This is a genomic window from Rhodococcus sp. AQ5-07 (genome assembly GCF_009707305.1).
GTDB classification, from domain to species: domain Bacteria; phylum Actinomycetota; class Actinomycetes; order Mycobacteriales; family Mycobacteriaceae; genus Rhodococcus_F; species Rhodococcus_F erythropolis.
The window spans coordinates 5,480,057-5,941,429 of the sequence record NZ_CP046099.1; the positions used below are offsets into that span (position 1 = coordinate 5,480,057).

Genomic DNA, 461,373 nt, shown 5'->3' on the forward strand with positions numbered 1-461,373 from the left:
ACGTCGGCGGCGTGAAGCAGGCGTCCGGCAATCTGGGTGCGTGGGTCCGAGGTGGCGGCGATCTGGAGTTGATCACCGAGTTGACGTATCTGCGGCCAGAAGCTGTGCTGATCGAGTGAGTCGATGTTCGGTGGTGTCACCGCTGCGCGCAGCGCGTCCATTCCGGCTTCCACGGCGCGCTCGAACAGTGTCGTCTTGTCCCCGAAGTAGTGGTAGAAGGAGCTCTTCGGGAATCGCGCCTCGGCCAGGATCGAGTTGAGCGAGGCCCGCTCGAAACCGTGTGTTGCGAATGCGACGCCGGCGGCATCGAGTAGCGCGCGAGAGCGCGCCGGGTCCAACGGTCGTGCGGGACGCGCCATCACGTTTCCTCCATCTCATTGTTGCCGGCTATCCGAGGTGGCCCGACGTTCCCATTGTCCAGGTGGGCCGACAGGACCTCCTTTGGCGTGTCGAAGTCATCGCATGGCAGTACTGTATTCTTGGACTAGGCAGTACATGAATGGAAGGGGTGCACGTGGAAGCGCAGACCGTACTAGTTGCCGGGGCGACGGGGTATATGGGTAGGTACCTGGTGCGTGAGCTCCATCAACGCGGCTATCGGGTGAGAGCGCTGGTGCGTTCACGCGATCGGGCGGAGGGCTCGGGGGCGTTCGGAGCTCCATCTCTAAGCGGCCTGGTAGACGAGTGGGTGATCGGAGACATCGGCGATCGCAGTACGATTCCAGATTTGTGTCACGGTGTGCACCGGGTGGTTTCAGCGTTGGGTGTGACGAGGCAACACGCTGACCCCTGGGACATCGATTTTCAAGCAAACTTGCGTCTGCTGCAGTTGGCGGAGCTGGACTCGGTGTCGTCGTTTCTGTTTGTCAACGTCATGCATGTCCACGAGGGCACCTCGATGGTGATGCGGTCGAAGGCGGCGTTCGTGGAGGCGCTGCGGCGGAGCGAGGCGGCTTCGCAGATCGTCAATCCCTCGGGGTACTTCTCGGACGCTTCCGAGTTCCTCGACATGGCCCGTCGCGGCCTTGCGTTCGGCCTCGGTGCCGGAACTGCGCGACTGAACCCGATCCACGGCGCCGACCTCGCAGCCTTCTGTGTCGACCGACTCGGGGACGAGTCCGGTGAGTGGAATGTCGGTGGCCCGGACATCTACAGGTATCGCGACATCGTGGACTTGGCGTTCGCCGCGGTGGACAAGCGGCCCCGAATGGTCTCGGTCCCTGCCGGATTCGTCCGGCCTGTCATCTGGACCGCGGATCGCCTGGGGCCGCGCCCGTCGTCGCTGGCTCGATTCTTCATCGAAGGGCTCCAACGTGAGTCGGTGGGCGAGCGGACTGGCACTCACCGTCTCTCCGACTACTTCCGCGACCTCGTGTCAGCGGATCAGGAATCGTAAGTGACCCTTCGCGCAGCGCATGACACTGCCAAGCCCTCACTCTGAGTAGTGCTGAGCCGTGCCTCGGGTGGTGAGGCACTATCGCCTTCACACGATTGGAGCTGCGGAACAGGACATTTTCGCGGAGAAACTTTCGCGGGGATAAACGAATCGATCCTGGTCGAACCCATGAGGGGAAACATGACTATCTTCTTCGACATCATGCTCGTACTCTGCGTCGTCTCCATAATAGTGTTTTCTGGATACGTCCTTTATCGCTTGGTGACAGACGAATCGAACCTGCGATAGCCAGTCGCTTCGACGTGTGGGTGCAGCGGGGGCCGATCGTCCTATAGATCCGCACCATCGCAATGGATTTCAGGGCGAGCCTCGCACGCAAGATGTGATATTCGCGAGTTTCGCCTGAATATAGGCACGCAGCACTTCTTTCTGTGCGATCTTCCCTGTCTTTGGTCGAATTCTATGAAGCGGCTCGGTTGTTGGCATCGTGCGGGCGGCACGCGGCCGGTCTCCGGATGCGCGTTCCTGCGCAATTCACGGTCGATCGGCGATGATCATACGATCACTCTCGTTCAAGTAGGGTCGTGACTTTCAGGACCGAGCGAACATCAGTTCATCCGTAGCGGAGGATCGATTTTTCGTCCGGCCTGGTCAGGCAGTGCGTTTTCGCCACGGGATAGAGCTCGGCGGACAGGACGGTGGTGAACGCGGCCGCCGATGCGCTGTGCCCTTCGAGACGCGATTTGACGGTGTTCTTGCCTTCGGTCATCAGCGCATGAAGATCAGCGGACTCGCTACGAGGGACGTTGATTGCGCCCATCAACTTCGGGGACGCCAACGGCTCGAGCAACCGGCACATGCGATGACCAGTCGTCGGAGGAGTCGGACTTCGAGTCCGACGCCTGGCCGTTCGGCGTGCCAGTCCGGCAGATCCCATTGCAAGACGGTGCGCACCAGTTTGACGTTGCCGGAGGACGCCCAGATCCGCAGGTCCATCAAGTCCTTGTCCTTGACGGCCGCGGAGTAGGGGTAACCGCGCATGAGCATTGCGGTTTTCCGTTCCAGTAGCCGGCGCTGCTGGTGTCGTCCATCGGCATGGCCCGGACCATCCCTCTGCTCGTCGTTTGCCGCGTCAACCGACGTGGACGTGTGGCCGTCGGGACTGGTCGGGTTCGGCTCGGCGGAGAACCTCTCGGGTCACGGGAGCGGTTTCGCCCTCACCGATGAAGAGGAATCGGAGCAGGTACATGATCGGGTTTCCCTCGGTCCACTCGAAGTAGACGTCGGGAATCACGCCGGTGATGTCTCTCGTCCGCAGGAGAACCGCCGCAATGGTGTTGGGGACGGCAGGGCTGTCGACCCAGAGGATCCGGTGCTCACCGCGCTGTCGTCCGTGGACGAGAAGATCGGTGCTGAATTCGGAGGAGTCTGTGACGTTGACTTCGATGAAGATGATCGACTCCGCCTCCGGGATGTTGCTTTCGGCGCGCTGCTGCGATTCCTTCTGCCGATACTCGTCCTCGTCGAGACGATCGACGTCGTGCGCCACCATCGCGAGGTAACCCTTCTCGGCTGCCTCGGCGATGAATCGCAGTGCAGTCTCGTCGAATTCGACGGAGGTTGCCCGTAGTTCGAAGGCTCGCGAGATCCGGGAAAGGAAGGACACCACCATGATCGCGGCGATGAAAAACGACGCCACTTTCACACCGTCTGGACGTTCGAAGATGTTCGCGATCGTCGTGTAGACGAACAAAACTGCGACAAAACTGAACCCTACGAACAGTTTTCGCTGACCGTGCTTGCGAGCGGACAGGGCAACGGCGACGGTCGCCGACGAGATGAGCACGAGGACACCGGTTGCGTACGCGGAACTCTGAGCGTCGACACCGGCGTCGAAGTAGATCGTGACGGTGATGGCGATGACGCTGAACACGAGGACCAGCGGACGCACGGCGCGGGCCCACGACGGCGCCATGCCGTAGCGGGGGAGATACCTCGGAACAAGATTGAGCAACCCTGCCATTGCCGACGCACCGGCAAACCAAAGGATCAGGATCGTGCTGAGATCGTAGACGGTTCCGAAGATCTCACCCAGATAGTCGTGCGCGAGGAAGGCAAGCGCGCGACCGTTGGCAGCGCCTCCGGGTTGGAACTCGTTTTCTGGGATCAGGATGGTGGTGACCAGGCTCGACGTCAGCAGGAATCCACTCATGATCAGCGCCGCAGTGGTGAGCAGGCGCCGTGCGCCTTTGATGCGGCCACGTGGATTCTGTTCGGTGTCGTGCGGATCGCCCTTGATCTGCGGCATGACCGCGACGCCGGTTTCGAAGCCGGACAGACCGAGAGCCAACTTCGGGAAGACGATCAGCGCGATCAGGATCATCATCGCCGGGTTTCCGTGCTCGGTGGTCATGGCGCGCGTCCAGTCGGTGACCAACGACGGCGCGGTCGCGATGTGCCACAAACCTACGGAGATGACCACCACGTTCAAGGCGAGGTAGACGGCGACCAATCCGACAGCGATACCGATAGCTTCGGTGAATCCGCGGAGGAATACCGCGGCGAGGAGCGCGAGCAGAACAAGGGTGACGGCGACGGTGTGTCCGGAGAGAAAGGTTGGAGCAAAAGGATTCTCGACGAGGTGCGCCGTGGCATCGGCGGCCGAGAGCGTCATAGTGATGAGGAAATCGGTGGCCGCGAATCCGAGAAGCACGAGAACGAAGATCTTGCCGCGCCACTTGGGTAGCAGCTTCTCGAGCATGGCGATCGACCCCTCGCCATGCGGACTCTCGCGAGCCACTCGCCGGTAGACCGGGAGCGCACCGAACAGCGTCAGCAGAATCAACACGACTGTCGCGATGGGAGCCAACGTGCCGGCCGCCAGTGCCGCGATACCGGGTTGGTAACCGAGAGTGGAGAAGTAATCGACACCCGTCAGGCACATCACCTTCCACCACGGGTGGCGCTTCTCCTTCTTCGGCGCCATCCGGTGTGGCCCCAGATGTCCGGCGGGTTCCTCGGTGATGTCCGCGAGCAGCCAGGCCTCGGTGCGTTGTTTCACAGACGGAGCCCTGTTGTCGGCCGGAACCTCGTTGTCGGCTGCGGTCACCACGGCGTCACGGCTTCAGATAGACATCGTTGAGCGTGACCGTCCGCAGGTTCCGGCTTCGGATGATGTCCACCAGTTGCGGATACACGTGGGTCACGGGCAGATAGTTGAGGTGTCCGATCACTATGGCCCCCGGATTGAAGTACTGGTTCGCCATCTGCAGGATGTACTCCTCGGTGATCAACGAAGAATCCGACAGCGACCCGTACCAGAGGGTGGGTACGGTGTAGCCGACGCTCGCGGCCACGGAATCGACTGTCGCGTTGTGCCTTCCATACGGCGGCCGAAAGTACGGCGCCGCATCCACGCCGTAGGTGTTGCGCAGGAACGTGCCGTTCTTCGTCAGCTCGTCGGCGATCTGCTGCTTCGACACTGACGTCAGATCCGGGTGCGAGTAGGTGTGATTGCCGAGCTGAATTTGTCCGCTCTCGACAAGAGGTCTTAGAAGTCCGGCGTTTTCGGTCCACGAGTTGTATTGCCCGTTGACGAAGTACGTCAAACGGATGCCGGTGTCTTTTGCGAACTGTGTGTAGAGGCGCACGACTTCGGAGCTGGCCCCGTCGTCAACCGTCAGGGCCAACAGATCCCCGCCGCCGGGCAGGGCGGTCAACGATCCGCCGGCGGGCAGCGGCACCCGGGCAGACTGCGGTGGAGGCGGCAGCAAGGCAGGCGGGAGATTCGGAACAGCGGCAGGGTCTGCTGGCTCGTCGGCTGCGGCGACCGCCGTCCCGACCGAACGTGACGAACAAGCGGTTCCCATGGTCACTGCGGCGGTTCCGGTCAGAGTTGCTGCTGCGAGGGCACTGAGGAAGCGTCGGCGGTCCACAGGGCGGAGCCTAGAGCAGATTCGCCCAATTCGGACTTCATTCTCAGCGTTCTTTCAGCGAATGACCAGCCGTGTCCGGTATCGACAGGTTCTACTCAGGAACGGTGGATAGCGTGTCGGCCGTGGAACCGCGACCTCGACACTCGGCAACCAGGCACAGGCGTAGGCGTCAACCGCAGCGGTCGACGCTCTCGGTGGGGCGCAAGCTGGCGGCGGCGTCCCTGTCGACGACGATTCTGGTGGGCGTCGGAATCGGCTGGTACGTGCAGTCGGATCTCACGTCGGGGCTGTACCGATCGGACGCGCTCTCCGTCCTCGGCGACGACGCCGGAAGTTCACTCGACGGGGATACCAACATCTTGTTGATCGGGCTCGACAGTCGCAAGGCGATGGACGGCAGCGATCTGCCGGCAGAGTTCGTCACCGACAAGTTACATGCAGGGGACAGTGATGTGGGTGGGTACAACACGAACACGCTTATCCTGCTCCATGTTCCGGGCGATGGTGGCAAGGCCAGTGCAGTGGCGATTCCACGCGACGATTACGTCTCTGTACCCGGCTATGGAATGGCCAAGATCAAGGAAGCCTACGGAATGGCGAAGGCTGATGCGGACGCCAAACTCGTAGCGGACGGTGTGACGGATCCTGCTGCACGAGAACAACAAGCGCGTGAAGTCGGTAGGCGGTCGACACTGACCACCGTGCAGAATCTGCTCAAGGTTCCGATCGATCACTTTGCCGAAGTTAACCTGATGGGCTTCTATGACGTCGTCTCGGCTATCGGTCCTGTTCAGGTGTGCCTCAACAATCCGGTGCAGGATGACTTCTCGGGCGCCAACTTCCCGGCGGGGGTTCAGACTCTCGATGCGTCACAGGCACTTTCGTTTGTCCGTCAACGCCACGGCCTGGACAACGGGGACTTGGATCGCACCCACCGGCAGCAGGCTTTCATCAGCGCGGTGATCGCCAACTTGAAGGGCTCCGGCGTCATCGGAAACATTCCGAAGATGACGGCACTGGCCGACGTGGTGAAGAAGGACGTGGTGATCGATTCCGCCATGGATCCCGTCCGATTCGCTTCTCAGGCAAGCGCTCTCGCGGGTGGGAACATCGACTTCTACACCCTGCCCATCGAGGGATACGAGACCGTCGACGGCCAGGACGTCAACATGGTCGATCCGGCGCGTCTGCGTAGCGAAGTGTCGCGGATCTTCGCGGGAGGTGACTCGGCATCTGCACCTGCGATGGACACCGCGATCTCGACCGGGAACGAAGTTGTGGACATCCGCAACGGAACCGCGACGGACGGGTTGGGCGCCGCGTTGGCAGCGGCGATGAAAGCGTCGGGAGTCGAAGTCGGAGAGGTGAGCACCGCAGCTGCGACGGCAAAGTCGGTGGTCAGCTATGGAGTCGGCGCCAAAGTCGTCGCAGAGGCGCTGGCCGAGCAGTTGGGCGTGGCCGCAGTGCCGAACGAGCAGGCAGCGGCCGAATCAGTGTCTGTACTGATCGGTGAGGACAATGCGCAGACCGTGTTCTCGGCCGCTCCGGCGCAGTCGGACTCCTCGGTATCCGCCGGCACAGTTCCCGACACGGGAGCGCAGGGATCACCTATCCGAGCGGACGCGAATGGCGGCATTCCCTGTGTGGACTAACTCTCAGGTAATTCGCACGAAACTCACGCTGACTTCTTCGATCTGCGGGTCTACATTGGAGAAGTCGAACTCAGTCGGGTACTTCACCTTTGGGGTACCTGACTGAGATTGCGTAGTTGAAAGGATCACCGACATGGCTACAACAGCAGCGGTACAGAATCCGACACGCTCACGTGCCAGGACCATGTCCTTGTCCGAGTACGTGGCAGAGCATCCGGCGCAGCGCGTTTTCCCGCCCACGAGTGAGCGGGCGGCCAGGATGGCGATGCTCATCATGTTCGCCCTGATGGCCGTCACCCTCGTCGTACTGGTACTTGACGAGGCAGGAATCTTCGGATGAAGGCAGCGGTCTTCGGCTGAGCCCGACCTTTAGTTACTCTTGAGTAATGACTGAACAGAAGAGCTGGAATGCGTTCACCGTCGAGCGCGAAGACAACTTTGCCCAGGTGACGCTGATCGGGCCGAGCAAGGGCAACGCGATGGGGCCGGATTTCTGGAATGAACTCCCCGAAATCTTCGCCGACCTCGACGCCGATCCCGAGGTGCGTGCAATCGTCATCGCCGGTTCCGGCAAGCACTTCTCGTTCGGCCTGGACCTGCCGGCGATGAGCGGTGAATTCGGTGCCGTCCTCGCGGACAAGGCTCAGGCAGGCCCGCGCACCAAGTTCCACGACATGATCAAGCGCATGCAGTCGGGCATCAATGCCGTCGCAGACTGCCGCAAGCCCGTCGTTGCAGCTGTTCAGGGCTGGTGCATCGGCGGCGGCGTCGACCTCATCACGGCGGCGGACATCCGCTACGCAAGTGCCGATGCCAAGTTCAGCATCCGCGAGGTCAAGGTCGCGATCGTCGCAGACATGGGCAGCCTCGCGCGTCTGCCCGCGATCATCGGTGACGGACACCTGCGTGAATTGGCTCTGACCGGCAAGGACATCGACGCAGCGCGCGCCGAGAAGATCGGTCTCGTCAACGACGTTTTCGAAGATGCCGACGCGGTACTGGCCGCGGCGCGCGCGACCGCCAAGGAGATTGCGCTCAATCCGCCGCTCGTGGTCCACGGGATCAAGGACGTGCTCGATCACACCCGCAGCGCGAGCGTGAACGACAGCCTTCGCTACGTCGCAGCCTGGAACGCGGCGTTCCTGCCGTCGCAGGATCTGACCGAGGCCATCACCGCCGTCTTCCAGAAGCGCCCGCCGGTCTTCCAGGGTGAGTAGAAACTGCAAGGGTGAGTAAAAACAGCACAAAAATCCCCGCACATCTTCCGATGTGCGGGGATTTTCGTAAGGCCTGAGAACTCGAGCTCAGTGACCGCCGTTGGCAGCGAGACGCTTGATCGAAGCCTCGATCTCGGCCTCTGCCTCGGCGCGGCCGACCCAGTTGGCTGCCTCGACGTGCTTGTTCGGCTCGAGGTCCTTGTAGTGGACGAAGAAGTGCTTGATCGCATCGAGCTCGAACTGTGAGATGTCACCCAGATCCTGGATGTGATCCCAGCGGGGGTCACCGGCCGGAACGCAGAGGACCTTGTCGTCTCCGCCGGCCTCGTCGACCATCTTGAACATCGCGACTGCGCGAGCCTCGACGATGACGCCGGGGAAGACCGACTCGGGGAGCAGGACCATGGCGTCGAGCGGATCGCCGTCCTCACCCAGGGTGTTTTCGATGAAGCCGTAGTCGGCCGGGTAGCCGAAAGCTGTGTAGAGGTAGCGATCGAGTTTGACGCGACCGGTTACGTGGTCGACCTCGTACTTGTTGCGCTGACCCTTGGGGATCTCGATGGTGACGTCGAACTCCACGCCGATTCCTCGCTGTCGTGTCGGTAATGATTCGTCGGAAGGATATCGGGTCAAGGATAAGGTTGCCTGACCACCCAGTAGGCAGAGCACAGACGGAGGGGCGTTGGCGGGCCAAGGAAAGAAGAAGATCGGCTCGTTGGAAGAGAGTCGACGGCGTAACTTCCGCATCCTTCTGGCGGTCGGTGCAGTGGTTGTACTGGCCGTCGCCGGAGTTGTCGTCGTGAAACTCGGTACGTCGAACGACACAGCCGGCAGCGCGACTGTGACTACGTCGCCGCAGCCTGCGCTCGTGACGCCGTCACCTCAGGTGGTGCCCGTCCCGACGGACGCACCGATCCCGAGCGCGTCGGGAATCGCAGCGGCGATCGGCCCGGCTGTGGCCAACCCGGATCTGGGGAAGTTCACCGGAGTAGTCGCTGATGCGCTCACCGGAAACATTCTGTGGAGCGCAGACCCGTCGACGCCGATGACGCCTGCGTCCACGACGAAGGTGCTCACCGCATCGGCGGCATTGCTGAAGTTGCCGCTCGACCACAGGCTGTCCACGACAGTGGTGCCTGGAACGAGCCCCGGGCAGGTCGTTCTGGTCGGCGGCGGTGACCCGACGCTGACGGCGACGCCGAAGGGGCAGAGCGGGTACTACGCCAACGCAGCGCACATCGCGGATCTCGTCGACCAGATCAAGGCTGCCGGTACGCCGGTGACCAGCGTCGTGGTGGACTCGAGCTTGTTCAAGGGCGACAACATGGCCACCGGATGGTTCCCCGCTGACATCGCGGCCGGTTACATCACCCCGATCGAATCGGTGATGATCGAAGGCGGTCGGTACGACGGCACTCAAGACGAGTCGCCGCGTTCGGAAACGCCCGCGTTGGACGCGGGCAAGGTGCTCGCTCAGGCCCTCGGTGTCGATCCCGCCAACGTGAGTCTCGGCGCGGCGCCTGCCGGTGCCAAGCCGATCGCCACCGTGCAGTCGGCGCCGCTGAGCGACCGGCTGCTGCAGATGATGGAACATTCCGACAACGTGCTCGCCGAGACCATCGGGCGTGAGGTCGCGATTGCCTCCGGAATCGAAGCCTCGTTCACCGGAGCCGTCGACGCGACCGGCAAGACCTTGCAGGCCGCCGGGTTCGACTACACCGGGGTTTCGCTGCACGATTCCAGCGGACTTTCCGTCGACGATCTCATTCCCGCTCAGGTACTCGATCGCGTCATGACGGCGGCGGCCGGTGACGGTGATCCGAAACTGCGTCCGCTGCTGGACTACCTTCCGGTGGCCGGCGGAACAGGAAGTTTGTCCGACCGCTACGCGTCCGGAAACCGAACCGGTGCGGGTTGGGTACGGGCCAAGACGGGAACTCTCTCGACGGCCAGCGCGTTGTCAGGGTTCGTGGTCGATCAGAACGGGCGAGTGCTCACCTTCGCACTGATGTCCAATGACCGGCCGCCAGAAGTGAGCCGTCCTGCCCTGGACGCGATTGCCGGAGCATTGAGGAATTGCGGGTGCCAATAGTGGCCGAAAAGACTCCACAAGATGATGAAGCCTCGGCTCCGCTCGGTGGTGCCGTCGACTGGAGTCTTGCCGCCAAAGCCGGGATAAAACTGGCGCGCGGCGGCCCCGCGATGTCTCGCTACACGGCCGAGACGGCAACCGCAGAACTCGCCGAAGCGTCCAAGCGCGCAGAACTGCCAGTTCGTGAAGTGACCGGTTTGGCCGACGGTCTACCGGTCCCGGCCGCTGACGTGCTGGACCGGGCCGGGTGGATCACGGCGGCCTCGCGGTCGATGGCGCATCTCACCGGCGCCGACCCTGACGGCAGTGGCAATCTCATCGTCGGAAAGCCGGCGGGCTTGCAGGCCGGCGCCATGCTGGCGTACCTGTCTTCGGCGATCCTCGGGCAGTACGACCCGTTCACCGGCGAGCACGGCACCCTGCTTCTGGTCACACCGAACATCGTCTCCGTCGAACGGTCCCTTCGGCTGAACCCGAGTGACTTCCGGTTGTGGGTCTGCCTGCACGAGGTCACTCACCGGGTTCAGTTCTCGTCCTCACCGTGGCTAGCGGAGTACATGAAGGAATCCGTCGAAACGCTCGGAGCGACGGTGGACGAGTCGATGACCGACGTTGTCGGGCGCCTTGCTGCAGAGCTGCGCTCGCGGAAGGAACCCGACTCCAGTGACGGTGCGACGGCGGGCGGGATCATCGGCCTGCTGCGTGCTTCGCAGGCGGAACCCCAGCGTGACGCGCTGGATCGGATGCTCGTACTCGGCACTCTCCTCGAAGGGCATGCAGACCACGTGATGGACGCCGTCGGCCCCGCCGTGGTGCCGTCGGTGGCAACTATCCGCGCGGCCTTCGACAAGCGTCGGCAGCGCAAGTCCAACCCCGTGCAGCGGATCATCAAGATGCTTCTCGGCATGGACGCCAAGATGGCGCAGTACGTACGCGGCAAGGCCTTCGTCGACGCGGTAGTTCTCAAGGTCGGCATGGAGCAGTTCAACACCATCTGGACCGGGCCCGAGACCTTGCCGTTGCTCGACGAGATCGACAATCCCGACGCGTGGGTAAAGCGCGTTCTCGGCTAGATGCTGCTGCCTGAGACGCCTGCCCTCCTGGCGCTGCGACAGGCCGTGCGGGCGTGGACGGTCGTATTCGAGCCACGACGCCGTGTGGTCGTCGCACTGTCCGGGGGAGCCGATTCGTTGGCGCTGACCGCAGCAGCCGTGGCGGAAACCGATTCCGTCGACGCGTTGATCGTGGACCATCGGTTACAAGATGGTTCTGATGCCGTCGCACGCTCGGCCGCAGACCAGGCGCTGGCGCTGGGTTGCCGGACCGCGACGGTGCTGACCGTCGACGTAGCCGAAGGTGGGAGTCTCGAAGCCGCCGCGCGTGAGGCTCGGTACAGCGCTCTGCGCGACACCAGGACTGACCTCCCGGTTCTGCTCGGACACACGCTCGACGATCAAGCAGAGACCGTCCTTCTCGGACTGTCCCGCGGGTCCGGTGGGCGATCGATTCAGGGTATGGCTGCATTCGACGCCCCCTGGGGACGGCCGCTACTCGGCATCCGTCGATCGGTGACCAGGGCGGCCTGCGTCGACCTGGGCTTCACGCCGTGGGAGGACCCGCACAACAACAATCCCGAGTTCACTCGCGTGCGTCTGCGGCACGAGGCGTTGCCGCTGCTCGAAGAAATTCTCGGCGGGGGAGTTGCCGAGGCGTTGGCCCGAACCGCGACGCAGTTGCGTGAGGACGGCGAGGCGCTCGACGAGTACGCCGAGGCCCTACTTCTACGGGCTGTCGTCGACGGGAAAGTGGAAGTGGACACACTTGCCGAAGCGCCCACCGCAATCCGCCGACGCGCTCTGCGAGCCTGGCTGCTTCAGGGCGGCGCAAAAGCATTGACGGACAAACAGTTACGGGCGGTCGACGCCCTGGTGATCGACTGGCGGGGGCAAGGCGGCGTCGCGATCGGGGGCGGAACACCGGAGGCGAGGTTGGTGGCGGCCCGGCGACGTGGCAGGCTGATCCTCGGATTCGAAGACCGACGAAGGGTTTGACGCGTGTACGAGGGCGACATCGCATCGGTACTGATCTCCGAAGAACAGATCCGTGCACGAACGGCGGAACTGGCTGAGGAAATCGCCAAGCGTTACCCGGCAGGCGCCCCCGAAGGGGATCTCCTGCTGATCGGCGTCCTCAAGGGAGCGGTCTTCTTCATGACCGACTTCGCCCGCGCCCTGCCGATCCCGTCGCAGATGGAATTCATGGCCGTGAGCTCCTACGGATCCTCGACCTCGTCTTCGGGCGTCGTCCGCATCCTCAAGGACCTCGACAAGGACATCGCCGGTCGCCACGTGCTGATCGTCGAGGACATCATCGACTCGGGCCTGACGTTGTCGTGGTTGATGCGCAACCTCAAGACGCGCAATCCCGCTTCGCTCGAGGTCGTCACCCTGCTCCGCAAGCCGGACGCCGTCAAGATCGACGTCGACGTCCGCGACGTGGGCTTCGACATCCCCAACGAGTTCGTCGTCGGTTACGGCCTCGACTACGCCGAGCGGTACCGCGATCTGCCGTACATCGGCACCCTGGACCCTGAGGTCTACGGCGGCTGAGCCTGCTCGCGCCTGGAGTGCGGCTCAGGCGCGGACCCTGGGCAAGACATCGTCGTGCTCCAAATGGTTTCGTGTCGGGGCGCTGAGCGGTTCGTTCCAGTTTTGTGTTGGGATCGGGATGGATTTGATTTCCGAGTTGTGAACTGACGTGGATAACGCAGCTGCATCCCTGCGTGGCATACCAAATTGCTGTGAAGTGGTTCAATTCGCAGATCAGCGAATGGTGTCCCGGCGATTTCCGTTGAGGCATCTCGAAGTTCCTGCTGACGTGTCCACGGCTACGGCTACGGCCACAGACTCGAAGCATGGCGATGTCACGTGTCTCCGACAAGTAGCCGCGATGCTTGAACGTACCCATAAAACACGCAAATTCCGCGTCGACGGATTGATCTCTCGATCAATCGCCGATGGTAGGCGTAGCGATGCGCTTTCGACGGCTCCTCATATTTTGGCCGTGCTGGCAAGTTCATCGACGGCGTACGGCTGAAGTCGGGGTACTCGCCGACTAGGTGCTGCGGTTAGGTGAGTTTCGTTCTGGAAAAGGCGAGGTAGTAGGTCCAAGGCTCGTCCTTTGTTCCGATAGGGTGGCGCTCGATCTCCAAAACTGGACGGTTTGTCGGTATCACTCTCTATTCTGATTGAACTAACGAAATCCGTTTCAGCGGACCGGTCCCGAACGCGTTGCATTCAAGATTTATGGATGGGACAGATTCGCTAATTTTGGCAATTTCCAACCACACCCACCAGTGTGATCGGTTCTATCCAGGAATGAAGGAGCACGACGATGTCCGAGCCATCTGACCAGATACCCGCGGGCTGGTACCCAGATCCAGCGGGCGGTCAACGTTACTGGGATGGGACAAAGTGGCTACCCCTGCCTGCGCCGGATTCGAAGGACTCGCCCACATCGCGAAAGCGGCCACCGAAGAAGGTTTTGATAGCGGCGCTGGCGATTGTTCTTCTCGCGGCGGTCGGCGGGACAGTCTGGAAACTGTCCCATGATTCCAACGTGAAGGCTGAGCGGGATGCAGCGGCAGCGGCGGTTCAGTTGGCGGCCGATGAAGAAGCTGCCCGCGTTGCCGCCGAAAAATCCGCTCAGGAGAGTAAGGATGCTAGCGAACGCGCCCGACGTATCTTGGCGGTGACCAATATTGAAAGCAGCGTCAAGACAATGGCTGAGGATCACGTTACGAAAGGGTTTATGGACGGTCCGATTATTTCGGTGTCCTGTTCCCCTGTCGGGGGTGGTTCGACTGATGACCTATCTGAAAAAACCACGGTCTTTGAGTGCTTCGCAGCCAACGAGAATAAGGGCGACGGCATGATGAGTGGATACAAGTACCACGCGACGATGAACTGGAGTTCTGGAGAGTTCACCTACGGACTTGGGAAGCCCTGATTCGTAAGGCATCGAATCCCTTGGACGCTTACCGTCGAAGAGATGCTGCAATCGAGTTCACGGGCGGTAGGTAGTTATCTAGCTCAGCTTCGTTTGGTTTCAAGGTTGATGGCTGACTTTGACCTACGCAGGGAGCTGGCAAGGTAACCATCCTCGTAGAGGGTGCGATCGGGTCCTCGGCGATTCGTGAAAACGAAAAGACTTCCGCGAGTGACGGGGCAGCCTGGCGGCAAACTGTGCGAGTGCGAGTGAGAACCTTGAGGCGCATCGGTGCTGTACCGCCGTCTCGATGCTGGTATCGGGTGCGGTCGTGCAGAACTCACGACCGCACCGCGTCGATTGCGCAAGCGAGTTGCCTTCAGAGCGTCAGCAGCTTCTTCTGGACTTTGCCCATAGCGTTGCGGGGCAAGCTGTCCACCAGACAAACCTGACGAGGGCGCTTGTGGATCGACAGCGATTCGGCGACGAAGTCCGAAACCACCGCGCAGTCGGCTACATCTCCGACGATGAATGCGACTATGCGCTGGCCGAGATCGTCGTCCGGCACACCGACGACGGCGGCCTCGCGAACACCGGGGTATGCCAGAAGTGCCTGTTCCACCTCGCCTGCACCGATGCGGTATCCACCGGACTTGATCATGTCGACCGACTCGCGGCCGACGATGCGGTGGAATCCGCTGTCGTCGATCACCGCGATGTCGCCGGTGCGGAACCAGCCGTCCTCGGTTATGGATTCCGCTGTCTTCGAGGGGTTCCCGAGGTACTCGTCGAAGAGCACGGCTCCCGCAACTTCCAGTTGCCCAAGCTGCTCTCCGTCGTGCGCCGACAATTCGCCGTTCTCGCCGCGCAACCTCGTCCTGACTCCGGGAACAGCGTGCCCGACCCAACCCGGGCGACGTTCGCCGTCGTGCGTCGTGCTGACGGTGATGAGGGTTTCACTCATGCCGTAGCGCTCGACGGGAGCCAATCCGGTCAGCGATTTCATCCGCTCGAACAATGGAACCGGAAGTGGTGCACTTCCGGACACGAGCAAGCGCGCGGATCGCAATGCTGCTGCCGCCGAGGGCTCACCGCACACGCGTGACCAGACGGTCGGAACACCGAAGTACAACGAGCCACCCGCTGCGGCATACGAATCCGGAGTTGGTCTGACGGTATGAATCAGCGGTGAACCGACGCGCAATGCGCCCAACACGCCGAGAATCAACCCATGGACGTGGAAGAGGGGCAGTCCGTGGACGAGTGTGTCCTCCGGAGTCCAATTCCACACGTGGGCAAGTGCGTCGAGATCTACTGCGATCGCTGCTCGCGAGAGGACGACGCCTTTCGGCGCTCCGGTGGTTCCTGAGGTGTACATGATCAGTGCGGTAGCTGCCGCGCTCGGTTCGGGATAGGACGTCGCAGATCGCGCGTGGATATCGATGGGAATCAACGGGATACTCGAATCCGACGGTCCGTCTCCGAGTATCAGTTCGGCCTGGGAATCGGCGATGATGTGCTGACGTTCGAGCGGGCCGGAGTCCGGTGGGATCGGGACCACGGCAACACCGGCGATCAGCGCGCCAGCGACGGCGACCACTGTCTCGAGGCCGGCGGCGGCTTGTACTGCCACTCGCTGTGCACCGTGGATTCGATCGGCGACCGCGGTGGCGGCGGCCAACAAGTCGGCGCGAGAGAGGGTCGCGCCTTCGCCGAAACTGACCGCCGCTCCGTGATCGTCGAAGATGCGGGGGTCGAGGGAGCGCAGAAGTGTGGATTCGCTGTTCATCGCGAGTTCCCTTTCTTTGAGCGAAGATTCAGACGGACCAGGGAACAACGAACAGCAACCAGGCGAGAATCGGCGTCACCACCATGATGGTCATGCCCCACCGCATCGTCAGCCCGAACACCACGTCGCGTTCTTCCGGAGCGGCGTTCGCCACCACCAGCGCGCCGTTGGTCGAGAACGGACTGCAATCGACCAGAGACGAGGAGATTGCCAGTGCGATAACCAGGCCGGTTGCATTGACCTGGCCGGTCATGAGGAAGGGAATTGCCAAAGGGATTAGTGCGCCGAGGATTCCCGTGGTGGATGCAAACGCCGACACGATCGCGCCGATCAAGCAGATCAAGAAGGCCGCGAGAAGTGGAATGCCCACGTGTGCAACCGAATCCCCGAGCCACTGGACGGTGTTTTGGTTCTGCAATAGGGCCACGTATGTGACGATTCCGCCGATGAGGAGGACGGTGCCCCAGCTGATCTTGTCGACGGCTCCGCGGGCGGAGGCCGGGAAGATCAGGGTGAGAAGTACCGCGACGGTCAGTGCGGTGAATCCGACGTCGAGGTCGAAGACCAAGGCGCCGAGTGCAAGTGATGCCAGCCCGAGCAGGGTGAGTCGCCGCTCGAGATTGAGTGCTCCCTCGTGCGGAGCGGTCCCACCCGAGGACTTGCCGCCACCCTTCGAGCTGTCGCCGGAACCCGAACCGGTGATGGTGTCGCCACCGCCCGACGCGTTGCCGACTGCGCTGACGAGCACGCGCTCCGAGGCGCCGCGTGCAATCAATGCGCGACCGCCGAACGAGACGTACGCGATTGCGGCAACAACGGCCGCGGCTGCGAAGGTCGAGACGAACAGCAAGGCCGGGCTGGACGGGAGGCCGTTCTGGCGCATGACGTCGTTGGTGATCACACCGAAGATTCCGATAGGGGAGAAGCTGCCCGCCGTTGCGCCTTGGACGACCATGAAGCCCATCAGCATGGGGTGGATCCGGTAGCGGGTGGCGAAGCCCATCGCCACGGGCGCGATGATGGCAACGGCAGCGGGACTGACCGCGCCCATGGCGGTGACGGCCGCGCACACCGCGAACATCGCCCACGGCACGAGGGCCACTCGTCCTCTGACCGCACGGACCGCCGCGTGAATGATCCAATCGACCGTGCCGTTGTTTCTGGCCAGCGCGAACAGGTAGGTGACGCCGACCAGGATGACGAAGAGGCTGGCCGGGAAGCCGTCGAGGATCTCGCTGGTATCGACAGTGAAGACCAGTGTTCCGACGACGAAGGCAGCCACCAGGGCAAGCGCACCCATGTTCACCGACCTCACGGTGGATATGACGAACACCAGGACAAGTACTGACAGGGCTATGACATTTGCCATCGAACTCTCAATCCGTTCGCGACCAGCTTGTGGTCTGCATCACTTGGAATTGGCCTAGCCTCTCTGCCACTGCTCCATTTGTCAAGTACACTCCGAGGCATGAATTCGACGTCATCGCCCGGCTCGCGCTCGGGCCTGCCCGGACGATTGAAGCGTCCGCGTCTGTATGAGCAGTTGGCCGAGCACATTTCGAATTTCATCGAGGCTCAAGGCCTTTCACCCGGCGATCGGCTTCCTCCCGAACGCAGCCTGGCTGCCGAACTCGGCGTGAGTCGAGCGTCGCTGGCTCAAGCGCTCGTGGCCCTCGAGATTCGGGGCAGAGTCGAAATCCAGCACGGTAACGGTGCGGTGATTCGCGAAGCTCCGACGCCCGACGCGGGTAGGTCTGCAGACTCGGGAGTGCGGTTGCAAGACCGAACCGTCGACGAACTGACTGCTGCCAGGGAAGCGATCATGGCCGGCCTGGCTCGGGCGGCGGCGTCGAATCCCAACGCTGCGCTTCGGGTCGCGATGTTGACCGACGACGGGACCGCGAGAAACTTCGCCGAGACATGGCGCTGCGTCAGGCACCTGGCCGGCGGCGGCTTATTGGCTGATCTCGACGACACCATCGCCAAGCAGGCGGACGTGCCCGAGTCCTCGGCGCGACTGTCTGCGCGACTCGATCAGCTCGCCCACCGGATCATCGACGGTGACCAATCGGGCGCCGCTGACGCTGTTGCGGGAATCCTCTCCGAAACGGCCTGACGAATAACGACGGACGAGCGTCGGAAAAGCGCACGATAACCACTATGAGCATGTTCGCTCACAGGAAACTGTGCTGCGACGTAGCCCGGGAACCTGATCGGCAATGCGCACGTTGAACACAGTGACGACCGTTCCAACCAAGCGGCACGGCCGCTGGCGGGCATCGATGGGGCCGATCGCGGTAACCTGCAGGTGTCCGGTTGGCAGCCGGAAGGCGACCTGGCAGACCCGCACTCTCGAAAGGACCGGCCACATCGGCCGACCTGTATGAACCGTAAGACTGTGTTCCGTAACGTGCTACTCGTAGCCGTCGTGCTGTTGGTGATCTATGCCTTCAGCTACTTCAGCAACGACACCCGCGACTTCAAGACCGTCGACACCTCGGTCGCGATATCCCAACTCGACGCCAAGAACGTTGAGTCGGCGCAGATCGACGACCGTGAGCAGCAGGTTCGTCTGTGGCTCAAGAACGGCAACGACGCCACCGACGGTAAGACGCAGATCCTGGCGAAGTACCCCGCGAGTGCGTCGGAGCAGATCTTCGACAAGGTCGAAGGCGCCGGAGCGGACAAGTTCAACACGACGGTCACTCAGGAGAGTTGGCTGACGTCGATCCTTCTGTTCGTGCTGCCGATGATCATTCTGTTCGGCATCTTCTTCTTCGTCATGAACCGGATGCAGGGCGGCGGTGGGCGCGGCGGAGTCATGGGATTCGGTAAGTCGAAGGCCAAGCAGCTCACCAAGGACATGCCGAAAACCACGTTCGCCGACGTCGCCGGTGCGGACGAGGCTGTCGAAGAGCTGTACGAGATCAAGGACTTCCTGCAGAACCCGGCTCGCTACCAGGCGCTCGGCGCCAAGATTCCGCGCGGTGTGCTGCTGTACGGCCCTCCCGGAACCGGTAAGACGCTGCTCGCTCGCGCTGTCGCAGGCGAAGCCGGCGTCCCGTTCTTCACTATCTCCGGTTCGGACTTCGTCGAGATGTTCGTCGGTGTCGGTGCTTCGCGTGTTCGCGACATGTTCGAGCAGGCCAAGCAGAACAGCCCCTGCATCATCTTCGTCGACGAGATCGACGCCGTCGGTCGTCAGCGCGGCGCAGGACTGGGCGGCGGGCACGACGAGCGCGAGCAGACGCTCAACCAGTTGCTCGTCGAGATGGACGGCTTCGGTGATCGCACCGGCATCATCTTGATCGCCGCAACCAACCGCCCCGACATCCTCGACCCAGCACTGCTGCGTCCGGGACGCTTCGATCGCCAGATTCCGGTCGGCGCCCCCGACCTCGCCGGCCGCCGCGCGATCCTGCGCGTGCACTCGCAGGGCAAGCCGATCGATCCCAACGCCGATCTCGAAGGCCTCGCCAAGCGGACCGTCGGAATGTCGGGTGCCGATCTTGCGAACGTCATCAACGAGGCTGCGTTGCTCACCGCACGCGAAAACGGGACCGTCATCACCGAAGCCTCGCTCGAGGAATCGGTGGACCGTGTTGTCGGTGGACCGCGGCGTAAGAGTCGCATCATCAGCGAGCACGAGAAGAAGATCACGGCGTACCACGAGGGCGGTCACACGCTGGCTGCTTGGGCAATGCCTGACATCGAGCCGGTCTACAAGGTCACGATCCTCGCTCGCGGTCGCACCGGCGGTCACGCGATGACCGTGCCCGAGGACGACAAGGGTTTGATGACGCGTTCCGAGATGATCGCTCGTCTCGTCATGGCAATGGGTGGACGCGCCGCCGAGGAGCTGGTGTTCCACGAGCCCACCACCGGAGCGTCGTCCGATATCGACATGGCGACCAAGATCGCACGCGCGATGGTCACCGAATACGGCATGAGTGCCAAGCTCGGCGCGGTTCGCTACGGACAGGAGGGCGGGGATCCGTTCCTCGGCCGTTCGATGGGCGTTCAGTCCGACTACTCGCACGAGATCGCCCGCGAAATCGACGAGGAGGTGCGCAACCTGATCGAGGCGGCGCACACCGAAGCGTGGGCAATCCTCAACGAGTACCGCGATGCGCTCGACCTCATCGCTACCGAACTGCTCGAGCGCGAGACGTTGACTCGCAAGGACCTCGAGAAGATCCTTGCCGGCGTCGAAAAGCGTCCGCGTATCACGGCTTTCAACGATTTCGGTGGGCGCACGCCTTCGGATCGTCCGCCGGTGAAGACTCCTCGTGAACTCGCGATCGAGCGTGGCGAAACGTGGCCGGAGCCCGCTGCTGCACCTGTTCTCGTCAAGGCAGGCGCACCCAACAGCGGTGCACCCAACGGCGGTGTCCCCAACAACGGTGGTCTCCCCAACAACGGCAACCAGGGACCCTCGAACGGCTACGCACAGCCCTCGTACCCGCAGCCGAGTGCTCCGCAGCAGACTCCGCAACCGGGAACACCCGACTACGGAGCGCCCGCCGGATGGTCGGCACCGGGTTGGCCTCCGCGTGAGAACCCGTCGCCGACGTACCCCGGGCAGCAGTCGGGTGGGTACACCGGTGGACAGAATCCGACCCCGCCGAACCTGTCGCAGGGCCAGTACGGTCAGCCCCAACACGGTCAGCCCCAGCCCGATCAGGGGCAGTACGGTCAGCCGCACCCGGGACAGCAGGCGTACCCCGAGCAGCCGCACCCCGGCCGCCGTTACCCCGCGCAGCCCGATTACCCGGTGCAGTACCCGGACGGTGGACCCTTCGCCGATCCGAACCGGGGAAACCCGACCGGCGAAAACCAGTGGCAGAGCCCCGCACCGGAACAGCCGCAGACTCCGCCGCCGCATCATTCGGCTGAGGACGACGGCCCGAGCACCGCTCGCTGGGACGGACCGGACGGATCCCGCTGACCTTGCGCCACTAGGCTCTGCGGCGGGGGACCTGTGAACAATTCTCGAGGAGAGTTCGGTTGTCGGTGAATGATGTGGCCAGTGAACTGGTGTCGCTCGGAACGGGCCGCCCGTTCGATCAGGCGCGGGCAGAGGCTGCCGTACGGGAATTGTTGATCGCGGTCGGTGAAGATCCGGAGCGCCCAGGCCTGCTCGATACGCCGGCCAGGGTTGCGCGCTCGTACAAGGAGATCTTCGCGGGTCTGTACTCCGAGCCCGACGACGCGTTGAACACAACTTTCGACGAGGGTCACCAGGAATTGGTGCTCGTGCGAGACATTCCGATGTTCTCGACGTGCGAGCACCACCTGGTGTCTTTCCATGGTGTTGCTCACGTTGGCTACATCCCGGGTAAGTCGGGCAAGGTCACCGGTTTGTCGAAGCTCGCGCGCGTCGTCGATCTGTACGCCAAGCGTCCGCAGGTTCAAGAACGCCTGACCAGTCAGATCGCGGATGCTTTGATGCGCAAGCTCGATCCGCGTGGAGCCATCGTCGTCATCGAAGCCGAGCACCTCTGCATGGCGATGCGCGGTATCCGCAAGCCTGGAGCCAGCACGACCACGTCTGCGGTTCGTGGGCTCCTGCAATCCAGCGCGGCCTCACGGTCCGAAGCGCTGGACCTCATCCTTCGTAAGTGAGCGAGATGTCCGCGGCTCCCGTTGCAGGTAGCGATCCGGCCCGGATGGTCGTGATGGGGATTCTGAACGTCACCGCCGATTCGTTTTCCGACGGCGGTCAATTTCTCGATCGTGACGCGGCGATCGCTCGCGGGCTCGAACTGCAACGCATAGGCGTCGACATCGTCGACGTCGGCGGCGAGTCGACGCGCCCCGGAGCCACCCGCGTCGATCCGAAACTCGAGGCGGACCGTATTGCCCCGGTGATCGAAGAACTCGTGGCAGCCGGAATTCGCGTCAGCGTCGACACGATGCGTGCTTCCGTGGCCGCCGCCGCGATCGAAGCGGGCGCAGGCATCGTCAACGACGTATCGGGCGGTCGCGCAGACCCCGACATGGCATCCGTTGTGGCTGACGCCGGAGTGCCCTGGATCCTCATGCATTGGCGCTCGGCCGGCGACTACGTCCATCGTGGCAGCGCCGATCACTACGACGACGTGGTCCGCGACGTCCGTGACGAACTGCTGTCGCAGGTCGATCTGGCGTTGAAAGCAGGGGTCGATTCGTCGTCGATCATCCTCGACCCCGGCCTCGGGTTCGCGAAGAACGCCGACCACAACTGGGCCCTGTTGCGTGCACTACCCGAGTTCAACGCGACCGGATTCCCGATACTGGTCGGCGCTTCCCGCAAGCGGTTCCTGGGGTCTCTGCTCAGCGATCCCGACGGCAATCCCCGTCCGCCTGGTGGCCGCGAGACTGCGACGGCCGTGGTCTCGGCCCTTGCAGCACGTGAGGGCGCCTGGGGAGTTCGGGTGCACGACGCACAAGCCTCGCTCGACGCCATTGCCGTGGTCGACGCCTGGAACCGTGGACGAGAAAGGGCCTGACATGGGGGACCGAATCGAATTGCGCGGGCTGAAGGTTCGCGGCAATCACGGAGTGTTCGACCACGAGAAGCGTGACGGTCAGGACTTCTTCATCGACATCACCGTGTGGATGGACTTGGCTCCCGCCGCGGCGTCGGACGATCTGACCCAGACCCTGCACTACGGCGAGTTGGCGGAAGCCGCCGCAGCCATCGTCGCCGGCCCGTCGCGCGATCTCATCGAGACTGTCGCCGCTGAGATCGCCGACGACGTCATGAAAGATTCGCGAGTCGAGAGCGTCGAGGTCGTGGTCCACAAACCGTCGGCACCGATTCCGCTGGTTTTTGCGGACGTCGCCGTCGTCGCACATCGGACCAGATCGGCATGACGCGCGCTGTTCTGTCGATCGGTTCCAACATCGGCGACAGCGTGGCTCACCTGCAGTCCGTTGTCGACGGGTTGGGCAGCGCCGTCGTTGCTGTCTCACCGGTCTACTCGACGGCGCCGTGGGGTGGCGTCGAGCAGCAGGATTTCTTCAACGCGGTGGTGGTGGTCGACGATCCCGAGGCCGACGCCGCTGAGTGGCTTCGCCGGTCGCAAGCTCTCGAGGAAGCTGCAGACCGGGTGCGCGAACAGCGTTGGGGACCCCGGAGCCTGGACGTGGACGTGGTCGACTGCGAAGGCGTCGTCAGTTCCGATCCCGTGCTCACCCTTCCGCATCCGCGAGCGCATCTACGGGCATTCGTGCTCGTTCCCTGGCTGGACGTCGAGCCTGGCGCGACGCTGATCGTCGACGGCCAGAAGTTGTCGGTGGCACAAATTCTCGACGGCCTCGATCGCACTGAGCGTGAAGGTGTGCGCACTACCGATGTGGTGCTTGCGCGGTGACCGAAGAAGGTAAGGGTTTGAAGCCGACCCGGATCAGTGAACTCGCGGTTCTGGCTGCGGTTGCCGCTGTGGCCACCTGGATTCTGATTCGCGTGTTCTACGGTTCGATGCCGCCGATCCCTGTTTATGCGGGAGCGTCGCTGTACTTCGTGGCCGTTGCCGAGGCCGTCTTCGCTTTTGTCATTCGTTCGCGCGTCAAGAATCGTCAGGTGGGTGACGGGCTCAGACAGCTTCATCCCATCACTGCCGCCCGAGCGCTGGCATTGGCCAAAGCATCCGCTTTGGTCGGTTCAGCTACCGTCGGTGTATGGGTCGGAGTGCTGGTGTATCTCATCCCACAACGCTCGGTTCTGCAGGCCGCAGCCTCCGACACGCCGGGCGCGTGGGTGGGGTTGGGCGCCGCAATTGCGCTGGTAGCGGCAGCTCTGTGGCTCGAACATTGTTGCAAGACGCCGGAAGATACACCTGACGAGCCCGCGCACTGACAGCCTGGTCGGCAAATCACCCACCGAGGTACGTGGCGACCCCGGTCTCGGCAAGTACCCTGGCAACCATGACAAATTCTGGTCGATCGAAGTCTGCGCGCCGAAGCAAGCGCAGCGCGAGCCAGATGATCATTGCTGCTCTTCTGGCACTTGCTGTCATTGCTTCGCTGTTTCTGATCTTCAGCAACAGCGTTCAGCTTCTTCGGGTGGGACTGGTCGTCGCTCTGTGGGCAGCCACCCTCGGCGCTATCGCCATGACCAAGTATCGGCGTGAGTCGGCACTGGACAAAGCCAAGGTTGCCGATCTGCAGACCGTGTACGAACTGCAGCTCGAACGTGAAATTTCGGCTCGACGTGAGTACGAACTGAGCGTCGAAGGTCGCGTGCGACGTGAGGTGACCGCGGACGCGGAGGAACTGGCCGGGCTGCGCGCCGAATTGGTGGCGCTGCGCCGAAACCTCGAAGCACTGTTCGAAGGTGGACTGCTGCCCGAACAGACCGCGCTCAAGACCGATTCGACGCGAGTACCGGAACTTGGCGGTAGTTCGTACGGCGCGTACCAGCCGGCACCGTCGGGGTTGTACGTTCCCGGCGCCGGCCAGAACGGACCCAGCCAACCGGCACCGAACGTCGGCGGCTTGGCATCGCCCAACGACGATCCGGTGACTGCTGAGACGACCGTCGTGTTCGCTGAGACGTCGTGGCGCGACAGCAGCTTCGTGGCGCCGCGCGTCATACCGACGCAGAAGCCACAAGAGACGCAGAAGCCACAGAATCAGAGCGGGAACCAGGCACCGAAGAGTTCCCCAGCGAGTTCCCCGGCGAGTTCCACTGTGAGTTCCTCGCCGACACGAACGGTGAAAGACGTTCCAGTGAAGGATGATCCGGAGCCGGTCGCGCCGGTCGAGCCTGAAATCAAGGCTCCCGCCCAGGCCCCGAACATCGAAGACGCCGTCATCGAAGACGCTGTCGTCGAAGAGGCGCCCGAGGTTGTTCCCGAGATTGTCGCGGAAGCTGAACCCGCTGCGGAGCCTGACGCAGAGCCGCGCCGTCGTCGCCGTGCCGCTCCGGAAGATGCCGCGAGCGGTGCTCATTCCAACGGATTGACCGTCGCCGAAATAATGGCGAACCTGAGTTCGAACAACCCGTCCGAAGGCTCCGGTCGACGTCGTCGCCGAGAGGACTGAGTCGCAGATCACTCGCCCGGCCATGGCATGACGGTTCGGGCGAAGGTTATCCTCGGACGCAGAACGTCTGGTACCCGCCGAGCGGGACTGGAACGAACGAGAGGAATCCGGTGACTTCCTTCGGGATCACTAATGGGCCTGCACCTGCGCGATTGACGGTAGGAATTGTCTCAGCAGGACGGGTCGGAACAGCTGTCGGTGCCGCATTGGAGCGAGCCGGTCATGTTGTCAGCGCTTGCTCCGCCGTCTCCAGTGCCTCGGTCGCCCGCGCTGTGAAGCGGCTTCCCGATACCGAAATTCTTCCGGCTGCCGACGTCGCAGCTCGCTCCGAACTGCTGATTCTTGCCGTTCCTGACGACCAGCTTGCGGATCTTGTGCGAGGTCTCGCGGCCACCCAAGCCGTCAAGCCGGGCACGCTCGTCGCCCACACGTCCGGTGCCAACGGCATCGCGATCCTGACTCCGCTCACCGAACTCGGCGCGCTGCCCTTGGCTATCCATCCGGCGATGACGTTCACCGGTCACGACGAGGACACCGCACGGCTGTCGTCGGCATGCTTCGGAATCACTGCTGCCGACGACATCGGTTACGCGATCGCGCAGTCACTGGTCCTCGAGATCGGCGGCGAGCCCGTCCGAGTGCGCGAGGAGAACCGCGCGCTCTACCACGCGGCACTGGCTCACGGCAGTAATCACCTGGTCACGCTCGTGGTCGACGCCGTCGAGGCGCTGCGAGCGTCGTTGCAAGGTGACGAGCTGCTCGGTCAACAGTTGGTCGACGGAGATCCGGGTGGAGTGGCCGAGCGTGTCCTGCAGCCGCTGCTGTCGGCGGCCTTGGACAACGCGCTACGACGCGGTCCCTCGGCGTTGACCGGCCCGGTGGCACGCGGCGACGCTGCTGCTGTCGACACACATTTGCGCGTACTGACAGAACTGGATCCGGAGCTCGCTGCCGGCTATCGGGCGATGTCCTTGCGATCGGCCCAGCGGGTGGGCGCCCCCACCGAATTGTTCGACATCTTGACTGAAACGGGAGGTGACCGTCGTGAGTGATCTGCAGGGCGGATACAAGCGCGGCGAACTGACGGTGCACCACGATCCGGACAAGCTTCGGCGCGTCTCGCGGGCACTGCGAGGTGTCGGGCGTCAGGTGGCGCTCGTTCCGACGATGGGTGCGCTGCATGCCGGCCACATCGAATTGGTTCGTCAGGCCAAGGTCACCGGCGCCGTCGTGATCGTTTCCATCTTCGTGAACCCGCTCCAGTTCGGTGCGGGCGAAGACCTGGACGCGTACCCGCGCACTCTCGATGCGGATCTCGACCTGCTTCGCGCCGAGGGCGTCGAATTGGTGTTCGCGCCGAGCGCCAAGACGATGTACCCGCGGGGCCAGCGCACCACCATCGTGCCGGGCCCGTTGGGTAGCGAACTCGAAGGCGGAGCGCGCCCCACTCACTTCGCCGGAATGCTGACGGTTGTGGCGAAGCTGCTGCAGATCGCGGCACCCAATCACGCCTACTTCGGTGAGAAGGACTACCAGCAGCTGACGCTCATCCGTCAGATGGTGTGGGATCTCAACTTCGATGTACAGATCATCGGAGTTCCGACAGTCCGCGAGTTCGACGGCCTCGCGTTGTCCTCTCGCAATCGCTACCTCGACGAGGGCCAGCGCGCTGCAGCGGTCGCGCTTTCCGCTGCTCTGATCGCCGGTGCACACGCGGCGTCCGGGGGAGCGGAAGCAATTCTGGAAACCGCACGCGCTGTTCTGGCAGCTGTTCCGGAAATCGAGGTCGACTACCTCGAGGTTCGGGGCGTCGATCTGGGCCCCGCGCCCGAGCGAGGTGACGGCCGACTGTTGGTGGCCGCCAAGCTCGGAACCACCCGTTTGATCGACAACGTCGGTGTCGCGGTGGGAACCGGGTTCCTCGAGCGTGACACCGACCCATCCGCCGACGCCATCGACGACCTGCTGTCTCACTGAGCACTTTTCACGAGTAAGGACCTGGATATGTTTCGCACAATGATGAAGTCGAAGATCCACCGCGCCACCGTGACTCACGCCGACCTGCATTACGTCGGCTCCGTCACCGTCGACCAGGATCTGATGGACGCCGCAGACCTCCTCGAAGGCGAACAGGTGTGCATCGTCGACATCGACAACGGTGCGCGTCTCGAGACGTACGTCATCGCCGGCGAGCGCGGAACTGGTGTCATCGGAATCAACGGTGCGGCAGCGCATCTGGTCAAGCCGGGCGATCTGGTCATCCTCATCGCCTACGGCGTGATGAACGAGCAGGAAGTCAAGGAATACTCCCCGCGCGTCGTCTTCGTCGATGCCGACAACAAGCAGATCGAACTCGGCTCCGACCCGGCTCACGCGCCGGAGGGTTCGGGTCTGATCACCCCGCGCATGCTGTCGACACTCGAGGCCTCGCGCGAATCCAGCCTGGTGTAATCCATGCTGCTCACGGTCGACGTGCGGAACACCAATATCGTTCTGGGATTGTTCTCTGGGACTGGTGAGTATTCGAAGCTGTTGCAGGACTGGCGAATGCGAACCGACCCTCGGATGACTGCCGACGAGTTGGCGTTGACCTTCCGTGGGCTGTTGGGTACTCATGTCGATGAGATCACCGGCGTTGCGGCGCTGTCGACAGTGCCGTCCGTCTTGCGTGAAATCCGCGTGATGCTGGAGCGGTACTGGGGTCACGTTCCCCACGTGGTGGTCGAACCGGGTATTCGCACCGGTGTGCCACTGCTGGTGGACAACCCCAAAGAGGTGGGAGCCGACCGGATCGTCAACAGTCTTGCCGCTCACCATCTTTACGAGGGTCCGTGCATTGTCGTGGACTTCGGTACGTCGACCTGTGTCGACGTCGTTTCCGCCAAGGGTGAGTTTCTGGGCGGCTGCATCGCGCCCGGACTCGAGATCTCGACCGATGCCTTGGCGTCGCAGTCCGCTGCGCTGCGCAAGGTCGAATTGGTGCGCCCGCGTTCGGTGGTCGGCAAGAACACCGTCGAATGCATGCAGTCCGGTGCGGTATTCGGCTTTGCCGGCCTCGTCGACGGATTGGTCAACCGCGTACGCGACGAACTGCCGGAGTTCGGTGGTGACGACGTCTCCGTGATCGCAACCGGGGACAGCGCACCGCTGATCATTCCCGAATCCGACACTATCGACCACCTCGAACGGGACCTCACTCTCGAGGGGCTGAGGTTGGTCTTCGAGCGCAATCAGGCGCGTCGTGGATCCGGTCGACGACCGGTCGCCTGATCGATGGTTTCGTTCCAGCAGTTTCGCGATTGCAAAAGTTATGCCACAATGGTGCTCGTGAATCGCTGCATGGGTGCTCAGGAGTGTTGTCGAGGCTGACCGCTGCCTTGACCAATTCACATTCCTTGGAGCTAGCTCGTGCTATCCACATATTCTGCAGATCTCTCTGTTTTGACCCCTACTCTCGCTGCTGATCGTGCTGTTTCCGCAGGTCGTAGCGCTAATCGTGGGGCGTCCGGACGCCGTCCGAGTGGTGCGTCGTTGCCTACCCGCCTTCGCCCGGCCGATTTGCTGCGACTGACCGACGAGGGAGCGAACGGCGTGCTCGACGGCCGTTTCGACCACCTCATTCCCGACGCCTTCCCGACGCTCGATCGTTGGTCCACTCGCCTACATGCGGACGACGACGTCGATGTGTGGCTCATCAGCTGGGTACCCGAACGCAACACCGAATTGCACGACCACGCAGGTTCGTTCGGCGCATTGACCGTCCTCAGTGGTTCTCTCACCGAATTCCGTTGGGCCGGTGACGCCCTGGTGGAACGCCAGCTCGACGCCGGCGATCAGGCTTCTTTCCCGCTCGGCTGGGTTCACGATGTCGTGCGTTCGACGGATGTGCCTGGTGCTCCGATCGAAATCAGCTCTGATGCACCGACTCTGAGTGTTCACGCCTACTCACCGCCGCTGACGGCAATGTCCTTCTACGAAGTGACGGATCACCGGACTCTTCGTCGCACCCGTACCGAGCTGACCGACCTGCCCGAGGGGGGCACCAAATGACCATCGACCAAATGCTCGACGACGCTCGCGCACAGATCGATCGTATGTACGTCTTCCAGCTCACCGAAGCCTTCCATCGCGGGGCGATCTTCGTCGACATTCGCCCGCAGGCGCAGCGCGCCATCGAGGGAACTCTCCCCGGTGCACTCGCGATCGAGCGAAACGTTCTCGAGTGGCGACTCGACCCCACCAGCAGCGCACACCTCGCGTTGGCCACCGACCACGACGTCGAGTGGGTAATCGTCTGCTCCGAGGGCTACACCTCGAGCCTGGCCGCAGCGTCGTTGCAGCAGTTGGGTCTGCACAAGGCAACCGATCTCGTGGGCGGGTACCAGGCGATCAAGGCCGCCGGACTGCTGGGTGCGCTCAGCGGAGTGCGTCATTGCTCCCGCGAGTTGGCGGCGGTTTCGGCTCATTGAGGTATTTGCTGTGCGCCTTTATTAACCGCGGGCGGTTAATAAAGGCGCACAGCGGGTCTGGCGGTAAATCTTCGGGCTCATTCCGTGATGGCGGGTGAAGGCCGTTGTGAGCGCAAAGGGGCTCGAGTAGCCCACTTCTCGCGCGATCGAGGACACCGTTCGTGCCGGGTCTGCGAGTAGATCTGCCGCCACCGACAAGCGCCACTCGGTCAGGTAGCCGACGGGTCCGATCCCCATGAGACCGGTGAACCGGCGCGCGAAGGCCGCTCGTGAGCTGCCGGACTCCTGGGCCAGGCTCGCGACCGTCCAGGGGTGTTTCGGCCGATTGTGTATGAGCCGCAAGGCATGCCCGATGACAGGATCCTCGTAGGCCTTGATCCATCGCGGTGATCGATTCGGGATTTCGGCGAACCACGTACGGACCGCCGAGATCAGGACCAGGTCCAGGAGCCTGTCCAACAACACTTCTTGTCCTGGCCCGTCGGCGGCGATCTGTTGTTCCAGAAGGTTTGTCATCGGCGCGGTTTCGATGCTGCGTCGCATTACCGCGACGGGTGTCAGGCTGTCGAGGATCTGACGGCTGACATAGGAGTCAAAACGGTATGTGCCCGTGAGCATGACGGTCTGGCCGCTGGTCGAGTTGCCCCACGTGCGAACGCCGAGAACCGACATGTCCTCGAGTGGCGATCCGTCGACTGCGGCGCAGTTTTGTGCCTCGTCGATGAGTACGTGGACTGGCGTGCCCGGGTGATCGGCGACCGTATAGGGGTCGGGGCCGCGCAGGAGTGCAATGTCGCCGGCCTCGAGATCTTCTGTCTGTCCGGTGTCGGAGACGACGACTGCGCTTCCGCGAACCAGAACCAGCACGGTGATCGGTGCGTGGTCTTCGATACGTAATGACCACGGTGGATCGAGCAGCGAGCGCAGCAGAAAAGCGCCCTCCGCCCGCGATCCGGCCAGCATCATCGACAATGCATCCATGTTTCGACGGTAGACGCTGACGTATGTTTTTGCGACCTTCAGCTATGGATCGTATTGCCGCCGCGCGATCGAATGAGTTCATGACGACAACAAGCGACATTCAATCGGCAGTAGTGATCGGTGGTACCGGCAAGACCGGTGCGCGCGTTGCGCAGAGGCTGACGGCGGTGGGAATCCGTACCCGAATCGCGTCGAGAACATCCGGGACGCGTTTCGACTGGAACGATCAGACGACGTGGCAGCCCGCGATGTCCGGTGTCGAAGCGGCATACGTGACCTATGCGCCGGACCTCGCAGTGCCGGAATCGAGCACCCACATCGAGGAACTCGCTGAGCTTGCGTACCGCGAAGGGGTTCGTCGCATGGTGCTCCTGTCCGGGCGCGGTGAACCGGCGGCGCAGAAAGCCGAGCAGGTTCTGGCCGACACCGGTCTGGAATGGGCTGTGGTGCGGGCCAGTTGGTTTGCCCAGAACTTCAGTGAGGGGTATCTACTCGATCCGATTCGGGAAGGCCACCTGGCACTTCCGGTCGGTGAAGTGGGGGAGCCGTTCATCGACGTCGACGATCTCGCTGACGTGGCGGTTGCCGCATTGACTCGAACCGACCTCCTCGGCCGAGTTCTCGAGGTGACGGGTCCGGAGTTGCTCACCTTCGCGGAGGCGGTTGAGGCGATTTCGGCGGCGTCGGGGCGTGCGATGTCATTCGAAAGAATTGGACTGCAACAGTTTTCCGACGGCATGGCAGAAGTTGGCGTCCCGAGTGATGTCGTGGAGTTGCTCACTTACTTGTTTGCCGAGGTTCTCGACGGACGAAATCAAAGTGTGACCGGCGTCGTCGAAGAGGTCCTGGAACGACCCGCTCGAGATTTCACCACTTTTGCCGCCGAGGCTGCTCGAACGGGGGTCTGGTCGTGAAGAAATCCGAGATCTTCTTGGAGTTGCTCGTCGGCGTGACTGCGCTCGGCGCGCTCGTTGCCGGTGGTGCGTTGTTCGCGTTCTCGTCCTTCGTAATGCCCGCTCTGCGGTCGGTCGATGCACACGCCGCGATCACGTCGATGCAGGCGATCAACGTCGAAGCACCGCGGAGCGCCTTGATGCTGCCCCTCGTCGGATCGGCGCTCACCGCGATCGCCGCCGGAATCTGGGCAGCGATCTCCAGACCGGACGGCTGGGTCCTTGCCGTTGTCGGTTGCATCGGGGTGCTCGCGTCCTTCGCGGTGACAGCGATCTACCACGTCCCCCGCAACGACGCCTTTGCCTCGGTCAGCGCTACCGATGCAGCCGCATGGGCGTCGTACGAGGCGGGTTGGACGGTGTGGAATCACGTCAGGGTTGCGCTGTACTTCCTGTCGGGAAGCGTGCTCGCGGTTGCCGCGGTGCTACCAGCAACAAACGCGGTGGACACGGCCCAGTAGTCTTGTACCCCGTGAGTGATGTAGAAGCCCAGCCAGTCGACGACACCCCCGAGCAGCTCCGTATCCGGCGCGAGAAGCGTGAACGGATCCTCGCGCAGGGGCAGGAGGCGTACCCGGTTTCGGTCGATCGCACCCACACGCTCGCGCAGATCCGCGCGGAGTACCCGGAACTCGAGCCGGACACGGCGACTGGCGTGCTGGTCGGCGTCGTCGGCCGCGTCATCTTCATGCGCAACACCGGCAAGTTGTGCTTCGCGACTCTGCAGGAAGGCGACGGTACCCAGCTGCAGGCCATGATCAGCCTCGCCGGCGTCGGCGAAGAGGCACTGGCTGCCTGGAAGTCCGACGTGGACCTCGGCGACTTCGTCTTCATCCACGGTGAGGTCATCAGCTCCCGTCGCGGCGAGCTCAGCGTGATGGCCGACGCCTGGCAGATCGCATCCAAGTCGCTGCGCCCCCTGCCGGTTGCTCACAAGGAGATGAGCGAAGAGTCCCGGGTGCGTCAGCGCTACGCGGATCTGATCGTTCGCCCCGAGGCTCGCGACAACGCCCGCAAGCGCGTCGCTGTTGTCCGTGCGCTGCGTAATGCGCTCGAGAGCCGCGGCTTCCTCGAGGTCGAGACGCCGATGCTGCAGACGCTGCACGGCGGCGCGGCAGCTCGCCCGTTCGTCACGCACTCCAACGCCCTCGACATCGACCTGTACCTGCGTATCGCGCCGGAACTGTTCCTCAAGCGTTGCGTCGTCGGCGGTATCGAGAAGGTCTTCGAGATCAACCGCAACTTCCGCAACGAGGGCGTCGACTCCACTCACTCGCCCGAGTTCGCGATGCTCGAGACGTACGAGGCCTACGGCACGTACGACGATTCCGCGAAGATGATTCGTGAGCTCGTCCAGGAAGTTGCGCAGGAAGCATTCGGCACGCAGGTCCTCACCCTCGCCGACGGTTCCGAGTACGACGTCAGTGGCGAGTGGCAGGTTCTCGAGATGTACCCGTCGCTGTCGGCTGCCATCGGCACCGAGGTCACGCCGGATACAACGGTCGACGAGCTTCTCGCTCTGGCGGAGAAGGTAGGCCTCGAGGTTCCCAAGGACAAGGGCTACGGCCACGGCAAGCTCGTCGAGGAGTTGTGGGAGCACCAGTGCGGCGATCAGCTGTACGTGCCGACGTTCGTCCGTGACTTCCCGGTCGAGACGTCGCCCCTGACCCGTGATCACCGAAGCAAGAAGGGTGTCACCGAGAAGTGGGACCTGTACATCCGCGGATTCGAGTTGGCGACCGGCTACTCCGAACTTGTCGACCCGGTCATCCAGCGTGAGCGCTTTGTCGACCAGGCGCGCCTCGCGTCGGCAGGCGACGACGAAGCGATGGTGCTGGACGAGGAGTTCCTCGCCGCGATGGAACAGGGCATGCCGCCGACCACCGGCACCGGCATGGGAATCGATCGACTGCTGATGGCTTTGACGGGTCTCGGTATTCGCGAGACGATCCTCTTCCCGATCGTTCGCCCGTCCGCTCGCTAGCTTTACTTCGATCAAGGTTCGGCCGCACATGTTGCGGCCGAACCTTTTTCAGTTGGGGCACTCCCAAGGTATTCGATACGGTTCACAGTCGGCGTCGTCGTCGGCTATCGGCGGTGCCGAAAACCAGATGAATCTGGGTGAATTCTTCAGCTCGATCAGCTCAGCGGGGAGCGCTCGTAGTTGGGATTCGATTTGTTCCCAACGACATTCGCCTGCGGCAAAGGATTCATCCATGCGTGGTCGCCTGAGTTTCGGACTTTCGAATTGTTGCGATGATTTGGTCGATCGTGCCCTGGTTGAGTGCGTCAGGTAGTCCCTGATCCGACTGGACAAGGAAGACCATGACCTCGGCTGTGGAGTATCCGGGTGTGGTGACGACATCGAATTGTGCTGAGGGCGGATCGCATTCGTTGTCCGCCGGGATATTTGTGACGGTTGCGGTGTACCGGATCGCAGGGCGTCCGGAGATGGTGAAATTCGTGGGTCCGCTGTACGCGATGCTGGCGAGAGTGCCGTTCTTGGAGGCGAAGATTGCGCTCGGTAGAGGTCTTTTCTCGAGTCGTCGTCTGTCATGATTCCCCCGTCTGGATGCATCCCCCGACGCGCCGCAAGGAATGTATCGGCACTGTCTTTGTCGCAAGACAAGTCGACTGGCATACCCGGCGGAGATCAGTCCCAATCATCCGGACGAGCCAAGACAGGACGTTTGTCCAGGTGCTATTGTCGCTGCTTATCGAAGGATCTGGGGAGGAATGGTCGTGGTGAAAAAGGTTGTTGTCACGATGGTTGACGATCTGGACAAAAAATCGCCCGCGGACGAAACTGTGGAGTTTTCCGTCGACGGAGTTGCTTACGAAATCGATCTGACCGCCGCCCACGCCGCGGAACTGCGCGATGCACTGAAAAAGTGGATTCCGCATGCGAGAAAGTCGAATTCCGCCAAATCGGTCAACGGAGCGGTGACCAAATCCCGTCCCGTTGCGGACCGCGATCAGAGTGCCGCCATCCGCGAATGGGCCAAGGGTGCGGGCTTCGAGATTTCGGCCCGCGGTCGTATTTCCACGGAGGTGCGCCGAGCCTACGAAAAGGCCGTCTGAAATGGATCGCGAATGGATTCGGGCGCATTTTGCCGAAACGGATTGATAACGCGTTCTAGTTTGTTAGCGTCTGCACGGTTCGCATCTCTCGTAGAGGAGTCGGTCGTGCACAGAATCGGGTTGTTCGGGGGCGTGGTTCTTGCCGCTCTGATGCTTGTCGGGTTCACCTCCGTGGCTTCGGCTCAGGCCCCGTTGCCCGTGCCCAATGCCTTCCTTGCCGGTGTTCCTCAGGAGTTGGGAAATCCTGGCGGTTCAGCTCCGGGATCCAATGACTTTTCGTGTAAACCTACTGCCGAACATCCCAATCCGGTTGTGCTCGTTCACGGAACGGGTGGAAACAGGCAGACCAACTGGGCCACCTATGCGCCGTTGCTCGCCAACGAGGGCTACTGCGTCTTCGCGCTGACGTACGGCAACTTCCCCGAGCAGCCGTGGCCGTTGTCGGCCATCGGTGGAATGCAGGAAATTCCTTCCAGCGCAGCACAATTGTCGAATTTCGTCGATCAAGTTCTGGGCGCTACGGGCGCAACGTCGGTGGATCTCGTCGGGCATTCGCAAGGCACGATCATCAACGGGTACTACGCGAAGTTCCTCGGCGGTGCCGACAAAGTGGACAACATCGTCTCGGTGGCATCGCTGTGGAAGGGAACCCTCGGAAACGAGCAGGCAAGTATCGGCCGCAGCCTACGCGAACTCGGGGTATCCGAGGCGGCACAGGCAGGATTCCCGATCTGCAAGGCGTGCCTGAACATGGGGGCCGGTTCGGAGTTCATCGAAAATCTCCGTGCGGGAGGCGTTTACGCGCCGGGCGTTCACTACACGAACATCACGACGCGCTACGACGAACTGGTGCTGCCGTATACAAATGGGCTGGAGCCCGGGCCGAACGCAACCAACATCGTCGTCCAGGACGGTTGTGAGCAAGACATCTCCGATCATCTCGCCATCGCGGCGTCGCTGCGCGCGGCGACTTTTGCTCTCAATGCACTCGATCCCGCGCATCAGCGGCCGGTACCGTGCAACTCGGTATTACCCGTCGTGGGTTGATCAACATGTGGAGGCCTTCGGTGGGGATTCGAACATCGTGGGTGCGCTCGCTCTGGCGGGTGCCGTGGCCGCGACCGCCGCACCTCTTGCGTCGGCGAACGAACCTCTTCCCGTTCCGTCCGGTTTCTTCAGCGGAATCGCCCTCGAAGCGACCAACCCGGGCGGATCGGCCCCTGGCACCAACGACTTCTCGTGCACGCCTTCCGCTGCTCATCCTGATCCAGTCGTCCTGGTGCACGGGACGGCGGCCAACCGTCAGACCAATTGGGGCGTACTCGCACCCGTACTGGCCAACGACGGGTACTGCGTTTTCGCGCTCACCTTCGGGAATCGAACGGACCAGCCGTGGCCGATTTCCGCAGCCGGCGGTCTCGCACCACTCGGAGACAGCGCAGGGCAGCTGTCGGACTTCGTCGATGACGTTCTCTCTGCGACGGGTGCCTCGAAGGTCGACCTGATCGGACACTCTCAGGGGACGACGGTCAGTGCGTACTACGCCAAGTTTCTCGGCGGCGACGCGAAGGTTTCCAAGATCGTCTCCATCGCTCCGTTGTGGGACGGCTCGGAGGTCGGGCCGCCGGAAGGCGTCGGGGGACCGGATTTCGACAACGCCACCTTCGTGACCGAACTGCGCGACGCGGGCGTCTACTCCGATGACGTGAAGTACACCAACATCGTGACTCGGTTCGATCAAGTGGTCGTTCCGTACAGCAGCGGAATACTGGCCGCGTCGAACGCGTCGAACATAGTTGTTCAGGACGGTTGCGAGCAGGACCTGTCGGATCACATCGCGTTGGTGGCGTCGCAGCGAACGGCGACTCTGACGCTCAACGCGCTTGATCCGTCGAATCCGCGTGAGGTGCCGTGCACTCGGGTACTCCCGATATTCGGCTGATCAGGCGTCGAAAATCGCTGTTCGCTTCAGGCGTACAGGAACCGGGAAACGATTCCCTCAGCTGCGACGTTGTGAACGGTAAGCAGTCCGGCTTCCGCCGCCAATCGGGTGGAGGAGCAGCAGGTGGACTTCGCGCCCTCTAGAGTAATAAGTGGGGTCGTGCAACCTTTGTCGATTCGTGGACGTCAGTCCGCTGACCGGCGAGGCGATCAGTCTGTAGTGCCGGAGCGAAACGCGGCGACCAGGGACGAGACATCCGGTCTCGAACCTGCCCGCCGGAGAGTGTGAGGGAGAGCGATGTTCGAGAGGTTCACCGATCGCGCGCGGCGCGTTGTTGTCCTGGCTCAAGAAGAAGCCAGGATGCTCAACCACAACTACATCGGCACGGAGCACATCCTTCTCGGCCTCATTCACGAGGGCGAAGGTGTTGCAGCCAAGTCGTTGGAGTCGTTGGGTATCTCCCTCGAGGGAGTCCGCAGCCAGGTCGAGGAGATCATCGGCCAGGGCCAGCAGGCTCCGTCCGGTCACATCCCCTTCACACCGCGCGCCAAGAAAGTCCTCGAGCTGAGTCTGCGCGAAGCGCTGCAGCTCGGACACAACTACATCGGTACGGAGCACATTCTGCTCGGTCTCATCCGTGAGGGTGAGGGCGTAGCAGCCCAGGTTCTGGTCAAGCTCGGTGCCGATCTCAACCGTGTCCGCCAGCAGGTCATCCAGCTGCTGTCGGGCTACCAGGGCAAGGAGCCCACCGAAACCGGTGGCACCCGCGGAGAGGCCGGCACGCCGTCCACCTCGCTCGTGCTCGACCAGTTCGGTCGCAATCTGACGCAAGCTGCCCTCGAAGGCAAGCTGGACCCGGTCATCGGCCGCTCGAAGGAAATCGAGCGCGTCATGCAGGTTCTCTCGCGTCGTACCAAGAACAACCCGGTTCTCATCGGTGAACCCGGTGTCGGTAAGACCGCTGTGGTCGAGGGCCTGGCTCAGGCAATCGTCAACGGTGAGGTCCCCGAGACCCTCAAGGACAAGCAGCTGTACACGCTCGACCTCGGGTCGCTCGTGGCCGGCAGCCGTTACCGCGGTGACTTCGAAGAGCGCCTGAAGAAGGTTCTCAAGGAGATCAACACCCGCGGAGACATCATCCTGTTCATCGACGAGCTGCACACCCTCGTTGGTGCGGGCGCGGCCGAGGGCGCTATCGACGCGGCCTCCATCCTCAAGCCCAAGCTTGCCCGCGGTGAGCTGCAGACCATCGGTGCTACCACTCTCGACGAGTACCGCAAGTACATCGAGAAGGATGCCGCTCTCGAGCGTCGTTTCCAGCCCGTTCAGGTGGGCGAGCCGACCGTCGAGCACACCATCGAGATCCTCAAGGGTCTTCGTGACCGCTACGAGGCTCACCACCGTGTCTCCATCACGGACGGTGCTCTCGTGGCAGCGGCGACGCTGGCCGACCGCTACATCAACGACCGCTTCTTGCCGGACAAGGCGATCGACCTCATCGACGAGGCGGGCGCGCGAATGCGCATCCGTCGGATGACTGCACCGCCGGACCTGCGCGAATTCGACGATCGCATCGCCGACGCGCGTCGCGAGAAGGAGTCCGCGATCGACGCGCAGGACTTCGAGAAGGCTGCGAACCTGCGTGACAAGGAGAAGACCCTCGTTGCTCAGCGCGCTGAGCGTGAGAAGCAGTGGCGTGCGGGCGACCTGGACGTCATCGCCGAGGTCGACGACGAGCAGATCGCCGAGGTTCTGGGCAACTGGACCGGTATCCCCGTCTTCAAGCTCACCGAGGAGGAGACCACTCGTCTGCTCCGCATGGAAGAGGAACTGCACAAGCGGATCATCGGCCAGGAAGAGGCAGTCAAGTCCGTCTCGAAGGCGATCCGTCGTACGCGTGCAGGTCTGAAGGATCCCAAGCGTCCCTCGGGCTCGTTCATCTTCGCCGGCCCGTCCGGTGTCGGTAAGACGGAGCTCGCGAAGTCGCTCGCCAACTTCCTGTTCGGCGACGACGACGCTCTGATCCAGATCGACATGGGCGAGTTCCACGACCGCTTCACCGCTTCGCGTCTGTTCGGTGCCCCTCCCGGGTACGTCGGATACGAAGAGGGTGGCCAGCTCACCGAGAAGGTGCGCCGCAAGCCGTTCAGCGTTGTGCTGTTCGACGAGATCGAGAAGGCACACCAGGAGATCTACAACACCCTCCTGCAGGTGCTCGAGGACGGCCGTCTCACCGACGGTCAGGGACGTACCGTCGACTTCAAGAACACGGTGCTGATCTTCACGTCCAACCTCGGTACGTCGGACATCTCCAAGGCAGTCGGCCTGGGCTTCAGCTCGGGAACGGGCACGGAGTCGAACTACGAGCGCATGAAGCTCAAGGTGCACGACGAGCTGAAGAAGCACTTCCGTCCCGAGTTCTTGAACCGTATCGACGACATCGTCGTCTTCCATCAGCTCACGAACGAGCAGATCGTTCAGATGGTCGACCTGATGCTCGCTCGCGTCGAGGCGGCACTCAAGAACAAGGACATGGCCATGGAGGTCACCGACAAGGCCAAGTCGCTTCTGGCCAAGCGCGGATTCGATCCGGTACTGGGTGCACGACCGCTGCGTCGCACCATCCAGCGCGAGATCGAGGACCAGATGTCCGAGAAGATCCTCTTCGGAGAGATCGGACCCGGCCACATCGTGCTCGTCGACGTCGAGAACTGGGACGGCGAAGGCTCGGGCGAGGACGCGAAGTTCACGTTCACGCCTACCAAGAAGCCGATCGACGTGCCGGACGCACCGCCGATCGAGCTGACCAAGGCCGGCGAAAGCGAAAGCGCAGCAGAGTAGTACAGCAGAGTAAGTAACGAACGGGCGGCACCTCACCGGTGCCGCCCGTTTCGTGTATCACGGGAGAGGGCGTACACATGAACGACATCGAACTGGGTCACCTGCGCCGTTGCGTCGAATTGGCAACGGAAGCGTTGGATGCCGGCGACGAACCTTTCGGTTCCGTCCTGGCAGCGGCCGACGGAACATTTCTGGCGGAAGATCGAAACAGGATCGCGGGCGGCGACAACACTCGCCACCCCGAGTTCGAGCTGGCTCGGTGGGCGGCTCAGTATCTGACGCCGGAAGAGCGTTCGACGGCAACGGTATTCACCTCGGGAGAGCACTGCGCGATGTGTTCGGCTGCGCACGCATGGGTGGGCCTCGGACGTATCGTCTACATCTGCTCTTCGGCTCAACTCGGCGACTGGCTCGCGGAGTGGGGTGCGGCCCCGGCGCCGGTGAAGTCTCTGTCCGTCAACGAGGTTGCGCCGAACGTCCCGGTCGAAGGTCCGGTGCCGGAGTTGGTTCCGCTGGTGCGAGAACTGCATCGGAAGTTGCATTCGCAGAGCGCTTGACGGGCACACGCAAACGGGCGGCACCCCGCTGGAGGTGCCGCCCGTTTGCGTGTGGAGTCAGGAAACTGCGTCGACCGCTCGGACCTTCTCTCGCAGTTCGCCCTTGACGACCTTGCCGCTTGCATTGCGCGGCAGAGCTTCCACGACGACGATGTCCTTCGGGTGCTTGTAGCGCGCGAGACGATCATTGAGGAAGCTGCTCAGTTCCTCGATGGTCAAGTCCACGGCTGAACCTGGCGCCATCGCGACGATCGCTACCGGCACCTCACCCCACTTGGCGTCGGGGCGACCGACGACGGCCGCTTCGACGATCAATTCGTGTTCGTAGAGAACGTTTTCCACCTCGGCGCAGTAGATGTTCTCTCCGCCGGAGATGATCATGTCCTTCTTGCGATCGACGACGTAGACAAAGCCTTCGTCGTCGACTCGAACGAGATCGCCGGAGTGGAACCATCCACCGTGGAAGGCGTCAGCGGTGGCGGTGGGGTTGTTCCAGTACTCGCTCATCATCGTGGGCCCGCGGTAGACGATTTCACCGATTTCACCGGGCGCCACGTCGTCCATGTTCTCGTCGACGACCCTGGCCGAAATGGTCGGGATGACCCGACCGACGGATCCGAGCTTGCGAATCGCATCCTCACCGTCGAGAACGCAAGTGATGGGCGACATCTCGGTCTGACCGAAGACTGCGACATTGAACGCGTCCGGGAAGATTTCGGCCATTGCCCGCAGGATGGTATCGGACGATGGTGCGGCGCCCCACGAGATGTTCTTCAGCGACAGTGCTCGAGGTTGCGCCTTCTGCACTGCGCACACGGCCTGCCATTGCACGGGCACGAGGAACAAGCTGGTGACCTTCTCGGCTTCGAGAATGTCGAGTAGTTGACCAGGGTCGAATGCGCCGACCGGATGGATCACCGTGGTCGTGCCGAGTTGCAGGCTCGGCGCGATGGAACCGAGGGCCGCGATGTGGAACATGGGCGACGCGCAGAAGCCGATGGAATCGGCATTGAACAGGTGGAAGGCCCTGATACAGGTCAATGCTTGCGAAGACAGGTTGGAGTGGGAGAGCACCGAACCCTTGGGGCGACCGGTGGTTCCCGAGGTGTACATGATGAGTGCAGGAGTGTCGTCCGGGATGTCGACGAACGCGTGCGGCTCGCCCGCCTCGCTGATCAGGTCCTCGTAGTTCAGGCTGTCACCCTCGGCGGGGGCGCCTACGGTGATGGAGATGTCGATACCCTCTGACGCGGCACGCGCCGCTCCGGCCAGTGGAGCCAATGGTCCCTCGGCGACAATGACTTTGGAGCCGGAGTCGTTGACCAGGTACGCGATCTCGGGTGGCGTGAGACGGAAGTTCACCGGAACAGCTATCGCGCCCAATGCGTTGGTCGCGAGCACGATCTCGAGGTATTCGGGGCGATTGAGCATCAGGATGAGCACGCGGTCGCCGAAGCTGACGCCGCGTCGGGCTAGAGCGTCTGCCAGCTTCTCGACGCGTGCGTCGAGGGTGCTCCAGGTGATGGAATCGCCCAAGAATCGCAGCGCGGTGCGATCGGGAATCATCTGCGCATGCCTGGCGATCTGATTGTTCCAGTTGGTGCGGCGTGAACGCTGCGCCTCGGAGACTGCATCGGTGGAGGCCATCGATGGGTTCCTCTCATGCGTGGGTGATTGTGTGACTCAGGCTACAGTGAGCCGTCGATTCTCACAGTGGTTTTGTTAACGAAAATTCGCAATGACTACTTGAAGTGCGGTGCGCGCTTCTGCAGCATCGCCATCGCGCCTTCTTTGAAGTCGTCACCGGTGAGAAGTTCTGCCTGACCGGTATTTTCGAGCTCCAACGCGGCATCGAGGCGGTCCAGCGTCGCTGCATTGAGTGCGCGCTTGGTGAGTTCGAGTGCGCGTCGGGGAGCCTTCGACGTGCGATCGACGACCGAGTCGACGAGTACGTCGAACGCGTCGTCTGCGACGGTGCGGGACACGAGCCCGAAACGCTCTGCGTCCTCGGCGGAAACCCGCTCGCCCAGCAACGCCATCTCGGCCGCTCTGGCACGTCCGATCGCTGCCGGCACCAGCGCACTGGCGCCGCCGTCGGGCATCAGGCCGATGTTGACGAACGAGAGGAGGAAATAGGCGCTCGATGCTGCGTACGTCAGGTCCGCGGCCAGGGCGATGGACACTCCGACGCCGGCTGCCGGGCCGTTGACCGCGGCGATCACCGGGACCGGGGCGCTGGTGATGGCGCGAATCAGAGAAGTCGCGGCATCCATGACAACTTTCGGGTCTGCGGGGTTGAGGGCCGCTGCCGCAAGATCGGCTCCGGTGCAGAACGCTCGACCGGATCCGGTGATCACGATGGTACGAACTCTCGGGTCTGCGCCGCCCTCTCTGACGGCGGCTGCGAAAGCAGTCATCGTGGGTAGATCGATCGCGTTCATCCGCTTCGGGCGGTCGAAGGTCAATCGCAGTACACCGTCGGTGTTTTCGGAGCGAAAGCCCGTCTCGGCGGTGGCGGTCATGCCGCGCTCACAGCGGTGACGAATCCGGAAAGCCGTGAGGTGATGAGGTGTTCGGCCTCCGAGACCATGCGGTCGATCATGTCGGCGACGGTCGGGATGTCGTTGATCAACCCTTGGCTTTGCCCGGCGGACCAGATGCCTGCATCGAGATCGCCGTCTTCGAAGACCTTGCGCCCGCGTGCCCCGGCGACCAGATGCTGGATGTCGCTGAACTGCGCGTCGCCGCGCGCCTCGATGTCGACGACTTCGGCGCTGATCGCATTCGCTGCTACGCGTGCGGTGTTGTGCAGAGTCCGGAAAATCAGCTTGGTGTCACGCTCGGTGTTGGCGACTATCTGCTCTTTAACCGATTGTGCTACAGGAGATTCCACGGTGCACATGAATCGAGTTCCCATGTTGACGCCGTCTGCTCCGAGCGCAAGCGCCGCGACGAGTCCGCGGGAATCTGCGATTCCGCCTGACGCGATCACCGGAATCGTGAGTTGCTGCGTGGCCGCCGGAATCAGAATCAGCCCTGGTATGTCGTCTTCACCTGGGTGTCCGGCGCATTCGAAGCCGTCGATGCTGACGGCGTCGACGCCCAGTCTCTCGGCCTTGACCGCGTGACGAACTGCAGTGCACTTGTGGATCACCTTCACGCCCGCGTCCTTGAAATGCGGAAGATGATCGATCGGATTGGAACCGGCCGTCTCGACGATCTTGATCCCGGATTCGATGATCGCCTGGCGATATTCGGCGTACGGCGGCGGCGTGATCGACGGCAGAATCGTGAGATTGACGCCGAACGGCTTGTCGGTGAGATCGCGGGTCCGAGCAATTTCCTTGACGAGATCTTCCGGAGTGGGTTGGGTAAGGCCGGTCAGGAACCCCAGGGCACCGGAATTTGCCGTGGCCGCAACAAGTTCTGCGCGTCCTACCCACATCATGCCGCCCTGCACGATCGGATGGTCTACGCCGAACATCTCGGTGAAGCGAGTGCGAATCATCTGCTCACAACTACTTTCTTACGATCGGTCAATCGGCATCGAACCCTATTGCAGGCGAATAAAAATCCTGTGCTGCATGGAACGAGCCCGCCAGCGGACTGCGTGCAAGTTTGTGCGAATCATCACTAACATAACACCGGTGTGAGAGCGGGTGTCAAGACTCTTTTTCCGGAATCCGTCCGCCGTGACAGCCGCGTTGTAGGGTTTCGGGTGAAGCCATACCGGGCGCGAATTGCGACCTTCGCGACGGTTAACATGGTCCGTTCGGACTCGCGCCCGTAGAAGTGCGGTGCAGCGGACGAAGGCAGTGGAAGAAAGCAACGGAAGTGGAGGGTCAGGTGCCCGGACAGACACGCGTCTCCGTGAGCGGCAGTGGCTCTGCACCACGAACGCGTCCGAAGAATCGGAAGGCCCAAATCGCGGCCGCTGCCGCGGAGGCATTCAGTGAACGTGGCTACCACGCGGTCGGCATCGACGAGATCGCAGCGAAGGTCGGAATCTCCGGGCCGGCCCTCTATCGTCATTTCCCCACGAAATACGCGCTGTTCGTCTACACCGTGAACAACCTGACCCAGGCGTTGCTGGATGCCAGCGATCCCGCGGTACACGGAAACGACGATCCACGCGAGCAGTTGAACTCCACCATGGTGGGGGTCATCCGCGCGACGATCGAGAATCGGCGTAGGGGAGGGCTCTACCGTTGGGAGGGCCGGTACCTGGTCGACGAGGATCGTGAGCAATTGCGGGAGGGAATGCGCACGCTCAATCTTCGGATTGCCGAGCCGTTGGCCGCAGTGCGCCCGGAACTGGACCCGGCCGACGTCGAGCTGATCGCACCGGCTGTGCTCAGCGTGATCGCCAGTATCACCGGTCATCGATCGGCGTTGTCCGCCAAGCAGATCGAATCGTTGATTCTCGCAGCTTGTTGGTCGGTCATCGGCGTCGAGTTGCCCGTTGGTGCGAAGGGCGGCGGCAAGAAACAGGCGCCCGAACGCAAACCCGGCCTTGCCCGGACGTCGAAACGTGAAGTGCTGCTTCAGGAAGCCGTATTGCTGTTCTATCAGCGCGGCTATCACGACGTGAGTATCGAGGAGATCGGCGCCGCAGCGGGTATCAACGCGTCGAGCGTGTACCGGCACTTCGCGAGCAAGGCCGATCTACTCGCCGCGGCTTTCCACCGGGCGTCCGATCGCCTGACGATGACGTTGGGTTCGGCGTTGGCGGAGTCGGAGACACCACTCGCGGCCGTAGAGACATTGGCCAAGATGTACGTCGAGGTGTCGTTCGGCAGAAGCGAACTGTTGGCGGTGTATTTCGCCGAGATCGGCAGCTTGCCGGACCGGTCGCGGACAGAGTTGCGGAACATCCAGCGGCTCAACGTGGAGGAGTGGGCGCACTTGTGCGTCGAGGCGCGGCCGGAGTTGACGATCGTCCAAGCGCGGTTCCTCGTCCACGCGGCGCTTGGTCTGGTGTTCGACATCGGCAGGATCGTGCACTTTTCCTCGGAGAACTCCGCGCAAGTACGCGTCGAGAAATTGCTGACCGCGACTCTCCTGGGGTAGCGCAGTCCGAAACAGTAGGTGTGACTTCACGTATCGCGGGTAGGTTCGTGATCGCAAGGCGTTCACCGAATCATGTGAAGACGGAAGTAGGGACAGCAATGCCAACTCGTACCGCACGCACCGCCTGGAACGGCACCCTCGAAGCCGGGTCGGGACAGGTCGAACTCACCAGCTCGGGTGTCGCGACCTTCGATGTGTCGTTCCCCAAGCGCGCAGCTGAGGAAGCCGGCGGAACCACCAGCCCCGAAGAACTGATCGCCGCGGCACATTCGTCCTGCTACGCGATGCAGTTGTCGGCACTGATCGCCGAGGCCGGCGGAACCCCGCAGAGCCTCGACATCACCGCAGACGTGTCGCTGGGCCCCGACACGGTCGGCTTCAAGCTCACCGGAATCAAGCTCACCGTTCGCGCCGAGGTCGACGGCCTCGACGCCGACGGTTTTGCCAAGGTTGCCCAGGCGGCCAAGGAAACGTGCCCGATCAGCAAGGCACTGACCGGCGTCGACATCACGTTGGATGCGGCACTGGACTGATCACCTCGTGCTCGGGCGCCCCCTCCGGCGCCCGAGTGCGGTTGTGTGTGACGACCAGGTAGCTTGCGAACAATATCGGGAGCACCCACAGATCCGAGGGATCACGAAAGACCACGATCGGCAAGAGCTCGCCGCGGAATCCTCCTGCGGTCCAGCGGAAAAACCCGATCACCCACTCGTACGCGTCGCCGATCGGCGAGACCGTCTTCACCGCGGCGAAGCCGATGCCCGTGACCGCGATGGACCAGGCGATCGCTGCTCGCCCCGCCAGCTTTCGTCTGAGCACCTCGAGAACCGAGAGCAGAAGCAAGGGAAACAGGAACACGCCGGCGACGTCGGACAGCTTGCCCGTCATCGTGTTCCCGAATGCCCCTTTGAGTACGTGGTCGTTGACCAAGATGACGGACACCGAGACCAGCGCCCACGGACTCAGCAGCAGATCGCCCGGGCGGTTCACGACAGGTTGATGGTTGCCGAGCCGGACGAGAACAGGTCGCACTTGAACTGAAGGCGAAGACCGGTGGCGGCTTCGGGGACCTCGTACGCCAATTCGCCTCGCTTGGCTGCACCCGGCGCAAGCTCTCCGTCGACGCTCGACGTGCTGCTGTCGGTGAACGTGATGTTGTACGACTTGTTGGTCGAGTCCTGCAGTTCGAAGCACATCATCGATGACACGGTCGACGGCTTGTCGCTGTTGTTGGTGACCTCGGTGTCGACCACGACGTAGCGGTTTCCGGGATCCGCGGTGATGAACTGATTGGTCGAGACATAGGGATCGACAACGCCGTGTACCTGGACGCGCCAGTCGCCCAGTTCGACGACGTCACCGATGCCGAAGGCAGCCGCGGGTGCGGCGGAAGAACCGTTGTCGTCGACCTTCTTCGCTTCGTCGGTCTCGCCCGAGGCGATGGTTGCGAACAGGGCTGCGCCGACGGCGAGGAGGGCGAGGGGAGTACGGAGTGATCGCATGATGTGCGCCTTTCGAGAGTTGGTATGGCACAAGTCAACGATGTGGGGACCGCTCACCGCTTCGGTCGAAAGATCGGGGAGCCTCATCCTTTCGGTCGGAGCTTGACGGTTCGTCCACCCGTTCGGCTGATTCGAGGCGTCGGTGGCGGTGGATACGCTTGCTCGGTGATCACCACCAAAGGAACCGTTGTGCGACGACGCGTATGGACTACCGCCGCCGTCGCATTCAGCCTTTTCTGTTCCTTCATGACGGTGGGCATCGCAGGCGCGTCGGGAAATATGCCACCGGCATTGGTCGGGATCGGGTTCGTCCTGGGCGTGGCCGGTGGGATATCGCTTGTCTGGCGCCATCAACATCCCTGGGTGGTTCTGGCGATCACGCTGGTCGGCCCGCTGTTCTTCCCCACCGATGCGACGGCGGCGCTCATCGCGTTGTTCGCCGTTGCTCGGATCGCGCGTGGGCCTCGGCTTGCAGCATCCGCGGCAGCTGTCTTCGTCGTGTGCGGAATTTCGTTGACCTACGACGCTTTTCGAAATCGTGAGTACTCCGTTCTCACGATGGGCACCGCGAAACCCAAAGACGGTTCGGTGGTTGTTCAATACGACGTCGCCATCTGGATCCCGTGGCTCGTCGCTGCCGTCATGGTCGGCATTGTCGTGGCGCTCTCGCTCCTGATTCGGACCAGAACCGAACTCGTCGAGGCAGAGCACGTACGGGATCTGGCCACCGAGAAAACCGACGTGATGCGCGACGAGATGATTCGCACCGAGGAACGAACGCGGATCGCTCGCGACATGCACGACACGATCGCGGCCAGTTTGAGCCGGATCTCGTTGTTCGCCGGCGGGTTGCAGGTCAGCGCGGCAGACAATCCCGAGAAGGTCGTCAACACCGCAGCGATGATCAGAACCACCGCCCACGAGGCTTTGGACGAATTGAAGGGAATCGTCGGAGTGCTCAGGGGAAGCGGTGATCGCCGCGAACACGGTGGGCACCAGGGGATCGACGCGATCGGTAACCTGGTCAACAGTGCACGCGCGGCAGGCATCCACTGCCGTCTCGAATCCGAGTTGCTCCCGGGTGATGTCGGAATGTTGGCGGGGCATGTCTGTTATCGCGTCGTTCAGGAATCGTTGACCAACGTCCAGAAGTACGCGAGCGACCAGATGCTCGTCATTTCCGTGACCGGGTCGCCGCACGACGGAATCCGCATCCTCGCACGCAACAAGCTGAGCGAGCTTGCACCCATGACGTCGATCGGTTCTCGATCCGGCCTACGCGGGTTGGCCGAACAGGCGCGAGAGATCGGCGGCAAGGTGGAGGCAGGCGCGTTGGGGGACGATTTCCTCGTCAGTTGCTGGGTGCCCTGGTCGTCGTAGCCCTCCCACCCTCTAACTGTCGGGGGCTCTGGGTAATCTGAGCGCACTATGGACGCTGACTCGCGCATCACAGTTTTGATCGTCGACAACGACGCGTGGGTTCGGCGCGGGATGAAGGACATCCTGGAAGCAGCGCCGGACATCGTGGTGGTTGCCGAGGCCGAGGACGGCGATCAGGTCGCAGCCAAGGTCACTCGTTTTCGTCCCCACGTGGTGCTGATGGATCTGAAGATGGCACGGGTCGGTGGCTTGGAGGCCACGCGTGAATTGATGACCATGAGTAATCCGCCGAAGGTCATTGCCATGACCGCCTTCGACGTCGACGACATGGTTGTGCAGGCAGTCGAGGCGGGCGCGCACAGTTTCCTGAGCAAGGACGCAGCTCCGCAGGCGTTCCAGCAGGCAGTGCGGGTAGTGGCGTCGGACCACTCGTTGTTCAGTTGCGATTCTCTGCGCGCCATCGTGGCCTCGTCGCCGCGGCGGCAAGCGCCCGATCAGACTCCGCTCGCTTCGCTCACCGAGCGCGAGCGCGAAGTGCTGACAATCCTGGCGACAGGCGCGGCCAACAGCGTCATCGCGGAGCGGTTGTACCTCGGTGAGACCACCGTCAAGACGCATATCTCTTCGCTGTTCGCCAAGCTGGGTGTGCCCAACCGCGTGAGTGCATCGTTGATCGCGTTCCGGTGTGGCCTTGTGACGTGACTCGGGACTAATCCCTACCCTGTTCGTTGTTGCACCTTCGGTGACTGATCAAATCGTGATTGACCAAGACGTGACCATCGAAGTGTGGTCGGACGTCGCTTGTCCGTGGTGCTACATCGGAAAGACCAGGTTCCTCTCGGCGCTGGATCGTTTCGAGAACAAGGACCGCGTCAACGTCATCTGGCGCTCGTACCAGCTCGCGCCGGAGACGCCGGTGGGAGAGGGCCGAACCGAACTCGACGCCTTGGTCGAAATGAAGGGGATGGCGCCTGATCAGGTACGTCAGATGTTCGCCCACGTCAGCGCGACGGCCGCCGAGGTCGGGTTGACCTTGGACTTCGAAACCGTGATCGCCGCCAATACGTTTGATGCGCACAGGTTGCTGCATCTCGCGGGTGAGCGGCAGAACGAACTCCTCGAAGCGCTGTTCAAAGCGCACTTCAGCGACGGCTTGGTGATCGACGACCGTGAGGTGCTGGTCGAGTTGGCCGTGAGCGTCGGCCTCGACGCCGATGTCGTGCGCGAGCAACTCGATTCCGATGCCGCAGCGGAGGCTGTCCGCGAAGATCTGTCCATGGCCCGCCAACTGCAGGTCAGCGGCGTTCCGTTCTTTGTCGCCAACCGTGCGGTTGCCGTGTCGGGCGCTCAGCCCGAAGAGGTGTTTCTGCAGTTGCTTACTCAGGCCTCCGAACCGGCCTGAGAAAGGCGAGCGGCACGCACCGCCGGGGCGTTCGAAAACGGCAACAGATGTGCGCCGTTCACGGGGCAGGACAACGTCACGTGCGCTGCATCGACGAACCGGTACGGCTGCGCTGCAACAACTCCGGCGAGGTTCTTTCGCAGACGCGACATCTCGGCCCGCGCGGTCACCGTGCGGGCCGGGTCGCCGAACAGATCTTGCGCCAACCGAGATGCAGTCAGTCCCCGTCTCTCGGATCCGAGGAGGAACAGAATCTCCGCGTGTCGTTGGGTGGGGGCGTATGCCCATTCGCCGAAACCCGACGTGACGGTCACCGACATGTTCTCGGAATCGCGCAGATCGATATGTACCGTGGGCGCGCTGATTCTCTCGCCGGTGGTGATCGGTCTAACCAGCCACCCGCCGGGAAGCGGATCCAGTTCGCACAGGCCCAGTGCCGGGAACCATGCCCTGCCGGGAGCCAAAGCTGCGGGGAGCAGCACGCGCGAGCGATGAGGTAACGCGTCGACCGCTGCGACCCATCCGTGGGTGTCGATCACCAATGCGGGTGATCCGCTTCGTGCAAGCATCGGCCCTGCAACAGAACGTAGTTGATCGAGGTTGTCCCGATGCTTGTCGCGCAGGTGTGATTGAGCGAGGCGTGCGACGGCGTCGACCAGAGCGAGCGTCGTGGGATGGACGGTCTTGGCAGGACCACTGATGTCGACGACGCCGATGACACGGTCGTCCCGCGGATCGCGGATGGGTGCCCCTGCACACGTCCACGGATGATGGCTGCGCGCATAGTGTTCCGCCGAGAAGATCTGAACCGCCTGTCGTGACACCAATGCCGTTCCGATGGCGTTGGTGCCGACGCTGTCCTCCGCCCAGTTCGCCCCTTCGACAAATCCCAGACGCGCAGCTTGGTCCAGTACGCGATGGGACCCGCTGCGCCACAGTACAGTTCCGCGAAGGTCTGCGACGACCATGATGTTCTCACCGCTCGCGGTGACCGATTCGAGTCCGCGTGTCACGTCGTCGAGCACGTCGTACAGTCCGGACTCACGACGACGGAGATCGAGTTCGGCGACGTCCATCGACGGTTCGACCCGGCTGTGCTCGGGATCGATACCGAGTTCGCGCAGGCGCTGCCACGATTGGCGAACCACGTCCCTTGGGCGGGCTGGTGCGCGGTCTCCGGCCATCGTCGCGTCGTACACCGCGGCGAGGGTCCTCGCGTAGTCGCGAGGATCCTCGCCGGGCGGCATCGCAGGCTCTGGCAACCGCTTTTTCAGTGAAGACACCGCTTTCAGCGAAGACACCTCGGTCAGCGGTAGACGAGACCGCCGTCGATGAGACCGGCCTGCCCGGTCATGTAGTCGGAATCGGGCCCAGCGAGGTAAGAGACGAAACCGGCTACGTCGTCGGGGGTTTCAGCTCGACCCAGCGCAATTCCGCCGACGAACTTCTCGTAGGTGGCGCCCTCTGGCGCACCGGTCAACTCGGCGAACCTCTTGTCGATCGTCACCCACATGTCGGTGCCCACGACGCCGGGGCAGTACGCGTTGACGGTGATTCCGTCGGACGCGTATTCCTTGGCCGCAGCCTGAGTGAGGGCCCTGACCGCGAATTTTGTTGCGCTGTAAACACCTAACATGGCGAACCCGTCGTGACCGGCAATGGACGACGCGTTGATGATCTTTCCGCGCTGACCGAGCGCCTGGAACTTTGCCGCTGCAGCTTGAATTCCCCACAGGACACCGTCGACGTTGACGCTCCAGATCTTGGAGACCTCTTCCGGCGTCGCATCGGAGATCGGGCCGACGAGAGCGATTCCCGCGTTGTTGACGATGACGTCGAATCCGCTCAACTCACTGTGCGCGTGTTCGACTGCGGCGTGAACCTGCGCGCGATCGCTGACATCGGCGATAAACGTCGTCGCACGACGACCGATCTGTCTGATCTCGTCGGCAACCGCATCCAGCTTGGTCTGGTCGAGGTCGACCAACGCGATGTCGGCGCCGTCGTGGGCGAGGCGGAGAGCGATTCCGCGTCCGATTCCTTGGCCGGCGCCGGTGACCAGTACTACCTTGCCCGTGATGCTCATGCAGATCTCCTCGTAAGCAGTGAACCAGTCGGTTGTGAACCGGTGAGTGATTTGTATGTGACGGCGACCACAATGCGGAAGGGTTGCACCGTGTTGCAATTCCGGAAAATCGGACAGCAGTTGCAACCCTCGGCAACCCTCCCGGTACCCCGCGCGACGGTTCCATAGTTGCGCCACCACTTCGCGAATCATCTTGCGAGACAATCTGGGAGAGGGCACATGACCGCTACAGTCGACACACCCACGGAACCGGCCACGCCGAGCCGACAACCGTCACGCCGCTGGATCGGGTTCGGGATCGCGAACCTCGTGATCGTTCTCGTGCTGGCCGTGGCGAGTTGGTACCTTCTGGCCGATCCGACCACCAGTCCCTGGAGTTTCTATCCTCTGCCGTTCAACGCGGCGCTTTTCTGGGCAATCCTTTTTGTTGTGTTCATCGGCTTCAATTGCGAGTTCGCCGGCTTCGATCGACTCCCACAGCCGGCGAAAGGCTTGGCGATCATGGTCGCGACCGCGGCCTTCGCCGTCGTGGTGACGTGGCTCCTGGCAAACGGCTTGGGGAGTTTGTACCCGGATTTCGCGGCCGATCGTGAGGGCGGCCTCGGATATTTCGCGGGTGCGCTGTTCGTGCTCTTCGGCTTCGGGACCTGGGTGATGGTGGTCCTGAACTGGCAGCATTGGCCGTGGACTTCCCTAGGGATGAAGCAGCCGTTGGTGGGTTTGTGTGAGATCGCGTTTGTCGCCGTTCCGACGCTGGCGCTGTACTTCGTGTTCGGTCTGCCGTCCGTGTCGCTGTCCGCCACGGATCCGTTGATGACCGTCGACACCGTACTCGGGTGGTTCTACTGCGTCGTGGTGGTCGTGATCCTGACTGGCCAGACGCTCGACAACTGGCCGTGGCGACTGTTCGGCGGCGGCGGTAAGACGGCGCTCGCAGCCACGATCGGTAACTTCGCCGTCGGAACCGGCTTGTACTTCGTGGCACTTCCGGTCGTGAAGGTGTTGGTGGGAAGCGATGCCGTTGCCGAGTTGGGTGGTGTGGTCCATCAGTTCCCGGCGCAGCTCGGTGTGTGCTGGGCCTTCTGGATGATCTTCTGGGCCAACGCCTTCGGTAACAAGCCCACGGGCTTTGCGGACGGGGTCAACCTGGCGATCCGCGCGCTGCTCACGTTTGCGCTCGCGGTGGTCACATTCTTGTTCTATTACCGCTTTGCGGCAGAGCACATTCTTCACGAGCCGGCAGTTGTCGACGGATTACACGGCAATGCACTGGGTTTCGTGGACTGGGCCGTGTTGTGGACGCTGTTCTACGTCGTGGGATTTCAGTCGCTGGGACTCGGCAAATTCAAGCCTACTGAGGGGTGAGTCGGTTGCCCGCACATCGGTGCGGGTAACCGGTATCGGGCGGCGGCACCGCGCCCGCTGATTGCAACAGACTGCAACGCTTGTGACCGGGGCCACTTATGGGATGTGCTGTGTGTCACATTCACAAACAAGGAGAAGTGATGACGCAAACCATCGATTCCGCAGTCACCCCCGAGGTGAAGTTGACGGCGGTGACACCTCAGGAACGCGTCGACGCCTGGCTGGCGGATTTCGAGTCGGCCCTCGCGGCTCGTGACATCGAGCGTGTGGCAGGCAAATTTGCACTCGACAGCTTCTGGCGAGACTTGGTGTCGTTCACCTGGAACATCAAGACCGTCGAAGGTCGCGAGCAGATTGCCGACATGCTCTCCGAGCGTCTCGACGACACCGATCCTTCGGGATTCCGGACCACCGAGACACCCGACGAAGCCGACGGCGTCACGTCGGCCTGGATCGAATTCGAGACTGCAACCGGTCGCGCGCACGGGCACCTTCGTTTGAAAGGAGATGAAGGTTGGACCCTGCTGACGTCGTTGCAGGAATTGAAGGGACACGAAGAAGGTAAGGGCACTCGCCGGCCTCGTGGAGCCAAGCACGGAGCAGGCCCGAACCGCATCACGTGGGCCGAGCAGAAGGAGATCGAGGATCGCGAACTCGGTTACACCACACAGCCTTACGTCGTGATCGTCGGCGGCGGACAGGGAGGCATCGCCCTCGGTGCCCGGATGCGCCAACTCGGAGTTCCGGCCATCGTGATCGACAGCCACGAGCGACCCGGCGACCAGTGGCGCGGACGCTACAAGTCCCTGTGCCTGCACGATCCGGTTTGGTACGACCACCTGCCATACATGCCGTTCCCCGACAACTGGCCGGTGTTCGCGCCCAAGGACAAGATCGGCGACTGGCTCGAGATGTACACCAAGGTCATGGAGGTTCCGTACTGGAGTTCCACGACCTGCACCTCCGCGTCGTTCGACGAGAAGACCCAGGAATGGACCGTCGAGGTCAACCGCAACGGCGAGAAGCTGACGTTGCGTCCCAAGCAGTTGGTGATGGCGACGGGTATGTCCGGCAAGGCCAACGTTCCGACGTTCCCCGGGCAGGACAAGTTCCTCGGCGATCAGCACCACTCGAGCAAGCACCCCGGCCCGGATCAGTACGTGGGCAAGAAGGTCGTCGTGGTCGGGGCCAATAACTCCTCGCACGACATCTGCGGTGCACTGTGGGAGAACGGCATCGACGTCACGATGGTGCAGCGCAGCTCGACGCACATCGTGAAGTCGGATTCGCTGATGGATTTGGGCTTGGGCGATCTGTACTCGGAGCGTGCACTGGCCGCAGGCATGACGACGCACAAGGCGGACCTCACGTTCGGTTCGCTGCCGTACCGGATCATGCACGAGTTCCAGATCCCGGTGTACGACGCAATCCGTGAGCGCGACAAGGATTTCTACGATCGCCTCGAGAAGGCGGGCTTCGAGCACGACTGGGGCGACGACGGTTCAGGTCTGTTCATGAAGTACCTACGCCGCGGCTCGGGGTACTACATCGACGTCGGCGCGGCCGAACTGGTCGCGAACGGGGACATCAAGCTCGCGCACGGCAACATTCGTGAGCTGACCGAGAACAGCGTGATCCTCGAAGACGGTACGGAATTGCCTGCCGACGTGGTGGTCTACGCGACCGGCTACGGCTCGATGAACGGCTGGGTGGCGGATCTGATCGGTCAGGACACCGCCGACAAGGTCGGCAAGGTGTGGGGCCTGGGGTCGAACACCACCAAGGATCCGGGACCGTGGGAAGGCGAGCAGCGCAACATGTGGAAGCCGACGCAGCAGGAAGCGCTGTGGTTCCACGGAGGCAATCTGCACCAGTCGCGCCACTACTCGCTGTACTTGGCGTTGCAGTTGAAGGCGCGTTACGAGGGCATCCCGACGCCGGTGTACGGACTGCAGGAAGTGCATCATCTGAGCTGAAATAGAACTGCTGTGCGCCTTTATTAACCGCCCGCGGTTAATAAAGGCGCACAGCAGGTTCAGCGAAGGGCGTACTTCTTTGCTACTTCGGTGTTCTTGGTCGCGCGCTCGGTGAGGAAGGCGAATGCCAACCCGAGTACGAGCCAGAGCGTCGCCTGCGTAGCGAGCGAGGAAAGTCGGAACTCCCACAGCAGAGTTGCCGGGAAGTCCTCGCCCACCTCGTTGATGCCGGGAAGCGAGACGTAACCGATCGTGGCGATCACCAGGAACGCAGCCACCGGAGCAGCGATGCGCACGCTGAGGAACTCGTGCCCGGAAACTGCCTTTGCCGCCGCTGCTGCCGCGGTGACGGACAGTAGCCCGAGAATCACGGCGGCCAGCCACAGCAGTGTGCGCTGGTTGATGGTGTCGGGATCTCCGACGGCCGGCGGATTGGCCGGGTACTTGAAGAAGGGCACGGCCTCGATGGCCAGCCAACCACCGACGGCGATGGTGATCGCCAACAACGGCCCGGACATTCCGGTGAGTCGTCGAGCGTAATTGGCAACGACCGAGAAGATCGCCCCGAGTGCCAGTCCGGCCAGCGCTGTGGCCAGGAACAGCCCGGCGCGCTGCCCGTCGCGGCTCACCAGTGGTTCTTCTTCGTCACCGTGCGAATGCCCAGCGGCTTCGCCGGCAACCTCACCGGTGGCGCTGTTGGCTTCTTCGATCGCAATGGCGGCATTGACGTGCGGTTCACCCAGCACGAATGCAACTCCGCCGGCAAGGATGCCTGCGATCAAACCAGCCAACAAACCACGAATGAGAAGCTTCGTGAAATTGTCGACTAGTGGCACGGCAGGCCCATCAAGTGTCGACCGTCGTGCATCAATTCATGCATGTACATGCCGGTGCGAGAGATAGCGCCCTGGTCGAATCCGACCAGGTAGAGAGCGAGCATCGCGAACAGAACTACTGCAGCGGCGAGGAAAGCAAGACGAGTCGAATCGATCGACGTATCGGGAGAATAGGCGAGAGCCATCGAAGCCTCCTGGGATTTTCGCGTCCCCTAGGTCCATGCGATGGCCGAAGTGTCTGGCTGTCGAAATAGTCGTGCCGAAAAAGGCACTTCACCTCGAATTACAGTGGCGCGACCGCTCCGGGCTTTCACCGGATTCCTGTCGGACCATCGCGTTTACATGCGAACTTTTGCACTACTGCCCGCACCGTGTCAACGCGTAAGCCGAGATGACCGTCGATTGTGCCCGCCAAGGCGGGCACAATCGTTCTAGATCAGCTCTTTGCGGCGACGTCCAGGACAACTTCGAACTCGAGCAACGACGCACCCGAAGCGACGGGCTTCGCACGCTCGCCGGAATGGGCTTCGCGGGCAGGGCCGTCACGCCAATCGGCGAACGCCTGCTCGGACTCCCACTGCGTCACCACGAAGTAACGGCTCTCACCTGCGGTGGGGCGGAGGAGTTGGAATCCGAGAAAGCCCGGGGAGTTCTCGACTGCATGAGCGCGTGCTGCGAAGCGCTTCTCCAGTTCGGGGCCGGCGCCCTCTGGGACCTCGATTGCATTGATCTTCACGACTGCCATGCAAGCGACATTACCCGCGCACCTTCACCGCGTACCGTGACACTCGTGTTGCATGACGAAGGTGGAACAGGACAACCGATTCTGTTGTTGCACGGCCTCATGGGCAGGTCGAGGACGTGGCGACGCCAGGTGCCGTGGATCCGCGAGTTCGGCCACGTCTACACGTTCGACGCCGCCGGTCACGGCCGGCCCGCGCCGTCAGAGCTGACCACCGAGGCATTCGTCGACGACCTGGCATCTGCCGTTGCGTCCATCGAGGAGCCGATGATCGTGATCGGCCATTCGATGGGGGCTCTGCACGCGTGGTGCTTCGCCGCATCGCATCCCGAAAAGGTTTGTGCACTGGTCCTCGAAGACATGGCTCCGGATTTTCGCGGACGCACCGCCGCGGATTGGGCTCAGATGATCTCGGCGTGGCCGCAGCCGTTTGCTTCCGAGGACGCGATGAAGGAATTCTTCGGGCCCGTCGCCGGCCAGTACTTTCTCGACTCTTTCGACCGCCGCGACGACGGGTGGTACCTGCACGGCGAGGTGTCGACCTTCCGCGACATCTCGGAGGAGTGGGGCACGAGGCATTTCTGGGATCAGTGGAAGGCGATCGACGTGCCGACCTTGCTGATCGAGGGAGAGTTCACCATCACCCCCGAGGGACAGATGCGAGAGATGGCCGAGAGGCCGGGAACTCGGTACGTACGTATTGCCGACGCAGGCCACCTGGTTCACGACGATCAACCGCAGCGCTATCGCGAAGTGGTGACGGAATTCCTTCAGACGGTGAGCTGACTGCGGATCGACGCGCCCACCTGCTCCAGTTCGACGGCTCGCCTGGCCAGGAGTCCGGCAGCGAACTTCGCCTTGTCGCCGCGATGGCGGGGGACGACGTGGAGGTGCGAGTGGAACACGGTTTGCCCCGCGGCACGCCCGTCGTTGACCAGAAAGTTGACTCCGTCAGCGGCGATGTCGCAGCGGCGTAGAGCTCCGGCGATGAGCGTGCCGACGCGGAACATCTCTGCGCCCTCGTGGCTTTCGAGAGCATCGAGGTTTTCTGCATGACGCTTGGGGACCACCAGGGTGTGTCCGCGACTCACCGGTCGGGCGTCGAGAAATGCAAGAGTCGTCTCGCTCTCGTGGACGAGAATCGCCGGCTCGGTCAGCGCGACGATCTTGCAGAAGACACAGGTATCGGTGCTCATGCCTACAGAATGTAGTCCGAATCAGATCCGACCCGGGACTACAGCAGGCGCAGCTGACGTGCCTTCGTGATCGCTTCGTTTCGATTGTGTACGTCGAGCTTCTTGTAGAGAGTGCGCAGTTGAGTCTTGACGGTGTTGACGGACACGTACAGTTTGTCGGCCATCGCGGCCGATCCCATGCCGAGCGCCAGGAGTGAGAGGACCTTCTGTTCGCGTTCGGTCAGCTCCACGATACGTACGGATCCCGGAAATGATTCCGCAGGAGCACTTTTCGAGAACTCGGCGAGTGCACGCGATTTTGTTACTGCCATCGATTCGAGTTTCTCGACGTCCGCCGATCCGATGGTCGCGAACGGACGCAGAAGTCCGGTTTGGTCCGCGATACTGCACGCTCTGGACCACTCCTGAGAGGCGAGGCGTGGCTCACCCAGCTCGGAGTGTGCAACCGCTTGCACCAGAAGCGATTCCATCTGTGCCCGCGGATAGGATTCGCCAGACCAGTCGAACTGATGACACAGCGCCACAGCGGCCTCGTTCTGGCCGATTCGCTGACGTAAACGCGCCACCGACGCGAGCGTCCACGGGTTGGCTGCAGGATCGGCGATTTCCTTGGCCAGAGCCGTCGCCTTGTTTCCCTCGCCGAGTGCGAGCAGGAGATCGATTTCTGCGGATTGCAGCAGAGGAAGCGCGAAAGACGTGGCCGTGTACTGCTTGGAATGCACTCCAATCGCGTTGTGGAGCAAGGGCAGAGCGGAAGATGCACTGCTCTGAGTCAGGGCGAATTGGCTGTGCGCATAGACGACGAACGCCCATAGCTCCTCGGTGTCGGACGGAACGCCGAGTTCGGTCAGTGCGATACGTGCGTCACCGAAGTCGAGTGTGTCGAGAGCGGCGAGAGCCCGTGCCGTCAAGCCGGCGATTTTGACTACAGGTTCGAGCCAGCCCCCAGGGTCAGGATGCTTCTGTTCGAGTTCGAACCAGTGTCTGGCCTGCCGCGGCTCACCTGCCAAAGCCCAATTCAGGGCGGCACTACCCGCAGAGTTGCGAGCGATGAAGTCGACTCCGTGAGACAGGGCGCCGTGGTATGCCATTCGAGCCTTGATCGTGGATTCGGTGAACCTGCCGCTCAATTGAAAATTGATCGCCCATTGAAGTCGCATCAGGGGGAGTTGTGCGCTGACCGCTTCCGGATTGTTTTCCAGCGCACTGCGGCTGAGGTGAGACAGCCGCCTGGTGGTCTCTGCCGAGAGCCCGTATTCACCGGCCATCCTGAGCATGATCGATTGAACGCAGGCGATGCTCAAGGCGTCCTTCGCGCTGGGTTGGGCGCCGAGTTCCCACAGTTCGGCCGGCGATTCGGGTAGCAAGTCGATTGCCGTGGATCGCTTGCTCGGATGCATCGTGAACAAGGCACGCCCGGCCTCAACGGCCGAGTGCTTGTCGGCAGCTTCCGCCGGAATCCGTTGGAGGGCGGAGCGAACCGAGTCCAGGTTATGCACGATCATCGTCACCCAATGTTGTTCGACGATGTCTACTGCCAGGGTCCAGTTCTGTGCCTCGACCGCGTAGTCCAGCGCCGACGCGTGATGACCGTTGTCGAGTCGATTGTGAGCGAGGAATGAAAGACGTTGCGACGGATCGATTCCCACGCGAGTGTGGTGCGCGAGTATCGATCGTCGAATGGCGGGAGGCAATTCCCATGTTTCGTCGGCTTCGGCCTCGACGCGCGACAACAAGCCGGCTGTCTCCAGCGTCACGAGCCGCGAGCGGATCTCATGAACGGTTTCGGCAGTGTCAGGGCGCTGGGACTCGAACAGCATTGTGGCGACGCCGACGGTGATCGATCGACCAAAGGCGGTCGCGAGTAGGAACTCATGTTGCTTTAGGCGCTCAGCGGTGGCGAGAACGGAATCAGTCACGTAATCGTCTATCGCTTGCGCGGTGTTCGTTTTGATCTCCCGCTCATGGTTGCTGTTACGTGAGTCCCTGACGGCGGCGACTGCGGCGCGAACCAATGCGGGCAGCCCACCCGTCAGGGATGTGATTTGTTCTGCATCACCCTCAGCCGTGCGCACCCCCGCCTGTTCCAGCAATTGGGCGGTATCGGATGTCGTGAACAACAGCTCATCGGCGCCGATGACCTCGTGATCCGTGTCGAGAAGGTATGGCTCGGCGAACATGCCGAATCCCGAGAGCGTGACCACGAGGTCCAGGTTGTGGCAGAGGGTGAGGAGATCGATCAACTGATCGTCCAACTCTGGTTCCGATATCAGATCCGGCCTGATCAGCACGAGCAGTACGGGGCGGCTGAGGGCGTTCAGGGATTTGGCGGCAGCGGTGAAAGGATCGGCGAGATCGTCGACGTCGGGCAGTGCGATTCCGGCAGCGTGGATTCGATCGAGGACAACGGCCCAGAAATCTTCGAGTGTCGACGAGGGCTGTGGGGCCGAGACCCAGACGAGTATTCGTTCGGATGCCAGATGGGCGCGCAGCCACGATGCGATCAACGACGATTTCCCGTGGCCGTTCGGTGCACGGACGACGGTCAGAGCGGCGCGTCGATCCAGTTTCGCGAACAGTGCTTGCCGAGGAATCGACTCGGTGAGAGTGCGCCTTTCGGGAATAGCTGCCCAGTCGTGGCCGTCCCTCCCGAACATCAACGCGGACCCTTTCTGCTTTCACGCCCCACGCTAATTGGCGGATTTGGGCGGATTGTCTCGATCCATCTATCTACATGGAGGAGCGTAGCTGGTGCGAATCCAGAGCGTGTCATCCCGGGCAATTCACCCGCGACTTCACCCCGGGTGAGAGAAGTTCACCCACATAATCATGCCGTCACCATTGGCTTTCGAGTCCCTCGAGCGACTTCTATTGAACGTAGCTCGGGATTCGCCAAATCTGGTCGAGAGTGCCCGACCGGGCCCCGAGGGTCGGCCATCGAAGGAGTGTCGTGAGAACTCGTCTGTCAGTGGTGTGGTCGAAGGCGGTTACGGTCCGACTCCGACCGAGAGCGTGCGCCCGAAGAGTGCGAGGCGTAGTCGTGGTGACAGGAGTGTTACTTGTCGGCGCAGCTGCGCTCGGTGCGCTACCGATGCAGTCGGATGTTCGATTGGCAGCCGAGGGAGAGTCCGCTTCTCCCTTCACCGTCGAGTTGACGGCGATTGACGGTGCGCCGCCCTTCGACCCCGGTGACGGTCCAGGGCTCGATACCGGACCGTCCAACGGCATTGTCCGAGAGGGTGATCCGGTGACGTATGTCGTAGACATCGGCGTCCGGGGCAACCCGCTCTCGGACGTGGTCGTGCAGCTTCCGGTGCCTCGAGGTTTCGTTCTACCGTCCGTGCCTGACTACTGCGGAGACGGCTCGGGTGTCGACGAGTTCGGGTTACATTGCCTGATAGGCAATCTGGAAGCGGACCGGTACTTCACCCGGACAGCGACGATGACTGCGGGAAAGCGGGAAGACGCCGACGGTCTATCGATTGCTGCACTGGTCACCGCAGATCGAGGGGCGGCTCGCGTACGGTCGGGCGATGTCACCGTGCGGGTGGCGACCACCCCGGGAGTGTGTGATCCACAAGGGAATTCTGTTGGTGGTCGGAGAGACCAGGGGACAGCTGTCTCGGCAGATGGTCGGATCTCAGGTCTGGTGACGTCGGGCATCTCGGAGGCGGTGGTGATCAACGGCGTCGATCAATGCGGGCACGCGATAGCGCGGACGGTGAAACCGTTCGAGGGTCGCTTCTCGTTTGTCGGACTCCTGCCGGGGACGTATCGCGTCACGGTCGACGGCCGAGCGCCGGTGGACGTGGTGTTGGAACCAGGCGCAATGGCGGTCGGTGGCCTGACGTTCTGATACAGCTCCACAGTGATAGCAACACCTGAAACAGTTCAGAACCAGTTGGAAACAGTCAATGGAGGATCCAGTGCGTGAAAGCCTGGGCGTGGTATTCGAAAACAATTCCATTTCAACAGCTCTCGTAGATGCGGACACACCCCTTCTGGGGTCGATCGACGAGTTCCGTCATCCGTGGGGCGCGAACGGGACTGTTCCCTCTGCGCAAGCGTCGGCACGCGCGCTCGCCTCCGCTGCCGAGGTCGCCACCGGTCGGGCCCTGCGCTCGAACCTGTGCCCCACCGTCCTCGGAGTGCTGTGCGAGCGCGCGGACGTGCGCGAATTTGTACCGGATTCATTGTCCTCCAGCACTTTCGAGAACATCGAGTTGGTCAACGGTCTGGACGCTCGCATTGCCTACTTGCGGACGGTCGACGCCCTGAATGGTATTTCGCCGATTCTCGCATTCTGGCCGGACGGCGGTGAGACTGTGATCGCTGCCATCGATCCGAGCGCCGGCGTCGTGGACTCGGCGCACCGTTACGCAACCGCCGAGTTGCTTACAGACAGCTCGACATTTGCTGCGACATTGGACCTGCTCGTCGCTGAACGAGACCCCGTGCCCAAGATGCTCGTCGCGATGCTGGTGAAGGAAGAGTCTCGGCAGCTGTCCGCCGAAGCCGCCGAATCGGCAGGGCTCGGCTTCCTGTATCTCGGCGAGCGCGCCCAACTGGCGATAGGCGCTGCGCTGGTAGCGGCCGGTCGGGGGAGTGAGGTCAGGTCCGCTGGCGGCGCGGCTGTTCAGCCCGTCAACAGAATCCGGTGGGCGGCGGCAATAGTGCTGCCGCTCCTGCTCATGCTGACGGGATTGCTGATCGCTCTGTCGCCGGACGGGTCGCGAGCGGTGTCCACTGATCGCCCGAACGTCGGCGCCGAGCCGGCGAACCCGACGAGCGGGCCACCGTCCGGAGCGGCCCTACCGATCCTGACGCTCCCGCCTTGCGACCCGGTGGTACCCGTCGTTCCCGCTGCGTTTCGGCGTTCGGATCCTGATGTCACACCACCCCAGACCGTCGAACCAGCAGAAGCATGCGACCCGATGCGAGTGGGCTAGGGCGTACCTTCTCCAGCCAGTGCAAACAGGCCGTCATCGGTCTGCTCGACCAGTCCGTCGACCAACAAGGAATGTAGTGCGCGGTCACGCTGACCAGGATCGGTCGGCCAGACGATGTCGAGTTGCGCGCGTTCGACCGGACGGTGGCTCTCGCGCAGAACGGCCATCAATTTTCCGCGAACTTGGCGATCGGTGCCCGCGAACTTCTGCACCTTCTTGGGCGGTCCGGTGTGTGCCGGTTTGCCCGAAGCGACCCACGCGCAGTTCGGCAAAGGGCAGTTCTCGCAGTTCGGCGTCCGCGCAGTGCAGATCAGTGCACCGAGTTCCATGAGAGCGGCGCTGTAGGTGGCGGCGCGCGCTCGTGTCCGTGGCAGCAGCGCCGCGACGTCGGCGAGGTCTCGCGTGTTGGACGGATTGCCTGGTTCCGCATTGCCGTGGACGGCTCGCGCAACTACGCGTCGTACGTTGGTGTCCACCACCGGCACTCGCTGTCCGTAGGCGAAGCACGCCACGGCGCGGGCGGTGTACGAACCGATTCCCGGTAGCGAGAGCAGGGTGTCGACGTCTTCCGGTACCACGTCACCGTGCTCGGCGGCCAGGACGCCCGCGCATTCGTGTAACCGAAGCGCGCGTCGTGGGTAACCAAGTTTGCCCCACGCGCGAAGTACTTCTGCCTGACTCGACGCTGCCATCGCGGACGGTACCGGCCAGCGCTCCACCCACTCTTCCCAGATGGGCGCAACGCGCACCACCGGCGTCTGCTGGAGCATGATCTCGCTCATCAGGATCTGCCAGGCACTGACGCCCTCGCGTCGCCACGGCAGGTCACGAGCCGTCTCGGAGTACCACTTCAGTAGCACCGAAGATTCCACTGCCACTGCTACCGACACACTCCTCGAACCTGTGCTCCTGGTCGACGAAGGACACGTCGACTTGTGGGGGCCACTTTATCGGCAGTCGCCGACAGTCATTTCTCGTACCCGAAAACCTGGGGTGAGTGGCATCGAGACCACTCACCCCAGGTTGATCATGATGCGTACTGAGCGTTCGCGGTCTCCACACGGGTGCTTGCGACGGTCGGCGAGGTTCCGGAGTATCGGCGAATGATCACGTAGAGGCAGATCAATCCGATAGCACCGGCAGCGGCGAGGAAGGAACCGACCTTCCATGCGTTGTCCGGATTTCCGTTGATCAGCATCACCATGATCATCGGCGCGAAACCTCCGATGATTGCGGAGATCTGATAACCGAGTGAAGCGCCGGAGAATCGAATCTCCGGTGGGAACAGTTCAGCGAAGAGTGTTCCCTGCGTACCGGTTTGGAGGGACATTGCTACTACGCCGACGATAACCGCGACGGCAAACGGCCAGATCGTGTCCGGGCTGGATCCACCGATCATCAGCCACATCGGGATACCCCAGAGCATCATGGCTGCGGTGCCGAGGCCGAAGACTAGTTTGCGACCGTAGAGGTCGGACAGATATCCCGCCAGCGGAACCAGGGGAATCTGTATTGCACATGCGATCAGGATGTAGGTGAGGACCGTCGACCGCGGTATCTCCAGGTAGGTGGTCGCGAACTGAACCGAACCGGTGATCATCGTGTAGAAGAAGATCACGCCGATGGCATTGGCGCCTGCTGCTGCGAGGACTGTGCCTGGATTCTTCTTGAGCACTTCGAGAATGGGGGACTTCCGAACGACCGGCGATTCGGCGAGTTTTTCTGCGAGTGCCTTGAACTCGGGGGTTTCTTCGAGATAGCGATGGATGAGGAATGCCACTGGAAGCATGACCAAGCTGATCCAGAACGGGATCCTCCATCCCCAGGAGAGGAACGAATCAGCCGCAAGAGTTGCTGTCAGGACCAGGAACACGATATTGCCCAGCACCACACCGATCGGAACACCGAGTTGGGCGAAGCTGCCGAAGAGCCCGCGGCGGTCCGCCGGTGCGTTCTCGGTGGCCAGCAATACGGCCCCGCCCCACTGTGCTCCCACGGCCAAGCCCTGGCAGATTCGCAGCGTCACGAGAATGGCCGGGGCAAGCCACACGACATTGGTGTTGGGGACGAAACCAACCAAGGAGGTTGCCACAGCCATGAGGACCACGGCGGCAACGAGCACCGGCTTTCGGCCGTACCGGTCACCGAAATGACCGGCGAGCACACCACCGATAGGACGGGCGATGAATCCGACTGCGACGGTGGCAAACGAACTCATTGCAGCGACCACCTCGCTGTCGGTGGCGAAGAACGTCGAGTTGAACACGAGCGCGGCGGCAGTCGCGTAGATGAAGAAGTCGTACCACTCCAGGGAAGTGGAGATAGCGGCTGCAAAGGACGCGCGCCGAGATCTGCCCGGGCGCTCCACCGCAGATTCGGTGTTGTTGGTCATCGCGATTCGCTCTCTGTGGGGTCGTTCAGTTGAGTTCGGTCAGGACGTGAGTTGCGGCAAGTTCGGTGTGCGGCCGTCGACGAGCTTGTCCCGAGCGCCGGCACCAGACGGAATCGTGCTCGCCGGGTATGGGGTCGAAAGGTGGTGACGCAATATCCAAGTGCGAGTGGGTTCTTCGATACGAGAAGTCATATCTCGCCGCCATTGCCGTACCGGAGGCGCTCGCAAATTCGGGTGGCGAAGGTGACCACGTCGAGGCCGCCGGCGACGTGTGCAGCGTCATCTCGTGGCAATGCGGAGGTGGTCACGTGGCCCGCACTCCTTCGTTCCGAATTTGCCAAACGATCGTTCGGCTGCGAGTCATCATTGACCTAACGATCGTTAAATGTCAATAGTCGGGAAAAGTGCGCTTTTGCAGCGACTTTCTCCGCAGGGATGGTGTGATTCGGAATCTGTTGCCAAACGATCGTTCGCCTGAGATGATGATTAGTCAGTGATGCAGGTCTCAGGAATGGAGATACCGATTCGAGCGGCGGGGTGCGGACGAAAGTCGAGGCACGCTGGTCTCGCACATCGACGGCGTTATGTGGCTTCTGTCCTGGAGCCCTTCAGGTCTTCGGGCCTTCAGATCTTCTTTGGCGGAGGTGTCGCCCAGCTCAGCTTGATTCGATCATCGCGGTCGCCAATGCGCAGTACCGAGACGCGATATCTTCCGCATTCATCGGTCCGTCGACGCGCCACCACACACAGACTTGCTGCCCCATGTTGATAATGGCGCGCACGGCATCTCGGGGAAATGGAGTGTGGAAAGCACCTTCTTCAATGCCGCGTTCGACGACGTCGCGAAACATGCTTTCCTGCTCGTCGCGCAGGGCTACGACCAGACGGTGACCCGATTCGTCCAAGCTGCGCAATTCTGTCGCGCCTACGAGGGCGTCTTCGCGCCTGGTCGTATGGAACATGACCCAAGCGCGGACGATTGCTTGCAGTTGGTCTTTCGGGTCGCCGCCGGAGCGCAGCAGTGCACTGCGGGTCATGCTGATGGCGTCGTGGAGCGCCCGAATCATGATTTCCTGAAGGATTTCCTGCTTGGATTTGAAGTGGTGGTAGATGGACGCGACAGTGAGATCGGCGCCGGCGGAGATATCACGCATGGACGTCCCGTGATAGCCGCGCTCGTTCATGTTTCGGACAGCGGAATCGAGTATGAGTTGCCGGACAACGACTGTCTTCGACCCACTCATTGTTCGGTTTCCTTCTCATTTCTTCGGTGCCTGCGTCTTGCCCAGCTTAGAGCCGAACAGTCGCGGGACACACCTGATGGAAAGGAACCGTCTTGAACTGCCGATATGGGCAGAATACCGATTATCGTTCGCTAATCGCCACCCGGAGAAAGAGGTACCTGTGGAACACATATCGATGAGTATCGAAGACGGTATCGCCGTGATCACCCTTGATCGACCGGACAAGCTGAACGCATTCACCACGACGATGGAAAACGAGCTCATCGAAGCGTTCGACTCCACCGACGCGAACGACGCTGTGCGCGCGGTGATCCTGACAGGAGCGGGCCGCGCGTTTTGCGCGGGGGCAGATCTGTCCTCGGGGGCAGAGACGTTCTCCGAATGGAGCGCCGAGTCGAACGGAACTGACGCGGACGGTGACGATCTACGTCGGGACGGTGACGATCTACGTCGGGACGGCGGCGGACGTGTCGTCCTGCGAATGTTCGATTCATTGAAGCCGATCATTGCGGCCATCAACGGACCGGCGGTCGGCGTGGGTATCACCATGACTCTTGCGGCCGACTTTCGCTTGGCCGCCGACGACGCCAGGATGGGTTTCGTCTTCAATCGGCGAGGACTCGTGCCCGAGTCGTGTTCGTCGTGGTTGCTGCCGAAACTGGTTCCGCTCCAGCGAGCCCTCGACTGGATCTACTCCGGACGGATCTTCACTGCTACGGAAGCATTTTCGGCCGGGTTGGTCTACCGACTGCATTCGCGCGAAGATCTTCTAGGGGAGGCGACGGCGCTCGCGCATAGCCTGACCCGTGACAGCGCGCCGGTATCGGTTGCCCTGTCGCGTCAGATGATCTGGCGCATGCTGGGAGTCGAACATCCCATGGTCGCGCATCGCGTCGAGAGCATCGGAATTAATGCTCGCGGTGCTCAGGCTGACGTTCGTGAAGGTGTTGCGGCGTTTCTGGAAAAGCGAGAGGCGGTGTTTCCTGACCGTTGCAGTGACGCAATGCCAGATCTGTTCTCATCCCATCTCCCACGCCCCCGGTGGTGAGCCGCTACGACCTTCGAACCGTCGGCGTCGTAGCTCATGCGGTCAACCAGCGCGGCGGGTAAGTGCCCTCCGCTTCTCCAGGGGCGTTGTGGAGAACCAACGCCTACAGCTTCGAGTGAGGGTGCTCGGTTCGGAATAGCCGAGTTGGCGTGACACTTCGGAGAGGGACACGTCTCTGTTCGAGAGAAGACCGAGAGCGAGTTCGCGTCGTGAATCGTCGACGAGCGATTCGAACGCCTTGCCTTCCAACGCCAATCGTCTCTGCAATGTTCGCGGGTGCAGCATCATCAATGTCGCGACTTGCTTCAGTGTGGCTGCCCCTGCAGGCAGGGAACGCACGATCAAAGCCGACACCGCGTCGTGGAACGCCACATCCGGATCTCGACCTGCCATGAAACGCACGGCGAAGTCGTAGGCCAACGGATCCACCCGGGGCAGGTGGCGATGCATGACTCCGCGCGGAAAGGTCAACAGATTCCGATCCGAGCTGAACTCGACGGAACAACCGAAATACTCGATGTACCTCCGTATTTCGGAGATCCGTGGATGTTGAAACGAGATTTGCGTCGGATGGAAATCCGGGCCGGCCATCATCCGGAACGTCTGAAGCGTTACGCCCATCGCCAGTTCCACGACGTGGGACCGATACGGAAGTCGATGCAGCACGGTGTCGAGTCCGTAGGACACCTCGGTGTCGCCGACTGTCAGATCGACCGCCAACGCCGGACTGTACACGTGCGCGTATCGGGCGACGTCGTGCAACGCATCTCCGATTGTCTCGGAACTGCGGGCCGCGATGGCAACCGGACCGAGAATGTCCGGGTCCTGTCTGCCTGCGAGCCTGAGTGCGAAGTCGGGCGACTCCAATTCATCCGCACAGAGTCCGAGCAGCGTGGACAGGGCGCTGAACGGCAAGAAGTGGTCGTACGTGCCGATGATGGCCGGATCGATGCCCACACGGTCGAGGAATTCGTACGGATCTCCGCCGAGTTCGGAGATCAACTCGGGCAGTCGCGTCAGCGACGAGGCACTGATCAGATCTGCCATGTGTCGAAATGTAAATAAATTGGCGCATGATGTCAATTTTCTCATCCTCTGAGCAGTGATGATCAACACAGGTTGGCTGGTTCAACGTCGAGCGCCATCCCTGGAGGAGCCAGAAATGACAACACTCACCGACCGCACTGCACTGTTCATCGATGGACTGTGGAGAGCGCCGGATACTTCCGAAATCATCCGAGCCGTATCACCTTTCACGGAGCAGCAGATAGGCTCGTTCCCCGCCTCCGTATCGACGGATGTCGACGCAGCTGTATCAGCGGCTCGAAAAGCGTTGCGACGGAATGACTGGGCCGATCTTTCCCCCGCCGAACGTGCGCGTGTCATCCGCAGGTTCGCCGACGAACTCGAGAAACGATCCGAAGACCGCGCATCGGCGGTCACTCACCAGAACGGCATGCCTATCGAGCTCGCCCGTTTCGCCGAGGGGGCCGCACCCGTCCAGCTTTTGCGCTATTACGCAGGCCTCGCCGAGTCGATGCCTACCGAAGAGCGACGGGCCAGCCAACCGATGCCGGGTACGACAATCGTGCGACGCGAGCCGATCGGTGTCGTTGCTGCCATCGCGCCCTGGAACTTCCCGGCTGTGCTTTCGATGTTCAAGATCGCCCCGGCTCTTGCTGCGGGATGCACCGTCGTGCTGAAACCCTCTCCCGAAACCACCTTGGACTCCTATATATTGGCCGAGGCCGCCATTGCGGCAGAACTTCCCGCGGGCGTCATCAACATCGTGACTGGCGGACCGGAGATCGGTCAGTATCTCGTGGCGCATCCCGGGATCGACAAGGTAGCCTTCACCGGATCCACTGCGGCCGGTCGACACATCGGCACGGTGTGTGGCGGTATGCTTCGCCCCGTTACCTTGGAGTTGGGTGGCAAGTCGGCGGCACTGGTCCTCGACGACGCGGATGTCGAGGAGACGGTAACCGGTCTGGCAACTGCATCCCTGCTCAACAGTGGGCAGACGTGCTATATGTCGACTCGAATCTTGGTTCCCCGCAGCCATAGTCGAACGTACGTCGACGCCATTACCGCAATGGCCGAGGGTCTGCAGGTCGGCGACCCGATGGAACCGTCGACGTTCGTCGGCCCGATGGTGAGCGCAAGGCAACAGGAACGTGTGCTGTCCTTGATCGACCAGGGACGCTCGGAGGGCGGAACTGTCACCACGGGTGGCGGACGCCCCGCCGACCTCGACACCGGATTCTTCGTGCAGCCCACGGTGTTCGCCGATATCGACAACGACAGCACCATCGTACGGCAGGAAGTATTCGGGCCGGTGCTGTCAGTCATTTCATACGACGACGTCGATGAGGCTGTCGCGCTTGCCAACAACTCCGAGTACGGCCTCGGTGGGACTGTATGGACCTCCGACGAGGAACGCGGTATCGCAATTGCTCGACGTGTCGAGACCGGCTCGTTCGGTGTCAACACCTTCAACCTCGACTGGGGTTCACCGTTCGGTGGAGTCAAAGCCAGCGGCCTGGGTCGTGAACTCGGTCCCGAAGGGCTCGCGGCGTACCAGCAGCTCAAATCCATTTTCCTCGCATCCTCGTAAGAATTGAGCCACCATGTCCGACGCAGGACTCGCCGGCGCTCGTGCGCTGGCAGAAAACACACTGAAAATCGCCGAGCAGTTCGGCACCACCGAGTGGGAATCAGACAGTGCGTGCCACGGTTGGCGCGTCCACGATCTCATCGGTCACATGGCGTTCTTCTTCAACTTCATCGCCGATCCGGATCTGGTGTTCCCGCCGAACCCCAGTGGAAAGTCCGAGCGGCTCAACGACGCTGCCGTCCGCGAGCGTGCCGATCTACCGCACGAGCAGATCCTGGACTACTACCGGGAACAATCCGAAGCGGGACTCGCGACGTTGGCCGCGCTGCAGACAGAGGAGCTTCGCAACAACACACTCGAGATGCTCGACCTCGGGACTTATCGCCTTCATCAGCTCAGTGACGCAGTGTCGTTCGACCATCTCGTCCATTTGACGTCGGATCTTCTGTCGCCGTTCGGACCGTTTCCTCACGGTGAGATCGACGTGGCGGCCGCTGTCGATCCGGCGATCGACTGGATGGTTGCGGGGCTCCCGCAGATGTGCGGCGAAGCTGTCGCCGCCGCCTTGACATCGCCTGTGGCACTGCGCCTCAACGGCGCCACCGAGCGCACTTTCGTCATCTCTCATGGCGATGGGGGAGTGACCGTCACCGAAGCTGGCGACGTGCCGGAGAACGTCGCGACCACCCAGGCCACCGAATTCCTGCGGTGGGGGACCACCCGATCTGCATGGCGGTCTGCCGTCGAGGTTTCCGGCGACCGCAAGACCGTCGCCGCAGTCCTCGATGCCATCGACATCGTCTGACCCACAACGAACCCGAGATCCAGAAAAAGAGGAAACAGCTATGTCTCAGTACTTGCAGGACAAGGTCATTCTCATCACCGGTGCAGGCGGTGGGTTCGGTCAACTCATCGCCGAGAAGGTGGCAGCGCAGGGCGCCAAAGTCGTCGGCGTGGACATCAACGAGGCGGGCCTGAAGACTGTATTCGACGGTATCGCGGCCGCGGGATTCACCGGTACCTACAAGATTGCCGACGTCACCGACATGGATCAGGTCATCGCTGCGGCGCAGCACGGCATTTCGGAGTACGGAGCGCTGGACGTACTCGTCAACAACGCAGGCGTCATGCCTCTCGCGTATTTCGCCGATCACGAACGTGCGTGGCAGAAGTGGCACAAGGCAATCGACATCAACATCAAGGGCGTCGTGAACGGAATCTCGGCCGTATACGACCAGATGATCGAGCAGGGACGCGGTCAAGTCGTCAACATCTCGTCGATCTTCGGAAACGCAGGCATCGACGGTTCCGGCGTCTACAGCGCGACCAAAGCTGCAGTCACCACGATCTCGGATTCACTGCGAATCGAAGCCAAGGGCAAGATCAAGGTGACGACGGTCAAGCCCACAGGCGTGACAGGAACAAACTTGGCGAGCTGGATCGTCAACGAGAACGCGATCCTCGGTCTCACCGGTCAACGTGCGGGTACCTACATGGAGAACGTCGGGCATCTAACCGACGGCACCCTCAGCCCCGGGCAGAAGGACGTCGACTCCATCGAATACTGGCTGATCAAGCCCGACGACCTGGCTGACGCTGTTGTTCACATCATCGATCAACCATGGGGTATCAGCATCAGTGACATAACCGTGCGCGCCAGCGGCGAGGATTACCTGTACTGACGACCTGATCGAAAACCGCTCTCTGCCAGTGTGGCTTCGCGAACATCGTCGAGGACTACGGCCGGGGGCATCCCGCGGTCAGACGTCATTGCCATGGTCTGCCTGTCGCCGTAGAGTCCTACTTAACGATCGTTAAACTGTTGCTACGGCGGATTCCGTTTGTCAACGAAGTCGCCGGGACCAGTCCGAGGAGTTTGAATGAAAGCAGTCCACTTGGTGGAGGCGACGGGGCCCGGAGGTCTGTCGTTGGTCGATGTCGACGAACCTGTCGATCCGGCACTGGTGGTAATTGATCTGCACACCGCCGGAGTGAGTTTCCCCGATCTTCTCCAGACCACGGGCAGCTACCAAACGGTGCGCGAATTACCTTGCGCGCTAGGCGTTGAGGGCGCCGGTACCGTTCGGAGCGCGCCGCCAGGGTCCGGCTTCACACCCGGGCGGCGCGTGGCCGTGCTTACGACCGGGGAAGGCGCGTGGCAGCAGACCGTTGCGGTCGCGCCGTCCAATGTCTTTGCTCTGCCTGATGCGGTCTCGCTCTCGGCCGGCTCGGGATTTCTCCTGAATTATCTGACCGCGCATTTCGCCCTCGACGAACGCGCGCGATACCGTGCCGGCGAGACCGTCCTGATTCACGGCGCGGCCGGTGGGTTGGGTACGGCCGCGTTGCATGTCGCGTCAGCGCTGGGTCTGGAGACCGTCGCTGTCGTGAGTACAGGCGAGAAGGAGAAAATCGCCGCGGAGTCCGGGGCAACGCACGTCGTGTCGGTCGACGGGTGGAAGGAACGCGTCCAACGGATTACGAATGGGCGCGGTGTCGACATCATTCTCGATCCGGTCGGTGGTGACCGCTTCACCGACAGCCTGCGCAGCCTTGCGCCGAACGGTCGCCTGGTCGTTTTGGGATTCACCGGCGGTGATATTCCCACGGTCAAAGTCAATCGACTTCTCCTGAAGAATATTTCGGTTACCGGTGCAGGATGGGGTGAATATCTGAAAACCGATCCCCAATATCTGGCGCGTCAATGGCAGGAGCTCTACCCCCTGCTCGAGTCCGGAGCTCTGAGGGTGCCCGAGCCCACCCTCTACCCCTTGGCGCGTGCCGCCGATGCATTGAAGTCGTTGAGTGAGCGTACGGCGGTAGGAAAAGTCGCGCTGTCTCTCGAATGATCTCTACACGAACAACTTTGTGAACAAATGACCTTAGCGAACGAACCTTGGAGTAAACCATGTATCCCGGAGCGTATGTTGCGACAAACCCGGATAAGGCCGCGGTAATCGTTGCCGAGACCGGTGAAGCGGTGACGTTCGCGCAACTGGAATCGAATTCGATTCGGATTGCGCGAGTGCTCCACGGACTCGGGTTGCGGCGAGGCGACAACCTGGCCGTGCTCGCCACCAATAACGTTCAGGTCTTCGACATCTACTGGGCGGCTATGCGATCCGGTGTCTACCTGACGATGGTCAACTGGCACCTGACCGCTCCGGAAGGTGCATACATCGTTGAGGACTGCGAGGCAAAGGTAGTCATCGTCGATGCTGCTCTGGGCGAACTGGCAGAGACGCTGTCCGACCTCGTTCCCCGGCAGGTGACCAGGCTTTCCTTCGGCGGTCAACTAGACGGATACGACTCCCTCGACCAGGCGGCTGACATGGAGTCGGACATACCGCTCCCGGATCAACCGCGCGGCGCCGACATGTTGTACTCGTCGGGAACAACCGGCCGTCCCAAGGGCATCAAGCCGGCTCTACCGAATCGCCGGATACAGGATCCCGGCGATCAGATGACGACAATGAACCAAAGTGTTTGGGGTGTAACCGAAGACGACATCTATCTGTCCCCGGCGCCGCTCTATCATGCCGCTCCGCTCCGGACGTGCGCGTCGGTCCAGGCGCTGGGCGGCACCGTAGTGATGATGAATCGGTTCGATCCGGAAAAGGCCCTGGAATACATCGAGCGTTATCGCGTCACGTACAGCCAGTGGGTGCCGACAATGTTCGTGCGCATGCTCAAACTGCCACAGGAAACCCGAGACCGTTACGACATATCGTCTCTGCGACTTGCCGTCCACGCAGCCGCACCGTGCCCCGTCGATGTGAAGCGAAAGATGATCGATTGGTGGGGAACCATTCTGGATGAATATTACTCCTCGACGGAACTCAACGGCATGACCATTGTTCACTCGGACGAGTGGCTGCGAAAGCCGGGCACAGTGGGGCGAGCCGCCCTGGGAGTGCTCCACGTATGTGGGGAGAACGGCGAAGATCTACCCTCCGGCGAGGTGGGTACGCTGTACTTCGAACGTGACGAGTTGCCCTTCAATTATCACAATGCGCCCGAAAAGACCCAGGAAGCACAGCATCCCGCCCACCCGACCTGGACGACTACGGGTGATGTCGGCTTCATGGATGAGGAGGGTTATCTGTTTCTGACCGACCGTAAGTCCTTCATGATCATCTCGGGTGGTGTGAACATATACCCGCAGGAGATCGAGAACGTGCTGATCGAGCATTCCTCGGTATTGGACGCGGCGGTGATCGGGTTGCCCGACGACGAGATGGGGGAGATAGTGATGGCTGTCGTCGAGCCAGTCCCCGAAGCCGAAGCCGGCGATGCGCTTCGCGACGAACTGCTTTCTCATTTGCGCGGACAGATCGCCAAGTACAAGTTGCCGAGGCGACTCGTGTTCAGTACGGATCTACCTCGAACTCCGACCGGGAAACTAGTCAAAGGGAAACTGCGCGAGCGCTATTCAGGGAAGGTGTCCGTCGGATGAGCGGCCCGTTGCACGGTGTTCGAGTGCTGGAACTCGCCGGGTTGGGGCCGGGGCCACACGCTGCGATGATGCTTGCAGATCTCGGAGCGGACGTAGTTCGAGTCGAGCGTCCGTCTGGTGGACTCGAGATCTCGCCACGGGAGCAGGACCAACTTTTGCGGGGGAGACGGTCGGTGGAAGCCGACCTCAAGACCGAGTCAGGCCGAGAGCTGGTGAGGGCCCTCGTCTCGAAAGCCGATGTGCTCCTGGAAGGTTTTCGGCCCGGCGTGACCGAGCGGCTGGGTTTCGGTCCCGACGTGTGCACCGAACTCAACAGCCGGCTGATCTACGCACGTATGACCGGATGGGGCCAAGACGGCCCACTCGCGCAGCGGGCGGGGCATGACATTACTTACCTGGCGCTGACCGGAGTCCTGCACGCCATCGGTCCGGCCGAGAAACCCACGGTTCCGCTGAACCTCGTCGGGGACTTCGGCGGTGGCTCCATGTTCTTGATCGTCGGAATCGTCTCTGCCTTGTACGAGCGAGAGAGTTCGGGCAAAGGACAAGTGGTCGATGCCGCAATTGTCGACGGAACTTCGGTGTTGGCGCAGATGATGTGGTCGTTGCGAGGGAGCGGACAGTGGAGTGACTCACGTGCAACCAACCTCCTGGACGGTTCCACGCCGTTCTACGACACCTACGAATGTTCGGACGGTAAGTTCGTAGCAGTCGGTGCCCTCGAACCGCAGTTCTACGCGGCGCTCCTCCAAGGCCTGGATATCGCGCCGGAATCGTTGCCTGAACAGATGGATCGAAGGGGCTGGCCCACAATCCGAGAACGGTTCACGGAGGCGTTTTCGTCGCGCACGCGAGACGCCTGGGCAGCGCTGTTCGAATCGACGGACGCTTGTGTTGCTCCTGTCCTGAGTCCCGCCGAAGCCGCGCTGCACCCGCATCTTGCCCAGCGGGGAACTCTTGTCGAGGCCGACGGAATAGTGCAGGCGGCACCCGCGCCGCGGTTCTCCCGTTCCAGGACTGCACAGCCGTCAGGTGCTCGGCCACCCGGGGCCGACACCACCGTCGTGACGAAGGATTGGCTGGGCGGCTGAGGGGAAGAAGTACAGGCGAGGAATGTCGCGACAGCCTCTCTCGATCGTTCTTACGTTGCCCCCTACTCATCGTCGATGGATCGCGAAGATCAACTTTTGTAGCACAACTCGATCGAGTCTGACTGACAAGGAATTTCAATGACCGAAACGCGACCGGATGTCTACGCGAGCCGAAACGGCGGGGTGCTCCGCATAGTTGTCAACAGGCCAGCGCGAATGAACGCGTTGACTACCGAAACCCTGGAGAGACTTGCCACGATCTTCGTCGAGCACGCACAATCCTCGGATGTGCGGGTGGCGGTTCTCGAAGGAGAGGGCAAGGCCTTTTGCACGGGCGCGGACCTCGCGGACGTGACGTTGTCCGGTCCGCCGTCGGCGGACACGATCGATGCCGCCAATGCCTTGGTGCAGGCCATTCGAGAGTTTCCGTTTCCGGTGGTCGCTGCGGTACGAGGCCCTGCTGCAGGTGTGGGTGTTTCGCTGGCTTTGGCGTGCGACCTCGTGCTCGCGGCGGAGTCGAGTTACTTTCTGCTCGCGTTCACCAAGGTGGGATTGATGCCGGACGGTGGAGCTACCGCACTGGTGGCAGCGTCGATCGGTCGCGCGCGCGCGATGCGCATGGCGCTGCTGGCCGAAAGATTATCCGCTCGAGATGCTTTCGACTGCGGCCTGGTCTCACACGTGTGCGAGGACGACGCCTTCGCGGTGGAATTGGCAGACCTGACGCACCGATTGGTCGCCGGGTCGTCCCCTGCTTTTCGGTTTACCAAGAAGGCGATCAACGACGCTACGCTCACCGAACTCGGTGATGCGTTCACACGCGAGCGCATAGGCCAGATCGACCTGTTGGGTAGTGGTGATTTTGCCGAAGGTGTTGCGGCGTTTCAGGAAAAGCGCGCAGCAGTTTTCGGATAGACGAAGCGAGAACGGCGCTTACAACGACCGTGGTCCCGAACACAGGATGTTCGGGACCACGGTCGTTCTCGGTGCTGATCAACTCTTTGCGATGTCGCGACCGATTATCTCCTTCATGATTTCGGTGGTTCCGCCGTAGATGGTCTGGATTCGGCTGTCTACGTACGCCCGGGCGATCGGGTACTCCATCATGTAGCCGTATCCACCGTGTAGTTGTACGCATCGATCCACGACGCGCTTCTGAAGTTCGCTGGCCCACCACTTCGCCTGTGCCGCTTCGACTGCTGACAGCTGGTCGTCGTTGATGGCCAGGACTGCGTTGTCGACGTATGCCTGTGTCACGTCGATCTCGGTCAGCATCTCGGCGAGGGCGAATCGAGTGTTCTGGAAGTCGCCGATCGGCTTGCCGAAGGCGGTGCGGTCGAACGCGTAGTCTTTGGTCCATTCGTATGCCGCACGCGCGGAACTGATTGCGCTCGCGGCGATCGACAGACGCTCACGGGGAAGACGCTCCATGAGATGAATGAGGCCTCCGCCCTCCTCGCCCAGGAGGTTGCCTACCGGGACTCTTACGTTGTCGAACGACAGCTCGGCTGTGTCTTGACCCGCCAACCCCACCTTGTGGAGTTTGCGACCGCGGGTGAATCCGTCCATCCCACGTTCGACCACGAGGAGGCTGAATCCCCGCGACCCCGCTTTGAGATCGGTGCGGGCCGCAACGATGACCATGTCGGCGTGAATTCCGCTGGTGATGAACGTCTTCTGCCCGTTCAAGATCCAGTCGTCGCCATCTCGAACGGCGGAGGTCTTGATGCCTTGCAGATCACTGCCGGTACCCGGTTCGGTCATCGCGATGGCGCAGATGAGTTCACCGGCAGCCATACCCGGTAGCCAACGTGCTTTCTGCTCGTCTGTGCCGAGGTCGGCGATGTACGGAATGACGATGTCGTCCTGAAGGCCGAGTCCGGCGCCGAACGAGGTGGTACCGGTACGGGCGATCTCTTCGGCGACCACGTACCGGTACCGGTAGTCGAGTTCACCCGAGCCTCCGTATTGTTCGGGGACGGCCAGGCCGACGATACCCATCTTGCCGGCCGCGAGCCACGCTGATCGGTCGACGAGCCTGGCTTCTTCCCAGCTGTCGTAGTGAGGCGTGATCTCGCGGGCAATGAACTCGCGCACAGTCTCTCGGTAGGCCTCGTGGTCGGCTGTGAACAGTGTTCGACGCATGGGTTGCTCTCCTGTCCTAGACGGAAACGCGTTCGGTCATCGAACGCAAGCGTGCCCCGATGATGACCTCTGCTTCGGACACCATGCGCTGGACCAACTCGTCGACGGTGGGGATGTCGTGGATCAGCCCCTGTGATGTGCCGACCGTCCAGATGCCGGCGTCGGGATCACCGGTTTCGTAGACGCTTCGCCCACGCGCTCCTGCTACCAGGTCGCGCACATCCTCGAATTGTCCGCCGCGGGAGAGTATGTCGACAACCTCTCGGCTGACGATGTTGCTTGCCACGCGTGCAGTATTGCGGAGTGGTCGGAAGATCAGTTCGGTCTGTGTTTCGTCTGCAGCGACGATGGCTTCTTTGATGTTCTGGTGGATCGGAGACTCGGTGGTGCACATGAATCGCGTACCCATGTTGATGCCGTCTGCTCCGAGCGCCAGCGCGGCGACCAGACCACGTGCATCAGCGAAGCCGCCGGAAGCGATCATGGGTATCGAAATCTTGTCTGCGGCCGCTGGAATCAAGACCAAGCCTGCGACATCGTCTTCCCCTGGATGGCCGGCGCACTCGAATCCGTCGATACTGATTCCGTCGACACCGAGATCCTGTGCCTTGACCGCATGCCGGACTGTTGTGCACTTGTGGAGCACTTTGATTCCGGCGTCATGGAAGATCGGCAGGTGAGGACCGGGATTGGAACCTGCGGTCTCGACGATCTTCACGCCTGAGTCGACGATCACCTGGCGGTACTCGTCGTACGGCGGTGGCGTGATCGACGGCAGAATTGTGAGGTTGACGCCGAACGGTTGGTCGGTCAGGTCGCGGCATCGGGCGATTTCGTTCGCCAGGTCGGCCGGCGTCGGCTGCGTGAGTGCAGTGATGAATCCCAATGCGCCGGCATTGGCAACGGCTGCGACGAGTTCTGCTCTGCCGACCCACTGCATTCCACCTTGGACGATGGGGTGGCGAACGCCGAACGTTTCCGTGAATGCTGTCGAGATCATGAAAATCCTTGTTGTTCTCTCGGGACGAATGGTCAGAGGTGGGATATTCCGGCGAGGTCACTGACGTATTCGCGTGCCCTCATCGGATCGAAGGAGCGTGAGATCTGCAGTTTCTCGGCCTCGAGTGATCCTTCTGCGTGCGTGGCCAGGACTGACTGATATCCGCCGTAGTCGCGGGCGGTCAGATCCGCAATGAAGTTCAGCAGACGGAGACGCTTTTCGGCAGGAACTGCTGCAGCGTAGTATTTTTCGAGAACTACACGAATTTCGGGATTGTCCCAGTCTTCACCGCCGGGGCCGGTGGCGAGGAGGCCACCTGAGAGATCGGTGAGGATGGCGACCGCGTTGTGGAATCCATGTGCGAAGTGGTATTTGGCCATGTTGACGGCAAGCGGATCTGGTTGCCTGACACCGTGTGCTCCTGGCTTTGATCGAACGGCGGCGAGTTGAGCCAGTCCGCGCACGGTCTCGCTCCAGGTGATCAGTTCGGTGATCTTGCCCTTCACATGGCCTGCCTTGCTGATGCCGTTGGCCTCGGCGATCAGTGAAGCTGCTCCGACCATGATGTCGAGTAGGGGCAACTTGTAGTTGATGGCGGTGAACCGGTGGTAATCGACAAACGCCAACGCGAGTGGTCCGGCAAGTTCGGGTTGACGGTTGAGGAAGACTCGATTCTTCGGTACTCGGACATCGTTGAAGACGGTGAGCGATTCGAGGAGTTTGTGTTTCGTGGAGATCGGAAATTCGAAGGAGTTGCGTTCTCCGGATGCGTAGGGAGAGACGTACAGCTCGAGACCCGGTGTGTCGATCGGGATGGCGAAGGACACTGCGTAATCGGCGTCTTCGGGGCCCATCGCGCGGGTGGGCAGCACGATCAACTCGTCGGCGTTCGCCGAGAACGAAGTGTGGCACTTCGCACCGCGCACGGTGATGGAGTCGGCGTCCTCGTCGACGATGTGCAGGTAGAGGTCTGGGTCTGCCTGTTGGCGCGGTCCAAGTGACCGGTCACCCTTGACGTCGGTTTGCGCGACGGCGAGTGCGAGATCGCCGTCGCAGACCCGCTTGTAGAAAGCGCGCGCATTCTCGAGACCTTCACCGCTGGTTGCACGAAGAAGGGCGAACAGCGCATCGCTGCCCACCTCTTTGAGGACGATGGTTCCGCCGCCGCGCCGCGATACTTCCTCGATCAGGGCGCCGCGACGAATCAGATCGTCCGCAGATGTCGGCGCCACGTAGAACGCGCTGACTGGGTCACCGTCGACATCGGTGACCGCGAGGTCGGGTCGATCGTCGGCGATGTCGTAGCACAGTGCCGAATGGTTCACTGCGAGAGTCAGTTCGGGTTCGGCGTAGACATCGGAAATCTTCTTGCCTCGGTAGAAGACTCGGCGATCGTCGCTGAGCCCTTTTCGGTACTGGTCACTGGATCGCACGGCCACTGGATACTTCCTTGATCTTCTGTAGCGGTTACTGCATTGAACCTAGCTTAACGATCGTTAAGTAAGTGTGCAATCATCATGTGCTCGACGATTTCCGGCCACTCATGGCGCAGGTGACGAGTCAGGCCGTGGTGAAGATCGATTTGGTCTGGAAGTATGCGGCCAGGCCTTCCGGTCCAAGCTCGCGACCGATGCCGCTCGCCTTGGTGCCTCCGAACGGTGCTCCGAAATCGAGTGTGTAGCCGTTGATCCCGAACGAACCGGTATCGACTGAGCGGGCTATTTCCATCCCGCGGTCGCAGTCGGCAGTCCACACGGTTCCACCGAGGCCGTACTCGGAATCGTTGGCGATTGCGATGGCCTGTGCCTCGTCGGTGTATGGAATGACAGAGAGTACGGGGCCGAAGATCTCTTCGGTTGCAATCGTGTGGTTTGCGGAGACGTTACCGAAAACGGTTGGCTCCAGGAACCATCCGCGCTCGAGTGTGCGCGGTCGTGATCCGCCGGTCGTGATCCGTGCGCCTTCCGCAGTGCCTGCGGCGATGAAGGACTCGACGCGTTCGCGCTGCCCGGCGCTCACGAGAGGGCCGATGAAGGTGGTGGGATCCAACGGGTCGCCCACCGGCAGCGAATCGACCATTGCGGTGACGGCATCGAGCACTTCCTCATAGCGTCCGACGGGCGCGAGAATTCTTGTCGAGGCGTAGCAGGTTTGTCCGGTGTTGATCAACGATGCCGTCGCCAAACCTGCCATCGTCGCGTCGAGGTCCGCATCGTCGAGAATGACTGCGGCGGACTTACCGCCGAGTTCGAGCGATACCGGACGCAGAAGTTGTCCGCAGGTTGCTCCGATGTGTCGGCCTGCCGGTGTAGAGCCAGTGAACGCGACCTTGTGTACACCCGGATGAGCGACGAGGTATTTGCCGATTTCGGGTCCGCCGGTGATGATGTTGAGAACACCGGCAGGAAGACCGGCCTCCATTGCGGCCTCTGCCAGGACGAACGCGTCGAGCAAGGTCTCGGGTGACGGCTTCAGTACGACAGTGCATCCCGATGCGAGCGCGGGGGCGATTTTCATCATTGCGAGAAGAGATGGGAAGTTCCACGGTGCAATCGCGGCAACAACACCGATCGGTTCTTTCCGAACGATGGTGGTTCCCGTTCCGGCCAGCGCGTGACGGGGTTCTTCGAGCTCGGTCGTGCGGGCAAGCGCGGCGTAATAGCTCAAAAGCCCTGAAGGTCCCTGTCCTTCAGCGACAGTGGAGATCGATACGGGCATTCCGTTCTGCTGGCTGACCAATCGGGCTGTGAGGTCGGCGCGACGCCCCAAGGCTGCGGCAAATCGATCCAAGGCGTCGGCTCGGTCGGCAGGCTCGAGTCGCGACCACGTCCGGAAGGCCCGGCCCGCCGCCGCGACGGCAGAATCGACGTCGTTTGGTGCGCTGCCCGGCACGCTGCCGATCTTCTCTTCTGTGCTGGCCGAGTGCACCGAGATGGCGTCCGAAGTCGTCGGTGATTGCCAGGTTCCGTCTATGTAAAGTGCGGAGTGAGTGAGAATCATGCAAGCTCCTTGCGGTGGGTGGGTGTGCGGGGATCGGTGCGCTCACGTGGACGTAGGCAAACCGCCACACTCATTGACTTAGCGATCGTTATATAAGTCACTTGACTCACAAGCTATGTTGCTCCGCCTGTGGATGTCAATGGTCGAGGTGTCCGGCCGTGCATGAGAGTGGTGACCTGATCGGCGGCTTCACGCACAAGTTTGCCCAGTGCGGCGATCCGCTCCCCGGTCAGTGAGGACGGGGCATCGACCAAGCAGAGGATCAGCGCCGGTGTCGAGTCCTGGGCGAAGGCGACGGCATTGACGGACAGCAATTGATAATTGGCGTCGAGGTCGAGTGTTCCGACCGCGACATCCGCGGACAGAAGACGTCGCGCTTCTCTCAGTGCGAGTGCTGCCCTCTGGCCGCCGACTCCCGGGCCGCGCATCTCGGCGACGGCGTCGGAAATTGAACGTTCTTGTTGGCGAAGGCATTCCACGGCGAACCCGCGCTCTCGAATGGCCGTGAGGATTGGCTCGTACTCCGACCGTAGAAGTGCGGCCTCCGTGTCCAATGCCTCCTTGCCGAGGAGAAACCATTCGTGAAGGTCGTTCTCGTCGAACCATGCGGCAAGGCCTGCACCCAGTGGAGGTGCCATCAGCACATTGTCGCCGATGCGCAAGCCGAGAGTTCCGCTGCGCTTGGAGATCGGTTGAATTGCCTCGGCGACAACGAGGTCGGCGCCGGATCGGATGAATCCGAGACAGGCCAGTTCGGATGTGTCGGCCAGTTCTTGCATGACGGTGCGTGAAAGATCGACGACATCGATTGCGCGGGAAGCGGCTTGGCCGATGGGGACTAGCGCCGGGCCGAGTTGGTAGGTCTTGCGGATCGGGTGACGGACGAGCCAGCCGGCCTCGGCGAGAGCGACGACCATGGGGTAGCAGGTCGCCTTTGCGACGCCGAGGTGTCGTGCGATGTCGGCGAGGCTCCGCCCCGCCGTGGGGTCGGATGCCAGCAGTTCGGTCAGCATGACGATTCGATCGGTTTGAGGGGAATTTCGTGCCATGTGTTCGCATAATGCCACTCTGGCGTCGCACTGTGACCCACGATACAGTGAAATGACTTAGCGATCGTTAATCAAGCGGCAAACTCCGGAAGGAAATACATGATTGTCAACGGTGGCGAATTACTTGCCAGGGCACTAGCTGAAGCGGGCACAACCGAGGTCTTCACCCTGCACGGAGGGCACTTGGATGCTTTCCTCGTAGCCTGTCGACGTCACGGCATCCGGCTCACCGACACCCGACATGAAGCCACTGCGGGACACGCTGCGGATGCGTACGCGCGAGTGACGGGCAATTACGGCGTTTGTGTGGTCACCTCCGGCCCGGGCTTCACCAATGTCTACACCGCGCTGACCAATGCACTCCTCGATCGCACGCCGACTATCTTCGTCGTCGGTGCTCCGCCGATGCGTGAGACCGAGACGAATCCGCTTCAGGGTGGTTTCGATCAGATTGCCGCAGCTGTTCCGGTGACCAAGTGGGCATACCGCATCACCGATCCGGCACGCGTCCCCGAGATAGTTGCCCTGGCAATTCGTAAGGCGACGACCGGAATTCCGGGGCCGGTGCTGCTCGAAGTGCCGATCGACGTGATGTTCGGTGAAGCCGACGAAGACACCGTGAGATTTCCGGTGAACTACACAGTGAGTGCGAGGTCGGGTCCGACTGCTGCAGCGGTCGAGGCCGCTCTCGATCTGCTCGGTGAAGCGACGAACCCCGCCATTGTGATCGGAGGCGGCGTCACTTTCTCCCATGCGAGCGCGGCGCTGGTGGCGTTCGCGGAAACGGTGGACGTGCCGGTGTTCTACCCCGGGAAGTCCGATGGAGCGGTACCCGCAAGCCATCGACTGGCCGGCGGCGGACTGTTGGCGATCGGCTCGTTGCCTGCCCTTGGGTATCCGACCCCCGACGTGGTGTTCGTTGTCGGTGCCCGAGCCGGGATGTTCACCGGCGGACGCACCAGCTTGTTCCCCGGTGCGCGGTTGGTGCAGATCGACGTCGACGCGTCCGAAATCGGGCGTATGCAGGACGTGGACGTTCCGATACTTGCCGACTGTCGAGAAGCGCTCATCGCTTTGAAAACTGCTGCTGATCAACGTCAATGGCCCGATTGGAGTGCCTGGGTCGATGCCGCCACCAGTGCGAAACATGCGCACCGGCATGGTTTCGAGGACGAAGCGACGGAAAGCGGTAAGGCGCATCCGTACTTTGCAGCGTGCGCGATCGTCGAAGCCTGCCCGCCCGGTACTACTTTCGTGATGGACGGTGCCGAGGCCCCGTCGTGGGGCGAGTTCTTCACTACCGCCGAAGAGGTTGGTGGTGTCTTGAGGCTCGGCTACCTCGGATGTCTGGGTGTGGGGCCCGGTTTCGCAATCGGCGCACATCGAGCACGACCGGAATCACCCGTCGTGCTCATTACCGGTGACGGCGCGGCAGGATTCCACATCCAGGAATTCGACACGATGGCCCGTCATGGAATACCTGTTGTGACAGTGATATTCAACAATGCAGTGTGGGGGATGTCGATCCACGGCCAGGAAGCGGTGTACGGGGACGAAGGAATTGTCGTATCCGAACTCGCAGACAGCGCATACGAGAAGGTTGCCGAGGCCTTCGGTGGATACGGAGAGCGTGTTAAGGATGTCGCCTCCATCGCCGACGCTATGAAACGCGCGTTCGACGCGGGGGTTCCCGCATGTATCAACGTCGAGGTGGACCCGCACGTAGTCCACCCCATCACGACGATGATGCTCGGTGACGTCACGAGTACGGACGAAATCGTTGTCCCGTACTACGAGAACATTCCTCGCTGATGCCGGGGCGAATGGAAGGTGCAGTAGCCGTCGTGATCGGCGGAGCATCCGGTATCGGTTGGGCAACAGTGCAATTGCTGGCTGCCGAAGGTGTGAGCGTCGTGATAGGCGACATCGACATCGAAGGCGGGCGGAAACGCGCCGTAGAACTCGGTGGGCGAGCTGAAGCAGTCCGGGTCGACGTCGTCGACGAAGAATCGGTCAAGGGGATATTCGAGGGGGCCGAGGCGCAGCATGGTCGGTTGGATATCGCGGTCAATTGTGCCGGGGTGAATCTGCCGGGCTACATAACGGATTTGGAGGCGCAGACTTGGCGGCGCACCGTTGACATCTGTCTCACCGGAGGTTTCTTCGTGATCAAGCACGCGGCGCGTGCCATGACTGCCGGTGGATCGATCGTCTCGATCACCTCATTGAACGCACGGCAAGCGGCTGCAGGTTTTGCAGGATACTGCTCCGCCAAAGCTGGCCTCGCCATGCTCACCGAGGTTGCGGCACTCGAACTCGGAGACCGGGGGATACGCGTCAACGCGGTTTCGCCAGGTCTTGTCGAAACGCCACTTGTCGAGGGTCTCACCGGTGTGCCGGCTATTCAGGCGGACTTCACCGAGAACACTCCGCTCGGACGTAATGGGTTGCCACGCGACGTTGCCGAAGCGGTGTTCTTCCTCGCTTCCGATGCTTCTTCGTGGATCACGGGCGAGGTTCTCGATGTCAACGGGGGTGCCCACTTACGTCGGTACCCGGACGTGATGAAACACATCGGGGCGATGCAATAGCTCGTCGAGAGTTCGTCGGTTCTGATAGCGCCCGGGTGTCGTCCACGCGCCCGGGCCGGAAGTTACGTCCAATCCAGAAAGGGCTTTTCACGATGTGCTCGCAATATCGCCTTGCCGATGAGTCTCGACGCCACGCTGCTGCACGACCAGACGCCCTCGCGTTGACAGGTCGAGACGGGTCGATGACGTTTGCCGAGCTCGACCTCCGCACCAGTCGGCTGGCCAACGTTCTTCTCGACCTGGGTTGTAGATCTGGAACCAGGGTGGCCGTGGTGGACAGAGGCTCGACTCAAGTCGTCGAGATCGTACTTGCGGCAGCGAAGATCGGGGCAGTGGCAATCCCGATCAATTGGAGGTTGTCCGGCGCCGAGGTTGCCGAGGTGCTCGCCGACGCGGACGCTCGTGTGTTGTTCTTCCACAGTGAATTCGAGGGTGTGGTCTCGGCGGTGCAGGCATCGGGAGGGACGAAGCTGCGTGTCGTGAGGATCGACGGTTCCGAGGAGTTCGACTACGAAGCGCGATCGGCAGGCGCAAGTTCGGTCGATCCGGGATGGAGCGGGAGCCTGGACGACGTTGTACTGCAACTGTATACATCTGGAACGACGGCAAAACCCAAAGGCGTTCTCACGTCCAACAGGAACCTGGAGGCATGCACGCGAACCGGCGGGCCATGGGGATTCGACGAATCCTCGGTCAGCTTGTGTGCGATGCCACTGTTCCACATCGGTGGATTGGGTTGGGCGCTCGTGGGGCTTGCGAATGGCGCCCATAACGTCGTTCTCCCAGAATTCACACCTGCCGGTCTGTTGGAAGTACTGGAAGGGATGAGTATCACCAATACCTTTCTCGTGCCTTCCGTCATCGGGATGCTGGTCGACGTACCAGGCGCGCGAGAGCGCAATTTCGCAACTCTCCGATCCATCGCTTACGGTTCCTCCCCGATCACACCATGGGTCTTGAAGCGAGCTCTCGAGACGTTCCGCAAGCCCCTGTTCCAGGTCTACGGGCTGACCGAAACGCATGGAGCAGTAACACAACTTGATTCTTGTGACCATGCGGTGGACGGCGAGAAGGTCGGACTGCTGCGCTCGGTCGGAAAACCCTACCCCTGGGTGGACTTGAAGGTGATGTCACCGGAAGGCGAGGAAGTTGCGGTCGGCGAGGCCGGCGAGATCTATGTCAGGTCTCCGCAAACGACCGAAGGTTACTACCGACGGCCGGAAGAGACTGCCGCTGCGATAGATACCGACGGGTGGTTTCATACCGGCGACGTGGGACGGGTCGACAGCGAGGGCTACGTCTACATCACCGATCGGATGAAGGACATGATCATCACGGGTGGAGAGAACGTCTATCCCATCGAAGTCGAATCGGTCATCGCCGATTATCCGGGAGTATCCCAAGTTGCCGTCATTGGAGTGGAGGATCCACTGTGGGGCGAGGCGGTCAAAGCCGTCGTAGTTGCTGCTGCAGGGCATCAACTCGATACCGACTCGATTTCAGGTTTCGTTCGAAGCCGACTTGCCGGCTACAAGTGCCCCAAGTCCATCGAGATAGTCACGGAACTTCCGTTGGGTGCTACGGGCAAGATCCTCAAGCGCGAACTTCGGGCGCGATACAGGACAGTATGAGAATCAACGTGCACGCTTGCGGCCGGGTTTGCATCCAACCGTATTCAGTGCGATCACGGCGTACTTCTGAGCTACCTCTTCCGGGGTGAGTTCTCCCTCGGCGTGATACCAGCGCGGAATCGACTGGCACATCGCGAGAAGTGCGCGGGTGGTCTCGGGCACGTCTGCTACTGAGAAGAGACCTCGTTCCGAACCCTCGGTGACTATACCGAGCACCAATTCTTCGACGCCCTTGCGTACGACACGATATCGCTGTCGGTGTTCGGGACTGAGGTAGCGCACTTCCCCCTCGAGGGCTGCCAACCGAGAGCGGGTCGTCATACGAAGCACGATCGCTTCGACGACGTTGGTGAGCTGTTGTCGAGGGTCGTCTCCGCCGTCGGAGTACGCGCTGTGGGCACGAGCGAGGACGTCACTGGTCGAAATCTCCAGCAGAGCAAGGAGGATCCCCTCTTTGCTCTGGTGGTGGTAGTAGAGGGCGGGGATCGTCACGCCGACGCGGCGTGCGATCTCGCGTATCGAAGTACCGTGGAACCCGTTGTCGTAGAATCCTTCGAGGGCGGCTTCCAGGATAGGAGTCAGCTCGAGCGGCTCGATCCGTCGCCAACTGGCTGTGGCGTCCTTCGCCGAACCTTTCGTGGCCATACGTGGTCCCCTAGCTATCGCTCGATAATGCTCGGGGAGATACTACGCCGCGACGAAGTCACAACAACTGCACGTTGCTCAGTTTCCAATCGCCGTCCTCGCGGACCAGAGAAAGTTGCATGCGGTTACGGTCGATCCTCGGATCGGGGGAGTTGGTATTGGTGATCGTCTGATCGAGGAACACGAGCACCTCGGCGTTGTCGCGATCACTGCTCGCCAGCCCGGCTGAAATGATCTGAGCGGACGAGGTCGCCTGATACTGCACGATCATGTTCTGCAGGTTGGCTGCCACCTGGGCGTACTGACCGGCGAACTCGCCGACAGAGTTGTCACGCACCACGGAAAGATTCTGATCGAGGTTCTGGAAGTTGTACGTCGCAAGATCAGTGGCGAATTGCCGTCCGCTGTCCAGTGCGCTGGTACGCGCGTCTTCGTCGGCCGATTTCTGCCAGGTCGCGAATGCGCCCCATCCGAGCGCCGCGACCACGACCAGGACGCCGGCAACGATCAACAAGGTCTGCTTGCGAAGCCGCTTGGGCTTTTCGGCGATTGTGGGTGTCGGACTCTCGGGAGTCTGGGGTTGGGGTGTCTCGGACTGGGGTGTCTCGGTCATTGCGTTCCTTGTACTAGTAGTGCGGCAAACGAGTTGTCACCGAGAACGGTGTTCTGACCACCGTTGAGGCCCAGACGAATCGACGTTCCGTCACCGGTCGCAACGGTGCCGAGGGCAGGATCGTATTCGGCAACCCCGTCGATCGTTCCAGTCCCGGTGGGGACGTTCTGCGAACCGCGATTCTGGATCCGGCCCGACTGGTCCGCGCAGTGTTGGTTCTTGTCGAGCGTGGTCGGTGAGGTGTCCTGTACCGATCGTCGGGGCGTGTCGTAGATACAGACCGGGCCGAGTGCTGTGATCAGATCAAGCTGTGCGCGTCCGTCTTTGACGATACTTCCGAACTTCTCGAATCCTTTGGGCACCACCACCAACAAGGCATCGACGGCGGGCATCCGTGCAGTGACGATCTGAGTGGAGACGAGAGAATTGGCCAACAGCAGACTGAACGGCTCACGACTCTGTTCGATGAGAGGCAGTATCTGATTGTCGAGAACACTCGGGCTTCGATCGAGGAGTGTGCGCAGTTGCGGATCGGAGTTTCGTACCTGATCTGTCAATTGGCGAAGTGTGAGTGCAACTTCGGGAAGAGCGTCAATATTTTCCTCGTTCGCAGTGAACAGTGAGCGCGAGTTCTCGACGAGTGTGTTGACACGCGGTTGATCGGCTTGGACAGTGCGCGCGAGCACGTCGAAGTTGTCGACGAGCGCCTGCAGATCCGGACCCAATCCGTTCAATCCATCACCGAGTTCGTGCGAGAGGGTACGCAGATCTGCCGGATCGACGGTATCGGCAGCAGCGTTGAAATTCGCAATCACGGTTCCCAACGCGACCGGGATCGAAGTGCGCTCAGTCGGAACAACCGAACCTTCAACCAGATACGGGCCGCCGTCGGTCTGCGAGGACAACTGAACTTTCAATACGGGAACGGCGGTGTCCTGGCTGATGGCCACATGCGAATCGTTGGGTATCTGTTTGTCGGCGGCGATGCTCAACGTCATCACGACGAGGTCCTGGGCAGAGTCCACCTCCACCGACTCGACGTCGCCGACGGTGACTCCGCGATAGGCCACTTCCGAACCCGGAGCGATTCCGGCCGCGTTCTCCAATTCGACGGTGACCGAGAACGTTCCGGTGAAGGGATCTCCAGCACCTACTTGTCGGAGCACATACGTCGTGCTGACCACCGCGATGAGGAGAAAGGCGACGATCTCGAAATAGACGGTTCGGTTCTTCATCGCGTTCCTCCTTGCAGGGGTGTCGTGATCGGCAGTTCCCGATCGGAGGCGGGCAGAGGTGGCAGTGGCGGTGCGGCGCCCGGAATTATCTCGTTGAGCACCCCGGTCACGGTGCCCTCGACATTGACGTCGAGGTCGATGTTCACGTAATCACCTGGGCTGGCGCGCTCGAGGAGCGCTCTTGCGTTGTCCAGGTTGGACATGGTCTCACTCAGAGTCGGGCCCATTGCCGAGAACTGGTCGAGGATGGGTGACAGTCGTCCGGTGATCTCGGAGATCTGGTCGGCCGACTGGTCGAGCACGGAATTGGTTGCGGTACTGAGCCGATCGGTTTCGTCGAGAAGATCGAGGAGCGGTTGTCGTTGGTCGGCGATCACGCCCAATGCGGGTGTGAGTGTTCGCAAGCCTTCGTCGATGGTGGCGCTCTCGTCACCGATCAGAGCGCTGAGCCGGTTCAGGGAATTCAGTGCCGAATTGATCGATTCCTTTCGGTCGTCAAGTGTTCCGAGAAAAGTGTCAAGGCGCGCAAGCAGATCGCGGATCGTCTCCTCCCTGCCGTCGAGAATCTGATCAGCCTCACTGACGATGTTCTTGACCTGCGCCAACCCACTGCCGTTCAACAGAGTTCCGACGGCGCCGAGCAGTTGTGCGACATCGGGTCCGCGCACGGTCTCCGATCGCGCGATGGTGGAACCTGGTTCGAGCCTGGGGCCCGTTGGATCGACCGGAACTTCGAGGTTGACAAATGCGTCGCCGATCGGGGTGGACAGCTCGATCCGAGCGCGAGTGCCGACGGGTAGTTCGATGTCCGATTCAATTTCTGTATGTACCACGGCTGCAAATGTTTCCGCGCTCATCGACGTGACTCTGCCGACCACTGCCTGGCCGATCCGCACCTCGCCGCCGACGGGGAGTAATGACGCATCGACGAATTCCATGTTCAGCGGGTACGACTCTCCTGGCAGACTGCGCCCGAGGGGGAGGTGCTGGAAGTTGAGACTGCAGCCGGTCAACGGCGCCGCGATGACAAGTGCCACGACAACGCTCACCACGGACTTGTTCGACGCCATCAGTTGCCCCCACCGAGGATGCGTGCTAGGTCGGAGCTGCCTGCCGAAGGAAATTCGATGGGATTGACGATCCCAGGCCCGGTGCACAGCGGAATCGGCATCTTCTCGCACAGTTCTCGCGTCGTGTCGAACTGTGAGAGATCGGTGGCGACGTTCAATCGCGCTCTGGCTCGGCCTTCTTCGGTGACGAGGTTGGCGACGTTCTCGAATCCCGTTGGTGCCGTTTCGATGATCTCGCGCAGTTGGTCCTGTTTGGTCGCGACTGCACCGGCCAACTGTGCGAGCGCACCCAGATCGGCGGTGACCGCCTCGCCGTGTTCGGCGAGTAGCGCTGAGACCTGTCCGAGCAACGTGGTCAGGGAATCGAGCGCCCCGCTGATGTCTTCTCGCTGGGTACTGAACGCGCGGGCGGTGACTGTCACCGAATTCGACAGCGAGTCGACCTTGGTCTGGTTGTCCGCGATCAACTGCACGAGGGTGTTCAGGTTCTTCACGAGTTCGGAGATGTCGGGACTTGCACCCGCCAGTACCGAACTAGCCTGTGAGATGGACCGAACGGCATCGTTGAATGCTTGCCCGTTGCCGTCCGACGCGTGGGCGCCTTCTCCGATGAGGTCACCGATCCCACCGCCGTCCGCGCCAGGGCCGAGCGCCACCGTCAGTTCGTTCACCGATGCGGTGAGCTGGTCCCATGTCAGAGGGGAGTGAGTTCGTTCGAGTGGGATCACTGCGCCGTCCGCGAGGAACTCACCGTCCTCGTAGCCGGGGCCGAGTTCGATCGTGCGGTCGCTGATGACCGAAGGAGACAGGACCCAGGCCTGCGCGTCGGCCGGTATGCGTGTTCCGGATGGCAGGCTCATCGCCACTCGTACCCGGGACCCTTCCGGCGTGACGCTCTCGACCCTCCCGCTGGGAACTCCCAGAATAGTCACCGTGTTGCCGGTGAAGATGGCGTCGGTCGAGGTGAATTCGGCAGTGAGAGTGAGTTGGTGTTCGTCACGCGTGACGAACAGGACCGCACCGATCGCGCAGATCATTATCGCTGCCAGCACGGCGAGCTTCTTGACGGTCGTGGTCATCGACACCCCTGAACGAGCCCGACGACGCACAACCAGTTGTCCGGGATGAGGGTGGAGGGCGAGTTGAGGTCGAGCCAGTTGCCGTTACCGGTCGCATTGGTGACGTACCGAACGCTGGGGGCGAAGTTGTCGAGCAACGTGGTCAGTGATTGTTCGTTCTCGGAAAGAACTCCCGTCACCTCGTGGATGTCTCCCATGACCGAGTCGACCAATGCCTGGTTGTCACCCAGGAACTGGGCAAGTGTGGGGCTCAACTGATTGAGGTCTTGTACAAGCGCATTCAGCACATCTCGCCGGTCGGCGATCGTGGCCATCACCAGGTCCGCATTTCCCAGAAGGGTTTCCAGAGTGTCCTTCTGCTCGATCAGTGTTGCGGTCGTCTGCTGCGCTCCGGTGAGAAGGGAACGGAGCGCAACGTCGTTGTCGTTGACTACTCCGGAGAGTGCGTCGATTCCCTCGAGCGAGCGGCGAATGAGCTCGGGATCGTCCGGTGAGTTGTCGGACACCACGGTCAGCATGTTTCGCAGTTGTTGCAGATCAAGGTTTTCCGAAGTGGATTGTGCTCCTCGTCCGAGATCGTCGAGGGTGAACGGAACACTCGTGTTCTCGATGGGAATGGTCGAACCTCCGGGTAACGAGCGCGATCCGTTCGGAGTGATGTCGAGCGAGCGTCGGCCGAGCAGAGTCGAGATCTTGATGTCCGCGCGCGAGTTTTCGCCGAGAGTGACGCCGTCGTCGAGTCGGAAGGTGACTTCAACGGAGTTGCCGCTGACCGCCAACGAGGTGACCACCCCGCTCGGGACTCCCGCGACGTTGACCGGATCGTCCTGCGTCAATCCGGTGGCGTTGGCAAACACGGCGTTGTACTCGTTGGTCTTGACCTTCAAGATCAGTTGAGGGACAACGAGTGCGGCCAGAACGACACAGACTCCGACGAGAATGCAGATCATTCCGTTGCGGACGGGGTTCTTGACGGTGAGCCAGTTCATCGGCACACCGCCGAACGCTCGGGGCCGCCGAGAGTCACCGATTGGTCCAGCGCGCTGAGTCGGAAGTTACAGATGTAGATGTTCGCCCAACTGCCGTAGCTCATTGCGATTCCCAATTGGGTGAACAGTTGATCGAAAGCGGTGATACCGGTCGCCAGCGACTCACGATTGTCGACGACGACGCTGGCCGACTGATCGATCGAAGTCAGCGCGCCAGCCAAGTCCGGTTCCACGCGCGTCACCAAGTCCTGAAGGGAAGAAGTCAGGGAACCTGCGGAATCAACTGCGGCCGAGATCTGTTGGCGGTCCTGTGCCAAACCACCGACCAGTGTGTCGAGCGTGTTGATCATCTCGACGAAGTTGGGTCGATTCGTCGTCGTGACGGTGAGTACCCGGTCGAGGTTGGTCAGTAGTTGGTCCAAGATCGCGTCTCGGGACGTCAAGTTCTCGGTGACGGCAACTGTGCGCTCCAGCAGGCTTTCGATGGTGGAACCTTGTCCTTGGAATACCTGGACGACTTGTGCGGCAAGCTCGTTGACTTCTGCGGGGTCAAGTGCGTCGAACAGGGGACGGAAACCGCCGAGGATGTCGGTGAGGTCGATCGCCGGCTGAGTCTGTTCCACGGGAATTGTGGCTCCGGGGGAGAGGTAGTTGCCGGCTACGAGTTCGCCCTGTCCGGGTTCGATCGAGATCGTCCGTGCCCCCAGCAGATCTGCATACCTCACCACAGCCCGACCGTCGGTCGGAATACGTTGTGTAGATTCGAGTTCGAAGCCGACGACGGCTTGGTTGTTCACCAACTCGACGCTGTCGACGCGCCCTACTCGCACCCCGGCGATCTGAACATCGCTGCCGGTGACCAGGCCGGAGGCATTGACGAAGACGGCCCGGTACTGCGAACTAGACCCGGAGACTGGGTTGATCAGAGTGCTCACCACGACCACGGTGGCGAGAATCGACAGCGCGGCAAACAGTCCGAACCTGATCAGCGATTTCTTCACGCTCATCCGCCCACCACCGTCGTGCCGCGAAATACCGGCCCCGCCACGAGAGTGTCCAAAGCTGTACCGCCCTGGGTGATAGCTGAGATCAGGGATTGTTCGGCAGGGCTGCCGACCGGGCCGACGGTTCCGCCGAACGCGGTCGCGGCGGCAGGGCAGTTGGGGCCGCGGGTCCCGTCGTATTGTGGGCAGTCGGTCTTTCCGTACGGATACAGATCTGTGACAGACAGACGCAAGTCAGTGCTGAGCCAGGGACCGTGCGCCAATGCGGGCGGGAGTTTGATCGTGAGATTGCGCAGGCCGTTGTAGAAGGTGGTGATGTGGTCCGGCCGCGAAGTGATTGCACCGGTGAGGGAATCGGCGTCGTCGACCAAGGTGATCAGGCGGTCGCGATTGTCGCCGATCAGACTCGTGGCAGCAGATCCAGTGCTGGTGCCTGCTCGCAGAAGCCCCGCCAATCCGTCGGATTTCTCGACGACGGTCTTGGATGTGGTGATGGAGTTCTCGAATGCGGCGAGCATGTCGGGCGCACTCGTCGAGAGACTGTCGGCGAGCGTGGCTATGTCGTCGAGATCGTCACCGAGTCCGTCGATGACGGGCTGCGCACCGACCAACGCTTGGTGGACTGAATCGAGAGACTCACCGATCTGGTTTCCCTTGCCGCTCATCGCATCCGAGACTGCCGTGAGTGCCACGTTGATGTCGGCGGGGTCGAGGGAAGAAACGAGCGAGTAGATCCGTGAGATCGATTGGTAGAGCTGGACCGCGACTTCGGACTGATCTGATGCCAACTCGGTACCCGGCGCGAGAGCAGGACCGCGCGAGAGACCGTCAGGTTGAATCAGGTCCACGAAGAAGTCGCCGAAGATGTTGCGGGGCATCAGCCGCACCTGACTTGTCGACGGTATGTCCTCGAATGCACCCTCGTCGATTGCGAGTGAGATGGTGGAAGCGGTGGTGCCAGGCTCGATGTCGGCGACCGAACCGACGACGACGCCGCGGTACTGAACCGAGGATCCGACTCGCAGCGCACCGGCGCTGGCAGGGACGACAGCACTGACCTGCGGTGTGGAACTGAACGTGTCCGTGCCCCTGCTGAACAAGAAGACGTAGGCGACGATCAGCAGGACTATCGCAAGTAAACCACGCAGTGCCAGTGCAATTCGACTGGTACCCGTGACGATCATCCGGTCAACCCGGGCACCTGAGGTTTGAGTCCCCAGAGCGCGATGGTCATGGCGACGTCGGTGAAGGCCAGGAAGACGATGCTGGTGCGCAGCGCTCGCCCGGCTGCTCGCCCGACGCCTTCAGGTCCGCCCGTCGCGGTATAACCGTAGTAGCAGTGCACGAGGGTCACGACGACCGCGAACACCATGACTTTTATCAAGGACAACCAGATGTCGTTGGGAGAGAGGAAAAGACTGAAGTAGTAGCCGTATGTTCCCTCCGACTGGCCTTTGACCCGGATCACCGCGAGCGCCGTTGCCATGTACGAAGCAAACAGGCCGACCAGGTACAGCGGGACCACCGCGATGAGCGCCGCGATCATTCGGGTGGTGACCAGGTATCGCAGCGAGGGAATCGCCATGACTTCGAGTGCGTCGATTTCCTCGGAGATCCGCATGGCTCCGAGCTGCGCGGTGAATCCAGTTCCGACCTTGGCAGCCAAGGTGATTGCGGCAACGAGTGGTGCGACCTCACGAGTATTCGCGATGGCGGACATCACGCCGGACAGCGGTGCGAGGCCGACGAGGTTGAGTCCGCGGTAGCCCTCGAGTCCGATCTGGGAACCTGCGAAGAACGAGATCGCGAAGATCACGACGACGCTGCCGCCGCCGGCGAGCAGGGTGCCCGAACCGAATGCCACCTGGGCGACGAGACGGGCGACTTCACGCCAATATCGCTTGAGGGTTGCCGGAATCGAGATGATGACGCGCGCGTGGAACGTGAACTGATCGCCGAGTCGACTCAGACCGTCGACGGTGCGCGAACTGGCCCGCTTGGCACGAATTGCGATGGGCAGGTGCATCAGTAGGCACCCTTCACCGAGACGAACAGCGGGTAGAACTGGGTAATTGCGAGGTTGGCGACGAACACGAGGACAAACGAGAGCACGACGGTCTCGTTGACTGCGTCGCCGACGCCTTGAGCTCCGCGCTTGACGGTCAGGCCCTTGTAGCAGGCCACGATTCCCGAGATGAGAGCAAAGGCAACGGCTTTGATACCGGAGACGACGAAGTCGCTCGGTTGACTGAATTGAACGAGATTGCGCAGGAAGCTCTGTGCGTTGCCGTCGAGTATCAGGACGTGAACGAAGAGGCTTGCGCCCAAACCGATCACGAGAACTATCGAATTCAGCAGGAGGCAGACGACGGCAATTGCGATCATCCGCGGCACGACCAGGCGTTCCAACACCGGCAGGCCCAGTACTTCGAGCGCATCGATCTCTTCGCGGATCGTGCGCGCTCCCAAATCTGCGCAGATTGCGGAACCGCCGACGCCGGCGATGATCAGGGCGCAGACCAGCGGTCCGGCCTGTCCGATGATGAGGAACGCGACGACTGCACCGCTGTATGAACCCGCGCCGATTTGGTCTGCGAGCGAACCGATCTGGAGAGCTACGCCCACGCCGAGGGGAATCATCACCAGTGCCGAAGCGACCGAGGTGACGTGGGCGAGAAACCACATCTGGTCGAGCGCTTCACGCCAGGCGAGGCGCTTGTGTCGCAGAGTTGTGAAAGCGGCGACGCATACGCGAACGGTGAAGGTGAACAGCAGTCCGATCTCGGACAGCAGGTTCGAGAACATGTTCGTCTTGGCGGGGGAGGCAGGCGTTGCGTCCCCGGTTGTTCCAACTTCAGTGCTCACGCCATCCCCCTTTCCGTCCGAATCGTTCTGGTCGGGTTTCTTCGATCACACTCGGAAGGTCGAAGTGCTCCAGGTCACGTTCGGAGACGGTATCAGGAAACTGACTCTGAAGTAAGTTCCAATTCGGGCACGCCATCACAAGGCGTGAATGTGGACGCGGAGCTTCCGTTTGCGTCTACGCAACCTTCCCGGCGAGAGTCCGAAATGCGACGGGTGCACAATGAGTGAATGCCACGATCAAGCCCCATTTCCGCTTGGAAGTCCCTTCGCGAAGGCAACGAGCGATTTGTCAACGACGCGTCCATTCACCCCAGCCAGGGAATCGCCGATCGCGCGAAGCTCGTCGATGGGCAGCACCCCACCGCGGTGCTGTTCGGTTGCGGTGATTCGCGCGTAGCCGCCGAGATCATCTTCGATCAGGGCCTCGGCGACATGTTCGTCGTGCGTACGGCAGGTCACGTGCTCGACGATTCGGTGCTCGGTTCGATCGAGTACGCCGTTCACGTGCTCAACGTGCCGCTCATCGTCGTCCTCGGTCACGACGGTTGCGGTGCCGTGAAGGCAACGCTCGACGCCCTGGACAAGGGTGCGGTTCCCGACGGCTTCATTCGCAGCGTGGTCGAGCGCGTTGCTCCCTCCATCCTGATGGGTCGCAACGAGGGCTTGTCCACCGTCGACGAACTCGAAGGTCGACACGTCGTGGAGACCGGCTCGTTGATCATGCAGAGGTCGCGGATCATCGCAGACAAGGTGGACAACGGTGCGTGCGCGATCGTCGGCGTCACGTACACATTGTCCGACGGTCACATGCGAGTTCAGGGCGCGGTCGGCGACATCGGCGAGAGCGTCGAGACCGTCGAGGGTTAGATCTTCCGGGGCAGTGATACCCGGTAGCAGACAATGGGTACCGACACGCCGCCTCAGCTGACGGTTAGTGGACCCTGCGCCAACTACCGTTGAGTCCGTGTTGGAACCGAATGGACCACTGCCCCCCGAGATCTACTGGCGTCGCCGGGCGCTGGCCATTGGTGCCGCCGTCATTGCACTGGCGTTGATCATCTGGGCGGCGTCCGCCCTCTTCGGCGGTGGAAGCGATACTCCTGAGGCCAATTCGGCCGCTGCGAGTTCCTCGCTGACGACGGACGTCTCCTTCACCCCCAACCCTTCCGGCTCCAACGCGCCGGACGGTAACGGTGGTTCGGGTGGCGGTGCTGCGGGTGGATCAGGTGGCTCGGGCACGCAGGCTTCGGGATCGTCGACGTCGGCATCGTCCTCGTCGACCACCGGCGCTCCGGTCCCGGCTGGTCAGTGCGCGGACTCGTCGTTGGCAGTCAAGGCGACCGCAGACAAGGCGACCTTCGCTCCCGGTGAAGAGCCGTCCTTCACGATCGTCATCACCAACATCGGTTCGGCACCCTGTGATCGAGATCTGGCGGGCGGCCTGCAGCAGGTGCTCGTCTACAGCATCGACGGCAAGACCCGTTTGTGGTCCAACGTCGACTGCTATCCCCAGCCCGCAGCCGACGTACGCAATCTCGCTCCCGGCGAGCAAGCTGCGTTCAAGGTCGCCTGGTCGGCCACGACGTCGACCCCCGAGTGCGCGACCGCGCAGAACCCCGAGCGCAATCCGGTGGGCGCAGGCGCGTACACGGTTGTCGGTCAGCTCGGTGCACTGCGAAGCTCCCCGGAGCCGTTCAACATCGCGTGAGAGCGGGCAAGCCCGAACAGGCCCGCTAGTTGAACGATCCGGTGATCGACGTCTCCGCGAGCCGGGAAAGTCCCTCACGGATGTGACGGGCCCACAGCCCGCCGATGCCCTCGACCGACTGCAGATCGGCAGCCGTAGCGGCCAGCAGCGACTGGAGAGTGCCGAAGGATCCGACCAACCGGTGGATCTGATGGAACTGCAATCGAGGTACACGCATCAATACGCGATATCCGCGAGGAGTCATCGGAGTGTCGAGGGCTTCGATCGTGCCCGGATAACCGAGAACACGCGCAAGAGTCGTGAGATCGAGTAGGTCGGCGTCGGTGACACGATCGAGTGCGACGAGGACGTTGTCCATCGCCGCGGTGCCGATGGGTTCGGGGCCGGCAAGATAATCCCGAACGATCAGTTGACGTGCAATGTCGTTGTCGCCGACCAGTTCTTCGAGCTGCAGTGCCAGCTGGCGACCGTCGGTGCCGAGCTCGAGGACATCCTGCTCGATTTCGATCGACACACGGCGAACCATTTCGAGTCGCTGTACGACGGTCAACGCGTCGCGCAGAGTCACGAAATCCTCGATCTCGACCACCGACAGTTGCCGTGTCACTTCGTCGAGTCGCGCTTTGTATCGTTCGAGCGTCGCGACGGCCTGGTTGGCGCGCGAAAGTATGGTGGCCGAGCCGTCGATGACGTGCCGGATACCACCGACGTACACACTGACGATCGACATCGACTGACTGACCGATACCACGGGATAGCCGGTTTGAATTGCCGTGCGCTCGGCGGCACGGTGCCTGGTGCCGGATTCGACGGTGGGAATCTTGTGATCGGGAACCAGCTGGACGTTGGCGCGCACGATGCGTGTGCCGTCCGTCGAGAGGACTACCGCGCCGTCCATCTTCGAGAGCTCGCGCAATCGGGTCGGTGCGAACTCCACGTCGAGGTTGAATCCGCCGTCACACAGCGCTTCCATCTCCTCGTCGTATCCGAGGACGATCAGCGCGCCGGTACGGCCGCGCAGAATTCGTTCGAGCCCGTCTCGCAAAGCGGTACCCGGCGCCAACCTGGCGATGGTCTCTCGCAATGCCGACGACGACTGTGTGTCCGCCATCGCACTGATCATTGAGAAACTCCCTGCTGAGGTCGATGTCACTTCGGTCGGGTCCGATGCCTGCGCCGGACTGATCCCCGTTTAGATTACCTATCCATGAGTAGTACCTGGACCCTGCCTGATGACCTGACTGTCCCGGAGCCGGTCGAATTCTTTCCGGCCGCCGGCGAGAAGTTGCCTCAGCACTGGTCGAAATGCTTCGGCTGCGGCGACGACCAGCCTGCGGGAATGGCGATGAGTTTCAGGGCTGGTGACGGGTTGGAAGTGACGGGCCGTCTGGAGGTCGCCAAGAAGTATCAGGGCGGTCCGGGGGTCATTCACGGCGGTATTTTGTCGACGGCTTTCGACGAGGCGCAAGGCATGGCATGCATGGCTCTCGGCTCGCCGGTGGTGACCGGGCACCTCGAGATCGACTTCGCCCGGCCCATCCCGTTGGGATCGGTGCTCGAATTTCGGGCTCGCATCGACGGCGTTGTGCGCCGCAAGGTCTACACCAGCGCGGAAGCGGTGATCGTCGAAGGTCCGACAGCGGATCCGGACACGGTGGTGGGAACGTCCCGCGGACTGTTCCTGACCATCACGTCGGAACACTTCGCCAAGACCAAGGAGTTCGTGGACGGCGAACCGACTTCCCCGTTCGGCACCTCGTCGGTCTGACGCGGTAGTCGGCCGCAGGCCGGTCACTTCACCGGAGTGAGCTTGGGGCGAGACGGGGCTTGTTTGCCGCCCATCAATCCGGCATAGGCGAGTGCCTCGGCCAGGTTCGCTACTTCGTTGACGCGCATGCCGGGAATGTTCGGGCCGGAATCGACCGGCACGATGGCGCTGGTGAATCCCAATCTGGCAGCTTCGATCAGCCGTCGGTTCACGCCGGCAACTCGTCGAACCTCTCCGGCGAGTCCGACCTCGCCGAGGATGACGAGCCCCTTGGGGACAGGTTTGGCTTTCACAGCGGAAGCGACCGCTATGGCAAGAGCCAGATCGGCACCCGGCTCGGTCATCCGCATACCGCCGACGGTCGCGGCGTAGACGTCGGCCTTCGAGATCGACACCCCGACGCGGCGCTCCAACACGGCCAGAACCATGGCCACACGGGCGGTGTCGAGCCCGCTGACGGCTCGACGAGGTGTCGGTAGAGGCGTGGCGGCGACGAGGGCCTGAACTTCACCGAGTAGAGGTCGCTTACCGTCCATCATCACGGTGACAGCCGTGCCTTCCACGGCTTCTTCGCGGTGATGCAGGAACAGGCCGGACGGATCGCTGATCTCGTTGATGCCCTGCTCGCTCAGCTCGAAGCATCCCACCTCGTCAGCCGCACCGAATCTGTTCTTGACGCCGCGGACCATGCGCAGCGTGGAGTGCTTGTCACCCTCGAAGTGCAGAACCACGTCCACGAGATGCTCGAGCGAGCGCGGTCCGGCGACGGCGCCGTCCTTGGTGACGTGGCCGATCAGAAGCACCGGGATTCCACTGGCCTTCGCCAGGGAGGTCAGGGCACTGGTGACGGCCTTGACCTGAGTCACGCCGCCGACGACTCCGTCGACGTCGGCAGCAAGCATGGTCTGCACCGAGTCGACGATGACCAGGGTCGGCTTGACCTGCTCGATGTGGCCGAGGATGGTCGCGAGATCGGATTCGGCCGCCAGATACATCCGTTCGTGGACAGAGTTGGTGCGATCTGCCCGAAGTCGGACCTGACCGGCGGACTCCTCGCCCGTGACGTACAACGCTCGATCATCCGCGCTGCGCATCGCCCAGCGGTAGACGACCTCGAGAAGTAGCGTCGATTTTCCGACTCCGGGCTCGCCCGCGAGCAGCACCACCGAACCAGGTACGACGCCACCGCCGAGGACGCGGTCCAACTCGCCGATCCCGGTGGGCTTGGCCTGCGTCGAGGTGCTGTCGATCTGTGTCAGCGGCGTGGCCGGCGTCGTAGGGAGTACGGCGCTCGATCCTGCTTTGGCGAGTGAGGCGCCGGCGCGACTGGCGACGGGTGCCACTACCGCGACCTCGGTCATCGAGCCCCACGAATCGCAGTCCGGACATCTACCGACCCACTTGGGCACTACCGACTGGCATTCGGAGCATCGGTAGTTCGATTTCACTTTGGCCACCGGGACAGACTAGAGGCGGGGTCCGACATGGACCCCGCCTCTAGTGTGATTCTGAAGTTGTTCTGCGAAGCGCAGTGTGCGCCTTGGTGATTCGGGGCTCAGTGCCCGGCTTCGGCAACGTCGGGCGACTTGTCCGACTCGTTGCGCTCGAGCTGCGGGCCTGCGTCGACCGGCACGTCGACGGTGACCGAGCCGGCCTTCTCGAACTTGAAGGTGATCGGGACGGTCAAGCCGGGGCGAACGCCTGCCTTGATGTCCTGCAGAACGACGAGAGTGAGCGCAGCGGGTGCGTCGTCGTTCTCTTCGTTGTTCTTGATCTGGGTCTCTGCCTCGGTCGCGGCACCTTCGCCTGCGGGCAACTGGCCGGCCTGCAGCGACGTCTGCGGCTTGATCGTCAAGCCACCTACCTCTTCACCCGCGATGACGCGTGCTGCGTAATCGGTGGTGATGCTGACGAGCTTGTCCGTGGTCTCGGCGCTGTCGTTCACGACGGTGAACGCGAGCACGGCGTTGCCGCCCGGCTCGATGCTGTATTCCTCGGACGAGGGGTAGGCGATGTGCACGTTGCGCAGTGCGATCTCACCGAGGTTGGCGCTGTTGCCGTTCACGGCGGCCTGCTGGACGGCGGTCTGGCTCACCTGTCCGGAACCGCAAGCGGACAGCGCGATGGCTGCGCCTGCAGCCAGTGCAATGGCGGTAGCGACTCGACGAGTCGGCTTACGGATAGCAGTCACGATTTGTCCTCCACGGCGTCAGGTTCGCACTCCACTAGGCAGAGTAGTAGATAAGGTCCCGCGGGCTGGCCGTCGGGTCGCCACAACGGTTGTCTGCGTGGGCTTTCAGTCGGTTATGCAGGGGTGCTCCAGACCAGTGGAATGCACGTACAACAAGCCCTGTCAACCCCTACGCTCGAGCAAGGATGCCCCTGACCTGCACAGTTGATGAGTGGTCGGTTCTTTCACGTGTTAAACTAGTGGAATCGAAAGGGGCACGGGACACATGATTTTCAAGGTCGGAGACACCGTCGTATACCCCCATCACGGTGCGGCGCTGATCGAAGCTATCGAAACCCGCACCATCAAGGGTGAGCAGAAGGAGTACCTGGTTCTGAAGGTCGCTCAAGGCGATCTCACAGTACGGGTTCCTGCAGACAACGCAGAGTACGTCGGAGTTCGTGACGTGGTCGGCCAAGAAGGCCTCGACAAGGTTTTCCAGGTTCTGCGAGCACCGCACACCGAGGAGCCAACCAACTGGTCTCGTCGATACAAGGCAAATCTCGAGAAGCTTGCCTCAGGTGACGTGAACAAGGTTGCAGAAGTTGTTCGTGACCTGTGGCGTCGTGAGCAGGACCGCGGGCTTTCCGCCGGTGAGAAGCGCATGCTCGCCAAGGCTCGTCAGATTCTCGTCGGAGAGCTCGCGCTCGCCGAGGGCACTGACACCGAGAAGGCAGAGACCATTCTCGACGAGGTCCTCGCGGCCGCGTCCTGACTGCAACACAACAAAGCTGACAGTGGCAGTAGTAGCCCTGGTACCTGCCGCAGGTCGGGGAGTGCGATTGGGCGAGAAATTGCCCAAGGCATTTGTCGAACTCGGTGGGTGCACCATGCTTGCACGCGCGGTCGATGGACTCCGGAAATCCGGAGCGATCGACCGCGTTGTTGTCATTGTGCCGCCTGAACTGGTCGAATCCGTCGTGGCCGACCTCGGTCGTGCATCGGACGTCGACGTCGTCGGTGGTGGTGCCGAAAGAACCGATTCGGTTCGAGCCGGTCTCAGTGCTGCCGGCGACGCAGATTTTGTACTCGTGCACGACGCCGCGCGGGCATTGACACCACCGGCGTTGATCGCGCGCGTCGTCGACGCTCTCCGAGCCGGCAGCTCCGCTGTCATCCCGGTACTCCCGGTTACCGACACGATCAAGTCGGTCGACGTACTCGGCGCAGTCACCGGAACGCCTCTGCGTTCGGAGTTGCGTGCGGTTCAAACTCCTCAAGGCTTCTCCACCGACGTCCTGCGCAGTGCGTACGACGCCGGTGATGTCGCCGCGACCGACGACGCCGCTCTGGTGGAGCGTCTCGGTGTTTCGGTGCAGACGATTCCCGGCGACGCTCTCGCCTTCAAGATCACCACTCCGCTCGACCTCGTCCTTGCACGGGCGCTCCTGATCTCGGAGACAGAGTTGAGCGCGGACTCACAGGACGGAAAATAGATGCGCGTCGGTCTCGGCACGGATGTTCATCCCATCGAGGGCGGCCGACCTTGCTGGATGGCCGGGTTGCTGTTCGAGGAAGCAGACGGGTGCTCGGGGCATTCGGACGGCGACGTCGCCGTCCACGCGCTCTGTGACGCGTTGCTCTCCGCCGCAGGTCTTGGCGACCTCGGTTCGGTTTTCGGCACCGGCAGGCCCGAATGGGACGGCGTGAGCGGCGCTCGAATGCTTGCCGAGGTTCGTCGACTGCTCGAAGAGAACCAGTTCACCGTCGGCAACGCCGCGGTGCAGGTCATCGGCAACCGACCGAAGATCGGGCCGCGACGCGACGAGGCACAGAAGGTGCTCTCGGACATTCTCGGCGCGCCTGTTTCGGTGTCCGCGACCACCACGGACGGGCTCGGCTTGACCGGTCGCGGCGAGGGGATCGCCGCCATGGCCACCGCGTTGGTCATGACAACCGAACACGACAGGTAAGATCGCTGGTCGTGACCCTGCGCCTATACGACACCGGTACGCGGGCCCTTCGGGATTTTGTTCCGTTGGCCCCCGGACATGCATCGGTGTACCTGTGTGGGGCGACAGTTCAGGGCGATCCTCACATCGGACACGTTCGTAGCGGCGTCGCTTTCGACGTGCTGCGACGCTGGCTGTTGGCGCACGGCAACGACGTTGCCTTCGTGCGAAACGTGACGGACATCGACGACAAGATTCTCAACAAGGCCGCCGGCGCCGGTCGACCTTGGTGGGAGTGGGCGGCGACGTTCGAGCGGTCGTTCACGTGGGCCTACGACCAACTGGGTGTGCTGCCGCCGTCCATCGAGCCGCGGGCCACCGGTCACGTGACGCAGATGGTCGAGATGATGGAACGCCTGATCGAGAACGGCCACGCGTACGCGGCGGGCGGCGACGTCTACTTCGACGTGCAGAGCTACCCCGAGTACGGCGCACTGTCCGGCCACAAACTCGACGACGTTCATCAGGGCGAGAGTGCGGCCGAGGGCAAGCGCGATCCTCGCGACTTCACCCTCTGGAAGGCCGTCAAGCCCGGTGAGCCCTCGTGGCCGACGCCGTGGGGACCTGGCCGTCCGGGCTGGCACCTCGAGTGCTCGGCTATGGCGGAGTTCTACCTCGGGGCCGCATTCGACATCCATTGTGGTGGACGCGATCTCGTCTTCCCACACCACGAGAACGAAATTGCGCAGGCCAAGTGCGCCGGCGACGATTTCGCTCAGTACTGGTTGCACAACGGCTGGGTCACGATGAGTGGCGAGAAGATGTCCAAGTCGTTGGGCAACGTTCTCTCGGTGCCGAACGTGCTCAAGAAGGTTCGTCCGCAAGAACTTCGGTACTACCTCGGTAGTGCGCACTACCGTTCCAATCTCGAGTACTCGGACGAGGCGTTGGACGAAAGCGCGAAGTCCTACCAGGGGCTCGAGTCGTTCGTCCTGCGCACACACAAGCGTGCGGGCGGCGTCGAACTCGGTACGTGGACCGAAGGTTTCGCGGCGGCTCTCGACAACGACTTGTCGGTGCCGATCGCGTTGGCCGAGATTCACGGCAAGGCGAGCGAGGGTAATTCCGCGCTCGCTGCCGGTGATCTCGACGCGGCTCGGGTGGCTGCCGGTCAGGTGCGGGCCATGCTCGCGATCCTGGGCGTCGACCCACTCGACGAGCATTGGACGCAGTCCGGTGGCGACACCGAGACGGCAATGGAAGCTTTGGACGTGTTGGTGCGGGCCGATCTCGATCGTCGGCAGCAGGCACGTACGGAAAAGAACTGGGCGGTGGCGGACGAGGTCCGCGATCGCCTCATCAAGGCGGGTATCGAAGTAACCGATACTCCCGACGGACCCGAATGGTCCCTTAAGGCAGGGCAGTAACAATGGCTGGAAACTCGAGCAGGCGCGGCGCAGTCCGTAAGGGCGGCACCAAGAAGGGCCAGGTTGCCGGTTCCGGTGGCCAGCACAAGCGTGGTCTCGCCGGCCGCGGTGCTACGCCTCCCGCCGAGGCACGCACCAAGCACCCAGCGGCAAAGCGTGCAGCGCGCGCCGCCCGGGCCGACGAGAAGCAGAACCAGGGCCGCGGTGGCCGTCCGGGGCCGGGCCGCAAGGTTCTCGACGGTCCCGAGACCGTGCTCGGTCGCAACCCGGTAGTGGAGTGTCTGCGCGCGGGTGTTCCGGCGACGGCGCTGTGGGTGGCTGTCGGTACCGAGAGCGACGACCGGTTGAAGGAATCCGTTCAGCGGGCTGCCGACGCCGGTATCTCCATTCTCGAGGTGCCGCGCTCGGATCTGGATCGCCTCAGCGCCAACGGCCTTCACCAGGGCATCGCCCTGCAGGTTCCGCCGTACCGCTACGCGCACCCGGACGATCTTCTGTCCGAGGCACGTAAGCACGCCGAGCCCCCTCTGCTCGTCGCGCTGGACAACATCACCGATCCCCGCAACCTGGGTGCCGTTGTGCGCTCGGTCGCAGCTTTCGGTGGACACGGCGTCGTGATTCCGGAGCGTCGTAGCGCGAGCGTGAGTGCTGTCGCTTGGCGTACCAGCGCCGGTGCTGCCGCTCGTCTGCCGATTGCTCGGGCAACCAACCTCACTCGCACGCTCAAGGACTGGGCGTCGAAGGGTGTTCAGGTCGTCGGTCTCGACGCCGAAGGTGACACCACTCTCGACGATTTCGACGGCAGCGGTCCCGTGGTGATCGTGGTCGGTTCCGAGGGCAAGGGCCTTTCGCGCCTCGTCCGCGAGAACTGCGACGCGATCCTGTCGATTCCGATGGCCGGTCCGGTCGAGTCGCTCAACGCCTCGGTTGCCGCCGGAGTCGTCCTGGCGGACATCGCCCGCAGGCGTCGTAGCAGCTGAGTTGTAACGGCTTTCAGGTGAGCCTGGCGGGGTTCTAGCTCCGTACACCGACCAGGCTTCCCACAGTGCAGCGTAGGAACCGTCCGCGCCGATCAGTTCGTCATGTGTCCCGCTCTCGACCACGCGGCCACCGCTCATGACGAGTATGCGATCGGCGCGGACTGCTTGGCTCAGGCGGTGTGCGATCACCACGGCAGTCCTGCCGGTGACTGCGAGCTCGGCTGCCTGATCGAGTAGACCGGCTGCAGTGGTTCCGGCTTCGGCAGTCGCCTCGTCGAGGATGACGACGGGCGGGTCGAGCAGAGCCAGCCGGACGAGGGCTATGTGCTGTGCCTGTGCCGCCGTCAACTGGTACCCGCCCGCCCCGACCCTGGTCTCGAGCCCGTCCGGAAGCTCATGGATCCATTGAGCTTTCATCGTTTCGACGGCTTCGGTGATCTTCGCATCGTCCGAATCTGGTGCGCACAACCGGAGATCGTCGGCGATCGTCCCGACGAACACGTGAACTTCCTGGCTGACCAGGACGACTTTGTGCCGAAGTTCGGCATCACTCAGGTCGTCAATCGGTGTGCCGTCGACGGTGATTCGCCCGTCCCCGACGGGAATGATGCCGGCAATCAGTTTGGCGAGTGTGGTCTTTCCTGCACCACTGCTGCCGACGACGGCGATTCGTTCCCCCGGTGCGATCGAGATCGAGATCGAATCGATCACCGGGGTGGAGTTGTCGTACGAGTAAGAAACCCGCTCCACGTCGACTCCGATGGGTGCGGACCGAGCCGAGGCAGGAATGCTCGCGGGACGCCCGGGCATCGCGGTGACACCGATCAGGCGAGCCAGGCTGGCACCCGCATCCTGCAATTCGTCGATGTTCGAGAGAAATACCGCGATGGGGCTGAACAGACTGTGGAAGTAGAGCGCAGCGGCGGTAGCGGCCCCGATGGACACCGATCCCGTGGCCACGAGCCAGTAGCCGACGCTCAGGACCGCGGCCAGTCCGAGCAGTTCGGCGCCGTTGAGTTGAGCGAAGAAGTTGGTGCGCAGTCGAACTGCCTGCATGTCGAAGCTGATGGCATGCTCGGAGGTCTCGGCGATTCGGCCGATGTGCTCGTCGGTTCGACGTAGGGCAGTGACAGTACCTGCACCACCCAGGGTTTCGATGAGCTGCTGTCCCCGCCTGGCCTGCGCAGCGCGAGAGCGTCGGTAGACGGGTCCGGAGCTTCGGAGGAAATGGCGAAGAGCGAAATAGTGAATTGGTGCAACGGCAACGATCGCCACGGTGAATCGCCAATCGATCACTCCCACACCGACAAGCGTCAGTGAAATCATGAACAGGGCGGACACCGTTGCGGGCAGCACCCGTGCGATAACGGTGTTGACCGCTTCGACGTCACCCGAGACCCGGGAAATCAGATCACCGGTTCCGGCATCCTCGACCAGTGACGACGGCTGCGCGAGCGTGGCGGCGAACACGTCCTCACGAAGATCGGCCAGCACGTTCTGCGCGACATTCGCGAGAAGCTGTGTGCTCCACCAAGTCAGCGCAACTCCTGCTGCCGCTGCACCGAGCATGAATGCGGTGATACGCAGAAGTGAGACAAACGGTTTGCCCTCCGTGACCGCATCGACCATGAGCCCGAGCAGCGCCGGGGTGGACAGGCCGCAGGCCGTAGCGGAGAGAAGTACGACGGTCGTGAGTGCGAGCGCTCGCCCCCGTGGCCGAAGCAGTGCGATCAATGCGCGGACCGTCTGTGTGGTCGACGCGATCGGCAAGGCAGATGTAGCCGGAACAGCAGATGCATCCGGAAGGGTGTCGGTCACAGTGAGTCTCCGTCCCGAGCGGCGTGGTCGATCGTGACGACACGGTCACACGAATGGAGCAAGGTCGGACTCGAGGTGATCACCACAATGGCCTTGTCGGGAAAGTTTCTCAGTGAGTGTGCAATTCGATGTTCGGTGACAGAGTCCACGGAAGTGGTGGGTTCGTGGAGGACCAGGATCGGCTGGGGTTGATGCAAAGCGCGGGCGAGGAGAAGGCGTTGGCGCTGACCTCCGGAGAGTTTCTTTCCTTGCTCACCTACCTCGGAGAGGTGGCCGTCGGGCAGATGCGTCAACACGTCGTCGAGCGCAGATGACGTCATTGCCGACGAGTCGACGTTCGGTGCAGCCAGATTGTCGAAGACGGTGCCGGTGAACACGGTTCCTTCATGAGCGGACACGAACACCTGATCGCGAACTCCGTCCGGACCGAGTTCGGTTGCATCGGTGCCGAATACGAAGTAGCAGTCGGGGTCCAGCGGAGTCTGAAAGGCGAGTTGGCGTGCCAGTCGGTGAGCGGAATCGTCCGCGCGCACGCCCACCACCTCGCCGCGGCGAGCTGAGACGACGGTTCCGTTGTCCGTCGAAATCAGCAGGGCGTCTTCACTTCTGACAGCGCTGATCGGGGCGGTGGAGGGCGGCGATTCGATCAGGTGCGGCTCGGCCAGGAGTTCGGACAGCCTGCGTGCGGAGCCTCGCTTGGCAGCGAGTTCTGCACCGAAGAACCCCAGAGTTTCCATCGGACCGGCAATGACCCTGCTCAAGCCGACAACGGTGACGAAGTTGCCCACGGTGATCGTGCCTTGATGCGCCATCCACGCGGCTCCAAGTGCGACCGACGCCAGCACCAACGCGGAGACCCCGGAATTGAGCGCGGTCAGACTGGACATTGCTCTGACCGTCCGGATCGCTGCTTTCATCGACGCCCGGCTCGCCTTGACGTATCGCGACAGGGCAGTGGGCTCAGCCCCGAAACCCTTCAGTACTCGCAGGCCCAGCGTGAAATCAGTTGCAAGCATGCCTGCCTCGGCTGCCTTCTTCTGCTCTGCATACACACGCTCGTCCAGTGGACCGCTGATCTTGTGAATGAATACGAGCTGCGCAGCAGTGATGAGTACGACGATCAGTGCGAGCGGCCACGAGACGAAGGCAAGCGAAATCACTGCCGCGGCGAGCCCCGCAAAAGCTGAACCCTGTTCGGCGACAACCCAGGAGAAGCCCGAGACGTGTGAGGCGTCCGAGGTGGAGATGGTGAGAACTTCACCCGTCGAGCGCTGAGCTTGCATGCCTCTGGCATCGAGTACCCGTCTGGCAGCGTTCAATCGTAGGTCGTGTTCGCCGTAGACGAAGACCTGCGTGTTCAGGCGAACCGCGATGCGCCACGACAGAGCAAGTCCCACGAACAGAGCACACAACACAGCAAGCCAGATGAGAAGTGCTGTGCTGTCGGACTTTCCGATTGCACGGTCGACGACGGTACCGATCAGCACCGGAATGAGGGCTTGAGCTACCTGATACGACGCCTGGCCGCTGACGGCTGCAACCAGTCGCGGGCCGCGTCCGGAGGAGAACGATCCGACTCTGATCATCTCCATCGGACCGGAACGAGTTTCGGGCAGCGCTGACACTCGTGAAACTCCTCGCCCAGATCTGAACACTCGTTGTGCAGTTCTACGGTAGAGCCGGAGCGAGTGCAGAAAGTGCTCGCAGATGCCAAGGGCTACGCGGCAGCGGACAGATGGAGTATCGACACCCCATTACCGGGATCAGGTCTCGATATACCTGCCTGGTCGAAACAAGTACGTTTGCGAAGAGAGCTGACAGAAGATGAAAAGCACTACCCGAATAGTGGCTGCGTTGGCCGCGATTGCCCTGCTCGCAGGCTGCCAGAGCAGCACCGAGTCAACAGCGTCGGAGGACACGACGCAGTTGGCCGAGGCCGGCGCTCTGCCGGCGACCATCGACCATGCGTACGGCTCGACCACCATCGAGACCGAACCTCAGCGGATCGTGACCATCGGCTGGAACAGCCAGGATTCGGTTCTCGCACTGGGCAAGACGCCTGTCGCCATGGAGTCGTTCAGTGGGGCAGGCTTGGAAAACGGAATCCTGCCGTGGGACGAAGAATTGTTGGGCGACGTCGAACCCACGTTGCTCGACAGCACTTCCGGTGTGCCGTTCGAGCAGATCCTGGCGTTGGAGCCGGACGTGATCATCGCGGTGGTCTCGGGAATCACCGAAGACGACTATGCACGTCTTTCTCAGATCGCACCCACGATTCCGTTCAAGGAGACCGCATGGGCGACTACGTGGCAAGAGCAGATGTCGACCATCGGTTCAGTACTCGGACAACCGAAGCGGGCGGCTGAGCTGATCGAGGAAACTGACGATTCCATAGCCGACCTGGCTGCTGGGTCCCCGAATCTGAACGGGAAAACCTTGACCTTCCTGTCGGGAAACATCGACGGCCTCACCAATTACTGCGCCGACGACGGCAGAGTCATCCTGATGTCCCAGCTCGGACTGAAGCAGTCGGCCGGAAGCGCAGAGCTGTGCGGGGACACCCAGGGGTCGGTGACTGCATCGCGCGAACAGTACAACGAACTGGACGCGGACGTCATCGTGCTCAACGACGCGAGTGGTCAGGGGCTCCCCGGATTGATGGGGGACAAGTTGTTTGCCGACCTGCCGGCGGTCAAGGACCGCAGGCTGATTCAGCAGCTCGGTCTGGCCCGAGTCATGGCACTGGCTTCGCCCACGTCGCTGAGCGTCAAATATGCCTTCGCCGAACTGGTCTCGAAGATGAACGGCTTCTGACCAGCTAGGCTGACAATTCGCACGCGTCCGAGTAATAGTTCTTCGGTGTTCGTCCGGTGACCTTGCGGAACACGCTGGTGAAGGCGCTGGGGGTTTCGTATCCGACGCGACGGCTAACCGTCGAAACAGGAACGCCCGCAGCGAGATAGGACATCGCGGCGCGGACGCGGACTTGAATCCTCCACTCGGTGAAGGACATCCCCGTTCCCTGAGAGAACACGCGGCTCAGGGTACGGGGGCTTCCACCGACCACATAGGCCCAATCGGCAAGCCCGCGTTGATCGGCGGGGTCGGCGATCAAGCGGCGTGCAACGGCGAGGGCCCGGGGATCGGCGGGCATCGGCACTGCGACATCAGCCGCCTCGATGGGCGCGAGCGTGTCGAAGACTACGGATTCCGCCCGCAAGCGAGCCTCGGTAGGCATGTTTCGCTGGTGCAGATGGATGAGCATCGTCTTGACCACGTCGTCGATACCGATGATCGCGGGTTTTGTCCACGGGTGGGGGAACGACTCGGGCCGGAAATAGGTGAAGCGAGCCTCGGTGGATGCGCCGAGCGTGATGCGCCGTGGAGTTCCAGCCGGAATCCACATGCCGACCGTCGGTGGGATCTGCCAACGAACGTCGTCGATGTACGCGCTCATCTCGCCGGAAGCGCCCCACAGGAGTTCGTGCTCGGGATGGCGGATCTCACGCCACACGCGCTTCTGATCGCGCCCGATGGTGGACGTCGTCATGGCGAAGGGGAGCGGAACGTACCGGCCTGCCGGCACAGCCCAGTACGGAAATCCTGTGGAACTCATCGGTGGATCATACCGCGAATGACTTAGGTAATGCTTTCCTATTTGGTTCTTTGACGCAGGGCACGAGGGAGTGCGGTCGCGACAAAAGACCGAGGGTGGCACCGAGTCCGAAGACTCGATGCCACCCTCGATCACATTCCCCGACGGAGTGTTTACAGGTGGAGCAGGTGAATCAGCTGCCGTTGGCCAGGACACCGCTGATGATGTCGGAGATGAAGCCGGCCGGGTTGTCGAGGATGGACGAGCCGGCCGAACCGGTTCCGCCCTCGCCGTCAGAAGAGCCGAAGCCCAGATCTGCCGAGCCCGATGCGGCAGCCTCACCGGGGTTCTTGGCGCGGATCTTGGCGTAGACATCGCCGATGTTCTGATCACTGCCCCACAGCGAGATGCCGATGGAACTGGGGAGCTCGACGTAAGTTCCCGGCTGTGCGTTGTCCGGAACCAAGTAGCTCACTTCGAAAGTGACTGTCTTGCTGCCGGTGATCGAGACATTCCAACCCGCATCGGGAATTGTGACGGTGCGCGCCGCATTGTCGACGGTGGGGGAGACCTTCTCGGTTTTCTGAGTCAGTCCGAGAAAGTGCCATGAATCGATCGAGGCGCTGTCCTTGATATAGGTGTATCCGGCCGGGAAACGGTCGACGAACTTGTTGACGAAGAAGTCCGGATGGCCGTTGGCCGAAACCGTGGTGCGGACGGTCAGTTTTCCGCCGGGCGCCACTTCTCCGTCGCCTACGACGCTCTTGGTGATCGTGACTTGGTTCGAAGTCACGGTGTTGGTCTTCGGGTGCGCGGCATCTGCGTGCGCAGCTCCGGTGCCGATGAGAAGTCCGCTGGTTGCAAGCGCAGCGATTGCTACTCCGGTGAGTGTTTTGCGCATTGAGAAACGTGACATGAAATTCTCCGTTCGAGGGGTTCACGCTGACGGCGATGGGGATGACTCTTCAAAGGTTGCGCCGTGGTAACCATTGAAACCTATCGGACGCTTGCCTATGTGTCAGTTCGGCAGAATTTACGGAAAAGTCCGAATTGAGAGGACTTTTTCGACCTCGATTGCCTGTTGTTAACTGATTGGCGACCAAGTCGGCGAAAAGCTGGGCGAATGTCCAGGTTGACTGTATCGTACTTCGAGAGTCGGGTTGCAACAAGTTTCAGTAATCAACGAATTCGGTTGTCCTGGAACCTCACAGAGTGGAGATTGTTCATGGCAAAGTTTGAATCCAGGAATCGAAGACTGTCCACCGTTGGAGCTGGTTTGGGGGCGGTCGCTCTCGCTGTGGGTGCAAGCGCGCTGGGTGCGGGAGTCGCGACTGCCGAGACGGCAACTTCTGGTGCCTACACATTTACTCGCACCGTGGACAATGCGTCCCCGAAGATCGGTGACACGATCACCTACACGACAGTGTCGAAGAAGAGCGGAATCGACGGATATATCAGCAGGTTCACCGAGACGCATGCCGCATGCTTGACCTTTGTCCCGGGCTCGGCGAAGGTCACGAAGTTTCACGTTGGCGGGACGATGACCGAAACCACTGAAACGCCGGAACTGACAGCCACGACGCTCGAGGTGACCAGTGCCGGCTGGATCAACAACGGCAGCAAACCGGTGACCATGAAGACCAGCTACACGGTCACTGCTTCGTGTGCGCCGGGAACCGTGTACGGAAGTGGATTGGCGGTAGGTGCCACGGTGATGGGCAACGGATTCCAGTCGAGTGCGAATTTCGCCAACTTGGGCCCGTCCATCACTGTCCGCGCCGCGGATGTGGTCGATCCCGTTGACCCGGTTGATCCCGTTGATCCGGTTGATCCCACTGGCCCCGGAACCGGTGGCGGAACCGGATCGCTCGGCTCGTTGAGTGGTGGCCTCGGTTCCCTCAGCGGCCTGTTCGGCTCCAGCTAGGCGAGAGTTGTGAAACGGCGGGCCGAGACTGTCGAAGTCTCGGCCCGCCGCGGTTGTTCGGTGATCACGTGCTCAAACCATCAGGTGCTCAGCCGAATTCGATCGAGGTGTTGATTTCTTCCACCTGGTTGGAGGTCTGCATGTTCGTCGTGTCGGTGAACTGATTCGCAAAGCTGACCAGGTAGACCGGCGAGTTGTCGTCGGCTTGGTAAGCGACGACCGTCATGACGGCGTAGAGCGGAACGTCCAGGTTTGGGGCGGTCCAGGTTCCGGAGAGGCGGAACCCCTGCTGTCCGTCGACGTCGATCTCGGTGTACTTCACCTCGGTCCATCCGTCGAGGGTGGCGATCGTTTCACGCGCAGCGGCAAGAACCTCGTCTTTTGTTGCGGTGCCTTGGTTTTCGACCGTCACGGTGGTGTTCGGCATGAAACCGCTGGGTTCCTGGCTGTTGCTGGACAACGCATCCGTAACGCCGGCAGGGATGTTCTCGCCGTGAGTCCAGCTCGGCGGGAGGCTGACGCTGATGCTCGGCGCTTCGGGGTCGTCGCCGGTTTCGATCGTCGTCCGCTCACCGATGAACGGTGTTCCGTCCCTCAAGGTCGGCGTCGCGGCAGCGGCAGACGACGAGGATGCAGAACTTTCGGAAGCAGTGGTCTCACTGGTGCTGGTATCACTGGAGACAGCGTCGCCGCTTTCCGAACTGCTGCATCCGGACAGGACGAGTGCAGCAGTGATCATTGACGCTATTCCGAGAGCAAGTGTGCTGCTCTTAGGGCTCATAGTGTGAAAGTCCTTCAGGTTCTGGCGACGGCCGAGCGCCGCCGGCAGCATTGCTGGCGCGGCTGAGACTATCAGCGCTAGGACGGCCTGGTAGTGGCCTTCAAGGTAATGGTGCTGCCGGGCCGCAGCTGTGCCAGCGATGCAATCCCTGCGTCGGAAACGACGGCGATGACCGGGTATCCGCCGGTCACGGGATGGTCTGCCAGAAACACGACGGGCTGGCCGCCTGGCGGCACTTGGATGGATCCCATCACGACGCCTTCGCTCGGCAATTCCTCGGTGCGTGAGCGATGTAAAGGCCCTTGGCCCTGTAACCGGACCCCGACTCGGTTGGTGTGTTCGGTGACTTTCCACGTGGTGTGAAGGAGCGCGTGAACGGATGCGGCGGTGAACCAGGAATTTCGGGGGCCGAGCGTGATCTCGATCGGAACCGCGCCGAGTGCAGGTGCGGGCGGTGGAATCAACTCTTCGGTGGGCCACGTCCCTTCCTCTGCCCCGAGGAGGAGTAGATCGCCGGCGGCGAGCGGCGGCGGCCCGAGCCCGGAGAGTGTGTCGGTGGATCTGCTGCCGAGTACCTGTGGGACGTCGACGCCACCGCGTGCAGAGATATACGTTCTCAACCCGGTTGTGCTGTAACCCAATTCGATAATGCTGCCACCGCCCAGGTGGATGCTCGCGTAGTCAGGTGCCGGCCGTCCGTCGACGACCAGCGGCACCCGCGCGCCTGTCACTGTCACCGTCATCGAACCGACGGCCCGCATCGCAAAACCCCCAGTGGTGACTTCGATGGTTGCTGCTCGAAAAGTGTTGCCTACGAGTCTGTTCGCGCTGTCGTGCGAGATCATGTCGACGGCGCCGGATCTGCCGACCCCGAGAGCGCCGTAGCCTCTCCGCCCGCGGTCCTGAACTGTGGCGAGCGGGCCGGTACGCACTACCTCGAGCCAGGCCATGAATCCATTGTCCCGCAACAACGCGGTGAAGACACCAAAATCATCCTTGCACCTAAATCATGCACGGACAAAGGTGACTGTGGTGCCGGGTAGAAGCAGCGCCGGCGGGCGGCGCTCGGCATCCCACACCGACAGTTCCGTCGTTCCGATCAACTGCCAGCCGCCCGGGGAGCTACGCGGGTCGACGCCCGAGAACAGTCCGGCCAACCCGACTGCACCGGCAGGGACCTGCCTGCGCGGGTCCGATCGACGTGGAACTTCGAGCTTTCTCTCGTTGCTGGTCAGATACGCGAAGCCGGGGGCGAAACCGATGAACGCGACGGTCCACGACGCAGACGTGTGAGCCTCGATGACACCGTCGACCCCGAGTCCGGTCAGCTTGCCCACTTCGACGAGATCGTCGCCGTCGTAGCGGACCGGAATCGCGACAGCAGGCCAGCTCTCATCTGCTGTGAGTTCGATCGGTACGGCCCCACGTACCCATTTCTCCACGAGTTTGCGTCCGGTAATCGTGTTGTCGTACTCGATCAGGATGGTTCGCGCCGCGGGAATCAGATCGATCACTCCGGGGATCCGACTGGCGTCGAGAGCCCTGAAGTTGCCCAGCACGCTCGGCAGTTCGTCGTACTCGACGAGGACTGCGGATTCACCGGCGGGCAGGATCGTGATCATGTGAACGGTGTGATCTCGACGTCGGAGGATTCGAGGAGATCGCGGATCGCTGCGGCCATGTCGACGGCTGCCGGACTGTCACCGTGTACGCACACCGACTCCGCGGTGATTTTGAGGGTGCTCCCGTCGACCGCATCCAACTCGCCGTCGACGACCATTCGCCGAACCCGTTCTGCAACAAGCGCCGGGTCGTTCAGAACGGCGCCCGACTCGGTGCGGGGGACCAAGGTGCCTTCTGCCGTGTACGCGCGATCGGCAAAAGCCTCGGCGACCACGTCGAGGCCGGCTTCGCGCGCCTCTTCCAGAAACACCGAACCAGGTAGTCCGAGAACAGGTAGCGAACTGTCGTAGGCAACGACGGCGGCGACCACAGCCCGCGCCTGCCGTCGGTGATGGACTATTGCGTTGTAAAGCGCGCCGTGGGGTTTGACGTACGTGACCCGCGATCCGGCGACACGAGCCAAACCGTCGAGTGCCCCTATTTGATAAATGACGTCGGCGGTGAGGTCTTTCGGGGACATGTCGATGAAGCGTCGGCCGAAACCGGCGAGGTCTCGGTAACCCACCTGCGCGCCGATCCGCACGCCGCGGGTGGCTGCGGATTCGCAAGTCGCCAACAGCGTCGTCGGGTCGCCGGCATGGAATCCGCAGGCGATGTTCGCGCTGGTGACAAGTTCGAGCATGGCGTCGTCGTCGCCCAGGGTCCAGGCTCCGAAGCCCTCGCCGAGGTCGCTGTTCAGATCAACGCTGTAGCCCATACCTCGATTCTAGGTAGGTATGGGCTCTCGGTGTTCAGGCGTGCGCCGGAATCCGTCCCGCATTCTTGCGACGTGCGGATCCGAAGAGTCGGCATATCAGGTAGATCACGAACGAGACCGAGGTGACGAAACTCGAGACGGGAACGCCGGGTGCCAGCGAGAGAAGGATGCCGCCGACGGCTGCCAGTTCGGCGAACACGACGGAGAGAATTGTCGCCTTGAGTGGGCTTGCCGTGACGTACGCGGCGGCCGCTGCGGGGGTGATCAGCAGCGACATCACCAGCAGCGCACCGACGATCTGTACGCCGAGTGCTGCGGTGATGCCGACCAACACTGCGAACACGATCGACAGTGCCCGAACCGGAACACCGCGAGCTGCAGCAACTTCGGGGTCGGTGCTTGCGAACAGCAAAGGGCGGTAGATGAATCCGAGTGTGCCGATCACGATGACCGCGCACAGCAGCAGAAGTTCGAGACCGCTGTTTCCCGGCGCCACGATCTGTCCGACCAACAGTGAGAAGCTGGTTCCCGTGCGACCGTCGTACGCCCAGAGGAACAACACCGACAGGCCGAGACCGAAAGCCATGATCACGCCGATCACCGAATCTCGGTCCCGCGCTTTGGCTCCGAGCAGCCCGAACAGCACTGCTGCGACCACGGATCCGACGATGGCACCGAAGCCGACGCCCACACCGACGAGAAGTGCGGCGGATGCGCCCGTCAGTGACAGCTCGCTCGTTCCGTGCACCGAGAACGACATCTGACGGCTCACGATCAGCGGCCCGATGATGCCTGCCAATAATCCGAGGATGGCACCGGCAATCAACGCCTGTTGGACGAAGTCGTACTGCAGCAGGTCGACGGTGGCGGACACGTCGAACATCCGCGACATCGCGTCGGTGAACTTGTTACTCACTGGTGGTGATCCTCATCAGAATGGTGAACGCCTTCTCCCGGGCGTAGTCCGCCTGCGCTGCCGAGTGCGTCGATGGCGTCTCCGGTGCCGATCACGACGAGGCGGCCACGAACCTGCAACACTTCGACGTCGGTGTTGTACAGATCCGAGAGAACCTCGGACGTCATCACTTCGGCCGGGGTCCCGATCCGGAATTTGCCGTCCACCAGATAGAGCACTCGATCGACCAACGGCAGGATCGGATTGATCTCGTGCGTCACGAACAGCACTGCGGTGTCATGGCTGCGCCGACGCTTGTCGATCAGCGTCGAGACCAGGTGCTGGTTGGCGAGGTCGAGGCTGAGCAGCGGCTCGTCGCACAGCAGGATCCGCGGGTCGCCGACCAAAGCCTGCGCGATCCGCAGTCGCTGCTGCTCACCGCCGGACATGGAACCGATGGGAGCGTCGGCAAACGACTGGGCGCTGACCTGTGCGATGGCGTCGTCGACGATCTTGCGGCGACGACCCCGACGCAGTAGGCCAGTACCCCACTGGTGACCGTCGACGCCGAGGCCGACCAGGTCGCGGCCGCGGAGCGGGAGGCCGTCGTCGATGGATTTCTGCTGCGGGATGTACCCGACGTGTGAGTTCCCGGCCCGTGCCGGCGTGCCGACGATCTGTGCGCTACCGCCGCTGAGTTGTAGTTGGCCCAGCAGAATCTTCAGGAGCGAGGTCTTGCCCGACCCGTTCGGTCCGAGTACGGCGATGAACTCACCTGGCTGTACCTCGAGGTCGAGTCCGTCCCAGAGGGTGCGGGCACCGAAGGACAATCGAGCGTCCTTCAGCGTCACAGCGGGCACGGTGTTACCAGGAGGCACGGTGTTACCAGGGGGCACAGGAGTATTCGCGGAAGTTTCTGTCACAAGCCGATCGGTTCTTCTCGGAAATCGTGGGGCAAATAATTACTGGGCAGAGAGGGCGTTTGCGAGCGACTCCGCGGTCTGCGTCTGCCACTGAATGTAGTCCAGGCCCTCGGGGAGAGTCTCCGTAACCTCGACGACGGGCACTCCGGCGGTTTCGGCTGTGGTGCGCATGTCCTGGGTCACTTTGTCCTGCGTCTGGATGTTGTAGACCAGTGCGCGGGCCTGCTTCTCCGAGAGGAGCTGGCGCGTTGCGGCGATTGCGGCCGGTGAAGGATCGTTGCCGTCTTCGATGGCACTGGTGAACTCTTCGGGAGTTGCGTCCTTCAGTTCAGCTGCGACCAGGAGGTAGTGCGCGATCGGCTCGGTCTGCGCCACCGGTGCGCCCGCGTGGGCAGCGGCGATGGAATCGGTGATCGCTGTGACGCCGGCGAGCTTCTGGCTGTATGCCTTCGCGTTGTCCTCGTAGGTCGCCGCGTTGTCCGGATCGAGAGCGCTCAGCTGATCGGCAACCGAATGTGCGACGGCGTCGACGGTCGGAATGTCGAACCAGACGTGTTCGTTGACTGCGCCGTGGGTGTGACCGTCATGCGATTCGCCCGCGGTTTCGCCGGCGTGGATGCCGCCGTCGAGCAGGTTGTAGGCGTTGACCGTCTTCTGCTCACCCTTGCCCGCGTCGAGGACGTCGGTGATGAACTGGTCGTAGCCGCCGCCGTTGTAGACGACAAGCGATGCGTCGGTGATCTTGGCGGCATCGGCTGGAGTCGCCTCGAACGAGTGCGGGTCCGCGGACGGCTCGTTGATGATCGACGTCACGGTCAGCTTGTCGCCGGCGACGGCCTGCGCGACGTCGCCCCACACGTTCGTCGATGCGACGACGGTGATGCCTTCGTCTTTCGACGAGCTGGAGCTGCACGCGGTGAGCGCGAATGCTGCGGCGACCGAGACGGCCGCGAGGGCGGTGGCGGTGCGGAATTTCGACGACGAACGCACGTGCTTTTCTCCTGAACAAAGGCTGGGCTAAATGCTATTGGAAACCGTTACCGTTACACATTAGCGCATAGTCGCTGGTAGTTCACCTTCGGTTCAGCCCCAACGCGCCGTCTGCGGGCACTACGGCTAACGTCCGTTTATGCCCCGGTCCCGTCAGCCACGCCGTCAAGCCACTTTGGCGTCGCTTGCCGCCGAGCTCAATGTGTCGAGAACTACAGTCTCGAACGCGTACAACCGACCCGATCAGCTCTCCGTCGAGCTGCGGGATCGAGTGCTCCAAGCGGCCAAGCGACGTGGATATCCCGGACCCGATCCGGTCGCCCGCTCCTTGCGAACTCGCAAAGCCGGTGCCGTCGGTCTCCTGCTCACCGAAGCACTCAGTTATTCGTTCCGCGACCCGGCCGCCATGAGCTTCCTCGCCGGTCTCTCGGAATCGTGTGAGGACGCCGGCCAGGGCTTGCTGCTCATCCCGGCCGGGCCCGGGCGCGACGAGGTGGATGCTGCGGCCGTGGTCCAGCAGGCGGGCGTCGACGGCTTTGTCGTCTACTCGGTGGCCGACGACGATCCGTATCTCGCTGCCGTGCTCGAGCGTCACATTCCGATCGTCGTGTGCGACCAGCCTCGCGAGATCCCCGGTGCGTCTCTCGTGGGCATCGACGACCGCGCTGCCATGCGCAAGGTCGCCGATTACCTCATCGGGCTGGGCCACCGTGACATCGGCGTGCTCTGCATGAGGCTGGGGCGCGACCGGATGGACGGCGTGGTCAGCCAGGAACGACTCAAGTCCCCGCACTTCCACGTCCAGCGTGAGCGCATCGAAGGAGTGCGCGACGCGATGGTGGCGTCCGACATGGACCCACTCTCACTCACGGTGATCGAGCGGTACGTCCACACATCGCAGTCCGGGCACTCGGCGGCGGCGGAAGCTCTCGCGACCAACCCGGAGATCACCGCACTGGTCTGCACCACCGACGTGCTGGCTCTCGGCGCCTTGGACTGGGCGCGCTGGCAGGGCATCGATGTACCTGGCCAACTGTCGATCACCGGATTCGACGGCGTCGACGAGGCGCTGCGCGAATCACTGACAACGGTGCGCCAGCCCCAGGAAGAGAAGGGCCGGCGCGCCGGTGCGCTCCTGATGTCGCCGTCTGGATCCGGCGTTCCGATAGTCGAGATGCTCGACACCGAACTACTGGCCGGGCGAACATCAGGTCGGATCAAGGGGTAGCGCTCACGCCAGGAGTTGGGCGCAGCGCAACAATCCCAGATGGCTGTACGCCTGGGGATGGTTGCCCAGCGAGCGTTCCGCGATGGGGTCGTACTCCTCCGCGAGTAGTCCGGTAGGACCCGCTGCCGCGACCAACTGATCGAACAGTGCCTCTGCTTGCAGGCGTTGTCCGATCAGCAGGTAGGCCTCGACGAGCCAGGCGGCGCAGAGGTGGAACCCGCCTTCGATGCCGGGCAGACCGTCGTCGTGATGGTATCGGTATACCGTTGAGCCGCTGCGTAGTTCAGCCTCGGTGGCTACGACGGTCGCTGCAAAGCGCGGATCCGTCGGATCGATCAGTCCCGACAGTCCGATGTGCAGAGTAGCGGCGTCGAGATCGGTACCGTCGTAGGCCGCGGTGTACGACTGGACGTCGTCCTTCCAGCCTTTGTGTCGTACTTCGTCGGCGATCTGGTCACGCAGTTCCGCCCACTCGGGCAGAGCCTCGCGAGAAAAGCGAGTAGCAAGATCGACGGCGCGGTCGACGGTGACCCAACCCATCACCTTGGAATAGACGTGGTGGCGCGGGTTGTCGCGAATTTCCCAGATGCCGTGGTCCGGTTCGAACCAGCGCCGCTGCACTGCTTCGACCATGGCGCACACCAGTTCCCAGTTGCGGTCACTCAAAGGATCGGGGGCACCGGCCTTTTCGCGTGCATTCGCCAGTTCGACGATCAATTCGACGATCGGGCCGAACACGTCCAGTTGAACCTGCTGATTCGCGGCGTTTCCGACGCGGACCGGCCTGGAGCCGGCGTATCCGGGAAGTGAATCGATGACGGCCTCTGGCGGTAGCGAGGTCCCGTAGAGCGTGTAGAGGGGGTGCAGGCGCTCGGGTCCCGGCAGCGTTTCGAGCACGCGGTGGACCCAGTCGAGGTAGTTCTCGGCTTCGTCGGTGGATCCGACGCTCACGAGAGCTGTTGCGGTGAGGGCGGCGTCGCGCAACCAGCAGTAGCGGTAGTCCCAGTTGCGGACTCCGCCGATCTCTTCCGGCAGGGATGTTGTGGCGGCGGCCATGATGGAACCGGAATCGGCATGAACCAGCCCGCGCAAGGTCAACGCAGAGCGTTTCATCAAGTCCGGCTTCAGCTTCGGCAGTTCGAGCGTCTTGGCCCAATCGGACCAGTACGCCTCCGAAGTCGCTCGACGCTCGAGTTCCGGAACTTCGGAAGGGCCGAGTTCTTCTGTTCCGCAGCGCAATTCGAGTACGACGTCACCCTTGGACGGCTCGACGATGGCGTGGGCAGTCTGCTGGTTTCCGTCGGTGGCGATGTTCCACATAACGCCGGGGGAGCGGAGCACGTACGGCTCGTTGGTGCCGAGGACCCGAATGCCCTCGTCGACGACCTCGAGCGTGACCTGTCCCTGGCCGAACTCGGGGCGGGGTGCAAACGAGACGATCGCGTCTGCCTGACCGGAAATGATGCGGGTCAGGTCGGTTCGCCCCTGCGGGACGTCGTGGGGGAGGTAGTCGGTGACGGACAGGCTCGCCCAGCGGGTCTGAACGGTCATCGTGCTGTCGATGTACTTCTGGCTCAGTGGCAAGGCTGTGCGGCGAGGCCCGACCGAGAAGTGCCCTGCCCCGGTTCCGCCGAGAAGGTGCGCGAAGACCGCCGCGGAATCCGGTTCCGGGTGGCACAACCAGGTCAGCGTCGCATCCGGGGTCACCAAAGCGACGGTGCGCGGACTGGCGAGCATCGAGAGTCGCTCGATGGGCGGAGCGTCGGCACCGGAAAGCCACGTACGACGCTCGTCGAGCAGGAACGCCAGAGCAGCAGCGACATCCTCGGTGCTGTCGACGCGATAGTCGGCGACGGTGTCCCCGCTGCCGACCTTGATTCCGATATCCGGCCCCTGCAGCCTGCTGAACGCCTTTTCGTCGGTCACGTCGTCCCCGATGAAGACGGCAGCGGTAGCGCCGTCCTGATGGCGGATCAAGTCGAGTGCGTGGCCCTTGTCGGTGGCGATGACCGCCAACTCGACCACCGACTTACCCTCGGTGACCTGAACACCCGGCCAGAGGGCCGATTCGGTGCGAACGGCGATGAGCGCCTTCTCGGCGTCGTCGGCGCTGGTGTTGCGTACGTGCAAGGCGACGCTGGCGGGCTTCTTCTCCACAGTTGCGCCGGGGGTATCGGCGGCAATTCGGCCTAACTCGGTGACGATCTCGTCGAGCAGTTTCCTGGCGTCGGCGTCGATCGCGTGAACGAATCCGATGTCGAACTCGGAGCCGTGGCTGCCGACCAATTGCACTTCGGCGGGAAGCCGGGACAGCGCCGCCAGATCCTTGAGGGCGCGGCCCGAGATCACGGCAGCAGTCGTCGACGCCAGGCTGGCGAGGGAGCGGAGCGCACGCACCGTTTCCGCGCGGGGATACGCCTTGTCCGGGTTGGCGACTATGGGTGCCATCGTCCCGTCGTAGTCGGAGGCTACGAGCAGACGCGGCGTGCGTGCCACGCCCGACAGCGCTCGGCGGAGTTCGATGGACAGATCTTGTGCGCTCACCTCTTCAAATCTAGGTGATGCAGCGACTCCTGGCTCGATACGTTTCTGCCAGATCAGTGCAAAAATGACAGATGCGACAAAGGATGTCTATTCGGGTTTCCGAGTTCCGTCACCGAGCAGCAGTTCAACCGTCAATTCCAGTCGATTGGCGACATCGGTAGCCGAAGAACGTCGCGTGAGCCAGGCCACCAAATTGGACAGCCACACATCGGAGATCACGCGCGCGATTGCCAACTGCTCTTCGGTCGGCTCCTCTTCGGTCATCGCTCGTGCGAAGAGGCGGTCCATCAACTGGCCCACCTGATCGACCTCTGCCGCTGCGGAGGCGTCGGCGAACATGAACGCGCGAGTCATGGCTTCGGTGAGGAGCGGATCGCGCTGCATCGCTCGGGTGATGAGGCTGAGGATCAGCTGCATCCGCTCGAGCGGGCTGGTTCCAGGTGGGATCTTGCCCTTGGAATCGATCTTCTCGAATTCGCGTGCCAGAGCGGACACCAACAGGTGAACCTTGGAGGGGAAGTAGCGATAGAGCGTTCCGACTGCGACATCGGCGCGCTCGGCCACGGCGCGCATTTGAACAGCCTCGTAGCCACCCTTGGACGCCAGGGCGAGGGTTGCGTCGAGAATCCGCTTGCGGCGTTCACGTTGCGCGTTGGAGCTGAGATCGTCGTCCCCGAGCGTTGCAGAAGCAACCGCGTTGGAGCGGGATCGGGATGTTGTGGTCATCGACAAATTCCTTCGCGCCTTGACTCTTGGCCAGGTGTCATATTAGAACACGTTCTAAACAATTGTGTCACTTATCGAGAGGCGGGAACCAGTTGTGACAATCGCCACGACCGATGAACAGCGGGCGGTCCAGGAATCGATAGAGGCCTGGGCTCGCTCGGCCACGCCGATGGACATGGTACGCCGTGGACCAGCAGTTTCGTGGCGGGAGAAATGGTCCGAGTTCGCGTCTCTCGGGATATTTTCGGTCGCCGTTCCTGAATCGGTAGGCGGAGCCGGAGCCGAAATCGTCGATCTCGCAGCAATGCTCGAGCAGGCGGCAATCGAACTCGTGCCGGGTCCTGTTCTCACGACTGCACTTGCAGCTCTGGTGGTTGGGCGTAGTTCGTCGCCCGCTGCCAAGCGCTGGTCCGAAATGCTCGCCGACGGTGCGTTGCCGTGTGCCGTCGTATTGGACGAAAGTCCAGTTGCGGCAACGGCGAATGCGTCCGGCGGCATCGAGCTTCATGGCGAAGGAGGTTACGCCTGGGGTGGAGACTCGGGCGTATCGGTCCTCGTGTCGGCGGGCGTGGTGTCGGAAGGTGAAGGCTCGCGTGTCGTCTGGGCTCTCGTCGACGGAGACAGCGAAGGTGTGACCTACGAAGCGGTCGACACGATCGACAAGTCGCGACCACTGGCGCGAGTCTCCTTCGACCGAGTGACGGTCGACGCCGACCGAATCCTCGATGACATTGCGCCAGGATCGGTTTCCGATCTAGCGGCGGTACTTGGGGCTGCCGAAGCTGCCGGAATTGCGGCGTGGAGTCTGCGTACTGCGGTGGAGTACGCGAAGATTCGCGAACAATTCGGAAAACCCATCGGTTCGTTCCAGGCGATCAAACATATCTGTGCCGAAATGCTGTGCCGAGTGGAAAATGCCGGAGCTGTCGCCTGGGATGGTGCGGTCGCTGCAGAGTCGGGCGACGAACTTCCGATCGCGGCGGCGGTGGCGGCCGCGGTGTCTCTGGACGCCGCTGTCGACACGGCAAAAGACTGCATTCAAGTGCTCGGCGGCATCGGATTCACCTGGGAGCACGAGGCGCACTTCTACCTTCGTCGAGCACTGTCGCTCCGGCAGATTCTGGGTGGATCGTCCCGCTGGCGCGCACGCGTCGCTGAATTGACGATCGGCGGTGCACGGCGTCACCTTCAGATCGACTTGAGTGAGCTGGAATCCGACCGGTCCGACATTCGCGAAGAGGTAGCGCAATTGGTGGCGCTGCCCGAATCCGAACAGCGCAACGCTTTGGCCGAATCGGGCTACCTTGCACCGCACTGGCCGAAGCCGTACGGCCGGGGCGCCAAGGCCGCGCAACAGATTTTGATCGAGGAAGAGTTGGCTGCCGTCGGTATCGGCCGACCCGATCTCGTGATCGGGTGGTGGGCAGTTCCCACCATCCTCGAGCACGGCAGTGCGGAGCAGATCGAAAGATTTGCGACACCGACGCTCAAGGGTGAGATCACCTGGTGTCAGCTTTTCAGTGAACCTGGCGCAGGTTCGGATCTTGCCGCGCTGCGTACGACCGCGGAGAAGGTCGACGGCGGTTGGAAGCTGAACGGCCAGAAAGTCTGGACTTCGCTTGCGCGTGAAGCTGACTGGGCTATCTGCCTCGCCAGAACCGATCGCGAGGTTCCCAAGCACAAGGGCATCACGTACTTCCTTCTCGACATGAAGACGGCCGGGATTCGGATCTCGCCGCTGCGTGAGATCACCGGCGATGCTCTGTTCAACGAAGTCTTCCTCGACGACGTCTTCGTGCCGGACGACTGCGTCGTCGGCCAGCTCGGCGGAGGCTGGAAACTGGCCCGAACAACCCTCGCCAACGAGCGAGTCGCGATGAGCGGGGGCTCTTCGCTCGGCGGTGCGATGGAGGAATTGCTCGAGCTGGCGGGCGATCCCGATCCTGTGGTTGCAGACAAGCTCGGTGGGCTGATCGGAACCGCCATGGTGGGCTCGTTGCTGGAATTGCGCACGACACTGCGGCAATTGGATGGTCAGGATCCGGGCCCGGCGTCGAGCGTCCGCAAGCTGGTGGGCGTGCGCCAGCGTCAGAATGTCGCAGAGTTCGCCATGGAATTGGGTGGCCCAGCCGGATGGGTGGAGGGTCCGCTCTCGCGTGAGTTCCTCAACACGCGATGCCTGTCGATTGCCGGCGGAACCACGCAGATTCTGTTGACCGTCGCCGCGGAGAGAATTCTGGGCCTGCCCCGTGACTAGACGGCGTGAGTAGAGGCCTTTAGAAATGTCCACGTTGGTGATACAACTAGAACACGTTCTACATCAGAGACAGGATTGCCAGCGTGGACTTCACTCCCGATGAAACCCAGGAAGCGGTAGCCGAGGTGGCTACCGCGCTCCTTGCCCGCGAACTGGAGCCGGACGCGCTCTGGGCGGCATTCGCCGAAGCCGACCTGCTCACGTTGGCACTGCCCGAGCGTCTGGGCGGCGAGGGCCTCTCGGTCACCGACGTCGGTTCTCTTCTCGTCGACGTCGGCCGGGCCGCCGCTCCCATTCCGGCTCTCGCAACCCTCGGCTTCGGCGTACTTCCCATCGTTGCTCTGGGGACCGACGCTCAGCAGGACGAATTGCTCACCGGAGTCAGCGCCGGACGGGTGTTCACCGCGGCGCTCGGTGAGCCGGGTCAGCAGTTCCCGGCGCAGCCGTCGACCACCGCCCATCAGTCGGGCGACTGGTATCGCGTCAGCGGGACGGTGCTTGCCGTGCCTTTCGCGGCGAGCGCACACAGAATTCTTGTGCCAACCGACGCCGGAGTCGTGCTCGTCGATCCGACCGCCGCCGGCGTCGCATTGACGCCGACACCCAGTGCGTCCGGCAGTCCGGAGTTCGCAGTCACGATGGACGAGGCAGTCGGTGAACTTCTCGGTGCCGGCGAGGAAGCCGTCCAGACGCTGTACCGGATCGCTACGGCGAGTATCGGAGCCGTTGCAGACGGTTTAGTGTCCGGTGCCGTCGATCTCACTGCGGCACATGTCGGCTCACGCGAGCAATTCGGCAAGCCGCTCGCAACGTTCCAGGCGGTCTCACAGCAGATCGCCGACGCCTATGTCACCTCGCGGACTCTTCACGTCGCGGCGTTGTCGGCGTCCTGGCGCGTGTCGGAGGGCCTGGATGCTCAGTCGGACCTCGACGTCATGGCGTACTGGATCGCCCAGGAAGTACCCGCCACAATGCAGGTGCTTCACCACCTGCACGGCGGTCTGGGCGTCGACGTCACGTATCCGCTTCATCGTTACTACTCGACTGCAAAAGACTTGGCGCGCCTGCTCGGCGGCGCTTCGCAGCGACTCGACCTCGTGGGGGCCCGGTGTTCATCGATCTGACCGACAGTCAGCGCGCATTGCAAGCTGAACTTCGACGCTACTTCTCGACGCTGATCTCGCCCGAGGAGGCCAAGATCATGCGTGTGGAGCGGCATGGCCCTACCTATCGTGAGGTCATCCGTCGTATGGGCAAGGACGGTTGGCTCGGCGTCGGCTGGCCGGTGGAGTACGGCGGACGTGGGTTCGGTGAAGTCGAGCAGCAGATTTTTGTCAACGAGGCTGTGCGGGCGGATGTCCCACTGCCTTCGGTGACGTTGCAGACCGTCGGTCCGACTCTGCAGAAGTACGGCAGCGAGGAGCAGAAGCAGAAATTCCTGCCCGCGATCCTCGCCGGTGAAGTGCACTTCGCGATCGGCTACACCGAACCGGAAGCCGGCACCGACCTTGCAGCCCTGCGTACTTCGGCGGCACGCAATGGTGACGAGTACGTCGTCAACGGCCAGAAGATTTTCACCACCGGCGGGCATGACGCCGATTACGTGTGGCTCGCCGTGCGGACCGGATCTGCCGATTCACGGCACCGCGGCATCTCGATCCTGATCATGGATACCAAAGATCCCGGCTACACCTGGACCCCGATCATCACTTGCGACGGTGCGCATCACGTCAATGCCACCTACTACGAGGACGTTCGCGTTCCGGCGAACATGCTTGTGGGTGAAGAGAATCAGGGTTGGCGCCTGATCACGACGCAGCTCAACCACGAACGCGTCATGCTCGGTCCGGCAGGTCGTGTCGCAGGGATTTACGACCACGTCTTCGATTGGGCCAAGCGTGAAAACCTGCTTGATCACGTTGACGTACGACGCGCGCTCGGTGAGATTCACGCGACGTATCGCCTCAACGAACTGCTCAACTGGCAAGTGGCATCGAGTGATTCGGAGTCGGTGGACATTGCCGACGCTTCGGCAACCAAAGTATTTGCGACCGAACGCATCCAGCGAGTCGGTCGACTCGCGGAAGAGATCGTCGGACGGTACGGAAATCCGATCGATCCCGAAACGGCTGATCTCATGGAGTGGCTGGACATGCAGATCAAGCGCAACCTGGTGATCACCTTCGGCGGTGGAGTCAACGAGGTGATGCGCGAATTGATCGCTACCGCCGGCCTGAAGCTTCCCCGCGTTCCGAGATAGGAAACAAATCGTGTCAGATCCCATTCTCACTGCTGCCGAGCGGGTTCGAGAGGACGGGCCAAGCGCTCCTCGCGCCGGCCGTGACCCCGTGAACTTGCCGATGATCCGCAACTGGGTCGAGGCGATCGGTGACGAGAACCCGATCTACGTCGACGAATCGGCCGCCCGCGCCGCCGGACACGACGGAATAGTCGCGCCGCCGGCGATGGCGCAGGTATGGACGATGCGCGGTCTGGGGGCAATTCGAGAAGCCGACGATCCGTTGGGCCGGATGACGGACATTCTCGACGAGGCCGGATTCACGTCCGTCGTCGCGACCAACTGCGATCAGATCTACCACCGCTATTTGAAGCCGGGTGAAGAAGTCACCATCTCCTCGGTGTTGGAAGACGTAGTGGGACCGAAGAAGACAGGTCTTGGTGAAGGGTGGTTCTTCACTACCCGCAGCTTCTGGCGGGTCGGCGAAGAACTGGTCTCGGAGATGATGTTCCGGATCTTGAAGTTCGCGCCGCCGGTAAGTGAGCGTCCCTCCACTGACGTGCCTGCGGACCTGGACGCATCTCGGATGCTGCGCCCGACGGCGTCTCTCGACACACAGTTCTTCTGGGACGGTGTCGCCGCACACGAGTTGCGTATTCAACTGCGTGCGGATGGTTTGGTGCAGCACCCACCCGTGCCCGCGATCTGGAAGGACAAGTCGGAGCAGACCGACTACGTGGTCGCGTCAGGGCGGGGAACGGTCTTCAGTTTCGTCGTTCACCACGCGCCCAAGGTTCCTGGTCGGTCATTGCCGTTCGTCGTTGCCCTGGTCGAACTGCCTGAGGGTGTGCGGATGCTCGGCGAATTGCGCGGCGTCGATCCCTCGAGTGTGTCGATCGGAATGGAGGTGGAGGCGATCTACCTCGACTTCCCCGGAGACGACGAGACCGGGGGAACTCCCTGGACTTTGTACGCCTGGCAGCCGGTTGGGGTTTCTGCGGTTTCTGCGGGGAAGGAGTGACGATGACTTTGACGACGGATATCACTGTGGGAGAAGTTCTTCCGCAGCTCTCGATTTACGGCGACCCGACGTTTGTGGTCTCGGCAGCACTAGCTACCCGCGACTTTCAGGATGTTCACCACGACCGTGATCTCGCACAGAAACGCGGCTCGAAAGACATTTTTGTCAACATCCTCACCGACACCGGCCTGGTGCAGCGATTCGTGACCGACTGGGCAGGACCGCGGGCAGTACTCACGTCGATCAAGCTGCGCCTCGGGGTCCCGTGGTACGCCTACGACACTTTGACGCTCTCCGGCACGGTGACCTCCTACGACGAGGATCTCGTTTCTCTCGCGGTGGTCGGCAAGAACAGTCTGGGAGATCACATCACTGCGCAGGTCACACTGGCATTTCCGGCGTCGGGCTCGAATGGAGACATTGAAAACGGAGACATTGAATGAGCGCATTGTCCGGCAAGGCCGCGATCGTCGGAATCGGAGCCACGGATTTCTCGAAGGACTCCGGTCGCAGTGAACTGCGACTGGCCGCCGAGGCTGTTCAAGCCGCGTTGGACGACGCCGGTCTGACACCCGCCGACGTCGACGGTCTTACCTCGTTCACCATGGACACCAACACCGAAGTGGCAGTGGCTCGTTCGGTGGGTATCCCGAACCTCAAATTCTTCAGTCGTATTCACTACGGTGGCGGTGCCGCTGCGGCGACGATTCAGCAGGCGGCCATGGCGGTTGCCACTGGCGTCGCGGACGTCGTCGTGGCCTATCGCGCATTCAACGAGCGATCGGGTGCGCGTTTCGGGCAGGTGAACTCCGGCCTTGTGGCGCAGGTCAATTCGTCGGGAACGGACAACGCCTTTTCCTATCCTCACGGATTGGGTACTCCCGCATCGTTTGTCGCGATGGTCGCGCAGCGATACATGCACGTATACGGAGCGTCCAGCGAGGACTTCGGTCGAATCGCCGTCGCGGACCGTAAGCATGCAGCCACCAATCCGAAGGCGTTCTTCTACGGAAAACCGATCACCCTCGAGGACCATCAGAACTCGCGATTCATCGCTGAACCTTTGCATCTCCTCGATTGCTGCCAGGAATCCGACGGCGGCATCGCCATCGTCGTCACCTCGCCAGAACGAGCCAAAGATCTGAAGAACACACCCGCCGTTATCGCTGCCGCCGCACAGGGCAGCGGGGCAGATCAATACATCATGACCAGCTATTACCGCGACGGTTTGACCGGCCTACCGGAGATGGGCCTTGTCGGTGATCAACTCTGGTCACAAAGTGGGCTGCGCCCGTCGGACATGCAGACGGCGATCTTCTACGACCACTTCACGCCCTATGTTCTGATGCAGCTCGAGGAACTCGGTTTCTGCGGTAGGGGAGAGGCCAAGGACTTCATCGCCGGTGGCGCAATCGAACTCGGAGGCAAGCTTCCGATCAACACCCATGGTGGACAGCTCGGCGAGGCATACATCCACGGGATGAACGGTATCGCCGAGGGAGTTCGGCAGATCCGTGGTACTTCGGTCAACCAGGTCGACTCCGTCGAGAATGTACTGGTGACTGCGGGAACGGGCGTTCCGACATCGGGGCTTGTGCTGACTCGCTGATTATCGTGGGCACAGCTTCATCAGGCGTCACGGCCTGTTGGCACCGCATCGAGGTCTCCTTCGATGCGGTGCTGGCCCGTGTTCTGTTGTGCCCGAGGAGTACTACCTCAGGTTTTGAAGGTGGTGTTCGCCGGCCGCGGGTGCTGGCCGGGGTCGATCGAGGGCGGCGGGATGAACCACGGTTTGTTGTCGGCGCCGATGCGGATTTCCCATTTCCCGACGAATCCGGTTTTTCGGTGCATCAACCTGTGATGTGAACGGCACAGTAGGACAAGGTTGTTCATCAACGTCGGGCCACCGTTGGCCCAGTGCCGGATATGGTGTGCATCGGTCCAGGCGGGCACGCATGTGCAACCCGGGAAGGCGCAGCCTTTGTCTCGGGCGATCAGCGCCACTCGCTGTTCGGCGGACACTAATCGCTTTCCGGGTTTCGCATCGAGCGGCGCGCCGTGACCGTCGAGCAGCACCGTGGACAGGAAACAATCACACCCGAGAAGCCTTGTCTGCGACACCGACAGTGGCCCCAGCCAGGGCATGTGCCCGACATCGAGATCCGACACAGCCATTCCGTCATCAGAAGTGGAGGGTGTTGCGGCGCAGTCCCGGTGCTCAGCGAGATCACGCGCGTTGATGTGCACGTTCACGTGCGGACGCTGGCCACCATCGACACCGGTTTTGGCGCAGTCGAGGTAACGGCGGATCAGTTCGGTGAACCCGTCCGCGGTCTGCTTCGCTGCCGACCGAGAATCCGGGGTTCCATCGGGTGCCGGGGTGGGCATCGTCAGATTCGACAGGGCGGAGAGCAGCATTTCACCGGTGAGGGCGTCGAAATCTCCGCGCACCACCACCCGACCGTTCAACGTCGACGCGATCCGGAGCTCGTTGCGGTCGATATCTTCGGCGGGCGGAATCTCATCGGATTCGAACACTCGCTCCAAGGTCGCGATCACGTTCCGTACCTTCGTGGTCGTGGCCTCCACTCCGGAAGCGGCAGCCAACAACAAGTCGATACAGCGAGGGAGCGCTTCGTCCGGCATGCCCTTTGGTGGTGATTCGCAGAACGCCACGATCAAGACGGCGTGCTCGAAGGAGCAGTCCCCGACATCGAACCGGGCAGCCACCGCCGGAAGCGGGCGTAGCGCTGCACCGAGGGCGGCGATCTTCTTCCCGTCCCGAACCTGCAGCATCGTGTTTGCCGCCAACCAGGACCCGACGCCGCGGCTGGCGATCAGCTGATCATCGGGCCGCATCGAGAGTTCGCCGACCACCGCCACCCGAACGGCCTCGAGACGCAGAATCTCCGCGCTCGCCGACACCGCAGCGGCACGTAACTCAGAAGCAGACAACCGCCACAGTCGTCCGCGCAACCCCACCGCAGAACCCGAAACCACGTCCGACAGATAGACACTCATTGAATCCCCCGATCCCCTACTCAGAGAATACTCGAACATGCGTTCGAGTCAAGGGGTGCTTTCGGGCTCGCTCTAGGATCGCTGGATGTTCACGTTGACTACGGAACGCCTTGTTCTTCGAGATTTCACTGCCGCGGATGAAGATGCCGTCCATCAGTACGCGTCCGACCCTGCCGTCTGTAGATATGTTGATTGGGGGCCGAACACCCCCGCGGTGACCAGGGCATTCCTGGCTGACGCGGCACTCGAAGCTGAGCTCGTCGAACGTCGCACGTTCACCCTGGCCATCACGTCGAAGGCTGATGGAACGGTCATCGGTTCCGTAGCTGTGTGGGAAGTATCCGCCGCGCACCGGCGGGCGGAACTCGGTTTTGTCGTGAACCCGAAGTCCCACGGACGAGGTTATGCATCCGAGGCAGGGAGCGCGGTCCTGGGACTCGCCTTCGCTCGCCTTGGAGCACAGCGCGTGCAGGCAACGTGTCGTCCGGAGAACTCGGCGTCGGCGTCGGTGCTCACCAAAATCGGAATGGTGGAGGAGGGGCGGATGAGGGCACACATGGTGATCCGGGGGACCGCGGTGGATTCGCTGCTTTTTGCTGCAACACGATCTGCCGCCGTACAGCCATAGACCGCGTCGGCTCACTTTTCGTGACCTTCCCGGGTCCTGGTGCGATACTCGAACCATGTTCGAGGATGCCTTGCTCATCGACGCGGCCGGCCGGCCCACCATGCAGCATCACCAGGCCTTTTCTCGGGACTGGGACCGCATCAAGGAATGGTCCGACAACATCTACATGCCGTATACGGTCACGCCGATAGGAAGTCGGTTGAAGCCGGCTTCGGACATGTACTCGGCGGCGGTGGGCAAGATCGACGTCACCCGATTCTGCTACGGCATTCCGGTCTCTGTCGGTGAATGTTCTCCTGAGGCCGGAAACATTCTGGTTCTGACGACGATCAGAGGCAACGGCCGACATGCCCTTGGCCGGGGAGCTGCGGCAAATACTGCCGTGGGGGAGACTTTTGTCGCCGACTGTAGTCGGACCGACTATTTCGTCGAATTCGACGAGGATCATCTGCAGCTGAATCTCACTGTGCCGCATCAGCTTGTCGCCGACCACGCCCGGCAGTGGTACGGGGCGGTTCCCGACGATCGTCTGTGGCGGCACAAGTGCACCATCGGCGGCCGTGGCTCGAGTTGGCTCGCATTGATGGACTACGTCGTTCGCGCGATTGCAGAGTCGCCTGACGCGATGTCGGGTGAAAGGCTGGGCGCCAGGGTTCAAGAACTCATCACGGCTCAGCTTCTCGACGAGTGGGCGACGCAGGCCGGGTTGCAACTCGGCGCCGACGTCGCCTCCGCCGAACCGGCATACGTGCGATCGGCGGAGGAGTACATCGATACCTTCGCGCGCTCGGTACCGACGGCGTCCGAGATCGCGGCTGCGGTGGGTGTCAGTGTTCGGGCGCTCACTGCGGGATTTCGACGGTACCGAGACACCACGCCGGGGCAACGATTGCGCGCGCGTCGACTGGAGGGGGTACGCAGCGAATTGTTGCGTTCCGATGGGAGAACCGTCTCCGAAATCGCAAACGCCTGGGGCTACGTCAATCTGGGCATGTTTGCGGCCGCCTACCGGAAACGGTTCGGAGAGTTGCCTTCCGAGACTCGGAACCCACTCTGAGGATAGTTGTTTGAACGGTCATGACGATCGGTTTACGCACTCGATGAACTGCGATGATCCGTTGTTTCGTGTCGGAGCGTTCTGCAAGGATTGAAATCGAACGTGACAGCAATCCCACGAGCTAGGAGTACGTCATGGCAACTCGACTCAATCCGTACATCAGTTTCAACGGTAACGCGCGTGAAGCGTTGGAGTTCTACAAGGGCATTTTCGGTGGCACGCTGGCGCTGAGCACGTTCGGTGAATTCGGCAATCCCGGCGAAGGCGGGGACAAGATCATGCACGGAATGCTCGAGACCGATCAGGGATACACCCTGATGGGTGCTGACAATCCGCCAGGCATGCCGTACAACCCCGGCGACAACATCACGGTCAGCCTCAGCGGCGACGACGGCGATGTGCTGCGCGGGTACTGGGAGCAACTGTCGGGAACAGGTACGGTCAGCGTTCCGCTCGAGAAGCAGATGTGGGGCGACGAATTCGGCGCCTGTACAGACAAATTCGGTATTTCCTGGCTGGTGAATATCGGAGCGCCCCAGAGCTGACTCCAGACTCTGCCCGGTTCTGCCGAAACGAGACAGTTTTCCTGCCGTTTCGAGGCAGAGCCGGGTGTGTGATCGCCGTTACATTCTGTTCGACAAGACAAGTTGCAAGTCGGATGGAGAAATGCAGTGACGATCGAAGATATTGCGCGGAAGCCCCTTTCGAAGCAGCGCCTCGACGACGTGCTGGCGCGAGCAACTCAGGGGGCTGATCGCGTCCCGGGTGTGGTCGCGATGATCACGGATCGAGAAGGCAACATCTACGAGGGTGCTGCGGGTGAGCGGACTCTCGGTTCCGGCGTTCCGATGACCCTCGATACAACCTTTGCGCTCTTCTCCACCACCAAGGCGATCACCGGTACCGCTGTCTTGCAATGTGTGGAGGAGGGGTTGCTCGATCTCGATGCACCTGCAGCGACCTATGTTCCCGACATCGGTGAGCTGAAGGTCCTGGACGGTTTCGACGCCGGCGGAAACCCCGTTCTTCGGGAACCCAAGCGTGACATCACCACTCGCATGCTGCTCCTTCACACTGCAGGGTTCGGCTACGACTTCTTCAACGAGTCGTACAACCGGCTCTCGCAGGAACATGGGCAACCCAGCGTGATCACGTGTAGCAAAGCGGCGCTCACGACACCGCTGCTCTTCGACCCGGGTGAGAAGTGGGAGTACGGCACCAACATCGACTGGGCCGGCCAGGTCGTCGAGTCGATTCGAGGTCAGCGACTCGGCGATGTCATGCGTGAGCGCATCTTCGAACCTCTCGAGATGGCCGATACGGCATTCACGATGAGCCCGTCGATGAAGGCTCGACTTGCGCCGATCCATCAGCGCGAGAGCGACGGAAGCCTCACTCCGCTCATCGGATTCGAGCTTCCGGCCGAACCCGAGGTGCACATGGGTGGCCACGGTTTGCACGGCACTGTCGGCGACTACACGAAGTTCATTCGTATGTGGCTCAACGACGGCGCGGGCACATCCGGTCGCGTGTTGTCGCCGGAGACGGTAGCTGCAGCCGTTCAGAACGGGCTCGAAGGCCAGCACGTGGGGTTGTTGCCCGGAGTTCTCCCGACGCTGTCCAACGATGCGGAATTCTTCCCCGGTGTACCCAAGGGATGGGCATACTCCTTCATGACAAATGAAGAGGTGGCACCCACCGGTAGGCCGGCCGGATCGCTGGCTTGGGCGGGTCTTGCCAACCTTTATTACTGGATCGACCGGCAGACCGGCGTCGGCGGGTTCTGGGCAACGCAGATTCTGCCGTTCGCGGACGCTGGATCCATCAACGGATACCTGGAATTCGAGACCGCCGTTTACCAGTGATCGGCTGGATTCCCGCTGTCCGGGATCGACTGTTTCTTTCGGGCGCGTTCGGAGTACGCATGCAGTACAGCGCACGCTTGCATACGACGAACTAGGAGACGGCATGAACAGCCTCGAAGGCAGCTTCGAAGGAAAAGTTGCACTGATCACCGGCGCCGCACGCGGTCAGGGGCGCGCCCACGCTGTCGCATTCGCGGAGCGTGGCGCGGACATCGTGATCTGCGACCGGTGCGAGAACAGTGATGTCGTCGCCTACCCCCTCGCAAACGAGGAGGATCTGAAGGAAACTGTTCGTTTGGTGGAAGCCACCGGTCGTCGGTGCATTGCCGTCAAGGCAGACACCGCTGATCGCGACGCAATGGACGCGCTCGTTGCCCGCGCTGAAGCCGAGTTCGGCCGTGTCGACATCGCCGTCGCGAATGCCGGTGTGTCCGTGCCCGCTCCGATCACGTCGATGACGTCGGCACAGTGGAACGAAGTCATCTCGTCGAACCTGACCGGTGTGTTCAACACCGTTGCGGCCGTGTCAGGTGGAATGGCGGAACGTGGTTACGGTCGCATCATCACGATTTCCTCGATGATGGGTCGATCAGGTGGCACCCAGATGGCGGCGTACGGCGCCTCCAAATGGGGCGTCATCGGCTTGACGAAGAGTGTGTCGCTCGAACTGGCCAACTCGGGTGTGACCGTGAATGCTATTGCACCGGGAAATATCTCGACGCCGATGATTCACAACGACATGATGTACGCAATGATGCGGCCTGACCTCGAATCGCCGACGGCAGACGACGTCGAACCCGTGTACGCGACTCTGCATGCGCAGCCGGTCGGTTGGCTGGATCCCTTCGAGATCACGCGAGTAGTCCTGTTCCTCGCCGCCGACGCGAGTGCCCACATGAGTGGCATCGTGGTTCCTGTCGACGCCGGAGTAGCCGCTCGCTCGAACGCTTGACGGACAAGACTGTTCGCGCGAAAGCGCGGACCGGGTGGGTCGTCGGCGTCCTGAGTCTGAGCGGTGTGGTGGTCGCGCTGCAACAGACCTTGGTGGTGCCGGTCCTGCCTGCGTTCGCGACGGCATCGGGAGTATCATCGTCCACCGCTTCCTGGCTGGTGACCTCGACGTTGCTGACCGGTGCCGTCGCAACCCCTCTCATCGGCAGACTCGCCGACATGTTCGGCAAGCGCGCGATGATGCTCGTCTGTCTTGCCGTGATGATCGTAGGCTGCATGGTTGCTGCGCTCAGCCAGAGTTTCTGGTTACTGATCCTCGGGCGCTCGTTGCAGGGGTTCGCGACGGCACTTCTGCCCGTCGGAATCAGTATCATGCGCGATGTCCTTCCTCCGGAAAAGCTCAGTGGTGCAGTAGCTCTCATGAGTGCGACGTTGGGGATCGGTGGCATGTTCGGTATGCCGATGGCTGGGGTGATCTCGGCGCACTGGGGACTACCCGCGCTTTTCTGGGTCACCGGTGGATTCGGGGTAGTACTGATAGTCGTCTTGCCGCTGGTGGTGCCGGAATCGGCGGTGAAGAGTCGCGGACGCTTCGACTTTCTGGGGGCCACGGTCCTCACACTCGCTATGACTGCGCTGCTGCTGGCCGTTTCGAAAGGAACCGAATGGGGCTGGGCAAGCCCCGAGGTTCTGGTTCTGATCGCGTCCGGCGTGGTCTTGCTCTGTGGATGGATTCCGTGGGAACTGCACACGCCGGCACCGCTGGTCGATCTGCGGACTTCCCTTCGCGCTCCGATTCTGGTTTCGAACGTCTGCGCAGTATTACTCGGTTTTGCCATGTTCATCAGCGCGTTGGCGGCAACGCAGGAACTTCAGTTGCCCCTGGCGTCGGCGGACGGTCTCGGACTCTCGGCTGCCGAAGCCGGACTGGCGATGATGCCGGGCGGAGTCCTGATGATCGGATTGGCGCCGGTGTCGTCGAAAGTGACGAGGCGATGGGGAGCGAAGGCTACGTTGGCGTCGGGTGCGATCGTCATTGCAATCGGATATGTCTTGCGTGTGCTGTTGGCGCCGACGTTGGTCAATATCGTGATCGGCGCTGCCGTGGTATCGGCCGGTGTGGCATTTTCCCTGGCAGCCATGCCGACTCTGATCACCGAATCTGCGCCGATCCATCAGACTGCCTCGGCCAACGGATTCAACAGCCTGCTCCGTTCGGTCGGTACCTCCACCGGAAGCGCCGTTGCGGCAGCGGTATTGGCCAGTTCAACGGTGGTGATCGGTGCGAGCGCTGTGCCGACCCTGCATTCGTTCGCGGTTTTGTACTGGATCGGAGCGGGCGTATCAGCACTGGCCGCCGCGGTGACGTTGGCAGTGAAGGTGGAGCGGACGGGGGCGGTATCGCTGCCCGAGTTACCAATTGCAGCCGAAACCGATGGCGCAACGAAGATCGGGTGAGTCGACGGACTCACCCTATCTTCGTCGTCACCGCTATCTTCGACTGGAATCAACCAGGTACTCGAGATTCTGGTTGTACGGGGTGGCCGTTACCGCAGCGTGCGAACTCACCCGGGACACCTCGGTAGTGCCGCGAACGACAGAAGCCTTGATGGAACCTACTTTCAACGGTGCTATGCAGCTGCTCATCCCGGCCGGGGCATTGCAGGTGGTTGTCGTGGTTCCCACCGTCACTTTGACGACCGCCGGCGCCGTCAAGAAGGAAAGGACTTCGACGGTATCGCGAGCGGGGGACGACCATTGGCGCAGTGTCATAGGGGCAGCAGAGCGATTGACGGGGACCGCGGAGACCGACTGATTGCGGTAGATGAGATACGCGGTGTCGCGAACAATCGCGGGTGAGGCGCCGGTGCGGAAGCTGTACAACCCGTAGGAACTCATGTCGAGCAACGCACGCCCATGGCCGACGCTGGGCGCGAACGACGTTCCCTCGCTGTAGTCGTTCCAGGTGACGAGCTGTACCCATTCGCTGTTGGATGCAATCGCAATCTGCCACATGTTCTGCAGATTCTGTGAATTCTGTGCCTCGTCGTAGATCGACTGACTTGGACGAACATCTTGGAAGGCGACTGGTTGCATCCATATCTTTCCCAAGGAGTGAGCGGCAGCGGCAAGTCCCATCGGAGAGTTCGGGTTCGATCCCGAGAGCGGATTTCCTGCCGGATTTCGATTACCCCAATTCGACATCCCGTAGCTGATCGATGCAAAAGAATTCCGGTTGGCTGCAGCGTCGAGGAAAACCGGAACAAATGCCACATTTATGCCGTAAGAATTCTTCATAAGAGTGATGAACTCCGACCACCAGCCCGCAGTCTTGTTTTCGGCAAGGAATGGAGATATCACGAGCCGTCCGTCGTTCAATTTGAACGATGATGCCATGGTCGAATACGGTTTCATCTCTGCTGCCATTTGAGCTGCGGTCATGTTTTTGAACGCGCCGTTCATATCAGGCATGAGCATGATCTTGAAATTCGGATCGACTGCTGCGGCCGCTTTGATCAGGGCGGTGGGCACGGTGGAACCCCACCAACTGGTGTCGGTTGCCTTGGCGATGATGTCGACGGAGAATCCGTCGATGCCCGCGGCGATTGCCGAACGAACTTCGTTTTCGAGGTCGCGTTGGCGCCACTGCGTATCGGCGATGGGTTGCCGCGGTGTCGGCCGATCGCGGAGGAATCCTCCGTAGCGAACGTGTTTGTTGTTCTCGCCGTTGACCGTAAGATATTGTGTCGCATAGTAATCGCCAGACGGATTCGCATTGTCGATCGAAACCGGATAGGGCGGGAAGTAGTGAGCGAAAACCAACTTTCCGTTCAGTGCTGACTTGGGTGGAATGTCGAAGGGCAGCGCTGCAGATTCAGGATTCGCCGAGAACGAGGCCGGCGTGTACGTCGGCGCGGAGCGCGGTTGTGTGTTGTACGCGGCGATCAGTGCGGCCGCGACAATCACGGCCAGGGTGAAGCAGATGGTCTCGAAGGAATATTTCGCCGTTTTTCGGATCCACGGAGTTCGGATGTATCGAGTTCTGATACTCATGGCACAGTCAGCCTTTCTCGATCCCCCGAAGTGTGAGTCTTCCCCGCGTGCACTGAATCGGTGATTCAATTCTTTTCGGCCTCTGTCTGATTTGTAATTCGAGATTCGACACCATAAGTCAACTGTCACCGGCCCGAGTGTCACTTGCTGTACGAGTGTAACGCTGCCGCGTTCATCATGAATACCTGAAAGCGGTCTTTGTTCAAGAATTTCGGGTTTTTCTTTCCGGTATATATCCGTCGAAAGGTCGGTGAAATTTATCGGCTGTATTGGACAGGACTGGGACGTGTGGTCTGTTCCGTACCTCGTGGCCGAAAGGCACCGGCGAAACCAGGGAGGTGATTGCAGCCGGGCAACTGACGAAATTTCCTGGAATGTGTCGGCCTCCTGGGTCACACTGGGGAACGGACTACCGACGGATTACCGATGCGGGAGGGCTCATGACCGAAGCGATTGTGGCCGAGGGGCTGGTCAAGAAGTACGGCGACGTCACGGCATTGGACGGCATCGACCTGGAAGTGCGCGAGGGTTCGGTGATGGCTCTGTTGGGTCCCAACGGCGCCGGAAAAACCACTGCGGTAAGGATATTCACGACGCTGCTCATTCCGGACGGTGGACGCGCCAAGGTTGCCGGGCTGGACGTGGTCGAGGATGCGCGGGCGTTGCGGTCCAAGATCGGTGCTTCGGGTCAGTATGCCGCGGTCGACGAGTACCTGACGGGCTACGAGAACTTGGACATGGTCGGGAGGCTGTATCACCTCGGCGCCCGAAGCAGTAAGGCCCGAGCGCGTGAATTGCTCGAGCAGTTCGATCTCGTCGAGGCTGGAGATCGGCCGGTCAAGGGCTATTCCGGCGGAATGCGGCGCCGACTCGATCTGGCCGGCGCATTGGTTGCTCGGCCGCAGGTGTTGTTTCTGGACGAGCCGACCACCGGCCTCGATCCTCGTGCGCGACTCGGTCTCTGGGATGTCATCGAAGGGTTGGTGGCGCAGGGGACAACGCTGTTGCTCACGACGCAATACATGGAGGAAGCAGAGAGGTTGGCCGACCAGATCGCCGTCATCGACCGCGGCTCGGTCATCGCGCGCGGTACTGCAGATCAACTGAAGGCGCGGGTCGGGGGTGAGCGCATCGAACTGAGTGTGCACGAGGTCGAACATCTCGACATCGTCCGAGAAGAATTGCGCTCGCTTGCCGTGGGGGACATTCAGGTTCAAGAGAATGTCCGTCGCGTCACCGTTCCTGTCGACGACGGTACCGATGCGTTGGTCGCGGCGCTGAATCTCCTGTCGGCAAGAGGCATTCGGGTGTTCGACGTCGGTCTGCGCCGGCCCACTCTCGACGATGTCTTTCTCACACTGACCGGGCACCAGGCTGAACTGGAGGATCAGAAATGACCGTGCAGATGGCGCTCGAAGACGGTTTGACCATCGCCAGGCGAAACTTGATCAAGATCAAACGCGTTCCGGATCTGCTGGTGTTCACCACTTTGTCGCCGATCATGTTCGTGCTCTTGTTCGCATACGTGTTCGGCAGCGCGATCTCCGTCCCGGGCACGTCGTATCGAGAGTTCCTGATCGCCGGAATCTTCACGCAGACGGTCATATTCGGTGCTACCTGGACTGGTTTGGGGATGGTCGAAGACATTCAGAAAGGAATCATCGACAGATTTCGATCGCTGCCCATGGCTCCGTCTGCCGTGCTGACCGGCCGAACATCGAGTGACGTGTTGATCAACGTCATCAGCTTGGTGGTCATGTCGTTGACCGGTCTTCTGGTGGGGTGGCGCATCCATTCCAGCTTCCTCGAGGCGGTGGCCGGGTATGCGCTGCTTCTGTTCTTCGCGTACGCATTGTCATGGGTCATGGCTGTTGTCGGGCTTTGGATCCGCACGCCGGAAGTGTTCAACAACGCGAGTTTCATCGTCATCTTTCCGCTGTCGTTCATCGCGAACACTTTTGTCGAGACCACCAATCTTCCCGGCCCGCTCAAAGTGATCGCCGAATGGAATCCGGTGTCGGCGGTGACTCAGGCGGTGCGTGAATTGTTCGGCAATACCAATCCTGCGATGACGGTTCCGGATGCGTGGCCACTGCAGAATCCGGTCATCGCGTCGCTGTTGTGGACTTTCGGTTTGCTGATCGTCTTCGTGCCGTTCGCTATTCGTCGGTATCAGAAGGCAGTCAGCCGCTGACCTGGTGATTCCGGCCGGTAGGGTGGGTATGTGCCGGAGCCCGAACGCATCGACAAACGCAGCCTGAGATACGCCGGGCGACGTGAGGAGTTGCTCGACGCGCTGACCCGCTATGTCATCGACAACGGTGTCGGGGAACTGACGGTGAGGCAGCTCGCCCAGGCCGTAGGTGTGTCGCATGCGTCGTTGCTCAACCATTTCGAGAGCAAGGAGAACCTGCTCTCCGAGGTCATCGAGAACATGCGTGGTGAGTCCATTCCGATTGCGGTTCCGATGAAACCGGGGGTCGATCCGGCGACAGTGCTGACCGCGTGGTGGACCGAACGTACGACGCCGGAGGTCTTGCCGCGGTTCCGAGTGATGGTCGAGATTTACGCCCTCGCGCTCGGCGACCGCGAACGCTACGGACGGTTCCTGGACCGTTTTGTAGGCGATTGGATCGAGGCACTGGAAGCCGGTCTACGACAAGCGGGTTGCCCCGAGGACGATGTTGCCTCTGTCGCTACTCTGTTGCTCTCGCAAATGCGGGGTCTGTCGATGGATCTTCTGGCCACTGGGGACCGGGCCCGCGTCGATCGTGCGTTCGGGCTTTTTGTCGACGGCTTTGCCGCCCGCGCTCGGGAGTGGTCCACGCCAGGATCCGATCGCCTTCAACACTGACCGATCACCACGGTCGACGCGGTCTCACTGTAGGTTGCCACTCGAGTGAGAAACCCTCCTCGAGTGAATGTTTCAACAGTCATTTCGACCTGCTCCGTACTCGTCTCGACGAGAAGACAGCCACCCGGTCGTAGCCACGGCGCAGCGTCCGCGATGATGCGTCGCTGCAGGTCCAGTCCGTCGGTGCCGCCGTCCAACGAGACCAGCGGTTCGTGAAGACGGGCTTCGGGCGGCATCAGCCTGATCGAATCGGTGGGGACGTAAGGTGCATTGGCAACGACGACATCCACGCGACCGAGTAATTCCGTTGGTAGTGGTTCGAAGAGATCGCCTTCGAGTACGCGCTCGGGCGGTGTGATGTTTCGGCGAGCGCACCGCACCGCGGCTGGTTCCACATCTACCGCGTACAAATCGATGGCATCGAGCGTCGACTGCAGGACGGTACCGACAGCTCCTGAGCCACAACACATGTCGACGACGACGCTTCCCGAGTCGACGAGTGAGCAGGCCTGCCGGGCGAGGAACTCGGTGCGCCGGCGTGGGACGAAGACTCCAGAGTCGATGTGAATGCGCAAGCCGCAGAACTCGACCCATCCGAGGACAGGTTCGAGTGGTTCGCCGGCAACTCGTCGGTCGACCATCGCGTCGAGTTCATCGAGAGAGCGTGCGGTGTGAAGAAGTAGGCGAGCCTCGTCTTCGGCGAATACGCATCCTGCTGCTCGGAGAATCGCGGCCACCGACTTCTGCTGCGAAGCAGGGAAGGTCGGGAGATCAGGTGCTGACATGAGAGAGCCTTTCGGCCTCCTGATCTCGCTGGGACCTGCACGTATCGAACACCGCCACCCTACCCGAGCAGGCGTGTCACGACGGTAGATGCGGAGTAGGAATCTAGGTTGACCAATTGGTAAGGCTGTTCTATGGTCTGAACTCGATCGGCTGATGTGGGGCCGATCACCACAGATGCACCGTCACCGCAATCGTAGGAGAAGTACGTGAGTAAGCGACTGGGTAGGACGCTCGTCGGGCTGAGTGCGAGTGCTTTGGTGGCGTTGACAGTTGCGGCGCCGGCCGGAGCGGAACCGAATGATGCTCCGGGTGCTGTCGTGAGTCGGGAGTTACTCGGTCCCGATCGGGTGATCCCGGGTGCCGTGAGCGCAACAAAGGTGACGTACTGGTCGACGGGCCCGAAGGACGCGCCGATGACGAGCACCGGTGTGGTGTATCGCCCAGAGGGAGCTCCGCCCGAGGGTGGTTGGCCGGTCATCTCCTATGCGCACGGAACGGTGGGTGTGGCGGATCAGTGTGCGCCGAGCAGCAGTGTTCCGCTCGAACGGACCGCGACGCATCTGGGTCACTGGCTGGAGCAGGGATACGCGGTGGTGACGACCGACTACGTGGGGCTCGGAACACCTGGTGTTCACCCGTATCTCGACGGTCGTTCCGCTGCACACAGCGTTGTGGACATGGTGCGCGCCGCTCGTGCGGTCGACGACGACCTGTCGAGCGAATGGGTTGCGATGGGACAGTCGCAGGGCGGGCAGGCGACTATGTTCACCGCTTCGCTTGCCACTGATTACGCGCCGGAGTTGGACTACCGCGGCGCTGTCGCCACTGGTGTCCCCTCGAACATCGAAAATCTTCTACCGCTCGGTGGTCCGGCTTTCCCGGCGCTTCCGCTCAAGGGTACGACGGTCTACATCGCGAACGTTCTTGACGGACTGCGTGCTTCGCGGCCGGACATCGACATCGACTCGTATCTGACCCCGCTCGGCAAGACCATCCTCGACGACGTCGAGAACAACATGTGCTACACGGAGGCTCGCACGAAGTACGGAACCGTCACACTCGGGCAGGCGCTGACGAAGTCGCTGGACAATCCAGTATTCATGGAGGCTGCGCGTGAACTGCTCACTGTGCCGACCGCAGGATACGACCGCCCGTTCTTCATTGGTCAGGGGTTGTCGGACATCGATGTTCCGGCACCGCTGACACTGAAGTTCGCGGCCGACCTCGCTGCAAACGGTGTGGATTTTGCATTCCATACCTATCCCACTGATCATCTGGGAACCGTCCCGGCTTCGGTTCCAGACAGCACTCCCTTTGTTGCGGCGCTGTTCTCTGGTCGACAACCCTGTACCGGAAGCCTCTGCTGACCAAGGTCTTTCAGATGACCCCCACTCCGCGAAGGTAGATGTCGATCGGGATCCGAAGTTGCCGAACGGTTTCGCTGGAGTGAGGGTCCCGGCTACGTGATCCCAGGCAATAGTCGAAGATCAAGCCCTCCAGCAGGCTCAGGAAATTTGCGGCAGAGACATCAGGGTCACCAACACCAGCGGTTTCGAAGACGGGTTTTGCCTTCTCCAGCGAAAACAGACTGCCTTCGAGGAGTGGGTGCAATGCCGAATCTCGGGGAGATTCCACGAGTAGTGCATAGCGCGCGATCAATTCGTGTCTGCGGTGCGAGAGAAGATCGTCGAGATACTCGGCCGTGAGGGCAGCAGGATCGCTGGGCCTCTCGTGGAGTTCGTCGAAAGTCGAACGTGACCGGTGCACGATGTGCAATGCGGTTGCTTCGAGAAGTGACTCGCGAGTGCGGAAATAGTACGACGTCGAACCGGCAGGAAGTTCCAGGGACTGATCAACCGCCCGGTGGGTGAGTGCACGCGTGCCCTGCTCGGCGATGATCGTGACGGCGGACGCCGCAATGAGGGCTCTGCGATCGGGCTTCATGTCGTTCCTTGCTGTCGATGTTGCATGCTCCCGGAGTTGCATGCTGCAGATGGTGCGTCGTGAGGGTCACATTGACTCGATTTGCCCTCGGTCACTAGCCTCGACTCTACAGATGTAGAGGAGCCTCATGTTACTGGACGAAGAGCAGTTGGCGGCACGTGAAGCTCTCGATGCACTGCGGGCCCGAATCTCGGGCGGTGAGGTCGGCGGAGGGATCTACCTCTGGGGTAGCGTCGGCCGCGGTAAGACGATGCTCATGGACGAGTTCTACGAGAGCATCCGAGTCGGCAAGCAGCGCATTCACTTTCATCGGTTCTTTGCAGATCTGCACTCTCGGGCGCACGAACTCGGGTCGATGGGCGCGGCGCTGGACCACGTCGTCGACGGAATCCGCGTGCTCTGTTTCGACGAGTTCCACATCGACGACGTCGCCGACGCCATGTTCATGGCAAGGGTTCTCGACACAATCGTCGCGAAAGGTGTGACTGTTGTTGTCACGTCCAATGTCCCGCCGACCGATCTTCTTCCGAATCCGCTTTTTCACGAGCAGTTCGTTCCGTCGATCGAGTTGATCGAGCGGACTCTCGAGGTGATCGAATTGGGTGGCTCCGTCGACTATCGGACGGCGGGTCAGCCAGGTGCCGGGGACTACCGTTTTGCGACAGGGGCATTCCTCGTCGGCTCGGGAATTGCGTGGCCTTCGGGCGAAAGTGTCGAATTGACGATAGGCACACGCACATTGGAGTGCTCGGCGATTCGAGACGGTGTTGTCTGGTTCGACTTCGAGGTGCTGTGCGCTGGTTCGACCTCGGCTGCCGACTATCTCGAGCTTGCCTCCCGCTTCGACGACTGGGTGATCTTCGGAGTACCGGTGCTCGCCGAAGCTTCGGAATTTGCCCTTCGCCGTTTCGGAAATGTCGTCGATGTTCTCTACGACGTCGATGCGCGACTGACGGTGTATGCCGCTGCCGGTGTGGAGGACGTTGCGGGCAGTCTTCGGGACGTTCCCGGATTGGCGCGCCTCTACAGTCGTCTGTCGTTGCTCGCGAGGACGGAGATGGACAGCGTCAGCTGAGGGGCAGCGTCAATTCCAGGTGAGGCCGCCGGTCGCGGCGCTGGGCGTGAGCCCGAACATGCTGTGGCAGATACGGTTGAGATGGGCGCTGTCGGTGAAACCGGCCTCGTGTGCACTGGTTGTCAGGGTTGCGCCACTGCTCATCACTTCCATGGCACGTCGTAACCGTAACCAGCGGATGTAGGTCGAAAAGCTCATCTGCAGTTGATCGTTGAAGATTCTTCCCAGCCGTCCGGGCGAGATGGAGACCAGGGCGGCGATGTCCGTCAGTGTGACCTGCCCCGAGATTCTCTCGGGAAGTAGCGTCAGGGCATGCTCGAGGGCCGGGTGAAGAGCGCCTAAGTTCGACGCCTTTTCGCGTTCGGATAGTGAATCGATCAGCCTCGCTGCGTATTCCAGATCCGAATCAGCGCCGCGGTCCGTCATCGCTACTGCGGTCTGCCCACGGTCCGACCAGTCGGCCACACAACCGCGGCCCGGCTCCGGTGGCCTGATGCGCAGACCCATCCCGGTGGTGGAGTCAATGTAGATCGCCCGTCCCCGCGCATCCTCGGAGGCGGACAACGCGTGGACCGCCCCGGATGGAATGACCACGGACCGCACGACTTCACTGTGGCCGTCCCCGTCCGTGACCGTGACGTCCCCGTCGTCGATGATCATGATCTGAACAGCGGCGTGCGAATGCATGTGCGCGGATCCCACTGCGCCGATGAACATGAGAATTCCGGGCTGCATGTGGACGGCGCCGGACCAGGTCATGTCGGAAATCATAGTGACGACCCTGACAGAGCTCGGGGTCCGGTCATCCTCCGGTAGGACCGAGCTCAGTCCGAAGATCGTGCGCTGGGCCGATGTGTTCGCGAAGGGTTCACGAGAAGGTGGAATCATGAACAACGCACAAGCACCCGCAGTCCTGTCGGTCCACGCGCTGGGCAAGTCGTACGGCGACGTTCCGGTGCTCCGAGGTGTATCGCTGGAAGTGCGCGCCGGTACTGCTACGGCCATCATGGGTCCTTCAGGATCGGGGAAGTCGACACTGCTGCATTGCATGTCAGGAATCGTCAAGCCCGACTCGGGAGCAATCTTGCTGAGCGGCCGGCATATCGAGAACCTCGGTGAGAACGACCGCAGCCGGCTCCGACGGGAGTCGTACGGGTTCGTTTTTCAATCGGGCCAACTGTTGCCGGAGCTTCCGGCGATCGAGAACGTCGCTTTGCCCTTGGTGCTCAACGGGTTGTCCATCGCAGAAGCCAAGCGGACGGCGCACGGCTTCTTCGCGCCCTTGGGGCTGGACGGGTTGCAGGATCGTCGCCCGGGTCAGATGTCGGGTGGGCAGTCGCAACGTGTCGCGATTGCGCGAGCGTTGGTGACCAAACCCGCCGTTCTCTTCGCGGACGAGCCGACCGGTGCCCTCGACGCGCAGACGAGTTGGGAAGTGATGAGGGTGTTGCGTGATTCGGCTCAACAGATCGGTTCTGCGTTGGTCGTCGTCACTCACGATGCCGAAGTCGCTCGGTGGTGTGATCGCGCGATGATGATGCAGGCCGGTTCGCTTGTCGGGACACAGGTGGCGGCATGAAGGCCACAGCGCGCGTTGCATTGATGACGGTGCGAGGTGAAGGGCGAAAGGCCTTGAGTACCTTCGCGCTCCCAGTGTCCGCATTTGCCGCCTCGACGACGTTGTTGCTGACGGTGCTCGGCGGCTACGGTGCATTCGCGGGCAGATCGAGCGAACCCGAAGCCGAGGCGTACCTAGCGCTCGCAGGGGTTGCTTCGGTGTTGATGATCGTTCCAGCCGTCACTCTCGGTCTGGCGGCGGCCCGCTTGGGCGCGCGCCGTCGCGACGAACGACTTGCCTCGCTGCGACTCATCGGATCCACCCCTCGCCAGATCGTTGCGCTGTGCGCTGCGGAATCGGGTATCCAGGGCTTGGCCGGTGCGTTGATCGGTGTGGTGGGATACCTCCTCGCGTTGCCGCTCGTAGCTCTCTTGAGATTTCAAGGTCGGACATTCGATTGGAGTGAGCTTTGGGTAGGCGCACTTCCGCTGGTGGGCATCGTATTCGGAATGACCATCCTGGCTGCTTTGACGTCGATGCTCGGGATGCGCCAGGTGTTCGTGAGCCCGTTGGGCGTCACGGCGGGCAATCCCAGCGCCGCACCGAAGATGATCTTCGCTGTGGCTGGGGTGGGGGTTCTTGTGGGATGGAGTGCATTCGGGGGCTCCGCGGCAAGCATCGCGGCAATCCTGGTGGGCCTTGGTCTCTGCTTCGGCGTTGTTGCGTTGGTCGGTCCGTTCGTCATTTCGCTGCTTGGACGGATCATGCTCAAATGCGCCAAAGACGGTGCTTCGCTGATTGCGGCGCGTCGGGTCTTGGATAATCCGAAGGCTGTGTGGCGCACGGTCAGCGGTGTGACGATGGCCAGCTTCGTTGCCGCAGGCACATCTCTCCTCGCCGCGATAGGCAACGGGGAGGGGCAGGATTTGCAGCCAGGGCAGGAGTTCCTGTTCGCGGACATGAGAACCGGGGTGTTGTTCACTCTCGGAGCAACATTCACGTTGGCTGCCATCTCGTCTGCGCTCACCCAGGTATCCGGGATCCTCGACAACCGTGAGCTGTATCGGAGTCTGACTTTGGCCGGCACACCTGTCGAGGTGATGGACAGCGCCCGCATGAGGCACGTTCGCACTCCCGTGGTGGTGATGGCACTGGCCGGCGCCGGCGCTGCACTGCTGTTCCTCTTCCCGCTGGCAGGGGCAGCCGTATTGACCACTCCGATGGCGCTGGTTCAGTTGGGTGTCACCCTGGCTGTGGGGATCGCGTTGGTGTTGGCCAGTGCGTTTGCAGCCAAGCCCGTCATGCGACGGGTACTCGCGGGCTGAATCTCCACCGATCGTCCCTCAGTTCTGTCTCCGGAACGGTTCGGTCAACTGGCCGAGGTAGTCGTCCGGGTAGTCGGGCTTGGCCGCCATTCCGAGATCGTCACTGCTGAAGCGCTTTTCCGGATCGAAAGAATAAGTGCGGAACAGGTGATCCCAGATCAGAGTGAACAAGCCGAAGTTGACGTCACCGATTCCAGCCCACTTCAGGTGATGGAATCGGTGGCCGGCGTTGAGGGCGAGTATCGGACGCAGGGGGCCGATGCGGTAATCGGCATTCGAATGCTGAAGCAGGAGTTGGACAGCGACACAAACCGCGAGCGCCGAGGCAACTGGAACGGGCATCCCGAGGAGGATCAGTGGCAGGACGCCGCCGGCGGTTTCGAAAGTCTGATGCACGGGGTGCTTCATCAGTCCGTTCATACCGTAGAACCGTTCGAGGCTGTGATGAACCGCGTGGAAACGCCACAACCATCCAACCTTGTGGCTGATCAAATGCACCACGGTGATGCCGAAATCGGCAACCAACACTGCGAAGACGACCTGAAGGACAAACGGAAGACCGCTCGGCCACAGCCCGTCGAACGGAATCACCGCGGCCATCAACGGGATTACCGCGACGCTGACCAAGATGAGGGATTCGTTGACAAACGCATGGACAGCGTCGCGAAACCTGTCCGGTCCCGGGGCATTCCACGAGGATTCGTAGGGAAGCGCCCGTTCGGCCGCGAAAGAGCAGGCCACTGCGAAGAGAATCAATGCCACCAGTGACCATTTCGGCGCGCCGGATGCCGCGAGCGCGATTGCGGCTCCGTTGATTCCCAAGAGCATGAACGGGACGTACCCGTATCTGACGATGAAGGTGAGCATGTGATCGATGGTGCTTGATAGCGGTTGCTCTCGACTTGTACGAATCGGTCGACTTTCAGTCAGTCGAAACTGCCAGACGTACGTTTGACATGCACATCTGCCGCAGTGCGTTCTTCGCGGTGAGCGCACACGCACCGTGGTTCCGGTCGATCCGTACGAACGGCGTGCACTGACCGGGCTAGCAGGCGGAGTCGATCTTTGCCTGTTGCAAAGTGTTCGTTGGTGCAGCTGGTCGTCCAGAATTAGAAGCTTGTTGAGGGGAAGCGGTTCTGAGGCTGCCCCTCAACAGCAGTTAGTGGGCGAAAGCAGTCCTTTGGGGTCGATCGGCGTTGCTCTTACGAAGTTGCTCGACGACTTCGTTGAGGGCGGTGGCGAGTTTGTACGCGAGATCTTGGCTGAAACCTTCTCGTAGCACGATCCGCAGGACGGCGACATCTTCGGCGTCGGCGGGCATGGTGTACGCGGGCACTTGGAATCCGCGTGCCCGGAGTTCGTGGGAGATGTCGAAGACAGTGAAGCCTGGGTCGTCGACGACTTCGAAGGACAAGACCGGTATAGCGGTGCCGTCGGTGATGATCGCCATGTTGTCGATCTTGGAGATTGCGGCGGAAAGCATAAGCGCGGTGTCGCGCAGCGATTCCATGATCTGGGTGTATCCGGCGACGCCGAGGCGGATGAAGTTGTAGTACTGCCCGACGACCTGGTTGCCAGATCGAGAGAAGTTGAGGGTGAAGGTCGGCATGTCGCCGCCGAGATAGTTGACCCGGAACACCAAGTCTTCCGGTAGGTGTTCTTTCGAGCGCCAGACGACGAAACCGATGCCAGGATATGTCATGCCGTACTTGTGGCCACTGACGTTGATCGAGACCACACGCGGAACCTTGAAGTCCCACATCAGCTCGGGGTGCAGGAACGGGACGACGAAACCTCCACTGGCAGCGTCGACGTGGAGGGGGACGTCGGGACCACCGTTTGAGGCGATCTCGTCGAGGGCTTCGGCGATCTCGGCGACGGGTTCGAGCTCGCCGGTGAATGTAGTGCCCAGGATGGCGACCACGCCGATGGTGTTCTCGTCGACGGCGTCACGGACCTGTTCGGGAGTGATGACGTAGCGGCCCCTTTCCATGGGGAGGTATTTTGGTTCGACGTCGAAGTAGCGGCAGAACTTTTCCCAGACGACCTGGACGTTGCTGCCGAGGATGAGATTGGGCTTCGTGGTGTCTTTACCTTCTTGTTCGCGGCGCTGGCGCCAGCGCCATTTGAGTGCGAGGCCGCCGAGCATCACAGCTTCGGAGGACCCTACCGTTGAGACCCCCGTTGCGGACGCAGGGTCGGAGGTCAGCCCTTCTGCGTGGAAGAGGTCGGCAACCATGTTGACGCAACGAGTTTCGATCTCCGCTGTCGCGGGATACTCGTCTTTGTCGATCATGTTCTTGTCGAATGTCTCGGCCATCAGCTTGTCTGCCTGAGGATCCATCCAAGTGGTGACGAAGGTTGCCAGGTTCAGTCGGGAACTGCCGTCGAGCATCAGTTCGTCGTGGATGAATCGGTACGCCGCTTCGGGATCCGACTCGGCCTTGGGCATTTTCAGAGCTGGAATCGGATCGGTGCCGAGCCGTCCTGTGTACGCCGGTGCGAGGGTTTCGGTGGGAGCTGCGAAGCTGTCTGACATTTTTTTCTCCTCCAGTATGCGAGCGTGCGGGGTACGACTTGGACGGTGATTCAAATGTGGTCGACTGTGAAGATGTTGCTGTGCAGTGCTTTACACCTCGATGGACGGGTACAGGCGTTCCATGGTGTAACGCCGGTTGCGGCGCACGGAGAGTGCGCTGATAGTCATCGAGACGAGCAGAATGCCGGTCAGGACGGCGATTGCTGTCCAGAGTCGAGAGTCGACGTGTTCGGCGGTGATGAGTTGCCGGAGGCCATTGACGGTGTATGTCATCGGGTCGAACGGATGAATGTATTGGAAGGGCGTCGCTGTCGTGGGCACTGGGTAGATGCCGCCGGCGGAGACCAGTTGCAGCATCAGGAAGGCCAATGTCACCACTCGGCCGACTGCGACGCCGAAGAGAGCATTGAACATCTGGATCATCGCCAAATACGTCGCCGAGACCAGCATCAGGAACAGGATAGTTCCGGGAACGTGTTTGACGTCCAGGCCGACCCCGATGTGGACCACGGCGTACATCGTGATCACTTGGAGGATGCCGATGAGCAGTGCCGGCCAGTAGGAAGCCAGAACTGTGCGATAGAGGCCGAGGTTACTGACAGTTGCGCGGGATTGTAGCGGGGTCAGCAGCATCCAGGTGATGATGCAGCCGACGAACAGGGCCAAGGAGAGGAAGAACGGCGCGAATCCGGTACCGAATGTGGGTGCCTCGTTGGTGTAGTCCTGCTTGAGTGCGACTGGGGTGGACAGGGTGTCCGCGGTAGCGTTGCGTTGCGCGTCGGTCCAGCTGGGTACTTGCCCAGCGCCCTGTGCGAGTGCGTCTGCCAGTTCGCCTGAGCCTGATTGCAGCTCGACCATCCCCGAAGCTAACTGATCGGCTCCGCTCGCGAGCTGGGTGCTGCCGTCGGTCAACTGGATCAGTCCGGAGTTCAAAGTCGTGGCTCCGGAACTGAGCTGGTCGGCGCCGTCGCGTAGTTGCCGGACGTCGGAGGCGAGCCCGCCGTTTTGCAGCAGCGCGAGTCCGGATTGCAGGGGACTGGATGGATCCGTCAACTGGTATTCGAGCGCGCGCGCATCACCGCTGAGGCGCGCTATCTCCGCTTGTATTGCGGCAGTGTCACTTTGGGGTTGTGCTGCCACGAGAGGTGTGAGAGCTGCAACGGCCTGTTGTGCGAGCGGATCGGTGCTGGGTCCGAGAAGGTCGAGCACCCGCTGGATTGCCGGGGAGACGGTAACCTGTGGCGGCTTGGGGAGGCGATCCCCGAGGGTGGTGAGGGATTGCCGCAGTTGCGCAGCTTGCGCACCGACGTCGGAGACGGCAGTGGAGTCGAGGGCGTTGAGCAGTGGGTCGGCGACGCCGTCGATGGCTGTGGCGAGTTGCCCGGCGCCGGCTGCGAGCTGCGCGGAACCATCGCGTGCGGTGACCATGTTGGTGGCGAGTTCGCCTGCACCGGAGTTCAGTTGATCGGCCCCACCTTTGGCGGTGTCGATCCCGGCCGCGAGGGTCTTCGCTCCGTCGGCAGCCTGGCCCAGGCCCGAACCGGCGGTCTGTAGGCCCGTCAGGACTTGGCCGACGCCTTGGGCGCCGATGGTCGAGTTGACCTGATTGATGACCTGTTCGGACGCGTCCTGCCCGATGATGGTGGCTAGATAATTATTGGCGTCGTTGAAGGTGAAGGTGAGATCGGCCTTCTCGGGGTTGTCACCGTTGGGTGACTCGACAGCGTCGCTGAAGTTCTCCGGCAAGGTGATGGTGAAATAGTACTTGCCGCTCGAGAGTCCGGCTTGGGCTTCTTGATCCGAGACCTCCGCCAAATCAAGTTGCCCGGAGGCGATGAGCGACTTGACGACCTGATCGCCGGCATCGACTTGTTGGCCTGTCGATGTTCGCCCCGAGTCGTTATTGACAATCGCTGCGGGGATCTTGTTCACCTCGCCGAACGGGTTCCAGAAAGCCCACAAGTACATGGCGCCGTAGAGCAACGGCAACAAGATGATGGTGACGATCGCGATTCGTGGCAGGGTGCCGCGGGAGTAGCGTTTGATATCACTGCCCAGAGATATACCTGCGAGCATCGCTCACCGTCCTTCGGTCATGACGCCGATGTCACCGGCGCCCAGCAGGCCGTGCATGTTCACCACGGCATGGACGCCGCTGTCCGGCGGAAGGTCGTTGACATCGGCGGTGATCACCGACTGGTGCTCTCCCAATGCGACCAGTCGGCGTAACAACATTGTCCGCTCGTCGTCGTCGGCGATCTTGTCGACTCGACCCACCACCAGTAGCGGTGGTCTTTTGGTGTTCGCGACGGCGATCCGCAGCAACAGCTGTTGGATCTCCGGGAGATCGTCGACGAAGGCATTGAGCGGGGGGAGGTCTACGCCGCCAAATGTGTACGCACACATATCTGCTACTTGATCTTCGCTCACCCGGGGCACGAACTTGTACCACGGTGAATTCCATCGCAACTGTTCGGTCACCATGTCCCGCACCGTCACCGATGGGCGAACTTCGTCGAGTTCGTTCAGACATGCGATCGCCGAGACAGCCAGAATTCTCGAGGGTTTCTCGTAGCCCAGCACAGTCAATGACCCGGACGACAATCGCATCCGTCCGCATAGTGCCATCAGCAGGGCTGTGCGCGCGGCACCCGATTGCGCGGCCAGGACGGTCACACCGCCAGCCTCGATGTCGATGTCGAGTGGACCGAACACATGCCCCCACGGCCCGTGGAGCTCGATACCGCGGGCGGACACCAACGACCCTTCGACTCGGTCCTCAGGTAATTCCCAACGCTCGAAACGTGTTTCAACCAACTTGGACTCCCGACTCGGTGGAGCACGAGGACACATCGACCCGCTCAGGTGTTCAGCTTGAATTGGCTGCACGTCAGACGGATCAACGCGATGAAGACGTTGTCACAGTATGTTTTTGACGACCTGACCATTTTTGACAATGACGGAGAGATGTTTGGCCGGATCGGCGAGCAGGCTCAGATCCTCGAGTGGATTGCCGTCGACGAGAAGAACATCTGCCCACGCATCCTTGGCGATCACTCCGAGTGGTGCTTGCCGGTACGGATCGCGTTCGCCGGCAAGACGGAAGAGTTCGGCATTTCCCGACGTGAGCATCCGAAGTGCTTCGGCATTGCTGTAGTGATCACCGAGTCGCGCCGCCATTTCACTCTGCCGCGGCGCAAGCTGCGGCTCGAGCAAAAGATCCGTACCCCACGCTGTTTTGACACCGTGCTTGCGTGCCCAGCTGTACACATCGTCAGTGCCGGTGCAGATTTCGCGATCCTTTTCTGCGCGGCCCGGATCCGGATAGTGGTGATCGCCCAGCGCGAAGGGCTGCATCGAAAGCCAGATGTCCTTCTCAGCCATCAGAGCGATCGTCGCCTCGTCAGCGAGATGACCGTGCTCGATGGATTTCACGCCAGCTTCGATGGCGCGGCGAATGCCGGTGACGTTGTAAACGTGGGTGGCGACGTAGGTGCCGTAGTCGGTGGCCGCGTGCACTGCTGCACGAAGCTCGGGATCGGTGAACTGGACCGTGTAGAGCGGGTCGTACATCGACGCAGCGCCGCCGCCGACCATCATCTTGATCTGAGATGCGCCCTTCTTCAGCTGTTCGCGAACAGCTGCCAGTACCCGGTCAGGGCCATCTGCGACGCGCATGAAACCAATTTCTTCGGCGCGAGACTGCTTGCCTCCCAACGCGGTCGGGCATTCGTAGACAAACCCGAAGTCGCCGTGTCCGCTGGTTTGGGAGATGGCAGCCTGGGAAGGGTAGATGCGCGGCCCCTCGAACAGGCCTCGATCGATCACGGACTTGATGCTGCTTGTGTCACCCGCCATGTCCCGGACCGTGGTGAACCCGCGGTGCAGCATGTTCTTTGCTTCAGCGAGGCCGTTGAGTGCGATGTGCGCTTCACTGCCGGTCACCATGTCGACGTATGAATTCGCGTTACCGACCAGGTGAACGTGGGCATCGCTCATGCCGGGCATGAGTACTCGATTACCACCGTCCACGACAGTGGTCTCGCGGCTCGGATCATCCCCGACAGGCGACTCCGACACCGCGGCGATCGTGGTGCCGTCGATCAGAACGTCCCCGGCAACAAGGGTCGAGGAGGTGCCGTCGAAAACACGGACATTGCGAAACAGCAAACGATTTCCAGCTGGAGGAGTGGCTGTCATAAATCGGACATTAGCACCCAAAGTGGAGTCATGCTTCGGTAAAGTAAAAAACAAGCAGATGGTTTTAATTTGTTTCCGCGTACCCGCGGCGGGCGGATCGAAATCAGTGCCTGATGACCAAGGTCCCGAATGGAGGACTTTTCATATCGAGTCCAAGTACACTGCAGCGCATGCTGATTCACCCGACCATTCGAATGCAGTCGTGGGGATTCGTGATCGGATCCGCACTCTTCGCGCTCGGGTCGGCACCCTTCCTGTCGGTCTTCTTCGGTGCCGCACTCGCCAACAGCTTCTTCTTCGCGGGCTCCTGGTTCTTTACCTGCGCGGCTTTCGTTCAGTTGGTGCTGGCCGGGCCAGCAACCACAACCGACTCGGGGCGTCCCGCGATCCGGGCCGTCTGGCTGTCTGCTGCCATGCAGTTACTCGGGACGATCTTGTTCAACGTCAGCACCGGGGCTGCGCTGCACGCGCTTACGCTACGAGGCGAGATGCACTTGGTCTGGAATCCGAACGCGGAGGGCTCGATAGCCTTCCTCGTCTCGAGCGGACTGGCTGTCCTCATCCTGCTGAGGGAAGGCGCTTACTGGGCACCGCAATCGAAGGAATGGCAAAGCGTGTGGCTGAATACCTTGGGATCCATCGCATTCGGAGTCTCCGCGATCGGATCGTTCGTCTTGCGAGACGGGAACACGTTGGACCCGAACATGGCCAATATCGGAACCTTTGTCGGCGCAATATTCTTCCTGCTGGCATCCGCAGTATTCCTCGGAAGGAGCAGCCGTCCGGCTACTTCTATGGCCGAAGCAGTCTGAACGCGCCACGTCGCGCCCGCAATATCGAGGAATTCGCTGAGGTGGGGGAGATCGCCGACCTGCGCTGCTACGCCCACTCGATCAAGTTCTCAAACTATTGCGGGATGGTTTCGTAAAAGTTCGGCAACGGTATGGGATGTGTTCACTCTGGGATCGATGTTTTGCTTCCATCCTTCTGTGAAGCGCGCGTAGCCGTCGTGAACAGTTCGTTTTCGAGAGGGAAGCAGACCCGTATTTCAGGACAAGAGCCGAACCGTTCGATGATAGTTTCCCGGCTAGATTATCCTCTGATGAAAGGGTCAACGATCGGATACTAAATTGCTATTTTCACTTGCTTTATCGTATTTGACGAGGTGACAAGCGGTCATTCGCCGCTCTGGGGAGTCCGTGTTTCGAACATGCTGTCGATGCGTCAGGAATCTATTTCGGGCAAGCGTTCGCCGGGAGTCGATTTCACCGGTCGTACGCCGCTTCAACAGCGCGCGAACTGCACCTCATTGACACCACGATCCGAGAGTCAGGAGCAGGGCAACGATGAGCGCGGTAGCCGCCGGCAACTACGAGTCGATCCGCTTTCCATCGCTGACCAGCGCACGGATCTCCCGACCTTCCGTATGGCTCAGGCGATGAGAACGTCGAGTCCATATCCGGTGACGAGGCAGATGCCGGTGTCTACTCTAGGCAGGTTCCGCACGCACAGTAACGCATCTGGACTGAATAGAAAGCCTCAGGTTCAAGCGAAATGCCAGAGAGACAGTGTGTGAAGGCGAATTGCTTACGCAATCTAAAGCCGACATTTCGGCGCCACTCGTGTTATGTTTCGATTAGCCACGTAATCCCAGTTGGTTCCGCTCCAGATTTCAGCCATTACCGGGATCTCGGGTAGGAAACCTCGGCACGCCGAGACACAAAATCTCAGATCCTCGCCGCCAGACGTGAACAGAACTGGATCGGTACGGGAGAGTCCGGTATCTCCTTCGAAAAAGCATTCGATCGATATCACTCGACATAGAATGGGGTACCTCCCATGAGTTCGGAAACCCGGCAGGCATCCGCCCGATCAGTACTCGCATCACGTAACACCCTCGCCTTTGCTGTTGGTGGTGCAGGCGGTGACCTTTATCCTCCAGAACCGGGCCGCGACCACGATCCAACTGTTTTGGGTCTCAGTGCAGTCCCCACTCTGGCTCACCCTCGTCGTGATACTCGTCCTCGGATGGATCGCCGGCTTGCTGACCAACCGCCGTGCGAAAACTGCCGACTGAACCTCGAGGACGAAATAATGATCGCAATCCGGAAAACCAAAGTCCTCGGTACATGCGTTCGGGGATCACCGATCGCGTTCCAGACGGCCTTCAAGGGGTTCGACGTCACGGCGTACGGCATCAGCGAGACGCCATTCGCCGCATGTAGACGGGATTTCGAGTCATCGGAGACGTCCAAACGCGACGTCTCCGAGCGGCTGACAGCTCGGTCGCCGTCGTATCCGAAAGATTCTAGTTTACAGCAGATCTCGCTGTCGCTGTCGCGACGTTCTCCTGTCGTCGAGGCGGCCGCTGTATTCCCTACAACATCTTGGCTCCCGGTGTCGCTGTAATGCAAATACTTTCGGCGTGGCCGAAGGAAAACTACATCACCAAGAGAAAACTCGACATCCATTCCGTGAAGGGTCCTGTCGCCAAACCTCTAAATGAGATGGGGAACAATGTATTACAGCAGTGGAAACTACGAAGCGTTCGCGCGGCCACGCAAGCCTGACGGGGTGGACGGCAAGACTGCATGGTTCGTCGGTTCGGGGCTTGCATCGCTTGCCGGTGCGGCATTCATGATCCGCGACGGCCAGATGGCAGGAAACAACATCACCGTCCTGGAGCGGTTGAAATTGCCCGGCGGTGCACTCGACGGAATCAAGGAACCGGAGAAGGGCTTCGTCATTCGCGGTGGCCGCGAGATGGAAGATCACTTCGAATGTCTCTGGGACCTGTTCCGCTCTGTCCCCTCGATCGAGGTCGAAGACGCCAGCGTGCTCGACGAATTCTACTGGCTCAACAAAGACGACCCGAACTATTCGCTGCAGCGCGTCACCGAACGTCAGGGTGAGGACGCGCACACAGACTTCAAGTTCAATCTGAACTCGAAGGCGCAGAAGGACATCATGAAGGTCTTTCTCACTCCGCGTAGCGAACTCGAGAACAAGCGCATCAACGAGGTGTTCGGCAAGGAATTCCTCGCAAGCAATTTCTGGCTGTACTGGCGCACAATGTTCGCGTTCGAGGAATGGCACAGTGCTCTCGAAATCAAGCTGTACCTGCATCGATTCATCCATCACATCAAAGGCCTGCCGGACCTGAGTACCCTCAAGTTCACCAAATACAACCAGTACGAGTCTCTCGTGCTGCCGCTGTACACGTGGCTGCTCGATCAGGGAGTGAATTTTCGGTTCGATACCGAAGTCACCGACATTGACTTCGATATCACGGGTGAAGTCAAGCGGGCCAAACGCATTCACTGGAAATCCGAGGGTGTTTTGGGTGGGGTCGACCTCGATGACGGCGACCTGGTGTTGACTACCATCGGCTCGCTCACCGAGAACTCGAACAACGGAGACCATCACACGCCGGCGAAACTCGACGAGGGCCCCGCTCCAGCGTGGGATTTGTGGCGTCGTATAGCAACAAAAGACCCCGCATTCGGACGACCAGACGTCTTCGGTGGGCACGTCGCAGAAACCAAGTGGGAATCAGCGACAGTGACCACGTTGGATGCCCGAATCCCAGAATACATCGAAAAGATATGCAAGCGTGACCCATTCAGTGGACGAGTAGTCACCGGCGGCATCGTGACAGCACGAGATTCGAAGTGGTTGATGAGCTGGACCGTAAACCGGCAACCGCACTTCAAACAACAACCCAAGGATCAGATCGTCGTCTGGGTCTACTCACTATTCGTCGACGTCCCCGGTGACTACGTCGACAAGCCGATGCAGGAATGCACCGGCGAGGAAATCACCCAAGAGTGGCTCTATCACATGGGCGTTCCAGTCGAGGACATCCCGGAACTCGCGGCCAATGCGGCGAAGACCGTTCCAGTGATGATGCCCTATGTCACTTCCTTTTTCATGCCCCGTCAGGCCGGTGACCGGCCTGCGGTTGTACCGGATGGTGCCGTCAACTTCGCCTTCCTCGGCCAGTTCGCGGAAACAACACGCGACTGCATCTTCACGACGGAGTACTCGGTCCGCACCGGGATGGAGGCCGCGTACAGCCTGCTCGGGATCGAACGCGGAGTGCCGGAAGTTTTCGGCTCCACCTACGACATCCGCAAACTTCTCCAAGCAACCTACTTCCTCAATGACAAGAAGGAGGAGAGCGTGCCGTTGCCGAAGCTACTTCGCCGCAGACTGGACAAGAAGCTCGACGAGAACGAGATCGGACAGCTGCTGCACCAATACCACATTCTCCCCCGAGAATGACGCTGGTTTCTGAATGTCTCTGTCAATGAGGGCTTCTGAGAGAAAATGCCCGTTCGGCTGTGGTCGAAGGGGCGTCTCGTAGCTGAATCTCGGTCTGGACCTCGGGGCTGAACATCGGGCAATTATGAAGTTCTCGAAGAACTACGGAAGGCAAAATCAATGTGTACCAGGGTGATGTGGCCTGATGCGGCCGGATCTGTTCTTGTCGGACGAAATATGGATTACCATCGGGACACCGGTACGAACCTGTGGTCGCTTCCGCGTGGGATCAAACGCGACGACGGCGTAGGCGGTTCTCTGAGTTGGACTGCCGAATACGGCAGTGTCGTGGCCGGCGCTTTCGACATGATGTCGGTCGACGGTATGAACGAAGCGGGATTAGCAGGTCATGTTCTGTGGCTAGCGGAATCGGATTACGGTACTCACGATACGTCGAGACCGGCTCTGAGCATGGCGGTCTGGCTGCAGTACTTCCTGGACAACTTCTCCACCGTTGCCGATGCCGCCGCGTGGATCAGCGACGTCGACGTTCAGGTTGTCCCACTGGGCGATCCGGCGACCGGCGAAGTGCCTGCAGTTCATCTCGCGTTGGACGATGCGACCGGTGATTCGGCGATCATCGAATACCTGGATGGCAAGGCCACCGTCTGGCACAGCCGCGAACACCTAGTGATGACCAATTCCCCGGCCTACGACAAGCAGATCGAACTTCTCAAAGAGGTCGACGGCTTCGGGGGCGCCAATCCTCTGCCCGGCACCACACTCGCAGCCGACCGGTTCGCCCGCGCCGCATACTACGTAGGCCGACTGCCTCAACCTAAGAGTGAAGTCGAGGCTGTCGCGGGAATGTTCAGTGTGATCCGCAATGCGGCGCAACCTTTCCGCATCCCCGACCCGGACAAACCCTATGCATCGCAGACGATCTGGCAGACGGTGGCAGACTTGACCAACAAGCGGTACGTCTTCGACTCGACCACGCGACCTAATGTCGTCTGGGTGGATCTGGACAAGTTGAACTTCAATGAAGGTGCGCCTGCGGGCAAACTCGATCTGATGGGCGATACATCCCTCGAAGGAGGGCTTGCCGGCAACGTCTCTCGCCGATTCGAGAAGACAGCCGCGATGAAATTCCTGACCCTGCCGACCTGATCGAAGCCAGCAGTTCGCAGGGAGGGGGGCCACCCAGTCAGGTGGCCGCCCTCGGCGTCGCTGCTCGTGACCGATATGCCACCGTCGAGACAACTCCGATCCTCCTAGGGGCGCATCATGGATACCGCGGACCCGTTGCCTTCCTCTCCCGTTACAAAAGCGCTTACGAGTGACGCCCACCCGAGGGTGAGTTGGCTACCGCTGGTACTAGTGTGTTTCACAGGGTTGGTATCTGTGTTCAACGTGACGGCGCTGCCGATGGCGATCAGCGGCATCGTCGACGGCCTGGACACCACCATCTCGAACGTGCAATTGGCGATCGTCGCTTACGGGGTATTCGTCGCAGCCTTCACGATCACGGGCGGCAAGATCAGCGGCGTGCTCGGTGCCAAGAATGCTCAGCTGCTCGGGCTGGGCATCTATGCGTTCGGTATGCTGTGTTGCTTTCTGGCACAGAATATTTCAATGCTGATTGCCGGCGAGGCGATCGCTGGACTCGGGGGCGCGCTTCTCGTGCCCAACGCGTTGGCGATTCTGGGGCAGGCGTATTCCGGTCCACAACGAACCGTTGCGGTATCGGTCCTGGCGGGTACGACCGGTATCGGTGCCGCGTTTGCTTTGTTGGTTGGTGGTCTGCTCGTCCAAGCCTGGGGATGGAGGGCGCCCTTCGCGCTCTTGCTCGCCATCACGGCAGGAACAATCGTCATCGCATCACGTGTGGCCCTTATCCGGATTCCATTCCGTGGGTCCGTCGACAAGACGAGTATCGCGCTGTCTGCCGTCGGGGTGCTGTTGTTGGTCGCCGCCATCAATCAGATCGGATCATGGGGGCTCGTTCTCGCCGCCGAGTCCGCACCGGTGAGTGTGCTCGGACTCTCGCCTGTGCTCGCATTGCTGGTGATCGGCGGCCTCGTCCTGCACACGTTCGCCGCCCGCCAGCACTTGTTGCTCCGGGGAGAAAGAACACCGCTACTCGAACCTTCGGTGTTCGAGTCTGGTCTCAACCGAGCGTGTTTGAGTGGGTTGGTTGCGATAAACCTGTTGATGGCCGGTGTGAGCTACCTGCTACCGCTGTACACCCAGATGGTATTGGGCAAGAGCCCTCTGGGCACGGCAATGATACTGATACCTATCTCTTTGGCCGCACTCGTCTCCGCGGCTGCAACACCTGCACTGATGCGACTGCTTGCGTGCCGATGGCTCCTGACAGGGGCGCATGTACTGGCCGCCGCGTCGGCGATTCTGTTGGCACTGACCATCTCGAACCAATGGTCCGGTGCATGGACATTGATCAGCGAAGTGTGCTTGGGTCTCGGCATCGGAGTCGGATTGAGTGCGGGCAGTGCGCTTCTCATGGAGACCAACCCTCCTGCTATCGCGGGTGAGATCGGCAGCGCTCGAGGAATGGCGAACTTTCTCGGCCTGTGCACCGGCACCGCCGTTGCCGGGGCGGTCCTGATGTCCGTGCTCGCGCAGTCTGCCTCGGTCCGTATCACGAACAGCCCAGATCTACTGTCCAGCGGCAGTATCGAGGTAACGGCCAGTTCGGTCAGTTTCGTCGCCAACGATGACCTCCGCGCCAGTCTCACTGGGCTGGAACTGACCTCGGCGCAACTCGATCAGGCGGTGGAGATCAACGTCGAATCCAGGCTGATTGCGCTGCGGGCGAGCCTCTCTGTGCTCGGGTTAGCGGCGCTCCTCCCGATCGTGACGTTCCGCCACCTGCCGACTCGCCGCCAGGAAGCGGACTGATGCGACTTCGGCCGCCTGCGGCGCCATGCCGGTGGAGAGCGACTGCGCGTCACGATCTTGAATAGTTTTGTAGAGCAATAGACGTAACGCGGAGTAGTGCATCCCGACCTGCGGCAGGATGCACTCAACTTCTCGACGTCTGCATCGTCGGCGTGTAGTGGGCGTTCCAGCCGGGTGGTTCCTGCGGAGGTGGTGGAGATGAAGCGATGGTGCCCTAGCCAGCCGTCCGGCTACTTCGTTAGTACGGTCGCGAGTGCAGCGCTCAGATACGGAGTGATGTTCTCGACGACCCGCGTCACGATCGCAGTGGCAACGTCGGCGGGTTGCAGTGGCACCGACGGCGTCTGCGGCAGTGCCGGGGGAGCAGGCGGAGCGGGCTCGGACATCATCGGCGTATAGGTGTTGTGCTTCGTGAAGTAGCCGAAGACCGAATCCACGAACACCTCGGGCGCATCACGCGGCTTGGGCATGTTGCAGATGCCGTCACCCTCGATGCAGACTTCCTGCACTGCGATGTCTCCGAATCCGCCGCGTGCTCCGGACATCGTCGCTCCCGGAACGACATTGGGTACTACGGTTTCGATGCCCCCGGCCGAGTTGCGAGGGTCGGCGTAGAGGACGCCTTCGACTTGCGACTGCGGAATGGATCCGTCGCGTGCGATGTCACCGAGAACGTCGCCGGCAATACGCGCTCCCTGTGAGTATCCGGTGACGACGATCTCGCTGCCCGGGCACTGAGCGTGGAAAGCGTTGACTTCAGTGCGAAGCGTCTGGGCGCCGGCGGCAACGCTCTGGTCGTACGTCTGATCGCCGAGCGGCCAGAAGCTGGCGGGGTAGGTCACCGGCTTGGAGGCGTAACCCTGGGCCACGTAGCGGTCGGTGACGGGTTGCGTCGTTTGTCCCGTCGGATCCCACGTTCCGCCGACCGCGAATACCGCACCGGCAGGGCACGACCCACTGTCATTCGGGTCCGCTCCGGCAGGCACCGACATCACAAGAGTCACCCCCGCTGTGACTGCAACCGTGCATGCCACTGACATCGCGTATTTCCTCATCGGGCCTGTCCCCATCTATCTACGTTCTCGTTCACTGGCGAGACAACCCGCGGTCCGACGCGTTTCGTTCGGTACTGAAGAGAATGGTGATGGGGCGATAAGTCCTGGAGGTAATCCGTGCGTAAACAGGAAGTTGCCGACCGACGCTGTTTGCTACCAGCGTGTGTGGCGCGTCACGGCGTCGGGACCTGCGGTGGGTGATCCGGTTCGAGGAGGGTTCCGATCGCCTTGCCCATCGGCACGGCGTTGTTGAGGTCCGCGTTGGTTGTCGGCCCGAGTGTCGCGTAGACGACGATCGTCGTCTTCGAGTCGGGGTAATAGAGCGCAAGCCCGTTGTAGCCGCCGTACGACGGGTTCATCACAAGCCAACCGTCGAGGTGCCCGGTCCCGAAGGAAAAGAACTTGTCCGCCGTCATACTTCCCAAGCCCGCAGTCGTCGGCGCCATCTGCTGCTCGAAAGCCTTGTCGGAGAGCAACTCTCCCGTTCCGAGCGCGCGCACCCACTTTCCGACGTCGGCGACAGGCGCGTTCATGTTTCCGCTGTGCAGGAAAGCCGTCGGATTCCAGAAAGTGGAGTCTTCGAATACTCCGCGTTCATTGGTGTAGCCGTGCAGGATCGGCTCGTCCATCTGCGACGTGAGCACAACGCCGCTGTGATCCATCCCGAGCGGATCGAAGACGCGTTGCTGAAGTAGTTCGCCCAGCGGCTTTCCGGTCGCCTTCTCCATGACGTCGCCGAGCAGCGTCAGGTCGCTGTGCGCATACGCCCAACCGGTGCCGGGTTCGAACAGCGGTGGGCGGGAGTTGGCAAGATTCAGGATCTCCTGAGCAGTCCAGCCCTTCATCGGGTTGTCCGTGAAGAGTTTCAGGAACTGCGGATCGGTCACGTAGTCGGAGATACCCGACGTGCTGTTGGCCAGCATTCGCGGAGTGATCGTATCTGCGCGCGGAAAGTTCGGTTCCCACTCCGCGATCGGTTGATCGAGTGGCAGCGTGCCCTCTTCGTCGAGTTGCAGCAGGACGGTCGAGAGCATCGGCTCCATCGGCTGGCCGACGCGCAACTGCATGTCGGTTGTCGCCGGAACTCCGACAGGGGACTCTCCGACGGCGCCGAGAGCAACTTCGTCGTCGCCTCGCCACACCCCGAACACAGCGGCACTGAGGCCCAAGTCGGCCACCTGACGGCGGACGATATCCGCGATCTCGGTGGATTCCCGACTGCTCGAGGTGCTGGGAGAGGCGCTGCCCGTGTTTGTGGCGGAATCCTCGTCGGAACTGCACGCAGCGGTTGCGACCGCAACAGCCAAGGCGATCGACAGAGCAACTAGCCGCACCCGAGTGCGGTGGTGGGAGGAATTCACGCCTGCGATCCCTTCGACGTGGAAATCGAGCAACCGACGCCTAGCAATGTCCCAATTGGCCGAATTTACCGCAGGTGGAAGAAGGGGGGATCAGATCGACCGTATAGGCGCAACTGCTATTTCCAGCGCAGCCCTCATTCGGGTGCCGCGTCCGGTTCCTCCCGCAGGTCCTGCGCTTGCTGAAGCTCGGCGTTGATGCGACGGGCTTCGGTGAGTTGGTCTTCGAGGATGATGATGCGGCAAGCCGCGTCGAGCGCCGTGCCGTTGGCTACGAGTTCGTGCGCGCGGGCCGCGATGCGCAGCTGGTACCGGGAGTAGCGGCGATGTCCGCCCTCAGAGCGTTGTGGGGTAAGCAGTTTCGCGGCATCGAGGCTACGAAGGAAAGCTTGCCTGACACCGAGGATCTCGGCCGCATGTCCCATGCTGTACGCAGGATAGTTCTCGTCGTCGAATCTGCCGGAGGGGTCCCCCGGTGGTGTATCTGCCGGAATGGCTCGCTTCTTTCGCTGAACGGACGGGGCCCCCGGCGCGAGGTGCGCCGGGGGCCGGATGGGGTTGAACTTACTTACATAACTGCATTCTTTCGAACTTCCGGACTCGCACAAAACATCCGGTAGCCGCTTTGAAGGGGGGTGCCGGGTCCGACTACACACTCACACACGAATTCGGCCCCGGCACATCCCTGCCCTGCGGTACTGCTTGCGGGTAGTTCATCTCTCCCGCATCTCTTGACTCGTTCCTTGCTACGAGAAAAAAGATACAACAGCCTTGCAAGAATGTCTACCCTGACTGCTGTAGATATTTTGTTGCGAACTTTCTAGGTATCGATGTTCAGGAACGGCCTGGTCACCGGGGGTGAGAGCGCTCCATGTGAGTCATGGGAGATGAATCTGGGACAATGCTCCGATGCGAAATACCCCGAAGTCCGAGTCGTTGTTGCGCGCCCGCGCGGAGAGGGAAGAGCGCACCGGCTCCTCCGAGCATCCCGCTGGTGGCGCGTCGAACCCCGGAGAGGACTCGTCGTCGTCCGAGCCGGGGGCGCGCAGCGACAGCGCCACGATTCGGTCGGCTCGGTCCGAGCTCTCAACTCATGCCAGGGCCGTGGAAAGTATGCACGAGGCGATCCATCCTGATCGCGATTGATTCAGTTACCTGGTCGGGATGCGGGGGACTCCTTCATCCCGCTCACTGCAACGCACGACGGCCGCCGCACTCCCGAAAGTAGGGGAGTGGCGACGACCGTCGAGTTGTCAGAGTGTGCGCTCAGTACTTGAACCTCAAGGCAGCAACTGGTCCAGGAAGGTGTTGCTGAAGACCTTGTGCGGATCCAACGCGTTGTAGGCGGCGTTGGCGGTGTCCCAGTTGTCGCTCGATGGAACGCCGTCGCGGTAGGTCTGGGGGAGGCCCTGATTGATGATCGGGGTGTCGGTGTACGGCTTGTCTGGGCCGAACGCCCAGCCCTTGGACCACTCGGGGCGGAAGGTGGCGTCGTTGTTGTTGTAGTGATTACGCATCCACTGTTCCATTTCGCGGTAGAACGCGAACATGCCGGGGGTTCCGGGGACGCCGAGGACGTTGAGCCAGATGGCGGTGTCCCATTCCGGATGGTCGGGGCGCGGGCGCATGGCCGAGATGGTGGGGGCGCCTGCCGAGTCGACCTCGACGTCCGAGGGTTGATCGAGGCCGCAGCAACGGATTTCGACGGGGCCGTTGAGGGGGAACTGTCCGATAGAGCGGTAGTACTCCATGCGACCGTTGAACCACTGGGTGAAGTCGTGGATGACCTGGCCGATGTTGGCGCGCGAGGTGATGACGGCTCCGCCGCCCTCGGTCAGACGAAGGGTGGTGGCCCGGATGTAGAACTGGACGTCCTTGGACCATCCCCACAGGTCGTTGGAGAAGGTCGCGGCGAGTCCGGCAACGGTGGTGGCGTACATGATCTGCCCGAATGCCGGTGCGATGCCCGGGTTTCCGGCGTTGATCTGCCCGATCATGTCGGTGACCGGCTCCGGGAGGTTGTCGGAGAAGATGTAGTTGTAGGGCCCGGTCACCTCACGCGAGAACGGCGGCTTGGTGGGGGCAAGTGACCACACCTTCATCCACGGGCGTTCGGTGAAGGGGTACCAGATTGCTTCTGCGCGACCGTTTTCGCGGACGAACTTCTCGAAGGTGCGTCCGGACGCTCCGCGGGCACCGAAGAGTTCCTGCCAACCGATGTCGGTGTGGCTGACGCAGCGCATGCGGTAGTTGGGAGCGGCCTGCAAGGTCACGGAGGTGAGGAAGGTGCGTCCGAGGTGAGTCAGCAGCGGCTTGATCGCTGCATCGCTACGCGCGTACGTCTCGAGCGCGTACTCGCTGCCGTTCCAGACCACTGCGGTCAGGGAGGTGACGAGGTTGGAGAGTGAGCCGAAAGTCTGTCCGGGAACGTGTGCTTCGCCTTCGGCGGGGAGCGCTGCACCGTGAGCGTCGACGGCGAGGCAGCCGGCGATGGTCAACACACCGGGCGCCGGCAGGTTCGCGAACCCGAGGCCCTGTGCCTGCAGTGCGGTGGTGATGGCGTCGAGGGTCGCGCCGGGTCCTGCGGTGACGGTGGCCGGGCTGCCACCGGCGTTGACGGAGACGCCGGTGAGGTGGACCGTGGTGTCGGCGAGGATGACCTTGTCGACCGGCGCACCGTTGACGATGGTCAGCGGCGTCCAGCCGTGCATGGCACCGCGGGGACGAATGGTGTAGCCGTTGGCATGGCCCCAGTTGGCGAGGCGGACTACGTCTTCGGGCGTCTTGGGTGAACAGGTCCAGATCGCGTCGAGCATGATCTCTTTGGACCAGTTCTGATATGCCTGCTGGTACAGCGCGATGCCTTCGGGGAAGGCAGGCGGCGGTGTGAGGGTGGAGACAGGACCACCCGCGGAGCCGGAGGAGCCGGCGGGGACGGCGTAGGCCGGCGTCCAGCCGGCGAATGCGGTCGCTGCCACGGCGCCGGCTCCAGCGGCCATGAAACCTCGTCGGGACAGTCGGAACTTTTCGTCTTGTGCCGTCATCTTCGGGCTACTCCATCGGGTTCGAGAACTACGGTGAGTTCTAACAGGTGGGTATCAGACAGGTTGGTATCAGACAAGAGTGAGAACTACGTCAGCCAGGGCAGGAGCTTCGCGCTCCAGTACGGAAGCTGAGATCAGGAGTCGCCCATTGTCTTTCCAGATCTGGATACTCAAGTTCTCGCCGGGAAATACGACCCCGGCAAAGCGGGCCCGAAATCCGGCTACCCGACTGCTGTCGCCGTCGAGCATGGTATCCACTGCGGTCTTGCAGACCATTCCGTAAGTACACAGTCCATGCAGGATAGGCGCTGGAAAGCCTGCCGCGGAGGCGAATTGCGGATCCGAGTGCAACGGATTCCGATCACCACACATCCGGTACAGCAAAGCCTGCTGTGGGAGCACAGGCGTCACCACTGTCTCATCTGCTTCGCGATCCGGAAGCGTAATCGACTCCGACGGACCACGTTCACCCCCGAAACCACCCTCGCCGCGGGCGAAAATGGACGAGCGAGCTGTCCACAGCGGGTTGCCTTCGGCGTCGACCGTGACGGATTCCTGCACGATCACCGCGGCCTTGCCCTTGTCCCAGACCTCGGCGATTCGAGTTGTGGTGCGGCCACTTCCACTTGCCGGGATCGGCTGATGGACAGTGACTTCCTGGCTCCCGTGGACTACCTTCGCCAGATCGATTTCGACGCCGGGGAACGAGACCTTCGGCACTTCGGTGGCGTGGAAGTTGACGGCGACGGTGGCAAAGGTGGGTAGTACCTGAGGCTTTTCGTCGTCGAGGTATCGAAGCTCGTTCGGATCGAGCGGACGAGCACCTGCCCCTAGCGCCAAGTGGTAGTGCTGCACGTCCGACGGGGTCCATGAGAACTCTTGTGGCGCAAGCTCGGCGCCGAGTGCGATCTTCGGATCAATTGGCATGGTCGACCGCCGTCTTTTCAGCTGCCGGTGCCTCGGTGCTCTCAGCCTTCTTCGCACGCTCGACGATGTCGAGTACGGCCAGGTAACCGAAAGTCATTGCGGGACCGATGGTCGCGCCTGGTCCGGCGTAGGTGTGGCCCATGACCGGAGCGCTCGCGTTGCCAGCGGCGTAGAGACCGTCGATGACGCTTCCGTCTTCGCGTAGTGCTCGGCCGTTGACGTCGGTGCAGATACCACCCTTGGTGCCGAGGTCACCCGGAACCATCTTGATGGCGTAGAACGGAGCCTTGCTGATTTCGGCGAGGCTGGGGTTCTTCAGTCGGGGATCGCCGTAGTACGCGTCGTAACCACTGTCACCGCGTCCGAAGTCCTCGTCCTTGCCGTTGCGTGCGAAGCCGTTGAACCGGTCGACGGTTTCGGTCAGCGATGCGACGGGAAGCCCTGTCTTCTCGGCCAATTCGGCGATGGTTCCCGCCTTGACCACGATGCCGGCCTTGAGCCAGCGGCCGGGGAAGGGGGAGCGGGGAGTGATACCGGCAAACGTGTAGCGGTTGCGGTAGCGCTGATCGAGAATCATCCACGTCGGGATGTTCTCGCCGGCGCCTTCGCCCTGACCGTACTCACCGCCGTACATCGCATGGGTTGCCTCGACGTACGGAGCAGCCTCGTTGCCGAAGCGCTTGCCCGACATGTTGACCATCATGCAGCCCGGGAGGGTGCGCTCGGAGAGAGCGAACCACGGTCCGCCGGTCAGCGGAATGGACGGGCCCCACCAGGCGTCGTCCATGAAATCGACTGCAGCGCCCACTTCTTGGCCTGCGCGGATACCGTCGCCGGTGTTTGCCTTCGCGCCGACGGTCCATTCGGTGCCGATGGGTGCGCGCTGGTACTTCTCACGCATTTCCTTGTTGTGCTCGAATCCGCCGGAACCCAACACAACTCCGTGGCGAGCGCGGATGACCTGCTCTTCGCCGTCGACGATGACGTTGACGCCGCGAACTGCGCCGTCTTCGGTGTACAGGGATGTCAGGGGGGTGTTCAGCAGGATGGGTACTCCGGCGGACTGAAGTCCGAGTCGAATACCGGCGACCAGTGCCTGGCCGCGAACCAGCAGATCCTTCTTTGTGGCCTTGGCTGCGAGGAATCGCATGCCGACCTTCATGGCGCGCAGGGGTCCGCGAGGATTGCGCATCAGCAGGTTGAGCCACTTGTAGTCGGCCTGGGTGATGACGAAGTTCTTGGGGGCCTTGACGTAGTCGGGCTCGAGGTTCTTGCGGTCGGCGCCCAACTTGTTGCCGTCGAACGGGGTGGGCTCGACACTGCGGCCACCGAGGCGTCCGCCGGGAGCTTCCGGGTAGTAGTCGGAGTAGCCGGGCACCCACTGCAGTTCGAGAGGGCTGTTCTTCAACACGAACGAGAGCATCTCGGGACCGCGCTCGAGATAGGTGTCGATGCGTTCGGGAGCGACGACGTCGCCGATGATGCTGTGCAGGTAGGAACGTGCGGCCTCCGGGGTATCGGTGACACCGTCCGCTTGAAGTGCCTCGTTGTTGGGGATCCAGACCCCACCACCGGAACGGGCGGTCGATCCGCCGTAGTGGGCGGCTTTCTCCACGATGACCACACTCAAGCCCTGGTGGGCTGCGGTCAAGGCCGCTGTCATACCTGCGGCACCACTGCCGACGACGACGATGTCGTATTCCTGCTTGCTCATGTAGAACACGTTATAGAATGATGGGGGTGTCAGTCCATGCTTTCTGCCAGGAAGTATTTCCGGACGTTGTCATTGATAACGAAACACGTTGCAGTGAGATTGAGGATGGTGCGGTGTGACCTGGGATACTTCGGTTGACGTCCTTGTGGTCGGGTTCGGTGTGGCGGGCGCCAGCGCGGCGCTCGAAGCGGTAGCGGCCGGTTCGTCGGTTTTGGCGATCGACCGAGCGCTCGGCGGTGGGGCCAGCACGATTTCCGGAGGAATCTACTACGCCGGCGGCGGCACCGTGATTCAAAAGGAAGCCGGTGTCGATGACAGTCCCGAAGCCATGCTCGCCTACCTGAACCGCGAGGTCGGTGACGCGGTGACGCCGCAGACTCTGCGCCGGTTCGTCGACGAGAGCCCGGCGTCGATCGACTGGCTGCGCAGTCACGGCGTGCCGTTCGAAGCCTCACTCTGTCCGTACAAGACGTCGTACCCGAGCAACAAGCACTACCTCTACTTCTCGGGCAGCGAATCTGCCGGCGGGTTCCGTGACATCGCAAAACCTGCACCGCGCGGCCATCGCGCCAAGGGGCGTGGCACGTCGGGAAAGATGCTCTACGGCCCGCTCGCGAAGTCCGCGGAGGCCAAGGGCGTCCAGTTGCTCGGCCAGACGAGAGCGGACCGGCTGATCATCGAGGACGGCCGGGTGATCGGCGTCGAAGTACTGACGCTTCGTGACGCACCTGCCGGAGTTCGTCGCCGTCACGCGACGCTCGGGTCCCTGTCCTCCAAGCCCGGCGTCTACGCGCCGCAGTTGCGCACGATTCTCGACGCACTCATCGCGAAGATCGAGAAGAAGCACGCCAAGCGGATTCGCATCCAGGCACGCGGCGGCGTGATCCTCAGCGCCGGCGGCTTCGTGTCCAATCGCGAGATGATGCGCACCCATGCCCCCGCCTACAAGGGCGGTATCCCGCTCGGCACCTCCGGGGACGACGGCAAAGGCATCAACCTCGGTATCGAAGCCGGGGGAGCCACCGACAAGCTCGGCAATGTTTCCGCCTGGCGATTCATCGTCCCGCCGAGTGCTTTTCTCGGTTCCATTTTGGTGGGTGAATCCGGTGCGCGAATCGTCGACGAGTCACGTTACGGTGCCGCTCTCGGTCAGGCGATGGCAGAGAAGAGCAACGGAATCGGTTGGCTGCTGGCAGATTCCGAACTCGTTCGCGAAGCGAAATCGCAGATCAGTGACCAGTCGATGTGGTTCCAGCGGGTACAGACCACCGGCATGATGCGTACCGCAGTGCGTGGCAACACCATTGCCGAGGTCGCCCGTAAAGCGGGGATAGACGTCGCCGGCCTTCAAGCCACCGTCGACGCGCACAACTCCGCTGCCGCTGCCGGACAACCTGATCCGATGGGCAAACCGTCGGACTTCGTCAGGCCGATACTGTCTGCGCCGTTCACGATGTACGACGTCTCGATCAAGCCCAACATGATGAATCCGTGCCCGATGCTCACGCTCGGTGGATTGGTGGTCGACGAATCGTCCGGCATGGTGAAAAACGAGGCCGGGGAGGGTATCCCTGGCCTGTATGCCGCCGGCCGTACCGCCGTCGGTATCTGTTCCAACTCGTATGTGAGCGGCTTGTCGCTCGCCGACTGCGTGTTCTCCGGACGACGAGCCGGTCAGCATGCAGCCGCATTCTCCACAGTCGGAAAGGCCTGAACGATGCTCTCGACGCAGATCCGCGGCGAACTTGCCGACCATCTTGATTCGGCGGAACGGGATCGCGCTCCGATCAGCCCGCTGATCGCCACGTATCCGGACATCGACGTCGTCGACGCCTACGAGATCCAGCTCATCAACATCAGGCGTCGCGTTGCCGGCGGCGCAAAGGTGGTCGGACACAAGGTCGGACTCTCGTCACTGGCGATGCAGCAGATGATGGGCGTCGACGAGCCAGATTACGGTCACCTGCTCGCCGAGATGGAAGAGTTCGAGGACCGTCCGGTCGACACGTCACGCTTCTGCTTCCCCCGCGTCGAGGTGGAGGTCGCCTTCATTCTGGGAGCAGATCTGCCGGGCGCGGGGTGCACCGAACAAGACGTCATCGACGCCACTGTCGCCTATGCGCCGTCCATCGAGTTGATCGACAGCCGGATCAAGGACTGGAAGATCGGCCTCTCGGACACCATCGCGGACAACGCCTCATCCGCCGGGTTCATTCTCGGCAAGGAACGAGTTCGCCCGTCGGACATCGACATCAAGGCGATCGATGCGGTGCTGACCTGCAACGGCGAGCGGATTGCGGAGGGGCGCAGCGATGCGGTTCTCGGTAACCCGGTCACCGCTGTCGCGTGGTTGGCGCAGAAGGTCGACACGTTCGGAGTTCGGCTCAAGGCCGGCGACATCGTTCTGCCGGGTTCGTGCACGCGAGCGATCGACGCTCATCCAGGCGACAACTTCCGAGCCGAGTTCAGCGGCCTCGGTTCCGTCTCTCTTCAGTTCACGTAGGAGTAGTCATGACCAAGGCAAGTGTGGCGATCGTCGGATCGGGAAACATCAGTACCGATCTGTTGTACAAACTGCAGCGTTCCGAGTGGCTCGAACCGCGATGGATGATCGGAATCGATCCCGAGAGTGAAGGATTGGCGCGCGCCCGCAAGATGGGACTCGAGACCTCCGCCGAGGGCGTCGACTGGTTGCTGAACCAGGCGGAGAAACCGGACCTGGTCTTCGAGGCAACGTCGGCATACGTGCACCGCGAGGCAGCACCACGCTACGAGGCCGCCGGTATCCGTGCCATCGACCTGACTCCGGCCGCGGTCGGCCCGGCTGTGGTTCCGCCCGCGAACCTGCGTGAGCACCTGGACGCACCCAACGTCAACATGATCACCTGCGGTGGGCAGGCAACCATCCCGATCGTCTATGCGGTATCGCGAGTCGTCGACGTGGCGTACGCCGAGATCGTCGCCTCCGTTGCATCGTTGTCCGCCGGCCCGGGAACTCGCGCGAACATCGACGAGTTCACCAAGACCACGAGCCGCGGTATCGAGACCATCGGCGGCGCACAGCGCGGTAAGGCGATCATCATCCTCAACCCCGCAGACCCGCCGATGATCATGCGCGACACCATCTTCTGCGCTATCCCCGAAGACGCCGATCAGGCCGCGATCACCGACTCCATTCACCGTGTCGTCAAGGACATCCAGCAGTACGTGCCCGGCTACCGGTTGCTCAACGAACCGCAGTTCGACAAACCGAGCGTCGTTTCCGGTGGCTATGCAACGGTCACCACGTTCGTCGAGGTCGAAGGCGCAGGCGATTTCCTGCCGCCGTACGCGGGCAACCTCGACATCATGACGGCAGCAGCCACCAAGGTGGGCGAGGAAATCGCCCAGAAGCTTCTGAGTGTGAAGGCATGAGCGACATGATTCATTTCGATTCGAGCTGGGACATCCGCGTCACCGACACGTCACTGCGCGACGGCTCCCACCACAAGCGTCATCAGTTCACCGTCGAAGAAGTACGAGCCATCGTCGGTGCCCTCGACGGAGCCGGAGTGCCGGTCATCGAGGTCACTCACGGCGACGGCCTCGGCGGGTCCTCCTTCAACTACGGCTTCTCGAAGACTCCCGAGCAGGAACTGATCAAAGCTGCAGTCGAGACGGCGACCAACGCGAAGATCGCCTTCCTGATGCTGCCCGGGTTGGGCATCAAGGACGACATCGTCATCGCGCAGGACAATGGTGCGTCCATCTGCCGCATCGCAACTCACTGCACCGAGGCCGACGTATCCATCCAGCACTTCGGCCTCGCGCGTGAGCGTGGACTCGAAACAGTCGGATTCCTCATGATGGCTCACTCGATTCCGCCGGAGAAGCTGGCCAAGCAGGCTCGCATCATGGCCGACGCGGGTTGCCAGTGTGTGTACGTGGTCGACTCGGCCGGCGCGCTGGTACTCGAGCAGGTATCCGATCGCGTCGAGGCGCTGGTTCAGGAACTCGGCAACGACGCTCAGGTCGGCTTCCACGGCCACGAGAACCTGGGCCTGGGCGTCGCCAATTCCATTGCGGCAGTTCGTGCGGGAGCCAAGCAGATCGACGGTAGTACCCGTCGGTTCGGTGCCGGCGCCGGCAACGCCCCGGTCGAGGCCTTCGTCGGTGTTTGCGACAAGATCGGCATCAAGACCGGTATCGACTTCTTCGCCATCGCCGATGCAGCCGAAGATGTTGTGCGCCCGGCAATGCCGCAGGAATGCCTGCTCGATCGTCAAGCACTGATGATGGGCTACGCCGGCGTGTACTCGAGCTTCCTCAAGCATGCCGAGCGTCAGGCCGAGCGGTACGGAGTGTCGTCCGCGGAGCTGTTGGTGCGCGCAGGTAAGCGCAAGTTGGTCGGCGGACAGGAAGATCAGTTGATCGACATCGCGCTGGAACTCCAGCGCGAAGCAGCGGCTTCCTAGGTCATGGCAGACGTACTGGCCGGAAAAGTGGCCTTGGTGACCGGCGCGTCCTCAGGGTTGGGGCGCGCGGTGGCCGAGATACTCCACCGCAGGGGCGCACAGGTTTTCGGTATCGCCCGCGACAAGGAAAAGCTGCGACAGTCGATGGTCGAGGTGGTCGGCGCGGATGGAGAGCGTCGTTTCGCGGCGACGGACGTCTCGGATTCCGCTCAGTGTGATGCGGCCGTGCAGGCGTGCGTCGACGAACTCGGTGGTATCGACATCCTCGTCAACGTGGCGGGATCGCACTCGCTTCGTCATACGGCGGATATTGCGGATTCCGAATGGGCACATGACCTTGCGGTCAATCTGAACGGACCGTTCTTCCTTTCCCGAGCAGCACTGCCGCACTTGCTGGAACGGGGCGGCAACATCGTCAACGTCTCCTCGATCGCGGGACTGGAAGGGCAGGCGTACTCGGCTGGATACTGTGCTGCCAAGCACGGACTCATCGGACTGACCCGAGCGATGGCGATGGAGTTCACCGGAAAGTCTCTGCGTGTCAACGCAATCTGCCCCGGCGGCATGATGACTCCTCAAGTCACCGGATTCACCTTCCCCGACGGAGTCGACTTCGACCTCGTCATGAAGGTTGCCTCGCCGCGTGGCTTGATGGAAGCCGAGGACGTTGCGAAGATGGTGGCTTTCGTCGCCTCCGACGACGCCTCGGCGATACACGGGGCCGTCTACTCGGTGGACAACGGAAAAATGGCATGACCCCGTTGGTCTCGGGACCGATCTTCCAGATCTGCTGGGTGGTCGAGGAGATCGAGGCCGCCGAACAGGAGTTCACTCGGCAGTGGGGAGTGGAGCGATGGCTACGTATGCCAGACATCGCCTTTGGTCCCGAGACCACAACGTATCGAGGTGAGCCCGCGGACTATGTCGTTCACGTGTCGATCGGATATGCGGGCAGCCAACAGCTCGAGTTGATCCAACCAGTGTCCGGACGCAACCTGTACACGGAGTTCCTGGAGACTCACGGCGTCGGAGTTCATCACATGGCTTGGGTTCCTGACGATTACGAGGCGACGTTGCTCGAGGCCGAGCGTCGCGGAATGTCGGTGGTGCAACAAGGTCGGGTAGAGGGCGCCGGCATGGAGTTCTCCTACCTCGATGCCGGGCCGTTGGGTGGATACGTCGAGTTGATGAAGCTCTCGCCCGAGATTCGGTTGATGTTCGCTTCGCTCATTCCTGATTGACGGCAAACACTTTCGTGAAGTAATCGGAAACGTTCTCCGGGTGACCACGGAATCCGAGGTAGCCGTCGGGGCGAATGACCAGCGCCGCCGTACCTTCGACCCCATACGCGGCGCACAGTTGCGAGGCGTTGTCCTCGATGATCGGCACCAGCGAGTCGACGGTCACGGTTCCCGGTGGCACTATCGCGTAGACGTCCAGCAAGCCGTGCGCTGATCGAATTGCGGCGTCGGCGACCTTCTCCAAGCTGTTGATGCTCTCCGCGGATCCGTCCGAAGTCAGCAGTAACGTGTGGTCGACTCCTGACAGCAAGTCGAACAACCGAATTGGATACTGCACACCGTCTCGGCGCATTCCGCGTGCATCGGGTGCACGCTCGCCCGGTTGAACGTGTGGACTCGAAGAATTACGCCCGGTGTTCAGCGGACTCTCCGAGTAGTCGATCAACAATTGAGCCTGGCGCCGCATTGCCGTGTCGATGGAAGACTCTCCCGAACCGATTCCTTCTCGAGCATTTCGGACGGTCATCCCGACGACTTCTTCACCGACCGGCCGTCTTTCGGCATCGTAGGTCTCGAGAAGATCTGCTGTTGCAACGCCTTTGACGGCGAGCGCTATCTTCCACGCAAGATTGTGGGCGTCCTGGATCCCGGTGTTCATGCCCTGCGCGCCAGTCGGGGGATGGATGTGCGCGGCGTCGCCGGCGACAAAAACCCGTCCGCGACCGTAAGCGTCGACGATGCGGTGGCTGATGCGGAAGACCGAGGACCATCGCAGCATCGAGGCGGTTGTCGGTTCTGGGGACAGTCTGTCGAGCACGGCCTGGATGTGATGGAGTTCCGGTGTCTTGCCGGTTGAAAAACCGTGTTGTACAGCGGCTTTGTTCGACGATTCGTCCGGCATCAACTCGTCCGGAACGAGCATCGACATGCGGTACCGCTTGTGTCCGGGAAGTGGGATGCAGACGAGTAGATCGTCGGTGGTTCCGTCGTCGCTGGTGTGGTTGGCGCGGACGGAGTAGCCGCTGGGTATCGACCAGTCGACTTCGACGTCACCGAGCATGTAGCTCTCGGCAAATGCGCCGCCCTCGAAGCTCAGGCCCAGCCCTTTGCGGACCACGCTGTGCGCGCCGTCGGAACCCACCAGGTACTGAGCCGTCACGGTACTGCCGTCGCTGAGGGTGCAGGTGACGGCGTCGTCGGACTGTTCGAATGCAGTGAGGCCGACTCCGCGTTCGACGGTTGTTCCCAACTCGGTGAGGCGCTCGGTGAGGATGCGCTCCGTCGAGTACTGAGGCAGACAGAGAAACCAGTAAGGAACGTCCTCGGGGAGGGTGAGGTCGACGCGGCCGACCTCGACGCCGTTCGTGTACATGATCTGACCGCGCATCAATGTCGAGGCGTCGAGTGCCTGGCGGAGCACCCCCATGTTCTCGAAGAGTTCGAGAGTGCGTGGCTGAATCCCGACGGCTTTCGCGTATTGCCGCGGTTCGTCGAGCGGGTCGACTATTCGACAGGAGATACCGCGTCTGCGCAGCTCGATCGCGGTGGTCAAGCCGATCGGGCCGGCGCCCGCTACCAATACGTCGGTATCCATGAGGACCCACTCACGTCGGGGACAGTCGGTCATTTCAGTATGGGTAAGCGAACTTTCGTTTTGGGGAAATTCGCGCAAATCGGACATCGAGAGGTTGCGTCTCGCGCCGACTGTCCGTCCGCGCACCGACTGTTTTGCGCTATTGCTCGTCTTCGAAGCCGAGCGCGATTCTCCTGCACAGAAGCGTGAGCTCGACCTCGTCGACGCGTGGCGCGTCGTCCCATGAATCGACGTCGTTCCAACTCACTGAACTCGGAGCGCCGAAAGGTCTGACGAAAACGTGCTGATGAAAGTGGGGGACGCTTAGCCCAGCGATCGCGGAGAACACGAATTCCGGAGTCAATTCCGAGTCGAGGGCACGTGAGACGCACCAGACCGCGTGTGCGATGGCGAGTGCTTCAGGTTCGGATAGTGAAGGCAACCCGGACACGTGTCGACGGGTCTCGACGAACACATATCCAGGAACCGAACGTCCGTGTGGTGGAGGGGGCCGAGGGGAGACAACGACGAAGTCGTCCTCGAATATTCGAGGGCTGACGAGCGGGCCTGTTCCTCGGTGTTTGGCGCATATTGCGCACGTTGACGTCCCCATTCCACTTTTGTAGCGAGTGTGGCGCGGTGGCGGAAGATTTGCGATCAGCCCGAACGGAGGGTTCATCTAGATGTACAAATTGACATGTTTGTAAAAGTTTTACCTTGAAAATCGTTGACAAAACGCCATCATTTGTCCACTCTCTATACATAGGTGTTGTTCGTGTCGCGGATTACCGCGCAGGACGCACTCACTGATCCGAACGAGAACTGGAGAATTCGATGGCGGCGTTGGTGTACACCGAGCCAGATGGTCGGCTCGCAACTTGGAGAGACCGGAAACGCTACTTGTGGCTGTTGGCGCTGATTCCGTCATCGGCAACTTTCATCGCCGTGGGGCTTGTTACCGCCACCGGATGGAATGTCTTCTGGTGGACCGGCCCACTGATCGCGTTTGCTCTCATTCCCGTCATCGACATCCTGGCGGGTGAGGACGGGAAGAATCCGCCCGACGAGGTGATCGACGAACTCGAGAACGACCGCTTCTACCGGTGGTGCACCTACGCCTATCTGCCGCTGCAGTACACGGCCTTCTTCCTGTCCTGCTACATCTGGGCGCGTTGGGATTTGAGCGTTCTCTCCAATATCGGACTCGCAGTGACGATCGGTGTGACGGCCGGAATCGGCATCAACACAGCCCACGAACTCGGGCACAAGAAGGAGAGCGTCGAGCGCTGGTTGTCCAAAATCGTTCTCGCACAAAGTGCTTACGGTCACTTCTACCTCGAACACAACCGTGGCCACCATGTGCGAGTGTCGACTCCGGAAGATCCGGCGACCTCGCGCTTCGGTGAGACCCTCTACGGTTTCTGGCCGCGCAGCGTCGGCGGGGGATTGAAGTCGGCGTGGCATCTCGAGAAGACCCGCTTCGAGCGTTTGGGCACCACGCACTGGAGCATCAAGAACGACGTGCTCAACGCCTGGCTCATGTCGGTTGTTCTGTTCGGTGTCGCGCTTGCAGTGTTCGGGATCGGCATCGCGCCGTACCTCGTGATCCAGGCGTTCATCGGGTTTTCGCTGCTCGAAGCGATCAACTACCTCGAGCACTACGGACTCCTACGTCAGAAAACCGCAAGCGGACGGTACGAGCGATGCACGCCAGCACACAGCTGGAACAGTGATCGCATCTGCACTAACGTCTTCCTTTATCACTTGCAGCGGCACAGCGATCATCATGCGAATCCGACACGTCGTTACCAGGCGCTTCGCAGTATGGAAGAGGCCCCTCAGCTCCCGAGCGGCTACGCCAGCATGATTATGCTCGCAACAGTCCCGCCCCTGTGGCGCAAGGTGATGGACCACCGCGTTCTCGAGCACTACCGAGGTGACATCACCCAGGTCAACATCGCGCCGAAGAAGCGGGCCAAGATCCTCGCAGCCTACGGGGTGAATGCATGAACGCCTACATCTGCCCGATCTGCGACTACACGTACACCGAATCGACAGGTGCTGCGCGAGAGGGCTTTCCGCCAGGTACGCCGTGGTCGAGTATCCCGGACGACTGGTGCTGCCCCGACTGCGGCGTCCGCGAGAAGGTCGACTTCACGCTCGTCACGCAATCCTGATCGAACTACCCACCGGTGAAAGGGAAACCGATGTCCGAGACTGCCACTGCTTACAAATTGTTCCGCTGCCTCCAGTGCGGGTTCGAGTACGACGAAGCGATCGGCTGGCCCGACGACGGTATCGAGCCGGGTACTCGCTGGGACGAGATTCCCGAAGACTGGTCTTGCCCTGATTGTGGTGCTGCCAAAGTCGATTTCGAAATGGTGGAGGTGGACCGCTGATGACAGCGGTCCGCGAGTCCGACACACGCACCGTGGTGATCGTGGGCACGGGCATCGCCGGTGCCGGTGCGGCGCAGGCCCTGCGCAAGGAAGGGTTCGGCGGCAGCATCATCCTGATCGGCAGCGAACCTGAGGAGCCGTACCGCCGCCCAGCGCTGTCGAAGGAGCTACTGTCCGGGAAAGCGTCGATCGATCGGGCTCGGTTGCGGCCGTCGACTTTCTGGACCGAGCAGGGTATCGATCTTCGGATCGGCGCAACTGTCACGAGTATCGACACAGATTCCCGCACAGTACTTTTAGCCGACGGTGACAGCATCCACTACGACGTTCTGATTCTTGCCACGGGTGGACGGTCCCGACGGTTGGAGAACGAAGATTCCGAGCGCGTTCACTATCTTCGGGATATCGCAGACATGCGACGCTTGCAATCCCAGCTGATCGAAGGATCCTCGCTTTTGGTGGTCGGCGGTGGCTTGATCGGATCGGAGGTGGCGTCAACGGCACGCGACTTGGGTTGCAGTGTGCAGGTTCTCGAAGCGCAACCGGTGCCCCTGTCCAGGCTGCTTCCACCGTCGATAGCGGAGAAGATCGCCGCGCTGCACGCCTCGGCGGGCGTCGCCTTGCAGACGGGAGTCGACCTCGAGACGCTCACGACGGGTGCCGACGGCGTCACTGCACGTGCGCGTGACGGACGCGAGTGGACAGCGGACTTGGCCGTGGTTGCAATCGGATCCTTGCCCGATACCGATGTGGCTGCTGCTGCGGGTATTGCGGTGGACAACGGGATTTCGGTAGACCGATACCTCCGGACCTCCGTCGATAATGTGTACGCGATCGGCGATGTGGCCAACGTGCCCAACGGTTTTCTCGGCGGCATGCACCGTGGTGAGCACTGGAACACCGCGCAGGACCACGCAGTTGCAGTTGCCAAGACCATCGTCGGGAAGGAAGAACCCTTCGAATCCGTCCCTTGGAGTTGGTCGAACCAATTCGGCCGCAACATTCAAGTAGCTGGTTGGCCAGGCGCGGACGACACCGTGATAGTTCGAGGAGACTTGGACTCCTATGACTTCACTGCGATCTGCATGCGCGACGGAAATATCGTCGGTGCTGTGAGCGTGGGCCGGCCGAAGGACATTCGTGCCGTCCGAACCCTTATCGAACGCTCCCCGGACATCAGCGCCGACGTACTCGCCGATACAAACAGGGATCTGACCGAACTTGCGGCGGGTCTTGTCGCCTCACCGGTGCTCTGAGTGCACTCGTGACTTCTGTGGCTTGCGTGTCCACCGTTTTGACACCGAGCACGGGCGATGGAAATCTTACCGATATGTCCACCGCTCGTGCCCGTGTCCCGTACCACGAGGCAGCTCGTCAACTCCTCCGTGCGTCAGCGCTCGACGCCACACGCGAACTCTTGACCGAGAAATCGTGGAACGACATCACGATGGCGCATATCGCGGAAGCTGCGGGCATGAGCCGGCAGACGTTGTACAAGGAGTTCACGTCCCGCCAGGGATTGGCGTCCGGATACCTCATCCGTTTCGTTGACGAGTTCCTCGAAGAGGTGGAACGCGAAGTAACGCTGCATCATTCGGATCCCCGCGGCGCGGTTTCCGCTGCATTTCGTGCCTTCTTCGACGCCGGTGCCCGGGATCCGATGGTGGTGAGCATTGTCGGTCCACGCCCGCAGCACGACTTGCTGAGCTTGGTCACCACCGACGGGACTCCGCTGCTCGAACATGCGAGCGCGAGGTTGGCCGAGATCTTCATGACAAGTTGGGCGAACGTCGACCGCATCCATGCCGAGATGTTCGGCAGCACGATAGTGCGTCTGGCGATCAGTCACGTGACGTTGTCCTTCGGTGCTCCCGATCAGATCGCCGAGAACCTGGGGGAGATGTTCGGGCCGTTCCTCGATCAGGTCATCGGTTCGGGCACAGCCTGAAACGGATACCGGGATGCGGAGTATCCAGACCTTCGCGGCTTGTGCCTTGGCAATTTCGTTGTTCGCCAACGCAATTACGCTCGCGCTGCAGGCGTACGACGGCACCGATATGCAGCTCTTGGGGGGGTGTTGCGGTCGTTTCGTCGCCGGGATCTGTGTGGCGGCATCTTTGGTGCTTAGCACGTGGTTTGTCCGGCGACGAATTACGCTGAAGGCGAGCGGTGACGGGCGGCAACCAAACTATCCGATGGGAAGCCCGCCACGACAACCCTTCGATCGGTCAACACGACATCACCGCGGCTCCGTGCGGCACTACCGTGAAAACTGTAAGACTCGGTCGCCGTCCACACTAAAGTTGACAAACGCAGAAAATGCGGCATCAACAACTACTTGGACGGCGTATTTCAGTCACTGCATTTCGATTTGCGTTCAGCCTCCCCCCATCCAGTTGGCGAGGCCGAACCAACCTCTCTCCCGATTGACTTTTTCATTTTCATAGAGCCTTGATGCGTCCCGGAGTCGACCGTAAATAGATCAGTGACCTTAATTTAATTGTGACGCGATAGTGCACATAGCAAGATTTTTTAGATGCCAATTATATCAACATTCCTCATTTCGCATGTCCCTCAAAAGTATGAACTCTTCGAACCTCCAAACGGTGGAGTAACAAGTACAGGGTGGGCAGGTCTTCTATTTGGCTGGCGACTGGCCGTGTGGTCGGGAATTAACTTAACCTAACGAAGCTTTACAACGTCCGTTACTTGAAGTTTCCTCCTCGGGGATGCGCGATCGTGGATTCTCCTTCCGAGCCCTCAACCGAAATGGTGAATCACCGGAGGTCGTCGATGTCACCGCTCTGGCGCCAACTCCGCCGCACCATGGAGTCATGAAAGCGCTGTTCACTCCCGTTGCAGACGCAGGCATGGCAGCTCGGCAGTGGACGCAGGAATGCAAACGAACGAGTTCCTGTCGAGCGCCAAAGCGAACCGCAGGCCGCTGCATCGCTGGCGTCTACCCTCGTCGAAAGCCAGTCGGCACCCAATGGTCAATCGTTCCTGATCGCCCAGCAAGCCAAGAACGAACGCGGCATTCTTCGTGACCGAGGCTTGGCAAATTTCAAACTTTTCGCAAACTTTGACGAAATCACTCAAAAAGTAGAACACGTTGTATATGGTGACGTAGTCGGGACAGCGATTCATAGGTTGACTACGAGTTCAGGTTCCGATACCACTCTCCACGGTTACGGAAGTTGGGGAGAGGAATGGGTTCTCCTATCTAATTCTCGGCACGCTTTCGCCCTGCGCAGAGAAGGTAATAGGAGGCCTGTGTGGCGAGTGATTGTTTGTATGAGGGTGCAAACCGGAGTTTCTCCGATCCGCACATCGCAAAACAAAATAACCGTGTCCATCTGGACCTGAAAGGTTCACTTGACGATGAGCATTACACGAAACCTTGTCGGAGCGGCAGCAGTCGCCTCCGCCTCTGCCCTCCTGTTTACCGGCGTCGCCCAGGCCGCCCCCGCGGTCAACAAGGTGCCGAGCGCCGACTACCAAGTCTGCGGCAACGTATACAAGTCCGCCGCATGGGCGGAGACCGGAGCACCGCCGGCTGCTGCAGTGGCGGTTGAGAACGTACAGGTGACAGGAAAGCTCTACGCTTCCGGCGGCACGACGCCGATCCTGAACCAAACGGTATCGACAGGAGCAGATGGCGGGTACTGCATCGCGGGTGACTCGACACTGGTTCCGACGATCATCGGCGGCGGCTACGTCACCTTGGAGGTCACGAGCCTGGCTACGTCCAGCCCCGCAGCCACCAGCGTGACGAGCTCCAATCCATGGAAGGGTGGACTGATCACCAAGTCGACCCAGATCAAGACGGGAACCTTCTTGCAGCACAAGGTATCTGGTCTCGATTCGGCTAACTCGTTCCACTTCACAGTTTCATAGGAGAAGGTCTTGATCGCACAGTTCGTCAGGCTGTTGAGTGGCCTGGTCTACGGAATGACACCGGTACTCGCCGGTTCCCTCGACGGCCTCAACACGATGTCCATGACCAGCTATTCAAGTGATGGAGGAAGCTAGATGGGATCCATAGCCGAGTCCACAGCGTCACTCGGGCAAACAGTGCAGCAGATGGTGCCTGTGCTCTTTGAGCTCCTGTTCGTCGCTCCACTGCAGCTGTCAATCGGGTTTGAATAACACGGAAGGGAAACGATGTCACTTCAAAATATTTTCGTCGACCTTTTGGCGGTCATGACGGGATCGTGGGATGGCTCGAGCGCTGCGGTCATGCCATTCCTTATCGGACTATCCTGACAGGAGGTACACCAATGTCATCCGACTTCTGGACCGGCGTCGTCAATCTTACGAATGTCGTCGGAATCCTCATACTGTCCGGACTGAGCACCGCGTCAAGCGCAGGCGCAGGGTGGTCGAGTCTTGAGTCAATGAGCAGTAACTAACCCTCGTCCCCGGCTCTAACAGGGCCGACAAGACGGCGGTAACACCGGTGGGCTCCATGCAGAAATCCCGCATGGAGCCCACCGGCGTGCATGTGTACCAGCGCTCACGGAGTGCTGGGCCCGCAGGAACGGCCTACGGACTAGAGTCGGGACCACCACGCTCGTAGGGGATTACGTGAACGACGCTTGGGATTCCGGAAAGTCTGCTGTGGGAGAGTTTCCGGACGAATCGAAAAGCGATGCTGATTGCTTAACAAGCCCACGGCACGCAACCCGCCTCGCCCGCCGGAAACTTCGATGCCGATCTAACGCGTGCTTCTTCCCATTGCCACACAGCTTGAGAATCAGCATTCGAACGATTCGAGTGAGGCACCGTAACGGCCGCCAACGCGCCGTGTGTGGAATTCCGCCACCCGCACGCGCGCACATCGACATTCCACTCTGCGCGCGAGGCGATTCCGTCACTTGGGAAGGCGTCTTTCCTGGAGCATCGCCGCGGCGACCAAGGTGGCCCGCGCGTGTAGCCCGATCGGCAGATTCGCATAACGCCGATCTCGAACGAGACTCATCGCGATGGGCGGTCAGATCGTGCCCCTGGACGATCTGGCTACGCTCCAAAAGTTTATGAAAGACTTTGTTGCACAGTACGAATGTCACCTTGCGATCGAGACCTCCGCAGGCGAGTTAACGCTATAGGAATGGGCAGGCATGATCGTGGCGGACGGAGTGCACTCGACTTGTCGAACGCACACCAACACGCATGAGCGCTCTCTCACCGAACGCGGCGTGGGCGAGCAGCGCGGCGCCAGAACGCCCAGATGCACACAGGTAGGTGCGTCGCACGTTCCGATGGACTGGACTTGGCAGACTGGATTCATCAGGCATAACCGCGGAAACCTCGCCGTTCAGAACGAGGGCCGACCCAGTACGGATCGGCCCTCGTTGGTTGGTTTCGGTCAGCTGACCTCGGGATCACGCACTGTGATGGTGCCGTCCCTAACCGCGTCGGCGATGCTGTCGTGCAGTTTCGGGCATCCGTCTTTCAATGCCGACGACTGCCCGGAAGCAATTGCCTCTTTGAAGGTGTGGCAACGCAGCGCCGGGTCGGAAGTCCACTGAACGCTGGTGTGTTTGTACGTGTTCTTGCGAACCAGTACGCACGCGCCGCATGCCTTGCAGTCGACTTCCTGCAGACCCGAGTCGAGGTATTCGTGCTTGTCCTCGATCGTCTGGGCCGCGATCGCCTCGAGCCGTTCCGTTTGCCCGGCAAAGTCCGGTGCCTTGGCCCAACGAGCCCACCGTGCGTCGGTTCCGATCGAGGCGCTCACGACTAGACCTCTGCTTCCTTCTTTGCCGCTTCTGCTGCAGCTTCCTTCTCGGCCTTCTGGCGTGCGAGGTTTTCCTCGACCTCGGCGTGCCAGGCTTCGTTTGCCTTGGTGGTGTCCACCTCGAACTCGAAGCGCTGCGTCATCTTCTCGGTGACGTCGGCCTTGTCCACGTAGAACTGCTCGTACCAGCGTCGTAGCTGGTAGACGGGGCCGTCTTCTTCGCAGAGAAGGGGATTCTCGATCTTGGTCTTGTTCTTCCAGATCGCGACGTCCTGCAGGAATCCCTCGCTGATGCCCTCGGTGAACTTGCCGGCCAACTTGTCGGCCATCTCGTCGGAGACACCCGTCGGCTTCTTCACCGTCACGCCCCACTGCAGCACGAACGAGTCCGGGCTGATCGGGTAGTGGCAGTTGATCAGAACACTCTCGACCTCGTATCCGCTGTAGCTGTTCCACAGGGGATTGACCATGTACGACGGTCCGTAATACGCAGCTTCGGAGCGAAGCAGCGTGTCGCCGCCGTACTGGGAGGCCATTCCGATGTCGGGACGGCCCGTGGTGTTGAGGTACTGAGTGGCGATCTCACCTTCGAAGACGTTCTTGAAGTACGTCGGGAAGGCGTAGTGGATGTAGTAGAAGTGCGCCATGTCGACCACGTTGTCGATGATCTCGCGGCAGTTGGACCCCTCGATGACCATGGAGTTCCAGGTCCAGTCGGTCCATTCGTCGCTGTACGCGCCCTCGATACGAGGAATCACGATCTCTTCGGGCGGCGGATTGCCCTCGGGGTCGTTCCAGACGAAGAGCTGACCGTTCTGCTCGAGGGTCGTCCACGCGCGGGTGCGTGCGAGCGGAGGCACGCGGCGGGCATAAGGAATGCCGGTGCACTTGCCGTTGCCGCCCCAGCGCCAGTCGTGGAAGGGGCAGGCGATGGAATCGCCCTTGACCTCGCCTTGTGTGAGGTCACCACCCATATGACGGCAGTATCCGTCGAGAACTTTGATGTCGCCCTTGCTGTCGGCGAACACCACGAGCTTCGTACCGAAAGCCTCGATCGCGTGCGGTTTGCCGTCCTTGAAGGTCTTCAGTAGACCCAGGCAGTGCCAACCGCGGGCGAAACGAGTTTGCACCGTTCCGACGTCGATCTCGCGAATCTGCGCCATTGTGACCTCACATCCCTTCTAGCTGTTAGTAGAACACGTTATAGAACTCGATCCGGTTCCGCCAGATTTTGGGGGCACTTGTTACAGCATTGCGGCCACAAACGGGACCTTTGTCAGCGTCTCGACAGAAAAGAGAACGTGTTCTAGTCTCAAGTGTAAGTGAACCAACCGATCGAGGAAGACGGGAGCGTCGAAGTGGGTAACCATGACAGCCACGAGGTGATGCAGAGGCTCGACGCACTACTGCCGGCACTGCGCGAGCGCGCACAGGAGACCGAGGATCTGCGTCGTATCCCCGACGAGTCCATCAAGGCTCTCCAGGAAACAGGCTTCTTCCGCTTGCTGCAGCCGAAGCAGTGGGGCGGATACGAAGCCGATCCGGTGCTGTTCTACTCCGCGGTCAAGAAGATCGCCAGCGCGTGTGGTTCCACAGGGTGGGTCTCCTCGATCATCGGGGTACACAACTGGCACCTCGCCCTCTTCTCTCAGCAGGCGCAGGAAGACGTGTGGGGCAACGACACTGACGTTCGCATCTCGTCCTCTTACGCCCCGATGGGTATGGGTGAAGTAGTCGAGGGCGGATACAAGGTCAACGGTGCGTGGGCGTGGTCCTCGGGTTGTGACCATGCCAGCTGGGCCGTTCTCGGTGGTCCGGTGTTCAAAGACGGCCGCGCGGTCGACTTCGTGAGCTACCTGATTCCTCGCGAGGACTACCAGATCGACGACGTGTGGAATGTGGTCGGCCTGCGTGGAACCGGCTCCAATACCGTTGTGGTCAAGGATGTTTTTGTTCCCAAGCATCGCGTGCTGAGCTTCCGGGCGATGAGCGAACTGACCGCCCCGGGCCTCGAGAACAACACCGCGCCGGTCTACAAGATGCCGTGGGGAACCATTCACCCCACCACGATCTCGGCGCCGATCGTCGGAATGGCTTACGGAGCTTACGAAGCGCACGTCGAGCACCAGGGCAAGCGTGTTCGCGCTGCGTTCGCCGGCGAGAAGTCGAAGGACGATCCGTTTGCCAAGGTGCGCATCGCCGAGGCATCCAGCGACATCGACGCCGCGTGGCGTCAGCTCTCCGGCAACGTCGCCGACGAGTACGCGTTGATCCTTGCGGGCGAAGAGGTTCCGATGGAACTGCGGCTGCGCGCTCGACGTGACCAGGTGCGCGCCACGGGCCGCGCGATCGCCTCGATCGACAAGCTCTTCGAGAACTCCGGCGCCACGGCGCTGCAGAACGGCACTCCTATTCAGCGTTTCTGGCGCGATGCTCACGCTGGTCGCGTCCACGCCGCCAACGATCCCGAACGCGCGTACGTCATGTTCGGAACCGGCGAATTCGGTCTGCCGATCACCGACACGATGGTCTAGAGGAGGCTCAGTGACAACCACCGAAGAAGCCCTCACCTACGAGTCCACTTCACGGTTCGCGCAAGTGCGCCCCGATCTGAAACTGCACTTCCACGAGGCGGGCGTCGGAAACGACAAGACCATCGTGCTGCTGCACGGCGGTGGCCCAGGCGCGTCGTCGTGGTCTAACTTCGCCCGCAACATTCCGGTGTTGGCGAAGAGCTTTCACGTCATCGCGGTCGATCAGCCCGGTTACGGGCAGTCCGACAAGCCGACGGAGCATCCGCAGTACTTCGTGCACAGTGCGTCGGCGCTCAACGATCTCCTGGACACGCTCGAGATCACCGGTCGCGTTGATCTGCTGGGCAATTCGCTCGGTGGTGGCGCTGCTGTTCGCTTTGCGCTCGACTACCCGGACCGTGCGGGTCGCCTCGTTCTGATGGGCCCCGGCGGTCTGAGTGTCAACCTGTTTGCGCCGGACCCCACCGAGGGCGTCAAGAACCTCGGAAAGTTCAGCTACCAGCCCACCCGAGAAAACCTCGAAGCATTCCTGCGGATCATGGTCTTCGATCAGAAGCTGATCACGCCGGAACTCGTCGACGAACGTTTTGCTGCCGCCAGCACTCCCGAGTCGCTGGCTGCGGCCAAGGCGATGGGTAAGTCCTTCTCCAGCGGTGACTTCGAGCTCGGCATGCTCTGGCGCGAGGCGTACAAGCTTCGTCAGCGTGTGTTGCTGATCTGGGGCCGTGAGGATCGGGTCAACCCTCTCGACGGCGCACTGGTCGCGCTCAAGATGATCCCGCGCGCGCAGCTCCACGTCTTCGGCGGTTGCGGTCACTGGGCGCAGCTCGAGAAGTTCGACGAATTCAACCGGCTCGCAACCGACTTCCTGCTCGACGGAGGTAAATGATGGGTATTCGATCTCTGGCGTACATGCGCATCGGGGCCACCGACATGGCTGCGTGGCGCGAATACGGACTCAAGATCCTCGGAATGATCGAGGGCAAGGGCGTCGACGCGGAATCGCTGTATCTGCGTATGGACGACTTCCCGGCGCGTCTTGTCATCGTTCCGAACGACACGGACCGTCTGCTCGTCTCGGGTTGGGAAACCGCGAATGCCGCTGAGCTGCAGGATATCCGTGACAGGTTGTCGGCAGCCGGTGTTCCGTTCAAGGAAGGCACGGCGGAGCAGCTCAAGGACCGTCGCGTCGTCGAGATGATCGCGTTCGAGGACACCTCGGGCAACTCCCTCGAGGTGTTCCACGGAGCTGCTCTCGAACACCGCCGGATCGTGAGCCCGTACGGGCACAGGTTCGTGACGGGCGAGCAGGGCCTCGGCCACGTCGTGCTCACCACCGATGACGACGATGCTTCGCTGCGGTTCTACCGCGACGTACTCGGATTCAAGCTTCGCGACTCGATGCGTCTGCCTCCGCAGATGGTCGGCCGGCCCGCGGACGGCGACCCGGCGTGGCTGAGGTTCCTCGGCTGCAACCCGCGTCACCACAGCTTGGCGTTCCTGCCGTTGCCCAACCCGACGGGCATCGTGCACCTGATGCTCGAAGTGGAGAACTCCGACGACGTCGGACTGTGCCTCGACCGGGCACTGCGCAAGAAGGTCAAGATGTCGGCGACTCTCGGTCGCCACGTCAACGACGAGATGCTCTCGTTCTACATGAAGACTCCAGGCGGGTTCGACATCGAATTCGGTTGTGAGGGGCTAGAGGTCGAGGACGAAAACTGGATCGCGAGGGAAAGCACGGCCGTGAGCCTGTGGGGTCACGACTTCACGGTGGGAATGAAGCCGTGAGTTCGCCCGACGCGTCGGTGAGTGCGGAGCAGGCGATCGATCCACGCCAGTTCCGCACGGTTCTCGGGCAATTCTGCACGGGTATCACCATCATCACGACAGTCGACGACGGTGAGCCGGTCGGGTTCGCGTGTCAGTCTTTCGCTGCCCTGTCACTCGACCCGCCTTTGGTGTTGTTCTGCCCCACCAAGGGTTCTCGGTCGTGGGCGGCAATCGAGCGGACCGGGAAGTTCGCCGTCAACGTGTTGGCGGAGGAACAGCAGGCGGTGTGTGCTCGTTTCGGGTCGCGTGAGCCGGACAAGTTCGCGGGTATCGATTGGACGCCATCACCGTTGGGGTCACCAATCATCGACAAGTCGCTCGCCCACATCGACTGCACGGTGGAAACCGTCCACGACGGCGGTGATCACTACGTCGTCTTCGGACGTGTGTCGTCGATGAGTGAGATCAAGACCGAACGCCCGCTGCTGTTCTATCGCGGGCAGTACACGGGCATCGAGCCGGACAAGACTGTTCCGGCTACCTGGCGTGACGATCTGGAAGCGTTCCTGACGACCACGACAGAAGATACCTGGCTGTAGTGGCAACCCCGTGAGTGGTTAAGGAGTCCAGGGGCTCCTTAACCACTCACGGGGCCGGAGGCCCTACAGAGAAAAACAGGTATGACAGAAGTCGTCACCGAACGGCGTCAGCAGGATGCTACGACGCACTATCTTGTTGGATCGTCCGGCTCGCTTGACCGCCTCGATCACCGACGGCTGGACCTCGACCACCTGGTACCGGTCGGCCTCGACGGGCTCTCGTGAGAACGCCACCAAACCGAGCCGATGCAGGTTGTTCAGGTACGCGCTGATGCGGTCCAGATGGCGACATCCCGCCAGTTCTCCGATCATCGACAGCCCCTCGTCGATCATCTCCGAGCCGACGCCGAACGGCCGCGCCGTACGTACGTCCACGCTCGGTTGCGCACCTGAAGTGGCCAGCAACCGAAGAATTCGAGCTTCGTCCGGCGCGATCTCGTCGAGGATCCGGTCGTAGGCCGGGTGCAGATCGTCGCGATCGGTCACGTCCGCGGAACGGTCCAGCAACCTGTCGCCGCGTGCCCGCAGCGCCGCGAGAGTGGCCTCGACGCTCTGTTTGCGATTGGTACGAGTTGCCATTGCTGCCCGTAGGTTCTCGGTCCGCGAGCCGTCTCCGTTGGAGTTCTCGGCCCGACGTTCGGATTGAACATTGGCCGATTCAGCGGCCTCTGCCGCGGCTTCGGCGGCAGCCTGAACGATCTGCCGCGTCGCCTCCTTCGCCGTTCCGAAAGCCCAACCCGTCAGCTTGATCGACGTGAGCGTTGTCGTGGCAGTCAGCCCGACAAGGCTGCGGATCAGACGCTTTTCGACGGATTCGACCGGCGCGATGTCCGCAGCCCAGTCGTACGATTCCGCTTCGACGATCAGGCGATGGTCGTGCTCACTCATACTCATACTCCGACTCATACTCCGAATATTGCGAGGTGCAGGAAACCGGCAAACGAGCCCAGCACGGCCCCGTGTACGAACAACAGCCACTCGTCCTGTTTGACGGCTGAGCGTAGTAGTTCACTGAAATCTTCCGGTGAAAGGATGCTCATGCGTTCGGTGACGAAGACACGAATCTTCTCCGACTGGCTCTCGGCGAACTCCGCGTCCTCGAAGACCCTTGGGTACAGATCGAGCACTTCGGTGGTGGCCAGGCCGGGCAGACGCTTGTAGCTCTGCGAACCGACGGTCATCTTGACCACCGACTTTGCCCAGCCGGCGGCGTCGTCGACGGATTCGCGCAGTACCTGATCGAGCATCCGCCGCGTTCGGTCCGAGCGGGGACCTTCGAGGAGTTCGGTGCCGATGTTCTCGAGCGTCACGACGTGATCGGCCAGGGTTTTTGCGTACCCGGCGATGATCTCGGTGCGGCGTTTCAGGAAAAGTCCCTGCCGCCACGGCACCCAACGGCTGGGGGTGATCGGTTCGAAGATCATCGTGATGCCGAGGTAGTTCACGATGTACCCGATGATCACGCCACCGATGGGAAGCACCCACCACTGCGGAACCAGATGGAGGATTCCGACGAGCACGAAGCCCATCGGGAACCCGAAGTAGAAGCCGAAGTTCTGCATGAACCTGAGCTCTTTGTTGCCCATCGTGCGGAAGATGTCGTTGAGCAGTTTGGGGTGCGAGGAGAGGTAGCGGATCACCATCAGCTTCGCGTCGATGAACTCGTCGATGTCCTCTTCGATGCGGTCGGTGATCATGCGCACGCTGGCTGGCAGATCGTCCTCCACCTTGCGGAAGACGGCCTCCTTCACCGACGTCGGAAGGTTGTGCCAGAGCTGAGGATTCTCGGCAGTCATGATTCTGGTGACCACGCCGCGCACTTCACTGCGGGAGATGTTCACCAAGTGCTCGGCGATGCTGTCCGGGTCCAGGACGCGATAGAAATCGGCGATGCTGCCGACTTTCGCGAGGGATTTGTCGACGGCGATCGACGCCATCTTCTCCGCCCGCGAGGGGACGATGCCTTGCCAACCGAATCTGCCGTCGCTGGTGATCGCGGGGATCACCTGGACGCGTCGGGGGAGGAACGGGAAGAGCAGTTTGAGGCCGGGCACTTTGATCCCGTGGAAGTTGATCGGCGCAAACAGCATCAGGACGCCCGACCAATTGGTGATGTACCCGATGATTCCGGTGAACAAAGGAATGGTGATCAACTGTTCGAGCAAGTGGTCCGGCACCGTCGCACATCCTCCTCATATCCGAGAACCTCACGTTCGGACATGATTGCCGAAACTTCGCTCTTCGTGGGTGTTTCGTTGGCTACTGCTGCGCCTTCCCAGTTGCGTCAGCATAGAGGCCCGACAATTCGGGCTGTAGGTGGGTAGGAAGTTGATGTAACCTCACGTACATGGTCAGTATTGCGCACAACACGACGACGCCGGTTCTCTTCCGGCGCATCGTTTAGCAACTGCTGACCGAACCCTTTCAGCCCCGGGAGTTATCGCCCCGGGGCTTTCCTGTTTCGTCGCTCCGCGTGCGTCTCCCCTTGAACGATTTGGAGAGCTCTCATGAGCGTTGACCACCGCGAACTCGGGCGCGACCTGGAGTTTTTCGCCACCACCCCCATAGTCGGAGCCGGCCTTCCACTCTGGTTGCCGGACGGCGCCGTCATCAGGAACGAACTCGAAAAGTTCGTCGCCGAACAAGCAGCGCGCTCCGGTTGTCAGGGTGTCTATACCCCGGTTATGGCGAAGAAAGAGTTGTACGAGAGATCTGGTCATTGGTCCAAGTTCTCGGAAGACATGTTCCCTGAAATGAAGATAGGCGGAGAGTCATTTCTCCTTCGTCCGGCTAACTGTCCTCATCACGCTCAGGTATTCGCCGCTCGCGGTCGTAGTTATCGCGAGCTACCTTTCCGCGTTCGTGAACTCGGCCCGATGTTCCGTAGTGAACTCTCCGGAGTTCTCAGCGGATTGAGTCGAGTCCGACAGATCAATCTCGACGACGCACATGTCTTCTGTAGTCGTGAACAAGTGCAAGCGGAAGTGATCGTCGCGCTCGACGCGATCGAGCGCTGCTACTCGACTCTGGGGATTGCCGAACGGGGGTACCGACTCTCGATCAGAGGGGGAGAGGGGCAGTACCTCGGCACCGACGAGCAGTGGGTGGACGCCGAGGATCACCTTCGCGGGGCGCTGAATGCACGCTCGATCGAGTACGTGGAAGCGAAGGGGGAGGCAGCGTTCTACGGTCCCAAGATCGACGTCCAGGTGCGAGATGCGCACGGCCGCGAGGAAACACTTTCGACCGTGCAACTCGACTTCAATCAACCGGCGCGGTTCGACCTCGAGTACACCGCTGAGGACGGATCCAAGGCTCGCCCCGTCATGATCCATCGGGGCTTGCTCGGGTCGATGGAACGCATGACTGCGCTTTTGATCGAAAGGTTCGAAGGGCGGATGCCGCCGTGGCTGGCACCCAACCAAGTCTCGATTCTGCCCGTCGGCGACCGGCACCAGGTTGAGGCCGAGCGTTTGCGGGCCGATCTCGAGGCTCGCGATGTTCGAGTGGCGATCGCGCCTGACGGATCGTTGGGACGTCGCATCCGCGAGGCACGCACTCACCGTGACCCGTACATCGCGGTGATCGGGGATAACGAGGTGCACGGCGGCACCGTCGACGTTCTGGTCCCCGCGCGTGGTGGGCGGGCGGTCGTCGATGCGAGTGTGTTTGTCGCTCAGGTGGTCTCGGGCATCGAAGAGCGTGCCCTGCTTCCGGCAGGCTTCTAGCCGACGGGTAGTTCGTGGAGCGCGCGCACCAGTGGCGCGAGTTCGGGCGTTTTGCACGCCTCGTCGAGTGCGGCCTCGAGGGTGGCGTCGTGCGTCGGCCGTGCGCTTTCGAGAAGCTCGCGGCCGGCCGGCGTCAGTTCGGTGTAGATGCCTCGACGGTCGTCGGCGCACAGGATGCGCGTCAGTAGTCCTCGATCTTCGAGTCGATTGACCAAGCGCGTCGTGGCGCTGCTGCTCAGTGCGGCAGCGCGAGCCAACTGGGCCATACGCATGTGCCAGCCGTCCTGGCGGCTCAAAGCGTCGAGCACGGTGTATTCGACGACGGACAGTTTGTGCTCACGCTGGAGCGCGCGTTCCAGTTCGGTGTCGAGGGCGCCGTGCAGTGCTGCGAGCGTGCGCCACCCTTGCGAACGGATTTCGACTGCGTCGTCGGCGATCCCCATGTGATTCTCCTTGTCCGTTTCCTGCGACTCCAGGTTACCAGCTTGCGCATGTAGCGCGCGCGTGCAACTATTTATAGCGCGCCTGCAACTACTGCACACGCCCGCTAACGGCTTACGCGTAAATCTGTGAAAGGAACATCGAGATGCCATTGGGTCTCATTGCCCTCGCTATGGGCGGGTTCGGGATCGGCCTCACCGAATTTGTCATCATGGGCCTCCTGCCCGAGGTCTCGGCTGATTTCGAGGTCACCGAGTCCGTCGCGGGCTACCTGATCTCGGGCTACGCACTGTCGGTGGCGATCGGCGCGATCCTCCTGACCGCTGCCGTCACCCGCTTCGAGCGCAAGAAGGTCCTTCTCTCGCTCATGGTGCTGTTCATCATCGGCAACCTGATGTCTGCGCTCGCGCCCTCCTACGAGGTCATGATGGGCGGACGCATCGTCGCGGCACTGTGCCACGGTGCGTTCTTCGGGATCGGTTCGGTGGTTGCCGCCGACATGGTCGCGCCCAACAAGCGTGCCGGCGCCATCGCGATGATGTTCGCGGGCCTGACCATCGCCAACGTTCTCGGCGTTCCGTTCGGCACTCTGCTGGGCCAGCAACTCGGATGGCGCTCGACCTTCTGGGCCATCACCGTCATCGGCGTCATCGCCCTGATCGGAATTGCAGCACTCGTCCCGACGACGCCCGCCAGCACGACCGGTGGCGGATTGCGCGGAGAGTTGGGGGCATTCCGCAACAAGCAGGTATGGCTCTCGATCGTCATCACCATCCTCGGCTACGGCGGAATGTTCGGAGCGTTCACCTACATCGCCTTCACCCTCACCGAGGTGACCGGCTTCGCGACGTCCAGCGTTCCGTGGCTGCTCATCCTCTTCGGCTCGGGCCTGTTCGTCGGCAACTTCCTCGGCGCCAAGGCGGCCGACCGCTCGTTGACGAAGTCGCTGGTCTGGATTCTCGCGATCCTGACCGTCGTTCTGATCGTGTTCGCCGCCACCGCCGAGAGCAAGGTCATGACCGTGATCTCGCTGTTCTTCATGGGTGCCTTCGGTTTTGCGACGGTCCCTGGCCTGCAGATGCGGATCATGAACTACGCGTCGGCCGCACCGACCATGGCGTCGGGGGCAAATATTGCCGCCTTCAACGTCGGCAACGCGCTCGGTGCATGGCTGGGCGGAATCACCATCGCCGCGGGACTCGGCTTCACCTCCCCGATCTGGATGGGGGCGGCGGTCACCGTCGCCGGTCTGCTGGTCCTGATCGTCGCGGCGAAGATCGACCGCCCGGCAGCGTCAGAGCAGTCGACGACGAGCACCTCGCTGCACCCGACCGCCGCCTGAACCTGACCACTGCGCTCTGATCCCATCGCGTGAACGTATCGCTCCCCTTGTCCAACAAGGGGAGCGATACGTTCACGCGGGTCAGGTGAGGCGGAATTCGGCGGTCACCCCGGAGAACGGCGAAATCGCGCCGCTACCCCGAGCCTTCGACGCACCGAAGTGTTGGACTCGATACGTACCCGCCGGAGTATCGGCCGGAACATCCCACGTGATGCGAACGACGGAACCGTTGCTCCCGACCCGGCGCCAGTGCAGTTTGGTGGACCAGTCGTTGTCGTCGGCGACCCGTGTCCAGGATCCGCCGGTATTTCGCTGGATCTCGTAGAAGGTCCCGTTTCGGTGAGTGTCGTTCTTGGGGTGGCCGGTGACGAACTCGACGGCAACCTGCGCACCCGGTGAGCCGTTGCCGGGCTGGACGGTCGCATCGCCGAATTGTGTTCCCGGCAAGGGCTCGTCGAAGTCGACGCCAGGTCCGAAGCTGGGTTGGAACCCGGACAGGTCGGCCGGCGCGGGGCCGCGAGGAGGTTCGGTGCCGTCGCGCATCGCGGCTGCGAGAGCGGCGTACCCCTGTTGATAGGCCGGCAGTGTGTAACGGCCGAACATCGTCGAGCCGCCCTCGTACTGCTGCGAATCGTATTCCTGTGGCGTGGTGCAGTAGCTCGAGTACGAGTTCGCGTAGCCCTGGAAGATGACGTTCTCGAGCGGAACTCCAAGCTCCTCGGCGACGGTTCGACGCACTCGTAATCCGGAGACGATGGTGAATTCCGCAGGGCCACCGACGATGTAGAACTGGCCGATCCGCAGGATCTGGATCTTCAGTACGTTCGGCACCCATCCGCCCGGTGGCAACAGGCCGACCGGAACGACTACGAGCTTGGGGGCCTGTGCATCCTGAAGCCATTGAGGCACAGGAGCATCCATGCCGCCCAAGGCGTCGATCATGGGGTTTCGGGTGCCCTCGGGGAAGATCGGAATTGCCGGCCCGTCCTCGACGCTTCCGGCGCTCATTGCCGCACCGATCGCTGCCGGTGCAGTGCGGTGCTCGCGCCCGTCCGGGGTGAATCTTCCGCTCACCACCTGATTTGCCATGTCCAGGTACATGATCCGACTGTCGACACCACCAGTGACGGTTTCGGAGGCCGAGCCGAAGGCAGTTTGAGCCGCCGCAACCTGGCGCAGCCCGATGATGCGTGCATTCTCGAATTCGTCCTCGGTCGGTCCGCGTCCGGGCTCGAGGAAGAGGTTCGGTGACATGTCGCCGCTGTTGGTCTGCGGAAAAGCGGCAATGAAGCTGGTGTCGCCGTCGAGGTAACGCACACCCCGGTCGTCGTGCTCCCAGAAGTACGCCGCGGCGCCCTTGTTGTCCCCGGAGATGAGATGGTTCTCGTTCGTGAGCGAGGCGCAGTGGGTAGCGAACCAGTTGATCGCCCCGATGTCCTTGCTGCCCCGACTGATCCGCATGACACGCATGTGGTGATCGTTGCCACCGGGGTAGTAGGCCTTGTCCTCTTCGGGATTGAGGTCGAACGCCACTCGCGATCGGTTGACGCTGGCATCGGTGAGATCGGACCGCCCGAAACGGGCGGAGCCCGGCGCCAGGTTCTCGTGGGCAGCGCTGATCGCCTCGACCATGCCGTTGACCTCGGCTTCGAACACCTGCAGTTCGAAGCCGAGAACTGCGAGGTTGTACGCGTAGTTGTGCGAGGCCCCACCACATGCCGCGTGTGAATGGATGGCCGTCAACATGACGTTGCGTTCGGTGTAGATATCGCCGAATTTCCCAGCCAGCCGGCGTAGGACCTCGTCGTGAACGGACTGGAAGATCATGCAGTTGTCGACGCACACGTAGGCGACCCGTGACCCGCCGGACTCGAAGATGAAGGCGCGTGCGCGCATTCGCTGGTGCAGGCCTTCGGCGCGTTGGTCGAAGCTCGAGTAGCCCATCATGCCGACCTCGGCGACCGGTCCGGTCACATCGGAGATCCCGACACCCACCTGCAACGACGACGACTTGTCGGTACGTGCGGGTGAAACGGTGCGTGCCGGCGAAGCTGCGACGGCCTGGTTCGTCGACAGAGCGGCGAGCGCAGGTGCGGCGGCAGCGCCTGCCAGTACGGTGCGTCGGGTGATCTGCACGAGTGTCCTTTCGGGCGGTCTGACGCGAGTTGGTCAACCGTCCAGGAGTGTAGCCCGAGTCACACGTGACCGAAAGGGGTGCCGTCGGCTGACACTCAGATCGTTGTCGCCTCCCCGAACGTCATCGCCAGGTTTTTGATGGTCGTGGTCATCAGGGCCCGGCGGGGGAGTCCCAGTTTCCGAAGCTCCGCCGCCATCGGGTGACTACCCAGCTGAACCTCTGCTCCACCAGGGCGCGATTTGACGCCGGTCGGCGCCATGTCCCACGACGTGCACCTGGTTGCGCCGTCGAGATGCGAGTACGCGGCCAACGACATGTTGGCTCCGCCGCCAGGCACGCTGACGCCGGACTTCACACTCAACTGTGTGATGAGTTTGCCGTCGCGCGAGACGGATCCGCGCTTGACCGAGCCGACGTGCTCGGTGTCGAACTCGGCGAGCACCTTCGGGAATCCCCAGATTTCCCGGCCGGCGGCCTTGGTGAACTCTCCGTCCACCGGCAACTCGTGAATGAGTGCCCCTGCAGTTCCGGCAGCGAGCGAACGTAGATCTCCCAGCACCGAGGTTTCGGGAGGCGCAGTGTGGCTACGCACCATGTACGTCACCCCGAATTCGTTGTACGGCCCCAGATCCCCATCGATGTAGTCGACAAAAACCAGGCCGCACAGCGCCCGGCCGGGACGGTACTGGAGCGCGGTCAAGCCGGTGTAATCGATGATCGACTGCGCCGTTGCGCTGGGTACCGAGTACAACGCCATGAAGGCCGACGCGGTGCGAACTTCGACGGGCATCTCGACCTTCTTGCCCAGAATCGTGTAGCTCATGGCGCGACCACCCCGCGGAGTCCGTCGGATCCGTAGACGGGTTCGAGCATCGAGCGGAAATCCGGTCCGCGGCGCAGCATTTGGCCTCCGTCGACGTTGATGATCTGCCCGGTGATCCAGGTGGATTGCGGTCCGAGTAGGAAGGAAGCGAGTCCGGCGACGTCCTCGACCTCGCCGACGCGTTCGAGCGGAGTGTTGGCCAGGTAGTCGTCCAGGATCGGGCCACCGTCGGTGATGAGCGCGACCAGATCCGTTCGGGTCAGACCCGGCCGGATCGCATTGACACGAATGTTGCTGGCGCCCAGTTCGTCTGCCGCCAATTGCACCAGGTGGTCGACGCCGGACTTCGAGACGCCGTACGCGCCGAACCAGCGATGTGTGTTGCTGCTGGCGATCGACGAGATCGCGACGATGGATCCACCGCCTCCTGCCACCAGCGCCCGGGCGCCGTGCTTGATCGTCAGCATGGTCCCCGTGACGTTGAGGTCGACGGTGCGGCGCCACGCGTCGACGTCGAGTTGCGTGACCGGTGCGATGGTTTCGTTCCCGCCGGCGCAGGCCACGACTCCGTCGAGCTTTCCGGTGACGGAGACCGCCGCGGCAACAGCGGCGACGACGTCTGCCTCGATCGTGACGTCGGTAGGGGAGACGCTGACCGATCCTTCCGGACTCGACTGCCGGATCGATTCGGCGGCAGCTTCGAGTTTCTCCTTGTTGCGTCCGCAGATCGTGACGTGAGCGCCAGACGCAACCAGCGAACGAGCGATGCCCAGACCGATGCCACTACCGCCGCCGGTCACCAGTATCGATGTGCCGGTGAAAGTGGGTATGCCCGCTGAGGCGGTGTCGTCGTCCATGTGTGTCTCCTGGTCGTTGCTCCGGCGGGCTCGCGTGCTGATTCTGGAGGTTTTCCGGTTCGGCTTCGGTGAAAACGCCCCACGCTATATAGGAACAGGTTCTACTTATTGTGGCAAGGGTTGTGCGAGAGGTGGAGTGATGGCTACCAGACCGACCTTCGATTTGATCGACGGACGCTTCTACAGCGGAGACCTCGGGAATGTGCGCGACGCATACGCCTGGATGCGTGATCACGAGCCCGTGTACCGAGACGACGCCAACGGAATCACCGCGGCCGCGAGCTACGACGCCGTCGTCGCAGCCGAGCGGGATCCCGAACTGTTCTCCAACGCCGGCGGCATCCGCCCCGAAACGGGTCCGTTGCCGCAGATGATCGACATGGACGACCCGCAGCACCTCACGCGTCGACGCTTGGTCAACGCGGGTTTCACACGTAAGAAGGTCGAAGCCAAGGCCGGCCGTATCCGGGAGATCTGCGATCAACTGATCGACGCCGTCTGTGAGAAAGGAGAAGCCGACTTCGTCGCAGACCTGGCCGCACCACTTCCCATGGCCGTCATCGGCGACATGTTGGGTGTCCGTCCCGAGGAACGCGCGTTGTTTCTGCGGTGGTCGGATGATCTGGTGAAGGCATTGGGAAGCAACGCTTCCCAGGAGCAACTGCAGGCCATGATGGCTGCGTATGTCGACTTCACCGCGTACATGATGCGAACCATTGCCGAGCGGAGGAGCGAGCCGGCCGACGATTTGGTGAGCACATTGATTCACAGTGCGGTCGACGGCGAGGCCCTCTCCGATCAGGAAATCGTCAACGAGTCCCTACTGATACTCATCGGCGGTGACGAGACCACACGGCACGTCCTGAGCGGCGGCATGGAGCAGCTGCTGCGCCATCCGGACCAGCATCGAGCGCTGGCCGACGATCCCGATGCCATTCCCTTGGCAATGGAGGAGATGTTGCGGTGGTCCTCGCCGATCAAGAACATGGCTCGAACTCTGACCCGTGATACCGATTTCTTCGGTGCGCAACTGAAGGCGGGTGAGAAGATGCTGCTGCTCTTCGAATCGGCAAATTTCGACGAGTCCGTGTTCCTGAACGCCGAACGGTTCGATATCGGCCGCACACCGAATCCACACGTGGCCTTCGGCTTCGGAACGCATTTCTGTCTGGGTAATCAGCTGGCCAGGCTCGAGGGACGGATCATGTTCGAGCAACTCTTCGCCAGGCTGCCGGGAATGGCACTTGCCACCGACGCGCCGTTGCAGCAGCGTGCCGCCAACTTCGTGTCCGGTCTCGAATCGATGCCGGTGCGGTTTACCGCTTCGGCGCCGTCAGCCGGGTAGTTGGCAGTTGGGAGGCGCAGCATCTTCGGAGAGGGCGCTGCCCGCCGGATTGACGTAGACGACCTCGAGTACCAATGGTGTTGTCTGCGAGTTGTTTCCGATGTGCACATGATCTGAACCGCTCGGTTCGATCAAAGTATTTCCGGCGCTGTAGATCCCGTCGACGGAGCAATCGGATCGGTAGTGGCTCAACGTGCCCTGCGCGATCAGTGCGTAGAGCGTCCCGTCGTGGAAGTGCCAACCGGTGGAACCGCCGGGGTCGATGGTGATCTGACGCAGGATGTAGTCCTTGCCGTCGAAAGTCACCTGCCCGAGGATTTCACCGTGTACTCCCGTGCTCGGTGTTGCCGACGCATTGATCGGCGTCAGAGACAGCCCGATCGCTGCGGACACTGCAAGCAGAACCTGATGGCGTTTACGCATGAGCGGCCCTCCCAGACGGATGTGCTCCTGAGTGTCCTCCGACAGTGTCCGATTTATCCCGGTTTTCGTGGATCTTGCAGGGTGAAGGCAGAGGTATGCCCTTGAGAGGCGGTTACGCTCGTGTCATGCAGCAAGTCGCGACGAGGCGCCGGAGCCAGCCGCCGCCTGCGCGCTTCATGTTCGAGGCATTGATCGATCCGTACCGCCAGCCCGCCCGGCACTGGCTGGAACTTCTCGAGAGCGAGATCGCACCGGAGATCGTCAGGGCTGAAGAACCGGGGCTGGTGATCTGGTCGTCGATCTGGCCGGACCGCCCCGACGCCGTCATCCGATTCGACATCGAGGCGGTCGGAAACGGCACGATGCTGCGTTGGACGCTTTTCCTCGAAGATCCGATACCGTCCGAGGCGGAGGTCGTGCGGATGCGAAAGCGGCTCAACACCTTGATAAATGCGAATCTCAGGTTCAACTTCGGCCAATAGTTCGCCAAAAGCGGGAACTCTGTGGGCGCCCGTCCCGCCTACCTGCAATTGCGATACGGCATGGACAAAGCCGCCGGCACCGAAAAGGTGTCCAGCGGCTTCACAGCGTCGGTGCTCGTCTTGCGCCTCTCGGCAAGTGGCCGCTCGAATCGGCATTTCTTTCGGTGGTATCCGGGGCAAAGAACTTCAGCACCGATGGCCTGTCGAGATGCAGCGAAGATTGGCGGGACGTGCGCCGCCACTTTGGTGGGCTTCGGGCGAGTCTCCGAAGCCCGCCAAAGTAGTTGCTTCGGCTCCAATAGCTTCTGAAAACTCAGACCGCAGGATCGGAGCGGCGCCGGTGAGGATTCGCGGTGTGAGCAGAGTAAGTAACGATGCGCTGGCCGACCCGTGCGGCCATGAGAGTGGAGACGCCGCTGGGCAGTAGCGGGTCATAGCCGGTGAGTTCGGCGATGCGGGAGAGCCGGTAGGTAACTGTGTTGCGATGGATGAACAGTGCCTGGGCGGAGACGTTGTGGTTGAACTCGCTGTCGATGAACGCATCGAGCGTCTCCAGCAGCGCAGGATGATCGGCAAGGGGATCGAGTAACGCTGCCAGAGCCGTCAGCGTGGGTCCGCCCGCAGCCACGGAATACTCGAATATCATGCGATTTCGGGTGCAGACCGTTTCAGCCCGGCCGAGGGCGCGGGCGGTCTCGGCGACGGTCCGTGCTTCGGCATAGGCCCCGGGGATGTCCGCCCGCGTAAGTGCGGTCGCGACCCCAATCCAGAATTCAGACTGAATGGCACTGTTGGACAGTACGATTCGGCTGGCTAACGCCGACGCCGGATCGCGTTCGTCGCCCGGGCGCAGGGGGACGAGCGCGATCCAACCGCCGTTGTCGCGGTAGAGGAAGGTGCCCGGGAGCAGCCCGAGCCGGTCGCGGAGGGCGGTGAGGGTGCCGGGCGCCGGTTGACCGAGTCGTACCGCGGCAACGATGAACGATTCCGCGATGGGGATCTCGGGTGCGCCCGTCCATCCGCTGACCTCGCGTCCAGCGAGCAGGTCGGCGGCGATCTCGCCTTGGCGTTCCAGGATGTCCCAGCGTGGCTGCCGGCTGTCCTCGATCAGGGTGGTGGCGATGTGTGTGACCACCAGATTGAGGTAGTTGGTCAGGCACAGCCCGAGTTTGGGCAATAGCGGGTACTCATCTGGTTCGAGGGCCAGGATGGACTCGCTCCATAGGAATGCGGTGCCGACCCGGTAGTTGGTCAGAATCTCCTCGAGGGACATGCCGTCACGGATCAGTCGCAACGCTCGTTCGACGATCGGGCGGGTGTCTTCCCTGGTCAGTTCGTGTTCCATGACGAGTGACCGGAAGAACAATGCGATGTTGAGCTGCACGCTGGGCACGAAGTCTGCGTCCAGCATGGAGTGCGGCAGCAGGTCGTCGGTCTTTAGAGTGGTGGCCAAGCCGGCCGCCCGGGCGTGCGCCCGGGCGATCACGTGCTGCCATTGCTCGTCGTGCGCGGGCCCGGGTTCGGGGGAATGCGCCATATTGCCTCCTCAGTCACTGGTACCCACGACCAATTCGCTCAAGCTCCTGGGAAGCCTGCGGGCAGAGGGGCGGGGGACCCGAGATTGAACTTCGGACCTGGGGACAAGCCGCGCAGTACGGCGCTGGTCCACGCTACCGCCGGAGCCCAACCGGTGACGGCATTGAGTCCGTGCTCGGGCAACGGTACGGTGATGAACCGCATGTCGGCACCGCTGTCCCAGTACTTGTTCACTGTCGGCAGCACTGTCGAGGGTGGCACGATCTCGTCCCAGATGCCGTGCCACCACAGGATCGGGCTGTCCGGGATGTGCTTGCCGAGACTGTTTTCTTCGAGCACTTGCATGACCGCAGGTTCGGTGTCCAACGATTTACCTGGCTTGAAATATGCGCTGAGTGGGCGGTAAGCCCCTGAGGGCGCGATGGTGATGACACAGCGAGATTGGAAATCGCGCAGCAATTGCTGGCCTTCCTCGGTGAGCAATTCCTCAGGCCGGAACACGTCCGGGTATTCCCGTGCCAAGGCTACGAACCCGAGCCACATGGTGAAATTTCCGGCTCCCGCGAGTCCGGGGTGCGGCTGCACTGCATATCGTGCGATGCCGGTGAGGCTGCCTGGGGTGGCGCCCGCGGCCGTGCCCAGCAGCCGTACGTCGGGCGCGTAGGTCGCACGCAGTTCGGCAGCGCGCATCGATCCCGAGCCGCCACCGGAGTATCCGTACAACGCGATGCCGGGATCGGCCAGGCCCAGCCCCTCATCGTTCTTCACCGCGCGCAGGCTGTCCAGCACCATCTTGCCCTCGGCATAGGTGTTGAACGTGTTGAACTTGCCGTCGAAGTCGGGGACGTTGATGGCGAAGCCCTGCGCCAGCCAACCGGCCACGAGCGGGGACTCCTTCATCGTGCCGACCTGCAAGGTGTGCGACGGATTGCAGGACGAATCGGTGGAGTCGATGGCCTCCTGGAACGAGACCACCGGCCGGGTACTTCCCTGCCACGGAATGCCTGGCACGATGACCGTCGTGGCTGTCACGATCGGATTGTCGTGGACATCGTTGGATCGGAAGAGTAGTTGCTTGGTGTAGACGGGAACCGGAATACCGACCAACCGGGTCTGCACCTCCCGAGTGCGCACAATCTGACCAGGTGCATAGGACGCGAGGTCCTCCGGATCGTTGTACCAGGGGTCTTCCGAGGGGGTCGGAATCGGCAGCTGATCGTAGAGTTGCGGTTCGGACGGCAGTTGTGGGAGCTGGTTCTGGTCCGGAGGAAATACGATATCGGTGGGATCACCCGCCGCAGTATTCGCACCGACCAGCACAGCTACCGCGGATATCATTGCCACAGTCGAGTGTCGCAACCACGTCTTACTCATTTAGCCTCCAGCGTCATCGCCATGAGGTGAAAGCCTCCAGGCGTCTGGAACAAGAACACCGCATGACGCGGTGTGAAATCTTCGGCACGATCCCAGCGGTGATTGCAATTATTAGTGCATGTGCACAATCGAATCGGCTGCGCTTCATCTGACTGGACAGGAATTGCTGGCGGGACGCTCCAGGAAGGACGCGATGCGCGTAGGCCCCGGTATCGAGTAGGGCAATCTACGGTCCCCTGGGGGGAAATGCTGGGAACCGATGTTCTATTCGTAGCCACATCGTTTCCCTCTTCGCAGCGAATACTTTCGGTGAAAACGTATGCCGGTGGGAACTTTCCCGGCAGGGTAAACGTAGAGTAAAGAACAAGGCTTCTTTCGCATCGACAGAGAGACCCATGGACAGCCACAGACCCAGGCCGGACACACCCCACTACGTGAACGCATGTGATGGCGAGGTGTCCGGCTCATGATGATCGCCCTGACACTGCTGCTCGGTGTGCTGGTCGTTCTGCTGATCACCGCAGTGACCGGCTACTTCGTTGCCCAAGAGTTCGCCTACATGGCCGTGGACCGATCCCGGCTCAATTCACTCGCCCAGGCCGGCGATTTGGGGGCGCAGCGGGCTCTGGCGGTGACGCGACGCACCTCGTTCATGCTTTCCGGCGCCCAGCTGGGCATCACCGTCACCGGTCTGCTCGTCGGTTACGTCGCCGAACCTCTCATCGGTGAATCGCTGGGAACGATCTTCGGTGGCATCGGCATTCCCACCGCCGTCGGGCTCGCGATCGGTGCCGTGCTGGCTTTGCTGTTCTCCACTCTGGTCCAGATGCTCTTCGGTGAGCTCTTTCCGAAGAACCTGGCCATCGCCCGTCCCGAACCGGTGGCCCGGTGGCTAGCTCGCTCGACCACCCTCTATCTGAAACTGTTCGGCTGGCTGATCTGGATCTTCGACCAAGCGTCGAACCTGCTACTTCGTGCCCTGAAGATCGAGCCGGTGCACGACGTCGAACACTCCGCCTCCGCCCGCGACCTCGAGCACATCGTCGCCGAATCCCGCGAAACTGGGACTCTGCCGCCCGAGTTGTCGACGATGCTCGATCGTATTCTCGATTTCCCCACTCGTCCGGTGGAGCACGCGATGATCCCGCGCACCCATGTCGACACCGTCCGCGCTGACGACTCCCTCGACCACGTCATCACTCTCATGGGGCGAGGGCACTCCAGATATCCCGTCGTGGGAGCAGATTCCGAGGACATCGTCGGCGTCATCCACCTCCAGGATGTTCTCGGCCTGACACCGACCACTGATCTGACCGTGCGCGCACTCACCCGCTCCGCCCTGATCTTCCCGACCACACTTCCCCTGCCGAAGGCCCTGGCCGAACTCACCGACAGCAAGAACCAACTCGCTTGCGTCATCGACGAATACGGTGGATTCGCCGGAATTATCACCCTCGAGGACATCGCCGAAGAACTCGTCGGCGAAATCACCGACGAACACGACCCCGATCTGCCACTCGAACTACCCAGCGAGGACGGATCGTGGACCGTCGACGGTGGCGTGCACCTCGACGAGATCGAACGCACCATCGGACACGACCTCCCGAGCGGTGACTACGAGACGATCGCCGGCTTCACCATCGCTCATCATGGCGAACTTCCGGCCGAAGGGACCCGAATCCGCGTCGAATTGCCACCTGATCCCGCCGACCTGATTTCCGACGGCGAACAACCCCGACATTCACTGGTCATCGATGTCCTGTCCGTCGAGCGGCACGTCCCGGCATCACTACGACTACGCCTCGACCCCACCGAGATGGCCGGGACTGAAGCCGCGGAGGAGAACCGATGAGCAATCCCTGGATCGTCATTGCGATCACCGTCGGCCTCATCGCATTGAGCGCCTTCTTCGTCGCCGTCGAATTCGCCCTCATTTCCGCCAAACGGCACCGCCTCGAAGACGCCGCCCCCAACAGCCGCTCCGCCCGAGCCGCTCTGCGCAGCGCCTCCGAGCTGACCGTGCTCCTCGCCGGCTCCCAACTCGGCATCACCGTCTGCACCCTCGCACTCGGCGCGATCACCAAACCCGCCGTCCACCACTGGCTCACCCCTGCCTTCTCGAATTGGGGTATGCCGCTGTGGATCGCCGACGTCGCCGGTTTCGTTCTCGCGCTGATCATCGTGACTTTCCTGCATCTGGTCGTCGGTGAAATGGCACCGAAATCCTGGGCGATCGCCCACCCCGAGAAATCCGCCACACTGCTCGCCATCCCGATGCGCGGATTCATGTGGATCACCCGGCCTCTACTGCAATCGCTGAACTCGATGGCCAACTGGCTTCTGGTCAAAGTCGGTGTGCAACCGGTCGATCACGTCGGCAGCGGCCAGGACCCCGACGCCTTGCGGCACCTGGTCGAGCACTCCACCAACGTCGGAGCCCTCGACGCCGGATACTCCGCGCAACTCTCCGGCGCCCTCGACATGCAGACCCTGACCGTCCGCGATCTGCTTCCGAGCAACAAAGCTCCGACCTCCGTCACCACATCCGCGACCATGAACCACGTTCGATCGGTATCGAAACAATCAGGGCACCTACGAATCCTCGTTCGCGACAACGGTGTTCCTCTCGGGATCGTGCACGTTCGCGACACCCTGCTCCAACCCGACCACACCCGCGCCGAGGACATCATGCGACCGGCGTTCACCCTTGCGCCCGATACCCCCGTCCACCTCGCACTCGCCTCGATGAGGGAGAGCCGAAATCACCTCGCCGTAGTCACAGACGAACGAACAACGGTCGGCATCATCACTCTCTCCGATGTTCTCTCGCGATTGTTCCCGCGGTCCGAACCAGCAATCTGACCCGGGCTTGGGCACGACGATCAGATCTCAGGTTGCTCGAAGCGATGCTCGAAAGGAACGACCAGATCGTCGTGCCCAACGACCGGTGTTCAGATCAACTCCGGATTCTCGGCGTACACCTCTTCGAGGATCGACATGTCGAACAGTTGGTCCGCCGTAATCTCCAGCCCCGCTTTCGACAGTGCCGCGATGTTCTGTTCGATCAGTTGGGGTGTCATCGTGAACAACCCGTTGGCTTTGGTATCTGCCGACACCACAAGATCGTTCTGTGCGGTGGCTTCCTTGATCTGCTCTTCGAGTTCCAGGTTCTGGTCCTTGCCGTAGACCTCGACGGCAAGCCGCGCCGACTCTGCCGGATCAGCGACCGCGTCCTTCCAACCCTGGATCTCGGCCTTCAGGAATGCCTTGAGCTTGTCCCTCTCGTTGTCGATGGTGGACTGGAGAACCGTGAACGATTCGGCGACCAACGGCAGGTTGTAGTCCGCGAAGAGGAAGTGGGCGTTGGGGAAACCTTTGGCGGCCAGTGTGATCGGCTCGTTGGTCACGTAGGAGACCCAGCCGTCCACCTCGCCGTTTGCCAGGGGGCTCGGATCGAACTGCGCGGGCACGATCGTCATCTGGCTTTCGGTCAGGCCGTTTGCTGCCAGGAGAGCTCCGAAGACGAGCTGATTGGAATCCTGGACGCCGATCTTCTTGCCGATCATGTCCTGCGGTGAGTTGATCGGTGCCGCAGCGGAACTGACAATCGCAAACGGATTCTTCTGGAACGTGGCCCCGACGATCTTTGCCTCCAGTCCGTCGAGCACAGCGGGGGCTGTGAGCTGCGGTGCGGACATTCCGATCCACACCTTGCCTGTGTCCAAGCCGGCTTCGACGCCGGTGCCGGCTGCGCCACCTGCCACCAGGTCTACATTCCCGAACCCGGCATCCTTGTAGTACCCCTTGTCGAGAGCGAAGTACTCGCCGGCGAACTCGATGTTCTTGATCCAGGACAGCTGCACTGCAACTGTTCCGAATTCGGAACCGTCGTCCGCGGTTCCGCCACTCGAACTGCTGGAATCACTGCTACACGCGAGCAATGACGCACTACCGGCGACTGCAATGCCGGTCAGCGCGGAGTAGCGGAAGAAGGCCCTGCGGTCCAGTTGGCGGACGGGCTTGAATGGCGTCATGAATCGGAACACTAGGGCCAGTCGGTTTCGTTCAGTTTGCTTGGGAGAGAGAGTTTGTTGAGGTCGTGTTAACAGATGTCACGACTTGCCCGCCGAAGGACCGAAACGAGACAGAGCGATGCTTTCGAAGATCCCGACGACGGCGTAGAGGACGATCGACACCACGGTGATCACCACGATAGATGCCCACAATTCGTTGTACTGGTAGCGCGGTATGGCTTTGATCATGCTCGAACCCAAACCTTGACCGCTACCGAGCCATTCGCCGATCAGTGCTCCGATCAAAGCGCCGGGCACTGACACCCTAGCGGCGGCGAACACCGCCGGAAGTGCGGACGGTACGGACACCATTCGCAATGCGGTCCAACGACTCCCGCCGTACGCAGCGATGAGGTCTTGTGCCTGAGTTGGAGCGGCGCGCAGACCGACCATGATCATGACGAGGGCCGGGAAGAACACCACTATCGCAACCATGACCGTCACACCCACGATTCCGCGGCCGAATATCAGGACGATGATCGGGGTCATCGCAACGAGAGGAACAGATCGTAGAAGCATTGCAACGGGCATGAAAGTCTGTTCGACAGTGCGGGAAACGACGAAGATCGATGCCACCACGAGCGCGGCAGTCATTCCGACGGCAAAGCCGACACCGGCGTCGCGCAGAGTGATGAACAGGTTGTCGATGATGCCCGAACGAGCGTCGGCGGACTTAGGGCCGGAGAACAGGTACTCCCAGACGTCGGCCGGCGTCTTTCCCACACGCGGGCCGACCTGGGGGAAGGCGTTGAGGAAGACCACCCAGATGACAAGCAACAGCGCCGAGGCGATGGCAATCGGAGCGAGGAATCTCAATGTTCCTCGTACCGCGGTCATTTCTGTGCTCCCGGAGCGCTCGTCCACGGGGTGACGAGCCGGGCGATCGCTGCGACGACGGCGTATCCCAGGCCGGCGAGCAAGGCGGCGGCGATGGCCATTCCCCACGTTCGCGGGACGTTGTACGACGTCTGAGCGGCCGTGAGTGCGACGCCGATCCCGCTGTCCACCCCGCCGAGATACTCTCCGAGGATGGCACCGAGTACAGCCGAGGGTGCAGCAATCTTGAGGGCGGCAAAGGTACTCGGAAGTGCGCTCACCAGTTGAACTTTGGTGAACTTCTGCCAACGCCCACCGCCGTAGGCGGCAACGAGATCGAGGCTCGTCTTGTCTGCCGATCTCAGGCCAGCGAGTGTGCCGACCATCGTGGTGAAGAAGCAGTACATCGCGGCGAGAAAGATCGTGGGGGTCCGGCCGCCGAAGACGACCAGGATGATTGGGCCAAGCGCCAACAGCGGTGTGCAGTAGCTCAGGATCGCCAATTGTGTGGCCAATCCCTCGATGGGCGGAATGAGGACGACAAGCACGGCAAGCGTGATCGCCAGCAGATTTCCCCAGAGAAAGCCCTGCAGCGCACCGGAAGCCGTGACGGTGAAATTGGGTCCGTACAGCGACCAACCGTCGTCGAACATCGTCGAGACAACCACCCACGGCGTCGGAATCGTGGCTCCCGCAACACCGGCCGCCGCCAGAATCCACCAGAGAACGATCAGTCCGCAGATGCCGACTGCACCGCCGAACCACGTTGGACGCTTCAATCGGATCCGGCGCGGTACAGATTGCTGCGCCGCCGCGGTCGCGACGTTCTCGATATCGGTAATTGTCATGCGACGCCTGCTTTTCCGAAGAGCAGTCCGGAGAGGTAGTCGTGGATCTCGTGGAACTCGGGTGTACGCATCATCTCGGGAGTACGCGGGCGCGGCAGGTCGATCGGCACGACTTCGAGGACGCGTCCGGGCCTCGGCGTCATGACGGCAACGACGTCGGAGAGGAACACGGCTTCGGCGATTCCGTGAGTCACCATCAACGTGGTCGCCGGTTTCTCGGTCCAGATCCTGAGCAATTCGATGTTGAGCCGTTGGCGGGTCATGTCGTCCAGTGCGCCGAAGGGTTCGTCGAGTAGCAGGACACTCGGCTTGACCACGAGCGATCGTGCGATCGACACGCGCTGACGCATACCGCCGGACAATTGAGCGGGCTTGGCCTTCTCGAATCCTTCGAGGCCGACGAGAGCGATCAGGTCGGCGATCTGGTCGGGGTCGGGATCGATGCCGGCAACCTGAAGCGGCAGTTTGATGTTGGAGGTCACCGTCCGCCACGGCAGCAAAGCCGAATCCTGGAAGGCGATTCCGAGTTCGCGGCGCTTGCGTAACTCGGCGGGCGACTGTCCGTTGACAAGTGCTGTTCCCGACGTCGGAGTGTCGAGGCCCGCAAGGATGCGGAGAACGGTGGACTTCCCGCATCCGGACGGCCCGAGCAGAGACAGAAAGGAGCCTTCGCTGGTTTGAAGGGACACGTCGGTCAGCGCGGTCACCGACCGACGACCCATCTCGAAGGTCTTGCCGAGGCCGGAGATGTCGAGACCGGTTCCAGCGGGGCGAGGTGTGGTGACGGGACTGGTCATTCCCGCACAGTACGAACGTCCGGTTGCGGTCATGTTGCCTGCGCGTCACCGCTGCGTGAGGCTGGTTCGGCGTCTCCTGTCACAGCGCCGTGGTGAGATGGACGTCTGGACGGAGTGAGGGGAGCGAAGATTGCTGAAGTTGTACCGGGCCGAGCGTTCGGACACCTTGGTCTCGGCGTTGGCCACGCTCCTCCGTACACCGCTGTCGGATCCATTCGCCCGGGAAACTGTTGCGGTGCCGGCCAAGGGCGTCGAGCGTTGGCTCAATCAGCGGCTGTCCTCCCAGCTAGGCACGTCCGGACCGTCAGCAGTGGACGGAATTTCTGCGAACATCGCGTTTCCTTCACCCGCACGCCTGGTCGCGGAGTCCGTGGCCGCGGTCAGTGGAATCACGGCTGACGACGACCCATGGTCGCCGACGCGATTGGTGTGGACGGTTCTCGACGTGATCGACGAGTCCCTCGGCGAGCCCTGGTGCGGAGTCCTGGCGAAACATCTCGAAGGCCATCGTGAAGGTCGACGGTTTGCCTCCGCCACACATGTCACCGAACTCTTCCGCAGTTATGCCGCGCAACGACCACAGATGCTGATCGACTGGGCCGCCGGGCGGTTGACCGACGGACACGGATTGGCGCTGTCGGAGGATTTCGAATGGCAGGCACGTCTGTGGTGCATCGTCGCGGACAAGATCGACGTTCCGGGGCCCGCAGAGCGACTGGGGCAAGTGAGCCGCGCGCTGGTCGAGGACCCGGCCTTGGTCGACCTACCGGAACGTCTGTCGGTCTTCGGGCCGACCCGGCTGCCGGTCGATCAGCGAATGATCTTGAGCGCACTCAGTGCGAATCGGGACGTGCACATCTGGCTCCCGCATCCCAGCCCCGCGCTGTGGACCAAGATGAGCTCGCGCATACCGCCTCGAAGTGAGAGCACGATCCGACGTTCGGAAGACGGGTCAGCGCTGATATCCGCCAATCCGTTGCTGTCGAGTCTTGCTCGCGACGTTCGTGAACTTCAGATCAGCCTCGGTGCCGCCGAGTTCGAGTCGGTGCATCTTCCCGAACCAGCCGGCCCGAAATCCCTCCTGGCGACGGTCAAAGCCGATGTCATCGCAGATCGTGCTCCCAGCGTCTCAGCGGAACCGGATGGGACAGTTCAGGTCCACGCTTGCCACGGGCCGGCACGGCAGGTCGAGGTGCTCCGCGAATGCCTGCTCCGATTGTTCGAGGACGACCCGACATTGCAGCCGCGCGACGTACTCGTGATGTGCCCGGACGTCGAAACGTACGCACCCTTGGTTCGTGCTGCATTCGGGCAAGGCGTCCATGGCCACCCGGGGCATCTTCTTCGAGTAAGGCTGGCAGACCGCGGATTACGTCAGACCAATCCTGTCCTGGCCGTTCTCGGCTCTCTCCTCGACTTGGCCGACGGCCGGGCCACAGCCAGTGAGGTTCTCGACCTGGCAGCGGCCGAGCCTGTCCGCACACGTTTTTCGTGGGGCGATGACGAATTGGAAAGACTGCGGGAATGGACGACGGAAGCGGGTGCTCGCTGGGGAATCGGTAGTCGGCAGCGTGCCACGTTCGGTCTCGACGCATTTCCGCAGAACACCTTCAACACCGCCATGGACCGAATCTTGTTGGGGGTCAGCGCGGACGAATCGGAAAATGCCTGGCTGGATCTCGCGCTACCACTCGATGACGTGGACGGCACAGACATCGACCTGACTGGACGTTTCGCAGAGTTCGTCGATCGCCTGGCCGTCTCGCTTCGCGATCTTGCCGGCCCACATTCGCCGGCCGAATGGCTTCGTGTGCTGATGCGGGCCCTGGATCTGCTGACCGACACTGCGCCCGCCGATTCCTGGCAGAGTGCGGGGGCCCACCGCGAACTGGTAGCTGCTGTCGAATTCGGCGGAGAGACGGTGTTACGTCTGGCCGATGTTCGCGCGATGCTCTCGCGCAGCCTCGCTGGCAGACCTACGCGGGCCAACTTCCGAACCGGCGAACTGACGGTGTGCACGATGGTTCCGATGCGTTCGGTGCCGCATCGCGTGGTCGTGCTGATCGGGCTCGACGACGAGGTGTTCCCTCGAACCGGTGGAGTCGACGGCGACGACATCTTGTCCCGTGATCCCGTTGTGGGGGAGCGTGATCTGCGCAGTGAAGACCGGCAACTGCTTCTCGATGCCGCGATGTCTGCGGGTGAGCATCTGATTCTGTTGTATACCGGTGCCGATCCGGTCACCGGTGTCGTCAGACCACCGGCGATCCCCCTCAGTGGCCTCCTCGACGTACTCAGTGCGACGGTGGGCCCGGAAGCGATCAACGGGGTGCTGACTCGACACCCGTTGCAGTCGTTCGACAATCGAAACTTCTCGCCGGATCAGCCGTTCAGCTTCGACACGGCAGCGCTGGCCGGTGCCAGGGCTGCTGCCGGAACACCGATCGAATTGCCGACAGTCTTGTCGGCCAAGCTACTCGAGGTGCATCCGAAGGAAGTGAACCTTGCCGACCTGGTGAACTTCCTCGTACACCCCGCCCGTGGTTTTCTGCGCCAACGCCTCGGCGTCCGGGTACCGGAACTCGACGACGACATCGCGGATTCGCTGGCAACCGAGCTCGATCCACTGTCCACCTGGGCTCTGGGTGACCGAATGCTTCTCTCGCGCTTGGCTGGACGCAGCTCGGCGGATTTCCGTGCAGCCGAGTGGCGCCGTGGTACTTTGCCGCCCTACAACCTGGGCGCCTCGGTTCTGGGCAACGTCGAGTGGGTGGTAGACCAACTTGCCGGTCTTGCATTGCCACACCTCGAGGGCGACTCCGAGGCTGTCGACGTCGACATCGACCTCGGTGACGGGCATCGTCTCACCGGAACGGTAACCGGTGTGCACGGCAATTCAGTGGTGCGGGCGTCGTATTCCTCACTGGCGCCTAAACATCGGATGACGGCCTGGATCAACCTGCTCGCCTTGAAAGCACACGGCCGACCCGGTGCGCTCGATGCAGTCTCCATCGGACGGGGCCGGGGAAAGATAGCAGCGGCACGGTCGGTGCTCGATGCGCCAGGCAATGCGGCCGAGATCCTGCAGCAACTGGTGGACCTACGCGAGCGGGGGCTGCAGCGTCCGTTGCCGATGTGGGCCGCTACTTCAGCCGAATACGCGCGTCGACGCTTTGGTGGCGAGTCGGTCGACGATGCGACAAACGGTGCGGACACCCAGTGGACCGGGCAGTACGGCGAGATGATCGATCCGAGCAACGCTTACGTTTTCGGAGAAGCTCGAACACTGGCGGAGTTGGCTGCGGATCCGCCGTCGGACGACGAATTCGTCTGGGCCGAGGAACCGACTCGATTCGGAGTTCTCGCCCGACGACTGTGGGATCCGTTGCTGACCAACGAAAGAGCGGAGTAACCCGTGGACTTCGACCTTTTGGGGCCACTACCGACCGGCACCACGGTGTTGGAAGCGAGCGCCGGAACTGGCAAGACCTACGCGATCGTCGGACTCGCAACCCGTTGTGTTGCCGAAGGTCTCGCTGACATTTCGCAAGTTCTGCTGGTGACATTCAGCCGGGCCGCCACTCAGGAACTTCGTGAGCGTGCCAGGGAGAGGTTCGCCGGAGTGTCCGCCGCTCTGGTCGACCCGGAGGCGGCGAGGCGGTCGGATGATGATCTGGTGGCGTACCTCGCCACAGCTGACGACGAGGAGATCGGCGTGCGGCGTCGTCGACTCCTGCGCGCTCTCGCGGAGTTCGACGCCGGCACCATCACGACCACCCACAGTTTCTGTCAGAGGATGCTCGACGGACTCGGCATCGCCGGGGAACGCGAACCGGACACAACTTTTGTGGAGTCGGTCGACGACCTGATCAGTGAGGTCGTCTCGGATTTGTACGTCAGCCGCTACAGCCGGACGGACTCGTCTCCACCGTTTTCCACGAAGGACGCGCTGGCCATTGCCCGAATCGCAGTCGGCGATGGCCAGGCAATTCTCGAACCCGACGGCGAGGAGGAGACCGCTCCCGGTCAGCGCGTCCTGTTCGCGGCGGCTGCTCGTCTCGAGGTCGAACGACGTAAGCGGACCAAAGGAATTCGCGACTTCAACGATCTGCTGACGCTGTTGCACGGTGTATTGACGGATCCGGAATACGGCCCCGTCGCGTGCCGTCGGGTGCGCGAAAAGTTCAAGGTCGTGCTGATCGACGAGTTCCAGGACACCGATCCGTTGCAGTGGGACATTCTGCGGTTGGCCTTCCACGGTCACACCACCCTGGTCCTGGTCGGTGATCCCAAACAAGCCATCTATGCGTTCCGCGGGGCAGAAGTCCTGAGTTATCTCGATGCGGTCAATCAGGCGGATGCGCACCAGGAGTTGACCACCAATTGGCGCAGCGATCCAGGGTTGTTGGCGGCACTCGAACACCTCTACGGCGGCGCCGCACTGGGTAACGAGGGCATCGTCGCGCATCCAGTAGAGGCTTCGCACAAGAAGTCTCGGTTGTCCGGCCCGGTGCCGATGCGTGTACGCCATCTGCCGCGTACCGGAGCCGGACCGCTCAATCGTTCGGGATTTCCGGCCGTAGGCAGACTTCGCAGTCGCGTCGCGGACGATGTAGCAGCAGACGTGGTCGGACTGCTGGGCAGCGATGCACGCTTGGCAGTCGACGGTGATCCGCGCCCGGTCGAGCCGGGAGACGTCGCGGTATTGGTGCGCACCCACAAACAGGTGGCGATGATTCGCGACGCCCTCGATGCCGTCGGTGTACCGTCCGTATTGACCGGCGGTTCCAGTGTTTTCGCGACACCCAGCGCAACACAGTGGCTGTGGCTGCTGCAGGCGATCGAGCAGCCACACCGGTCCGATCGCGTCCAGTTGACCGCCCTCTCTCCGATTTTCGGGCGCACCGCCGAAGAATTGGACCTCGACGGCGACAACGTCGTCGCGGAACTCGCGGGTCAACTGCGCTCATACTCCGGGTTGTTCGCACGCGTCGGGTTCGCGGCCGTGTTCGAAAGAATCTCCGCCGAAACGAATCTGGAGAAGCGTGTACTCGCGGCCCCGTCCGGCGAACGAGATTTCACCGATCTGCGACACGTCGCACAACTTCTCGGCCGCGTCGCCACCGAGGAAGCGTTCGGGTTGAGCGCACTGGTTCGCTGGCTTTCCGACCGGATCAAGGACCCGACGTCCGGGAGTGCCACCGACAGAAGCCGTCGCCTCGACAGTGATGCTGCCGCTGTACAAATCGCAACCGTGCACGCCACCAAAGGGCTCGAATTCCCGATCGTCTACGTCCCGTTCAGTTGGGAGAGCGTGGGCGGCTTCAACTCTCCGACGCAGTTGTTGCACGATCCGGATGGGCGCCGCATCCTCGACGTCGGTGGGCAGGAAGGCCCGGGGCACAACGCCAGAAAGACTGTTGCGGAGGCTGAAGAAGCGGGCGAAGAACTGCGGCTGCTGTACGTGGCGCTGACCCGAGCGCAGTGCCAACTCGTGCTCTGGTGGGCGCCAAGCTACGGGACCTCACGCTCGCCACTGCACCGGTTGATGCTCGGACGTGCACCCGGAATCGCCGAACCTGCTCGGGTAGTGAAGGTGCTCGACGACGGTACAACCGCAGCACGACTCGCGACGTGGCCGGCAGCAGCTTCCGACGTGATCTCGGTGGAACCAGTAGGTCCACATCCACCGTCGCCCGTCCAGTGGTCCGGTGCGGCCGCAGACGTGACCGAACTGGCCGCGGCGCGTTTCGATCGAGACCTGGACACTCTCTGGCGTCGTACGTCGTACTCGGCACTGACCGCCGGAGCGCACCACGCGGTCACGAGCACCGACAGTGAGGTAGAGGATCCCGAAAAGGACGACGAGCCGGAGGATTCCGTAGACGTCGGGACCGTCACCCCCTCGCCGCTGGAGGCGTTGCCTTCACCGATGAACGGTCTTCCGGCGGGCGCCGCATTCGGCACGCTGGTGCATGAAGTGCTCGAGGTGGTGGACACTGCTGCTTCAGACCTGAGAGCGGAACTCCGTATACGCTGCGCGGAGGCGGTCTCGGTTCGGGCGGCCGAGGTCGACTCCGAAGCACTCGCGGATGCGTTGTTGCTGGTGATGCAGACTCCACTGGGATTCGGAACCTTGGCCACGATCGCGCCGAAAGATCGTCTTCCCGAACTCGATTTCGAACTCCCGCTGGCCGGTGGCGACGATCCGGTGTCGATGAGTGTCACACTTCGCGGAGTGTCGGAACTGTTGAGGCGCCACCTTCTCCCGGAGGACATTCTGGCGTCGTACGCCGACCATCTTGACCGTGTCGAGACGTCACCGATGCGCGGGTTCCTGACGGGCAGTATCGACGCCGTCTTGCGGATCCCGGGCCCGTCGTTCGTGATCGTCGACTACAAGACAAATCGGCTGGGCCGCGGTGATCTGACGGCTGCCAACTACACGCGTGAACTCATGGCGACGGAGATGATGCGCTCGCACTATCCCTTGCAGGCACTGCTGTATTCGGTTGCGCTGCATAGGTATCTGCGGTGGCGACTGCCCGACTACGATCCGCATCGCCATCTCGGAGGTGCGCAGTATCAATTCGTGCGTGGGATGCTCGGCCCGGACAGTCCGCCGGAATGTGGTGTATTCGAATGGAAACCGCCTGCTCAGCTGACGGTTGAACTATCGGATCTGCTGGCCGGTCTTGATGCGTCCCACACAGTAGGGGAGAAGATTCGATGACCGAGGCGCAATTGGCGCAGCGCGCCAAAGGGATCGTGCGAATCTTCAACGAAGCCGGGGTTCTGGTTGCCGCCGATGTTCATGTCGCGACGAGAGTGTGCAGCCTGGGCGGTGAACCCTCGGAAGAAGTGATGCTGGCCGCAGCGTTGGCAGTTCGGGCCGTGCGATCAGGTTCGGTGTGCCTCGATCTACGACGGATGCGTGATGTGAGCGTCGACAATGCGACGGAAGACGAACTCACGTCGTTGCCGTGGCCCGAACCGTCGGAGATCGTTGCCGCCCTTCGGCTGAGCCCTCTGGTGATCGGCGGCAACGCCGGACCACTCAGACCACTCCGGTTGGTCGACACGGACGACGGTGAGCTTCTCTACCTCGATCGGTACTTTCTGCAGGAGCAGACGATTCGGCGAGTGCTCGACGAGCGTGCGTCCACGTGGCCGCCCGCCGACCTGAAAGCGGTCCGAACGCGCCTGGATTCGCTGTTCGTAGACGAGAACGGGCCGACCACCAGCCCTGATCGTCAACGGATAGCCGCTGCTCTCGCCGCGACACAGTGGACGACGGTCATCGCCGGTGGGCCCGGAACCGGCAAAACCCATACGGTCGCACGTATTCTCGCTCTCCTGTCGGAGGAACTGGGTTCGAATGCTCGCATCGGGCTGGCCGCACCGACGGGTAAGGCCGCAGCACGGCTGCAAGAGTCCGTACGTGAGCAGACGGCGAGCCTTGGCCTTCCCGAAGAACTCGCGGCGATGACCCTGCACCGGCTACTCGGTTGGCAGCGGGGGAGTTCGAGCCGCTTCAAATACAATGCGACCAACAGACTTCCCTACGATGTTGTCGTCGTCGACGAGACGTCGATGGTCTCCCTCACCTTGATGGCGCGCCTGCTCGAGGCCGTTCGCCCCGATGCCCGTCTGCTGCTCGTCGGCGATCCCGATCAGTTGACCTCCGTCGACGCCGGCGCTGTTCTTGCTGACCTTGTCGCCCGCCCGGTAGAAGTCAGTGGAAATCCGGCGCTGACACAGTTGGTGGGTGACGATCTCACGGCCACTGGTTCCGAAGAGGCGCTGAGTGCGGATGAGCAGGATCGTCTGCGGGGCGGGATCATTCAACTCTCACGTGGGCGCCGCTTCGACGGAACCATTGCATCTTTGGCCAGAGCAGTACGCGCTGGAGATTCCGCTGAGGTTCTGCGTATCCTGCGTAGTGGCGATCCCGCCGTCTCCTTCCATTCTCCCGAGGATGTTGACGCATTACGCGCCGATATCGTTGCGAGTTCAGAGGTGGTGACGGCGTCGGCCGAGGAGGGTGATGCGATCGGCGCCCTGAAAGGCCTGGAATCGCACCGCCTTCTGTGCGCGCACCGTGACGGACCGTACGGTGTCGGGCGGTGGGCGCAGCAGGCGATGGAGTGGGTCGGAACGGCATCAGGGCAATTCCTGGACCCGACGAGGTGGTATCCGGGCCAACCCCTGTTGGTGACGGCCAACGACTACGAGGCCAAGATCTACAACGGGGACGCCGGGGTGATCGTGCAGCGTGAGGATGGCGTTCCTATTGCCGCATTCCAGCGGGGGAGTGATGCGTTTCTGATTCACCCGAGCCAACTCTCGTCGGTGCAGACCGTTTACGCGATGACGATTCACCGGAGCCAGGGCAGCCAGTACGACACGGTATCGGTGATGCTGCCGGCCGAAGCGTCGTCACTACTGACCCGGGAGTTGTTGTACACGGCGATCACTCGCGCCAGAAACCATGTGAGGGTAATCGGCACGGAGGATTCCGTGAGGGCGGGAGTTCAGCGACAGGTGCTCAGGGCAAGTGGGCTGCGTCGGGAGATCCGTCCGTATGACGGGCCGTGAAAGTCGGATGTTGCGGATTCTCTTGGTCATTCGTTGTATACGACGAACACCTTGCGCACGGTCTCGGTGACCGTCCACGTACCCTTCCATCCGATTGGGAAGATTGCACTCGTCCCGGCAATGAGATGTACGGGATCGCCGTCGTCCTCCTCGACGGTCATGGCGCCGGAGACGATGGTGATGATCTCGCCGCGGGTGAGGAACTCCCACCGCGACTTTCCCGGTTCGCTCTCCCAGACTCCGGATTGAATGCGGCCGTCGTCACTGGTGAACTCGACATCTGCACGAGTGATGATGTCTCCGGCGAGTGGCTCTGCACTGGGTTGGCCGAGCAGTGCTTGCTGGAAGATCCCACTTGCGCTGTTCAACTCTGCGGCACGGAAGGTAATGGTCACAATTCAATCCTGACTTTCGAAACTCATGTGAATCATCGGACTTGTCGATGATGTCGTGTGTCTGCTGGGTCGGGATAGGTTCACTTGTCGCATCTTTCGGCACTTCGCTCGTACAGATGTTGAAAGTGCGATTACCCACCACTTGGCCGGGGTTGAGGGGCCCAGCTGACGCCGAAACAGGCCCGAGCCCATGACAAAACCGCCCCCGTCCGTGATTTCGAACGAGGGTGATCGGTTGTCGGGCCTTAGGTGATGGTCGTGGTCAGCGAGGTGATGAAGCGCTCGGCTGCGGCGTCGACCTCGGCGTCGGGGGTGAGCAACCTCTGCAGCAACAGTCCTCGCAGACATGCGGTTGCGATGATGCTCTGCTGCTTTGCATCCACCACTGTGAATCCTTCGCGAAGTGCTGCCGCTTCGAGGAGGTGAGCCAAGTCGTCGAGGTCGGCGGCGAAATCTTGAAATGCTTTGTGCTCGTACACCGCAAGTCCGGCCAGGTGAAAAAAGGTGCGGCTTCGATCTTCATGCTCGGCGTTCGAGTAGAAACTCCAGATCGCCCTGCACAGGGCCGCGAACCCGAGATCTTTGCCCATCGCGGCGATGACGAGGTTGTCACGGCGGCGCGCTTCCGACAGTACGGCGCTGAGGAGACCAGGTCGTGATCCGAAGTGATAGGTCAGAAGCGTGTGGTGCACGCCGAGTCGCTCCGCTACTTGGCGCATCGACAGCTTCGGACTTGGGCCGGTTTCACCGAACTCGTCGAACAGTGCCTGTAACAGTCGCTCTCGACCCTCCCCAACCGGCGATCTCACGCTACCTCCATTGACGGGTTCACCACTGTTGAGTACGGTACCGCATATCGAATTCACCAGTGTTTAGGAGAGTGGTTTCTAATGCTCGGGAGGTCCCTTTGACTGACGTATGGTTTGCCGGCGGCATGGTCGCGGATGGATCGGGTACCGACCCGGTCGAAGTCGACGTGTGCGTGAGCGGCGGCATTGTCACAGCGATCGGACAGGCGCCGTCGGGTTCGACGACAGTTGACTTGGACGGCATGCTTCTGACTCCGGGGCTGATCGATGCTCATGTCCACCTGGGTATTTCGAGTCCGATCCGAAGGCAATTCGGGTTTGAGCTCTCGGCAGCCGAACTGGCTGCGGGCATCTTCGCCACCGCGGGCCATGCCCTCGACGCGGGCTTCACCACGGTGCGAGACGTCGGTGGCATCGACGGCGGAGTCGTCGACGTTATTGCGAGCGGCAAGGTGCGTGGTCCGCGTGTCCTCTCGTGTGGTCCTGTGCAGTGCCAGACCGGTGGACACGGCTACTACGGGGCCGCATGGGAGCCGACCGAGCTGTGGAACATGCACCACATTCCAGGGCTCTGCGCCTTGTCCTTGATGTCGGGTAATGCCGACGAGCTACGACGCAACGTGCGCGAATCGTTCCGCCGAGGCGCAACATTTCTGAAACTGTGCGTCACCGGCGGTGTCGTCGGAGGCCATGACAGCCTCACCGACACACAGTTCACCGTCGAGGAAATCTCCGTGGCAGTGGAAGAAGCAGCGTCGCGCGGCACCTACGTCACGGTCCACGCGCACAACAATGCGGGCATTCGCAACGCAGTGCGGGCGGGAGTGCGGTGCGTGGAACACGGCACCGACATCGACGCGGAGACTGCCCAGTTGATGCGCGAGCACGACGTGGCTCTGGTCCCCACCTTCGCCGTGGTGGAGCAGTTGACGGACACCGAAAGCATGGACCTGGACCCGGCAATACGAGAGCGTGCAGCCGGAGTGCGTCAACGCATGGCCAGAGCGCTCGAGGCCTCTCGCGCAGCAGGCCTGAGGATCGGCCTGGGCTCGGACCTCATCGGGCCGCACCAAAAGCGCCGAGGTGAGGAGTTGCGCTTGCGCGCGGAGTTGGAGTCGCCGATGCATGCACTCGTTTCGGCCACCAGCGTCAATGCCGACATTCTCGGTATCGGGGAAACCGTCGGGACTATCCGCGTCGGTATGCAGGCGGACATGGTTGCCTGGCAGCAAGACCCACTCCGAGACGCAAAGGTGTTCGCCGATCCGGACATGGCTGCTCTCGTCGTGAAGTCCGGCAATATCGTCAAGGGAGGCGTTCGATGAGCGCAATGCTGCACGGATGTTTTGCAGACACGGAGTACTTCGAAATAACGGCGAAGTCGGGGCACATCTACGGCGTCTGGGTGACCACACCCCCCGGCTACGCGGACTCCACGGATCCCTTACCGCTGATCTACGTGATGGACGGCAACTGGGCTGTAGGTCTTACCGCCCCGCTCATCGTCACGCAGGCAGACCCGTACCTGACGGTCGCCCCGTACATCCAGGTCAGTGTCGGATATGCCGGTGAGGAAGCCGCCAACTGGGCACGGCTCCGCAACCGCGATCTCGTGCCGCCTGGGGAACCGGTAGGCGAAGAAATGATGGCTACTCTTGCCGCTGCTCGCGACTCGGGTGCAATGACCCAGGAGTACGTGGACGCCTACCTCGAGGAGCTGGCAGACACCCACGGGGACGTCTTCCTCGACTTCCTGACCAACGAACTCCACCCTCGCCTGTACTCGTCGGAGCTACGTGTCAGCGAGTCCGGGCACGGACTCTTCGGGTACTCGTACGGAGGCCTTTTCGCCCTCTACGCATGGCTGCGCGACGCGCCCCCATTCGCGACCTTCGGTGCGGGTAGTCCCGGAGTTGTGAACGCCGACAGCCAGATCCACACACTGGTCGAGGCACTGCCCGAGCGTGGCGTGGGCTCAGTTGTTCCGCAGCTGCACGTCACGCTGAACGAAGCCGAACTGACTGGACCCATTCCGATCTATCGCGGACTGTCACGCAACGTTCTCGCCGTCGTGGAGCAGTTGCATGGCAAGGGACGGTCGCAGGATGTTTCGACCGCGTTGTTGCACGAGACGCACGTAACCGGGCTGCAGGCATCGTTCCTGAGCTACTTGAAGACCTGCCATGCACGTTAGCTCTCCGTCCCGGAGGCGATGTGCCGCTGACACGTTCTAGGGCGATTTTCCGCAGACGCCGTTGAAGGAGAAGTCGGCTGTGGGTGTCCACCACGTGGTGGACACCCACAGCCGTGTCTATTCAGTTGTCGCGGCTATCGATTCTCCAAGCCGGACAAGACTTCTAACCCATGACCGTCCCGGTCGACTCGGCATTGGGTGCCCGAAGGCGGGAGAATGCGCCGAGGTCGATTTCGAGCCCGGTGTGCATCCCGACATAGGTCAGGGGATCAGCGTCGTGATCGTGTCCAGCTTCCACTTCGTCGATGATCCTGGACATGAGGCGCCCAGCGATGGGCGCATTTTTGAATTGGTTCCCGCTGGTGCCCATGGCGACGTAGAAACCTTGTCTGTCTGTCTTGTCGTAGATCGGGGTCCAGTCAGACGCTGCGTCGTACACGCCGGCAATACCTTTCGGTTGTGAAGGGACCTCCAGGGTGGGGAAACGCCTGGCGGCGCGGAAAACCTGCGCTTCGAATCGGGCAACAGTGCGATTCGGGTTTGCGGTATCAGGATCGTCGATCCACTCGAGCGGATCGCAATCCGGTTCGGTTCCGCCGACGAGGAAACCGTTTCCAGGTTCGGCTCGCATGTAGGTTCCGAGATCCAAATCGGCGATCATCGGGCCGAGGATCTCGTCGTCGTTGTACTCAGTGGGTGCGGTGATGTGATGGACTTCCTGACGCAAGGGCCGAACCGAAACCTTGAAGTCGGACCCGACATTCGAGAGCTTGTTGAACGCTCCTGACCAGGGGCCGGCGGCGTTGACGACAATCTTGGATTTCACACTTTCCCCGTCGTCGAGCCCTAGCTGCCAGGTGCCGTCAGGCAACTGCTCGACTGCCACCACACGCGTGTTGTATGCGAAAACCGCACCGTGCGAACGTGCTGCCGCAGCAAGATTCGCGGCTGCCAGTTGCGGGTCGTCGACGAACCCCGCCTGCGGTGTGTACAGCGCGCCGAGCGTGGTTTCCGCATCTGCGAAGAAGGACTCCGAGTCGACTGGCTTCGGTGGATAGAATTTACCTGCGTCGATACCGGGAATCTCTTCGACGAGTGTCGTTGCGTCCCAAAGTTGGTAGTCGATTCCGATCTTCTCGAACAGTCCAATCGTGCGCGCGTGGGGTGCGACGTCGACATCGAGCAGTGCCATCCCGCATTGCCGAAACTTCGCAAGCGCGCCGTCGACTGTCGCGTTGAGATGCTCGTTCCAGTTTTGCCAGCAATGCAGCGACTCCCAAGCCGCAGCCATGCCGTCGAATGTGGAGTAGTTGAACCGGATGACCGCACTGGATGCACTGGTCGAGCCGTAGCCCGGACCACCAGACTTGTCGATGACCAGGACTTCGTAGCCTCGAGCGGCCAGTTCGTAGGCGATGGAGCTGCCGATCACTCCAGCTCCGACCACAACTGCATCGGTCTTGTCGGTAGGCACTTTCGGCCCCTCTTTCTACTGATGGCTTCGCCGGATCGAAGCGCAGCTATTCGATCCGGCGAGCTTGGGTTCTGGTAATTCCGACGCCGTCGACTTCCTCTGGAGACCCGCATCCCGACTTCTCGGATTCGGCTCTGCCTTAATGGATTTGGTACCTGAAAGTCCAGAGGTGTCCGTCGTCCTCAACTCTCTCGTGGCGGCCATCGGAACGCTATCGACAGCTGCTCAAAAAATCACAGCCGTGACGCGTCCGTTGTCAGAAATGTTTCGTCGAGCTGCCCCGCGTGGCAGACCAGTCTTTCGATTCCGGAATCCCTCGCCACAGAATGGGAAGTGCGATCAAAGCGATGGCGGTCGCGTAGAAGGAAGGCGACAGATCGCTTCCAGTGGCGTTGACCAGTGCTGCGCACACCAGCGGCGCAGTTCCTGCAAAGAGCGCATATGCGATGTTGTAGGGGATTGCCGTGCCGGTGAATCGAGCATGCGTCGGCATCATTTCGAGGATTACGAGCAAAGCGGACGCGAGTAGGGAAAGCGCGATGACCAGAGCAGCCAGTGCAATGGCAATCGCGAAAATGTTTCCGGTGCCGATGAGCATGTAGCTGGGCACCGAAACGAAAACTGACATCACCATGCCGATTCTGACGAGAGGTCTCCGGCCGATTCGGTCGACCGTGGCGCCGAAGAAGATGAACAGCGGGACTGCGAGAACCAAAGCGCCGGTTGTCATCAGCAGCGCCACCGTGCTCGAAACGTCGGCTGAAAGAATCAGAAATGTCGGCATGTAGCCGAGCAGCATATGAGTAACGACACCGAGCGAGGCGAAATACACGAATGACGTGAGCAGAGTCCGCCAGTGATTGCGGAACAGATCTGTGAGAGGGCGGGTTGGAAGGGAATCGTTTTCTTTCATTTCCTTGAAAGCTGGAGTTTCCTCGACCGCAAGCCTCATGAACAGTCCCACCATGGCGACAACGCCTCCGATGATGAATGGCCAACGCCATCCCCCGTCGGCAAAGGACTCAGTGCCGACCAAGCTGAATGACAAGACTGTGACCGTGGCCAAGATACTGCCGACGAACGACGAAGAGCTGATAATCCCTGCGTACAAGCCTCGGCGGTGAGACGGCGCATGCTCGACGACGAAGGTTGCCGCTCCGGTGTATTCGCCGCCGGCCGAGAATCCTTGAACCAAGCGACAGAGCAGCAGCAACAGCGGTGCTGCAACACCGATCGAAGCGTAGGTCGGTAAGAGGCCGATAGCCGCTGTCGAGCAGCCCATGAGCGTAATAGCCAGGGACAGTGACCTCCGTCGGCCGAGGCGGTCACCCAGTCTTCCGAAGAATATGCCGCCGGCAGGTCTGGCCAAGAATGCGACTCCGTAAAGAGCGAAGGTGGCAAGCAGTGCGCCACTGCCGAACTCCGGAGGGAAGAACACTGTCGCGAGAACTGCGGCAGTGAAACCGTAGATCGTGAAATCGAACCATTCGACGATGTTGCCTGTCGCGCCGGCAATCAGGGCCCTACGGCGCGCCGATCGACGTCCGGGTGACGTCTCGGTTTGATGCTCTACAGGAGCATTTGCTGTGCCGGTCATGATGATTCCTCTCGGGATATGCTGAATAGCAACGGTTTTGCGACGTCACGGTGGTCGATGTCGTTCGGAGGCATGCGAAATTGAAAGAGGCCGACCGGACCCACGTTGATCTGGCGAACGGAGGTTGCGATCGATTCCGGATCAGGGACAACGCTTTCTCACGCGAGAGCGTGTCGGCTGGCTTCGGCCCACAATGCAAATCTCACGGCTGCAACGAATCTCGTCGCTGTCGTGCAACCTGTCGTTGCTGGGTATGCCTGGTCGCGGGCCGAGCGAACACGTTCCGGGTCTCATGTGCTTCGGCATGTAGCGAGCTTATGGCGCGAAAGTTAGTTGCATCACTGTCATTCGTTCAAATTGTCGCGGACGAATTTAGTCATATGTTGCAAAACGGCGAGCGTGGCTCGTACAGTTCGACCATGGCCGGAGAACTACAGCATTTGGTGGATACTACCGGGCGCCGACTGGACCGTTCCGTTGCGATCGACGATGCACAGATCCGTCTACTCGCGTACAACTCGCATGACAGTGCCGTCGATTCAGTCAGAATGAATTCCGTTCTACAGCGGAATGTTTCACGCGAGATTGTGGACTTCATCTACGCGAGTGGAGGCCGTGAAGCCCTCGATCTCTTCACTGTTCCCGTCAACGAAGAACTAGGGCTGACCCTTGGCCGGGTCGGGATGCCGATCCGGTACCGCAATGCGCTGCTGGGCTTCGTCTGGCTGTTGACTTCAGAGGGCGAAGTTGACGAGGATCAAGCCGAGGTCTTGAGGCGCACGGCTGATGCGGCGGCGATGATCCTCCACCGCGAACAGTTGCTGGACGAGTTGTCCCGAAGTCGGGAGCGGGAACTTACTCGAGACGTACTGTCTGGCGAGCGGTCGCTGCGCGAGGACGCGGCAAGCAGATTGGCTGATGAGGGCTTGATGGCTGCGGGTCCAGCAGTCGCGGTCACTATGTTGCTTCGTCCCGTGCACCGGTCGACATTGACCGAAAGAGATCGTCTGAGTGTTGCCGTCGGCGTCGATCAGCTTCGGCGGAGGCTCCCGCGGAACAGTGCAATCCAACTCGACCGCCCCGACCACAGTCTGTTGATCGTATCGGTGGCCGAACGCTCGACTCAAACCCATCTGGACTCGTTGATCGTGGCAGCCCGGGAGCGAGTCTTGTCTGAAAGTGGGCGCCAGAACATCGAATGTTGGGTTGGTATCGGTGAACCGCGAACCTCGGTTGCAGACGTGCGCGAATCCTACGAAGAGTCCAGACGCTCCGCAGATGTAGCCCAGGTCGTCAAGGTGCTCGGAAATGTTGTGCATTATCGGGATCTCGGCGTCTACGGACTTCTGGCCGAACTGTCGGAGGATCGACTCGCGAACAGTATTCACTCAGGTTTGCAGTCCTTGCTCAGCCATGAGGACTCAAAAAGTGAGGCTCTTCTCGCGACGCTGGAGAGCTTTTTGGACAATGCCGGTGACGTAAAGCGAACGTCCGAGGCGCTCTGTGTGCATCGAGGGAGCTTGTACTATCGTTTGCGGCGAATTCAGGAGATAACACGCGCAGACTTGGCAAACGGCGACGACCGGTTGGCATTGCATTTAAGTCTGAAAGTCGCGCGGTTGTTAGATCTCCGATGATCCCAACCGAGAAGGGGGGACTGCGGAAGAATCCAGCGGCTCAACGTAGTTCGGGGCTTCGATCGTCAAGCATGATGGTTCTGGGGTGGGAAAGGAAGCGCGTCGTACATCGGCCGGGGTGGGTTGGCTTGACCTACTGAGACGTTCATACGTTTGATCGGGCATCTTCTATCCTCCTGTCGGCAGATGCGGCGGAGTGCAACTTTTTCGGGCATTGAAAGTGCAGAATCGTCCAGATGAGTGTCGAGCTGCGTGAAGAACGCGCGTTTTTGCAAACCGAAATGACGACGAATTTGGTCTGAGTTCGGTCCCCCGGTACGCAGATGTTTGCGCGCAAACTGGACTATTTGTTGCCGACTGCACACAGGGGATTTCGCGTCCATCCCGTTGGCTCCCTTTACGGTTGGAGTGGATCAGATACCTGAGTCGGTGCGATTTTTACGCACCCCTTCACTGCAGGTCTGGTCTGATCTTTCCGAAATTGGAGTCGCGGAGATATATGCAGTTGTTCGAGATCGTTCCCCCGAAATTGAACAAACGCGCCAGACTGGATTGTGGCCATTGATGCTGCACGTCTAGCCATTTGCTTGCTGCTGAACTGGCTGGTCAGTACGACACGGTATCGGTGATGTTGCCGGCCTAACGCCAAACGGTGAAATGGTTCTGCCAGGAGAACGACACGTTTTTGCCGGCATTCGAGACGACGACTCCGCGTGGATCAACTTCTGGGGGAAGGGGAACCGACCACATCATCTTTCCGTCGCGAGCCCGGATCGCGTGCATGCCGGTGTAGTCGCTGAAGACGAAGTGGTCGCCATCGGTTACCCCGCTGCGAACCCAGTACGCGTCTTGCCAGGGCGTTTGCCACAACTGTCGGCCACTCTCGATGTCGAGACCCGAGATTGTGCGAGTCTCGGGAGACGTGACCAGGATTGTTTTTCCTACCACTGCGGCGATGGCGCTTCCCGTCCCGGCCATCGCGGTGTTGACGATTTGTGAACTGCGCCAAAGTTCGTCACCGGAATTCGGGTCGTAGGCGCCGTCGCCGAGAAACATCGGCAGGCCCGTCGAGGACTTACTTGGGTAGGACGACGATGAGTACGAGGGAATCGGTATCGCACGAATCGTGGATCCATTTGATGCCAAGAGGTTTTGGGTTCCTACATAACCTGATCTGCCTCCGACACTGGTGAGGAACAATCCGTTCCCGGCCGGGGCAAGCGAATCACCCTCGAATCTGAATCGTTCTGCGCCGGAATCCAGATCGTAGATTCGATAGCGGTACTGTGGGTGCCCGCCATCGCCCTGTTCCATCGCAATGACAGTGTCGGTGTGAGGGACCGTGTAGACGGCCCCGAACTTCTCACTTGGTTCGAAGGTGCGAACGAAGTTGGCCGTTAAGTTGGTTGTGTTGCCGCTGGCGAGAATTCGTGTTCGAATCGTTCCGTCCATCCTTTCGCCGGACGTGTACACGGTGTCTCCGGTGATGACGGCGCCATTGAGATCGAAGTCGGTTCCGAGGTCGGACATAAGAGTTCCGGTCGCGGTATCTACAAAGATCATCCGTCGATCGCCCCAGCACGCGATGATCGTGGATTCGTTCTGCTGACTGCACTGGCCGATGACTCCGCCGATTCGCGTTTTCCACAGCGGACTTCCGTCGTCGGGATTCACACCGACCAGTGTGACGGCACCGACTCCCTGACTCGACGAAGACTCGTCGGTCTTGGGAAGGGGATAAGCAGTCGCGGCCACCAGCACGTCACCGACTTGGTACGTGTTGCCGTAGCCGTAGTAGCTATCGAGGCCGGAAGGCATCGACAGCAGTACGTCGCCGGAGTTGTCCGTGAGCGTTCGAACATCGAGTTCCCAAGCTTGTTGCGGAGGATCGGAGAGGTCCACGTCGACAACGCCCTGCTCGACGATCGGACCGCCTATCTTCTGCTTCGGCGAGGCCGCCTCACTGGAGTCGGAGAGTGCCGATACGACGATGAACGCGATCGCCACGATCAACGCCAGTCCGAGGGCGACCAGTTTCCAGTGTTCCTTCAACCGAAGCTGCATCGAAAGACCGTAACCGATCGAGCAAACTGATCGGTTCGTTTCGCGGACGGCCGGCTCGATGCCGACCTCGAAATCGATCCCACGGCCTACCGCATCAGGGCCGGGTAGCGTTTGTCTCCGACCAAGAGACTGAGAACCGTCGCTGCGTAGTGAAAAACTCGGGGGGAAATTGCGGATCGTCCCTCGTTATGGCTCGAGCGGCGGTCAACTGGCCAGTCGCGGTGGCTCGGCGGCACGACGCCGGAGAGTGAATCAGCTCTGTACATCGACGAAACCCGAAACGGGGAATGGCGTGCCCGCTGCGGCAGATTCTTCGACGACAATCGCGACAACATCAACTGCGTTCCGGACGACTGGGACGATCCCAACTTCTATCGGTCGCTGCCCGCTGACCCCGAGGGGTTGCTTCGATGGCTCCGCGACTACACGGCGCCGCGCGGTTCGACGCCGGAAGCGATGTTCCACATCGCTATTGAAATACTGAGAGCCGGCATGATGCCGCCTGACGTCAAAGCGCAGTGGTATCGCGCGATCGCCGGAATCGATGGTGTGGAGACCGTGGGACAGACCACGCTCGACGGTCGATCCGGAATCGCACTCGGGCTCAGTGGTGTTCACGAGCGTCGCGACTTGATCATCGATCCGGGAACCGGTGAGTTCATCGGTGAACGACGGGTCGCGGGCGCAGCTCCGGAAGATCCTTGGATAGCCCCCGGCACCGTGTTGGGGACAAGTTCGATCACTGTCCGACCCGTCGACGAATTGGGATCCGAATAGGGAACGTGCTCGGTGTGACGAAGTGTGGTGGCCTCGCACACACGAGACCACCACACCGACGGCGTCAGACGTAAGGCGAGTACGCCGGGAGATCCAACTGACCGTTGCCCGACAGTCCGATCACAATCACCTCGGGTTCGGTGACGGAGCGAGCGTGAGCGATGGCGCCGGCAACCGCGTGGGTTGATTCCGGAGCCGGGATGATCCCTTCGGCGCGGGCGAAAATCAGACCGGCCTGGAGCGCGTCGTCCTGATCGACGGCAATCGCATCCATGAGTCCGAGGTTGACCGCATGCGAGACCATCGGCGACATACCGTGGTAGCGAAGGCCACCGGCATGGATCGCCGGGGGAACGAAGTCCTTACCCAGAGTGTGCATCTTGAGCAGCGGAGTCAGCCCGGCGACGTCACCGAAGTCGTAACGGTACTCGCCCTGGGTGAGGGACGGGCATGCCGAAGGCTCGCAGGCGACCAAACGAGTCTTGGTGCCTTCGCGAAGGTTTCGTCCCAGGAACGGGAAGGTGAGTCCGGCGAGGTTGGAACCGCCACCGGCGCAACCGAACACGGTGTCGGGGACGGCGTCACCGGCTTCTTCGAGCTGGACCATTGCTTCCTGACCGATCACGGTCTGGTGAAGCATGACGTGATTCAGCACGCTGCCGAGTGAGTAGTGCGTGTTCGGATCCTGCGCAGCGACCTCGACGGCCTCACTGATCGCCATACCAAGCGAGCCGGTGGTGTCGGGATGCGACTTCAACAGTGCGCGTCCGGCTTCCGTCAGGTCGGAAGGCGACGGGTGACAGATTCCGCCGTACGCCTCCATCTGGATGCGTCGGTACGGCTTCGAATCGAAGGAGGAGCGAACCTGCCACACCTCGACGTCGAGTCCGAGCAGTGCGCCCGCGAACGACAGCGACGCACCCCACTGGCCTGCGCCGGTTTCGGTGGTGAGCTTGGTGGTTCCTTCGATCGCGTTGTAGTACGCCTGCGCGACAGCAGTATTCGGCTTGTGCGAACCGACCGGGCTCACGCCTTCGTACTTGTAGTAGATGCGAGCAGGTGTGCCCAGAGCGCGCTCGAGTCGGTGCGCACGGAACAGGGGAGAGGGCCTCCACATGCCGTATATCTCGCGAACCGTCTCCGGGATCTCGATGTAGCGCTCGGTTGCGACTTCCTGCGCGATGAGGTTCATCGGGAACAGCGGCGCCAAGTCCTCAGGGCCGAGCGGCTCACGAGTGCCTGGATGCAGGTGCGGGGGAACGGGCTCGGGGAGGTCAGCCGCCAGGTTGTACCAGTGCGTCGGCACTTTCGACGGGATGGAGACGCCCAAAGGCTCGAGCGAACGGTTGAGTGGGGTGGTGGTCAACTAACTCTCCTTCGTGGATTCGGTACCTGATCTTGGCGGTCGTAGCGACGACGCGTACGGCATTTGCCGGATCGGGGATCCTGGAGAGGAGCCTGCTGGACCACCCGATATCGGTCCGGGCAGCACGCAGTTGCGGCTGACCGTCAGCGGTCGGGCCACCAGAGGTGCGCAGTGAGCAGGGTCACGAGCCGATCGTACATCGGTACTCGCACCCTGCTCACGTCGGGCGCGGCTACATTTTCGCCATCCTCCGTCGGCGCGGCTACATTTTCGCCATCCTCCGTCGGCTCAGCGGAAAATCATGCACGTCGTAGTTCCGTGCGCCACCAACTTGCCGTTCTTGTCCAAGACCTTGCCCTCTGCGGTCGCGGTACGCCCGCCCACGTGAATGACACTGCCGTGGGCTGTCAGTTCGTCACCGTCGAGAGGCACCGTGCGGATGTAGTTGAGCTTGAGTTCGAGGGTCGTGTAGCCGACGCCGGCCGGAAGCATCGTGTGCACCGCGCAGCCCATGACCGAGTCGAGCAGCGTTGCGCAGATGCCGCCGTGCACGGTGCCGAGCGGGTTGCTGAAATCGGCACGCGGGGTCAGTGCGAAGCTGACGGATCCCTCGTTGACCTCGCGCATCTCCATGCCGAGGAGGCGTCCGATGCTGGGTCGGTCGTTGACCTGCGTTCCCATCCAGCGGAGAAGTTCGAGGCCTGTCATCTGCGCCGGATCGACGGTTGCGGTTGTCTCGTCACTCATTGTTTCATCCCATCACTATGTAGGTCGTCATACATAACGTAGCGTATGAGTCGACAGGTGTACCGACGGCCGAAGGATCTGTGACATGGCAGAGCTGAGCTCACGTGATCGCATGATTCGTAGTGCGGTCGAACTGATCAGCCGCAACGGTGTCGATGCGACATCCTTCAGCGACGTCATCAAGCACAGCGGCGCGCCCCGTGGGTCGATTTACCATCACTTCCCCGGCGGCAAGACCGAGCTGATGGTCGAAGCCGTGCGCGCGGCTGGTGCGATCATCACCAGACGAATCAGCTCGGCTGCGGCCACCGGTTCCACTGCCGACGTGATCGAAGCGGTCGGAGACATCTGGCGACTCAATCTCACGCGCTCGGACTTCGCGATCGGCTGCCCGGTGATTGCCGGCGGGTTGGCACGCGCCAGTGAGCCAGAAGTCGCGGAAGTATCGGCTGAGGTCATGCTGGGATGGCAGAAGTTGATCGAATCGCAACTCGAAACTGCGGGTTATCCTGCAGTGCAAGCAAAGTCGATGGCAAACCTGACGATCACGTCGGTCGAAGGTGCAGTGGCGGTGTGCCAGACGACTCGAAGTATCGAGCCGCTCGAACAGGTCATCGCTTCACTGCAGGGGCTCTCTCGTTCTGAGGCTTGGTCCCGCTGAGCCTTCGGGGGTTGACTTCGGCCATCAAGTATCCGTAACTTCATGTAACGGCTAATTAGGCAGGAGTAGGCGATGACACATTGGTTCGACCTCGAACCGGTCGGTGTCGATTTCTTCGACACGGCACCGCATATCTTCACGTACTCGATCGACCTCGCCGCCGAACCTGATGTCGTCTGGGCCGGTCTGACCGCCGACGAGCCTTTGTCGTGGTGCCGACTGCTCACAAAAGTGCACTACACCTCGCCGCGCCCCTACGGCGTCGGCACGCGCCGAATCGCGGAGGTGGGCGGTGGCGCGATGCAGATGCGCGAAAAGTTCATCACCTGGGACGACGAAACGCGTCGGCACTCGTTTTACGTCGAACAGTCCAATGTTCCGCTGTTCCAATCCTTCGCGGAGGACTACCGCGTCGACGAGCTCGCAGTGGGTTCGAGACTGCAGTGGAATTTTGCATTCTCGCCGCGTCCGAAGCTGTCGCTCGCGGTGCGCGGCGGGCTACCGGTCAACTCACTGATCTTCTCGAGCTTCGTGCGCGATACCAAGCGGCACTTCGGTTCTGCGCCACGCCATTGACTTTCTTCCCTTCATGCGAGAGGTATCCATGACCACACTCGGAGAATCGTTGACTTTGCCCTGTGGGCAGATACTGCGGAATCGCACTATGAAAGCTGCGCTCAGTGAGGCTCTGGGGGACCGGACTCATGGACCGTCCACCCGCTTGGAAACGCTGTACGGCCGTTGGGGCAGTGGCGGGTTCGGATTGCTCGTCACCGGCAATGTCATGGTCGATCGATCGCAGATCGCCGAACCGGGCAACGTCGTCGTCGACGACGATCGTGATGCCGAAGCGCTGACTGCCTGGGCCAAGACTGCCAAGAACGGCGGCGCCGAGATCTGGATGCAGCTGAACCACCCAGGGCGGCAATCCAACCCGATCGCCAGCAGAGGTCGACCGGTCGCACCGAGCGCGATTGCTCTGAAGATTCCGGGAATGGCGACGCCGCGAGAACTCTCGACTGCTGAGATCGAAGAGATCATCGACAAGTTCGCGGAAACCGCTCGCGTCGCCGAGTCCTCCGGCTTCGGAGGCGTGCAGATACATGCCGCCCACGGTTATCTTGTTGCGCAGTTCCTTTCGCCGTTGTCCAATCAGCGGACGGACGAGTGGGGTGGAGATCCCGAGCGTCGACGACGCTTTCTGATCGAAATCGTTCGGCGCATACGCTCGACCGTTGCTCCCGGATTCGCGGTGTCGGTCAAACTCAACTCGGCTGATTTCCAGCGCGGCGGATTCTCGGAAGACGAATCGCGAGAAGTAGTACGCGCGTTGACCGAAGAGTCGGTCGATCTCATCGAGATCAGCGGTGGCAGTTATGAATCGCCGGCCATGATGGGTAAAGCGCAGAAGCAGAGCACTCGCGATCGAGAGGCATATTTCCTCGAGTATGCCGAGACGGTTCGAGCGATTGCCGGCGACATTCCCTTGGCGGTCACCGGCGGCTTCCGCTCGCGATCGGCGATGGTCGAGGCACTCGCTTCCGGCGCCTGCGACGTGATCGGCCTCGGCCGGCCGACGATCACGATTCCCGACGCGGCAACCGTTCTCCTGGAATCGAATCGGGAACGATTGATCGTCCCGACTGTGGAGTTCGGAGCGCGGAAGTTGTTGGGGAAGGTTGCCGACATCTCGATGCTCGACGGTGCACTCGACCTGCAGTGGCACACCGATCAGTTGCATCGAATGGGCGACGGTAACGAGCCGGATCCGGCTCGGCCGTGGTGGAAAACCCTCGGGACCATGGTGAGGCGAAACGGAATCGATGCGCTTCGCCCCACCAAACGAGCGGCTTGATCAGTTCGGTGCACCGATGTTGAGTTCATCGGGATGCGCGCCGACGCGGGTACCGTCGTCGAGAGTGTCGATTTCGCTCAGATCGAGATCAGTGAGTTCGAAGTCGAATACGTCGATGTTCTGAGCGATCCGGGCGTCATGCACTGATTTCGGGATGACGATCAGGCCGTTCTGCAGGTGCCAACGGATCAGGACCTGCGCGGCAGTCTTGCTGTGGCGGTCACCGATTCGAGTGATGATCGGATCGGTGAGCAGCGTGTTGGGCTTCGATGCCTTACCCCAACCCGCGTTGCTGGTACCGCCGAGTGGGCTCCACGATTCGACCTTGATTCCGTGCTCGGCGGCCTTGTCGCGGATCGCGTGCTGCGTGAGGTGCGGATGCAGTTCCACTTGATCGACTGCCGGCAACAATCCGCCGCGATCGACGAGAAGCTGCAGATGATGCGGCTCGAAGTTGCACACCCCGATTGCCTTCGCGCGGCCCGATTCCGCGATCTTTTCGAGCGCGTCCCAAGTGCGGAGGAGTCGGTCGTTGTCCTGCAGTGGCCAGTGGATCAGATACAGATCGACGTAATCGACGCCCAGCTTGTCGATGCTGCTGTCGAAAGCCTTCAACGCCGGCTCGTAGCCCTGATCTGCATTCCACAGCTTCGTGGTGAGGAATATGTCCTCTCGCGCGACGGACGAGTTGGCGATACCTCGTCCGACGCCCTCTTCGTTCCCATATGCGGCAGCGGTGTCGATGTGCCGGTAGCCGGCGTCGTCGAGAGCGAACCGCACTGCATGCTCGGTTTCGTCGTTGGTGGCCTGCCAGACTCCGAGGCCGAGTTGCGGGATCGTGGTTCCGGAATTCAGCGTGATGTCAGGATTGCTCATGGATCAAGGCTAGCGATCTCGAGCTTTCCTTGCCTGGGTCAGAGCCGCCTGGGTCAGAGAGTCGTAGCCGAGTACCCGTGTGCCGCTGCAACACTGTCGGACAGGAGCAGGCCGTCGTGTGTGCTCAGTCCTGACCCCAGGCCGGGAACTGCCGTGACCGCGTCCTTCCACCCCTTGTCTGCCAATGCGACGACGTACGGAAGCGTCGCGTTGGTGAGCGCGTACGTCGACGTACGGGGGACGGCTCCGGGCATGTTCGCAACGCAGTAGAAGACCGAACCGTGAACCTGGTACGTCGGATCGGCGTGCGTGGTCGCGTGTGAATCCTCGAAGCAGCCGCCCTGGTCGATGGCGATGTCGACCAGGACAGAACCCGGCTTCATACGCGCCACCAGGCTGTTGGAGACGAGAGTCGGCGCCTTCGCCCCGGGGACCAGCACTGCGCCGATGACGAGGTCGGCGTCGAGTACTGCCTGTTCCAGTTCGAGGCTGTTGGACGTGATGGTCTTGACCTGGCCGTGGTACAGCTCGTCGATTTCCCGCAGGCGAGCGATCGACAGATCGAGAACGGTGACGTCGGCCTGCATGCCGTAGGCCACGGCGATGGCGTTTTTGCCGGAGACTCCCGCACCGATCACCACGACCTTGGCGGGGCGCACTCCGGGGACGCCGCCCATCAGCACTCCGCGTCCGCCGCCGTGACGCATCAAGTGGTAGGCGCCGGCCTGCGGCGCAAGGCGTCCGGCTACTTCGCTCATCGGTGCGAGAAGGGGCAGTGAACCGTCGGAACCGACAACGGTTTCGTAGGCGATGGAAGTGGTCTTCGAAGCCAGGAGTGCGTCGGTGCATTCCTTCGACGCCGCCAGGTGCAGGTAGGTGAAGAGCACCTGATCCTTACGGAGTCGCGAATACTCTTCTGCAATAGGTTCTTTGACCTTCAGGAGCAGATCTGCGTCTGTCCAGACCTGATCGGCGGACCCGAGGATCTGCGCGCCCGCGGCCTTGAAATCCTCGTCACTGAACGAGGAGCCGACGCCTGCGCCCGTTTCGATGACGACCTCGTGCCCTCGGCCGACCAGTTCGTGGACGCCTGCTGGGCTGATAGCCACGCGGTACTCGTGGTTTTTGATTTCGCGGGGGATTCCGACCTTCATGACACGGCTCCGAACTGAGTCTGTTGTTTCTTCGAATGGCAGGTGCCAAGCATGAAGTTTTGTCGTCAGATAGTGAAGAGAAGTGAAGATAATTCTCTAGGCTGTATTCATGGTGCGCGAAAGTTCAAAAATCGGTATTCAGACGGCCGCCTCGCCGAAGCATGTTCGGGCTGCCGTGAAGTTGGACGAGGTCGACCGGGTTCTGCTCGAAGAGCTGGCGAAAGACGCGAGGATTCCGAACAATGCGCTGGCCGCGATCGCGGGAATTGCGCCGTCGACATGCCTCGGCCGTGTGCGCGCCTTGGTGGACAACGGCGTGATCAGGGGATTTCACGCGGACATCGACCCCGCCGCTCTCGGAATGGATCTGCAGGCGATGATCGCAGTTCGACTGCAGGCCAACGCACGGTCGCACCTCAACCGGCTCGGCGACGATTTCGCCAAGCTGGACTCGGTGCTCAACGTGTACTTCGTTGCCGGTGTCGACGACTACATGCTGCACGTCGCAACGACGGATTCGGCGCAGTTGCGTGACTTCGTCGTCAACAATCTCTCGGCACATCCAGCGGTTGCTGCGACCGAGACGATTCTGATCTTCGAACACGTCAGGCCTCGAGGCGGTACTGCCTGATTAGTTCTCACCTGATGGCGGGTCGACGCCCGGACCAGGCGTTCTCGAGGAGTTCGCTCAGGCCCGGCGGGGTGATCTCACGCGGGTTCGGATACGCGGCGGAGGTGGCGAGTTCGACTGCATTTTCGATTTGATCGTGACTCATTCCCAGTTCTCGCAGAGACGTCGGTCCGCCGCACGCGGTGACGAGGTCGAAAACGCCGGTAGCGGCATCGGATACACCCAGGGCAGTCGCTATTCGCGACATCACATCCGGGACGGCAGACGCGTTGAACGCCATTGCGTGGGGGAGGACAACGGTGTGGGTAGGGGCGTGCGGCAAACCGAAGCTGCCGCCAAGCGTGTGGCACACCTTGTGATGAAGCCCCATACCGACTGTGCCCAAGCAAGTTCCGGCCAACCAGGCCGCTTGCAGTAGTTCGGCCCTACCTTCCAGATTTTTCGGATCATCGACAATGCTCGGCAGCGCACGGGCGATCCCGGAGATCGCCTCGATCGCCATCGAGTCCGTGATCGGGTTGGACTCGGTGGAGTACAACGCTTCAACCGCATGCGCCATCGCGTTGACGGCGCTGGTGACGGTGGTATCCAGCGGCAGATCGAGAGTGAGGTCGACGTCGTAGATGACGGTTTCGGGTCTGATGTGGGGAGAGGAGCGAGTTGTCTTGCGTCCGTTCTCTGTTTCACCCAACACCGGAGTGACTTCTGATCCCGCGTACGTTGTCGGAACGACGATCTGATCGAACCCCGCTCGTAGTGCCAGTGCCTTGGACAACCCGGTTGCCGAACCGCCGCCGATCGCGACGACCGTGTCGACGTGATGGTTCTCGGCAAGTCTCAGCGCGGCTGTCGTGACTTCGATCGGAGTATGCATCACAGCGCCGTCGAAGCGGACCACCGCCATGTCGCCGAGAGATTCGGTGACGGCGGCGGCAACCGCGTCGAGTCGACGACTTGCCAGCACCATCACTCGGCTACGGCCGAGCCGCCGCACTTCTTCGGCGATCGTATCGATCGTCCCTTGGCCGAAGACAATTCGAGACGGTGAAGCGTCGTACGAGAAGGGCTTCATGTCATCCCTGCGAAACGGTGGCGTGCATTTCCCAGACGATGACCTCTGCCCCGGTATCGGAGCTGAGCTGCTGACCTCCACCGCCGGATACTCGCACCGCGTCACCTTGTTCGAGCACTCCGACGCCTTCCATGGCGGCCTGACCGTCGGCGACAAAAACATGCAGGAACGGTGCGTCCGGCAGGGTCACAGGTTGTCCGGGTTGCAGACGCGCAACGTGCATCGCGGCGTACTTGTTCTTGATCCGGATTGCCGAGTGATCGGCGTACGCGTCCATGCCCGACGCGACGGGAACCAGTCCACCGGCAAGCAATTCGGCGTCGATCTCCAACTGCTCGTATCCGGGCGTGATTCCGGCCTCGTCGGGGACGACCCACATCTGGATGAAGTGAACCGGGTCGCTGTGCTTGTCGGAATGCGCACCCGCCACGTCACCGAGTCGCCACGAATCGTTCTTCTCCGAATGCAGGATTCCCGTTCCAGCGCTCATCCGCTGGGCGAGACCGGGGTAGATGACGCCCGAATGCCCCATCGAATCCTGATGTACGAGAGAACCTCTCAGTACCCAGGTGACGATCTCCATGTCCTGGTGCGGGTGGGTGTCGAATCCCATTCCGGGCGTGACGATGTCGTCGTTGTTGACCAGGAGAAGACCGTGGTGAGTGTTCTTCGGGTCGTAGTGATTGCTGAACGAGAACGAGTGCTTCGAGTCCAGCCAGCCGGCATTGGACTTGAAGCGATCCCCGGATCGACGGATATCGAGGTTCGGCTGCGACAGAGTGGAGGTCATGGTGTGCCTTCCGAATGGTGTGGGGGAGAGCAAGTTTTCAGAGGACGTGATTGCCGTACATCTCGCCGAGAGGGTCGGCGATCAGCTCGAGTCGAGCGCCGTCGGGATCGCGGAAGTACAACGAAACCTCGCTGTGCTCGATCAGTTCGACGCCGGCCTCGGTCAGTTGGGTGCGCAGCTTCGCCCACTTGGCAGGTTCGACGCTGATTGCGATGTGGTGGAGGCCGCCGAGTACTTCTTGGTACGGGCCCACGTCGAGACCCGGGAAGTCGAAGAAGGCCAGAAGGTTGCCATTGCCGATGTCGAAGAAGAAGTGCGACGACCCGGGATAGTCACGGTTCTCGATCAACTCGGTGAGTGGGAATCCGAGGAGATCCTGATAGAACTTCACGGTTCGTTCGACGTCACTGCTGATCAGGGCCGTATGGTGCAGGCCGCGGGCGGTCGATGCGGGTCGTTTGTCGGCGGGGATCAGATGTCGATCCCTGATCTCGGCCCGGCGTTCCTCGAACTGCACTGCGTTGTCGAACTGCACTGCGTTGTTGTCGCTCATGGCGCCCGCCTCTCGGTTGAACCTTCTCTTCGAACAGGTAGTTGACTGATCAACTACATTGAGAATAGATCATTTGATTTCGTTGTCAACTACTTCGGATATGCTGGTGTCATGGAATCGACGCGGTGGTTGAGCGACACGGAGCAAACGGCCTGGCGGGCTTACCTGGACTCGACCCGACTGCTCCAGCGTGTTCTCGATCAGCAGTTGGTGCGAGACTCCGACATTTCCTTCACCGATTTCGAACTGCTCGTCGCTCTCGCCGAAGCGCCCGGGCGGCAACTGCGCATGAGTGAGCTCGCCGACGCTGTGATGGCTACCCGAAGTGGTGTGACCAGGGCCGTAAATCGATTGGTCGGCGCAGGGTGGGTGCGCCGGGTCGAGTGTGTCGACGACAAGAGGGGCGCCAATGCGGAGCTGACCGACTTGGGTGCCGACAAACTGGCGTCGGCAAGCCCGGCGCACGTAGCCGCAGTGCGGGAGAGCATGTTCGATCTGCTGAGCCCGCGAGATGTCGAGCGGCTCGGTGTGGTCTTCGGCGAGATGCGTCGGCACCTTCTCGAGACCCCGCCAGGTAATTGACAGAGCAACGGTCCACGTCACGTAGTTGGTGAGGGCTGCGATCGGACTGCCATCATTGTCTGGTGACCCGCATTCGTATGTTCGCAACCGACCTCGACGGCACCCTGCTGCGCTCCGACCGAACGATTTCGGCGCGCACCGCGCAGGCCATGGAGAACGCGCGGCTCGCCGGAATCGAAGTTGTGTGGGCGACCGCCCGCGCCCGGCATTCGGTACACACTTTGGCGAACTCGTGCGGATTTCGCGGTAAAGCTGTGTGTGCCAACGGAGCTGTGATTCTCGACCTCGCCGACGGGACTCCGGAGATCGTCGACACCGTCTCGATCGAAATGTCCTTGGCTGCAACGGCTATGGAGCAAGTTCGGGCGCTGGTTCCGGGCGTCGTGTTCGCGAATGTCGGACCCACGCAATTCTTTGCCGAGCCGGAGTACGCCGCTCTGTGCGAATTCGCGGACCATCACCGGCACCTGCACGAGATGGTGCTCGCCGATACCCTGCCGCTGGACGTGGAGCCGATGGTCAAGATCGTGGCCCGGCATGCGGAAGTTCCCAGCGCCGACCTGTACCGAACAGCGGTCGCTGCGGGCATCGAGGGCGTGGAGTTGACCCACTCCGGCGCCCCGTACATGGAAATGGCCGCGGCGGGCGTCTCGAAGGCCAGCGCTCTCGCGCAGTTGTGCGCGATCGACGGCATCGACGCGTTGGAAGTCGCCGCAGCCGGTGACGCCTTCAACGATGTTGCCATGCTGACCTGGGCTGGAACGGCTCTGGTGCCAGCCAACGCCAGAACTGAGGTCATTGAGCTCGCCGACCGAATTTTGCCCACGAACGACGAGGACGGCGTGGCGAGCTACCTCGAAGAGTTGGTTGCGGGGCGCTAGTTCAGCTGCTGACGGCCTTGGGTCCGGTGCCGATACCGACTCCGCAGTCCGTCATGAATTCGGAGAAGACGCGGTCGAAGCGATCCGGGTAGTCAAGGTGCGGGAAATGTCCGGCGCGCTTGAAGATCTCCACCCGCCCCAGCGGTAGTTCGGCGCGAGCGTTCTCGGTGTGGGCGTTGGGGATGATGGTGTCCTCCTCACCCCACACCAGTAGTGCCTGCAGATTCTTGAAGTTGGCGAAATGCGGAGTGGCATTGACGGTTTGACCGTTGTAATTGATGACCGATCGTGCCGTCGCCAGAAATGCCTGACGTGTCGACGCGTCCGATACCGAAGCGAAGCTCTTACGAGCCTCGCTCGCGCTGGCACCGAGCTTGAACAGGCCGATCTTGTTGAAAAGTCCGAGCGCTTTGTCGGTCACGTCGGTCAGCGTCCTCGACGCGAGGACGGGAAGTACCAGTTCGCTGCCGGGCAGTGTCGCCGCGCGTAGGAGTGGGCTCACCTCGGGGCCGAGTCCACCGCTGGCTACCAGGCACAGCCGCTCCACCCGGTCGGGGAACAGATACAGCGTCTGCATCGCGATCCCACCACCGAGGGAGTGGCCGACCAGGGTGGCCGACGGAATGTCGAGGGCTTCGAGGAGGTCACGCACAGTGGCGGCGTGAGCACTGAGTGAATAGTCGCCGGCAGGCTTGTCCGACGCACCGTGTCCGAAGAGATCAGGGGCGATCACGCGGTAATGACGCGAGAGCGTCTCGATCTGCGGTTCCCAGTTGGAGTGCGCGCCCAGCAGGCCGTGAATGAGCACCACGACGGGGCCACTGCCTTGGTCGACGTATTTGAGCTGGTCGCCGTGCAATACAACCGTCTGTAATTGGTCGGTTGCCATGATTGAACCTTTCGGAGCCGCCAGTGTCTGTGGCTGCTCGCGTGTTGTCGGACCGCACCCGCCCCGACGCGGATCCACGGGTATTTGTGACCGGGAGTAACCCCAGTTCCCTCAGTATGCCCATCGAGGGGGTCGATGTCGTGGCCATCGGGCGTGTTGTGACGAACCGTGAGCCGTCGGCTGAGAGGAGACGTACAACTCACCGCCGCGTGTCGGCGCCGTTGATCAGGCGAAATCGACCAGTTTGCCGAAGGTGAGGTTGATGTCCCACGGTGTGACGCCCCACGTCTCGATCGCTGAAACCGCGAAGATTCCGGCAGCCTCGATGGTGTCCTGTGAGGCTGGTGCCGACACCGAAACGCCGGTTTGGTCGCTCGGAACCTCCGGCCAGACGCCTGTGTCCACCGGTGCGGGGGTTGCCTCCATGACTGCGTTGGCCAGGCCCGATTCGTCGACGGTCGTGAAGAGGCAGTTCGGCTCGTGCGGAGAATCCCACCCGCCGAGTTCCGCGAGCCAGAATTCGCCGCGTCCAGCAGCGGAGATCGCGATGGACGCGAGTACCGATTCGAGATCTTCCCAAGCGTCGCCGGTCGGGGCCGACGCCTCGGTGAGCTTGAACGGTGCGGCGAGGGCAGTGCTGTCCGGGGAAGTGAAGCGCGGCTGCACAGTGAGGGCCTGGGTCTGAGTATCCAAAAACGCAACTTCTCGGAACTTGTTGTCCGGCAGAGCAGTACGAGCTATGAGGCCGCGTCCAAGCAGTGCGCCGAGCGCGGCGGGATCGTCGACGCTCCACAAGCGGGTCTCGTCCTCGGACCAGGTGCGAATCATTCCGCTGACGACAGGACTGATCAGCACGGGCTCGAGGTTTGCACTGCCTGTTGATTCGCTCACCGCTGGCTCCCCACCGCACGTCGTACCGTCGGACGGGTTCCGGGCGGCTAGACAAGTATGCCGCCTCGCTGCTGTGCGCCTTTATTAACCGCCGGGGGTTAATAAAGGCGCACAGCAGGGGATCACATATGCGTGCCGCCGTCGATGCGGATTTCCGTTCCGGTGACAAACGATCCGTCCTCGGAAGCGAGCATCGCGATCACACCGGCGACCGCGGACGGGGGCGCGAAACCCTCACCGATTGCCGGGGCCAGCTTGCCGAGCAGCGTGAAGTCGATGTCGGCCGGGAAACCGGGATCGGACGTCATGCCCGACGCGATGCTGCCGGGTGCGACGGCCACGGCGCGAAGACCCTGCTTGCTGTACTCGAGTGCAAGTGCGTGCGTAAAGGATTGGATTCCACCCTTCGACGCCGCATATGCCGTCATGTACGGGTGGGCGAAGGTCGCCGAAGTGGAACTGAAGTTGACCACGACACCTGCTCCGCTTTCGAGCAGTGCCGGGAGGGATTCCCTCGTCATGAGGAACGTTCCGGTGAGGTTGACCCCGATGACGGTGTTCCAGAAATCGAGTGTCATCTCGTGGGTGTGTGCGGAGCGCAGAATGCCCGCCGCATTGACCAGCACGTCGAGCCCGCCCAGAGCCTTGATCGCAGCGCCGACCTGTTCGCGAACAGACTCTTCGCTGGAGATGTCGACCTTCACCGTGGTGAGGCGATCGGAGTGGCCGGCGTCCTTCGCGGCGTTCAGCGTCTGTTCGAGGCCGGTCTCGGAAATGTCGGCGGCGACGACGGTGCCTCCTTCTGCCAGGATGCGGGCAACGGTGGCCTGGCCGATTCCGGACCCTGCGCCGCTGATGAGGACGCGCTTGTCGTCGAATCGATTCACGAGAAAACTCCGGTCTGTGAGATGGACAGCTGTCTGGTGACCGATTCTGCGTGATCCAGCCGCATAAATCTGCGGTTCATTCCACTGACTGGGCAGCATCGGTGCTTGTTCGCCCGGGATTGCGAGCGAACAAGCACCGATGTGTCTTAGAGACCCGCGGCCTGAGCGAGGCTCGGCAGGTAGATGCTCGGCTGTCCGAAGAGCTGAGCGCTGCCGTGTGCACGCTTGAAGTACAGCTGAGCGTCGTGCTCCCAGGTGATTGCGATTCCGCCGTGCAACTGAACTGCTTCGGAGGTGATCTGCTGCAAGGCTTCCGAGCAGTAGACCTTCGCCACTGCCGCGTCGTCCGCCGACTGCGTCGCCACGGCCGCGTACGTCATTGACCGCGCCGTCTCGACCAACGTGTACATGTCGGCCATCCGGTGCTTGAGGGCCTGGAAAGAACCGATCGCGCGACCGAACTGCTTGCGCGACTTGGTGTATTCCACGGTCTGTTCGACGATCGCTGCGGCCGCTCCGACCTGTTCAGCTGACAACGCGATCAGAACGACGGTTCGGATGCGATCGACCAGATCTTCGGACCACTCCAGTGGCCGACCACGAACACCGGAGAACGTGACCTCCGCCAGCGTTCGCGTCGGATCCATGGTGGGGACGCGTCGGCGGGAGACGCCCTCGGCCGCGGGATCCACTTCGTAGAAGCCGTCGGCCGTGAGAACGAGCAGGGTGTCCGCAATGTGTCCGTCGAGGACGTACGACGCCGTGCCGGTCAACGCATCCTCGGTTGCCTCGACGCCGAAGGTGCTCCAACCCGCAGCCCCTGCCCAGCACAGGGCGAGCGTGCTCTCTCCGGACGCGACACCGGGCAGCAGTCGCGAGCATGCGTCGTCGTCACCGGAAAGCAGCAGTGCCTGTGCGGCAAGAATCGCCGAACCCAGCATCGGTGAGGGGGTCAGCGTGCGGCCCAGTTCCTCCTGGACCACATGTACCTCGCCCAAACCTGCTCCGACGCCGTCGAACTCCTCCGGAATCGCCAGCGCGGCGACGCCGATCTGCTCGCACAGCTTGCTCCACAACGCGGGGTCGTAGCCGATCTCTGTGGTGATGGCAGCGCGGACGGCAGCGGAATCGGAATGCTTGCTCAGGAGATCGCGTACCGACGCACGTAGTGCTGCCTGGTCTTCGGTGTCGATGCTCATGATGCAACCAGCGCTTCGACGACGCGCGCACGATGCTCGGACGGTGTGCCCCAGGCGGTGAGCAATGCTCGTACCTTGGTGAGCCACAGTGAGAGATCGTGTTCCATCGTGTAGCCGATGGCGCCGTGAACCTGGAGTCCGACGCGGGCGGCCTTGTAAGCAGCATCCCCGCACGCGACCTTGGCGGCAGAAATGTCACGCGAGGCGTCGGCCGACTGATCGCGAACCGACAGAGCGGCACCGTGGAGCAGGGGTCGAGCCATTTCGAGCGAAACGGCAACTTCTGCCAGGTGGTGCTTCATTGCCTGGAACTGTCCGATGACCTTGCCGAACTGCTTGCGCTGCTTCGCGTATTCGGTGGTGACCTCGAGCAGTGTCTGGCCGAGACCTTGCAACTGCGCGGCAGTGGCAAGAGCGCCCATGTCGAAGGCTGCGGAGAAGTCGGCGGAGCCCAGCGATTCGCCGGCGGAAACCTCGTAGAGCTTGCGGGAGAGATCCACCGATGCCCTGGCTTCGCCAGGGACGCCGAGTGAGACGGTGCCGTCCTGCGCGAGTAGAACCAGATCGACCGCATTGGCGTCGAGCGCGAACGGTGTGCGCGGGGGAGCGGCGACGGTTGCCAGCGAACCCTCGGCGAGAGCAGAGAGACGTTCCGGTGCAACGGAAGCCAGGAGCGTCGGTGCTACTGCGATGGTCTCGACGACCGGTCCGGGTACTGCGTGCCGACCGAGCTGTTCGAGTGCAATGACCAGGTCCACGGCGTCGGCGCCGAGTCCGTCGTGTTCTTCGGATATGACGAGGCCGTTGACGCCGGTCTCGGCAAGGCGCTGCCAGAGCTTCTTGCCCGGCTCGGTGTCACCGTCGTTCCACGAACGGATGACGGAGGGCATGTCGGACTTGGTCAGCAGTGCATCGATGCTTGCAGCGAAGTCCTGGTGGGAGGAGTCGAGCGCGAATCTCATCGGTCCGCCTTCGGTAGGCCGAGCAGACGCTCAGCGATGACGTTTTTCTGAATCTCGTTGGTGCCTGCGTAGATCGGGCCGGACAGGGAGAACAGGTATCCGTCCATCCAGTTGTCGGCCAGCTCGGCTTCAGGGCCCTGCAGTTCGAGAGCAGTCTCGTGGGTGGCGATATCCCACTCGGACCAGAAGACCTTGTTGATCGAGGACTCGGCGCCGAGTTGTCCACCGTCGGCGAGACGGGTGACGGTACCGAATGTGTTGAGCTGGTAGGCGCGAGCGCCGATCCAGGCGTCGGCAACCTGGTTACGCAGAGCGCTGTCGTCGGTTCGTCCGCTGGACTTGTACAGCTCGAGCAGTCGGTCGACGGTGGCGAGGAAGCGGCCGGGGCTGCGCAGCGAGAGGCCACGCTCGTTGCTCGCGGTGCTCATCGCGACGCGCCAACCTTCGTTGACGTTGCCGATCACACCCGACTCACCAGGGTTGGCCGGGTCGTCCGGCACGAAGACGTCTTCGAGGAAGATCTCGGCGAAGCCGGGCTCGCCGTCGAGTTGATCGATCGGGCGAACGGTGACGCCCTTCGAGCGCAGGTCGAACATGAAATACGTGATGCCCTTGTGTCGCTGCGCATCCGGATCGGAGCGGAACAAGCCGAAGCCCCAGTCGGCGTAGCTTGCGCGTGAGCTCCACGTCTTCTGACCGTTGAGCAGCCAGCCCCCGTCGACCTTCTTCGCACTCGAACGCAGGCTAGCGAGGTCGGAACCGGATTCGGGCTCGGACCAGGCCTGGGCCCAGATGTCGTCGGCACGAGCCATGCGCGGCATGATGCGAGCCAACTGCTCGGCATTTGCATGCTCGAACAGTGTGGGAGCCAACAAGAAGATGCCGTTCTGGCTTACGCGCCCGGGTGCGCCCGAGCGGTAGTACTCCTCCTCGAAGATGACCCATTCGAGCAGGGACGCATCGCGTCCGCCGAGTTCCTTGGGCCAGGAGACGACGGCGTAGCCGGCGTCGGCGAGAGTGTGCTCCCACTGACGGTGCTCTTCGAAGCCTTCGGCGGTATCCATCGACTTCAGGGGAGTGGCGGGCACATTCGCCTCCAGGAACGAGCGGACCTCGTCACGGAATGCGGTTGTGGCGTCGTCGAATACGAGATCCACTAGTTTGTTCCTTCCTGCGGTGCGCGAGCACTGGCAGCCATGGCTTTGGCGTCGAGACCACCAAGCGAGTCTTTGCCGACCTCGGCGTTGTGAGCGTGAGCGAAGTGATGCAGACCGAAGACGGAGTCGATGCCGTTGCGCATCCCCATCTGATCCTCGCACTGGTTGACGGCCTTCTTGGTCAAAGCCAGTCCGAAGCGCGGCATCTCGGCGATACGCCCGGCGAGCTCGAACGTCTCCTTTTCGAGATCCTTGCGGGCGACGACGCGATTGACCATGCCGATTTCGTAGGCGCGTTGCGCGGTGAATCGATCGCCGGTGAAGAGCATTTCCTTCGCGAAACGTGAACCGACCATCCACGGGTGCGCGAAGTATTCGACGCCGGGGATGCCCATGCGGACAACGGGATCGGAGAAGAAGGCGTCGTCGGCCGCGACGATCATGTCGCAGACCCATGCGAGCATGAGCCCACCGGCAATGCAGGCGCCTTGGACCATCGCGATGGTGGGCTTGGGGATCTCCCGCCAACGGCGGCACATGCCCAGGTAGACCTCCATTTCGCGGGCGAAACGCTGGTCACCGCCTGGCTTGTCGACGTGATCCCACCACATGGTGGCCTTGTTCTCGTACTCGACGTGATGGTCGCGTCCCGGAGTTCCCAGGTCGTGTCCGGCGCTGAAGTGAGGTCCGTTGCCTGCCAGGACGATCACCTTCACGTCGTCGTCCTCGACTGCGCGCTGGAATGCCGCGTCGAGGGCGTACGTGACCACCGAGTTCTGGGCGTTGCGGTAGTCGGGTCGATTCAAGGTCACGACGGCGACCGAGTCACGAACCTCGTAGGTCACGACGTCGGCTTCGAAGGGAACGGTCATGATTGTTCCTCGCGCAGAACCGTTTTGAGGACCTTGCCCGAAGGGTTACGGGGCAGGTGATCTACGAAGCGCACCTCGCGGGGCACCTTGAAGCCTGCGATCTTCTCCTTGAGGAAAGCGATCACCGACTCTTCGGTGAGGCCGGCACCGTCGAGTTGGGCGATGTAGACGCGGCCCACCTCTCCCATCCGGTGATCGGGGATGCCGATGGCAGCAGACTCGTGGACGCCGGGCAGGCGAGCCAACATGCCCTCGATCTCGGCGGGGTAGACGTTGAATCCGCCGCTGACGTACATGTCTTTCAGGCGGTCGGTGATGTCGAGATAGCCACGCTCGTCGAGGGTTCCGACGTCTCCGGTGTGCAACCAGCCGTCGGCGTCGATTGCCTTGGCGGTGGATTCGGGGTCGTCGAGGTATCCGAGCATGACGTTCGGTCCACGAAGCAGGATCTCACCCTGGTCGCCGATCTTGACCTCGAAATCGGCTGTTGCGCGGCCGGAACTGGTGGAGACGGTGACCGGGTCGTCGTCGGTGCGGCACATGGTCGCGACCACTGCCTCGGTCAGACCGTATGCCGTGAGGACGGCGTCGAAAAGCTCTGCCTGCATGCGCTCGACGAGAGCAACCGGCACGGGTGCTGCGCCGGTGATCGCGATGCGGAGCGAGGACAGGTCGTATTCGCTGCGGCGGGGGTGATCGAGAATGGTCTGGTAGATCGTCGGGGCGCCGGGCAGGATGCTGATCTTTTCGCTGTTGACCAGGGCAAGAGTGTCGTCGATGTTGAAGACGGACACCGGCACGATCGTCGCGCCGTTCAGCAGGCAGACCAGGATTCCGGCCTTGTACCCGAAGGTGTGGAAGAACGGGCTGATGATGAGGAAGTTGTCGTCGGCGGTGACCTCGGCGCATTCACCCCACGACTTGGCGACAGCGATGGACTGACGATGCGCGGTGATCGCACCCTTGCTGCGTCCCGTGGTGCCGGAGGTGAAGAGGATGTCGCTGACGTCGTCTGGCTGCACCTTCGCAGCACGCGCATCGGCTTCGGTGCGGGCGGCTTCGGTGGCGAGCGCGAGGAAGTCCTCGAACTCGATGACGCCGTCACGGTCGTCGTCCCCGTCGATCGGTACCTGGATGACGGTCGGGATCGACAGGTCCGGGTTGGCGTCGAGCAACTGCTGATAGCGATCGGCCTTGAGGAACGTGCCGACGACCACCAAGGCCGCGGCGTCGACGCGCTCGATGATGTCGAGCGCTTCGGTGCCGGTGTATCGAGTGTTGATCGGGATGATGGCCGCGCCGGCATATTGAGCGCCGAGCAGGGCGATCACCCAGTGATACGTGTTGGGTGACCAGATGACGACGCGATCGCCTGCCTTCACCCCACGGTTGATCAGCGCGCCGGCGAAATCGCGGACACGTTGATGTAGCTGTGCGAAGGTCAGTCGGGTGTCGCCATCGGCGATAGCCGCGCGCTCACCGAACTCCTCGGCGGCCCGGATGAGGGCTGATGGGATGGTTCTCGGTTGTTCGGTCACTGGACTCCTACCTGACACGCTACCTAGCAAGTGCTTGGTAGGTTATCTTACATATGTGGACCAGAGCGAGAGCCCGGACGGGCAGATGACGGACGACGAGTTTGCGGCCACGGTCGCGCAGTGGTTGGCCGAGAACTTGACGGGCAAATTTGCCCAGCTCAAGGGTAAGGGCGGCCCCGGCAGTGAGCACGAGTTCTTCGAGCAACGACTCGAGTGGGACAAGCACCTCGCAGCCGCAGGATGGACGTGCCTCGGGTGGCCGAAGGAGTTCGGCGGGCGGGGAGCAAGCATCTCTCAGCAGGTCATCTTCCATCAGGAGTACGCGAAGGCCGGTGCGCCCGCTCGCGTCAGCCACATCGGTGAAGAGCTGCTCGGCCCGACGCTGATCGCGTACGGAACCGACGAGCAGAAACGCCGATTCCTTCCTGGCATCAACACGGTCAGCGAACTGTGGTCGCAGGGCTACTCCGAGCCTGGCGCCGGTTCAGACCTCGCGAACGTCTCCACCACCGCACGCCTCGAAGGCGGCAAGTGGATCATCAACGGCCAGAAGGTGTGGACCTCACTGGCTCACGTCGCGCAGTGGTGCTTCGTGGTCTGCCGCACCGAGGTGGGCTCCAAGCGTCATCAAGGCTTGAGCTTCCTGCTGGTCCCGTTGGATCAGCCTGGTGTGACAGTACGGCCCATCCAGCAGCTCACCGGTACGTCGGAGTTCAACGAGGTCTTCTTTGACGACGCCGTCACCGACGCCGATCTGGTGGTCGGGGAACCTGGCGAGGGCTGGAAGATCGCGATGGGGCTGCTCACCTTCGAGCGCGGGGTATCGACGCTCGGACAGCAGATCGGATTCGCTCGCGAGCTCCAGGGCGTCGTCGACCTGGCGAAGGCCAATGGCAGTGACCAGGATCCGCACATTCGCGAGAAGATCGCTCGCGCCTGGGTCGGACTGCGCGTGATGCGCGCCCACGCGATGCGTACTCTCGACGCGGTCGACGCCGGAACCGGTGGCGGAGAAGCGTCCGTCGCAAAACTGTTGTGGGCCAACTGGCATCGTGACCTGGGACAGCTGGCGATGGACGTGCAGGGTGCGTCGTCGTTGGTTGCACCGTGGGCGGATTCCGAAGGCAATGCCTCGGACATCACCGACCCCGAGCATCTCGAACTCGACGAGTGGCAGCGCCTCTTCCTCTTCACCCGCGCCGACACGATTTACGGCGGCTCCAACGAAATTCAGCGCAACATCATTTCCGAGCGCGTGCTCGGTCTTCCCCGAGAGGCTCGTTAATGTCTGACACCAAAGCCGCGTCCCCGCTTTCCGTTGCGCCCGAGGAAACCCCGGGCCACGGACTGCTCGCGGGCAAGAAGGCGATCATCACCGCCGCAGCCGGAACCGGCATCGGCTTCTCTACCGCGCGCCGGGTGCTTCTCGAGGGCGGCGACGTTCTCGTCTCCGACTTCCACGAGCGTCGGCTCGGCGAGACGGTGGAGAAGCTGAAGGCCGAGTTTCCCGGCCAGCAGGTCGAGTCCATCATCTGCGACGTCTCCAGCACCGAGCAGGTCGACGCGTTGTTCGTCGGCGCGGCCGAGAAGTTGGGACGTATCGACATCGTCGTCAACAACGCGGGCCTGGGCGGCGAAACTCCCGTCGTCGACATGACGGACGATCAGTGGGATCGCGTTCTCGACATCACCCTCAACAGCACCTTCCGTTCGACGCGTGCCGCGCTGCGGTACTTCAAGAGCGTTCCCCACGGCGGTGTTCTGGTGAACAACGCGTCCGTTCTCGGTTGGCGGGCGCAGCATTCCCAGGCTCACTACGCCGCAGCCAAGGCGGGCGTCATGGCACTGACTCGGTGCAGTGCTATCGAAGCCGCGGAGTACGGAGTCCGTATCAACGCGGTCTCGCCCTCCATCGCGCGTCACGCGTTTTTGGCGAAGGTCACCAGTGAGGAACTGCTCGACCAGTTGGCTTCCGGCGAGGCCTACGGCCGCGCCGCGGAGGTCTGGGAGATCGCAACGGTCATCGCGATGCTCGCCAGCGATTACTCCACCTACATGACCGGCGAGATCGTCTCCGTTTCTTCGCAGAGGGCCTAGCGTCCCCGTGCGCGGTTAAGGAGTCCCCGGACTCGCTGACCGCGCACAGGGGAAGGCCCTGGATAGGATTGAATACATGACGCCACCTCGAAATTCCGACGAATCAAACGGCAAGTCCGGGCGCCGCGACGAGCTGCTCGAGATCGCGGCGGGGCTGTTCGCCGATCGCGGAGTGCGCGCGACGACCGTCCGCGACATCGCCGACGCCGCCGGGATACTGTCCGGCAGCTTGTATCACCATTTCGATTCCAAAGAGTCGATGGTCGACGAGATCCTGCACCAGTTCCTCGACGAACTCTTCGGAAAATACCGCGAGATCGTCGCGGCGGGGTTGGACAGTCGCGCGACGCTCGAAGCGCTGGTGGTGACCTCCTACGAGGCCATCGACGCCTCACATTCGGCTGTGGCGATCTACCAGGACGAGGTCAAGCACCTCGTCGGGAACGAGCGCTTCGCTTACCTGGCCGAGCGCAACACCGAATTCCGGGACCTGTGGGTCGGCGTCCTCGAAGCCGGCGTCGCGGACGGGACCTTCCGTTCCGACATCGACGTCGAGTTGGTCTTCCGATTCATGCGAGACACCGTGTGGGTCGCGGTTCGCTGGTACCGCCCGGGTGGATCCCTGTCGGCTCACGCCGTCGCGGCTCAATATCTCGCGATCGTGCTCGACGGGCTCTCCGATCCGGCTACAACTTCAGACGCTATTGCTGAATCAACTTCAAGAACTATTGCTGCACAACGAAACTAGGAGCTAACGCTATGTCCGAGGTTTACATCGTCGACGCCATTCGCACACCGATCGGCAAGAGGGGTGGCGCGCTGTCCGGCGTGCACCCCATCGATCTCGGTGCGCACGTCGTCAAGGCACTGGTCGAGCGCACCGGTATCGACCCCAGTGACGTCGACGACGTGATCTTCGGTTGCGTCGACGCCATCGGCGGCCAGGCCGGCAACATCGCCCGTATGTCCTGGCTCGCAGCGGGATTCCCGGAGCACGTTCCCGGTGTGACAGTCGACCGTCAGTGTGGTTCGAGCCAGCAGGCAGTGCACTTCGGCGCTCAGGCAATCCTGTCGGGCACCGCGGATCTGATCGTTGCCGGCGGCGTTCAGAACATGAGCCAGATTCCGATCTCGGCAGCGATGATCGTCGGTCAGCAGTACGGATTCGACACGCCGACTTCGGGTTCGGTCGGTTGGACCGAGCGTTACGGTGACCAGGAAGTCTCGCAGTTCAAGGGCGCCGAAATGATCGCCGAGAAGTGGGACATCAGCCGCGAAGAGCTCGAGAAGTGGGCCCTGCAGAGCCATGAGCGCGCCAAGGCTGCAATCGCCGCGGGTCGCTTCGACAACGAGATCGTTGCCATGGGCGACGCGACCGTCGACGAAGGACCCCGCGAGACCAGCCTCGAAAAGATGGCGACGCTCAAGGTTCTCGTCGAAGACGGCCGCATGACCGCAGCGGTGGCCAGCCAGATCTCCGACGGTGCGAGTGCGCTGCTGCTGGCGTCGGCGGAAGCGGTGGAGAAGTACAACCTCAAGCCCCGTGCCCGGATTCATCACCTCAGCGCTCGCGGCGACGACCCGATCTTCATGCTCAGTGCGCCGATCCCGGCCACGAAGCATGCTCTCGCGAAGGCCGGTCTGAGCATCGAGGACATCGACATCGTCGAGATCAACGAAGCTTTTGCCCCGGTCGTCCTGGCCTGGATCAAGGAGATCGGCGCAGATCCGGCCAAGGTCAACGTCAACGGCGGCGCGATCGCACTCGGTCACCCGCTCGGCGCGACTGGCACCAAGCTGATGGCGACCCTGCTCAACGAACTCGAGCGCACCGGCGGTCGTTACGGCCTGCTGACCATCTGTGAAGGTGGCGGCACCGCAAACGCGACGATTATCGAGCGGCTCTGACGCCTTGCTGTGCGCCTTTATTAACCGCCGGCGGTTAATAAAGGCGCACAGCAGTTAGTTGTTCGGCGCATCCGCAACCTTGATGTCGAAGTTCGCACTTTCACCGTCAACGCTGGTCACGGTAGCTGTGACGTCGTATTCGGTGCCCTGCTCGGTCAGGATGCACGTGATCGATGCGCCGACTTCTGCGTCGAGGTTCTCCGGACACGTCACGTCGTCAGGTGGCTCGCCGATCTTCTCGGCGAGTTGAGTGGAGATCTGACTTGCGACTTCGGACTTGTCCACTTGCGGCGTCCCGACGCTTGCCGAGCAAGCTCCCGTGGCCAATGCCGCCGAGAGCAAGACGATTCCAACTGCAGGCCTCTTTGTCATGTGAACTCCCAGGGTGCGCCGGTGCTCGCTGCTGCCACCTCAGGGATTACCGCATTCGGGACTGTTCAACCGACTTACTCGACGCCGTTTGCCGAGCTCAGCGTCGGCGGACCGTCAAGTTGAAGCCTTCGGGCATCAGGGTGAGCCGTTCGGCCACCTTCAACTCGTAGTCCGGATCGGCTTCGATCGTATATTTCTGCAAGATGGTGCCCAACACGAGGACCGCTTCGTGAATGGCGAATTGTCTTCCGATGCAGGCGCGTTCACCTGTTCCGAACGGCTTGTACACGTGCGCCGGCCTGGCCTTGATGTTGGCAGGTAGGAAGCGATCCGGATCGAAAGCCTCGGGATCGTTGCCCCACACGGGATCGCGATGAAGTGACGGGATGAGCACGAGCATCCAATCGCCCTTCTTCATCGGATACTTGCCGACGAGCGTCGTGTCTTCGAGCGCCGCACGGCCGTAGGCGGGAGCGGTCGGCCACAGACGCAGCGATTCGTCGAGGACGCGTCGTACGTATCGAAGTTTCGCGATCTTCTCGAAGGCGGGCTCCTCGCCCTCCCAGACCTTGTCGACCTCGGCTTGCGCCTTGGCCAGCACGTCAGGGTTTCGTGACAGGTAGTACAGCGCGAACGACAACGCGCCGGAGGTGGTTTCGTGTCCCGCGACGAGGAAGGTCACGACCTGATGGCGGATGTTCAGTTCGTCGATACGGTTGGGATCGTTTTCGCGTGCCGCCCGCAGCATCAGTTCGAGAAGATCTTCCGGCCCCGGTTCGGTACTTGTCCGCCGGGCACGGATCACCTCGTCCACAACCTCGGCCATGTACGCCTTGCGGACCTCGTCACGTTGATCGGCGCGACGTGCGAGGACTCGCCCCAGGGCCGTCGACTTCAAGAACGTCGTGCGTTGTGAATGGGAGAGTGCGCCGACCATCGCCTTGACGAACGGGTGCTGCTCTTCACGTTCGAAAGAGTCGAACGAGTAGCTGAATCCAGTGCGTCCGATGGTCTCCAACGTCAGCTTGGTCATGTCTGCGGAGATGTCGACGGGGGAGTCGCTGTCACGACTGTCCCAATGGTCGACCAGCTCGCCGGCCACGTCGAGCATGGTGCGGTGGTACGAGCGCATCGCAGTCTGGCTGAACGCCGGGGCCAGGAGATTGTGCGCCTTGCCCCAGTTGGGTTCGTGGTTGTACGCAGTGAACAGTCCGTCGCCGCCGATTCCGCGGAGTGCTTTGACTCCAGGCGCAAGGTGCTTCGCGAACCGGGACTCGTCGGACAGTTCTGCCACCATGTCCGCGCCCGAGGCGAAGACGAAGCGATTTCCCAGGACATTTCTCTCGAAGATCGGGCCGAGTTCGCGCCCGATGCTCACGGAGTTCTGCAGCGGCGTCCGGATATTGATCCCGAGGACGTCCCCGAGGACTGGCAGGCGCCATGCCGGATGCGGGATCCGAGCATCGGTCGTCGCCTCTGGAGTGGTGTCGACGCTCATGGTGTGTCCCCCGGGTGAGATCGCTTACTGAATTGGTGTCTAGTACGCAAAGTACGCCTTACTGAATCGGTGTCAAGTAGTAATCTGACTTGTCTATGGTCGCACCACGAAAACGCCTGGACCGAGAGCAGCGGCGCACGCAGTTGCTCGACATCGGCGCGCAACTTTTTGCCGATCGTTCGTACGAGGACGTCTGGATCGAAGAGGTCGCCGAGATTGCGGGCGTCTCGCGCGGGTTGATGTACCACTACTTCCCGACCAAGCGAGATTTCTTCGCCGCAATCGTCGAGCGCGAATCGCAGCACCTGCTCGAGGTGACCGCACCGGACGCGACGCTACCGGTGCGCGAACAGGTGGCAGCCGGGTTGGACGCCTACTTCGCGTACGTGAAGTCGCACAGCAGGGGAGTACGCGCCATCAACGTGGGGACGCTCTCCGCCGAGGCCGGTATCCGAGCGATCGTCGAACGCGAACTCGAACAGCAGCAGATTCGAATCCTCGACGCACTGGAATTCGAGGGTGAAAGAAGACAGATCGCTGCCGTCGCAGTTCGGGGATGGATCGCATTCGTCCGAGCTGTCTGCCTCGACTGGCTCGATCAACCTTCCATACCGCAGGAAGAGTTGAGAGTGATTTGTCTGCGGACCCTCTCCGGAGCGTTGGGCATCGACCTCGAAACGTGAAATGCCGACCGCGTGGGAGCGGCCGGCATTTCCACGGACAAGTCTGATCAGTCGAGCGTCGAATAGAGATCGTCCCAGCCCTTGGCTACGTACATGTTGGTGTAGATGGATCCGTAGTACGTACTGCCGTGCAGAACGGTGACGTTCCCGGCCTGCACAGCCGGAAGTCGTTGCCACAACTTGTTGTCCGAGAGCTGATCGAACGTGGTGTCGCTGCTGTCGGTGACGGATACCATGAACGCGTCGCAATCGCGAAGGCGATCCATCTCCTCGATGCTCAGTCGCCCCTGATTGTCGAAACCGGTTGTGTTCAATGTTCTTCCACCGATGTCAGCGAGCGTCATGTCGGTGGGCTGGCGATTCTTCTTACCGGTTTCCTCCGACACGGGCAGGCTGTCGATGTAGATCGTGGCCTTGTCCGGACTGTAGGACAAACTCGCGACGGTCTTTCCCGCGATCGCCGAAGCGTGTCGAGAGCGGATGTCGGTGATCAGGGCGTCATAGTCGGTGATCAGGCGATCCATGGTGGGTGTTCGGCCCAACCAATCGGAGAGTCGGGTGAGATTTTCTCGCCACGTCTGCCTCGATTCGGTCGTCAGGACAGGAGCGATGGCTTGGAGTTTTGCAGCGGGCCAGTACTCGTTGTCGGCGTTGACGCAGATGATGAGATCGGGTGCGAGTCCGAGGATCTGCTCCAGATTGGGCTTGTCGCTGAGGTATTCGGCCGAGCCGTCGACGGGAACCCACTCGGTGGCGGGCGAGATGTTGTATCCGAAGACCGGTAGTTCCAGGGCAATGGCGAGCTCGAGGTCGGTGCGGGCGTCGACGGCCAAGACCCGCTTGGGGTTGGTCGGTATGTCGTAAGTTCCCAACGGTGTGGTGACGGTGCGCATTTGAGTGTCGTCAGATGTACCCGAACCGTCACTGGAACTGCAGGACGACAGAATTGTTGCTACTGCTGCCATCCCGGCTCCGATGCCGAATTGGCGACGGGTCAGTGCGTCGACTAGCTCTTGCCAGGCGCGTTCGTCCAGCACGGTAGGTGTGGTGGTCAGCATTTTTCGATACCCTTCGGTCTGAGTCCGTATCGATCGTAGGGTCGGCGATACCAGATCACCTATATCGAAAACCGCCTGATATTAGTCGATTTCGGCCATTGTCCGTGACTTGCGGGTGATCGTTGCGCCGAAGGCAGCGGCGAGCGGGAACATGAGAACGCCGTACACCGCAGCCGGCACTGCCAATTGCACATTGTCCAGGAGACTGACGGCGATGGTGATCGCCAACGTGCTGTTGTGGATGCCGATTTCCATGGAACTGGCGATGGCCTGACGATCCTCGATACCGAAGATGCGGGGAACGATGTAACCGATCGAGAGGCTCAGCAGGCAGAACAAGGCAGCGACGACGCCGATGTCGACGAGATAGTCCGCGATGTTCTCGCGCTCGGAAACAACCGTTCCGACGATCACCAGTGCCAGAACCACCGCAGATCCGATGCGGACGGGCTTGTCCATCCGCTCGGCAAAGGCGCTCGAGCGCAACCGAACCCACATTCCGAGGGCGACAGGAATCAATACGACGGCAAAGACCTGGAGCACCTTCGTGAACTGAAGCCCGAGAGTGCCGTCCGCGTCCTCGGGTTCGAAGTAACCCAACGCGAAGTTGGTGATCAGGGGGAGAGTGACCACCGCTATCACCGAATTGACCGCAGTCAGTGTCACATTGAGAGCAACATCGCCGCGGAACAGATGGCTGAACAGGTTTGCCGTCGTGCCGCCTGGTGATGCGGCGAGGAGCATCATGCCGACCGCGAGCAGTGGGTCGAGGTCGAACAACGTGACCAATCCGAAGGCCGCGGCCGGGAGCAACAACAACTGACAGATCAGGGCGATCGAAACGGCCTTCGGCGCTTTTGCCACGCGGGCGAAATCTCCGACCGTCAGGGAAAGCCCGAGGCCGAACATGATGATGGCAAGTGCGGCGGGTAGGCCGACGGAGGTGAGTGCAGAGTCCATGAGTTAGTGGCTACTTCCAGTCACTGGGGGAATTTCACTGAAACTACCGTGATGCCCGGATCTGCGTGGCAGTTTGGATACATTGGTGTATCGAACCGTGACGGCGTCGGTGAGCAGGGTTATCGTCGAATTATGTGCCGAAACATCACTGAACTTCGTGGACTCGAGCCCGCTGCTACGCCCGAGGAGATCGAGGCCGCCTCTCGCCAATACGTACGTAAGGTGAGTGGAATAGCCAAGGTGTCCGACGCGAACCGAGACGCCTTCGAACAGGCGGTGCGTGAGGTGACCGAAACGACGACGCGCCTGCTCAGCGCATTGCCGCCTCGCAGACAGCCACCTCAGACCGTCCCGCCGTTGCGTCGTCCGGAAGTACAGGCGCGGATCGCTGCTCGTTCGTCCTGACCCGAGTGGATCTCACAGATATCGACGTATGGGACGTCGAACCGTTGGATCAGCTGTCAGCTGGGCTGGAGGGCGTTCTGGTCGCTCATCGTGTCCGCGACATCCGGCGACGGCTGGATACGCTGCGCAAAGAGGCCGTCGCCGACGACTTGCATATTCGTCAGGACGGAACCGTTTCTGCCGTTGCGCCCATCGCCGACGGTCACCCGCTCCACGTGCATGCCCAGTTGCTCGAGGTCGCGGTGCGAGAACTGATCGGTGAGGCACTGCTGGTCAGCGCGGATCTTCATCATGCGTTGTCTCTGCGGTCTCAGGTCGGCACCGACCTCCGTGACAAAGCTGTGCGTGTGGGGGAGGAGTGGCGAGCGTTCAGCCCTGATCGGCAGCGTCAGATGTTGCGTCATGCACCCGGCCTGATCGCCAACCTCGACGGAATTCCTTCTGCGGTTCGTAGTCCGGCCAATCTCGATCGAATTCAATCGGAACGAGCACGGCTGCAAGATGATTCAGTCCGAATCTCGCAAGAACTCCACCGTGAGTTCTTCGGCGGCAGGCTGAGTAACACAGGGGCGGGCCAGTGGTACGCCGAACGCAAACTCGAGGATCTGGACGCGCTCGACGAGTTGTTTCGCGCCGAACCTTGTCGACGGTTACTGCTCATGGACATGCGCTCGGGTGAACGCGGTTTCGCTGCAATCGCGATCGGTGATCCGGACACAGCGGATCACATCTCCGTGACGATTCCCGGACTGAACACCAACGTCAAGGACTCGATGCGCGGAATGGTCGGCGAGGCAACACGATTACGAGCCGAGGCGATGCGCCAACTCGAACTGGCCGGCCGAAAGGAGAGCGTGGCCACCATCGCCTGGATCGGATACGACGCGCCACAGGTGATCGGGCCGGGAAAGTTCGACATCGGTCGGGCCAGCTTCGACGTAAGTCGATCGTCCAAGGCAGGCATAGCCGCCGACGCATTGGGTAGCTTCTTTCACGGTCTTCGTGCTGCGTCGGTCAACGACCGAGTCCATATCACCGCGTTGGGTCACTCCTACGGATCGCTTGCGACTTCTCTTGCGCTGCAACGCGGGGCAAGCGCAGCGGTCGACGACGTGGTGTTCTACGGTTCACCCGGCGTGCGGGCCAAGGTGGAGTCGGACCTCGGTATCGCCGACCGCCACGTCTACGTCATGAAAGCGGAAGGCGACAGTATCGCGGGGTTCGGCCGTTTCGGTGGCGATCCGACACGCACCGAGTTCCACCGATTGTCCACGGCCGAGGGGATCACCCCGGACGGTGTCAAGCACGAGCGGGCTTTCGGTCATGCGGAGTACGCGAGAACCGGGGACAACGGAGAACTGCGGATGTCGGGTTACAACCTCGCGGTTGTGGTTGCCGGACTGCCGGAGTTGGCCGTTGTGGCCTGACCTGCTGACTTACAGTGGCACTCATGCGTCTGAGGCATTCGGCCAGGGGGTTGGTCGTTGACGACCAGTCCCGTCTTCTGCTCTACCGATACATCGCACCCGGGGGCGGGCTGACGGTCTGGTGTCCTCCGGGCGGAGGCTTGGAAGGAGACGAAACCCCGCCCGAGGCGCTCGCGCGCGAATTGGACGAGGAGATCGGCTTGCGTGACTACGGCGCCGCCACCCATGTGTGGCATGAGGAGATCCATGATCCGACGATATTGCCGGGTTGGGACGGTGCGATCAACGACTACTTCCTCGTGCCGGTAGCGGCCGCATTCGAGCCCTGTGGGTCGTTGGGGCGCGAAGCGCTGGCCGCCGAGCTGGTCGAGCACTTCGAGTGGTGGTGCGTTGACCGCCTTCTGTCACACAATGGTCGAGAAGTGTTCGGGCCACGCGATTTACCCGACCGGTTTGTACGCCTGGTCAAGGATGGGCCGTCGAGTGCGCCGGATCGATTTGTTCGGTCGCCGTGAGGGATGCGAGGTAGTGATTGAAATCGAACATTTCGGCATCGAAACACGGCTACGCTGGGGTTATGGAGCACTACGTGCGCAAGGAGCCCATCCCGTACGCGTCTACGGCTGCGCCGGTCAGTTCTCACAACCGGTTGGCAAGGACGGCCCAAAAATTGTGGATGGCTCTCCGAGGGCTGATGCGTGATCGGAAGGCGAGTCAGTACACCTCGCTCGCACCGCGTCATCCCAACGGATCACGTACCGCCGTAATGTCTTTCAACAGCAGTGGCGGAGGGGCTGGATCGGGCGGGGCATGAAGGTCGCTAGTACGACGCTGCCCGGGGTCCGTCGAATTCTCGACGAATGCCGGGCAGCGACGCAGTATGTGAGCTGGGATCAGCGGAGGTACTGGCCGCAAACGGGCCACGCGCCGGCACCCTGACCGGCAAGGACGTTTTCCGCGACGCGGACCTGTTCTGCCTGGCTGGCGTTGGCGGCACTGCCGGCTCCGCCGTAGGCTTCCCACGTGCTCTGGCTGAACTGGAGCCCGCCGTAGTAGCCGTTTCCGGTGTTCGCGGCCCAGTTGCCCGAAGATTCGCATTCTGCGACACCCGACCAGTCGTGGGTGGCTGCGGACGCGGTGCCGGCGCTCAGTCCGAGGGCTCCGGCTGCGAGGGCTCCGGCTGCGGCGACAGAGGCAAGGGCACGGGTAACGGTGGTCTTGGTCATTTTTGGTAAATCCTCTCGAGTCCCGCCGACGGAGGACGGTGACCGTCTCAGCTCCGCTCCCACCACTAGGAATGTTGTCGAGTCCGAACCGCGGGGTGGGACGGGCGGTGGCGATTCGGTAATGCCCGGTTGATCGGGCTGTCACCAACCATAAGAGATGATTACGGATTGGTCACGGGTCGGCGTGTCGACGCATGTTTGTGCAACAGAAATGCATCAAAGAGTGTTTTCCCAGGTCGCGTGGCGATATGCCACCTCGCTCGGCGTTACATAATCGAGATAAAGTGTGATGCAAGTCACTGGAAAAGCGTCCTGATGGCGTCGGTATGTGGCGCTCGATCGGCCGGTTTTGTCGATTTTCCGGCCCCAGTTGTGGTCACACAGGAGGCTGTGTCGAACCGCGATTTGTTGTCGACCGACCGCCCCGATTTACCTGTGGGGCAGCAGAATTGAAAACGAATTACGCGCTGCTGGCTCAGACGAGATTCTTGCTCGCCTTGATCCGACGACGAATGTCGCGCATCTGAATGGTGTTGCCGGCCTGACGAACGGAGCGTGGAATGAACCTGTTGACGAACGACACGAAAATGAAGAGGTGTTCGAACCGGCGGCGGTCGTCTTCGGTCCACTCGAGGTCGAGTTGGTCGCGGTAGATCGGTGGAAGGAATCCGACCGTCAGGAACCGCAACAAGTTTCGGAATACCAGGCGTATCGGCCAAGCGATCATCTGTAGATTGACCAGGTCGATCAGATACTGCTTGGTGCGTTCGTCGATCACGACGCGTTCGCAACCGAGGTTCCAGTAGCGCTCGAAGTCTGCGCGTGTGGCCGGCCACATCTCTTCGGTGACCTGCAGTGTCGTTCCCAAAGTCGATGCGGACTGATAGAACGACTCCGCCTGTTCTTCCGACATCTTGCCGTGCAGCAACTGATGACTGTCTTCGAAACCGATGAACAGGCAAGCAGCAACCCATAATTGGAGTTCGCGATTGAAGGCGTTGTACTTGACCGGGCTGTTCGCATCCGACTTCACATGTCGGTGTACCGAATTCACGGCCTCGCGGTAGGCCTTTCGCTCTTCCTCGTTGCCCAGGATCGCGACCGTCAGGTACTGCGTTGTGGTTCGTGCGCGCTTCCACGGATGCGCTGTCAGAGCACCAGATTCGACCTTGCTCTCCATGACGCCGTACGCCACCTCGGGCCAACCGAGTTGCAGGATGACGTTGGCAGCGGCTCCGGCGAACGACCAGAAATCGAGTGCGTCGGTGATGTGTGCGGGTTTACGTGCCCACCGCCTACGCTCCGCCGTGATGGTGATGCGTGTCTGATCGGTCCGAAGAGACGACTCGGACTTTTCCGAATCCAGGTAGTGAGTGGGCATGGATCTTCCTCCGCGCGTGGTGAGTTACTTGGTCTCGACGTTGCTCACGAGCCACCGGTCGTCCGAGCGGACCAGGGACACGACCATGCGGTACTTCTGTGTGTTTCCCTCTGGCGCTGCGACATTCTTCGCTTGTTGGTCGACGAACACGAGCACCTTGGCCGACGAATTGTCCAGCGATTCGATGCCGACGTCTGTCGCCGTTGCGCTCGCCTGGCCTTGCCCCCCGGCGACGACTTCGCGCAGTGAATCGACCATCGTTCGGTAGGTGCCGGCAAACTCGTCGGTCGACATCGAGGCGATGCTGTCTTTGTTGGCATCGAGGTTCTGATAGTCGAAGGAGGACATGATGGTCGAGTAATCCCGCGCGGTGTCCAAAGCCTCCTGCCGCAGCGTGTCTTCCTGATTCGCCGAGTACATCTGGAATCCGAGCACCACCAATGCTGCGACCAGCGCTACCGCTATGAGTGAGATCAGTGCGTTGCGTGGCTCCTTGAGGCGGCGAAGTAGCGACGGAGAAGTCGGATGTTCGGCCACCTCGGCTTCAGCCTCGTCGAGTAGTGCGTTGTCACCGTGTGCCATTTCCCAGTCCTTCCAACATCAATCTCCAGTAGTTCAGGGCGTCGACTCCGGTGGGGACGAGAATCGGATCTGCGACGACGGGCGGTCCGATCGGCGTACCGGGGACCGTCGAGTTCTGCAATCCGAGGTCGTTCGGGCGGGGAGCATTCTGTGCTCCGCGTTGGACGAGGTCGTCGGCGGGGGGACAGTACATCGCCAGACTTGGACTGGTGGGAGACAGATCGCCGACCTCACGCCTAGGGGTGTCGTAGTTACAGACCGGCCCCTGTGTGGCAACCAATGCAAAGTCGGCGCGATCGCCTTTGACGATGGATGCCAGTTTGGCGAGACCTTCAGGAATCGTGACAAGTCCGGTTTCGAGGGCGTCTGTGCGGTCGGAGATGATCGGTGCGACAGTGACGAGATTGGCCAGGACTGCTCCGAAAGTGTTGTGGTACTTGTCGAACAACTGTTGAGCGCTGTTCAGGGCGGCGGGCGAATGATCGGTGAGGTAGATCAGTACCGGAGCGTTGGATTCGAGTTGTTCGGTGAAGTTCTTGGCAGCTGCCATTCCTCGGACGAACGAATCCGATTGTGTCGCCATGGAGTCCACCAACGTGGAGGTTCGCGACAGCAGCGCGGCGAGTTCGGCCGACTGGTCGTTCAACTGCGCGGACATGGTCCCACCGTTGTCGATCATCGTCGCCAAGCTCGGGCCGAGCCCGTTGAACGAATTTCCCAGTTCGGTCCCGATGTCGCTGATCGCTTGCGGATCAATCCCTTCCAGGACACCGGACGCCTGAAGCATCAACTGGCTCATCTGGACCGGTTGCTGATCCGCGGGCATGGCGATTTCGTCGCCGTCCCGAAGATACGGGCCGTGGTCTGTGTTGGGATAGATGTCGACATTCTGAATTCCGGCTGCGGTCCCCATCGTCACCTTGGCGACGCTGTCGGTAGGTATCTCGGTGTTGTCGTTGAGTGAGAGTTCCACCCGAGCCGAGCGGGTGCCTGCGTCGAGTTCGACTTCACTCACTTTCCCCACCTGTACGCCGCGATACGTGACGACCGTGCCCTTGGTCAGCCCGAAGGCGTCGGACATGTTGGCGTGCAGCCGGATTTGGCCACCGAAACCCTGAGGGCCGACCACGTAGACGATTCCGAAAGGGATTACGACAGCAGCGATCAGAGCGAACAGGACAAGTTGAACAAGCGCAAGGCGACTCAACGCAGACCTCCCTGAAGTAGATCGGTGAGAGTTCCCGCCGGTGCGATCGATTGACCGGCCATCCCGCCGCTCCAGAGCTTGTCGATCGTTCCCGGAATATCCAGGGCGCCGTCGAAAACGAGGTAGTCACCTTGGACTGCACTGGTGAAGTTCTCGAGCAATCCGTTCATATTCGCCAGTGTCTGACCGATCTCCGAGTTGAACGAATCCAGAGTCCCGACAACGGTCGACGCATCGTGCAGCATCGCGTCGAGGCCGTCGGGTGACGAGTCGAGGATGGTGTTTGCGTTGGTGGCGAGCTGAACGGTCGAGTTCAACAGGCCTGCAATCTGATCCTTCTGTCCCGCGAGAATCGACACCACCTGTGGAACGGAATCGAGGTAGTTGTCGACGACGTCGCGTTGGCCGGCCAGTTGGGAGGAGACCCGGGCAGCGAGGTCGACGGCCTCGTCGAACTCGCTGCGGTGACTGCTTGCCTCTGCCATGAGCGAGGTCAGGGTGTCGGTCAGAGAACGAACTTCACCGGAGCGCCCGGAAAACGCGGTGTTCAGCTCGCGCACCACGGTATCGAGTTGATCGATGCCGCTTCCGGTCAGAACCGTACCGAGCGTGGCAAGCGCACTTTCGACTTGCGGACCGATCTCGGTGCGAGACTCCGGAATTGTGTCGCCGTCGCTGAGCATCGAGCCGGACGGAACCTCCGGCACCAATAGTCTGATGAACGGGTTGCCCAGTGCGGACGGGAGTTCGACGGATGCTTCGACGTTGTCCGGCAACGGCGTCGCGGCGTCCAGACTCAGTGTCACATCGGCTCCGACGACGTCGGCGGACAGCGCGGATACTCGGCCGATGACTTTCTGGCCGCTGCGGACGTCTGCCCCCAACACCAGGCCGTCGGCGCCGGCCAGCTGCAGCGCCACGTTGTACGCATCACCGTCGGCCGAACGACCCAGGGGTAGGTCTTGAATGCCTGCGCTACAGCCGCCGAAGGCGAACACGGCCGCAGAACCCACACCGATGATCACGATACCGGCGACTATTCGAACCGATTGCCGCGTCAATTGCCACCTCCGGGGACGGCTCCGCCGGAAATCGCGGAGGCGATTCCGAGCGGATCAGAAGTGCTGAGGGGGAAGGAAATCGGATTCGTGAACCCGGCTCCGGTGCAGATCGGCAACTTGTAGGTGTCGCACAGCGGTTTCGCAACCGCGAACTGAGTCAATGCAGTCGAGACGTTGAGCCGAATGCGCCCGCGCTGATCAGGACCGATTGTTTGGGAAAGGTTCTGCATCATCAACGGCACAAGGTCCATGAACTCTGCGAGGCCGGGTTGTTTGGCAGCCAGAGTGTCACCGAGAACTCGCACGTTGTCGGCTATGGCACCGACATCATCGCCGTGAGTTGTCATGAAACTGTTCAACTGGTCGAAGACCACCTGCAGATCCTGCAGAGGCTGTGAGATGTCCATGTTCTGGTTCGCCCACTGATCGCCCAATGTGCCGAGGTCACCGACAAGTTCGTCGAGGCTGACCTGCCTCGCGTCCAGAGCATTCATCAAGGTATTGAGATTGTCGACAAGGGCACCGATGTCTTCCGACCGAGCGCCGACAACTCCGGTTGCCGTGCTGAGGTTGCGAATTGCGGTGTTGAATTGATCGCCCTGTCCCCGCCATCCGGCAGCGCCGCGGCTCACGAGATCGCCGAGATTGCCCCCATCCCCGGCAAATGCGTCGGCCAAAGTGCTGACGCTTCCCATCAAGCCGTCGAAATCTATGGGGGAGTGGGCACGTTCGATCGGAATCTGGTCGCCGTCTTTCAGCGTCTCTCCGCCGGTGTAAGCCGGGCCGAGTTCGATGTGGCGATCGCTGATCACCGATGGATTGAGGACATAGGCCGAGGCGTCGGCGGGCAGGTCCACGGAGTTGGGCATCGACATCGCTACTCGAACAGAAGTTCCGCGAGGTTCCACCGACGTGACCGTCCCGACGCCGACTCCGAGGACCGTGACCTTGCTTCCCTCGTAGATTCCGCCGACGTAGCTGAAATCGGCGTAGACGGTCTTGGACTGATCCGTTCGTCCGAAGATGTACCAACCGGGGAGTGCAATCGCCAGGGTCACGACCAGCATGGCCGTGACGGCTTTTCGTGTATTCACTTGCAGCCCTCCATGATGCCGAGCGCGCAGAGCAGATTGTCCGGGATCACGGCGGCCGGCGCGTTGACGTCGGTCCAATTGCCGGTGCCGGTGGAATCGGTGACCGAACGCAGCGCGGAAGGAAGACGAGTCAACAGCAGGTCGATCTGATCTGCGTTGTTCTTCAGCGTGGTGGTGACCTCGACGAGGTTGTCGGTCATGGCTCCGAACTCGTCCTGACGATCGACGAAAGTGGTGGAGAGCTTCGAGATGATGATTGTCAGGTTGTCGACCAGTTGAGTCAGTGCGTCCTTACGCATCGCAAGAGTACGAACGATCGTCTGAGCATTGGCCGCAGTACCGACTATCGAATCGGTTTGTGCCGCAGCCATGTCCGACAGCTCGCGGGACATGATGAGAATCTGGTCGATCTGTTCACTGTTCTGCGCGAAAGCCGCCGAGGCGCCGCTGATTCCGGCCAGCGCCCGGCCCACCTGATCGGAATCAGTTGGAATCACCTCCGAAAGGGTGTTCATCATGGACTCCATCGCCTGTAGGTCGACGCCGGTGGCCGCAGTGGTGGCATCACTGCTGACGTCGTCGAGGCTGTACGGCACGGTAGTGCGGGAGAGCGGGATGACCCGCGCATCGGAGTCGTCGACCACTCCGGCCGGCACGATCTCCAGGTAGCGCTTGCCAAGGACCGTCTTGAGCCTGACAGTCGCCGTGCTCTGGTTTCCCAAAGGCTGGTCCTTGTCCAAGCGGAAGTTGACGACGACGTGGTCGCCGGCAAGGTCGATCGAATCCACTCGGCCCGCGGGAACGCCGGCCACGTAAACCGGATCGGTGTCGGAAAGCCCGCTGGCATTGGCCAACTCCGCTGTGTATGCCGACGTGCGTACGTTGTACCAGAGCTTCGGAATGCCCAAGGCGGCGCCGAGTCCCACCACCAGAACGAAGATTCCGAGACTACCCAGGGCGAGAGCGGTGCCGCTACCGCTGCGACGGCGATCCCCTTTGAACAGGAAGAGCATGATGCCGACGAACACGTCGATCAGCTTGACCAGGAACATCATGAGCACACCGGCGAATGTGTCGGACCGAAGATGTTGGCTTCCATGTCGCCTGCCTTCAGAGTGAAATTGCACAGATACAGGCTGATGAAACTTCCGTAACTTCCGATCCGGTTGGCGGCGTCGGCGAACTGGGGAAGGTTGGCGAGAAGTCTGTTGAACTCGTCGGTGCTCGCAATCCAACTCCCGGTGACACTTTCGAGTTGTTGCACGGTCTGGCCGAATGCGCCGTTCGACCCGGCCATGATCTGAGCCAACGACGAGACAGTTCGGTTTCCCTGATCCAAGAGCGAGACCAGTTGATCGTTCTGCCCGACGACGGAAGTACTCAGATCGTTCAAACCGTCCAGCAGACCGACCAATTCGGGTTGGCGTTCGTCGACGGAGGTGAGAAGAGTGTTCATGTTCGTGAGTAGTTGTGCGAAGACGTCCTGACGGTCGACAAGGCCGGAGCTCATGGTCGCGATCTGGTCGAGGAGGGTGGTCATCGCCTGGCCCTGGCCGTTGAAGGTTTCGACAAAACTTCGCGTGAGCGTGTTCACCTGCTCGGGCTGCAGCGCGGCGAACAACGGTTTGAACCCGTTCATCAGTGCCGTCAAGTTGATCGGCGGTGTTGTCTGCGCCAGCGGTATCGTGTCACCTGGTTCGAGCTGTCGTGCGGATACCGTTGTCGCGCTGTCGTCCTGCGTCAGTGCCAGATATCGAGCACCGAGCATGTCGCCGTAGCGCACGGCGGCACGGACATCCGACTCGAGGGAATATTGCGACTCGATTTCGACGTCGACGATCGCCTTGCTCGTGCCGCCGCCGTTGTCGGCAAACGCAACCGAGTCCACGCGGCCGATACGCACACCGGACATCGTGACCGGGTTACCCGGGTTGAGGCCTTCGACATCGGTGAACTCGAACGAATACGAATCGGTGCTTCCGCGAACCGGGACCGACAACGTGTTCGCCACGAACGACGCACAAGCGACGCCGGTGAGACAGAAGAGTGACAACCGAATTACCTGGCCAGGACGGACCTTCACGGGACGGTCACCTCATTGCCTCTGACCATCGGCCCCAACATCAGTGTTGTTGCCGGGTTGGGGGTGTCCGAGCGTTCCGGCGATCCGCCCAGTAGCTGATCTTCGAGGTAGCGCAGCGTGGCCGCTTCGGCTTCGCCGCCCACGACCGGGGCACTGACGGGTTGTGCAGGCGTCAGGTTGGAGCCTGAACACTGCGCGCCGCGCGAGTCCCCGTACTGCGGGCAATCATCGCCGGTGTATGGGAGCGGTTCGGCGAACGTGGCAACTGCTGTGATGTCGAACTTACCGGTGGCGAAGACCCGCGCGCCCGCGGCGCCGAACGTACTGGCATTGGCGAGGGTGGAACGCAGTCCTCCGGGATTGGCCGCGGTGGTTGCGAGTATCTTTCCGGCGGAATCGATCACAGTGATGATGTTTCGGTTGTTCTCCACGACAAAATCGTCGACGGTAGCGGCGAAGACTGCGGCCGCGCCGATCGAGGACTCGAGATTCGCTCTGTTGGCGACCATGTTGTTCGAGACGGTTGTGGCGGCTGCCAAGGTATCGAGAATGTCGGGGGTCGCGCGGTCCAACGCGTCGACGACCGACTTGAATTCGGGTGTCGATTCGAGGAATTGGTGTGCGGCGGGTGTCAGTACGCCGGACGCGGCACTGAGATTGTCTATCGTGGTACCGATCTCGGCTCCGTTTCCGTCGAGTGCCTGGCCCAGCGCAGTCAGGGCTGTCTGCAACTTCTCGGGCTGCATCGCCGTGAGGACTCCCACCAATTTGGTGTACACGTCGTAGAGCGCAACGGCTTCGGGACCGTCGTCCATGTGGATCTCGTCTCCGTCCGACAGAGTCGTCTGGCCCTGCCCATTCGGACTGTCCACGAGCTGCATGTAGATGTCGCCGAAGAACGTGCGCGGAACGACGCGGGCTACCACGTCGGCGGGAATCTTCGACGCGTCATCGGTCTGAATCTGCAACTGCACAACGGATTCGGCGGTGCCTGATTCGATTTCGCCGATTCGGCCGACGTTGACGCCGTGGTACCGAACCGGAGCTTCAGCGCTGATGAGACCGGCTGTGGCTGGAACAGAGACGAAGATGTCGGTGCTCTGCTCGAGGTTTCCCGAACCGCGTAGAACCATTGTCACAGCGGCGGCGACGGCTACCACTACGGCGATCGCGCCGCGAAGGGCGTACACGATCTTTGTGTGTGTAGTGAGTCTGTCCACGGCTCAGACCCCCATTCCCGGGATCTGGGGCACGAGGCCCCACAGCGCGAAAGTCATCAGTACGTCGAGGATTCCGATCGCGAGGATCGCAGTCCGAAGCGCGCGCCCGGCAGCCTGCCCGACGCCGGCCGGACCACCGGAGGCATAGTAGCCGTACGCGCAGTGAACCAGCGCGACAACAGCGGCGAACACCACGGCCTTGAGGCCCGAGTACAGGAGATCCTGCGGCGAGATCGCCAGATGGAAGAAGTAGTCGTAAGTACCTGCCGATGCACCGTTGAAGAACACGACGACCAGTCGGGTCGACAGGTAGCTGGCGAGCAGTCCGATCATGTAGATCGGGATGACGCAGATCATGGCAGCGATCACCCGCGTACCCGCGAGGAAGGGGATGGATCTGATCGCCATCGAGTCGAGGGCGTCGATCTCGTCCGAGATGCGCATAGCCCCGATCTGGGCAGTGAAACCCGTTCCGACCTTGGCAGCCAACGCGATAGCGACGACAACAGGGGCAAGCTCACGGGTGTTCGCGACCGCAGACAGCATGCCCGAGAGCGAGGTCATCCCGACGAGTTCGAGGCCCCGGTGAGTCTCGACGCCCAACATCATTGCCGCGGCGAGCGACATCGCGAAGACGATCCCGATGGTGCCGCCGCCGGACAGCAAGGAGTTCGTGCCGAAGCTGACCTCGCTGATCTGACCGAGTACGTGCTTGCGGTACTTGGTGAGCGCAAAAGGGATCGATGCGATGGTGCGGACGTAGAAAGTGACGTGCTGACCGAGGGAGACGAGGCCGTCGCCGGCGGTTCGCAGGGGTCTGCTCGCTTGACGGGCTCGAACACGGAGATCGACGAGCGACATCAGAATTCACCGACTGCCGGGACGATTACGGTGTACAACGCGGACAACACTGTGTTCACGATGAAGACGAGCGCGAACGCAATGACGACGGCCTCGTTGACTGCGTCGGCAACGCCGCGGGGGCCGCCTTTTGCATGGAGACCTTTGAAAGTGGCCACCAAAGTCGAAGCGAGGCCGAAGATCGCGGCTTTCACCAAAGCCATGACGAAGTCGGACGATCGACCGTATTGGCTGAACGTTGCCATGAACGTTCCGGCCGGAAGATGCTGCACGTAGATGTGGTACAGATAGCATGCGATCACTCCGCCGAAGGTCACCATCGAGCACAGTGCGAGGGAGACGATCACTGCCGCAACCAATCTCGGAGCTACCAGGCGTTCGATCACATCGATGCCCATCACTTCCATGGCATCGATCTCTTCGCGAATCTTTCGCGAACCAAGATCGGTGCAGATCGCCGACCCGGCAACACCGGCCATCATCAACGCGCACACCAGTGCTGCGGCCTGTCCGACGATGATGAATGCCACGACGGCGCCCGAGTAGCCACCGGCACCGATGCGGCCGGCCAGTTCGCCGACCGACACCGCGATGAAGACACCGATCGGAATCATGAGGAGCAGCGACGGACCAGTGCTGACGCGACCGATGAAGAGCGTCTGAGTGACCGTCTCGTGCAACGAGAGTCGCCTGCGGAGGATTGCCGTGAACAGGCCGAACAGTGCCTGCACCGAGAATCCGATCAGATAGCCCCCCTGCAACGCTACGTCTCGTACCGGGCCTTTCGGGGCTGGTAGCTCGTACGTCATCTAATTGAATTCCTTTGCAGATCAACATGGTTCAGCACGAAAGTCGAACTGTTCGGACGCTGGCGGTCGAGCGAACTGCTTGTGAAGCATCTCACACATATATGTGACGTGGCAAGCATTATGTGAACGAAAATTCTCGGGGGAGTTTTCGGTGTAACAGCGACGGTCAGCGTGTTGACGTGCCAATATGAGTTCTGTCGGGTGGTGTCCTCGGCTTAAGTTCATCGAAATTCCGGAAGCCGTCGTCCGATGTCCCGGTCGGGGAGAGGGGGCCGCTTCGAGCGGTGACCCTACCCCTGGTTTCGACCACAGGGCAAGGCTTTGTTAACGAGAATTCTCTCGAGTTTCAGTGTCGATGATCGGGGCGATGCAGTTGACGGCAACCTGGAGTTAGGGAAGCTAGCAGCGTATATAGAACGTGGCTACAGTGGAAATCTCGAAAGTCTCCGATGGCGGGAACCGATTATGATTATGCTCATTCGCAAAAGGATCGGTTTGGTGTTTGGTGGGGCTGAGAGAGGGGGTGCGCGAGTGAGCCCGAGACAGCAGTCTGTCGATGCGCAGACAGTTGACGAACAGACCTCGCGTGTAATCCTTCGAGCGGCGGGATCGGAGTCGGTCAAGCGACGTCCGAAGGACCGCAAGGCGAAGATCGCCGCTGCGGCTGCAATTGCGTTCAGCGAACGGGGATATCCTGCCGTAGGCGTCGAGGATATTGCGTCGTCCGTCGGTATTTCGGGTTCGGCACTCTATCGGCATTTTCCGAACAAGTATGCGATGTTCCGCCACGCGGCACTGGAATTGACCGACGCGCTCGAGAGTGCACTCGATGCGGTCTCCGTCGCCGCCGATGCAACTGACCGGGAGTGCCTACGCGAGGATTTGCTCGCTGTGATCCGAACGACGGTGCGTAATCGGCGCACAGCCGGGATCTACCGGTGGGAGAGTCGGTTTCTCGACGCTGCCGATCGGAAATCGGTCCGAGCTCAGGCAGCTGCTGTCAATCGCCGAGTTGCACTGCATCTTTCACGCTCCGAACCGCCGGCGAGTACTCGTGCCGAAACCATCCTCACCTCAGCGATGTTCAGCGTGATCGGCAGCATCACCGCTCACAATCTGATACTGCCCCAACGTCGGATGGAGCAAGTTCTTCTCGACGCTTGTCTGTCGATCGAACACGGTGGGAGTGCAATTACATCGCGGCGGTCGGAGCAAACTGTGTCGACGCGGTCGGTGACGACGAACAAGCGTGAACGTCTGCTGCAGGAAGCCGTGCGGCTCTTCGATTCTCGCGGTTACCACGACGTCAGTATCGAAGAGATCGCAGCCGCTGCGGGTTTGAACGCTTCCGGGATGTACCGCTACTTTCCGAGCAAAGCGGAACTTCTCGGGGCGGTGTTCTATCGAGCGGCAGACCGTCTGGACCTCGCGACGGCAGCAGTGTTCGAGTCTGCGACGTCGCCGGAGGAAGCGCTGCGCGCACTGTCGGCGATGTACGTGGAGTTGTCGTTTGCACAACATGAATTGATGTCGGTCTATTTTTCCGAGATGAACAACCTTCTGCCGGGACATCGAAGCGATCTGAAGAATCGGCAGAAGCTGTACGTGGTCGAGTGGGCGCGGATACTTCGCGAAATTCGCCCCGACCTTTCGGCGATAGAGGCGAAGTTCCTGGTTCACGCTGCTTTGAACCTGGTCCCCGACATCGGACGCTTGATGAAGTTCGATGTTGCAGCAGAAAACGCCTCCACACTTCAGACGTTCATGTCAGCAGTTCTCTTCGGCTGCCCGGCTTCGCCGCCCTGAACTTCTCGCCGCCCTGAACTTCTCGCCGCCCTGAAACTTGTCGGACGGCGTGCGTAGTGTGGTCGGCTATGAGCGAAGTCGTGTCTCTGGCAGCTGCCCGCCGAATAGCGCTCGCCGCTCAAGGGTTCGGCAAATCACACCCGGCAACGGTGACGCGGCGCAATCTGGTCAGCGTGATGGACCGGCTGCAGGTCTTGCAGATCGACTCGGTCAACGTTTTCGAACGCAGTCACTACCTGCCCGTTTATGCGCGACTGGGCGCCTACGACAAGTCCAGGCTTGATCAGCTGACCTTCTCCCCGGAGTCGGGGTACCTCGAATACTGGGGACACGAAGCGACGTTCCTGCCGGTGGACATGTGGCCACTCTTTCGTTGGCGCATGGACCAGTTTCGTGACAAAGCTTTGAGCGACAAGAACGGATGGGCGTCTGATCGGCGCGACTTCCTCGACTGGTTGCGCAACGAACTGCGTGAAAACGGTCCGATGGCGGCGAGCGAAGTCGAGCATGAAGCGAATACACGCCGCGGCCCGTGGTGGGGGTGGTCGGACGTGAAAGTCGGGCTGGAGACTCTGTTCCGGTGGGGCGAAGTGGTATCCGCGGGTCGCGCAGGATTCGAACGTCGATACGGCCTTGCCGAACACATGCTCGCGCCCGAGATCCTCGATGCGAGGATCGATCGATCGGACGCGATCCGTGAGCTGGTGCTGCGTGGTGTGAAGGCCCACGGACTCGGTACGCTCGACGATATCGCCGACTACTTTCGGCTGCCGAGCGCTGAGGCACGAATTGCCTTGCGTGAGATCGAAGACGCCGGCAATGTACGCAGTGTTTCCGTCGAGGGCTGGGAGCGTCGTGGCAAGCCTCGCGAGGTATGGATTGATCCACAGGCAAAGCGTCCAAGGTCGATCCGAACCGAGGCTCTGTTGTCGCCCTTCGATCCGGTAGTGTGGGCGCGCGATCGAGCGTTGCGGCTCTTCGACTTTCACTACCGGATCGAGATCTATACTCCCGCACACAAGCGGGTTCACGGCTACTATGTGCTCCCCGTGTTGATCGACGACAATATCTGCGCGCGAGTCGATCTCAAGAACGACCGACAGAACCGTCGGCTACTCGTGCGCGCTGCTTGGGCCGAGCCCACCGCCGATGCCGACACTGCACCGCGTCTGGCTGAGCTCCTTCGTAGAACCGCAATGTGGCAAGGCTGCGACACCGTAGTCGTGGAGAACAATGGAACATTGGCATCAGAGCTGGCCGCTGTGATGGCCGGCGACGAGGTGGATGCGGTGGGCGCGCGCTAGGTCAATCTGGAACGGTGAGTCTCCCGTCGACTGCAGCTCGGTTGATGGAATCTCTTAATGCCGAACAAGTTCCGGTGCGAATTTTCGGCGACGCCTTGTCTTCGCGATACTCCGAACACACGTTGTGCGGATCCGATCGCCATTGAGTCGAGGTATGTTGCCAGCTGTTCTTCTCGACGAGGACATATGTTCCACACCTCTCGCAGTCCACTGGTTCCATGGTCACTGCGCTGCTCCTGCACGGCGTGCGAGGTTGTCTGCAACCTCCTGTTTCCACACCTCGATGGGTTTGCTTGTATCCATCTCGAATTCGAAGCGATCGATCATCTCGGGCGTGACGTCGGCGACGTCGACGTAGAACTGTTCGTACCACCGCCTCAGTTGGTAGACCGGACCGTCCTCGGTGCAGAGTAGTGGGTTGTCGATGCGGGTCTTGTTCTTCCAGATCTCGATGTCCTGCTCGAATCCGACGCCGATGTAACCGATCATCGCGTCAACGGTTTGGTCCGCTATCCCGGCGGGAAGTTCCTCGGTCTTCTTGACGGTGATGCCGTACATCAGGACAAACTTGTTCGGGCTGACCGGATAGTGGCAGTTGATCAAAACCGAATCCACCTTGAACGTTTCGTACTGGTACACCAGATCATCGATCATGAACGACGGTCCGTGATAGGCGGCCACCGAGAAGTTCGAGACCAACTTCGGCACGTCGGGATCCGTCCAGGTCACGATGTCGTCGCGGTTGATACCGCTCTGCTCCTGGATGGCGACATGCCCCTCGAAGACGTTCTTGAAGTAAGTGGGAAACGAAAAGTGCACGTAGAAGAAGTGCGCCATGTCCACGACGTTGTCGACGATTTCTCGACAGTTGGTGTCGATGACGATTGACTTCCATACCCAATCGGTCCATTCGTGGTCCGGAGTCTTGATTATCGGTATGGCGACTTCGGCCGGAGGCGGATTGCCTTCGGGGTCATGCCAGACGAAGAGCAGTCCGTCTTGTTCGAGGGTGGTCCAGGCGCGGGTTTTGGCAAGCGGTGGAACGCGGCGTGCATAGGGGATCGCGGTGCATTTGCCGTTGCCGCCCCAACGCCAGTCGTGGAAGGGGCAGGCGACTGAATCGCCCTTGACCGTGCCCTGACTGAGGTCGCCGCCCATGTGACGGCAGGAGGCATCGAGGACCTTCAATTCGCCCTGGCTGTCGGCAAATACGACAAGCTTGGTGCCGAAGGCCTCGATCGGATGTGGGTTCCCGTCGTGGAAATCCGTTGCAAGTCCGAGGCAGTGCCATCCGCGGGCAAAACGTTCGGGAGCAGCGCCCTCGTCGATCATGCGGATCTCGTCGACTTCGCCGAGGTCCGTTGTGGTCGTCACGTCTGTGGTCAAAACGTCGTCCTTTGTTCAGTGATCTGTGTTGGCCACTGTGGTGAGGAGTTGGTCCAGGTTCAACGGGGGTAACCGGTGATCGGTATAGCTGCAGGTGGAGTGGCCAGGCAGGTTTGTCTCCCGCACGGTGGGAAATGCCCTGGCGGTTCGTCCGGTGAAGGCCCAGATTTGCAGTCAGCAGAGCACGCCCAGCGCTGTCCTCTCGACGGGCGGATCACCGAAACGGAGACGCCATGTCGGTCGGACCGATCACAGAAGAGCCCATCCCTATGTCAACCCTCGACAGGTTGGCGATGGTGGTGGATTGCTTTCGTGACACGCCGCGGTTGACGCTGGGCGAGGTGGCCCGTCGAACCGGGATTCCGCGATCATCCGTGCACAGGATGCTTCTGAAGCTAGTGAGGATGGATTGGCTTCGCAGAGAAGGCCTCGAGTACGAAATCGGCGACAAACTCGGCGATCTTGGGGCAATCTCGTTGTATCGAAACAAGTTCGAGAGGGTGGTGGTGCCGTTGTTGTACAACCTGCACCTCGTCACCAATCAGGCCGTACATCTCGGGGTCCTCGAGGGAAGCAACGTGCGATACCTTCAGAAGATCGGCAGCCAGGCGATACCTGACCTCCAGACAGGCGTCGGCTCTCGCATCCCGGCGCGATCCTCGGCAATCGGCAAGGCACTCTTGGCAGCGGGCCGCCGTTCGACGGTCGCGCAGCATTCCGCAATAGCCAACCATCGGTACGGTGTCGTATTCGGTACGTGTACTTCGGGTCTCGGCTGCATCGGTGTGCGGGTGGGTGCGCTGGGTGAAGCGGAAGTCGGTCTGTCGATCAGCGGCCCACTCGTTCGAGGCAAGATCGACGATCGACACGTTGCACCGGTACAGATGGCCGCGGTGGCAATCTCCCAGTATTTCGAGGTGCCGGGTGGTCGTCACCAGCAGACCGGTTAGCTCGGAAATGCGCAGAGTGCGCCTCCTCCGACTCCGCGTAAAGCGCAGTGGGGGAGACGCACTCGGATGAATCTGCGTCAGCGAAGAGCCGCGAGCGCGTCGATACGCTTGGCCGCGTCCTCCATGATGTTCTCGATCAGTTCCTTGCAGCTGGGCAGATCGTTGATCATTCCGACAACCTGACCCGAGGCAAGCACGCCGGCTTCCGTATTGCCCTCGACCAGACCGGCCTTGAGCAACATCGGGGTATTCGCCGCCATGATGATTTGCATCAGCGTGCGGTCACCCGAGCGCTTCATCGCGATTCCGTCCTTGGCGAGGGTTGACCACTTCATGCCGGTCATTGCCTTGAACTTCATGGCGTTCTTGGCGGCAGCGATCAAACCGGTTGCGTAGCTGGAACCTTCGAGGCTGTTGACCAGGTCGGTGTTGAGCACACGATGAGGCATGCCGTCGACCTTGCGTGAGACCGTCGTATCCGTCAGTCCACGCTTGAGGTATTCCTGCTTGACGGAGTCCGGCACCGAAGAGTCGCTGGTGAGCAAGAAACGCGTCCCCATGGCGACACCGGCAGCGCCGTACGCCAACGCTGCGGCCAGCCCGCGGCCGTCGAAGAATCCGCCACCGGCGATGACCGGAATATCGACCGCGTCGAGAACCGAGGGGAGAAGCAATGTCGTTGCCACACCGCCGGTGTGACCACCACCTTCGCCGCCCTGGACGATGACGGCGTCCGCGCCCCAAGATGCAACCTTGACCGCATGCTTCGCGGCACCGATCGACGGTACGACGACGATGCCGTGGTCCTTGAGCTTGGCGATCAGTTCCTTCTTGGGAGCCAAGGCAAACGACGCGACCTTGACGCCCTCACGGATCAGCAGGTCCGCGCGCTGCGGCGCGTCGGTGGCGTCGGCACGCATGTTGACACCGAACGGCTTGTCCGTGAGCTGCTTCGTCTTCTTGATCGCGTGCTCGAGCTCGTCGTAGGTCATCGTGGCCGAAGCCAGGATGCCGAGACCGCCCGCGTTGGCCGTCGCCGACGTCAGTGCTGGCCCGGAAACCCAGCCCATGCCTGTCTGCACGATCGGGTACTCGACACCGACCAGTTCGGTCAGTGCTGTCTTCAGAGTGGGGGTCATGCCGAGACCTCACGGTCCCGGAGGTTGCGCGGATCGAGGGTCTCGCGAATGAGGTGGAGCTCTTCGGCGGTGGGGTCACGGGTGATACCGGCCTCGGCGAGTCCGGCTACCTCGAACGAGGTGTTCTCGGCTACCTCTTCGGCGGTGACGCCGGGATGGAGGCTCAACGCGCGGAAGGTGTTTCCCGGTCCACCGAAGTCGAAGACACCGAGGTTGGTGACAACGCGGGGGATGTTCAGGTACTTGTATGCCGGGTTCTCGGGATCGATCTGGTCGTAGCCGACACCGCACACCACGTCGACCTTGTCGACGAACACTCGCTTGGAGTGCTTGGGGACGAAGTAGCTCGTCGCGTGGTTGATGGTGTTGCCCGGGGCGCCGCGCACACCGAACATCTGACGCGTCGGCTGCTGAAGCGGGCCGAAGGCGGAGAGGTTCTGGTTGCCGTGGCGATCGAGCTGATTGGCGCCCATGACTACGTGGCGACGGCCCGAAGCGACGACGTCGAACACCTTACGGAAAGGCATCCATCCTTCGATGGGGCCCTTCGTTCCGACTGCCGGAGTGTCCTCGAGAATGAGGGCTTCACCATCGGTGATCAGCAGGTCGGGTTCGGTGGTGAGTCGAGCCAGGCGAGCGCCGATGGTGGACGACGTCGACATCGGGCTGGCCATGATTTCGCCTGCACCGGAGAAGATTTCAGCGCACGCAAGAACAACGTACTCTGCGCGGGTGACGGTGGATTCGCTCATTTTGCCTGCTCCCCTGCCTTTGATGAATCGGCAAACTTCTTTACTGCGGCTTGGTAGTCCTCTTCGCTGCCGGAGAGGAAGGTGTCGACGAACGTCTGCCACGACTCAGGGGTCTTGGCGGCCTCGGCGTAGTGACGCTGGAACTTCTCGTCGCGGCCGTAGCTTTCGCCGGCCAACGTGAAGTGGGCACCGTTCGGGGCCTCGACGACGGCGTCGACCATCATGCGGTTGAGCAGAAGATTCTGCAGTGGAACGGATTTGACCAGTTCCTCGGTCTCGACAATGCGTTCGACGGAGACGTAACGCTTTTCGGCGGCCATGCAGTACAGGTCGTCGAAGTACGGGTCGACACCGTTGTACGCGGCATTGCCGTGCTTGTCACCGAGATTGAGGTGAACGAACGACGCATCGAGGTTGAGTGCAGGCATCGCGATCAAGGTCTCGGAGCGGCCGTCGGCCTCGGGGTACGGGGAGGTGACGGTCTTGAGTTCGTCGCCCCAGAAGTTGCGAACGTCCGAACCGAGGCCTGCGCGGATCGGGAGGAAGGGGAGGCGAGCGGCAGCGGCTTCGAGGCCGCACTTGACCATTCCCTCGTCCATCTCGCGGACTTCGATCTCACCGGCGGTGCGCGCCTTGGCAAACCACGGATCGTAGAACGGTGCGGAGTCCAGGGACACGAAACCGTAGTACGCCTTCTTGACCTTGCCGGCCGAGCACAGCAGCCCGAGATCCGGTCCGCCGTAAGTGACCACGGTCAGGTCCTTGATGTCCGAACGCAGAATCGCACGCACGAAGGCCATCGGCTTGCGGCGAGATCCCCAGCCGCCCAAGCCGATCGTCATTCCGCTGCGGAGCTCGCCGACTACCTCGTCGAGCGACTTCGTCTTGTCACGCTTGCTAGCCATGTTTGTCTCAGCCTTCCTTCTGGGTTGCGTTCTCGCGCGGCTTGCCGGTGGCGACGAACTCGTCGCGGTGTTCGTCGGACACACCGAGGAGGTTGAGTTCGAAGGTGTAGCCCTGCTCGAGGCGGTAGCTGCCCTTGACGTCGACCGGGTCGATGCCGTTGATGGCTTCCTTGGCGCACCGGATGATGCGGGTGTCCTTCGCGGCGATCTTTGCGGCGATCTCGCGAGCGCACTCGTCGAGCTTCTCGCGCGGGACCACGTCGTAGACGCTGCCGAACTGTTTGAGTGTGTGGGCGTCGACGCTCTGTGCGGTGTAGTACAGCGTGCGCATCATGTGTTGCGGCACCAGCCGTGAGAGGTGCGTGGCAGCGCCGAGTGCACCGCGGTCGACCTCGGGGAGGGAGAAGATCGCGTCGTCGGAAGCGACGATCACGTCCGCGTTGCCGACCAGTCCGATGCCACCGCCGACACAGAATCCGTTGACGGCCACGACGACGGGTACAGCGCAGTCGTAGACGGCTGCGAAGGCCGCGGCGCAACCGCGGTTGGCGGCGACCAGCGCGTCGAATCCCTCGGTCGCCTGCATCTCCTTGATGTCGACGCCGGCGTTGAATCCGCGTCCCTCGGCTCGCAGGATCACCACGTGAGTGTTGAGATCCTTGCCCGCGTCGAGGATGGCGTCGGCAAGCTCGAACCATCCCTTGGACGGGATTGCATTGACCGGCGCGTAGTCGATGGTGACCGTGGTGATGCCGGTTCCGTCGGAGGAGGTGCTGATGCCCATATCGGGATTCCTTACGTCTGTGTACCAAACCAAGCGATTGCTTGGTAAGTTAGCACACAAGCGGAGCCGACAAGCCCGAGCAGAGTGCATTAGGAGACAAATATGAGTGGATTGGTCGACGGACGCGTAGTCATCATCACCGGGGCTGGTCGCGGGATCGGGCGTGCGCATGCATTGGCGTTTGCTGCCGAGGGCGCCAAGGTCGTCGTCAACGACATCGGTGCGGGTGCCGACGGTTCCGTGACCGGTGAGAGTCCGGCCGAGCAGGTTGTCGCGGAGATCATCGCCGCCGGTGGCCAAGCAGTGGTCAACGGAGACGACGTCGCCGACTGGGCGGGCGCCGAGAATCTGATCAAGACCGCGATCGACACCTTCGGTGGCCTGGACGTACTCGTGAACAACGCGGGCTTCCTGCGGGACCGCATGCTGGTCGGCATGAGCGAAGGCGAGTGGGACGCGGTGATTCGCGTGCACCTCAAGGGGCACTTCGCGCCGCTGCGTCACGCTGCTGCCTACTGGCGCGCTGAGGCCAAGGCGGGCAAGACCGTCGACGCACGCATCATCAACACCAGTTCGGGTGCAGGACTGCAAGGTTCGATCGGCCAGGGTAACTACGCTGCGGCGAAGGCCGGTATCGCCGAGATGACCATCCAGGCCGCAGCCGAGCTCAAGAATTACGGCGTCAGTGTCAACGCGATCGCGCCTGCTGCGCGCACGCGCATGACCGTCGGCGCGGGTGGGGCGATGGCCGAGTCGATGGCAGCTCCCGAAGAGGGCTTCGATGCCATGGCGGCCGAGAACATCTCGCCGCTGGTCGTCTGGCTCGGTAGCGCCGAGTCCAAGGACGTCACGGGGCGGGTGTTCGAGGTCGAGGGCGGAAAGATCACCGTCGCGGAGGGCTGGCGTCACGGCCCGAGCGAGGACAAGGGTGACCGTTGGGACCCGAAGGAGATCGGGCCCGTCGTGGCAACGCTGTTGGAGAAGGCGGAGATTCCGACGCCGGTGTACGGAGCGTAGGGCCTCCGGCCCCGTGAGTGGTTAAGGAGTGCAGGGACTCCTTAACCACTCACAGGTGGTGTGCCGGCTACGCAGGCGCCCGAACCACCAACACGGTGCCAGGGAACTCTGCGGCGAGCTCGCGCCGAGAATGCTTCACGCAGGCTGTGCCGTAGCCCTTCTTGCGAGATTCCGGCGCGATCCAGATCGCCACGTTGACCTCTTGGCCGTCGAGTTCGCCGAATACCAGGCCGACGCTCTTCGAGCCGTCACCGGAGACGTCCTCGGCGACGAACCAGGCAGCGGTCTCGTCGTCGATCCGGCCGAGGCCACCGACGCGCTCAGCTTCGATCCGATCCTCGCTCCACGGCTTGCCGTCTTCGCCGAGCTGCTCGCCCGAACGAATCGTGAACAGCGACTTGTCTTCTGCGCTGTCGCTGAACGGACGCAGGGTGAAGTTCTGCCCGCTGCTCGCGGGACGATCGAGCGTCGTCCATTCGAGAGTGGCGTCGAGATTCTCCAGCTCGCCCTGGATGCGATCGCGCGCAGCCTTGGTGAGTGCACTGAACTTGAGGCTCAGAACTGCTTCGGCATTTGCTTCCGACGTGCCGAGGAGTTCCGCGACGGTGGTCAGTGCCTCCTGGTGGTCCTTGCTGTCGACCACTGCGTCCAGCACCTCGTGGCGACGCTCCAGCGCACGCACGAGGGCTGAGGTGATCTCGCGTCGGTCCAGGATTTGATCTTGAATATGCGTCGTCATATATGCGACTCCTTGCTGTGTTCGAGGCTCTGTCGAAACGCCGTGCGGACCGTACGAGTCAATAGTGCTCCAACTCGCTCGTTATGGCACGTGTTCAGCCTCCGGTGCGGCGAACGAGCCTTTCGTAGCGCTGGCGGGCAGCTTGAGTGCTGCCGAGCCCGAGTCCGAAGGCAATATCTTGCCAGGTCATGCCCCGTTCGCGGGCAATTCCGAGGAACAGCGCTTCCAGCTGTTCCATTTCGGCTCGGGCCTTGGGAATCAGAGTCAACGCAGCCATGACATCGGCGTCGTCGACCTCGGGTTCGTTCGCCTGCGGTGTGTCGGTGCCGCCGGCAAGACGAGCCACGACGCGCACCGCGCCGTAGGGCTCGAGCATCTCCGGATGGGATTGCCGCGCGCGCTGGCTTTGGGTCGCGCCGTGGCGCTCGCTGATCCGAAAGAGTCCGGCGTACTCGCGATGTGCGCGTTCGCGGCCGGAATCGATCGGTCTGAACTGGTCATCGGTCATGAACCCAGGCTGGCACGAACCCGGGTCGATGTAAACGTTTTGTTGTAAACAGTTCGTTTATTTCTTCAGCGGCTCGCACACGATGACGGGAATGACCCGGTCGGTCCAGGCCTGATAGTTGTCGAAATCCGGATACATCGCCGTCAACATCGGCCACAGCCGAGCGCGCTCGTCCTCGGTGGAGACGCGGGCTTTCATCGATCGGATCCGAGACTTGATCTGCACCGTCACCACCGGGTCCGCCTTGATGTTGAGGTACCACATCGGGTTCTTCGGAAGACCACCTTGCGACGCCACCAGAATCACGTTCTCGCCGTCCTCGAGGAACAGCAACGGACTGATCCGCTCCTCGCCGGATTTGCGACCGGTGGTGGTGAGCAGGCAGATCGGCAGCCCGCGTGGGAACGCGCTGCCGACCCGCCACTTGCTACCCAGCCGCCCGTCGGTGGCGCGATACATGGCGACGTTTGCCTTCGACATCCACTTGATGATCTTGACCGTCGCCGGAGCGTCGAGTCCCTTGGGTTTAGCTGGGGGAGTAGTCATCTCAGATACGCTCGATGATGGTTCCGGTGGCCAGCGCGCCGCCGGCGCACATCGTGATCAGAGCCGTCGAGCCGTTGCGACGCTCCAATTCGTGCAGTGCGGTGGTGATCAGTCGAGAGCCCGTGCTGCCGACCGGATGGCCGAGAGCGAGCGCGCCGCCGTTGACATTGACGTTGTCGAAGTCGGGTTCGTGAACCTGAGCCCAGGACAGTGCGACGGATGCGAATGCTTCGTTGATCTCGAACAGATCGAGGTCGCCGATCTTCATTCCGCTCTTCTCCAGGACACGGCTGGTTGCCTGCACCGGTCCGTCGAGGTGGAATTCCGGTTCCGAGCCGACCAGCGCCTGGGCGATGATGCGGGCTCGCGGCTTCAACCCGAGTGCGCGGGCCTTGTCCTCGTCCATGAGCAGGACTGCGGCCGCGCCGTCGGAGATCTGGGAAGACGTTCCGGCCGTGTGAATCCCGCCTTCGAGGACGGGCTTCAGTCGGGCTAGGGACTCGGCCGTCGTATCGCGCAGGCCCTGATCGCGATTGACGAGCTTCGTCTCGCCCGTGAGGTTTCCTTCCTTGTCGACCTGGGGCGCCGAAAGTTCGAGAACCTCGCGGTCGAAACGCCCTTCCTCCCAGGCCTGCTTGGCCAGCGCCTGCGAGCGGACACCGAGGGCTTCGATGTCGTCACGGGTCAGTCCGCGTCGACGCGCGATGCGTTCCGCAGCTTCGAACTGGTTGGGCATGTCGATGTCCCACGTCGCCGGCCGACGCGGTCCGGCCTGATCGCCGACGTTTGCGCCGAGGGGAACCTGGCTCATGGCTTCGATGCCGCAGGCGATGCCGGCGTCGATGGCGCCGGTGGCAATCAGTCCGGCGATCAGATGGTTCGCCTGCTGGGCCGAACCACACTGGCAGTCCACGGTGGTTGCGCCGGTCTGCCACGGAAGTCCGGCGTGCAGCCAGGCCGTGCGCGTGATGTTGTTGGACTGAGCGCCGGCCTGGGTGACGCAGCCGCCGATCACCTGCTCGATCAGCAACGGGTCGATTCCCGACCGGTCGAGAACGCCCTTTTGTGCCGCTCCGAGGATCTCGGCGGCGTGCAGACCGGCGAGCCAACCTCCGCGCTTGCCGATCGGTGTACGGACAGCCTCGACGATTACTGGTGTGCCCACAGCGGGCTCCTTTCCTTGTAATGAAAAAGTAGAACAGGTTCTCTGCGGGAAGCAAGACCTGTCGACGTTTCCTTTCCTAGTAAGCAGGCTTGTGTTTCAATGAGAGTAGAACGTGTTACACATCACGGATCCCCATCACCCCTGTGATGAAAAGGCTTAGGGCAGGAGACATCAGTGGCACAGCCCGCATTCCCCGAGGGAATCGACTTCACGGACCCCGACATCTACGCGGAACGCATGCCGTTCGAGGAGTTCGCCGAACTCCGGAAGACGGCCCCCGTGTGGTGGAATCCGCAGCCCCCGGAAATCGGTGGATTCCAGGACGAGGGCTTCTGGGTGGTCACCCGTCATGAAGAGGTCAAGGAGGTCTCGCAGCGAAGCGACATCTTCTCGACCCACGAGAACACTGCGATTCCTCGCTTCGCCGACGACATCCCGCGCGAGAACGTCGAGATGCAGCGATTCATCCTCATCAACAAGGACGCTCCGGAGCACACCAAGCTTCGCAAGCTGGTTTCGCGTGGATTCACCCCGCGAGCCATCAACAGCCTGCGCGAAGAACTGACCGAGCGCGCCGAAAAGATCGTCAAGACTGCGGCTGCCGGTGGTGCCGGAGACTTCGTGGTTCAGGTCGCGTCCGAACTTCCGCTGCAGGCAATCGCCGAGCTTCTCGGTGTGCCGCAGGAAGATCGAATGAAGCTCTTCGACTGGTCCAACCAGATGACGTCCTACGACGATCCTGAGTTCGACATCGACCCGCAGGCAGCGTCTATGGAGATTCTGGGATACGCGTACCAGATGGCGGATCAGCGCAAGAAGTGTCCCGCCGATGACATCGTCACCAAGCTCATCGAAGCTGACATCGACGGAAATGAGCTCTCCCCAGAGGAATTCGGCTTCTTCGTGATTCTGCTTGCGGTCGCGGGTAACGAGACCACTCGCAATGCCATCACACACGGCATGGTTGCCTTCCTCGACAATCCCGACCAGTGGGAGCTGTACAAGAAGGAACGCCCGAAGACTGCGGCCGACGAGATCGTTCGTTGGGCCACCCCGGTGACCTCTTTCCAGCGCACCGCGCTCGAGGACACCGAACTCGGGGGACAGAAGATCAAGAAGGGCGATCGCGTTGTGATGATGTACGCGTCGGCCAACTTCGACGAAGACGTCTTCGAGAATCCCACGAAGTTCGACATCATGCGTGACCCCAATCCGCACCTCGGATTCGGCGGCACAGGTGCGCACTTCTGCATCGGCGCCAACTTGGCTCGTCTCGAAATCGATCTGATCTTCAACGCGATCGCCGATCACCTACCCGACATCACCAGGCTCGGCGATCCCCGTCGCCTGCGCTCGGGCTGGCTCAACGGCATCAAAGAGTTTCAGGTTGATTACAAGACATCGGGCTGCCCGGTCAAACACTGATCCGGACATATACTGACCTGGTAACCGGCGAGTAGGTTCTGTGTAGGTTTTCGGGAGTTGCCTCTGCACTCTCGAACACGCAGAACTACAGTAGACGTTCCGGGGGGCCACTAGTTGGCAACCTGGAACTGCGGCGGCGTCTGCGGGATCCCTCATCTCCCGTAGGCGCCGCCGTTTGTAGTTCAATCTCTAATTCAGCCGCCGTATGGCTTGGTGATCGCTTCCAGGAAATGTCCCGACGGGTCGAGGAAGTAGACCCCACGCCCACCGTCGTTGGTGTTGAATCCGGTACTCGACTGGCGCGGATCGGCCCAGTGATCAAGTTTCAACGCCTGTATCCGCTGGTAGATGCCGTCGAAGTCATCTTCGGAGACGAGGAAAGCGTAGTGCTGAGACGCAACCTCGGCGCCCTCTTCCACCTGTGCGAAGTCCAGTGTCACGCCGTGCTCGAGTTCGACGCCGAGAAAGTAGCCGGCTTCGACCGGGCCTGGCAGACCGAACATGTGAGTGAAGAACCACGCAGACTCTTGGCGGTCTTTTGCGGCGATGATGGTGTGATTGAACGAAATGGTCATGAGTGACCCCTTGCAGTACGATGCCTCCATGCCTGACGCAGTCCGTCATCGACACGCGACGTTGGGAACCAGGAAACCATTTCGAGGTTCTCGGTGCAAGTACGACAGGCTGATTCGAATACGACGAGAGCGGCCCCGGTCGATGACCGGGGCCGCTCTCGTACTGTGGGTTCTCAGGCTTTGCGTGCCGTCTTCATCGCACGGTCCACTTCCCAGAATGCTCGAAGCGACGCGATCTTGCCTGCGTTGTTCACGCGATAGACGAACACGCCCTCGGCGTCGATGATCGAGCCGCCGATGGTGGTCCGGATCTTGCCGATGTTGACGTTCTCGTTGCCGCACACCAGTGAATCGTCGATCAGAAACTCGAGCTTGTCCGCGGTCGCGATCGTCATGTCGTAGAACTTGGAGATCGCTTCGCGTCCGTGATGGCCTTTGCCTTCGGGATCGAATCCCGACGGCCCGACCGGATCCTCCACCCAACCGTCCTCGGCGAAGAGGTCCAGCCAGGCTTCCTTGTTCTTGCCACTCGCTGCGGCGCGCGAAGCGTTACCCGCGACGCGGGCGGGGTGTTCGTCAGTCATCGCGACTCCTCAGTTGATGTACTGCTCGGCGAACTTGCGCATCGAATCCTGCTTTGCCTCCAGCGGGGCATCGAAGCCGATTCCGTCGAAAACCCAAGGTACGGTGATGATGTCCGTGACGCCGGCATCTTCGAGTTCTGCGTAACCGTCCTTGCCGAAACGGTCGATGCACACCGTCTGGATTTCGAACGGCTCGTTCTCGCGGCCGTACTCGGCGCGCAGTTCGCGTAGTCGTGCGATCACACCCACCAGATCGTCGAACTTGATCATCGCCGAGGTCCAACCGTCGCCGACTCGCGCAGCACGCTTGAGTGCCACCTCGGTGTGGCCGCCGACGTAGAACGGAACCGGCTTGGTGGGAGCTGGACTCATCTGCAGGCGATCGAAATCGAAGAACTCGCCGTGATACTCGACCATCCCGCCGCCGAGAATAAGTTTGAGAACGTCGATCATCTCGTCCACTCGGGCGCCGCGACGCTTGTACGGAGCGCCGCACCACTCGAACTCTTCGGGAGCCCAACCGATTCCGACGCCGAAGCCGAAACGGTTGTTCGTCAATGCCGCTACAGATCCGACCTGCCGCGCGAGCAGGACCGGATTGCGGCTACCCAGCTTGAGCACCTGGGTGTAGAACTCGATCTTCTCGGTCACCGCGCCCATTGCAGCTGCGGCGATCAGCGGATCGACCCAGGGGGTCTCGGCATTCCACATCCGAGACCCGTCCGGGGTGTATGGGTAATCCGCCGCCTGCGTTTCCATGAAGAACAGTGAATCGGGGAGAGCGATCGACGAAAAGCCGCATTCTTCGGCCGTTTTGGCGATACCGGCTAACTGGTCCAAGGGGTTCATGGCAACCCCGACGGTGTACTTCATCTTCGGCCTCTTCCTGATCGGCGTGTGTGCTGCTGTTACGTGGTGGGACGTTCGGAGCCGACGACCCACATCGAGAAGTACTGCGAGCCACCGCCGTAGGCATGGCCGAGAGCCTTGCGCGCGTCGGCCACCTGGTGATCGCCGGCGCGGTGCATGACCTGCATCGCCGACTCGGCAAAACGGATCATGCCCGAGGCGCCGATCGGGTTGGAAGAGAGAACACCGCCCGAGGCATTGACCGGGAGCTTGCCGCCGATCGCGGTTTCGCCGGCCTCGGTCAGCTTCCATCCCTGGCCTTCCTCCGCGAAACCGAGGTTCTCGAGCCACATCGGCTCGAACCACGAGAACGGGACATAGATTTCGGCGCAGTCGATTTCGTTGAGCGGATCGGTGATTCCCGCGGACTTCCACAGCGCGGCCGCGGCGTCACGGCCGGCCTGCGGATTGACCTGATCGCGTCCGGCATAGAAGGTCGGCTCGGTGCGCATCGCCGTCGCGTGGATCCACGCGACCGAACGACCCTCGGCCTCGACCTGTGCGGCCGCTTCCTCGTTGCCGATCACCAGAGCGCACGCGCCGTCCGAGGACGGGCAGGTCTCGTCGTAGCGGATCGGATCCCAGAGCATCTGAGATGCCTGCACCGATTCGAAGGTGATGTCCGGCTGCCGCAGGTGCGCATACGGATTGAGGCTGCCGTTGAGCCGATCTTTCACCGCGACGAGGTAGCCGATGTGCTCCGGTGCGCCCGATCGACGAATGTACGAACGGACGTGCGGGGCGAAGTATCCACCGGCGCCGGCGCCGACAGGCATGTTGAACGGTACCGGTGTGGACAGCGCCCACATGGCGTTCGACTCGGACTGCTTCTCCCAGGAAACCGTCAGAACCCGCTTGTGGACACCGGATTTGACCAGGCTGGAGGCGACGATAGCCGTCGAACCACCCACCGAGCCGGCAGTGTGAACACGCAGCAACGGCTTTCCGTTGGCGCCAAGAGCATCCGACATGGCGAGTTCGGGCATCATCGAACCCTCGAACAGGTCGGGGGCCTTTCCGATGACGACGGCGTCGATGTCGTCCCAGCCGACGTTGGCGTCGAGCATCGCGGCGTCGATGGCTTCACGAACCAAGCCCGCCATCGAGACATCATGACGCTTTGCGACGTAGTGAGTTTGGCCGGTGCCGAGCACGGCCGCGAGTTGAGGCGTTCCGGCCATCAGTTCCGTCCCTCCAAGACTGCTACCAGGTTCTGCTGCAGCACAGGGCCGCTTGTTGCATGGGCCAGAGCGCGATTCGCCTGACCGTCGAAGATTGCCTTGGCGGCGTGGCCGATTCGTTCCAGACCACCGGCGAACAGTGGGTTGCCGCTGAGCGGACCGCCGGACGGATTGATCGTGGTGGCGTCGGTCAGGCCGATCGCTTCCTTCAAGATCAATTCCTGGTGAGTGAACGGTGCGTGCAGTTCGGCGACGTCGATGTTGCCGACCTCGCCGCCTGTTGCCGCCTTGGCTGCCGACGTAGTGGACGGTGAGGTGGTCAGGTCACGTGCACCCAGGTTGGGGGAGTCGATGCGATGCTCGAGTCCGGTGATCCACGCCGGCCGATCGCAGAGATCGCGGGCGCGATTGCCCGAGGCCAGGACGATTGCTGCCGCACCATCGGTGATGGGCGCACAATCGTGTGCGCGCAACGGATCTGCGAGGAACGGGCTGGCGAGTAGTGCCTCGATGTCGACCTCGCCCGCGAGCTGAGCCTTCGGATTACTCAGCGCGTGACGACGGCTGCGAGCGGCAACCTCCGCCATGTCCTCTTGCGTCCACTTACCCGCGTCGAGTCCGAGTCGGGCTTGAAGTCCGGCGATCGAGACGGAGTCCGGCCACAGCGGAGTGACGAGGTACGGATCGAGCTGCATGGACAGGATCTTGCGCAGGTGCCCGGCGGAGGATTTGCCGAAGCCGTACACCAGCGCGGTCTCGACCTCGCCGGTCAAGATCTTGATCCACGCTTCGTAGAAGGCCCACGCAGCATCCATCTCGACGTGAGATTCGTTGATCGGCGGGACCGCTCCGATGGAGTCGATGGCCGAGATGAAGGAGAACGCTCGACCGGCCAGGTAATCGGAAGATCCGGAGCACCAGAAGCCGATGTCGGACTTGGTGATTCCCAGATCGCTGTAGAGCTGCTGGAAGCACGGGACGAGCATCTCGACGCCGTTGGTGGTGCCGTTGGTTTCGCGGACGTGGGGTGCCTGAGCAAAGCCCACGACTGCGATGTCTGCAGAAGTCATTTCAGGAGCCTCACAGGTGGTGTTGGAAGGTGGAGTACTCGGCGTCGGGTTCACCTGTCGGCCGGAAGTATTCGATGTTCTCGAGGGTGTAACCCCACTCTTCGCGAGGCTTCCACTTGGCTTCGACGCGCATGCCCATGCGTACGTCCGCGGCATCACATTCGAGGATCAAGTGCAGGAACGGAATGTCAGCCCCGTCGAGAAGCACGTAGGCGGCCACGTAGGGCGGTTTGATTCGCTGCCCGAGGAACGGGACGTTGACGATGCAGAAGGTGGTGACAATTCCCTTGTCGGGCAGTTCGATCTGCTCGCTCGTCGGCTTCCCGTTGGTGGGATTCGCGCCGCGCGGTGGGATGTAGATCTTGTCTTCGGGTCCGCTGCGACCACCGATCAGCTTGCCTTCTGCGAGACCACGGAGGTAGAAGCTCTCCTCGGCCGAAGCGGAATGCATGAAGTGCAGGTCGACAGGCGTCGTGATCATGGTGACAGGATCGGCGGTGGAATCGACTGTCGCGATTCCATTTTCGCTCTCACCTGGTTCGAAGCACTCGATGTCCTTGATCTGCCCGATCCGCTCCGACGCCCAGCGAGCACGAACCCGCAGGCCGGTGCTGATGTCGTCGGGGGAGTCGACGTCGACCGCGTGGAGCATGGACGTGTCCGCGCCGTCGAGCTTGATCAGGGCCCACGCGAAAGGCTTCGTCAGGGGTTGACCCTCGATGGGTTCGGGCATCCACGTCCAACTCACGACCGTTCCGCCGTCGGAGACTCCGACGAAGTCGGTCAGTGGTTCGGCCGTATCCGGATCGAATTCCGGTGGCGGCACGAAGACACGACCGTTCGACCCACGTGCGCCGATCACCTTGCGATCACGCAGGGCAGTCACGAACGCGCCGATGGTCGGTCCCGTCGATCTGGTGTAGTCGAAATGGAGATTCAATGGTGCGCTCAGGGGCTTGTCGGCCACCCCGCTCTTTCCGATGGTCACAAGATCGAGTAGAACAGGTTCTAGAGATTGTGGCAAGAGTCACTTCTGATCACCGGCAATGTGGAGGCCTGCGATGAAGCTTGGGTTGCAACTCGGATACTGGGGCGCACAGCCGCCGGCAAACGCCCCGGAACTGATCGAGGCCGCGGAAGGCGCGGGATTCGACGCGGTCTTCGCCGCGGAGTCGTGGGGCTCGGACGCCTTCACCCCGCTCGCCTGGTGGGGATCTCGGACCGAGAACGTCCGTCTCGGCACCTCCGTCGTACAGATTTCGGCGCGAACACCGACCAGCTGTGCCATGCACGCGCTCACTCTCGATCACCTCAACGGTGGGCGAACGATCCTCGGGCTCGGCGTATCCGGACCGCAGGTCGTCGAAGGTTGGTACGGCCAGCCATTCGAGAAGCCGCTCGCGCGCACCCGCGAATACGTCTCGATCGTGCGCCAGGTCCTCGCCCGTGAAGCGCCCGTCACCAGCCCCGGCCCCCACTACCCTCTGCCGTATGCGGGACCGGGCAGTTCGGGACTTGGCAAGCCGCTCAAGCCCATTACGCACCCGCTGCGTGCGGACATCCCGATCTGGCTCGGCGCCGAAGGGCCGAAGAACGTCGCGCTCGCCGGTGAAATCGCCGACGGGTGGCTGGCGATCTACTACACCCCGCGCCTGGCGCCGATGTACAACAAGTGGCTCGACGAAGGCTTCGCTCGCGCCGGGGCCCGTCGTAGCCGCGAAGACTTCGAGGTGGCCGCCACGTGCCAGGTCATCGTGACCGACGATCGTGCCGCGGCCATCGCCGCTCTCAAGCCGATGACCGCCCTCTACGTCGGCGGAATGGGCGCCCCGGAGTTGAACTTTCACGCACAGGTCTACAAGCGGATGGGCTACGAGAAGGAGGTCGACGAGATCGGTCGCCTCTTCATGTCGGGTCGCAAGGACGAAGCTGCTGCCGTCGTCCCCGACGAGATGGTCACCGAGACCATGATCATCGGCAACGTCGACGAGGTGCGCGCGGACGTGAAGCGTTGGGAGGAAGCCGGAGTCACGATGTTGTTGGTGACCTGCCGCGACGCCGACCATGTGCGAGAGCTCGCGGCCGCGGTGGGTGGTTGAGCGGGGCACCCCCCTTTTTTTCGAGCGGGACCCCCCTTTTTTCCGAGCGAACGGCACGTTCAGCGCATCTGAGGCGCTCAACGTGCCTTTCGCTCGCCGAAAGTTATCCACAGGGCCGCCAAAACCCCAGGTCGCCGCCGGGGCCCGCGCTGCTACTCGAGTCATGCTGCAACCATGCGGCGTGGAATGTGGGGCGATGATCTGGACGCGATCTACCGCGTCAGTCGAAGCGGAGTGATCCGAACGGCCGAGTTGGCGCGATTGGGCGTCTCAAACTCCGCCGTGCACACCCGGTGTCGAGCGGGCGGACCCTGGCAGCGCATATTGCCAGGAGTGATCCTGCTCCGAAATGGTCAACCGACGCCACGTCAACGATCGATCGCTGCGCTCATGTTGAGCGGTGACGAGTCGCTGCTGACGGGGCGATCTGCCATGTCGGAGTACGGATATCGGACGCACGCCGGGGATGTGCAGGTGCTCATCCCCATCGACCGTCGAGTTCAATCAGTTGGATTTGTCACGGTAGAGCGCACTATTCGACTGCCTGAGCCGGAGATTCGCAACGGTCTGCGCTGTGCGCCGCTGCCGCGGGCACTACTCGACGCTGCGAGGCGGTGCAAGGCCCTCGATCCCACACGGGCACTCATTGCCGAGGTCGTTCAGCGTGGCGACGTCTCGGTGCGCGAACTTGCGAAGGAACTCGAGGCGGGTAGCAGTCGGGGTTCCGCGCTACCTCGGGTCGTGTTGCGCGAAGTGAACGCGAACGTCCACTCGGTTCCGGAGGTTCACGCGCGAAAACTGTGGCAGCGGAGCGGGCTGCCGGAAATGTTGTTCAACCATGAGATCCGGGATGCCGACGGAGACTTCATCGCAATTCCGGACGGATGGATCGATTCGGTTGCCTTCGCGTGGGACATCGACTCCTTGGAATGGCATGCCGCGCCGACGGACTACAAGCGCACGGTGGAACGTCGGACGCGTATGCAGAATGCGGGAATCATCGTGTTGCCGACGGTGCCCAGTGCACTGCGAACGGACCCTGATCGTGTGATCGAGGACCTGCGTGCGCACTACAGATTGGCGCAGTCACGTCCCCGGCCACAGGTGTTCGCGAGGTCGAGGTGGGTGAAATTGGACGAAACAGGCTGAGCGAAAGTGCCTTTCGGCGCACTGAAGGCGCCGAAAGGTACGTTCGCTCGAAAAGGGGGTGGGTGGGACCGAGAGCGGACGGGAAAGGGGGGTGGCTCAGACAGGGGTGGGTCAGGCAACCCTGACTCAGACACCCTTGAACTGGGGCGCCCGCTTCTCACCGAAGGCTCGCGGGCCCTCCTTGGCGTCCGCGCTCATGAACACCTTCATGCCCAGCTGCGCGTCGATCTGGAAGGCCTCTTCCTCGTGCATACCCTCGGTGTCGCGGATGGTCTTGAGAATCGCCTGCACGGCGAGGGGGCCGTTTGCACTGATCAGGTCCGCGAGCTCCAGCGCCTTGTCGAGGGCCTGACCGTCCGGGACGACGTGGCCGATGAGCCCGATCTCCTTGGCCTCCGGAGCCTTGATGTGACGACCGGTGAGCAGGATGTCGGCTGCGATCGTGTACGGAATCTGTCGAACGAGGCGCACCGCGGAACCGCCGAGCGGGAAGAGCCCCCACTTGGCTTCGGAGACGCCGAACTTGGCGCTCTCGCCCGCGACGCGGATGTCGGTGCCCTGCAGGATTTCGGTTCCGCCGGCGATGGCTGCACCCTCGACCGCAGCGATCAGCGGCTTGGTCAACCGGCGACCCTTGAGTAGACCTTCGATCTTGGACATGTCGACGCCGCCGCCCGCGAAGGAATCTCCCGGAGGCTTGGCGGACATGTTCTTGAGGTCGGCGCCGGCGCAGAAGTCGCCGCCGGCTCCGGTGAGGATCGCGACGCGGATATCGGGGTCGTTGTCGACCTGATCCCAGGCGTCGACCATGATCGCCATCATTTCGCCGGTGATGGCGTTCTTACGCTCGGGGCGATTCATGGTCACGATGAGAACGTGGCCGCGCTTCTCCACGAGGCAATGCGGCGCGGTTTCCGAAATGTCTGATTTTTCGGTCGTCGAAGTGGACACTGATGGCTCCTGGCGGGTCTGTGAGCTGGCTCTCAAATTGGGTCTTGCCAGAAACGGTAACACGTTCTACTTTGAACTCGTGGCCCTTAACATCGCAGACTTCGTAGAGCACGCAATCGACCTCGTTCCGGACCGCGTTGCGCTGGTCTCGGACAACCGCGAGATGACTTATGCGCAGTTGGAGGACCGAGCAAACCGCCTCGGTCACTACCTGCGTGAACATGGCGTTCAACCGGGTGACAAGGTCGGCATCTACTGCCGGAACGTCATCGAGGCGATCGAGGCCATGGTCGCCGTTTTCAAAATCCGGGCCGTGATGGTCAACATCAACTACCGGTACGTCGAGAACGAGTTGCAGTACATCTTCGACAACTCCGACATGGTTGCGCTCATTCACGAGCGCCGCTACTCGGACAAGGTCGCGAACGTCTTGCCGAACACTCCCAAGGTCAAGTCCGTCATCGTGGTCGAGGACGGCACCGATCTGGACTTCAGTGCTTTCGGCATCGGCTACGAGGACGCACTCGCGCAGAGTTCGGCTGAGCGTGATTTCGAAGAGCGCAGCAACGACGACATCTTCATGCTCTACACCGGCGGCACCACCGGAAGTCCCAAGGGCGTCATGTGGCGCCACGAGGACTGGTGGCGTGTTCTCGGCGGCGGCATCAACTTCGTCACCGGAGTTCCGGTCGAGGACGAGTACGAGATGGCGAAGGTCGGCGCAGCCAACCCGAGCATGATCCGCTACCCGATTCCCCCGATGATTCACGGTGGTTCGCAGTCTGCGGTGTTCCACAGCCTCTTCGGCGGCGGAACCTGTTTGATGCACCCGGAATTCGACGCCCACGAGGTGTGGCAGAACATCGACAAGCACAAGGTCAACCTGATCTTCATCACGGGTGACGCGATGGGCCGTCCGATGCTCGACGCACTGATCGCCGGCAATCCGAAGACGGGTGAGCCGTACGATCTTTCGACGCTCTACGTGATGGCCAGCAGTGCTGCGCTCTTCTCGCCGAGCATCCAGGAGCAGTTCCTCGAACTGTTGCCCAACCGCCTGCTGACCGACTCCATCGGAGCATCCGAGACCGGCTTCGGCGGACTGGCCGTGCTGAGCAAGGGTCAGAAGCATACTGGCGGTCCGACGGTCAAGATCGACGCCTCCACAACGGTTCTCGACGACGACGGCAACGAGGTCGAACCCGGATCGGGCAAGCGCGGCATGCTCGCGCGCAAGGGCAACATCCCGCTCGGCTACTACAAGGACGAGGTCAAGACGGCCGAAACCTTCCGCACCATCAATGGCGTTCGCTACTCGATCCCCGGCGACTACGCTCACGTCGAAGCCGACGGCACGGTCACGATGCTCGGCCGCGGTTCGGTGTCCATCAACAGCGGCGGCGAGAAGGTTTACCCGGAAGAGGTCGAGGGCGCGTTGAAGGCGCACCCGGACATCTTCGACGTGCTGGTGGTCGGTATCCCCGACGAGCGCTTCGGTCAGCGGGTTGCCGCAGTGGTTCAGGTACGTGAAGGCACGTCGCCGACGTTGCACGACATCGCCACCGCAGCGCGCAAAGAGATTGCCGGATACAAGGTTCCGCGCAGTGTGTGGTTCGTCGACCAGATCAAGCGCAATCCGGCCGGCAAGCCCGACTACCGCTGGGCGAAGGCCGAAACGGAATCGCGCGAGGCCGATGATCACAACGGAAACGGCGCTCCTGTGTCGTCCGCAAACGAAAGCGTGGAAGCCTGATGCGTTCGGATCTCGCCGACAAGTTCGGCATCGAATACCCGATCTTCGGATTCACTCCTTCCGAGCACGTCGCGGCCGCCATCAGTCGCGCGGGTGGTCTCGGTGTGCTCGGTTGTGTCCGGTTCAACGACCCGGAAGAACTCGAAGCCGCACTGACGTGGATGGACGAGAACACAGACGGTAAGCCGTACGGCGTCGACATCGTCATGCCGGCCAAGGTGCCGACAGAGGGCGGCGCCGTCGATCTCGACAAGCTGATTCCGGAGGAGCACCGCGCCTTCGTCAACCGCACGCTCGACGAGCTCGGTGTGCCGCCGCTTTCCGACGACGTCGAGCATGCGACCGGCGTACTGGGATGGCTTCACTCGGTGGCGCGGTCTCACGTCGATGTTGCTCTGGGACACCGGATCGCGTTGATTGCGAATGCACTGGGATCGCCGCCGAAGGACGTCATCGATCAGGCGCACGAGAAAGGCGTTCCGGTAGCAGCACTGGCCGGCGCAGTCGAGCATGCACGTCGTCATGTCGAGAATGGTGTCGACATCGTGATCGCGCAGGGCTACGAGGCCGGCGGTCACACCGGCGAAATTGCGTCGATGGTTCTCGTTCCGGAAATTGTTGATGCGCTGGGCGATTCAGCTGCCGTACTGGCCGCCGGCGGTATCGGCAGCGGCCGTCAGGTGGCTGCTGCACTTGCACTCGGTGCGTCCGGAGTGTGGATGGGCTCGTACTGGCTCACCACATCCGAATACAAACTCGGCAGTGCGTCGGGCGAGGGCCCGTCCGCTATTCAGCGTGCACTGTTGGGCGCGACGTCGGCCGACACCGTACGTTCGCGCATCTACTCGGGTAAGCCCGCTCGGTTGCTCAAGACCAAGTGGACGGAAGCCTGGTCGAACCCGGGAGCACCGGCGCCCTTGCCGATGCCGCTGCAGAACCTACTGGTCAGCGACGCTCATCAGAGAATCGCTGCATCGGAGAACCCGGAAGTTGTGGCAATGCCCGTCGGTCAGATCGTGGGACGGATGAACGAGATCCGACCGGTCGCTGAGGTCATGGCAGAGCTGGTGTCGGGGTTCGAGGACGCGCGAACCCGACTGGATTCGATGAAGTAGTAGATGACACGTACGTATGCCCTCGGCCGAGTTTCGGCCGAGGGCATACGTACGTGTCAGCCGGCGAGGTCGTCCGGTCCGACGCTGTCCGACAACCATTCTCCGCGGCTGAGGGCGCCGTCGTCGCGGCGACGTGCGATCACGAAAATGACCAGGGCGGCAGCGAGGACAACTGCGAGAACGCGCGAAGGCGTCAGGTTCGGGTTCTTCATACCCGTAATTTTGCCGGAAGAACGGGCGCGATGGTGAGACAGCGGAGCAAAATCACGCGTTTCGAAACTACTGCGCTTCGGAAGCATGAAGGCCGGCGATCCGCTCGCGCAGGCCACCGAAGTGCACATCGAGAGTGTGCGCCGCCTCGACGGCATCACCCGTACGGATCGCGTCGAGAATCGCACGATGCTTCGACGCGATGTCGATCAGTGGTGTGTCCGAATGCCCGATAGCCTGCTGGATCTCGCTGTACACCTGCCAGAAGACGTCCATCAACTGAGCGAGGACCTGGTTGTCGAGCGGGGAGTACAGGCGGGAATGGAAGGTCGCGTCGATGTCGGAGAAGTTCTTCCCGGCGGCGGCACGGACCTCCATGCCGGTGACGAGTTCGTCGAGGTCGGCGTGGTCGGCCGACGTCATCTCGGCCATCGCCGCACCGATCAGTCCGGTCTCGAGTGCCTGACGAATATCGACCAGTTCCATCGCCTCGTGCCCGGTGCCCTGCAACGACAACCGGCCACGGAAGGTCAAGCCGTCGGCGAGAGCGTCGAAGTTGCTCGGGGCGACGAACATTCCGAAGCCGTGACGGATCTCGACGACGCCCAAGGCCTGCAGAACCTTGAGTGCCTCGCGGAGCGTGTTCCGGCCGATTCCCAACTCTTCGGACAGTTCGGCCTCAGTGGGCATCGGGTCGCCAGGGGAGAGTCTGCGTTCGAGGATCAAGTTCATGATGTCCGTCTGAAGTGCGCGCATGCGGTTTTGCGCGCTGAAACGAGCGCCCTGTGTGCCACTCCGGACAGACATCGATTCCCCTTTTCTGATACGAACGTCCTTCATCCTATGTCCGGTCATCCGCTCCATTGGTCAACCCACGTCAACGGTGCGTTGCAGGAGACTGGGCGCCGCGCCCAGCAGTTTGGCCGTGTACGCATCCGACGGGTTGTCGAATACTTCCTGGGCCGTTCCCTGCTCGACGATCCGCCCGGCGTTCATGACGACGATCGTGTCGGAGACATACCGCACCGTCTGGATGTCGTGCGAGATGAACACCATGCCGAGCCCCAACCGAGCCTTGATGTCGCTGAGCAGGTTCAGGATCTGCGCTCGCACCGAGACATCGAGAGCCGACGTCGGTTCGTCGGCCACGATGACGTCAGGCTCGAGCGCGAGCGCACGCGCGATCGCGACACGTTGACGCTGACCGCCGGAGATCTGGCTCGGGATGACTTCGAGCGCAGATTGGGGGAGTCCGACCAAACCGACCAGCTCGCGAACTCGGGCGGTTCGGCCCGCGCGGTTGCCGATGCCGTGGACGTCGAGCGGATCGGTGAGGATGTCGGCCACCGTCATTCGCGGATTGAGCGCGGTAGCCGGGTCCTGGAAGACGATCGAGATCGCCCGCCCGAACTCCTTGCGCACGCCCGCCGACCGGGTCAGAGCGCTTCGGCCGCGAAATACCACGTCGCCCGACGTCGGTTTCTGCAATCCGACCATGACTTTGGCCAGAGTGGACTTGCCGCAACCCGACTCGCCCACGATGCCGATCGTCGCCCCTCGTCGTACGGCGATACTGACATCGTTGACCGCGTGAACCGTGCCGGGTTTGAACAGTGATCCCGAACGGGTCTTGTGGACGACGTGAATGTTCTTCAGTTCCAGGATGGGTGCTTCAGCTGTAGTCATCGCACGCTCTCCAATTCCGATTCTGCGTGTGCGGGAGTCGCGGACTGGTTCGCGAAGAAATGCTCGGTCTCGCCGATCCGAACCATCTCGGGCTTTCGGTTTGGATCGGAATCCGGACGCAGGGAACGTTCGGCAAAACGGTCACCGGCGGCGAAGCTGCCTGGCGACGGTACGGTTCCCTGGATCTGGTGGAGCCGCGGAGCCTCGTCCTCGATGGAGAGAACGGCGCCGAGGAGGCCCTGAGTGTATTCGTGACGCGGATCGACGAGTAGATCGCTGGTGGGCGCAGACTCGACGACCTGACCGGCGTACATCACCGTGATCTTGTGAGCGAGTGAAGCAACGAGTGCAAGATCGTGGCTCACGAAAACCATGGCAAAGCCGAGCTTTTCCCGAAGATCGTTGAGCAAGTCCACGACCTGGGCCTGGACGGTGACGTCGAGAGCGGTGGTGGGCTCGTCCGCGACGATCAACCGCGGACTGCGGGTGAGCGACATGGCGATCAGAACGCGCTGACGCTGACCACCGGAAAGCTCGTGTGGGTAGCTGGAGAGAGTGCGCACCGGATCGAGTCCGACGAGTTCGAGCAGTTCCTCGGCTGTGCGGGTACCGCCGCGCTTGGTGAGCTGCTTGAACTGCGCGCGGATCAGCATCGCCGGATTCAGAGAACTCAGCGCATCCTGGTAGATCATCGCCATGTCGTGCCCGCGCAGCTTGTTTCGCTCCCGGTTGTTCAGCTCGAGGACGTTGACTCCGTCGAACAGGATCTCGCCGGTCACCACCGCCGTCTTGGGCAGTAGACCCATGATCGCCAGCGAAGTGAGCGACTTTCCGCAACCGGACTCGCCGACCAGTGCCATCGTCTCGTTCGGGCGGACGGTGAAGCTCACGTTGTCGACGATCGCCGTGTCTCCGTAGCGTTCGGGGAACCGGATCGTGAGATTGCGGACCTCGAGGAGGGGCGCTGCATCGCCCTCGTACACAAGACGATCGGACCGAGACCGCTCGGTTTCCGCCAGGATCTTCAGGTGAGTTTCGAGAGGAGTCGGCTCGGCCGCCGGCTTCAGGACATCTTTCACGACGCTCGGGTCGGCGAAGTCGTCGATCAACTCCGGAGTGTTGGCGACCGATGCGGCTTCGTCCTCCAGAATGAGCTCGTTGGAGGTCTCCTCCGCTGCGGCAGTCTGCGCTGCTTCCAGTGCGGAGGGCGTCTTCTTGGTTTTCTTCAGACTCGGATCTGCCATCGCGTCGGTCAGGCCCTCGGCGAGCACGTTGAGGGAGAGCACCGTCAGAAGAATCAGCAGACCGGGGAACACCGTTGCCCACCAACCACCGAGAAGGACCATGTTCTTGCCGTCGGCGATCACCGATCCCCACGACGGATCCGGGGGACGGACACCTGCTCCGATGAACGACAGGCTGGCTTCCAGCACGATGGCGTCGGCGACCATGACAGTGCAGAAGACGAGAACGGGCGCAGCACAGTTGGCTACGACGTGCTTGACGACGATGTGTGAAGTTCTTGCGCCGATGACCTTTTCGGCCGCGACGTAGTCCTCACCGTACTGAGCGAGAACGTTCGCGCGAACGACGCGGGCGACCATCGGTGTGTAGAGGAACGCGATGGTGACGATCAGAACCGGAATCGAACCACCGAAGGCTGCGACGAGCACGGCAGCGAGCGCGATGCCCGGGAACGCCATGACCACGTCGAGCACTCGCATGATGGTCTCGTCGACGCCTTTTCGGCTCGTTGCGGCGACCGACCCGATGAGAGCACCGGCGCACAATGCAAGGAAGGTGGACCCGAGACCGATGGTCAACGACCAGCGTCCGCCGTAGAGCAAGCGGCTGAACAGATCTCGGCCGAGACTGTCCTGACCGAACCAGTGCTCGGCGCTGGGGCCCGCGGTACCGACCGCCTGTTCGAGTGGGGTGTACTGCGTGATCAGCGGCGCGAAGAGGCAGGCGAGCACGATGATCGCGAGAACCGCCATCGACAGCCAGGCCGAGAGGGGGAAGCGAGAAAAGGTGATACCGGGTCGCGAAAGCTTCTCGGTGAGTTTTCTTCTCATCATGCTGCGCTCCGAAGTCGTGGATTGACGAGCAGGTAGAGGATGTCGACGGCGAGGTTGACGACGACGAAGCCGACCGCGATCACGATGACAACACCCTGAACGACTGCGGGGTCACCGTTGGTGACGCCGTTGATCATGAGCTGACCCATTCCGGGAAGACCGAAGATCTGCTCGATGACCACGGCGCCGCCGAGTAGGTAACCGACACGCAGGCCCAGAACGGTGAGCGGGTTGATCAGCGCGTTACGCAACACATTCCGTCCGATCACCACGTGATAGGGCAGGCCGCTGCCGATCGCGGTACGGACGTAGTCCTTGTCCAACTCCTCGACCATGGACGTGCGGATGATTCGCGTCAGTTGTGCCGCGACGGGCAGTGACAGAGACAGTGCTGGGAGCGCCATGTACCAGAGCCAGTCGCCGACGGAGTCGCTCGGATTGACGTAGCCACCGGTAGGGAACCATCCGAGTTGGACAGCAAGGTACTGAATCATCAGCAGTGCCAACCAGAATGACGGTGCTGCCACACCGCCGAGGGAGATCACTCGGATGACCTGATCCGGCCAACGATCGCGGAACAGTGCGCTGGTGACACCGAAGATCAGCGAGAGCACGATGGCGATCACCAGTCCGAGAACCGTGAGCTGAATGGTCAGTGGCAGAGCGGTGGAGATCGAATCCAACACCGGGGTACCGGAAATCAGACTGTCACCCATATTGCCGCTGACCAGATCGGTCACGAAGTGAACGTATTGCAGCGGAAGCGGATCGAGCAGTCCGTTCTCTTCCTTGAACTGCTGCAACTGTTCCGCAGTCGGGTTGCCGCCGTTGAACGCCGCCGTTGCGGGATCGGTGGGCGCGAACTGCATCACGATGAAGACGAACGCGATGATGCCGAGGATCAGGGGGATCAGTATCAGTAATCGCCTGATCAGCATGGGGAGGACTCTTGCCATCGGGGAATCTCTCAGTTGTGGGAAACGGCCGAGCGGGCGGGTATCAGGCCGGCTTCGCCTGAAGCAGGTTGACGCCGGGGTACGGCAGCGGAGTGACGTCGGCGATCTTCTTCGGATCCCACGCAGTCAGGAGTTCCTGATGGAGAACCGGATAGTAGACAGCGTTTTCGGCGATCTGGTTCAGGTACGACTGCACAAGGGTGCTGCGCTTTGCCGGGTCTGTCTCGCGGGTGGCCTCGTCCATGGTGGCGTAGATCTTCTGTGCCTCGGGGGTGTCGTCCCACTTGGCGTAGGTCTTCGTCCACAGGCCGCCCTTGCTGTACGTGTAGCGCACGAGGAGGTCGACGTCGCTGCCGAACGCCTGTGGGTTGGACGTACCCGCAGCGATCTGGAACTTCTGGCCGCTGTTGAGCTTGCTCACCATGGCGCTGGTATCCTGCGGTTCCAGCGTCGTGTTGAATCCGACTGCGTCCCAAGACTCTTTGATGGTCGGCAAGCAGTCGGCCAACCAGCTGACGTTGGTGGAGAGCAGCGTCAGGTCGAGGCCACTTACACCGGCGGCAGTGAGGAGCGAGCGGGCCTTGTCCGGATCGTACGAGTAGACAGTGGACGCTCGCGCGTAGTCGGGGTTGCGCTCGTACAGGTAGCTCGTGGCCGGTGCTGCCTTGCCGCCGAGGGCGATCTCGATCATCTTCGGGGTGTTGATCGCATAGAACATCGCCTGGCGAACACGAACGTCGTCGAACGGTGCCTGAGTGGTGTCGAAGAGCAGGTACATGAGGTTCATGCCCGGGTTGCCCTCGACGGTGCGCCCACCGGAGGTGAGGGTGGGGACGTTGGCGACGGGGATGTTGTCGGCGAGTTGTGCACCGGCATTGTTGCCCGAGACGCGCGCGATGCGTGAGGAGGTGTCGACGATGGAGAGCCAGTTCATGGTCGCGAAGTTGGCCGGACGCGGCCCGTTGTACGCCTCGAACGCCTCGAAAGCTGTGTTGCTCTTGGGGGTGTGGCTCTTGAGCTTGTACGGACCGGAACCGACGACCAGCGCTCCGGACTTGGCCTCGTCCCAGTGGCCGTCGAAGACGTGCTTGGGCATGATCTTGGCGATCGAGAGACGCTGTGCGGCAGCGCTGAACGGGTAGTTGAAGTTCAGGGTCACCGTTTGGTCGTCGACCTTGGTGACGGACTGCAACCAGGAGGAGAAGAAGGAGCGGATCAGTACGTTCTGCTGTGGATCGAGGATGCGATCGAAGGTGAAGACGGCGTCGTCCGAGGTGACCGGAGTGCCGTCGTGCCAGGTTGCTCCCTCGCGGATTTTCATGGTCCAGCTCGAGGCGGTGGCGTCGGTCGGGACGGCCTGTGCGAGCGCCGCATACGTCTCACCGGTGCCTGGATCGTTTTCGAGCAGTCCCTCGTAGACGTGGTTGATCGCTGCCATGAGGAAACCGGATGCAGTCTGCATCGGGTCGAAGCTCTGGTCGTTGCCGTATCCGATGGCGGTGGTCAGATCGCCGGTGCTCGCGGAACCGCCGACAACCGAGGTCGACGACGGGCCGCCGCCACAGGCCGCGAGAGTCGCGGTGATACCTGCTGCAGCTCCCAGTAGCCCGGTGTACCGGAACAGGTCTCGGCGTGTGAACGCGGAGCTCAGCGGTCGTTCGTTCTTCAAGGCGGCCTCCAAGGCGGGGAGCGGGACATCAAGGGAGTGGATAGGGGATGTCCTATGTTCGACGTCCGATGTTGCGTAACTTACATTGTGGATCAGAAAGCGTCTAGAGAATCTTCGGAACTGGCGGCGCTGAACTTGGACGTTTCGCCGGTTTTGAACCAAAAATAGTGCGCTCACCTGCATAGATGAAGACTGCGTTACCGACGTCGAATTGACGACCGATGACGCTGGCCGTATAACATAGGACATCCCTCATCCAATCTTTGGAGACTTCATGACCCGATACAAAGTCGGTGTGGTCGGTTGCGGATTCTTCGGTAGTTCCCTCGCTCGCGAGCTGGCTGCCCATCCACGTTTCGAACTGGCGATGCTGTGCGACCGTGACTTCGAGCGGGCCAAGGACGTCGCCGCAGAGTTCTCGGCAACCCCGACAGACGATCACGACGCGGTGGCCGCTCACCCGGAGTTGGCCCTCGTTGTCGTCGCGACGCCCAATCACGCGCACGCCGAACCTGCCATCGCGGCACTCGAACACGGCAAGGCAGTTTTTGTCGAGAAGCCACTTGCCGTCGAACTGGTCGATGCGCAGAACATGATCGCGAGCGCCGACGCGAGCGGTTCGCCGTTGATGGTCGGGCACATCATGCGGATGATGCCGGGTGTACGACGTCTGGCGGACCTGCTGGCGTCGGGGGAGCTCGGCGAGGTCGCTGCGATCGAAACGTCTCGCTCACGCTGGATCGACACCGACGGCGCAGATCCACAGTGGTGGAAGCTCGACAAGAGCCGAACGGGTGGAGAACTGACTCACGAGATTCACGAACTGGACCTGATGTGCTGGCTCGGCGGCGAGGTGACTGCCGTGTCGAGCATCGCCACCGCAGACGACGGCTTCCGCAACACAGTGGTGTCGTTCGCCGGCGGCGCGATCGGCAGGCACACCATCTCGACGCGTTCACACACTTCTTCGTGGGAGCTGACGGTCGATGCCGCCGAAGGCTCGGTCCACGCGGACTTCCACACCGGCCGGGTCAGCCGACTGCGCGGGGGACGGGTCGAAGAGTCGTGGCAGATCTTCGACGTCGACGCCGAGAACCAATCGTTGATCGACTCTGCGAGCAGGACGCAGAAGTACAACTCGGGGAACGGAGGATCCTCGCTGTGGATGCAGGCTGCGATTCGCCACGAAATCGACGAGATGGCAGCAGTTCTCGACGGCAAGGCTGACTCCGGCTCACCGTTGACATACGCACGTGAACGCGCACTCGTCGTCGCCGAGCAGGTGCGACTCGGTGGCGGGGAACCGGCGGCGCTGTCGGGAAGTGCGAAGTGACCGTGCGTGTAGCCGTCATCGGCAGCGGCGCAATCGCGCGGGACCACGTCAGCGCTTTGGCGCGCATCCCGTCGGTCGAAGTCGTCTACGTATTCGGCAGTGACTTGGACCGTGCCGCATCGGTTGCGGCATTGGCGCCGGGTGCGAAAGCCAGTACCGATCTGGCGAAGATTCTCGCAGACCCGAGCGTGCACGCGGTCAACGTCGTGGGGGCCACTCCGGACCACGCGCCCGTGACGATTGCCGCAGGCCGCGCGGGAAAGCATGTGCACGTGGAGAAGCCGGCCGCGCTGACAGTCGCGGACTTCGACGCGATGGTCGAGGCCACCGAAGGTGGCGGCGCCTCACTGATGGTCGGACAGACCGTACGATTCCAGCCGTCGATCTCCTCGATCGGAAACTCGGTTGCACAAGGCGCCATCGGCGACCCCCGGCTGATCCACCTCAGTTGGTACACCGGCCACGTCTGGCCAGGGGGCTGGCGAGGCTGGCAACACGACAAGGACCGCTCGGGTGGTCACCCCGTTCACAACGGAACCCACGCTCTCGATCTGGTGACGTGGCTGATCGGTCGTCGTCCGATCCGTGTGTTCGCTCGTAGTTTCCCCACCTTCGCGGCGGGGATGCCCGTGCACGACAGCTTCCATCTGACCGTTCGCTTCGAGGACGGATCGCTGGCGCTCATCGAATTGGCTTACGCACTGCCGCAATCGGGAAAGATGGTGCGCCGGATCGTGGTGTCGGGGACATCCGGCACGCTCGCGCACGACACCGGCGACGACCCAGGCCTGATGACGGATACGACAAACGCGCCGCCGTCGTCGATCGAAGATGCGATGGCGCATCAGATGCGCCACTGGATCGCCACTCTCGACGGTTCCGCGACCCCGATAGTCGAGAACTGGCAGGTACGTGCAGCTCTCGCGACTGCCATCGCTGCACAACAGTCACTCGACACCGGCCGCGCGATTTCGATCGGAGAACACCGATGACCGGCACCGGTTCGATCCGCGTCGGATTTGTCAGCGGCGTAAGGCATGCCGGCTCCTATGCGGACCTGTTGCGCTCCGATCCTCGAGTGAGCTTGATCGGGGCCTCCGACGAATCCTCGGTCCCCGATTGGATTCGTGAGGACGGAATCGCGATGGCAAAGGCCGCAGACATCGAGTGGATCGACGAACTCGGCGAGCTGCTCGACCCCGAACGGATAGACCTGGCGATCATCTGCAGTGAGCCGACCAGGCATGCACGGCTTGCGATTGCCGCACTGAACGCGGGACTCGACGTCCTGGTGGACAAGCCGGTGGGTATCGACGAGTCGGAGGCCGCGGCGGTCGAGGAAGCGGCACGGTCGAACGGGCGAATCTGTACGGTGGTGAACCGCACTCATTCACCTGCGCTCCGGCGACTGCGCCGCTGGATCGATGCCGGAAACCTCGGACTGCCGCGCCACGTGGACATCGAGTTCCTGGCAAGCGGAACACATTTCGCGACGTCCGTCGAGCGTCCCGAACTGGTGGTGGATCCCGCGCTTTCCGGCGGGGGAGAAGTAGTGAACTTCGCCGGTTACGCCGCCGACTACCTCAGATACCTCACCGGCCTGGACGTCACCGAGGTGTACGCCGAGACGAGCACACTCTACGGCGGGGCCCACCAGCAGTTCGGAGTCGAAGACACGGCGTTGATCTCGCTCGCCCTGGAAAACGGCGTCACCGCGACGGTGACCGTCGGAAGAATCCCCGCAGCACCGGGTTTCGGCGCGAATACCGCGACGCTTCGGGTCCTCGGCTCCCACGGATACGCGAGTTCCGACGACGACAAACCCGCGGTGACCCACTTCGCATCCTCGGGAGACGTGACCGCACTACCCATCGGCGGCTTCGGTTCGGACAACGCGGTGTCGAGCTTTCTCTCTCACGTGCTCGATCGACTTCCCACACGGACCGAACCCGACTACACCGTGGCAGACGCCCGCGCGTCGATGCGCGTGATCGATGCTGCCTATCTGTCCGCCTCGAGCGGTCAGCCGGTCTCCGTCTCTCCCTGACAGCCGCACCCACAACTCAATCCGACAACCAACATATGGAGACCCCATGAGCACGGAAACCACCACCTTCAGCGGAATCGTCCCGCCGATCGTCACACCACTGACGCTCGAGGGCGAGGTCGACACCACGTCGCTCGAACGCCTGCTCTCACTGCAGATCGAAGCCGGAGTCGACGGCTTGTTCGTCCTCGGTTCCTCGGGTGAGGTCGGTTACCTCACCGACGCTCAGCGCGCCCAGGTGGTGCAGACGGCCATCGGTCACGTCGGCGGCCAGGTACCGGTCCTCGTCGGCGTGAACGACATGACCACCAACCGGGTCATCGCCGTCGCCGAGCAGGCGCGTGAAGCGGGTGCGGATGCCATCGTCGCGACGGCGCCGTTCTACGCGATCACCGACGCAGCCGAGACGGCAACGCATTTCCGCTCCATCCACGCCGCAGTGGATCTTCCGTTGTTCGCCTACGACGTCCCGGTTCGTGTCCACAGCAAACTCAGCCCGGCAATGCTGGTCGAGCTCGGTCGCGAGGGAGTCATCGCCGGCGTGAAGGATTCGAGCGGCGACGACGTCAGTTTCCGTATGTTGCTCCGTCAGTCGGCCGGGCTCGAAAACTTCGCCGTCTTCACCGGGCACGAGGTAGTCGTCGACGGTTGCCTGCTGATGGGTGCTTCGGGCGCTGTGCCCGGCCTGGCCAACGTGGACCCCCACGGTTACGTGCGACTGTGGCGCGCTGCGCAGGCAGGAGACTGGGCGGCGGCGAAGGCCGAGCAGGATCGACTCACCGATCTGTTCTCCATCGTCGAGGCACCGACACCGGGTCGCGTCAGTGCCGGTGCCGCGGGTCTGGGCGCATTCAAGACGGCTCTGGCCTTGCGCGGCGTCATCACCGGCAACACGATGTGCGCCCCGATGCTCTCGCTCGACGAGTCCGAGACCGCAACGATCAAGGTCGTTCTGGAACAGGCCGGGCTCCTCTGACATGACACCTGGGCAGAAGCGATGGATCGGCATCGACATCGGCGGCACCAAAGTGGCTGCCGCGGTGGTGACGTCCGACGGAGACGTGATCGACACCGTTCGTGCGGCAACACCGACGGCCGGTAGGGAGGCTGTTCTCGAGACCGCCACCGCGTTGGTCGACCGTTTGAGGGCGGATCACCCGGTAGCCGGAATCGGAGTCGGTGCACCGGGAATCATCGATCGGGTGCGTGGCCGCGTCGTCTTCGCCTCCGACATTCTGTCCGGATGGAGTGGCGCCGAGGTTCGCGGGGAACTCGAGGCGCACTCGGGTCTACCGGTGACGGTGGACAACGACGTGCGCGCGATGGCCCACGGCGAGAACATGATCGGCGCCGGTCGCGGTCGAAGCTCTGCACTGTTCGTCTCGATCGGTACTGGAATCGGTGGCGCGTTGACCGTGGGCGGACAGCTGTATCACGGCGCCCACGGAACAGCCGGCGAGCTCGCGCATCTGCTGGTTCCGGTCTCCGGGGCGATAGGTTGCGGTTGCGGTAGAACCGATCACCTCGAGGCAGTCGCCTCTGGCCCGGCGATGGCGGCCGAGTACGCAGCGCGGGCAGGTGTGCCCACTCAACCGTTGCAGAAGGTGGTGGCACTCATGCGCTCCGGCGACCCGATCGCCCGTGCCGTGGTCACCGACGCCGGTACTCTGCTCGGCCGAGTCCTGGCCGGCGTCGCCACCGCATTCGATCCCGAGGTGATCGTCATCGGCGGCGGCGCAGCCCAGATCGGAGCCGACCTCTTGTCGCCGCTGACGTCCGCTTTCCGGGTGGAAGCGATGGGTCCCATTGCCGAAACCGCCATTCTTCCTGCCCGTTTGGGCACCGATGCGCCGCTCGTCGGAGCTGCGCTCCTGGCCGCCGCAACACGAATCGAGGTAACACCGTGACTGTCGAAGAACTGCTCACCATCATCAGCGGGAAGCTGATCGTGTCCTGTCAGGCCGGACACGGCCATGCCTTGCGCGACACCGGGACCATCGAGAGGATGGCCCGCGCCGCGGTCGACGGCGGTGCAGTGGCGATCCGCTGCGGCGGTGTGGGCGGAACCCCGGATGTCGCCGCAGTCGTGTCGGCAGTGAAGGTACCGGTGATCGGTTTGACGAAGATCGGCTCGGAGGGCGTGTTCATCACGCCGACAAGGGAATCAGCCCTCGAAGTCGTGGATTCGGGTGCGCAGATCGTGGCTGCCGACGCCACCCTGCGACCTCGTCCGGACGGGCTGACCTTTGCCGACACCGTCGACGCGGTCCATGATCGCGGCGGCCTCGTCATGGCTGATTGTGGAACACTCGAGGACGGCATCGCTGCCGCCGCGGCGGGCGCCGACATCATCTCCAGCACACTGGCGGGATATACCGAGAACAGCCGACGCCTGGCCGGCCCGGATCTGGAGCTGATCTCGGAACTGCGGCAGGCACTTCCAGATGTAGTCCTCATCGCCGAGGGGCGATACCACAGCCCGGAGGATGCGGCACGCGCCATCGCCCTGGGTGCAGACTCGGTGGTTGTCGGAACCGCAATCACGGATCCGGCGTTCATCACGTCGAAATTTGCAGCCGCAGTATCGGGCGCCGAAGGGCAGAGGGTGTGACCCCGACGTCGAAGGCTTTGAAGTCCAAGACTGCTGAACGGATTCGACTGGAGACTTTGCTCGTAGACTCGTCGACGCCGATCCGGTGGGTCTTCACCGGCGACAGCATCACTCAGGGATTGACGCACACCGACGGTCATCGAAGTTACGTCGAACACTGCGCCGAGCGCGTCCGTGGTGAACTTTCCTTGTTCAACCACGTCCTTGTCAACACCGGGGTGAGCGGCAATCGATCCTCCGATGTGCGTGCAGGTTTCGCACACCGCATCGAAGTGTTCGAACCCTCGGTGGTGTTGATCATGCTCGGTACGAATGACGCATTGAATGGCGAAGAAGGACTGGAGCGGTTTCGAGACGACCTCTCTGACATGATTTTCCGGACGCGAGCGATCGGTGCGGTGCCGATCCTGCAGACGCCGCCACCGATCGACGTCGAGAATGCGCCCACCAGAGCGGGATTGGTTCAGTACGTCGAGGTCGTGCGGCAGGTTGCCGCCTCGACGCGTGCGGTGTTCGTCGACCACTACGCGCAGTGGACGGCCGATTCTCCCGAGGGTCCACCGCCGGCTCTCCTGGCTGACGCGTTCCATCCGAACGAACAAGGGCACTACGTGCTCGCGGACGCCGTGCTCCGTGAGTTGTCGATCGCGGATGCCGAAGTTCCCGTTGTACCGCAGGTGATGTCGTGACACTTCGTGGACAAATTCTGCGTGGACAATTGGTGACCGGTGGTCGATTGCTCTCGGACGGGGTTGTCGAGATCTCGGGTGATCGTGTGGTGTGGGCCGGACCCGCGTCGCAGCGAACCGACCCGTTACCCGAACGGGCAGCTGCGGGAACAACGATCATTCCGGGTTTGGTCGACGTTCACTGCCACGGCGCCGGCGGATTCGGTTTCCCCGAGGCAGACGAGTTCGGATCCACCGTGGCTGCCGATCACCATCGGACGAACGGCACGACCTCGGTGATCGGCTCGCTCGTCTCCGCGCCGCCGCAGATCCTGCGCAGTCGCATCGAGCTCCTGGCAGGACTGGTGGACGAGGGCACGCTGGTCGGAATTCACCTGGAAGGTCCATTCCTTTCGGTACTTCGTTGTGGCGCCCAGGATCCCGACAGCATTCTCGACGGCGACCCGGCTCTGCTCGAGTCGCTGCTCGAAGCCGGCCGTGGGCGCATTCGCTCGATGACGATCGCTCCGGAGACAGCACACTTCGACGAACTTGCCTCATTGCTGGAGCGTCACGGTGCCGTCGTGAGTATCGGACACACCGATGCGTCCAACCCGATTGCGACACGTTCGATCGCACACTCGGCGCATGCACCGCTCAGTGCCACTCACCTGTTCAACGGTATGGCGCCGATGCATCACCGTGCTCCCGGCGCAGTGGCGGCATGTCTTGCCGCGGCTGCGAAAGGACAGATGGTGGTCGAGTTGGTCGGGGACGGAGTACATCTGGCCGACGAGACGGTAGCGACGGTGTTCGATCTTGTCGGTCCGCATCAGATCGCGTTGGTCTCCGACGCGATGGCTGCCGCCGGAATGCCCGACGGCCGTTACCCGCTCGGGCCTCTCGACGTCGACGTGGTCGGTGGCGTGGCGCGATTGGCCGGCCAGGGGGAAACGGCCATTGCCGGCGGGACGAGTCGGTTGATGGACATAGTCCGCCGGGCTGTCAATCACGCCGGCGTCGATCTGCTTTCGGCTGTCATCGCAGCGACGGCAACGCCTGCTTCGCTGATGGGGCTGGCCGGAATGGTCGGCGATCTCGTGCCGGGTTGCCGCGCCGATCTGATCGTCACCGGTCCAGAACTCGAAACCCGCGCCGTCATGGCCGCTGGGAACTGGCTCATGAACTACACCGAAAGCTGAGGAATCAACCGATGGAAATTGTCATTGTCGACAGTGCGGATGCGGCCGGCACCGTTGTTGCCGACATCTTCGAACACGCGGTGCATTCAGGTTCAAGGACTTTGGGCCTGGCGACGGGGTCTTCACCGCTCTCTGTCTACCGCGAACTCGCGCGCCGTCACCGCGAGGACGGGTTGAGTTTTGCCGGCGTGCAGGCGTTCCTGTTGGACGAATACGTCGGCCTGCCGGAAGGCCACCCGGAGTCGTATGCCCAGGTGATCCGCACCGAGCTGGTGAATCACCTGGACCTGGACGCGGCAAGGGTATTCAGCCCCGACGGCACCGCGCCGGATCCATTTGCCGCCGCGGCAGCCTACGACCGGGCGATTGCGTCGAATGGTCCGGTGGACGTACAACTTCTGGGCATCGGCGGCAACGGTCACATCGGTTTCAACGAACCGACGTCCTCGCTGAATTCGAGGACCCGGGTCAAGACGCTGACGGAACAGACTCGAACCGACAACGCCCGATTCTTCGAGAGTCCGGACGAGGTACCACGGCATGTGATCACCCAGGGCCTCGGAACTATCTGCGAAGCAAATCATCTGGTGATGATCGCGACCGGCGAGCACAAGGCCGCTGCGATTGCCGCTGCCGTCGAGGGGCCTCTGGCCGCGGTGTGCCCGGCATCGGTTCTCCAACTGCATCCACACGCGACGGTGGTGATCGACGATGCAGCGGCATCACAGCTTCGGCTCACCGAGTTCTACAAAACGGTGTCTGCGCACAAACCGCTTGCTCAGCACTACTGAGATATCGGGCTAGACGGGCTCTCGCGTCTTCTCGAGGCCGAGTGCCATTTCGGGAGTGAGTAATTGGAAGTCGGATTCTCCGCGCCGGCGGATCCACACCGGATCGGATGTGTTCCATCGTTCGGCGCTCTGCGTTCGAGTGACCACCTTGAACGTCGCCGTTCTCGGGAACTCACTGCACACGCGGATCAAGGTCGGTTTCTGCTTCGGCCCGAGTTCCGGCCGGGAATCGATGTATTCGGCTACGGCTGCCGGGTCGAAGTTGTCGACGTCGCCGACCGGAATCACCGACGCCATGACGCGGTCGCCGACATCGCTGTCGGGGACTGCGTACACGGACACCTGCGCGAAGCCCGGGTAACCGACGAGCGAGCGTTCGATGGGTGCGGCGCCGATGTTCTCGCCGTCCACTCGTAGCCAACCGGAACTGCGTCCCGCGAAGTAGACGTAGCCGTCGACATCGGTGTACGCCAGATCGCCGCTCCAGTACTGGCCGTTGCGCATTCGCTCGGCGTCGGCTTCCGGGTTCTTGTAGTACCCGGCGAATGTGCCTGGGCCGGTGACGTTGACCAGTTCACCGGTTGCCTCGTCGGCATTGGTGATCCGGCCGTCAGCGTCGAAGACTGCAGGCGGGCATGGGGCTCCGGTCTCGGGATCGAGGATCTTGACCCCGTCCGGGAGAAGTCCGAGGGCGCCGGTCCGCGGCACCGGCGCCGCGGAAATCGAAATGCCGCCCTCGGTGGAACCGAACCCGTCGATGACGCGGGCATCGAAGCGCCGGACGAAGGTGGCGACGGCGGGCGCCGAACCCTCGTTGCCGTACATGATCTTCAAGGTGTTCTCCCGCTCGTTCGGCACCTCGGGGGTGGAAGCGATGAAGGACAACGGCTTTCCGACGTAGTTGGAGTACGTGATTCCGTACTTGTGAACGTCGGGCAGAAAGCCCGAAGCGGAGAACTTGCGGCGCATGGCAATTCCCGCACGAGCGTGCAGCGCGACCGTCCACGCCGCCATCATGGCGTTGGAATGGAACATGGGCATCGCCATGTAGACGACGTCGTCGGCGCCGAGCCCGAAACGATCGGCGAGCATGACTCCGGGAGAGGCCAACTTGTGGTGCGTGCACCGAACCGCTTTGGGATCACCGCTTGTACCGGAAGTGAAAATGAGCATCAACAGATCGTCGGGCTGCGCCGTCGACGCGTAGGTCGGCGTATCGGCGAAGGGCGCCAACAATTGCGTCCAGGCCGGAGAATCCACGTTGATCACCCGGACGTCACCGAGATCGACGTCGTCGAGTAGATGTGCCTGGTTGTTCTCGGTGAAGATGACCTGGCAGTCGGAGAGTTGGATGTCTCGCGCCAATGCCGGGCCGCGCCTGGTCGTGTTCAGTCCGGCAGCAACCGAACCCGAGAACGATGCTGCGCCGAGCAGTAGTGAGAATTCGGGGACGTTCTCCATCAGAAGACCGAAATGCCGGGGGCGCGTTCGATCGAGCAGCGTGTCCAGCAGCGCTGCTCGATCGAACGAGCCTTGAATGTGCTCGCGCCAGGTGATGACCTGGTCCTCGAAACGGATACCGCGGTCGTCGATCTCGCTGACTCCGAGGAGTAGATCGGAAACAGTGGGGCTCTGACTCATAGCTGCATCATCATCGATTCGTCTCGGACCAGGTCATGGATTTCCACTCGGTGGGACGCACTCAGGCAGGAACTGCGGCAAGTTCCTTACCCAGTGCGCGAAGCTGATCTGTTGCGTTGCCGAGCAGGAACTCGTGATGCTTGGCCGCGAGGAAGTAGCGGTGAACCGGATGGTCCTCGTCCAGACCAACACCGCCGTGAACGTGAACAGCGGTGTGCCCGACGCGGTGTCCCGCATCTGCAGCCCAGAACTTGGCCGTCTGCACGGCCCCGTCGGACGGAAGTCCTTCGCTCAGACGCCACGCTGCGGCCCAGAGAGTCAGGCGAACGCCCTTGACGTCGATGTATCCGTCGGCGAGGCGCTGGGCCACGGCCTGGAAACTACCGATCGGACGGCCGAACTGCACACGCTCGGTGGCGTATTCGGCGGTCAGCTTCAGCGCTTGATCGAGCACCCCGTACTGGTAGGCGCTGGAACCGAGCTGAATTCGTTCGACGATCCACGCCGCGATGTCGGATCCTTGGGCAACCGAGCCGAGAACACGATCGGCCGGGATCTGCACCGAATCGAACTCGACCAGGGCCGCACTCGAGAAATCCGTGGTCGATTGCCTGGTAATGCTCACGCCCGCGTCCGACGGTTCGACGAGGAAGACCGCGACACCGTCCTCGGTGATGGCGGGGACGAGGAACAGATCTGCGAGCGGAGCACTGTCGACGGTGATCTTTGCTCCGTCGATGCGCCAACCATCGGCGGTCTTCTCGGCACGCGTGATCGGGTGTGCCGGGTCGTCGTTGTATTCCTCGGCGAGGGCCGCGGTGAGTATCTTCTCACCGGCAGCGGCAGCGCTTGCCCAGTCGTCGCGCTGCTTGTCCGAGCCGAATTCGGCTATCGCTGCGGCGGACCCGACGATGGACGTCAGGAACGGAACAGCTGCGACGCCGCGGCCGAGTTCGGCCAGGATGCTGCACTGCTCGAGGACACCGAATCCGTCGCCGCCCACCGATTCCGGAAGGGCCGCGCCGAGAACGCCGGCCGAAGCCAGAGCGTTCCACAAGAGGGCGTCGAAACGGTCTTCGGCGGCGTCGAGTTCACGAAGGCGGTCGTTGGTGACCAGTTCGGTGACGACGGATCGTGTCAGTCCGGACAGGTCCTGCTGGGCCTCGGTAAGGGTGAATTCCATGATCGTTGGTCCTTATCGCTTCGATGCGGGAAGCCGCAGAGCTGTCATGCCGATGATGTCGCGTTGCACTTCGTTGGTACCGCCGCCGAACGTCAGGATCAGCGAAGAACGATGCATGCGTTCGATGCGTCCGCGTAGAAGAGCGCCGGGGGAGTTCTGCCTGATCGTGGCGGAGGATCCGAGGATCTCCATCAGCAAGCGGTAAGCCTCGGTGGCGAATTCGGTACCGAACACCTTGTTGGCCGACGCCGCTTCGGGACCTGGAGCGTGATCGGTTGCGGAGGCGATTTCCCAGTTCATCAACTTCAGGTACTCGGCCTTGGCATGCACGCGAGCCAGATTGATCTGCACCCATTCCTGGTCGATCATGCGTCGGCCGTCGGGCAGCTTGGTGTTCTGTGCCCACTCGCGGACCTCACGCTGCGCGGTCAGAATCGGTCCGGCCGAGGTGAGGGCAACACGCTCGTGGTTGAGCTGATTGGTGATCAGTGCCCAGCCGCCGTGTTCCTGGCCGACTATCGACGACGCCGGGACCCGTACGTCCTGGTAGTAAGTGGCGCTGGTGTCGGGGCCGGCCATGGTGTGAACCGGGGTGTAGGAGAAGCCTTCTGCGGTGGTCGGGACGATCAGCATGCTGATTCCCTTGTGCTTCTTGGCTTCCGGATCGGTGCGGCACGCCAACCACACGTAATCGGCGTACTGGATCAGGCTCGTCCACATCTTCTGCCCGTTGATGACGTAATCGTCACCGTCACGGACGGCCGACGTGCGCAGAGACGCCAGGTCGGTGCCGGCCTCGGGCTCGGAGTAGCCGATCGCGAAGTGGAGCTCACCGCGGGAGATCTTGGGCAGGAAGAAGGCCTTCTGCTCGTCCGTCCCGAAATGCATGATTGTCGGCGCTACGGAATTGATCGTCAGGAACGGCACGGGCGCACCGGCAATGGCAGCTTCGTCGGTGAAGATCAGCTGGTCCATCGCGGAGCGTTCCTGTCCGCCGTACTCTTTCGGCCAACCCAGCGTGAGCCAGCCGTCCTGGCCCATCTGCGCGACGACTTCGCGGTACACATTGCCTTCGCCGTATTCACCCGTCGTGGCAGCGAGTGCTTCACGCCGCTCGGGAGTCATCAGTTGTGCGAAGTAGGCACGCAACTCCTCCTGGAGCTGTTGCTGCTCAGGGGTGTAGGTGATGTGCATGGTTACCTCTCCATAGAGATACGAATCAAAGCGCCAACCATTCGATTGACACAGGTTCTATCGATGCGTACATCGGCGACAAGGGACGCTCTCGCCGTCTCCGGCGGATCGTTCGACGTCCGTTCTCGGTACTTTTTCGAATCATTGCACACGACTGAAACAGGTTCTAGTGTTATCGCCAGGAACGGTGTGCGGCACAGCCCTGCGGCACTCGTTTCGTATCCGTGTTCGCGCCAGTAGTAGTGAGTAGAGAAGAGGAATCGCCATGGAGGTCAGGGTTGATCTGGACCGTTGCGAGGCAAACGGTGTGTGCGTAGGGATCGCACCCGATATTTTCGACCTCGACGACAACGAGGAGCTCGTGATCAGTTCCGTGCGTCCGCCGGAGGATCGCTGGGAAGATGTCCGTTCCGCGATCGCTCAGTGCCCGCGTGCGGCGCTGACCGAACATCCGTGACGATGGTTGCCCAAAACAAGAACACGTTCTAAAGTTGCGAACTCGTGGGTCACGGCAATCGAGCCGGGTAACTCGACACACGACCGCAGAGAACCGGGAGAGCGCTTCGATGAATGCTGTGAACAGCCCAGAAACCAGTCTCGAAGGCAAGGTCGCCATCGTGACCGGTGCCGGATCGGGGCTCGGAAAGTTCGAGGCCATCGGTCTGGCGAAGGCCGGTGCGTCGTTGGTCGTCAACGATCTGGCCCCGAACGAGGCCGTCGAAGCAACGCTCGAGGAGATCCGCGGTCTCGGCGCCAAAGTCGAATTCGTGGCAGGCAACGTCGGTGAGCGTTCTACCGCCGACGCACTGATGGAAGCAGCGCAGGGACAGTTCGGCAGCGTCGACATCGTCGTCAACAATGCCGGCGTCGTACGCGACCGGATGCTGTTCAACATGTCCGACGAAGACTGGGATCTGGTCCTCGAAGTTCATCTTCGCGGCCATTTCCTCCTGTGCCGCAACGCCGCTGCCTACTGGCGGGCGAAATCCAAGGAAGCCGGGGCGCCGGTGTACGGGCGCATCGTCAACACTTCTTCGGAGGCGGGCCTTCTCGGACCGGAAGGGCAGCCCAACTACGGCGCTGCAAAAGCCGGAATCACGGCGCTGACGTTGTCGGCCGCACGTGGGCTCTCGCGCTACGGCGTTCGGGCCAACGCGATCTGCCCGCGGGCACGGACGTCGATGACCGAAGGTGTGTTCGGTGACGCGCCGGCCGACGGCATCGATCCGCTCTCGCCCGAGCATGTGGCATCGCTCGTCTCGTACCTGGCGTCACCGGCGGCCGACGCCGTCAACGGTCAGGTATTCGTGGTGTACGGATCGATGGTTGCGCTGATGGCGGCGCCCGTCGTCGAGCAGCGGTTCGACGCCGAGGGAGATTCCTGGTCGCCGGAAACGCTGTCCGCGGTGATGGGTGACTACTTCGCTGACCGTGACCCGGCAAAGATGTTCTCGGCATCGGCGGCCCTGCGCGCGTTGGGCTGATCGACGGGTCTGATTCTCAGGTGCGCGACACGTAGAACCGTTGTTCACACTTAGACGGTCTACGTGTCCACTTCCTGGTAGAAATAGCGTGTTCACGAGTCGGTGGGCGCGGCACTCTGCCTGCGTTCTGCAACGAGACCAACGGTCTCGAAAAAACTAGACTGTGTTCCAATTTTGCATTCCTGTGAACGATGCGATATTCGATCGACGTGCCCGGTCAAGGCTGGCGCGGTAGCAGGGTCTCGATCCGGCGCCGATAAGCGCAGATCATTCAAAAGTATTAATTTCCAGGATATTTCGGCGAAATTCGCACCGAAAAGGGATGCTTCCCATGGCCCGAACCTTCGGGTTTCGGATCGTCGCCGTGAGGCTACTTCCTAGAGTTGGACACTTGTTTTTGACAGGTGAACACGTTCTAGTTAATATGACCTGAGTCACAAGCTGTCGGGGGCTGGACTATGAGAACAGACAGTACTGCGGCAACCAAGGACGAGGAGGGCGAATGGTAGACCTCGTCGAGGTGCCATTAGGAGCGGTCGGTGGCTTCTTTCAGATGTCCGCCCAAACCTTGAGGGCAGTCTTCTCCCGCCCCTTCCAGCGTCAAGAGTTCATCGATCAGGCCTGGTTCGTGGCGCGAGTCTCGATGGTGCCGACGGTGCTGGTCGCAATCCCGTTCACGGTGCTGGTCAGCTTCACCATCAACATTCTCTTGCGCGAGATCGGTGCAGCCGACCTCAGCGGTGCCGGCGCTGCGCTCGGTACCGTCACACAGGTCGGCCCCATCGTCACCGTGCTGATCGTCGCCGGCGCCGGCGCAACCGCCATCTGCGCGGACCTCTCGGCCAGAACCATTCGCGAAGAGATCGACGCCATGAAGGTGCTCGGTATCAATCCGATCCACCGGTTGGTCGTTCCCCGGGTGCTCGCGTCGACGGGAGTGGCGCTGCTCCTCAACGGACTGGTCTGCACCATCGGCATCCTCGGCGGTTTCGTCTTCTCCGTGTTCATCCAGGACGTGAATCCCGGCGCCTTCGTCAACGGCATCACACTGCTCACCGGATTCGGTGAGCTCATGCTCTCCATGGTCAAAGCAGGACTGTTCGGCATGATCGCCGGCCTGGTTGCGGCCTACCTCGGACTCAACGTCAAGGGCGGCGCCAAGAGCGTCGGTGACGCGGTCAACCAGACCGTCGTGTTCGCGTTCATGGCGCTCTTCGTCGTCAACGTGCTCATCACGACCATCGGTATCAAGTTGACGGCCGGATGAGGCACACGGCAGTCGGAGAGATCGAAGTGAACAGAACGACGAACGACGGACGGGAGGAGATCTGATGGCGTTGGCCGCAGCGGGGCGCTTCCCGCGCACACGTCGACAGATCGGCTCGATCTCTCGCAGTATCGACAGCATCGGTGATCAAGCGCTGTTCTTCGCGAAGGCTCTCGGTCACGCTCCCAAGGCGCTGATGCGTTATCCGCGTGAAACTCTGCGACTGATCGCCGAGATCAGCATGGGCACCGGTGCGCTCGCCGTCATCGGTGGCACCGTCGTGATCGTCGGATTCCTGACACTGTTCACCGGTGGCACCATCGCCGTTCAGGGCTACAGCTCGCTGGGCAACATCGGTGTCGAAGCACTGACGGGCTTCTTCGCCGCCTTCATCAACGTTCGCATCGCAGCGCCGGTCATCGCCGGAATCGGCCTCGCCGCGACCATCGGCGCCGGCTCCACCGCGCAGCTCGGTGCGATGCGCGTCTCCGAAGAGATCGACGCCCTGGAGACGATGGCGATCCCGTCGATTCCGTATCTGGTCAGCACCCGCGTCATGGCCGGCATGATCGCGATCATCCCGCTGTACTCCCTGGCGGTGATCGCGTCGTTCGTCGCCAGCCGCTTTGCGACGGTGTTCCTCTACAACCAGTCCGGCGGCGTGTACGACCACTACTTCACGACCTTCCTGATACCCACGGACATACTGTGGTCGTTCGCCCAGGCGATAGTCATGGCGCTGGCCGTCATGCTCATCCACACCTACTACGGCTTCAACGCAACCGGTGGCCCGGTCGGCGTCGGTGTCGCGGTGGGTAACGCAGTGCGCGCCTCGTTGATCGCGGTCGTCACGGTCACCCTGCTCATCTCACTCGCCATCTACGGCGGGTCCGGCAACTTCAACCTGTCGGGATAGGCGGGCAAGCGATGACCGTACCCAGATGGCACAAGAAGTTGGCCGCAGCCGGCCTGGTCCTCGGACTCGTGGCGATCGTCGCCGTTGCTCTCACCATGTTCTCGGGTGGGTTCACCAAGAGCACGCCCATCACCGTGACGTCCACGCGTGCCGGCCTGGTCATGGAACCGAATGCCAAGGTGAAGCTGCGCGGAGTGCAGGTCGGCCGCGTCGAATCGATCTCCCTCGTCGGCGACCAGGCAAACCTGAAGTTGGCGATGGATCCGGGCCAGATGTCGAAGATTCCGTCGAACGCCCGGGTGGAAATCAAGACCACCACGGTGTTCGGTGCGAAGTACGTCAACATCGTGATTCCCGACGATCCGTCGACCCAGCCGATCCAGGAGGGTGCTGTCATCGCCTCGGACAGCGTCACCGTCGAGTTCAACAGTGTCTTCGAACATCTTTCGGACGTGCTCGCGAAGATCGAACCGGAAAAGCTCAACGCCACACTCGGCGCGATCTCCACTGCGCTCAACGGGCGCGGCGAGTCGCTGGGTGAGGTTCTCGAGCTCGGTGACACCTATCTGAAGAAGATGAATCCGGTTCTGCCGCAGCTCCAGGAAGACTTGGTCGGCGCCGCCGATGTCACCAACCTGTACGCCGACGTGGCACCGGATCTGATGCGCATCCTCGACAATGCCACCGCGACAAGCGGATCGATCGTGGCCGAGCAGGCAAACCTCGACTTGCTGTTGCTCAACGTCACCGGCCTCGCGGACACCGGCAACGCGTTGTTGACCGACAACGAGCAGAACCTGACCACCGCCCTCGACACTCTGACCGCGACGACGACCCTGCTCGACAAGTACTCGTCGGGTCTGACGTGCTTCATCGTCGGGTTGAACGACGGCCGGATCAAGTTCGAGCCGCTGGCAGGCACCGGGGACAAAGCGGCACTGATGCTGAGCGCGAGCTTCATGTACGGCGCCGAGGCGTACCAGAACCCGCAATCTCTCCCCAAGGTCGCGGCCTCCGGTGGACCCAATTGTTATGGTCTGCCCGAATTCGATCCGAAGGTCGACGGGCATGCCCCGTTCGCAGTCACCAACACCGGCAACGTGCCTTTCGTTCCCAACACCGAACTGCGCGTCACCGTGCCGACCATTTTCCAGTATCTCTTCGGTGACTCCTACGAGCAGGAAGACGGGAAGTGATGAGACCGACCACGGTCAAGCTGCTGATTTTCACCGTCGTCATGGCGGTCATCTTCGCCGGACTGGCGATCGTCTTCAGTCAGGTGCGCTTCAGCAGCAGCAACGGATTTCACGCCACCTTCTCGGACGTCTCGGGACTCAAGTCCGGCGACAAGGTACGTATCGCCGGTGTTCCGGTCGGGTCGGTCACCGGAGTGTCCATCGGTGACTCCAACCAGGCCGAGGTCGAATTCGACGTCGATACCAAGTACTCACTGATGAAGAGCACCAAAGCGACTGTGCGCTACGAGAACCTGGTGGGCGACCGCTACATGGAACTGCTCGAGGGCGCTGGTTCCACCGAGACGCTTTCGTCAGGTGGATCGATTCCAGTCGACCAGACGTCGCCCGCTCTCGATCTGGATCTGCTGCTCGGCGGATTCAAGCCGCTGCTTCGCTCTCTCGACCCCCAGCAGGTCAACGACCTCTCCGGGGCCCTGCTCCAGGTGCTCCAGGGCCAGGGTGGAACATTGGTTTCGCTTCTGGGAAACACCAGTTCGTTCACCAGCACGTTGGCGGACCGAGATCAGCTGATCGGGGACGTCATCACCAACCTCAACGACGTACTCGGCACGATCAACGACAAGGGTGATCAGTTCTCCACCACGATCGATCAGCTCCAGCAGTTGGTCAGTGGATTGGCGAAGGACAGTGGCCCGATCGGTAATTCGATCACCGAGATCGCCGGCGCCACCGGAGATCTCGCATCGCTGCTGCAGGCGACACGTCCGGACATCCAGACCCTGATCGGGGAGACCAACCGAACGATGACGCAGCTGGACCTGGGCAAGGACGACATCAATACCGCTCTCGGTCGTCTGCCGTCCGACTACCGGAAGCTGATCCGAGTGGGCACGTACGGAGCGTTCTTCCAGTTCTATCTGTGCGCCAACACTTTCAAGTTCTCCGGACCTGACGGAACGACGATCATCTTGCCCACTGCAGTGCAGGACACGGGAAGGTGCGCAAAAGTCTCATGACCCCTACCCGTGAACGCAATCCGGTACAGATCGGTGTCATCGGTCTCGTCCTGGCGGTGGCAACAGTGGGTGCCGCGCTTCAATACGATCAACTCCAGTTCATCAACGGCGGCATTCGCTACTCGGCGTACTTCCAGGATGCCGGCGGCCTGGTCACCGGCGACGACGTCACCATGGCCGGCGTGAAGGTCGGCAAGGTCAGCGACGTCGAACTCGACGACCAGAAGGTGCTGGTCACCTTCACCGTTCAGGACGGTGTCGCCCTGGGCGAGCAGACCGCGGCCGACATCAAGACCAACACGGTTCTCGGCCGAAAGTCGTTGGCGGTGCGGCCGGAAGGATCCGGACTGCTGCGCACGGACACGCCGATTCCGGTGGAACGCACCAACTCCCCGTACTCGCTCAACGACGCTCTGGGTGACCTCGGGACAACGGTGTCCGAACTCGACACGGAACAGATCAACGATTCGCTCAACGCGATCTCGGACACCCTGGCCGATACTCCGCCAGAACTTCGCACCGCATTGGACGGAATGACGCGGCTTTCGCAGAGCATCAACTCACGCGACGAGAGCCTGCTCCAATTGCTCTCGCGGGCCGAAGATGTCACCAAGATCCTCTCCGACAGAAGCGGTCAGATCGATTCGTTACTGGTTGACGGAAACAAGCTGTTTGCCGAACTCAGCTTGCGGCGTGACGCGATCAGCGAACTGATCGTCAACACCGGCGCAGTCTCACGTCAACTGTCAGCGCTGGTGCAGGAGAACGAGGCTCAGATGGGGTCGACCCTCGAGAAGCTGAATTCGGTCGCCGAGGTTCTTCAGCAGAACAAGGACAACATCGCCGGGGCGCTCGACGGCCTCGGACCGTACATCACCGCGCTCGGCGAGACCGTGGCCAGCGGCCCGTTCTTCGATGCCTTCATCATCAACATTCTGCCGAGTAACTGGTGGAAGACCTTGGTGGACACCAGCGTCGCACCCGAGCAGGTTCCGGGCGACCTGGAAGACTTCTTCCCCGGCATTCCACCGACGATCAGGGGGCCGGGAGAATGACCGAGACCATGACTTCACAGGATTCACAGGGCTCCACCAACCCACGCAAGAAGTGGGTGCTGATCGGAGCGGGTGTGCTGGTCGCGCTGCTCGTGGCGGGTGCGGCCTACCTCTTCATCCCTGGCCTGGGCAAGACCAAGATCTCCGCGCACTTCGTCTCGACGACAGGTCTCTACGAGGGCGACGTCGTGCGAGTGCTCGGTGTCAACGTCGGCAAGGTGACGAAGATCGAACCGCGTGATCGGGACACGTACGTCGAGATGAAGATCGACTCGAGCGTCGACGTTCCGGCAGATGCCAAGGCGCTCATCGTTGCTCAAAGCCTCGTGTCCGCACGCTTCGTGCAGTTGACTCCGGTGTATTCCGGCGGGGAACAGATGCCCAATGGCGGCGAGATCCCGATCGAGCGCACCGCCGTTCCGGTGGAGTGGGACGAGATCAAGACCGAACTGACCAAACTGTCGGACGCACTCGGACCGGAGGGTCTGGACGATCAGGGTTCCCTCGGCCGATTCATCGACACCGTGGGAACGAACCTCGACGGTAACGGTGAGTCCATTCGGTCGACGTTGCGCGAACTCTCGGCCACGATGCACACGCTGTCCGAAGGCCGGACCGATTTGTTCTCCACCATTCGGAACCTGCAGGCGTTTGTCACTGCGTTGTCCTCGAGTAACGAGCAGATCGTGCAGTTCAGCGGTCACCTCGCTTCGGTGACAAGCGTTCTCGCAAGCAGCTCCGACGAGTTGGGCACCGCCCTCAGCGATCTCGACCTGGCGGTGGGCGACGTTCAGCGGTTCGTCAAGGACAACAGCGAGGGACTGAGCGAATCGGTCGCGCGTCTGGCCGATGCCACCCAGGTACTGACGGACAAGCGCCCGGAGATCGAGCAGGTTCTGCACTCCGGACCGACGTCGCTTGCCAACTTCTATCAGATCTACAAACCGGCTCAGGGCAGCATGACCGGCGCAATTGCACTGAGTAACTTCAAGAATCCAATCCAGTGGATCTGTGGTTCCATCGAAGGCATCGACAGTGGTAACTCCCAGAACAGTGCCGACCTGTGTAAGCAGTACCTCGGGCCGGTGCTCAGCACGATGATCGGCAACTACCCCGGATTCCTGTTCAACCCGGTCGCGGGCGTGCAGGCTTTCCCGGATCAGATCGTCTACACCGAACCGGGATTGGAAGCGGCAAGTCAGAATCAGCCGGAAACCGTCGCAGGACCGATGTCAGGTGCTCCCATGACGAGTGTTCCCAAGGATCTCGCCGAACTCTTCAACATGGGCGGAGGGAACTGATGCGGGTAGCTCGCAAGACTACGGTTGCCGTGTTGGCCACGGCAGTGGCACTCGGCGCCAGCGGTTGTGAATGGAACGGTCTCAACTCTGTGCCGATGCCAGGAACTCAGGGCCGGGGCGAAGGCGCATACGAGGTCCAGATCGAGATGCCGAACGTGACTACGCTGTCGCAGAATTCGCCCGTCCGGGTGGATGACGTTGCAGTGGGAAGCGTTTCGAACATCGAGGTTCAGGGCTGGCACGCTCTGGTGACGGTGTCGCTGAATCCCGAGGTTCAGTTGCCTGCCAACGCGACGGCGAAAATCGGCCAGACCAGCTTGCTCGGCTCTCAGCACATCGAGTTGGCGCCGCCGGTTGGAGAAGAGCCCGAGGGCCGACTCGAAGCCGGTGACCTGATTCCGATCGAGCGGGCGGGCGCTTACCCGACGACGGAACAGACGCTGTCGTCGCTGTCCGTTGTTCTCAACGGCGGCGGTCTCGCTCAGGTTCAGGACATCACGAAGGAACTCAACGCGGCTCTCGGTGGGCGTGAAGATTCCGTTCGAGACCTCCTGCCTCAGCTCGATCAGCTGGTCGGAAGTCTGGACAAGCAACGAGGCGACATCGTTTCGGCGATGGAAGGACTCGATCGACTGTCCTCGACCGTCCAGGCACAGCACGACACCTTGAACAAAGCGCTCGAAGGTATTCCGCCGGCACTCGAGGTTCTTGTCGCTCAGCGTCAGGACATCACCAACGCGTTGACCTCCCTCGGTGGTCTCAGCGAGGTGGCGAGCCGTGTCATCCAGGAGAGCGGCGACGATTTCGCGACCAACGTTCGGGCTCTTTCGCCGACTCTGAAGGCCTTGGCGGATTCGGGTAACGCTCTCACTCAAGTTCTCGGAGTCCTCTTGACGTTCCCGTTCCCACAGAACGGAATCGACAACGTCATCCGCGGTGACTACGCCAACCTGGCGATGACCATCGACATCTCGCTGCCCCGACTCGACGCGAACTTCCTCACCGGAACTCCGTTGGCAGGAACACTCTCCGGCCCGGAAGGTGTGTTGGGTAAGCAGGCCGGGCTCGCCGGACAGACAGGCAACCCGTTGAGCGATCCGCTCAAGCCTGCCGCACCGCCGGCCCAGGCTCCCGCCGGACAGGCTCCCGCTGCGCAGGCCCCGGCAGCGGATCCGAATACCATTCAGATTCCGGGACTTCCGCCGATCAACATTCCAGGACTTCCTCAGGGGGCACCGGCACCATGATGCTCACAAAGTTCGTCCGTATCCAGCTCATCATCTTCGCCGTCTTGACGGTTGTCGGTTTGATCGTGATGGCCACTCAGTACGTGCGTGTTCCGGCGATGGTCGGTATCGGCCGTTACGACGTCACTGTCGAATTGCCCGCCACCGGTGGGCTGTACAAGAACTCGAACGTCACGTACCGCGGTCAGACCATCGGTGTCGTGAACGCGGTGGAGCTCTCGGAGACGGGTGTGAATGCGCGACTGTCTCTCGAGAGTGGCGTCAAGGTTCCGTCGGACGTCGATGCTGCGGTCAAGAGTGTGTCGGCGATCGGCGAGCAGTTCGTCGATCTGATCCCGCACACCGACAGCTCCGGAGCGATCGTCGTCGACGGGCATCTGGAAAACGGATCGGTGATTCCCGAAGACAGAACCAGCATTCCGCAGGATGTCGGCGCGATGCTCGATCAGGCAGATCTGTTGCTGCAGAGCATTTCCGACACCAAGCTCAAGACCGTCATCGACGAATCCTTCAAGGCGTTCAACGGTGCCGGCCCGGATCTGCAGAAGCTGATCGACTCGGCTCGGCTGTTCGTCGAGGAGGCGAACAACAACTCCGACGCGACCAAGACGCTGATCGAGCAGGCCGGTCCACTCCTGGACACTCAGGTGGTCAGCAGCGACGCCATCCGTTCCTGGACAAGCAATCTGGTGACGTTCACCGACCAGCTCCGAGCCAGCGACCCTGATCTGCGTGCCGTCATCCAGAAGGGTCCGGCCGCAGCGGCGGAGGCGAATGCTCTTCTGCAAGACATGCAGCCGACATTGCCGATTCTTCTGGCGAACCTCGTGTCCGTCGGACAGGTCGGCGTGATCTACAACAACGCGATCGAGCAGATTCTGGTCATCTACCCGCCGCTGGCCGCAGCGCTGGTCACGGTGGCAGGCTCCGGCCCGGCTGCGGATGGTGCACTGGTGGACTTCCACATGGAGGTCAACGACCCGCCGCCGTGCACTACAGGATTCCTGCCCGCAGAGCAGTGGCGCAGTCCGAAGGACGAATCACCGATCGAGACGCCGTCGGATCTCTTCTGCCAGGTTGCCCAGGATTCGCCGATCGCCGTGCGCGGCGCGAGAAACCTTCCCTGCGAGGAGTATCCGGGACGTCGTGCGCCGACGGTCGAACAGTGCCGTTCCGGCTACGTACCGATGGGCACGAACCCGCAATCCGGGCCTCCGGAACCGATTACCGCGACCCCGAGCTCGTACACGTCGACGCCTTCGGTCTCGGCTCGTCGGTACGATCCGATTACAGGCACGTACATCGGGCCGGACGGAAGGACGTACTCGCAACCGAACCTCGGTGGCGGCGACGTCAGTCTCGAACAGTTCATGAAGGGTCAGCAGGGTTGATGACAGACGAAGATCCACAGGCCGGGCAGCGGGTGCGCCGTCGCGCGTCCCGCAGCGCCGGACCCACGGGTGCGGATGCAGACGCTGCCGCGGTAGTAGTGCCCACCGAAAAGAAGTCGGCCGAACAGAAGCCAGCCGAGCAGAAGGCGGCTGAGCAGAAGGTGGCTGAGCAGAAGGCGGCGGCGCCAGTTGCTTTGGGCAAGCCCGATACTCCACCTGAGAAGGTCGTCAGCGGTGATCAGGTCGCGACCAAGGCTGAGCCGACCGGTACTGCCGAAACCCCCGCAGAAACTGCTGTGGACACCCCTGTTCGTTCGAAGCCCAAGGCCGGGCTGGTAGTCGGGATCGCCGTTGCTTCGGTGATCGCTGTTGCTCTTGCGGCCCTGACGGTGTTTCTTCTCGTCGACCGGAACAAGGCGTCCAATGCCGACGAGGACCGAGCCCGCTACGTGGCCGGTGCCCGGACCACCGCACTGAATCTGACGACACTGCACGCGGATACAGCGGCTGCCGACCTCGACAAGTTCCTCGCCGGCACCACCGACGAGTTCAAGTCGCAGTTCGACGGACGCAAGGATTCGTTTGTCAACGTCCTCGGGCAGGCCGGAGTTCAGACCGACGGCGAGGTACTCGAAGCCGGGTTCGAGAAGTCCGACGGCGATTGCGGGACTTCATTGGTCGCCGTGCGTGCGATGCAGAAGAACGGCGACGAAGCGCCCGCTGAACGCAACTACCGACTCCGAATCACCATGTGCGACGTCGACGGGCAGTTGCTTGCCTCGAATGTGGAGTTTGTGCCATGACCCCAGAAGTAATCCCCGAGACGTCCAAGCCCAAGCGCGTCTCACCGCTCGCCATCGTTCTGTGCGTCATCAGTGCAGTGGCCATCGCGTTGGCGGCAGTGTCGGCGTATCTCTACTTCGGTCCGGGTGGAACGCGTGACATTGCGGCGATCGATCAGACCAGAGACGAAGTGGCACAGGCCTCTTCCGATCAGGCGGTTGCGATGTTCCAGTACGACTACAACAACGTCGACCAGCAGTTGCACGCGGCCACAGACGGTTTGACGGGCGATTTCCAGGGCACGTTCACCAACCTGATCGAATCGGTGATCATTCCGGGAGCCAAGGAAAAGTCGCTGACCGTTCAGGTAGTCGTCCAGGGCGCCGCGGTTCTCGACGCCGAGGCAGACAGTGCGACGACGATGCTGTTCCTCAATCAGATCACCACGTCTTCGGAATCACCCGAAGCCGTCGCCAGTGGTAGTCGCGTCAAGATGAGTCTGGAGAAGCAGGACGGGCGTTGGCTCGTGAACAACGTCCAACCCTTCTGATCAAACACACCAAGGGCTGGATCCGGCCATGAAACAGGCTGGGGCCGCGGAGATTCACTCTCCGCGGCCCCAGCCTTTGTGCACTGTCCTCAGTGGTCTTGTGCTTCGGCCGGGGCGATCAGCGCCGGACCTGCGGCACCGCCGTGCGCGAGCGCGTCGAGGAACGAGCGTGCCCAGCGGTCGACGTCGTGGGTCAGGACCTGACGACGTAGCGCACGCATGTGGCGTCGGCCGTCCTCTCGCGGTTGATTGAGGGCCTTCTCCATCGAATCCTTGACGTCGTCGAGGTCGTGGGGATTGCACAGGAAAGCCTGGCGGAGTTCTGCTGCAGCGCCGGTGAATTCGCTGAGCAGCAATGCGCCGCCCAGATCACTGCGGCAGGCGACGTACTCCTTGGCGACCAGGTTCATACCGTCACGCAGCGGTGTGACCAGCATGAGGTCGGCAGCGACGAAGAACGCGACCAGTTCGTCGCGGGGGATCGGCCGATGGATGTAGTGGACGACGGGGCGACCGACTTCGCTGAACTCGCCGTTGATCCGGGAGACCTTCTGCTCGATGTCTCCGCGCATCTGTACGTAGCTTTCGACACGTTCGCGGCTCGGGGTCGCCAACTGCACCATGACCGTGTCGGCGGGATCGATGCGCTTCTCCATGAGAAGTTCGTGGAGTGCGGCGAGCCTGACGTCGATGCCCTTGGTGTAGTCGAGGCGGTCGACGCCCAGCATGATGTGCTTGGGGTTTCCGAGTTCTTTGCGAATCTGCTTGGCGCGGTCTCGAATTGCCTTGGTGCGTGATAGCTCGTCGAGCTTGCCGGAGTCGATGGAGATGGGGAATGCACCGACGCGGACGCTACGGAAACCTACTTGCACCACACCGAGTTTGGAGCGGACGCCGACGGTTCCGCGTGAAGTCTGCTGTCCGGCAAGGCGTCTGGCCAGATAGAGGAAGTTCTGTGCGCCACCCGGAAGGTGGAAGCCGATGAGGTCGGCGCCGAGGAGGCCTTCGACGATCTCGGTGCGCCACGGCATCTGCATGAACAGCTCGACCGGGGGAAACGGAATGTGCAGGAAGAATCCGATGGTGAGGTCGGGGCGCAGCATCCGCAGCATCTTCGGTACCAACTGCAGCTGGTAGTCCTGGATCCAGACGGTTGCGCCCTGAGCCGCTGCCTTGGAAGTGGCTTCGGCGAACCGCCGATTCACCTCGACGTAGGCGTTCCACCATTCGCGGTGGTACTCGGGTTTGACGATGACGTCGTGATAGAGCGGCCAGAGGGTGGCGTTGGAGAACCCCTCGTAGTACTCGTTGATCTCCTCGGCGCTCAGCGGCACGGGGTAGAGCTCGAGTCCGTCTTCGACGATGGGGTCGAGATCGGCGTCGGGCACGCCCGCCCAGCCCACCCACGCGCCCTGATTGCTGCGCAGGATCGGCTCGAGAGCGGTGACCAGTCCACCGGGGCTTCGCTTCCAGCGGGTGGTGCCGTCGGGAAGCCGTTCCAAGTCGACGGGCAGGCGGTTCGCTACGACGACGAACTCAGCCTGCCCGGACACGGTGTCACCGGTCGAAGAAGCAAGTGCGCTGTCAGAAAGGGTTGAACTGGTCGAATCCGGACTGACAGGCACGTGGTTCCTTCTCGGTCGGTGAGGGAAAGATTCAGTCGAGCTTGGCGGCGGGAGAGATACCGAGCATCGAGAGCAGCATCCTGCACTCGTCGGCATCCTCCGCGTATGCAGCGACAACGTGCTGCGCCATGCGCGCTGTTTCCTCGGCGACGGTCTCGATTTCCTCGTCCGCGATCTCGGTTTCGACGGTCGTGTTCTCAGCCATCATGTTCCTCTCGTGCTTGCCTGCACGGCGCAAGCAATGTTTCTTACTCGCGACTCTATGAGAACTGGGCGTGTCGACGCTAGTTGCTCATGTATTAGGGTCGACTTACTTATCTCTGTACTCAACTTTATCGCTTCCATCGATGCTTGGAGTTCCATGAGTTCGACCCCCTCGAGTGTGACCGTCGACTCGGACGAGCCCGATAGTGGCAATCACAGCGGTGCTGCGATTTTGCGACGCGTCCTCGTCCGCAACCGTCGCCCGCTCGCTATCGGCACGGTTCTGGTCTGCCTGCACCAACTGACCGAGACGGCGGTGCCGATCTCCATCGGTGTGATCATCGACCGTGCCGTGGAGACTTCGGACACCACGGCCCTGATCGTCTCCATCGTCGGTCTCGCGGCTCTGTTTCTCGTTCTGACGGCCGCGTGGCGCTTCGGTGCACGCTTCATCGTCACCGCGATGCAGCAGGAGGCTCACCGCCTCCGGCTCGAGGTGGCGCACCGCGTCCTCGATCCGCGTGGGGTGCGAACCGATCTGCGTTCAGGTGAACTGCTGACTGTTTCGACATCGGACGCCGAGCAGACTTCGTGGATCGCGGACATCGTCCCGCGCGCGGCTGCGGCCCTGACGGCTGCGGTCGCGTCGGCCGTGGCGTTGGTGTGGATCGACCTCTGGCTGGGATTGGCCGTTCTGATCGGAACGCCGGTCATTCTCGGTCTGCTGCAATTGGCGGCGCCGCTCATCACGTCGAGGGCCACCGGTCAGCAGGCGTCGATCGCGCGGGCGTCGGCGATGGCTACGGATCTGGTCAGCGGATTGCGTCCACTGCGCGGTATCGGTGGTGAGAAGACCGCGTCGGCTCGCTATCGCACAGTCAGCCGTCAGGCGCTCGCGTCGACGATCGGCACGGCCAAGGCGACCGGTATCTACACCGGCGTTGCCGCGACCGTCAGTGCGTTGCTCGCAGTCGGTGTTGCGGGCTTCGCCGGGTACTTCGCGTTGCAGGGCCGGATCACGGTCGGTGAACTGATCACCGTGGTGGGGCTTGCGCAGTTCATCATCGAACCGCTCGGATTGCTTGCGTCCATTCCCGGATACTTCGCGGTGGCGCGGGCGTCGTCGGATCGACTGGCATTGGTCTTGGACGCGGAGCCACTGCGGGGCGCGGGTTCGCAGACCGAACTCGAAGGCACCGACCTGACCCTCGACGGAGTCGAGTACAAGTCGCTCAAGGGCATCGACTTGCACCTGCCTGCGGGAGAACTGCTGGGCGTCGTGGCTTACCAGCCGCAGGACGCCGACGCTCTTGTCGCGGTCCTGTCCGGTCAGCTGGCTCAGGGCGCGTATCGCGGAGTGGTGAGGGTTGGCGGAATCAGCCTGTCCGACATGGACTTGCGATTGGCGCGTCGGACGGTGTTGGTGGAGCCGCACATCACCGATCTGTTCTCCGGGTCCCTCGCCTCGAACGTCACTGCGGGCGCCGGTGATGGCGCTGCTCTCGACATCCAGAGCGCTCTGGCGGCGTCGGCAGCGGCGGATGTCGTCGACGCACATCCGGACGGTCTCGACCTCGAAGTGACCGATCGAGGCGCCAGTTTGTCGGGAGGTCAGCGACAACGCGTCGCCCTCGCGCGCGCCTTGGTGGCACAGGCACCCGTGATGGTCCTGCACGATCCGACTACGGCAGTGGACGCGGTGACCGAGGCGTCTATCGCCGAAGGAATCGCAGAACTGCGGCACGAGGGTGCCGGTGGCATCCACACGACGGTATTGATCACCAGCAGCCCCGCTTTGCTGGCTGTGACGGATCGAGTGATCGTCTTGAACGACGGAGTGATTGCCTCGATCGGCACACATTCCGAACTCTCTCGCGGCGACGCGAACTACCGAGGAGCGGTGCTGCGGTGACGGCCACGGACATGACTACCGATATGCCGGCCGGGGAGAACGCGGAGAAGGTGACCGAGCGCGAGCTGTTGCCGATCGCGGGTGGTCGACAGACCTGGAAGTGGTTGCGGGCAGCGCTGGCCGAACACCGGATGCAGAGCCTGTTGGTCCTGATCGTCGCGGCTTCGGCGTCGGCGATGGCCTTGGTGCCGATTTACGTCTTCGGTGTCCTGGTCGACCGGGTCCGGGACAACGCGCCCACGTCGACGATCGTCGGGGTGGTCGTGATCATCGCCGCCGCCGCAATCGTGGGCGGTGTGTTCACCGGTGTGGCCGCCTATCTGATCAAGCGACTCGGCGAGACGATTCTGGCGGACCTGCGCGAGCGAACCGTGGACCGGGCACTGCGCCTCCCGATCCAGACCGTCGAGAAGGTCGGCAAGGGCGATCTGCTCTCACGAGTCGGCGACGACGTGTCGGTGATCGCCAAGGCCGTGTCCGACGTGGTTCCCGGCATGATCGCAGCAGTTCTGCTCGTGGCTCTGAGCATGGTGACCATGCTGGGACTCGACTGGCGCCTCGGCCTCGCCGGAATGGTCGCGCTGCCGATGTACGCGCTGGCGCTCAAGTGGTACCTGCCACGATCGGCTCCCATTTACGCTGCCGAGCGGGTAGCGATGGGCGCTCGTTCACAAGCGCTGATCAGCAGCCTCCAAGGTGCCAAGACGGTCCGCGCGTACAGCCTCGAGAAGGAACACCTCGGTCAGATAGATGCGGCGTCGGCAAAAGCGCGTGATCTGGCCGTCGGCGTGTTCGGCCTGTTCACGAGGTTCGCCGGTCGCGGTAACCGCGCCGAATTCGTGGGCTTGTCCATGATTCTCGTCGTCGGATTCCTGCTGGTCCGTGAGGACGTCGTGACAGTCGGCCAGACGACGACTGCTGCTCTGCTGTTCCATCGCCTGTTCAACCCGATCGGCTCGCTGCTTTACACCTTCGACGAAGTGCAGTCGGCCGGCGCCAGCCTCGCGCGACTGGTCGGCGTCGTCGAGATCGAGGAAACGGAGCCTTCGACGGATGCACGTTCCGTTCCGGCCGACGGTTCGCTGCGTCTGGACGACATTCGGCACAGCTACGACGGTGGCCATGAGGTTCTCCACGGAGTGACTCTCACCTTGCGAGCGGGGGAGCGCGTGGCGCTCGTCGGTTCGACCGGAGCCGGAAAAACGACGCTTGCGGCGATCGCTGCCGGTTCGATCACTCCGACGTCGGGGCGGGTGTCGATCGGTGGTGTCCCGCTTGCAGACCTCGACGACCTACGACGCCACATCGCGATCGTGAGTCAGGAGGTCCATGTTTTTGCCGGGCCCCTGATCGAGGATCTGAGGTTGGCCGCGCCTGAATCCTCGGACGAGGACGTAGCCGCGGCACTGCGGACGGTCGGCGCGTACGAGTGGGTGGAGGCTCTCGACGAGGGAATGCTGACCGTCGTCGGCGAAGGCGGGCACGAGATGACGGCGGCACAGGCGCAGCAGTTGGCTTTGGCGCGACTGGTGTTGGCTGACCCGGCCGTCGCGGTACTGGACGAAGCAACAGCGGAGGCGGGCAGCGCCGGAGCACGGGAACTGGAAGCGACTGCCGAAGCCGCTACGGAGGGCCGCACCACTCTGGTTGTTGCACACCGGCTTACACAGGCTGCGGGCGCCGACCGAGTGATCGTGCTCGAACACGGACAGATCGTAGAAGAAGGCCCGCACCGCGAACTGGTGTCCGCGGGCGGGCGTTACGCACAACTGTGGGCGGCCTGGGAAGGTCGCGACTGAGGGGTTTGTACTGGGGTTTGTACTGAGGGGGTCTGATCAGACGATCAGGTGAGGTACCCGCCGCCGTGGGGGAAGAACTCGGCGGCGGTGTACTCGCTGCCGTCGTCGAGTCGGACGCGCTCGATCCGCAGTCCCTTGTTCTTGCCCGACCATGCGTCGGGGCCCGCGACGATCACCATGCCGTCATCTTCTTGAATGAACACTCGGCCGGGGGTTCCTCCGTAGTGCCCGCGTGAGACGGACGCCTTCAGGATGCGGATGCGCTGGCCCTTGAACTCCGCGAAAGCGTTGGGGTACGGATCGGACTGTGCCCGGACGAAACGCTCGATGACCTCGGCCGGCCAGGACCAGTCGACGTGGCTGTCCTGTGGTGCACGCTTGTGGAAGAACGTGGCCTGCGATCGGTCCTGCGGCGTCCAGTCGGTCCGCCCGGACGCGATCAGATCCAGGGCGTCGAGTGTGATGGGGCCGATCATGTCGATCGTGCGGTGGAACAGATCGGTGACGGTGTCGGTCGGGCCGACCGTCGTCGAACGCTGCAGCACGATGTCGCCCGCATCGAGTTCCTCGTCCATCAGGTGCGCCGTGAGCCCGACTTCTTCTTCGCCGTTGATCAGAGCCCAGATGAGCGGGGAGAATCCCGTGTACTTGGGCAGCAGCGAATCGTGGATGTTGAGGGTGCCGTACTTGGGTGCGTCGAAGACCTCCGCCGGCAGCCAGGTACGCCAGTTGTTGGCGACGATGATGTCGGGAGCTGCTTCGGCCAGCGCGGCTTTGAAGGCGTCGTCAGGCTTGTTCGCCACGTGAACGGGTACACCGTTCTCGGTCGCCAGATCTGCAACCGAGTCCGCCCACATCTGTTCGTAGACGTGTTCGCTCTTCGGGTGTGTGATTGCCAGCACGACCTCGTGATCGGAGTCGATCAAGGCCTGCAGGGTACGGTGGCCCCAGGTTTGGTATCCGAGCGTAGCGACTCTCAACGGGGGTCCTCCTGGACGAGCATGGGCTGGGGTTGCGGTCACACGACCGCCCATCAGCTTAGGCTATCCAACCAAAATTGTTGATCACACGTACGAGGAGGAAGGCTGACATGACGGTCGCCACAATCAACGGAATCCCCATCAATTACCAGGTCAAGGGTGATGGAGATCTGGTGGTGCTCATCATGGGGACCGGCAGCCCCGGCCGCGTCTGGGATCTGCACCAGACCCCGGCGCTGGTGGCCGCCGGCTACCGAGTCTGCACCTTCGACAACCGCGGAATCGCACCGTCCGGCGAGAGCCTCGGCGGCATCACGATGCCCGACATGGTTGCGGACACCGCCGGACTGATCGAGCACCTCGGTGGCGGCCCCGCCCATGTCATCGGAACCTCGATGGGCGCCCGGGTGGCGCAGGAACTGACGCTCGCCAGGCCCGATCTGGTTCGCAAAGCAGTGTTCCTCGCCGGCCACGCCCGGATGGATCATTTCCAGCAGGTCCTGACCGAGGGTGAGCGCCAGTTGTTCGACAGTGGCGTCGCTCTGCCGGCCAAATACCGTGCCGCAGTGACCGCGGTGATGAACCTTTCGCCGGCCACGCTGGCAGACGATCACTCCGCGCGCGACTGGATGGATATCTTCGAGTTCACCGGCGGCGCAACGTCACCGGGTGTTCGCGCACAGCTCGGTATGGACCGCGCCTTCGATCGACGGGGTGCGTACAAGTCGATCATGCGCCCCTGCCTGTCCGTCGCTTTCGCCGACGACCGCATGATCCCGCCCTACCTCTCCCGCGAGGTGGCGGACTGCATCGCGACGGCGTCGTTCGAAGAGATTCCCGACGCCGGACACTACGGGTACCTCGAGCGTCCGGAGGCCGTGAACAAGGTGCTGATCGACTTCCTGGCGAAGTAGTTTTCCGCATGCGAGAAAGGGCCTGACCTGCTGACTGCAGGTCAGGCCCTTCTCATATTTCAGGCCAGTGCCAGGAACAGCTTCTCGAGTTCGGCCTCGGTCATCGGTTCCTGACCTTCCGCGCTGTCACCGCTCAGGCATTCACGCAGCCCGGAAGCGACGATCTTGAACCCTGCTCGGTCCAGCGCCTTCGACACGGCTGCGAGCTGCGTCACGACGTCCTTGCAGTCGCGGCCGTTCTCGATCATCGAGATGACCCCGGCAAGTTGGCCGTGAGCACGCCGCAGTCTGTTCAGTACGAGCGCAATGCTCTCTTCGTCGCCGGTCATGGTGGCCCCTTCTCGAGTGTTCGTGCTGCGACCGAGGGTACCCCTGGGGGCATGTCACTGCTTGATCCAGTGTTTGATCCGGCTGCGGTGTCAGATCAACGAGTCGACGGCTGCCCGCAACTTGACGGCGGCGTCGGCCGCCACGGACTCCAGGCCTGGTTCGCCGGAAACCTGAACCATGAGAGCGGGATTCATCGCTTCGACGAAGAACGAATTCTCGGTAGTCGTATCTTCGCGGACGACAACGTTGCACGGCAGCAGGAGGCCGATCTGACGATCCACCGAAACTGCCCGATGGGCCAACGGCGGGTTACAGGCACCCAGGATCAGGTACTTTTCCATGTCCTCGTCCAGCTTCGCCTTGAGTGTTGCCTGCATGTCGATCTCGGTCAGGATGCCGAAGCCCTGCTCGGCGAGAGCAGCACGAGTTCGGGTGACGACGTCGTCGAAAGTTCCGGTGACCTTGGTTGCGATCGCTATCGGTTCTGTGGGTGTTGTCATTGCCCGCTCCTTGTCGTCGGCTTCGGTGCCATTGGCTTCGATGTCGTTGGCTTCGATTTCTCTTGTCTCTATCATACCCCTGGGGGTATCAAGAAGACAGTGATGTCGGGTACACGGTCAGCCATGCGAGAAGCTGATGTTCGGCAGGACGCGTCGTAACCATGCCGGCGCCCACCAGGCTGCCCGGCCGCTGAGGCGCAGGAGAACGGGCAGCAGCACCAAGCGGACGAGCACTGCGTCCAGGAGGACAGCTACACCGAGAATGATGCCCATTTCCTTGGGTGGCAAGGGATCTGCGAGCGCAAAAGTGAAGAAGACCGCAACCATCACCGCTGCTGCCGCCGCAATGACCCGACCCGAATGTGCGAGGCCGTCGATGTGTGCGGTCTCGGGGTCACCTGTGCGTTCGTAGTGCTCCTTGGCGCTCGAGAGCAGGAACACGGTGTAGTCCATCGCGATGGCAAAGATCATGGCGAAGAAGAAGACCGGACCCCACCCGTTGAGAAACCCCTGGGGATCGAAGCCGAGCAGGCCGGCTCCGTGGCCGTCCTGGAAAATCAACTTCGCGATTCCGAATGCGGCCCCAGTGGACAGCAGGCTGACCAGCGTGCCGATCAAGGCGATCAAAGGTGCCTGGAGGGCGATCAGCAGCAACAGGAATCCGAGCGTCAGAATCACGACCACCACGAAGGGAAGGTAGTCGTCGAGCGCCTGCTGAAGGTCGAGATTTTCAGCCGGAGCGCCGCCGACGAGCGCCGATTCCGGCAGTTGCGACCGAAGGTCGGCAAGGATGGTTTCCATCGCAGGGTCTGACGGGTCGACGGTGGGAACTGCTTGCAGCATAACCAGATCGGATCCGTCGGCCGCTTGTTGCGTCGGGGTGATCATTGCGACGCCATCCACGCTCATGGCAAGACGCGAGGTGTCGGCTGCATCGTCGGCGGACGTGACGATCTGCAGCATTCCGGGTGCCCCGTCACCGAACTGCTGCTGCACCAATTCGTATCCCTGTCGAACCGGGGCGTCCTCGGGAACCACGGCGATGGAGGGCATTGCAACCTTCAGTCCGAAGACCGGAACGACGAGGGCGATAAGGACGATCACGGCGCCGATGCCGAAAGGCCACGGGTGCTTGTGCAGCAGTGATGCCCAAGCTGCGAACATCGGGGAGCGGTGCTGCTGGCGCTTTGCATACGGTAGTGAACCGCCGTTGACCTTGGCACCGATCCGGCCGAGCACGGCAGGTAGCAGGGTGAGTGTTGCGGCGAGAACGAAGATCACAGCGAGCATGATTCCGACAGCCATCGTGCGTACGGCCGGGGCTGGAACGATGAGCACCGCAGACAAACTGACCAGAACTGTGAGGCCGGAGAGGACAACAGCTTTGCCGGCGGTGTCCATCGTTTGAGCCACGGCGGCCCGCGGATCCGGATCGGTTCGCAGTGCTTCTCGGAACCTGGCGACGAGGAACAGTGCGTAGTCGATGCCGAGTGCGAGAGCGAACATCATCGCGAAGTTCATGGCCCACACGGAAATCGGCGTGATCTCGTTGAGGATCACAAGCCCGCCCGCCGAGGCGACCAGACCTGCGAGTGTCAGAAGCAGTGGGAGTCCTGCGGCAACCAGGGAGCCGAAGGCCAACACCATGATCGCGAGAGTGACGGGCCACGACATCATTTCGGCCTTGATCATCGCTTCGTGATTGGCCTTGTTGAAATCGCTCCACAAAGCCGACGCGCCGGTGGGGTACACCTCGATGGTGTCCGTGGACAATGCAGTGAGTTCCTTGCCGAGTTCGTCTACCGCACTGACCATCTCGTCGGTACTTGCGTTGGCGCCCGCGATCATGATGCCGGTATGTCCGTCCGGGCTGATGGTCATGCCGGTCTGCGGGGCGACCACTTCGCCGAAACGAGGGTCCGCGGAAAAGATTTCCGTTGCCGCCGCCAGCGTTTGCTGCATCGACGGATCGGTGATGGGTAGAGAATCCGAGTGAACGACCACCTGCACTGCAGCGGAGGAGTTTCCACCGAAATGCTGCTCGGCCAACTCGCGAACCTGCACTGATTCGGATCCGTTTGCCTGCCAACCTGCGCCGGCGAGGGAGGTGAAGACGCTGGGTGCTGCGGCGCCGAGTGCGACCAACGCGATCAACCAGACGCCGATGACGAGGCGGGTGTGCGCCGCCATCGATCGACCGAGGCGCGCGAGTATGCCGTCGGATTGGGCGGGTGGGTCCGCGGTGACTGTTCTGGTCGCTGACATCTTCGCTCCTGATACGGGTGGGGGTATTCCTGACCGTCACCTGTATACCCCCAGGGGTATGTGTCTGTCACGTTTGAGGGTTCTCTATGCTGCTCGTTGCACCGTCTGATCGGAGACAGTGAAACGAACCGCGGTGAAACGAACCACGAGGAGCAGTGATCATGGACGCACACGACTGGGATGAGCGATACCGGGCGGTGACGGAGCCGTGGGGAATCGACCCGGCGGGAACCGTCGCAACACGAATTGCCGACCTGAAGCCGGGCACTGCGATCGATCTGGCCTGCGGCGACGGCCGTCACGCGCGGTGGATGGTCGGGCAAGGGTGGTCGGTGACTGCCGTCGACTACTCGTCGGTGGCGATCGATCTGGCACGGGCGAGTGACTTGGACAAGGCTGTCGACTGGCAGGTCGGCGACGCGACCACGTGGCAACCGGAAGGGGTAGTTGACCTGGTGTTGGTCAGCTTTCTTCACCTCGAGGTCGACGAGCTGGCCGACACGCTCAAACGCGTCGGGGAGTGGCTGACGCCAGGCGGGCGCGTCCTCTATTTGGGGCATTCGATCGAGAACTTCCACCGTGGTGTGGGCGGCCCACCCGAACCGACCATTCTGCCCGGTATTTCCGATCTCGCTCGCGCCGCGGAGGGATCGAGGGTCTACGCCCTCGAACATGTCGTTCGGCCGCAGGACGGTAAGACGGCAATCGACGTTCTGCTCGAATTCGGTCCGTGGGAACAGGTCTGACCAGGGCGGGAGCGCACCTTCACGTTCCTGGGTAGCCTACCCTAAACTTGCGAGGGTGTTCGTCGTTCGATGAGCATGAACGACGATGATCGGATTTCTCGATGTCTGACCACTCTCAGGTAGCCCACCCGTCTGTATCGGGCGGTGGCGATCTGGACGCAGCGCTCCCGGCGACGGCCGCTCAGCGTGAGGTGTGGGTTGCTCAGAACGTCGATCCGAGCAGTCCGGTGTACAACATCGGACTTGTCGTCGAGGTCGACGGGACGATCGACGTCGAGCGCGCGGCGGCGGCGATCAAGGCCACAGTCGGACGCGTCGAAGCGCTGTTCGTGCACTTTCTGGCGGATGCTGACAACCAGCTGATCCAGGTGCCGATTCCGGATGCGCGCTGGGACGTGGAAATTCTCGACCTTCGCGCCGAGGCGGATCCCGATTCGACTGCGCAGTCGTGGATGGACACCGACATGGCTCGGGTCTTCGGTGCGGACGATCTGCTGTTCCGCCAGGTGCTTCTGCGAACTGCTGACGACCGAGTCATCTGGTATCAGCGCTATCACCACAGTGTGGTCGACGGGTACGGCATCTCGCTCATCGTCGCCGACGTAGCCGAGCGGTACGACGATCCGAACCTCGAGACTGCGGCGCCGGTGTGGTCGCTCGATGCGGTGGTGGCGGCCGATCTGGAATACCGGAACTCTCCGCGGTTCCAGCTCGACCGTCAGTACTGGGTCGAACGAGTTGAATCAGGACCGGAAGCGACGCGGATTCTGCATGGGCAGGTGGATGATTCGCTGCCGCCGATCGCGGCGATGCTCACGCTCGACGTCGATCGTGCAGCGCAGCTCTATCGCTATGCCGCCGACGCCGGGATTCGGCGAACTCGCCTGCCCATGGCTGCGCTGATCGCGTACATTGCACGAACCACCGGACAACACGACGTTGTCGTCTCGGTGCCGATGGCCGCTCGGGTGGGTCGCGACATGCGGCGCACTCCCTCGATGGCGTCGACGATTCTGCCGCTCGGTATTCGGGTCGAACGCTCGGAAACCATCGGCCAGTTGGCAACTCGTCTCGATACCGCCTTGATCTCGATACTCAAGCACGGGCGGTACCGGGGAGAGGATCTCGCACGCGACGTGCGAGCAATCGATCCCGACCGCCAGGTCTTCGGTCCCGGCATCAACTCGATGATGTTCGAACACACACTCACCTTCGGCGGCTGCCCGGTGCGCGTGCGTAATTCGGTGACCGGTCGGGTCAGTGACCTGGATCTGAGCGTGCGCGGTGGTCAGGACGGGGAACCGATCGAGATCGACGTCCGCGCCCCGGCCGGATTCGACAGGGAGTTGGCCGATCACACCGCCAGAATCGAACAGTTCCTCGATCGATTCGTGGCCGAGCCGCAGCTTCCGATCTCGGCACTCGACCCCATGTCGCCCTCGGAGCGTGAACTCGTTCTCCATGGGTGGAACGACACCGCAGAACCGCAGCCCGTGACGACGGTGCCGGATTTGTTGCGCAGCAGCTTCTCGGCCGATCGGGGCGCTGTCGCCGTGGTCGACGGCAACGTTCGGCTGACCTACGGCGAGCTCGAAAGTCGGGTATCGCAGCTCGCCGCGCACTTGATCTCTCGCGGTATCGCACCCGAAACCGTTGTGGCGATCGGCCTTCCGAGATCCGCCGAGATGGTGGTGGGGTTGTTGGCCGTCATGTGCGCCGGCGGCGCCTTCGTGCCACTGGATCCGTCCTGGCCCGCAGAGCGCCGCGAATCGGTCCTCGCCGATGCCGGTGCCACATTGGTGCTCACCTCGGACGGTGCAGACGACTCCGTATTGGTCGATCTCTCCGCGTGGGCGTACGAGGACGGGCCTTCGGGCCTGTCCGAGATAATGACCTCCGGCATTCGTATTCATGGTGCCCAACTCGCATATGTCATTTTCACGTCCGGTTCGACCGGACGTCCGAAGGGCGCCATGATCCGCCACGAGGCAATCTGCGCAAGGTTGCTGTGGCAGCGGGAGCGGATTCTCGGGTTCGGGTCCGGCGATGCCTCTCTGTTCAAAGCCCCACTCTCGTTCGACATCTCGATCAACGAGATCCTGCTCCCGCTCGTCTCCGGCGGTCGATTGGTGATCGCGAAGCCAGAGGGGGAACGCGACCCGCAATACCTGCTCGACCTGATCGCCGGAGAATCGGTCACCTTCGTCTACCTGGTCTCGTCCATGCTCGACATCCTTCTGGACCTGGCGAACGAGACCGATCAGCTCGATTCGTTGAAGCACGTGTGGTGCGGCGGTGAGGTTCTCACGCCTGAACTCTTCGATCGGTTCCGCGCTCAACTGTCCACGACGCTGTATCACGGCTACGGGCCGGCGGAAGCGACTATCGGTGTCTCCCATGTGATCTACCGCGAGGACGCGGAACGAATTGCCACATCCATCGGGCGCCCGAACCCCAACACTCGCCTGTACGTGTTGGACGGTGACCTGCAGCCGGTTCCGGTCGGCACCGGCGGCGAACTCTACGCAGCGGGCTTCTTACTGGGGCGCGGATATGTGGGCGCGTCGGCGTTGACCGCGTCTCGTTTTCTCGCGGATCCCTTTGTTTCCGGAGATTTGGCCGGATCCCGGATGTATCGCACCGGTGACTTGGCTCGATGGACCGCCGACGGCACCCTCGACTTCCTGGGGCGCACGGACAATCAGGTGAAGATTCGTGGCATGCGTCTCGAACTCGAAGACGTCGAAGCCGCCGTGATCTCACACCCCGGAGTGCGCCACGTGGCAGTTCTGGTGCGTCAAGCACCCACAGGTGCAAAGTATCTCGCCGCGTACGTGAGTGCAGCGTCGGGGACGAACCTTGCGGTCGACTCACAGGACATTCGCGAGTGGGCGGCGAGCAAGCTGCCCGACTACATGGTCCCGACCACCGTCACTGTCCTCGACGAGTTTCCGCTCACGGCCAACGGCAAACTCGACCGTCGAGCCCTTCCTGAGCCCGATCTCGCCGAACTGAGTGCACACGTCGCCGCGAGAAACGAAGTCGAACAACAATTCTGCACGTTGATCGCGTCGGCGGTAGGTCTCGAATCGGTTGGCGTGACCGACGATTTCTTTGCACTGGGCGGTGACAGCATCGTCGCGATCTCGCTCGTGACCGCGGCTCGTGCAGCCGGTTTGTCGATCAGTCCACGCGAGGTGTTTCAGCTGCGCACCGCCGAGGCGATGGCGCGCGCCCAATCCGGCCGAACGGCTGAGATCGTCGATCATTCGGACGAACCGATCGGCCACGTAGCCACGACGCCCATCGCTGCCAGGGCCCTCGGGACGCCGGACGTAGCACGAACCTTCCATCAGCGAGCGCTGATTCAGACTCCGTCAGCTTTGACGTCCGAGCATGTCGAGGCGGCGCTCGATGCCCTGGTGGCACGCCACGATGGACTTCGTGCGAAGTTGACTTCCGAAGGATCGCTGCTTGTTCCGGCCACCAACGAATTGGCTGTGGTCTTCGAGACCCGTGCATTACCGGTGCCGCTCGAAGAATGCGGACCGCTGATCGTAGCCGAGACCGAGCGAGCCGTCAGGCGTCTGAACCCGGCAGACGGCACGATGGTCAGTGCTGTTCTTTTCACCACTGCGACCGGTCCCGGAAGACTGTTGCTTGTCATCCACCACGCGGTCGTCGACGGTGTCTCCTGGCGCATCATCCTCGAAGACCTTGCGCGCGCGGGTATCGCAGCGATACAGGGCGACGAACCCTCACTCGCTCCGGTCGGCACGTCGGTGAGAAGGTACGCCGAACTCGTTTCGGAGGCGGTCGGAGCCGGGCGACTGGACTCGGAGATCGAGTTCTGGGACTCGGTGACTTCCGCACAACAGTCACCTCTCGGCCGTCGGGCACTCGACCCGGCAGTTGACCTCGCGCGCACCGCCGCGGCGCGATCGATCACCCTGCCTCCGGAATTCGCCGATCGGTTGTTGGGCAGTGTCCCACGGGCGTTCGGGGCCGACGTGAGCGAAGTGCTGATCACCGCATTGGCCGTTGCGCTGACCAAGTGGAGCGGTGCCGCATCGGTGACGATCGACTTGGAAGGGCACGGACGCGAGGAAGACATCGTTCGCGGTGACGGCGCTGCGCACGTCGACCTGACACGTACTGTCGGATGGTTCACCACGGTATTCCCGGTTGCACTCGAAATCGGTACAGCCGCTCCGGATCTCGAAGCGAGCGGTGAGTTGGCGGTGGTTCTCAAGAGCGTCAAGGAGCAACTTCGACGCGTCCCGAACGCAGGCTTCGGGTACGGAGCATTGCGATACCTCGGCAGCTCGGATCAGTTGCGTTGCGTCGCAGCACCCGAGGTGGTGCTCAACTATCTGGGGCGCACTGCAGTTGCAGAGGGGGACTGGTTCCCGGTGTCGATGGACGGCGCTGCCGATCCGTCCATGCCGTTGGGTCACGCGTTGTCTGTCGACGTCGTAGCCGAGGAAGCGGTCGGTGGGCCACGACTGAGGGCCACTCTGACCTGGGCGTCGAATATCTTCCTGCGTAGCGATATCGACAGGTTTGCGCGGTTGTGGCTGGACTCGCTCAAGGCCGTGTCCGGGCTCGCAGCCTTCGGCGGCGCGACACCGTCCGACTACCCTCTGGTGGCGCTCACTCAGGCCGATGTGGACGGGTTGCCGAAGGCAGAAGAGATTCTCCCGCTCACTCCGTTGCAGGAAGGGATCTACTTCCATTCGGCTTTTGCCGATCCGGGGGCTGATCAGTATGTCGTGCAACAGGTCGTGGAGCTGACCGGCGCCGTGGACAGCGCGGCTCTGCGCCGTGCGCTGCAATCCGTCGTGGATCGACACGAGGCGCTGCGCACCGGATTCTCGGTCCTGGGCGACGGCCGGGTCGTGCAGGTGGTGCACCCGAGCGTCGTCGTGGAGATGGCAGTAGTCACGGATGCCGGCGCCGACGTGGATGAACTGCTTTCCGCCGACCGCGCGCGCGGGTTCGACCTCGCGCAACCGCCGCTCGTCCGTTACACACTGCTCCGTGCTTCTTCGGAGAAGTACCTTCTGCTGCAGTCGATTCACCATGCGGTTGCAGACGGATGGTCGGTCCCGGTGATGCTGCGGGAGCTGATGGCGTCGTACAGCGTTGGCGATTCCGGCGTGGTGCTTCCGGGTCCGCCGCCGTACCGCAGCTACCTCGAATGGTTGGCCGACCACGATCACGAGGCTTCGGCAGCGGTGTGGAGAAAAGCACTGAACTCTCCCGGGCCCGCGGTCGAACTTCCCGCGCCGAGCGCGGGCAGCAGCGGAATCCATGCTACCCGAGTCGGGCTGTCCGACAGTGATACTCGCGCGCTGTCGACCACCGGACGCTCCTACGGTTTGACGCTGAGCACGCTCGTGCACGGCGCCTGGGGACTGGTGCTCGGCCGAATGACCGGCCGAACAGACGTGCTGTTCGGATCAACCGTATCGGGACGCGGTGGAGACCTGCCCGGCATCGAGTCCATGGTGGGCTTGTTCATCAACACTGTGCCGGCTCGGTTGCGGTTCGATCCGGCAGAGACAGCCGCGCAAGCACTTTCTCGTTGGCAGAGGGAACAATCGGAACTACTCGACCATCAGTACCTGGGGCTACCGGAACTGCGGCGGACCGGCGGACTGGAGCAGAACTTCGAATCACTGGTCGTGTTCGAGAACTATCCACTCGGTGACACGGCAATCGCTGATCCGACGAACTCGGTGAGACTGACGGGAATTCGATTCGACGAGCGACCGGCCTACCCGCTGACCCTGATCGTCGTCCCCGGCGATCAATTGGCGTTGGAGCTCAAGTACGACACTGCTCAGGTGGACGGCGATGCCGCTGCGTCGCTGGCGGAAGCTCTCGCAGTCGTGCTAGCAGAACTCTCTCGCGATCTCGACCAGGTCATCCGCCGGATCGCGCTGGCACCCGCACAGCCCGGGAGCGTCGGCACGGCCTTGGATCGGCCGCGCGCAACGCTGACCGAGCTGCTGCAGGATCAAGCCGGGCGTACGCCCGAAGCCACCGCAGTGATCTTCCGTGAAGAGTCGTTGACCTACGCCGAACTTCACTCTCGCGCTGATCGTTTTGCGCATCTGCTGCACGAACGTGGCGTCGGACGCGAATCATTGGTGGCGGTTGCCTTGCCGCGCTCGGTCGATCTGATGGTTGCGATACTCGGCATCGGGAAGGCCGGGGGAGCATACGTTCCGCTCGACACCGGCTATCCGGCGGAGCGGCTGACGTACATGCTGGATGACGCCGATCCGGTGTGCGTCGTGGTGTCGGAAGATTCTTCACTCGATTCGGGTTCGGTTCCGCGGGTGACGGTATCGGAGTCCGCGCAGTTCCCAGCCGAACCGCTGAGTGTCCCAGGATCGCCCGCGGATGCCGCGTACATGATCTACACCTCGGGTTCGACCGGTCGTCCCAAAGGCGTTGTGGTCACCAACGAGGGTGTGGTCAACCGATTGCTCTGGGCACAGCAGATACGTCCGCTGGACTTCTCCGACCGGATGCTGCAGAAGACCCCGTCGAGTTTTGACGTCTCCGTCCCCGAATTCTTCTGGCCGTTCCTGGTGGGGGCAACTCTGGTGATGGCCGAGCCGGACGGGCACAAGGATCCGGGCTATCTGGCCGACGTCATCGTCGAACATTCCGTGACCCGAGTGCATTTTGTTCCGTCGATGCTGGAAGTTTTTCTTGCGGAGCCGAAAGCAGCACTGTGCTCTTCCCTCGAGATCGTCAACTGCAGCGGTGAGGCACTGCCCGTTCACGTTGCACGCAAGGTTGCCGAGATCCTGCCGAACGTTCTGGTGGACAACCTCTACGGCCCCACCGAGGCCGCCGTCGACGTCAGTTGGCAGCCGTCGGTGCAGGAAACTCCGGCAGACGCGGTCAGTGTCCCGATCGGCGAACCCGCCGCCAATACCGGCCTGTTCGTTCTCGATCCGTATCTGCAGAACGTTCCGGCCGGTGCCACCGGTGAGCTGTATCTGGCTGGACCACAACTGGCGCGTGGTTACAACGGACGTGGGGGATTGACCTCCGAAAGATTTGTGGCGAATCCGTACAGCGACGGCGGCTCGCGGATGTACCGGACCGGTGACATCGTGCGGTGGAATGGCGACGGTGTTCTCGAGTACCTCGGCCGTGTCGACGAGCAGGTGAAGGTTCGTGGATTCCGCATCGAGCTCGGTGAAATCGAAGCGCAGTTGGCATTGTGCCCCGGAGTCTCGGCAAGTGCCGTGATCGTCCGAACCGACGGTCCGAGTAACCGCGCACAGGTGGTCGCCTATCTGCTCGGAGATGCTGATGACGCTGCGGTTCGAGGGCAGTTGTTGTCGGTGCTACCGGAGTTCATGGTGCCAAGCGCGTTCGTGCGGCTCGAGTCGCTGCCGCTGAGCCCGAGTGGCAAGCTCGACCGAAAAGCCCTACCGGCACCGGATTTCGCGGCACAGGTGGGCGAAACGACGGGAGTAGTGTCCTCGGGCGTTGCAGACCTCCTCGCCAGGCATTTCGCGACAGTTCTCGGCCTGCCACGCGTCGGGGCACGCGACGACTTCTTCACTCTCGGCGGCGACAGTATCCTGGCGATCCGACTGGTCAACCTGGCTCGTCGTGATTCGGTAGTACTGACCCCGCGTCAGATCTTCGAATTGCGCACTCCCGCTGCGATCGCCGCAGCGGTGGGTGATGTCGCCACGTCGGTTGCCACCGTCACGGCCGACATCGGCGTGGGTGAGCTGGTTCCGCTGCCGGTGATGCACCGGTTGTCCGAATGGACGGGTGGTACCGATCGCTTCAACCAGGCAGTTCTGATCCACTCTCCGGCAACATCTCTCGATTCGATCACCGGCGCATTGCAGGCCGTGCTCGATCACCACGACGGACTTCGCCAAACCTTGATCCGACATGACCGCGGAATGTGGTCGGCGCGGATCGAGGAACCCGGCAGTATCCGGGCAGCGAACCTTGTCGAACGCGTTGATGCTCGGGGACTGGATGACACCGAGTTGCGGACGCTCATCACCGAACGTTCCGAGTGGGCGACCAGTCGTTTGGATCCGTCTGGAGGACGGATGGTCTCGGTGGTCTGGTTCGATTGTGGCGCTGAGAATCTGGGCCGACTCGCGATAGTCGCGCACCATCTGGTCGTGGACGGGGTTTCGTGGGGAACCCTGCTCGAGGATCTCGCGATGGCCTGGGTGGCGGTGGAGGCCGGAGAGCCCGCAGCACTGGATGCCGTCGGAACTTCGCTGCGTACCTTCTCCCGCACGGTGGCCGAACACGCAAGCAGTGCTCATCGATTTGCCGAACTCGATCACTGGCTGACTGTGACCGCTCCGGGCGCGGAGTTGATCCCCGGTACCGCGAGCTATGCCGTTGTATCCGGAGGCTCGAGGCGCACGGTCACGGTGGACGGAGCAATCTCCGAGGCGGCACTCGGAACGGTTGCGGCAATGCTGGGTGCCGAGGGAACGGATGTTCTGTTGGCTGCGTTGGCGATGTCGGTCGAGCGCTGGCGTCGTTCCACCGGTCGCAGTGAGCGCGAACTGCTGGTCGATCTCGAAAGGCACGGCCGCGAGGAGTTGGTACCCGGGACCGATCTGTCGCGAACAGTCGGCTGGTTCACCACGATTGCCCCGATGCGACTGCTCGGCGGAACCGACCCGGTGGACACGCTGCGCGAGGTGAAGGAGAGCCTGCGGGCGGCTCCGGACGGCGGTATCGGATACGGGATGTTGCGGTACGTGAATGCACGTACGGCATCGAGATTGGCGGGGCGCTCCGAATCTCAGATCCTGTTCAATTATCTCGGACGTACGACGACAGCTGGATCGACAGCATGGTCCCTGGCAGCGGAATCCGAAGCCATGTCCACCGATCCCGACGCAGACATGGGAGGTCCGTATCGGCTGATCGTGAATGTCGTCAGCGTGGATTCGGAACTCCGTGCCGACTTCGCTTGGGCAAGTGAAGATTTGTCCGAGGAGGATGCGCAGTCACTCTCCGACGGCTGGGTTTCGGCGCTCGGCGATCTGGCGGCTGCGGCCGCGGAGCATGACGGGCCTCCCATCCTGACCCCGTCCGATGTGCCGTTGCTCGACCTGAGTCAGGCCGAGATCGACGCGATATCCGATGCGAGCCCGGCGGGTGTCAGCAGCATCCTCCCACTCTCACCGTTGCAGGAAGGCCTGTACTTCCAAGCCGGCTACGCAGGCAGCAGCGACAGCCGCAGTGGTGGGGACATCTACACGGCACAGTTCTCGATGGACTTCGGGCACACCCTCGATGTCGACAGGTTGGCTGCGGCCGCCCGGACACTTCAACGACGAAATCCCACGTTGCGAGCGGGATTCGTGAGCGAAGGACTGAACGAGCCTGCGCAGTTCTTCAGTGCGGGACTCGATGTTCCCGTCGCCGTCCACGATCTCCGTGAACTCGACGACTCGGCTGCTCGTGAGCGCGCCGAGGCCGTCGCCGCCCAAGACAGAGTGACTCCATTCGACCTGACCGCGCCACCGCTGTGGCGTATGAGCGTGCTGCATCTGCCCGGCGGACATGATCGACTGGTGATCAACCGGCAGTTCCTGTTGTGGGACGGCTGGTCCAACGGCCTTGTCGTCAGCCAGCTTCTGGCGCTGTACGACACCGGCGGGGACGACAGCGCATTCGGCGAACCCGAGGGGTCGTTCGAGGCCTACCTCGCCTGGTTGGCCGACCGCGACGGTGCAGCCGCCGACGCGGGGTGGCGCGGAGCGCTCGCAGGACTCGAGGAGCCGACGCTTGTTGCCGAGCCGACGCCCGGCGTCGAACCTCAGCTTCCGGATCGCCGCGATGCGGTTCTGTCGGAACCGCTTTCGCGTGCATTGCGTGAGCGCGCTGCCGCATCCGGCGTCACGTTCAACACGGTACTCAACGCAGCGCTGGCTATGGTGCTGGCGTCGGCCACCGGTCGACAGGACGTCGTCTTCGGCTCCACGGTTGCCGGAAGGCCACCGGAGGTACCGGGAATCGACACCGTGGTGGGCATGTTCCTCAACACCGTTCCCGTTCGGCTGCAACTGGATCCGAACGAGAGCGTCGAGGAACTTCTTCGCCGAACGCAGGCGGATCGTCTTTCGCTGATGCCATTCGACTACCTCGGATTGGCCTCGATCCAACGTGTTTCCGAGCATCGTCAACTGTTCGACGTGCTGATGGTCCTGCAGAACTTCGTGGAGGAGAAGCAGGTCGACGCACTCAATGCCGCACACGACGTGAGCGGCAGCGACAGTATCGATCACACGCACTATCCGCTGACCGTGGTTGTCACCCCGGGTACCACCGTCAACGTCAAGTTCGAGTTCCATCCGCATCTGGTGACCGCGCGCCGAGCCGAGGACCTGCTCGGTCACTTCGTCGACCTGCTCCAGAGTTGGTCGCAGGATATGACAGGTTCGGTCGTTGCGACGCCGACTCCCGCGGTAGCGCAGCAGACGCAGATCCGAGAGTTGCCGGAGCGCACCATTGCCGACCTGTTCGAAGAGGTGGCGTCGGCGCAACCGAACGACACGGCACTCGTGTTCGGGAAGCGTCGGATGACCTACGCCGATCTCGACGGCGAGATCAATCGGATGGCGCGGTTGCTGATCAACTACGGCGCCGGGCCGGAAAAGATCGTGGCTCTTGGTCTGCCTCGCTCGGTGGACATGGTCGTCGCGCTCTTCGCCGTATTGCGCACGGGTGCTGCCTATTTACCTCTCGAACTCGACCATCCGGCCGAACGGTTGGCCGTGATGATCGACGACGCGGATCCGGTCGTGTTGCTGACGACTGTCGCCGCCGCACCGAAATTCGAAGGCGCGGACGTCCGCACCGCGGACATTCGGACCATCGTGCTCGACGAGCCGGACACTGCGGCAAGGCGACTGACGATCTCGGCGCGGGCACTCTCCGCGGCGGAACTCGGAGCATTCGCCCCGGGAGCACCGCATCGGCTCGACCACCCCGCGTACGTCATCTACACCTCCGGTTCGACCGGCAAGCCCAAGGGCGTGGTCACCGGTTACCGCGGCTTGACGAACATGCAGTTCAACCACCGCGAGGCGATCTTCGAACCGGTGATCGCCGCGACGGGCCGGCGCCTGCGGATCGCGCACACCGTGTCCTTCGCCTTCGACATGTCGTGGGAGGAACTTCTGTGGCTGGTGGAAGGTCACGAGGTGCACATCTGTGACGAGGATCTGCGTCGTGATGCCGAGGCACTCGTTGCATACTGCGACGCACAGGAAATCGACGTCGTGAACGTGACACCGACCTACGCGACGCACCTGATCGACAGCGGGCTGCTCGACGACGGTGTGGGACAACACCGTCCGCCGCTGGTCCTGCTCGGCGGTGAAGCCGTTCCGGATTCGGTGTGGAACAGGTTGCGCGAGACCGAGGGAACCGTGGGCTACAACCTCTACGGTCCGACGGAATACACGATCAACACTCTCGGCGGCGGAACGGCCGACAGTGACACCCCGACGGTGGGCAAGCCGATCTGGAACACCGCCGCGCACATTCTCGACGGCTGGCTGCGACCGGTCCCCGATGGAGTTGCCGGCGAACTGTACATTGCCGGAGCCGGTTTGGCTCGCGGCTACCTCGGACGCTTTGCGCTCACGTCCGAGCGCTTCGTCGCAGATCCGGCCGGGACCGGAGAACGTATGTACCGCACCGGGGATCTGGTGCGGCGACGCGCTGACGGCAACCTGGACTTCCTGGGCCGCACCGACGACCAGGTGAAGATCAGAGGTCACCGCATCGAGCCGAGCGAAATCGTCTCCGTTCTCGAATCCGACGAGCACGTGCGGCAAGCAGCGGTCGTGGTCGACGTCGGGGCGGGCGGAGTCAAGAGGCTCGTCGGCTACGTGACACCCGTGCAACTCGGCGCCGTGCACGACTACCGCGCGCAGGCGCGAGTTCTCCTACCCGACTACATGGTTCCGGCCGTGGTGATCGAGGTGGAGTCACTACCGATGACCGTCAACGGCAAGCTCGACGTCAAGGCACTGCCCACGGCCGATTCGGTGCTGGGGGAGCGGAGTGGGGAGTCGATTGCACCGCGGAACCACACGGAAGAGGTTCTCTGTGAGCTCTTCTCCGACGTACTCGATGTGGACGACATCGGTGTCGACGACAACTTCTTCGACCTCGGTGGGCACTCGCTTCTGGCCACCAAACTGATCAGTCGAGCTCGGATCGCCATTCCGAACAGTCTGACCATGCGTGATCTCTTCGAAGCGCCGACCGTCGCGGAACTCGCGGAACGCATTGTGGCCGAGCAGGGATCGACGCGACCGATGCTGGCAGCGAAGCCGCGGCCGGACCACCTTCCACTTTCTGCCGCTCAACAGCGTTTGTGGCTGATCGGACAGATAGAAGAGAACTCCGCGGCCTACAACTTCCCGATCGTGCTCCGCTTGGACAGTGCATTGGACGCGGACGTCTTCGCCGCGGCGCTGGGTGACGTCGTTGGACGACACGAATCCTTGCGTACGGTGTTCCGGTTGGTGGACGGAACACCGGAACAGATAATTCTCGAATCGGCGAAGGTTCCGGTCGAGACAGTTCATTCACGGGAATCCGGTGTCGCCGGCGAAGTTGCAGTGGCAGTGGGCCGTCCGTTCGACCTTTCGAACGAGATTCCGATTCGCGCCCGTCTGATCCGAGTAGACGGTGCCGTAATCGTCGTGATCGTCCTGCATCACATCACAACGGACGAATGGTCCGATCGGCCGTTCCTGCGCGATCTGATGTCTGCCTACTCCTCTCGGATTCAGGGCGAGGAGCCAGCTTTCGAACCGCTACCGGTTCAGTACGCGGACTACACCCTGTGGCAACGGGAATTGCTCGGCAGCGCCGACGATCCGTCGAGTGTCCTGAGCACGCAGTTGGACTTCTGGGCGAAGAGTTTGGACGGAGCCCCCGAAGAACTGCTGCTTCCCACCGACCGGAGCCGACCGGCCAGACCGAGTTTCTCCGGTGGCGCAGTGGTAACACGGTTGGGTGTGGACACAACTGCCGCACTGCGAGACCTGGCGCGCGGGAGCCAGAGTTCGATGTTCATGGTCCTGCACGCGGCGTCGGCGGCGTTGCTGACTGCGCTCGGAGCGGGTGAGGACCTTCCCCTCGGCGCTCCCGTAGCCGGACGTAGTGAACAGGGGCTCGACGACTTGGTCGGCTTCTTCGTCAATACGATTGTGCTGCGCACGGATACGTCAGGTAACCCGACGTTCCGAGAGTTGGTGGATCGCGTTCGCGAGGGAGACCTCGAGGCCTTCGCCAACGCCGATGTTCCCTTCGAAACTGTGGTGGAACGCCTCAATCCGTCGCGAACCTTGGCACGCAACCCGCTGTTCCAGGTCATGGTCGGCTATCACAGCCGCGAGGAGATGGGCGGGGATCCGTTCGAACTCGAGGAGTACACAGCCAAGTTCGATCTGGTGTTCAACTTCACCGAGTACCTCGGCGGCGAAGGCTGCATCGACGTCCGACTCGAATACGGCAGCGACCTCTTCGATCGCGAAACAGCACAGCGAATTTCGAACCGATTGGAATCGGTGATCGCGGCCGTCGTGGAATCGGCCGACATTGAGATCGGCGACATCGACATCTTCTTGCCCGGCGAACTCGAGCAAGTTGTCACCTCGTTCAACGACACCGCCGTCGACGTGCCGGAGGAAACGTTCTACGACGCCTTCGCGCGTGGGGTCGCTGATACACCCGAGGCGATTGCGGTGCGCGACGAGGCGGGGCAGGCCACGTACCGCGAGCTCTCCGAGCAATGTGATCGGATAGCCGGCGTGCTGTATCGGCGCGGGGTCTCGGTCGAAGACGTGGTGGGACTTGCCGTCCCGCGTTCGGTGGAGATGGTCGCGTCGGTCCTCGCCGTGCTCAAGCTGGGGGCAGCGTATCTACCCCTGGATCTGAGCCACCCGAGCGAGCGCATCGCCTACATGCTCACCGATTCTCGCACCTCGGTACTGCTGTCCACCTCGGAGGAAAGCTCGCGGATCGAGGATGTGGCCGGTGTCGAGCGAATCCTCTTGGACGATCCGCTGATACGTGCGGAACTGGACGAGGCAGTGATCGTCGAAACTCCCAGGCCACCAGTTGGCGTCAACCACGCGGCCTATGTCATCTACACTTCGGGATCGACCGGCAAGCCGAAGGGCGCCGTCCTTTCCCACGACGGTATTCCGAGTCTTGTTGCGACAGCCGAGGTTCGGATGCGACTGGTACCGGGTTCGGTGGTGATGCAGTTCGCTTCGGTCGGCTTCGACGTTGCGGTATTCGAATTGGCGATGGCTCTGTGCACGAGCAGCACCCTGGTGATCGTGCCGCAGAGCGCACGAGTGGCCGGCCCGGCGTTGACCGATTTCATGACGAGCAATCGCGTGACTCATGCAATCATCCCTCCTTCGTTGCTGGCCGCCCTGCCGGCGGGATGTGAAGTACCGCAGGGCTGCACGGTGTTGGTCGGAACCGAGACGGTTCCGCCCGAGCTGATCGGGCGATGGGCGGAGCGGCTGAATTTGCTTGCCGCGTACGGACTCACCGAAGCCACGGTGAACAACACACTGTGGCAGGCGGAACCCGGTTGGAACGGTGCTGTGCCCATCGGAGTCCCAGACCCCAACGAACAGGCGTACGTGCTCGACGATCAACTGCGTCCGGTTCCGCCGGGAGTATCCGGCGAGCTGTACATCGCGGGACGCGGCCTGGCGAGAGGCTACCTGGGCCGATTCGATCTGACGGCACAGAGATTCATCGCCGATCCCTTCACCGCGGGCGATCGCATGTATCGCACCGGCGACCGAGCGCGGTGGCGCTCGGACGGGAACATCGACTTCCTCGGCCGCGTGGACGATCAGGTCAAGATTCGCGGTTTCCGAATCGAATTGGGTGAAATCATCGGAGCTCTCAGTGCCCATCCTTCGGTGAAGCAGGCAACGGTCGTCGCGGATCGGCAGGGCGAAATCACGCGCCTGGTCGGTTACGTGTCACCCGAACCCGGTGCTGTGGTGGACACGACGGCAGTGCGAAATCTCGCTGCAATGTCGTTGCCCGACTACATGGTTCCGACCATGGTTGTCGCTCTCGATGGTCCGCTCCCGTTGACGCCCAACGGAAAGCTCGACCGCAAGGCGTTGCCCGCTCCGGACTGGTCGGAGTTGGCGGGTGATGTTGCTCCTCGCACTGCCGTGGAGTCCACGGTTGCAGCTGCCTTCGCGGAGATATTGCAACTCCCGAGTGTCGGAGTCCACGACAGTTTCTTCGAACTCGGTGGACATTCGATGGCTTCGATGAAACTGGTCGGTCGCATTCGTGAAGCGTTCGGCGTGGACGTCAGTATTCGAGACGTGTTCGACGCACCGAGCGTTGCGGAGTTGGCGGCAGTCGTTGCGCGTTCGGAGGGTGGACGCCCGGTCCTGGCGCCGGCGGCGAGGCGTCCGGAGACCATGGGTCTGTCTGCGCCGCAACGTCGTCAGTGGGAGTTGTTCCGCTCAGCCGGTGCGAACCCGCAAGCGAGCCACGCTCTGGCACTGACCCTGAAATCGAAGATCGATCCGGAGATTCTCGGGCACGCCTTGGACGATGTGACGTCGCGCCACGAACCCCTGCGGACCACCTTCGTCGAGGTCGACGGCATCGTCGTGGCAAGAGAATCGGTGCGGCCGACTGTCGATGTGGTCGATGTCGGCGCCGGCGATGTGGGTCGAGTGGTGTTCGAGCTGGCTCAACTTCCGATGGATCTGCGTGAGCAATCGCCGTTGCGGGTCCATCTGGTGCTCGGTGAAGACGGCTCTCGGACACTGCTTCTCGTCATGCACTACATCGCCGTCGACGAGTGGTCCGTAGTGCCGCTGCTGGGAGATCTGGTCTCTGCTTATGCAGCCAGGTCGCAGGGAGATCAACCGATCTGGGACGAGCTTGCGTTGACCTACGCCGACTACACCGTGTGGTCGGACGAGCTGTTGGGTGACCCCCTGGACGTCGACAGCCGTGCCTCGAAGCAGCTTGCGTACTGGCAGGATGCGCTCGACGGAATACCGACCAGTGTGAATCTTCCGTTGCCGGAAGATGACTCGGAACCTCGGGGTGACGTGGTCTCTGTCGACATCGACGCGGATCTGCACGCCAGAATCGACGCGCTGGCTGCGCGCACCGGGACGAGCATGTTCATGGTCCTTCAGGCTGCGCTGGCCGCCGTTCTCACGAAGGCCGGGGCGGGTACCGATCTTCCGATCGGTTCATTGGTTGCGGGCAGGTCGGATCCCCGTCTCGAACCGATGATCGGATCCTTCTTCAATGTTGTTCTCCTGCGCACGGATACGTCCGGTAGTCCGACGTTCGCAGAATTGCTCGGTCGGGTGAGGGAAGGCAACCTGGAAGCGCTGAGCAATCAGGACGTCTCGTATGTGTATGTCGAGCAGGCTCTGGGTAATCCGGCGTCCATGAGACCTCAGGTGATGGTGATCCATCACCAGCAGGCGGATTTGGACGGGCTCGGCGACTTCGGTTCTCTCGTACCGATTCCGGTGGGAGTGCCCGATGCGGATTTGACGTTGAGTTTTTACGAGCCGGTGGGCGAAGGGCCTGTTTTTGCAACTCTCGGGTTCCGTGCCGACCGCGTCGATGCGGGCGCGGTCCGTGAATGGGCAGGTCAGCTGGTCGACGTGATCGAGGCTGCGGTCATCGCCGAAGGGGATGACGTGAGTGAAGGGGCGAAACTATGACATACGTCGCATCGCTCCGCGGGGTCGACCGCTATACGGGGGCTCACAGTATTGATACCCTCACCTCATTAAGGGTAGCCTTTGCTACTTACTTCGGGACATCGATTGGCGACCTTATCAGGTCGTCCCGTCGGGGATGGACTACCTGTAATGAGTGAATCACCGAGAGACTCCAGCGCCGAACCCGCCGTGGTCGACATCGTCGGCGTCGGGTTCGGTCCGGCCAACCTCGCGTTGGCCATCGCTGTCGAAGAACACAATGCAAATTGTGCAGCCGTTGATCGGGTGAATGCGCGGTTCTTCGAAAAGCAGTCTCAATTCGCGTGGCATCCCGGGATGCTGCTCGACGGTGCCACGATGCAGATCGCGTTTCCGAAGGACCTGGTGACGTTCCGTAACCCACAGAGCGGATACAGCTTCTTCTCGTATCTGTTCGAGCAGGGGCGGCTGGTCGACTTCGTCAACCACCAGACCTTCTTTCCCACGCGTCACGAGTTCAACGACTACCTGTGCTGGGCAGCTCGACGAGTCGACGCGGATGTGCAGTTCGGTACAACCGTCGACGGGGTCGAGGGCATCAAGAACTCCGACGGCGTTGTCGATCGCTTTGCGGTTCGCACAGCCGACGGTGAAACGGTGATCGCCCGCAACATCGTCGTCGGCGCCGGATTGAAAGAGCGGATCCCGGAGTGGGCAACGCCGTCGTCCCGGTGCTTCCACAACCACCAGTTCCTCTTCCACCTCGAAGCAATGCCTGAGCCCGTGCACAACCGGTTCGTTGTTCTCGGTGCCGGTCAGAGTGCCGCGGAGATCGTCGACTACCTGCACGCGAACTACCCGAACGCCGAAGTCCACAGTGTTTTTGCCCGCTACGGCTACAGCCCGGCAGACGACAGCCCGTACGCAAATCGCATCTTCGATCCCGAAGCCGTCGATCAGCTGCACGGCGCCGACGCCGCGGAACGACGTCGACTTCTCGATCTGCACCGCAGTACCAATTACTCGGTCGTCGACATCGAACTGATCAACAAGCTCTATGCCACCGAGTATCAGGAGATGGTTCGCGGGCCGCGGCGACTGTTCATGCGTCGGGCCTCGGAGATCACGAGTGCCGTGGAGACCGAATCCGGCATCGAACTGGCCGTCCGCAGCAACCTCGACGGCTTGACCGACACGCTGTCGTGCGACGCACTCATTCTGGCCACGGGTTTCACCCCGGCGCCGCTGGACAATTTGTTGGGTGAACTCGTGCCGGATTCGTCCGTTCCGCGTAACGTCAGTCGGGATTATCGACTGGCTGTAACGGAGGACGTGACAGGCGGTATCTATCTGCAGGGTGGGACAGAACAGACTCACGGATTGACGTCGTCGCTGCTGTCGAACGTGGCAGTGCGGGCGGGGGAGATTCTGGCGTCGGTTCTGAGCCACCAGAACCGAACTGGTGCGCTTGCTAGTCTGGGCGCACAAGACACGTACGTAACAAGTGAGGCGAGATGAGCACTAATCCTTTCGATGACGAAGACGGCCGCTTCTACGTGCTGGTGAACGACGAGGACCAGCACTCGCTGTGGCCCACGTTTTCCGAGGTCCCCGCTGGCTGGCGCGTGGTGTTCGGTGAAGACAGCCGCAAGGCGTGCCTCGAATACGTCGAGGCGAACTGGACCGACATGCGTCCGAAGAGCCTGCGCGAGGCAATGGAAGCTGATCAGGCTGCCGGCGGAAAGCACGCAGTCGAGAGCTGATTCTCTCAATGCTCGGAAACCCCCGAGTGAACCGAAAGAGCTGGGCACCGTCAGGTGCCCAGCTCTTTCTGCTTGAAACTCTCTTACTTCTCGGTGACGGGAACGCGGCGTTTGCGCTTGCGGACCATCGGTCGGCGTAGCGAGTCCACGCGCATCAGGATTCGTGGACGACGCAGAGTTCGCGCTCCCCATTCGCCGAGCGTCACGCCAGCGGCCAGAGCGCAGCCGATGCCGAATGCCGACAGCAAGGCAGTCAGACCGATCAGTACCTGGTCGTTGAGCAGCGCGTACAGGCCTCGGTACAGCGACAGACCGGGGAGCAGGGGAGTGATGCCTGCGACCGCGACGACCAGTGGAGGCGTCAGGGCGCGGCGAGCCATCAGACCACCGGCAAGACCGACGACGGTCGCCGCGATCGCTGCGGCGATCACGGGGCCGACGTCGAGTGTTTGCACGAAGATCGACACACCGCTGCCGGCCGCGCCGCCCAGGAATGCCGCGGTGAGTGCACGCCGCTCGGCGTAGCAGGCAAGAGCGTAGAAGACCGACGCACACGCGCCGGAGAGCATGAGGATCGGCAACTGCGTGATGGTCGATACTTCCACGTTGATCGGTGGAAGCGTCGAACCCAGCATCCCGGTCATTCGCAACGAGATCGCGACGCCCGCGATGATGCCGCCCGTCATCATCACCACTTCGAAGAATCGCGCGACGGCCGTGATGGGCGCACCCATGATCGCGTCCTGGACCGAGCCCACCAGCGACAGCCCCGACAGCAAGACGACCACGCCGGCCGCGATCACCAGCGACGGCCGGATACTGATCCCCAGCTGATCCTGAAAGGTATAGAGCGTCGCGGCGGGCGCAGCCGCGATGAGACCACCGACAACCTGCTGGAAGAAGAACGGTAATCCGAACCGGTTCAGTACGCGGTTGACCCGATCGATCACCATCGTCGTCAGAAACGCGACTGTGGCAACGAGGAACCCGCCGCCGAGCAGTACGGAGACCGAAGCCGCCATCGCTGCCCAGGCCATGGTCGCGGTCCATCGGTTGTACGGGTGCGGCGCCGTCGTGATGGCTGTGAGCGCGTCGTGTGCTTGGTCCGGTGTGATCGCCTCACGGCGGATACGACGCGTCAGACGGTCGACAGCCGCCAGTCGCGTGAAGTCCATCGAGCGGTAGTGGACGATGCGCATCGTGCTCGCCGGCGGTCGCGTCGGGCCGCGATAGGCAGAGAGCACAATCGAGTTGTAAGTGACGTCGACGTCACACTGAGCAAGGCCGTAGGTGGCGGCGATGAACTGCACCTGCTCCGCCGTGTCCATGGCTGCGGTCCCGGAGGCGAGGAGGACTTCGCCGACCCGAACCGCCAGGTCCAGAACTTCTGCGACGACGGCGTCGTCGGTGAGGTCGATCGGTTGTAGCGGCGCGGGAGCCGACGTGACCGTGTCGACGGTGGCTTGGCGGTTTCCCGTCAGGCGTGTGAGTGCTTCGGTGAATTTCGCCATCAGGGGGCGGAGTGGGAGTTGCGCATGGGGCCCACGCTATCTAACGTGACCCGGGCGCGGCCACCGTGACGGCTTGGATATGATGGCTCCGCAAAGTCAGTCGCGGCAACGCGTCGGTCTTCGCCTCCTTAGCTCAGTGGTAGAGCACTCGCCTTGTAAGCGAAAGGTCGTCGGTTCAATCCCGACAGGAGGCTCCGAAAGTAGAGGCACTCACCAAGATTCTGGTGGGTGCCTCTGTGTTTGCCGAAGCGCTGTGGTTGCCGAAGCACTGTGTTTGCGGAGATGCTGTGTTTGCCGGGTTCAGTTGGTCTCAGGCTTGTTCGTGGCCTGGCGCGGATCGATCGCGCCGTCGATGTACTGCTGGGCGATCACTCGCAGTTTGACGTTGCTGCGCTGTGAGTCCTGGATGAGGATGCGGAAGGCGCGGTCGGCGTCGACGCGGTGGGTGCCCATGATGATGCCCTTGGCCTGTTCGATGACGCCTCTCGATTCGAGTGCACGCTCGAGGTCCATCGCGTGCTTTCTGGCGATGTCGAGGCGCTGCGAGCTGTGCAGTGCGTAGGACGAGGTGACGGCGAACAGTTGGAGCAATGCCACGTCGGCGCCGGTGAAGCCTCGGAGGTCATGGCTGTAGAGATTGAGGGTTCCCAGTGGGCGATCTCTACCGGGCAATGGCATCGACAGAAAGCTGACGGCGCCGACTGCTTTTGCCGCGCTTGCGAATTGAGGCCACCGGCTGTGGGCTTCGCTGGCATGCGCACGTACAACCGTGCCCGTGCGTGACGACGTCACACTCGGTCCGTAGTCCAGTCGGAATTGGATCGAGTCGACGGTGCGAACGAGTTGATGGGTGGCGGCTACGGTTCGGAATGTCGAATCCGAACCGCCGATGGTAATTCCGGCCATGTCGGCGTCGGCGATGAGATCGACGGCGTGTTTGCAGACCTGTTCGAGAAATTGCTCGGCCTGGGCATGTGGATCGAGGTGCGCGTACAGCGATTGCAGGGCGTCCGAGGCGGCGTCCAGGCTGTCCTGCGACGCAGAATTTCGGCCCCCGGTAGGGCCGCGGTGTTCTCTGGCAATGCGCGGCGCCGTCATTGTCTCAACCACCCTTCCCCATCACGTCGCAGGCATGTCCGATTCGTCTTATTGTTGCACCGGACTAACTGTTGTGCACTCTGTTTGGGTGGACAAGTGTCTGGTGGGGCAGACGGTTATGCGGGTGGGATACGTATGCCTAATCGTGATGTTTGGTTCAGTCATTTGCGGGTAGTGCGCCGAGTATGGAATTGCGTTGTCCTGCAACAGTTAACGCGGAAACTGCGACCGCGGTACAAGTTTTCTCCGCAATGGCGCGCAGGTCGCGAACTTGGCCTATTGTCAGCGCCAGCGCACAATCTTGTACGCGTAACCCGCAGACAGTGAAGGGGATACGACGATGAACGGACTGATCGCGGCTCTGAACAGTGGAATGACCGTTGGCTTGGCCAACACGATTCTGACTTTCGGCGGAATCATCATCAATCTCAACATCGTGATCAACAACTGACCGCGTAATCGGCGAGTAACCGTTTGTTATGCCGATTCGATCGGAAGGTCCGGCCCTGGGCGCTCGCCCTTGCTCTTGAGCCAGCGATTGGGAAGCTTGCCGGCCAGTTCTCCGAGTGGACCGACTGCAGCACTGAGGATTCCGACTGTTTCCTGCAGTACCTCGATGCTGGCGCTCATTCTCTCGAGGTTGGGGGCGAGCGAAGTCAAGGTATCGGACAGTGCAACGATCTGGTCAAGCGGGCCGCCTTCGGCGATGAGCCGTTCGAAGGCGCCGTTCTCCGCCAAGAGCGTTTCGAGGATGCCGTTCTCGGCCAGTGCGCGATCGATGACACCGTCCTTGGCAGTCAGGCGTTCGACGGCACCGTCCTGTGCGGTCAGGCGTTCCAGCGGACCGTCCTCCGCCATCATTCGGTCGAGGAGACCGTCCGGAGCGAGCAACCGTTCCAAGGCGCCGTTCTCGGCGAGCACCCGATCCAGCGGTCCGCCGGGAGCAAGAAGTCTTTCGAGTGGTCCGCCGGGAGCGAGAAGTCGTTCGAGAGTGCCGTCGGGTGCAGTCAGTTTGTCGACCGGGCCGCCGGGTGAGAGAAGGCGATCGAGCGGCCCACCGGGGGCCAAGGCTTGCCCGATGGGCCGATCGTCTGCAGTAAGCGATGACAACTGCTGGATCATCTGCATGGGTCCGCGAGGGCTGGCCAAGCCTGCTGCACCCGCCGTCACGGCACCGGTATTACCGACGGCGATACGAACTGTCGTGACCGTCAGCTCGGCGATACCCAAACTGATCTCTGCGGCTGCAATGCCCGCGCGTAGGGGAAGCGTGAGCATCTCCAGCAGTTTCATGCGTTAACTGTAACCGGTAACACACAAACACTCATCAGGATCGCCGGTCAGTGAAGGACCTTCAGACCGACCACACAACCGACGATGCCAAGGATCAGCAGAATCTTGACGACTGACGTGGACTCCGCGCCGGTGATCATCGCGTATCCGACGGTCAGGGCGGCGCCGATGCCGACCCAGACCGCGTACGCAGTTCCGATGGGAAGGGTGCGCATTGCATACGCGAGGCCGGCCATACTGACGATCAGGCCGAGGATGAAGACAACGGTGGGTGACATCTTGCTGAATCCGTCGGACTTACCCAGCGCGGTAGCCCAGACAGCTTCGAAAAGTCCGGAAATGACGAGCACGATCCATGCCATGGTGAACAACTCCCAAGGCACCGTCTTTTCGCTGGCCGGGTACGGTGCGCTCGTCCGGATGTCGTCGTTGACCACCCAACCATAGCAACAGAATTCTGCGTTCCGACCCGATCAGCTGGCGATTTAGGTCACCACAGCCGTTCGAACTCTCTTCAGATGGATGGTCGACATGGCCACCACAATCGTCGCCGTCGCAGCGAGAACAGTCAATGGAATCGGCGTGGTCACGGCGGCCGGACCGTGTTCCTCGAGCGGAGCGGTCGACCACCCGAATTCCTGCGAGACAGGGTCCAGGAAGGTCGCTGAAACCGAGAACAAGGTAAGAGTGAAGGGAAGTACCGACCCGCTCGCGACTGCTCCGACGGCAACAGGCATGCATGACGCGACGGCCAGTCCCAGCGCAAGCGGGAGGACGAAGACATAGGCGACCGTGGTCAGGGCGGCATCCAGCAATCCCGAGAGTGCGGTCACGGCAAGCAGTCCCAGCCCGAGTTGGGGCATTGGTCTTTTCCAGCCGACGGCGACGCCCAGCGCCAGCGCAGCACCCACCGTGGGCACCGCCCAAGTCCAGTCGGATGAAAAGGAAATCGAGCTGATCGAAACCGCGCCGATTGCGAGTCCGGCGAGTATGAAGCGGCCGTCGTGTTGCGGCAAACGCCAAGCCAGTGCGACGGTAATGGCAACTGCGATCACCACCGCCGTCACCCAGGACCCATGCGATGTCGACGTCGAGCCCAACCACGCATACAGGGCCGTGAATGCCAGGGGCAGAACAACTCCCAAAGTCGCCAGGCGTGTGTCGACGTCGTCCGTCTCTTGACCTGATCGTGCGACCGAGGCGACTCCGGCTACCAGAAGGGTTGCAGCGAGCAGTATCCAGACGGGAACCGTGGACGGCACGGGGTAGGTATCGCCCGGAAGTGTGAGCGACCACCTTGCGACGCGATCGCGCCACAAGTCTGCGGCGCCGAAGTACAGGGTCGTCGCGGTCACCCCGAGTGCGAGAGCAATTTGTGCTGCGCGGTGACTCTTCGTCGGATATGCCGCCGCCGCGAGGAAAGTGCCGGCTCCCATTGCGTTCAGGGTCACCGATATCGAGGCGGAGACAGGGACGAATGCTGGTAGCGCGATGACGAGGGCGCCAACGGCAGCGAAGACACTCGCGAGTCCGCCACGTCCCCAGCGATGTAGTAGCGCAACACCGACCGCCGCAACCACAGCGGCAGTTGCTCCCGCCCACTGCGGCGTGATCACCACCGAGGTGAGGCCGTCGTCGGAGAACGAGAAGTCGTCAACTCGGGACTCGGCCACTGCGTACGCAGCCACCACACCGCCGACCAGCGCGGACGCCACCGAACCGTAGAGCTGAGCGATTTGAACTGGGCTACGTTGCTGCATAATTCGTCGAATTTTTGCACAACTCGCCTATACGACTGATCGTCGCATCGCCGTGCGGATCCATCCACACTGGTTCCCCGTCTCGAAGTCGAGGAACAAGCAGATGGCGCCCTCGGCTCGGCCACTGAACGAAGTCGTAGCCGGCCAATTTGGTCTGAACGATATCGGCGACCCACACCGCAGCGTCCGCGAATGCAGTATCCATCGACAGTGCGTTGAAGTGGCTGAATCCGCCGATGTCACGTGCGCCTTGCCAGCCGATCGTGACGTTGTAGTCGCTGTTGATCGAAAATTCCCAGATCAGACGATCGACAACAACTTCAGGTCCGAATCGCAGGCAACGCAGATCTTGGGCAACAGCTGCGAGTGCTTGTGCCCAAGACTCCGGTGGCGCGAAGCCGGGATCCTCGCTGGTATCGGAGTTGTTGGTGAACAGAGGAATACGCCAGGTCAAGCATTCCATGTTCCACAGTCATTCCATGTTCCACAGTGGAGGTAGTGACATGCCGCATCCTTCCGGTTCGTGGGCCTGTACCCCAGCTTTTCACCTGCACTCAGCTTTTCGCCTGCACTCAGCTTTTCACCTGCACTCAGCCGTTCACAGGAAGCTCCCAGGGAACATACAGCGAGAATCCAGTGGCAGGGGAGAAGATGGTTCTCGTGACCGACAAGACCCCCGAAGCCCGCATCCTCGTCGTCGACGACGAACCCACCATCGTGGAGTTGCTCTCCGTGAGCCTCCGATTCCAGGGCTTCGAGGTGGCGACTGCTTCGAGCGGAGCCCAAGGCCTGGACGTCGCACGGACATTCCGTCCCGACGCGATTGTTCTCGACGTCATGATGCCCGGGATGGACGGCTTCGGTCTGCTTCGACGCCTCCGTGCCGACGGTGTGGACGCACCGGTCCTGTTTCTGACGGCGAAGGATTCGCTCGACGACAAGATCAGCGGCCTGACCCTCGGCGCGGACGACTACGTGACCAAGCCGTTCAGCCTCGAAGAGGTCGTGACGAGGTTGCGGGTCATCCTGCGCCGCGCCGGCCGCGGGGTCGCACCGGAGCAGTCGCCGCGGGTGAAGTTCGCCGACATCGAACTCGACGACGACACCCGCGAGGTCTGGAAGAAGGGCGAGTTGGTTGCACTCTCACCCACCGAGTTCACACTGCTCCGATACTTCATGGTCAATGCCGGGACGGTTCTCAGTAAGCCTCGAATTCTCGACCACGTCTGGAACTACGACTTCGGCGGGGAGGTCGGAGTTGTCGAGTCCTACGTGTCCTACCTGCGGCGCAAGGTGGATACGGGGGAGACACCGCTGATTCACACCTTGCGTGGGGTCGGCTACGTGATGCGTGAACCGCGGCAATGATCGCCGCCGCGGAAAACGATCAGCTTCCGAAGCGGGGTCGTTTCCGTCTCCATTCACTGCCGCTGCGTTTCACCCTGGTTGCGGCCTTGCTGGTGTTGGCGGCGCTGGGTCTGTTGGCGTCTGGCGTCGCGGTCACTTCTGCTCTCGAGAATTCACTGACCCAGCGAACCGACAAAACGCTGTACGAGGCGGTCGACGGCTGGGCAAAGCCGCACACCAGAGATTTGCAGCCACCCAGCGATGTCGGTCCGCAAACTCGTCCGCCCAGTCCCTTCTTCGTTCGGACGGTGACCCCGGACGGGAAGGTGTTCACTCTCAACGACAAGTCGACGACAACCGAACCCGACCTGTCGAAAGATTCCACCAGCGGCCCGATCACCGTCGGATCGAGCGACGGTTCGGACGTGAACTGGCGAGTTCTCACGACGGTCCGCGACGGCACGACCACGACTATCGGTGTGCGACTGACGGATATCGAACAGACCGTCGACGACTTGGTCGGCCTGCAACTCGGCATCGGCCTGGTTGTCCTGCTGATCTTGGGCGGCGGAGCGTATTTCGTGGTTCGTCGGAGCCTTCGTCCGCTGGTCGAGGTTGAGGAAACTGCCGCTGCCATTGCCGCCGGCGACCTTCATCGACGAGTCCCGGAGCGTGACGACCGCACCGAGGTCGGCCGACTGTCGGTGGCGCTCAACGGAATGCTCGCGCAGATTCAACACGCATTTGCCGCGACCGAAGCTTCGGAGGAATCAGCACGGCGATCCGAGGAGAAGATGCGTAGGTTTGTCGGCGACGCGAGCCACGAGTTGCGCACACCCTTGACGACTATTCGTGGGTTCGCCGAGTTGTATCGCCAAGGCGCCATGACGGATACGGAAACGCTGATGAACCGGATCGAGGGCGAGGCGTCGAGGATGGGACTTCTGGTCGAGGATCTGCTCATGCTGGCAAGACTCGACGAACAGCGTCCACTCGAGAACAAGCCGGTGGATCTGCTTGCAGTTGCGGCGGATTCGGTACAGGCGGCACGAGCGATCGCACCGGATCGAACTGTCGAACTTCAGATGACCGGCGGCCCGGGCCTGCCCGAAGTGCAGGGTGACGAGGCCAGGCTGCGTCAGGTAGTTGCCAATCTGGTGGGCAACGCGATCAAACACACTCCGCCGGATGCGCAGGTCACCGTTCGTGTCGGTACGACCGAGAACTCCGCGGTGGTCGAGGTTTCGGATACCGGTCAGGGTTTGAGTGACGAGGATGCCGCGCGGATCTTCGAGCGTTTCTACCGCGCCGACACCTCTCGCACCCGTGAGACCGGGGGCGCCGGTCTCGGCCTGTCCATCGTTTCGGCTTTGGTTGCAGCGCACGACGGAACCGTCAGCGTCGAGACCTCCCTCGGGCAGGGGACGACGTTCCGCGTCGAATTGCCGCGTGACCCGAAGGACGACTGACGCCGGATTACCGCAACCGGCCCCTCAGAAGTAGGTGTGCACCGTGCCGACGACGCGGTAATCCGAATCGACCTCGGGAATCAGTGACCACTTGTCGAACGTGGTGCAGGGATGCGAGATTCCGCAACCGAGCAGATCGCCGACCTTCACGTCGAAGTCAGCCGGAACGTCGACGTACGCGTGCTGGTCGTTGAGCGCGGTGATGGTCAGTTCTCGCGCTGGTCGGTTGGATCCGTCGCGTCGGCGCCACAGGACTATGGGAAAGCCTGCGTCGGAACCGACATCGCGGCGGCCGAAGCCCAGGATCACCCGTCCGGGTTCAGGTATTGAGAGCACTACGCCCCAGACCTCTGCGGCTCCCTGCAGAGTTCGCGGACCGTCAGCCCACGGCGAAGTCTGGGCATAGAGACCGTGATCGTGAGTGATGTAGCAACCGCTGCGCAGCACGACGCGTACACCGTTGTCGAGTGCCCACCGGCCGGCCAGCTCGCGTACAACCAGATCGTGAAACGCACTGCCGCCGAAAGTGACCAGTGGCCGGGGAGCCTTCGCGGAGTTGTTCTCGAACAGGTTCTCGGCAACACAGATTTCCGTGAAAACCCGCGCGGATTTGAGATACGAATCGACGGAGATACGGCGGGCTGCTACCGAGGCTCCGGGCATCATGCCCTCGAACCCCTCGACTCCGGTGAGAATCAACGAAGGTGCCTGCGATGCTGCGCGTGCGACGTCGAGTGCTTGCTCGACAGTGCGAGCGCCCGCGCGTCCGCTGTCGTAGCCGAGTTCGACGAGAACCCGGATACGGCTGGCCGGTGAGACTTTCGCGATCAACTGTTCCATCAGGCGGACGCTCTCGACCGAGTCCACGAGGGTGGTGACGAAGAAATCGGGGTCGGTGGCCTGTGCGTCGCAGATCCACCGAATGCCGGCGGGATCGAGAACCTGGCTGGCGATGATGATGGTGTCCACACCGAACTCACGCAGAATGCGTGCCTGCGCAACGGTTGCCGCCGTCATCGCCCAAGCCCCGGCGTCGAGTTGCCGACGAACCAGTTCGGGGCTCATCGTGGTCTTCGCGTGGGGCGCCAGATCCACATCGTGATCGGAGCAGAACTGCGCCATGAGGTCGACATTGTGCGCGATCGCTGCACGATCGAGTGTCATCACGGGTAGCAGGAGGTTGCCGTCGAGCGCAGAGATCCCCAGTGGCTCCAGGTCGGAGCCGTCGCGACCTTCGAGGTCGGTGCCGAATGCCTTGTGCTGCCAACCGATCGGGGGGTTCGCGAAATCCGTCATGGCATCGATTGTGCCGTTGATTGCAGACGATGTGTTCATGTGTGGTGACTTTCTGTCAGAACTATGCAGGTCAGAACGAGATCCGGCTATGAGCGGCGTACCGGGCGACCGGGCAACGCGTCCTGGACCACGGCACCGCCTTCGACGACGGGTACGCCGCCGACCAGCACGCGGCTGATTCCGGTGGAGGGACGGGTGCCGTCGATGTAGGTGGCGTTGTCGGTGATTCGCTCGGGGTCGAAAACGAGGATGTCCGCGTCGCTACCGGGGCTGATCCGACCTTTCGTCGCCATCGAGGGAACCGACTCCTCCAGAATCTGCGCGGGGATCAACGAGCAGCGCGCGATGATCTCCGACAGCGACAGCAGTTGACGCTCGCGGTACAGCGTACGAATCGCACGTGCATAGGTGCCGGCGCCGCGGGGATGGCCGAGCGCCTTCTCCGGCAATGGCCACTGCAACGCATCGGCAGCGGTACGGCCTGGCCAGGTCAGTGGCATCGCGTCGCTCGCGATGGCGGCGCGGTCGAAAGTCATCGCTCGTTCGAGGAATTCGCGCTGCACGATGTCGTTCTCGTCGAGGAACTCCACCAACACCAGTCCGCCGGGGTCGGTTGCCCGAAGATGTTCCAGCTGCTTGCGGTCCGCGATACGTTCACCGGTGGGCACGAAAGTCAGCGATCGTGGTGTCAGATTCATCAGATGCAGCTTGTCTGGATCGAGAAACGCAGCTCCGACGGCCGTCGAGCCTGACCCGTACGGATACGCCTCTGTCGTGACGCGAGATCCGGCTGCCTGGACCTGAGCCACCACGGACAGTGCATGGTCGACGTGCATTCCTGAGGTGCTGTTGACGTGGCAGTAGTGCATGTGCGCGCCGGTTTCGGCTGCTGCACGGGCGATTTCGACGGCGCCGTCCACCGGGCTCGACGGATCGGCCGAGATGAGTGGGCGCGCATGGGTGTAGGTGGGAACACCGGCTCGGGCCGCGAGATCCGCCACCTGCAGGTACTCGGCCGGATCGGATTTCGGGGCGTACCCGACCACCACGCCGATGCCGAGAGCGCCTGCAGCCAGATCGTTTTCGAGGAGTTCGAGAATGTGTGCACGCTGGGAGGCGGTGGGTTCGCCCTGCCAGCTCGGGGAACCGACATGGTGCAGGAGAGTCCTGATGTCGCCATCGGGATCGGCGCCCGAGAGTTCGATCATGCGGGCGTGCGCCCACGACGTCGCGTAGCCGTAGTTGATCGGGCGCCCCTCGGCACCGGCACGCGCATATGCCTTCGCAACAGGAATGACGCCTGCCTCCAGTTCGAGGGCCGTCGTCACTCCGTCCAACGCTTGAAGTCGCTGCTCGGCGATTTCCTGTCCGTGGCTGTGCAGGTCGATGAATCCGGGGCAGATCACCTGACCGGTCACGTCGATCGTCTGCCGAGCCTCGATCGCGTCGTGACCCCACGCCGAGACCTTGCCGTCGGTGATCGCGATGCCCCGAACCTCGTCGGTCCCCGATGCGGGATCGACGACGCGGCCGCCGGTGAACACGATGTCGTGGACCTGCATCAGCGCTGCACTCCTGTCGTTGGTCGAACCGCCTGGCCCGGCGAATGTCCCGATGGTTTCACGGCTCGGGTATCGGATTCTGGTGTGAACGTCCCAAATGGAGGCCGACTCACCGTTCGACCGGACAAGAAACGAATGCAGTCGAGTGTGAAGGTGAAAGCGAAGTTATCAATTCAGCCGATTGAGATCGATGGAGGACAGGAATGCACGTCTATATTTCGGTGGACATGGAGGGTATCGCGGGTATCGCGACGCTCGATCAGACGATCCGCGGCGGTGGCGGCTACCACCGTGCGCAGATGCTCATGACTGCCGAGACCAATGCTGCGATCGCCGGTGCGTTCGACGCCGGTGCGACGAGCGTCCTGGTCAACGACAGCCACGGAACGATGGACAACCTGCTTCACGCCGATCTGGATCCACGGGCGCGCCTGATCTTCGGATCACCCAAGATGCAGTGCATGGCCGAAGGAATGACGTCGGATCACGACGTCGCCCTGTTTGTCGGCTATCACGCACCAGCTGGTGGACCCGGCGTCTTGGCGCACACGTTCTCGAGTTTGTTCGCCGACGTCCGCCTCGACGGCAAGTCCGTCTCCGAGACCGACGTCAACACCCTCTACGCTGCCACCCAGGGCGTTCCCGTCGGTCTCGTGACGGGTGACGACATCATCTGTGGCTTGGTGGACGCGGCCTCGCCGACAACCGAGACCGTCGAGGTCAAGAAGGCACACGGATGGTCGGCAACCAATTCGCTGCCGCCGTCGCTGGCGTGCGAGCAGATCCGAGCAGGCGCCGAGCGCGCAGTGCGCAAGGCCGACACACTGAAGCCGGTCGAGCTGCGTGACGAATGGACCCTCGAGATCGTTCACCCCACCACTACGGGAGCTGAACTCGCCGAGGCTGTTCCCGGCTCACGACGGATTTCGGATCGTACGATTTCGCACACACTCGGCAGCGTCGACGACATTCTCGGCCTGATCACTGTCAATGCTCGGCTTGCAGCCGCAGGCGTCTCGACGATCGTGGCAGTCGCCAATCGCACGTGATGAAGTAGCGACTCCATCGCGAAATGCCGCCGACGCCGTGTGCGTCGGCGGCATTTGTCATCTACTGGGGCAGAACATGTTCCGACCGACCAAACGTTGCTTCAGGTATTGGTGAAACGGACCAATGCGGTAGACGTGTTCGCTGTCACACTTCATCAGTCTTTTCAATGTTCTAGTCCATGCGGCACAAGACAATTCGGGAGGCTTGATGAAGGCGGAACGCGTCACGGTGGAAGAATCATCGCGGGGGACCGGCGGTTCGGTTCGAAACATGGTGGACAACAAGTCGATTCGTCGCACGACCACCGTTACGGTGGGGCTGCTCAGTACTATCTGGTTGATCGACATGGTGGATCGCGTCATGATCGGGCTTGCGCTTCCGATGATCGGCGACGAATTCTCGCTCAGCAGTACGCAGTTGGGTGGTGTAGTTTCGGTCTTCGCGATCTTCTACATGCTCGGGCAGGTCCCCGGCGGAATGTTGGCCGACCGCTTCGGACCCAGGCCACTGTTGATCGTTGCTTTGATCCTGTGGTCGGTGTTCACCGCGTTGACAGGGTTCGCGTGGGGTCTCATCTCGCTGATGGTCATGCGTGCGATGTTCGGTATCAGCCAGGGGCTCTTTCCGGCGGCGTCGTTCAAGGCTTTGGCTGAGCGGACGCGTCCGAAAACCAGAGCGACCGCGATGGGTTTCATGCTCGGCGCCAACAACCTCGGCCCCGGCGTCGCACCGCTGATCATCGCGCCGGTCCTCATGGCCGTGGGGTGGCGTGACGCGTTCTGGCTGGTGGCGATCGTCGGCGCTGTGATCGGCACGGTGGTGTGGTTGGTGCTGCCGGCACCGTTGGACACGGACATCTCGGAAGATCCTGAGGCTGCGCTGCAACCTCTGGCGAGCGAGCACTCTCGCGCCGCGGTGTTCAAGTCCGCGTCGGTGTGGAAGTTCGCAATTCTGTTCTGCCTGGCCAACATGTCCGCGTACGGTCTGATGACCTGGGTGCCGAGTTATCTGCTCAACGACAAGGGACTCTCGCTGATCGACACGGGAATCTTTGCCGCGATCCCTTTCATCGTCACGGCGCTGGCAACGATTGTGGGCGGGCGGTTGGTGGACAAGTACTTCCACGACCGGGCTCGGATTCTTCTGGTTCCGTGTATGGCCACGTCGGCAGTCCTGTTGTTCCTGATGACCACCGCTGACACCGTCGCGATGTTCACGTTCTACGAGACGTTGGCTCTAGGCATCAGCGGTCTGTGTTCGATGTCGATCTTCGCGATGCCGTTGCGGGCACTTCCTTCCGAATTCCTCGGTTCCGGAATGGGTTTGATCAACGGTTGTGGTCAGTTCGCCGGTTTCATCACCCCGCTCGTGATGGGATGGATGGTGGACCAGTTCTCGTACATGGCTGCATTCGGAGTCCTGGTCGGAGCGACGAGCGCTGCCGCATTGGTGGCCATGATCGTTCCGCAGACCCCGGCGAAATTCTGAGAAGGAGACTGAAGATGTCGGCAACGGACGGCACACGAAAGATCGAAGACGACGTCGTCACCGATTTTTCCGAGAAGATGAGTTACGGGGCCTACCTCGGACTCGATACCCTCCTGGATTCGCAGCATCCGGTGAGCGAGCCGGAACACCACGACGAACTCTTGTTCATCATTCAGCACCAGACCAGCGAGTTGTGGCTCAAGCTGTTTCTCCACGAGATACGGGCGGCCAGAGCAGCGATCGCTGCCGACGACATTCGGGTCGCATTCAAGCGGATCGCACGCGTCAAACACATCCAGGCCACTCTGACCGAACAGTGGTCCGTGTTGGCGACACTGACGCCGGCGGAGTATGCGGAGTTCAGGGGCGTTCTCGGCAACTCGTCGGGGTTCCAGTCGTACCAGTACCGCGCCGTGGAATTCGTGCTCGGAAACAAGAACGCCGGCATGCTGAAGGTGTTCGAATCGGATCCGTCCGCCCATCGATTGTTGGAGACCCTGCTCGGAGAGCCGACGCTGTACGACGAGTTCTGGCGGTACCTGTCCAGGCAGGGTTACGACGTTCCGGCGTCGGCTCTCGAACGAGACGTCAGCGCGCCCTACGTGCGAAACGACGAGCTGATTCCGCTGGTCAAGGCAATCTACGAGAACGTCGAACAGCACTGGACGGCGTACGAGGCATTCGAGGAGTTGGTCGACCTCGAGGAGAGCTTTCAGCTGTGGCGGTTCCGGCATCTTCGGACCGTGCTGCGGGTGATCGGCATGAAGAAGGGGACCGGCGGTTCGAGTGGTGGTGCCGGGTTCCTGCAACGTGCGCTGGAGTTGAGCTTCTTCCCCGAGCTGTTTGCCGCCCGAACAGAGATCGGTACCTGACACACCTGCTTGATGACACACAGTTGCTTGTCACACCCAGCTGTTCGTGACACACGACGAATCCGAGCCCGAAGGACAGGAGTCTTGGACAAGATCCGACAGGGTCGCTTCGGCCAAGCTTGACTGCGAAGTTGCAAGTCGGTGACAGGAGAGCGTCGGAGTGGACAAGAAATCAATGGTGGCGGACCTGGCGGCGCTGGTAACCGTCGAGTCGCCCAGTTCCGACCTCGGCGCAGTCGATGCATGTGCGGACGTGGTGGCCGACATCGGCGAACGCCATCTCGGAAGCGCCCCCGAACGTATCCGTATCGACGGACGCCAGCACTTGCGTTGGTCGTTCGGCGCGGAGCCGAAGGTGATGCTCCTGGGCCATTTCGACACCGTCTGGCCGCTCGGAACGCTCGCGGAGTTGCCCTGGTCGGTCACCGACAACATCGCCACCGGACCCGGAGTCTTCGACATGAAGGCCGGCATCGTCCAGCTCTTCCATGCGCTCGCATCGCTTCCGTCGCTCGACGGGGTGGTCGTGCTCCTCAATTCCGACGAGGAAATCGGCTCCCCGACTTCGCGCGCACTGATCGAGGAGCAAGCCCGTCAGGTCGACGCTGTGCTGGTACTCGAGGCCGCCGCCGACGGCGCGGTGAAGACCGCGCGCAAGGGTATGTCGCTGTACTGCGTCGACATCGAGGGACGCGCTGCACACGCCGGACTGGAACCGGAGCGAGGTGTGAACGCCGTAGTTGAGCTCGCACATCAGATTCAGGCCGTGGTGGAGCTCGCGGACCCGGCGGCGGGAACGTCGGTGGTGCCGTCCGTGATCAGTGGCGGAACCACGACCAATACCGTTGCAGCGCAAGCGCAACTGTGGTGTGACGTTCGCATGTGGTCCGCGAAGGAACAGGAACGCATCGACCGTTCGATCCGTGCGCTGACACCGGCGCTGGCCGAAAGCCGAATCTCGGTGTCCGGAGGACCCAACCGCGGACCACTGGAATCAGTGTCTTCGGAGAAGCTGTACTTTCTCGCTCACCAGGTCAGCAGTGAGAGCGGGTTGGGAATGCTTCGCGACTGCGCAGTCGGCGGTGCGTCGGACGGAAATTTCACTGCCGCAGTCGGAACTCCCACGTTGGACGGCCTCGGTGCCGTCGGCGGTGGTGCCCACGCAGCGACAGAACACGTAGAGATAGATCAGATGATCCCGCGCGCCACCTTGTTGGCCGGTCTGGTGACTCGAATCCTGGAGGGAGGACTGTGACGATGACGTCGCCGAACAATGTCCAACGCAAGACCGTTCAACCATTCGGAGGTGTATCGCCTTCACGGATGCGGCAAGCAATCAGCCAGGCCGAGCAAGCCGCCCTGCTTGCATGTGTGACTATCGAAACCGTCACCGGGCATGCCGAGTTGGAACAGGTATTCGGTCTGTTCGAGAAGGTATGGCAGCCGGAGAGCGGTAACCCTCCCGTCCATCGGGACATGATGAAAGCGCTCGCGCACTCCGGTAACTACGTCGCCGGCGCTTTTCGTGGCGGAGATCTGATCGGCGGCTCGGTTGCATTCTTCGAGGAACCGCAACATCGTTCGTTGCATTCACACATCACGGGGATCCTGCCGAACGTGCAGAACGGGCACATCGGCCTCGCGTTGAAACTGTTCCAGCGAGCGTGGGCACTGGAACGAGGAATTCTCCACGTGCGGTGGACTTTCGACCCGCTCGTCGCTCGCAATGCCTACTTCAACGTCTCGAAACTCGGTGCGTTCCCGATCCAGTATCTGCCGCGTTTCTACGCGCCGATGAACGACAGTCTCAACGGCGGCGCAGACAGCGACCGATTGCTGATCGACTGGGAAATCGGTAGCAGCAAGGTTTCCGACGTCGTCGCCGGTTCGGGAGAGGTCCCGACTCCCGAGTCGTTGGGAGCGAGCGAACTGTTGTCGATCTCCGAAGCCGGCCTGCCCGTGTTGAAGTCGACCAAGAATCGTTTCGTCACGGTGGCTACACCGAATGACGTGTACACACTGCGTAAGTCGGACCCGGCGGCAGCGAACGACTGGCGCCTGGCAGTCCGCGAGACTCTCGGGGGTGTGCTCGCCGAGAACGGAGTGGTTCTCGCAGTCACCAGGACCGGAAAATATGTACTGGACCGTGCGCCGGGAACACAGGCAGGCAGGACAACAGCGGAGGTTACATCGTGAAGATCGACGGAGTTGAATTACGCCGGGCAGCAATGCCGTTGAAGGCGCCGTTCCGAACCTCGTTCGGCACGGAGACCACCAAGGACGTGTTGTTCGTCAAGGTGGTCACCTCGGAGTCGGCGGGCTGGGGCGAGTGCGTTGCGATGTCCGAGCCTCGCTACTGCTCCGAATACACGGACGGCGCCGCCGAAGTCCTTCGTAAGTTCCTGATTCCGTCTCTGGGCGAACTCACCGATCCCGACGTGCATGCCCTGAGCGCGGCGATGGAACAGTTCGCCGGACACCCCATGGCCAAAGCGGCACTGGAAACCGCATTTCTCGACGCCGAGTTACGGGCCGCCGGGACGAGCATGTCTTCGTACCTGGGTGCAGTAGTCGATCGCGTACCCGCGGGTGTTTCGGTGGGTATCAAGAATTCGATCGACGAACTGCTCGAAGAGGTAGGCGGGTTCCTCGAGGCCGGATACCTGCGCATCAAACTGAAGATCGAACCGGGCTGGGACATCGAGCCGGTTCGCGCAGTCCGCGAGAGGTTCGGCGACGACGTACTCCTCCAGGTCGACGCGAACACGGCGTACACCCTGGCTGACGCGCGCCATCTCCAGCGGCTCGACGACTTCGACCTCCTGCTGATCGAGCAGCCGCTTCCCGAAGAGGAACTGCGTGGCCACGCCAGGCTGGCCGAGATGATGCGGACGCCGGTCTGCCTCGACGAGTCGATCACCTCCGCGAAGGTCACCGCCGACGCTCTGGCAATCGGTGCGTGCAGCGTGGTGAACATCAAACCGGGACGTGTGGGCGGTTATCTGGAATCGCGTCGTATCCACGACGTCTGCAAGGCCAACGGAATTGCCGTGTGGTGCGGCGGAATGCTCGAGACCGGAATCGGCAGGGCTGCCAACGTCGCCCTTGCCGCGCTCCCCGGATTTGTCCTACCAGGCGATACGTCGGCTTCCGACCGGTACTTCGCCGAAGACATCACCGAGCCGTTCGTACTCGACAACGGTTACGTGAAGGTTCCGGAAGGGCCGGGCATCGGCGTCGAACCGATCCCTGACCTGCTCGAAGCAATCACCACGTCGGTCGAATGGATCGGCATGGATCGGCTTTGACGAATCACTATGACACACTTCGTTCACAGGACGAAGGAGTGATAGACGTGGGCACCGTACGACCTCGCATCAGTTTGGTGCGGCTTCTCGAAGACGTGGGAACTACGGTGCTGAACCCGGTTGTCGGCGACCCGGAGGCGGTCCAGGAGATCGCCTCGGTGGTCATTCACGACCCCGACGACGACTCACCCTCGACACCGGACTCCATGGTGCTGCTCGTCGGCATCACCGGAGGCGAACGTATCGCGGAGTCCGTGGCCGGCCTGGCCGAGCGCGGAGTACGCGTGGTGGTCGCGCGAGTGACCACCGAGGTCAGCGATGCCGACCGTGAATCCATCATCTCCTCCGGCGTTGTCGTATTGACCTTGGCGCGTGGAGTTTCGTGGGTTCAGCTCACAAGCCTGCTTCATTCGGTGCTCTCGGCACGGAACGAAGTCGGGCACATCCACTCGCGCGGAGGTGGACCGGCCGGCGATCTGTTCGCTTTCGCCAACGCCGTCAGCGCACTTCTGGATGCGCCGATCACGATCGAGGACCGAAGCTCACGGGTCATCGCCTTCTCCGGACGTCAGGAAGAAGGTGACGGTCCACGTATCGCGACCGTTCTGGAGCGCCAAGTTCCTGACCAGTACATTCGAGTGCTCGAAGAAGCGGGAGTCTTCGACCGGCTCTATCGCAGCGATGATCCGGTGTGGGTTTCGGCCGAGACCCTCGGTACGAAAATGGGTCGTATCGCCGTGTCCATCAGAGCCGGCGACGAGTTCCTCGGCTCCATGTGGGTGGCAACCGGTGAGCCGATGTCCGAGGACCGGATGCGTGCACTGCGCGATTCGGCCGGGTTGATTGCACTGCAGATGTTGCGGTTGCGCGGCGGCGCCGACGCCGAGCGTCGACTGCGCGCAGACCTGATCGCAACCCTTCTCGACGGTGGATCCGGTGCGGTCGACGCGATGAATCGCCTCGGCCTCGGGACCGGTCCCGCACTCGTGATGGCATTGGGCCGCAGGTCTTTCGAAGGATCGTCGAAGCCGGACGACGCAGCCCATGTGGTGCGGCTGACCGACGCTCTGGCCATGCACCTGGGCGCGGTCCATTCACAGTCGGCTGCTGCTCTGGTCAACGGAACCGGCTACGCGGTGCTGTCGGTGCGAGGGCATTCCCCGGCAGAAGCCGAGCTACAGGCGTTCCGTGTGGCCTCGGACTTCCTGGACCGAACCGGAGCGTCCGGCGACACGATCATCGGGATCGGCCGGGTCGTGACCAGACCGGCGCAGCTGAGCCGATCGAAGCGCGACGCCGAACATGCCCTCGAAGTGTTGTTGGCGGGACGAGCGTCGGGCAGCGTCGCCACCTTCAGTAGCGTCCACGTCGATGCCATCCTGTTGGAGATCGCGTCGGAAGCTGCAGCCGAAGGGTTCTCGGACCTCGGACCCATCGAGGCGATCGCCAGCCACGACGCAGCTCATGCGACCTCGTTCGTCGACACTCTCGATGCGTGGCTCAACGCCTTCGGTGACGTCGGTGACGCCGCGGCGTCATTGCACGTACACCCCAACACCTTTCGGTATCGTCTCAGCAAGTTGAAGGGTATGGCCGCGTTGGACCTGGACGATCCCAACGTCCGCTTCCGGTTGATGGTGCATCTTCGTCTGCGCGGTCCACGCTAGCTCGAAAGCCGAAAAATGCGGGTCGCACTGATTTCTCAGCGCGAGCCGCATTCTTTGTCAGTGGGTTCAGATCAGCTGTTGTTGCGAAGTGCTTCGACAGCGATGCGGCCGACGGTTCCGATGGAGGCGTCGATCTTCGGGGCGCGGTGGGTGAGTTCGTGGGACTTGGTAAAGACACCGACGGCGTAACGCTTGCCGTCCGGGTACGCCACGACGCCGGCTTCGTTTCGTACCAATCCCAGCGTTCCGGTCTTGGCGGCGACAGTGACCTCGTCGGGGAAACCGGACGAAAGGCGATGCGGCCAGACCTGCTTGCTCATGATGGTTCGGACTTCTTCACAGGCTGATGCGGGGCCGGCTTCGTCCCTCCAGATTGCAGCCAGCAACATTGTGATCTCACGAGGAGTGCTGGAGTTGGAACGGGCCGGATCCATGACGGAAATTGTCCGAAGAATTTCGATGGGCGGCATTTCCAGCAAGGTGCCCTTGTCGACACCGAGGTCGTCGTAGACCGATTTGAACAGACCACGGCAGTCACGGACCAAGTTGGTCTTCTCCAAACCGAGCCCGCGCAGCGTTGCGACGATGTTGTCGAGTCCGAGGCGTTCGTACAAGAAGTCCGTGGCGGCGTTGTCGCTGAAGCTCATCATGAGCAGAGCGAGATCTCGCCAGCTTGCGGTGACGTCGTCGGCGCAGCCGCCGATACCGATGCCGCCGGAGCGGAACTCGGCGGTCACCGTGGCGTGCTCGGTCGGATCAAGGGTGCCGGCCGCAACTTCACGGGCGTACTGGAGTACAACAGGAATCTTGAAAACGGAGGCGAGGATGACACCTTCGTCAGCGCCGTAGCCGAACTCTTCGCCGGAATCGATGTCGCGTGCGTGGACGAACGCATCGGTCTTCGCTTCGGCGAGTACAGCAGCGATCTCCTGCTGTGCGCTCTCAACGTACGTGGCGGTTTCGGTCATTCGAGAAGCCCTTTCGTCGGTATCCGTATATCTGGGTTATTCGTGGATCTGACGATAGTGAGTCGACGCCGGGGGGTCTTGTACGAATCGACGAAGGTTGGCGCACGGTTCGGTGCTGATACGCCGAATCAACCGATTGTCAGGGTGTTCCGGGGGCAGGGGTGTTCCGGGGGTCAGGACGCATAAGTTTCGAGGCGACGTCCGACCAGTTCGGCGACGTCGGTCCGACGCTTGTCCGAGACCACGCCTGCCAACAGGATGGTGAACAATTCGTCGATACGGTCGTTCAAATCGCTTCGTCTGGTGAGCACGTTCGAAACCAGTTGAACGCCGGTGAATGCCGAGATCGCCACGCGACCCACCGATTCCGGCTCCACGTCGTCGCGGATGTCGCCTTCGAGCTTCGCGGCCTCGGCCAGTTTTCGAAGCTCGCGGATCCACACGACGTACGGGCCTTGCGAACCGTCGGCAGAGGCCAATTCGAGGGTAAGTCGGACTCCCGCACGAACAATCGGGTCCGCGACGAGTTGGCGGCCCATCTCGTGGCACACCATGACGAGCTGCTCCAGTGCCGGTGCGCCCGTGGCTGCAACTGCGGTGAAGGCAGTGATCGACATCTGGTGCTGTTCTTCGATGACCGCCTGAGCCAATTCGTCTTTGGACGAGAAGTGGAAATAGACCGCGCCCTTGGTCATCTGCGCCGCGGACACGATGTCATTCATGCTCGTGCTGCCGTACCCCGTGACTTCGAACCGATCAGCAGCGCCTTGAAGAATCTGTCGGCGACTGATCTTGGCACGTTCCTGCATTGCTCCCTTGTCCTCCGACTGTTAACACGTGAACCAGTTTTAGGGCCCTAGGTCCCGGACCAGCGCCCCACGGTAGCAGCGAATCTCGTGCTCGCGCGACAGCGCGAAACGGACTGTTCGGTGTGCAATCGCAGGTCACGGTCGGTAGGAGTGACAAATGCGACCGCCGCAACCTCCGTTGGAGGCTGCGGCGGGGAGTCCAGTTATCGGCCAGCGAAATTCGGTCGAAGGTACGCGATCAACGAGTCGAGACAGTTGACTCGAAGCCGAGGTCGCGTAGCGCCGACTTGAGTTTGGTCTGCGCCTCGTCGAGAGATTCGGGTGACGGCGAAGTATCGGCGCCACTGATGTCGAAGTTCCCCATGTCGTATGCGGGGAAGACGTGAACGTGAAGATGCGGAACTTCCAGACCTGCGATGAGGAGACCCGCCCGAGGCGCGTCGAACGCCTTCCGCACAGCCTGACCCAGGGTGCGGGCAACCGCGGTGACTTTGGCAAAGAGTTCAGGATCCACGTCCTGCCACTGATCGACCTCGGCTCGCGGTACCACGAGTACGTGGCCCTGCGTTACCGGCGCGATGGTCAGGAACGCGACAACGTCGTCGTCCTCCCACACGAAACGTCCTGGTAGATCTCCGTTGATGATGGCGCTGAAGACTGAAGGCATACCCCGAGATTAGCCCGCGTCCGGTTGCCAGGAAACTCCCAGGCTGGACGCAGGTTCGTCGGAGCCGGCCCGACAAATCTAGGACGCATGACGACAGAAGCCATGCAGACCGCGGGCAGCACGGACGCAGGGGAGCTTTCCGCGACGACTGTAGTGCTGGACGTGGTCGTCCCGGTATACAACGAAGAGGCAGGCCTGGAGACGTGCGTGCGGCGCCTGCGCCGGCATTTACGCACACAGGTGCCATTCTCTGCACGAATTACCATCGCGGACAACGCCAGTGTCGACGGCACGTTGGCGCTCGCGCGTTCCCTCGCCGAAGAATTCGACGACGTCCGGGTCGTCCACCTGGATGCGAAGGGCCGTGGTCGAGCACTGCGGCAGGTGTGGAGCGACTCCGATGCCGACGTGGTCGCGTACATGGACGTCGACCTCGCCACCGATCTCAATGCCCTGATGCCGTTGATTGCTCCGCTGCTCTCCGGCCACTCGGACATCGCCATCGGTTCTCGGTTGGCACGTTCGTCGCGCGTGGTACGTGGCCCCAAGCGTGAGTTCATCTCACGTAGCTACAACCTCATCCTCCGAAGCGCACTGCATGCTCGCTTCTCCGACGCCCAGTGCGGGTTCAAAGCCATGCGAGTCGATGTTGCGCGGCAACTACTTCCGCTGGTGGAGGACACCGGGTGGTTCTTCGACACCGAATTGCTCGTGCTGGCCGAGCGAGCGGGCATGCGGATTCACGAGGTCCCCGTCGACTGGGTGGACGATCCGGACAGTCGGGTGGACATCATTGCCACCGCAGTTGCCGACCTCAAAGGTGTGGTCCGCGTCGGGCGAGCACTGTCGACCGGTTCCCTTCCCTTGGCCGAGCTCAGGGCGAGTTTCGGACGTGAACCACTGGTTCCCGGAGTTCCGCGAGGAATGGTCGGGCAGCTCTCGCGCTTTGCCGTGGTGGGAGTCATTTCGACACTCGCGTACGCACTGCTCTACCTCGCACTGCACTCGGTGATGGGTGCGCAGTGGGCCAACGCCGTCGCATTGCTGGTGACCGCGGTACTCAACACCGCCGCCAATCGAGCCTTCACCTTCGGGATCCGCGGGTCGGAAGGATCCGCCCGTCACCAGATGCAGGGCCTGCTCGTGTTCGGGTTCGGTCTACTGCTCACCAGCGGATCGTTGTTCGTTCTCGACGTCATGGCGCCCGACGCGTCCAAGCACGTGGAGCTTGCCGTGCTCGTCATTGCCAATCTTGTTGCCACAGTGAGCCGATTCATCGCGCTGCGCTGGGTGTTTCGCACTGCACAATCCGTAGGAGCCAATCGATGACCGCCACTGCAGAGACACTCGCCGCGCCGCTGCCTGCGCCGGAACCGCAGCGTCAGGTGCGCTGGGAACCGTGGGCGCTCGGAGTGTTGTTGGTGGGCACCGGAGTCGCCTACATCTGGGGCCTGGGCGCGTCCGGATGGGCCAACTCGTTCTATGCTGCTGCGGTCCAGGCAGGTTCGGTGTCGTGGAAGGCCTTCTTCTTCGGTTCCTCGGATGCTGCCAACTCGATCACCGTCGACAAGCCACCGATGTCCCTGTGGTTGATGTCGCTGTCGGTTCGCATCTTCGGACTCAATTCCTGGGCGATGTTGGTGCCGCAGGCACTCCTCGGGGTCGGATCGGTTGCGCTGTTGTGGGGAACGGTTCGACGGTATTTCGGTGCGGCCGCCGGCCTCCTCGCCGGCTTGGTACTTGCGCTCACACCCGTAGCGGCGCTGATGTTCCGGTTCAACAACCCGGATGCCCTGCTGGTGCTCCTGATGATCGCAGCAGTGTGGGCGATGATGCGCGCCGTGCAGGACGGTCGCACCCGCTGGTTGGTGTTGGTCGGTATCTTCTGCGGATTCGGTTTCCTGACAAAGCAATTACAGGTCATGTTGGTAGTTCCACCGCTGGCGCTCACCTATCTGATCGCCGGACCGCCGAAACTGGGTAAGCGCGTACTCCAACTGTTCGCGGCACTGGGCGGACTGATCGTCTCCGCCGGATGGTGGTTGGCAATCGTCGAACTGTGGCCGGCCGACTCACGTCCGTGGATCGGTGGTTCGCAGAACAATTCGATTCTCGAACTGACGCTCGGCTACAACGGGCTCGGACGCTTGAGCGGCAACGAGACCGGAAGCGTCGGCGGCGGCGGAATGCGCGGTGCTGGTGATGCTGCGGCCGGTGCTGCTGCGGGAGGCTTCCCCGGAATGGGCGAGGCCGCAGGCGGTATGGCAGCGGGAGGCATGGCACCAGGTGGTGGCGCCGGTGGCGGCATGTGGGGGAGTACCGGCATTACCCGACTGTTCGAATCTGCCCAGGGCGGACAGATTGCCTGGTTGATTCCTGCTGCACTGATACTTCTGGTGGCTGGAATCGTGCTGCGAGGCAGGGCTCCCCGCGCTGACACACAGCGCGCGTCATTCATCGTCTGGGGACTGTGGCTGTTGGTGACCGGACTGACCTTCAGTTTCATGGCGGGAATCTTCCACGCTTACTACACCGTTGCGCTGGCGCCGGCGATCGCCGCACTGATCGGTTCAGGATCCGTATTCGCTTGGCGTCATCGTGACGTCCTCTGGGTTCGCCTCGTTCTGGCGGTGTCGTTGGCGGCAACCGTCGCGATGGCGTGGGTACTGCTCGGACGCTCGCCTTCGTTCGTACCGTGGCTTCGCTGGGCGATTCTGGTCGTCGGCATCGTCACTGCCGTGGCAGTGCTGATTCCGGCAGCGACGCGAGGTCGATTGGCTGTGGCAGTGATCCTCGCGGCGATCTTCACCGGCCTGGCGGGTCCGACTGCGTACGCGATCGACACGATCAACACTCCGCATACCGGTTCCATAGTTTCGGCCGGACCGAGCGTCGAAGGTGGAATGGGCGGGCCGGGCGGTGGCCGCGGAGGATTCGGAGGATTTGGCGGCATGGCTGACGGCGGTAACCGTCGGACTGACGGGGCAGGGACCGGAACGCCGGGAACGCCCCCTGCCGGAATGGGTCAGATGCCCGGTGGTGCAACAGCTCCGGGTACCACCACATCGACCACCGACGGAACGCGGGGTGCAATGGGCGGCGGCGCAGCCGGTGGTTTGCTTCAGGGCAGCACACCGGGAGCCGCGGTCGTGTCCACACTCGAAGAGAACTCCGACCAGTTCACGTGGGTAGCCGCGGCAATCGGGTCCAACAGCGCATCGGGTTATCAGCTTGCGACGCAGTCACCGGTCATGGCTATCGGAGGGTTCAACGGGAGTGATCCGTCCCCGACACTCGCGCAGTTCCAGCAGTACGTGTCAGAGGGCAAGATTCACTTCTTCATCGCCGGCGGTGGGATGGGTGGCGGTATGAACGCCGAAGGCACCGCTACCGCCATCTCGACGTGGGTGACCGAAAACTTCACCGCCACAACGGTGGACGGAGTAACCCTCTACGACTTGACGGTTGGGGGCTGACCAACATGAACGCACGCCAGGTCCGCATCGGAGGTGCTCCCCCCGATGCGGACCTGGCGTGAAGTTGTATGTCTGAGGTTCGTCCTCAGGTTTTGAAGGTGGTGTTCGCCGGCCGCGGGTGCTGCTGCGGGTCGATCGACGGTGGTGGGATGAACCAGGGTTTGTTGTCGACGCCGATGCGGATTACCCATTTTCCGACGAAACCCGATTTCCGGTGCATCAGCCGGTGATGTGAACGGCACAGCAGGACAAGGTTGTTCATCACGGTCGGCCCGCCGTTGGCCCAGTGCCGGATATGGTGCGCATCCGTCCACGCGGGCACGCATGTGCAGCCGGGGAAGGCGCAGCCTTTGTCTCTCGCGATCAACGCCACTCGCTGTTCGGCGGTGACCAACCGTTTCCCGGGTTTCGCATCGAGCGGCGCGCCGTGATCGTCGAGCAGAACGGTCGAGAGGAAGCAGTCGCATCCGAGGAGTCTGGTCTGCGACACCGAGAGTGGCCCCAGCCAGGGCATGTGCCCGACATCAAGATCCGATACAGCCATTCCGTCATCAGTCTTGGAGGGTGCGGCTGCGCAGTCCCGATGCTCAGCGAGATCGCGGGCGTTGATGTGCACGTTCACGTGCGGCCGCTGACCACCGTCGGTGCCGGTTTTGGCGCAGTCGAGGTAGCGGCGGATCAGTTCGGTGAACCCGTCCGCGGTCCGTTTCGCCGCCGACCGGGCATCGGGGGTTCCATCGGGTGCCGGGGTGGGCATCGTCAGATTCGACAGGGCCGATAGCAGCATTTCGCCGGTGAGAGCGTCGAAATCCCCGCGCACCACCACCCGACCATTCAACGTCGACGCGATCCGCAACTCGTTGCGATCGACATCTTCCGCGGGTGGAATCTCATCGGATTCGAAGATTCGCTCCAAGGTCGCGATAACACTCCGCACCTTCGTGGTCGTCGCCTCCACTCCGGAAGCGGCAGCCAACAACAAATCGATGCACTTCGGTAGCGCTTCCTCCGGCATTCCCTTCGGTGGTGATTCGCAGAACGCCACGATCAGCACGGCGTGCTCGAAGGAGCAGTCCCCGTCATCGAATCGGGCCGCCACTGCCGGAAACGGGCGTAGCGCTGCACCGAGGGCGGCGATCTTCTTCCCGTCCCGGATTTGCAGCATCGTGTTCGCCGCCAACCAGCAACCCACCCCGCGGCTGGCAATCACCTGATCATCGGGCCGCATCGACAACTCGTCCACCACCGCCACCCGCACAGCTTCGAGACGAAGAATCTCCGCACTCGCCTCGATAGCGGCAGCACGCAACTCAGAAGCAGACAGCTGCCACAGGCGTCCGCGCAACCCCACCGCAGAACCCGAAACCACGTCCGACAGATAGACACTCATTGAATCCCCCGATCCCCTCCCCAAATCATACTCGAACATCCGTTCGAGTCAAGGGTGGATTTCGCAGGGGCTAAGCGCTAATACTGTCGAGGTCGTGGACCGCGTCGCAGCAGGCGCCGAGCAATTCGCGATCATGGCTGATCAGTAATACGCCGACGCCGGTTTCGGTGGCGCGACTCTCGATCAACCGAATGAGCGCGGCCGTCGTGGCGGCGTCGAGCATCGCCGTCGCCTCGTCACAGATGAGGTATTTCGGTTGTTGCGCCAGCGATCTCGCTAGACAGGCGCGCTGCAGTTGGCCGTCGCTCACCTGGTGGGGTCTACGGGACAAGAGATCGGGAGTGAGGCCCACTTCTGCTGCCAGTGCGACCACATCGATTGTCCTACCGGCAATATCGCCGGGTTGACCGATGATCGAGGCGAGCGTCTGCCGAGGGTCGGTTGATGCGCGAGGTGACTGAAACAGCATGGACACCGTCCCGCGCAGTGCCGCGGATACCGAGAATTTGGTACCCACGACGGGTGATCCGTCGATTCGCACCTCGCCTGACCATGGTGCATCCAACGAGGCGAGAATCCTTGCAAGTGTTGATTTTCCGGTGCCCGAAGGCCCGGTCAGGCCGATCAGCCTTCCCGGCGGAATTTCGAGCGAGACGTTCTCGAGAACTGGCCGGTTGCGGTGGTAACCGCTGGTAATTCCCAGAGCTTGCAAACTCATGTCAGCCCACCTTCCGCAGCGTTCGGTACGTGCGGTCACCCAGTGTGACCAGTTCGGTCGGGCCACCGGATTGTTTCGACTCCGGGCGTCGTAAGTGGTAGACGCAGTCGTCGGGGAGATCGGTGAGTTGCGGTGGTGATCCGGGCATAGGAGTCAAGCCTCGGGATGGCAAGGCGCCGAGCAGGTCTCGGGTGTAGTCGTGAAGCGGATCTTGGAACACCAGAGCCGCCGGACCGGTTTCCATGATGCGTGATGCGTACATGACGGCAAGTCGATCCGCGACATCGCTGCGGGTGAGTGATGCAAGGTCATGGGTGATGAGCAGGACAGCCGCCCCGGAGTCAGCGCACTCTCGAAGTAATCCCATGACGTGGTCGGTGAGTTCGCGGTCGAGGTTGGCGGTGGGTTCGTCTGCGACGATCACCGATGGATTCCCGGCCAGCGCACCGGCAATGGCAACGCGTTGCGCCATGCCGCCCGACAGTTCGTGCGGGTAACAGTCCAGGGCCGACGGTTCGAGTCCGACGCGAAGTGCCAAGGCGTCGCAAGTGTGATCGCTGCCGAGTGCGTCGATCGTCTCCTGTAGCTGCGATCGCGCAGTCCGGACGGGGGTGAGATGTGTTGCGGCGGATTGTGGAACGAGAGCCACGTGCCGCCCACGGAACGCGGTGCCGGAGAAGACGTCGATCTCGAGGTCCGCTGTACCGACGGTGACCGTTCCGGTTCGAGAAGCATTCGGCGGCAACATGTTCATGACCGAGGTGGCGATGATCGACTTGCCACACCCGGATTCGCCGACAAGCGCGGTCACCGTGCCGGCTGGAACGTCGAGGTCGATGTCGCTCGCAGCGTGGACTACGGATCCTCCGGGCAAAGGGATCCTGACGGTGAGGGATTCGATGCGTAGGCCGCGTTTCACAGTCGTAGCTCCGAAGGTCGAGGGGGCGTGAGCATCGACCGCAGGGCCGAACCGGCAACTGCAACAGCGACGGTGGCGATCACGAGGACTGCGGCGGGGAATGCAAGCGTCCACCAACCGCCGAGGAGTAGAGAACTGCGTGCCTCTTCGAGAAGCGTCCCGAGACTGGGTTTGTGCGGGGGAAGACCGAAACCCAGGAAGGACAATGTTGATTCGTGCCAGACGGCATGGGGCAGCAGGAGAACGACTGCGATCAAGGCCTGTGGCGCCGTCGCCGGCACGAGGTGGCGCATGATCACGTGACGTCGACTTGCTCCCGCGAGAATGGCGGCATCGATATAGGGACGCTCGCGCAGACTCAAGATCTCTGAGCGGATGATCCGGGCCACTTGGGTCCAGTGGGTCAGTGCGATCGAAAGCACGATGGCGGCAATGCTTCCACGGAACATCGCGACGATCACGATGCCGAGCAACAGGTGGGGGAGTGCGTTGACGGCATCGGTGCCGCGCATGACGAACCTGTCCACCCAGCCGCCGACCAGTCCGGCCGTAGTGCCGACGGCGACGCCGATCACCGTGGCGAGCAGCGCGCAGGCGAGTGCGATCAGAAGTGAGGTTCTGATGCCTGCAGCTATGCGCACGAATAGATCTCGGCCCGCCGAGTCAGTTCCGAACGGGTGATCGAACGACGGAGCCAGGCGAGCCGCCGAGAAGTCTGTGACTCGGTCGTCGACGTCGGCCAACCATGGGACCAACGCCGCGTACAGCGCAACGACGATCAGCACGCCGAGGGCGATCTTGAAGCGTCGTTCAGCCATCGGTACCTACTCTCGGGTCGAGCACTGCGACCAGCACGTCGGCAAGCAGTGAGCCGAGCATGACCGTCAATGTCGTACCGACGGTGAGGAACGCGAGCAGTGCCATGTCGAGGTCACGCGCAGACGAGACGATGGCGCCGGCGATCCCCGGCCAACTGAACACCTCTTCCACCAGCACTGCCCCGACTATCAGCTCGGGCAACCGCACACCGACGATGTTGACGAAAGGTGCTAGTGATGTGGGCAGTATGTGGCGCTTCGTGATGGTCGGCGTCGGGATACCGCGTGCTACCGCGCCGGCGACAAATCCCTCACTTTTCGAACCCACGACGGACTCTCGGACGGCGAGTAGGAGCCACGGCATTTGCGAAATGGCCAGCACCGTCACCGGTAGGACCAAGTGCCGGATCACCTGTCCCGGTGTGGGATCGGCGCCCCCGTCGGTCAGACCGGCGACCGGGAGCCAGCCGAGAGTCAACGCGAAGAGCGCGATGGCACCCAGCGACAGGACAAACGGCGGAAGTCCTTGGACTACGACGCTCAGCCCGGACACTGTCTTGTCCAGGAATCCTCCACTGCGGATTCCGGCGAGAACACCGAGTGTCAGCGAGGCGAGAATCGCGATGAGGAGTGAGATACCGACCAGCAGCAGGGTCCATGGCAGGCGTTCGGAGATGACTTGGGAAACAGGCTGATTGAACGATCTGGAGATCCCGAGATCGCCGGTGAACACACCCTGGACCCAATTCCAGTACGTGCTGTACCAGGGGTTGTCGAAACCCATCTGATCGGCGATCAACGCTTTGTCCGCGTCGCTTGTCGTCATGTATCGCGTGCCGAGGTAGCCGACCAGTGGATCGAACGGTGAGATCGCGGCGGCTGCAAAGAGTCCCGCGGACACCACGGCGATGACCGGCACGATGAACAACACCCGCCGACCGACCATCGTGAGGATGGCCTTTCGGCGGGAGTTGTCACGGTGGCCCCGTGTCGGCCCCGCGTCTGGCCGAACGTCGACCGCTGTCATTGCCCTCGGGCCCACGTCTGCAGTGACCACCATGGACCCCAGGTCACACCGTGTGAGTGTGGTTCGAGTACCGGTCCGGACATCTGCCAGTCGGAATCCTTCGACACGTACGTATGGTCGAGGAATACGAGGATGACAAATCCGGGATCTTCGACGTACGCCTGCTGTACGTCGCGATACGCGGCATCACGCGTTGCCTGATCCAGGCTGCGGCGTCCTACTTCCAAGCCTGCGTCGACTGCTGGATTGGAGTAGTCACTGGCGTTGTCGTAGATGCTGCCGACCCCGGGCGCGATGTACTTCGAGTTCAGCGCGTCGTACGCCTGTGTGTCGGGGTCGAAAGGTTCGTCGCCGCCACCGAGAAGCGTCGAATCCTGGTTGATTCGAGGGTCTATGCGGTCCCAGGAGAGTGCTTCGAGATCTATTTCGATGCCGACAGCGAGAGCGTCGGAGGCAAATGCCTGAGCGAGATCGCGTCGAACGGTGTCGACGGAGTTGTACATGATCGTGAACTGTGCCCGCTGACCGTCTTTCGAACGGATTCCGTCGGCACCTTCGATCCAGCCCGCTTCGGTGAGTATTCGCTCGGCCTGGGTCGGGTCGTAGGCGAAGGTTGCGCTCGGGTTGTACGAATCGCCGTAGACCTCGGGGATCGGAGTGGCGGCGACGCGCCCGTGTCCGCCCAGGACGTTGTCGATCATCGACTGGCGATTGGCGGCGAGGTTGAGCGCCATCCGCACGGCTTTGTCGCCTGCCACGGGATTGTTCGTCGGGAGTGAGAGCCCGCGCCAGTCTGCTGACTGATGAGCCGTCACGGACATGTTGTCCTTGCCTGAGAACGTATTGGCAAGCAGTGGAGGGAGATTGGTTCCGTCGATCTCGCCGGACACCATACGTTGGGCGCGGGTGTTGTCGTCAGGAACGTAGAGGAGAGTCAGCTTCTTGATCTCCGGCGCACCGTCCCAGTAGTTCTCGTTCGCCTCGAAGACGGCTCGATCCGGTGAGAGGTCGACGAGTGTGTACGGACCCGTACCAACCGGTGCGGTGTTCAACGGCGATTCGGCGGCAAGCCCGGGTGTCGCGAGGGACTCCGACGGAACCATGCCGATCAGCATCTTCGTCAGCAGTGGGGCATACGAGTAGGCGAGGCGGAACTCGACTGTGCTGTCGTCGACGGCCACGACGTCGCTGATCATGTCGTACGACGACCGCGCTTCGGAGGCGGAAGCTGGATCGAGGATCGCCTTGTACGTGGCAACCACGTCGGCGGCGTCGAAGGTCGACCCGTCGGAGAAGGTGACCCCGTCGCGGAGTTTGACCGTCCAGACTGTCGCGTCGGCGTTGGCCGTGGGCATCTCCGCGGCCAGAGACGGCTCGAATCCCGGCATACCGGTGCCTCCGGTGAGCCGGACGAGACCGTCGTACATCTTGGCCTCACCGGCAGCGCCGAACCCTGCGACCGGGTTGTAGCCGCCCAGTTCGTAGCCGTCGGCCAAGACCAGGCCGTCGTTGTTGCCCGAGGAGCCGGTGCCAGTCGGGCTACTGCACGACGTGATCAGAAGTGCGCCGATTGCGGCGGTTGCGGTGAGCGTCAGAACGCCTGGTTTGTGGAGTTTCACGGGTGTCCTTTCCTTGGTGGACAGGTGTCCGAAAACATCTGTTCACCTATTCAGGTATTCATATGATCTCATCTCGAAACGGATATTTCGCACAAAGGTCGAACGCTGGGACCTTGGCCCCGTCAGTGGCACTCCGAGAGCGCTGTTATCGCAGGCCGTAGTCTGTTCCCCGTGCGCGTACTAGTAATCGGCTCCGGAGCCCGTGAACATGCCCTCCTTCTCTCTCTTGCTCGCGATCCAGGTGTCACGGCCCTGATCTGCGCGCCTGGCAATGCCGGGATCGCAAAAATCGCCGAGCAGCACCCCGTCGACGTAGCTTCTGGTGACGCGGTTACCGCGCTGGCCCAGAAGGTCGAAGCCGACCTCGTCGTCATCGGACCCGAGGTTCCGCTGGTCCTCGGCGTCGCAGACGCGGTGCGCGCAGCAGGTATTGCCTGCTTCGGGCCTTCGGCCGACGCCGCCCGCATCGAGGGTTCGAAGGCTTTCGCCAAGGAAGTGATGGCTGTCGCCGGCGTCAAGACCGCTCACAGCGAGATCGTCGACAATCCGGCCAAGCTCGACGAAGCACTCGACCGCTTCGGTCCCAACTGGGTGGTCAAGGATGACGGGCTGGCCGCGGGCAAGGGCGTAGTCGTCACGACGGATCGTCTCGCCGCGCGCGATCATGCCGCTGAACTGCTCGAGACCGGGCACCCGGTTCTTCTCGAATCCTTCCTCGACGGTCCGGAAGTTTCGCTCTTCTGTCTCGTCGACGGTGAAACCGTGATCCCACTGCTCCCGGCTCAGGACCACAAGCGCGTCGGCGACGGAGACTCCGGACCCAACACCGGCGGCATGGGCGCGTACACCCCCTTGCCGTGGCTGCCAGACGAGATGGTCACGCAGATCGTCGACGACGTCGTCAAGCCCGTCGCTGCCGAGTTGGTCGCACGCGGTAGCAGTTTCTCCGGCCTTCTCTATGCGGGTCTCGCGATCGGTGTCGATGGCCCGGCCGTCGTCGAATTCAACTGCCGATTCGGTGACCCCGAAACTCAGGCCGTGCTTGCTCTCCTCGAAACGCCGCTGGGCGGTCTACTCAATGCGGCATCGACCGGAACACTCGATTCGGTCGGTCCGTTGCAGTGGCGCGACGGTTCCGCTGTCACGGTCGTGATTGCTGCCGAGAACTACCCGGCGACCCCCCGCACCGGCGACGTGATCACCGGAGCCGACGCCGACGGAGTCCTGCATGCCGGTACGAAGAAGCGTGAAGACGGAGCCGTCGTCTCGGCCGGCGGGCGTGTGCTGAGTGTTGTCGGAGTGGGCAAGGATCTGACCGAAGCGCGTGACGACGCCTACGCAAAGATCGCCGACGTCAAGCTTCCCGGCGGTCATTTCCGCACGGACATCGGACTCGGCGCCGTCGAAGGGCGCATCTCTCTTCCCTGACTCGTTCTTTCGGAGGGCCGGTGAACTTTCTGTTCATCGGCCCTTTTCATGGAAAATCAACGGTTCCTCGAAGTTACCCACGAGTATGGACTTCTCGTTCGGTTTCTCCCGGTATATCTCAGCGCGGGGGTCACGGAAAGAGAAGGGCACACTTGAGCATTCGCGCTGGATCCAACGAACGGCACGCACGTACCAATTCCACGCTCTCGCGTAGAAACTTCTTGGCAGCAACAGGATTAGCTGTGGGCGCCGCTGCGCTCTCGTCCTCGTGGACTACGGCCGCCGCTGCGCCCAGGCGAGCATTGAGCGACGGAGACCGTGTCCCTGCGCTCGTGATCGGCAGCGGGTACGGCGGAGCCGTTGCGGCTCTTCGGCTGACGCAGGCCGGCATCGACACGCACATGGTCGAGATGGGGAAGTCGTGGACCACACCGGGGTCCGACGGCAAGGTCTTCTGCCCGATGCTCTCACCGGACGGACGTTCCTTCTGGCTCAGAGACCGTACAGTTCAACCGGTTTCACACTTCTCCGGCGGCTCGGTGGACAAGAACATCAGCCGTTACGTCGGCGTTCTCGACGCCGAGGACTTCGGCGGGATCAAGGTCTACCAAGGCCGAGGGGTCGGCGGCGGGTCGCTGGTCAACGGCGGCATGGCCGTCACACCCAAGCGCAACTACTTCGAAGAGATCCTGCCCGGGGTCGATTCCAACGAGATGTACTCGACGTACTTCCCGCGGGCCAACGCTGCGCTCGGGGTCAACAACATCGACCCGGCCTGGTTCGAGTCGACCGAGTACTACAAGTTCGCACGAACCGGCCGAAAGACCGCTGAGAGATCCGGTTACACAACAACATTCGTGCCGAATGTTTACGACTTCAACTACATGAAGCAGGAAGCTGCTGGTCAGGTCACCAAGTCTGCCCTGGTGAGTGAGGTCATCTACGGCAACAACGCGGGAAAGAAGTCTCTGGACAAGACGTACCTCGCTGCGGCATCCGCCACCGGCAAGCTCACGATCTCGGCGCTGCACGTCGTGACCTCGGTTGCGCCGGCCGCGACCGGTGGTGGATATCAAGTGGTGATGAACCAGATCAACGAGCAGGGCAACACCGTCGGCACCAAGACGGTGACCGCGGACAAGGTCTTCTTCGCGGCTGGCAGTATCGGTACCAGTAAGCTCCTGGTCGCGATGAAAGCACAAGGGCAGCTGGCGAATTTGCCGGGTGCGGTTGGGCAGGAATGGGGGCACAACGGCAACGTGATGGTGGGTCGCGCCAATCACATGTGGGACGCCACCGGCGCGAAGCAGTCGGCGATCCCCGTGATGGGTATCGACAACTGGGCTGACACATCCGCTCCTGTGTTCGCGGAAATCGCGCCCTTCCCAGCCGGTACCGAACTGTGGGTCAGCCTGTACTTGGCGATTGCCAAGAATCCGCAACGTGCTCAGTTCCAATTCAATTCGGCAACAGGCAAAGTCGGTTTGAATTGGCAGCGCTCGCAGAACCAGCCGTCGATCGACATGGCGAAGAAACTCTTCGACAAGATCAACAAGAAGGAAGGCACGATCTACCGGACCGACCTCTTCGGTCCGGTGCAGACGTGGGGCGACCAGTTGACGTACCACCCCCTCGGCGGTTGTGTGCTTGGCAAGGCGACCGACGGTTACGGTCGTCTGCCGGAGTACCCGGGACTGTATGTCATGGACGGATCCCTCGTTCCGGGCAATGTCGGAGTCAATCCGTTTGTCACCATCACCGCTCTGGCCGAACGGAACATCGAGAACATCATTGCGAACGACATGAACTAGAGGGGCGACTCGGGGTCAGGTGCGGTGGGATCAACTTCCTGCCGCACCTGCTCGGCGTGGGTAGCGGTTACAGTCACCTGGACAGACGACGGTCGATCCAGGGATGTAGACGTGAGGCGGACAAAATCCGAGGTCGACGGTGATTGGCTCCGGTGGGGCGTGCCGTCGAGCGACGAGCTGGTGGTATCCGAACACGAATTAGACGACGAGCCCGAAGATTTGGTTCTGTGGGGTGGTGCGTCGAGTGCTGATCAACCGGTGACATGGGAAACCCACGCGCACCGATCGAACGAGATTCTGTTCCCGCGTTCCGGCATTGTGGTTGTTCGCTCGGGCGCCCAGATGTGGACGTTGTTGCCGGGACGAGGGCTGTGGATACCGGCACTGCATCGACACTCGGTGCGCGTTGCCGCGGGTGCGCAGTTCCTGACGGTGTATTGCGCTGTAGGGCAGGGGCCTTCGCTCGGTGATCGCCCGGTTGCGGTACACGGCACGCCGCTACTCTACGAGTTGTTTCTGCATCTGAGTGCTCGAGAGATGTCGGACGACGCGAGGCGCCGCGCCGAGCGAGTGTTCTTCGACCTCGTTGTTCCCGGCGACGAGCGCGGAGCGATGAAGATCCCCGATTCGGGCCCGGTCGGGCGGATTGCACGCGACCTGTTGTCCCATCCGGAGGACCCACGCAGTTTCGGAGACTGGGCGAACGAGATCGGCGTCAGCACCAGCACTTTGGCTCGTCGGTTCAAGGTGGACACCGGCGTGAGCTTCGGCCAGTGGCGAGTACTGCTTCGGATGAACGTGGCGATGTCCCTACTCGGCCAAGGTGTTGCGGTCGCCGACGTGGCAGAGCAGATCGGATACTCGACGCCCAGTAGTTTCGTCGCCGCTTTCAAACAGTCCACCGGTGTCACGCCGATGGCATTTCGAAAGAACGCGGATCGTTGATCCGATTTCGACATTCTCTGACAAAACTCCGCGATTGCGTCATCGCCTGATCCGCTCTACCGTTAACCATGTAGGCGAGGCTTACTTTACTTTCCGGGTTCGGGGTTCGCCCGAAACCCGCTCGACAGCATGGGGCAGAAGTGATCGATTTTGTTGCGCCGCGTTCGAAACGCGGTAGCAGGGCCATCTTCATGGCTGTGGCAGTGGCACTTTCGACGGCGCTGGCAGCATGTGGCACCTCGACGACCGACGCGAAGTCCGACGGTGATGCGTGGACGTATGTCGATGCGCGTGGTCAGCAGATTTCGCTCGACAAGATCCCCGAACGCATTGTGGCGACGGCGGACACCGCGCCGGTGCTACTCGAATACGGGGTCGTTCCAGTCGGTATCATCGGCTTTTCCAGGCTCGACGAATCCACGTTGAATGCATTCGACTTCAGTGGAATTGCCCATGTCAGCGAGACCGACACAGATATCAGTGCCGAGAAACTCCTGGCAGTGGACCCGGATCTGGTCATCGACATCTGGAGTTCGTACAACGGCGGAAACTTCGGCAGCATCTGGGGCGACGATATCGCTCGCGTCGAAGAGGTTGCTCCCATTGCAGGTGTCGAGATCACCGACGGGGCGCAAGCGGCGTTGGACAGCTTCAGTTCGTTGGTTCAGGGTATCGGCGGCACCGACACCTCGCCGGTCTACGCGGCAAAACGGGAAGAGTTGAGTGCGCTCGGTGACCGGGTGCGTGAATTGGCCACATCGCGAACGAATATCTCTGTTGCATACGTGATTCCGTTGGAGTCGAGCCTGGACTACGCGGTGCCGGGATGGACTCCGCTCGGAAGTATTCTCGAAACGATGGGCGTCGAATTCGCGAAGCTGGACAGCGAGGACGGTTTCTGGGCATCAGCGAGTTGGGAAGAGCCGGGCGTCTTTCCGGCCGATCTCCTCCTGATTCCGCCGACGTGGTCTGACGCACCGGAGCTCAATTCGCCGACGTTCACCAGGCTTCCGGCTGTGGTTTCGGGCCAGGTTGCCTCGGTAGAACTGCGTACGGGGTACAGCCTGACGGGCATCACGGAGCAGATGAGGCGTTTTGCCGACGTCTACGAGAAGAGTGGGAAAGTCACCTGAGTGGCATCATCGCGGTGCGTGAACTCGCAGTGATCGATTGACTCGGTCGAGGATGCCGATGGCAGCGGTCAATGTGTCTAGGTCACCTTCGTCGAGGGCTGTCAGTTCTTGGGCCAGGACGCCGATGCGTAGTTCGGACCGACGGTCCCGGCGCGCGCTTCGCTCGTCCTTCACGAAAAGCGTGCTCACCCGGCCGTCTGTGGGATCGGGTCGCCGCTCGATCAGGTCCTTGTCGGAGAGGATGCGCACCAGCGTGCTGACGGTGTTCGGGCGTCTGGAGAGGCGATCGGCCACGGCCCCGATGCGAGTGCCGGGATGGTGCGCGACATCGTGAAGTACCTCGGATTGTGCCTCTGGCAAAGTCGCGTCGGTACCCGACGTATCCATGTATTCACGCAGCGCTCGACGCAATTCGAACGCCGCAGCGATGAGTGATCTCGATGCTTCTTCCGCAGTGGGCACGCGATCAGAGTAGCGATCGACCTCGTGTGATCCACGCCCCAAAACTGTATCCGACACAGATATAGTTTACAGTTCCTCAAAGGGTAGGGTCACCTAACCATGACGGTAGATGAAGCTGTCATGCTTCACGACGTACGGGACACGATCATGAATTTTGGACAGAAGTCACGCAGTGTAATGCTGATCGGCGCACTGACATTGGTGGCAGCTCTCAGTGGCTGCTCGAGCGACGCCTCGCCCACAGACACTGACATCAGTGCGTCGACTCCGGCGGACTCTGCGTTTGTCGCTCCGCGAGAAGTCCCGGCTGGAATGGGGAGCGGAAAGTCGGACGGCGAATTCCCTCGTACCGTTTCACACTTCAAAGGTGACACCACGATCGAATCGCAGCCCGAAAAGGTTGTCGTCATTTCGACCGGGCAAGCAGATGCGCTTTTATCTCTCGGCGTCGTTCCTGCGGCTTCGACTCGTGGTGACGGTGCGGACCTGGTGCCGCCGTACCTGTTGGCCGCATACCCCGAATTCCGCGCCCAGCTAGGTGATGTCGTCGACGCAGGTGGGCGCTTCACACCGAACTTCGAAGCGATCGTCAAGCTCGATCCTGACCTGATCTTGATGAATGTTGCAGGGAAGGATGCCGATTCGCTGTACGACCAGCTTTCGGCAATTGCGCCCACCGTGGCAACGCAGGGGACCGGCGTCAACTGGAAGCAGGACTTCCTGCTGGTTGCCGACGGGGTAGGTAAGACGCAGCAGGCGACGGCACTGCTGGATACGTTCAACGCCGACGCCGCGGCCTTGGGTTCGTCCCTTTCGTCGCCGACGACAGTGTCGTTCACCCGCCAGAACGGAAATCGCTTGCGCATCTTCGGTATTCCTTCGTTCACCGGAAGTATCGCCCAGGATGCCGGCCTGACGCGTCCGGAGTCGCAGCAATTCGACGACACCTCCCGAGACATCAGTGAGGAAGAGTTGAACGTGGCGGACGCTGATTGGATCTTCTACGGAGTGCAAGGCGGGGACCCGGCGACGTTGACCAACGCGCCGTTGTGGGCGCAGTTACGTGGAGTGATTGCCAACCATGCCGTTGCTGTCGACGACGACGTCTTCTACCTCAATACCGGGCCGACTGCGGCTCGTGAAGTGCTGAAGGTTCTGCAGAGCGCACTGCAGCAGTAGTTGATTCGGACTGGTTGTGCGTGCCGACGAACCGGAAGACTGCTCCACCCGCAGTGACGGCAAGCGTCGCGAGGACAGCTCCGGCAACGACGTCGGTGAGCCAGTGAGCTCCCAAGTAGAGGCGAGTGAGCGCGACGACAACGGTGACCGTCACGGCGAGCAGCATCAGAAGTCGTTTGACGGCCGGTGTTCGGTCGACGCTCACAACGAGAACCGCAATGCCGAACAGCGCTGCTGTGCCCGTGACGTGACCGGACGGGAACGAGTGGCCGGTCTCGAGAAGAACTTGGATGTTGGTCGGCGGACGTTCGCGACCGACGAGCGCTTTGATTACCGTGCTGGCGACTGCCGCACCGCCAACGGTTCCGATCACGATCAAACCCGGAACAACCGAACGCGCTCGCCACGATATGAGCACTCCGCAGGTGATCCCGAGCAGCGCGGTGGCGACCGGGCTACCGAGATCTGTGACGGCGACCGCGATCTGGTTGAGGGCGCCGCTCCGATGATCGACCATCCAGTCGGTCACCGGCCCGTCGAAGCTCGTCAACCACCCGTTTCGATATACCTGGATCGAGAGCGTCACCAGGGCGAGGGCGAGCCCGGACGCGCGTAGCGCTGTTGACCGAACGCTGGAGGCCCGGTAGATCGAACCGAATGCGAACAGCGCGGCTGCCACCACGATTGCGGCAACCGCAATTTCTGCGGTGGTGCTCTCGGTCAAGACTTCGGTGACCACGTTTCGCACGGTCGACACAGTTGCTGGCATGAATGCAGTGTGACGATCAGAAGCTGAAGAAACGCTGAACGTAACTCGGTCATGGGCCCACCGTCTGCTCTACTGGGTGCATCCGAACAACTGCGTGTCGACGAAACGGGGCCGGTGGTGCGAGTACTGGTTGTCGAAGACGAAGTACGCCTGGCCGAGACGATCCGGCGGGGATTGGTAGCCGAGGGATTCGTGACCGCCGTGGAACTCAACGGGGACGACGGATTCGCGATTGCCTGCAGCGACGAATTCGACGTGATCGTTCTCGACATCATGTTGCCGGGCAAACACGGTTACGACATCGTGCGGGACCTACGCGCCCGGGAGGTGTGGACGCCGATCCTCATGCTTTCGGCGAAGGACGGCGAATACGACCTCGCTGATGCTTTCGATCTCGGTGCCGACGACTACCTGGTCAAGCCCTTCTCGTTTGTTGTATTCCTGGCGCGGCTTCGTGCACTGGTGCGGCGTGGCGCTCCCCAGCGTCCATCGATACTCACCGTGGGAGACCTGTCCCTCGACCCCGCCAAACATCAGGTGCTCAGAGCGGGAATCGAATTGACGCTGACGCCACGTGAATACAGCGTTCTCGAGTTCCTGATGCGCAACAACGGAGTTGTGGTCACGAAGACCGAGATCGTTCGCTCGGTCTGGGACACCAACTACGAAGGTGACGAGAACATCGTCGAGGTCTACATCGGTTACCTACGTAAGAAGGTCGACCTCCCGTTCGGAACCCACAGCATCGAAACCATTCGAGGCATCGGGTACCGCTTTGTCGGCACTGCCTGATCTTCAGTCGGTCGGTAGCGGAATTGTCACCTCGAATCGACTTCCACCGCCTACCCTCTCGCTGACGGAAATGGTTCCGTGATGCGCCGCAACGATTTCCGACGCGATGGCGAGTCCGAGTCCGGAGCCACCTCCCTGCCTCGACCGCGGCTGGTCTAGGCGGACGAAGCGTCCGAAGATTCGTTCGCGTTCTGCTGCAGGGATTCCGGGCCCGTCGTCCTCGATCACGATATGGGCTTCGTGGCCGGCTTCGGAACACTCGAGATGCACGAGGGTCTCGGAGTGCCGCACTGCGTTGTCGACCAGGTTTCGCACCATGCGCGCCAACGCCCTCGGGTCTCCGGACACGCGAACCGGAGCAACGGTGGCGGTGACCGCGATCTCGGAGATACCGTCGATCCGCTTCTGCTCGGCGAACAGAATGTCGTCGAGGTCGACGTCGACGACGGTACCGATGGATTCGAGTTCGCTTTCGTCCGAGCGCGCGAGAATCAACAGATCCTCGATCAACTGTCGCATCCGTCGCGCCTCGGGGAGTAGTGCGTCTTCGATCAGCGCGTCGTCGAGGAGATCCGGGCGTCGGTGTGCCAGTTCGAGAGCCGTCGTGATCGTGGACAGTGGACTACGTAACTCGTGGGAGGCATCGCTGACGAATCGTTGTTGAGCAAGTGCGCCTTCGTCGAGGCGCGCCAGCATGTCGTTCATTGTTGTTGCCAGTCGGGCTATCTCGTCGTTCCCGGACGGGACGGGGACTCGTTCACCTTGACGGCCACTCGATATCGAGGCAACCCGAGCGCGGATGCGTTCCACGGGAGCGAGAGCCGAACCCACCAGGCGGTAAGTGGCAAACGCGGCCAGTCCAAGAACCAGGGGCCCGGCGATGGCGAGCAGAACGGCAACGGTGGTCACCACGGTTTCAACCGGTTCACGGTCGGCGCCGACGAAGACGGTGACCGGTCCGGCCGGCGTCTGAGCGCCTTGTCCGATCAGCCAGTAGTCCTCGTCGTCGGACTTCTTGACCCTTCCATAGGTGTCCGATTCGTCAGGGCCGAGAATGCGTTCGGACAGTAGGTCGCTGTCAGTTCCAGGTGATTGGGCGACTATTCGGTGATCGGCGTCGACGATCTGCACGATTCCGATCTGGCTGTCGGTGGACAGAAGCGAAGGGTCGAGATCGGCTGGGCTCTTCCCGGTGAGTTGCTGGACCAACTGTGTGGCACGGGCCTCGGAGCTGTTCAGTGCGGACAGGTGCAGAGAGTTCGCCAGTACGAAAACCAGTGCAAGCCCGGCGATCACCAAGCAGAAGGCGATCACGAGGGTAGATGCCACGGTCGTCCGGGCGCGCACGCTCCACCGGGACGGGTGCAGAATCGACTCGCCGATGACGTTCATGGCGTCCAGTCTGTACCTTCGCGGCTGTGCGTATACAAAGACGGGCGACGCGGCCTCGTAATCGGACCGCGTCACCCGTCTAGAGGATCAAGCCACTCGCTTGGCGGTTCGGCCGCCGAATTCGAGCATCACGGCGCGTCCGGTGTCATCGGTGACGAAGCGCCCCAGCGTCCGCGTGGTGTCGGCGCGAGCAGCGAAGTCGAGATCGTTGACGAAGGCGATCGGGATCGCCGGTGGCCAGACGATGTCCTCGTATTCGCCGAGGTCCTGCGCGCTGCCCATGCGGACGCCGATTCCCTCGTCACCGGGGGCGACGGTCATGGTCAGGTTGCCGGCCTGGTACTTGCCCAGGACGGCGTCGACGGCAGAGGGTTCGGGCTCGACCACGTCGAGAGATGCCGGCGCGGGCAACTCTGCGAGGTTGGCCATGCACCAGTCGACGATCTTCTTGCCGATTCCGCCGCCGAGTGCGTTGGTCAGCACGGTGACGGCGAAGTTCTTCTCAGGCACGGTCAAGAACTCGGAGACCTGGAGGTTGCTGACGTTTCCGCCGTGCCGCACTACCTGGGTGGTTCCGTATCGAGTCAGCAGCCAGCCGATGCCGACTTCCTCGAACATCATCGCGGCGGGACGCTGCGGCTTCTGCATCAGCAACCGGGTGGACTCGTCGAGCGGCTGTCCCTCACCCGGGTGTTCGCCCGACAGTGCGTAGCGTGCCCAGACGAGCTGATCGCGCACCGAGGACCACATTCCACCGCAGGGCGTCATACCGCGGTCCAGTCCGGTCTCGTTGGACACGAACGGCTCACCCTCGCGGATGTAGTGGCCGAGTGCAAACCGGTGGGTCATCACGTCCCAGGGCAGGAACGCCGAGTTCTTCATCTCGAGTGGGTCCAGAACGCGCTGCTTGACCAGCTCTTCGAAGGTCAGTCCACTGATCTTGGCTACGACGTATCCGGCGAGGACGAATCCGGAGTTGCTGTAGGAGAAGACCTCTCCGACGGGAAATTCCTGTCGTAGTTCCTTCAGCCGTGAAATCGATCGACCCAGGGCGTCTTCACCCCAGCCTGCCGAGAGGCTGGCGTCGCCGGTGAACCCGCCGGTGTGCGTCAGAAGATGACGCATCGTGACTGTGCGGGTGGCTTCGTCGTCGGCGAGGATCAGTTCGGGGACGTACTCGACCAGTGGGGTGTCGAGATCGAGTAGGCCGTCCTCGACGAGTGCCATCGCGGCTGTTGCAGCAAAAACCTTTGTGGTGGAACCGATCATGAACATCGTCTTGTCGGTGACCGGGAGCTGGGTTTCGACGCTCTCGATGCCACTGGTGACGACGATGTCCTTGTCGCCGTGCACGATACCGACCGAGACGCCGGGGATGTTTGCCTCGACCCTCCACTGGTCGACGAGTTCCTGAAGCTGTTCTTGCATCTTTGATTCCTCGAGTTCGCTGGCGTTCTGTGTTTCGGCGTTCGGTGTTTCCGTCATCGTATGTGTATCGGTCGTCGTCACGCGTTAACCCGTGGTAGGAAGCGGAATCCGACGTACACGCCGTCGCGGTGCGGCCGTACCGTCGTCCAACCGGCAGCCCCGGGTTGACGGGTGGTCCAGGTCCCCGGGATCTGCGACGGTACGAGAGTGGCCACCGCTGCAGGCTTCTTCGGAGCTGTTTCGTCTTCCTCGGGATTCGGGATGACGTCGCCGATGACGGTGATCACAGCCTCGTCAGCGGACTCTCCACGACGGAACTCGATTGCTATTCCGCCCGAGCTGTACTTACCCAGAACCGAATCCGGAATCGACTCCACACTCGCGGGGTTCGGGGCGAGGGCTTGCGGAGGTTCGAGTCCGACCAATGCGGCCGCGGCTTCGGTGAAGAGATCACGATAGAGGCCGTCTGCTTTGCCGCCGCTGGTCAGCAGCGCGATCGCGACATTGTGGCGGGGGAAGATGCGCAGATATGCGTGCTGTCCGATGGTGCTGCCGTCGTGGCCGAAAATTTCTTCGCCCGACCAGGTTTCGTGGAACCAACCCAGACCCCAGCCCGACTTGTCCGGGAACAGTTCGCTGATATCGATTTCGGGTGTACGCATCGCGGCGGCTGATTTTTCCGACACGATCCGCACACCGTCGACGCTCTGACCTTCGAGAAGGCCGAGTTCCGCGAACGTGAGCAGATCTCCGATGCTGGCAGTGATGCAGCCGGCCGGCCCCATCGAGCGCGTGATCGGCCAGACGGGCATCACGACGGAGTTCCCTGTATGGCCCGCTGCCACAGAGTATCTCGGAGTATCTCCGGTCAACGTGAGTGTGTGCGCGAGGCCGAGCGGATCGATGATCCGCTCCTTGAGGATGTCGTCCCAGATACCGCCGCGAAGAACCTCGACGATACGAGCTGCAAGGACGTACGCGGAATTCGAGTACGCGAAGCCGTCCTCGAGTGGATGAACCTGACGGAAGTCACGCAGGCCCTCGACGTAGCGTTCGACGACGTCGTCTCCGCGACCCTTGTCGATGAAGAGGTCACCGTCGATTCCGTTGCGATGGTTCAGAAGTGCGCGAACCGTGATGCGGGCGGCTGTTTCCTCGTCCTGCAGTGCGAAGTCGGGCAGGATCGACCGGACGGTCGCGTCCAGGTCGAGCAAGCCTTCGTCGACCAGCTGCATGACCAGCATCGCGGTCCATACCTTGGTGATGGATCCGATCTGGAACAGGGAGTCGGTGGAGACCTCGACCCCGGTGTCTGCATTGATCACGCCGGAAGCCACCGTCGTACGGGTGATTTCCTTGCCGCTGGAATCGAGTGTGAGAATACCGAATTGAGCACCGGTGACGCCGTAACGCTCACACAGTACGTCCAGTGAGCGCTTCCACGCGTCGGCGCCGGCAGATGCGTTGGCCAGGCCGGTCTTGGGCAGCTTCGCGGAGGTGTATCGCTTGACCCACTCGATGAGCCTTGTGCTGTAGTCGATTCGGTGCGAGATCGAGCCGTTGACGAGGAAACCGTGGCTTGCACCGGGATACGCCACCAGTCGGGTGGGTACATGCTGCTGGCGAAGTGCGGCGAACCAGGCCTCGGCCTGACCCAGCGGGCACCGCTCGTCCGACTTTCCGTGCAGGATCAGCGTCGGGGTCACCACGTTCTTCACGGCGGCGAGCGGTGAGGCTGCCAGGAGCCCCGCGGAGTTCTCGGGAACAGTGGTGCCGGTGGCGAGCGACGCGAGGTGCGGACCGAAATCGCAGACTCCGGCCATAGCGTTGAAATCGCAGATCAGCCCACCGGCCACCGCCGCGGCAAAGCGATCGGTCTGCGAGGTGAGGTGGCAGGTGCTGTATCCGCCGTAGCTGTACCCGGTGATCGCCAGGCGGTCCCCGTCGACAAGTCCCTCGGCGACAAGCGCGTCGATCGGCTCGAGGAAGTCGGCTTGGTCCGAGGTACCCCAGGCGCCGTTGACGGCGTACATGAAGTCTGCACCGTACCCGTCCGATCCACGTGGATTGAGGGTCAGGATGCGCCAGCCCTGCGCTGCGAGAACCTGATGGGCGGGGTGATAGGTATCCGCAACGCCGGTCCACGCGTTGTGCGGTCCGCCGTGAACGTCGAGCAGAAGGGGTGCAGCGCCATCAGTTTCGGGAGCGGACAGCAACCAGCCATGCACGGTACGGCCGTCGGAGATGGTGAATTCGCGCTCCTCGGCGGCAAACAGGGTCACCTCGGGGAGTGCTTCTGCGGTGAATTTTGTCAGCGTGGTGACAGCGCCGCTGTCGAGATCGACGAGTGCGACCTCGCCGAAGGACTGCTGTGTGGTGACGATGACGGAGGCGACGCGGGCGTCACGGGCAACGGAGAGCGCCGAGACGACCTCGTTGGGATTGGCGACGAGGGAGCGAGAGGTGCCGGTTTCGATATCGGCTGCATACAGATGCGTCCATCCGCGATCGCGGAGGCAGAACACGATTTCGTCGCGAGTATTCGACAGTGCCGGTGTGCCACCGGGGTAACCGGGCGCGCCGGGCATCACGTTGCGATCGAGATGAGCTGTGAGGGTGACGTCGACCGGTGTCTCAGTTGGTCCGGGGACGGACAGACGGATCAGGTCGGCGGTTCCGACACGGACCTCGGGGGTGCCGATGGCGACGACCGAATCTCCTTGCGGGTGCCACAGTGTGGAGCCCTGCACCCCGGTGGCGTGACCGAGTCGCTGCGGCGGAACTGACAGATCGTCGACGAGGATTCGGTAAGCGCTGAACGTGAGGTTCAGATCGCTGTCCGGTTCGAGATTCGCGGTGAAGGCAAGAGCCGTGCCGTCGGGCGACCAGGACGGTACGTCCGCATTCCAATCACCGTCGGTGAGGCGTCGTACTGCCTTCGTCTCCAGATCGACGGTGTGCAGGTGGCGACGGAAGGTGCCGAGCCAACCGGCGCCGTCCACCTTGTATCCGAGTCGGTCGGTGACGATGGGCGCATTCGGATCGGTGGAGTCCGAACGTGAGATCACAGCGGCGAATGCAATGGCATTTCCGTCCGGGCTCCAGACCGGTGCGCCGGCACCGAGGGGGAGTGATGCTGCTGTGGTGAGGGTTTCGGCCTCGCCGCCGGCGAGCGGGATCAGGTGCAGCTGCGCGGAGTCGCCGACCTTGCGGAGGAAGGCAATCGAAGTTCCGTCCGGAGAGAACCGAGGTGCCGAATCGGCGGGCCCCGCAGTGAGGCGGCGAGCCTGGGAATCGCGGGACACTGCCCAGAGAGATGTAGTTGCCTTTCCGGCAACAATTTCCGAGCGAACGAAGACGACCACGGTGCCGTCGGGCGAGATTGCGGTTTCAGTGGGTGTGACCACGCGGTGGAGGTCGTCGAGAACAAATGGACGGTCAGTCATGTAGATCCTTCGAATCGGAGAAATAGATGCAGACGTAAAGCTTTGTCTTCCGGCTTATTTCAGAACTCGGATGCCTGGGCCCGCCAGGGTTCCACCAATCGGCGCGTACAGGGACGTCGCACCGTTGAAGAACATGAAGTTCGGCGATGTGGATACCGGAACGACGTCAGAAGAGGTGAACAGCGCCTGTTCCGCTTCCTTCCACACCGAGCAGGATTCCTGCCCGGGCAGAACCGAGGCCTTCGCAGCCAGTTCGGTGTACTCGGGATTGTCGATCGATGCGAAGTTGACGCCCGCCGGAGGGGTCGGGCCGGAGAAGTACGGAACGAAGATGCTGGGAGTGTCACTCTGGACGGTCAGACCGATCGAGATCGACCAGGATGTCAGGTCCTTTGCCGCGAACGTATTGGAGATGATGAAATTGTTGTCACCACCGCGAAGCTCTACCTTCGCGCCGAGTTCCTGCCACTGCTTCATCGCGTATTCTGCTGCTGCAGAAGTGGTATCGCGGTAGTTGGCAAAGATGACCGTCAATTGCAGCGATTGACCGTCCTTGGTCAGAACGCCGTCGGATCCGGGCTTCCAGCCGGCGTCGGCGAGGGTCTTCTTCGCCGCGGCCATGTCGAACTTCGGAACTACACCGGTGACACTGTCGTAGTCACATGCCCGCGGATCGACAACGGCCAATGCCGTAGCGCGCGAACCCTTGCCACCGGTGTTGATGTCCGTGTAGTCGTCGAGATCGATTGCCTGCACGAGCGCGCTGCGCACCGCTTCGTCCTTGGTGGGAAGAGCAGAATTGTGGTTGAAGATGAACTGCCCGCTCAAGGTGTTCGACGTCATCGATTCCAGGCCGGACGCTTCCACACGTTCGATATCCGCACCGGCCACCGGTGCTGCGTTCACCGTTCCGGTGAGGACCAGGTTCGCCGTCGTCGCCGCGTCCGTCACGATCTTGATCGTGACGGCCTTGGGTACTCCGAGGGTGTCCGATGTGGTTTCGCCGTTCGGTCCCCAGTTGTATCCGTCGCGGCGTTCGAGCGTCACGTGATCGTTTGCCACTACTTCGGTGATCTTGAACAGGCCGGTTCCGTTGCTGCTGCCGCGAACACTGGCGGGGTCGTCGAGTGCTGCCTGGCATGCCAGTTTGAGAGCACCGATGCGCTCGAGCAGGAAGGGCGCAGGTTCCGCCGTCTTGATCGTGAGCTCGTCGCCATCGGCGGTTGCTACTGCAGTTTCGGGTACCGACGCTCCCAGCCACGGCGAGCCGTTCGTCTTGTCGACGACCCAGTTGATGTTGTTCGCGGCTGTCTGGGCAGTGAACGTCGTGCCGTCTTCACACGTGATCCCTTTTTTGAGGGTGAAGTTCAGCGAAGTTCCGTTCTCGCTCCATTTTTCGGCCAGATACGAGCCCGCTGCACGGGTTTTGGGGTCGATGGCCAACAACGAGTCGTTGGTATAGCTGTTGATTGCCTGCGTGGCAGTCAGGTTGGTGATCAGGGGATGAAGGTTGCCGGGGTCGGTGTTCACGATCGTCGTGAAACTCCCGTCCTTGGCGTAGTCCCCGGAGGTCCCGCCGCCAGGATCAGAGGTGCTTCCGCACGAGGCAACCGTGAGAACGCCGATCGTGACCAGAGCCGCGGTGGGCACTGAGCGAGCTTTCATCTGATGCACCTTTTGATCGAAGGATGTCGTTGATCAATGCTGCGCGAGGGACGTGGCCCAGGTCTCGTTGAATCGACTCATGCTGAGCACCTGAATCTGTCGGATCGTCACAATGGATGGTCGTCGTTTCTCACGGAAGTGTGGTTCGGCTACCGTCGGGGTGTGCGCTCAGAATCTCGTCGATCAGATATCCAGACCTTCCATGTCATGGATGTATGGAAGGCCGCGACCGAACGTCAGCGGACGCACGGTGACGTTCTGACGTTGGCTGCAGGTCAACCGTCGACCCCCGCGCCGGCACCGGTGCTACGTGCGACGCGCGAGATCCTCGGCACCGAACTACTCGGGTATACCGAGACTTTCGGGATCCTGCCGCTACGCGAAGCTATTGCGCGCTACCACAGCGAGCGATCGGGAATAGCCGTCGACGCCGAAGACGTGGTGGTGACGACAGGTTCGTCCGGGGCGTTCACCTTGCTTTTCCTGGCCGCGTTCGACGAGGGCGACACCGTGGTGGTCGCTCGCCCCGGATATCCCGCCTACCGCAACACCCTTGCCGCTCTCGGCTGCAACGTCGTCGAACTCGACTGCGGGCCGGCAACCCGATACCAGCCGACGGTGGACATGCTCGAGGCCTTGCCGTCGCCGCCTGCCGGTCTGATCGTCGCCAGCCCGGCAAATCCGACGGGCACGGTGATCTCGCCCGAGGAGCTCGCTGCGTTGGCGACGTGGTGCGAGCAGCACGGCACCCTCCTGATCTCGGACGAGATCTACCACGGCATCGGATACGGCGATCAGCACACGTCGAGCGCCTGGGAGACCTCACGCGAATCCGTTGTGATCGGCTCGGTGTCCAAGTACTTCTCGATGACGGGTTGGCGGCTCGGGTGGATGTTGGTGCCGACGTACTTGCGGCGCCCGCTGCAGCGACTCGCGTCGAACATGACGGTGTGTCCGCCCGCGATCTCTCAGTACGCCGCCATCGAGGCGTTCTCGGACGAGGCGAAGGTCGAGTTGGACGGGCACGTTCAGCGGTACGCCGTCAATCGTGAACTGCTGTTGACCGGGTTGCCGAAACTGGGCATCACCGAGCTGGCTCCCGCCGACGGTGCGTTCTACGTCTACGCGGATATCGGCCATCTGTGTGGCGACGAGGGCGCTACCGCGTGGTGTGCCCGGTTGCTGACAGATACCGGGGTCGCGTTGGCACCCGGAATCGATTTCGACACTGTCCACGGAAACCGGATGGTCAGACTTTCGTTCGCGGGCGCGACAGCCGACATCCAGGAGGCGCTGACCCGCCTCGAGAAGTGGCTCGGGTAACAAACAGCAGGGTCTTCGAGCTGTTTCGCCATGCGGAGGTGCCCTCTGCTGGCACGATGTCGTGGTGTCTTCTGCAGCTACGCCCAAGGGTGAACGACGTCGCCAAGCTCTGGTGGCGTCCGCTGCTGAACTTTTGCTGGAGGGCGGGTTCGACGCCGTTCGTCACCGAGCGGTGGCAACCAGGGCCGACCTTCCTCTGGCTTCGACGACCTATTACTTCGACTCACTCGACGATCTGATCGCGTGTGCCGTCGAGCTCAACGGCAACGCCGACATGGAAGCGATGCGCGCCAGAGTGGCTGCGGTGACCCAACGTCGGCGGGGCGCGGAATCAACCGTCGAACTTTTGGTCGAGCTGCTGCTCGGAGACGAAGAGAAGCGGCCGGAGAGCCGCGAACGATTGATCTCGCGCTACGAACGATTTGTGGCGTGTGCCCGTCATCCCGCGCTTCGTGACGTGCAGTTGCGCCTACGCGCCCAGCTCGACGACCTTTTGACCGATGCGCTTCGACGCTCGGGCCGAACGGCTCCCGAGGGGCAATTGCGCCGTCTTGTCGCGATGGTCGACGGCGCGATGATCACGGCGCTCGGGGAGTACGACCCGGACCCACGCGGGTTGGCCAGAGGAATGCTCTTGGAATCGATCGACGTGATGGCGCCGCCGGTCGTCTAGCTCGGGGGTGACAGCTGCTCTAGCTCGGGGGTGACAGCTGCTCTAGCTCGGGGGTAACAGCACTGCTCGGCCACCGTTAGACTGAGGCCTCGTGAGCCGCATCCCGAATGTCCTTGCCAACCGATACGCCAGCCCGGAGCTTGTTGCTCTGTGGTCTCCCGAGTACAAGATCGTGCTCGAGCGTCAATTGTGGGTGGCGGTGTTGCGTGCGCAGGCAGAGCTGGGCATCGACATTCCGGCCGACGCCATCGACGACTACGAGCGTGTCATCGACAACGTCGACCTGGCGTCCATCGCGGACCGCGAGCGGGTCACCCGCCACGACGTGAAGGCACGCATCGAGGAATTCAATGCACTCGCCGGACACGAGCAGGTCCACAAGGGCATGACCAGCCGTGACCTCACCGAGAACGTCGAGCAGCTGCAGATCGTGCGTTCTCTCGAACACGTCTACAACCACGGTATCGCCGTCGCCGCCCGTCTGGGTGAGCGCGCTGCCGAGTACTCGTCCATCGTGATGGCCGGCCGCTCGCACAACGTCGCAGCTCAGGCCACCACCTTGGGCAAGCGTTTCGCTTCTGCGGCCGACGAGCTTCTCGTTGCACTGACACGTCTGCGTCAGCTGATCGATCGCTACCCGCTGCGTGGGATCAAGGGCCCGATGGGTACCGCTCAGGACATGCTCGACCTGCTCGACGGCGATGCGGCCAAGCTCGAGCAGCTCGAAGCGAAGGTCGCGGAGCACCTCGGATTCGCCCACGTACTGACCAGCGTCGGCCAGGTGTACCCGCGTTCCCTCGACCACGACGTCATCTCCGCGCTCGTCCAGGTCGGCGCGGGCCCGTCGTCGTTTGCACACACGATCCGCCTGATGGCCGGCCATGAGCTGGTCACCGAAGGCTTCCAGCCCGGCCAGGTCGGCAGCTCGGCGATGCCGCACAAGATGAACACCCGCTCGTGCGAGCGAGTCAACGGACTTCAGGTGATCCTGCGCGGCTACGGCTCCATGGCAGCCGAGCTTGCGGGTGCACAGTGGAACGAAGGCGACGTCTTCTGCTCCGTCGTGCGTCGCGTCGCTCTCCCGGACGCGTTCTTCGCGATCGACGGCATGTTCGAGACCTTCCTGACCGTGCTGATCGAGATGGGCGCGTACCCGGCCGTCATCGAGAAGGAACTGACGCGCTACCTGCCGTTCCTCGCCACGACCCGCGTTCTCATGGCAGCGGTGCGCGCGGGCGTCGGACGCGAGACCGCCCACGAGGCGATCAAGGAGAACGCCGTCGCAGTTGCGCTGGCGATGCGTGAGGAAGGCAAGGAGCCCGACCTGCTCGATCGCCTTGCCGCCGACGACCGTTTGCCGCTCGACCGCGCCGCACTCGACGAGGCTCTGGCCGACAAGGCGGCCTTTGTCGGCGCCGCGTCTGCTCAGGTCGACGCCGTTGTCGCCGAGGTGCAGAAGCTTGTCGACGCCAACCCCGAAGCTGCGGCGTATGCGCCGTCGCCGATTCTGTAAGGGCTACGCCCCCGTGCGCCTTTTCGGTAGTCACCACTACCGAAAAGGCGCACCGGGTCGAAGAGCATGAACTGCATCTTCTGTTCCATCATCGCCGGTGAGGCCGAGGCCAGCGTCGTCTACGACGACGCGAATGTCCTTGCCTTCATGGATATTCGGCCGTTCACATCCGGCCATCTCCTGGTCGTGCCGAAGCGCCACGCCAGTGGATTGTCCACGCTCGATTCCGACGACGGTGCCAGGATCTTTTCCGTCGCACAGAAGATCGCCGCAGCGATGCGTACCGGACCTCTCCCCGTCGACGGAGTGAATCTGCATCTCTCTGACGGAGCTGTTGCGGGGCAGGAAGTCTTCCATGTTCATCTGCACGTCATTCCGCGAAATCGCGGCGACGGCTTCGGCCTGCGTGCGCTACCTCGCACGCCCAATCGGGCAATTCTCGACAGCACGGCTGCCGTCATTCGCGGTGCACTGAACTAGCGGCACCGGCCACTTTCAGGGACTGCCGATCAGTTCGACAACGGAGTCCAGAAGGACACTGCGCCAGCACAACCAGTCGTGGCCGCCGTCGAAGATCCGATACGACACTTGCGCTCCGGCAGCCTTCAACGCCTGTGCGACCGCTGCGCTGTGCCCTACCATGTCGGACTCGTGCCTACCTACTTCGAGGACAACGCGTAAACCGTCCGGTACGCCATCGCGCTCGATGCGTGCGGCGATGTCTCCACCCGGCGGACCGTCCTCGCCGCGCTTCAAGCCTGTCGGCCACCAGAATGAACCGGACCCGCTGGCGACCAGCGCGAAGTGTTCGGGGAATTCGAGTGCTGCGAACATCGAGGCCAGGCCGCCGAAACTCTGCCCTGACACCACCGTTCGCGTTCGATCAGACGAGAAGGGTGCGACGGCGCGCACCTGCGGAAGTAGTTCGTCGACGACTGCACTCCAGTAGTCGCGGTTGCACGGCAATTCCTTCGAACGACGTTGATTGTCAACGGAATCAATGGCCAGCAGAACGCAGGACTTCAGTTTGCCGGTCTGGACTGCACGATCGAAGGCGGCACCTGCTGGCATGACCTCGGCCCAGTGGCGCCCGTCGAGAAGTATCACGAGCGGCCGTTCTTCGAGCGGTGTCAATCCGTCGTCCACGGTCTCGTAGATCCACACCGGCCGCTCGACGTCCAACGTCGAACTGGCCCAGGTGAGCTGTATCGACTTCCTGAAAACTGGAGCATCCCAACCGAACTGGACCGGCGCCGAGGGCATCTCGGCGACGGAACGCCTTGTGTCCACGCCTGCGGAGAGCGGATTGAGTGGGTCGGCAATTCGGTGTTCGAGCAACCCCAACCAGCGGGTGCGGCGGGTCGTGTCTTCCTTGCCTGCTCCCGGATAGTCGAATTCGTCGACTACGGACTTCGGCGCCGGGATGATGCTGTAACTGCTGCGCCAGGTGTTCGAGACTTCGGCGGCGTAGAACCACACCGGACTCTCGCCGATCCGTTGCATCACGCTGAGTTGTTCCGCGTGATGGTCGGTCAACGAGTTTGCGTCGAGGTAGACGCGGTCGACTTCCGTCTCCTCGGGCTGTCGCCAGAGGAAAGTTACTCGAACTGTATGTGTGTCAACACTTTCGATGATCGGCGTGCCTTGTCGCACTATCCGGTTCCAGAAGGTGTCGATGTCGGGCGAGGCCGCGAGGGAAGCGGACAATTCTGTCACCGCCTGAGTTAGCATGAGCACAGCCTAACCTAATTTCATGGGCTTTTGAATTCGAGGAGTGGTCCGCCAGTGGGCGTCACAATGAAAAAATCGCGCGCCTTGAAGGTGCTCTCCGCAGTCTTGGTGGCAGGGTTCGCTCTCGCCGGATGTAGTTCTGCGGATGCCGATTCCGGTGCTGATTCGGCTGCATCGCAGGGTAATTGGCCCCGCACGGTGGAAACGCCGAAGGGGCCGGTGGAGATCACGTCGAAGCCGGAGAGGATCGTCTCGACCAGTGTGACGCTGACGGGCACGCTGTTGTCGATCGACGCTCCGGTGGTGGCTACCGCATCGACGGGACCGAACACCGACGTATCGGATGCGCAGGGGTTGTTCACACAGTGGGGCGACATTGCTCGAGAACGCGGACTCGCAGTGCTGCCGATGGGCGGCGCGAACGCAGAATCCGTTCTGGCCCAGAACCCGGACCTCATCGTCGTCTCGGCGACCGGAGGTGACTCCGTCGTCGATCTGTACGAACAGTTCACGGCCATCGCTCCGACAATCGTGGTGGACTACGGCGGAAGTAGTTGGCAGGAAGTGGCCGCCGTGCTTGGTGAAGCGACAGGTCTCGAAGACAACGCAGCGGCCACGGTCGCGAAATTCGACAGCGCAGTAGAGGCAGCGAAGGCCAAGATCACACTTCCCCCGCAGCCGACCACCGCGCTCGTCTACTACGAGGACGGCAGCGGCGCCAATATCTGGACGCACGAGTCCGGGCAGGCGAAGTTGCTCACGGCGATGGGTTTCACGGTCGCCGACATTCCCGAGTCTGCGAAGAGCAGTGAATCCATGGGCAAGCGCAAGGACATCATTCAGGTCTCGGCCGAGAACCTCTACGACGGTATCGCGGGCAACACCCTGATCTTGGTCAGCGCCGACGACGGTGCGGTGAAAGCGGTCGAGGCACTTCCCCTGTTGGCGCAGCATCCGGCAATTCGTGATCACCATGTCTATGCCGTGGGGCTCGATACCTTCCGTCTCGACTACTACAGCGCAACCAACATGGTGAACCGGTTGGTCGAGCAGTTCGGCTGATCCATAAGTGCTAGTGCTTTCACCCCGAACTAGTCCTTTGGTTGTAGCCGAGAATCGAACATTCCCTTCACGTTCGTCGAATGTGGGACCAAGTGGTGCGCGCATGCCACCATGAACGTCAATCATCGGATGCGGAATGGGGAGTGGATGTTCGACTCGGCTGGTCAGAATGTCTCGGGGCAAGCCCTGGCATCGCGAGGGTGGGGACGTTTCAACCTGAACAACCCGGCCACGGCGGCCGTGATCGTCGGCCTGCTGAGTGTGCCGTGGGTGTTCGGTCTCGCCAGTCTCAAGACTGAACCCGAGACGAGCAATCGAGTGCTGAGCGATCCGGGAACCGTCGTCGGCATCATGGGTTTCCTGACGGTGTTGACCGTGGTGGCGTGTGCGCGCCGGCGGTACCCGATCGCGTACTACCTCCTGACGTTGGCAGGATCCGGCGGATTGATGCTCTTCCTCGGCAGTCGATCGCTGGGGGCCACGCCGCTTTTCTGGTTCGCGATCATGGCAGTGTCCATCCGGGTGAGCGGCATGCGCCTGGTCGGACTGCTGGTCCTCGGAATGGCGATGGACGTGATCTTGGCGATGTATCTCACCGAGCGGGACGGGCTGACGGTCGCAGAGGTTCAGGTGGGGGAGTTGCCCCACCTGTTCCTCGAGCCGGCGGCAAACACCGTCACGAGTTTTCTGGTCGTCGCCGCCATGGGAAAGATCGTCGCGCGTCTGCGAAAGCAAGCAGTGGAGAACAGTCAGGCGGTAGCGGATCTGCACCGGGACCGCGAACGCAAGATCGCGAATGCCGTTGTCGCCGAACGGCAGGACATGGCACGTGAGTTGCACGACGTCGCGGCTCACCACATGACCGGCATGATCATCCAGGCCCGTGCCGCCGACAAGTTCTTCTCGAGCAATCCCGAACAAGCGCAAGCCCTCCTGGGCGGCGTCATCGAGCAGGGGCAGCGGGCCCTCAACAGCTTGCGGCAGATCGTGGGGATCCTCCGTCTGGGTGAGGAAGACCCCGATTTCCCGACGCCCATGGTCTCCGACATCGACGAGTTGGTGGACGACTGCAGGCGCACCATCTCGTCGATCTCGCTCGAGAAGGTCGGCCGCTTCGACGACCTGGACAGCGGAGTCCAGTTGACGTGCTACCGCATCGTCCAGGAGGCGTTGTCGAACGTCCTTCGCCATGCGCCGGGTAGCGAGTCCAAGGTATGTCTGAGCCGAGAAGCCGGTGCGGTGAGAGTCCGGGTGATCAATACGCTCGGGAATGCTCGTCCGTCCTCCGACGGGCAAAACCTCGGAATTGTGGGAATGCGCGAACGCGCGACACTCATGGGTGGTCAACTGGACGCCGGACCGAATTCGGAAGGTGAGTGGGCTGTGCAGGCACTGGTGCCGGTGAACGGGAGGATCAACGCATGATCGACGTCCTTATTGCAGACGACCAGCAGGTGGTACGGCAGGGGTTCGAACTGTTTCTCTCCGGCCACCCCGAGATTCGCGTCGTCGGGCATGCCAAGACGGGAGTCGAGGCGTACGAGCAGGTGCGTGCACTGCGTCCGGACGTCGTACTGATGGATATCCGAATGCCTCACGGTGACGGATTGACCGCGACCAGGGAGGTCCTTGCCGAGTTTCCGGCGACCCGCGTCGTCGTGATCACCACGTTCGATCTCGACGAGTACGTTTTCGAGGCGCTCGACAGTGGCGCCGCAGGGTTCCTGCTCAAAGACGCCGATCCCGAGGAGCTCTCGTCGGCAGTGCTGACCGTGGCCGAGGGTGGCTCGGTGCTCTCTCCGAGATTGACGTCGAGACTGATCGTGGAGTTCGCGAGGCGCAAACCGGCACCGATGTCCACGGCGCGCTCCGGATCGGATCACGGTCTCAGCGCGCGTGAAATGGATGTGGTGCAGTTGCTGTCACAAGGCTTGGGAAACAACGACATCGCAGATTCCCTCAGCCTCGAGCAGAGCACGGTGAAGTCGCACATCAGCAACATCTGCAAGAAGCTGCAGGTGCGTACCCGTGTGCAGATCGTCATCTGGGCGTACCGAAACAACGTGATCGCCGTATCGCGCTGACGCACGGGACGCTGCGGCGCATCCGGCACGGCGCGGGCAGAGAAAGTCCACGTGCCCGGGTTCGACCCCTCGTCGAACCCGGGGCAGCTGGGTCGCTCAGCCCAGCAGTTTGGCTTTGAGCGTCATGACGGTCGCCGGACTCAGACCCAAGCCCTCGGTCAGGTAACGATCGACCGACCCGTAGGTCTGGTCCAACTGGGCGAGGCCGGCATCGAGATAGCTTGCCTCGACACCCAACAGGGGCTCCATGTTGACGGCCATCTGTTCGCCCAGGCTCGCCGCGATGCCCGCGCGCGTGGCCTTCATGCCTTCGGCTGTGTATTCGTTGGTCAGCAAGTAGTCATTCATGATCACCGAGCGGTCGACACCGGCGATGCTCAGCAGCAGAAAGGACGTCCAGCCGGTGCGGTCTTTACCTGCAGTGCAATGGAAGACCTGTGCGCCTTCGGTTTCCGCGAGGCCCGTGAGCAACTGTGCGAACCCGGCTCGCTCCGTCGCTCCGGTGACGAAGGCGCGGTTCATGTCCTGCATCATCGATCGTGAGTCCTCGGGGGACTTGATCTTCGCGACCATCTCGGCGATGTTCCCGGACAGGATCGGAATGTTCTCGTACGCAACCCCGTCGGGCAGGACATCCGGCTTGCTGGCGATCTCGGGTTCCGTGCGCAGATCGTAAACCTTTGTCAGTCCCAGCTTTTCGAGAATGCTCATGTCATCGCCCTTGGGCGTGATCGCGTTCGCGCGGTAGAAGACTCCCTTGTTCACGGGCAGACCGAGAGTTCCCGAGTATCCGGCGCCGGTGCCTGCGACGTCGCGGAAATTGTCGATCCCGGTCAGCCGCGGAGCATCTGGGGTTTGCTCGGCACTGCCGAAGTTGCTGGATCCGAAATCCAGTGAGCCGAACTGTGGAGCCGAGGGGGCAGGTCCGGCGTGCGCGATCGAGGCGCCGAAACCGGTGATGAGAACGCTGGTGGTCAACGCAATGGCCGCGGCAGACCGTAGCGAGCACGTGCGCGTGGATCGGGACATGTGTGAGCCCTTCGTCGAGCGGAGAGAGTGGCTGGTCGATGAGGTATCGCGAAGGCAAGGTAGCGAGTTCGCGTGTCCGATTCGAGAGGAATCTTGCTTTGCTCCCTCTCAGTGGGAGGCGTGCTGCTGTGAGCGTGAGTGACTCGGGAGGCGCAGTTCATTCCTCGAGACCTGTGTTTGTGTAAAGGTCCAGTGCCCTGATATTGGTTAGCCTCACCAAATCAATTCCGGAGCAGTCCGGTGCGTTCAGATGGAGTTCAACATGCGGGTTCAAGGTCTGTCGTGGTTTCGCCGCGCAGTGGTGATCGGCGCAGCAGCTGCGCTGGCGGTCGGCGTCGCCGGCTGCAGCAATTCCGAGGAGGCGTCGTCCGAATCGTCGACGACAGCCGCGAGCTCGCAGACCCGTGTCTTCGAGGCACAGAACGGATCCATCGAGATCCCGAGCGACCCGCAGCGGATCGTGGCCTGCGGATACGCAGTTCTGCCGTTGATTCAGGCGGGAGCGAACCTGGCAGCAGTATGTGAGTGGACCCGTGAACTCGGCAACATGGACGACAAGACCAAGGCCGCTTACGAAGCTCTGCCGAAGGTCGCGCCCGACGGCAACGTCTCCCAGCTCAACTACGAGGGAATCGTCGCTGCCGAGCCCGATCTGATCATCATGGGTGTTCCCGCTCGTGTCGAAAGCCAGCTGGACATGGCGCAGCTCAAGGCGGCCGCTCCCGTCGTCTTCCTGGGACCGACGGTTCCTGCTGATTGGCGAGTGCTGGGCGAGCAGTTCGCCGATGCCGCGAATGTCTCCGACACCTACGGCGAGTTCAAGGACGACTACGACGCCAAAACCGCCGAACTGGCCGCGAAGTACAAGGACAAGCTCGGCTCGTTGACCTTCGGCGGCGTGTGCAACGTCTGCAAGCCCGAGGCCGGCACCTTCTCACGCGAGTACGCGTCTTCGTACACGACCAATCTCTTCGACGGACTCGGACTGCAGTTCCCCGGCACCCCCGCAGACCCCGCCGACATCCACGTCGAACAGGTATCCATCGAGAAGATCGGCGAAAATCTCGGAAATGTCGACGTGATCGTCTACGGCCTCAACGCCGACGGCTCGATGTCTCCGCAGTTGCAGGAGCTGGTCAATTCCGAGCTGTGGAAGGAATTGCCCGCAGTGAAGGCCGGCAACGTCGTCCAGGTCCAGCATTCGTTGGCCGCGACCTATCAGACGGCTCTTCTGACGCTGGATTCGATCGACGAGGGCCTGTCGAAGCTGCCCGCAAACCAGTAGTTCATCGACTGTGACGGTGGCCTCTCGCCTGCTGGCGAGGGGCCACCTGCATATCCGGATGAGCAGGGCGGACAGCTCTCCGAACGGCGAGGACGCTTACCTGTCCCGGCTACCGGGGTTCTGTACGAACTGCGAACGCCCGATAGGGTGACCGGGTGCGTCCTACACTTGATTCCTACACTCATCTGGCCGGTGGCAAGGTCCGTGACCTTTACACGATCGACGACGAGCATCTGCTGCTTGTCGCGAGTGATCGGATCTCGGCCTACGACCACGTGCTCAGCACGCCGATCCCGGACAAGGGTCGCGTGCTCACCGCGATGAGCGTGTTCTTCTTCAACGTCCTCGGTGGCACCAACCACCTGGCCGGCGAGCCCGACGACGATCGCATCCCGGAAGAGGTTCTCGGCCGCGCTCTCGTGGTGCGCTCCCTCGACATGGTTCCCGTCGAATGCGTCGTTCGTGGCTTCCTCACCGGCTCCGGCCTGGTCGACTACAACAACACCGGCGCAGTGTGCGGCGTCGCGTTGCCCGAGGGCCTCGTCGAGGCGTCGCGGCTGCCCGACCCCATCTTCACCCCGGCGTCCAAGGCAGCTCTCGGGGATCACGACGAGAACATCAGCTTCGATCAGGTAGTGGAGAAGGTCGGCCAGAAGCTGGCAGTGCAGCTTCGCGAGGACACTCTCGACGTTTATGCCCGCGCCTCCAACTTCGCGGCCGATCGCGGAATCATCCTTGCGGACACCAAGCTCGAATTCGGTCTCGACTCCGGTGGAAACCTCGTGCTCGCCGACGAGGTGCTCACCCCCGACTCGTCGCGCTACTGGCCTCTCGAAGGCTACGAAGCGGGCAAGGTGCAGCCCAGTTTCGACAAGCAGTTCGTGCGCGACTGGCTCACGAGCCCCGAATCCGGCTGGGACCGTAGCTCGGACACGACACCGCCGCCGTTGCCGCAGGAGATCGTCGACGCGACTCGGGCGCGCTACATCGAGGCGTACGAGCGCATTTCCGGTCTGTCCTTCGACGATTGGGTCGGTCCCAGCGCATGAGCCTGATCCCGCCGGTCGCAAAGAAGGTCCCCGCCGAACGTACCCATCACGGACACACGTTCGTCGATGACTACGAGTGGCTGCGGGACAAGGACAACGCCGAGGTAGTCGCATACCTCGAAGCCGAAAACGCGTACACCGACGAGCAGACGGCCGCGCTCGAGCCGTTGCGCGAGAAGATCTTCCAGGAGATCAAGTCGCGGACGCAGGAAACCGACATGTCGGTGCCCACTCGCATGGGTAAGTGGTGGTACTACTCGCGCAGCGTGGAAGGCAAGTCGTACACCGTCCAGTGCCGGTGCCCCATCGCCGGTGAAGACGACTGGACTCCGCCCAACCTGACGCCCGGCGTCGAGCTGGCCGGCGAGCAGATCCTCATGGACGGCAACGTCGAAGCCGAAGGGCACGAGTTCTTTTCGCTCGGCGCGTTCTCCATCAGCGAGGACGGCACGTTGCTTGCGTACTCGGTGGACATCGTCGGCGACGAGCGGTACACCTTGCGGTTCAAGAACCTCGAGACCGGTGAGATGCTCGCCGACGAGATTCCCGATACCGCGCCTGGCGCCACCTGGGCGATCGACCACAGTCACGTCTTCTACATGACGGTCGACGATTCCTGGCGTCCGGACACCGTGTGGCGTCACAAGCTGGGAACGCCGCAGAGTCAAGATGTTTCGGTGTTCCACGAGCCCGACGAGCGGTACTGGGTTTCGGTGGGGTCTACCCGCAGTGAGAAGTACCTGATGATCTGGGTCGGTTCCAAGGTGACCAGCGAAGGCTGGATGCTGGAATCGGCGAACCCGGAAGGTGACTTCCGCGTCATCATCCCGCGTCGCGAGGGCGTCGAGTACGGCGCTGAACACGCAGTGATCGGGGGAGAGGACCGCTTCCTGATCCTCCACAACGACGTCGTGGACGGAGTCAAGGCAGAGAACTTCGTGTTGGTGGAAGCTCCCGTGTCGGATCCGACGAACATGACGACGCTGATCGAGCACAGCGCAGACGTTCGTCTGGAAGAAGCCGAAGCCTTTGCCGGACACCTCGTCCTGAGCTACCGCCGCGAGGCGCTCACTCGGGTTGCCGTGTGGCCGTTGACGGATGACGGCTACGGTGAGCGTCACGAAATCGACTTCGACGAAGAACTCTTCAGCATCGGTATGGGGTCCAATCCGGAATGGGCGCAGCCCACCATCCGACTCGGCTTCACGTCGTTCATCACTCCCGGGCAGGTGTACGACTACTACGTCGCCAGTGGTGAACTGGCACTGCGTAAGTCGCAGCCTGTTCTCGGTGACTTCGATGCGAGTAATTACGAGCAGCGTCGCGACTGGGCAGTGGCCGACGACGGAACCCGCATTCCGCTCTCGATCGTGAGGCGCGTAGGTGCGCCGGAAGGTCCCGCGCCGCTGCTGTTGTACGGCTACGGTTCCTACGAGGCGAGCATCGACCCGTCGTTCTCGGTTGCCCGCTTGTCGTTGCTCGATCGCGGCGTCGTCTTCGTGGTCGCACACGTGCGCGGCGGCGGCGAGATGGGTCGTCACTGGTACGAAAACGGCAAGACGCTCACGAAGAAGAACACTTTCACCGATTTTGTCTCATGCGCAAAGCATTTGATCGACACCGGTGTCACCGCCGCTGATCGGATGGTTGCCGACGGCGGTAGTGCGGGTGGATTGCTGATGGGGGCTGTCGCCAATCTCGCTCCGGAACTGTTTGCCGGCATTCTCGCCAATGTTCCGTTTGTCGACCCGCTGACGTCGATTCTCGATCCGTCGCTACCGTTGACGGTCATCGAGTGGGACGAATGGGGAGATCCGCTGCACAACAAGGACGTCTACGACTACATGCGCTCGTACAGCCCGTACGAGAACGTGGAAGCCAAGGACTATCCCGCCATTCTTGCGATCACGAGCATCAACGACACCCGCGTTCTGTACGTGGAGCCGGCCAAGTGGGTCGCGAAACTGCGCGCCACGAAGACCGGTGATGCTCCGCTACTTCTCAAGACCGAGATGAGCGCCGGACACGGCGGTGTCAGCGGTCGGTACGAGAAGTGGAAAGAGGTCGCATTCGAGTTCGCCTGGGTTCTCGACACGGTTGGCGCAAACTAGATTCTGTGTCAATCAGGTTCTGCGGTAACGAACCTGAGGGCGCCCAGCGCGCCCGTACTCGGTCTCCCGGGTGAGCATGCCGTCGTCTGCCAGCTTTTCCAGGTAGCGCCAGGCCGTCACCCGGGACACGCCGACCGATGCTGCCACCTCTGCAGCGGTCACGGGTCCCTCAGAATCCCGGACAGACGCTGCGACGAGTCCGAGCGTTTGAGATGCAAAGCCTTTCGGCGCCGCTGCTCGATCGTCGGACGTTCGTAGTGCGGACATCGCGCGGTCGATGTCGTGTTGACTGACCGCAGACTCTCCAGCGGGAAGTGCTGCACGATATTCGAGGTAGCGCTCGAGCTTGTCGCGGAATGCTGCGAAAGTGAACGGCTTGAGAAGATAGAGGACGATCCCGCGAGCCACGGCGCTTCGGACCACCTCCAGATCGCGCGCCGAGGTAACCGCGATGATGTCCGGACTGGGCCGCAACCCGCCCAGGGCGGAGGCCACGTCGAGACCGCTGGCGTCGGGCAACCCGATGTCGAGCAGGACCAGGTCGATGGGCTGGTCGGTGGCATTGGCCGCCGTAACTGCACGCACGGCGGCGTTCCCGGAATGAACCACGCCGTGGACCACGAATTCCGGCACACGCTCGACGTAGGAACGGTGTGCCTGCGCGATCAACGGTTCGTCGTCGACTATCAGTACACGGATCATCTCGGTGCTTCCGCCTCGCGCAGCGGGATACGGACAACCAGCATGGAGCCCATCGCCGGCTCGCTGGTGAGCGTGCCGCCATGCCGTTTCACGACTTGAGAGACCAGTGCGAGACCGAGTCCGCGAGAGCCGGATTTTGTGGAGTAGCCACGGCCCTTGGCCTTTTCGAGTGCTTCGGGTGTCATTCCCGGGCCGCTGTCGGCGACGGCAACAACCATCATCGAATCCTCTTCCATTACCGTCACTTCCACCCACGGAGACTCGCTCGCGCGCGATGCGTCAATAGCATTGTCCACGAGATTGCCGACCAGCGTGACCAACTCGCGTGCATTGAGCGAAGGAACCGGACCGAGCGCGGTGTCTTCCGTGATGGTCAGGTCGACCCCGCGTTCGGTCGCTTCGCTCATTTTCCCGAGCAGTAGTGCGGCCAGCGCCGGCTCGTGGACCGCATTCATCAGACGATCGATCAGCTGTTGGGACACCCGCAATTCGTTGGTGGCGAAGGCCACTGCGTCCTCGTTTCGCCCCAACTCGACCATCGTGATGATCGTGTGCAGACGATTTGCGCTCTCGTGGGCTTGCGATCGAAGCGACTCGGCAAAACTACGTACCGAATCCAATTCCCCGAGTACGTTCTGAAGTTCGGTGTGATCGCGAATTGTCAGCACGGTGCCAATTCTGTTGCCTTCCCACTCAACCGGGTGTTGGTTGACCACCAGCACGCGCTTGTCGGTGAGGTGCACTTGATCCTTCGCGGGAGAGGCGTCGTCGACCCGCATGGTCGCGGGGATGGATGAAAGTGGCACGGGCCCGTCCGGTAGATCGAGGAGGCGACGTGCTTCGTCGTTGACGATGTCCACTCTCGCGTCTTTGCTTCGGCCTTGCCCGATCACCACCAAACCCTCACCGATGCTGTGCAGTACGGCGTCGTGGTGCTCGTACATGGTGCGCAGTTCGTCCGGAGCCATTCCCAGGGTCTGTCGCCTGATGCGTCGGCTCACCAGAAGTGAACTCAGGAGGGCGGCAAGAAGACCGCCGCCGGCAACGAACAGGATGACCGGAACGCTTTGGGCGAACTGCTTGCTGATCTGCTCGCGGGTGACACCGGCAGAAACCAGACCGACCAGGGTTCCGCCGGAATCGTAGACAGGAGTGACTGCGCGGATCGACGGCCCCAGCGACCCGGCGTACGTCTCCGTGAAGGTCACGCCGGCGAGTGCGCGGTCAATGTTTCCGTTGAACAGTTGACCGATCAGCTCCGGGCTCGTGTGGGTGAATCGAGTGCGATCCGGCGCCATCACCACGATGAAATCGACGCCGGTTGCCTGTCGTATTTTCTCGGTCTGTGGTTGCAGAATCGCGGTCGGGTCCGGGCTCGTCAGGGCGGCCGCCGTCGAATCCGACAGGGCGAGAGTCTGCGCTATCGAGCTCACCTGCCTGCGGATCGCGTCGTCGCTGTCTCGGCGTTCGTCGACAACTGCGAGCGCGGCCCCCACGCCGATGACCAGCGCCAACAACGCCAATTGCAGGAGCAGGATCTGCCTGGCGACGCTCATACGTCGGCCGGTCTTTCGTTCGACCATCGAGCGCCTCCTGAACGTAATGAACACAAACTTCCGGGCCCACCTGTTTGCAACAAGAATTCTCCACGACTCGAAGTGATCCCGATCACTTCACAGATATCCGATCCAAAGGACACCCCATGAGCAGCACGGCAACAGGGACAGTAGACGGTTCCCCACAGCCCGAGGGCACCAAGGCAAAGCGCGACAAGACGCATTGGCTCTACATGAGCGTCATCGTCGCGGTTATCGGCGGCATCCTCGTCGGTTGGCTCGCACCCGAGTTCGGTAAGTCCGTCGGTGTACTCGGCACGTTGTTCGTCAGCCTGATCAAGATGATGATCAGCCCGGTCATCTTCTGCACCATCGTGCTCGGCATCGGCTCGGTTCGAGCTGCTGCCAAGGTCGGCAAGGTCGGCGGCCTCGCACTCGCCTACTTCATCGGGATGTCCACCATCGCACTCGCGATCGGCCTGGGCGTCGGCAACCTGCTCAACCCGGGCAGCGGCCTGAACATCACGCCCAACGCGGCCTCCGTGGCCAAGCTTGCAGATCAGGCCCACAGCGCGGGCGGTACCTGGGACTTCATCGCGTCCATCATTCCGACGTCGATGCTGTCCTCCCTCACCGCCGGCAGCGTGCTGCAGACTCTGTTCGTCGCCCTTCTGGTCGGCTTCGCGATCCAGTCGCTCGGCAAGTCGGGTGAGCCGATTCTCAAGGCCGTCGGATACATCCAGAAGCTCGTGTTCAAGATCCTGACGATGATTCTCTGGCTCGCCCCGATCGGTGCTTTCGGCGCCATCGCCAGCGTCGTCGGCCAGACCGGTTTGAACGCCGTCGTCCAGCTCGGAACCCTGATGATCGGCTTCTACCTGACCTGCCTGATCTTCGTCTTCGGTGTTCTCGGAACGCTGCTGCGCGCCGTCACCGGATTCAACATCTTCAAGCTGGTCAAGTACTTGGCCCGTGAGTACCTGCTCATCTTCGCCACGTCGTCCTCCGAATCGGCACTGCCGCGTCTGATCGCCAAGATGGAGCACGTCGGCGTCGAGCGCACCACGGTGGGCATCGTCGTTCCCACCGGCTACTCGTTCAACCTCGACGGCACCGCGATCTACCTGACGATGGCCTCGATCTTCATCGCCGACGCCATGGGACAGCCGCTCGCCTTCGGTGAACAGCTCTCGCTGCTGGTGTTCATGATCATCGCCTCCAAGGGCGCTGCGGGAGTCAGCGGCGCCGGTCTGGCCACGCTGGCCGGTGGACTGCAGAGCCATCGCCCCGAGCTTCTCGACGGCGTCGGACTCATCGTCGGAATCGACCGCTTCATGTCGGAAGCGCGAGCGATCACCAACTTCTCGGGCAATGCGGTCGCGACTCTCCTGGTCGGCGCGTGGACCAAGACGATCGACAAGGAACGCGTCATCGAGGTGCTCGACGGGAAGATTCCGTTCAACGAAGCCACGATGCTCGACGACGAGGACGAAGAAGAGCAGCACAAACTCGAAACGGCTCCGACCGGCACCAAGCAGTCATTTGTGAGCCATCACTAGATACTTCCGCTCTGCTGAACGTTTGACCGCACAGCAGGCGCGGAACCCGATCTACGATCAGTGATCCTGGTCGTAACGATGAAAGAGACCGCCGCACTAACCGTGCGACGGTCTCTTTCTGTTCGTGGGTGCTATGTGTACCAGGTGGGTTCGGGAATCTCGCCGGTCAGAAAACGACTACCGACTTCACGGCGCTTGTACGCGAGCGGATCGTGAAGGGTATGCGTCCGGATGTTGCGCCAGTAGATATCCAGGCCGACATCGTTGGACGTGGCTCTGGCACCGGTCAGTTCGAAGATCTTGTTGCTGATCTCCAAGGAGACGTCGGCGGCGCGAAGTTTTGCGGCCGCAATGCGTACGGCGAGGTCGCCGCGAGCCTGCTCGGTGAGGTTTTCGCGAGCGTCGTGGAGCACGGCGTCGGCCTCACGGCTGACCTGATCCACGAAGGCCTCCGCCGCCCACAGCTTCGATTGCAAGTCGCCGTAGCCCTCACGGAGGTACCACTCGTCGGTTGCGATTTCGCGGTTGTCACCGCCGTACGGCCATGGACGCGTACGGGTTCGGGTGTACTCGGCCGCAGTGTCCAGTGCGCCACGGGCGATCCCGAGGTAGAAGTTCGCGAACACGATCTCGATCGCGGGGAAGTTCAGGGTGTTGTAGACCAGAGGTTGGAATTCCTTGTCGACAAAGCCTGCCGCACTTGCCCAGTCGACCTCGACGTCGTTGATCTCGACACTGCCCGAATCGGTGAGGCGCTGCCCGAGGTTGTCCCAATCGCCGCGGAAGACTATGCCGTCCTGAGCAGTCGGCACGATAGCGAACACATGCGTCGCAGTTCCGTCGATGATTCCTTCGAGCACCGTGAGGTCGGTGACTCGTCCGCCGGTGGAAAACGACTTCACACCGTTGAATACCAGGGTGTCTCCGCGATCCACGACGGTGAGGTCGGTGTCTCGAGGGTTCACCGCGCCGCCGAAGAAGAATCGGTTGCTCGTGTACAGCTCCTCGACAGCGGAGATCTGCGGATCGGTTCCGACCAATCTGGCTGCCCATGCCCACAGGTAGTGATACCCGAGCAGTTGCCCAATCGAGCCGTCGGCGCGCGCGATCTCCCGAACCACCTTGTAGGCGGTCTCCCATCGCTGCCCACCGCCGCCGAACTCGATCGGACCCAGCAGTGTCACCAGACCACTGTCCTTGAGCAGCTGGACTTCTCGGAACGGTGGTTCGCCGGCTCGGTCGCGGGCGAGCGCGTCGACGGCAAGGACGTTGCTCACCTCGCGAGCGCGGTCGATCCAGCCTTCGGATGTGTCGGGAACGCCGACGAAGACTTCGGTTTCACTGGTCACGGTCATGCCTGTACATCCTTTTCGGTCGGTGCAGTCCCGATGGCCCACACGTAAATCGGTTCGGTTCCGTTGATTTCGTAGTCGCCGACAACTTTGGATTTGAAGACGACCGGATTATGACTGGCCACGGTGCGCGCGTTGCGCCAGAACCGATCGAGATCGAGGTCGCGGCTCACTCCGGAAGCACCGAGTGCGTCGAAGATCTTGGCCGTGGCCGGAACGACGAGTCCGATCGAGGCGACTTGCCCTCGCCCCGAATCGATTTCGGCTGCGATGTTGGCGGCTTTCTCTTCCTCCGGCGAGCCGGAGAATGCGGCTTCGTATGCCCATTGGGACGACTGTGCTGCGTGCAGCGCCACGGCCTCGGCTGCAAAGGCAGCCGAGGACACCTCGCCGACAACTTGCTGGATCTGCGAATCCTGCGCGTATCTCGGAGCGTTGCCGTGACTGAAGGTTCGAGTACGAGAGGCGACTCGACGAGAGATCTCGGTTGTCGCAGCCTTGGCGATGCCGGCGAGAGTGGCGAGATGGAACAGTTGGTAGAACGCGGTCTGGTATTTGAAGCGCGTCGAGAAGTCGAAGATGTTCTCCGGCTGGACTATTGCGTTCTCGTAGACGGACGAGCCGGAGCCAGTCGTCTGCTGGCCGAACCCGTTCCAGTCGTCACTGTGTGTGACACCGGGTTGTCTCGCTTCGACTGCGGCGATCACGAATGCGCCGGTGTCGGTGCGCTGCGAGTACAGGTCGATCCAGTCGGCGAAAATGGAACCCGTGCTGTAGAACTTTGCCCCGTTCGCCAGGAAATGGTCGGCATCGGGTGCGGGCGAGACCTTGGTGTTGGCTTCGCCCAATGCAACGTCGCCGATTTCGGTCCACGCGTTGCCGACCAACTGTCCCTCCGCGAAGCGTCGGAGCCAGGTGTCGCGCTCAGGTCCGGGGTCGGCGACCAGTCGGTCTTCGACAAACGCGAAATGACCGCGCAGTGCCTGGGTGATGTTGGAATCGGCGCTCGACAACTCGACTAGTAACCGGATCAATTGCGGGATGCTCGCGCCGGATCCACCGTGTGTTGTCGGCACCCGAACGGCGCCGAAGCCTGCTTTCTTGAGTGCGTCGATCTGTTGGAAGGGAAGCACGTGATCGCGTTCGCGTTCGACGACGGCTTGTGCGATGTCCGCGAAGATCGGACGGAATTTTGCTGCCAGTGTTTCGTAGTCGACCTCACTCTTGATCGGATCTGCAGACCGGGAAACGGCATTCGGCGTCAGTGCGGTGGTCATGGGAAGAATGCAAGCTGTAATCACCAGGGGCGTCGATCCTTCATCGCGACCTGATTCGAAGTGTTGTCAGTCCGCGCAAATCTCGGTTCGATGGCCTGCCGGGCAGTTCTACCGGAATCGAGTGGTCAGTGCGATTGCTCGTGAAGGTGTTCTACGATCCATCCGTTCCATTCGACAGTTCCTCCGGAACCGCAATCGTGTCGGAACGGCTGCCCTGGAGAGCCGGGTCGAACGACCACGCGAAAGTCTCTCGCCTCCAATCGAAGATCGACAGTCGTATGTTCTCCGTCGACGCTCTCGGTGACACTCTCGAGTGCGTCCGTCGCGACGATGCCGGTAACGCGTCGGACTGCGTGTTCGGCGGCCTGAGCGGCCTGTGACAGTGCCGCTCGGCCGCGCAGGTGCAGCAGCTCCAATTCTCCGGCTTGGTATTTTTCGGCTGCATCGATCGCGGAGTTGCCGTCCAGTCGGCTGAAATAGACTGCGGCGGGCCACGCAATCATGTTGGCCGCGAATCGATCTCCGCCGATGTGACTGCATTCCCACACATCTGCGATCTGTGCCGCGTTCAGCGCCGACACGACCGGGCGACCGAGTTCCGCGCAGCACGCATCCTTCTTTCCATGTGTGCAGACCGCGAAGAGCGGTTCCGTGCGGGAGCGGCCGAAGTCGGGTTCCACTCCGGTGGCCATCGATTCGAACGGCAGTACCGACAGGTCCTCGTATCGGTCGACCGACCCTTCCCGCATCCACTGACGTGTGCCGTCCGTCCAGGCGAGTACGCACATCGGGGTGAGGACTCGGCGGTTGCGGGGCCGCCGGATCACCACGAGGCGAATACGACCCTGCGCTGCGTAGATTTTTTCGGTGAGTGCGACTGGGAGAACGTCGTCAGGAGCGGACGCCGGCCAGGGGCCGGGGTGCTCGATCAACACCCACAGATGTGTCATTCCGGCGCGACCGACCATCGGTTCGCCGGCGGTCGACGACTGCCGTGTACAGGCGTGACGGCGTCGACTGGTTTGCGGATTGGCGACAAATTCCGGAAAGCACTGCATAGATGCCTTCCCCAGGACACCGTCGCTGCAGGTGTGGCAGGGAAGGGAAGACATGATGAGGCTCCAGTCTCGTAGGTTAGGCTCACCAGACTATTGGATGGTGAATCCTTTGCTCAGCCGTGGTGAATACGCGTGGCTGTGACGGTCGAAAGCAGTCGGTAACAGGAGTGTTGGGAATGAAACGCAGTAACTCGCGGGCGAAGTACGTGCTGGGTGGTTTTGTCCTCGCCGCCATCGTGGCAACGACAACGGCGTGTGGCAGTGACGACAAGACGGATACCGACAGTCAGTCCGCCGACACCGTGCACGCGGTCACCCATGCCCGCGGAACCACGGACGTACCGATGGATCCGCAGAGAGTTGTCGTGCTCGAGCCGGTTCAGCTCGACACGTCGGTAGCGCTGGGCGTGATTCCCGTGGGCACCGCGGTCCTCAGCGAGACGACCGGTGTTCCGGCGTACCTCGGTGAGAAGGCCGCGGAGATCGAGATGGTCGGCACCGTCGCGGCGCCGAACCTCGAGAAGATCGTCGCACTGAGCCCGGACCTGATCATCGGAACGGAATCGCGGCACGGTGATCTGTACGAGCAACTCGCTGCCATCGCGCCGACCGTCTACATGGCGACCCAGACCGATCCGTGGCAGGACAACGTCCAGTTCGTCGCAGAGGCGTTGAACAAGACCGATCAGGCAGGCGAACTGCTCGGTGACTACACGGCACGCTGCGAGGAAGTGGCGAGCAAGCACAGCACCGAGGGCAAGACCGCTCAGCTCATCCGCCCACGCGACGACGTTCTGACGCTGTACGGACCCACGTCGTTTGCCGGAAGCACTCTCGAATGCGCGGGACTCACGATTCCCGCACGCGACTGGGAGAACTCGATCTCCGTCGACCTCTCCCCGGAATTCGTCTCCGGAGCCAACGCCGACCTCATCCTGGTCACCTCCGCGAAGCCGGCAGATGCCAGCACGATGCCGAAGGCCGTGGCGGACAACGCCGGATTCTTCCCGAACCCACATCTGGTCGACATGTCCTACTGGATCACGGGCGTCGGACCGCTCGGCGGCCTCACCGTTCTGGACGACCTCGATCGCATTCTCGGAGCATCGAAGTAGCAGTGGACGAGAAGTAGCAGTGGGCGAGAACTGGCAGTCGGCAAGAGTCGCTAAGTTGGACCTATGACAACTCCAGTACAGAACATCGCGATCAACACCCTCGGTGGCGTGCCCACCTCGTTGGGTGAATACGACGGCCGTGCCGTGCTCGTGGTCAACGTGGCATCCAAGTGTGGACTGACCCCGCAGTACTCGGCGCTCGAGAAGCTGGCCAGCGAGTACGCCGATCGCGGTCTGACCGTGATCGGCATCCCGTGCAACCAGTTCATGGGGCAGGAACCGGGTACCGCCGAAGAGATCGAGACGTTCTGCTCCACTACCTACGGCGTCACGTTCCCGCTCCTCGAGAAGATCGAGGTGAACGGCGAGAACCAGCATCCGCTGTACGCCGAACTCACCAAGGCTGCCGACGCCGAAGGCGCTGCGGGCGACATCCAGTGGAACTTCGAGAAGTTCTTGATCGGACCGGACGGCACCGTCGTCAACCGCTTCCGTCCGCGGACCGAACCTGACGCTCCCGAGGTTGTCGCCGCCATCGAAGCCGCGCTTCCCAAGAATTAGTAGCTGCGCTTCCGAAGAATTAGTAGCTGTGCTGAAAACTGCCGCCGGATGATCATCCGGCGGCAGTGTGCTGTTCACCCACAGCTGCCAGTATCGGAGTATGTCCGCAGAACTGATCGTGTCGGTATCCGGAATCAGAGACGAGACATGTTATCTCGCTGCCGGATTCGCAGACGAGATGGACGCTCGAGGTGTCCGCCTGTCGCTCCTGGTGGCGCCGCGACTGAAGGACAAATACCGACTGGCCGACGACGCGGTGACGACGGCCTGGCTGCGTGAGCGTCGTGAGCACGGCGACGCCATCGTTCTGCACGGCTACGACCAGGCCGCGACCAAGCGTCGTCGAGCCGAGTTCGCCACTCTGTCGAAGCACGAAGCAAAACTGCGACTACTCGCTGCGGATCGGGTTCTCGAGCATGCAGGTCTTAGGACCCGGGTGTTCGCACCGCCGCGCTGGGTGGCGTCGCCTGGTGCCATGTCGGTGTTGCCGGAGACCGGCTTTCGGACGGTGGCAGGCCTCGGCGCAGTACACGATCTGACCCGTGGAACCTTGCAGCGGGGAAGGGTTTTCGGTGTCGGCGAGGGCTTCAAGGCCGAGCCGTGGTGGTGTCGCGCATTGGTTCTCGGAGCCGGGCGCGCCGCCAAGCGTGGGGGACTGGTCAGATTGTCGATTACTGCCAAGCAGTTGGGAAACGAGGGCCCACGTCAGGCTGTTCTCGACGCTGTGGACCTCGCGCTTTTTCATGAGGCCACCTCGCAGGTATACCGATGGAACTCCCCGTCGCAGGAACTCGGCGCTGCCTGAATTCGGTCATTGGCAACTATTTGATAGCTGCGAGATGGTGTCGTGTGTCCGGGTTGCCCGAGCAGGCAGACTCTTCGCATTTATCCCGTTCCTTGCAGGCAGTAGGGCCGATTAGGTCAAAGTCGCATAAAGTGGACGTTGAATTCGAGTATGGCGTCGCCCAACCTTTTCGCTGCTACAGTGCGTGCAGTTAATCTGCCGCTAGTAGACGAAGTTGAGGTTCACCATGCGCGCACGAGGGTTCTCCAAGTCGGCCGAGGGTCTTGTCGCTCTGGCTGTGGGCGCAGTCGTCTGTGCTGCAATCGTCCCGGCAGTTGCGTCTGCCGCTCCGACCGGCGTGGTTCACACGCTGCCGACGGGCGGTGTCGACGGCGGTGCGAGCGAAGGCACCCGCACCGCAACTGTCGACGACGAAGGTGAGCAACTCACACTGCGGCTTCACAAGATGAATCTGCGGGGATCCGACTTCTCGATGGCCGTACAGGAAAGCGGCGGCGAGCTGACCGATGTGGTGATCCCGGCGCCCCGTTCGTACATCGGCAGTGTGGAAGGGCATCCGGACGCAATCGTCTCGGCCATCGTCGACTCCGCCGGAACACTGCGCGGGCAGGTGATTTTCGATCGTGGTGCTTCGATCGAGTTCGTGGGATCCGACGTGGTCGGTCGCAGCACGGCGCCGATCGACGCAAAACCCAAGTGGCCGACCGCCTCTATCGCGTCGGCCTCGGCCGCAAGCGTCGGCAAGACGGTGAAGCAGTTCGTGGTGGGATTGGATCTCAGTGGCGAGTGGTACTCCGCGCACGGCGCAGGCAGTCCCGCCGTCGCTCTGGATCGGGCCGAGGAATCAATGGCCCGAACCGCTGCCATCTGGATCAGAGACGTCGGAATTCGGCCGATCCTGGGTCGGGTTGTCCTTCGCGCCGATGCCGCGAGTGACCCGTATTCGAGCAGTTGTGAAAACCTCGACCAGTCGGAAGGTCTGTGGTCCGATCAGGTCGGCACGAGCGTCGACCAGGCGACTGTCGTCTGCGCTTCCGGTGGCGGAAATGCCTACTACTCGAGGTTCGAACTCGATCACAGCTACGCGCAGGTCGGTGCCGAGCCCGTTGGCAACTTCAGCCGCGTTCTCCGCCACGAGTTGGGCCACAACTTCTACGCCGACGACTATCACGGCGGCGGCGCCGAGGGATCGACCATCATGAACGGCAACGACCTCTCGCGCTTCGACGGCACCGAATTTGCTGCCATCGTCGATGCCGCGGACGTGGCCTCGGATCGACTCGACGACGTCGGTCGGTACACCGCAAGCCCGATTCCGCCGTACGCCGCACTCGACACCGCGCAGGTCCGCTCAGGTGGCGCAGTCACCGTCGACGCCGTCGCGAATGATCATGACAGCAACGGAGATTCGATCAAGGTAACCGGGGTCGAGGCGACGTCACTTCTCGGTGGCACCGTAAAGCTCGAAAACGGCGAAGTGGTGTTCGAGGCCGGAACGAAGACAGGCACCGACAGGATTCTCTACACACTCACCGACGAAGCCGGTGGGACGAGCACCGGCTGGATCATCGTCGATGTGAGTGCGTGAGGACTGAATCAGGCGACTTCGACGCTCGACTCCTCACCGAGAACTCGGAACTCGGTACCGTCGGCAGCCATTTCCGAGTAGCGACCGTAGAAGATGCCTGTGGCTTCGTCGCGGATGATCGCTTGATGGATGGGAACCGCGACGCGCGGCGCTACCGCGCGGAGGTAGTCGATGGCCTCCGAGATCTTGAGCCACGGTGCGGCGGCGGGAAGGGCAAGAACGTCGACCTTCTGTTCGGGGACGTAGAGGGAATCGCCGGGATGCATGAACTGCGCCGGGTTGGTGGCGTCGCCGAGGAGGAACGCGGTGTTGTCGATCATCGGTAGGTCCGGATGGATGATCGCGTGCTCTCCGCCGGTTCCGGTCACCTCGACGTCGCCGATGCTGAACCGGTCGCCCGGCCGGACTCCCGTCCAGCGCCCACCGAGCTTCTCAGCCGTCTGCGGATCGCTGTACAGCACCGCGTCGGGGTTTGCTTCGGCCAGTTCGGGCAGCCGCGCCGGGTCGGCGTGATCGGGGTGTTGATGTGTCACGAGGATGGCGTCGAGGCCGGTGATGCCTTCGAATCCGTGCGAGAAGTTGCCGGGATCGAAGAGGATTTTCGATCCGTTCAACTCCACGAGCACACAGGAATGGCCAAAATGTGTCAGTCGCATGATTTCGAGTATGCGCCGCCCTGGAGTGACTCGCAGGCGGGTTTCGCGGGTGTTGGCCGTCACGCCCCGATCACTCGATGCGAACCATCTCGGGTGCGCCCGGTAAACTGGCCATCACCCGAGCGTTTCACTCCGGGTTCGCGCACTAGTACCGAGGAGCAGCACGTGGCCCGTGTCGTCGTCGAAGTCATGCCCAAGGCCGAGATTCTCGACCCCCAGGGACAGGCAATTGTCGGGGCACTGTCTCGCCTGGGCTTTGCAGGAGTATCCGATGTCCGTCAGGGCAAGCGGTTCGAGTTGGAGATCGACGGCAGTGTCGAAGACGCCGAACTCGAGAAGATCGCCGAAGGCCTGCTGGCCAACACGGTGATCGAGGATTGGACCGTCAGGCGAGTCGAGGCATGAGCGCACGTATCGGGGTTATCACGTTCCCGGGCACGCTCGACGACATCGATGCTGCTCGGGCCATCAACCTGGCCGGCGGTGAAGCTGTCGAACTCTGGCACGGCGACGCAGACCTCAAGGGTGTCGACGCGGTTGTCGTTCCCGGCGGATTCTCCTACGGCGACTACCTTCGTTGCGGCGCGATCGCACGTTTTGCTCCCGCGATGGGCAAGGTTGTCGAAGCAGCCAAGGGCGGCATGCCGGTCCTGGGCATCTGCAACGGTTTCCAGATCCTCTGCGAAGCAGGTTTGCTCCCCGGTGCCCTGACCCGTAACCAGGGTCTGCACTTCATCTGCCGCGACGAGTGGTTGACGGTCGAAGCCAACAACACGGCTTGGTCCTCGCGTTACGAGGCCGGCGCCCAGATCCTCATCCCGCTCAAGTCGGGTGAAGGTCGCTTCCAGGCTTCCGAAAATGTTCTCGACGAACTCGAGGGTGAAGGCCGCGTCGTCTTCCGCTACTCGGAGGAGAACCCCAACGGTTCGCAGCGTCGTATCGCCGGTATCTCTTCGGTCAACGGCCGCGTCGTCGGTTTGATGCCGCACCCCGAGCACGCCACCGAGGCTCTCACCGGACCGAGTGACGACGGACTCGGCTTGTTCTACTCGGCACTCGACGCGATCGTCACTGCCTGATCGCCTGCTGATTTTCACCACCGAACGCCGACCGGAAATCCGGTCGGCGTTCAGTCGTTTGTGGGGGCGTCCCGGTTCTCGGGTTACTGGCTGTAGGAACTGAGGAAGTTGCCGAGACGCTCGAGGGCGGTCGCGAGGTCGTCGGTGTTCGGCAGAGTCACCAACCGAAAGTGGTCGGGTTCGATCCAGTTGAACGCGCGGCCGTGACTGACCAGAATCTTTTCCGATTCCAGTAGATCGAGAACGAACCTCTCGTCGTCGACGATGCCGAACTTGTCGACGTCGAGCTTCGGGAACAGGTACAGCGCGCCGTCGGCCTGCTGACAGCTGATCCCGTCGATGCTGTTGAGCGTGCTGTGCGCGAGATCGCGCTGTGCTGTCAGTCGACCTTGCGGGAGCAGGAGGTCCTCGATGGACTGGCGTCCGCCGAGTGCGGTCTGGATCGCGTGCTGCGCCGGCACATTGGCACACATTCGCATGTTGGCCAGCAGTTTGATGCCTTCGATGAAACTCGACGCCCGCTCGAGTGGTCCGGTGATGGCCAGCCATCCGGCTCGGAACCCGCAGACGCGGTAGGCCTTGGACAGCCCCGAGTATGTCAGACACAAAACGTCTCGCCCGGTCATCGACGCAAGGTTTGTCATGGATCGGCCGTCGTAGACGATCTTCTCGTAGATCTCGTCGGCGAAGAGCATCAGGTCATGCTTGCGGGCAATGTCGACGAAGCGTTGCAGCACCTCCGTCGAGTAGACGGCGCCCGTCGGATTGTTGGGATTGATGACGACAATCCCTCGGGTGCGCGGAGAGATCCGGGCTTCCAGATCGTCGAAGTCCGGTGCCCAGCCCTGGCTTTCATCGGTGAGGTAGTGAACCGGCGTGCCGCCGGCAAGTGAAACCGAAGCCGTCCACAAGGGGTAGTCGGGAGCGGGAATCAGGATCTCGTCCTCGGGATTGCAGAGCGCCTGCATCGTCAGCGTGATCAGTTCGGAGACGCCGTTTCCGAGATAGATCTCGTCGACGGTGACGTCGGTGATACCCCGCGTCTGGTAGTACTGGACCACCGCGGTGCGCGCCGAATACAGTCCGCGAGAATCGCAATATCCCTGGGCGGTAGGGAGATTGCGGATCATGGCCATCATGATTTCGTCCGGTGCTTCGAATCCGAAGGGGGCCGGATTACCGACGTTGAGTCGCAGGATCGTGTGTCCCTGATCCTCGAGTTCTTCGGTCTTGTCGAGAATTCGCCCTCTGATGTCGTACCTGACATTCTCGAGCTTGCGGGCCTGATCGATGGGTGTGTTCACGCGGTTACGTACCTCTCCGGTTCGGGTGGGCGAGTTGTGTTTCAGATGAGAAGGGCGCCTCAGGGTTCGGTCTGGAAACGGACATTGATTCGCGATAGCGCTAGCGGCGAGAGGAGAGTAGCGCTACTATGATTCGACATGTCCAATGATAGCAGTTCGAGGATTGTCGCAGCCTTGCGCGAATGGATCGCGACGGCACCTCCAGGCGCGAAGCTTCCGTCCACTCGGTCGCTCGTGAGCCTGCACGGGGCGAGCCCGGTCACCGTGCAGAAGGCGCTGCGAACGCTGGTATCTCAGGGGGTTGTGGAGGCTCGTCCCGGTGTGGGGACCTTCGTACGCGCCGCACGCGTCGTGCGACCCAACGATTACGGGTGGCAGACCGCGGCGCTCGGATCGCCGAACTATCGTCTGCAGCTTCCTATTGCGCTGCAGTCCACCTCCAACGACGTGATCGCGCTGCATTCCGGCTATCCGGCCCGAGAGCTCTTGCCGGAAGGTCTGGTTCGTGCAGCCTTCACCAGGGCGACGCGAACCGACGCCGTGTTCAATCGGCCCCTCGCCGCCGGGCTTCCGGAACTGCAGTCCTGGTTTGCCTCCGAATTGGGTTCCGCAACTCCCGCCGGGATCACTCCGCCCGGGCCGAACGACGTGGTTGTACTTCCCGGCAGTCAGGGTGGGCTTGCGACGTCCTTCCGTGCGCTGGTGGGGGAGGGGCGTCCGTTGCTCATGGAATCGCCGACCTACTGGGGTGCGATCCTGGCTGCCGCGCAGGCCGGTGTGACGGTCATTCCGATCTCCAGCGGCGCCAACGGTCCTGATCCTGAAGAGCTTTCGCGTGCATTCGAACAGACCGGTGCCCGTGCGTTCTACGCGCAACCGAGCTTCGCGAGCCCGACGGGAGCGCTGTGGTCGCCGTCGTTGGCTGACAAGGTTCTCGACACCGTCCGTCGGCACGGCGCCTTCCTCATCGAGGACAGTTCGGCGCTCGACTTCGGAATCACCGCGGATCCCAGCCCCATCGCTGCACGCGACGACAGCGGACACGTCGTTTACCTTCGTGCACTGACCAAGAGCGTGTCGCCATCGGTGCGAGTTGCCGGATTGATCGCCCGAGGGCCGGCCTACGAGCGGATTCTTGCTGATACACAGGCGGATTCGATGTATGTCAGTGGGATGCTGCAAGCGGTAGCGCTCGACGTCGTGACCCAACCGGCCTGGCGTACGCACTTGCGCCGGCTTCGTCACCAACTCGAGGCCAGACGCGACCTCCTCGTGTCGAGTCTGCGCGAGCATGCGCCGGACGCTCACCTCGACGCTGTACCGCAAGGCGGACTCAACCTCTGGCTTCGGCTCCCGGACACCACGAATCTCGAACGTGTCGTGCAGGACTGCCGGTCGGCCGGCGTCATCGTCGGGGCCGGTGACGATTGGTTCCCGGCAGAACCGACCGGAAAGTTCCTGCGGCTCAACTACGCCGGACCGAACCCGGGTGAGTTCCCCGACGCCGCCCGCATCATCGGCCGAGCAATCACACAACATATGTAGAACTTCACCTCGCTGGTGGTTGACCTGAACTTCCGTTGAGGTTTTATCGTCGTGTCCATGAACAAACAAGCGATGCAGCCACCGGCCAATCAGCCGATCGGATTCTGGACAGCGCGCGCCGGTGAAGCGATTCGCGCGCGCACGCGCGGAGCGCTCGAAGCAATCGGCGTGACCCAGCCGGGGTGGTGGGTCCTGCACCAACTTTCGCTGCACCCTGAAGGGGTGGAGCGAGCTGTCCTCCTGCGAACGATCGGTCCGAACGAATCAACTGACGTGATCGACGCGGCCGTCGACTCTGCTCTCGACCTGGGCTGGGCGCGTGAAGACGAGTCTGTCCTTCTCCCTACTGATGCGGGCTCCCAGCAGTTCGATCGCGCCGCGCGGGTACAGCAGATGCTGCAGGAAGAGCGGATGCAGGGAATCAGCGAAGAAGAATTCGTCACCACCATCACGGTTCTGCAGCGAACCATCAAGAACGTGGGCGGCGACGCCTGTCACTGGTAGCCACCACTACCGCCGCCCGCTGTCTGGCAGGGCGGCCTCGATCAACTCGACGGCACGAGATACACCGCCCGCCGCTGCGAGTTCTTTTGCCAACTCTGCACTGCGTCGGCGGAACTCGTCCGAGCTCACCCGGGTCAGCGCCTCACGAAGCTCTACTGGCGTGACGGTAGCGCCGTCGACGCGTACTGCGACACCGGCGTCGACGAGCGAGTCGGCGTTGCCGAACTGATCGACGGCTTGCGGCACCGCGATCATGGGCGTGCCGGTCACGAGTCCCTCGCTGGATCCGCCCATACCCGCGTGGGTCACGAACGCGTCGGCCTGCTGCAGAATCGCGAACTGCGGTACCCATCGGTGTATTTCGACGTTGTCGGGCAGTGGTCCGAGATCCGAGATCTGCACCTGCTTTCCGATCTGGAGGACGACGTGCCAGCCGTCCATCGGGCCGAAAGCCTCGACGCAGGTGCGATAGAAATCCGGATGATCGGTGAAGGCTGAACCCAGCGAAATCAACACAAGCTTGCGTTCGGGATCCGGGTTCACCCAGGGTTGATTGCTCGGTTCGAGTGCGGGGCCGACGAACGTGTAGACGTCGCGGTTCACGCGATCGGCGTTGGGCTGCATCGATTCTGCGATCAGCACGATTGCACGGGGTGGGCGTCCGGTGAACTCACGCGGATCGACCTCGACGCCTTCGGCGCGGAAGAACCGGGCCTCCCGATCGAGCAGGTCGACGCCTCTCGGATCGGAACGAATCTCGTCGTACATCGGTGCGGCGTCGGCTTCGTAGCCGTCCCAGGCAACATACGTCGGCGACAACTGGATGATGGGAACGTTCCACTGCTGAGCCAGTATTCGCGCGGGGATCCCGGCGATGTCGTAGAGAAAGAGGTCGGGACGGTCGTCGTCGTAGATTTGGCGCAGCTGCGGCAGCATCGCCTCGTAGTCGTCCTGGAAAATCGTCAACTGATCGATGAGATCCCCATCCCAACTCTTCTCCGGTTCGGCGCCGTCAGGGGAAGGAACGAGGCTGGGCAGCGTGGAGACGTACGGTGCGAATTCGGCCCCGGTCGCCTCGATGACCTCGCGCATCGACTCGTCGTTGGCGTAGGTGACGCGGTGACCGGCTGCGACGAGACGCGCGATGATCGCCAGGCTCGGATTGACGTGGCCAGGTGCCGGAATGCTCACCATGGCGATATGTCTGCGGGTCATCGATCACTCCTGCCGTCTGACTGGGGTCGAACAACAACTGTTCTGGAACAACTCCGGATACCGGACCGAGACTATCCACCAGGATGGGTAACGGCATCTGATTTTTGCCGGGGAAGTACCGTGCGCACTCGAGTAGGACTACGCATCCGAGTGCCGGGATGGGCGAGCAGACTTCGAAGCATGAGCACACCGACAACACCTTCGAAGACCACTGCAGCCTTCTATCTGCAGGCCGGAATAGCCTTTGCCGTCAGTTTTGTCGGCACCCTCCTCGGAATTGCGTATCTTCCGATCGATGCGTGGCAACGCGGATTTCTCGGAATGTCCTTGCTGTTCTTGGTCACCAGTACGTTCACGTTGGCCAAGGTGATTCGTGATCAGCAGGAGGCGTCTACCGTCAGGGTTCGAGTGGACGAGGCTCGACTCGAGAAGTTGATCGCCGAGCACGATCCGTTCAAGGCAGCTGCCTGAGTCCCATCGGCACAGTGAGGACGAGCGTGCTGCCGAGCGGCTGCTCGTTGCGGCGGGCCGTCAGGTTGCCGCCATGCGCCAGCGCGAGGCTCCTCGCAATGGTCAGTCCCAAACCGGAGCCGTCGGATCGATCACCGCGATGGAAACGGTCGAAGACGGATTCGAGTTGGTCTGCGGGAATTCCGTCACCGGTATCGGTGACGGACACCGTGAGGTGATCACCTTCCCGTGCGAGTGTCACCTTCACCGAACCTCCGGTTGGAGTGTGCCGCAACGCGTTTTCGAGCAGGTTGGCGAGGATCTGTTCGATTCGTTGGCGATCGACCTCGGCCGTGACCGGTTGCGGAGGCAGGGCGGTTGTCAATTCGACTCCACGATCGGCAAAACGTGGCCCCGCTGCTGCCGTTGCGCTGCAGACGATGTCGTCGAGATTCTCGGTCCGGCGATCGAGTTCGAGAGCGTGTTCGTCGGCAGCGGAGACGTCCGCCAGATCGCACGACAGCCGACGCAGACGTTCGAGTTGATCGCGCATCACCGACCACGACGAAGGATCTGTCGGCACAACTCCGTCCTCGATGCCGTCCACGTACGCAGCCAAAGTCGATACCGGAGTGCGCAATTCGTGAGCAAGGTCGGCAAGCAGTCGTTTGCGGACCCGATCCGAATGATCAAGGCGTGCAGCCATGTCGGCGAATGCCGTTTCGAGACGCGTGAAATCGGCATCTACGTCGGACCTGCCGATAGTCACGTCGAAGTTCCCGTCGGCGACGCTTTGCGCCGCCTCTGCCAGCATGGTGATCGGTGCCGTGACGCGTCGGACGATGTAGACCGCGGCGATGCCTGCGCCCACCAGCGCGACCGCGATCCCGCACAACAGAGCAATGGTCATGGTCTGAGCGAATGCTTCTTCGGTGTGGGTACGGACATTCGAGTCTTCGATGCCGGCCATCATGAGGTGGTTGTGAAAGAGCGGGGCAGCGACGGCGATGGCAACGGCGGCGATGACGAGGCAGGCGACGAACAGGACGGCGAGCTGCGCGAGCAGTAGTTTTCCGCGTAGCCCGAGTCTTTTCATGACGACCGCGTTCATGACGACCGTGTTCATGACGACCTCAGGGAGTATCCGACGCCCCTGACGGTTCTGATGAACCGCGGATCGGTCGCGTCGTCGCCGAGTTTGCGGCGTAATGCACGGACATGGACGTCGACGATGTGCTGGTCCCCGAACCAGGGCGACCCCCACACCGAGGCGATGATCTCGGCCCGACTCCAGGCTGCGTCGGGTCGGGATGCGAGCGCGGACAACAGGGTGAACTCGGTGGGGGTCAGATCGACCAGGTTGTCGTCGACACGGACCGTGCGGGCCAGGACGTCGATGTCGAGTCCGGGAGGCGTTGGCAGCACTTTCGGCAGCAAACTCGACGCGCGTGGCCGTCTGAGCAGAGCTTTCACTCGCGCAACCAACTCGCGGGGGCCGAAGGGTTTGACCACGTAGTCATCCGCGCCGGCCGCCAGACCCGTCACCTTGTCCGACTCTTCACCGCGGGCGGAGAGCATCAGGATGTACGCGTCCGAGAAGGTGCGGATTCGTCGGCAGACTTCCATGCCGTCGAAGGCCGGGAGCATCAGATCGAGCACGATCAGCGCGGGCTCGAATTCGCGCACCGAACGTACTGCGCTCGGCCCGTCGTGGGCGAGGCGCACGGTGAATCCTTCGCGTGTCAGATAGTTGGCGACAACCTTCGCGAGGGCAGTCTCGTCGTCGACGACAAGAACACGCCCCGGTTCCTCACCAGGTCGTAGTTCGGCGCTCATCAAACCGAGGTTAGTCGACTGCGTGTCTGCATTGCTGTCGTGTGGTGGTTTCCGCTCGACTGTGAAGATTCGATGAAGGAAGCCTGTTTGGGCCGGTTATCGGGCTTCGAGGCGGATTTTCGCCGGTAACGTGGCAACTGTGCATGTGCAGCATTGTTGTCAAATCAATTGTGGTGCAGTGCATATCGAACAGAATCAATTTTCGGGAGTGAAACATGTCTTTGACGGTCAGGAAGAGCGCCGCACGGTTCGTACCGGTTGTGGCAGCGGCAGCACTGTTGATTGCCGGATGCTCGGACAACTCCGGGGAGAGCGTCAACCATTCTTCCGAAACAACCAGCGTCGCAGCACAGTCGGAGATTCCTGCGGGTGTCAATGCTGCCGACATCGAGTTTCTCGAAGGGATGTACCCGCATCACGCGCAGGCATTGGACATGGCCGGAATGGTCGACGGTCGAACCGACAATGCCGAACTTCTCTCTCTTGCAGCGCAGATAGAGGCAGCGCAAGGCCCGGAAATGGCTCAGATGACGGAATTGCTGACGAAGTGGGGACGCCCCGATCCTTCGTCGAGTTCGATGGAGGGCATGGATGATTCGGCGCATGCGGGACACGGCGTCGGGATGGCCGAGATGCCGGGCATGATGTCGGCCGACGACATGACCGCCCTCACCGACGCCAGTGGCGCGGAGTTCGACAAGTTGTGGCTGACGATGATGATCGAGCACCACAAGGGTGCCATCACCATGTCCCAGACCGAACTCGACAACGGGCTCGATCCATCGGCGGAAAAGATGGCAGAAGCGATCATTGCCGGTCAGCAGGCGGAAATCACTCAGATGGAAGCGATGTTGAAGGAGAAATGAACGGTTGACCTCGGCCGCGTGACCTTGCTCGGTGGCCGAGTCGGGCATACGTTCGAGGCTGATGGTTTGACCGCTGCAGTGCCGAAATCACACGCGAGGGGATGACCGCCACATGGATCACAGTCAGATGGACCATAGCGAGACGGACCATAGCGCGATGGACCATGGCCAGATGGAGCACGGTGCACACGGTGGTCACGCGGATCATGTCGCACAGTTCCGGACGTTGTTCGCAGTCATGCTGGTAATCGCAGTTCCGGTTGTTGCGGCAGATGCGATGTTCGCTGATCTGGTCGGGTACACATTGCCGGAAAACGCTCTGGTGGAATGGATCTCACCGGTACTCGGCACCGTGATGTACTTCTGGGGAGGCAAGCCGTTCCTCACCGGCGCTGTCGCCGAAATACGTTCTCGGCAACCCGGAATGATGCTTCTGATCGCACTTGCCATCACCGTTGCCTTCTTCGCTTCTTGGGCTGCAAGTCTGCACTGGGTGGATCACACTCTTGATTTCTGGTGGGAGCTCGCGCTTCTGATCGTGATCATGTTGTTGGGTCACTGGATCGAGATGCGTTCGCTCAGTCAGACATCGAGCGCCTTGGATTCGCTTGCCGCTTTGCTGCCCGACGAGGCCGAACGGGTGGTGGGGGAGTCGGTGGAAACCGTGCCCACCGCAGCTCTGGCCACCGGCGACCTGGTGATAGTTCGTCCCGGCGCCCGCGTTCCCTCGGACGGAACGGTCGTCGAGGGAAGCGCCGACATGGACGAATCCATGATCACGGGCGAGTCGAAGACCGTCCGCCGGACTGTCGGAGATCAGGTGGTGGCCGGCACCGTAGCCACCGACTCGGCACTTCGGCTTCGAGTCACCGCTGTGGGAGAAGACACCGCGCTCGCCGGTATCCGGCGCCTGGTCGAACAGGCCCAGAACTCGTCGAGTCGTGCTCAGGTGTTGGCGGACAAGGCCGCTGCTCTGCTGTTCTGGTACGCACTGGGCGCGGCAGTGCTGACCGCGATCGCCTGGAGTATCTGGGGCACACCGGAGAGCGCAGTCACCCGGACGATCACCGTTCTGGTGATCGCCTGCCCGCACGCGCTCGGGTTGGCGATTCCGCTGGTCGTCTCCATCGCGACGGAACGAGCAGCTCGGGCTGGGATTCTGATCACCGACCGCATGGCCCTCGAGGCGATGCGCAACGTAGACACCGTTCTCTTCGACAAGACCGGCACTCTCACCAAGGGGGAGCCCGCAGTGGTCGGTGTGCGCGGCGTCGACGGGTACTCCGACGACGAAGTTCTCAGCGCAGCAGCTGCCGTCGAATTCGACAGCGAACATCCACTCGGGCGCGCCGTCGTCGCAGCAGCGCGGGAGTTGTCGCTCGAATTCACTTCGGGTTCCGACTTTCAGGCGCACAACGGAATCGGGGTTGCTGCGGACGTCGGCGGCGCACGCGTCGGTGTCGGCGGACCGGGGATGTTGAGATCGGTCGGGGCCACAGCGATCCCGGGGACCGAAGAGTGGCTCAGTGACGGGTCGACGGTCCTGCATGTAGTGCGTGACGAGAAGGTAATCGGCGCATTGGCATTGGCCGACGAGATTCGCCCGGAATCAGCATTGGCCGTCGACGCCCTCCACGCTCGCGGTGTTCGAGTGGCCATGGTCACCGGAGACGCGGAGGCCGTGGCTCATTCGGTCGCCCGCAGACTCGGAATTGACGAGGTCTTCGCCGAGGTGCTTCCTCAGGACAAGGGAGCGCAGGTATCTCGGCTTCAGGCTGCGGGCCACCGCGTGGCGATGGTCGGTGACGGGGTCAACGATGCGCCGGCACTCGCCCAGGCGGATGTGGGTATCGCGATCGGTGCCGGAACCGACGTGGCGATCGCATCGGCGGGAGTTGTTCTGGCCAGCGATGATCCGCGTTCGGTGAGCTCGGTCATCGAGCTGTCCCGCGCCACCTACCGCAAGATGGTTCAGAACCTCTGGTGGGCAGCGGGATACAACGCGATCTCGGTTCCCCTCGCTGCGGGAGTACTGGCGCCCGTCGGGTTTGTGCTGCCGATGGAGGTCGGAGCAATCCTGATGTCGGTATCCACTGTGGTCGTTGCCGCGAATGCCCAGTTGCTGCGACGCTTGGACTTGCGGCAACCACCGGTGACCGCGTTCGAGTCGAGAGTGCTCACACCGCAGTAGTGAGCGGAGGAAGGCGGACTACTGTCGGCTCAGGAACGGAACGAGCGCACGCAGCACAGCTTCGGAGTCCGCGACTGCGCTCGCGTGATCAGCCCCCTCGATCACAGTCAAGGCACTGTCCGGGATCAGCGACGCTAGATGCTCGGTATCCGGCAGGCGCTCGCGATCTCTCGATCCGACGAACAACAACGCCGGTGTGGCGATCCGTTGAAGCTCGGCGTCGTCGATGCCCTGCTCCTTCTCGGCCCGGCGCATGTAGGCCGCGAGTGCGAGGGCATCGTTGATTCGAAAGGCCGTCGCAGTCTGTGGATCCACCGGTTTGCCGCGCCTCGCGCCCCAACCGGTCAGAAACCCCTCGATACCGCCGCTTTCGAGTGCGTCGATGCAGCCTGGGAAGAACAATGCGTCGAACGCCCCCGTCATCGGCCGGCTACTACCGCCCCCGACGGTCAGCGATCGCACCCGTTCGGAGTGCTCGACAGTCAGCGACATCACCGAGCGCCCGCCGAACGAGTATCCGAGGACGTGAGCCGGTTCGAACGGAGACTCCGTGTCGAGGATCTCCAGGAGGTCGCCGACCACCAGATCCATTGCATACGAATCGGAGTCGTGTGGTTTGTCACTGCGTCCGTGACCCCGCATGTCGACGAGGATCAGACGATACTGTTCCTGGAGCGCCTTGACGTACCCGAAGCCACGCCAGATGGAGCGCGACAACGCTGTGCCGTGCACCATCAACAGGGGTGGGCCATCGCCCACGATCTGATAGGCGATCCGCGCACCGTCCACCGGATTTCTCACGTCGTGCAACACCCGTCCAGTATGGGTGCCAGCTACTGCGCACACGAACTCGAGTAGTCGTCCGGAGCCATTCCGACGGATGCCGTGAACTTTCACGACCAGTCGAGCAATCAACTCGGCCTCCCTCAGAGCTACCGGTCACTGCCCGGCCGGGCAGTACCCACCGTTCCAAGCAGTGCATCGGTGAAGGGGTCTGCCGTGCTGACGCCTGCGGCTATGCCCCGAAGCAGAGCCTCGAAATCAGTGGCAACTACGGTGACCTCCTCGAACTCAGGCTCTCCCCCACGGACAACCTGACCGTCCGGTGCGAGCGCCAGGTACTCGTACCCATTGCGTACCGACAGCAGAACCGGGAGGTGAGTGGACCAGAAGGCGTTGATCGCCGCGCGCTCAGCCGGCCCGGAAGCGACCGCCAGGCTCTCGTGCCGGAACGCATTCCAAGGAAACGCCTCATCACTGACGCCGACTCCACCGGCATAGTTCTCCGCCGAGAGAAACCACACCTGGTCGTCGGAACTGGCAAGTACGGAGAACGAACTCGCCCACACGATGAGTTGATCACAAACGCCGACCAGCGGTTGCGGAACTGGGGCAGAGGCCGATCGAGTAGGTTCTTCGCGAACCCAACCTGCGATCGACAGCGCGGCGGTTGCGTCGAGGTGAAGGCACATCGCCCCACAGTAAGGCCAGACCGTCTCGCACCGATAGCGTCAACCGTCGGCCTACTCGGGATCGATGTCCTGAATACCATTCTCGTCCATGCTGATCCATCGCGTTATGCCGATGTCGCGCAGGAACGGCAGATCGTGACTCACCACCACCATGGCACCGCGGAAATCGGAAAGTGCCTGCGTGAGGTGAGCGAGACTCGGTAGGTCCAGGTTGTTTGTCGGCTCGTCGAGAAGAAGCAGCTGGGGCGCGGGTTCGGCCAGAAGGATCGTCGCTAACGCCGCGCGCAATCGTTCACCGCCGGAGAGCGCAGAAGCCAATACATCGGAATCCGTTCCCCGGAAAAGGAACCGTGCCAACTGCCCACGAATTTCCTCGGCTGTCGCGTGTGGCGCGGCCAAAGCGACGTTGTCCGCCACCGAGAGATTCTCGTCGAACACGTCGAGACGTTGGGGGAGCGCACGAGAGGCTACGAACGGAGTCGACGCAGCGAGTGCATCGAGCAATGTTGTCTTGCCGATTCCGTTGCGTCCCAGTAGCGCAATCCGCTCCGGCCCGGTGATCTGGAGCGATACCCCTTGGCCGCTCCGCAACGTAACCTCGGCGAGCCGCGCAACCTGCTGCCCCGGATGAACCTCTGTAGCAGGAAGGTCCAGGCGAATCTCGCGATCGTCTCGAAGGAGTTCCTCTGCCTCCGACAGGGCGGACTTGGCCTCGTCCACCTTCCCGATATGGTTGAGGGCCAGCTTTCCGGCCGAAACTTGGGCTTGGCGTTTTCGTTCCTGCGCGATAATCAGTGGCACCCGCTTGTTCTCGAACATCTTCTGCCCATAGCGTTTACGTCGGTCCAGTTTTGTTCGAGCGTCGATCAGCTCGCGGCTCTGCTTCGCCAGATCGGCCTTGGCGTCGCGAACAGTGGCGAGTGCGTTTTCCTGCTCAGCGGTCACGACCTCCTGGTAGTGCGAGTAGTTGCCGCCGAACACGCGTAGATCCCCCCGACGTAGTTCGACCGTGTACTCCGCGGTGTCGAGCAGTTCCCGGTCGTGGCTGACGATCAGTACGGTTCCCGGAAACTGTTGGACTGCAGCATGAACTCGTGATCGAGCGTCGCGGTCCAGGTTGTTGGTCGGCTCGTCGAGGAGTAGCACCTGCGGATTCTTCAGCAGTGTTGCGGTCAGGCCGAGTAGGACGGTCTCCCCGCCGGAGAGGGTGCCGACGGTTCGGCTCAATGCTGCGGTATCCGGAACTACCTTCTCGAGGCCGAGTCGATGCAAGGTGGAGAGAGCGCTCTCCTCGATATCCCAGTTGTTGTCCACGAGTGCAAAATCGGACTCGGATCCGTCGCCGGTTTCGATGCGGTGCAATGCGTTTCGTAGTTCGTGGATACCGAGGATGCCGTCCACCCGAACACTCGGATCGAGTGTGATGTCTTGGCGGAGGTAGCCGACCTCGCCGGAAGCGGTCACGGATCCGGATTCCGGTGAGAGCTCTCCCGCGATCAATCGCAGCAGAGTCGACTTTCCCGATCCGTTAAGTCCCACGAGACCGACACGGCCACTGGGGAATACAAAATTGGTGCGGGAAAAGACTGATTCGCCGTCCGGCCAGATGAAGGTGAGATCCGAGAGCGACAGAGAAGGATGGGATTGGGTCATGAGTACTCCAGAGGGTGCTTGGACTGTGCGCCCGGCTCAGCAATTGCTGATGGGTGCGAGTGCCTTCGCGTGATGAACCTCTAGAGGAGCAACGGCCCGTTTCCTGTTCTGTCGGGAATGATTCGTGTTCCAGGTTAGAACACTCGAGTGGTCCCCTGCAATCGAATTATTTTGTGCTGTCGGTCTCGTCAGTGTTCGGTGTTGAGATTTTCTGGTCCTCAGATTTTCGGGCCTTCGGACCGAAGATCGTCGACCTTCGACATCGCTTCGCGGAGTTCCGTGAGCCATTGTTCGCTGTGCTTGCCCGCCAACCGGACTGTCCACATGAGAGCGTCCGCTCGCGAGCGAGCAACTCCCGCGTCCACCAAGGTGTCGAGAACCTTGCGTTCGGGCTGACGCAGTCGTGTCATCACCGGAACTGCGAGATGTGTGAACAGGACGGTCTTTTCGTCCAGGCGTACACCCCAGGCGACCTTGCGTCCGTAGCGAGCCTCGGCCTCGTCGGCGATGCGCATCCGGTCGGCGCGCGTGGTTTCGCGAAAGCGCGAGATCCTTCCGTCCGCGGCGGCCTCGCCACCGTCGACTGCCGGGAGTTCACCGATCACGACGATTTCTTCGCGGTCGACCTGGACGTCGGCGGTCCCGGTGAACCAGTCATCTGGAAGTCGACCGGCAAACCAGTCGGACGCATCACTCGCGTCGGGAACCGATGCCTGTTGCCAACCTCCTGGACGGCCGAACCTGCGGTCGCCGGAGCTTTGTGAGTTCTTCATGGCGTTCTCCTCGGAAAGCTGGTGGAGCATGACGTGCGTTTATTGCACTGATTACATGATTACACCGATAGTCGAACCGGCGCCACAAATTCGGGCATGATCGGAGTCGTGCGCCTTTCACACGCTCGTCAGAGCTTCCGAACTTTCCGTCGTCCCGTGGCTGCCGTGGCTCTGGGGGTATTGGCCGCAGGATCGGTAGTTGCCTGCAGTTCTGGCCCTGACCAGCCGAAATCAGTGGCAGAGGAGTTCGCCTCCGCGCTCACGTCGGATGACGTGCAAGCGGCGGCAGCCCTGACCACCGATCCGGCGGCGGCCTCGACTGCGATTTCGGCTCTGATCGACGGGCTGGGCAAGGACGAGGGAACATTCACCGTCTCCGACGCCACCGAGTCCGGTGATTCTGCGGGGACGTTCACACTCGATGCGGCGTGGAAGTTCGGTGAAGGTCAGGACTGGAACTACTCGACGCAGGGAAACGCGTCGAAAAGCGGGGACAACTGGCTGATCCAGTGGGATCCGGCGCTGCTGGCTCCGGACCTGACCGCCTCGACCACGCTGCGCTACACGCCCACGACCGGTGCGCCGCCGTCCGTGCTGGACGCAGCAGGCCAGCCGATCATGGAGCAGCAGGTGGTGACGCTGGTCAATCTCGATTCCGCTGCGGTTCCTCCGGTGGACACGGCAGCCGTGGCCGCCCTGCTCTCGCCCGTCGCACCGACGATCACGGCGGCATCGCTCAGCGGCGACCTTGCGTCGGCGAGCGGGAAGCCGGTCACCGCAATCACTTTGCGTGCCGAGGATCTTGCACCGATCGAGGAGCGGTTGGCGGCGATTCCCGGAGTGAGCTTGGCGCCGCAAGCGCGGTTGCTCTCGGTGGACAAAACTTTGGCGTCGCCGACGTTCAGTGGGCTGTCCGATCTGTGGCAGGAGGGGCAGGACAAATCCGCAGGCTGGGCGGTGCAGCAGGTGAAGCAGAACGGAACCGTCACCACCGTCGCCGGCCAAGACGGGCCGGTTGCTCCGAACATCGCGACCACCATTGACCGACCACTGCAACTCGCGGCCGAGAACGCGCTCGCCGGGGTGACGCAACAGGCGGCGATCGTAGCGCTACAGCCGTCGACCGGAGCGGTGTTGGCGGTGGCCCAGAATGCCCCCGCCGACGCACAGGGCCCCATTGCGTTGACCGGCCTGTACCCACCGGGGTCCACGTTCAAGACCGTGACGACCTCCGCGGCGCTGCAAGCCGGCGTCGCTACACCGGACACGGTTCTGGCGTGCCCGGGTACCGAGAACATCGAGGGCCGTCAGATCCCCAACGACGACGAGTTCGACCTCGGATCGGTTCCGCTGCACACCGCGTTCGCGAAGTCGTGCAACACCACCATGGCCAGGATGGCCGTCGGTCTGCCTGCCGATGCTCTACACAACGCGGCTCTGCAGTTCGGGCTTGGCGTCGACTACGTCACTCCGGGCCTCACGACGGTGACGGGCAACGTCCCCGATGCGAACACACCCGCCGAACGCGTCGAGTCCGCGATCGGACAGGGCACGGTAACCGCCACGCCTTTCGGGATGGCTCTCGTGGCGGCCTCGATCGCCAACGGGACGACACCCGCGCCGATGTTGGTCAAGGGACAGCCCGGCGTGGCAGATCAGACCGTGGCACCGGCTCCCACCGAGGTGACCGAACAGTTGCGGGTGATGATGCGCGAGACCGTCACAGGCGGTACGGCAACGTCGTTGCAGGACATTCCGGGGCTTCTGGGCAAGACCGGTACGGCCGAAACCGAAGGTGGTCCAGCACACGGGTGGTTTGTCGGAATCAAGGGAGATCTCGCATTTGCGGTGTTCATTGCCGGCGCGGACAGCTCTTCGCCTGCGGTGCAGGTAGCGGGTACTTTTCTGCGCTGAAACCTGTTTTCCGTTGCAGTTGGATCACGCCGTCGTAGCTCAACCGTGACACGTTCGTAGGCATCCCGTGCTTGTTACTCGTGTGACAGAAGTAAAGAGTTACATGCATGGGGCCCGGAGGACAGCACAACCGTCGTGGAAAATATGTCGTTGCTTCGATAACTGCTGTCGTTCTGACAGTGGCGCTCGCGTCATGTGTCATCGGTGGGGAGAAGAAAACCGACGCCGCTTCGGTGGTGGAAGACTTCGTCACCGCCCTCAACAACCACGACGCCGAAGCTGCTGCGGCGCTCACGTCGTACCCCAACGCAGCCCGCCCCTCGATCCAGCAGATGTTCGACGGACTGGCCGCCAAGTCCACCGACTTCGACGTCGCTCAGGTCATGGATCTGGGTAGCGACTCCGGACTCTTCACCCTCGACGCGTCCTGGAACTTCGGCGAAGGCAAGGACTGGAGCTACCAGTCGCAGGGCGAGGTTCGCGATCTTTCCGTCGGCTGGCGGGTGTCCTGGGACCCGTCAGTCCTGGTTCCCGACCTCGGAAACGGGCGCACCGTCTCGTACACCCGCACCGACGCAGCGCCCCCGAAGGTGGTCGACAGCACGGGCACCCTGCTCATGAACGAGCAGACCATCAACGCGATCACTCTCGACCCGGCGACCATGCCGGACCCCGTCGACACCACTCGTCGCCTCGCCGCAGTTCTCGAGCCCGTCGCACCGTTGGTGACCTCGGAGTCGATGCTGGCCGACCTCGCGGCCAACCCGGGCAAGCCCGTCACCGCCGTACTGCTCCGCGATCCCGACTACGCGTACCTGGAAAGCGATTTTGCGATCCCCGGCGTCGTCGTGGTCAAGACACCCAAGCTGATCGCCTCCGATCGTCGTATCAACTCGCCGCTCCTGGACCCGCTGCGGACCGTGTGGCAGGCCAATCGCGACGCCACCGCCGGTTGGGCGGTCAACCTGGTGGAGTCCAACGGATTCCCGATCAAACAAGCCGGCTTCCAAGGACCTCCCGGCCCCGACGTCGCCGCAACCCTCGACTCGCACGCTCAACTCGCTGCAATCGAAGCCGTCGTCAGTGCAGGTACTCCCGCCGCCATCGTCGCGATCCGTCCGTCGGACGGCGCCATTCTGGCTGCAGCACAGAACAATCAGGCCATCGAACAGGGCCCGATCGCATTCACCGGGTTGCGCCCGGCCGGCGGCGCCCTCGATCTGGTTCGCCTCGCATCGTCGATGCAGAACGGCGTCGACCCCGGATCTGTGTCACCCGAACAGTTGGCCGACACCGGGCAGCAACTCGGGCTCGGCAACGGCTTCCACATTCAGGGACTCGATCAGCAGACGGCAGTACTTGCCGCGAACCGCCCCGGCGTGGACCAGGCGATGAACAACGTCATGGCCAACAAGACGTCCAACGACGCGGACGCGCCGACAGTGACACCGTTCGGAATGGCGATGCTCGCGGCATCGATCGCCCGCGGCAGTGCCCCGCTGCCGATGATGGTATTCGGACAACCGGCTACCGCCGACGTCACACCGACGGCATTGCCCGGCGACGTCAACAATCGTCTGCGCGACGCCATGCGAGGGGCCGGCGGACTGGCCGGGTACCCGGACATGATGGCGGCCGGTGCAGCGAGCGGTGACGATCGCTGGTTCTACGGATCGCGCGGAGACTTCGCGTTTGCAGTGTTCGTCGCAGACGCCGACGGCGGCGATCGAGCAATGCAGATGACGGACAAGCTCTTCCAGGAACTCGGCAAGCCTGCCGACAAGTAGTACCAGGCACCGCGGGTAGATTCCTGGTTCGTGAACCTGCTCGATTTCCTTTTCCTCGTCGTAGCGGGATTCTTCAGCGGTCTAGTCGGTTTTGTCACCGGTCTCGCATCGATCGTTTCGTATCCGGCGCTGCTGAGCGTCGGGCTCTCGCCGGTCAGCGCGAACATGACCAATACCGTCGCGTTGGTGGCCGTCGGCGTCGGCGCATTGGCGAACTCGTCCCGTGAAGTTGCCGACACGGGTCCGAAACTTGTTCGCTGGTCTCTCTATTCGGCTGCCGGCGGCATCATCGGTTCCCTGATTCTGTGGCTGGCACCGGAAGGTTCGTTCGAATCCGTCGTGCCGGCAATGGTTGTGTTCGCCTCGCTCGCGTTGCTACTGCAACCGAAGATTCGTGAGTTGTCCGGCGGCGGTGACCGTCCCGGAATCTACTCGGCCGCACTGTTTGCCGTCGCGGTCTACGGCGGCTATTTCGGTGCCGGTGCCGGCGTCATCTTCCTGGCCGCGACGCTCATCCTCACTTCCGAAACGGTGTGGCGTGCAACGATCCTGAAGAGCTTCTTTCTCGGCATTGCCAATCTTGTGGCTGCACTCATCTTCGCCTTCTCCGGACAAGTGCATTGGGTGGCCGCGTTGGCGATGGCGCTCGGAGCGTTGGCCGGAGGTTGGTGTGGCCCGCCCGTAGTCAAGAAAATCCCGCCATCGGTACTGCGAGTGGCAGTAGCGATAGCGGGATTCGTGCTGGCTCTGTGGTTGTGGGTGAAGTGAGACCGCCTACTTCACGCCCTGCATCAGCTTCTTGATCCAGGGTGAGGCAAGAGCAAGAAGTACTCCGATTCCGATTGACGAGAAACCGATGATCAGGAAGAACGGACGACTGTCGTCGATGTCGAAGTAACCGGCCAAGGTTCCCGCCATCGAAGAACCCAATGCAACGGACAAGAAGAACAACGCCACCATCTGGGTGTGGAAATGCTCGGGCGCGAGTTTGGTTGCAAGGGAAAGGCCGACGGGGGACAGAAAGAGTTCCGCGAAGGTGAAGAGCAGAAGCACTCCGGCAAGGCCGAGGAGCGGTGCACTGTTCGGTCCGCCACCGGTGATCGGGATGAATGCCAGGAACGCCAGACCCATCGTGCCGGTACCGAGCGCGAACTTGATCGGCGACGACGGCTGACGGTCACCGAGTTTTGTCCACATCGCTGCAAACACACCGGCAAAGATGATGATGAACACCGGATTGATCGACTGCACCCACGTCGGCGGGAAGTCCCAACCGAAGAGATTGCGGTCCAGGAGTTTGTCGGAGATCACCGGCACGGTGGTGAACTGCTGCTGAAACAGCGACCAGAAGGCCGCGCTCGCAATGAACATCGGGATGAACGCAAAGACTCGACTGCGTTCGACCTTGGTCACCTTCTTGCTGGTGAGCATGAGGAGGAAGTAACCGACCGAAGCGACGATCGTGAGTCCGACAACGACGTCGGACATGTTGTCCGCGGTGATCAAACCGGTGATCGAGGCGACCGCGACGACGACGATCGCGGCAATGCCGATCCCGATGTAGAGCGCGCGCTTGTCTGCAGGCAACGGGTTGCCGGGCTCGGCTCCGATTCCGTGAAGATGCTTCCGACCCAGCGTGTACTGGATCAGGCCGAGAGCCATGCCGACGGCGGCGAGAGCAAAACCGGCGTGGAATCCCCAGGCGTCCTGGACGGCTCCGGTGAGCAGTGGACCGACAAGACCGCCGATGTTGATGCCCATGTAGAAGATGGAGAATCCGGCGTCGCGGCGATTGTCCTGTTCGGAATATAGGTCTCCGACCAGAGAGGTCGCATTGGCCTTCAAGCCGCCGCTGCCGAAGGCGACCATGACCAGGCCGACACCCACACCCCACATGCCAGGAAGAACCGACAAGGCGATGTGGCCGGCCATCACCAGCGAAGCGCTGTAGAAGAGCGTGCGCTCGGAGCCGAGAAGTCGGTCGGCCACCCACGCGCCGAGAATCGTCGACAGATAGACGGTGCCGCCGTATGCGCCGACGATGCTGGTCGCTGCCGCCTGACTGATGCCGAGGCCGCCGTCGCTGACGCTGTAGTACAGGTAGTAGATGAGGATGCCTTGCATCCCGTAGAAGGAGAATCTCTCCCACATCTCGACGCCGAACAGGTTCGCCAGCGCAAAGGGTTGGCCGAAGAACCCCCGGTCTTCTTTCTCGCTACGTTCGACGGGCTCCGTAGTGTTACTCATTCGAAAAGTGTCCTACGTGCTCGGGCATTTCGGGTGGTTCCGAGCCGTGGAGTTTGGTTACGACTTGGTGCGGATCCTCGCTACCAGCGGAGCGAGTGCGCGCCAACCGAGAAGGAACGCGCCGAGGACCAGCGTCGCGACGACGATGAAGCTGAATTGGGTGCCCTGGCCACTCAACACTCGCAGGATCATGCCGATGACGACGGCGCCGAGCCAAACGACAATGCCGGTGGGAAGAAGGAGAACGGCGTTGAACTTGTCGCGGTACAGCGCGAACGTGGCAGCCCATCCGATCACCAGGCCGGTCAGGAAGGGCCACGATGTCTTCGCCAGACCGGCGAGCGCATTGGCTTCTTCGTGGGTACGGCGCCCTATCGCGCAGAAGATTATGACAAGAATGGCGTCGATCAGCAGGAATGGTGCGTACTTCTTCACGCTCACACCATACGACTGTGCGCCTTTATTAACCGCGGGCGGTTAATAAAGGCGCACAGTGCTGTTAAGCCTGGAGGCCGGCTTCGATCTCGAGGGTGATCGTGATCTTGTCGCCGACAACTGCTCCGCCGCCTTCGAGGGGCATCTCGATGGAGATGTCGAAGTCCTTGCGGTTGATGACGGTGGTGGCTTCGAATCCGGCGACGGGGCCCTGGCCCATGCCCGGGTTGACGCCGTTGAACTCGAGGTTCAGCTCGACCTCGCGGGTGACGCCGTGGAGCGTGAAGTCGCCGGCGAGGACGAAGTCGCTGCCCTTGGAGCGCACTGCGGTGGACTTGAAGGTGGCCTTCGGGAACTTCTCGACGTCGAAGAAGTCAGCGGACTTGATGTGGCCGTCGCGCTGCTCGTTCTTGGTGTTGATGGAGTCCACGGAGATCTCGGCCTCGACGGCGGGGGTTCCGTCTTCGGCAACGGTGATCGTTCCCGAGAACTCGTCGAACGTTCCACGAACCTTGGAAACCATGAGGTGGCGAACCGAGAATCCGACAGTGGAGTGGACGGTGTCGATGACCCAGGTTCCGGCGGTCAATGTGGGCAAGGTTGCGGTGGTCATGGAAGCTCCTGAATAAGTAGTTGAATGTTCAAGTTCTTGTAGCTTCAACTATGGACCCCTGGAAATCCTTCCGCAAGATCATGTGAGCTGCATCACAGTTTGCGTACTGGCGGCATAGACCGCGTGAAGCGCCGACGCTGTCACCGACTGATGCACCGCAATGCCCCAGCGCCCTTCGCCGTTCACCACGCATTCTGCGATGGTGACTGCCGAATTCGCACTACCGGAAGACTCCGGGTTGCGGGGCAGTGAATGCTGGGTGAGCGAGACGACCTCGACGTCCGAGCCCTGTTCCGTCAGGATCTTGCTCAATGCCTCGACCGGCCCGGACGCACTCGCGGCGGCGGTGACCTCGCGTCCGTCGCGATCAATGGCGATGAACAACTGATCACCGTCGGCGGTGTGTTCCAGTGAGTACCGACGCACTCCTCCGTTGTACCCGTACTCGCGCAGCAGCAGTTTCCACAGCTGGTCGGCGGTCATTTCGGTGCCCGAGTCGTCGGTTTCGAGCTGCACTCGCGAGGCGAAGTCGATTTGCAGGCGCCGGGGGAGTTCGACCCCGTACTCGGTCTGCAACAGATAAGCGATTCCGCCTTTGCCCGACTGGCTGTTCACACGAATCACCGCCTGGTAATCGCGGCCGACGTCGGCGGGGTCGATCGGCAGATAGGGGACTGCCCACGGCGCCGATCCCGGATCGACGCCGGCAGCCTCCGCACTCTCGTAGTGATGGGCGAAGCCCTTCTTGATCGCATCCTGGTGGGTTCCGGAAAATGCCGTGTACACGAGATCGCCGCCGTACGGGTGGCGCTCGTGGACGGGAATTCTGTTGCAGTACTCCACCGTTCGACGGATCTTGTCGATGTCGGAGAAGTCGATTTCCGGATCGACGCCCTGTGCATGCAGATTCAGCCCCAGCGTGACCAGGTCGACGTTGCCCGTGCGCTCGCCGTTGCCGAACAGGCATCCCTCGACGCGCTGCGCTCCGGCCAGTACTGCCAGTTCGGCACATGCAACCCCGGTGCCGCGGTCGTTGTGCGGGTGGACCGAGAGAATCACCGAATCGCGTCGGGCCAGGTTCTGGTGCATGTATTCGATCTGGTCGGCATAGATGTTGGGGGTGGCGATTTCGACTGTGGCAGGCAGGTTGTGGATGACCGGGCGATCGGGACTGGCGTCCCAGAGTTCGGTGAGGCTGTTGCAGACCTGCAGGATGTAATCGGGTTCGGTGAGGTTGAAGACCTCGGGGGAGAACTCGAATCGCCACCCGTCGTGGCCTTCGCCGCCACGGGCCACGTCCTGTGCCGCGCGGAAAATCATGTCGTGCAGCTCTTCTCGCTCCTTGCCGAGAACCACGTTTCGCCACGTCGGCGCAGTCGCGGTGTACATGTGGACGACCGCGTTCGGCAGTCCCTCGATCGACTGGTACGTCCGTTCGATCAAATCCTTACGCGCGGCGGTGAATACGACGATGGTGACGTCGTCGGGAACGAGATCGAACCGCACCAGGTCGCGAACGAAATCGAAATCGGTCTGGCTCGCAGAGGGATAGCCGACCTCGATTTCCTTGTAGCCGATCGCCACCATCAGTTCGAACATTCGGCGCTTGCGTTCCGGGTCCATCGGTTCTGCGAGGGCTTGATTGCCGTCACGCAGATCGACAGGCACCCACAGGGGCGCCGCGGTGGTGCGATTGGACGGCCACGTTCGGTCGAAAGTCGGAATGTCGACGCGATCCCACGCGGCGCGATAGCGCTCGGACGGCATGGGTGACGGCTTCTGGTTGTTCCAGCGGTTGGCGCGGGTAGTACTCATCTTCGGTTTCTCCTGCGGTCGAGTCGAGAGACCGGCATGGCGAAACCCCGCGGAGGGGTGCCGGTCTGTCAGGCCCCGCCGCGGCAGTCGAGAAGGAGTGCTCCTGTAGCCATGCGGGCTACACTAGAACGAAATCACTTATCAGACAACCTGAGGAGTTCACGTGTCACCGATCGTCGAGCGTCGGCTGCTCACCGACCAGGCTGCGGAGTTGCTGCGAGCGCGGATCGTGAGCGGTGAATGGGAAGTCGGCGCCAAACTTCCAGGTGAAACCACTTTGGCTGCGCAGTTGGGTATCGGTCGGTCCACCATCAGGGAAGCGGTGCGGACCCTCGCGGGCCTCGGCATGCTCGAATCGAGACAGGGTGCCGGCGTCTTCCTACGGAGTACGACGCCTCCGGATCAGTGGCCGCGCGTGCTCGAAGCCGAGGCGATTCTTCATGTCGTCGAGGTGCGAAATGCGGTCGAGATCGAAGCGGCTCGGCTGGCGGCGCAGCGCCGCGATGCCGTTGACGTCGCGGCTCTGCGGCAGGCGTTGGACGGTAGAACTGCCGCCGCGCACTCTGGAGACGCAGCGTTTGTCGACGCCGATATCGCCGTCCACCGGGCAGTGGTGGATGCGGCCCACAATCCCGTGCTGTCGGAACTCTTCGAGACTTTTGTGCCGCGTCTGCGGGCCGCGTTGATCGAGTTGATCGCGGTTCTGGACCTGCATCCACACAGTCAGCCGGATGCGGACGAGCATCGAATGTTGGTGGACGCCATCGAAGCCGGTGACGCGGAGGCAGCGGTACGGATCAGCCGGGCACACCTCGACGACATGGCGGCAGCGTTGCGACGTTAGACGCCGGGTTGTTCTCGGCGTTCGAATTCGAGGTCCATCGCGAGGTCTTCGTGGTGAGTGGCGCGGAAAGTGATCAAGAAGACGATCCAACCGGCGACAGCGACCATAACGAGGCTGACCACCCGATACACCAACACCGACGCGAATACCTGAGCTCCGCTGACCCCGGCGAACGTCAGCGCTGCGATCAGGGCCGTATCCACGTAGCCCAGCCCACCGGGAAAAAACGGAATACTGCCGACTGCTTTGGCGGCGGTAAAGGCAATCAGGAGCCCAGCAAAGGAGGGTTCCGCGCCCACCGCCCAGCATGCGAAACCCAAACAAGCGACATCGGCGGCACGATGGATCGCCGACCACCCGAATGCGATGACCGAGTCGGTGCGGCTGAGCTCGACCGAATCCAGTTGCTTGAGGATTTCGGACCAACGGTGCATACCACGCCCGGTTGGGTTCTTGCGAGAACGGTTGTACAGCGCCAGAACTCGGTGCCCGATGCGCTCGATGCTGCCGGGATTCTGGGCTACGTATCGCAACGCCAGAAACAGTGCTGCCATGCCGACGAGCGAAATCGTCAGCGTCACCGGGCTGACCTTGGTACCGAACGCTACTGCGCCGGTAGCCCCGAGTAGTGCCAGAGTCGCGGCGGCGATGACACCGCACATTGCCAACTGCCAGGACGCGACTACCGGCGTCGCCCCCCACTTTCGAGTCTGCTTGTACGTGAACGCTGTCGAGAAGACTTGGCCGGCAGGCAACGTCAACGCCATCGCTGTGCTGGCGTAGATGACCGAGAGGTTCTTGAGGTGACCGGCGACAACACCTGCCGCGTTGAGAAGGCGCTGCTGAACTGACGCGTAACCACTGAGGGACACCGCCTGGGCGGCTACACAGGCAGCCACCCAACCCCAATGGATTTCGGTGAGAGCTTGCCAGTACTCGTTGAGACGAGGCCACAGGATGGTTCCCTCGACGATCAGAAGAGCGATCAGAGCCACCCCGAGCACCCACTTCAGCCACCAGAAGCG

Annotated in this window: 409 protein-coding genes, 1 tRNA gene, 3 pseudogenes and 2 riboswitches (2 of these 415 only partly in view); of the genes and pseudogenes, 215 read left to right on the forward strand and 198 right to left on the reverse strand. The window is 62.0% G+C overall.

Annotated elements, in window-relative coordinates:
* Positions 1 to 359 carry the 5' portion of a TetR/AcrR family transcriptional regulator gene (locus GJB56_RS25490; protein ID WP_113682057.1) on the reverse strand. 235 nt of this gene lie to the left of the window's left edge, so only the first 359 of its 594 coding nucleotides appear in the window; it begins with the start codon at positions 357 to 359; its stop codon lies beyond the left edge, outside the window.
* Positions 360 to 514: 155 nt separating this feature from the next.
* On the opposite strand from GJB56_RS25490, the gene GJB56_RS25495 reads away from it, so the two are divergent.
* Positions 515 to 1,396, forward strand: a complete 882-nt coding sequence (locus GJB56_RS25495) for an SDR family oxidoreductase (protein WP_133727755.1) — start codon at positions 515 to 517, stop codon at positions 1,394 to 1,396.
* Between the two features lie 613 nt (positions 1,397 to 2,009).
* Here GJB56_RS25495 and GJB56_RS25500 read toward each other — a convergent pair.
* The 4 genes from GJB56_RS25500 to GJB56_RS25515 all read right to left on the reverse strand — a co-directional run bounded on the left by GJB56_RS25500 (position 2,010) and on the right by GJB56_RS25515 (position 5,331).
* Positions 2,010 to 2,255 (reverse strand): hypothetical protein, encoded by a 246-nt coding sequence (locus GJB56_RS25500; RefSeq protein WP_162793403.1) that lies wholly within the window; start codon positions 2,253 to 2,255, stop codon positions 2,010 to 2,012.
* Entirely contained in the window at positions 2,216 to 2,443 is a 228-nt protein-coding gene (locus GJB56_RS25505; RefSeq protein WP_113682060.1) for a hypothetical protein, read from the reverse strand. The genes GJB56_RS25500 and GJB56_RS25505 overlap by 40 nt, the downstream gene beginning before the upstream one ends.
* 85 nt (positions 2,444 to 2,528) lie before the next feature.
* Positions 2,529 to 4,508, reverse strand: a complete 1,980-nt coding sequence (locus GJB56_RS25510; RefSeq protein ID WP_113682061.1) for an amino acid permease — start codon at positions 4,506 to 4,508, stop codon at positions 2,529 to 2,531.
* A gap of 4 nt (positions 4,509 to 4,512) precedes the next feature.
* A complete protein-coding gene (locus tag GJB56_RS25515; protein WP_113682062.1) occupies positions 4,513 to 5,331 on the reverse strand; it encodes a polysaccharide deacetylase family protein in 819 nt (272 codons plus the stop codon).
* Positions 5,332 to 5,453: 122 nt separating this feature from the next.
* Between GJB56_RS25515 and GJB56_RS25520 the strand changes: the two genes are divergently transcribed.
* From GJB56_RS25520 to GJB56_RS25530, 3 genes are all read left to right on the forward strand, one after another.
* On the forward strand, positions 5,454 to 6,983 hold the full coding sequence (locus GJB56_RS25520) for an LCP family protein (protein WP_230091073.1): 1,530 nt from the start codon (positions 5,454 to 5,456) through the stop codon (positions 6,981 to 6,983).
* A gap of 133 nt (positions 6,984 to 7,116) precedes the next feature.
* A complete protein-coding gene (locus tag GJB56_RS25525; RefSeq protein WP_124568973.1) occupies positions 7,117 to 7,323 on the forward strand; it encodes a hypothetical protein in 207 nt (68 codons plus the stop codon).
* 46 nt (positions 7,324 to 7,369) lie between these two features.
* The gene (locus tag GJB56_RS25530; RefSeq protein WP_113682064.1) at positions 7,370 to 8,200 is read left to right on the forward strand and encodes a crotonase/enoyl-CoA hydratase family protein; all 831 of its coding nucleotides are present in this window, start codon (positions 7,370 to 7,372) and stop codon (positions 8,198 to 8,200) included.
* A gap of 87 nt (positions 8,201 to 8,287) precedes the next feature.
* On the opposite strand, the gene GJB56_RS25535 is transcribed toward GJB56_RS25530, so the two are convergent.
* Positions 8,288 to 8,779: an inorganic diphosphatase gene (locus GJB56_RS25535; RefSeq protein WP_003941181.1), complete on the reverse strand. Its 492-nt coding sequence runs from the start codon at positions 8,777 to 8,779 to the stop codon at positions 8,288 to 8,290.
* Positions 8,780 to 8,882: 103 nt separating this feature from the next.
* Here GJB56_RS25535 and dacB point away from each other — a divergent pair, with 103 nt between their 5' ends.
* The 5 genes from dacB to GJB56_RS25560 all read left to right on the forward strand — a co-directional run bounded on the left by dacB (position 8,883) and on the right by GJB56_RS25560 (position 14,300).
* A complete protein-coding gene (gene dacB / locus GJB56_RS25540; protein ID WP_021333820.1) occupies positions 8,883 to 10,292 on the forward strand; it encodes a D-alanyl-D-alanine carboxypeptidase/D-alanyl-D-alanine endopeptidase in 1,410 nt (469 codons plus the stop codon).
* Positions 10,292 to 11,365 (forward strand): zinc-dependent metalloprotease, encoded by a 1,074-nt coding sequence (locus tag GJB56_RS25545; RefSeq protein ID WP_019746776.1) that lies wholly within the window; start codon positions 10,292 to 10,294, stop codon positions 11,363 to 11,365. Before dacB ends, GJB56_RS25545 begins: the two co-directional genes overlap by 1 nt.
* Positions 11,366 to 12,343, forward strand: a complete 978-nt coding sequence (gene tilS / locus GJB56_RS25550) for a tRNA lysidine(34) synthetase TilS (protein ID WP_113682065.1) — start codon at positions 11,366 to 11,368, stop codon at positions 12,341 to 12,343. It abuts the gene before it with no gap.
* 3 nt (positions 12,344 to 12,346) lie between these two features.
* The gene (hpt, locus tag GJB56_RS25555) at positions 12,347 to 12,901 is read left to right on the forward strand and encodes a hypoxanthine phosphoribosyltransferase (RefSeq protein WP_019746778.1); all 555 of its coding nucleotides are present in this window, start codon (positions 12,347 to 12,349) and stop codon (positions 12,899 to 12,901) included.
* Positions 12,902 to 13,685: 784 nt separating this feature from the next.
* Positions 13,686 to 14,300: a DUF2510 domain-containing protein gene (locus GJB56_RS25560; protein ID WP_029537491.1), complete on the forward strand. Its 615-nt coding sequence runs from the start codon at positions 13,686 to 13,688 to the stop codon at positions 14,298 to 14,300.
* A gap of 358 nt (positions 14,301 to 14,658) precedes the next feature.
* Here the strand turns inward: GJB56_RS25560 and GJB56_RS25565 are convergent, their stop codons facing one another.
* Complete coding sequence (locus tag GJB56_RS25565) at positions 14,659 to 16,068, reverse strand: acyl-CoA synthetase (protein ID WP_113682066.1); 1,410 nt, start codon at positions 16,066 to 16,068, stop codon at positions 14,659 to 14,661.
* Between the two features lie 28 nt (positions 16,069 to 16,096).
* The gene (locus GJB56_RS25570; protein WP_003945503.1) at positions 16,097 to 17,437 is read right to left on the reverse strand and encodes an SLC13 family permease; all 1,341 of its coding nucleotides are present in this window, start codon (positions 17,435 to 17,437) and stop codon (positions 16,097 to 16,099) included.
* A 99-nt stretch (positions 17,438 to 17,536) separates the two neighbouring features.
* Here GJB56_RS25570 and GJB56_RS25575 point away from each other — a divergent pair, with 99 nt between their 5' ends.
* The 14 genes from GJB56_RS25575 to GJB56_RS25640 all read left to right on the forward strand — a co-directional run bounded on the left by GJB56_RS25575 (position 17,537) and on the right by GJB56_RS25640 (position 29,567).
* Positions 17,537 to 18,184 (forward strand): FadR/GntR family transcriptional regulator, encoded by a 648-nt coding sequence (locus tag GJB56_RS25575; RefSeq protein ID WP_007727006.1) that lies wholly within the window; start codon positions 17,537 to 17,539, stop codon positions 18,182 to 18,184.
* A 267-nt stretch (positions 18,185 to 18,451) separates the two neighbouring features.
* Positions 18,452 to 21,016 carry an ATP-dependent zinc metalloprotease FtsH gene (gene ftsH, locus GJB56_RS25580; protein ID WP_113682067.1) on the forward strand — a complete coding sequence of 855 codons (2,565 nt, stop codon included), beginning with the start codon at positions 18,452 to 18,454 and terminating at the stop codon, positions 21,014 to 21,016.
* Positions 21,017 to 21,075: 59 nt separating this feature from the next.
* Positions 21,076 to 21,693 (forward strand): GTP cyclohydrolase I FolE, encoded by a 618-nt coding sequence (gene folE / locus GJB56_RS25585; RefSeq protein ID WP_019746783.1) that lies wholly within the window; start codon positions 21,076 to 21,078, stop codon positions 21,691 to 21,693.
* Between the two features lie 5 nt (positions 21,694 to 21,698).
* The gene (folP, locus tag GJB56_RS25590) at positions 21,699 to 22,559 is read left to right on the forward strand and encodes a dihydropteroate synthase (RefSeq protein WP_029254407.1); all 861 of its coding nucleotides are present in this window, start codon (positions 21,699 to 21,701) and stop codon (positions 22,557 to 22,559) included.
* A 1-nt stretch (position 22,560) separates the two neighbouring features.
* Positions 22,561 to 22,926, forward strand: coding sequence for a dihydroneopterin aldolase (folB, locus tag GJB56_RS25595; protein WP_003945780.1), 366 nt, complete (start codon positions 22,561 to 22,563; stop codon positions 22,924 to 22,926).
* Positions 22,923 to 23,426: a 2-amino-4-hydroxy-6-hydroxymethyldihydropteridine diphosphokinase gene (gene folK, locus GJB56_RS25600; protein ID WP_113682068.1), complete on the forward strand. Its 504-nt coding sequence runs from the start codon at positions 22,923 to 22,925 to the stop codon at positions 23,424 to 23,426. Before folB ends, folK begins: the two co-directional genes overlap by 4 nt.
* A gap of 17 nt (positions 23,427 to 23,443) precedes the next feature.
* Positions 23,444 to 23,911, forward strand: a complete 468-nt coding sequence (locus tag GJB56_RS25605; RefSeq protein ID WP_153213529.1) for a DUF3180 domain-containing protein — start codon at positions 23,444 to 23,446, stop codon at positions 23,909 to 23,911.
* A 68-nt stretch (positions 23,912 to 23,979) separates the two neighbouring features.
* Positions 23,980 to 25,098, forward strand: a complete 1,119-nt coding sequence (locus GJB56_RS25610) for a DUF6779 domain-containing protein (protein ID WP_195849564.1) — start codon at positions 23,980 to 23,982, stop codon at positions 25,096 to 25,098.
* 110 nt (positions 25,099 to 25,208) lie between these two features.
* On the forward strand, positions 25,209 to 26,150 hold the full coding sequence (locus GJB56_RS25615; RefSeq protein WP_019746789.1) for a Rossmann-like and DUF2520 domain-containing protein: 942 nt from the start codon (positions 25,209 to 25,211) through the stop codon (positions 26,148 to 26,150).
* Entirely contained in the window at positions 26,143 to 27,075 is a 933-nt protein-coding gene (panC, locus tag GJB56_RS25620; protein ID WP_170320391.1) for a pantoate--beta-alanine ligase, read from the forward strand. The genes GJB56_RS25615 and panC overlap by 8 nt, the downstream gene beginning before the upstream one ends.
* A gap of 27 nt (positions 27,076 to 27,102) precedes the next feature.
* Positions 27,103 to 27,549: an aspartate 1-decarboxylase gene (gene panD, locus GJB56_RS25625; protein WP_003945761.1), complete on the forward strand. Its 447-nt coding sequence runs from the start codon at positions 27,103 to 27,105 to the stop codon at positions 27,547 to 27,549.
* 3 nt (positions 27,550 to 27,552) lie between these two features.
* On the forward strand, positions 27,553 to 28,368 hold the full coding sequence (locus tag GJB56_RS25630) for a type III pantothenate kinase (protein WP_019746791.1): 816 nt from the start codon (positions 27,553 to 27,555) through the stop codon (positions 28,366 to 28,368).
* Positions 28,369 to 28,629: 261 nt separating this feature from the next.
* On the forward strand, positions 28,630 to 29,148 hold the full coding sequence (locus GJB56_RS25635) for a cysteine dioxygenase (protein ID WP_019746792.1): 519 nt from the start codon (positions 28,630 to 28,632) through the stop codon (positions 29,146 to 29,148).
* A complete protein-coding gene (locus tag GJB56_RS25640) occupies positions 29,145 to 29,567 on the forward strand; it encodes a rhodanese-like domain-containing protein (RefSeq protein WP_003945445.1) in 423 nt (140 codons plus the stop codon). Before GJB56_RS25635 ends, GJB56_RS25640 begins: the two co-directional genes overlap by 4 nt.
* A 21-nt stretch (positions 29,568 to 29,588) precedes the next feature.
* Here the strand turns inward: GJB56_RS25640 and GJB56_RS25645 are convergent, their stop codons facing one another.
* The gene (locus GJB56_RS25645; protein ID WP_113682070.1) at positions 29,589 to 30,548 is read right to left on the reverse strand and encodes an AraC family transcriptional regulator; all 960 of its coding nucleotides are present in this window, start codon (positions 30,546 to 30,548) and stop codon (positions 29,589 to 29,591) included.
* 80 nt (positions 30,549 to 30,628) lie between these two features.
* On the opposite strand from GJB56_RS25645, the gene GJB56_RS25650 reads away from it, so the two are divergent.
* The 9 genes from GJB56_RS25650 to GJB56_RS25690 all read left to right on the forward strand — a co-directional run bounded on the left by GJB56_RS25650 (position 30,629) and on the right by GJB56_RS25690 (position 39,922).
* Positions 30,629 to 31,462 (forward strand): NAD(P)H-binding protein, encoded by an 834-nt coding sequence (locus tag GJB56_RS25650; protein WP_113682412.1) that lies wholly within the window; start codon positions 30,629 to 30,631, stop codon positions 31,460 to 31,462.
* Complete coding sequence (locus GJB56_RS25655) at positions 31,459 to 31,962, forward strand: anthrone oxygenase family protein (RefSeq protein WP_020906080.1); 504 nt, start codon at positions 31,459 to 31,461, stop codon at positions 31,960 to 31,962. Before GJB56_RS25650 ends, GJB56_RS25655 begins: the two co-directional genes overlap by 4 nt.
* Before the next feature lie 11 nt (positions 31,963 to 31,973).
* A complete protein-coding gene (gene lysS, locus GJB56_RS25660; protein WP_003945834.1) occupies positions 31,974 to 33,485 on the forward strand; it encodes a lysine--tRNA ligase in 1,512 nt (503 codons plus the stop codon).
* A 341-nt stretch (positions 33,486 to 33,826) separates the two neighbouring features.
* Positions 33,827 to 34,060 (forward strand): hypothetical protein, encoded by a 234-nt coding sequence (locus tag GJB56_RS25665; RefSeq protein ID WP_070386735.1) that lies wholly within the window; start codon positions 33,827 to 33,829, stop codon positions 34,058 to 34,060.
* A 183-nt stretch (positions 34,061 to 34,243) separates the two neighbouring features.
* Positions 34,244 to 34,582, forward strand: coding sequence for a histone-like nucleoid-structuring protein Lsr2 (locus tag GJB56_RS25670; RefSeq protein WP_003945673.1), 339 nt, complete (start codon positions 34,244 to 34,246; stop codon positions 34,580 to 34,582).
* A 105-nt stretch (positions 34,583 to 34,687) separates the two neighbouring features.
* Positions 34,688 to 35,629: an esterase/lipase family protein gene (locus tag GJB56_RS25675; RefSeq protein ID WP_019746799.1), complete on the forward strand. Its 942-nt coding sequence runs from the start codon at positions 34,688 to 34,690 to the stop codon at positions 35,627 to 35,629.
* Between the two features lie 37 nt (positions 35,630 to 35,666).
* Positions 35,667 to 36,524 carry an esterase/lipase family protein gene (locus GJB56_RS25680; RefSeq protein WP_041814624.1) on the forward strand — a complete coding sequence of 286 codons (858 nt, stop codon included), beginning with the start codon at positions 35,667 to 35,669 and terminating at the stop codon, positions 36,522 to 36,524.
* A 297-nt stretch (positions 36,525 to 36,821) separates the two neighbouring features.
* Complete coding sequence (locus tag GJB56_RS25685; protein WP_003945604.1) at positions 36,822 to 39,365, forward strand: ATP-dependent Clp protease ATP-binding subunit; 2,544 nt, start codon at positions 36,822 to 36,824, stop codon at positions 39,363 to 39,365.
* Between the two features lie 77 nt (positions 39,366 to 39,442).
* Entirely contained in the window at positions 39,443 to 39,922 is a 480-nt protein-coding gene (locus GJB56_RS25690) for a nucleoside deaminase (RefSeq protein ID WP_019746801.1), read from the forward strand.
* A 57-nt stretch (positions 39,923 to 39,979) separates the two neighbouring features.
* Here GJB56_RS25690 and fadD5 read toward each other — a convergent pair whose 3' ends face one another.
* The 3 genes from fadD5 to GJB56_RS25705 all read right to left on the reverse strand — a co-directional run bounded on the left by fadD5 (position 39,980) and on the right by GJB56_RS25705 (position 43,430).
* A complete protein-coding gene (fadD5, locus tag GJB56_RS25695) occupies positions 39,980 to 41,569 on the reverse strand; it encodes a fatty-acid--CoA ligase FadD5 (RefSeq protein WP_113682071.1) in 1,590 nt (529 codons plus the stop codon).
* Between the two features lie 95 nt (positions 41,570 to 41,664).
* Complete coding sequence (locus tag GJB56_RS25700) at positions 41,665 to 42,444, reverse strand: enoyl-CoA hydratase (RefSeq protein ID WP_113682072.1); 780 nt, start codon at positions 42,442 to 42,444, stop codon at positions 41,665 to 41,667.
* A complete protein-coding gene (locus GJB56_RS25705; RefSeq protein WP_019746804.1) occupies positions 42,441 to 43,430 on the reverse strand; it encodes an NAD(P)H-dependent flavin oxidoreductase in 990 nt (329 codons plus the stop codon). Before GJB56_RS25705 ends, GJB56_RS25700 begins: the two co-directional genes overlap by 4 nt.
* 338 nt (positions 43,431 to 43,768) lie before the next feature.
* Here GJB56_RS25705 and GJB56_RS25710 point away from each other — a divergent pair, with 338 nt between their 5' ends.
* Positions 43,769 to 44,992 carry a TetR/AcrR family transcriptional regulator gene (locus GJB56_RS25710; protein WP_113682413.1) on the forward strand — a complete coding sequence of 408 codons (1,224 nt, stop codon included), beginning with the start codon at positions 43,769 to 43,771 and terminating at the stop codon, positions 44,990 to 44,992.
* Positions 44,993 to 45,090: 98 nt separating this feature from the next.
* Positions 45,091 to 45,525, forward strand: coding sequence for an OsmC family protein (locus tag GJB56_RS25715; RefSeq protein WP_003945839.1), 435 nt, complete (start codon positions 45,091 to 45,093; stop codon positions 45,523 to 45,525).
* Here GJB56_RS25715 and GJB56_RS25720 read toward each other — a convergent pair.
* Positions 45,500 to 45,982: a hypothetical protein gene (locus GJB56_RS25720; RefSeq protein ID WP_021342790.1), complete on the reverse strand. Its 483-nt coding sequence runs from the start codon at positions 45,980 to 45,982 to the stop codon at positions 45,500 to 45,502. The two genes, GJB56_RS25715 and GJB56_RS25720, sit on opposite strands and share 26 nt — an antisense overlap.
* Positions 45,979 to 46,494, reverse strand: a complete 516-nt coding sequence (locus tag GJB56_RS25725) for a DUF4352 domain-containing protein (protein ID WP_019746807.1) — start codon at positions 46,492 to 46,494, stop codon at positions 45,979 to 45,981. Before GJB56_RS25725 ends, GJB56_RS25720 begins: the two co-directional genes overlap by 4 nt.
* Positions 46,495 to 46,518: 24 nt before the next feature.
* Between GJB56_RS25725 and GJB56_RS25730 the strand changes: the two genes are divergently transcribed.
* From GJB56_RS25730 to GJB56_RS25740, 3 genes are read left to right on the forward strand one after another with little or no spacing between them, the layout of a single operon-like run.
* Positions 46,519 to 47,874 carry a sensor histidine kinase gene (locus GJB56_RS25730; protein ID WP_113682073.1) on the forward strand — a complete coding sequence of 452 codons (1,356 nt, stop codon included), beginning with the start codon at positions 46,519 to 46,521 and terminating at the stop codon, positions 47,872 to 47,874.
* A 48-nt stretch (positions 47,875 to 47,922) separates the two neighbouring features.
* Positions 47,923 to 48,576, forward strand: a complete 654-nt coding sequence (locus tag GJB56_RS25735; protein WP_019746809.1) for a response regulator — start codon at positions 47,923 to 47,925, stop codon at positions 48,574 to 48,576.
* A 55-nt stretch (positions 48,577 to 48,631) separates the two neighbouring features.
* Positions 48,632 to 49,276, forward strand: a complete 645-nt coding sequence (locus tag GJB56_RS25740) for a DsbA family oxidoreductase (RefSeq protein ID WP_230091074.1) — start codon at positions 48,632 to 48,634, stop codon at positions 49,274 to 49,276.
* Here GJB56_RS25740 and GJB56_RS25745 read toward each other — a convergent pair.
* A complete protein-coding gene (locus GJB56_RS25745; RefSeq protein ID WP_047888222.1) occupies positions 49,255 to 50,523 on the reverse strand; it encodes a GAF domain-containing protein in 1,269 nt (422 codons plus the stop codon). The two genes, GJB56_RS25740 and GJB56_RS25745, sit on opposite strands and share 22 nt — an antisense overlap.
* A gap of 59 nt (positions 50,524 to 50,582) precedes the next feature.
* The gene (locus GJB56_RS25750) at positions 50,583 to 51,362 is read right to left on the reverse strand and encodes an acetoin reductase (RefSeq protein ID WP_020906092.1); all 780 of its coding nucleotides are present in this window, start codon (positions 51,360 to 51,362) and stop codon (positions 50,583 to 50,585) included.
* A 219-nt stretch (positions 51,363 to 51,581) separates the two neighbouring features.
* Between GJB56_RS25750 and GJB56_RS25755 the strand changes: the two genes are divergently transcribed.
* A complete protein-coding gene (locus GJB56_RS25755; protein WP_113682075.1) occupies positions 51,582 to 52,727 on the forward strand; it encodes a hypothetical protein in 1,146 nt (381 codons plus the stop codon).
* Positions 52,728 to 52,867: 140 nt separating this feature from the next.
* Complete coding sequence (locus tag GJB56_RS25760; RefSeq protein ID WP_113682414.1) at positions 52,868 to 54,703, forward strand: flavin-containing monooxygenase; 1,836 nt, start codon at positions 52,868 to 52,870, stop codon at positions 54,701 to 54,703.
* Between the two features lie 59 nt (positions 54,704 to 54,762).
* Here GJB56_RS25760 and GJB56_RS25765 read toward each other — a convergent pair whose 3' ends face one another.
* The 3 genes from GJB56_RS25765 to mhuD form a co-directional block, all read right to left on the reverse strand.
* Positions 54,763 to 55,539 (reverse strand): CbtA family protein, encoded by a 777-nt coding sequence (locus GJB56_RS25765; protein WP_019746815.1) that lies wholly within the window; start codon positions 55,537 to 55,539, stop codon positions 54,763 to 54,765.
* Positions 55,530 to 55,724: a CbtB domain-containing protein gene (locus GJB56_RS25770; protein WP_003945915.1), complete on the reverse strand. Its 195-nt coding sequence runs from the start codon at positions 55,722 to 55,724 to the stop codon at positions 55,530 to 55,532. Before GJB56_RS25770 ends, GJB56_RS25765 begins: the two co-directional genes overlap by 10 nt.
* A gap of 25 nt (positions 55,725 to 55,749) precedes the next feature.
* A riboswitch (cobalamin riboswitch) is annotated at positions 55,750 to 55,888 on the reverse strand.
* An 87-nt stretch (positions 55,889 to 55,975) separates the two neighbouring features.
* Positions 55,976 to 56,284 carry a mycobilin-forming heme oxygenase MhuD gene (gene mhuD / locus GJB56_RS25775; RefSeq protein WP_007726927.1) on the reverse strand — a complete coding sequence of 103 codons (309 nt, stop codon included), beginning with the start codon at positions 56,282 to 56,284 and terminating at the stop codon, positions 55,976 to 55,978.
* Positions 56,285 to 56,329: 45 nt separating this feature from the next.
* Here mhuD and GJB56_RS25780 point away from each other — a divergent pair, with 45 nt between their 5' ends.
* On the forward strand, positions 56,330 to 57,067 hold the full coding sequence (locus tag GJB56_RS25780) for an alpha/beta fold hydrolase (RefSeq protein ID WP_113682415.1): 738 nt from the start codon (positions 56,330 to 56,332) through the stop codon (positions 57,065 to 57,067).
* Here the strand turns inward: GJB56_RS25780 and GJB56_RS25785 are convergent.
* On the reverse strand, positions 57,052 to 57,477 hold the full coding sequence (locus GJB56_RS25785) for an HIT family protein (protein WP_019746817.1): 426 nt from the start codon (positions 57,475 to 57,477) through the stop codon (positions 57,052 to 57,054). The genes GJB56_RS25780 and GJB56_RS25785 overlap by 16 nt on opposite strands.
* Before the next feature lie 38 nt (positions 57,478 to 57,515).
* A complete protein-coding gene (locus GJB56_RS25790) occupies positions 57,516 to 60,134 on the reverse strand; it encodes a helix-turn-helix transcriptional regulator (protein ID WP_113682076.1) in 2,619 nt (872 codons plus the stop codon).
* Between the two features lie 386 nt (positions 60,135 to 60,520).
* On the opposite strand from GJB56_RS25790, the gene GJB56_RS25795 reads away from it, so the two are divergent.
* Both GJB56_RS25795 and GJB56_RS25800 read left to right on the forward strand, forming a co-directional pair.
* Positions 60,521 to 61,333, forward strand: coding sequence for a hypothetical protein (locus GJB56_RS25795; protein WP_230091075.1), 813 nt, complete (start codon positions 60,521 to 60,523; stop codon positions 61,331 to 61,333).
* A gap of 70 nt (positions 61,334 to 61,403) precedes the next feature.
* On the forward strand, positions 61,404 to 62,426 hold the full coding sequence (locus GJB56_RS25800; RefSeq protein ID WP_230091076.1) for a hypothetical protein: 1,023 nt from the start codon (positions 61,404 to 61,406) through the stop codon (positions 62,424 to 62,426).
* On the opposite strand, the gene GJB56_RS25805 is transcribed toward GJB56_RS25800, so the two are convergent.
* From GJB56_RS25805 to GJB56_RS25815, 3 genes are all read right to left on the reverse strand, one after another.
* The gene (locus GJB56_RS25805) at positions 62,423 to 63,304 is read right to left on the reverse strand and encodes an A/G-specific adenine glycosylase (RefSeq protein ID WP_024487744.1); all 882 of its coding nucleotides are present in this window, start codon (positions 63,302 to 63,304) and stop codon (positions 62,423 to 62,425) included. The genes GJB56_RS25800 and GJB56_RS25805 overlap by 4 nt on opposite strands.
* A gap of 149 nt (positions 63,305 to 63,453) precedes the next feature.
* Positions 63,454 to 64,818, reverse strand: a complete 1,365-nt coding sequence (locus GJB56_RS25810; RefSeq protein WP_042451923.1) for an MFS transporter — start codon at positions 64,816 to 64,818, stop codon at positions 63,454 to 63,456.
* A 656-nt stretch (positions 64,819 to 65,474) separates the two neighbouring features.
* A complete protein-coding gene (locus GJB56_RS25815; protein WP_019749702.1) occupies positions 65,475 to 66,062 on the reverse strand; it encodes a TetR/AcrR family transcriptional regulator in 588 nt (195 codons plus the stop codon).
* A gap of 160 nt (positions 66,063 to 66,222) precedes the next feature.
* On the opposite strand from GJB56_RS25815, the gene GJB56_RS25820 reads away from it, so the two are divergent.
* Positions 66,223 to 67,110 (forward strand): crotonase/enoyl-CoA hydratase family protein, encoded by an 888-nt coding sequence (locus GJB56_RS25820; RefSeq protein WP_113682079.1) that lies wholly within the window; start codon positions 66,223 to 66,225, stop codon positions 67,108 to 67,110.
* 42 nt (positions 67,111 to 67,152) lie between these two features.
* On the opposite strand, the gene GJB56_RS25825 is transcribed toward GJB56_RS25820, so the two are convergent.
* The gene (locus GJB56_RS25825; RefSeq protein ID WP_113682080.1) at positions 67,153 to 68,157 is read right to left on the reverse strand and encodes an AraC family transcriptional regulator; all 1,005 of its coding nucleotides are present in this window, start codon (positions 68,155 to 68,157) and stop codon (positions 67,153 to 67,155) included.
* Between the two features lie 115 nt (positions 68,158 to 68,272).
* Between GJB56_RS25825 and GJB56_RS25830 the strand changes: the two genes are divergently transcribed.
* The 7 genes from GJB56_RS25830 (at position 68,273) to GJB56_RS25860 (ending at position 76,189) form a co-directional block, all read left to right on the forward strand.
* Positions 68,273 to 69,727: an aldehyde dehydrogenase gene (locus tag GJB56_RS25830; protein ID WP_113682081.1), complete on the forward strand. Its 1,455-nt coding sequence runs from the start codon at positions 68,273 to 68,275 to the stop codon at positions 69,725 to 69,727.
* Positions 69,728 to 69,740: 13 nt separating this feature from the next.
* Positions 69,741 to 70,532, forward strand: a complete 792-nt coding sequence (locus GJB56_RS25835) for a maleylpyruvate isomerase N-terminal domain-containing protein (protein WP_113682082.1) — start codon at positions 69,741 to 69,743, stop codon at positions 70,530 to 70,532.
* A 40-nt stretch (positions 70,533 to 70,572) separates the two neighbouring features.
* Complete coding sequence (locus GJB56_RS25840) at positions 70,573 to 71,409, forward strand: SDR family oxidoreductase (protein WP_019749697.1); 837 nt, start codon at positions 70,573 to 70,575, stop codon at positions 71,407 to 71,409.
* Between the two features lie 198 nt (positions 71,410 to 71,607).
* Positions 71,608 to 72,576, forward strand: a complete 969-nt coding sequence (locus tag GJB56_RS25845; RefSeq protein WP_019749696.1) for an NADPH:quinone oxidoreductase family protein — start codon at positions 71,608 to 71,610, stop codon at positions 72,574 to 72,576.
* Between the two features lie 59 nt (positions 72,577 to 72,635).
* Positions 72,636 to 74,183, forward strand: a complete 1,548-nt coding sequence (locus tag GJB56_RS25850) for an acyl-CoA synthetase (RefSeq protein ID WP_069146932.1) — start codon at positions 72,636 to 72,638, stop codon at positions 74,181 to 74,183.
* Positions 74,180 to 75,274, forward strand: a complete 1,095-nt coding sequence (locus GJB56_RS25855) for a CaiB/BaiF CoA transferase family protein (protein ID WP_047888211.1) — start codon at positions 74,180 to 74,182, stop codon at positions 75,272 to 75,274. The genes GJB56_RS25850 and GJB56_RS25855 overlap by 4 nt, the downstream gene beginning before the upstream one ends.
* 138 nt (positions 75,275 to 75,412) lie before the next feature.
* Complete coding sequence (locus GJB56_RS25860; RefSeq protein WP_113682083.1) at positions 75,413 to 76,189, forward strand: enoyl-CoA hydratase; 777 nt, start codon at positions 75,413 to 75,415, stop codon at positions 76,187 to 76,189.
* Between the two features lie 78 nt (positions 76,190 to 76,267).
* Here the strand turns inward: GJB56_RS25860 and GJB56_RS25865 are convergent, their stop codons facing one another.
* The 5 genes from GJB56_RS25865 to GJB56_RS25885 all read right to left on the reverse strand — a co-directional run bounded on the left by GJB56_RS25865 (position 76,268) and on the right by GJB56_RS25885 (position 82,468).
* Positions 76,268 to 77,419, reverse strand: coding sequence for an acyl-CoA dehydrogenase family protein (locus tag GJB56_RS25865; RefSeq protein WP_113682084.1), 1,152 nt, complete (start codon positions 77,417 to 77,419; stop codon positions 76,268 to 76,270).
* A gap of 16 nt (positions 77,420 to 77,435) precedes the next feature.
* The gene (locus GJB56_RS25870) at positions 77,436 to 78,419 is read right to left on the reverse strand and encodes an NAD(P)H-dependent flavin oxidoreductase (protein ID WP_069146935.1); all 984 of its coding nucleotides are present in this window, start codon (positions 78,417 to 78,419) and stop codon (positions 77,436 to 77,438) included.
* Between the two features lie 32 nt (positions 78,420 to 78,451).
* Positions 78,452 to 79,858, reverse strand: coding sequence for a 4-hydroxyphenylacetate 3-hydroxylase N-terminal domain-containing protein (locus tag GJB56_RS25875; protein WP_113682085.1), 1,407 nt, complete (start codon positions 79,856 to 79,858; stop codon positions 78,452 to 78,454).
* A 121-nt stretch (positions 79,859 to 79,979) separates the two neighbouring features.
* The gene (locus tag GJB56_RS25880) at positions 79,980 to 81,419 is read right to left on the reverse strand and encodes an aldehyde dehydrogenase (protein WP_113682086.1); all 1,440 of its coding nucleotides are present in this window, start codon (positions 81,417 to 81,419) and stop codon (positions 79,980 to 79,982) included.
* Between the two features lie 113 nt (positions 81,420 to 81,532).
* A complete protein-coding gene (locus GJB56_RS25885) occupies positions 81,533 to 82,468 on the reverse strand; it encodes a helix-turn-helix domain-containing protein (RefSeq protein ID WP_064111553.1) in 936 nt (311 codons plus the stop codon).
* A 99-nt stretch (positions 82,469 to 82,567) separates the two neighbouring features.
* Here GJB56_RS25885 and GJB56_RS25890 point away from each other — a divergent pair, with 99 nt between their 5' ends.
* From GJB56_RS25890 to GJB56_RS25900, 3 genes are all read left to right on the forward strand, one after another.
* The gene (locus GJB56_RS25890) at positions 82,568 to 84,280 is read left to right on the forward strand and encodes a thiamine pyrophosphate-binding protein (RefSeq protein ID WP_113682087.1); all 1,713 of its coding nucleotides are present in this window, start codon (positions 82,568 to 82,570) and stop codon (positions 84,278 to 84,280) included.
* Positions 84,280 to 85,059, forward strand: a complete 780-nt coding sequence (locus tag GJB56_RS25895; protein WP_230091077.1) for an SDR family NAD(P)-dependent oxidoreductase — start codon at positions 84,280 to 84,282, stop codon at positions 85,057 to 85,059. The genes GJB56_RS25890 and GJB56_RS25895 overlap by 1 nt, the downstream gene beginning before the upstream one ends.
* Positions 85,060 to 85,151: 92 nt before the next feature.
* Complete coding sequence (locus tag GJB56_RS25900) at positions 85,152 to 86,690, forward strand: long-chain-fatty-acid--CoA ligase (RefSeq protein WP_047888202.1); 1,539 nt, start codon at positions 85,152 to 85,154, stop codon at positions 86,688 to 86,690.
* Between the two features lie 3 nt (positions 86,691 to 86,693).
* Here the strand turns inward: GJB56_RS25900 and GJB56_RS25905 are convergent, their stop codons facing one another.
* The 10 genes from GJB56_RS25905 to GJB56_RS25950 are packed head-to-tail and all read right to left on the reverse strand — an operon-like array spanning position 86,694 to position 96,190.
* On the reverse strand, positions 86,694 to 87,335 hold the full coding sequence (locus tag GJB56_RS25905) for a TetR/AcrR family transcriptional regulator (RefSeq protein WP_113682088.1): 642 nt from the start codon (positions 87,333 to 87,335) through the stop codon (positions 86,694 to 86,696).
* 58 nt (positions 87,336 to 87,393) lie between these two features.
* Entirely contained in the window at positions 87,394 to 87,948 is a 555-nt protein-coding gene (locus tag GJB56_RS25910; protein ID WP_113682089.1) for a hypothetical protein, read from the reverse strand.
* Positions 87,945 to 89,183 carry an MlaD family protein gene (locus tag GJB56_RS25915; RefSeq protein WP_113682090.1) on the reverse strand — a complete coding sequence of 413 codons (1,239 nt, stop codon included), beginning with the start codon at positions 89,181 to 89,183 and terminating at the stop codon, positions 87,945 to 87,947. The genes GJB56_RS25910 and GJB56_RS25915 overlap by 4 nt, the downstream gene beginning before the upstream one ends.
* Positions 89,180 to 90,253, reverse strand: coding sequence for an MCE family protein (locus GJB56_RS25920; protein ID WP_113682091.1), 1,074 nt, complete (start codon positions 90,251 to 90,253; stop codon positions 89,180 to 89,182). The genes GJB56_RS25915 and GJB56_RS25920 overlap by 4 nt, the downstream gene beginning before the upstream one ends.
* Positions 90,253 to 91,332: an MCE family protein gene (locus GJB56_RS25925; RefSeq protein WP_113682417.1), complete on the reverse strand. Its 1,080-nt coding sequence runs from the start codon at positions 91,330 to 91,332 to the stop codon at positions 90,253 to 90,255. The genes GJB56_RS25920 and GJB56_RS25925 overlap by 1 nt, the downstream gene beginning before the upstream one ends.
* Complete coding sequence (locus tag GJB56_RS25930) at positions 91,329 to 92,321, reverse strand: MCE family protein (protein WP_230091078.1); 993 nt, start codon at positions 92,319 to 92,321, stop codon at positions 91,329 to 91,331. Before GJB56_RS25930 ends, GJB56_RS25925 begins: the two co-directional genes overlap by 4 nt.
* Entirely contained in the window at positions 92,318 to 93,328 is a 1,011-nt protein-coding gene (locus GJB56_RS25935) for an MCE family protein (protein WP_113682093.1), read from the reverse strand. Before GJB56_RS25935 ends, GJB56_RS25930 begins: the two co-directional genes overlap by 4 nt.
* A complete protein-coding gene (locus GJB56_RS25940; protein ID WP_020906103.1) occupies positions 93,325 to 94,509 on the reverse strand; it encodes an MCE family protein in 1,185 nt (394 codons plus the stop codon). Before GJB56_RS25940 ends, GJB56_RS25935 begins: the two co-directional genes overlap by 4 nt.
* Positions 94,506 to 95,351 carry an MlaE family ABC transporter permease gene (locus tag GJB56_RS25945; protein WP_019746829.1) on the reverse strand — a complete coding sequence of 282 codons (846 nt, stop codon included), beginning with the start codon at positions 95,349 to 95,351 and terminating at the stop codon, positions 94,506 to 94,508. The genes GJB56_RS25940 and GJB56_RS25945 overlap by 4 nt, the downstream gene beginning before the upstream one ends.
* A complete protein-coding gene (locus tag GJB56_RS25950; protein ID WP_020968384.1) occupies positions 95,351 to 96,190 on the reverse strand; it encodes an MlaE family ABC transporter permease in 840 nt (279 codons plus the stop codon). Before GJB56_RS25950 ends, GJB56_RS25945 begins: the two co-directional genes overlap by 1 nt.
* Before the next feature lie 228 nt (positions 96,191 to 96,418).
* On the opposite strand from GJB56_RS25950, the gene GJB56_RS25955 reads away from it, so the two are divergent.
* Both GJB56_RS25955 and GJB56_RS25960 read left to right on the forward strand, forming a co-directional pair.
* A complete protein-coding gene (locus GJB56_RS25955) occupies positions 96,419 to 97,057 on the forward strand; it encodes a carbonic anhydrase (RefSeq protein ID WP_019746832.1) in 639 nt (212 codons plus the stop codon).
* A 97-nt stretch (positions 97,058 to 97,154) separates the two neighbouring features.
* Positions 97,155 to 97,898 (forward strand): DUF4232 domain-containing protein, encoded by a 744-nt coding sequence (locus GJB56_RS25960; protein WP_019746833.1) that lies wholly within the window; start codon positions 97,155 to 97,157, stop codon positions 97,896 to 97,898.
* A 25-nt stretch (positions 97,899 to 97,923) separates the two neighbouring features.
* Here the strand turns inward: GJB56_RS25960 and disA are convergent, their stop codons facing one another.
* Positions 97,924 to 99,009: a DNA integrity scanning diadenylate cyclase DisA gene (disA, locus tag GJB56_RS25965; RefSeq protein WP_024487741.1), complete on the reverse strand. Its 1,086-nt coding sequence runs from the start codon at positions 99,007 to 99,009 to the stop codon at positions 97,924 to 97,926.
* Positions 99,010 to 99,105: 96 nt separating this feature from the next.
* Here disA and GJB56_RS25970 point away from each other — a divergent pair, with 96 nt between their 5' ends.
* Positions 99,106 to 99,666, forward strand: coding sequence for a PaaI family thioesterase (locus tag GJB56_RS25970; RefSeq protein ID WP_019746834.1), 561 nt, complete (start codon positions 99,106 to 99,108; stop codon positions 99,664 to 99,666).
* A 23-nt stretch (positions 99,667 to 99,689) separates the two neighbouring features.
* On the opposite strand, the gene radA is transcribed toward GJB56_RS25970, so the two are convergent.
* On the reverse strand, positions 99,690 to 101,123 hold the full coding sequence (gene radA / locus GJB56_RS25975) for a DNA repair protein RadA (RefSeq protein ID WP_003945739.1): 1,434 nt from the start codon (positions 101,121 to 101,123) through the stop codon (positions 99,690 to 99,692).
* A gap of 98 nt (positions 101,124 to 101,221) precedes the next feature.
* Positions 101,222 to 101,857, reverse strand: coding sequence for a copper chaperone PCu(A)C (locus tag GJB56_RS25980; protein ID WP_021342814.1), 636 nt, complete (start codon positions 101,855 to 101,857; stop codon positions 101,222 to 101,224).
* Between the two features lie 265 nt (positions 101,858 to 102,122).
* Between GJB56_RS25980 and carD the strand changes: the two genes are divergently transcribed.
* From carD to rlmB, 5 genes are read left to right on the forward strand one after another with little or no spacing between them, the layout of a single operon-like run.
* Positions 102,123 to 102,611 carry an RNA polymerase-binding transcription factor CarD gene (gene carD, locus GJB56_RS25985; RefSeq protein ID WP_003945666.1) on the forward strand — a complete coding sequence of 163 codons (489 nt, stop codon included), beginning with the start codon at positions 102,123 to 102,125 and terminating at the stop codon, positions 102,609 to 102,611.
* Between the two features lie 22 nt (positions 102,612 to 102,633).
* Entirely contained in the window at positions 102,634 to 103,332 is a 699-nt protein-coding gene (gene ispD / locus GJB56_RS25990) for a 2-C-methyl-D-erythritol 4-phosphate cytidylyltransferase (protein ID WP_019746836.1), read from the forward strand.
* Positions 103,333 to 103,809, forward strand: coding sequence for a 2-C-methyl-D-erythritol 2,4-cyclodiphosphate synthase (gene ispF / locus GJB56_RS25995; RefSeq protein WP_113682094.1), 477 nt, complete (start codon positions 103,333 to 103,335; stop codon positions 103,807 to 103,809).
* Positions 103,810 to 103,820: 11 nt separating this feature from the next.
* Positions 103,821 to 105,215, forward strand: coding sequence for a cysteine--tRNA ligase (gene cysS, locus GJB56_RS26000; RefSeq protein WP_003945830.1), 1,395 nt, complete (start codon positions 103,821 to 103,823; stop codon positions 105,213 to 105,215).
* A gap of 2 nt (positions 105,216 to 105,217) precedes the next feature.
* The gene (rlmB, locus tag GJB56_RS26005) at positions 105,218 to 106,195 is read left to right on the forward strand and encodes a 23S rRNA (guanosine(2251)-2'-O)-methyltransferase RlmB (RefSeq protein ID WP_020906105.1); all 978 of its coding nucleotides are present in this window, start codon (positions 105,218 to 105,220) and stop codon (positions 106,193 to 106,195) included.
* A 321-nt stretch (positions 106,196 to 106,516) separates the two neighbouring features.
* Here rlmB and GJB56_RS26010 read toward each other — a convergent pair.
* Both GJB56_RS26010 and GJB56_RS26015 read right to left on the reverse strand, forming a co-directional pair.
* Positions 106,517 to 108,013 (reverse strand): annotated as a pseudogene (locus GJB56_RS26010) (ABC transporter ATP-binding protein); the annotation flags it as partial.
* Positions 108,010 to 109,638 carry an ABC transporter transmembrane domain-containing protein gene (locus GJB56_RS26015; RefSeq protein ID WP_113682095.1) on the reverse strand — a complete coding sequence of 543 codons (1,629 nt, stop codon included), beginning with the start codon at positions 109,636 to 109,638 and terminating at the stop codon, positions 108,010 to 108,012. The gene GJB56_RS26015 and the pseudogene GJB56_RS26010, both read right to left, overlap by 4 nt.
* A gap of 199 nt (positions 109,639 to 109,837) precedes the next feature.
* Between GJB56_RS26015 and GJB56_RS26020 the strand changes: the two genes are divergently transcribed.
* Positions 109,838 to 110,827 carry an iron-siderophore ABC transporter substrate-binding protein gene (locus GJB56_RS26020; RefSeq protein WP_230091079.1) on the forward strand — a complete coding sequence of 330 codons (990 nt, stop codon included), beginning with the start codon at positions 109,838 to 109,840 and terminating at the stop codon, positions 110,825 to 110,827.
* A 4-nt stretch (positions 110,828 to 110,831) separates the two neighbouring features.
* Here GJB56_RS26020 and GJB56_RS26025 read toward each other — a convergent pair whose 3' ends face one another.
* Together GJB56_RS26025 and GJB56_RS26030 are read right to left on the reverse strand one after the other, a co-directional pair.
* Complete coding sequence (locus GJB56_RS26025) at positions 110,832 to 111,629, reverse strand: helix-turn-helix domain-containing protein (RefSeq protein WP_020968391.1); 798 nt, start codon at positions 111,627 to 111,629, stop codon at positions 110,832 to 110,834.
* A gap of 172 nt (positions 111,630 to 111,801) precedes the next feature.
* A complete protein-coding gene (locus GJB56_RS26030; RefSeq protein ID WP_225989632.1) occupies positions 111,802 to 112,524 on the reverse strand; it encodes a hypothetical protein in 723 nt (240 codons plus the stop codon).
* A 309-nt stretch (positions 112,525 to 112,833) separates the two neighbouring features.
* On the opposite strand from GJB56_RS26030, the gene GJB56_RS26035 reads away from it, so the two are divergent.
* Complete coding sequence (locus GJB56_RS26035; RefSeq protein WP_113682097.1) at positions 112,834 to 113,532, forward strand: hypothetical protein; 699 nt, start codon at positions 112,834 to 112,836, stop codon at positions 113,530 to 113,532.
* Between the two features lie 88 nt (positions 113,533 to 113,620).
* Here GJB56_RS26035 and GJB56_RS26040 read toward each other — a convergent pair whose 3' ends face one another.
* From GJB56_RS26040 to GJB56_RS26070, 7 genes are all read right to left on the reverse strand, one after another.
* Positions 113,621 to 114,313, reverse strand: a complete 693-nt coding sequence (locus tag GJB56_RS26040; protein ID WP_020968394.1) for an LpqN/LpqT family lipoprotein — start codon at positions 114,311 to 114,313, stop codon at positions 113,621 to 113,623.
* Between the two features lie 77 nt (positions 114,314 to 114,390).
* Positions 114,391 to 115,263, reverse strand: coding sequence for a biotin-dependent carboxyltransferase family protein (locus GJB56_RS26045; RefSeq protein WP_113682098.1), 873 nt, complete (start codon positions 115,261 to 115,263; stop codon positions 114,391 to 114,393).
* Positions 115,264 to 115,320: 57 nt separating this feature from the next.
* Positions 115,321 to 115,935 (reverse strand): 5-oxoprolinase subunit B family protein, encoded by a 615-nt coding sequence (locus GJB56_RS26050; RefSeq protein WP_113682099.1) that lies wholly within the window; start codon positions 115,933 to 115,935, stop codon positions 115,321 to 115,323.
* A complete protein-coding gene (locus GJB56_RS26055) occupies positions 115,932 to 116,693 on the reverse strand; it encodes a LamB/YcsF family protein (protein ID WP_020906114.1) in 762 nt (253 codons plus the stop codon). Before GJB56_RS26055 ends, GJB56_RS26050 begins: the two co-directional genes overlap by 4 nt.
* 34 nt (positions 116,694 to 116,727) lie before the next feature.
* The gene (locus tag GJB56_RS26060; RefSeq protein ID WP_003945811.1) at positions 116,728 to 117,609 is read right to left on the reverse strand and encodes a metal ABC transporter permease; all 882 of its coding nucleotides are present in this window, start codon (positions 117,607 to 117,609) and stop codon (positions 116,728 to 116,730) included.
* Positions 117,606 to 118,448, reverse strand: a complete 843-nt coding sequence (locus GJB56_RS26065) for a metal ABC transporter ATP-binding protein (protein ID WP_020723636.1) — start codon at positions 118,446 to 118,448, stop codon at positions 117,606 to 117,608. Before GJB56_RS26065 ends, GJB56_RS26060 begins: the two co-directional genes overlap by 4 nt.
* Before the next feature lie 102 nt (positions 118,449 to 118,550).
* Complete coding sequence (locus tag GJB56_RS26070; RefSeq protein ID WP_019746850.1) at positions 118,551 to 119,501, reverse strand: metal ABC transporter solute-binding protein, Zn/Mn family; 951 nt, start codon at positions 119,499 to 119,501, stop codon at positions 118,551 to 118,553.
* Positions 119,502 to 119,640: 139 nt separating this feature from the next.
* Between GJB56_RS26070 and GJB56_RS26075 the strand changes: the two genes are divergently transcribed.
* Positions 119,641 to 120,729, forward strand: a complete 1,089-nt coding sequence (locus tag GJB56_RS26075) for a LacI family DNA-binding transcriptional regulator (protein WP_007733995.1) — start codon at positions 119,641 to 119,643, stop codon at positions 120,727 to 120,729.
* Between the two features lie 3 nt (positions 120,730 to 120,732).
* Here the strand turns inward: GJB56_RS26075 and otsB are convergent, their stop codons facing one another.
* Both otsB and kstR read right to left on the reverse strand, forming a co-directional pair.
* Positions 120,733 to 123,273, reverse strand: coding sequence for a trehalose-phosphatase (gene otsB / locus GJB56_RS26080; RefSeq protein ID WP_113682100.1), 2,541 nt, complete (start codon positions 123,271 to 123,273; stop codon positions 120,733 to 120,735).
* 87 nt (positions 123,274 to 123,360) lie between these two features.
* On the reverse strand, positions 123,361 to 123,999 hold the full coding sequence (gene kstR, locus GJB56_RS26085; RefSeq protein ID WP_003945752.1) for a cholesterol catabolism transcriptional regulator KstR: 639 nt from the start codon (positions 123,997 to 123,999) through the stop codon (positions 123,361 to 123,363).
* Between the two features lie 94 nt (positions 124,000 to 124,093).
* Between kstR and GJB56_RS26090 the strand changes: the two genes are divergently transcribed.
* The 6 genes from GJB56_RS26090 to GJB56_RS26115 all read left to right on the forward strand — a co-directional run bounded on the left by GJB56_RS26090 (position 124,094) and on the right by GJB56_RS26115 (position 131,125).
* Positions 124,094 to 126,256, forward strand: a complete 2,163-nt coding sequence (locus tag GJB56_RS26090; RefSeq protein WP_019746852.1) for an acyl-CoA dehydrogenase — start codon at positions 124,094 to 124,096, stop codon at positions 126,254 to 126,256.
* 83 nt (positions 126,257 to 126,339) lie between these two features.
* Positions 126,340 to 127,380, forward strand: coding sequence for an acyl-CoA dehydrogenase family protein (locus GJB56_RS26095; RefSeq protein WP_113682101.1), 1,041 nt, complete (start codon positions 126,340 to 126,342; stop codon positions 127,378 to 127,380).
* The gene (locus tag GJB56_RS26100; RefSeq protein ID WP_084326786.1) at positions 127,365 to 128,516 is read left to right on the forward strand and encodes an acyl-CoA dehydrogenase family protein; all 1,152 of its coding nucleotides are present in this window, start codon (positions 127,365 to 127,367) and stop codon (positions 128,514 to 128,516) included. The genes GJB56_RS26095 and GJB56_RS26100 overlap by 16 nt, the downstream gene beginning before the upstream one ends.
* 7 nt (positions 128,517 to 128,523) lie before the next feature.
* Positions 128,524 to 129,516, forward strand: a complete 993-nt coding sequence (locus GJB56_RS26105) for a bifunctional MaoC family dehydratase N-terminal/OB-fold nucleic acid binding domain-containing protein (protein WP_195849632.1) — start codon at positions 128,524 to 128,526, stop codon at positions 129,514 to 129,516.
* 2 nt (positions 129,517 to 129,518) lie between these two features.
* Entirely contained in the window at positions 129,519 to 129,959 is a 441-nt protein-coding gene (locus GJB56_RS26110; RefSeq protein ID WP_020968404.1) for a MaoC family dehydratase, read from the forward strand.
* Positions 129,956 to 131,125, forward strand: a complete 1,170-nt coding sequence (locus GJB56_RS26115; RefSeq protein ID WP_019746856.1) for a lipid-transfer protein — start codon at positions 129,956 to 129,958, stop codon at positions 131,123 to 131,125. The genes GJB56_RS26110 and GJB56_RS26115 overlap by 4 nt, the downstream gene beginning before the upstream one ends.
* Before the next feature lie 107 nt (positions 131,126 to 131,232).
* Here the strand turns inward: GJB56_RS26115 and GJB56_RS26120 are convergent, their stop codons facing one another.
* On the reverse strand, positions 131,233 to 132,537 hold the full coding sequence (locus GJB56_RS26120; RefSeq protein ID WP_113682103.1) for an HNH endonuclease signature motif containing protein: 1,305 nt from the start codon (positions 132,535 to 132,537) through the stop codon (positions 131,233 to 131,235).
* Positions 132,538 to 132,622: 85 nt separating this feature from the next.
* Between GJB56_RS26120 and GJB56_RS26125 the strand changes: the two genes are divergently transcribed.
* From GJB56_RS26125 to GJB56_RS26150, 6 genes are all read left to right on the forward strand, one after another.
* Positions 132,623 to 133,165, forward strand: a complete 543-nt coding sequence (locus GJB56_RS26125) for a GNAT family N-acetyltransferase (protein ID WP_113682104.1) — start codon at positions 132,623 to 132,625, stop codon at positions 133,163 to 133,165.
* A 55-nt stretch (positions 133,166 to 133,220) separates the two neighbouring features.
* Positions 133,221 to 134,222, forward strand: coding sequence for an AraC family transcriptional regulator (locus tag GJB56_RS26130; protein WP_113682105.1), 1,002 nt, complete (start codon positions 133,221 to 133,223; stop codon positions 134,220 to 134,222).
* 134 nt (positions 134,223 to 134,356) lie between these two features.
* Positions 134,357 to 134,767 carry a VOC family protein gene (locus GJB56_RS26135; RefSeq protein WP_113682106.1) on the forward strand — a complete coding sequence of 137 codons (411 nt, stop codon included), beginning with the start codon at positions 134,357 to 134,359 and terminating at the stop codon, positions 134,765 to 134,767.
* 180 nt (positions 134,768 to 134,947) lie between these two features.
* Entirely contained in the window at positions 134,948 to 136,087 is a 1,140-nt protein-coding gene (locus GJB56_RS26140; RefSeq protein WP_230091233.1) for a serine hydrolase domain-containing protein, read from the forward strand.
* Positions 136,088 to 136,190: 103 nt separating this feature from the next.
* Entirely contained in the window at positions 136,191 to 137,039 is an 849-nt protein-coding gene (locus GJB56_RS26145) for a mycofactocin-coupled SDR family oxidoreductase (RefSeq protein ID WP_003945658.1), read from the forward strand.
* The gene (locus GJB56_RS26150) at positions 137,036 to 138,496 is read left to right on the forward strand and encodes an MFS transporter (protein WP_021342838.1); all 1,461 of its coding nucleotides are present in this window, start codon (positions 137,036 to 137,038) and stop codon (positions 138,494 to 138,496) included. The genes GJB56_RS26145 and GJB56_RS26150 overlap by 4 nt, the downstream gene beginning before the upstream one ends.
* A 33-nt stretch (positions 138,497 to 138,529) precedes the next feature.
* On the opposite strand, the gene GJB56_RS26155 is transcribed toward GJB56_RS26150, so the two are convergent.
* Complete coding sequence (locus tag GJB56_RS26155; RefSeq protein WP_230091080.1) at positions 138,530 to 140,488, reverse strand: glycoside hydrolase family 71 protein; 1,959 nt, start codon at positions 140,486 to 140,488, stop codon at positions 138,530 to 138,532.
* A gap of 44 nt (positions 140,489 to 140,532) precedes the next feature.
* On the opposite strand from GJB56_RS26155, the gene GJB56_RS26160 reads away from it, so the two are divergent.
* Genes GJB56_RS26160 through GJB56_RS26170 form a run of 3 tightly spaced genes read left to right on the forward strand, consistent with a single transcriptional unit; the run spans position 140,533 to position 142,946 of the window.
* A complete protein-coding gene (locus tag GJB56_RS26160) occupies positions 140,533 to 141,489 on the forward strand; it encodes a daunorubicin resistance protein DrrA family ABC transporter ATP-binding protein (RefSeq protein ID WP_003945489.1) in 957 nt (318 codons plus the stop codon).
* Entirely contained in the window at positions 141,486 to 142,286 is an 801-nt protein-coding gene (locus tag GJB56_RS26165; protein WP_003945537.1) for an ABC transporter permease, read from the forward strand. The genes GJB56_RS26160 and GJB56_RS26165 overlap by 4 nt, the downstream gene beginning before the upstream one ends.
* Before the next feature lie 30 nt (positions 142,287 to 142,316).
* Positions 142,317 to 142,946 (forward strand): TetR/AcrR family transcriptional regulator, encoded by a 630-nt coding sequence (locus GJB56_RS26170; RefSeq protein WP_020906128.1) that lies wholly within the window; start codon positions 142,317 to 142,319, stop codon positions 142,944 to 142,946.
* Here GJB56_RS26170 and GJB56_RS26175 read toward each other — a convergent pair.
* Positions 142,937 to 143,731 carry a putative protein N(5)-glutamine methyltransferase gene (locus GJB56_RS26175; protein WP_113682108.1) on the reverse strand — a complete coding sequence of 265 codons (795 nt, stop codon included), beginning with the start codon at positions 143,729 to 143,731 and terminating at the stop codon, positions 142,937 to 142,939. The two genes, GJB56_RS26170 and GJB56_RS26175, sit on opposite strands and share 10 nt — an antisense overlap.
* A gap of 207 nt (positions 143,732 to 143,938) precedes the next feature.
* Here GJB56_RS26175 and GJB56_RS26180 point away from each other — a divergent pair, with 207 nt between their 5' ends.
* The gene (locus GJB56_RS26180; RefSeq protein WP_113682109.1) at positions 143,939 to 145,099 is read left to right on the forward strand and encodes a lipase family protein; all 1,161 of its coding nucleotides are present in this window, start codon (positions 143,939 to 143,941) and stop codon (positions 145,097 to 145,099) included.
* 10 nt (positions 145,100 to 145,109) lie between these two features.
* Here GJB56_RS26180 and GJB56_RS26185 read toward each other — a convergent pair whose 3' ends face one another.
* Positions 145,110 to 145,676, reverse strand: a complete 567-nt coding sequence (locus tag GJB56_RS26185; RefSeq protein WP_113682110.1) for a TetR/AcrR family transcriptional regulator — start codon at positions 145,674 to 145,676, stop codon at positions 145,110 to 145,112.
* A 127-nt stretch (positions 145,677 to 145,803) separates the two neighbouring features.
* On the opposite strand from GJB56_RS26185, the gene zapE reads away from it, so the two are divergent.
* Positions 145,804 to 146,751 carry a cell division protein ZapE gene (gene zapE, locus GJB56_RS26190; RefSeq protein ID WP_113682111.1) on the forward strand — a complete coding sequence of 316 codons (948 nt, stop codon included), beginning with the start codon at positions 145,804 to 145,806 and terminating at the stop codon, positions 146,749 to 146,751.
* A 9-nt stretch (positions 146,752 to 146,760) separates the two neighbouring features.
* On the opposite strand, the gene GJB56_RS26195 is transcribed toward zapE, so the two are convergent.
* Positions 146,761 to 147,510, reverse strand: a complete 750-nt coding sequence (locus tag GJB56_RS26195) for a helix-turn-helix domain-containing protein (RefSeq protein WP_070385807.1) — start codon at positions 147,508 to 147,510, stop codon at positions 146,761 to 146,763.
* Between GJB56_RS26195 and GJB56_RS26200 the strand changes: the two genes are divergently transcribed.
* A complete protein-coding gene (locus GJB56_RS26200; protein WP_113682112.1) occupies positions 147,485 to 148,330 on the forward strand; it encodes an ABC transporter ATP-binding protein in 846 nt (281 codons plus the stop codon). The two genes, GJB56_RS26195 and GJB56_RS26200, sit on opposite strands and share 26 nt — an antisense overlap.
* Positions 148,327 to 149,634 carry an FtsX-like permease family protein gene (locus tag GJB56_RS26205; protein WP_070385808.1) on the forward strand — a complete coding sequence of 436 codons (1,308 nt, stop codon included), beginning with the start codon at positions 148,327 to 148,329 and terminating at the stop codon, positions 149,632 to 149,634. Before GJB56_RS26200 ends, GJB56_RS26205 begins: the two co-directional genes overlap by 4 nt.
* An 18-nt stretch (positions 149,635 to 149,652) precedes the next feature.
* Here GJB56_RS26205 and GJB56_RS26210 read toward each other — a convergent pair whose 3' ends face one another.
* From GJB56_RS26210 to GJB56_RS26230, 5 genes are all read right to left on the reverse strand, one after another.
* The gene (locus GJB56_RS26210) at positions 149,653 to 150,501 is read right to left on the reverse strand and encodes a sterol desaturase family protein (protein WP_070385809.1); all 849 of its coding nucleotides are present in this window, start codon (positions 150,499 to 150,501) and stop codon (positions 149,653 to 149,655) included.
* Positions 150,502 to 150,793: 292 nt separating this feature from the next.
* Positions 150,794 to 152,173 (reverse strand): glutamate decarboxylase, encoded by a 1,380-nt coding sequence (locus GJB56_RS26215; RefSeq protein ID WP_019746876.1) that lies wholly within the window; start codon positions 152,171 to 152,173, stop codon positions 150,794 to 150,796.
* Between the two features lie 90 nt (positions 152,174 to 152,263).
* Positions 152,264 to 154,249, reverse strand: a complete 1,986-nt coding sequence (locus GJB56_RS26220; protein WP_021332381.1) for a YhgE/Pip domain-containing protein — start codon at positions 154,247 to 154,249, stop codon at positions 152,264 to 152,266.
* 3 nt (positions 154,250 to 154,252) lie between these two features.
* On the reverse strand, positions 154,253 to 154,888 hold the full coding sequence (locus GJB56_RS26225) for a hypothetical protein (protein WP_024488313.1): 636 nt from the start codon (positions 154,886 to 154,888) through the stop codon (positions 154,253 to 154,255).
* Positions 154,889 to 155,092: 204 nt separating this feature from the next.
* A complete protein-coding gene (locus GJB56_RS26230) occupies positions 155,093 to 156,373 on the reverse strand; it encodes a metal-dependent hydrolase family protein (protein ID WP_019746879.1) in 1,281 nt (426 codons plus the stop codon).
* A 170-nt stretch (positions 156,374 to 156,543) separates the two neighbouring features.
* On the opposite strand from GJB56_RS26230, the gene GJB56_RS26235 reads away from it, so the two are divergent.
* From GJB56_RS26235 to GJB56_RS26255, 5 genes are all read left to right on the forward strand, one after another.
* The gene (locus tag GJB56_RS26235; RefSeq protein ID WP_113682113.1) at positions 156,544 to 157,185 is read left to right on the forward strand and encodes a hypothetical protein; all 642 of its coding nucleotides are present in this window, start codon (positions 156,544 to 156,546) and stop codon (positions 157,183 to 157,185) included.
* A gap of 1,112 nt (positions 157,186 to 158,297) precedes the next feature.
* Complete coding sequence (locus tag GJB56_RS26240; protein WP_225989417.1) at positions 158,298 to 158,450, forward strand: DUF1049 domain-containing protein; 153 nt, start codon at positions 158,298 to 158,300, stop codon at positions 158,448 to 158,450.
* A 440-nt stretch (positions 158,451 to 158,890) separates the two neighbouring features.
* Positions 158,891 to 160,657, forward strand: a complete 1,767-nt coding sequence (locus tag GJB56_RS26245) for an oleate hydratase (RefSeq protein ID WP_029537529.1) — start codon at positions 158,891 to 158,893, stop codon at positions 160,655 to 160,657.
* Positions 160,658 to 160,816: 159 nt separating this feature from the next.
* Complete coding sequence (locus tag GJB56_RS26250; RefSeq protein ID WP_021332382.1) at positions 160,817 to 161,806, forward strand: linear amide C-N hydrolase; 990 nt, start codon at positions 160,817 to 160,819, stop codon at positions 161,804 to 161,806.
* Positions 161,807 to 162,040: 234 nt separating this feature from the next.
* Positions 162,041 to 163,558: an MFS transporter gene (locus tag GJB56_RS26255; protein ID WP_019746885.1), complete on the forward strand. Its 1,518-nt coding sequence runs from the start codon at positions 162,041 to 162,043 to the stop codon at positions 163,556 to 163,558.
* Positions 163,559 to 163,788: 230 nt separating this feature from the next.
* Here the strand turns inward: GJB56_RS26255 and GJB56_RS26260 are convergent, their stop codons facing one another.
* From GJB56_RS26260 to GJB56_RS26270, 3 genes are all read right to left on the reverse strand, one after another.
* Positions 163,789 to 164,598 (reverse strand): PE-PPE domain-containing protein, encoded by an 810-nt coding sequence (locus tag GJB56_RS26260; RefSeq protein ID WP_020968420.1) that lies wholly within the window; start codon positions 164,596 to 164,598, stop codon positions 163,789 to 163,791.
* A 188-nt stretch (positions 164,599 to 164,786) separates the two neighbouring features.
* The gene (locus tag GJB56_RS26265) at positions 164,787 to 166,007 is read right to left on the reverse strand and encodes a serine hydrolase domain-containing protein (protein WP_113682114.1); all 1,221 of its coding nucleotides are present in this window, start codon (positions 166,005 to 166,007) and stop codon (positions 164,787 to 164,789) included.
* Between the two features lie 101 nt (positions 166,008 to 166,108).
* Positions 166,109 to 166,396, reverse strand: a complete 288-nt coding sequence (locus GJB56_RS26270; protein ID WP_003945791.1) for a MerR family transcriptional regulator — start codon at positions 166,394 to 166,396, stop codon at positions 166,109 to 166,111.
* A gap of 484 nt (positions 166,397 to 166,880) precedes the next feature.
* Between GJB56_RS26270 and GJB56_RS26275 the strand changes: the two genes are divergently transcribed.
* Positions 166,881 to 167,117: a hypothetical protein gene (locus GJB56_RS26275; RefSeq protein ID WP_125461407.1), complete on the forward strand. Its 237-nt coding sequence runs from the start codon at positions 166,881 to 166,883 to the stop codon at positions 167,115 to 167,117.
* Positions 167,118 to 167,251: 134 nt separating this feature from the next.
* On the opposite strand, the gene GJB56_RS26280 is transcribed toward GJB56_RS26275, so the two are convergent.
* The 3 genes from GJB56_RS26280 to kstD all read right to left on the reverse strand — a co-directional run bounded on the left by GJB56_RS26280 (position 167,252) and on the right by kstD (position 171,656).
* Positions 167,252 to 169,015 (reverse strand): cholesterol oxidase substrate-binding domain-containing protein, encoded by a 1,764-nt coding sequence (locus GJB56_RS26280; protein ID WP_113682115.1) that lies wholly within the window; start codon positions 169,013 to 169,015, stop codon positions 167,252 to 167,254.
* Positions 169,016 to 169,084: 69 nt separating this feature from the next.
* Positions 169,085 to 169,942, reverse strand: coding sequence for a MaoC/PaaZ C-terminal domain-containing protein (locus GJB56_RS26285; protein ID WP_113682116.1), 858 nt, complete (start codon positions 169,940 to 169,942; stop codon positions 169,085 to 169,087).
* Positions 169,932 to 171,656: a 3-oxosteroid 1-dehydrogenase gene (gene kstD / locus GJB56_RS26290; RefSeq protein ID WP_173362659.1), complete on the reverse strand. Its 1,725-nt coding sequence runs from the start codon at positions 171,654 to 171,656 to the stop codon at positions 169,932 to 169,934. Before kstD ends, GJB56_RS26285 begins: the two co-directional genes overlap by 11 nt.
* 115 nt (positions 171,657 to 171,771) lie before the next feature.
* Here kstD and GJB56_RS26295 point away from each other — a divergent pair, with 115 nt between their 5' ends.
* From GJB56_RS26295 to GJB56_RS26320, 6 genes are read left to right on the forward strand one after another with little or no spacing between them, the layout of a single operon-like run.
* Positions 171,772 to 173,370, forward strand: a complete 1,599-nt coding sequence (locus tag GJB56_RS26295; protein ID WP_020968423.1) for an FAD-binding protein — start codon at positions 171,772 to 171,774, stop codon at positions 173,368 to 173,370.
* A gap of 3 nt (positions 173,371 to 173,373) precedes the next feature.
* Positions 173,374 to 174,159 (forward strand): 2-keto-4-pentenoate hydratase, encoded by a 786-nt coding sequence (locus GJB56_RS26300; RefSeq protein WP_003945480.1) that lies wholly within the window; start codon positions 173,374 to 173,376, stop codon positions 174,157 to 174,159.
* Positions 174,160 to 174,167: 8 nt separating this feature from the next.
* Entirely contained in the window at positions 174,168 to 175,070 is a 903-nt protein-coding gene (locus GJB56_RS26305) for an acetaldehyde dehydrogenase (acetylating) (RefSeq protein ID WP_019746894.1), read from the forward strand.
* Positions 175,067 to 176,110, forward strand: coding sequence for a 4-hydroxy-2-oxovalerate aldolase (gene dmpG / locus GJB56_RS26310; RefSeq protein WP_113682117.1), 1,044 nt, complete (start codon positions 175,067 to 175,069; stop codon positions 176,108 to 176,110). The genes GJB56_RS26305 and dmpG overlap by 4 nt, the downstream gene beginning before the upstream one ends.
* A 3-nt stretch (positions 176,111 to 176,113) precedes the next feature.
* Positions 176,114 to 176,866 (forward strand): SDR family NAD(P)-dependent oxidoreductase, encoded by a 753-nt coding sequence (locus tag GJB56_RS26315; RefSeq protein WP_003945607.1) that lies wholly within the window; start codon positions 176,114 to 176,116, stop codon positions 176,864 to 176,866.
* Positions 176,863 to 177,351, forward strand: a complete 489-nt coding sequence (locus tag GJB56_RS26320; protein WP_003945419.1) for a VOC family protein — start codon at positions 176,863 to 176,865, stop codon at positions 177,349 to 177,351. The genes GJB56_RS26315 and GJB56_RS26320 overlap by 4 nt, the downstream gene beginning before the upstream one ends.
* Here GJB56_RS26320 and GJB56_RS26325 read toward each other — a convergent pair.
* A complete protein-coding gene (locus tag GJB56_RS26325; RefSeq protein ID WP_113682118.1) occupies positions 177,338 to 178,945 on the reverse strand; it encodes an FAD-dependent monooxygenase in 1,608 nt (535 codons plus the stop codon). The genes GJB56_RS26320 and GJB56_RS26325 overlap by 14 nt on opposite strands.
* 813 nt (positions 178,946 to 179,758) lie before the next feature.
* Between GJB56_RS26325 and GJB56_RS26330 the strand changes: the two genes are divergently transcribed.
* From GJB56_RS26330 to GJB56_RS31935, 7 genes are all read left to right on the forward strand, one after another.
* A complete protein-coding gene (locus tag GJB56_RS26330) occupies positions 179,759 to 180,934 on the forward strand; it encodes an alkane 1-monooxygenase (RefSeq protein WP_003945652.1) in 1,176 nt (391 codons plus the stop codon).
* Entirely contained in the window at positions 180,931 to 181,101 is a 171-nt protein-coding gene (locus GJB56_RS26335; RefSeq protein WP_007734092.1) for a rubredoxin, read from the forward strand. The genes GJB56_RS26330 and GJB56_RS26335 overlap by 4 nt, the downstream gene beginning before the upstream one ends.
* A gap of 30 nt (positions 181,102 to 181,131) precedes the next feature.
* Entirely contained in the window at positions 181,132 to 181,323 is a 192-nt protein-coding gene (locus GJB56_RS26340) for a rubredoxin (RefSeq protein WP_007734094.1), read from the forward strand.
* Complete coding sequence (locus GJB56_RS26345; protein WP_113682119.1) at positions 181,323 to 182,579, forward strand: NAD(P)/FAD-dependent oxidoreductase; 1,257 nt, start codon at positions 181,323 to 181,325, stop codon at positions 182,577 to 182,579. The genes GJB56_RS26340 and GJB56_RS26345 overlap by 1 nt, the downstream gene beginning before the upstream one ends.
* A gap of 74 nt (positions 182,580 to 182,653) precedes the next feature.
* On the forward strand, positions 182,654 to 183,271 hold the full coding sequence (locus GJB56_RS26350) for a TetR/AcrR family transcriptional regulator (RefSeq protein ID WP_113682120.1): 618 nt from the start codon (positions 182,654 to 182,656) through the stop codon (positions 183,269 to 183,271).
* Between the two features lie 1,433 nt (positions 183,272 to 184,704).
* Positions 184,705 to 185,220, forward strand: coding sequence for a hypothetical protein (locus GJB56_RS26355; RefSeq protein WP_113682122.1), 516 nt, complete (start codon positions 184,705 to 184,707; stop codon positions 185,218 to 185,220).
* A gap of 9 nt (positions 185,221 to 185,229) precedes the next feature.
* A complete protein-coding gene (locus GJB56_RS31935; protein ID WP_268248251.1) occupies positions 185,230 to 185,355 on the forward strand; it encodes a hypothetical protein in 126 nt (41 codons plus the stop codon).
* A 1,336-nt stretch (positions 185,356 to 186,691) separates the two neighbouring features.
* Here GJB56_RS31935 and GJB56_RS26360 read toward each other — a convergent pair.
* The gene (locus GJB56_RS26360; protein WP_003945499.1) at positions 186,692 to 187,063 is read right to left on the reverse strand and encodes a hypothetical protein; all 372 of its coding nucleotides are present in this window, start codon (positions 187,061 to 187,063) and stop codon (positions 186,692 to 186,694) included.
* A 2-nt stretch (positions 187,064 to 187,065) separates the two neighbouring features.
* Positions 187,066 to 188,226: a Rieske 2Fe-2S domain-containing protein gene (locus GJB56_RS26365; RefSeq protein ID WP_003945847.1), complete on the reverse strand. Its 1,161-nt coding sequence runs from the start codon at positions 188,224 to 188,226 to the stop codon at positions 187,066 to 187,068.
* Positions 188,227 to 188,421: 195 nt separating this feature from the next.
* Here GJB56_RS26365 and hsaA point away from each other — a divergent pair, with 195 nt between their 5' ends.
* The 4 genes from hsaA to hsaB are packed head-to-tail and all read left to right on the forward strand — an operon-like array spanning position 188,422 to position 191,969.
* Positions 188,422 to 189,597, forward strand: coding sequence for a 3-hydroxy-9,10-secoandrosta-1,3,5(10)-triene-9,17-dione monooxygenase oxygenase subunit (hsaA, locus tag GJB56_RS26370; protein ID WP_039973406.1), 1,176 nt, complete (start codon positions 188,422 to 188,424; stop codon positions 189,595 to 189,597).
* A 10-nt stretch (positions 189,598 to 189,607) separates the two neighbouring features.
* Positions 189,608 to 190,486: a 4,5:9,10-diseco-3-hydroxy-5,9,17-trioxoandrosta-1(10),2-diene-4-oate hydrolase gene (gene hsaD / locus GJB56_RS26375; protein WP_003945808.1), complete on the forward strand. Its 879-nt coding sequence runs from the start codon at positions 189,608 to 189,610 to the stop codon at positions 190,484 to 190,486.
* The gene (hsaC, locus tag GJB56_RS26380) at positions 190,486 to 191,388 is read left to right on the forward strand and encodes an iron-dependent extradiol dioxygenase HsaC (RefSeq protein ID WP_003945585.1); all 903 of its coding nucleotides are present in this window, start codon (positions 190,486 to 190,488) and stop codon (positions 191,386 to 191,388) included. The genes hsaD and hsaC overlap by 1 nt, the downstream gene beginning before the upstream one ends.
* A complete protein-coding gene (gene hsaB, locus GJB56_RS26385) occupies positions 191,385 to 191,969 on the forward strand; it encodes a 3-hydroxy-9,10-secoandrosta-1,3,5(10)-triene-9,17-dione monooxygenase reductase subunit (protein WP_003945677.1) in 585 nt (194 codons plus the stop codon). The genes hsaC and hsaB overlap by 4 nt, the downstream gene beginning before the upstream one ends.
* A 63-nt stretch (positions 191,970 to 192,032) precedes the next feature.
* Here the strand turns inward: hsaB and GJB56_RS31740 are convergent, their stop codons facing one another.
* Together GJB56_RS31740 and GJB56_RS26395 are read right to left on the reverse strand one after the other, a co-directional pair.
* Positions 192,033 to 192,857, reverse strand: a complete 825-nt coding sequence (locus tag GJB56_RS31740) for an Abi-alpha family protein (protein WP_019746907.1) — start codon at positions 192,855 to 192,857, stop codon at positions 192,033 to 192,035.
* Positions 192,858 to 192,871: 14 nt separating this feature from the next.
* Positions 192,872 to 194,146, reverse strand: coding sequence for a DUF445 domain-containing protein (locus GJB56_RS26395; protein WP_019746908.1), 1,275 nt, complete (start codon positions 194,144 to 194,146; stop codon positions 192,872 to 192,874).
* A gap of 330 nt (positions 194,147 to 194,476) precedes the next feature.
* On the opposite strand from GJB56_RS26395, the gene thrS reads away from it, so the two are divergent.
* Positions 194,477 to 195,697: a threonine--tRNA ligase gene (gene thrS / locus GJB56_RS26400; RefSeq protein ID WP_113682123.1), complete on the forward strand. Its 1,221-nt coding sequence runs from the start codon at positions 194,477 to 194,479 to the stop codon at positions 195,695 to 195,697.
* On the opposite strand, the gene GJB56_RS26405 is transcribed toward thrS, so the two are convergent.
* Positions 195,694 to 196,140, reverse strand: coding sequence for a MarR family winged helix-turn-helix transcriptional regulator (locus GJB56_RS26405; protein ID WP_003945852.1), 447 nt, complete (start codon positions 196,138 to 196,140; stop codon positions 195,694 to 195,696). The genes thrS and GJB56_RS26405 overlap by 4 nt on opposite strands.
* A 143-nt stretch (positions 196,141 to 196,283) precedes the next feature.
* On the opposite strand from GJB56_RS26405, the gene GJB56_RS26410 reads away from it, so the two are divergent.
* Entirely contained in the window at positions 196,284 to 197,480 is a 1,197-nt protein-coding gene (locus tag GJB56_RS26410; protein WP_113682124.1) for an MFS transporter, read from the forward strand.
* 81 nt (positions 197,481 to 197,561) lie between these two features.
* Here GJB56_RS26410 and GJB56_RS26415 read toward each other — a convergent pair whose 3' ends face one another.
* From GJB56_RS26415 to GJB56_RS26425, 3 genes are all read right to left on the reverse strand, one after another.
* Positions 197,562 to 199,616, reverse strand: coding sequence for a neutral/alkaline ceramidase (locus GJB56_RS26415; protein WP_113682125.1), 2,055 nt, complete (start codon positions 199,614 to 199,616; stop codon positions 197,562 to 197,564).
* A 95-nt stretch (positions 199,617 to 199,711) separates the two neighbouring features.
* Positions 199,712 to 200,440, reverse strand: coding sequence for an acetoacetate decarboxylase family protein (locus GJB56_RS26420; protein WP_029254467.1), 729 nt, complete (start codon positions 200,438 to 200,440; stop codon positions 199,712 to 199,714).
* A complete protein-coding gene (locus GJB56_RS26425; protein ID WP_019746912.1) occupies positions 200,437 to 201,297 on the reverse strand; it encodes an SDR family oxidoreductase in 861 nt (286 codons plus the stop codon). Before GJB56_RS26425 ends, GJB56_RS26420 begins: the two co-directional genes overlap by 4 nt.
* A gap of 139 nt (positions 201,298 to 201,436) precedes the next feature.
* On the opposite strand from GJB56_RS26425, the gene GJB56_RS26430 reads away from it, so the two are divergent.
* On the forward strand, positions 201,437 to 202,642 hold the full coding sequence (locus GJB56_RS26430; RefSeq protein ID WP_113682126.1) for a cytochrome P450: 1,206 nt from the start codon (positions 201,437 to 201,439) through the stop codon (positions 202,640 to 202,642).
* Here the strand turns inward: GJB56_RS26430 and GJB56_RS26435 are convergent.
* Positions 202,631 to 203,065 carry a cupin gene (locus GJB56_RS26435; protein WP_113682127.1) on the reverse strand — a complete coding sequence of 145 codons (435 nt, stop codon included), beginning with the start codon at positions 203,063 to 203,065 and terminating at the stop codon, positions 202,631 to 202,633. The genes GJB56_RS26430 and GJB56_RS26435 overlap by 12 nt on opposite strands.
* 125 nt (positions 203,066 to 203,190) lie before the next feature.
* On the opposite strand from GJB56_RS26435, the gene GJB56_RS26440 reads away from it, so the two are divergent.
* A complete protein-coding gene (locus GJB56_RS26440) occupies positions 203,191 to 203,547 on the forward strand; it encodes a hypothetical protein (protein ID WP_024487755.1) in 357 nt (118 codons plus the stop codon).
* Between the two features lie 313 nt (positions 203,548 to 203,860).
* Here GJB56_RS26440 and GJB56_RS26445 read toward each other — a convergent pair whose 3' ends face one another.
* Both GJB56_RS26445 and GJB56_RS26450 read right to left on the reverse strand, forming a co-directional pair.
* Positions 203,861 to 205,084 (reverse strand): PucR family transcriptional regulator, encoded by a 1,224-nt coding sequence (locus tag GJB56_RS26445; RefSeq protein ID WP_080908928.1) that lies wholly within the window; start codon positions 205,082 to 205,084, stop codon positions 203,861 to 203,863.
* Between the two features lie 38 nt (positions 205,085 to 205,122).
* Positions 205,123 to 206,457: a lipase family protein gene (locus GJB56_RS26450; RefSeq protein WP_020968441.1), complete on the reverse strand. Its 1,335-nt coding sequence runs from the start codon at positions 206,455 to 206,457 to the stop codon at positions 205,123 to 205,125.
* 466 nt (positions 206,458 to 206,923) lie between these two features.
* Between GJB56_RS26450 and GJB56_RS26455 the strand changes: the two genes are divergently transcribed.
* Entirely contained in the window at positions 206,924 to 208,309 is a 1,386-nt protein-coding gene (locus GJB56_RS26455) for a hemolysin family protein (protein WP_113682128.1), read from the forward strand.
* Positions 208,306 to 209,319 (forward strand): hemolysin family protein, encoded by a 1,014-nt coding sequence (locus tag GJB56_RS26460; protein ID WP_020968443.1) that lies wholly within the window; start codon positions 208,306 to 208,308, stop codon positions 209,317 to 209,319. The genes GJB56_RS26455 and GJB56_RS26460 overlap by 4 nt, the downstream gene beginning before the upstream one ends.
* Positions 209,320 to 209,408: 89 nt before the next feature.
* Here the strand turns inward: GJB56_RS26460 and GJB56_RS26465 are convergent, their stop codons facing one another.
* The 4 genes from GJB56_RS26465 to GJB56_RS26480 all read right to left on the reverse strand — a co-directional run bounded on the left by GJB56_RS26465 (position 209,409) and on the right by GJB56_RS26480 (position 213,024).
* Positions 209,409 to 210,491: an ABC transporter substrate-binding protein gene (locus tag GJB56_RS26465; protein WP_195849566.1), complete on the reverse strand. Its 1,083-nt coding sequence runs from the start codon at positions 210,489 to 210,491 to the stop codon at positions 209,409 to 209,411.
* Between the two features lie 78 nt (positions 210,492 to 210,569).
* The gene (locus GJB56_RS26470; protein ID WP_069146982.1) at positions 210,570 to 211,367 is read right to left on the reverse strand and encodes an ABC transporter permease; all 798 of its coding nucleotides are present in this window, start codon (positions 211,365 to 211,367) and stop codon (positions 210,570 to 210,572) included.
* Entirely contained in the window at positions 211,364 to 212,194 is an 831-nt protein-coding gene (locus tag GJB56_RS26475; protein WP_113682130.1) for an ABC transporter permease, read from the reverse strand. The genes GJB56_RS26470 and GJB56_RS26475 overlap by 4 nt, the downstream gene beginning before the upstream one ends.
* Complete coding sequence (locus GJB56_RS26480; protein WP_020906250.1) at positions 212,191 to 213,024, reverse strand: ABC transporter ATP-binding protein; 834 nt, start codon at positions 213,022 to 213,024, stop codon at positions 212,191 to 212,193. Before GJB56_RS26480 ends, GJB56_RS26475 begins: the two co-directional genes overlap by 4 nt.
* A gap of 97 nt (positions 213,025 to 213,121) precedes the next feature.
* On the opposite strand from GJB56_RS26480, the gene recC reads away from it, so the two are divergent.
* From recC to recD, 3 genes are read left to right on the forward strand one after another with little or no spacing between them, the layout of a single operon-like run.
* A complete protein-coding gene (gene recC / locus GJB56_RS26485; RefSeq protein WP_113682131.1) occupies positions 213,122 to 216,403 on the forward strand; it encodes an exodeoxyribonuclease V subunit gamma in 3,282 nt (1,093 codons plus the stop codon).
* 3 nt (positions 216,404 to 216,406) lie between these two features.
* Positions 216,407 to 219,724, forward strand: coding sequence for a UvrD-helicase domain-containing protein (locus GJB56_RS26490; protein ID WP_113682132.1), 3,318 nt, complete (start codon positions 216,407 to 216,409; stop codon positions 219,722 to 219,724).
* Positions 219,721 to 221,589, forward strand: coding sequence for an exodeoxyribonuclease V subunit alpha (gene recD, locus GJB56_RS26495; protein WP_113682133.1), 1,869 nt, complete (start codon positions 219,721 to 219,723; stop codon positions 221,587 to 221,589). The genes GJB56_RS26490 and recD overlap by 4 nt, the downstream gene beginning before the upstream one ends.
* Before the next feature lie 26 nt (positions 221,590 to 221,615).
* Here recD and GJB56_RS26500 read toward each other — a convergent pair whose 3' ends face one another.
* Positions 221,616 to 221,984 (reverse strand): cupin domain-containing protein, encoded by a 369-nt coding sequence (locus tag GJB56_RS26500; RefSeq protein WP_019746921.1) that lies wholly within the window; start codon positions 221,982 to 221,984, stop codon positions 221,616 to 221,618.
* 245 nt (positions 221,985 to 222,229) lie between these two features.
* Entirely contained in the window at positions 222,230 to 222,793 is a 564-nt protein-coding gene (locus tag GJB56_RS26505; RefSeq protein WP_029537549.1) for a TetR/AcrR family transcriptional regulator, read from the reverse strand.
* A gap of 98 nt (positions 222,794 to 222,891) precedes the next feature.
* On the opposite strand from GJB56_RS26505, the gene GJB56_RS26510 reads away from it, so the two are divergent.
* Positions 222,892 to 224,118, forward strand: coding sequence for a metal-dependent hydrolase family protein (locus tag GJB56_RS26510; protein WP_230091081.1), 1,227 nt, complete (start codon positions 222,892 to 222,894; stop codon positions 224,116 to 224,118).
* On the forward strand, positions 224,115 to 224,987 hold the full coding sequence (locus GJB56_RS26515; RefSeq protein WP_113682135.1) for an alpha/beta hydrolase: 873 nt from the start codon (positions 224,115 to 224,117) through the stop codon (positions 224,985 to 224,987). The genes GJB56_RS26510 and GJB56_RS26515 overlap by 4 nt, the downstream gene beginning before the upstream one ends.
* Before the next feature lie 163 nt (positions 224,988 to 225,150).
* Here the strand turns inward: GJB56_RS26515 and GJB56_RS26520 are convergent, their stop codons facing one another.
* Positions 225,151 to 226,461 carry an NAD(P)/FAD-dependent oxidoreductase gene (locus GJB56_RS26520; protein WP_113682136.1) on the reverse strand — a complete coding sequence of 437 codons (1,311 nt, stop codon included), beginning with the start codon at positions 226,459 to 226,461 and terminating at the stop codon, positions 225,151 to 225,153.
* Positions 226,462 to 226,717: 256 nt separating this feature from the next.
* Complete coding sequence (locus GJB56_RS26525) at positions 226,718 to 228,058, reverse strand: MFS transporter (protein WP_113682137.1); 1,341 nt, start codon at positions 228,056 to 228,058, stop codon at positions 226,718 to 226,720.
* A 317-nt stretch (positions 228,059 to 228,375) separates the two neighbouring features.
* Between GJB56_RS26525 and GJB56_RS26530 the strand changes: the two genes are divergently transcribed.
* Positions 228,376 to 229,695: a PucR family transcriptional regulator gene (locus tag GJB56_RS26530; protein WP_230091082.1), complete on the forward strand. Its 1,320-nt coding sequence runs from the start codon at positions 228,376 to 228,378 to the stop codon at positions 229,693 to 229,695.
* Between the two features lie 639 nt (positions 229,696 to 230,334).
* On the opposite strand, the gene GJB56_RS26535 is transcribed toward GJB56_RS26530, so the two are convergent.
* A complete protein-coding gene (locus tag GJB56_RS26535) occupies positions 230,335 to 231,759 on the reverse strand; it encodes an outer membrane protein assembly factor BamB family protein (RefSeq protein WP_113682138.1) in 1,425 nt (474 codons plus the stop codon).
* Between the two features lie 492 nt (positions 231,760 to 232,251).
* Between GJB56_RS26535 and GJB56_RS26540 the strand changes: the two genes are divergently transcribed.
* On the forward strand, positions 232,252 to 232,536 hold the full coding sequence (locus GJB56_RS26540) for a hypothetical protein (RefSeq protein WP_154606705.1): 285 nt from the start codon (positions 232,252 to 232,254) through the stop codon (positions 232,534 to 232,536).
* A 64-nt stretch (positions 232,537 to 232,600) separates the two neighbouring features.
* Here the strand turns inward: GJB56_RS26540 and GJB56_RS26545 are convergent, their stop codons facing one another.
* Positions 232,601 to 233,902 carry a TrpB-like pyridoxal phosphate-dependent enzyme gene (locus GJB56_RS26545; protein ID WP_113682140.1) on the reverse strand — a complete coding sequence of 434 codons (1,302 nt, stop codon included), beginning with the start codon at positions 233,900 to 233,902 and terminating at the stop codon, positions 232,601 to 232,603.
* Positions 233,903 to 234,190: 288 nt separating this feature from the next.
* Complete coding sequence (locus tag GJB56_RS26550; protein WP_003945940.1) at positions 234,191 to 234,649, reverse strand: PaaI family thioesterase; 459 nt, start codon at positions 234,647 to 234,649, stop codon at positions 234,191 to 234,193.
* Between the two features lie 85 nt (positions 234,650 to 234,734).
* On the opposite strand from GJB56_RS26550, the gene GJB56_RS26555 reads away from it, so the two are divergent.
* The 3 genes from GJB56_RS26555 (at position 234,735) to GJB56_RS26565 (ending at position 237,165) form a co-directional block, all read left to right on the forward strand.
* Positions 234,735 to 235,310 (forward strand): TetR/AcrR family transcriptional regulator, encoded by a 576-nt coding sequence (locus GJB56_RS26555; protein WP_007734151.1) that lies wholly within the window; start codon positions 234,735 to 234,737, stop codon positions 235,308 to 235,310.
* Between the two features lie 72 nt (positions 235,311 to 235,382).
* A complete protein-coding gene (locus GJB56_RS26560; protein WP_007734158.1) occupies positions 235,383 to 235,886 on the forward strand; it encodes an SRPBCC family protein in 504 nt (167 codons plus the stop codon).
* A gap of 28 nt (positions 235,887 to 235,914) precedes the next feature.
* Positions 235,915 to 237,165, forward strand: coding sequence for an NADH:flavin oxidoreductase/NADH oxidase family protein (locus GJB56_RS26565; RefSeq protein ID WP_070385833.1), 1,251 nt, complete (start codon positions 235,915 to 235,917; stop codon positions 237,163 to 237,165).
* Here the strand turns inward: GJB56_RS26565 and GJB56_RS26570 are convergent, their stop codons facing one another.
* The gene (locus GJB56_RS26570; protein ID WP_019746934.1) at positions 237,166 to 238,041 is read right to left on the reverse strand and encodes an aldo/keto reductase; all 876 of its coding nucleotides are present in this window, start codon (positions 238,039 to 238,041) and stop codon (positions 237,166 to 237,168) included.
* Between the two features lie 53 nt (positions 238,042 to 238,094).
* Positions 238,095 to 239,195 carry an alanine dehydrogenase gene (ald, locus tag GJB56_RS26575; RefSeq protein ID WP_021342891.1) on the reverse strand — a complete coding sequence of 367 codons (1,101 nt, stop codon included), beginning with the start codon at positions 239,193 to 239,195 and terminating at the stop codon, positions 238,095 to 238,097.
* 109 nt (positions 239,196 to 239,304) lie between these two features.
* On the opposite strand from ald, the gene GJB56_RS26580 reads away from it, so the two are divergent.
* Positions 239,305 to 239,826, forward strand: coding sequence for an Lrp/AsnC family transcriptional regulator (locus GJB56_RS26580; RefSeq protein ID WP_019746936.1), 522 nt, complete (start codon positions 239,305 to 239,307; stop codon positions 239,824 to 239,826).
* Between the two features lie 7 nt (positions 239,827 to 239,833).
* On the opposite strand, the gene GJB56_RS26585 is transcribed toward GJB56_RS26580, so the two are convergent.
* Genes GJB56_RS26585 through GJB56_RS26595 form a run of 3 tightly spaced genes read right to left on the reverse strand, consistent with a single transcriptional unit; the run spans position 239,834 to position 242,241 of the window.
* Entirely contained in the window at positions 239,834 to 240,898 is a 1,065-nt protein-coding gene (locus tag GJB56_RS26585; protein WP_113682141.1) for a maleylacetate reductase, read from the reverse strand.
* A gap of 1 nt (position 240,899) precedes the next feature.
* On the reverse strand, positions 240,900 to 241,688 hold the full coding sequence (locus tag GJB56_RS26590) for a pirin family protein (RefSeq protein ID WP_020906267.1): 789 nt from the start codon (positions 241,686 to 241,688) through the stop codon (positions 240,900 to 240,902).
* Between the two features lie 37 nt (positions 241,689 to 241,725).
* Entirely contained in the window at positions 241,726 to 242,241 is a 516-nt protein-coding gene (locus GJB56_RS26595; RefSeq protein WP_020968462.1) for a VOC family protein, read from the reverse strand.
* A gap of 111 nt (positions 242,242 to 242,352) precedes the next feature.
* Here GJB56_RS26595 and GJB56_RS26600 point away from each other — a divergent pair, with 111 nt between their 5' ends.
* Both GJB56_RS26600 and GJB56_RS26605 read left to right on the forward strand, forming a co-directional pair.
* A complete protein-coding gene (locus GJB56_RS26600; RefSeq protein WP_070385835.1) occupies positions 242,353 to 242,823 on the forward strand; it encodes a MarR family winged helix-turn-helix transcriptional regulator in 471 nt (156 codons plus the stop codon).
* Positions 242,824 to 242,885: 62 nt separating this feature from the next.
* Positions 242,886 to 243,704, forward strand: coding sequence for an HAD family hydrolase (locus GJB56_RS26605; protein WP_060938413.1), 819 nt, complete (start codon positions 242,886 to 242,888; stop codon positions 243,702 to 243,704).
* A gap of 1 nt (position 243,705) precedes the next feature.
* Here the strand turns inward: GJB56_RS26605 and GJB56_RS26610 are convergent, their stop codons facing one another.
* From GJB56_RS26610 to GJB56_RS26645, 8 genes are all read right to left on the reverse strand, one after another.
* Positions 243,706 to 244,593 carry an alpha/beta fold hydrolase gene (locus GJB56_RS26610; RefSeq protein WP_003945464.1) on the reverse strand — a complete coding sequence of 296 codons (888 nt, stop codon included), beginning with the start codon at positions 244,591 to 244,593 and terminating at the stop codon, positions 243,706 to 243,708.
* A 225-nt stretch (positions 244,594 to 244,818) separates the two neighbouring features.
* Positions 244,819 to 245,484, reverse strand: coding sequence for a hypothetical protein (locus tag GJB56_RS26615; protein WP_113682142.1), 666 nt, complete (start codon positions 245,482 to 245,484; stop codon positions 244,819 to 244,821).
* 122 nt (positions 245,485 to 245,606) lie between these two features.
* Positions 245,607 to 246,371, reverse strand: a complete 765-nt coding sequence (locus GJB56_RS26620) for an SDR family NAD(P)-dependent oxidoreductase (RefSeq protein ID WP_003945543.1) — start codon at positions 246,369 to 246,371, stop codon at positions 245,607 to 245,609.
* A 146-nt stretch (positions 246,372 to 246,517) separates the two neighbouring features.
* A complete protein-coding gene (locus tag GJB56_RS26625) occupies positions 246,518 to 247,570 on the reverse strand; it encodes an acyl-CoA dehydrogenase family protein (RefSeq protein WP_113682143.1) in 1,053 nt (350 codons plus the stop codon).
* Entirely contained in the window at positions 247,567 to 248,532 is a 966-nt protein-coding gene (locus GJB56_RS26630) for an acyl-CoA dehydrogenase family protein (RefSeq protein WP_113682144.1), read from the reverse strand. The genes GJB56_RS26625 and GJB56_RS26630 overlap by 4 nt, the downstream gene beginning before the upstream one ends.
* Positions 248,529 to 249,689 carry an acyl-CoA dehydrogenase family protein gene (locus tag GJB56_RS26635; protein ID WP_007734181.1) on the reverse strand — a complete coding sequence of 387 codons (1,161 nt, stop codon included), beginning with the start codon at positions 249,687 to 249,689 and terminating at the stop codon, positions 248,529 to 248,531. Before GJB56_RS26635 ends, GJB56_RS26630 begins: the two co-directional genes overlap by 4 nt.
* Positions 249,689 to 250,561, reverse strand: coding sequence for an enoyl-CoA hydratase (locus tag GJB56_RS26640; RefSeq protein WP_019746945.1), 873 nt, complete (start codon positions 250,559 to 250,561; stop codon positions 249,689 to 249,691). The genes GJB56_RS26635 and GJB56_RS26640 overlap by 1 nt, the downstream gene beginning before the upstream one ends.
* On the reverse strand, positions 250,558 to 252,099 hold the full coding sequence (locus GJB56_RS26645; RefSeq protein WP_113682145.1) for a FadD3 family acyl-CoA ligase: 1,542 nt from the start codon (positions 252,097 to 252,099) through the stop codon (positions 250,558 to 250,560). The genes GJB56_RS26640 and GJB56_RS26645 overlap by 4 nt, the downstream gene beginning before the upstream one ends.
* A gap of 55 nt (positions 252,100 to 252,154) precedes the next feature.
* Here GJB56_RS26645 and GJB56_RS26650 point away from each other — a divergent pair, with 55 nt between their 5' ends.
* From GJB56_RS26650 to GJB56_RS26665, 4 genes are all read left to right on the forward strand, one after another.
* Entirely contained in the window at positions 252,155 to 253,384 is a 1,230-nt protein-coding gene (locus GJB56_RS26650) for an acyl-CoA dehydrogenase family protein (protein WP_020968470.1), read from the forward strand.
* Positions 253,384 to 254,196: an SDR family oxidoreductase gene (locus tag GJB56_RS26655; protein ID WP_003945582.1), complete on the forward strand. Its 813-nt coding sequence runs from the start codon at positions 253,384 to 253,386 to the stop codon at positions 254,194 to 254,196. The genes GJB56_RS26650 and GJB56_RS26655 overlap by 1 nt, the downstream gene beginning before the upstream one ends.
* A 76-nt stretch (positions 254,197 to 254,272) precedes the next feature.
* Entirely contained in the window at positions 254,273 to 254,944 is a 672-nt protein-coding gene (locus GJB56_RS26660) for a TetR/AcrR family transcriptional regulator (RefSeq protein ID WP_003945807.1), read from the forward strand.
* Positions 254,945 to 254,955: 11 nt separating this feature from the next.
* Positions 254,956 to 256,104 (forward strand): acetyl-CoA C-acetyltransferase, encoded by a 1,149-nt coding sequence (locus tag GJB56_RS26665; RefSeq protein ID WP_003945727.1) that lies wholly within the window; start codon positions 254,956 to 254,958, stop codon positions 256,102 to 256,104.
* A gap of 54 nt (positions 256,105 to 256,158) precedes the next feature.
* On the opposite strand, the gene GJB56_RS26670 is transcribed toward GJB56_RS26665, so the two are convergent.
* Complete coding sequence (locus GJB56_RS26670) at positions 256,159 to 256,476, reverse strand: DUF4333 domain-containing protein (RefSeq protein WP_073512010.1); 318 nt, start codon at positions 256,474 to 256,476, stop codon at positions 256,159 to 256,161.
* 97 nt (positions 256,477 to 256,573) lie between these two features.
* Positions 256,574 to 257,974: a cytochrome P450 gene (locus tag GJB56_RS26675; protein WP_029254490.1), complete on the reverse strand. Its 1,401-nt coding sequence runs from the start codon at positions 257,972 to 257,974 to the stop codon at positions 256,574 to 256,576.
* Positions 257,975 to 258,069: 95 nt separating this feature from the next.
* On the opposite strand from GJB56_RS26675, the gene GJB56_RS26680 reads away from it, so the two are divergent.
* The gene (locus tag GJB56_RS26680) at positions 258,070 to 258,657 is read left to right on the forward strand and encodes a TetR/AcrR family transcriptional regulator (RefSeq protein WP_020906279.1); all 588 of its coding nucleotides are present in this window, start codon (positions 258,070 to 258,072) and stop codon (positions 258,655 to 258,657) included.
* Between the two features lie 47 nt (positions 258,658 to 258,704).
* Here GJB56_RS26680 and GJB56_RS26685 read toward each other — a convergent pair whose 3' ends face one another.
* Entirely contained in the window at positions 258,705 to 259,715 is a 1,011-nt protein-coding gene (locus tag GJB56_RS26685; RefSeq protein ID WP_113682146.1) for an ABC transporter substrate-binding protein, read from the reverse strand.
* A gap of 81 nt (positions 259,716 to 259,796) precedes the next feature.
* On the reverse strand, positions 259,797 to 260,675 hold the full coding sequence (locus tag GJB56_RS26690; RefSeq protein ID WP_046377957.1) for a bile acid:sodium symporter family protein: 879 nt from the start codon (positions 260,673 to 260,675) through the stop codon (positions 259,797 to 259,799).
* Between the two features lie 132 nt (positions 260,676 to 260,807).
* Between GJB56_RS26690 and GJB56_RS26695 the strand changes: the two genes are divergently transcribed.
* The 3 genes from GJB56_RS26695 to GJB56_RS26705 are packed head-to-tail and all read left to right on the forward strand — an operon-like array spanning position 260,808 to position 263,022.
* Positions 260,808 to 261,080 (forward strand): DUF2277 domain-containing protein, encoded by a 273-nt coding sequence (locus GJB56_RS26695; RefSeq protein WP_003945457.1) that lies wholly within the window; start codon positions 260,808 to 260,810, stop codon positions 261,078 to 261,080.
* 5 nt (positions 261,081 to 261,085) lie between these two features.
* On the forward strand, positions 261,086 to 262,507 hold the full coding sequence (locus GJB56_RS26700; protein WP_029254493.1) for an alpha/beta hydrolase: 1,422 nt from the start codon (positions 261,086 to 261,088) through the stop codon (positions 262,505 to 262,507).
* A gap of 23 nt (positions 262,508 to 262,530) precedes the next feature.
* Positions 262,531 to 263,022 (forward strand): NUDIX domain-containing protein, encoded by a 492-nt coding sequence (locus GJB56_RS26705; RefSeq protein WP_113682421.1) that lies wholly within the window; start codon positions 262,531 to 262,533, stop codon positions 263,020 to 263,022.
* Positions 263,023 to 263,406: 384 nt separating this feature from the next.
* Here the strand turns inward: GJB56_RS26705 and GJB56_RS26710 are convergent.
* The 11 genes and pseudogenes from GJB56_RS26710 to GJB56_RS26760 all read right to left on the reverse strand — a co-directional run.
* Positions 263,407 to 263,733: pseudogene (locus GJB56_RS26710) on the reverse strand (transglycosylase family protein); the annotation flags it as partial.
* Positions 263,734 to 264,208: 475 nt separating this feature from the next.
* Positions 264,209 to 265,114: an oxygenase MpaB family protein gene (locus GJB56_RS26715; RefSeq protein ID WP_020968478.1), complete on the reverse strand. Its 906-nt coding sequence runs from the start codon at positions 265,112 to 265,114 to the stop codon at positions 264,209 to 264,211.
* A 24-nt stretch (positions 265,115 to 265,138) separates the two neighbouring features.
* On the reverse strand, positions 265,139 to 265,696 hold the full coding sequence (locus GJB56_RS26720; RefSeq protein WP_019746957.1) for a hypothetical protein: 558 nt from the start codon (positions 265,694 to 265,696) through the stop codon (positions 265,139 to 265,141).
* Positions 265,683 to 266,903 (reverse strand): MlaD family protein, encoded by a 1,221-nt coding sequence (locus GJB56_RS26725; protein ID WP_021342906.1) that lies wholly within the window; start codon positions 266,901 to 266,903, stop codon positions 265,683 to 265,685. Before GJB56_RS26725 ends, GJB56_RS26720 begins: the two co-directional genes overlap by 14 nt.
* On the reverse strand, positions 266,900 to 267,964 hold the full coding sequence (locus tag GJB56_RS26730) for an MCE family protein (protein ID WP_113682147.1): 1,065 nt from the start codon (positions 267,962 to 267,964) through the stop codon (positions 266,900 to 266,902). The genes GJB56_RS26725 and GJB56_RS26730 overlap by 4 nt, the downstream gene beginning before the upstream one ends.
* Positions 267,961 to 269,058, reverse strand: coding sequence for an MCE family protein (locus GJB56_RS26735; RefSeq protein WP_113682148.1), 1,098 nt, complete (start codon positions 269,056 to 269,058; stop codon positions 267,961 to 267,963). The genes GJB56_RS26730 and GJB56_RS26735 overlap by 4 nt, the downstream gene beginning before the upstream one ends.
* On the reverse strand, positions 269,055 to 270,110 hold the full coding sequence (locus GJB56_RS26740; protein ID WP_024487760.1) for an MCE family protein: 1,056 nt from the start codon (positions 270,108 to 270,110) through the stop codon (positions 269,055 to 269,057). Before GJB56_RS26740 ends, GJB56_RS26735 begins: the two co-directional genes overlap by 4 nt.
* Positions 270,110 to 271,141, reverse strand: a complete 1,032-nt coding sequence (locus GJB56_RS26745; protein ID WP_020968483.1) for an MCE family protein — start codon at positions 271,139 to 271,141, stop codon at positions 270,110 to 270,112. The genes GJB56_RS26740 and GJB56_RS26745 overlap by 1 nt, the downstream gene beginning before the upstream one ends.
* Positions 271,138 to 272,331, reverse strand: a complete 1,194-nt coding sequence (locus GJB56_RS26750; protein WP_230091083.1) for an MCE family protein — start codon at positions 272,329 to 272,331, stop codon at positions 271,138 to 271,140. The genes GJB56_RS26745 and GJB56_RS26750 overlap by 4 nt, the downstream gene beginning before the upstream one ends.
* A 33-nt stretch (positions 272,332 to 272,364) precedes the next feature.
* Complete coding sequence (locus tag GJB56_RS26755) at positions 272,365 to 273,222, reverse strand: MlaE family ABC transporter permease (protein ID WP_003945491.1); 858 nt, start codon at positions 273,220 to 273,222, stop codon at positions 272,365 to 272,367.
* Entirely contained in the window at positions 273,222 to 274,031 is an 810-nt protein-coding gene (locus tag GJB56_RS26760; protein ID WP_019746964.1) for an MlaE family ABC transporter permease, read from the reverse strand. The genes GJB56_RS26755 and GJB56_RS26760 overlap by 1 nt, the downstream gene beginning before the upstream one ends.
* A 531-nt stretch (positions 274,032 to 274,562) precedes the next feature.
* Here GJB56_RS26760 and GJB56_RS26765 point away from each other — a divergent pair.
* Positions 274,563 to 275,837 carry a TetR/AcrR family transcriptional regulator gene (locus GJB56_RS26765; RefSeq protein ID WP_053062059.1) on the forward strand — a complete coding sequence of 425 codons (1,275 nt, stop codon included), beginning with the start codon at positions 274,563 to 274,565 and terminating at the stop codon, positions 275,835 to 275,837.
* A gap of 68 nt (positions 275,838 to 275,905) precedes the next feature.
* A complete protein-coding gene (locus GJB56_RS26770) occupies positions 275,906 to 277,141 on the forward strand; it encodes a winged helix-turn-helix domain-containing protein (RefSeq protein WP_021332418.1) in 1,236 nt (411 codons plus the stop codon).
* A gap of 222 nt (positions 277,142 to 277,363) precedes the next feature.
* Here GJB56_RS26770 and GJB56_RS26775 read toward each other — a convergent pair whose 3' ends face one another.
* The gene (locus GJB56_RS26775; protein WP_113682422.1) at positions 277,364 to 278,473 is read right to left on the reverse strand and encodes a Rieske 2Fe-2S domain-containing protein; all 1,110 of its coding nucleotides are present in this window, start codon (positions 278,471 to 278,473) and stop codon (positions 277,364 to 277,366) included.
* 347 nt (positions 278,474 to 278,820) lie between these two features.
* Here GJB56_RS26775 and GJB56_RS31745 point away from each other — a divergent pair.
* Both GJB56_RS31745 and GJB56_RS26780 read left to right on the forward strand, forming a co-directional pair.
* Positions 278,821 to 278,892 (forward strand): annotated as a pseudogene (locus tag GJB56_RS31745) (helix-turn-helix domain-containing protein); the annotation flags it as partial.
* A gap of 39 nt (positions 278,893 to 278,931) precedes the next feature.
* On the forward strand, positions 278,932 to 279,477 hold the full coding sequence (locus GJB56_RS26780; RefSeq protein ID WP_229757063.1) for an IclR family transcriptional regulator domain-containing protein: 546 nt from the start codon (positions 278,932 to 278,934) through the stop codon (positions 279,475 to 279,477).
* A gap of 77 nt (positions 279,478 to 279,554) precedes the next feature.
* Here the strand turns inward: GJB56_RS26780 and GJB56_RS26785 are convergent, their stop codons facing one another.
* Genes GJB56_RS26785 through echA20 form a run of 4 tightly spaced genes read right to left on the reverse strand, consistent with a single transcriptional unit; the run spans position 279,555 to position 283,057 of the window.
* Entirely contained in the window at positions 279,555 to 280,616 is a 1,062-nt protein-coding gene (locus GJB56_RS26785) for an NAD(P)H-dependent flavin oxidoreductase (RefSeq protein ID WP_080908950.1), read from the reverse strand.
* Positions 280,613 to 281,368, reverse strand: coding sequence for a CoA-transferase subunit beta (locus GJB56_RS26790; protein WP_019746968.1), 756 nt, complete (start codon positions 281,366 to 281,368; stop codon positions 280,613 to 280,615). Before GJB56_RS26790 ends, GJB56_RS26785 begins: the two co-directional genes overlap by 4 nt.
* Positions 281,365 to 282,273: a cholesterol ring-cleaving hydrolase subunit IpdA gene (ipdA, locus tag GJB56_RS26795; protein ID WP_019746969.1), complete on the reverse strand. Its 909-nt coding sequence runs from the start codon at positions 282,271 to 282,273 to the stop codon at positions 281,365 to 281,367. Before ipdA ends, GJB56_RS26790 begins: the two co-directional genes overlap by 4 nt.
* Before the next feature lie 7 nt (positions 282,274 to 282,280).
* Positions 282,281 to 283,057 carry a (7aS)-7a-methyl-1,5-dioxo-2,3,5,6,7,7a-hexahydro-1H-indene-carboxyl-CoA hydrolase gene (echA20, locus tag GJB56_RS26800; RefSeq protein WP_003945611.1) on the reverse strand — a complete coding sequence of 259 codons (777 nt, stop codon included), beginning with the start codon at positions 283,055 to 283,057 and terminating at the stop codon, positions 282,281 to 282,283.
* Between the two features lie 102 nt (positions 283,058 to 283,159).
* Here echA20 and GJB56_RS26805 point away from each other — a divergent pair, with 102 nt between their 5' ends.
* The gene (locus tag GJB56_RS26805; RefSeq protein WP_113682149.1) at positions 283,160 to 284,074 is read left to right on the forward strand and encodes an SDR family oxidoreductase; all 915 of its coding nucleotides are present in this window, start codon (positions 283,160 to 283,162) and stop codon (positions 284,072 to 284,074) included.
* A gap of 67 nt (positions 284,075 to 284,141) precedes the next feature.
* Here the strand turns inward: GJB56_RS26805 and GJB56_RS26810 are convergent, their stop codons facing one another.
* From GJB56_RS26810 to GJB56_RS26825, 4 genes are all read right to left on the reverse strand, one after another.
* Positions 284,142 to 284,813, reverse strand: a complete 672-nt coding sequence (locus GJB56_RS26810) for a GNAT family N-acetyltransferase (protein WP_019746972.1) — start codon at positions 284,811 to 284,813, stop codon at positions 284,142 to 284,144.
* Between the two features lie 94 nt (positions 284,814 to 284,907).
* Positions 284,908 to 285,321, reverse strand: a complete 414-nt coding sequence (locus GJB56_RS26815) for a hypothetical protein (RefSeq protein WP_019746973.1) — start codon at positions 285,319 to 285,321, stop codon at positions 284,908 to 284,910.
* 57 nt (positions 285,322 to 285,378) lie between these two features.
* Positions 285,379 to 285,867: a nitroreductase family deazaflavin-dependent oxidoreductase gene (locus GJB56_RS26820; protein ID WP_030534715.1), complete on the reverse strand. Its 489-nt coding sequence runs from the start codon at positions 285,865 to 285,867 to the stop codon at positions 285,379 to 285,381.
* A gap of 1 nt (position 285,868) precedes the next feature.
* Positions 285,869 to 287,032 (reverse strand): steroid 3-ketoacyl-CoA thiolase, encoded by a 1,164-nt coding sequence (locus GJB56_RS26825; protein ID WP_019746975.1) that lies wholly within the window; start codon positions 287,030 to 287,032, stop codon positions 285,869 to 285,871.
* A 174-nt stretch (positions 287,033 to 287,206) separates the two neighbouring features.
* Here GJB56_RS26825 and GJB56_RS26830 point away from each other — a divergent pair, with 174 nt between their 5' ends.
* On the forward strand, positions 287,207 to 288,457 hold the full coding sequence (locus GJB56_RS26830; RefSeq protein ID WP_003945573.1) for a cytochrome P450: 1,251 nt from the start codon (positions 287,207 to 287,209) through the stop codon (positions 288,455 to 288,457).
* A 194-nt stretch (positions 288,458 to 288,651) separates the two neighbouring features.
* Here the strand turns inward: GJB56_RS26830 and GJB56_RS26835 are convergent, their stop codons facing one another.
* From GJB56_RS26835 to GJB56_RS26860, 6 genes are all read right to left on the reverse strand, one after another.
* Entirely contained in the window at positions 288,652 to 289,032 is a 381-nt protein-coding gene (locus tag GJB56_RS26835; protein ID WP_020906296.1) for a VOC family protein, read from the reverse strand.
* 173 nt (positions 289,033 to 289,205) lie between these two features.
* Positions 289,206 to 289,616 (reverse strand): nuclear transport factor 2 family protein, encoded by a 411-nt coding sequence (locus GJB56_RS26840; protein WP_070385850.1) that lies wholly within the window; start codon positions 289,614 to 289,616, stop codon positions 289,206 to 289,208.
* Positions 289,617 to 289,625: 9 nt separating this feature from the next.
* On the reverse strand, positions 289,626 to 290,489 hold the full coding sequence (locus GJB56_RS26845) for a TIGR03619 family F420-dependent LLM class oxidoreductase (protein WP_019746978.1): 864 nt from the start codon (positions 290,487 to 290,489) through the stop codon (positions 289,626 to 289,628).
* 35 nt (positions 290,490 to 290,524) lie between these two features.
* Positions 290,525 to 291,706 (reverse strand): thiolase domain-containing protein, encoded by a 1,182-nt coding sequence (locus GJB56_RS26850; RefSeq protein WP_003945946.1) that lies wholly within the window; start codon positions 291,704 to 291,706, stop codon positions 290,525 to 290,527.
* The gene (locus GJB56_RS26855; protein WP_047889541.1) at positions 291,706 to 292,776 is read right to left on the reverse strand and encodes a thiolase domain-containing protein; all 1,071 of its coding nucleotides are present in this window, start codon (positions 292,774 to 292,776) and stop codon (positions 291,706 to 291,708) included. Before GJB56_RS26855 ends, GJB56_RS26850 begins: the two co-directional genes overlap by 1 nt.
* 10 nt (positions 292,777 to 292,786) lie before the next feature.
* Positions 292,787 to 293,764 carry a Zn-ribbon domain-containing OB-fold protein gene (locus GJB56_RS26860; protein WP_021342921.1) on the reverse strand — a complete coding sequence of 326 codons (978 nt, stop codon included), beginning with the start codon at positions 293,762 to 293,764 and terminating at the stop codon, positions 292,787 to 292,789.
* Positions 293,765 to 293,837: 73 nt separating this feature from the next.
* Between GJB56_RS26860 and GJB56_RS26865 the strand changes: the two genes are divergently transcribed.
* Both GJB56_RS26865 and GJB56_RS26870 read left to right on the forward strand, forming a co-directional pair.
* Positions 293,838 to 294,875 (forward strand): LLM class F420-dependent oxidoreductase, encoded by a 1,038-nt coding sequence (locus GJB56_RS26865; protein WP_019746980.1) that lies wholly within the window; start codon positions 293,838 to 293,840, stop codon positions 294,873 to 294,875.
* Positions 294,876 to 295,049: 174 nt separating this feature from the next.
* Complete coding sequence (locus GJB56_RS26870) at positions 295,050 to 296,024, forward strand: hypothetical protein (RefSeq protein ID WP_031332859.1); 975 nt, start codon at positions 295,050 to 295,052, stop codon at positions 296,022 to 296,024.
* Between the two features lie 126 nt (positions 296,025 to 296,150).
* On the opposite strand, the gene GJB56_RS26875 is transcribed toward GJB56_RS26870, so the two are convergent.
* A complete protein-coding gene (locus GJB56_RS26875; RefSeq protein WP_047889270.1) occupies positions 296,151 to 296,975 on the reverse strand; it encodes a crotonase/enoyl-CoA hydratase family protein in 825 nt (274 codons plus the stop codon).
* Positions 296,976 to 297,054: 79 nt separating this feature from the next.
* On the opposite strand from GJB56_RS26875, the gene GJB56_RS26880 reads away from it, so the two are divergent.
* Both GJB56_RS26880 and GJB56_RS26885 read left to right on the forward strand, forming a co-directional pair.
* Positions 297,055 to 298,728, forward strand: a complete 1,674-nt coding sequence (locus tag GJB56_RS26880; RefSeq protein ID WP_113682423.1) for an acyl-CoA synthetase — start codon at positions 297,055 to 297,057, stop codon at positions 298,726 to 298,728.
* On the forward strand, positions 298,728 to 299,843 hold the full coding sequence (locus GJB56_RS26885) for an NAD(P)H-dependent flavin oxidoreductase (RefSeq protein ID WP_003945863.1): 1,116 nt from the start codon (positions 298,728 to 298,730) through the stop codon (positions 299,841 to 299,843). Before GJB56_RS26880 ends, GJB56_RS26885 begins: the two co-directional genes overlap by 1 nt.
* 56 nt (positions 299,844 to 299,899) lie before the next feature.
* Here GJB56_RS26885 and GJB56_RS31465 read toward each other — a convergent pair whose 3' ends face one another.
* The 6 genes from GJB56_RS31465 to GJB56_RS26910 form a co-directional block, all read right to left on the reverse strand.
* Positions 299,900 to 300,055: a hypothetical protein gene (locus GJB56_RS31465; RefSeq protein WP_019746984.1), complete on the reverse strand. Its 156-nt coding sequence runs from the start codon at positions 300,053 to 300,055 to the stop codon at positions 299,900 to 299,902.
* Positions 300,056 to 300,122: 67 nt separating this feature from the next.
* Positions 300,123 to 300,860, reverse strand: a complete 738-nt coding sequence (locus GJB56_RS26890; protein WP_024487763.1) for a FadR/GntR family transcriptional regulator — start codon at positions 300,858 to 300,860, stop codon at positions 300,123 to 300,125.
* Between the two features lie 60 nt (positions 300,861 to 300,920).
* Positions 300,921 to 301,739: an ABC transporter ATP-binding protein gene (locus tag GJB56_RS26895; protein ID WP_060938397.1), complete on the reverse strand. Its 819-nt coding sequence runs from the start codon at positions 301,737 to 301,739 to the stop codon at positions 300,921 to 300,923.
* Entirely contained in the window at positions 301,736 to 303,814 is a 2,079-nt protein-coding gene (locus GJB56_RS26900) for a dipeptide/oligopeptide/nickel ABC transporter permease/ATP-binding protein (RefSeq protein ID WP_051636449.1), read from the reverse strand. The genes GJB56_RS26895 and GJB56_RS26900 overlap by 4 nt, the downstream gene beginning before the upstream one ends.
* On the reverse strand, positions 303,814 to 304,773 hold the full coding sequence (locus GJB56_RS26905; RefSeq protein ID WP_029254514.1) for an ABC transporter permease: 960 nt from the start codon (positions 304,771 to 304,773) through the stop codon (positions 303,814 to 303,816). The genes GJB56_RS26900 and GJB56_RS26905 overlap by 1 nt, the downstream gene beginning before the upstream one ends.
* Before the next feature lie 43 nt (positions 304,774 to 304,816).
* Positions 304,817 to 306,442 (reverse strand): ABC transporter substrate-binding protein, encoded by a 1,626-nt coding sequence (locus GJB56_RS26910; protein ID WP_113682424.1) that lies wholly within the window; start codon positions 306,440 to 306,442, stop codon positions 304,817 to 304,819.
* A 274-nt stretch (positions 306,443 to 306,716) separates the two neighbouring features.
* Between GJB56_RS26910 and GJB56_RS26915 the strand changes: the two genes are divergently transcribed.
* From GJB56_RS26915 to nagB, 9 genes are read left to right on the forward strand one after another with little or no spacing between them, the layout of a single operon-like run.
* Complete coding sequence (locus tag GJB56_RS26915) at positions 306,717 to 307,775, forward strand: Gfo/Idh/MocA family protein (RefSeq protein ID WP_113682150.1); 1,059 nt, start codon at positions 306,717 to 306,719, stop codon at positions 307,773 to 307,775.
* Positions 307,772 to 308,767: a Gfo/Idh/MocA family protein gene (locus tag GJB56_RS26920; protein ID WP_113682151.1), complete on the forward strand. Its 996-nt coding sequence runs from the start codon at positions 307,772 to 307,774 to the stop codon at positions 308,765 to 308,767. The genes GJB56_RS26915 and GJB56_RS26920 overlap by 4 nt, the downstream gene beginning before the upstream one ends.
* On the forward strand, positions 308,764 to 309,822 hold the full coding sequence (locus GJB56_RS26925) for a Gfo/Idh/MocA family protein (RefSeq protein WP_019746990.1): 1,059 nt from the start codon (positions 308,764 to 308,766) through the stop codon (positions 309,820 to 309,822). The genes GJB56_RS26920 and GJB56_RS26925 overlap by 4 nt, the downstream gene beginning before the upstream one ends.
* A gap of 46 nt (positions 309,823 to 309,868) precedes the next feature.
* Positions 309,869 to 310,798: a dihydrodipicolinate synthase family protein gene (locus GJB56_RS26930; RefSeq protein ID WP_007734313.1), complete on the forward strand. Its 930-nt coding sequence runs from the start codon at positions 309,869 to 309,871 to the stop codon at positions 310,796 to 310,798.
* A 1-nt stretch (position 310,799) separates the two neighbouring features.
* On the forward strand, positions 310,800 to 311,729 hold the full coding sequence (locus GJB56_RS26935; RefSeq protein WP_019746991.1) for an ROK family protein: 930 nt from the start codon (positions 310,800 to 310,802) through the stop codon (positions 311,727 to 311,729).
* A complete protein-coding gene (locus GJB56_RS26940) occupies positions 311,726 to 312,433 on the forward strand; it encodes an N-acetylmannosamine-6-phosphate 2-epimerase (RefSeq protein WP_047889266.1) in 708 nt (235 codons plus the stop codon). The genes GJB56_RS26935 and GJB56_RS26940 overlap by 4 nt, the downstream gene beginning before the upstream one ends.
* Positions 312,430 to 313,122 carry an SGNH/GDSL hydrolase family protein gene (locus tag GJB56_RS26945; protein ID WP_046377970.1) on the forward strand — a complete coding sequence of 231 codons (693 nt, stop codon included), beginning with the start codon at positions 312,430 to 312,432 and terminating at the stop codon, positions 313,120 to 313,122. Before GJB56_RS26940 ends, GJB56_RS26945 begins: the two co-directional genes overlap by 4 nt.
* Entirely contained in the window at positions 313,119 to 314,303 is a 1,185-nt protein-coding gene (locus tag GJB56_RS26950) for an N-acetylglucosamine-6-phosphate deacetylase (protein WP_097387844.1), read from the forward strand. The genes GJB56_RS26945 and GJB56_RS26950 overlap by 4 nt, the downstream gene beginning before the upstream one ends.
* Before the next feature lie 11 nt (positions 314,304 to 314,314).
* Positions 314,315 to 315,094: a glucosamine-6-phosphate deaminase gene (gene nagB / locus GJB56_RS26955; protein ID WP_020968501.1), complete on the forward strand. Its 780-nt coding sequence runs from the start codon at positions 314,315 to 314,317 to the stop codon at positions 315,092 to 315,094.
* A gap of 9 nt (positions 315,095 to 315,103) precedes the next feature.
* Here nagB and GJB56_RS26960 read toward each other — a convergent pair whose 3' ends face one another.
* The 3 genes from GJB56_RS26960 to GJB56_RS26970 all read right to left on the reverse strand — a co-directional run bounded on the left by GJB56_RS26960 (position 315,104) and on the right by GJB56_RS26970 (position 319,112).
* Positions 315,104 to 316,735 (reverse strand): long-chain-fatty-acid--CoA ligase, encoded by a 1,632-nt coding sequence (locus GJB56_RS26960; RefSeq protein WP_113682152.1) that lies wholly within the window; start codon positions 316,733 to 316,735, stop codon positions 315,104 to 315,106.
* Between the two features lie 61 nt (positions 316,736 to 316,796).
* Entirely contained in the window at positions 316,797 to 317,918 is a 1,122-nt protein-coding gene (locus GJB56_RS26965; RefSeq protein WP_020968503.1) for an acyl-CoA dehydrogenase family protein, read from the reverse strand.
* A gap of 12 nt (positions 317,919 to 317,930) precedes the next feature.
* Positions 317,931 to 319,112, reverse strand: a complete 1,182-nt coding sequence (locus tag GJB56_RS26970) for an acyl-CoA dehydrogenase family protein (protein WP_003945878.1) — start codon at positions 319,110 to 319,112, stop codon at positions 317,931 to 317,933.
* Between the two features lie 265 nt (positions 319,113 to 319,377).
* Between GJB56_RS26970 and GJB56_RS26975 the strand changes: the two genes are divergently transcribed.
* The 12 genes from GJB56_RS26975 (at position 319,378) to GJB56_RS27030 (ending at position 331,321) form a co-directional block, all read left to right on the forward strand.
* On the forward strand, positions 319,378 to 319,569 hold the full coding sequence (locus GJB56_RS26975) for a ferredoxin (protein WP_007734330.1): 192 nt from the start codon (positions 319,378 to 319,380) through the stop codon (positions 319,567 to 319,569).
* A 109-nt stretch (positions 319,570 to 319,678) separates the two neighbouring features.
* Positions 319,679 to 320,596, forward strand: coding sequence for a 3-oxoacyl-ACP reductase (locus GJB56_RS26980; RefSeq protein ID WP_113682153.1), 918 nt, complete (start codon positions 319,679 to 319,681; stop codon positions 320,594 to 320,596).
* Between the two features lie 502 nt (positions 320,597 to 321,098).
* A complete protein-coding gene (locus GJB56_RS26985) occupies positions 321,099 to 321,863 on the forward strand; it encodes an MlaE family ABC transporter permease (protein WP_113682154.1) in 765 nt (254 codons plus the stop codon).
* Between the two features lie 64 nt (positions 321,864 to 321,927).
* A complete protein-coding gene (locus GJB56_RS26990) occupies positions 321,928 to 322,779 on the forward strand; it encodes an MlaE family ABC transporter permease (RefSeq protein WP_003945759.1) in 852 nt (283 codons plus the stop codon).
* 11 nt (positions 322,780 to 322,790) lie between these two features.
* Entirely contained in the window at positions 322,791 to 323,975 is a 1,185-nt protein-coding gene (locus GJB56_RS26995; protein ID WP_003945815.1) for an MCE family protein, read from the forward strand.
* A complete protein-coding gene (locus GJB56_RS27000) occupies positions 323,975 to 324,994 on the forward strand; it encodes an MCE family protein (protein ID WP_019746999.1) in 1,020 nt (339 codons plus the stop codon). The genes GJB56_RS26995 and GJB56_RS27000 overlap by 1 nt, the downstream gene beginning before the upstream one ends.
* Entirely contained in the window at positions 324,991 to 326,049 is a 1,059-nt protein-coding gene (locus GJB56_RS27005) for an MCE family protein (RefSeq protein ID WP_113682155.1), read from the forward strand. Before GJB56_RS27000 ends, GJB56_RS27005 begins: the two co-directional genes overlap by 4 nt.
* Positions 326,046 to 327,350: an MCE family protein gene (locus GJB56_RS27010; protein WP_019747000.1), complete on the forward strand. Its 1,305-nt coding sequence runs from the start codon at positions 326,046 to 326,048 to the stop codon at positions 327,348 to 327,350. Before GJB56_RS27005 ends, GJB56_RS27010 begins: the two co-directional genes overlap by 4 nt.
* Positions 327,350 to 328,597 (forward strand): MCE family protein, encoded by a 1,248-nt coding sequence (locus tag GJB56_RS27015; protein WP_020968506.1) that lies wholly within the window; start codon positions 327,350 to 327,352, stop codon positions 328,595 to 328,597. Before GJB56_RS27010 ends, GJB56_RS27015 begins: the two co-directional genes overlap by 1 nt.
* Positions 328,594 to 329,988 (forward strand): MCE family protein, encoded by a 1,395-nt coding sequence (locus GJB56_RS27020; protein WP_020906318.1) that lies wholly within the window; start codon positions 328,594 to 328,596, stop codon positions 329,986 to 329,988. The genes GJB56_RS27015 and GJB56_RS27020 overlap by 4 nt, the downstream gene beginning before the upstream one ends.
* Positions 329,988 to 330,791 (forward strand): hypothetical protein, encoded by an 804-nt coding sequence (locus GJB56_RS27025; RefSeq protein WP_113682156.1) that lies wholly within the window; start codon positions 329,988 to 329,990, stop codon positions 330,789 to 330,791. Before GJB56_RS27020 ends, GJB56_RS27025 begins: the two co-directional genes overlap by 1 nt.
* Positions 330,788 to 331,321, forward strand: a complete 534-nt coding sequence (locus GJB56_RS27030; RefSeq protein WP_019747004.1) for a twin-arginine translocation pathway signal — start codon at positions 330,788 to 330,790, stop codon at positions 331,319 to 331,321. Before GJB56_RS27025 ends, GJB56_RS27030 begins: the two co-directional genes overlap by 4 nt.
* Before the next feature lie 89 nt (positions 331,322 to 331,410).
* On the opposite strand, the gene GJB56_RS27035 is transcribed toward GJB56_RS27030, so the two are convergent.
* Positions 331,411 to 332,874, reverse strand: a complete 1,464-nt coding sequence (locus tag GJB56_RS27035; protein ID WP_020906320.1) for an alpha,alpha-trehalose-phosphate synthase (UDP-forming) — start codon at positions 332,872 to 332,874, stop codon at positions 331,411 to 331,413.
* Positions 332,875 to 332,977: 103 nt separating this feature from the next.
* Positions 332,978 to 333,151 carry a hypothetical protein gene (locus GJB56_RS31470; protein WP_020968508.1) on the reverse strand — a complete coding sequence of 58 codons (174 nt, stop codon included), beginning with the start codon at positions 333,149 to 333,151 and terminating at the stop codon, positions 332,978 to 332,980.
* A 156-nt stretch (positions 333,152 to 333,307) separates the two neighbouring features.
* Between GJB56_RS31470 and GJB56_RS27040 the strand changes: the two genes are divergently transcribed.
* Both GJB56_RS27040 and GJB56_RS27045 read left to right on the forward strand, forming a co-directional pair.
* Entirely contained in the window at positions 333,308 to 335,062 is a 1,755-nt protein-coding gene (locus GJB56_RS27040; protein WP_113682157.1) for an ABC transporter ATP-binding protein, read from the forward strand.
* Positions 335,063 to 335,073: 11 nt separating this feature from the next.
* A complete protein-coding gene (locus GJB56_RS27045) occupies positions 335,074 to 336,861 on the forward strand; it encodes an ABC transporter ATP-binding protein (RefSeq protein ID WP_397510433.1) in 1,788 nt (595 codons plus the stop codon).
* Between the two features lie 44 nt (positions 336,862 to 336,905).
* Here GJB56_RS27045 and GJB56_RS27050 read toward each other — a convergent pair whose 3' ends face one another.
* Positions 336,906 to 337,841: a methionyl-tRNA formyltransferase gene (locus tag GJB56_RS27050; RefSeq protein WP_113682158.1), complete on the reverse strand. Its 936-nt coding sequence runs from the start codon at positions 337,839 to 337,841 to the stop codon at positions 336,906 to 336,908.
* Positions 337,842 to 337,951: 110 nt separating this feature from the next.
* On the opposite strand from GJB56_RS27050, the gene GJB56_RS27055 reads away from it, so the two are divergent.
* Positions 337,952 to 338,755 carry an alpha/beta fold hydrolase gene (locus GJB56_RS27055; protein ID WP_020906324.1) on the forward strand — a complete coding sequence of 268 codons (804 nt, stop codon included), beginning with the start codon at positions 337,952 to 337,954 and terminating at the stop codon, positions 338,753 to 338,755.
* Between the two features lie 59 nt (positions 338,756 to 338,814).
* Here the strand turns inward: GJB56_RS27055 and GJB56_RS27060 are convergent, their stop codons facing one another.
* From GJB56_RS27060 to GJB56_RS27070, 3 genes are all read right to left on the reverse strand, one after another.
* The gene (locus GJB56_RS27060) at positions 338,815 to 339,084 is read right to left on the reverse strand and encodes a metal-sensitive transcriptional regulator (protein WP_007734349.1); all 270 of its coding nucleotides are present in this window, start codon (positions 339,082 to 339,084) and stop codon (positions 338,815 to 338,817) included.
* A 90-nt stretch (positions 339,085 to 339,174) separates the two neighbouring features.
* Entirely contained in the window at positions 339,175 to 339,585 is a 411-nt protein-coding gene (locus GJB56_RS27065) for a DUF302 domain-containing protein (RefSeq protein ID WP_020968512.1), read from the reverse strand.
* Between the two features lie 117 nt (positions 339,586 to 339,702).
* Positions 339,703 to 341,850 (reverse strand): MMPL family transporter, encoded by a 2,148-nt coding sequence (locus tag GJB56_RS27070; protein ID WP_019747012.1) that lies wholly within the window; start codon positions 341,848 to 341,850, stop codon positions 339,703 to 339,705.
* 161 nt (positions 341,851 to 342,011) lie between these two features.
* Here GJB56_RS27070 and GJB56_RS27075 point away from each other — a divergent pair, with 161 nt between their 5' ends.
* The 4 genes from GJB56_RS27075 to GJB56_RS27090 all read left to right on the forward strand — a co-directional run bounded on the left by GJB56_RS27075 (position 342,012) and on the right by GJB56_RS27090 (position 361,134).
* The gene (locus GJB56_RS27075; protein WP_029537573.1) at positions 342,012 to 342,596 is read left to right on the forward strand and encodes a class I SAM-dependent methyltransferase; all 585 of its coding nucleotides are present in this window, start codon (positions 342,012 to 342,014) and stop codon (positions 342,594 to 342,596) included.
* Positions 342,597 to 342,697: 101 nt separating this feature from the next.
* Entirely contained in the window at positions 342,698 to 359,392 is a 16,695-nt protein-coding gene (locus GJB56_RS27080) for a non-ribosomal peptide synthetase (protein WP_113682159.1), read from the forward strand.
* Between the two features lie 150 nt (positions 359,393 to 359,542).
* A complete protein-coding gene (locus tag GJB56_RS27085) occupies positions 359,543 to 360,889 on the forward strand; it encodes a lysine N(6)-hydroxylase/L-ornithine N(5)-oxygenase family protein (RefSeq protein WP_019747015.1) in 1,347 nt (448 codons plus the stop codon).
* On the forward strand, positions 360,886 to 361,134 hold the full coding sequence (locus GJB56_RS27090) for an MbtH family protein (RefSeq protein ID WP_003945538.1): 249 nt from the start codon (positions 360,886 to 360,888) through the stop codon (positions 361,132 to 361,134). Before GJB56_RS27085 ends, GJB56_RS27090 begins: the two co-directional genes overlap by 4 nt.
* 83 nt (positions 361,135 to 361,217) lie before the next feature.
* Here GJB56_RS27090 and GJB56_RS27095 read toward each other — a convergent pair whose 3' ends face one another.
* Positions 361,218 to 362,645, reverse strand: coding sequence for a threonine/serine ThrE exporter family protein (locus GJB56_RS27095; protein ID WP_019747016.1), 1,428 nt, complete (start codon positions 362,643 to 362,645; stop codon positions 361,218 to 361,220).
* A 122-nt stretch (positions 362,646 to 362,767) separates the two neighbouring features.
* Between GJB56_RS27095 and GJB56_RS27100 the strand changes: the two genes are divergently transcribed.
* Positions 362,768 to 362,839, forward strand: a tRNA-Thr gene (locus GJB56_RS27100).
* A gap of 106 nt (positions 362,840 to 362,945) precedes the next feature.
* On the opposite strand, the gene GJB56_RS27105 is transcribed toward GJB56_RS27100, so the two are convergent.
* From GJB56_RS27105 to GJB56_RS27125, 5 genes are all read right to left on the reverse strand, one after another.
* Positions 362,946 to 363,743 carry a GAF and ANTAR domain-containing protein gene (locus GJB56_RS27105; RefSeq protein WP_020968516.1) on the reverse strand — a complete coding sequence of 266 codons (798 nt, stop codon included), beginning with the start codon at positions 363,741 to 363,743 and terminating at the stop codon, positions 362,946 to 362,948.
* A 477-nt stretch (positions 363,744 to 364,220) separates the two neighbouring features.
* A complete protein-coding gene (locus GJB56_RS27110; RefSeq protein WP_019747018.1) occupies positions 364,221 to 365,036 on the reverse strand; it encodes a hypothetical protein in 816 nt (271 codons plus the stop codon).
* A 47-nt stretch (positions 365,037 to 365,083) separates the two neighbouring features.
* Positions 365,084 to 365,398: a DMT family transporter gene (locus GJB56_RS27115; RefSeq protein WP_020906330.1), complete on the reverse strand. Its 315-nt coding sequence runs from the start codon at positions 365,396 to 365,398 to the stop codon at positions 365,084 to 365,086.
* A 14-nt stretch (positions 365,399 to 365,412) separates the two neighbouring features.
* A riboswitch (guanidine-III (ykkC-III) riboswitch) is annotated at positions 365,413 to 365,478 on the reverse strand.
* Positions 365,479 to 365,521: 43 nt separating this feature from the next.
* A complete protein-coding gene (locus tag GJB56_RS27120; RefSeq protein WP_113682160.1) occupies positions 365,522 to 366,796 on the reverse strand; it encodes a hypothetical protein in 1,275 nt (424 codons plus the stop codon).
* Complete coding sequence (locus tag GJB56_RS27125; protein WP_133727661.1) at positions 366,783 to 367,259, reverse strand: hypothetical protein; 477 nt, start codon at positions 367,257 to 367,259, stop codon at positions 366,783 to 366,785. The genes GJB56_RS27120 and GJB56_RS27125 overlap by 14 nt, the downstream gene beginning before the upstream one ends.
* A 188-nt stretch (positions 367,260 to 367,447) precedes the next feature.
* Here GJB56_RS27125 and GJB56_RS27130 point away from each other — a divergent pair, with 188 nt between their 5' ends.
* Positions 367,448 to 368,164: a response regulator transcription factor gene (locus GJB56_RS27130; protein WP_007734368.1), complete on the forward strand. Its 717-nt coding sequence runs from the start codon at positions 367,448 to 367,450 to the stop codon at positions 368,162 to 368,164.
* Positions 368,161 to 369,612 (forward strand): sensor histidine kinase, encoded by a 1,452-nt coding sequence (locus tag GJB56_RS27135; protein WP_113682161.1) that lies wholly within the window; start codon positions 368,161 to 368,163, stop codon positions 369,610 to 369,612. The genes GJB56_RS27130 and GJB56_RS27135 overlap by 4 nt, the downstream gene beginning before the upstream one ends.
* A 24-nt stretch (positions 369,613 to 369,636) precedes the next feature.
* Here the strand turns inward: GJB56_RS27135 and GJB56_RS27140 are convergent, their stop codons facing one another.
* Positions 369,637 to 370,947 (reverse strand): alanine racemase, encoded by a 1,311-nt coding sequence (locus GJB56_RS27140; protein WP_113682162.1) that lies wholly within the window; start codon positions 370,945 to 370,947, stop codon positions 369,637 to 369,639.
* A 47-nt stretch (positions 370,948 to 370,994) separates the two neighbouring features.
* Positions 370,995 to 372,470, reverse strand: a complete 1,476-nt coding sequence (locus GJB56_RS27145) for an amidohydrolase family protein (RefSeq protein WP_113682163.1) — start codon at positions 372,468 to 372,470, stop codon at positions 370,995 to 370,997.
* Between the two features lie 203 nt (positions 372,471 to 372,673).
* Between GJB56_RS27145 and GJB56_RS27150 the strand changes: the two genes are divergently transcribed.
* The 7 genes from GJB56_RS27150 (at position 372,674) to GJB56_RS27180 (ending at position 380,855) form a co-directional block, all read left to right on the forward strand.
* Positions 372,674 to 373,519, forward strand: coding sequence for a M55 family metallopeptidase (locus GJB56_RS27150; protein WP_019747026.1), 846 nt, complete (start codon positions 372,674 to 372,676; stop codon positions 373,517 to 373,519).
* 208 nt (positions 373,520 to 373,727) lie between these two features.
* Entirely contained in the window at positions 373,728 to 375,008 is a 1,281-nt protein-coding gene (locus GJB56_RS27155) for an MFS transporter (RefSeq protein WP_097387835.1), read from the forward strand.
* 14 nt (positions 375,009 to 375,022) lie between these two features.
* Complete coding sequence (locus GJB56_RS27160; RefSeq protein ID WP_019747028.1) at positions 375,023 to 375,880, forward strand: tryptophan 2,3-dioxygenase; 858 nt, start codon at positions 375,023 to 375,025, stop codon at positions 375,878 to 375,880.
* Positions 375,881 to 376,040: 160 nt separating this feature from the next.
* Positions 376,041 to 377,135, forward strand: coding sequence for a M20 family metallopeptidase (locus GJB56_RS27165; RefSeq protein WP_113682164.1), 1,095 nt, complete (start codon positions 376,041 to 376,043; stop codon positions 377,133 to 377,135).
* A gap of 2 nt (positions 377,136 to 377,137) precedes the next feature.
* Entirely contained in the window at positions 377,138 to 378,076 is a 939-nt protein-coding gene (locus GJB56_RS27170) for a GNAT family N-acetyltransferase (RefSeq protein WP_003945514.1), read from the forward strand.
* On the forward strand, positions 378,073 to 379,188 hold the full coding sequence (gene menC, locus GJB56_RS27175; RefSeq protein ID WP_113682165.1) for an o-succinylbenzoate synthase: 1,116 nt from the start codon (positions 378,073 to 378,075) through the stop codon (positions 379,186 to 379,188). Before GJB56_RS27170 ends, menC begins: the two co-directional genes overlap by 4 nt.
* 47 nt (positions 379,189 to 379,235) lie before the next feature.
* A complete protein-coding gene (locus tag GJB56_RS27180; RefSeq protein WP_020968527.1) occupies positions 379,236 to 380,855 on the forward strand; it encodes a PucR family transcriptional regulator in 1,620 nt (539 codons plus the stop codon).
* Between the two features lie 71 nt (positions 380,856 to 380,926).
* Here GJB56_RS27180 and GJB56_RS27185 read toward each other — a convergent pair whose 3' ends face one another.
* The 3 genes from GJB56_RS27185 to GJB56_RS27195 all read right to left on the reverse strand — a co-directional run bounded on the left by GJB56_RS27185 (position 380,927) and on the right by GJB56_RS27195 (position 383,299).
* Complete coding sequence (locus GJB56_RS27185) at positions 380,927 to 381,823, reverse strand: serine hydrolase (RefSeq protein ID WP_020906342.1); 897 nt, start codon at positions 381,821 to 381,823, stop codon at positions 380,927 to 380,929.
* Positions 381,824 to 381,996: 173 nt separating this feature from the next.
* Positions 381,997 to 382,632: a ScbR family autoregulator-binding transcription factor gene (locus GJB56_RS27190; RefSeq protein ID WP_019747034.1), complete on the reverse strand. Its 636-nt coding sequence runs from the start codon at positions 382,630 to 382,632 to the stop codon at positions 381,997 to 381,999.
* A gap of 238 nt (positions 382,633 to 382,870) precedes the next feature.
* A complete protein-coding gene (locus tag GJB56_RS27195) occupies positions 382,871 to 383,299 on the reverse strand; it encodes an HIT family protein (RefSeq protein WP_021342963.1) in 429 nt (142 codons plus the stop codon).
* 87 nt (positions 383,300 to 383,386) lie between these two features.
* Here GJB56_RS27195 and GJB56_RS27200 point away from each other — a divergent pair, with 87 nt between their 5' ends.
* Both GJB56_RS27200 and GJB56_RS27205 read left to right on the forward strand, forming a co-directional pair.
* Positions 383,387 to 384,628 carry a dolichyl-phosphate beta-glucosyltransferase gene (locus GJB56_RS27200; protein ID WP_113682166.1) on the forward strand — a complete coding sequence of 414 codons (1,242 nt, stop codon included), beginning with the start codon at positions 383,387 to 383,389 and terminating at the stop codon, positions 384,626 to 384,628.
* Positions 384,625 to 386,775, forward strand: coding sequence for a glycosyltransferase family 39 protein (locus tag GJB56_RS27205; protein WP_113682167.1), 2,151 nt, complete (start codon positions 384,625 to 384,627; stop codon positions 386,773 to 386,775). The genes GJB56_RS27200 and GJB56_RS27205 overlap by 4 nt, the downstream gene beginning before the upstream one ends.
* An 85-nt stretch (positions 386,776 to 386,860) precedes the next feature.
* Here GJB56_RS27205 and GJB56_RS27210 read toward each other — a convergent pair whose 3' ends face one another.
* From GJB56_RS27210 to GJB56_RS27235, 6 genes are all read right to left on the reverse strand, one after another.
* Entirely contained in the window at positions 386,861 to 388,165 is a 1,305-nt protein-coding gene (locus tag GJB56_RS27210) for an HNH endonuclease signature motif containing protein (RefSeq protein WP_113682168.1), read from the reverse strand.
* Positions 388,166 to 388,235: 70 nt separating this feature from the next.
* Entirely contained in the window at positions 388,236 to 388,883 is a 648-nt protein-coding gene (locus GJB56_RS27215; protein WP_070796334.1) for an ABC transporter ATP-binding protein, read from the reverse strand.
* Between the two features lies 1 nt (position 388,884).
* On the reverse strand, positions 388,885 to 389,802 hold the full coding sequence (locus tag GJB56_RS27220) for an oligopeptide/dipeptide ABC transporter ATP-binding protein (protein ID WP_021333102.1): 918 nt from the start codon (positions 389,800 to 389,802) through the stop codon (positions 388,885 to 388,887).
* Complete coding sequence (locus GJB56_RS27225) at positions 389,799 to 390,620, reverse strand: ABC transporter permease (protein WP_113682169.1); 822 nt, start codon at positions 390,618 to 390,620, stop codon at positions 389,799 to 389,801. Before GJB56_RS27225 ends, GJB56_RS27220 begins: the two co-directional genes overlap by 4 nt.
* A complete protein-coding gene (locus GJB56_RS27230) occupies positions 390,613 to 391,647 on the reverse strand; it encodes an ABC transporter permease (protein WP_030534681.1) in 1,035 nt (344 codons plus the stop codon). Before GJB56_RS27230 ends, GJB56_RS27225 begins: the two co-directional genes overlap by 8 nt.
* Positions 391,644 to 393,266 (reverse strand): ABC transporter substrate-binding protein, encoded by a 1,623-nt coding sequence (locus GJB56_RS27235; RefSeq protein ID WP_113682170.1) that lies wholly within the window; start codon positions 393,264 to 393,266, stop codon positions 391,644 to 391,646. Before GJB56_RS27235 ends, GJB56_RS27230 begins: the two co-directional genes overlap by 4 nt.
* 171 nt (positions 393,267 to 393,437) lie before the next feature.
* On the opposite strand from GJB56_RS27235, the gene purD reads away from it, so the two are divergent.
* From purD to GJB56_RS27255, 4 genes are all read left to right on the forward strand, one after another.
* Positions 393,438 to 394,694 carry a phosphoribosylamine--glycine ligase gene (gene purD / locus GJB56_RS27240; RefSeq protein ID WP_113682171.1) on the forward strand — a complete coding sequence of 419 codons (1,257 nt, stop codon included), beginning with the start codon at positions 393,438 to 393,440 and terminating at the stop codon, positions 394,692 to 394,694.
* Positions 394,695 to 394,936: 242 nt separating this feature from the next.
* Positions 394,937 to 396,505, forward strand: a complete 1,569-nt coding sequence (locus tag GJB56_RS27245) for a GMC oxidoreductase (protein WP_020968539.1) — start codon at positions 394,937 to 394,939, stop codon at positions 396,503 to 396,505.
* Between the two features lie 111 nt (positions 396,506 to 396,616).
* Positions 396,617 to 397,450: a helix-turn-helix domain-containing protein gene (locus tag GJB56_RS27250; RefSeq protein ID WP_031332880.1), complete on the forward strand. Its 834-nt coding sequence runs from the start codon at positions 396,617 to 396,619 to the stop codon at positions 397,448 to 397,450.
* Positions 397,451 to 397,641: 191 nt separating this feature from the next.
* Positions 397,642 to 398,583, forward strand: coding sequence for an ABC transporter substrate-binding protein (locus GJB56_RS27255; RefSeq protein WP_113682172.1), 942 nt, complete (start codon positions 397,642 to 397,644; stop codon positions 398,581 to 398,583).
* A 6-nt stretch (positions 398,584 to 398,589) separates the two neighbouring features.
* On the opposite strand, the gene GJB56_RS27260 is transcribed toward GJB56_RS27255, so the two are convergent.
* Positions 398,590 to 399,102, reverse strand: coding sequence for a MarR family winged helix-turn-helix transcriptional regulator (locus tag GJB56_RS27260; protein ID WP_230091085.1), 513 nt, complete (start codon positions 399,100 to 399,102; stop codon positions 398,590 to 398,592).
* Positions 399,103 to 399,144: 42 nt separating this feature from the next.
* Here GJB56_RS27260 and GJB56_RS27265 point away from each other — a divergent pair, with 42 nt between their 5' ends.
* Positions 399,145 to 400,224, forward strand: a complete 1,080-nt coding sequence (locus GJB56_RS27265) for an ABC transporter substrate-binding protein (RefSeq protein ID WP_230091086.1) — start codon at positions 399,145 to 399,147, stop codon at positions 400,222 to 400,224.
* Here GJB56_RS27265 and GJB56_RS27270 read toward each other — a convergent pair.
* The gene (locus GJB56_RS27270) at positions 400,160 to 400,993 is read right to left on the reverse strand and encodes a phosphatase PAP2 family protein (RefSeq protein WP_153213272.1); all 834 of its coding nucleotides are present in this window, start codon (positions 400,991 to 400,993) and stop codon (positions 400,160 to 400,162) included. The genes GJB56_RS27265 and GJB56_RS27270 overlap by 65 nt on opposite strands.
* Positions 400,994 to 401,110: 117 nt before the next feature.
* Here GJB56_RS27270 and GJB56_RS27275 point away from each other — a divergent pair, with 117 nt between their 5' ends.
* A complete protein-coding gene (locus GJB56_RS27275) occupies positions 401,111 to 401,785 on the forward strand; it encodes a response regulator transcription factor (RefSeq protein ID WP_060938451.1) in 675 nt (224 codons plus the stop codon).
* Positions 401,786 to 401,788: 3 nt separating this feature from the next.
* On the opposite strand, the gene GJB56_RS27280 is transcribed toward GJB56_RS27275, so the two are convergent.
* From GJB56_RS27280 to GJB56_RS27295, 4 genes are all read right to left on the reverse strand, one after another.
* On the reverse strand, positions 401,789 to 403,177 hold the full coding sequence (locus GJB56_RS27280) for a sensor histidine kinase (RefSeq protein ID WP_084326899.1): 1,389 nt from the start codon (positions 403,175 to 403,177) through the stop codon (positions 401,789 to 401,791).
* A gap of 87 nt (positions 403,178 to 403,264) precedes the next feature.
* On the reverse strand, positions 403,265 to 404,662 hold the full coding sequence (locus tag GJB56_RS27285; protein ID WP_021342978.1) for a serine hydrolase domain-containing protein: 1,398 nt from the start codon (positions 404,660 to 404,662) through the stop codon (positions 403,265 to 403,267).
* A gap of 20 nt (positions 404,663 to 404,682) precedes the next feature.
* Positions 404,683 to 408,051 carry a serine hydrolase gene (locus GJB56_RS27290; RefSeq protein ID WP_113682174.1) on the reverse strand — a complete coding sequence of 1,123 codons (3,369 nt, stop codon included), beginning with the start codon at positions 408,049 to 408,051 and terminating at the stop codon, positions 404,683 to 404,685.
* A gap of 54 nt (positions 408,052 to 408,105) precedes the next feature.
* Entirely contained in the window at positions 408,106 to 409,716 is a 1,611-nt protein-coding gene (locus GJB56_RS27295) for an ABC transporter substrate-binding protein (protein ID WP_069147035.1), read from the reverse strand.
* Positions 409,717 to 409,923: 207 nt separating this feature from the next.
* Here GJB56_RS27295 and GJB56_RS27300 point away from each other — a divergent pair, with 207 nt between their 5' ends.
* From GJB56_RS27300 to GJB56_RS27315, 4 genes are all read left to right on the forward strand, one after another.
* Entirely contained in the window at positions 409,924 to 411,039 is a 1,116-nt protein-coding gene (locus tag GJB56_RS27300; RefSeq protein ID WP_179154745.1) for a pyridoxal phosphate-dependent aminotransferase, read from the forward strand.
* A 64-nt stretch (positions 411,040 to 411,103) separates the two neighbouring features.
* On the forward strand, positions 411,104 to 411,712 hold the full coding sequence (locus GJB56_RS27305) for a TetR/AcrR family transcriptional regulator (protein ID WP_024487531.1): 609 nt from the start codon (positions 411,104 to 411,106) through the stop codon (positions 411,710 to 411,712).
* A 91-nt stretch (positions 411,713 to 411,803) separates the two neighbouring features.
* Positions 411,804 to 413,225, forward strand: a complete 1,422-nt coding sequence (gene purB, locus GJB56_RS27310) for an adenylosuccinate lyase (RefSeq protein ID WP_019747059.1) — start codon at positions 411,804 to 411,806, stop codon at positions 413,223 to 413,225.
* Between the two features lie 66 nt (positions 413,226 to 413,291).
* Positions 413,292 to 413,705 carry an HIT family protein gene (locus GJB56_RS27315; protein ID WP_019747060.1) on the forward strand — a complete coding sequence of 138 codons (414 nt, stop codon included), beginning with the start codon at positions 413,292 to 413,294 and terminating at the stop codon, positions 413,703 to 413,705.
* A 15-nt stretch (positions 413,706 to 413,720) separates the two neighbouring features.
* Here GJB56_RS27315 and fes read toward each other — a convergent pair whose 3' ends face one another.
* Positions 413,721 to 414,956 (reverse strand): enterochelin esterase, encoded by a 1,236-nt coding sequence (gene fes, locus GJB56_RS27320; RefSeq protein WP_113682427.1) that lies wholly within the window; start codon positions 414,954 to 414,956, stop codon positions 413,721 to 413,723.
* 66 nt (positions 414,957 to 415,022) lie between these two features.
* Between fes and fepB the strand changes: the two genes are divergently transcribed.
* From fepB to GJB56_RS27335, 3 genes are all read left to right on the forward strand, one after another.
* Positions 415,023 to 416,018 (forward strand): Fe2+-enterobactin ABC transporter substrate-binding protein, encoded by a 996-nt coding sequence (gene fepB, locus GJB56_RS27325; RefSeq protein ID WP_024487532.1) that lies wholly within the window; start codon positions 415,023 to 415,025, stop codon positions 416,016 to 416,018.
* Between the two features lie 147 nt (positions 416,019 to 416,165).
* A complete protein-coding gene (locus GJB56_RS27330) occupies positions 416,166 to 417,443 on the forward strand; it encodes a sensor histidine kinase (protein ID WP_020906367.1) in 1,278 nt (425 codons plus the stop codon).
* Positions 417,440 to 418,102 carry a response regulator transcription factor gene (locus tag GJB56_RS27335; protein ID WP_019747064.1) on the forward strand — a complete coding sequence of 221 codons (663 nt, stop codon included), beginning with the start codon at positions 417,440 to 417,442 and terminating at the stop codon, positions 418,100 to 418,102. Before GJB56_RS27330 ends, GJB56_RS27335 begins: the two co-directional genes overlap by 4 nt.
* A gap of 96 nt (positions 418,103 to 418,198) precedes the next feature.
* Here GJB56_RS27335 and GJB56_RS27340 read toward each other — a convergent pair whose 3' ends face one another.
* The gene (locus GJB56_RS27340) at positions 418,199 to 419,131 is read right to left on the reverse strand and encodes a tyrosine-protein phosphatase (RefSeq protein ID WP_113682175.1); all 933 of its coding nucleotides are present in this window, start codon (positions 419,129 to 419,131) and stop codon (positions 418,199 to 418,201) included.
* 250 nt (positions 419,132 to 419,381) lie between these two features.
* Between GJB56_RS27340 and GJB56_RS27345 the strand changes: the two genes are divergently transcribed.
* The 3 genes from GJB56_RS27345 to GJB56_RS27355 all read left to right on the forward strand — a co-directional run bounded on the left by GJB56_RS27345 (position 419,382) and on the right by GJB56_RS27355 (position 423,576).
* Positions 419,382 to 420,416: an ABC transporter substrate-binding protein gene (locus GJB56_RS27345; protein ID WP_020906369.1), complete on the forward strand. Its 1,035-nt coding sequence runs from the start codon at positions 419,382 to 419,384 to the stop codon at positions 420,414 to 420,416.
* Positions 420,417 to 420,571: 155 nt separating this feature from the next.
* On the forward strand, positions 420,572 to 421,465 hold the full coding sequence (locus GJB56_RS27350) for a phosphoribosylaminoimidazolesuccinocarboxamide synthase (RefSeq protein ID WP_019747067.1): 894 nt from the start codon (positions 420,572 to 420,574) through the stop codon (positions 421,463 to 421,465).
* Complete coding sequence (locus tag GJB56_RS27355) at positions 421,462 to 423,576, forward strand: S9 family peptidase (RefSeq protein ID WP_019747068.1); 2,115 nt, start codon at positions 421,462 to 421,464, stop codon at positions 423,574 to 423,576. Before GJB56_RS27350 ends, GJB56_RS27355 begins: the two co-directional genes overlap by 4 nt.
* Before the next feature lie 12 nt (positions 423,577 to 423,588).
* On the opposite strand, the gene GJB56_RS27360 is transcribed toward GJB56_RS27355, so the two are convergent.
* Both GJB56_RS27360 and GJB56_RS27365 read right to left on the reverse strand, forming a co-directional pair.
* Complete coding sequence (locus GJB56_RS27360) at positions 423,589 to 424,278, reverse strand: response regulator (RefSeq protein WP_003945570.1); 690 nt, start codon at positions 424,276 to 424,278, stop codon at positions 423,589 to 423,591.
* Positions 424,275 to 425,861, reverse strand: coding sequence for a sensor histidine kinase (locus tag GJB56_RS27365; protein WP_113682176.1), 1,587 nt, complete (start codon positions 425,859 to 425,861; stop codon positions 424,275 to 424,277). The genes GJB56_RS27360 and GJB56_RS27365 overlap by 4 nt, the downstream gene beginning before the upstream one ends.
* Positions 425,862 to 425,980: 119 nt before the next feature.
* Here GJB56_RS27365 and GJB56_RS27370 point away from each other — a divergent pair, with 119 nt between their 5' ends.
* Entirely contained in the window at positions 425,981 to 427,393 is a 1,413-nt protein-coding gene (locus tag GJB56_RS27370; protein WP_003945501.1) for a C4-dicarboxylate transporter DctA, read from the forward strand.
* 131 nt (positions 427,394 to 427,524) lie between these two features.
* Here GJB56_RS27370 and GJB56_RS27375 read toward each other — a convergent pair whose 3' ends face one another.
* The 3 genes from GJB56_RS27375 to GJB56_RS27385 form a co-directional block, all read right to left on the reverse strand.
* Positions 427,525 to 428,748, reverse strand: a complete 1,224-nt coding sequence (locus tag GJB56_RS27375) for an acyl-CoA dehydrogenase family protein (RefSeq protein WP_019747070.1) — start codon at positions 428,746 to 428,748, stop codon at positions 427,525 to 427,527.
* Positions 428,745 to 430,022 carry an acyl-CoA dehydrogenase family protein gene (locus GJB56_RS27380; RefSeq protein ID WP_020906373.1) on the reverse strand — a complete coding sequence of 426 codons (1,278 nt, stop codon included), beginning with the start codon at positions 430,020 to 430,022 and terminating at the stop codon, positions 428,745 to 428,747. Before GJB56_RS27380 ends, GJB56_RS27375 begins: the two co-directional genes overlap by 4 nt.
* Positions 430,023 to 430,147: 125 nt before the next feature.
* On the reverse strand, positions 430,148 to 431,134 hold the full coding sequence (locus GJB56_RS27385; RefSeq protein WP_230091087.1) for a sucrase ferredoxin: 987 nt from the start codon (positions 431,132 to 431,134) through the stop codon (positions 430,148 to 430,150).
* 122 nt (positions 431,135 to 431,256) lie between these two features.
* Here GJB56_RS27385 and GJB56_RS27390 point away from each other — a divergent pair, with 122 nt between their 5' ends.
* The 4 genes from GJB56_RS27390 (at position 431,257) to GJB56_RS27405 (ending at position 435,149) form a co-directional block, all read left to right on the forward strand.
* Complete coding sequence (locus GJB56_RS27390) at positions 431,257 to 432,195, forward strand: ABC transporter substrate-binding protein (RefSeq protein WP_020906375.1); 939 nt, start codon at positions 431,257 to 431,259, stop codon at positions 432,193 to 432,195.
* A gap of 63 nt (positions 432,196 to 432,258) precedes the next feature.
* Positions 432,259 to 432,756: a glutathione peroxidase gene (locus tag GJB56_RS27395; protein WP_003945816.1), complete on the forward strand. Its 498-nt coding sequence runs from the start codon at positions 432,259 to 432,261 to the stop codon at positions 432,754 to 432,756.
* A gap of 100 nt (positions 432,757 to 432,856) precedes the next feature.
* Positions 432,857 to 433,561, forward strand: a complete 705-nt coding sequence (locus tag GJB56_RS27400) for a DUF2334 domain-containing protein (protein ID WP_113682178.1) — start codon at positions 432,857 to 432,859, stop codon at positions 433,559 to 433,561.
* Between the two features lie 226 nt (positions 433,562 to 433,787).
* Entirely contained in the window at positions 433,788 to 435,149 is a 1,362-nt protein-coding gene (locus tag GJB56_RS27405; RefSeq protein ID WP_113682179.1) for an Ig-like domain-containing protein, read from the forward strand.
* Positions 435,150 to 435,157: 8 nt separating this feature from the next.
* On the opposite strand, the gene GJB56_RS27410 is transcribed toward GJB56_RS27405, so the two are convergent.
* Positions 435,158 to 435,805, reverse strand: coding sequence for an MBL fold metallo-hydrolase (locus GJB56_RS27410; protein ID WP_029254557.1), 648 nt, complete (start codon positions 435,803 to 435,805; stop codon positions 435,158 to 435,160).
* A 165-nt stretch (positions 435,806 to 435,970) separates the two neighbouring features.
* Here GJB56_RS27410 and purS point away from each other — a divergent pair, with 165 nt between their 5' ends.
* Both purS and purQ read left to right on the forward strand, forming a co-directional pair.
* Positions 435,971 to 436,210 (forward strand): phosphoribosylformylglycinamidine synthase subunit PurS, encoded by a 240-nt coding sequence (gene purS, locus GJB56_RS27415; RefSeq protein ID WP_003945817.1) that lies wholly within the window; start codon positions 435,971 to 435,973, stop codon positions 436,208 to 436,210.
* Positions 436,207 to 436,884 (forward strand): phosphoribosylformylglycinamidine synthase subunit PurQ, encoded by a 678-nt coding sequence (gene purQ / locus GJB56_RS27420; protein ID WP_113682180.1) that lies wholly within the window; start codon positions 436,207 to 436,209, stop codon positions 436,882 to 436,884. The genes purS and purQ overlap by 4 nt, the downstream gene beginning before the upstream one ends.
* 83 nt (positions 436,885 to 436,967) lie before the next feature.
* On the opposite strand, the gene GJB56_RS27425 is transcribed toward purQ, so the two are convergent.
* Positions 436,968 to 438,188 carry a pyridoxal phosphate-dependent aminotransferase gene (locus GJB56_RS27425; RefSeq protein WP_019747078.1) on the reverse strand — a complete coding sequence of 407 codons (1,221 nt, stop codon included), beginning with the start codon at positions 438,186 to 438,188 and terminating at the stop codon, positions 436,968 to 436,970.
* A gap of 138 nt (positions 438,189 to 438,326) precedes the next feature.
* On the opposite strand from GJB56_RS27425, the gene GJB56_RS27430 reads away from it, so the two are divergent.
* Positions 438,327 to 439,733, forward strand: a complete 1,407-nt coding sequence (locus GJB56_RS27430) for an aminotransferase-like domain-containing protein (RefSeq protein ID WP_019747079.1) — start codon at positions 438,327 to 438,329, stop codon at positions 439,731 to 439,733.
* Between the two features lie 57 nt (positions 439,734 to 439,790).
* The gene (locus tag GJB56_RS27435; protein ID WP_113682181.1) at positions 439,791 to 440,237 is read left to right on the forward strand and encodes a hypothetical protein; all 447 of its coding nucleotides are present in this window, start codon (positions 439,791 to 439,793) and stop codon (positions 440,235 to 440,237) included.
* Positions 440,238 to 440,243: 6 nt separating this feature from the next.
* Here the strand turns inward: GJB56_RS27435 and GJB56_RS27440 are convergent, their stop codons facing one another.
* Positions 440,244 to 441,452 (reverse strand): macrolide family glycosyltransferase, encoded by a 1,209-nt coding sequence (locus GJB56_RS27440; RefSeq protein ID WP_113682182.1) that lies wholly within the window; start codon positions 441,450 to 441,452, stop codon positions 440,244 to 440,246.
* 180 nt (positions 441,453 to 441,632) lie between these two features.
* Between GJB56_RS27440 and GJB56_RS27445 the strand changes: the two genes are divergently transcribed.
* A complete protein-coding gene (locus GJB56_RS27445) occupies positions 441,633 to 441,923 on the forward strand; it encodes a YiaA/YiaB family inner membrane protein (RefSeq protein ID WP_003945505.1) in 291 nt (96 codons plus the stop codon).
* Here the strand turns inward: GJB56_RS27445 and GJB56_RS27450 are convergent.
* Positions 441,907 to 443,028: a sensor histidine kinase gene (locus GJB56_RS27450; protein ID WP_080712654.1), complete on the reverse strand. Its 1,122-nt coding sequence runs from the start codon at positions 443,026 to 443,028 to the stop codon at positions 441,907 to 441,909. The two genes, GJB56_RS27445 and GJB56_RS27450, sit on opposite strands and share 17 nt — an antisense overlap.
* A complete protein-coding gene (locus tag GJB56_RS27455) occupies positions 443,025 to 443,738 on the reverse strand; it encodes a response regulator transcription factor (RefSeq protein WP_113682183.1) in 714 nt (237 codons plus the stop codon). The genes GJB56_RS27450 and GJB56_RS27455 overlap by 4 nt, the downstream gene beginning before the upstream one ends.
* 215 nt (positions 443,739 to 443,953) lie before the next feature.
* Here GJB56_RS27455 and GJB56_RS27460 point away from each other — a divergent pair, with 215 nt between their 5' ends.
* Both GJB56_RS27460 and GJB56_RS27465 read left to right on the forward strand, forming a co-directional pair.
* The gene (locus tag GJB56_RS27460; RefSeq protein WP_029254561.1) at positions 443,954 to 444,604 is read left to right on the forward strand and encodes a DUF305 domain-containing protein; all 651 of its coding nucleotides are present in this window, start codon (positions 443,954 to 443,956) and stop codon (positions 444,602 to 444,604) included.
* A 112-nt stretch (positions 444,605 to 444,716) separates the two neighbouring features.
* On the forward strand, positions 444,717 to 446,795 hold the full coding sequence (locus GJB56_RS27465; RefSeq protein WP_113682184.1) for a heavy metal translocating P-type ATPase: 2,079 nt from the start codon (positions 444,717 to 444,719) through the stop codon (positions 446,793 to 446,795).
* Between the two features lie 18 nt (positions 446,796 to 446,813).
* Here GJB56_RS27465 and GJB56_RS27470 read toward each other — a convergent pair whose 3' ends face one another.
* The 4 genes from GJB56_RS27470 to GJB56_RS27485 form a co-directional block, all read right to left on the reverse strand.
* Positions 446,814 to 447,584, reverse strand: coding sequence for an alpha/beta fold hydrolase (locus tag GJB56_RS27470; protein WP_069147100.1), 771 nt, complete (start codon positions 447,582 to 447,584; stop codon positions 446,814 to 446,816).
* 143 nt (positions 447,585 to 447,727) lie between these two features.
* A complete protein-coding gene (locus GJB56_RS27475; RefSeq protein ID WP_021343034.1) occupies positions 447,728 to 448,267 on the reverse strand; it encodes a hypothetical protein in 540 nt (179 codons plus the stop codon).
* 51 nt (positions 448,268 to 448,318) lie between these two features.
* Positions 448,319 to 449,920: an ABC-F family ATP-binding cassette domain-containing protein gene (locus tag GJB56_RS27480; RefSeq protein ID WP_020968570.1), complete on the reverse strand. Its 1,602-nt coding sequence runs from the start codon at positions 449,918 to 449,920 to the stop codon at positions 448,319 to 448,321.
* Positions 449,921 to 450,138: 218 nt separating this feature from the next.
* A complete protein-coding gene (locus GJB56_RS27485; RefSeq protein ID WP_029254565.1) occupies positions 450,139 to 450,693 on the reverse strand; it encodes a hypothetical protein in 555 nt (184 codons plus the stop codon).
* A gap of 96 nt (positions 450,694 to 450,789) precedes the next feature.
* Here GJB56_RS27485 and GJB56_RS27490 point away from each other — a divergent pair, with 96 nt between their 5' ends.
* The 3 genes from GJB56_RS27490 to GJB56_RS27500 all read left to right on the forward strand — a co-directional run bounded on the left by GJB56_RS27490 (position 450,790) and on the right by GJB56_RS27500 (position 455,162).
* On the forward strand, positions 450,790 to 452,607 hold the full coding sequence (locus tag GJB56_RS27490) for a penicillin-binding transpeptidase domain-containing protein (RefSeq protein ID WP_195849567.1): 1,818 nt from the start codon (positions 450,790 to 450,792) through the stop codon (positions 452,605 to 452,607).
* Between the two features lie 107 nt (positions 452,608 to 452,714).
* Positions 452,715 to 454,394 (forward strand): NTF2-like N-terminal transpeptidase domain-containing protein, encoded by a 1,680-nt coding sequence (locus GJB56_RS27495; RefSeq protein ID WP_020968573.1) that lies wholly within the window; start codon positions 452,715 to 452,717, stop codon positions 454,392 to 454,394.
* A gap of 30 nt (positions 454,395 to 454,424) precedes the next feature.
* On the forward strand, positions 454,425 to 455,162 hold the full coding sequence (locus GJB56_RS27500; RefSeq protein ID WP_113682186.1) for a sulfite exporter TauE/SafE family protein: 738 nt from the start codon (positions 454,425 to 454,427) through the stop codon (positions 455,160 to 455,162).
* Positions 455,163 to 455,168: 6 nt separating this feature from the next.
* On the opposite strand, the gene GJB56_RS27505 is transcribed toward GJB56_RS27500, so the two are convergent.
* The 4 genes from GJB56_RS27505 to GJB56_RS27520 all read right to left on the reverse strand — a co-directional run bounded on the left by GJB56_RS27505 (position 455,169) and on the right by GJB56_RS27520 (position 459,504).
* Entirely contained in the window at positions 455,169 to 456,641 is a 1,473-nt protein-coding gene (locus GJB56_RS27505; RefSeq protein WP_019747095.1) for a peptide MFS transporter, read from the reverse strand.
* 57 nt (positions 456,642 to 456,698) lie between these two features.
* Positions 456,699 to 457,076, reverse strand: a complete 378-nt coding sequence (locus tag GJB56_RS27510; RefSeq protein WP_030534655.1) for a DUF3054 domain-containing protein — start codon at positions 457,074 to 457,076, stop codon at positions 456,699 to 456,701.
* 64 nt (positions 457,077 to 457,140) lie between these two features.
* Complete coding sequence (locus GJB56_RS27515) at positions 457,141 to 457,689, reverse strand: YceI family protein (RefSeq protein WP_019747097.1); 549 nt, start codon at positions 457,687 to 457,689, stop codon at positions 457,141 to 457,143.
* 78 nt (positions 457,690 to 457,767) lie between these two features.
* Complete coding sequence (locus tag GJB56_RS27520; RefSeq protein ID WP_113682187.1) at positions 457,768 to 459,504, reverse strand: 2-isopropylmalate synthase; 1,737 nt, start codon at positions 459,502 to 459,504, stop codon at positions 457,768 to 457,770.
* Between the two features lie 163 nt (positions 459,505 to 459,667).
* On the opposite strand from GJB56_RS27520, the gene GJB56_RS27525 reads away from it, so the two are divergent.
* Positions 459,668 to 460,348 (forward strand): FadR/GntR family transcriptional regulator, encoded by a 681-nt coding sequence (locus tag GJB56_RS27525; protein WP_007734477.1) that lies wholly within the window; start codon positions 459,668 to 459,670, stop codon positions 460,346 to 460,348.
* On the opposite strand, the gene GJB56_RS27530 is transcribed toward GJB56_RS27525, so the two are convergent.
* A protein-coding gene (locus GJB56_RS27530) for a lysylphosphatidylglycerol synthase transmembrane domain-containing protein (protein ID WP_113682188.1) crosses the window boundary here: on the reverse strand, positions 460,345 to 461,373 show its 3' portion. Its footprint extends 78 nt past the window's final position; only the last 1,029 of its 1,107 coding nucleotides appear in the window; its start codon lies off the right edge, out of view; the stop codon is at positions 460,345 to 460,347. The two genes, GJB56_RS27525 and GJB56_RS27530, sit on opposite strands and share 4 nt — an antisense overlap.

Bases quoted from the DNA above. Each gene is read 5' to 3' on its own strand.
- GJB56_RS27055 (WP_020906324.1), top strand. From the start codon at position 337,952: ATGACGGTCGCCACAATCAACGGAATCCCCATCAATTACCAGGTCAAG.
- GJB56_RS27450 (WP_080712654.1), bottom strand. From the start codon at position 443,028: ATGAACACGGTCGTCATGAACGCGGTCGTCATGAAAAGACTCGGGCTA.
- kstD (WP_173362659.1), bottom strand. From the start codon at position 171,656: ATGAGCAAGCAGGAATACGACATCGTCGTCGTCGGCAGTGGTGCCGCA.
- ispF (WP_113682094.1), top strand. From the start codon at position 103,333: ATGCGCGTCGGTCTCGGCACGGATGTTCATCCCATCGAGGGCGGCCGA.
- GJB56_RS25855 (WP_047888211.1), top strand. From the start codon at position 74,180: ATGAGCGGCCCGTTGCACGGTGTTCGAGTGCTGGAACTCGCCGGGTTG.
- GJB56_RS26220 (WP_021332381.1), bottom strand. From the start codon at position 154,249: ATGCTCGCAGGTATATCTCTGGGCAGTGATATCAAACGCTACTCCCGC.
- GJB56_RS26445 (WP_080908928.1), bottom strand. From the start codon at position 205,084: ATGGCGCATTCCCCCGAACCCGGGCCCGCGCACGACGAGCAATGGCAG.
- GJB56_RS25650 (WP_113682412.1), top strand. From the start codon at position 30,629: ATGACGACAACAAGCGACATTCAATCGGCAGTAGTGATCGGTGGTACC.
- GJB56_RS27495 (WP_020968573.1), top strand. From the start codon at position 452,715: ATGGGGCCCGGAGGACAGCACAACCGTCGTGGAAAATATGTCGTTGCT.
- GJB56_RS25920 (WP_113682091.1), bottom strand. From the start codon at position 90,253: ATGGCGTCGAACAAGTCCGTGGTGAGCGTTGTCGTGGCACTTGTCATC.
- GJB56_RS27480 (WP_020968570.1), bottom strand. From the start codon at position 449,920: ATGACCCAATCCCATCCTTCTCTGTCGCTCTCGGATCTCACCTTCATC.
- GJB56_RS26340 (WP_007734094.1), top strand. From the start codon at position 181,132: ATGTCCGAGACTGCCACTGCTTACAAATTGTTCCGCTGCCTCCAGTGC.
- GJB56_RS27075 (WP_029537573.1), top strand. From the start codon at position 342,012: ATGGACGCACACGACTGGGATGAGCGATACCGGGCGGTGACGGAGCCG.
- ftsH (WP_113682067.1), top strand. From the start codon at position 18,452: ATGAACCGTAAGACTGTGTTCCGTAACGTGCTACTCGTAGCCGTCGTG.
- GJB56_RS27285 (WP_021342978.1), bottom strand. From the start codon at position 404,662: ATGACGGAAACACCGAACGCCGAAACACAGAACGCCAGCGAACTCGAG.
- fepB (WP_024487532.1), top strand. From the start codon at position 415,023: ATGAAAAAATCGCGCGCCTTGAAGGTGCTCTCCGCAGTCTTGGTGGCA.
- GJB56_RS25860 (WP_113682083.1), top strand. From the start codon at position 75,413: ATGACCGAAACGCGACCGGATGTCTACGCGAGCCGAAACGGCGGGGTG.
- GJB56_RS27230 (WP_030534681.1), bottom strand. From the start codon at position 391,647: ATGACAGCGGTCGACGTTCGGCCAGACGCGGGGCCGACACGGGGCCAC.
- GJB56_RS25750 (WP_020906092.1), bottom strand. From the start codon at position 51,362: ATGAGCATCACGGGCAAGGTAGTACTGGTCACCGGCGCCGGCCAAGGA.
- GJB56_RS26675 (WP_029254490.1), bottom strand. From the start codon at position 257,974: ATGAGCGTCGACACCACTCCAGAGGCGACGACCGATGCTCGGATCCCG.
- GJB56_RS27045 (WP_397510433.1), top strand. From the start codon at position 335,074: ATGACTACCGATATGCCGGCCGGGGAGAACGCGGAGAAGGTGACCGAG.
- GJB56_RS25870 (WP_069146935.1), bottom strand. From the start codon at position 78,419: ATGATCTCGACAGCATTCACGGAAACGTTCGGCGTTCGCCACCCCATC.
- GJB56_RS26450 (WP_020968441.1), bottom strand. From the start codon at position 206,457: ATGAGTAAGACGTGGTTGCGACACTCGACTGTGGCAATGATATCCGCG.
- GJB56_RS27025 (WP_113682156.1), top strand. From the start codon at position 329,988: ATGACAGACGAAGATCCACAGGCCGGGCAGCGGGTGCGCCGTCGCGCG.
- GJB56_RS26550 (WP_003945940.1), bottom strand. From the start codon at position 234,649: ATGAGTGACGAGACAACCGCAACCGTCGATCCGGCGCAGATGACAGGC.
- GJB56_RS27315 (WP_019747060.1), top strand. From the start codon at position 413,292: ATGAACTGCATCTTCTGTTCCATCATCGCCGGTGAGGCCGAGGCCAGC.
- GJB56_RS25530 (WP_113682064.1), top strand. From the start codon at position 7,370: ATGACTGAACAGAAGAGCTGGAATGCGTTCACCGTCGAGCGCGAAGAC.
- GJB56_RS25910 (WP_113682089.1), bottom strand. From the start codon at position 87,948: ATGACCGAGACACCCCAGTCCGAGACACCCCAACCCCAGACTCCCGAG.
- recD (WP_113682133.1), top strand. From the start codon at position 219,721: ATGACCGAGGCGCAATTGGCGCAGCGCGCCAAAGGGATCGTGCGAATC.
- GJB56_RS27445 (WP_003945505.1), top strand. From the start codon at position 441,633: ATGAGCACACCGACAACACCTTCGAAGACCACTGCAGCCTTCTATCTG.
- GJB56_RS25955 (WP_019746832.1), top strand. From the start codon at position 96,419: ATGCCACGATCAAGCCCCATTTCCGCTTGGAAGTCCCTTCGCGAAGGC.
- GJB56_RS25725 (WP_019746807.1), bottom strand. From the start codon at position 46,494: ATGCGATCACTCCGTACTCCCCTCGCCCTCCTCGCCGTCGGCGCAGCC.
- GJB56_RS27120 (WP_113682160.1), bottom strand. From the start codon at position 366,796: ATGCAGCAACGTAGCCCAGTTCAAATCGCTCAGCTCTACGGTTCGGTG.
- GJB56_RS26300 (WP_003945480.1), top strand. From the start codon at position 173,374: ATGCTCTCGACGCAGATCCGCGGCGAACTTGCCGACCATCTTGATTCG.
- GJB56_RS26435 (WP_113682127.1), bottom strand. From the start codon at position 203,065: ATGCGTAAACGCCATCAGGTTCTGCTTGCAGTGTCCGCAGCGATCGGG.
- GJB56_RS26025 (WP_020968391.1), bottom strand. From the start codon at position 111,629: ATGAGTTCCACAGGATTTCCGTACTGGGCTGTGCCGGCAGGCCGGTAC.
- GJB56_RS27430 (WP_019747079.1), top strand. From the start codon at position 438,327: ATGTCCAATGATAGCAGTTCGAGGATTGTCGCAGCCTTGCGCGAATGG.
- GJB56_RS25525 (WP_124568973.1), top strand. From the start codon at position 7,117: ATGGCTACAACAGCAGCGGTACAGAATCCGACACGCTCACGTGCCAGG.
- GJB56_RS25645 (WP_113682070.1), bottom strand. From the start codon at position 30,548: ATGGATGCATTGTCGATGATGCTGGCCGGATCGCGGGCGGAGGGCGCT.
- GJB56_RS26810 (WP_019746972.1), bottom strand. From the start codon at position 284,813: ATGACGACGCATATTCAAGATCAAATCCTGGACCGACGCGAGATCACC.
- GJB56_RS26720 (WP_019746957.1), bottom strand. From the start codon at position 265,696: ATGGCACACGGTGACAACGCACTACTCGACGAGGCTGAAGCCGAGGTG.
- GJB56_RS26595 (WP_020968462.1), bottom strand. From the start codon at position 242,241: ATGAGCGACAACAACGCAGTGCAGTTCGACAACGCAGTGCAGTTCGAG.
- GJB56_RS27110 (WP_019747018.1), bottom strand. From the start codon at position 365,036: ATGAAACTGCTGGAGATGCTCACGCTTCCCCTACGCGCGGGCATTGCA.
- GJB56_RS26530 (WP_230091082.1), top strand. From the start codon at position 228,376: ATGGCGCGAAAGTTAGTTGCATCACTGTCATTCGTTCAAATTGTCGCG.
- GJB56_RS27255 (WP_113682172.1), top strand. From the start codon at position 397,642: ATGGCTGTGGCAGTGGCACTTTCGACGGCGCTGGCAGCATGTGGCACC.
- GJB56_RS26640 (WP_019746945.1), bottom strand. From the start codon at position 250,561: ATGACCGTTCCCTTCGAAGCCGACGTCGTGACCTACGAGGTTCGTGAC.
- GJB56_RS25560 (WP_029537491.1), top strand. From the start codon at position 13,686: ATGTCCGAGCCATCTGACCAGATACCCGCGGGCTGGTACCCAGATCCA.
- mhuD (WP_007726927.1), bottom strand. From the start codon at position 56,284: ATGGCAGTCGTGAAGATCAATGCAATCGAGGTCCCAGAGGGCGCCGGC.
- GJB56_RS25830 (WP_113682081.1), top strand. From the start codon at position 68,273: ATGACAACACTCACCGACCGCACTGCACTGTTCATCGATGGACTGTGG.
- GJB56_RS27405 (WP_113682179.1), top strand. From the start codon at position 433,788: ATGCGCGCACGAGGGTTCTCCAAGTCGGCCGAGGGTCTTGTCGCTCTG.
- GJB56_RS26250 (WP_021332382.1), top strand. From the start codon at position 160,817: ATGTGTACCAGGGTGATGTGGCCTGATGCGGCCGGATCTGTTCTTGTC.
- GJB56_RS26130 (WP_113682105.1), top strand. From the start codon at position 133,221: ATGTTCGAGGATGCCTTGCTCATCGACGCGGCCGGCCGGCCCACCATG.
- GJB56_RS26275 (WP_125461407.1), top strand. From the start codon at position 166,881: ATGCGAAATACCCCGAAGTCCGAGTCGTTGTTGCGCGCCCGCGCGGAG.
- GJB56_RS27190 (WP_019747034.1), bottom strand. From the start codon at position 382,632: ATGCAGGAACGTGCCAAGATCAGTCGCCGACAGATTCTTCAAGGCGCT.
- GJB56_RS26235 (WP_113682113.1), top strand. From the start codon at position 156,544: ATGCTGATTCACCCGACCATTCGAATGCAGTCGTGGGGATTCGTGATC.
- GJB56_RS25745 (WP_047888222.1), bottom strand. From the start codon at position 50,523: ATGCCGCCCGGCGAGGATCCTCGCGACTACGCGAGGACCCTCGCCGCG.
- GJB56_RS27015 (WP_020968506.1), top strand. From the start codon at position 327,350: ATGCGGGTAGCTCGCAAGACTACGGTTGCCGTGTTGGCCACGGCAGTG.
- GJB56_RS26970 (WP_003945878.1), bottom strand. From the start codon at position 319,112: ATGCACATCACCTACACCCCTGAGCAGCAACAGCTCCAGGAGGAGTTG.
- GJB56_RS27505 (WP_019747095.1), bottom strand. From the start codon at position 456,641: ATGAGTAACACTACGGAGCCCGTCGAACGTAGCGAGAAAGAAGACCGG.
- GJB56_RS27395 (WP_003945816.1), top strand. From the start codon at position 432,259: ATGACAACTCCAGTACAGAACATCGCGATCAACACCCTCGGTGGCGTG.
- GJB56_RS26715 (WP_020968478.1), bottom strand. From the start codon at position 265,114: ATGCCCACTCACTACCTGGATTCGGAAAAGTCCGAGTCGTCTCTTCGG.
- GJB56_RS26680 (WP_020906279.1), top strand. From the start codon at position 258,070: ATGGTCGCACCACGAAAACGCCTGGACCGAGAGCAGCGGCGCACGCAG.
- zapE (WP_113682111.1), top strand. From the start codon at position 145,804: ATGTTACTGGACGAAGAGCAGTTGGCGGCACGTGAAGCTCTCGATGCA.
- GJB56_RS27485 (WP_029254565.1), bottom strand. From the start codon at position 450,693: ATGAAGAACTCACAAAGCTCCGGCGACCGCAGGTTCGGCCGTCCAGGA.
- GJB56_RS25565 (WP_113682066.1), bottom strand. From the start codon at position 16,068: ATGAACAGCGAATCCACACTTCTGCGCTCCCTCGACCCCCGCATCTTC.
- GJB56_RS26665 (WP_003945727.1), top strand. From the start codon at position 254,956: ATGTCCGAGGTTTACATCGTCGACGCCATTCGCACACCGATCGGCAAG.
- GJB56_RS25890 (WP_113682087.1), top strand. From the start codon at position 82,568: ATGATTGTCAACGGTGGCGAATTACTTGCCAGGGCACTAGCTGAAGCG.
- GJB56_RS25825 (WP_113682080.1), bottom strand. From the start codon at position 68,157: ATGGCAGATCTGATCAGTGCCTCGTCGCTGACGCGACTGCCCGAGTTG.
- GJB56_RS27215 (WP_070796334.1), bottom strand. From the start codon at position 388,883: ATGAGTTTGCAAGCTCTGGGAATTACCAGCGGTTACCACCGCAACCGG.
- GJB56_RS26790 (WP_019746968.1), bottom strand. From the start codon at position 281,368: ATGAGCGAATCCACCGTCACCCGCGCAGAGTACGTTGTTCTTGCGTGC.
- GJB56_RS25575 (WP_007727006.1), top strand. From the start codon at position 17,537: ATGAATTCGACGTCATCGCCCGGCTCGCGCTCGGGCCTGCCCGGACGA.
- GJB56_RS26200 (WP_113682112.1), top strand. From the start codon at position 147,485: ATGTGGACGGCGCCGGACCAGGTCATGTCGGAAATCATAGTGACGACC.
- GJB56_RS27375 (WP_019747070.1), bottom strand. From the start codon at position 428,748: ATGACCGTGACCAGTGAAACCGAAGTCTTCGTCGGCGTTCCCGACACA.
- GJB56_RS26895 (WP_060938397.1), bottom strand. From the start codon at position 301,739: ATGACTACAGCTGAAGCACCCATCCTGGAACTGAAGAACATTCACGTC.
- GJB56_RS26590 (WP_020906267.1), bottom strand. From the start codon at position 241,688: ATGACCTCCACTCTGTCGCAGCCGAACCTCGATATCCGTCGATCCGGG.
- GJB56_RS27280 (WP_084326899.1), bottom strand. From the start codon at position 403,177: ATGAACGTCATCGGCGAGTCGATTCTGCACCCGTCCCGGTGGAGCGTG.
- GJB56_RS27345 (WP_020906369.1), top strand. From the start codon at position 419,382: ATGGAGTTCAACATGCGGGTTCAAGGTCTGTCGTGGTTTCGCCGCGCA.
- GJB56_RS26430 (WP_113682126.1), top strand. From the start codon at position 201,437: ATGGCTACCAGACCGACCTTCGATTTGATCGACGGACGCTTCTACAGC.
- panD (WP_003945761.1), top strand. From the start codon at position 27,103: ATGTTTCGCACAATGATGAAGTCGAAGATCCACCGCGCCACCGTGACT.
- GJB56_RS31740 (WP_019746907.1), bottom strand. From the start codon at position 192,857: ATGAGTGAGCACGACCATCGCCTGATCGTCGAAGCGGAATCGTACGAC.
- GJB56_RS27385 (WP_230091087.1), bottom strand. From the start codon at position 431,134: ATGTCTTCCCTTCCCTGCCACACCTGCAGCGACGGTGTCCTGGGGAAG.
- GJB56_RS26345 (WP_113682119.1), top strand. From the start codon at position 181,323: ATGACAGCGGTCCGCGAGTCCGACACACGCACCGTGGTGATCGTGGGC.
- GJB56_RS25735 (WP_019746809.1), top strand. From the start codon at position 47,923: ATGGACGCTGACTCGCGCATCACAGTTTTGATCGTCGACAACGACGCG.
- GJB56_RS26355 (WP_113682122.1), top strand. From the start codon at position 184,705: ATGAGCATTACACGAAACCTTGTCGGAGCGGCAGCAGTCGCCTCCGCC.
- GJB56_RS27185 (WP_020906342.1), bottom strand. From the start codon at position 381,823: ATGACCGAAACCGCCACGTACGTTGAGAGCGCACAGCAGGAGATCGCT.
- GJB56_RS25895 (WP_230091077.1), top strand. From the start codon at position 84,280: ATGCCGGGGCGAATGGAAGGTGCAGTAGCCGTCGTGATCGGCGGAGCA.
- GJB56_RS26985 (WP_113682154.1), top strand. From the start codon at position 321,099: ATGGTAGACCTCGTCGAGGTGCCATTAGGAGCGGTCGGTGGCTTCTTT.
- GJB56_RS26865 (WP_019746980.1), top strand. From the start codon at position 293,838: ATGAAGCTTGGGTTGCAACTCGGATACTGGGGCGCACAGCCGCCGGCA.
- GJB56_RS27130 (WP_007734368.1), top strand. From the start codon at position 367,448: ATGGTTCTCGTGACCGACAAGACCCCCGAAGCCCGCATCCTCGTCGTC.
- GJB56_RS25945 (WP_019746829.1), bottom strand. From the start codon at position 95,351: ATGCACCTGCCCATCGCAATTCGTGCCAAGCGGGCCAGTTCGCGCACC.
- folB (WP_003945780.1), top strand. From the start codon at position 22,561: ATGGGGGACCGAATCGAATTGCGCGGGCTGAAGGTTCGCGGCAATCAC.
- GJB56_RS27010 (WP_019747000.1), top strand. From the start codon at position 326,046: ATGACCGAGACCATGACTTCACAGGATTCACAGGGCTCCACCAACCCA.
- GJB56_RS26335 (WP_007734092.1), top strand. From the start codon at position 180,931: ATGAACGCCTACATCTGCCCGATCTGCGACTACACGTACACCGAATCG.
- GJB56_RS27300 (WP_179154745.1), top strand. From the start codon at position 409,924: ATGGATGTATGGAAGGCCGCGACCGAACGTCAGCGGACGCACGGTGAC.
- GJB56_RS26055 (WP_020906114.1), bottom strand. From the start codon at position 116,693: ATGGGCTACAGCGTTGATCTGAACAGCGACCTCGGCGAGGGCTTCGGA.
- GJB56_RS26230 (WP_019746879.1), bottom strand. From the start codon at position 156,373: ATGACAGCCACTCCTCCAGCTGGAAATCGTTTGCTGTTTCGCAATGTC.
- GJB56_RS25850 (WP_069146932.1), top strand. From the start codon at position 72,636: ATGTATCCCGGAGCGTATGTTGCGACAAACCCGGATAAGGCCGCGGTA.
- GJB56_RS27455 (WP_113682183.1), bottom strand. From the start codon at position 443,738: ATGAGCGCCGAACTACGACCTGGTGAGGAACCGGGGCGTGTTCTTGTC.
- tilS (WP_113682065.1), top strand. From the start codon at position 11,366: ATGCTGCTGCCTGAGACGCCTGCCCTCCTGGCGCTGCGACAGGCCGTG.
- GJB56_RS25665 (WP_070386735.1), top strand. From the start codon at position 33,827: ATGACCTCGGCTGTGGAGTATCCGGGTGTGGTGACGACATCGAATTGT.
- GJB56_RS26845 (WP_019746978.1), bottom strand. From the start codon at position 290,489: ATGAAGTACACCGTCGGGGTTGCCATGAACCCCTTGGACCAGTTAGCC.
- echA20 (WP_003945611.1), bottom strand. From the start codon at position 283,057: ATGGGCATCAGCACCTCCTCCGACGGAACCGGCATCACCACGGTCACC.
- GJB56_RS26900 (WP_051636449.1), bottom strand. From the start codon at position 303,814: ATGAGAAGAAAACTCACCGAGAAGCTTTCGCGACCCGGTATCACCTTT.
- GJB56_RS25505 (WP_113682060.1), bottom strand. From the start codon at position 2,443: ATGCTCATGCGCGGTTACCCCTACTCCGCGGCCGTCAAGGACAAGGAC.
- disA (WP_024487741.1), bottom strand. From the start codon at position 99,009: ATGGCGGACACACAGTCGTCGTCGGCATTGCGAGAGACCATCGCCAGG.
- GJB56_RS27460 (WP_029254561.1), top strand. From the start codon at position 443,954: ATGTCTTTGACGGTCAGGAAGAGCGCCGCACGGTTCGTACCGGTTGTG.
- GJB56_RS27150 (WP_019747026.1), top strand. From the start codon at position 372,674: ATGCACGTCTATATTTCGGTGGACATGGAGGGTATCGCGGGTATCGCG.
- GJB56_RS27465 (WP_113682184.1), top strand. From the start codon at position 444,717: ATGGATCACAGTCAGATGGACCATAGCGAGACGGACCATAGCGCGATG.
- GJB56_RS26570 (WP_019746934.1), bottom strand. From the start codon at position 238,041: ATGAGCAATCCTGACATCACGCTGAATTCCGGAACCACGATCCCGCAA.
- GJB56_RS27410 (WP_029254557.1), bottom strand. From the start codon at position 435,805: ATGCGACTGACACATTTTGGCCATTCCTGTGTGCTCGTGGAGTTGAAC.
- GJB56_RS25770 (WP_003945915.1), bottom strand. From the start codon at position 55,724: ATGGCTCTCGCCTATTCTCCCGATACGTCGATCGATTCGACTCGTCTT.
- GJB56_RS26995 (WP_003945815.1), top strand. From the start codon at position 322,791: ATGACCGTACCCAGATGGCACAAGAAGTTGGCCGCAGCCGGCCTGGTC.
- GJB56_RS26850 (WP_003945946.1), bottom strand. From the start codon at position 291,706: ATGGCCGGAACGCCTCAACTCGCGGCCGTGCTCGGCACCGGCCAAACT.
- GJB56_RS26245 (WP_029537529.1), top strand. From the start codon at position 158,891: ATGTATTACAGCAGTGGAAACTACGAAGCGTTCGCGCGGCCACGCAAG.
- GJB56_RS26315 (WP_003945607.1), top strand. From the start codon at position 176,114: ATGGCAGACGTACTGGCCGGAAAAGTGGCCTTGGTGACCGGCGCGTCC.
- GJB56_RS25760 (WP_113682414.1), top strand. From the start codon at position 52,868: ATGACGCAAACCATCGATTCCGCAGTCACCCCCGAGGTGAAGTTGACG.
- GJB56_RS27105 (WP_020968516.1), bottom strand. From the start codon at position 363,743: ATGACGGCGCCGCGCATTGCCAGAGAACACCGCGGCCCTACCGGGGGC.
- GJB56_RS26165 (WP_003945537.1), top strand. From the start codon at position 141,486: ATGACCGTGCAGATGGCGCTCGAAGACGGTTTGACCATCGCCAGGCGA.
- GJB56_RS26205 (WP_070385808.1), top strand. From the start codon at position 148,327: ATGAAGGCCACAGCGCGCGTTGCATTGATGACGGTGCGAGGTGAAGGG.
- GJB56_RS27400 (WP_113682178.1), top strand. From the start codon at position 432,857: ATGTCCGCAGAACTGATCGTGTCGGTATCCGGAATCAGAGACGAGACA.
- GJB56_RS25865 (WP_113682084.1), bottom strand. From the start codon at position 77,419: ATGCGTCGAACACTGTTCACAGCCGACCACGAGGCCTACCGAGAGACT.
- GJB56_RS26820 (WP_030534715.1), bottom strand. From the start codon at position 285,867: ATGACTACTCCCCCAGCTAAACCCAAGGGACTCGACGCTCCGGCGACG.
- GJB56_RS27145 (WP_113682163.1), bottom strand. From the start codon at position 372,470: ATGCAGGTCCACGACATCGTGTTCACCGGCGGCCGCGTCGTCGATCCC.
- GJB56_RS26565 (WP_070385833.1), top strand. From the start codon at position 235,915: ATGACCACACTCGGAGAATCGTTGACTTTGCCCTGTGGGCAGATACTG.
- GJB56_RS26905 (WP_029254514.1), bottom strand. From the start codon at position 304,773: ATGGCAAGAGTCCTCCCCATGCTGATCAGGCGATTACTGATACTGATC.
- GJB56_RS26040 (WP_020968394.1), bottom strand. From the start codon at position 114,313: ATGAGCCCTAAGAGCAGCACACTTGCTCTCGGAATAGCGTCAATGATC.
- GJB56_RS26770 (WP_021332418.1), top strand. From the start codon at position 275,906: ATGAGCGAAGTCGTGTCTCTGGCAGCTGCCCGCCGAATAGCGCTCGCC.
- GJB56_RS26135 (WP_113682106.1), top strand. From the start codon at position 134,357: ATGGCAACTCGACTCAATCCGTACATCAGTTTCAACGGTAACGCGCGT.
- GJB56_RS27435 (WP_113682181.1), top strand. From the start codon at position 439,791: ATGAACAAACAAGCGATGCAGCCACCGGCCAATCAGCCGATCGGATTC.
- GJB56_RS26270 (WP_003945791.1), bottom strand. From the start codon at position 166,396: ATGGGACATGCGGCCGAGATCCTCGGTGTCAGGCAAGCTTTCCTTCGT.
- GJB56_RS26305 (WP_019746894.1), top strand. From the start codon at position 174,168: ATGACCAAGGCAAGTGTGGCGATCGTCGGATCGGGAAACATCAGTACC.
- GJB56_RS26425 (WP_019746912.1), bottom strand. From the start codon at position 201,297: ATGGACGACGACACCGCCTCAGCGGGCATACCCACTTTCACCGGCACA.
- GJB56_RS31465 (WP_019746984.1), bottom strand. From the start codon at position 300,055: ATGAAGAACCCGAACCTGACGCCTTCGCGCGTTCTCGCAGTTGTCCTC.
- GJB56_RS26515 (WP_113682135.1), top strand. From the start codon at position 224,115: ATGAGCGCAATGCTGCACGGATGTTTTGCAGACACGGAGTACTTCGAA.
- GJB56_RS27365 (WP_113682176.1), bottom strand. From the start codon at position 425,861: ATGGTCGAACGAAAGACCGGCCGACGTATGAGCGTCGCCAGGCAGATC.
- GJB56_RS27155 (WP_097387835.1), top strand. From the start codon at position 373,728: ATGAAGGCGGAACGCGTCACGGTGGAAGAATCATCGCGGGGGACCGGC.
- GJB56_RS27170 (WP_003945514.1), top strand. From the start codon at position 377,138: ATGACGTCGCCGAACAATGTCCAACGCAAGACCGTTCAACCATTCGGA.
- GJB56_RS25705 (WP_019746804.1), bottom strand. From the start codon at position 43,430: ATGATTCGCACTCGCTTCACCGAGATGTTCGGCGTAGACCATCCGATC.
- GJB56_RS26260 (WP_020968420.1), bottom strand. From the start codon at position 164,598: ATGTCAGTGGCATGCACGGTTGCAGTCACAGCGGGGGTGACTCTTGTG.
- GJB56_RS26560 (WP_007734158.1), top strand. From the start codon at position 235,383: ATGACACATTGGTTCGACCTCGAACCGGTCGGTGTCGATTTCTTCGAC.
- GJB56_RS26585 (WP_113682141.1), bottom strand. From the start codon at position 240,898: ATGAAGCCCTTCTCGTACGACGCTTCACCGTCTCGAATTGTCTTCGGC.
- GJB56_RS27040 (WP_113682157.1), top strand. From the start codon at position 333,308: ATGAGTTCGACCCCCTCGAGTGTGACCGTCGACTCGGACGAGCCCGAT.
- GJB56_RS26210 (WP_070385809.1), bottom strand. From the start codon at position 150,501: ATGCTCACCTTCATCGTCAGATACGGGTACGTCCCGTTCATGCTCTTG.
- GJB56_RS26330 (WP_003945652.1), top strand. From the start codon at position 179,759: ATGGCGGCGTTGGTGTACACCGAGCCAGATGGTCGGCTCGCAACTTGG.
- GJB56_RS25690 (WP_019746801.1), top strand. From the start codon at position 39,443: ATGAACGACATCGAACTGGGTCACCTGCGCCGTTGCGTCGAATTGGCA.
- GJB56_RS25935 (WP_113682093.1), bottom strand. From the start codon at position 93,328: ATGAGCGTGAAGAAATCGCTGATCAGGTTCGGACTGTTTGCCGCGCTG.
- GJB56_RS27065 (WP_020968512.1), bottom strand. From the start codon at position 339,585: ATGACAACACCCACAGAACCGATAGCGATCGCAACCAAGGTCACCGGA.
- GJB56_RS26555 (WP_007734151.1), top strand. From the start codon at position 234,735: ATGGCAGAGCTGAGCTCACGTGATCGCATGATTCGTAGTGCGGTCGAA.
- GJB56_RS26600 (WP_070385835.1), top strand. From the start codon at position 242,353: ATGGAATCGACGCGGTGGTTGAGCGACACGGAGCAAACGGCCTGGCGG.
- GJB56_RS26325 (WP_113682118.1), bottom strand. From the start codon at position 178,945: ATGGATACCGACGTATTGGTAGCGGGCGCCGGCCCGATCGGCTTGACC.
- GJB56_RS26280 (WP_113682115.1), bottom strand. From the start codon at position 169,015: ATGACGGCACAAGACGAAAAGTTCCGACTGTCCCGACGAGGTTTCATG.
- GJB56_RS27085 (WP_019747015.1), top strand. From the start codon at position 359,543: ATGAGTGAATCACCGAGAGACTCCAGCGCCGAACCCGCCGTGGTCGAC.
- GJB56_RS26630 (WP_113682144.1), bottom strand. From the start codon at position 248,532: ATGAGATTCGCGCTCGACTCCTCCCACCAGGACTTCGCTGCAAGCATC.
- GJB56_RS27115 (WP_020906330.1), bottom strand. From the start codon at position 365,398: ATGGCATGGATCGTGCTCGTCATTTCCGGACTTTTCGAAGCTGTCTGG.
- GJB56_RS25970 (WP_019746834.1), top strand. From the start codon at position 99,106: ATGAGTAGTACCTGGACCCTGCCTGATGACCTGACTGTCCCGGAGCCG.
- GJB56_RS25785 (WP_019746817.1), bottom strand. From the start codon at position 57,477: ATGAGCACCGATACCTGTGTCTTCTGCAAGATCGTCGCGCTGACCGAG.
- GJB56_RS27295 (WP_069147035.1), bottom strand. From the start codon at position 409,716: ATGAAAGCTCGCTCAGTGCCCACCGCGGCTCTGGTCACGATCGGCGTT.
- GJB56_RS25915 (WP_113682090.1), bottom strand. From the start codon at position 89,183: ATGAAGAACCGAACCGTCTATTTCGAGATCGTCGCCTTTCTCCTCATC.
- GJB56_RS26175 (WP_113682108.1), bottom strand. From the start codon at position 143,731: ATGTCAGCACCTGATCTCCCGACCTTCCCTGCTTCGCAGCAGAAGTCG.
- GJB56_RS26980 (WP_113682153.1), top strand. From the start codon at position 319,679: ATGAATGCTGTGAACAGCCCAGAAACCAGTCTCGAAGGCAAGGTCGCC.
- GJB56_RS26660 (WP_003945807.1), top strand. From the start codon at position 254,273: ATGACGCCACCTCGAAATTCCGACGAATCAAACGGCAAGTCCGGGCGC.
- GJB56_RS26120 (WP_113682103.1), bottom strand. From the start codon at position 132,537: ATGAGTGTCTATCTGTCGGACGTGGTTTCGGGTTCTGCGGTGGGGTTG.
- GJB56_RS26035 (WP_113682097.1), top strand. From the start codon at position 112,834: ATGGCAAAGTTTGAATCCAGGAATCGAAGACTGTCCACCGTTGGAGCT.
- GJB56_RS31470 (WP_020968508.1), bottom strand. From the start codon at position 333,151: ATGGCTGAGAACACGACCGTCGAAACCGAGATCGCGGACGAGGAAATC.
- GJB56_RS26475 (WP_113682130.1), bottom strand. From the start codon at position 212,194: ATGACAATTACCGATATCGAGAACGTCGCGACCGCGGCGGCGCAGCAA.
- GJB56_RS27390 (WP_020906375.1), top strand. From the start codon at position 431,257: ATGAAACGCAGTAACTCGCGGGCGAAGTACGTGCTGGGTGGTTTTGTC.
- GJB56_RS26835 (WP_020906296.1), bottom strand. From the start codon at position 289,032: ATGACCATTTCGTTCAATCACACCATCATCGCCGCAAAAGACCGCCAA.
- GJB56_RS26465 (WP_195849566.1), bottom strand. From the start codon at position 210,491: ATGACGCCATTCAAGCCCGTCCGCCAACTGGACCGCAGGGCCTTCTTC.
- ald (WP_021342891.1), bottom strand. From the start codon at position 239,195: ATGAAGGTCGGAATCCCCCGCGAAATCAAAAACCACGAGTACCGCGTG.
- GJB56_RS27020 (WP_020906318.1), top strand. From the start codon at position 328,594: ATGATGCTCACAAAGTTCGTCCGTATCCAGCTCATCATCTTCGCCGTC.
- GJB56_RS25500 (WP_162793403.1), bottom strand. From the start codon at position 2,255: ATGTGCCGGTTGCTCGAGCCGTTGGCGTCCCCGAAGTTGATGGGCGCA.
- GJB56_RS26535 (WP_113682138.1), bottom strand. From the start codon at position 231,759: ATGCAGCTTCGGTTGAAGGAACACTGGAAACTGGTCGCCCTCGGACTG.
- GJB56_RS27160 (WP_019747028.1), top strand. From the start codon at position 375,023: ATGTCGGCAACGGACGGCACACGAAAGATCGAAGACGACGTCGTCACC.
- GJB56_RS25610 (WP_195849564.1), top strand. From the start codon at position 23,980: ATGACAAATTCTGGTCGATCGAAGTCTGCGCGCCGAAGCAAGCGCAGC.
- GJB56_RS26840 (WP_070385850.1), bottom strand. From the start codon at position 289,616: ATGACTGACGAACACCCCGCCCGCGTCGCGGGTAACGCTTCGCGCGCC.
- GJB56_RS26185 (WP_113682110.1), bottom strand. From the start codon at position 145,676: ATGAAGCCCGATCGCAGAGCCCTCATTGCGGCGTCCGCCGTCACGATC.
- GJB56_RS27340 (WP_113682175.1), bottom strand. From the start codon at position 419,131: ATGTCCCGATCCACGCGCACGTGCTCGCTACGGTCTGCCGCGGCCATT.
- GJB56_RS26580 (WP_019746936.1), top strand. From the start codon at position 239,305: ATGGTGCGCGAAAGTTCAAAAATCGGTATTCAGACGGCCGCCTCGCCG.
- GJB56_RS25715 (WP_003945839.1), top strand. From the start codon at position 45,091: ATGCCAACTCGTACCGCACGCACCGCCTGGAACGGCACCCTCGAAGCC.
- GJB56_RS27335 (WP_019747064.1), top strand. From the start codon at position 417,440: ATGATCGACGTCCTTATTGCAGACGACCAGCAGGTGGTACGGCAGGGG.
- GJB56_RS26990 (WP_003945759.1), top strand. From the start codon at position 321,928: ATGGCGTTGGCCGCAGCGGGGCGCTTCCCGCGCACACGTCGACAGATC.
- kstR (WP_003945752.1), bottom strand. From the start codon at position 123,999: ATGACCACAACATCCCGATCCCGCTCCAACGCGGTTGCTTCTGCAACG.
- GJB56_RS26705 (WP_113682421.1), top strand. From the start codon at position 262,531: ATGCGTCTGAGGCATTCGGCCAGGGGGTTGGTCGTTGACGACCAGTCC.
- GJB56_RS25905 (WP_113682088.1), bottom strand. From the start codon at position 87,335: ATGGCCACGAAAGGTTCGGCGAAGGACGCCACAGCCAGTTGGCGACGG.
- GJB56_RS26110 (WP_020968404.1), top strand. From the start codon at position 129,519: ATGACTTTGACGACGGATATCACTGTGGGAGAAGTTCTTCCGCAGCTC.
- GJB56_RS25685 (WP_003945604.1), top strand. From the start codon at position 36,822: ATGTTCGAGAGGTTCACCGATCGCGCGCGGCGCGTTGTTGTCCTGGCT.
- GJB56_RS26215 (WP_019746876.1), bottom strand. From the start codon at position 152,173: ATGTCAGACAGCTTCGCAGCTCCCACCGAAACCCTCGCACCGGCGTAC.
- GJB56_RS27195 (WP_021342963.1), bottom strand. From the start codon at position 383,299: ATGCCTTCAGTCTTCAGCGCCATCATCAACGGAGATCTACCAGGACGT.
- carD (WP_003945666.1), top strand. From the start codon at position 102,123: ATGATTTTCAAGGTCGGAGACACCGTCGTATACCCCCATCACGGTGCG.
- GJB56_RS27000 (WP_019746999.1), top strand. From the start codon at position 323,975: ATGAGACCGACCACGGTCAAGCTGCTGATTTTCACCGTCGTCATGGCG.
- GJB56_RS27490 (WP_195849567.1), top strand. From the start codon at position 450,790: ATGATCGGAGTCGTGCGCCTTTCACACGCTCGTCAGAGCTTCCGAACT.
- rlmB (WP_020906105.1), top strand. From the start codon at position 105,218: ATGGCTGGAAACTCGAGCAGGCGCGGCGCAGTCCGTAAGGGCGGCACC.
- GJB56_RS27265 (WP_230091086.1), top strand. From the start codon at position 399,145: ATGACGGTAGATGAAGCTGTCATGCTTCACGACGTACGGGACACGATC.
- GJB56_RS26780 (WP_229757063.1), top strand. From the start codon at position 278,932: ATGGATTGGCTTCGCAGAGAAGGCCTCGAGTACGAAATCGGCGACAAA.
- GJB56_RS27330 (WP_020906367.1), top strand. From the start codon at position 416,166: ATGTTCGACTCGGCTGGTCAGAATGTCTCGGGGCAAGCCCTGGCATCG.
- GJB56_RS26815 (WP_019746973.1), bottom strand. From the start codon at position 285,321: ATGACCGATGACCAGTTCAGACCGATCGATTCCGGCCGCGAACGCGCA.
- GJB56_RS26855 (WP_047889541.1), bottom strand. From the start codon at position 292,776: ATGACTTCTGCAGACATCGCAGTCGTGGGCTTTGCTCAGGCACCCCAC.
- GJB56_RS27515 (WP_019747097.1), bottom strand. From the start codon at position 457,689: ATGACCACCGCAACCTTGCCCACATTGACCGCCGGAACCTGGGTCATC.
- GJB56_RS27005 (WP_113682155.1), top strand. From the start codon at position 324,991: ATGACCCCTACCCGTGAACGCAATCCGGTACAGATCGGTGTCATCGGT.
- GJB56_RS27440 (WP_113682182.1), bottom strand. From the start codon at position 441,452: ATGACCCGCAGACATATCGCCATGGTGAGCATTCCGGCACCTGGCCAC.
- GJB56_RS25640 (WP_003945445.1), top strand. From the start codon at position 29,145: ATGACCATCGACCAAATGCTCGACGACGCTCGCGCACAGATCGATCGT.
- GJB56_RS26410 (WP_113682124.1), top strand. From the start codon at position 196,284: ATGCCATTGGGTCTCATTGCCCTCGCTATGGGCGGGTTCGGGATCGGC.
- GJB56_RS26935 (WP_019746991.1), top strand. From the start codon at position 310,800: ATGACACCTGGGCAGAAGCGATGGATCGGCATCGACATCGGCGGCACC.
- purQ (WP_113682180.1), top strand. From the start codon at position 436,207: ATGAGCGCACGTATCGGGGTTATCACGTTCCCGGGCACGCTCGACGAC.
- GJB56_RS25880 (WP_113682086.1), bottom strand. From the start codon at position 81,419: ATGATTCTCACTCACTCCGCACTTTACATAGACGGAACCTGGCAATCA.
- GJB56_RS26760 (WP_019746964.1), bottom strand. From the start codon at position 274,031: ATGACGTACGAGCTACCAGCCCCGAAAGGCCCGGTACGAGACGTAGCG.
- GJB56_RS27200 (WP_113682166.1), top strand. From the start codon at position 383,387: ATGACGACAGAAGCCATGCAGACCGCGGGCAGCACGGACGCAGGGGAG.
- GJB56_RS26670 (WP_073512010.1), bottom strand. From the start codon at position 256,476: ATGACAAAGAGGCCTGCAGTTGGAATCGTCTTGCTCTCGGCGGCATTG.
- GJB56_RS27355 (WP_019747068.1), top strand. From the start codon at position 421,462: ATGAGCCTGATCCCGCCGGTCGCAAAGAAGGTCCCCGCCGAACGTACC.
- GJB56_RS25840 (WP_019749697.1), top strand. From the start codon at position 70,573: ATGTCTCAGTACTTGCAGGACAAGGTCATTCTCATCACCGGTGCAGGC.
- GJB56_RS26695 (WP_003945457.1), top strand. From the start codon at position 260,808: ATGTGCCGAAACATCACTGAACTTCGTGGACTCGAGCCCGCTGCTACG.
- GJB56_RS26610 (WP_003945464.1), bottom strand. From the start codon at position 244,593: ATGGCAACCGACCAATTACAGACGGTTGTATTGCACGGCGACCAGCTC.
- GJB56_RS26540 (WP_154606705.1), top strand. From the start codon at position 232,252: ATGATGCCGCCTGACGTCAAAGCGCAGTGGTATCGCGCGATCGCCGGA.
- fadD5 (WP_113682071.1), bottom strand. From the start codon at position 41,569: ATGGCCTCCACCGATGCAGTCTCCGAGGCGCAGCGTTCACGCCGCACC.
- GJB56_RS26805 (WP_113682149.1), top strand. From the start codon at position 283,160: ATGAGTGGATTGGTCGACGGACGCGTAGTCATCATCACCGGGGCTGGT.
- GJB56_RS26885 (WP_003945863.1), top strand. From the start codon at position 298,728: ATGCGTTCGGATCTCGCCGACAAGTTCGGCATCGAATACCCGATCTTC.
- GJB56_RS26685 (WP_113682146.1), bottom strand. From the start codon at position 259,715: ATGCTGACCACCACACCTACCGTGCTGGACGAACGCGCCTGGCAAGAG.
- GJB56_RS27060 (WP_007734349.1), bottom strand. From the start codon at position 339,084: ATGACCGGCGACGAAGAGAGCATTGCGCTCGTACTGAACAGACTGCGG.
- GJB56_RS27210 (WP_113682168.1), bottom strand. From the start codon at position 388,165: ATGAGTGTCTATCTGTCGGACGTGGTTTCGGGTTCTGCGGTGGGGTTG.
- GJB56_RS27135 (WP_113682161.1), top strand. From the start codon at position 368,161: ATGATCGCCGCCGCGGAAAACGATCAGCTTCCGAAGCGGGGTCGTTTC.
- GJB56_RS26890 (WP_024487763.1), bottom strand. From the start codon at position 300,860: ATGTCTGTCCGGAGTGGCACACAGGGCGCTCGTTTCAGCGCGCAAAAC.
- nagB (WP_020968501.1), top strand. From the start codon at position 314,315: ATGGAAATTGTCATTGTCGACAGTGCGGATGCGGCCGGCACCGTTGTT.
- GJB56_RS27360 (WP_003945570.1), bottom strand. From the start codon at position 424,278: ATGATCCGTGTACTGATAGTCGACGACGAACCGTTGATCGCGCAGGCA.
- GJB56_RS27370 (WP_003945501.1), top strand. From the start codon at position 425,981: ATGAGCAGCACGGCAACAGGGACAGTAGACGGTTCCCCACAGCCCGAG.
- GJB56_RS25925 (WP_113682417.1), bottom strand. From the start codon at position 91,332: ATGACCACGACCGTCAAGAAGCTCGCCGTGCTGGCAGCGATAATGATC.
- GJB56_RS25630 (WP_019746791.1), top strand. From the start codon at position 27,553: ATGCTGCTCACGGTCGACGTGCGGAACACCAATATCGTTCTGGGATTG.
- GJB56_RS25810 (WP_042451923.1), bottom strand. From the start codon at position 64,818: ATGACCAACAACACCGAATCTGCGGTGGAGCGCCCGGGCAGATCTCGG.
- GJB56_RS25845 (WP_019749696.1), top strand. From the start codon at position 71,608: ATGAAAGCAGTCCACTTGGTGGAGGCGACGGGGCCCGGAGGTCTGTCG.
- GJB56_RS25570 (WP_003945503.1), bottom strand. From the start codon at position 17,437: ATGGCAAATGTCATAGCCCTGTCAGTACTTGTCCTGGTGTTCGTCATA.
- GJB56_RS26365 (WP_003945847.1), bottom strand. From the start codon at position 188,226: ATGGCGCAGATTCGCGAGATCGACGTCGGAACGGTGCAAACTCGTTTC.
- GJB56_RS26930 (WP_007734313.1), top strand. From the start codon at position 309,869: ATGAGCACGGAAACCACCACCTTCAGCGGAATCGTCCCGCCGATCGTC.
- GJB56_RS25940 (WP_020906103.1), bottom strand. From the start codon at position 94,509: ATGATCGTCACGGGTACCAGTCGAATTGCACTGGCACTGCGTGGTTTA.
- GJB56_RS26125 (WP_113682104.1), top strand. From the start codon at position 132,623: ATGTTCACGTTGACTACGGAACGCCTTGTTCTTCGAGATTTCACTGCC.
- GJB56_RS26480 (WP_020906250.1), bottom strand. From the start codon at position 213,024: ATGACCGCAACCGGACGTTCGTACTGTGCGGGAATGACCAGTCCCGTC.
- GJB56_RS26625 (WP_113682143.1), bottom strand. From the start codon at position 247,570: ATGAGCATCGACACCGAAGACCAGGCAGCACTACGTGCGTCGGTACGC.
- GJB56_RS27125 (WP_133727661.1), bottom strand. From the start codon at position 367,259: ATGGAATGCTTGACCTGGCGTATTCCTCTGTTCACCAACAACTCCGAT.
- GJB56_RS25815 (WP_019749702.1), bottom strand. From the start codon at position 66,062: ATGAGTGGGTCGAAGACAGTCGTTGTCCGGCAACTCATACTCGATTCC.
- GJB56_RS27095 (WP_019747016.1), bottom strand. From the start codon at position 362,645: ATGGCGAAATTCACCGAAGCACTCACACGCCTGACGGGAAACCGCCAA.
- GJB56_RS25755 (WP_113682075.1), top strand. From the start codon at position 51,582: ATGACCGCTACAGTCGACACACCCACGGAACCGGCCACGCCGAGCCGA.
- GJB56_RS26045 (WP_113682098.1), bottom strand. From the start codon at position 115,263: ATGGCCTGGCTCGAGGTAGTGCGTACCGGCCCGCTCGCCACAGTTCAG.
- ipdA (WP_019746969.1), bottom strand. From the start codon at position 282,273: ATGGCTAGCAAGCGTGACAAGACGAAGTCGCTCGACGAGGTAGTCGGC.
- GJB56_RS27270 (WP_153213272.1), bottom strand. From the start codon at position 400,993: ATGCCAGCAACTGTGTCGACCGTGCGAAACGTGGTCACCGAAGTCTTG.
- GJB56_RS27080 (WP_113682159.1), top strand. From the start codon at position 342,698: ATGTCTGACCACTCTCAGGTAGCCCACCCGTCTGTATCGGGCGGTGGC.
- GJB56_RS26030 (WP_225989632.1), bottom strand. From the start codon at position 112,524: ATGTCACGTTTCTCAATGCGCAAAACACTCACCGGAGTAGCAATCGCT.
- GJB56_RS25885 (WP_064111553.1), bottom strand. From the start codon at position 82,468: ATGGCACGAAATTCCCCTCAAACCGATCGAATCGTCATGCTGACCGAA.
- GJB56_RS26195 (WP_070385807.1), bottom strand. From the start codon at position 147,510: ATGACCTGGTCCGGCGCCGTCCACATGCAGCCCGGAATTCTCATGTTC.
- dmpG (WP_113682117.1), top strand. From the start codon at position 175,067: ATGAGCGACATGATTCATTTCGATTCGAGCTGGGACATCCGCGTCACC.
- GJB56_RS26405 (WP_003945852.1), bottom strand. From the start codon at position 196,140: ATGGGGATCGCCGACGACGCAGTCGAAATCCGTTCGCAAGGGTGGCGC.
- fes (WP_113682427.1), bottom strand. From the start codon at position 414,956: ATGCTAACTCAGGCGGTGACAGAATTGTCCGCTTCCCTCGCGGCCTCG.
- GJB56_RS26350 (WP_113682120.1), top strand. From the start codon at position 182,654: ATGTCCACCGCTCGTGCCCGTGTCCCGTACCACGAGGCAGCTCGTCAA.
- GJB56_RS27380 (WP_020906373.1), bottom strand. From the start codon at position 430,022: ATGACCACCGCACTGACGCCGAATGCCGTTTCCCGGTCTGCAGATCCG.
- GJB56_RS26785 (WP_080908950.1), bottom strand. From the start codon at position 280,616: ATGACCCCCACTCTGAAGACAGCACTGACCGAACTGGTCGGTGTCGAG.
- GJB56_RS26915 (WP_113682150.1), top strand. From the start codon at position 306,717: ATGACCCGATACAAAGTCGGTGTGGTCGGTTGCGGATTCTTCGGTAGT.
- GJB56_RS25835 (WP_113682082.1), top strand. From the start codon at position 69,741: ATGTCCGACGCAGGACTCGCCGGCGCTCGTGCGCTGGCAGAAAACACA.
- GJB56_RS26115 (WP_019746856.1), top strand. From the start codon at position 129,956: ATGAGCGCATTGTCCGGCAAGGCCGCGATCGTCGGAATCGGAGCCACG.
- GJB56_RS25790 (WP_113682076.1), bottom strand. From the start codon at position 60,134: ATGTTCGGGAGGGACGGCCACGACTGGGCAGCTATTCCCGAAAGGCGC.
- GJB56_RS25930 (WP_230091078.1), bottom strand. From the start codon at position 92,321: ATGAACTGGCTCACCGTCAAGAACCCCGTCCGCAACGGAATGATCTGC.
- GJB56_RS26160 (WP_003945489.1), top strand. From the start codon at position 140,533: ATGACCGAAGCGATTGTGGCCGAGGGGCTGGTCAAGAAGTACGGCGAC.
- GJB56_RS26470 (WP_069146982.1), bottom strand. From the start codon at position 211,367: ATGACCGCGGTACGAGGAACATTGAGATTCCTCGCTCCGATTGCCATC.
- GJB56_RS26440 (WP_024487755.1), top strand. From the start codon at position 203,191: ATGCAGCAAGTCGCGACGAGGCGCCGGAGCCAGCCGCCGCCTGCGCGC.
- GJB56_RS26145 (WP_003945658.1), top strand. From the start codon at position 136,191: ATGAACAGCCTCGAAGGCAGCTTCGAAGGAAAAGTTGCACTGATCACC.
- GJB56_RS26020 (WP_230091079.1), top strand. From the start codon at position 109,838: ATGAAAAGCACTACCCGAATAGTGGCTGCGTTGGCCGCGATTGCCCTG.
- GJB56_RS27090 (WP_003945538.1), top strand. From the start codon at position 360,886: ATGAGCACTAATCCTTTCGATGACGAAGACGGCCGCTTCTACGTGCTG.
- GJB56_RS27225 (WP_113682169.1), bottom strand. From the start codon at position 390,620: ATGGCTGAACGACGCTTCAAGATCGCCCTCGGCGTGCTGATCGTCGTT.
- GJB56_RS26655 (WP_003945582.1), top strand. From the start codon at position 253,384: ATGTCTGACACCAAAGCCGCGTCCCCGCTTTCCGTTGCGCCCGAGGAA.
- thrS (WP_113682123.1), top strand. From the start codon at position 194,477: ATGAGCGTTGACCACCGCGAACTCGGGCGCGACCTGGAGTTTTTCGCC.
- GJB56_RS26925 (WP_019746990.1), top strand. From the start codon at position 308,764: ATGACCGGCACCGGTTCGATCCGCGTCGGATTTGTCAGCGGCGTAAGG.
- GJB56_RS26420 (WP_029254467.1), bottom strand. From the start codon at position 200,440: ATGAGCTACACGATTCTGGGCAAGAAGGTCGAGATGCCCGTCGAAGTT.
- GJB56_RS26460 (WP_020968443.1), top strand. From the start codon at position 208,306: ATGAGCAATCCCTGGATCGTCATTGCGATCACCGTCGGCCTCATCGCA.
- GJB56_RS26965 (WP_020968503.1), bottom strand. From the start codon at position 317,918: ATGGAATTCACCCTTACCGAGGCCCAGCAGGACCTGTCCGGACTGACA.
- GJB56_RS26320 (WP_003945419.1), top strand. From the start codon at position 176,863: ATGACCCCGTTGGTCTCGGGACCGATCTTCCAGATCTGCTGGGTGGTC.
- hsaC (WP_003945585.1), top strand. From the start codon at position 190,486: ATGGGTATTCGATCTCTGGCGTACATGCGCATCGGGGCCACCGACATG.
- folK (WP_113682068.1), top strand. From the start codon at position 22,923: ATGACGCGCGCTGTTCTGTCGATCGGTTCCAACATCGGCGACAGCGTG.
- GJB56_RS25900 (WP_047888202.1), top strand. From the start codon at position 85,152: ATGTGCTCGCAATATCGCCTTGCCGATGAGTCTCGACGCCACGCTGCT.
- folP (WP_029254407.1), top strand. From the start codon at position 21,699: ATGTCCGCGGCTCCCGTTGCAGGTAGCGATCCGGCCCGGATGGTCGTG.
- GJB56_RS26690 (WP_046377957.1), bottom strand. From the start codon at position 260,675: ATGGACTCTGCACTCACCTCCGTCGGCCTACCCGCCGCACTTGCCATC.
- GJB56_RS25700 (WP_113682072.1), bottom strand. From the start codon at position 42,444: ATGACCGCCACCGCCGAGACGGGCTTTCGCTCCGAAAACACCGACGGT.
- GJB56_RS27070 (WP_019747012.1), bottom strand. From the start codon at position 341,850: ATGTCAGCGACCAGAACAGTCACCGCGGACCCACCCGCCCAATCCGAC.
- GJB56_RS27205 (WP_113682167.1), top strand. From the start codon at position 384,625: ATGACCGCCACTGCAGAGACACTCGCCGCGCCGCTGCCTGCGCCGGAA.
- GJB56_RS26285 (WP_113682116.1), bottom strand. From the start codon at position 169,942: ATGCCAATTGATCCGAAGATCGCACTCGGCGCCGAGCTTGCGCCACAA.
- GJB56_RS26050 (WP_113682099.1), bottom strand. From the start codon at position 115,935: ATGATCACGATCCTGCCCGCCGGTGAATCCGCAGTCCTCGTCGAGTAC.
- GJB56_RS26740 (WP_024487760.1), bottom strand. From the start codon at position 270,110: ATGTTCCTGGTCAAGCTGATCGACGTGTTCGTCGGCATCATGCTCTTC.
- GJB56_RS27030 (WP_019747004.1), top strand. From the start codon at position 330,788: ATGACCCCAGAAGTAATCCCCGAGACGTCCAAGCCCAAGCGCGTCTCA.
- GJB56_RS26870 (WP_031332859.1), top strand. From the start codon at position 295,050: ATGCGGCGTGGAATGTGGGGCGATGATCTGGACGCGATCTACCGCGTC.
- GJB56_RS27475 (WP_021343034.1), bottom strand. From the start codon at position 448,267: ATGTGCCTTCACCTCGACGCAACCGCCGCGCTGTCGATCGCAGGTTGG.
- GJB56_RS26775 (WP_113682422.1), bottom strand. From the start codon at position 278,473: ATGATCGACGAGGGCGCTGCTCCCGAACGTTTTGCCCGCGGATGGCAC.
- GJB56_RS27520 (WP_113682187.1), bottom strand. From the start codon at position 459,504: ATGAGTACTACCCGCGCCAACCGCTGGAACAACCAGAAGCCGTCACCC.
- GJB56_RS27290 (WP_113682174.1), bottom strand. From the start codon at position 408,051: ATGACTGACCGTCCATTTGTTCTCGACGACCTCCACCGCGTGGTCACA.
- GJB56_RS27140 (WP_113682162.1), bottom strand. From the start codon at position 370,947: ATGAACACATCGTCTGCAATCAACGGCACAATCGATGCCATGACGGAT.
- GJB56_RS26525 (WP_113682137.1), bottom strand. From the start codon at position 228,058: ATGACCGGCACAGCAAATGCTCCTGTAGAGCATCAAACCGAGACGTCA.
- GJB56_RS26455 (WP_113682128.1), top strand. From the start codon at position 206,924: ATGATGATCGCCCTGACACTGCTGCTCGGTGTGCTGGTCGTTCTGCTG.
- GJB56_RS26975 (WP_007734330.1), top strand. From the start codon at position 319,378: ATGGAGGTCAGGGTTGATCTGGACCGTTGCGAGGCAAACGGTGTGTGC.
- GJB56_RS25730 (WP_113682073.1), top strand. From the start codon at position 46,519: ATGGCACAAGTCAACGATGTGGGGACCGCTCACCGCTTCGGTCGAAAG.
- GJB56_RS26960 (WP_113682152.1), bottom strand. From the start codon at position 316,735: ATGAGTCAGAGCCCCACTGTTTCCGATCTACTCCTCGGAGTCAGCGAG.
- GJB56_RS26755 (WP_003945491.1), bottom strand. From the start codon at position 273,222: ATGTCGCTCGTCGATCTCCGTGTTCGAGCCCGTCAAGCGAGCAGACCC.
- GJB56_RS26075 (WP_007733995.1), top strand. From the start codon at position 119,641: ATGCCCCGGTCCCGTCAGCCACGCCGTCAAGCCACTTTGGCGTCGCTT.